447 protein-coding genes, 3 tRNA genes, 2 pseudogenes and 2 riboswitches (2 of these 454 running past the window's edge) are annotated in these 445,025 nt (G+C 69.0%); of the genes and pseudogenes, 234 read left to right on the top strand and 218 right to left on the bottom strand.

The annotated features are described in order from the left end of the window. The 4 genes from ACOCEP_RS07720 to ACOCEP_RS07705 all read right to left on the bottom strand — a co-directional run. On the bottom strand, nucleotides 1-1,265 hold the 5' portion of the coding sequence (locus ACOCEP_RS07720; RefSeq protein ID WP_482336556.1) for an L-lactate permease. 409 nt of this gene lie to the left of the window's left edge; 1,265 of the gene's 1,674 nt are visible here — the first part of the coding sequence; its start codon is at nucleotides 1,263-1,265; its stop codon lies off the left edge, out of view. Nucleotide 1,266: 1 nt separating this feature from the next. Continuing rightward, complete coding sequence (locus ACOCEP_RS07715; protein WP_482336555.1) at nucleotides 1,267-2,049, bottom strand: IclR family transcriptional regulator; 783 nt, start codon at nucleotides 2,047-2,049, stop codon at nucleotides 1,267-1,269. A gap of 281 nt (nucleotides 2,050-2,330) precedes the next feature. Further along, nucleotides 2,331-2,738, bottom strand: a complete 408-nt coding sequence (locus tag ACOCEP_RS07710; protein WP_482336554.1) for a CoA-binding protein — start codon at nucleotides 2,736-2,738, stop codon at nucleotides 2,331-2,333. 400 nt (nucleotides 2,739-3,138) lie between these two features. After that, entirely contained in the window at nucleotides 3,139-3,711 is a 573-nt protein-coding gene (locus ACOCEP_RS07705) for a hypothetical protein (protein ID WP_482336553.1), read from the bottom strand. Nucleotides 3,712-3,841: 130 nt separating this feature from the next. Between ACOCEP_RS07705 and ACOCEP_RS07700 the strand changes: the two genes are divergently transcribed. Both ACOCEP_RS07700 and ACOCEP_RS07695 read left to right on the top strand, forming a co-directional pair. After that, complete coding sequence (locus ACOCEP_RS07700; RefSeq protein ID WP_482336552.1) at nucleotides 3,842-4,639, top strand: 2-keto-4-pentenoate hydratase; 798 nt, start codon at nucleotides 3,842-3,844, stop codon at nucleotides 4,637-4,639. Next, the gene (locus ACOCEP_RS07695; RefSeq protein ID WP_482336551.1) at nucleotides 4,636-5,397 is read left to right on the top strand and encodes a 2-keto-4-pentenoate hydratase; all 762 of its coding nucleotides are present in this window, start codon (nucleotides 4,636-4,638) and stop codon (nucleotides 5,395-5,397) included. The genes ACOCEP_RS07700 and ACOCEP_RS07695 overlap by 4 nt, the downstream gene beginning before the upstream one ends. Here ACOCEP_RS07695 and ACOCEP_RS07690 read toward each other — a convergent pair. Continuing rightward, a complete protein-coding gene (locus tag ACOCEP_RS07690; RefSeq protein WP_482336549.1) occupies nucleotides 5,378-6,262 on the bottom strand; it encodes an alpha/beta fold hydrolase in 885 nt (294 codons plus the stop codon). The genes ACOCEP_RS07695 and ACOCEP_RS07690 overlap by 20 nt on opposite strands. A gap of 13 nt (nucleotides 6,263-6,275) precedes the next feature. Next, entirely contained in the window at nucleotides 6,276-8,177 is a 1,902-nt protein-coding gene (locus ACOCEP_RS07685; protein WP_482336548.1) for an ABC transporter ATP-binding protein, read from the bottom strand. Between the two features lie 331 nt (nucleotides 8,178-8,508). Here ACOCEP_RS07685 and ACOCEP_RS07680 point away from each other — a divergent pair, with 331 nt between their 5' ends. Next, nucleotides 8,509-8,940, top strand: a complete 432-nt coding sequence (locus tag ACOCEP_RS07680; protein WP_482336546.1) for a hypothetical protein — start codon at nucleotides 8,509-8,511, stop codon at nucleotides 8,938-8,940. Here the strand turns inward: ACOCEP_RS07680 and ACOCEP_RS07675 are convergent. After that, nucleotides 8,924-9,379: a cupin domain-containing protein gene (locus ACOCEP_RS07675; protein ID WP_482336545.1), complete on the bottom strand. Its 456-nt coding sequence runs from the start codon at nucleotides 9,377-9,379 to the stop codon at nucleotides 8,924-8,926. The two genes, ACOCEP_RS07680 and ACOCEP_RS07675, sit on opposite strands and share 17 nt — an antisense overlap. Nucleotides 9,380-9,439: 60 nt before the next feature. Here ACOCEP_RS07675 and ACOCEP_RS07670 point away from each other — a divergent pair, with 60 nt between their 5' ends. The 4 genes from ACOCEP_RS07670 to ACOCEP_RS07655 are packed head-to-tail and all read left to right on the top strand — an operon-like array spanning nucleotide 9,440 to nucleotide 14,658. Beyond that, nucleotides 9,440-9,982, top strand: a complete 543-nt coding sequence (locus ACOCEP_RS07670) for a TetR/AcrR family transcriptional regulator (RefSeq protein ID WP_482336543.1) — start codon at nucleotides 9,440-9,442, stop codon at nucleotides 9,980-9,982. A 38-nt stretch (nucleotides 9,983-10,020) separates the two neighbouring features. Then, nucleotides 10,021-11,613: a 2,3-epoxybenzoyl-CoA dihydrolase gene (gene boxC, locus ACOCEP_RS07665; RefSeq protein WP_482336541.1), complete on the top strand. Its 1,593-nt coding sequence runs from the start codon at nucleotides 10,021-10,023 to the stop codon at nucleotides 11,611-11,613. Nucleotides 11,614-11,620: 7 nt separating this feature from the next. Further along, nucleotides 11,621-13,042, top strand: coding sequence for a benzoyl-CoA 2,3-epoxidase subunit BoxB (gene boxB, locus ACOCEP_RS07660; RefSeq protein WP_482336540.1), 1,422 nt, complete (start codon nucleotides 11,621-11,623; stop codon nucleotides 13,040-13,042). 17 nt (nucleotides 13,043-13,059) lie between these two features. Next, nucleotides 13,060-14,658 carry a benzoate-CoA ligase family protein gene (locus tag ACOCEP_RS07655; protein WP_482336538.1) on the top strand — a complete coding sequence of 533 codons (1,599 nt, stop codon included), beginning with the start codon at nucleotides 13,060-13,062 and terminating at the stop codon, nucleotides 14,656-14,658. Nucleotides 14,659-15,037: 379 nt separating this feature from the next. Here ACOCEP_RS07655 and ACOCEP_RS07650 read toward each other — a convergent pair whose 3' ends face one another. Both ACOCEP_RS07650 and ACOCEP_RS07645 read right to left on the bottom strand, forming a co-directional pair. Beyond that, nucleotides 15,038-15,418 carry a VOC family protein gene (locus ACOCEP_RS07650; protein WP_073845414.1) on the bottom strand — a complete coding sequence of 127 codons (381 nt, stop codon included), beginning with the start codon at nucleotides 15,416-15,418 and terminating at the stop codon, nucleotides 15,038-15,040. Nucleotides 15,419-15,464: 46 nt separating this feature from the next. Beyond that, entirely contained in the window at nucleotides 15,465-15,926 is a 462-nt protein-coding gene (locus ACOCEP_RS07645; RefSeq protein ID WP_482336537.1) for a MarR family winged helix-turn-helix transcriptional regulator, read from the bottom strand. A gap of 99 nt (nucleotides 15,927-16,025) precedes the next feature. On the opposite strand from ACOCEP_RS07645, the gene ACOCEP_RS07640 reads away from it, so the two are divergent. From ACOCEP_RS07640 to ACOCEP_RS07625, 4 genes are read left to right on the top strand one after another with little or no spacing between them, the layout of a single operon-like run. Beyond that, entirely contained in the window at nucleotides 16,026-16,985 is a 960-nt protein-coding gene (locus tag ACOCEP_RS07640; RefSeq protein ID WP_482336535.1) for a ring-cleaving dioxygenase, read from the top strand. Next, nucleotides 16,982-17,587, top strand: coding sequence for an alpha/beta hydrolase (locus ACOCEP_RS07635; protein WP_482336534.1), 606 nt, complete (start codon nucleotides 16,982-16,984; stop codon nucleotides 17,585-17,587). Before ACOCEP_RS07640 ends, ACOCEP_RS07635 begins: the two co-directional genes overlap by 4 nt. A 36-nt stretch (nucleotides 17,588-17,623) precedes the next feature. Continuing rightward, nucleotides 17,624-18,772, top strand: a complete 1,149-nt coding sequence (locus tag ACOCEP_RS07630) for a dipeptidase (protein ID WP_482336533.1) — start codon at nucleotides 17,624-17,626, stop codon at nucleotides 18,770-18,772. A 38-nt stretch (nucleotides 18,773-18,810) separates the two neighbouring features. Next, entirely contained in the window at nucleotides 18,811-19,167 is a 357-nt protein-coding gene (locus ACOCEP_RS07625; protein ID WP_482336532.1) for a LapA family protein, read from the top strand. Here ACOCEP_RS07625 and ACOCEP_RS07620 read toward each other — a convergent pair. Next, on the bottom strand, nucleotides 19,155-20,084 hold the full coding sequence (locus ACOCEP_RS07620; RefSeq protein WP_482336530.1) for an AraC family transcriptional regulator: 930 nt from the start codon (nucleotides 20,082-20,084) through the stop codon (nucleotides 19,155-19,157). The genes ACOCEP_RS07625 and ACOCEP_RS07620 overlap by 13 nt on opposite strands. Before the next feature lie 400 nt (nucleotides 20,085-20,484). On the opposite strand from ACOCEP_RS07620, the gene ACOCEP_RS07615 reads away from it, so the two are divergent. After that, a complete protein-coding gene (locus ACOCEP_RS07615; protein WP_482336528.1) occupies nucleotides 20,485-20,883 on the top strand; it encodes a pyridoxamine 5'-phosphate oxidase family protein in 399 nt (132 codons plus the stop codon). On the opposite strand, the gene ACOCEP_RS07610 is transcribed toward ACOCEP_RS07615, so the two are convergent. Next, nucleotides 20,846-21,718, bottom strand: a complete 873-nt coding sequence (locus ACOCEP_RS07610) for a maleylpyruvate isomerase family mycothiol-dependent enzyme (protein WP_482336526.1) — start codon at nucleotides 21,716-21,718, stop codon at nucleotides 20,846-20,848. The genes ACOCEP_RS07615 and ACOCEP_RS07610 overlap by 38 nt on opposite strands. 96 nt (nucleotides 21,719-21,814) lie before the next feature. Between ACOCEP_RS07610 and ACOCEP_RS07605 the strand changes: the two genes are divergently transcribed. From ACOCEP_RS07605 to ACOCEP_RS07570, 8 genes are all read left to right on the top strand, one after another. Continuing rightward, nucleotides 21,815-22,597 (top strand): Abi-alpha family protein, encoded by a 783-nt coding sequence (locus ACOCEP_RS07605; RefSeq protein ID WP_482336524.1) that lies wholly within the window; start codon nucleotides 21,815-21,817, stop codon nucleotides 22,595-22,597. A 7-nt stretch (nucleotides 22,598-22,604) separates the two neighbouring features. Next, nucleotides 22,605-23,849 (top strand): DUF445 domain-containing protein, encoded by a 1,245-nt coding sequence (locus ACOCEP_RS07600; protein ID WP_482336523.1) that lies wholly within the window; start codon nucleotides 22,605-22,607, stop codon nucleotides 23,847-23,849. 155 nt (nucleotides 23,850-24,004) lie between these two features. Further along, nucleotides 24,005-26,977 carry a patatin-like protein gene (locus tag ACOCEP_RS07595; RefSeq protein ID WP_482336521.1) on the top strand — a complete coding sequence of 991 codons (2,973 nt, stop codon included), beginning with the start codon at nucleotides 24,005-24,007 and terminating at the stop codon, nucleotides 26,975-26,977. A 223-nt stretch (nucleotides 26,978-27,200) separates the two neighbouring features. After that, complete coding sequence (gene ectA, locus ACOCEP_RS07590) at nucleotides 27,201-27,692, top strand: diaminobutyrate acetyltransferase (protein ID WP_482336519.1); 492 nt, start codon at nucleotides 27,201-27,203, stop codon at nucleotides 27,690-27,692. A 38-nt stretch (nucleotides 27,693-27,730) separates the two neighbouring features. Next, a complete protein-coding gene (gene ectB, locus ACOCEP_RS07585) occupies nucleotides 27,731-28,981 on the top strand; it encodes a diaminobutyrate--2-oxoglutarate transaminase (protein ID WP_482336517.1) in 1,251 nt (416 codons plus the stop codon). Nucleotides 28,982-29,024: 43 nt separating this feature from the next. After that, the gene (locus ACOCEP_RS07580) at nucleotides 29,025-29,414 is read left to right on the top strand and encodes an ectoine synthase (RefSeq protein WP_007033454.1); all 390 of its coding nucleotides are present in this window, start codon (nucleotides 29,025-29,027) and stop codon (nucleotides 29,412-29,414) included. Between the two features lie 25 nt (nucleotides 29,415-29,439). Continuing rightward, nucleotides 29,440-30,339: an ectoine hydroxylase gene (thpD, locus tag ACOCEP_RS07575; protein WP_482336515.1), complete on the top strand. Its 900-nt coding sequence runs from the start codon at nucleotides 29,440-29,442 to the stop codon at nucleotides 30,337-30,339. 823 nt (nucleotides 30,340-31,162) lie between these two features. Beyond that, entirely contained in the window at nucleotides 31,163-33,952 is a 2,790-nt protein-coding gene (locus ACOCEP_RS07570; protein ID WP_482336513.1) for an AfsR/SARP family transcriptional regulator, read from the top strand. A gap of 289 nt (nucleotides 33,953-34,241) precedes the next feature. Here the strand turns inward: ACOCEP_RS07570 and ACOCEP_RS07565 are convergent, their stop codons facing one another. The 6 genes from ACOCEP_RS07565 to ACOCEP_RS07540 form a co-directional block, all read right to left on the bottom strand. Further along, nucleotides 34,242-34,892, bottom strand: coding sequence for a DUF4190 domain-containing protein (locus ACOCEP_RS07565; RefSeq protein WP_482336512.1), 651 nt, complete (start codon nucleotides 34,890-34,892; stop codon nucleotides 34,242-34,244). A 161-nt stretch (nucleotides 34,893-35,053) separates the two neighbouring features. Then, nucleotides 35,054-35,938 carry a hypothetical protein gene (locus ACOCEP_RS07560; RefSeq protein ID WP_482336510.1) on the bottom strand — a complete coding sequence of 295 codons (885 nt, stop codon included), beginning with the start codon at nucleotides 35,936-35,938 and terminating at the stop codon, nucleotides 35,054-35,056. Next, a complete protein-coding gene (locus tag ACOCEP_RS07555; protein ID WP_126730318.1) occupies nucleotides 35,935-36,411 on the bottom strand; it encodes a DUF6932 family protein in 477 nt (158 codons plus the stop codon). Before ACOCEP_RS07555 ends, ACOCEP_RS07560 begins: the two co-directional genes overlap by 4 nt. A gap of 91 nt (nucleotides 36,412-36,502) precedes the next feature. Beyond that, complete coding sequence (locus ACOCEP_RS07550; protein ID WP_482336509.1) at nucleotides 36,503-36,934, bottom strand: hypothetical protein; 432 nt, start codon at nucleotides 36,932-36,934, stop codon at nucleotides 36,503-36,505. Nucleotides 36,935-36,941: 7 nt separating this feature from the next. After that, nucleotides 36,942-37,658: an OmpA family protein gene (locus tag ACOCEP_RS07545; protein ID WP_482336508.1), complete on the bottom strand. Its 717-nt coding sequence runs from the start codon at nucleotides 37,656-37,658 to the stop codon at nucleotides 36,942-36,944. 244 nt (nucleotides 37,659-37,902) lie between these two features. Continuing rightward, nucleotides 37,903-38,742 (bottom strand): SGNH/GDSL hydrolase family protein, encoded by an 840-nt coding sequence (locus tag ACOCEP_RS07540; protein WP_482336507.1) that lies wholly within the window; start codon nucleotides 38,740-38,742, stop codon nucleotides 37,903-37,905. A 272-nt stretch (nucleotides 38,743-39,014) separates the two neighbouring features. Between ACOCEP_RS07540 and ACOCEP_RS07535 the strand changes: the two genes are divergently transcribed. Beyond that, the gene (locus ACOCEP_RS07535; RefSeq protein WP_482336506.1) at nucleotides 39,015-39,698 is read left to right on the top strand and encodes a DUF3159 domain-containing protein; all 684 of its coding nucleotides are present in this window, start codon (nucleotides 39,015-39,017) and stop codon (nucleotides 39,696-39,698) included. Between the two features lie 108 nt (nucleotides 39,699-39,806). Here ACOCEP_RS07535 and ACOCEP_RS07530 read toward each other — a convergent pair whose 3' ends face one another. Together ACOCEP_RS07530 and ACOCEP_RS07525 are read right to left on the bottom strand one after the other, a co-directional pair. Beyond that, nucleotides 39,807-40,757, bottom strand: a complete 951-nt coding sequence (locus ACOCEP_RS07530) for an N-acetylglucosamine kinase (protein WP_482336505.1) — start codon at nucleotides 40,755-40,757, stop codon at nucleotides 39,807-39,809. Continuing rightward, nucleotides 40,754-41,797, bottom strand: a complete 1,044-nt coding sequence (locus tag ACOCEP_RS07525; RefSeq protein ID WP_037336305.1) for an SIS domain-containing protein — start codon at nucleotides 41,795-41,797, stop codon at nucleotides 40,754-40,756. Before ACOCEP_RS07525 ends, ACOCEP_RS07530 begins: the two co-directional genes overlap by 4 nt. Before the next feature lie 140 nt (nucleotides 41,798-41,937). Between ACOCEP_RS07525 and ACOCEP_RS07520 the strand changes: the two genes are divergently transcribed. Together ACOCEP_RS07520 and ACOCEP_RS07515 are read left to right on the top strand one after the other, a co-directional pair. After that, on the top strand, nucleotides 41,938-42,693 hold the full coding sequence (locus tag ACOCEP_RS07520; protein ID WP_026467051.1) for a GntR family transcriptional regulator: 756 nt from the start codon (nucleotides 41,938-41,940) through the stop codon (nucleotides 42,691-42,693). A gap of 91 nt (nucleotides 42,694-42,784) precedes the next feature. Continuing rightward, nucleotides 42,785-44,290 (top strand): MFS transporter, encoded by a 1,506-nt coding sequence (locus ACOCEP_RS07515; RefSeq protein ID WP_482336503.1) that lies wholly within the window; start codon nucleotides 42,785-42,787, stop codon nucleotides 44,288-44,290. Nucleotides 44,291-44,369: 79 nt separating this feature from the next. Here the strand turns inward: ACOCEP_RS07515 and ACOCEP_RS07510 are convergent, their stop codons facing one another. Beyond that, complete coding sequence (locus ACOCEP_RS07510) at nucleotides 44,370-45,308, bottom strand: threonine ammonia-lyase (protein WP_482336502.1); 939 nt, start codon at nucleotides 45,306-45,308, stop codon at nucleotides 44,370-44,372. A 149-nt stretch (nucleotides 45,309-45,457) separates the two neighbouring features. Here ACOCEP_RS07510 and ACOCEP_RS07505 point away from each other — a divergent pair, with 149 nt between their 5' ends. After that, entirely contained in the window at nucleotides 45,458-46,165 is a 708-nt protein-coding gene (locus ACOCEP_RS07505) for a hypothetical protein (RefSeq protein ID WP_482336501.1), read from the top strand. Nucleotides 46,166-46,243: 78 nt separating this feature from the next. On the opposite strand, the gene thiE is transcribed toward ACOCEP_RS07505, so the two are convergent. Beyond that, nucleotides 46,244-46,909, bottom strand: a complete 666-nt coding sequence (gene thiE, locus ACOCEP_RS07500; RefSeq protein WP_482336500.1) for a thiamine phosphate synthase — start codon at nucleotides 46,907-46,909, stop codon at nucleotides 46,244-46,246. A 30-nt stretch (nucleotides 46,910-46,939) separates the two neighbouring features. Next, a riboswitch (TPP riboswitch) is annotated at nucleotides 46,940-47,047 on the top strand. On the opposite strand from thiE, the gene thiO reads away from it, so the two are divergent. From thiO to ACOCEP_RS07480, 4 genes are all read left to right on the top strand, one after another. After that, a complete protein-coding gene (gene thiO / locus ACOCEP_RS07495) occupies nucleotides 47,041-48,111 on the top strand; it encodes a glycine oxidase ThiO (RefSeq protein WP_482336498.1) in 1,071 nt (356 codons plus the stop codon). (Overlaps the previous riboswitch by 7 nt.) Continuing rightward, nucleotides 48,111-48,311: a sulfur carrier protein ThiS gene (thiS, locus tag ACOCEP_RS07490; protein ID WP_007033436.1), complete on the top strand. Its 201-nt coding sequence runs from the start codon at nucleotides 48,111-48,113 to the stop codon at nucleotides 48,309-48,311. Before thiO ends, thiS begins: the two co-directional genes overlap by 1 nt. A gap of 2 nt (nucleotides 48,312-48,313) precedes the next feature. Beyond that, a complete protein-coding gene (gene thiG / locus ACOCEP_RS07485) occupies nucleotides 48,314-49,072 on the top strand; it encodes a thiazole synthase (RefSeq protein ID WP_465410737.1) in 759 nt (252 codons plus the stop codon). 109 nt (nucleotides 49,073-49,181) lie between these two features. Further along, nucleotides 49,182-49,616 carry a MarR family winged helix-turn-helix transcriptional regulator gene (locus tag ACOCEP_RS07480; RefSeq protein WP_125683770.1) on the top strand — a complete coding sequence of 145 codons (435 nt, stop codon included), beginning with the start codon at nucleotides 49,182-49,184 and terminating at the stop codon, nucleotides 49,614-49,616. Here the strand turns inward: ACOCEP_RS07480 and ACOCEP_RS07475 are convergent. From ACOCEP_RS07475 to ACOCEP_RS07465, 3 genes are read right to left on the bottom strand one after another with little or no spacing between them, the layout of a single operon-like run. Next, nucleotides 49,594-50,391 carry an ion transporter gene (locus ACOCEP_RS07475; RefSeq protein WP_482336496.1) on the bottom strand — a complete coding sequence of 266 codons (798 nt, stop codon included), beginning with the start codon at nucleotides 50,389-50,391 and terminating at the stop codon, nucleotides 49,594-49,596. The genes ACOCEP_RS07480 and ACOCEP_RS07475 overlap by 23 nt on opposite strands. A gap of 26 nt (nucleotides 50,392-50,417) precedes the next feature. Then, nucleotides 50,418-51,248 carry a bifunctional hydroxymethylpyrimidine kinase/phosphomethylpyrimidine kinase gene (gene thiD / locus ACOCEP_RS07470; RefSeq protein WP_482336495.1) on the bottom strand — a complete coding sequence of 277 codons (831 nt, stop codon included), beginning with the start codon at nucleotides 51,246-51,248 and terminating at the stop codon, nucleotides 50,418-50,420. Between the two features lie 23 nt (nucleotides 51,249-51,271). After that, the gene (locus ACOCEP_RS07465) at nucleotides 51,272-52,195 is read right to left on the bottom strand and encodes an NADP-dependent oxidoreductase (protein ID WP_482336494.1); all 924 of its coding nucleotides are present in this window, start codon (nucleotides 52,193-52,195) and stop codon (nucleotides 51,272-51,274) included. Nucleotides 52,196-52,282: 87 nt separating this feature from the next. Here ACOCEP_RS07465 and ACOCEP_RS07460 point away from each other — a divergent pair, with 87 nt between their 5' ends. After that, the gene (locus ACOCEP_RS07460) at nucleotides 52,283-52,681 is read left to right on the top strand and encodes a winged helix-turn-helix transcriptional regulator (RefSeq protein ID WP_172843557.1); all 399 of its coding nucleotides are present in this window, start codon (nucleotides 52,283-52,285) and stop codon (nucleotides 52,679-52,681) included. A gap of 95 nt (nucleotides 52,682-52,776) precedes the next feature. Then, the gene (locus ACOCEP_RS07455) at nucleotides 52,777-54,294 is read left to right on the top strand and encodes an alkaline phosphatase family protein (protein WP_482336493.1); all 1,518 of its coding nucleotides are present in this window, start codon (nucleotides 52,777-52,779) and stop codon (nucleotides 54,292-54,294) included. 59 nt (nucleotides 54,295-54,353) lie between these two features. Here the strand turns inward: ACOCEP_RS07455 and thiD (ACOCEP_RS07450) are convergent, their stop codons facing one another. From thiD (ACOCEP_RS07450) to ACOCEP_RS07440, 3 genes are all read right to left on the bottom strand, one after another. Beyond that, a complete protein-coding gene (thiD, locus tag ACOCEP_RS07450; RefSeq protein ID WP_482336491.1) occupies nucleotides 54,354-55,169 on the bottom strand; it encodes a bifunctional hydroxymethylpyrimidine kinase/phosphomethylpyrimidine kinase in 816 nt (271 codons plus the stop codon). After that, the gene (thiC, locus tag ACOCEP_RS07445) at nucleotides 55,166-56,809 is read right to left on the bottom strand and encodes a phosphomethylpyrimidine synthase ThiC (RefSeq protein ID WP_482336490.1); all 1,644 of its coding nucleotides are present in this window, start codon (nucleotides 56,807-56,809) and stop codon (nucleotides 55,166-55,168) included. The genes thiD (ACOCEP_RS07450) and thiC overlap by 4 nt, the downstream gene beginning before the upstream one ends. Before the next feature lie 177 nt (nucleotides 56,810-56,986). Then, nucleotides 56,987-57,580 carry a LysE family translocator gene (locus ACOCEP_RS07440; RefSeq protein ID WP_482336488.1) on the bottom strand — a complete coding sequence of 198 codons (594 nt, stop codon included), beginning with the start codon at nucleotides 57,578-57,580 and terminating at the stop codon, nucleotides 56,987-56,989. Between the two features lie 157 nt (nucleotides 57,581-57,737). Here ACOCEP_RS07440 and ACOCEP_RS07435 point away from each other — a divergent pair, with 157 nt between their 5' ends. Then, nucleotides 57,738-59,906, top strand: coding sequence for a glycoside hydrolase family 15 protein (locus ACOCEP_RS07435; RefSeq protein WP_482336487.1), 2,169 nt, complete (start codon nucleotides 57,738-57,740; stop codon nucleotides 59,904-59,906). Between the two features lie 87 nt (nucleotides 59,907-59,993). On the opposite strand, the gene ACOCEP_RS07430 is transcribed toward ACOCEP_RS07435, so the two are convergent. Further along, nucleotides 59,994-60,560, bottom strand: a complete 567-nt coding sequence (locus ACOCEP_RS07430; protein WP_482336486.1) for a peptide deformylase — start codon at nucleotides 60,558-60,560, stop codon at nucleotides 59,994-59,996. A 158-nt stretch (nucleotides 60,561-60,718) separates the two neighbouring features. On the opposite strand from ACOCEP_RS07430, the gene ACOCEP_RS07425 reads away from it, so the two are divergent. Further along, on the top strand, nucleotides 60,719-61,030 hold the full coding sequence (locus ACOCEP_RS07425) for a DUF3263 domain-containing protein (RefSeq protein WP_005160574.1): 312 nt from the start codon (nucleotides 60,719-60,721) through the stop codon (nucleotides 61,028-61,030). Then, nucleotides 61,027-61,671 carry a LytR C-terminal domain-containing protein gene (locus tag ACOCEP_RS07420; protein ID WP_482336485.1) on the top strand — a complete coding sequence of 215 codons (645 nt, stop codon included), beginning with the start codon at nucleotides 61,027-61,029 and terminating at the stop codon, nucleotides 61,669-61,671. Before ACOCEP_RS07425 ends, ACOCEP_RS07420 begins: the two co-directional genes overlap by 4 nt. Before the next feature lie 56 nt (nucleotides 61,672-61,727). On the opposite strand, the gene ACOCEP_RS07415 is transcribed toward ACOCEP_RS07420, so the two are convergent. Then, nucleotides 61,728-64,007, bottom strand: coding sequence for an AAA family ATPase (locus ACOCEP_RS07415; protein ID WP_482336484.1), 2,280 nt, complete (start codon nucleotides 64,005-64,007; stop codon nucleotides 61,728-61,730). Nucleotides 64,008-64,020: 13 nt separating this feature from the next. Next, nucleotides 64,021-64,635 (bottom strand): nitroreductase family protein, encoded by a 615-nt coding sequence (locus ACOCEP_RS07410; protein WP_482336483.1) that lies wholly within the window; start codon nucleotides 64,633-64,635, stop codon nucleotides 64,021-64,023. An 81-nt stretch (nucleotides 64,636-64,716) separates the two neighbouring features. Between ACOCEP_RS07410 and ACOCEP_RS07405 the strand changes: the two genes are divergently transcribed. Beyond that, nucleotides 64,717-65,358, top strand: coding sequence for a TetR/AcrR family transcriptional regulator (locus ACOCEP_RS07405; protein ID WP_482336482.1), 642 nt, complete (start codon nucleotides 64,717-64,719; stop codon nucleotides 65,356-65,358). Between the two features lie 355 nt (nucleotides 65,359-65,713). Here ACOCEP_RS07405 and pssA read toward each other — a convergent pair whose 3' ends face one another. The 3 genes from pssA to ACOCEP_RS07390 form a co-directional block, all read right to left on the bottom strand. Beyond that, nucleotides 65,714-66,685 (bottom strand): CDP-diacylglycerol--serine O-phosphatidyltransferase, encoded by a 972-nt coding sequence (gene pssA, locus ACOCEP_RS07400; RefSeq protein WP_482336481.1) that lies wholly within the window; start codon nucleotides 66,683-66,685, stop codon nucleotides 65,714-65,716. A 3-nt stretch (nucleotides 66,686-66,688) separates the two neighbouring features. Next, nucleotides 66,689-67,417 (bottom strand): phosphatidylserine decarboxylase, encoded by a 729-nt coding sequence (locus ACOCEP_RS07395; protein ID WP_482336480.1) that lies wholly within the window; start codon nucleotides 67,415-67,417, stop codon nucleotides 66,689-66,691. Between the two features lie 477 nt (nucleotides 67,418-67,894). Then, nucleotides 67,895-68,176, bottom strand: coding sequence for a GlsB/YeaQ/YmgE family stress response membrane protein (locus tag ACOCEP_RS07390; protein ID WP_482336479.1), 282 nt, complete (start codon nucleotides 68,174-68,176; stop codon nucleotides 67,895-67,897). 271 nt (nucleotides 68,177-68,447) lie between these two features. On the opposite strand from ACOCEP_RS07390, the gene ACOCEP_RS07385 reads away from it, so the two are divergent. Continuing rightward, nucleotides 68,448-69,011: a winged helix-turn-helix domain-containing protein gene (locus ACOCEP_RS07385; protein WP_482336478.1), complete on the top strand. Its 564-nt coding sequence runs from the start codon at nucleotides 68,448-68,450 to the stop codon at nucleotides 69,009-69,011. Next, a complete protein-coding gene (locus ACOCEP_RS07380; protein WP_482336476.1) occupies nucleotides 69,008-70,252 on the top strand; it encodes an MFS transporter in 1,245 nt (414 codons plus the stop codon). The genes ACOCEP_RS07385 and ACOCEP_RS07380 overlap by 4 nt, the downstream gene beginning before the upstream one ends. A 15-nt stretch (nucleotides 70,253-70,267) precedes the next feature. On the opposite strand, the gene moeA is transcribed toward ACOCEP_RS07380, so the two are convergent. Beyond that, nucleotides 70,268-71,461 carry a molybdopterin molybdotransferase MoeA gene (gene moeA / locus ACOCEP_RS07375; RefSeq protein ID WP_482336475.1) on the bottom strand — a complete coding sequence of 398 codons (1,194 nt, stop codon included), beginning with the start codon at nucleotides 71,459-71,461 and terminating at the stop codon, nucleotides 70,268-70,270. 75 nt (nucleotides 71,462-71,536) lie between these two features. On the opposite strand from moeA, the gene ACOCEP_RS07370 reads away from it, so the two are divergent. The 5 genes from ACOCEP_RS07370 to groL all read left to right on the top strand — a co-directional run bounded on the left by ACOCEP_RS07370 (nucleotide 71,537) and on the right by groL (nucleotide 76,625). Further along, the gene (locus tag ACOCEP_RS07370; protein WP_034308282.1) at nucleotides 71,537-72,214 is read left to right on the top strand and encodes a TIGR00266 family protein; all 678 of its coding nucleotides are present in this window, start codon (nucleotides 71,537-71,539) and stop codon (nucleotides 72,212-72,214) included. Between the two features lie 4 nt (nucleotides 72,215-72,218). Continuing rightward, entirely contained in the window at nucleotides 72,219-72,842 is a 624-nt protein-coding gene (locus ACOCEP_RS07365; protein WP_482336473.1) for an AIM24 family protein, read from the top strand. A gap of 114 nt (nucleotides 72,843-72,956) precedes the next feature. Next, the gene (locus ACOCEP_RS07360; protein WP_076160121.1) at nucleotides 72,957-73,160 is read left to right on the top strand and encodes a cold-shock protein; all 204 of its coding nucleotides are present in this window, start codon (nucleotides 72,957-72,959) and stop codon (nucleotides 73,158-73,160) included. A 57-nt stretch (nucleotides 73,161-73,217) separates the two neighbouring features. Beyond that, nucleotides 73,218-74,663: a serine/threonine-protein kinase gene (locus tag ACOCEP_RS07355; RefSeq protein WP_482336472.1), complete on the top strand. Its 1,446-nt coding sequence runs from the start codon at nucleotides 73,218-73,220 to the stop codon at nucleotides 74,661-74,663. A 333-nt stretch (nucleotides 74,664-74,996) separates the two neighbouring features. Next, complete coding sequence (gene groL, locus ACOCEP_RS07350; protein WP_005164277.1) at nucleotides 74,997-76,625, top strand: chaperonin GroEL; 1,629 nt, start codon at nucleotides 74,997-74,999, stop codon at nucleotides 76,623-76,625. Nucleotides 76,626-76,912: 287 nt separating this feature from the next. Here groL and ACOCEP_RS07345 read toward each other — a convergent pair whose 3' ends face one another. Next, on the bottom strand, nucleotides 76,913-77,137 hold the full coding sequence (locus ACOCEP_RS07345; RefSeq protein ID WP_007033414.1) for a PspC domain-containing protein: 225 nt from the start codon (nucleotides 77,135-77,137) through the stop codon (nucleotides 76,913-76,915). A gap of 128 nt (nucleotides 77,138-77,265) precedes the next feature. On the opposite strand from ACOCEP_RS07345, the gene ACOCEP_RS07340 reads away from it, so the two are divergent. The 4 genes from ACOCEP_RS07340 (at nucleotide 77,266) to ACOCEP_RS07325 (ending at nucleotide 80,601) form a co-directional block, all read left to right on the top strand. Beyond that, a complete protein-coding gene (locus ACOCEP_RS07340; RefSeq protein ID WP_482336471.1) occupies nucleotides 77,266-78,036 on the top strand; it encodes a nucleotidyltransferase domain-containing protein in 771 nt (256 codons plus the stop codon). Further along, on the top strand, nucleotides 78,036-78,830 hold the full coding sequence (locus tag ACOCEP_RS07335; RefSeq protein WP_482336470.1) for a transporter substrate-binding domain-containing protein: 795 nt from the start codon (nucleotides 78,036-78,038) through the stop codon (nucleotides 78,828-78,830). Before ACOCEP_RS07340 ends, ACOCEP_RS07335 begins: the two co-directional genes overlap by 1 nt. A 78-nt stretch (nucleotides 78,831-78,908) precedes the next feature. Beyond that, nucleotides 78,909-79,535 carry a hypothetical protein gene (locus ACOCEP_RS07330; RefSeq protein ID WP_482336468.1) on the top strand — a complete coding sequence of 209 codons (627 nt, stop codon included), beginning with the start codon at nucleotides 78,909-78,911 and terminating at the stop codon, nucleotides 79,533-79,535. 157 nt (nucleotides 79,536-79,692) lie between these two features. After that, entirely contained in the window at nucleotides 79,693-80,601 is a 909-nt protein-coding gene (locus ACOCEP_RS07325) for a M23 family metallopeptidase (RefSeq protein WP_482336467.1), read from the top strand. 61 nt (nucleotides 80,602-80,662) lie between these two features. Here ACOCEP_RS07325 and ACOCEP_RS07320 read toward each other — a convergent pair whose 3' ends face one another. Continuing rightward, complete coding sequence (locus tag ACOCEP_RS07320) at nucleotides 80,663-81,607, bottom strand: o-succinylbenzoate synthase (protein WP_482336466.1); 945 nt, start codon at nucleotides 81,605-81,607, stop codon at nucleotides 80,663-80,665. A 66-nt stretch (nucleotides 81,608-81,673) separates the two neighbouring features. On the opposite strand from ACOCEP_RS07320, the gene ACOCEP_RS07315 reads away from it, so the two are divergent. Next, nucleotides 81,674-84,487, top strand: a complete 2,814-nt coding sequence (locus ACOCEP_RS07315; protein ID WP_482336464.1) for an AfsR/SARP family transcriptional regulator — start codon at nucleotides 81,674-81,676, stop codon at nucleotides 84,485-84,487. A gap of 115 nt (nucleotides 84,488-84,602) precedes the next feature. Here ACOCEP_RS07315 and ACOCEP_RS07310 read toward each other — a convergent pair whose 3' ends face one another. The 3 genes from ACOCEP_RS07310 to ACOCEP_RS07300 form a co-directional block, all read right to left on the bottom strand. After that, nucleotides 84,603-85,418: a DUF72 domain-containing protein gene (locus ACOCEP_RS07310; RefSeq protein WP_482336462.1), complete on the bottom strand. Its 816-nt coding sequence runs from the start codon at nucleotides 85,416-85,418 to the stop codon at nucleotides 84,603-84,605. Nucleotides 85,419-85,470: 52 nt separating this feature from the next. Beyond that, nucleotides 85,471-86,226 (bottom strand): DUF4253 domain-containing protein, encoded by a 756-nt coding sequence (locus ACOCEP_RS07305; RefSeq protein WP_482336461.1) that lies wholly within the window; start codon nucleotides 86,224-86,226, stop codon nucleotides 85,471-85,473. A 403-nt stretch (nucleotides 86,227-86,629) separates the two neighbouring features. Beyond that, a complete protein-coding gene (locus tag ACOCEP_RS07300) occupies nucleotides 86,630-88,276 on the bottom strand; it encodes a DNA repair helicase XPB (RefSeq protein WP_016337592.1) in 1,647 nt (548 codons plus the stop codon). A gap of 85 nt (nucleotides 88,277-88,361) precedes the next feature. Here ACOCEP_RS07300 and ACOCEP_RS07295 point away from each other — a divergent pair, with 85 nt between their 5' ends. After that, the gene (locus ACOCEP_RS07295) at nucleotides 88,362-88,994 is read left to right on the top strand and encodes an LppU/SCO3897 family protein (RefSeq protein WP_482336459.1); all 633 of its coding nucleotides are present in this window, start codon (nucleotides 88,362-88,364) and stop codon (nucleotides 88,992-88,994) included. Nucleotides 88,995-89,044: 50 nt separating this feature from the next. On the opposite strand, the gene ACOCEP_RS07290 is transcribed toward ACOCEP_RS07295, so the two are convergent. Next, a complete protein-coding gene (locus ACOCEP_RS07290) occupies nucleotides 89,045-90,004 on the bottom strand; it encodes an ABC transporter substrate-binding protein (protein ID WP_482336458.1) in 960 nt (319 codons plus the stop codon). Nucleotides 90,005-90,195: 191 nt separating this feature from the next. Here ACOCEP_RS07290 and ACOCEP_RS07285 point away from each other — a divergent pair, with 191 nt between their 5' ends. The 3 genes from ACOCEP_RS07285 (at nucleotide 90,196) to mdlC (ending at nucleotide 95,305) form a co-directional block, all read left to right on the top strand. Then, nucleotides 90,196-92,865, top strand: coding sequence for a sensor histidine kinase (locus ACOCEP_RS07285; protein ID WP_482336457.1), 2,670 nt, complete (start codon nucleotides 90,196-90,198; stop codon nucleotides 92,863-92,865). Nucleotides 92,866-92,881: 16 nt separating this feature from the next. Beyond that, entirely contained in the window at nucleotides 92,882-93,568 is a 687-nt protein-coding gene (locus ACOCEP_RS07280) for a copper homeostasis protein CutC (protein WP_482336455.1), read from the top strand. Between the two features lie 153 nt (nucleotides 93,569-93,721). Next, nucleotides 93,722-95,305 carry a benzoylformate decarboxylase gene (gene mdlC, locus ACOCEP_RS07275; RefSeq protein ID WP_482336454.1) on the top strand — a complete coding sequence of 528 codons (1,584 nt, stop codon included), beginning with the start codon at nucleotides 93,722-93,724 and terminating at the stop codon, nucleotides 95,303-95,305. Between the two features lie 244 nt (nucleotides 95,306-95,549). Here mdlC and ACOCEP_RS07270 read toward each other — a convergent pair whose 3' ends face one another. From ACOCEP_RS07270 to ACOCEP_RS07250, 5 genes are all read right to left on the bottom strand, one after another. Further along, nucleotides 95,550-96,431, bottom strand: coding sequence for an ABC transporter ATP-binding protein (locus ACOCEP_RS07270; RefSeq protein WP_482336453.1), 882 nt, complete (start codon nucleotides 96,429-96,431; stop codon nucleotides 95,550-95,552). Between the two features lie 19 nt (nucleotides 96,432-96,450). Next, entirely contained in the window at nucleotides 96,451-97,284 is an 834-nt protein-coding gene (locus tag ACOCEP_RS07265) for an ABC transporter permease (RefSeq protein WP_482336452.1), read from the bottom strand. After that, complete coding sequence (locus ACOCEP_RS07260) at nucleotides 97,281-98,051, bottom strand: ABC transporter permease (RefSeq protein ID WP_482336451.1); 771 nt, start codon at nucleotides 98,049-98,051, stop codon at nucleotides 97,281-97,283. Before ACOCEP_RS07260 ends, ACOCEP_RS07265 begins: the two co-directional genes overlap by 4 nt. 8 nt (nucleotides 98,052-98,059) lie before the next feature. Next, the gene (locus ACOCEP_RS07255; RefSeq protein WP_457959586.1) at nucleotides 98,060-99,064 is read right to left on the bottom strand and encodes an ABC transporter substrate-binding protein; all 1,005 of its coding nucleotides are present in this window, start codon (nucleotides 99,062-99,064) and stop codon (nucleotides 98,060-98,062) included. A gap of 248 nt (nucleotides 99,065-99,312) precedes the next feature. After that, the gene (locus ACOCEP_RS07250) at nucleotides 99,313-100,155 is read right to left on the bottom strand and encodes an ABC transporter substrate-binding protein (RefSeq protein WP_257484038.1); all 843 of its coding nucleotides are present in this window, start codon (nucleotides 100,153-100,155) and stop codon (nucleotides 99,313-99,315) included. On the opposite strand from ACOCEP_RS07250, the gene ACOCEP_RS07245 reads away from it, so the two are divergent. From ACOCEP_RS07245 to ACOCEP_RS07210, 8 genes are all read left to right on the top strand, one after another. Then, on the top strand, nucleotides 100,145-100,375 hold the full coding sequence (locus ACOCEP_RS07245; RefSeq protein WP_482336450.1) for a hypothetical protein: 231 nt from the start codon (nucleotides 100,145-100,147) through the stop codon (nucleotides 100,373-100,375). The two genes, ACOCEP_RS07250 and ACOCEP_RS07245, sit on opposite strands and share 11 nt — an antisense overlap. A 623-nt stretch (nucleotides 100,376-100,998) precedes the next feature. Continuing rightward, nucleotides 100,999-104,115 carry a sensor histidine kinase gene (locus ACOCEP_RS07240; RefSeq protein ID WP_482339631.1) on the top strand — a complete coding sequence of 1,039 codons (3,117 nt, stop codon included), beginning with the start codon at nucleotides 100,999-101,001 and terminating at the stop codon, nucleotides 104,113-104,115. Nucleotides 104,116-104,135: 20 nt separating this feature from the next. Further along, complete coding sequence (locus tag ACOCEP_RS07235; protein WP_085939650.1) at nucleotides 104,136-104,594, top strand: roadblock/LC7 domain-containing protein; 459 nt, start codon at nucleotides 104,136-104,138, stop codon at nucleotides 104,592-104,594. A gap of 25 nt (nucleotides 104,595-104,619) precedes the next feature. Then, entirely contained in the window at nucleotides 104,620-105,405 is a 786-nt protein-coding gene (locus ACOCEP_RS07230) for a DUF742 domain-containing protein (protein ID WP_465410778.1), read from the top strand. Then, nucleotides 105,386-105,994 (top strand): GTP-binding protein, encoded by a 609-nt coding sequence (locus tag ACOCEP_RS07225; RefSeq protein ID WP_007033392.1) that lies wholly within the window; start codon nucleotides 105,386-105,388, stop codon nucleotides 105,992-105,994. The genes ACOCEP_RS07230 and ACOCEP_RS07225 overlap by 20 nt, the downstream gene beginning before the upstream one ends. A gap of 428 nt (nucleotides 105,995-106,422) precedes the next feature. Next, complete coding sequence (locus ACOCEP_RS07220) at nucleotides 106,423-106,842, top strand: roadblock/LC7 domain-containing protein (RefSeq protein ID WP_005156190.1); 420 nt, start codon at nucleotides 106,423-106,425, stop codon at nucleotides 106,840-106,842. Between the two features lie 3 nt (nucleotides 106,843-106,845). Then, on the top strand, nucleotides 106,846-107,436 hold the full coding sequence (locus ACOCEP_RS07215; protein ID WP_482336449.1) for a DUF742 domain-containing protein: 591 nt from the start codon (nucleotides 106,846-106,848) through the stop codon (nucleotides 107,434-107,436). Between the two features lie 223 nt (nucleotides 107,437-107,659). Next, entirely contained in the window at nucleotides 107,660-108,208 is a 549-nt protein-coding gene (locus ACOCEP_RS07210) for a hypothetical protein (protein WP_482336448.1), read from the top strand. A gap of 175 nt (nucleotides 108,209-108,383) precedes the next feature. On the opposite strand, the gene ACOCEP_RS07205 is transcribed toward ACOCEP_RS07210, so the two are convergent. Next, nucleotides 108,384-110,627: a helicase-associated domain-containing protein gene (locus tag ACOCEP_RS07205; protein WP_482336447.1), complete on the bottom strand. Its 2,244-nt coding sequence runs from the start codon at nucleotides 110,625-110,627 to the stop codon at nucleotides 108,384-108,386. A 93-nt stretch (nucleotides 110,628-110,720) separates the two neighbouring features. Between ACOCEP_RS07205 and ACOCEP_RS07200 the strand changes: the two genes are divergently transcribed. From ACOCEP_RS07200 to ACOCEP_RS07180, 5 genes and pseudogenes are all read left to right on the top strand, one after another. Further along, the gene (locus ACOCEP_RS07200; protein WP_016337576.1) at nucleotides 110,721-110,903 is read left to right on the top strand and encodes a hypothetical protein; all 183 of its coding nucleotides are present in this window, start codon (nucleotides 110,721-110,723) and stop codon (nucleotides 110,901-110,903) included. A gap of 218 nt (nucleotides 110,904-111,121) precedes the next feature. Then, nucleotides 111,122-112,522, top strand: a complete 1,401-nt coding sequence (locus ACOCEP_RS07195; protein ID WP_482336446.1) for an NAD-dependent malic enzyme — start codon at nucleotides 111,122-111,124, stop codon at nucleotides 112,520-112,522. Nucleotides 112,523-112,670: 148 nt separating this feature from the next. Next, on the top strand, nucleotides 112,671-114,218 hold the full coding sequence (locus ACOCEP_RS07190; RefSeq protein ID WP_482336444.1) for an alpha/beta hydrolase: 1,548 nt from the start codon (nucleotides 112,671-112,673) through the stop codon (nucleotides 114,216-114,218). Nucleotides 114,219-114,235: 17 nt separating this feature from the next. Next, nucleotides 114,236-114,706 (top strand): cyclic pyranopterin monophosphate synthase MoaC, encoded by a 471-nt coding sequence (moaC, locus tag ACOCEP_RS07185; RefSeq protein ID WP_016337573.1) that lies wholly within the window; start codon nucleotides 114,236-114,238, stop codon nucleotides 114,704-114,706. Then, nucleotides 114,703-115,619: pseudogene (locus tag ACOCEP_RS07180) on the top strand (molybdenum cofactor biosynthesis protein MoaE). Before moaC ends, ACOCEP_RS07180 begins: the two are co-directional and overlap by 4 nt. A gap of 214 nt (nucleotides 115,620-115,833) precedes the next feature. Here the strand turns inward: ACOCEP_RS07180 and ACOCEP_RS07175 are convergent. The 4 genes from ACOCEP_RS07175 to moaA all read right to left on the bottom strand — a co-directional run bounded on the left by ACOCEP_RS07175 (nucleotide 115,834) and on the right by moaA (nucleotide 119,306). Next, entirely contained in the window at nucleotides 115,834-116,469 is a 636-nt protein-coding gene (locus ACOCEP_RS07175) for a transglycosylase family protein (RefSeq protein ID WP_482336443.1), read from the bottom strand. 456 nt (nucleotides 116,470-116,925) lie between these two features. After that, on the bottom strand, nucleotides 116,926-117,771 hold the full coding sequence (locus ACOCEP_RS07170; RefSeq protein WP_482336442.1) for a phosphatidylinositol-specific phospholipase C/glycerophosphodiester phosphodiesterase family protein: 846 nt from the start codon (nucleotides 117,769-117,771) through the stop codon (nucleotides 116,926-116,928). A gap of 214 nt (nucleotides 117,772-117,985) precedes the next feature. Beyond that, complete coding sequence (locus ACOCEP_RS07165) at nucleotides 117,986-118,240, bottom strand: MoaD/ThiS family protein (protein ID WP_482336441.1); 255 nt, start codon at nucleotides 118,238-118,240, stop codon at nucleotides 117,986-117,988. 1 nt (nucleotide 118,241) lies between these two features. Beyond that, nucleotides 118,242-119,306 (bottom strand): GTP 3',8-cyclase MoaA, encoded by a 1,065-nt coding sequence (gene moaA, locus ACOCEP_RS07160; RefSeq protein ID WP_482336440.1) that lies wholly within the window; start codon nucleotides 119,304-119,306, stop codon nucleotides 118,242-118,244. Nucleotides 119,307-119,384: 78 nt separating this feature from the next. Between moaA and ACOCEP_RS07155 the strand changes: the two genes are divergently transcribed. From ACOCEP_RS07155 to ACOCEP_RS07125, 7 genes are all read left to right on the top strand, one after another. Further along, nucleotides 119,385-119,849: a MarR family transcriptional regulator gene (locus tag ACOCEP_RS07155; protein ID WP_482336439.1), complete on the top strand. Its 465-nt coding sequence runs from the start codon at nucleotides 119,385-119,387 to the stop codon at nucleotides 119,847-119,849. 33 nt (nucleotides 119,850-119,882) lie between these two features. Then, nucleotides 119,883-120,287: a TOBE domain-containing protein gene (locus ACOCEP_RS07150; RefSeq protein WP_192743799.1), complete on the top strand. Its 405-nt coding sequence runs from the start codon at nucleotides 119,883-119,885 to the stop codon at nucleotides 120,285-120,287. Then, the gene (modA, locus tag ACOCEP_RS07145; protein ID WP_482336438.1) at nucleotides 120,284-121,036 is read left to right on the top strand and encodes a molybdate ABC transporter substrate-binding protein; all 753 of its coding nucleotides are present in this window, start codon (nucleotides 120,284-120,286) and stop codon (nucleotides 121,034-121,036) included. Before ACOCEP_RS07150 ends, modA begins: the two co-directional genes overlap by 4 nt. Before the next feature lie 115 nt (nucleotides 121,037-121,151). After that, a complete protein-coding gene (locus ACOCEP_RS07140; protein ID WP_482336437.1) occupies nucleotides 121,152-121,883 on the top strand; it encodes an ABC transporter permease in 732 nt (243 codons plus the stop codon). Continuing rightward, nucleotides 121,880-122,944 carry a sulfate/molybdate ABC transporter ATP-binding protein gene (locus tag ACOCEP_RS07135; protein WP_482336436.1) on the top strand — a complete coding sequence of 355 codons (1,065 nt, stop codon included), beginning with the start codon at nucleotides 121,880-121,882 and terminating at the stop codon, nucleotides 122,942-122,944. Before ACOCEP_RS07140 ends, ACOCEP_RS07135 begins: the two co-directional genes overlap by 4 nt. A 10-nt stretch (nucleotides 122,945-122,954) precedes the next feature. Continuing rightward, the gene (locus tag ACOCEP_RS07130) at nucleotides 122,955-123,749 is read left to right on the top strand and encodes an HAD-IIA family hydrolase (protein WP_034308369.1); all 795 of its coding nucleotides are present in this window, start codon (nucleotides 122,955-122,957) and stop codon (nucleotides 123,747-123,749) included. Between the two features lie 37 nt (nucleotides 123,750-123,786). Next, on the top strand, nucleotides 123,787-124,602 hold the full coding sequence (locus tag ACOCEP_RS07125) for a metallophosphoesterase family protein (RefSeq protein WP_482336434.1): 816 nt from the start codon (nucleotides 123,787-123,789) through the stop codon (nucleotides 124,600-124,602). A 229-nt stretch (nucleotides 124,603-124,831) separates the two neighbouring features. On the opposite strand, the gene ACOCEP_RS07120 is transcribed toward ACOCEP_RS07125, so the two are convergent. The 5 genes from ACOCEP_RS07120 to ACOCEP_RS07100 form a co-directional block, all read right to left on the bottom strand. Next, nucleotides 124,832-125,206, bottom strand: a complete 375-nt coding sequence (locus ACOCEP_RS07120; RefSeq protein ID WP_482336432.1) for a YccF domain-containing protein — start codon at nucleotides 125,204-125,206, stop codon at nucleotides 124,832-124,834. Further along, a complete protein-coding gene (locus tag ACOCEP_RS07115; protein WP_482336430.1) occupies nucleotides 125,206-125,967 on the bottom strand; it encodes a PhzF family phenazine biosynthesis protein in 762 nt (253 codons plus the stop codon). The genes ACOCEP_RS07120 and ACOCEP_RS07115 overlap by 1 nt, the downstream gene beginning before the upstream one ends. A gap of 67 nt (nucleotides 125,968-126,034) precedes the next feature. Continuing rightward, nucleotides 126,035-126,376, bottom strand: a complete 342-nt coding sequence (locus ACOCEP_RS07110) for a hypothetical protein (RefSeq protein WP_482336429.1) — start codon at nucleotides 126,374-126,376, stop codon at nucleotides 126,035-126,037. Next, nucleotides 126,373-127,713, bottom strand: a complete 1,341-nt coding sequence (locus tag ACOCEP_RS07105; protein ID WP_482336428.1) for a tetratricopeptide repeat protein — start codon at nucleotides 127,711-127,713, stop codon at nucleotides 126,373-126,375. Before ACOCEP_RS07105 ends, ACOCEP_RS07110 begins: the two co-directional genes overlap by 4 nt. 68 nt (nucleotides 127,714-127,781) lie before the next feature. Further along, a complete protein-coding gene (locus ACOCEP_RS07100) occupies nucleotides 127,782-129,245 on the bottom strand; it encodes a DUF4331 domain-containing protein (protein WP_482336427.1) in 1,464 nt (487 codons plus the stop codon). A gap of 210 nt (nucleotides 129,246-129,455) precedes the next feature. Between ACOCEP_RS07100 and ACOCEP_RS07095 the strand changes: the two genes are divergently transcribed. Further along, entirely contained in the window at nucleotides 129,456-131,114 is a 1,659-nt protein-coding gene (locus ACOCEP_RS07095; RefSeq protein WP_482336425.1) for an AMP-binding protein, read from the top strand. Nucleotides 131,115-131,175: 61 nt separating this feature from the next. Here the strand turns inward: ACOCEP_RS07095 and ACOCEP_RS07090 are convergent, their stop codons facing one another. Together ACOCEP_RS07090 and ACOCEP_RS07085 are read right to left on the bottom strand one after the other, a co-directional pair. Next, nucleotides 131,176-132,147: a R2-like ligand-binding oxidase gene (locus ACOCEP_RS07090; protein ID WP_482336424.1), complete on the bottom strand. Its 972-nt coding sequence runs from the start codon at nucleotides 132,145-132,147 to the stop codon at nucleotides 131,176-131,178. Beyond that, a complete protein-coding gene (locus ACOCEP_RS07085; protein WP_482336422.1) occupies nucleotides 132,144-132,755 on the bottom strand; it encodes a TetR/AcrR family transcriptional regulator in 612 nt (203 codons plus the stop codon). Before ACOCEP_RS07085 ends, ACOCEP_RS07090 begins: the two co-directional genes overlap by 4 nt. Nucleotides 132,756-132,849: 94 nt before the next feature. Here ACOCEP_RS07085 and ACOCEP_RS07080 point away from each other — a divergent pair, with 94 nt between their 5' ends. Beyond that, nucleotides 132,850-133,503, top strand: a complete 654-nt coding sequence (locus ACOCEP_RS07080) for an HAD family hydrolase (RefSeq protein ID WP_482336421.1) — start codon at nucleotides 132,850-132,852, stop codon at nucleotides 133,501-133,503. Here ACOCEP_RS07080 and ACOCEP_RS07075 read toward each other — a convergent pair. Further along, nucleotides 133,439-133,684 (bottom strand): hypothetical protein, encoded by a 246-nt coding sequence (locus ACOCEP_RS07075; protein ID WP_126730429.1) that lies wholly within the window; start codon nucleotides 133,682-133,684, stop codon nucleotides 133,439-133,441. The two genes, ACOCEP_RS07080 and ACOCEP_RS07075, sit on opposite strands and share 65 nt — an antisense overlap. A gap of 132 nt (nucleotides 133,685-133,816) precedes the next feature. Here ACOCEP_RS07075 and ACOCEP_RS07070 point away from each other — a divergent pair, with 132 nt between their 5' ends. Next, nucleotides 133,817-134,203: a cold-shock protein gene (locus ACOCEP_RS07070; protein WP_016337551.1), complete on the top strand. Its 387-nt coding sequence runs from the start codon at nucleotides 133,817-133,819 to the stop codon at nucleotides 134,201-134,203. Nucleotides 134,204-134,326: 123 nt separating this feature from the next. Here ACOCEP_RS07070 and ACOCEP_RS07065 read toward each other — a convergent pair whose 3' ends face one another. The 3 genes from ACOCEP_RS07065 to ACOCEP_RS07055 are packed head-to-tail and all read right to left on the bottom strand — an operon-like array spanning nucleotide 134,327 to nucleotide 137,549. Further along, the gene (locus ACOCEP_RS07065) at nucleotides 134,327-134,809 is read right to left on the bottom strand and encodes a DUF2771 family protein (protein ID WP_482336420.1); all 483 of its coding nucleotides are present in this window, start codon (nucleotides 134,807-134,809) and stop codon (nucleotides 134,327-134,329) included. Between the two features lie 10 nt (nucleotides 134,810-134,819). Then, on the bottom strand, nucleotides 134,820-136,733 hold the full coding sequence (locus tag ACOCEP_RS07060; protein WP_482336419.1) for an MFS transporter: 1,914 nt from the start codon (nucleotides 136,731-136,733) through the stop codon (nucleotides 134,820-134,822). A gap of 51 nt (nucleotides 136,734-136,784) precedes the next feature. Next, nucleotides 136,785-137,549: a glutaminyl-peptide cyclotransferase gene (locus tag ACOCEP_RS07055; protein ID WP_482336417.1), complete on the bottom strand. Its 765-nt coding sequence runs from the start codon at nucleotides 137,547-137,549 to the stop codon at nucleotides 136,785-136,787. 49 nt (nucleotides 137,550-137,598) lie between these two features. Between ACOCEP_RS07055 and ACOCEP_RS07050 the strand changes: the two genes are divergently transcribed. Next, nucleotides 137,599-138,522: a DUF3027 domain-containing protein gene (locus tag ACOCEP_RS07050; RefSeq protein WP_482336416.1), complete on the top strand. Its 924-nt coding sequence runs from the start codon at nucleotides 137,599-137,601 to the stop codon at nucleotides 138,520-138,522. Continuing rightward, nucleotides 138,512-141,319, top strand: coding sequence for a sacsin N-terminal ATP-binding-like domain-containing protein (locus ACOCEP_RS07045; RefSeq protein ID WP_482336415.1), 2,808 nt, complete (start codon nucleotides 138,512-138,514; stop codon nucleotides 141,317-141,319). Before ACOCEP_RS07050 ends, ACOCEP_RS07045 begins: the two co-directional genes overlap by 11 nt. A 56-nt stretch (nucleotides 141,320-141,375) precedes the next feature. Here the strand turns inward: ACOCEP_RS07045 and ACOCEP_RS07040 are convergent, their stop codons facing one another. Continuing rightward, nucleotides 141,376-142,260 (bottom strand): endonuclease domain-containing protein, encoded by an 885-nt coding sequence (locus ACOCEP_RS07040; protein ID WP_482336414.1) that lies wholly within the window; start codon nucleotides 142,258-142,260, stop codon nucleotides 141,376-141,378. A gap of 191 nt (nucleotides 142,261-142,451) precedes the next feature. Then, nucleotides 142,452-142,679: a DUF2530 domain-containing protein gene (locus tag ACOCEP_RS07035; protein WP_037335676.1), complete on the bottom strand. Its 228-nt coding sequence runs from the start codon at nucleotides 142,677-142,679 to the stop codon at nucleotides 142,452-142,454. Nucleotides 142,680-142,759: 80 nt separating this feature from the next. Here ACOCEP_RS07035 and ACOCEP_RS07030 point away from each other — a divergent pair, with 80 nt between their 5' ends. From ACOCEP_RS07030 to ACOCEP_RS07015, 4 genes are all read left to right on the top strand, one after another. Further along, complete coding sequence (locus ACOCEP_RS07030; protein ID WP_482336412.1) at nucleotides 142,760-144,217, top strand: NCS2 family permease; 1,458 nt, start codon at nucleotides 142,760-142,762, stop codon at nucleotides 144,215-144,217. A gap of 67 nt (nucleotides 144,218-144,284) precedes the next feature. Continuing rightward, the gene (locus ACOCEP_RS07025) at nucleotides 144,285-144,716 is read left to right on the top strand and encodes a MarR family winged helix-turn-helix transcriptional regulator (RefSeq protein ID WP_016337543.1); all 432 of its coding nucleotides are present in this window, start codon (nucleotides 144,285-144,287) and stop codon (nucleotides 144,714-144,716) included. A 107-nt stretch (nucleotides 144,717-144,823) separates the two neighbouring features. Continuing rightward, complete coding sequence (locus tag ACOCEP_RS07020; protein WP_482336411.1) at nucleotides 144,824-146,083, top strand: MFS transporter; 1,260 nt, start codon at nucleotides 144,824-144,826, stop codon at nucleotides 146,081-146,083. Beyond that, on the top strand, nucleotides 146,080-146,523 hold the full coding sequence (locus ACOCEP_RS07015; RefSeq protein WP_482336410.1) for a hypothetical protein: 444 nt from the start codon (nucleotides 146,080-146,082) through the stop codon (nucleotides 146,521-146,523). The genes ACOCEP_RS07020 and ACOCEP_RS07015 overlap by 4 nt, the downstream gene beginning before the upstream one ends. Here ACOCEP_RS07015 and ACOCEP_RS07010 read toward each other — a convergent pair. From ACOCEP_RS07010 to ACOCEP_RS06985, 6 genes are all read right to left on the bottom strand, one after another. Further along, entirely contained in the window at nucleotides 146,520-147,536 is a 1,017-nt protein-coding gene (locus ACOCEP_RS07010) for a hypothetical protein (RefSeq protein WP_482336409.1), read from the bottom strand. The genes ACOCEP_RS07015 and ACOCEP_RS07010 overlap by 4 nt on opposite strands. Before the next feature lie 183 nt (nucleotides 147,537-147,719). Beyond that, nucleotides 147,720-148,232 (bottom strand): hypothetical protein, encoded by a 513-nt coding sequence (locus tag ACOCEP_RS07005; RefSeq protein ID WP_482336408.1) that lies wholly within the window; start codon nucleotides 148,230-148,232, stop codon nucleotides 147,720-147,722. 369 nt (nucleotides 148,233-148,601) lie between these two features. Then, nucleotides 148,602-149,351 carry an arylamine N-acetyltransferase family protein gene (locus ACOCEP_RS07000; protein ID WP_482336407.1) on the bottom strand — a complete coding sequence of 250 codons (750 nt, stop codon included), beginning with the start codon at nucleotides 149,349-149,351 and terminating at the stop codon, nucleotides 148,602-148,604. An 89-nt stretch (nucleotides 149,352-149,440) separates the two neighbouring features. After that, complete coding sequence (locus tag ACOCEP_RS06995) at nucleotides 149,441-150,064, bottom strand: superoxide dismutase (RefSeq protein WP_126730446.1); 624 nt, start codon at nucleotides 150,062-150,064, stop codon at nucleotides 149,441-149,443. A gap of 198 nt (nucleotides 150,065-150,262) precedes the next feature. Then, entirely contained in the window at nucleotides 150,263-152,122 is a 1,860-nt protein-coding gene (locus tag ACOCEP_RS06990; RefSeq protein ID WP_482336406.1) for a serine hydrolase domain-containing protein, read from the bottom strand. A gap of 93 nt (nucleotides 152,123-152,215) precedes the next feature. Next, nucleotides 152,216-152,728: a hypothetical protein gene (locus ACOCEP_RS06985; protein ID WP_482336405.1), complete on the bottom strand. Its 513-nt coding sequence runs from the start codon at nucleotides 152,726-152,728 to the stop codon at nucleotides 152,216-152,218. Between the two features lie 82 nt (nucleotides 152,729-152,810). Here ACOCEP_RS06985 and ACOCEP_RS06980 point away from each other — a divergent pair, with 82 nt between their 5' ends. From ACOCEP_RS06980 to ACOCEP_RS06960, 5 genes are read left to right on the top strand one after another with little or no spacing between them, the layout of a single operon-like run. Further along, nucleotides 152,811-153,902 carry a heme/hemin ABC transporter substrate-binding protein gene (locus tag ACOCEP_RS06980; RefSeq protein ID WP_482336404.1) on the top strand — a complete coding sequence of 364 codons (1,092 nt, stop codon included), beginning with the start codon at nucleotides 152,811-152,813 and terminating at the stop codon, nucleotides 153,900-153,902. Next, nucleotides 153,899-154,933: a FecCD family ABC transporter permease gene (locus tag ACOCEP_RS06975; RefSeq protein WP_482336402.1), complete on the top strand. Its 1,035-nt coding sequence runs from the start codon at nucleotides 153,899-153,901 to the stop codon at nucleotides 154,931-154,933. Before ACOCEP_RS06980 ends, ACOCEP_RS06975 begins: the two co-directional genes overlap by 4 nt. Next, nucleotides 154,930-155,715, top strand: a complete 786-nt coding sequence (locus ACOCEP_RS06970; protein WP_482336401.1) for a heme ABC transporter ATP-binding protein — start codon at nucleotides 154,930-154,932, stop codon at nucleotides 155,713-155,715. Before ACOCEP_RS06975 ends, ACOCEP_RS06970 begins: the two co-directional genes overlap by 4 nt. Next, the gene (locus ACOCEP_RS06965; protein WP_482336400.1) at nucleotides 155,712-156,524 is read left to right on the top strand and encodes a hypothetical protein; all 813 of its coding nucleotides are present in this window, start codon (nucleotides 155,712-155,714) and stop codon (nucleotides 156,522-156,524) included. Before ACOCEP_RS06970 ends, ACOCEP_RS06965 begins: the two co-directional genes overlap by 4 nt. A gap of 1 nt (nucleotide 156,525) precedes the next feature. Then, nucleotides 156,526-158,373, top strand: a complete 1,848-nt coding sequence (locus ACOCEP_RS06960; protein ID WP_482336399.1) for an HtaA domain-containing protein — start codon at nucleotides 156,526-156,528, stop codon at nucleotides 158,371-158,373. A 71-nt stretch (nucleotides 158,374-158,444) separates the two neighbouring features. Here the strand turns inward: ACOCEP_RS06960 and ACOCEP_RS06955 are convergent, their stop codons facing one another. The 3 genes from ACOCEP_RS06955 to ACOCEP_RS06945 all read right to left on the bottom strand — a co-directional run bounded on the left by ACOCEP_RS06955 (nucleotide 158,445) and on the right by ACOCEP_RS06945 (nucleotide 161,304). Next, on the bottom strand, nucleotides 158,445-159,113 hold the full coding sequence (locus ACOCEP_RS06955; protein WP_482336398.1) for a biliverdin-producing heme oxygenase: 669 nt from the start codon (nucleotides 159,111-159,113) through the stop codon (nucleotides 158,445-158,447). Between the two features lie 73 nt (nucleotides 159,114-159,186). Further along, entirely contained in the window at nucleotides 159,187-159,780 is a 594-nt protein-coding gene (locus ACOCEP_RS06950) for a TetR/AcrR family transcriptional regulator (protein ID WP_482336397.1), read from the bottom strand. A gap of 24 nt (nucleotides 159,781-159,804) precedes the next feature. Continuing rightward, nucleotides 159,805-161,304: a glutamate-cysteine ligase family protein gene (locus tag ACOCEP_RS06945; RefSeq protein ID WP_482336396.1), complete on the bottom strand. Its 1,500-nt coding sequence runs from the start codon at nucleotides 161,302-161,304 to the stop codon at nucleotides 159,805-159,807. A gap of 216 nt (nucleotides 161,305-161,520) precedes the next feature. Here ACOCEP_RS06945 and ACOCEP_RS06940 point away from each other — a divergent pair, with 216 nt between their 5' ends. Together ACOCEP_RS06940 and ACOCEP_RS06935 are read left to right on the top strand one after the other, a co-directional pair. Continuing rightward, nucleotides 161,521-162,336 carry a TrmH family RNA methyltransferase gene (locus ACOCEP_RS06940; RefSeq protein ID WP_482336395.1) on the top strand — a complete coding sequence of 272 codons (816 nt, stop codon included), beginning with the start codon at nucleotides 161,521-161,523 and terminating at the stop codon, nucleotides 162,334-162,336. 27 nt (nucleotides 162,337-162,363) lie between these two features. Beyond that, nucleotides 162,364-162,966 (top strand): DUF2537 domain-containing protein, encoded by a 603-nt coding sequence (locus tag ACOCEP_RS06935; RefSeq protein WP_482336393.1) that lies wholly within the window; start codon nucleotides 162,364-162,366, stop codon nucleotides 162,964-162,966. Here ACOCEP_RS06935 and ACOCEP_RS06930 read toward each other — a convergent pair. The 6 genes from ACOCEP_RS06930 to ACOCEP_RS06905 are packed head-to-tail and all read right to left on the bottom strand — an operon-like array spanning nucleotide 162,963 to nucleotide 167,329. Next, nucleotides 162,963-163,298 (bottom strand): YbaB/EbfC family DNA-binding protein, encoded by a 336-nt coding sequence (locus ACOCEP_RS06930; RefSeq protein ID WP_482336392.1) that lies wholly within the window; start codon nucleotides 163,296-163,298, stop codon nucleotides 162,963-162,965. The two genes, ACOCEP_RS06935 and ACOCEP_RS06930, sit on opposite strands and share 4 nt — an antisense overlap. A 2-nt stretch (nucleotides 163,299-163,300) precedes the next feature. After that, nucleotides 163,301-163,921, bottom strand: a complete 621-nt coding sequence (locus ACOCEP_RS06925; RefSeq protein ID WP_482339628.1) for a hypothetical protein — start codon at nucleotides 163,919-163,921, stop codon at nucleotides 163,301-163,303. Beyond that, nucleotides 163,921-165,144: a putative T7SS-secreted protein gene (locus tag ACOCEP_RS06920; RefSeq protein WP_482336391.1), complete on the bottom strand. Its 1,224-nt coding sequence runs from the start codon at nucleotides 165,142-165,144 to the stop codon at nucleotides 163,921-163,923. Before ACOCEP_RS06920 ends, ACOCEP_RS06925 begins: the two co-directional genes overlap by 1 nt. Beyond that, complete coding sequence (locus ACOCEP_RS06915; protein ID WP_482336390.1) at nucleotides 165,141-165,557, bottom strand: hypothetical protein; 417 nt, start codon at nucleotides 165,555-165,557, stop codon at nucleotides 165,141-165,143. The genes ACOCEP_RS06920 and ACOCEP_RS06915 overlap by 4 nt, the downstream gene beginning before the upstream one ends. Before the next feature lie 15 nt (nucleotides 165,558-165,572). Next, entirely contained in the window at nucleotides 165,573-166,478 is a 906-nt protein-coding gene (locus ACOCEP_RS06910; protein ID WP_482336389.1) for a hypothetical protein, read from the bottom strand. Between the two features lie 32 nt (nucleotides 166,479-166,510). Further along, nucleotides 166,511-167,329, bottom strand: a complete 819-nt coding sequence (locus ACOCEP_RS06905) for a hypothetical protein (protein WP_482336388.1) — start codon at nucleotides 167,327-167,329, stop codon at nucleotides 166,511-166,513. Nucleotides 167,330-167,361: 32 nt separating this feature from the next. Between ACOCEP_RS06905 and ACOCEP_RS06900 the strand changes: the two genes are divergently transcribed. Further along, entirely contained in the window at nucleotides 167,362-167,727 is a 366-nt protein-coding gene (locus ACOCEP_RS06900; RefSeq protein WP_482336386.1) for an MmcQ/YjbR family DNA-binding protein, read from the top strand. Nucleotides 167,728-167,763: 36 nt separating this feature from the next. Here ACOCEP_RS06900 and sepH read toward each other — a convergent pair whose 3' ends face one another. From sepH to ACOCEP_RS06880, 4 genes are all read right to left on the bottom strand, one after another. Then, nucleotides 167,764-168,609 (bottom strand): septation protein SepH, encoded by an 846-nt coding sequence (gene sepH, locus ACOCEP_RS06895; protein ID WP_482336385.1) that lies wholly within the window; start codon nucleotides 168,607-168,609, stop codon nucleotides 167,764-167,766. Between the two features lie 190 nt (nucleotides 168,610-168,799). Next, entirely contained in the window at nucleotides 168,800-169,966 is a 1,167-nt protein-coding gene (locus ACOCEP_RS06890; protein ID WP_482336384.1) for an ATP-binding protein, read from the bottom strand. Next, nucleotides 169,963-170,622 (bottom strand): response regulator transcription factor, encoded by a 660-nt coding sequence (locus ACOCEP_RS06885; RefSeq protein ID WP_126730462.1) that lies wholly within the window; start codon nucleotides 170,620-170,622, stop codon nucleotides 169,963-169,965. Before ACOCEP_RS06885 ends, ACOCEP_RS06890 begins: the two co-directional genes overlap by 4 nt. Nucleotides 170,623-170,921: 299 nt before the next feature. Next, nucleotides 170,922-172,724 (bottom strand): alpha-L-fucosidase, encoded by a 1,803-nt coding sequence (locus ACOCEP_RS06880; RefSeq protein ID WP_482336382.1) that lies wholly within the window; start codon nucleotides 172,722-172,724, stop codon nucleotides 170,922-170,924. 230 nt (nucleotides 172,725-172,954) lie between these two features. Between ACOCEP_RS06880 and ACOCEP_RS06875 the strand changes: the two genes are divergently transcribed. From ACOCEP_RS06875 to ACOCEP_RS06855, 5 genes are all read left to right on the top strand, one after another. Further along, nucleotides 172,955-173,500 carry a hypothetical protein gene (locus ACOCEP_RS06875; RefSeq protein WP_482336381.1) on the top strand — a complete coding sequence of 182 codons (546 nt, stop codon included), beginning with the start codon at nucleotides 172,955-172,957 and terminating at the stop codon, nucleotides 173,498-173,500. After that, complete coding sequence (locus ACOCEP_RS06870) at nucleotides 173,497-174,597, top strand: peptidoglycan-binding protein (protein WP_482336380.1); 1,101 nt, start codon at nucleotides 173,497-173,499, stop codon at nucleotides 174,595-174,597. The genes ACOCEP_RS06875 and ACOCEP_RS06870 overlap by 4 nt, the downstream gene beginning before the upstream one ends. Then, nucleotides 174,594-175,280 (top strand): ABC transporter ATP-binding protein, encoded by a 687-nt coding sequence (locus ACOCEP_RS06865; protein ID WP_037348052.1) that lies wholly within the window; start codon nucleotides 174,594-174,596, stop codon nucleotides 175,278-175,280. Before ACOCEP_RS06870 ends, ACOCEP_RS06865 begins: the two co-directional genes overlap by 4 nt. Then, on the top strand, nucleotides 175,277-176,491 hold the full coding sequence (locus tag ACOCEP_RS06860; RefSeq protein ID WP_482336379.1) for an ABC transporter permease: 1,215 nt from the start codon (nucleotides 175,277-175,279) through the stop codon (nucleotides 176,489-176,491). Before ACOCEP_RS06865 ends, ACOCEP_RS06860 begins: the two co-directional genes overlap by 4 nt. A 92-nt stretch (nucleotides 176,492-176,583) precedes the next feature. Further along, nucleotides 176,584-177,786 (top strand): glycosyltransferase 87 family protein, encoded by a 1,203-nt coding sequence (locus tag ACOCEP_RS06855; protein ID WP_482336378.1) that lies wholly within the window; start codon nucleotides 176,584-176,586, stop codon nucleotides 177,784-177,786. Here ACOCEP_RS06855 and serC read toward each other — a convergent pair. Then, nucleotides 177,783-178,910 carry a phosphoserine transaminase gene (serC, locus tag ACOCEP_RS06850; protein ID WP_125693785.1) on the bottom strand — a complete coding sequence of 376 codons (1,128 nt, stop codon included), beginning with the start codon at nucleotides 178,908-178,910 and terminating at the stop codon, nucleotides 177,783-177,785. The two genes, ACOCEP_RS06855 and serC, sit on opposite strands and share 4 nt — an antisense overlap. A gap of 116 nt (nucleotides 178,911-179,026) precedes the next feature. Between serC and ACOCEP_RS06845 the strand changes: the two genes are divergently transcribed. Continuing rightward, nucleotides 179,027-179,344 carry a hypothetical protein gene (locus ACOCEP_RS06845; protein ID WP_482336376.1) on the top strand — a complete coding sequence of 106 codons (318 nt, stop codon included), beginning with the start codon at nucleotides 179,027-179,029 and terminating at the stop codon, nucleotides 179,342-179,344. Beyond that, entirely contained in the window at nucleotides 179,344-179,853 is a 510-nt protein-coding gene (locus tag ACOCEP_RS06840) for a hypothetical protein (protein ID WP_482336375.1), read from the top strand. The genes ACOCEP_RS06845 and ACOCEP_RS06840 overlap by 1 nt, the downstream gene beginning before the upstream one ends. On the opposite strand, the gene ACOCEP_RS06835 is transcribed toward ACOCEP_RS06840, so the two are convergent. The 6 genes from ACOCEP_RS06835 to ACOCEP_RS06810 all read right to left on the bottom strand — a co-directional run bounded on the left by ACOCEP_RS06835 (nucleotide 179,850) and on the right by ACOCEP_RS06810 (nucleotide 185,370). Further along, nucleotides 179,850-181,196, bottom strand: a complete 1,347-nt coding sequence (locus ACOCEP_RS06835) for a serine hydrolase domain-containing protein (RefSeq protein ID WP_482336374.1) — start codon at nucleotides 181,194-181,196, stop codon at nucleotides 179,850-179,852. The two genes, ACOCEP_RS06840 and ACOCEP_RS06835, sit on opposite strands and share 4 nt — an antisense overlap. Before the next feature lie 14 nt (nucleotides 181,197-181,210). After that, a complete protein-coding gene (locus ACOCEP_RS06830; RefSeq protein ID WP_482336373.1) occupies nucleotides 181,211-181,831 on the bottom strand; it encodes a response regulator in 621 nt (206 codons plus the stop codon). After that, entirely contained in the window at nucleotides 181,828-182,982 is a 1,155-nt protein-coding gene (locus tag ACOCEP_RS06825) for a sensor histidine kinase (RefSeq protein ID WP_482336371.1), read from the bottom strand. Before ACOCEP_RS06825 ends, ACOCEP_RS06830 begins: the two co-directional genes overlap by 4 nt. Then, the gene (locus ACOCEP_RS06820; RefSeq protein WP_482336370.1) at nucleotides 182,979-183,791 is read right to left on the bottom strand and encodes an ABC transporter permease; all 813 of its coding nucleotides are present in this window, start codon (nucleotides 183,789-183,791) and stop codon (nucleotides 182,979-182,981) included. The genes ACOCEP_RS06825 and ACOCEP_RS06820 overlap by 4 nt, the downstream gene beginning before the upstream one ends. Then, the gene (locus tag ACOCEP_RS06815; RefSeq protein WP_482336369.1) at nucleotides 183,788-184,627 is read right to left on the bottom strand and encodes an ABC transporter ATP-binding protein; all 840 of its coding nucleotides are present in this window, start codon (nucleotides 184,625-184,627) and stop codon (nucleotides 183,788-183,790) included. Before ACOCEP_RS06815 ends, ACOCEP_RS06820 begins: the two co-directional genes overlap by 4 nt. Nucleotides 184,628-184,779: 152 nt before the next feature. After that, the gene (locus ACOCEP_RS06810) at nucleotides 184,780-185,370 is read right to left on the bottom strand and encodes a TetR/AcrR family transcriptional regulator (RefSeq protein WP_482336368.1); all 591 of its coding nucleotides are present in this window, start codon (nucleotides 185,368-185,370) and stop codon (nucleotides 184,780-184,782) included. 346 nt (nucleotides 185,371-185,716) lie between these two features. Between ACOCEP_RS06810 and ACOCEP_RS06805 the strand changes: the two genes are divergently transcribed. Genes ACOCEP_RS06805 through ACOCEP_RS06795 form a run of 3 tightly spaced genes read left to right on the top strand, consistent with a single transcriptional unit; the run spans nucleotide 185,717 to nucleotide 189,552 of the window. Continuing rightward, nucleotides 185,717-187,216, top strand: coding sequence for an MFS transporter (locus tag ACOCEP_RS06805; RefSeq protein WP_482336366.1), 1,500 nt, complete (start codon nucleotides 185,717-185,719; stop codon nucleotides 187,214-187,216). A 36-nt stretch (nucleotides 187,217-187,252) separates the two neighbouring features. Then, nucleotides 187,253-188,944: an SDR family oxidoreductase gene (locus tag ACOCEP_RS06800; protein ID WP_482339626.1), complete on the top strand. Its 1,692-nt coding sequence runs from the start codon at nucleotides 187,253-187,255 to the stop codon at nucleotides 188,942-188,944. Nucleotides 188,945-188,961: 17 nt separating this feature from the next. Next, nucleotides 188,962-189,552 carry a TetR/AcrR family transcriptional regulator gene (locus tag ACOCEP_RS06795; protein ID WP_482339624.1) on the top strand — a complete coding sequence of 197 codons (591 nt, stop codon included), beginning with the start codon at nucleotides 188,962-188,964 and terminating at the stop codon, nucleotides 189,550-189,552. Nucleotides 189,553-189,603: 51 nt separating this feature from the next. Here ACOCEP_RS06795 and ACOCEP_RS06790 read toward each other — a convergent pair whose 3' ends face one another. Beyond that, nucleotides 189,604-190,752, bottom strand: coding sequence for a citrate synthase 2 (locus tag ACOCEP_RS06790; RefSeq protein WP_039923558.1), 1,149 nt, complete (start codon nucleotides 190,750-190,752; stop codon nucleotides 189,604-189,606). A 292-nt stretch (nucleotides 190,753-191,044) separates the two neighbouring features. Here ACOCEP_RS06790 and ACOCEP_RS06785 point away from each other — a divergent pair, with 292 nt between their 5' ends. From ACOCEP_RS06785 to ACOCEP_RS06760, 6 genes are read left to right on the top strand one after another with little or no spacing between them, the layout of a single operon-like run. Next, complete coding sequence (locus ACOCEP_RS06785; protein WP_482336365.1) at nucleotides 191,045-191,347, top strand: urease subunit gamma; 303 nt, start codon at nucleotides 191,045-191,047, stop codon at nucleotides 191,345-191,347. 12 nt (nucleotides 191,348-191,359) lie between these two features. Continuing rightward, a complete protein-coding gene (locus ACOCEP_RS06780) occupies nucleotides 191,360-191,653 on the top strand; it encodes an urease subunit beta (RefSeq protein WP_482336364.1) in 294 nt (97 codons plus the stop codon). After that, nucleotides 191,653-193,374, top strand: a complete 1,722-nt coding sequence (locus ACOCEP_RS06775) for an urease subunit alpha (protein ID WP_482336362.1) — start codon at nucleotides 191,653-191,655, stop codon at nucleotides 193,372-193,374. Before ACOCEP_RS06780 ends, ACOCEP_RS06775 begins: the two co-directional genes overlap by 1 nt. Next, complete coding sequence (locus ACOCEP_RS06770) at nucleotides 193,374-194,048, top strand: urease accessory protein UreF (RefSeq protein ID WP_482336360.1); 675 nt, start codon at nucleotides 193,374-193,376, stop codon at nucleotides 194,046-194,048. Before ACOCEP_RS06775 ends, ACOCEP_RS06770 begins: the two co-directional genes overlap by 1 nt. Beyond that, nucleotides 194,038-194,745, top strand: a complete 708-nt coding sequence (ureG, locus tag ACOCEP_RS06765; RefSeq protein WP_482336359.1) for an urease accessory protein UreG — start codon at nucleotides 194,038-194,040, stop codon at nucleotides 194,743-194,745. The genes ACOCEP_RS06770 and ureG overlap by 11 nt, the downstream gene beginning before the upstream one ends. Continuing rightward, nucleotides 194,742-195,476 (top strand): urease accessory protein UreD, encoded by a 735-nt coding sequence (locus ACOCEP_RS06760; RefSeq protein ID WP_482336358.1) that lies wholly within the window; start codon nucleotides 194,742-194,744, stop codon nucleotides 195,474-195,476. The genes ureG and ACOCEP_RS06760 overlap by 4 nt, the downstream gene beginning before the upstream one ends. A 320-nt stretch (nucleotides 195,477-195,796) precedes the next feature. Here ACOCEP_RS06760 and ACOCEP_RS06755 read toward each other — a convergent pair whose 3' ends face one another. After that, nucleotides 195,797-196,888 (bottom strand): lipase family protein, encoded by a 1,092-nt coding sequence (locus tag ACOCEP_RS06755; RefSeq protein ID WP_482336356.1) that lies wholly within the window; start codon nucleotides 196,886-196,888, stop codon nucleotides 195,797-195,799. Nucleotides 196,889-196,979: 91 nt separating this feature from the next. On the opposite strand from ACOCEP_RS06755, the gene ACOCEP_RS06750 reads away from it, so the two are divergent. Next, complete coding sequence (locus ACOCEP_RS06750; RefSeq protein ID WP_482336354.1) at nucleotides 196,980-197,600, top strand: TetR/AcrR family transcriptional regulator; 621 nt, start codon at nucleotides 196,980-196,982, stop codon at nucleotides 197,598-197,600. A gap of 3 nt (nucleotides 197,601-197,603) precedes the next feature. Here the strand turns inward: ACOCEP_RS06750 and ACOCEP_RS06745 are convergent, their stop codons facing one another. The 8 genes from ACOCEP_RS06745 to ACOCEP_RS06710 all read right to left on the bottom strand — a co-directional run bounded on the left by ACOCEP_RS06745 (nucleotide 197,604) and on the right by ACOCEP_RS06710 (nucleotide 206,011). Further along, complete coding sequence (locus ACOCEP_RS06745) at nucleotides 197,604-199,145, bottom strand: hypothetical protein (RefSeq protein ID WP_482336352.1); 1,542 nt, start codon at nucleotides 199,143-199,145, stop codon at nucleotides 197,604-197,606. Nucleotides 199,146-199,256: 111 nt separating this feature from the next. Then, nucleotides 199,257-199,850 (bottom strand): GTP-binding protein, encoded by a 594-nt coding sequence (locus ACOCEP_RS06740; protein WP_378442769.1) that lies wholly within the window; start codon nucleotides 199,848-199,850, stop codon nucleotides 199,257-199,259. Then, on the bottom strand, nucleotides 199,828-200,208 hold the full coding sequence (locus ACOCEP_RS06735; protein ID WP_034308529.1) for a DUF742 domain-containing protein: 381 nt from the start codon (nucleotides 200,206-200,208) through the stop codon (nucleotides 199,828-199,830). Before ACOCEP_RS06735 ends, ACOCEP_RS06740 begins: the two co-directional genes overlap by 23 nt. A 20-nt stretch (nucleotides 200,209-200,228) precedes the next feature. Beyond that, nucleotides 200,229-200,654 (bottom strand): roadblock/LC7 domain-containing protein, encoded by a 426-nt coding sequence (locus tag ACOCEP_RS06730; protein ID WP_005156032.1) that lies wholly within the window; start codon nucleotides 200,652-200,654, stop codon nucleotides 200,229-200,231. Then, entirely contained in the window at nucleotides 200,651-203,269 is a 2,619-nt protein-coding gene (locus ACOCEP_RS06725) for a sensor histidine kinase (RefSeq protein WP_482339622.1), read from the bottom strand. Before ACOCEP_RS06725 ends, ACOCEP_RS06730 begins: the two co-directional genes overlap by 4 nt. Before the next feature lie 2 nt (nucleotides 203,270-203,271). After that, nucleotides 203,272-204,060: an ABC transporter ATP-binding protein gene (locus ACOCEP_RS06720; RefSeq protein ID WP_482336351.1), complete on the bottom strand. Its 789-nt coding sequence runs from the start codon at nucleotides 204,058-204,060 to the stop codon at nucleotides 203,272-203,274. Further along, nucleotides 204,057-205,010, bottom strand: a complete 954-nt coding sequence (locus ACOCEP_RS06715; RefSeq protein WP_482336350.1) for an ABC transporter permease — start codon at nucleotides 205,008-205,010, stop codon at nucleotides 204,057-204,059. The genes ACOCEP_RS06720 and ACOCEP_RS06715 overlap by 4 nt, the downstream gene beginning before the upstream one ends. Further along, the gene (locus tag ACOCEP_RS06710) at nucleotides 205,007-206,011 is read right to left on the bottom strand and encodes an ABC transporter substrate-binding protein (RefSeq protein WP_482336349.1); all 1,005 of its coding nucleotides are present in this window, start codon (nucleotides 206,009-206,011) and stop codon (nucleotides 205,007-205,009) included. The genes ACOCEP_RS06715 and ACOCEP_RS06710 overlap by 4 nt, the downstream gene beginning before the upstream one ends. Nucleotides 206,012-206,388: 377 nt before the next feature. On the opposite strand from ACOCEP_RS06710, the gene ACOCEP_RS06705 reads away from it, so the two are divergent. The 5 genes from ACOCEP_RS06705 (at nucleotide 206,389) to ACOCEP_RS06685 (ending at nucleotide 211,459) form a co-directional block, all read left to right on the top strand. Then, entirely contained in the window at nucleotides 206,389-206,760 is a 372-nt protein-coding gene (locus ACOCEP_RS06705; protein ID WP_482336348.1) for a hypothetical protein, read from the top strand. Between the two features lie 517 nt (nucleotides 206,761-207,277). Further along, nucleotides 207,278-207,964 (top strand): pyridoxamine 5'-phosphate oxidase, encoded by a 687-nt coding sequence (gene pdxH, locus ACOCEP_RS06700; protein ID WP_482336347.1) that lies wholly within the window; start codon nucleotides 207,278-207,280, stop codon nucleotides 207,962-207,964. Nucleotides 207,965-208,082: 118 nt separating this feature from the next. Continuing rightward, nucleotides 208,083-209,366 carry an MFS transporter gene (locus ACOCEP_RS06695; RefSeq protein ID WP_482336346.1) on the top strand — a complete coding sequence of 428 codons (1,284 nt, stop codon included), beginning with the start codon at nucleotides 208,083-208,085 and terminating at the stop codon, nucleotides 209,364-209,366. 24 nt (nucleotides 209,367-209,390) lie between these two features. Continuing rightward, nucleotides 209,391-209,978, top strand: coding sequence for a DUF3558 domain-containing protein (locus ACOCEP_RS06690; RefSeq protein WP_482336344.1), 588 nt, complete (start codon nucleotides 209,391-209,393; stop codon nucleotides 209,976-209,978). 95 nt (nucleotides 209,979-210,073) lie between these two features. After that, nucleotides 210,074-211,459 carry an APC family permease gene (locus ACOCEP_RS06685; protein WP_482336343.1) on the top strand — a complete coding sequence of 462 codons (1,386 nt, stop codon included), beginning with the start codon at nucleotides 210,074-210,076 and terminating at the stop codon, nucleotides 211,457-211,459. A 171-nt stretch (nucleotides 211,460-211,630) separates the two neighbouring features. Here ACOCEP_RS06685 and ACOCEP_RS06680 read toward each other — a convergent pair whose 3' ends face one another. The 3 genes from ACOCEP_RS06680 to ACOCEP_RS06670 are packed head-to-tail and all read right to left on the bottom strand — an operon-like array spanning nucleotide 211,631 to nucleotide 213,848. Next, complete coding sequence (locus ACOCEP_RS06680; protein ID WP_482336342.1) at nucleotides 211,631-212,458, bottom strand: MBL fold metallo-hydrolase; 828 nt, start codon at nucleotides 212,456-212,458, stop codon at nucleotides 211,631-211,633. After that, nucleotides 212,455-213,285 carry an MBL fold metallo-hydrolase gene (locus ACOCEP_RS06675; protein ID WP_482336341.1) on the bottom strand — a complete coding sequence of 277 codons (831 nt, stop codon included), beginning with the start codon at nucleotides 213,283-213,285 and terminating at the stop codon, nucleotides 212,455-212,457. Before ACOCEP_RS06675 ends, ACOCEP_RS06680 begins: the two co-directional genes overlap by 4 nt. Next, on the bottom strand, nucleotides 213,285-213,848 hold the full coding sequence (locus ACOCEP_RS06670) for a TetR/AcrR family transcriptional regulator (RefSeq protein ID WP_482336340.1): 564 nt from the start codon (nucleotides 213,846-213,848) through the stop codon (nucleotides 213,285-213,287). Before ACOCEP_RS06670 ends, ACOCEP_RS06675 begins: the two co-directional genes overlap by 1 nt. A 117-nt stretch (nucleotides 213,849-213,965) precedes the next feature. On the opposite strand from ACOCEP_RS06670, the gene ACOCEP_RS06665 reads away from it, so the two are divergent. Beyond that, nucleotides 213,966-214,751 (top strand): aminoglycoside adenylyltransferase domain-containing protein, encoded by a 786-nt coding sequence (locus ACOCEP_RS06665; protein ID WP_482336339.1) that lies wholly within the window; start codon nucleotides 213,966-213,968, stop codon nucleotides 214,749-214,751. On the opposite strand, the gene ACOCEP_RS06660 is transcribed toward ACOCEP_RS06665, so the two are convergent. Next, nucleotides 214,728-216,236: a fatty acyl-CoA synthetase gene (locus tag ACOCEP_RS06660; protein ID WP_482336338.1), complete on the bottom strand. Its 1,509-nt coding sequence runs from the start codon at nucleotides 216,234-216,236 to the stop codon at nucleotides 214,728-214,730. The genes ACOCEP_RS06665 and ACOCEP_RS06660 overlap by 24 nt on opposite strands. 52 nt (nucleotides 216,237-216,288) lie before the next feature. Between ACOCEP_RS06660 and ACOCEP_RS06655 the strand changes: the two genes are divergently transcribed. Genes ACOCEP_RS06655 through ACOCEP_RS06645 form a run of 3 tightly spaced genes read left to right on the top strand, consistent with a single transcriptional unit; the run spans nucleotide 216,289 to nucleotide 218,919 of the window. Continuing rightward, a complete protein-coding gene (locus tag ACOCEP_RS06655; RefSeq protein WP_482336337.1) occupies nucleotides 216,289-217,194 on the top strand; it encodes an aldose 1-epimerase family protein in 906 nt (301 codons plus the stop codon). Nucleotide 217,195: 1 nt separating this feature from the next. Further along, nucleotides 217,196-217,678, top strand: coding sequence for a GNAT family N-acetyltransferase (locus tag ACOCEP_RS06650; protein WP_482336335.1), 483 nt, complete (start codon nucleotides 217,196-217,198; stop codon nucleotides 217,676-217,678). Nucleotides 217,679-217,689: 11 nt separating this feature from the next. Continuing rightward, a complete protein-coding gene (locus tag ACOCEP_RS06645; RefSeq protein ID WP_482336333.1) occupies nucleotides 217,690-218,919 on the top strand; it encodes an amidohydrolase in 1,230 nt (409 codons plus the stop codon). Between the two features lie 112 nt (nucleotides 218,920-219,031). On the opposite strand, the gene ACOCEP_RS06640 is transcribed toward ACOCEP_RS06645, so the two are convergent. Beyond that, entirely contained in the window at nucleotides 219,032-220,177 is a 1,146-nt protein-coding gene (locus tag ACOCEP_RS06640) for an acyl-CoA dehydrogenase family protein (RefSeq protein ID WP_482336332.1), read from the bottom strand. 103 nt (nucleotides 220,178-220,280) lie between these two features. On the opposite strand from ACOCEP_RS06640, the gene ACOCEP_RS06635 reads away from it, so the two are divergent. From ACOCEP_RS06635 to ACOCEP_RS06620, 4 genes are all read left to right on the top strand, one after another. Further along, nucleotides 220,281-220,865 carry a TetR/AcrR family transcriptional regulator gene (locus ACOCEP_RS06635; RefSeq protein WP_482336331.1) on the top strand — a complete coding sequence of 195 codons (585 nt, stop codon included), beginning with the start codon at nucleotides 220,281-220,283 and terminating at the stop codon, nucleotides 220,863-220,865. A gap of 48 nt (nucleotides 220,866-220,913) precedes the next feature. Continuing rightward, nucleotides 220,914-221,855 (top strand): carbohydrate kinase family protein, encoded by a 942-nt coding sequence (locus tag ACOCEP_RS06630; RefSeq protein ID WP_482336330.1) that lies wholly within the window; start codon nucleotides 220,914-220,916, stop codon nucleotides 221,853-221,855. A 192-nt stretch (nucleotides 221,856-222,047) separates the two neighbouring features. Further along, nucleotides 222,048-223,364 (top strand): citrate synthase, encoded by a 1,317-nt coding sequence (locus tag ACOCEP_RS06625; RefSeq protein WP_482336329.1) that lies wholly within the window; start codon nucleotides 222,048-222,050, stop codon nucleotides 223,362-223,364. 113 nt (nucleotides 223,365-223,477) lie between these two features. Further along, nucleotides 223,478-224,827: a cryptochrome/photolyase family protein gene (locus tag ACOCEP_RS06620; RefSeq protein ID WP_482336327.1), complete on the top strand. Its 1,350-nt coding sequence runs from the start codon at nucleotides 223,478-223,480 to the stop codon at nucleotides 224,825-224,827. A gap of 64 nt (nucleotides 224,828-224,891) precedes the next feature. Here ACOCEP_RS06620 and ACOCEP_RS06615 read toward each other — a convergent pair whose 3' ends face one another. The 8 genes from ACOCEP_RS06615 to ACOCEP_RS06580 all read right to left on the bottom strand — a co-directional run bounded on the left by ACOCEP_RS06615 (nucleotide 224,892) and on the right by ACOCEP_RS06580 (nucleotide 230,878). Next, on the bottom strand, nucleotides 224,892-226,082 hold the full coding sequence (locus tag ACOCEP_RS06615) for an ABC transporter permease (RefSeq protein WP_482336326.1): 1,191 nt from the start codon (nucleotides 226,080-226,082) through the stop codon (nucleotides 224,892-224,894). Continuing rightward, nucleotides 226,079-227,005, bottom strand: a complete 927-nt coding sequence (locus ACOCEP_RS06610) for an ABC transporter ATP-binding protein (protein WP_482336325.1) — start codon at nucleotides 227,003-227,005, stop codon at nucleotides 226,079-226,081. Before ACOCEP_RS06610 ends, ACOCEP_RS06615 begins: the two co-directional genes overlap by 4 nt. After that, on the bottom strand, nucleotides 227,002-227,232 hold the full coding sequence (locus ACOCEP_RS06605; protein WP_482336324.1) for a hypothetical protein: 231 nt from the start codon (nucleotides 227,230-227,232) through the stop codon (nucleotides 227,002-227,004). Before ACOCEP_RS06605 ends, ACOCEP_RS06610 begins: the two co-directional genes overlap by 4 nt. Beyond that, complete coding sequence (locus ACOCEP_RS06600; protein ID WP_482336323.1) at nucleotides 227,229-227,684, bottom strand: hypothetical protein; 456 nt, start codon at nucleotides 227,682-227,684, stop codon at nucleotides 227,229-227,231. The genes ACOCEP_RS06605 and ACOCEP_RS06600 overlap by 4 nt, the downstream gene beginning before the upstream one ends. Continuing rightward, the gene (locus tag ACOCEP_RS06595; protein ID WP_482336322.1) at nucleotides 227,681-228,217 is read right to left on the bottom strand and encodes a hypothetical protein; all 537 of its coding nucleotides are present in this window, start codon (nucleotides 228,215-228,217) and stop codon (nucleotides 227,681-227,683) included. Before ACOCEP_RS06595 ends, ACOCEP_RS06600 begins: the two co-directional genes overlap by 4 nt. Then, a complete protein-coding gene (locus ACOCEP_RS06590; RefSeq protein WP_034308595.1) occupies nucleotides 228,214-228,483 on the bottom strand; it encodes a helix-turn-helix transcriptional regulator in 270 nt (89 codons plus the stop codon). Before ACOCEP_RS06590 ends, ACOCEP_RS06595 begins: the two co-directional genes overlap by 4 nt. Nucleotides 228,484-228,776: 293 nt before the next feature. Then, complete coding sequence (locus tag ACOCEP_RS06585) at nucleotides 228,777-230,318, bottom strand: glycerol-3-phosphate dehydrogenase/oxidase (protein ID WP_482336320.1); 1,542 nt, start codon at nucleotides 230,316-230,318, stop codon at nucleotides 228,777-228,779. Then, complete coding sequence (locus tag ACOCEP_RS06580) at nucleotides 230,315-230,878, bottom strand: TetR/AcrR family transcriptional regulator (RefSeq protein ID WP_378410902.1); 564 nt, start codon at nucleotides 230,876-230,878, stop codon at nucleotides 230,315-230,317. Before ACOCEP_RS06580 ends, ACOCEP_RS06585 begins: the two co-directional genes overlap by 4 nt. A 97-nt stretch (nucleotides 230,879-230,975) precedes the next feature. Between ACOCEP_RS06580 and ACOCEP_RS06575 the strand changes: the two genes are divergently transcribed. After that, entirely contained in the window at nucleotides 230,976-232,595 is a 1,620-nt protein-coding gene (locus tag ACOCEP_RS06575) for an FAD-binding oxidoreductase (RefSeq protein ID WP_482336318.1), read from the top strand. Here the strand turns inward: ACOCEP_RS06575 and ACOCEP_RS06570 are convergent. The 4 genes from ACOCEP_RS06570 to ACOCEP_RS06555 form a co-directional block, all read right to left on the bottom strand. Further along, the gene (locus ACOCEP_RS06570) at nucleotides 232,573-233,220 is read right to left on the bottom strand and encodes a gamma-glutamylcyclotransferase family protein (RefSeq protein WP_482339620.1); all 648 of its coding nucleotides are present in this window, start codon (nucleotides 233,218-233,220) and stop codon (nucleotides 232,573-232,575) included. The two genes, ACOCEP_RS06575 and ACOCEP_RS06570, sit on opposite strands and share 23 nt — an antisense overlap. Further along, on the bottom strand, nucleotides 233,214-234,308 hold the full coding sequence (locus tag ACOCEP_RS06565; protein WP_482336316.1) for an S-(hydroxymethyl)mycothiol dehydrogenase: 1,095 nt from the start codon (nucleotides 234,306-234,308) through the stop codon (nucleotides 233,214-233,216). Before ACOCEP_RS06565 ends, ACOCEP_RS06570 begins: the two co-directional genes overlap by 7 nt. A gap of 80 nt (nucleotides 234,309-234,388) precedes the next feature. Beyond that, complete coding sequence (locus ACOCEP_RS06560) at nucleotides 234,389-235,654, bottom strand: C39 family peptidase (protein WP_482336315.1); 1,266 nt, start codon at nucleotides 235,652-235,654, stop codon at nucleotides 234,389-234,391. A gap of 146 nt (nucleotides 235,655-235,800) precedes the next feature. After that, on the bottom strand, nucleotides 235,801-237,522 hold the full coding sequence (locus ACOCEP_RS06555; RefSeq protein WP_482336313.1) for a TIGR03767 family metallophosphoesterase: 1,722 nt from the start codon (nucleotides 237,520-237,522) through the stop codon (nucleotides 235,801-235,803). Between the two features lie 161 nt (nucleotides 237,523-237,683). Here ACOCEP_RS06555 and ACOCEP_RS06550 point away from each other — a divergent pair, with 161 nt between their 5' ends. Next, nucleotides 237,684-238,133 (top strand): hypothetical protein, encoded by a 450-nt coding sequence (locus ACOCEP_RS06550; RefSeq protein WP_482339618.1) that lies wholly within the window; start codon nucleotides 237,684-237,686, stop codon nucleotides 238,131-238,133. Between the two features lie 586 nt (nucleotides 238,134-238,719). Here the strand turns inward: ACOCEP_RS06550 and ACOCEP_RS06545 are convergent. Continuing rightward, on the bottom strand, nucleotides 238,720-239,319 hold the full coding sequence (locus ACOCEP_RS06545) for a TetR/AcrR family transcriptional regulator C-terminal domain-containing protein (RefSeq protein ID WP_482336311.1): 600 nt from the start codon (nucleotides 239,317-239,319) through the stop codon (nucleotides 238,720-238,722). A gap of 58 nt (nucleotides 239,320-239,377) precedes the next feature. Here ACOCEP_RS06545 and ACOCEP_RS06540 point away from each other — a divergent pair, with 58 nt between their 5' ends. After that, a complete protein-coding gene (locus tag ACOCEP_RS06540; RefSeq protein WP_482336309.1) occupies nucleotides 239,378-239,827 on the top strand; it encodes a hypothetical protein in 450 nt (149 codons plus the stop codon). On the opposite strand, the gene ACOCEP_RS06535 is transcribed toward ACOCEP_RS06540, so the two are convergent. Next, nucleotides 239,796-241,058: an ABC transporter substrate-binding protein gene (locus ACOCEP_RS06535; protein ID WP_482336307.1), complete on the bottom strand. Its 1,263-nt coding sequence runs from the start codon at nucleotides 241,056-241,058 to the stop codon at nucleotides 239,796-239,798. The genes ACOCEP_RS06540 and ACOCEP_RS06535 overlap by 32 nt on opposite strands. Before the next feature lie 100 nt (nucleotides 241,059-241,158). Further along, on the bottom strand, nucleotides 241,159-242,796 hold the full coding sequence (locus ACOCEP_RS06530; protein ID WP_482336306.1) for a long-chain fatty acid--CoA ligase: 1,638 nt from the start codon (nucleotides 242,794-242,796) through the stop codon (nucleotides 241,159-241,161). A gap of 451 nt (nucleotides 242,797-243,247) precedes the next feature. Here ACOCEP_RS06530 and mihF point away from each other — a divergent pair, with 451 nt between their 5' ends. Continuing rightward, on the top strand, nucleotides 243,248-243,559 hold the full coding sequence (gene mihF / locus ACOCEP_RS06525; RefSeq protein ID WP_005155963.1) for an integration host factor, actinobacterial type: 312 nt from the start codon (nucleotides 243,248-243,250) through the stop codon (nucleotides 243,557-243,559). Nucleotides 243,560-243,659: 100 nt separating this feature from the next. Further along, nucleotides 243,660-244,808: an isochorismate synthase gene (locus ACOCEP_RS06520; protein ID WP_482336305.1), complete on the top strand. Its 1,149-nt coding sequence runs from the start codon at nucleotides 243,660-243,662 to the stop codon at nucleotides 244,806-244,808. A 70-nt stretch (nucleotides 244,809-244,878) separates the two neighbouring features. Here ACOCEP_RS06520 and ACOCEP_RS06515 read toward each other — a convergent pair whose 3' ends face one another. Further along, nucleotides 244,879-245,568: a 4'-phosphopantetheinyl transferase family protein gene (locus tag ACOCEP_RS06515; RefSeq protein WP_482336303.1), complete on the bottom strand. Its 690-nt coding sequence runs from the start codon at nucleotides 245,566-245,568 to the stop codon at nucleotides 244,879-244,881. Then, nucleotides 245,565-246,905, bottom strand: a complete 1,341-nt coding sequence (locus ACOCEP_RS06510) for a cation:dicarboxylate symporter family transporter (protein ID WP_482336301.1) — start codon at nucleotides 246,903-246,905, stop codon at nucleotides 245,565-245,567. Before ACOCEP_RS06510 ends, ACOCEP_RS06515 begins: the two co-directional genes overlap by 4 nt. Nucleotides 246,906-247,042: 137 nt before the next feature. On the opposite strand from ACOCEP_RS06510, the gene ACOCEP_RS06505 reads away from it, so the two are divergent. Further along, nucleotides 247,043-248,212: an acyl-CoA dehydrogenase family protein gene (locus ACOCEP_RS06505; RefSeq protein ID WP_482336299.1), complete on the top strand. Its 1,170-nt coding sequence runs from the start codon at nucleotides 247,043-247,045 to the stop codon at nucleotides 248,210-248,212. Nucleotides 248,213-248,407: 195 nt separating this feature from the next. On the opposite strand, the gene ACOCEP_RS06500 is transcribed toward ACOCEP_RS06505, so the two are convergent. From ACOCEP_RS06500 to ACOCEP_RS06485, 4 genes are read right to left on the bottom strand one after another with little or no spacing between them, the layout of a single operon-like run. Further along, the gene (locus ACOCEP_RS06500) at nucleotides 248,408-248,734 is read right to left on the bottom strand and encodes a hypothetical protein (protein ID WP_005155958.1); all 327 of its coding nucleotides are present in this window, start codon (nucleotides 248,732-248,734) and stop codon (nucleotides 248,408-248,410) included. A 58-nt stretch (nucleotides 248,735-248,792) separates the two neighbouring features. Then, nucleotides 248,793-249,434, bottom strand: a complete 642-nt coding sequence (locus ACOCEP_RS06495) for a TetR/AcrR family transcriptional regulator (RefSeq protein ID WP_482336297.1) — start codon at nucleotides 249,432-249,434, stop codon at nucleotides 248,793-248,795. Beyond that, nucleotides 249,425-250,975, bottom strand: a complete 1,551-nt coding sequence (locus ACOCEP_RS06490; RefSeq protein WP_482336296.1) for an AMP-binding protein — start codon at nucleotides 250,973-250,975, stop codon at nucleotides 249,425-249,427. Before ACOCEP_RS06490 ends, ACOCEP_RS06495 begins: the two co-directional genes overlap by 10 nt. Next, the gene (locus ACOCEP_RS06485) at nucleotides 250,972-251,715 is read right to left on the bottom strand and encodes an enoyl-CoA hydratase/isomerase family protein (protein WP_482336294.1); all 744 of its coding nucleotides are present in this window, start codon (nucleotides 251,713-251,715) and stop codon (nucleotides 250,972-250,974) included. Before ACOCEP_RS06485 ends, ACOCEP_RS06490 begins: the two co-directional genes overlap by 4 nt. 47 nt (nucleotides 251,716-251,762) lie before the next feature. Here ACOCEP_RS06485 and ACOCEP_RS06480 point away from each other — a divergent pair, with 47 nt between their 5' ends. The 7 genes from ACOCEP_RS06480 to ACOCEP_RS06450 all read left to right on the top strand — a co-directional run bounded on the left by ACOCEP_RS06480 (nucleotide 251,763) and on the right by ACOCEP_RS06450 (nucleotide 256,993). Beyond that, entirely contained in the window at nucleotides 251,763-253,352 is a 1,590-nt protein-coding gene (locus tag ACOCEP_RS06480; protein ID WP_482336293.1) for an amidohydrolase, read from the top strand. A 5-nt stretch (nucleotides 253,353-253,357) separates the two neighbouring features. Further along, nucleotides 253,358-253,807: a GNAT family N-acetyltransferase gene (locus ACOCEP_RS06475; RefSeq protein ID WP_482336291.1), complete on the top strand. Its 450-nt coding sequence runs from the start codon at nucleotides 253,358-253,360 to the stop codon at nucleotides 253,805-253,807. Nucleotides 253,808-253,842: 35 nt separating this feature from the next. Next, the gene (locus ACOCEP_RS06470; RefSeq protein ID WP_192743702.1) at nucleotides 253,843-254,526 is read left to right on the top strand and encodes a metal-dependent transcriptional regulator; all 684 of its coding nucleotides are present in this window, start codon (nucleotides 253,843-253,845) and stop codon (nucleotides 254,524-254,526) included. Nucleotides 254,527-254,694: 168 nt separating this feature from the next. Continuing rightward, nucleotides 254,695-255,075 carry a transcriptional regulator gene (locus tag ACOCEP_RS06465; protein ID WP_482339616.1) on the top strand — a complete coding sequence of 127 codons (381 nt, stop codon included), beginning with the start codon at nucleotides 254,695-254,697 and terminating at the stop codon, nucleotides 255,073-255,075. Between the two features lie 9 nt (nucleotides 255,076-255,084). Continuing rightward, nucleotides 255,085-256,143: an alcohol dehydrogenase catalytic domain-containing protein gene (locus ACOCEP_RS06460; RefSeq protein WP_482336290.1), complete on the top strand. Its 1,059-nt coding sequence runs from the start codon at nucleotides 255,085-255,087 to the stop codon at nucleotides 256,141-256,143. Between the two features lie 86 nt (nucleotides 256,144-256,229). After that, complete coding sequence (locus ACOCEP_RS06455) at nucleotides 256,230-256,367, top strand: hypothetical protein (protein WP_482339912.1); 138 nt, start codon at nucleotides 256,230-256,232, stop codon at nucleotides 256,365-256,367. Continuing rightward, nucleotides 256,355-256,993, top strand: a complete 639-nt coding sequence (locus ACOCEP_RS06450; RefSeq protein WP_482336289.1) for an alpha-ketoglutarate-dependent dioxygenase AlkB family protein — start codon at nucleotides 256,355-256,357, stop codon at nucleotides 256,991-256,993. Before ACOCEP_RS06455 ends, ACOCEP_RS06450 begins: the two co-directional genes overlap by 13 nt. 240 nt (nucleotides 256,994-257,233) lie before the next feature. Here the strand turns inward: ACOCEP_RS06450 and ACOCEP_RS06445 are convergent, their stop codons facing one another. The 5 genes from ACOCEP_RS06445 to ACOCEP_RS06425 are packed head-to-tail and all read right to left on the bottom strand — an operon-like array spanning nucleotide 257,234 to nucleotide 261,516. After that, the gene (locus tag ACOCEP_RS06445; protein ID WP_482336288.1) at nucleotides 257,234-258,091 is read right to left on the bottom strand and encodes a 5-oxoprolinase subunit C family protein; all 858 of its coding nucleotides are present in this window, start codon (nucleotides 258,089-258,091) and stop codon (nucleotides 257,234-257,236) included. Beyond that, nucleotides 258,088-258,693, bottom strand: coding sequence for a 5-oxoprolinase subunit PxpB (gene pxpB / locus ACOCEP_RS06440; protein WP_482336287.1), 606 nt, complete (start codon nucleotides 258,691-258,693; stop codon nucleotides 258,088-258,090). Before pxpB ends, ACOCEP_RS06445 begins: the two co-directional genes overlap by 4 nt. Continuing rightward, nucleotides 258,693-259,451 carry a LamB/YcsF family protein gene (locus tag ACOCEP_RS06435; protein ID WP_482336286.1) on the bottom strand — a complete coding sequence of 253 codons (759 nt, stop codon included), beginning with the start codon at nucleotides 259,449-259,451 and terminating at the stop codon, nucleotides 258,693-258,695. Before ACOCEP_RS06435 ends, pxpB begins: the two co-directional genes overlap by 1 nt. Then, complete coding sequence (locus ACOCEP_RS06430; protein WP_482336285.1) at nucleotides 259,451-260,245, bottom strand: putative hydro-lyase; 795 nt, start codon at nucleotides 260,243-260,245, stop codon at nucleotides 259,451-259,453. Before ACOCEP_RS06430 ends, ACOCEP_RS06435 begins: the two co-directional genes overlap by 1 nt. A gap of 26 nt (nucleotides 260,246-260,271) precedes the next feature. Next, entirely contained in the window at nucleotides 260,272-261,516 is a 1,245-nt protein-coding gene (locus ACOCEP_RS06425; RefSeq protein WP_482336284.1) for an MFS transporter, read from the bottom strand. 181 nt (nucleotides 261,517-261,697) lie between these two features. On the opposite strand from ACOCEP_RS06425, the gene ACOCEP_RS06420 reads away from it, so the two are divergent. Then, nucleotides 261,698-262,345, top strand: coding sequence for a GntR family transcriptional regulator (locus tag ACOCEP_RS06420; RefSeq protein ID WP_482339614.1), 648 nt, complete (start codon nucleotides 261,698-261,700; stop codon nucleotides 262,343-262,345). A gap of 88 nt (nucleotides 262,346-262,433) precedes the next feature. Here ACOCEP_RS06420 and ACOCEP_RS06415 read toward each other — a convergent pair whose 3' ends face one another. Both ACOCEP_RS06415 and ACOCEP_RS06410 read right to left on the bottom strand, forming a co-directional pair. Next, nucleotides 262,434-263,660, bottom strand: coding sequence for a family 16 glycosylhydrolase (locus tag ACOCEP_RS06415; RefSeq protein WP_482336283.1), 1,227 nt, complete (start codon nucleotides 263,658-263,660; stop codon nucleotides 262,434-262,436). 109 nt (nucleotides 263,661-263,769) lie between these two features. Further along, entirely contained in the window at nucleotides 263,770-265,014 is a 1,245-nt protein-coding gene (locus ACOCEP_RS06410; protein ID WP_482336282.1) for an ROK family protein, read from the bottom strand. Nucleotides 265,015-265,099: 85 nt separating this feature from the next. On the opposite strand from ACOCEP_RS06410, the gene ACOCEP_RS06405 reads away from it, so the two are divergent. Further along, a complete protein-coding gene (locus ACOCEP_RS06405; protein WP_482336281.1) occupies nucleotides 265,100-266,488 on the top strand; it encodes a GH1 family beta-glucosidase in 1,389 nt (462 codons plus the stop codon). A 190-nt stretch (nucleotides 266,489-266,678) separates the two neighbouring features. Beyond that, the gene (locus ACOCEP_RS06400) at nucleotides 266,679-267,314 is read left to right on the top strand and encodes a DUF2306 domain-containing protein (protein ID WP_482336280.1); all 636 of its coding nucleotides are present in this window, start codon (nucleotides 266,679-266,681) and stop codon (nucleotides 267,312-267,314) included. Here the strand turns inward: ACOCEP_RS06400 and ACOCEP_RS06395 are convergent. Together ACOCEP_RS06395 and ACOCEP_RS06390 are read right to left on the bottom strand one after the other, a co-directional pair. Beyond that, a complete protein-coding gene (locus ACOCEP_RS06395) occupies nucleotides 267,250-268,428 on the bottom strand; it encodes an acyl-CoA dehydrogenase family protein (RefSeq protein WP_482336279.1) in 1,179 nt (392 codons plus the stop codon). The two genes, ACOCEP_RS06400 and ACOCEP_RS06395, sit on opposite strands and share 65 nt — an antisense overlap. Beyond that, complete coding sequence (locus tag ACOCEP_RS06390) at nucleotides 268,425-270,776, bottom strand: bifunctional salicylyl-CoA 5-hydroxylase/oxidoreductase (RefSeq protein WP_482336278.1); 2,352 nt, start codon at nucleotides 270,774-270,776, stop codon at nucleotides 268,425-268,427. Before ACOCEP_RS06390 ends, ACOCEP_RS06395 begins: the two co-directional genes overlap by 4 nt. Before the next feature lie 48 nt (nucleotides 270,777-270,824). Between ACOCEP_RS06390 and ACOCEP_RS06385 the strand changes: the two genes are divergently transcribed. Next, nucleotides 270,825-271,226, top strand: coding sequence for a RidA family protein (locus ACOCEP_RS06385; protein WP_482336276.1), 402 nt, complete (start codon nucleotides 270,825-270,827; stop codon nucleotides 271,224-271,226). A gap of 58 nt (nucleotides 271,227-271,284) precedes the next feature. On the opposite strand, the gene ACOCEP_RS06380 is transcribed toward ACOCEP_RS06385, so the two are convergent. Beyond that, nucleotides 271,285-272,142, bottom strand: coding sequence for a PaaX family transcriptional regulator (locus ACOCEP_RS06380; protein WP_482336275.1), 858 nt, complete (start codon nucleotides 272,140-272,142; stop codon nucleotides 271,285-271,287). A gap of 73 nt (nucleotides 272,143-272,215) precedes the next feature. On the opposite strand from ACOCEP_RS06380, the gene ACOCEP_RS06375 reads away from it, so the two are divergent. Genes ACOCEP_RS06375 through ACOCEP_RS06365 form a run of 3 tightly spaced genes read left to right on the top strand, consistent with a single transcriptional unit; the run spans nucleotide 272,216 to nucleotide 273,712 of the window. Continuing rightward, nucleotides 272,216-272,875 carry a cytochrome P450 family protein gene (locus ACOCEP_RS06375; RefSeq protein WP_482336274.1) on the top strand — a complete coding sequence of 220 codons (660 nt, stop codon included), beginning with the start codon at nucleotides 272,216-272,218 and terminating at the stop codon, nucleotides 272,873-272,875. A 37-nt stretch (nucleotides 272,876-272,912) separates the two neighbouring features. Then, nucleotides 272,913-273,263, top strand: a complete 351-nt coding sequence (locus ACOCEP_RS06370) for a PLDc N-terminal domain-containing protein (RefSeq protein ID WP_482336273.1) — start codon at nucleotides 272,913-272,915, stop codon at nucleotides 273,261-273,263. 38 nt (nucleotides 273,264-273,301) lie between these two features. Continuing rightward, nucleotides 273,302-273,712, top strand: a complete 411-nt coding sequence (locus ACOCEP_RS06365; RefSeq protein ID WP_482336271.1) for a nitroreductase family deazaflavin-dependent oxidoreductase — start codon at nucleotides 273,302-273,304, stop codon at nucleotides 273,710-273,712. 77 nt (nucleotides 273,713-273,789) lie between these two features. Here the strand turns inward: ACOCEP_RS06365 and ACOCEP_RS06360 are convergent, their stop codons facing one another. Both ACOCEP_RS06360 and ACOCEP_RS06355 read right to left on the bottom strand, forming a co-directional pair. Next, nucleotides 273,790-274,974 carry an acyltransferase family protein gene (locus ACOCEP_RS06360; RefSeq protein WP_482336270.1) on the bottom strand — a complete coding sequence of 395 codons (1,185 nt, stop codon included), beginning with the start codon at nucleotides 274,972-274,974 and terminating at the stop codon, nucleotides 273,790-273,792. A 97-nt stretch (nucleotides 274,975-275,071) separates the two neighbouring features. Beyond that, entirely contained in the window at nucleotides 275,072-276,406 is a 1,335-nt protein-coding gene (locus ACOCEP_RS06355) for an FAD-binding oxidoreductase (RefSeq protein WP_482336269.1), read from the bottom strand. 70 nt (nucleotides 276,407-276,476) lie between these two features. Here ACOCEP_RS06355 and ACOCEP_RS06350 point away from each other — a divergent pair, with 70 nt between their 5' ends. Beyond that, a complete protein-coding gene (locus ACOCEP_RS06350) occupies nucleotides 276,477-277,361 on the top strand; it encodes a LysR family transcriptional regulator (protein WP_482336268.1) in 885 nt (294 codons plus the stop codon). Here the strand turns inward: ACOCEP_RS06350 and ACOCEP_RS06345 are convergent. The 3 genes from ACOCEP_RS06345 to ACOCEP_RS06335 all read right to left on the bottom strand — a co-directional run bounded on the left by ACOCEP_RS06345 (nucleotide 277,330) and on the right by ACOCEP_RS06335 (nucleotide 279,948). Continuing rightward, entirely contained in the window at nucleotides 277,330-278,394 is a 1,065-nt protein-coding gene (locus ACOCEP_RS06345) for a methyltransferase (RefSeq protein ID WP_482336267.1), read from the bottom strand. The genes ACOCEP_RS06350 and ACOCEP_RS06345 overlap by 32 nt on opposite strands. 124 nt (nucleotides 278,395-278,518) lie before the next feature. Next, the gene (locus tag ACOCEP_RS06340; protein WP_482336266.1) at nucleotides 278,519-279,343 is read right to left on the bottom strand and encodes an NAD(P)H-binding protein; all 825 of its coding nucleotides are present in this window, start codon (nucleotides 279,341-279,343) and stop codon (nucleotides 278,519-278,521) included. Then, nucleotides 279,340-279,948, bottom strand: coding sequence for a hypothetical protein (locus ACOCEP_RS06335; RefSeq protein WP_482336265.1), 609 nt, complete (start codon nucleotides 279,946-279,948; stop codon nucleotides 279,340-279,342). The genes ACOCEP_RS06340 and ACOCEP_RS06335 overlap by 4 nt, the downstream gene beginning before the upstream one ends. Nucleotides 279,949-280,000: 52 nt before the next feature. Between ACOCEP_RS06335 and soxR the strand changes: the two genes are divergently transcribed. Continuing rightward, a complete protein-coding gene (soxR, locus tag ACOCEP_RS06330; protein ID WP_482336264.1) occupies nucleotides 280,001-280,447 on the top strand; it encodes a redox-sensitive transcriptional activator SoxR in 447 nt (148 codons plus the stop codon). Here the strand turns inward: soxR and ACOCEP_RS06325 are convergent. The 3 genes from ACOCEP_RS06325 to ACOCEP_RS06315 all read right to left on the bottom strand — a co-directional run bounded on the left by ACOCEP_RS06325 (nucleotide 280,437) and on the right by ACOCEP_RS06315 (nucleotide 283,604). Next, on the bottom strand, nucleotides 280,437-281,654 hold the full coding sequence (locus tag ACOCEP_RS06325) for an RNA polymerase sigma factor (protein WP_482336263.1): 1,218 nt from the start codon (nucleotides 281,652-281,654) through the stop codon (nucleotides 280,437-280,439). The two genes, soxR and ACOCEP_RS06325, sit on opposite strands and share 11 nt — an antisense overlap. Then, a complete protein-coding gene (locus ACOCEP_RS06320; RefSeq protein ID WP_034305837.1) occupies nucleotides 281,645-282,010 on the bottom strand; it encodes a YciI family protein in 366 nt (121 codons plus the stop codon). The genes ACOCEP_RS06325 and ACOCEP_RS06320 overlap by 10 nt, the downstream gene beginning before the upstream one ends. Before the next feature lie 76 nt (nucleotides 282,011-282,086). Further along, entirely contained in the window at nucleotides 282,087-283,604 is a 1,518-nt protein-coding gene (locus tag ACOCEP_RS06315; protein ID WP_482336261.1) for a S1 family peptidase, read from the bottom strand. Between the two features lie 167 nt (nucleotides 283,605-283,771). Here ACOCEP_RS06315 and ACOCEP_RS06310 point away from each other — a divergent pair, with 167 nt between their 5' ends. Further along, complete coding sequence (locus ACOCEP_RS06310; protein ID WP_482336260.1) at nucleotides 283,772-284,530, top strand: SDR family oxidoreductase; 759 nt, start codon at nucleotides 283,772-283,774, stop codon at nucleotides 284,528-284,530. On the opposite strand, the gene ACOCEP_RS06305 is transcribed toward ACOCEP_RS06310, so the two are convergent. Continuing rightward, on the bottom strand, nucleotides 284,531-285,067 hold the full coding sequence (locus ACOCEP_RS06305; protein WP_482336258.1) for a TetR/AcrR family transcriptional regulator: 537 nt from the start codon (nucleotides 285,065-285,067) through the stop codon (nucleotides 284,531-284,533). Between the two features lie 84 nt (nucleotides 285,068-285,151). Between ACOCEP_RS06305 and ACOCEP_RS06300 the strand changes: the two genes are divergently transcribed. After that, complete coding sequence (locus ACOCEP_RS06300) at nucleotides 285,152-285,523, top strand: DoxX family protein (protein WP_482336256.1); 372 nt, start codon at nucleotides 285,152-285,154, stop codon at nucleotides 285,521-285,523. Nucleotides 285,524-285,574: 51 nt separating this feature from the next. Further along, nucleotides 285,575-285,736, top strand: coding sequence for a hypothetical protein (locus tag ACOCEP_RS06295; protein WP_482336255.1), 162 nt, complete (start codon nucleotides 285,575-285,577; stop codon nucleotides 285,734-285,736). Nucleotides 285,737-285,738: 2 nt separating this feature from the next. On the opposite strand, the gene ACOCEP_RS06290 is transcribed toward ACOCEP_RS06295, so the two are convergent. The 3 genes from ACOCEP_RS06290 to ACOCEP_RS06280 all read right to left on the bottom strand — a co-directional run bounded on the left by ACOCEP_RS06290 (nucleotide 285,739) and on the right by ACOCEP_RS06280 (nucleotide 289,852). Next, nucleotides 285,739-286,446, bottom strand: a complete 708-nt coding sequence (locus ACOCEP_RS06290) for a hypothetical protein (RefSeq protein ID WP_482336254.1) — start codon at nucleotides 286,444-286,446, stop codon at nucleotides 285,739-285,741. A 410-nt stretch (nucleotides 286,447-286,856) separates the two neighbouring features. Beyond that, the gene (locus tag ACOCEP_RS06285) at nucleotides 286,857-288,089 is read right to left on the bottom strand and encodes an HNH endonuclease signature motif containing protein (protein ID WP_482339612.1); all 1,233 of its coding nucleotides are present in this window, start codon (nucleotides 288,087-288,089) and stop codon (nucleotides 286,857-286,859) included. Between the two features lie 908 nt (nucleotides 288,090-288,997). After that, nucleotides 288,998-289,852: a DUF4394 domain-containing protein gene (locus tag ACOCEP_RS06280; protein WP_482336252.1), complete on the bottom strand. Its 855-nt coding sequence runs from the start codon at nucleotides 289,850-289,852 to the stop codon at nucleotides 288,998-289,000. A 128-nt stretch (nucleotides 289,853-289,980) separates the two neighbouring features. Here ACOCEP_RS06280 and ACOCEP_RS06275 point away from each other — a divergent pair, with 128 nt between their 5' ends. After that, complete coding sequence (locus ACOCEP_RS06275) at nucleotides 289,981-290,397, top strand: hypothetical protein (RefSeq protein WP_482336251.1); 417 nt, start codon at nucleotides 289,981-289,983, stop codon at nucleotides 290,395-290,397. Here the strand turns inward: ACOCEP_RS06275 and ACOCEP_RS06270 are convergent. The 5 genes from ACOCEP_RS06270 to ACOCEP_RS06250 form a co-directional block, all read right to left on the bottom strand. Further along, nucleotides 290,394-293,381, bottom strand: coding sequence for an AfsR/SARP family transcriptional regulator (locus ACOCEP_RS06270; protein WP_482336250.1), 2,988 nt, complete (start codon nucleotides 293,379-293,381; stop codon nucleotides 290,394-290,396). The two genes, ACOCEP_RS06275 and ACOCEP_RS06270, sit on opposite strands and share 4 nt — an antisense overlap. A gap of 87 nt (nucleotides 293,382-293,468) precedes the next feature. Continuing rightward, on the bottom strand, nucleotides 293,469-297,461 hold the full coding sequence (locus ACOCEP_RS06265; RefSeq protein ID WP_482336249.1) for a TIGR02680 family protein: 3,993 nt from the start codon (nucleotides 297,459-297,461) through the stop codon (nucleotides 293,469-293,471). Continuing rightward, nucleotides 297,458-298,678 (bottom strand): TIGR02678 family protein, encoded by a 1,221-nt coding sequence (locus ACOCEP_RS06260; protein WP_482336248.1) that lies wholly within the window; start codon nucleotides 298,676-298,678, stop codon nucleotides 297,458-297,460. Before ACOCEP_RS06260 ends, ACOCEP_RS06265 begins: the two co-directional genes overlap by 4 nt. Beyond that, nucleotides 298,675-300,168, bottom strand: coding sequence for a TIGR02677 family protein (locus ACOCEP_RS06255; protein ID WP_482336247.1), 1,494 nt, complete (start codon nucleotides 300,166-300,168; stop codon nucleotides 298,675-298,677). The genes ACOCEP_RS06260 and ACOCEP_RS06255 overlap by 4 nt, the downstream gene beginning before the upstream one ends. Nucleotides 300,169-300,255: 87 nt before the next feature. Then, complete coding sequence (locus tag ACOCEP_RS06250; RefSeq protein WP_482336245.1) at nucleotides 300,256-300,582, bottom strand: hypothetical protein; 327 nt, start codon at nucleotides 300,580-300,582, stop codon at nucleotides 300,256-300,258. 108 nt (nucleotides 300,583-300,690) lie between these two features. Between ACOCEP_RS06250 and msrA the strand changes: the two genes are divergently transcribed. Together msrA and ACOCEP_RS06240 are read left to right on the top strand one after the other, a co-directional pair. Continuing rightward, nucleotides 300,691-301,185 carry a peptide-methionine (S)-S-oxide reductase MsrA gene (msrA, locus tag ACOCEP_RS06245; protein ID WP_482336244.1) on the top strand — a complete coding sequence of 165 codons (495 nt, stop codon included), beginning with the start codon at nucleotides 300,691-300,693 and terminating at the stop codon, nucleotides 301,183-301,185. Then, nucleotides 301,164-301,634 carry a molybdenum cofactor biosysynthesis protein gene (locus tag ACOCEP_RS06240; RefSeq protein WP_482336242.1) on the top strand — a complete coding sequence of 157 codons (471 nt, stop codon included), beginning with the start codon at nucleotides 301,164-301,166 and terminating at the stop codon, nucleotides 301,632-301,634. The genes msrA and ACOCEP_RS06240 overlap by 22 nt, the downstream gene beginning before the upstream one ends. A 10-nt stretch (nucleotides 301,635-301,644) precedes the next feature. On the opposite strand, the gene ACOCEP_RS06235 is transcribed toward ACOCEP_RS06240, so the two are convergent. Genes ACOCEP_RS06235 through ACOCEP_RS06225 form a run of 3 tightly spaced genes read right to left on the bottom strand, consistent with a single transcriptional unit; the run spans nucleotide 301,645 to nucleotide 303,906 of the window. Beyond that, nucleotides 301,645-302,052, bottom strand: a complete 408-nt coding sequence (locus tag ACOCEP_RS06235; RefSeq protein ID WP_482336241.1) for a hypothetical protein — start codon at nucleotides 302,050-302,052, stop codon at nucleotides 301,645-301,647. Nucleotides 302,053-302,061: 9 nt separating this feature from the next. After that, a complete protein-coding gene (locus ACOCEP_RS06230; protein ID WP_482336240.1) occupies nucleotides 302,062-303,303 on the bottom strand; it encodes a plasmid pRiA4b ORF-3 family protein in 1,242 nt (413 codons plus the stop codon). 27 nt (nucleotides 303,304-303,330) lie between these two features. Beyond that, a complete protein-coding gene (locus tag ACOCEP_RS06225; RefSeq protein WP_482336239.1) occupies nucleotides 303,331-303,906 on the bottom strand; it encodes a TetR/AcrR family transcriptional regulator in 576 nt (191 codons plus the stop codon). Between the two features lie 78 nt (nucleotides 303,907-303,984). On the opposite strand from ACOCEP_RS06225, the gene ACOCEP_RS06220 reads away from it, so the two are divergent. The 5 genes from ACOCEP_RS06220 to ACOCEP_RS06200 all read left to right on the top strand — a co-directional run bounded on the left by ACOCEP_RS06220 (nucleotide 303,985) and on the right by ACOCEP_RS06200 (nucleotide 307,058). Further along, nucleotides 303,985-304,371: a cupin gene (locus ACOCEP_RS06220; RefSeq protein ID WP_482336238.1), complete on the top strand. Its 387-nt coding sequence runs from the start codon at nucleotides 303,985-303,987 to the stop codon at nucleotides 304,369-304,371. 58 nt (nucleotides 304,372-304,429) lie between these two features. Then, entirely contained in the window at nucleotides 304,430-304,726 is a 297-nt protein-coding gene (locus ACOCEP_RS06215; protein ID WP_482336237.1) for a hypothetical protein, read from the top strand. After that, entirely contained in the window at nucleotides 304,723-305,904 is a 1,182-nt protein-coding gene (locus ACOCEP_RS06210) for a DUF6973 domain-containing protein (RefSeq protein ID WP_482336236.1), read from the top strand. The genes ACOCEP_RS06215 and ACOCEP_RS06210 overlap by 4 nt, the downstream gene beginning before the upstream one ends. Before the next feature lie 2 nt (nucleotides 305,905-305,906). Further along, a complete protein-coding gene (locus tag ACOCEP_RS06205; protein ID WP_482336235.1) occupies nucleotides 305,907-306,350 on the top strand; it encodes a hypothetical protein in 444 nt (147 codons plus the stop codon). 174 nt (nucleotides 306,351-306,524) lie between these two features. Next, nucleotides 306,525-307,058: a hypothetical protein gene (locus ACOCEP_RS06200; RefSeq protein ID WP_482336234.1), complete on the top strand. Its 534-nt coding sequence runs from the start codon at nucleotides 306,525-306,527 to the stop codon at nucleotides 307,056-307,058. Nucleotides 307,059-307,103: 45 nt separating this feature from the next. On the opposite strand, the gene ACOCEP_RS06195 is transcribed toward ACOCEP_RS06200, so the two are convergent. Next, nucleotides 307,104-307,176 (bottom strand) — tRNA-Arg (locus ACOCEP_RS06195). Nucleotides 307,177-307,538: 362 nt separating this feature from the next. Between ACOCEP_RS06195 and ACOCEP_RS06190 the strand changes: the two genes are divergently transcribed. From ACOCEP_RS06190 to lspA, 5 genes are all read left to right on the top strand, one after another. Further along, nucleotides 307,539-308,192: a response regulator gene (locus ACOCEP_RS06190; protein WP_005155565.1), complete on the top strand. Its 654-nt coding sequence runs from the start codon at nucleotides 307,539-307,541 to the stop codon at nucleotides 308,190-308,192. Beyond that, the gene (locus tag ACOCEP_RS06185; protein ID WP_192743658.1) at nucleotides 308,192-308,806 is read left to right on the top strand and encodes a trimeric intracellular cation channel family protein; all 615 of its coding nucleotides are present in this window, start codon (nucleotides 308,192-308,194) and stop codon (nucleotides 308,804-308,806) included. Before ACOCEP_RS06190 ends, ACOCEP_RS06185 begins: the two co-directional genes overlap by 1 nt. Nucleotides 308,807-308,891: 85 nt before the next feature. After that, entirely contained in the window at nucleotides 308,892-309,584 is a 693-nt protein-coding gene (locus tag ACOCEP_RS06180; RefSeq protein ID WP_465410949.1) for a response regulator transcription factor, read from the top strand. Further along, nucleotides 309,581-311,005, top strand: coding sequence for a HAMP domain-containing sensor histidine kinase (locus ACOCEP_RS06175; RefSeq protein ID WP_482336232.1), 1,425 nt, complete (start codon nucleotides 309,581-309,583; stop codon nucleotides 311,003-311,005). The genes ACOCEP_RS06180 and ACOCEP_RS06175 overlap by 4 nt, the downstream gene beginning before the upstream one ends. A gap of 22 nt (nucleotides 311,006-311,027) precedes the next feature. Further along, complete coding sequence (gene lspA / locus ACOCEP_RS06170) at nucleotides 311,028-311,534, top strand: signal peptidase II (RefSeq protein ID WP_482336231.1); 507 nt, start codon at nucleotides 311,028-311,030, stop codon at nucleotides 311,532-311,534. Here lspA and ACOCEP_RS06165 read toward each other — a convergent pair. Next, nucleotides 311,524-311,895, bottom strand: coding sequence for a VOC family protein (locus ACOCEP_RS06165; RefSeq protein WP_482336229.1), 372 nt, complete (start codon nucleotides 311,893-311,895; stop codon nucleotides 311,524-311,526). The genes lspA and ACOCEP_RS06165 overlap by 11 nt on opposite strands. Nucleotides 311,896-311,977: 82 nt before the next feature. On the opposite strand from ACOCEP_RS06165, the gene ACOCEP_RS06160 reads away from it, so the two are divergent. Both ACOCEP_RS06160 and ACOCEP_RS06155 read left to right on the top strand, forming a co-directional pair. Continuing rightward, complete coding sequence (locus ACOCEP_RS06160; protein WP_482339610.1) at nucleotides 311,978-312,778, top strand: DeoR/GlpR family DNA-binding transcription regulator; 801 nt, start codon at nucleotides 311,978-311,980, stop codon at nucleotides 312,776-312,778. An 85-nt stretch (nucleotides 312,779-312,863) separates the two neighbouring features. Further along, entirely contained in the window at nucleotides 312,864-314,270 is a 1,407-nt protein-coding gene (locus ACOCEP_RS06155) for a S1C family serine protease (RefSeq protein ID WP_482336228.1), read from the top strand. Between the two features lie 230 nt (nucleotides 314,271-314,500). On the opposite strand, the gene ACOCEP_RS06150 is transcribed toward ACOCEP_RS06155, so the two are convergent. Genes ACOCEP_RS06150 through ACOCEP_RS06130 form a run of 5 tightly spaced genes read right to left on the bottom strand, consistent with a single transcriptional unit; the run spans nucleotide 314,501 to nucleotide 317,874 of the window. Next, a complete protein-coding gene (locus ACOCEP_RS06150; protein ID WP_482336227.1) occupies nucleotides 314,501-314,911 on the bottom strand; it encodes a hypothetical protein in 411 nt (136 codons plus the stop codon). Continuing rightward, nucleotides 314,908-315,975, bottom strand: coding sequence for a molybdopterin-dependent oxidoreductase (locus ACOCEP_RS06145; protein ID WP_482336226.1), 1,068 nt, complete (start codon nucleotides 315,973-315,975; stop codon nucleotides 314,908-314,910). Before ACOCEP_RS06145 ends, ACOCEP_RS06150 begins: the two co-directional genes overlap by 4 nt. Beyond that, nucleotides 315,972-316,580 (bottom strand): methyltransferase domain-containing protein, encoded by a 609-nt coding sequence (locus tag ACOCEP_RS06140; protein ID WP_482336225.1) that lies wholly within the window; start codon nucleotides 316,578-316,580, stop codon nucleotides 315,972-315,974. The genes ACOCEP_RS06145 and ACOCEP_RS06140 overlap by 4 nt, the downstream gene beginning before the upstream one ends. Next, a complete protein-coding gene (locus ACOCEP_RS06135; protein ID WP_482336224.1) occupies nucleotides 316,577-317,221 on the bottom strand; it encodes a TIGR04282 family arsenosugar biosynthesis glycosyltransferase in 645 nt (214 codons plus the stop codon). The genes ACOCEP_RS06140 and ACOCEP_RS06135 overlap by 4 nt, the downstream gene beginning before the upstream one ends. Continuing rightward, entirely contained in the window at nucleotides 317,218-317,874 is a 657-nt protein-coding gene (locus tag ACOCEP_RS06130; RefSeq protein ID WP_482336223.1) for a glycosyltransferase family 2 protein, read from the bottom strand. Before ACOCEP_RS06130 ends, ACOCEP_RS06135 begins: the two co-directional genes overlap by 4 nt. Nucleotides 317,875-318,005: 131 nt before the next feature. Here ACOCEP_RS06130 and ACOCEP_RS06125 point away from each other — a divergent pair, with 131 nt between their 5' ends. Genes ACOCEP_RS06125 through ACOCEP_RS06110 form a run of 4 tightly spaced genes read left to right on the top strand, consistent with a single transcriptional unit; the run spans nucleotide 318,006 to nucleotide 322,334 of the window. After that, nucleotides 318,006-319,358: a hypothetical protein gene (locus ACOCEP_RS06125; protein WP_482336222.1), complete on the top strand. Its 1,353-nt coding sequence runs from the start codon at nucleotides 318,006-318,008 to the stop codon at nucleotides 319,356-319,358. Nucleotides 319,359-319,368: 10 nt separating this feature from the next. Then, nucleotides 319,369-320,067 (top strand): response regulator transcription factor, encoded by a 699-nt coding sequence (locus tag ACOCEP_RS06120; protein ID WP_034305757.1) that lies wholly within the window; start codon nucleotides 319,369-319,371, stop codon nucleotides 320,065-320,067. Beyond that, nucleotides 320,064-321,113 (top strand): sensor histidine kinase, encoded by a 1,050-nt coding sequence (locus ACOCEP_RS06115; RefSeq protein WP_482336221.1) that lies wholly within the window; start codon nucleotides 320,064-320,066, stop codon nucleotides 321,111-321,113. The genes ACOCEP_RS06120 and ACOCEP_RS06115 overlap by 4 nt, the downstream gene beginning before the upstream one ends. A gap of 54 nt (nucleotides 321,114-321,167) precedes the next feature. Continuing rightward, nucleotides 321,168-322,334 carry a serine hydrolase domain-containing protein gene (locus ACOCEP_RS06110; RefSeq protein WP_482336220.1) on the top strand — a complete coding sequence of 389 codons (1,167 nt, stop codon included), beginning with the start codon at nucleotides 321,168-321,170 and terminating at the stop codon, nucleotides 322,332-322,334. 1 nt (nucleotide 322,335) lies between these two features. On the opposite strand, the gene ACOCEP_RS06105 is transcribed toward ACOCEP_RS06110, so the two are convergent. Both ACOCEP_RS06105 and ACOCEP_RS06100 read right to left on the bottom strand, forming a co-directional pair. Continuing rightward, nucleotides 322,336-323,139 (bottom strand): MBL fold metallo-hydrolase, encoded by an 804-nt coding sequence (locus ACOCEP_RS06105; protein WP_482336219.1) that lies wholly within the window; start codon nucleotides 323,137-323,139, stop codon nucleotides 322,336-322,338. A gap of 71 nt (nucleotides 323,140-323,210) precedes the next feature. After that, nucleotides 323,211-324,272, bottom strand: coding sequence for an NAD-dependent epimerase/dehydratase family protein (locus ACOCEP_RS06100; protein WP_482336217.1), 1,062 nt, complete (start codon nucleotides 324,270-324,272; stop codon nucleotides 323,211-323,213). Between the two features lie 122 nt (nucleotides 324,273-324,394). Here ACOCEP_RS06100 and ACOCEP_RS06095 point away from each other — a divergent pair, with 122 nt between their 5' ends. Then, entirely contained in the window at nucleotides 324,395-324,895 is a 501-nt protein-coding gene (locus ACOCEP_RS06095; RefSeq protein ID WP_005155592.1) for a MogA/MoaB family molybdenum cofactor biosynthesis protein, read from the top strand. On the opposite strand, the gene ACOCEP_RS06090 is transcribed toward ACOCEP_RS06095, so the two are convergent. Beyond that, nucleotides 324,892-325,170: a hypothetical protein gene (locus tag ACOCEP_RS06090; protein WP_482336216.1), complete on the bottom strand. Its 279-nt coding sequence runs from the start codon at nucleotides 325,168-325,170 to the stop codon at nucleotides 324,892-324,894. The two genes, ACOCEP_RS06095 and ACOCEP_RS06090, sit on opposite strands and share 4 nt — an antisense overlap. Nucleotides 325,171-325,225: 55 nt before the next feature. Here ACOCEP_RS06090 and ACOCEP_RS06085 point away from each other — a divergent pair, with 55 nt between their 5' ends. Then, nucleotides 325,226-325,399, top strand: coding sequence for a hypothetical protein (locus ACOCEP_RS06085; protein ID WP_482336215.1), 174 nt, complete (start codon nucleotides 325,226-325,228; stop codon nucleotides 325,397-325,399). Between the two features lie 6 nt (nucleotides 325,400-325,405). On the opposite strand, the gene mscL is transcribed toward ACOCEP_RS06085, so the two are convergent. From mscL to ACOCEP_RS06065, 4 genes are all read right to left on the bottom strand, one after another. After that, the gene (gene mscL, locus ACOCEP_RS06080; protein WP_482336214.1) at nucleotides 325,406-325,810 is read right to left on the bottom strand and encodes a large-conductance mechanosensitive channel protein MscL; all 405 of its coding nucleotides are present in this window, start codon (nucleotides 325,808-325,810) and stop codon (nucleotides 325,406-325,408) included. Between the two features lie 96 nt (nucleotides 325,811-325,906). Beyond that, nucleotides 325,907-326,548, bottom strand: a complete 642-nt coding sequence (locus tag ACOCEP_RS06075; RefSeq protein WP_482336213.1) for an SAF domain-containing protein — start codon at nucleotides 326,546-326,548, stop codon at nucleotides 325,907-325,909. Between the two features lie 116 nt (nucleotides 326,549-326,664). Then, a complete protein-coding gene (locus ACOCEP_RS06070) occupies nucleotides 326,665-326,976 on the bottom strand; it encodes an FmdB family zinc ribbon protein (protein ID WP_482336212.1) in 312 nt (103 codons plus the stop codon). 744 nt (nucleotides 326,977-327,720) lie between these two features. Continuing rightward, a complete protein-coding gene (locus ACOCEP_RS06065; RefSeq protein WP_482336211.1) occupies nucleotides 327,721-327,849 on the bottom strand; it encodes a hypothetical protein in 129 nt (42 codons plus the stop codon). Nucleotides 327,850-328,297: 448 nt separating this feature from the next. On the opposite strand from ACOCEP_RS06065, the gene ACOCEP_RS06060 reads away from it, so the two are divergent. Further along, on the top strand, nucleotides 328,298-329,566 hold the full coding sequence (locus ACOCEP_RS06060) for a P-loop NTPase family protein (RefSeq protein WP_482336210.1): 1,269 nt from the start codon (nucleotides 328,298-328,300) through the stop codon (nucleotides 329,564-329,566). A 93-nt stretch (nucleotides 329,567-329,659) separates the two neighbouring features. Then, nucleotides 329,660-330,220: an HD domain-containing protein gene (locus ACOCEP_RS06055; RefSeq protein WP_482336209.1), complete on the top strand. Its 561-nt coding sequence runs from the start codon at nucleotides 329,660-329,662 to the stop codon at nucleotides 330,218-330,220. On the opposite strand, the gene ACOCEP_RS06050 is transcribed toward ACOCEP_RS06055, so the two are convergent. Further along, on the bottom strand, nucleotides 330,211-330,681 hold the full coding sequence (locus ACOCEP_RS06050; protein WP_482336208.1) for an NUDIX hydrolase: 471 nt from the start codon (nucleotides 330,679-330,681) through the stop codon (nucleotides 330,211-330,213). The two genes, ACOCEP_RS06055 and ACOCEP_RS06050, sit on opposite strands and share 10 nt — an antisense overlap. Nucleotides 330,682-330,691: 10 nt before the next feature. After that, nucleotides 330,692-331,576, bottom strand: coding sequence for a hypothetical protein (locus ACOCEP_RS06045; RefSeq protein WP_482336207.1), 885 nt, complete (start codon nucleotides 331,574-331,576; stop codon nucleotides 330,692-330,694). A gap of 161 nt (nucleotides 331,577-331,737) precedes the next feature. Between ACOCEP_RS06045 and ACOCEP_RS06040 the strand changes: the two genes are divergently transcribed. The 12 genes from ACOCEP_RS06040 (at nucleotide 331,738) to ACOCEP_RS05985 (ending at nucleotide 343,140) form a co-directional block, all read left to right on the top strand. Continuing rightward, a complete protein-coding gene (locus ACOCEP_RS06040) occupies nucleotides 331,738-332,196 on the top strand; it encodes a hypothetical protein (RefSeq protein WP_125790294.1) in 459 nt (152 codons plus the stop codon). Between the two features lie 542 nt (nucleotides 332,197-332,738). Then, nucleotides 332,739-332,990, top strand: coding sequence for an AMED_5909 family protein (locus tag ACOCEP_RS06035; protein ID WP_465327391.1), 252 nt, complete (start codon nucleotides 332,739-332,741; stop codon nucleotides 332,988-332,990). Further along, entirely contained in the window at nucleotides 332,983-333,282 is a 300-nt protein-coding gene (locus ACOCEP_RS06030; RefSeq protein WP_482336206.1) for a helix-turn-helix domain-containing protein, read from the top strand. Before ACOCEP_RS06035 ends, ACOCEP_RS06030 begins: the two co-directional genes overlap by 8 nt. A 335-nt stretch (nucleotides 333,283-333,617) precedes the next feature. Further along, on the top strand, nucleotides 333,618-335,201 hold the full coding sequence (locus ACOCEP_RS06025) for an FtsK/SpoIIIE domain-containing protein (RefSeq protein ID WP_482336205.1): 1,584 nt from the start codon (nucleotides 333,618-333,620) through the stop codon (nucleotides 335,199-335,201). Next, nucleotides 335,198-336,847, top strand: coding sequence for a replication initiator (locus tag ACOCEP_RS06020; RefSeq protein WP_482336203.1), 1,650 nt, complete (start codon nucleotides 335,198-335,200; stop codon nucleotides 336,845-336,847). The genes ACOCEP_RS06025 and ACOCEP_RS06020 overlap by 4 nt, the downstream gene beginning before the upstream one ends. 13 nt (nucleotides 336,848-336,860) lie before the next feature. Continuing rightward, nucleotides 336,861-337,064 (top strand): helix-turn-helix transcriptional regulator, encoded by a 204-nt coding sequence (locus ACOCEP_RS06015; RefSeq protein WP_482336202.1) that lies wholly within the window; start codon nucleotides 336,861-336,863, stop codon nucleotides 337,062-337,064. After that, a complete protein-coding gene (locus ACOCEP_RS06010; RefSeq protein ID WP_482336201.1) occupies nucleotides 337,061-338,449 on the top strand; it encodes a tyrosine-type recombinase/integrase in 1,389 nt (462 codons plus the stop codon). Before ACOCEP_RS06015 ends, ACOCEP_RS06010 begins: the two co-directional genes overlap by 4 nt. A 490-nt stretch (nucleotides 338,450-338,939) precedes the next feature. After that, nucleotides 338,940-340,172: a sensor histidine kinase gene (locus tag ACOCEP_RS06005; RefSeq protein ID WP_482336200.1), complete on the top strand. Its 1,233-nt coding sequence runs from the start codon at nucleotides 338,940-338,942 to the stop codon at nucleotides 340,170-340,172. Next, nucleotides 340,169-340,813, top strand: coding sequence for a response regulator (locus tag ACOCEP_RS06000; protein WP_482336198.1), 645 nt, complete (start codon nucleotides 340,169-340,171; stop codon nucleotides 340,811-340,813). The genes ACOCEP_RS06005 and ACOCEP_RS06000 overlap by 4 nt, the downstream gene beginning before the upstream one ends. A gap of 80 nt (nucleotides 340,814-340,893) precedes the next feature. Continuing rightward, nucleotides 340,894-341,346 carry a DUF6463 family protein gene (locus ACOCEP_RS05995; protein WP_482336197.1) on the top strand — a complete coding sequence of 151 codons (453 nt, stop codon included), beginning with the start codon at nucleotides 340,894-340,896 and terminating at the stop codon, nucleotides 341,344-341,346. After that, the gene (locus tag ACOCEP_RS05990) at nucleotides 341,343-342,707 is read left to right on the top strand and encodes a pyridoxal phosphate-dependent decarboxylase family protein (RefSeq protein WP_482336196.1); all 1,365 of its coding nucleotides are present in this window, start codon (nucleotides 341,343-341,345) and stop codon (nucleotides 342,705-342,707) included. Before ACOCEP_RS05995 ends, ACOCEP_RS05990 begins: the two co-directional genes overlap by 4 nt. Before the next feature lie 25 nt (nucleotides 342,708-342,732). After that, nucleotides 342,733-343,140, top strand: coding sequence for a VOC family protein (locus ACOCEP_RS05985; RefSeq protein WP_482336195.1), 408 nt, complete (start codon nucleotides 342,733-342,735; stop codon nucleotides 343,138-343,140). Nucleotides 343,141-343,142: 2 nt separating this feature from the next. Here the strand turns inward: ACOCEP_RS05985 and ACOCEP_RS05980 are convergent, their stop codons facing one another. Beyond that, nucleotides 343,143-343,700, bottom strand: coding sequence for a helix-turn-helix domain-containing protein (locus ACOCEP_RS05980; RefSeq protein ID WP_482336194.1), 558 nt, complete (start codon nucleotides 343,698-343,700; stop codon nucleotides 343,143-343,145). Nucleotides 343,701-343,778: 78 nt separating this feature from the next. Between ACOCEP_RS05980 and ACOCEP_RS05975 the strand changes: the two genes are divergently transcribed. Genes ACOCEP_RS05975 through ACOCEP_RS05960 form a run of 4 tightly spaced genes read left to right on the top strand, consistent with a single transcriptional unit; the run spans nucleotide 343,779 to nucleotide 346,702 of the window. Beyond that, nucleotides 343,779-344,948, top strand: coding sequence for an MFS transporter (locus ACOCEP_RS05975; protein ID WP_482336193.1), 1,170 nt, complete (start codon nucleotides 343,779-343,781; stop codon nucleotides 344,946-344,948). Further along, nucleotides 344,941-345,102, top strand: coding sequence for a hypothetical protein (locus ACOCEP_RS05970; RefSeq protein ID WP_034305716.1), 162 nt, complete (start codon nucleotides 344,941-344,943; stop codon nucleotides 345,100-345,102). The genes ACOCEP_RS05975 and ACOCEP_RS05970 overlap by 8 nt, the downstream gene beginning before the upstream one ends. Continuing rightward, nucleotides 345,099-345,446, top strand: coding sequence for a VOC family protein (locus ACOCEP_RS05965; protein ID WP_482336191.1), 348 nt, complete (start codon nucleotides 345,099-345,101; stop codon nucleotides 345,444-345,446). The genes ACOCEP_RS05970 and ACOCEP_RS05965 overlap by 4 nt, the downstream gene beginning before the upstream one ends. Continuing rightward, nucleotides 345,443-346,702, top strand: coding sequence for an MFS transporter (locus tag ACOCEP_RS05960; protein ID WP_482336190.1), 1,260 nt, complete (start codon nucleotides 345,443-345,445; stop codon nucleotides 346,700-346,702). The genes ACOCEP_RS05965 and ACOCEP_RS05960 overlap by 4 nt, the downstream gene beginning before the upstream one ends. Nucleotide 346,703: 1 nt before the next feature. Here the strand turns inward: ACOCEP_RS05960 and aroF are convergent, their stop codons facing one another. After that, nucleotides 346,704-347,753: a 3-deoxy-7-phosphoheptulonate synthase gene (aroF, locus tag ACOCEP_RS05955; RefSeq protein ID WP_482339608.1), complete on the bottom strand. Its 1,050-nt coding sequence runs from the start codon at nucleotides 347,751-347,753 to the stop codon at nucleotides 346,704-346,706. A gap of 210 nt (nucleotides 347,754-347,963) precedes the next feature. On the opposite strand from aroF, the gene ACOCEP_RS05950 reads away from it, so the two are divergent. Both ACOCEP_RS05950 and ACOCEP_RS05945 read left to right on the top strand, forming a co-directional pair. Further along, nucleotides 347,964-349,145, top strand: coding sequence for an acyl-CoA dehydrogenase family protein (locus ACOCEP_RS05950; RefSeq protein WP_482339606.1), 1,182 nt, complete (start codon nucleotides 347,964-347,966; stop codon nucleotides 349,143-349,145). A 21-nt stretch (nucleotides 349,146-349,166) separates the two neighbouring features. Continuing rightward, complete coding sequence (locus tag ACOCEP_RS05945; RefSeq protein ID WP_482336189.1) at nucleotides 349,167-349,583, top strand: SgcJ/EcaC family oxidoreductase; 417 nt, start codon at nucleotides 349,167-349,169, stop codon at nucleotides 349,581-349,583. Nucleotides 349,584-349,634: 51 nt separating this feature from the next. Here the strand turns inward: ACOCEP_RS05945 and ACOCEP_RS05940 are convergent, their stop codons facing one another. The 5 genes from ACOCEP_RS05940 to glp form a co-directional block, all read right to left on the bottom strand. Then, on the bottom strand, nucleotides 349,635-350,618 hold the full coding sequence (locus ACOCEP_RS05940) for a phage baseplate protein (protein WP_482336187.1): 984 nt from the start codon (nucleotides 350,616-350,618) through the stop codon (nucleotides 349,635-349,637). A 134-nt stretch (nucleotides 350,619-350,752) separates the two neighbouring features. Continuing rightward, nucleotides 350,753-350,825, bottom strand: a tRNA-Ala gene (locus tag ACOCEP_RS05935). A gap of 71 nt (nucleotides 350,826-350,896) precedes the next feature. Next, complete coding sequence (gene sepX / locus ACOCEP_RS05930; protein ID WP_482336186.1) at nucleotides 350,897-351,709, bottom strand: divisome protein SepX/GlpR; 813 nt, start codon at nucleotides 351,707-351,709, stop codon at nucleotides 350,897-350,899. A gap of 161 nt (nucleotides 351,710-351,870) precedes the next feature. After that, on the bottom strand, nucleotides 351,871-352,542 hold the full coding sequence (locus tag ACOCEP_RS05925; RefSeq protein WP_482336184.1) for a GNAT family N-acetyltransferase: 672 nt from the start codon (nucleotides 352,540-352,542) through the stop codon (nucleotides 351,871-351,873). Next, the gene (gene glp, locus ACOCEP_RS05920; RefSeq protein WP_192743570.1) at nucleotides 352,542-353,813 is read right to left on the bottom strand and encodes a molybdotransferase-like divisome protein Glp; all 1,272 of its coding nucleotides are present in this window, start codon (nucleotides 353,811-353,813) and stop codon (nucleotides 352,542-352,544) included. Before glp ends, ACOCEP_RS05925 begins: the two co-directional genes overlap by 1 nt. A gap of 218 nt (nucleotides 353,814-354,031) precedes the next feature. Here glp and ACOCEP_RS05915 point away from each other — a divergent pair, with 218 nt between their 5' ends. Both ACOCEP_RS05915 and ACOCEP_RS05910 read left to right on the top strand, forming a co-directional pair. Beyond that, nucleotides 354,032-354,604, top strand: a complete 573-nt coding sequence (locus ACOCEP_RS05915; RefSeq protein WP_482339604.1) for a 5-formyltetrahydrofolate cyclo-ligase — start codon at nucleotides 354,032-354,034, stop codon at nucleotides 354,602-354,604. A gap of 31 nt (nucleotides 354,605-354,635) precedes the next feature. Then, nucleotides 354,636-356,009 (top strand): UTP--glucose-1-phosphate uridylyltransferase, encoded by a 1,374-nt coding sequence (locus tag ACOCEP_RS05910; protein WP_482336182.1) that lies wholly within the window; start codon nucleotides 354,636-354,638, stop codon nucleotides 356,007-356,009. Here the strand turns inward: ACOCEP_RS05910 and ACOCEP_RS05905 are convergent. From ACOCEP_RS05905 to ACOCEP_RS05895, 3 genes are all read right to left on the bottom strand, one after another. Beyond that, complete coding sequence (locus ACOCEP_RS05905) at nucleotides 356,006-356,728, bottom strand: class I SAM-dependent methyltransferase (RefSeq protein ID WP_482336180.1); 723 nt, start codon at nucleotides 356,726-356,728, stop codon at nucleotides 356,006-356,008. The genes ACOCEP_RS05910 and ACOCEP_RS05905 overlap by 4 nt on opposite strands. Beyond that, complete coding sequence (locus tag ACOCEP_RS05900) at nucleotides 356,721-357,512, bottom strand: GNAT family N-acetyltransferase (RefSeq protein ID WP_482336178.1); 792 nt, start codon at nucleotides 357,510-357,512, stop codon at nucleotides 356,721-356,723. The genes ACOCEP_RS05905 and ACOCEP_RS05900 overlap by 8 nt, the downstream gene beginning before the upstream one ends. Before the next feature lie 83 nt (nucleotides 357,513-357,595). Beyond that, complete coding sequence (locus tag ACOCEP_RS05895; protein WP_482336177.1) at nucleotides 357,596-358,330, bottom strand: DUF2786 domain-containing protein; 735 nt, start codon at nucleotides 358,328-358,330, stop codon at nucleotides 357,596-357,598. Between the two features lie 95 nt (nucleotides 358,331-358,425). On the opposite strand from ACOCEP_RS05895, the gene ACOCEP_RS05890 reads away from it, so the two are divergent. Next, a complete protein-coding gene (locus tag ACOCEP_RS05890) occupies nucleotides 358,426-359,859 on the top strand; it encodes a phytoene desaturase family protein (protein ID WP_482336176.1) in 1,434 nt (477 codons plus the stop codon). Here the strand turns inward: ACOCEP_RS05890 and ACOCEP_RS05885 are convergent. Both ACOCEP_RS05885 and ACOCEP_RS05880 read right to left on the bottom strand, forming a co-directional pair. Further along, the gene (locus ACOCEP_RS05885; protein ID WP_482336175.1) at nucleotides 359,847-360,404 is read right to left on the bottom strand and encodes a TetR/AcrR family transcriptional regulator; all 558 of its coding nucleotides are present in this window, start codon (nucleotides 360,402-360,404) and stop codon (nucleotides 359,847-359,849) included. The two genes, ACOCEP_RS05890 and ACOCEP_RS05885, sit on opposite strands and share 13 nt — an antisense overlap. Beyond that, entirely contained in the window at nucleotides 360,383-361,183 is an 801-nt protein-coding gene (locus tag ACOCEP_RS05880; RefSeq protein ID WP_482339602.1) for an SGNH/GDSL hydrolase family protein, read from the bottom strand. Before ACOCEP_RS05880 ends, ACOCEP_RS05885 begins: the two co-directional genes overlap by 22 nt. 95 nt (nucleotides 361,184-361,278) lie before the next feature. Between ACOCEP_RS05880 and ACOCEP_RS05875 the strand changes: the two genes are divergently transcribed. Then, entirely contained in the window at nucleotides 361,279-361,866 is a 588-nt protein-coding gene (locus tag ACOCEP_RS05875) for a DinB family protein (protein ID WP_482336173.1), read from the top strand. On the opposite strand, the gene ACOCEP_RS05870 is transcribed toward ACOCEP_RS05875, so the two are convergent. Beyond that, nucleotides 361,829-363,319, bottom strand: coding sequence for a GAF domain-containing protein (locus ACOCEP_RS05870; RefSeq protein ID WP_482336172.1), 1,491 nt, complete (start codon nucleotides 363,317-363,319; stop codon nucleotides 361,829-361,831). The two genes, ACOCEP_RS05875 and ACOCEP_RS05870, sit on opposite strands and share 38 nt — an antisense overlap. A gap of 105 nt (nucleotides 363,320-363,424) precedes the next feature. Between ACOCEP_RS05870 and exaC the strand changes: the two genes are divergently transcribed. Beyond that, complete coding sequence (gene exaC, locus ACOCEP_RS05865; RefSeq protein ID WP_482336170.1) at nucleotides 363,425-364,948, top strand: acetaldehyde dehydrogenase ExaC; 1,524 nt, start codon at nucleotides 363,425-363,427, stop codon at nucleotides 364,946-364,948. After that, nucleotides 364,948-365,331 (top strand): DUF779 domain-containing protein, encoded by a 384-nt coding sequence (locus ACOCEP_RS05860; RefSeq protein WP_482336169.1) that lies wholly within the window; start codon nucleotides 364,948-364,950, stop codon nucleotides 365,329-365,331. The genes exaC and ACOCEP_RS05860 overlap by 1 nt, the downstream gene beginning before the upstream one ends. Here the strand turns inward: ACOCEP_RS05860 and ACOCEP_RS05855 are convergent. Continuing rightward, on the bottom strand, nucleotides 365,285-365,857 hold the full coding sequence (locus ACOCEP_RS05855; protein WP_482336168.1) for a TIGR03086 family metal-binding protein: 573 nt from the start codon (nucleotides 365,855-365,857) through the stop codon (nucleotides 365,285-365,287). The two genes, ACOCEP_RS05860 and ACOCEP_RS05855, sit on opposite strands and share 47 nt — an antisense overlap. A gap of 40 nt (nucleotides 365,858-365,897) precedes the next feature. Between ACOCEP_RS05855 and ACOCEP_RS05850 the strand changes: the two are divergent. Continuing rightward, nucleotides 365,898-366,592, top strand: a pseudogene (locus tag ACOCEP_RS05850) (MOSC domain-containing protein). Further along, entirely contained in the window at nucleotides 366,582-367,193 is a 612-nt protein-coding gene (locus ACOCEP_RS05845; protein WP_482336167.1) for a TetR/AcrR family transcriptional regulator, read from the top strand. Before ACOCEP_RS05850 ends, ACOCEP_RS05845 begins: the two are co-directional and overlap by 11 nt. A gap of 49 nt (nucleotides 367,194-367,242) precedes the next feature. Here the strand turns inward: ACOCEP_RS05845 and ACOCEP_RS05840 are convergent, their stop codons facing one another. Continuing rightward, nucleotides 367,243-368,823, bottom strand: a complete 1,581-nt coding sequence (locus ACOCEP_RS05840) for a family 20 glycosylhydrolase (RefSeq protein ID WP_482336165.1) — start codon at nucleotides 368,821-368,823, stop codon at nucleotides 367,243-367,245. A gap of 109 nt (nucleotides 368,824-368,932) precedes the next feature. Further along, nucleotides 368,933-370,804 (bottom strand): propionyl-CoA synthetase, encoded by a 1,872-nt coding sequence (locus ACOCEP_RS05835; RefSeq protein ID WP_482336164.1) that lies wholly within the window; start codon nucleotides 370,802-370,804, stop codon nucleotides 368,933-368,935. Nucleotides 370,805-370,989: 185 nt separating this feature from the next. Here ACOCEP_RS05835 and ACOCEP_RS05830 point away from each other — a divergent pair, with 185 nt between their 5' ends. After that, nucleotides 370,990-372,756 (top strand): serine/threonine-protein kinase, encoded by a 1,767-nt coding sequence (locus tag ACOCEP_RS05830; RefSeq protein ID WP_482336162.1) that lies wholly within the window; start codon nucleotides 370,990-370,992, stop codon nucleotides 372,754-372,756. An 80-nt stretch (nucleotides 372,757-372,836) separates the two neighbouring features. On the opposite strand, the gene ACOCEP_RS05825 is transcribed toward ACOCEP_RS05830, so the two are convergent. Beyond that, a complete protein-coding gene (locus tag ACOCEP_RS05825; protein ID WP_482336160.1) occupies nucleotides 372,837-373,205 on the bottom strand; it encodes a hypothetical protein in 369 nt (122 codons plus the stop codon). On the opposite strand from ACOCEP_RS05825, the gene ACOCEP_RS05820 reads away from it, so the two are divergent. After that, entirely contained in the window at nucleotides 373,189-373,428 is a 240-nt protein-coding gene (locus ACOCEP_RS05820; RefSeq protein WP_482336158.1) for a hypothetical protein, read from the top strand. The two genes, ACOCEP_RS05825 and ACOCEP_RS05820, sit on opposite strands and share 17 nt — an antisense overlap. Before the next feature lie 36 nt (nucleotides 373,429-373,464). Here ACOCEP_RS05820 and ACOCEP_RS05815 read toward each other — a convergent pair whose 3' ends face one another. Together ACOCEP_RS05815 and ACOCEP_RS05810 are read right to left on the bottom strand one after the other, a co-directional pair. Beyond that, nucleotides 373,465-374,508, bottom strand: coding sequence for a DUF3558 domain-containing protein (locus ACOCEP_RS05815; protein ID WP_482336157.1), 1,044 nt, complete (start codon nucleotides 374,506-374,508; stop codon nucleotides 373,465-373,467). An 84-nt stretch (nucleotides 374,509-374,592) separates the two neighbouring features. Continuing rightward, complete coding sequence (locus ACOCEP_RS05810) at nucleotides 374,593-376,164, bottom strand: dolichyl-phosphate-mannose--protein mannosyltransferase (RefSeq protein WP_482336156.1); 1,572 nt, start codon at nucleotides 376,162-376,164, stop codon at nucleotides 374,593-374,595. A gap of 68 nt (nucleotides 376,165-376,232) precedes the next feature. Here ACOCEP_RS05810 and rsmI point away from each other — a divergent pair, with 68 nt between their 5' ends. Next, on the top strand, nucleotides 376,233-377,069 hold the full coding sequence (gene rsmI / locus ACOCEP_RS05805; protein WP_482336155.1) for a 16S rRNA (cytidine(1402)-2'-O)-methyltransferase: 837 nt from the start codon (nucleotides 376,233-376,235) through the stop codon (nucleotides 377,067-377,069). Here rsmI and ACOCEP_RS05800 read toward each other — a convergent pair. Continuing rightward, complete coding sequence (locus ACOCEP_RS05800) at nucleotides 377,066-377,542, bottom strand: QsdR family transcriptional regulator (protein WP_482336154.1); 477 nt, start codon at nucleotides 377,540-377,542, stop codon at nucleotides 377,066-377,068. The two genes, rsmI and ACOCEP_RS05800, sit on opposite strands and share 4 nt — an antisense overlap. A gap of 177 nt (nucleotides 377,543-377,719) precedes the next feature. On the opposite strand from ACOCEP_RS05800, the gene ACOCEP_RS05795 reads away from it, so the two are divergent. After that, on the top strand, nucleotides 377,720-378,679 hold the full coding sequence (locus tag ACOCEP_RS05795) for a quinone oxidoreductase family protein (RefSeq protein WP_482336153.1): 960 nt from the start codon (nucleotides 377,720-377,722) through the stop codon (nucleotides 378,677-378,679). Between the two features lies 1 nt (nucleotide 378,680). On the opposite strand, the gene ACOCEP_RS05790 is transcribed toward ACOCEP_RS05795, so the two are convergent. The 5 genes from ACOCEP_RS05790 to ACOCEP_RS05770 all read right to left on the bottom strand — a co-directional run bounded on the left by ACOCEP_RS05790 (nucleotide 378,681) and on the right by ACOCEP_RS05770 (nucleotide 383,223). Next, nucleotides 378,681-379,958: an aminodeoxychorismate synthase component I gene (locus ACOCEP_RS05790; RefSeq protein WP_482336152.1), complete on the bottom strand. Its 1,278-nt coding sequence runs from the start codon at nucleotides 379,956-379,958 to the stop codon at nucleotides 378,681-378,683. A 109-nt stretch (nucleotides 379,959-380,067) separates the two neighbouring features. Continuing rightward, on the bottom strand, nucleotides 380,068-380,688 hold the full coding sequence (locus ACOCEP_RS05785; protein ID WP_482336150.1) for a glycoside hydrolase family 25 protein: 621 nt from the start codon (nucleotides 380,686-380,688) through the stop codon (nucleotides 380,068-380,070). An 86-nt stretch (nucleotides 380,689-380,774) separates the two neighbouring features. Further along, a complete protein-coding gene (locus ACOCEP_RS05780) occupies nucleotides 380,775-381,539 on the bottom strand; it encodes an ABC transporter permease (protein WP_482336149.1) in 765 nt (254 codons plus the stop codon). Beyond that, complete coding sequence (locus ACOCEP_RS05775) at nucleotides 381,529-382,539, bottom strand: ATP-binding cassette domain-containing protein (protein ID WP_482336147.1); 1,011 nt, start codon at nucleotides 382,537-382,539, stop codon at nucleotides 381,529-381,531. Before ACOCEP_RS05775 ends, ACOCEP_RS05780 begins: the two co-directional genes overlap by 11 nt. 87 nt (nucleotides 382,540-382,626) lie before the next feature. Beyond that, a complete protein-coding gene (locus tag ACOCEP_RS05770; RefSeq protein WP_482336146.1) occupies nucleotides 382,627-383,223 on the bottom strand; it encodes a PadR family transcriptional regulator in 597 nt (198 codons plus the stop codon). A 62-nt stretch (nucleotides 383,224-383,285) separates the two neighbouring features. Between ACOCEP_RS05770 and metG the strand changes: the two genes are divergently transcribed. The 3 genes from metG to ACOCEP_RS05755 all read left to right on the top strand — a co-directional run bounded on the left by metG (nucleotide 383,286) and on the right by ACOCEP_RS05755 (nucleotide 387,715). Beyond that, complete coding sequence (gene metG, locus ACOCEP_RS05765) at nucleotides 383,286-385,079, top strand: methionine--tRNA ligase (RefSeq protein WP_482336145.1); 1,794 nt, start codon at nucleotides 383,286-383,288, stop codon at nucleotides 385,077-385,079. A gap of 7 nt (nucleotides 385,080-385,086) precedes the next feature. Further along, the gene (locus ACOCEP_RS05760) at nucleotides 385,087-385,923 is read left to right on the top strand and encodes a TatD family hydrolase (RefSeq protein WP_482336144.1); all 837 of its coding nucleotides are present in this window, start codon (nucleotides 385,087-385,089) and stop codon (nucleotides 385,921-385,923) included. A gap of 412 nt (nucleotides 385,924-386,335) precedes the next feature. Continuing rightward, nucleotides 386,336-387,715: a transglycosylase family protein gene (locus ACOCEP_RS05755; RefSeq protein ID WP_482339600.1), complete on the top strand. Its 1,380-nt coding sequence runs from the start codon at nucleotides 386,336-386,338 to the stop codon at nucleotides 387,713-387,715. A gap of 59 nt (nucleotides 387,716-387,774) precedes the next feature. On the opposite strand, the gene ACOCEP_RS05750 is transcribed toward ACOCEP_RS05755, so the two are convergent. Further along, the gene (locus ACOCEP_RS05750) at nucleotides 387,775-388,782 is read right to left on the bottom strand and encodes a DUF222 domain-containing protein (protein WP_482336143.1); all 1,008 of its coding nucleotides are present in this window, start codon (nucleotides 388,780-388,782) and stop codon (nucleotides 387,775-387,777) included. A 146-nt stretch (nucleotides 388,783-388,928) separates the two neighbouring features. Further along, a complete protein-coding gene (locus tag ACOCEP_RS05745) occupies nucleotides 388,929-389,513 on the bottom strand; it encodes a GNAT family N-acetyltransferase (protein ID WP_482336142.1) in 585 nt (194 codons plus the stop codon). A gap of 40 nt (nucleotides 389,514-389,553) precedes the next feature. Between ACOCEP_RS05745 and rsmA the strand changes: the two genes are divergently transcribed. The 5 genes from rsmA to ACOCEP_RS05720 all read left to right on the top strand — a co-directional run bounded on the left by rsmA (nucleotide 389,554) and on the right by ACOCEP_RS05720 (nucleotide 396,590). Beyond that, complete coding sequence (gene rsmA, locus ACOCEP_RS05740) at nucleotides 389,554-390,390, top strand: 16S rRNA (adenine(1518)-N(6)/adenine(1519)-N(6))-dimethyltransferase RsmA (RefSeq protein WP_482336141.1); 837 nt, start codon at nucleotides 389,554-389,556, stop codon at nucleotides 390,388-390,390. Between the two features lie 224 nt (nucleotides 390,391-390,614). Then, nucleotides 390,615-390,705: riboswitch (SAM riboswitch) on the top strand. Between the two features lie 213 nt (nucleotides 390,706-390,918). Next, entirely contained in the window at nucleotides 390,919-391,929 is a 1,011-nt protein-coding gene (locus ACOCEP_RS05735; RefSeq protein WP_482336140.1) for a methionine ABC transporter ATP-binding protein, read from the top strand. A gap of 119 nt (nucleotides 391,930-392,048) precedes the next feature. Beyond that, nucleotides 392,049-393,014: a 4-(cytidine 5'-diphospho)-2-C-methyl-D-erythritol kinase gene (locus ACOCEP_RS05730; protein ID WP_007028772.1), complete on the top strand. Its 966-nt coding sequence runs from the start codon at nucleotides 392,049-392,051 to the stop codon at nucleotides 393,012-393,014. 66 nt (nucleotides 393,015-393,080) lie between these two features. Further along, nucleotides 393,081-394,847, top strand: coding sequence for an ABC-F family ATP-binding cassette domain-containing protein (locus ACOCEP_RS05725; protein WP_482336139.1), 1,767 nt, complete (start codon nucleotides 393,081-393,083; stop codon nucleotides 394,845-394,847). Nucleotides 394,848-394,898: 51 nt separating this feature from the next. Further along, nucleotides 394,899-396,590 (top strand): fatty acyl-AMP ligase, encoded by a 1,692-nt coding sequence (locus tag ACOCEP_RS05720; RefSeq protein WP_482336138.1) that lies wholly within the window; start codon nucleotides 394,899-394,901, stop codon nucleotides 396,588-396,590. 62 nt (nucleotides 396,591-396,652) lie between these two features. On the opposite strand, the gene ACOCEP_RS05715 is transcribed toward ACOCEP_RS05720, so the two are convergent. From ACOCEP_RS05715 to ACOCEP_RS05700, 4 genes are all read right to left on the bottom strand, one after another. Beyond that, a complete protein-coding gene (locus tag ACOCEP_RS05715; RefSeq protein ID WP_126736475.1) occupies nucleotides 396,653-396,982 on the bottom strand; it encodes a DivIVA domain-containing protein in 330 nt (109 codons plus the stop codon). Next, nucleotides 396,982-397,341 (bottom strand): DivIVA domain-containing protein, encoded by a 360-nt coding sequence (locus ACOCEP_RS05710; protein WP_482336137.1) that lies wholly within the window; start codon nucleotides 397,339-397,341, stop codon nucleotides 396,982-396,984. Before ACOCEP_RS05710 ends, ACOCEP_RS05715 begins: the two co-directional genes overlap by 1 nt. A gap of 159 nt (nucleotides 397,342-397,500) precedes the next feature. Then, a complete protein-coding gene (pth, locus tag ACOCEP_RS05705) occupies nucleotides 397,501-398,097 on the bottom strand; it encodes an aminoacyl-tRNA hydrolase (protein ID WP_016337310.1) in 597 nt (198 codons plus the stop codon). Nucleotides 398,098-398,107: 10 nt separating this feature from the next. Next, nucleotides 398,108-398,713, bottom strand: a complete 606-nt coding sequence (locus ACOCEP_RS05700) for a 50S ribosomal protein L25/general stress protein Ctc (protein ID WP_482336136.1) — start codon at nucleotides 398,711-398,713, stop codon at nucleotides 398,108-398,110. Nucleotides 398,714-399,053: 340 nt separating this feature from the next. On the opposite strand from ACOCEP_RS05700, the gene ACOCEP_RS05695 reads away from it, so the two are divergent. Beyond that, nucleotides 399,054-400,175: a hypothetical protein gene (locus ACOCEP_RS05695; RefSeq protein ID WP_482336135.1), complete on the top strand. Its 1,122-nt coding sequence runs from the start codon at nucleotides 399,054-399,056 to the stop codon at nucleotides 400,173-400,175. A 96-nt stretch (nucleotides 400,176-400,271) separates the two neighbouring features. Further along, nucleotides 400,272-400,889 carry an NAD(P)-dependent oxidoreductase gene (locus tag ACOCEP_RS05690; protein ID WP_482336134.1) on the top strand — a complete coding sequence of 206 codons (618 nt, stop codon included), beginning with the start codon at nucleotides 400,272-400,274 and terminating at the stop codon, nucleotides 400,887-400,889. Here the strand turns inward: ACOCEP_RS05690 and ACOCEP_RS05685 are convergent. From ACOCEP_RS05685 to ACOCEP_RS05665, 5 genes are all read right to left on the bottom strand, one after another. Further along, entirely contained in the window at nucleotides 400,883-401,758 is an 876-nt protein-coding gene (locus ACOCEP_RS05685; RefSeq protein WP_482336133.1) for a TIGR03621 family F420-dependent LLM class oxidoreductase, read from the bottom strand. The two genes, ACOCEP_RS05690 and ACOCEP_RS05685, sit on opposite strands and share 7 nt — an antisense overlap. Before the next feature lie 129 nt (nucleotides 401,759-401,887). Further along, entirely contained in the window at nucleotides 401,888-402,868 is a 981-nt protein-coding gene (locus tag ACOCEP_RS05680; protein WP_007028782.1) for a ribose-phosphate diphosphokinase, read from the bottom strand. Then, nucleotides 402,865-404,352: a bifunctional UDP-N-acetylglucosamine diphosphorylase/glucosamine-1-phosphate N-acetyltransferase GlmU gene (gene glmU, locus ACOCEP_RS05675; protein WP_482336132.1), complete on the bottom strand. Its 1,488-nt coding sequence runs from the start codon at nucleotides 404,350-404,352 to the stop codon at nucleotides 402,865-402,867. Before glmU ends, ACOCEP_RS05680 begins: the two co-directional genes overlap by 4 nt. A gap of 44 nt (nucleotides 404,353-404,396) precedes the next feature. Continuing rightward, on the bottom strand, nucleotides 404,397-406,145 hold the full coding sequence (locus tag ACOCEP_RS05670) for a GGDEF domain-containing protein (RefSeq protein ID WP_126736467.1): 1,749 nt from the start codon (nucleotides 406,143-406,145) through the stop codon (nucleotides 404,397-404,399). Nucleotides 406,146-406,188: 43 nt separating this feature from the next. Beyond that, nucleotides 406,189-406,260: transfer RNA gene (locus ACOCEP_RS05665), tRNA-Gln, on the bottom strand. A 174-nt stretch (nucleotides 406,261-406,434) separates the two neighbouring features. Between ACOCEP_RS05665 and ACOCEP_RS05660 the strand changes: the two genes are divergently transcribed. After that, nucleotides 406,435-407,385, top strand: a complete 951-nt coding sequence (locus tag ACOCEP_RS05660; RefSeq protein WP_482336131.1) for an acyl-CoA desaturase — start codon at nucleotides 406,435-406,437, stop codon at nucleotides 407,383-407,385. Nucleotides 407,386-407,483: 98 nt separating this feature from the next. Next, nucleotides 407,484-408,077, top strand: coding sequence for a TetR/AcrR family transcriptional regulator (locus ACOCEP_RS05655; RefSeq protein ID WP_037342446.1), 594 nt, complete (start codon nucleotides 407,484-407,486; stop codon nucleotides 408,075-408,077). 1 nt (nucleotide 408,078) lies between these two features. On the opposite strand, the gene ACOCEP_RS05650 is transcribed toward ACOCEP_RS05655, so the two are convergent. Together ACOCEP_RS05650 and ACOCEP_RS05645 are read right to left on the bottom strand one after the other, a co-directional pair. Beyond that, on the bottom strand, nucleotides 408,079-408,471 hold the full coding sequence (locus ACOCEP_RS05650; RefSeq protein WP_482336130.1) for an NUDIX hydrolase: 393 nt from the start codon (nucleotides 408,469-408,471) through the stop codon (nucleotides 408,079-408,081). Between the two features lie 3 nt (nucleotides 408,472-408,474). After that, nucleotides 408,475-408,996 carry an isochorismatase family protein gene (locus tag ACOCEP_RS05645; RefSeq protein ID WP_482336129.1) on the bottom strand — a complete coding sequence of 174 codons (522 nt, stop codon included), beginning with the start codon at nucleotides 408,994-408,996 and terminating at the stop codon, nucleotides 408,475-408,477. A 32-nt stretch (nucleotides 408,997-409,028) separates the two neighbouring features. Here ACOCEP_RS05645 and ACOCEP_RS05640 point away from each other — a divergent pair, with 32 nt between their 5' ends. Further along, nucleotides 409,029-409,754, top strand: coding sequence for an SDR family NAD(P)-dependent oxidoreductase (locus ACOCEP_RS05640; protein ID WP_482336127.1), 726 nt, complete (start codon nucleotides 409,029-409,031; stop codon nucleotides 409,752-409,754). Here the strand turns inward: ACOCEP_RS05640 and ACOCEP_RS05635 are convergent. Genes ACOCEP_RS05635 through ACOCEP_RS05625 form a run of 3 tightly spaced genes read right to left on the bottom strand, consistent with a single transcriptional unit; the run spans nucleotide 409,751 to nucleotide 412,782 of the window. Next, complete coding sequence (locus ACOCEP_RS05635) at nucleotides 409,751-410,935, bottom strand: PQQ-dependent sugar dehydrogenase (RefSeq protein ID WP_482336126.1); 1,185 nt, start codon at nucleotides 410,933-410,935, stop codon at nucleotides 409,751-409,753. The two genes, ACOCEP_RS05640 and ACOCEP_RS05635, sit on opposite strands and share 4 nt — an antisense overlap. A gap of 21 nt (nucleotides 410,936-410,956) precedes the next feature. After that, on the bottom strand, nucleotides 410,957-411,619 hold the full coding sequence (locus ACOCEP_RS05630; RefSeq protein ID WP_482336125.1) for a response regulator: 663 nt from the start codon (nucleotides 411,617-411,619) through the stop codon (nucleotides 410,957-410,959). Continuing rightward, a complete protein-coding gene (locus ACOCEP_RS05625; protein WP_482336124.1) occupies nucleotides 411,616-412,782 on the bottom strand; it encodes a sensor histidine kinase in 1,167 nt (388 codons plus the stop codon). Before ACOCEP_RS05625 ends, ACOCEP_RS05630 begins: the two co-directional genes overlap by 4 nt. Before the next feature lie 131 nt (nucleotides 412,783-412,913). On the opposite strand from ACOCEP_RS05625, the gene ACOCEP_RS05620 reads away from it, so the two are divergent. Then, nucleotides 412,914-413,543: a class I SAM-dependent methyltransferase gene (locus tag ACOCEP_RS05620; RefSeq protein WP_482336123.1), complete on the top strand. Its 630-nt coding sequence runs from the start codon at nucleotides 412,914-412,916 to the stop codon at nucleotides 413,541-413,543. Here the strand turns inward: ACOCEP_RS05620 and ACOCEP_RS05615 are convergent. Beyond that, nucleotides 413,470-414,234 carry an MmyB family transcriptional regulator gene (locus tag ACOCEP_RS05615; protein ID WP_482336122.1) on the bottom strand — a complete coding sequence of 255 codons (765 nt, stop codon included), beginning with the start codon at nucleotides 414,232-414,234 and terminating at the stop codon, nucleotides 413,470-413,472. The two genes, ACOCEP_RS05620 and ACOCEP_RS05615, sit on opposite strands and share 74 nt — an antisense overlap. 86 nt (nucleotides 414,235-414,320) lie before the next feature. On the opposite strand from ACOCEP_RS05615, the gene ACOCEP_RS05610 reads away from it, so the two are divergent. The 9 genes from ACOCEP_RS05610 to ACOCEP_RS05570 all read left to right on the top strand — a co-directional run bounded on the left by ACOCEP_RS05610 (nucleotide 414,321) and on the right by ACOCEP_RS05570 (nucleotide 425,133). Beyond that, the gene (locus ACOCEP_RS05610) at nucleotides 414,321-415,235 is read left to right on the top strand and encodes an LLM class flavin-dependent oxidoreductase (protein WP_482336121.1); all 915 of its coding nucleotides are present in this window, start codon (nucleotides 414,321-414,323) and stop codon (nucleotides 415,233-415,235) included. Between the two features lie 56 nt (nucleotides 415,236-415,291). Beyond that, nucleotides 415,292-418,846, top strand: a complete 3,555-nt coding sequence (mfd, locus tag ACOCEP_RS05605) for a transcription-repair coupling factor (protein ID WP_482339598.1) — start codon at nucleotides 415,292-415,294, stop codon at nucleotides 418,844-418,846. A 69-nt stretch (nucleotides 418,847-418,915) separates the two neighbouring features. Further along, nucleotides 418,916-419,920 (top strand): SurA N-terminal domain-containing protein, encoded by a 1,005-nt coding sequence (locus ACOCEP_RS05600; RefSeq protein WP_482336120.1) that lies wholly within the window; start codon nucleotides 418,916-418,918, stop codon nucleotides 419,918-419,920. Next, entirely contained in the window at nucleotides 419,917-420,840 is a 924-nt protein-coding gene (locus ACOCEP_RS05595) for a nucleoside triphosphate pyrophosphohydrolase (RefSeq protein ID WP_482336119.1), read from the top strand. The genes ACOCEP_RS05600 and ACOCEP_RS05595 overlap by 4 nt, the downstream gene beginning before the upstream one ends. A gap of 178 nt (nucleotides 420,841-421,018) precedes the next feature. Then, on the top strand, nucleotides 421,019-421,561 hold the full coding sequence (locus ACOCEP_RS05590) for an RNA polymerase sigma factor (RefSeq protein WP_482339596.1): 543 nt from the start codon (nucleotides 421,019-421,021) through the stop codon (nucleotides 421,559-421,561). Beyond that, nucleotides 421,558-422,373, top strand: coding sequence for an anti-sigma factor family protein (locus tag ACOCEP_RS05585; protein WP_482336118.1), 816 nt, complete (start codon nucleotides 421,558-421,560; stop codon nucleotides 422,371-422,373). Before ACOCEP_RS05590 ends, ACOCEP_RS05585 begins: the two co-directional genes overlap by 4 nt. Nucleotides 422,374-422,390: 17 nt before the next feature. After that, nucleotides 422,391-423,194: an ABC transporter ATP-binding protein gene (locus tag ACOCEP_RS05580; RefSeq protein ID WP_482339594.1), complete on the top strand. Its 804-nt coding sequence runs from the start codon at nucleotides 422,391-422,393 to the stop codon at nucleotides 423,192-423,194. Further along, nucleotides 423,191-424,564 carry a hypothetical protein gene (locus ACOCEP_RS05575; protein ID WP_482336117.1) on the top strand — a complete coding sequence of 458 codons (1,374 nt, stop codon included), beginning with the start codon at nucleotides 423,191-423,193 and terminating at the stop codon, nucleotides 424,562-424,564. The genes ACOCEP_RS05580 and ACOCEP_RS05575 overlap by 4 nt, the downstream gene beginning before the upstream one ends. Continuing rightward, nucleotides 424,561-425,133 (top strand): hypothetical protein, encoded by a 573-nt coding sequence (locus ACOCEP_RS05570; RefSeq protein ID WP_482336116.1) that lies wholly within the window; start codon nucleotides 424,561-424,563, stop codon nucleotides 425,131-425,133. Before ACOCEP_RS05575 ends, ACOCEP_RS05570 begins: the two co-directional genes overlap by 4 nt. 65 nt (nucleotides 425,134-425,198) lie before the next feature. Here ACOCEP_RS05570 and ACOCEP_RS05565 read toward each other — a convergent pair whose 3' ends face one another. After that, nucleotides 425,199-425,609: a PPOX class F420-dependent oxidoreductase gene (locus ACOCEP_RS05565; RefSeq protein ID WP_482336115.1), complete on the bottom strand. Its 411-nt coding sequence runs from the start codon at nucleotides 425,607-425,609 to the stop codon at nucleotides 425,199-425,201. Between the two features lie 130 nt (nucleotides 425,610-425,739). Here ACOCEP_RS05565 and ACOCEP_RS05560 point away from each other — a divergent pair, with 130 nt between their 5' ends. Beyond that, nucleotides 425,740-426,444 (top strand): lysozyme family protein, encoded by a 705-nt coding sequence (locus tag ACOCEP_RS05560; RefSeq protein WP_482336114.1) that lies wholly within the window; start codon nucleotides 425,740-425,742, stop codon nucleotides 426,442-426,444. On the opposite strand, the gene ACOCEP_RS05555 is transcribed toward ACOCEP_RS05560, so the two are convergent. Next, complete coding sequence (locus ACOCEP_RS05555; RefSeq protein WP_482336113.1) at nucleotides 426,417-427,337, bottom strand: NAD(P)/FAD-dependent oxidoreductase; 921 nt, start codon at nucleotides 427,335-427,337, stop codon at nucleotides 426,417-426,419. The genes ACOCEP_RS05560 and ACOCEP_RS05555 overlap by 28 nt on opposite strands. A 54-nt stretch (nucleotides 427,338-427,391) precedes the next feature. Here ACOCEP_RS05555 and ACOCEP_RS05550 point away from each other — a divergent pair, with 54 nt between their 5' ends. After that, on the top strand, nucleotides 427,392-427,961 hold the full coding sequence (locus ACOCEP_RS05550) for a helix-turn-helix domain-containing protein (protein WP_482336112.1): 570 nt from the start codon (nucleotides 427,392-427,394) through the stop codon (nucleotides 427,959-427,961). A 33-nt stretch (nucleotides 427,962-427,994) separates the two neighbouring features. Here ACOCEP_RS05550 and ACOCEP_RS05545 read toward each other — a convergent pair whose 3' ends face one another. Continuing rightward, nucleotides 427,995-428,408, bottom strand: coding sequence for a tetratricopeptide repeat protein (locus ACOCEP_RS05545; protein ID WP_465411041.1), 414 nt, complete (start codon nucleotides 428,406-428,408; stop codon nucleotides 427,995-427,997). 72 nt (nucleotides 428,409-428,480) lie between these two features. On the opposite strand from ACOCEP_RS05545, the gene ACOCEP_RS05540 reads away from it, so the two are divergent. The 12 genes from ACOCEP_RS05540 (at nucleotide 428,481) to ACOCEP_RS05485 (ending at nucleotide 441,513) form a co-directional block, all read left to right on the top strand. Further along, complete coding sequence (locus ACOCEP_RS05540; protein WP_482336111.1) at nucleotides 428,481-428,957, top strand: VOC family protein; 477 nt, start codon at nucleotides 428,481-428,483, stop codon at nucleotides 428,955-428,957. A gap of 115 nt (nucleotides 428,958-429,072) precedes the next feature. Next, entirely contained in the window at nucleotides 429,073-430,359 is a 1,287-nt protein-coding gene (gene eno / locus ACOCEP_RS05535; RefSeq protein WP_126736446.1) for a phosphopyruvate hydratase, read from the top strand. Between the two features lie 192 nt (nucleotides 430,360-430,551). After that, complete coding sequence (locus tag ACOCEP_RS05530) at nucleotides 430,552-430,914, top strand: FtsB family cell division protein (protein ID WP_091598626.1); 363 nt, start codon at nucleotides 430,552-430,554, stop codon at nucleotides 430,912-430,914. Between the two features lie 94 nt (nucleotides 430,915-431,008). Then, on the top strand, nucleotides 431,009-431,518 hold the full coding sequence (locus ACOCEP_RS05525) for a DUF501 domain-containing protein (protein WP_037340723.1): 510 nt from the start codon (nucleotides 431,009-431,011) through the stop codon (nucleotides 431,516-431,518). A 186-nt stretch (nucleotides 431,519-431,704) separates the two neighbouring features. After that, entirely contained in the window at nucleotides 431,705-432,910 is a 1,206-nt protein-coding gene (locus ACOCEP_RS05520; RefSeq protein ID WP_482336110.1) for a lytic transglycosylase domain-containing protein, read from the top strand. Between the two features lie 22 nt (nucleotides 432,911-432,932). After that, the gene (locus tag ACOCEP_RS05515) at nucleotides 432,933-433,886 is read left to right on the top strand and encodes a Ppx/GppA phosphatase family protein (protein ID WP_482336109.1); all 954 of its coding nucleotides are present in this window, start codon (nucleotides 432,933-432,935) and stop codon (nucleotides 433,884-433,886) included. A 258-nt stretch (nucleotides 433,887-434,144) separates the two neighbouring features. Beyond that, the gene (locus tag ACOCEP_RS05510; RefSeq protein WP_482336108.1) at nucleotides 434,145-435,764 is read left to right on the top strand and encodes a peptide ABC transporter substrate-binding protein; all 1,620 of its coding nucleotides are present in this window, start codon (nucleotides 434,145-434,147) and stop codon (nucleotides 435,762-435,764) included. A gap of 87 nt (nucleotides 435,765-435,851) precedes the next feature. Beyond that, the gene (locus ACOCEP_RS05505; RefSeq protein WP_016337270.1) at nucleotides 435,852-436,778 is read left to right on the top strand and encodes an ABC transporter permease; all 927 of its coding nucleotides are present in this window, start codon (nucleotides 435,852-435,854) and stop codon (nucleotides 436,776-436,778) included. Continuing rightward, nucleotides 436,771-437,724, top strand: a complete 954-nt coding sequence (locus tag ACOCEP_RS05500) for an ABC transporter permease (RefSeq protein ID WP_482336106.1) — start codon at nucleotides 436,771-436,773, stop codon at nucleotides 437,722-437,724. The genes ACOCEP_RS05505 and ACOCEP_RS05500 overlap by 8 nt, the downstream gene beginning before the upstream one ends. Before the next feature lie 6 nt (nucleotides 437,725-437,730). After that, nucleotides 437,731-438,723 (top strand): ABC transporter ATP-binding protein, encoded by a 993-nt coding sequence (locus ACOCEP_RS05495; RefSeq protein ID WP_482336105.1) that lies wholly within the window; start codon nucleotides 437,731-437,733, stop codon nucleotides 438,721-438,723. Further along, complete coding sequence (locus tag ACOCEP_RS05490; protein WP_482336104.1) at nucleotides 438,716-439,714, top strand: ABC transporter ATP-binding protein; 999 nt, start codon at nucleotides 438,716-438,718, stop codon at nucleotides 439,712-439,714. Before ACOCEP_RS05495 ends, ACOCEP_RS05490 begins: the two co-directional genes overlap by 8 nt. Nucleotides 439,715-439,812: 98 nt before the next feature. Then, nucleotides 439,813-441,513, top strand: a complete 1,701-nt coding sequence (locus ACOCEP_RS05485; RefSeq protein ID WP_482339592.1) for a S8 family serine peptidase — start codon at nucleotides 439,813-439,815, stop codon at nucleotides 441,511-441,513. A 90-nt stretch (nucleotides 441,514-441,603) separates the two neighbouring features. On the opposite strand, the gene ACOCEP_RS05480 is transcribed toward ACOCEP_RS05485, so the two are convergent. Then, a complete protein-coding gene (locus ACOCEP_RS05480; protein WP_482336103.1) occupies nucleotides 441,604-442,356 on the bottom strand; it encodes a hypothetical protein in 753 nt (250 codons plus the stop codon). Between the two features lie 343 nt (nucleotides 442,357-442,699). Beyond that, nucleotides 442,700-444,196: a S10 family peptidase gene (locus ACOCEP_RS05475; RefSeq protein WP_482336102.1), complete on the bottom strand. Its 1,497-nt coding sequence runs from the start codon at nucleotides 444,194-444,196 to the stop codon at nucleotides 442,700-442,702. 28 nt (nucleotides 444,197-444,224) lie between these two features. Here ACOCEP_RS05475 and nfi point away from each other — a divergent pair, with 28 nt between their 5' ends. Together nfi and ACOCEP_RS05465 are read left to right on the top strand one after the other, a co-directional pair. Next, complete coding sequence (gene nfi, locus ACOCEP_RS05470; RefSeq protein ID WP_482336101.1) at nucleotides 444,225-444,905, top strand: deoxyribonuclease V; 681 nt, start codon at nucleotides 444,225-444,227, stop codon at nucleotides 444,903-444,905. After that, nucleotides 444,902-445,025, top strand: partial view of a uracil-DNA glycosylase gene (locus ACOCEP_RS05465; RefSeq protein WP_482336100.1) — the 5' end (the start) only. The gene runs 569 nt beyond the window's last position; the window shows 124 of its 693 coding nt (coding positions 1-124); the start codon lies at nucleotides 444,902-444,904; its stop codon lies off the right edge, out of view. The genes nfi and ACOCEP_RS05465 overlap by 4 nt, the downstream gene beginning before the upstream one ends.

Raw genomic sequence — 445,025 nt, 5'->3', positions numbered from 1 at the left:
GCGAGGATCATGAAGATCGTCGCCAGCGCCCAGCGCATCTGGTGCAGTGTGCGCTGGTAGGTAGCCAGCAGGAGCCGCGGTTTCGCGCCCATCAGGAATCCCGCGCCGATCGCCGCGATCAGGGCCACCGTCCCCGGTGAGTAAAGGAAATCGACGGTCAGCGTCGCCGCGTACGGGGTGTCCTTCGGCGTGATCGGCGGCTGCTGGACGACCGCCTTGTGCAGCCCCGGCCACGCGAACACCCAATCCGCCTTGTGCAGCAGCTTCGTCAGGTCCAGCCATTCGGGCAGGTTCTTGAAGATCGTGCCGATCCGGGAAAGGAGGATCGCCGCGATCAGGACGATGTACGGCGCCCACGCGTACATCGCGCCGCGTCCGGCTTTCGTCCCGAGGCGGGCCGGTTCTTCGCCGTCGAAACGCCAAACCGCCGACGGCTGCCAGAACCGCGTCAAGATCCACAGTGACGCCATCGCGGCGAGCGCGGCGACGACGTCGACGAGGCTCGCGCTGATGAAGTTCGAGGTGACGAACTGCATGACGGCGAACGACAGCCCGGCCGTCAGCACGGCGGGCCAGACCTCGATCATCCGTTTCCAGCCCGCGAGGACCACGATCAGGAAACCGGGGACGATCAGCGCCAGCAACGGGAGCTGGCGCCCGACCATGGACGAGAACAGTTCCGTCGCCTGTTCCTGGTGGATCCCGAGGATCGGCGCGGTCAGCCTTCCCAGCACGATCAGTGGATTGCCGAGGCCGCCGAACGCGACCGGCGCGGTGTTCGCCAGCAACGCGAGCACGACCGCCTTCACCGGTGGGAAACCGAGCGCCGCCATCATCGCCGCGGTGATCGCGATCGGCGAGCCGCCGCCCGCGATCCCTTCCAGCAGCGCGCCGAAGCCGAACGCGATCAGCAGGGCCTGGAGGCGGCGGTCCTCGCTGAACCCGGCGAGGACCGCCTTGATGTCGTCGAAGCGTCCCGTCGCGACGGTGACGTTGTGGAAGTACACGGCGTGGAACGCGATCCAGGCCACCGACCACACCCCGAACACGAGACCCATGGCCGCGGAATCGAAGGCGAGCCCGGCGGGCATGCGGTACACCAGGACCGCGACCAGCAGCGCGGTGATCAGCGCCAGCGCCGCCGAGAGCCGCGCCGACCGGCGCAGGACTCCCAGCGTCACCAGCAGCACGATGATCGGCAGCGCCGCCAGCGCGGCGGACGGCCAGAGCCCGCCCGCCGGCCGGTAGTCCTGGATCCAGCCCACGTCAGCCCCTTTGCGCGCGGACGTAACCCAGCCGGAGCGACAGCGCGGCCGCGGTGCCCGCCACCGTCGCGCCCAGTTCGTCGGTCCGGCGGAGCACCCGGCCGGCGGGGCCCGCGACGCTGATCGCGGCGATCGGCCGTCCGGTGTGGTCGCGGACGGCGGCGGCCACGCAGCCCACGTCCGGTTCGTTTTCGACGTCGTCCACGGCCCAGCCACGACGGCTGGTCCTGGCCAGGTCGTCGAGGAGCCGGGCCGGATCGTTGATCGTCTTGAGCGTGAGACTGTCGAGTTTCATCCGGCGGATACGTTCGACGCGGTCCTGTTCGGGCAGCGCCGCCAGCCAGGCTTTGCCCAGCGACGTCGCGTGCTGCGGCCGGCGGGTGCCGAGGCGGCAGGCCAGGGTTACGGCGTTGGCGCTGCGTTCGGTGGCGACGTAGACCATCGTGTCGTTGTCCGGGACGGCGAGATACGTCGTCTCGCCGCTGCGTTCGGCGAGCGACGCGAGATAGCGCGGCGCGCAGCGGTGGAGGTCGGTCGCCGCCATCGCGCGGGCGCCGAGTTCGACCAGCCGCGTACCGAGCCGCACCCGTCCGGTGGCGCGATCGGCTTCGAGGTATTCGAGATTCTTGAGGGTGCCGACGATGCGGTACGCGGCGCTCCGGGAGAGACCTAGTTGCCGGGCGATCGCGTTGGTGGAAATCTCCTGGTTCTGGCCGACGTGCTCGAGAACCGCGAGCCCGCGCTCGAGTGTGCCACTGGAATCCAGGCCCCGTGGTGTGCCCACTTCGCCCCTCCGTTGGACCGGGGTGCCGATGACCGGCACCGGTTTCCGCTAAGCGGATTCGGACGTTAACAGCTCGCCCGACCCTTGGGAAGGTTTCTTAACAAACTGGCGACCGGACAAGTTTTCCCAGTTCGGAGGCTTCTGGTCAAGATCACCGGTTTGGACCAATCCATTGGACGGATCCGAATCGGTGTATGACTTCAAAGGTCATTCTTTTGTTCACGGATATGAACGAACCCCCGCCGGAAAATCGTGGCGGGGGTTCGGCGTGAAGTACGTTTCTAACGCACAGACAGATTCGCGACCGCTCGGACGACGGCGGTGCAGCGGTCTTCGACGTAGGCCAGCCCGGCTTCTTCGGCGATCCGGCGGGACTCGGCGGAGACGATGCCCTGCTGCAACCAGAGTGCCTTCGCGCCGATCGCGACGGCCTGTTCGGCGATCGGCGGGGTGTCCCCGGACGGCCGGAAGACGTCGACGATGTCGACGGGCTCCGGGATGTCGGCGAGCGAGCGGTACACCTTCTCGCCGAGCAGCTCGTCGGCCGAGGGGTGCACGGGGATGATCCGGAACCCGTGCGCCTGCAGTACGGCGGCGACCCCGTGCGACGCCTTGGCCGGATCGCGGCTCAGCCCCACGACGGCGATCGTCTTCGAACCGGCGAGGATTTCGGTGGCGCGATCGGTCATACCGGGTGCAACCACGGTGGGTGCGTGGGAATTCCTGGAGGGCGATCACCGGCAGCCCCGCGCTCCACTCGCCCCACCAGTCACAACGACGGCGCGTGAAGGCCCCCTTCCCTCGGCTCAGCCGAGGAAACGCGACCTTCACACCTTCCACAGGTACAGGGGACTTTCCCCGCATGCGATGCCAGGGCCCCGGCGAAGTCGGGATTCGCTGGTCAAGCCTGGTGGTCGTGTTGCGAAAGCCACTTTCGCAACCTTGAAGGTTGTGAAAGTGGCTTTCGCAACACCCGCGATGGCGGCCGCGACCAGCGGCTCTGCGACTTCGCCGGGACCACACATCCGATGAGGGGAAAGGGCCCTTCGCCGCGGGAGATGCGGGGAAAGTCCCTTTCAGCCCCGGTCGCTAGAGCTTCCAGAGCCGCAGCCCGCGCACCCGGTACACCGGCCAGACGACGTGCCAGGCGCGGCGCCGCAGGAAGACCGCGGAACAGGTGAGGACGCTGCGCGCGGACGTCGTCGCGACGTCGTGGCGATCGGGCCAGATCTCGCCGTGCCGTCCGGCGGCGATCCGGAAGACGTTGACCAGGCCGCGGCCCTGCAGGTCGAACTTCGCGCCGGTGTCCCCGGAATCCGGCGTCAGCGACGCGATCTCCTGGCCGAACGCGGCCGCGGGCGCGGGGCCCGCGTCGGCGGGAAGGTCACCGACGGTCGCCGAGACCGCCTTGCCGTAGAGGCGGCGGGTATAGCGCTGGAGCAGCAGCCGCTCCCACAACGGAAGGACACGACGATGCTTCAGCAGCGCCGAACACTCCGCGTGCCCGATGGCGAAGACGTCGGTCAGCTCGTCGTAGGCGGTGTGCGCGGTGGGCTCGTTGAGGTGCACCCGCACCTCGTAGCGGATACGCGCGGTGAGCTCGTCGAGCTCCTCGCGGCGGTCGATCCTGGCCTTCGCCCGTGAGAGCGTCCAATCGGACATGGGAGCAGGCTAGGTGATGACCGGGGTCCCGCGAGACCCTTTCGGCCTAATCCGTGCGTACCGGCCAGTGGAACGGGCGTCTTGTGCGGGCACCGGCGGCGGGGCAGAGTTCGGCTGTCGGAAGGAGCCCATGGACGCCAGCACGCTGCAGGAGGCCGCGGCCGCGCTGCTCAGCGCGTACGAGACCGGGAAACCGATCGCGCCCCTCATCGAGTCCTATCCCGCCGCGACCCTGGAGGACGCGTACCGCATCCAGCAGCGGCTCGTCCGCCACTGGGCCGAACGCGGCGACGAGGTGCGCGGGCACAAGGTCGGTCTCGCCTCCGCCGCCATGCAGCGGCAGATGGGCGTCGACCAGCCCGACTACGGCCATCTGACCGCCTCGATGTTCCATCTCGAACACCAGCCGATCCCGATCGGCGGCTTCCTGCAGCCGAAGATCGAACCGGAGATCGCGTTCGTGCTCGGTTCGTGGCTGCGCGGCCCCGGTGTCACGGTGGCGGACGCGCTGCGGGCGGTGGACTTCGTCGTACCGGCGCTGGAGATCGTCGATTCCCGTATCCGGGACTGGAAGATCAGCATCGTCGACACGATCGCCGACAACGCGTCCTCGGGCGGGGTCGTCCTCGGCAGCAGGCCGACCGCGATCGGCGACATCGACCTGCGGCTGGTGGGTTGTGTCCTGCACCGGAACGGCGAGCTCGCGGCGACCGGGGCCGGCGGCGCGGTGCTCGGCTCACCGGTGAACGCGCTGGTGTGGCTCGCGAACACGGTCGGGCCGCTCGGTGTCGCGCTCGAACCGGGGCACGTCGTGCTGCCGGGTTCGATGACCCGCGCGATCCCGGTGAGCCCCGGCGACACCGTCGTCGCGACGATGGCGGGGCTCGGCGGTGTCACCGCGAAATTCTCCGGGGAGGAACGGCCGTGAGCCTTGACGTGCGGGAGGCGGCGGAAGCGCTGCTGTCCGGCGAAGAACGCGAACCACTGACCGACGCATGGCCGGATCTGGACGTCGATACCGCTTACGCCATCCAGGACGAGGCACTGCGGCTTCGGCGTGCGCGCGGCGAGACGGTGGTCGGCGTCAAGCTGGGCCTGACCTCGCGGGCGATGCGGCAGCGGATGGGGATCGATGTCCCGTTGCTCGCGTGGCTGACCGACGCGATGGTGTTGCCCGCCGGTGTCCCCGTGCCGTCGCTGATCCACCCGCGTGCGGAGCCAGAGCTGGTCTTCGTGCTGGGTGAACGGCTCGCCGGCCCCGGCGTGACCGCGGCGACCGCGATGGCGGCGGTGAGCCGGGTCCACGGCGGTATCGAGATCGTCGACAGCCGCTACCGCGGCTACCGGGCCAAGCTGCCGGACGTCGTGGCGGACAACGGTTTCTCCGCGTACTTCACGCTGGGGCCGGTCGGCGCCGAACCGTCCACAGTGGATCTCTCGCTGGAGGCGGCGCTGCTGGAGGTCGACGGCGCGATCGTCGACACCGCCACCGGCGCGGCCGTCCAAGGACACCCGGCGGAGGCCCTGGCGCTGGCGGCCAACACCCTCGGCGCGCGAGGGCTCGCGCTGGAGCCGGGCTGGATCGTGCTCACCGGAGGGATGACCGACGCCGTCGACGTGCGCCCGGGTTCACGCGTGGCGGCGCATTTCTCTCATCTGGGCTCGATCACGCTCGCCGGATCCTGACGTCGGCGCGGTCGGCCGTCCGGAGCAGACCGCGCGTCAGCCGGGGCCAGATCGCGCGCGGGAGGTCGTGCCCCATCCCCGGGACGATGTCCACTTCGGACTCTCGCAGCGCGCGGGCCGTCGCCCGGCCGCCGGAAACGTGCACGAGCGGATCCTTCGAGCCGTGCACGACCAGCGCGGGCACCTCGAGCTTCCGCAACGCGCGGAAGCGATCCCGGCTGGAAACGATCGCCGCCAGCTGCCGCGCGGTCCCGCCGGGATTGACGCCGCGATCGAAGGACCGCTCCGCGCGCTCACGCATCCGCGCCTCGTCGAAGGGGTAGCCGGGCGAGCCGATGACGCGGAACGTGCGCACCAGTGCGTCGACGTACTCCTCGCGACCGCGCGGGGGCGCCGTCAGCAGCGCCGCCATCGCCTTGGCGCTCGGCCGCCCGACGAACCGGTTGCCGGTGGTCGACATGATCGACGTCAGCGACCGCACCCGCGACGGGTACTCGATGGCCAGCGTCTGCGCGACCATCCCGCCCATCGACGCGCCCACGACGTGCGCGCTCCCGACGCCGAGCGCGGTCAGCAGACCGGCGGCGTCACCCGCCATGTCCGCCAGGGAGTACGGCGCCGTGCGCAGGGCGTACGCGAGCGGCAGGTTCACCCGGCCGGTCATCCGGCTGGACCGGCCTGCGTCCCGGTTGTCGTAGCGGATGACGTAGAACCCCTCGGCCGCGAGGTTCTCGCAGAGTTCGTCGTCCCACCAGATCATCTGCGACGCCAGGCCCATGATCATCAGCAACGGCCTGCCGTCCGGCGAACCGAACGTCTCGTGGCACAGCTGGACGCCGTTCACTTCGGCGATCTTCTCCGGCATCAGGACAGTGTGCCTACTCGCCGCGGTACGCGCGAGCCTGGATTTCGTAAAGCTCGTGGTAGAGGCCTCCTTCCTCGATGAGTTCGGCGTGCGTGCCCTGCTCGATCAGCCGCCCCTTCTCCAGCACCAGGATCCGGTCCGCGGAACGGATGTTGGCCAGCCGATGGGTCACCAGGATCGTCGTGCGCCTGCCCGCCCCGGAGACACTCGCGTGCCTCAGCCCCGCGAAGACCCTGGCCTCGGCCTTCGCGTCGAGGGCGGCCGTCGGCTCGTCGGCGACCAGGACGGCGGCGTCGCGGTAGATCCCGCGGGCGATGCCCATCCGCTGCCACTGCCCGCCCGAAAGGTCCTGCCCGTCGTCGAACTTCTTGGACAGCACGGTTTTCTCCTTGGCGGGCAAAGCGTCGATCACTTCGTCGGCGCCCGAAGAGGTGATCGCGTCGTGCCACGCGGCGTGCTCCGGATCCTCCCGGCCGAGCCTGCCGACGGTCACGTTGTGCTCCGCGGTCATCGGCCATTCGGCGGGATCCTGGGCGATGACGGCGATATTGGCGTGCACCGACTCGTGATCGGCGCCCGCGAGATCGACGTCGTCCCAGTACACCTTTCCCTCCGAGGGCGGATAAAGCCCGGTGAGCAGCTTGCCCAGCGTGGTCTTGCCCGAACCGTTCTCGCCGACGAGGGCGACCACCTCGCCGCGCCGGATGGTCAGCGAGATCTCGCGCAGCGCGGCGTTCTCCTGGCCGGGGTAGGTGAAACCGACGTTCTCCAGCCGGATCTCCGCCGGATCCGCCGGGGCGGCGACCCCGTCCTTCACCGGGCCGCGTTTCCCGGATTCCACCAGCAGCCGGTGGAAGAAGGCGATGTAGAACGACTCCTCGTACAGGGAGTTCACCGCGTGCATCGTGATGGACAGCGAATTCGACGCCGTCCGCATGGCGAGCGCGGCCGTCCCGGCGAGGGCGAGCTCCATCTGGCCGGTGTAGAGGAGGAAACCGAGCACCAGATACGCGATCGCGGTGCCCACTCCGGCCGCCGCGCGCCCGGTGAGGCGGACCAGGTTGCTGCGATGCGCGAGCCGGACCTCTTCGCGCATCAGGCTTTCGGTGATCCGCCGGTACTCGCCGAGCAACGGCTCCTGGAGAGTGAGGGCGTGCCGTTCGAGCGCGAACTGGCGCCACGTCGCGACCTCCTCGACGATCCCCTTCCGGATGTTGCGGGCGACGGTGTCCAGATAATGCCGGTAGTTCAGCTTCGCGACCTTCGCCGCCGCCCAGCCGTCGGCCACCGCGGCGAGCAGCAGCACCGGCGCGAGCCACGGGTTGAGCAGGCCGGCCGCCACCAGCGCGGCGACCAGCGAGATCAGCGCCGAGGTGAGATCCGCGAGCCAGCGGAGGCTCATCTCGATCGACCGGACGCCATACCGGGCGCCCTGCCTTGCCAGCTCACGGAAATCCGCGTCCTCGAAGGCCAGCAGCCGGACGCGGACCATCGCGGCGGTGACCTCGTCGCCCGCCGACGTCACCACCCGCGGCCGGAGCGCGCCCTCGACCGCCGCCACCGCCGTGTCGAGCAGCGCGCGCAAGGCGTACGTGCCGACGACGACCAGCAGCGCGGGCAGCGATTGCAGCACCTTCTCCGGCGTCGGCCCGTTCTCCAGCAGCGCGAGGAACACGTTCGCCGTGGCCAGCAGGCCGAACGCCGTGACACAGCCGGAAAGGAGATGGACGACGCCGGCCAGCAGGGTCAGGCGCGGCGACGTCCGCCAGGCCAGCCGCAGCACGATGGCCACCGCGGACGGGAGCGTGCGGATGGCCTTGACCATCCCCGCCTGGGCCACGGTCTCGTCGACCGTGGCCCACTCGGGCATCTTGAGGTTCTCGACCCCGATCAGGGGCACGGACGCTTCGGGCACTCCTCCTTCTCTACGCGCACCCACCGACAATTCCGAGAGCCGAAGAGGTGCTCGGCGTCGTACCTTGCTCGCTTGAAGTACGTGAAGGCCCCCTTCATTGCGTCTAGCGCAGTGAAGGGGGCCTTCACGTACTTGGAAAGTGCCTTGTGACTACTGGCGCATGTGGCGCGAACGTGCGGACCTGCCCGCCGACCCTCACAGTCAGTCAGCATCGCTACGCGGAGTACGGGGTGTGTGGAAATAGGGACACTCAACGTCCCTATTTCCACACACCCACGTCTTGGGCTACTCTCTCGCTAGAGCGATCTATCAAATCGCAAAGGGGGCGAACATGGAAGCTCTTCGAACCAGCGGACTCACCGCGCTACGCCTGATCCTGGCCTTCACCCTGCTGACCACCACGCTGCACTACGCGCACAACGTGATCAGGGCGGCCGACTACCCGCAGGTCGAGGGGGTCTCGGTGGGCATGGCCGCCACCTTGGTCGTCGTCGCGTACGTCCTCTTCACCGTCTTCGGCGTGCTCGGCTACCGCGACTACCTGCGCGGACGTTACTGGCGGGCGCTCGCGTTCCTGATGGTCTTCTCGCTGTCCGGCCTCGCGAGCCTCGGTCACTTCCTGGTCGCCGTGCCGCAGATCCCGGCCTTCTGGTTCGCCACGATCTACACCGACCTGGCCGCGGCGTTGCTGCTGTGGGCCTTCGTGACCTGGGCCGCGACGAAGCTCAACCGCGTCCCGGCGGCGGTCAGCTCCCATACGTGATGCGGTGGGGCCCGGCGACCCGGTTGATCTTCGCCGGGTCGATCGCGCCCTCGGTGAAGACGGCGGGCCCCGCCTCGAACAGGTCTTCCAGATAGTGCTCCCAGCCGCCGGGGGAAGAGATCTGCAGAACCCGCGGCGGTTCGGAAAGGCGGCGCAAGGCATGGGGAACTCCGCGCGGTAGCAGGACAAAAGTGCCCTTCGTGGCGATATGACTTTCGTCGTCGAAATCGATCCCGAGTTCGCCTTCCAGGACGTATATGCCTTCGTCCGCCTCGTGGTGCACGTGCCGCGGGATGTCCATGGCGAGGGTGACCTCGAGCAGCGAGAACCTCGTCTCGGTGTCTTCGGTCATCGCCTTGACGCTGAACGAGGGCGGTAGCGGGACCCGGCCAGGGCGGGCTTCGCCGGGTTCGAGCAGGAGAAAACGGTCCTTCGACATGCTATGCTGCCCTTCAATCGGAAACGGACTCCGTTTCCACTTAAACGCGAGGGAGGCGGGTTGTCAACCAAGCCGCGAGCGGACGCGGAGCGCAACCGGGCGAAGGTGGTCGACGCCGCGCGCGCGTTGTTCGCCGAACGCGGGGACGACGTGCAGATGCCGGAGATCGCCCGCGCGGCCGGCGTCGGCGTGGGCACCGTGTACCGCCATTTCCCGGATCGCCAGGCGCTGGTCGAGGCGGCGGCGGAGCACCGGTTCGCGGAGATCGAGCGGTACGCCAGGGCGCACTGTTTCGGTGAGGATTCCGGTCTGGAGCGCTATTTCCGACACGTCGGCGAGGTGCTGGCGGGCGATCGCGGCCTCACCGCCGCCATCGACTCGGCCCGAGGGCGGCCCGGGAGTGAGCCGCGCGGTTCGGCGCGCGAGCGCCTCGAAACGGTGGTCGCCGAGATCATCGCCCACGATCAGGCCGCCGGTCTCCTGCGCTCGGACTGCACGGTCGCCGACGTGTATCTCCTGGTCGGCGCGCTTTCCTCGGTCATTCGCAAGGGTGCCGACTGGGTGCGTTTCCTCGAACTGCTCCGTGACCAACTTTCTACATAACATTGACGCTGATCAGTGCTATGTAGACAATCGGAAGGGTGACGCGGACCACATCGGTGACGTTCGAACGTCATCCCAGCGGCTACCGGCACTGGAACCTGTCCACCGACGGCGCCATCGCGTGGCTCGAACTCGACGTCGACCCCGAGGGCGGCCTCGTCCCGGGTTACGAGCTCAAACTCAACTCGTACGACCTCGGTGTCGACATCGAGCTGTACGACGCCACGCAGCGGCTGCGGTTCGAACATCCTGAAGTCCGCGTGGTCATCGTGACCAGCGCGAAGGACAACGTCTTCTGCGCCGGCGCGAACATCCGCATGCTGGCGTCGTCGTCGCACGAGTGGAAGGTGAACTTCTGCAAGTTCACCAACGAGACCCGCAACGCCATGGAGGACGCCGCCGCGCACTCCGGGCAGATCTACGTCGCGGCGGTCAACGGCACCTGCGCCGGCGGCGGCTACGAGATCGCGCTCGCCTGCGAGAAGATCCTGCTGGTCGACGACAACTCCTCGACCGTCGCGCTGCCGGAGGTGCCGCTCCTCGGCGTCCTGCCCGGCACCGGCGGGCTCACCCGGGTGGTGGACAAACGCGGCGTGCGGCGGGACCTCGCCGACGTCTTCGCCACACGCCCCGACGGAGTGAAAGGGCGGACCGCCGTCGACTGGCGGCTCGTCGACGAACTCGTGCCCCGGCAAGGCTTCCGCGAAGCCGTGCTGACCAGGGCGAAGGAGTTCGCGCGGACGAGCGAGCGGCTCGACGGCGAAGGTGTCGAGCTGAAGCCGCTCAAGCATCGTCATGTCGACATCGCCCGCACCGCGACCGAAGCGACGATCACCGTCAAAGGTCCGGAGGGCGACGACGGCTGGCTGCTGGACGTCACCCGCGAGCTGGACGACGCGATCCTTCGCCTGCGCACCAACGAACCCGAACTCGGCACGTGGGTGCTCCGCACCGAAGGCGATCCGGCGAAGGTCCTCGAACACGAACGCGCCGTGTTCGACGCGAAAGACTGTCTGAGCAACGAAATCGTCCACTACTTCAAGCGCACGCTGAAACGGCTGGACGTCACCAGCCGCAGCCTGATCGCCCTCGTCGAGCCTGGAAGCTGCTACGCCGGGCTTCTGCTGGAACTCGCGCTCGCCGCCGACCGCCAGTACATCTTGGACGGTCCGCCGATCGACGACGAAGACAGTGAAGAACGAGCGGCGATCACGTTGTCCGAAGCCAACTTCGGCCGCTTCCCGATGGGCAACGGCCTGACCCGCCTCGAATCCCGCTTCCACGGGGACCCGGACCACGTCACCAGGCTCGCGGAGGTACGCGGCAAAGCGCTGAGCCCGGCGGAGGCGAACGAACTCGGCCTGGTCACCGACGCCCCGGACGACCTCGACTGGGAGGACGAGATCCGGATCGCGCTGGAAGGACGGGCTTCGCTGAGCCCGGACGCCCTGACCGGCATGGAGGCCAATCACCGGTTCGTCGGCCCCGAGACACTGGAAAGCAAGATCTTCGGCAGGCTCGCCGCCTGGCAGAACTGGATCTTCACTCGTCCGAACGCATCCGGTCCCGAGGGTGCGTTGCGTCGCTACGGTACTGGTCAGAAGGCCGTCTTCGACAGGAAGCGGGTTTGAACAGCGTATGCCCACCAAGATCGATTACGACGCCAAGATCCCCAACAACGTCGACCTCTCCGGTGATCGCCGCCTTCAGCGGGCGCTGGAAGGCTGGCAGCCGAAATTCCTGGACTGGTGGGGCGAAATGGGCCCCGCGCTGCGGACGCACGGGGTCTACCTGCGGACCGCGGTCAGCGTCGGCCGGGACGGCTGGGCGCATTTCGACCACGTCGACGTGCCCGACTACCGGTGGGGGATCTTCCTCGCGGAGCCGGACCCGGACCGGGTGATCGGCTTCGGCGAGCACAAGGGCGAGCCCGCCTGGCAGCAGGTGCCCGGCGAGTACCGCGCCGATCTGCAGCGGCTCATCGTCATCCAGGGCGACACCGAACCCGCGTCGGTCGAGCAGCAGAAGCTGCTGGGCCTCACCGCGCCGAGCCTCTACGACCTGCGGAACCTCTTCCAGGTCAACGTCGAAGAAGGCCGCCATCTGTGGGCGATGGTGTATCTGCTGCACGCCTACTTCGGCCGCGAAGGCCGGGACGAGGCGGAAGGGTTGCTGCTCCGGAACTCCGGAAGCCCGGACGCGCCCCGGATCCTCGGCGCCTTCAACGAGGAGACCGCGGATTGGCTCGCGTTCTACATGTTCACCTATTTCACCGACCGTGATGGCAAATATCAGCTCGGCACGCTCAAGGAAAGCGGCTTCGACCCGCTTTCCCGCACTTGTGAATTCATGCTCAAGGAAGAGGCGCACCACATGTTCGTCGGCACCACCGGGGTCGACAGGGTGGTCACCCGCAGTGCCGAACTGATCCGCGAGCACGACACCTTCGACATCGCCGGGCACGGCGGCATCCCGCTGGACGTGATCCAGCGTTACCTCAACTTCCACTACACCGTCTCGCTCGACCTGTTCGGCGGCGAGACGTCGACCAACGCGGCGAACTACTACACCGCGGGGCTGAAAGGCCGCTGGCAGGAGGCTCGCCGCAAGGACGATCACAAGCTCACCGACGCCGCCGGGTCGCTCTCGCGGCCGAGGGCCGACGGCACCTGGGAGACCGAGGAACTCGCGGCCATCCTGCTGCTGAACCTCGACCTGCGCGAGGAGTACCGCGCCGACTGCCAGACCGGCGTCAACCGCTGGAACAAGATCCTGGACGAGGCGGGCGTCGACTTCCGATTCGTCCTCCCGCACCCTGGATTCAATCGCGAAGTCGGCATAAACTCCGGCCACCATGTGACGCCCGACGGCACCGTTGTCGACGAGCGGACCTGGCTGGCCGGCAAACGCAAGTGGCTGCCCACTCCCGAAGACCTGACCTTCGTCCGATCGCTGATGCACCCGGTGTACGAGCGAGGAAAGATCGCGAGCTGGGTGGCGCCGCCACGCCAGGGCATCAATGGGAAACCGTTCGACTACGAATACGTTTACCTGAGCTGAGCGATTGAGGTGCGCCCGTGACCGCTGCTGCTACCGGGTTCAACGCGGCGAGCTACCTGCTCGACCGGCATCCGGCGGAAGGCCGGGGCGCGAAGGTCGCGGTCGTCTCCCCGAGGCGAAGTCTCACGTATGCGGAGCTGGCGGCCGAAAGCCGCCGGGTGGCGGCGGGGCTGAAGGCGATCGGCGTCCGCCCGGAGGAGCGGGTCCTGTTCTGCATGGCCGACGACGTCGAGCTGCTCACCGGGATCCTCGGCGCGATGCTGGCCGGCGCGGTCGCGGTGCCGGTGTCCACCATGGTCACCGGGCTGGACCTGGGCAAGCTGCTCGCCGATTCGCGGGCCAGGGTGCTGTGTGTTTCCGGGGAGTTCGCCGCGCAGGCGACGGTCGCGCTGGGGCTGGCGCCGGAGGTCACCGACGTCGTGCTGGACAGGGCCAAGGTGGCCGAACCGCCCTCCGGGGTCCGCGCGCACGAGTGGGGCGAGCTGTCCACAGTGGACGACGAAGGTTTCGAACCGGCGCCGACCTGGGAGGATTCGCCCGCGCTCTGGCTGTACACGTCGGGAACGACGGGCAAGCCGAAGGGCGCGATGCATCGGCACGCGAGCATCCGCGCGGTCTGCGAAACGTACGCGCGCGGCGTGCTGGACACCGGGCCGAACGACCGGTTCCTGTCCGTACCGAAGCTGTTCTTCGCTTACGGCTTGGGGAATTCGGCGTTCTTCCCGCTCGCGGCGGGCGGGACGACCCTGCTCGAACCGGCCCGGCCGACCCCCGGGCTGATCGCCGCCAGGGCTCGTGCGGAACGGCCGACGCTGTTCTTCGCCGTCCCGACGTTCTACGCCGCGCTGCTCGCCAGCGACATCCCCGACGACACGTTCTCTTCGGTGCGTCAGGCGGTTTCGGCAGGCGAACCGCTGCCGGCCGTGCTGTTCGAACGGTTCCGCGACCGCTTCGGCGTCGAGATCCTGGACGGGATCGGCTCGACCGAGGCGTTGCACATCTTCCTGTCCAACCGGCCGCGTCAGGTCAGGCCCGGCAGCACCGGGGTGCCGGTGCCGGGCTACGAGATCGCGCTGCGCGACGAACACGGCGAGCCGGTGCCGGACGGGCAGCCCGGTGAACTGTTCGTCGCCGGGCCGTCGATCGCGACGGGGTACTGGGCGCGGTACGAGACGACGAAACACGTCTTCCAGGGTGAGTGGCTGCGGACGGGCGACAGCTTCGTGCGCGACGCCGACGGCGGCTACACCTGCCTGGGGCGTTTCAACGACATGCTGAAACCGGGCGGGATCTGGGTTTCGCCCGCCGAGGTCGAGGACAGGCTGCTTCAACATCCGGCGGTCGCCGAGGTCGCGGTGGTGGCCGCCTTCGACGCGGACGGTATCGAGAAGCCGGTCGCGTGCGTGGTCGGCGTGCCCGGCGGCAGGCTGGACCCGGACGAGCTGATCGAGTTCTGCCGGGCCGGGCTGGCGTCGTTCAAACGGCCGCGGGGCATCGTCGAGCTGGGCGAACTGCCGAAGACGGCGACCGGGAAGATCCGCCGCAACGTCATCCGGGAACTGGTGCGGGACATGTACGAGGTCCGGGCCCCCGCCCCGCCGCATTTGGTCCTCTAAATGCGGGAAGCGGCGGTCGTCCCCACCGCCACCCTCTCGACGCGAGCGCGTTGCGAAAGCCACTTTCGCAACGCTCAAGGTTGCGAAAGTGGCTTTCGCAACCCTTCCCAGCTGACCGGGCCACAGGCGTGCGTCGGCCGGGTGGGTGGGTCGAACACCCGCCCCACGCATTTAGTCCTCTAAATGCGTGGGGCGGTGTCGCCTTCGCACGCCTGGGCACGGACGTTGGATGTCGCGAAAGCCACTTACGGGACACCAGACGTCCCGAAAGTGGCTTTCGCGACACGGCCCGCAGGTGACGTGCACCCGGCGCGTTTAGTCCTCTAAATGCGGTCCTTGCACACGCAAGTACCGCATCCAGAGGACGAAACGCGAGGCGTCAGGCGACGACCTCGTGCAGGCAGAGGACGTTCCCCTCGCTGTCGTTGAACCAGGCGGCGCGTTCCTTGCCGAGGTCGGCGATGTGGCCGACGGTCTTGATGCCGTCCGCCTCGAAGTCCTGGAACCGCACCCCGCGGTCCTCCAGTGTCCGCACCTCGGCGTCGAGGTCGCCGACCTCGAAACTCAGCGCCGTGTTCTCGCTCTGCGTTCCGTCGGGCATCGGGCGCAGGCCGATGGCGCCCGCGCCCGCCTCGAAGTAGACGGTCCCGTCCTCGCCGGTGGAAGTCCGGCGCAGGCCAAGGGAATCCGCGTAGAAGCGGCCGGCGCGTTCGGCGTCGGTCACCGGGAGCATCGTCGTGATGGTCGATTCGGTGAGCATCCCCACAGCGTGCGCCTCATCGAAGCCGCAGGCCAGAGCGGGTTTTTCAGTCGCCGTTGACGGTGCGCAGGGTGCGCATGGCCTCGGCCAGGTCGTGCGCGCCGTCACCGAGCGGAGTCAGGACGATGCGCCGCAGGATCTCCGCGCACGCCTCCCGCGCCTTCCCGGCGACGTCGAGACCGTGGTCGGTGAGGGCCGCGAACGTGACGCGACGATCGTCCGGGCTCGGCACGCGGCAGATCAGGTCCGCGGCGACCAGCCGGTCCGCGACCTTGGTGAACCCGCCGCTCGACAGGGCCGCCTCGACGGCCAGCCGCGTCATCGGCATCCGGTGCTCGGGTGAGCGCACGAGCCGCAGCAGGATGTCGAACGACGCCGGCGCCAGGCCGAACCGTTCGGCGATCTCGCCCATCAGCTTGTTCTGGGTGGCCAGGTAGCCCTCGATCACCAGGCCCCACCACGTGACCACTTCGTCGTCGTTCGGTTCCTCCGCTTTCACCACTGCCACGCGAGCGAGGGTACACCAAGAACTCTTCCTGGAATATATCTTGCGCGCGAGAGGTTATCGGGCTAGCTTGAGTTCACCGGCTCCCAGAGGAGGGGCACCATGTCGATCAAGACTTCGGGCCTGCACCACGTCACCGCCATCGGTGGCGATCCCCAGCGCAACGCGGACTTCTACACCCGGGCACTCGGCCTGCGGCTGGTGAAGACCACCGTGAACTTCGACGACCCCGGCACCTACCACCTCTATTACGGCGACGGATCCGGCAAGCCCGGCTCGCTGATGACGTTCTTCCCGTGGAAGGACGCGCCGAAGGGCCGCCACGGCACCGGCCAGGCGACCACGACGTCGTTCTCCGTGCCCGAGGCCTCGCTCGGCTGGTGGAAGCAGCACCTCGCCGCGAGCGGCGTCGAAACGAGCCGGATCCGGAACTCCGACGGCGAGGAGACGCTCACCTTCGCCGACCCGGACGGCCTGAAGCTCGCGCTCGTCGCGCATCCGCAGGGCGACCCGCGCGACCCGTGGGACACGAAGCTCGTCCCCGCCGAGCACGCGATCCGCGGCCTGCACTCCGTCACGCTGTCGGTGTCCAAAGAGGACGCGACCGCCGGGATGCTGACCGACGGCCTCGGTCTGTCCTTCGAGCACCAGGAGAGCAACCGCCTCCGGTTCTCCGCCGGTGAGGGCGGCCCCGGCGCGCTCGTCGACGTCCTCGTGACCCCCGACGCCCCGCGCGGGCTGGTCGCGGCGGGCACCGTGCACCACGTCGCCTGGCGCGCGCCGGACGAAGAGACCCAGGCCGCCTGGCGCGACGAGCTCATCGACGACGGCGTGAACGTGACGTCCATTTTGGACCGTCAGTACTTCCGCTCGATCTACTTCCGCGAGCCCGGCGGCACCCTGCTCGAGGTCGCGACCGACGAACCCGGCTTCGCGATCGACGAGCCGCTGCTCGAACTCGGCCGCGCGCTGAAGCTCCCGCCGTGGCTGGAGCCCAAGCGTGAGGACATCGAGGCCATGCTGCCGAAGCTGGACCTCCCGAGCGAGAACAACCCGCGATGAGCACCTTGGAGCACAAGTACGTCGAAGGGGCGGACGACGAGCCGGTGCTGCTGCTCCTGCACGGCACCGGCGGCGGCCCGGACGATCTCGTGCCGCTCGCCCGGCAGCTGAGCCCGGGTTCGGCGCTGCTCGCGCCGGCCGGGCCGGTCTCGGAACACGGTGCGGCGCGGTGGTTCCGCAGGCTGGCGGAAGGCGTCTTCGACCACGAGGACGTGGTCTTCCGCGCGAACCAGCTGGCCGATTTCGTGGTCGCCTCGCGCGAGGAGTACGGCCTCGGTGGCAGGCGGCTGGTCGCCATCGGGTTCTCCAACGGCGCCAACATCGCCGCCGCGGTGACCTTGCTCCGCCCGGACGCCGTCAAGGAGGCCGCGCTGTTCGCGGCGATGTCGCCGCTCCCGGAGCCGCCGCGGAACGACCTGTCCGGGAAGCGGGTCTTCCTGTCGAACGGCGGGCAAGATCCGATGGCTCCGCTGCCTTCGGCGGAGACGCTCGTCCGTGACCTGCGCGAACGCGGCGCGGACGTGGTCGCCCACCGGCATCCCGGCGGGCATCAGGTGACCGGCGACGGTTTGGTGGCGGCGGCGGGGTGGCTGAACCCGTAACCGGGAGAGCAAAGCACGCGAACGTAAAATCGTCCGATGACTAACGGGGACCTCGTCCGCGCCCAGGCCCTGCTCGACAGGGTCCTCCTCGCGGACGGGCACAACGATCTGCCATGGGAGCTGCGGGTCACGACCGGGCCGGACCCGGTCGGGGCCGTGGCCGGCACGGATCTCACGGTCCGTCAGCCGCATCTGCACACCGACTTCCCGAAGCTCGCCGAAGGCAGGCTCGGGATGCAGTTCTGGTCCGTCTACGTGCCGTGCCAGTTCGAGGGGCACAGCGCGGTGACGGCGGTGCTCGAACAGATCGAGATCGTGCACCAGATGGCCGAGCGCTACCCCGATCGCCTGGCCCTCGTGGACACCGCCGACGAGGCGGAAGCCGCTTTCCGCGACGGCAAGATCGCGTCGCTGCTGGGCGCCGAGGGCGGCCACAGCATCGCCGAATCCCTTGGCGTGCTGAGGATCCTGCGCCGCCTCGGCGTCCGCTACATGACACTGACGCACAACTACAACACCACCTGGGCCGACTCCGGGACCGACGAACCCGAGCACGGCGGGCTCACCGAGTTCGGCCGCGACGTCGTCCGCGAGATGAACAAGATCGGCATGCTGGTCGACCTCTCGCATGTCGCGCCGAGCACCATGCGCGCCGCGCTGGAGGTCAGTTCCGCGCCGGTGATCTTCAGCCACTCGTCCTGCACCGCGGTCAACGACCATCCCCGCAACATCCCCGACGACGTGCTGGAAACGCTGGCGGCCAAGGACGGCGTCGCGATGGTGACGTTCGTGCCGGGCTTCATCTCGCCGAAGGTCGCGGAGTGGGACGACCAGCTGCGCCTGGACATGGAAGCCGCGGGCAAGGATTACCGCAACATCGACCAGCGCACGAAGTTCACCGCAGAGCGAGGCGGCCCCGAGAAGCCGAAGGCGGGTATCGACGACGTCGTCGCGCACATCGAGCACGCGCGCGAAGTGGCCGGAGTCGACCACATCGGACTCGGCGGCGACTACGACGGAGTCGCGACGCTGCCCGAAGGCCTCGAAGACGTTTCGAAGTACCCGGTGCTCTTCGCGGCCCTGCTGGAGCGCGGCTGGAGCGAAGAGGACTGCGCGAAACTGGCCGGGAAGAACACCTTGCGCGTGCTCCGCGCGGCGGACGAGGTCACCCGTTCGGACGCTTGAGAGCGCGATCAAGCCCGCTTCGGCGGACACTGTCCAGCATGACGCAGCCGGAGGAGGGCGCCGCCCAGGTTCCCGTCAAGCCGTCCGACACCGCGGGCGGCGCACGCCACAGCGGTAAATTCGAAGCCGGTCCGAAGCTCAAACGCACGCGGGTGAGCGGCACCTGGATCGCCGTCATCGTGGCGTTGATCGTGCTGGTGTTCCTGCTCGTGTTCATCCTGCAGAACCAGGACCCGGCCACCGTGCACTTCCTGGGCATGTCCGGCAGCATGCCGCTGGCGGTCGCGATGCTGTTCTCCGTGATCGCCGGTGGCGCGCTGGTCGCGCTCGTCGGCGGCGCCCGGATCCTGCAGTTGCGCAAGCAGGCCAAGAAGTCGCGGCATCAGCTGCGCTGAAGCACCCCGCGCCGGAACTCGCTGGGGTTGACGCCCCGCACGCGTTTGAACGCCGCGCTGAACCCGAACGCGTCGGAGTAGCCGACGGTGCGGGCGATGTCCGAGATGGTCGCGGACTCCTCGCCGGTCAGCAGATCCGCCGCGAGCGTCATCCGCCAGCGGGTGAGGTAGGTCAGCGGCGGTTCGCCGACCAGGTCGGCGAACCGCTTGGCCAGCGTCGACCGCGAAACCCCGGCACGGGTGGCCAGCGTGCCGACGGTCCACGGTGCCGCCGGTTCCGCGTGCAGCAGGCGCAGCGCGTCCCCGACCACCGGGTCCCGCTGCGCGGCCCACCACGCCGGGGGTTCGCCGCCCGGCCGGTCGAACCACTCGCGCAGGGAACAGACCAGCATCCAGTCCAGCAGCCGGTCGAGCACCACCTGCTGCCCCGGCGCGTCGATGGCGACCTCGGCGGCGAGGTGCTCCAGCACGGGGTCACCCGCGCCGCCGGCGTCCACGCGCAGCACCACGGGCAGCGCGTCCAGCAGCGGTCGGCCGATCTCGCCGCGCACCGGATACGCGCCGACGATCAAGGTCGTCTCGCCGCCGGGGTCGTCGACCCAGCCGAGCCGGTGCCGCGTGCCGCCCTGATCAGGTGTCGCGCAGTGCTCGCCGCACGCGATCGGTTCGGCCAGGGTGCCGACCTCATCGACGAAGGTGAACGTCGCCGGGCCGCGCACGATGACCGACTCGCCCGCGCGAAGCGGCTCGGGCGGGCCGTCCTCGGGGACGATCCAGCCCGCGCCGGTGAGCACGGCGCAGAGGGTCAGCGGCGCGCCGTCCACGAAACGCAGGTTCCATGGCGCGGACAGCGTCGAACTGCCGAACAACGACCCGTGGGAGCGCACCCCGCGGATCAGGTCACTGAACACGTCCACTTCACCGAGGCTAAACGAGTCGCGGGGGACGGCGGCGCGTTGCGAGCGCCCGCGCGGTTCCGTGCCGTCGTGCGTGGGGTGAAGGCTCCCTTCGTCGCGTCTTATGCGAGGAAAGGAGCGTTCGCCACTCACGAGACCAGGCCCGCTCGGTACCGCCGGGTGCTGGGCTTGGCCGGGGGTTGCGAAAGCCACTTTCGAGACGTCTGGTGTCCCGAAAGTGGCTTTCGCGACACCGGCTCCAGCCCCTAGGACCCGCAGACCGAGCCCGAATCGCCACGCGCGACCAGCTGTACCGACGCCTCACTACAGCTGGTCCACGCGGCCGAGGTTGGACGAATGGACAGGTGATCCGGCCTTTCACCTATGGGCACGTCCGAGCCCGCCGTATTGAATCGAGCCCATGCTGACTCCCGACGACCTCGAATTCCTTCGCCGCCCCCTGCACGGATTCCTGACCGTGGCCGACGGCCCGGTCCGCCCGGTGTGGTTCGAGGCCGCCGCCGACGGCTCCATCCAGCTCTTCACGCCTCGCGAGTCGCCCAAGGTGCGACGGCTGGAGGACGATCCCCGCGCGTCGCTCATCGTGGCCGCGCCGGTGGGCGAACGAGAGCGCTGGGTCTCCGTCTCCGGCCCCGCCACGGTGGAACCCGACGGCGCGCACGAACTGGCCGCCCGGCTCGCCGAGCGCTATTGGGACCTCGAAGACCCGGCCCACGCGGGGGAGCTCGCCGGGATCCAGACCCTCGACCTCGTGCGGCTCGTCATCCGGCCGGAGAAGGTGAGCCGTTACCTGATGTGATGATCGACGTCATCCCGAGCACCGCGGCGCAAACGTTTTCGTCGCCCTCGGCGGTGACCCGGGTGCGGTCCGCCGGGTTCCGGGTGCACAGCCGCCAGAAGGTGTCCGCGTCCGTCGTCACCGAGGCCAGCGGCGCGCGTGACGTCGGCGCGGCCCGGTCGAGTTCCCAGCCGTCCGCGGCCCGCCGCGCCGTCCACTTCCCGCCACCCTGACCGGTGACGGTGTACGCGACCTGCCTGCCGGCGCGGGCGTCGATGTCACGCAGGGTGTGCGGCAACGCCCGCATGAAGGTGTCGACCACCGGCCCCCGGAAGTCCGGATCGTCCAGCGGCCGCGCGCCGACGGCCGCGCGGATCTGCTGCTGGTGCACCCAGAACTCGGTGTACTCGCGGGCGACGTCGAGCCACACCGGCGCGGGCTCGTCCCCGGCCCAGCTCACCGGATCGCCGACGGCGTCGAGGTCGGCGCGGCCGAACATCTCGGCGATCTGCGAGGTGCTGTCCACCAGCATCGCGAACAGCACTTCGGGGGACAGCCGACGGCACGCGACGACCCACTCGTCGTTGATCCGGTCGATGAAGTCCCCGAACCGCTCGCCCTCGCGGGGCGCGGTCGTCCGGTAGCCGTCACGGTCGCGGGACAGCCTGCCGAGTTTGTCGCCGAGGATGTGGGCGGCGAGATCGTGCACCGTCCAGCCCGTGCACACCGTCGGCGCGGCCCACTGGTCCGCGTCGAGTCCCGTCAGGACGTCCAGCAGGGCTTGCTCCTCCCGCGCGAACAACGGGAGGACGTCGATCGGCGGACCCCAGCGCGTGAAGAAGGTCATGGTGACCATCCAACAGTGTCGATCAAAGCGGGCCCAGGTCCATCACATTTTCGGCCATTCGGCCTACTCGCAGGTAGCATCAGCGCGAACGCGAGGGGAGTGCCCGTGAGCAACGATCGACCCGCCGGTGAAGACATGGCCGCTTTCGCCAAACGAGCGGGACAGCTCGCGGGCTGGGCCGCGCGCACGGGTTTCGAGTTCACCCGCAAACTCCCCGGCGTCGAGATCGCCGAACAGATCGTCAAACAAGGCGAGCGGCAGCTGCTTTCGGAGCTGCGCCGCCGTCTCGACGAGGTCGACGACCCGTACCACGCCGCGCTCACCGCCGCGTCCGCGATGAACCGCCCGGACACCAACGGTTCGCGGCCGGTCGAAGCGACGATCACCCTCGTGCACACCCGCGCCCAGCTCGAACCGCTCCGCGCGGCGATGGCGGAGCTGCTCAACCACTCGATCGGCTTCGGCCGTGAGCGGGCCCGGGAGTACCTCTACGCGATCATCCTGCGGCAGCTCACGCCGGACGAGGCCCGCATCCTTTCCGCGCTTTCCGACGGCTCGCCGTTCCCCGCCGTCGACGTCGCGGAGCGGACCAGTCTCGGTGCGGCCGGGCGGTTCGTGCTCCGCAACGCCTCCACCGTCGGCAAGGCCGCCGGGGTTTCGCTGCCGGACCAGGTGCCCGGCTACCTCACCAGGCTGATCGGGCTCGGCCTGGTCGAGCTGGACGAAGAGGTGCCCGCGCTGGAGACGCAGTACGAGATCCTGCTGACCGACGAGACCGTCCGCGAGGCGGAGAAGTCGGTCAAACGCGCGAAGTTCGTGAAGCGCACCGTCCATATTTCCCGCCTCGGCGCCCAGTTCTGGCAGGCCTGCGACCCGAGCGCCGGCTGACTTCGGCATGGGTGCGTACCTCGACGGGATCCTCGCCGATTTCGGCGAGCACTGGCCGCTCTACGTCTCCATCCCGATCGTCGCCGCCCTGATCGGCTACACCACCAAACTCGTCGCGATCCGGATGATGTTCCAGCCGGTCGAGTTCATCGGGATCAAACCCTTCCTCGGCTGGCAGGGCATCGTGCCCAAACGCGCCGCGCGGATGGCGAGCATCGCCTGCGACACGATGACCGAGCAGCTGATCAAACCGGCGGAGGTCGTCGCCCGGCTCGATCCGCAGAGAATCGCCAAGGAGATCGAAAAACCGCTCCAGGCCGCCGTCGAGGAGATCGTGCGCGACGTCGCCGCCCACTACCAGCCGGGGCTGTGGGAATCCCTGCCGGTGGGCATGCAGCGGCTGGTGATCCAGCGCGTCCAGGCCGAGACGCCGCGGATGGTCGCGGCCGTGCTGGAGCTGATCAAGTCCGATGTGGACAGTGTGTTCGACCTCAAGGGCATGGTGGTCACCGCACTGGTCAAGGACAAACGGCTGCTGAACCGGATCTTCCAGGAGGCAGGCGACAAGGAGTTCAAGTTCATCGCCCGCTCCGGCATCTTCTTCGGCGGGCTCATCGGGATCATCCAGATGGTCGCGTGGGTGCTGTTCAAGTTCCCGCTGATCATGCCGTTGTTCGGGCTCTTCACCGGCTGGTTCACCGACTGGCTGGCGCTGCGGATGATCTTCTACCCGATCGAGGAACGCCGGTACTTCGGCGTGCGCTGGCAGGGGCTGTTCCTGAAGCGGCGCGGCGAGGTCGCGGAGGCGTACGGCGCGCTGATCGCGAAGGAGATCATCACCCCGCACAACGTGATCGAGGCGGTGCTGCACGGCCCGCTGTCGGACCGGGTGCTCGGGCTGATCCAGCGCCAGCTCGACGAACAGCTCGGGCGCCGCGTCGGCGTCGGGAAACCGCTGGTGGTGTTCGCCGTCGGCAGCAAGCGGTATCAGGACATGAAGCTGAACATCGCCGAGAAGATCATGGACAAGCTGCCGGAGACCATGCGGTACATCGAGGACTACGCGAACGACGCGATGGACATCCGGAACGTGCTGGTGACGAAGATGAAGGAGCTGTCGCCGCGCGAGTTCGAGGGACTGCTGCGGCCGGCTTTCCAGCAGGACGAATGGATCCTGATCGCGACCGGCGCCGTCCTGGGTTTCGCCGTCGGCGAGGCCCAGGTCCTCCTGCTGGAGCACTTCGCCGCCTGACCCCTTCTCGCGTTTCGTCCTCTAGATGCGGTAGTTGCACACGCAACTACCGCATCTAGAGGACGAAACGCGCGGATGGCTGCCCCATCGGCGGTACACCGGGTCCCCCGTCCGGGCTAGAGTGCCCCTGCACCAAAGCCTTGGGGAGGGCGCAGATGGTCGACGCGGGGAGCCCGTGGCCGCAGGAGATCCGGCTGGCGATGACCATGGTGGGCGGGGCGAGCCTCGCGGTCTGGATGGGCGGGGTCGCCACCGAGACCTCGCATCTGCTGCAGGCGTCGAGAACGCCGGACTCGAAGAGCCCGTACCGGGCCCTGCTCGATCTGCTCAACGCCACCGTCTCGCTCGACGTGCTCACCGGCACGAGCGCGGGCGGTATCAACGCGGCGTGCCTCGGGCTGGCCGAGGCGTTCCGGTCGAGCCCGCAGGTGTTGCGCGACACGTGGATCAGCACGGGCTCGCTCGACAATCTGATCCGCGACCCCGGCGAGAAGGAACCGCGTTCGCTGCTCGACGGCGACAAGGTCCTGCTCGGCGATCTCAAGGACGCGTTGCACCGGATCACCGACCAGGCGACGGTGAAACCCGACTGTCCCGACATCACCGTGCTGCTCACCGGCACGATGATCGACGGCGAGACGACCCGGTTCGACGACGCGCTCGGAAACCTGGTGCGGGACACCGAACATCGCCTGCTGTTCCGCTTCGACGCTCCTTTGTGGACGGACGACGTGGTCGGCCCGCTCGCGCTCGCCGCGCGGTCCACCGCGTCGTTCCCCGGGGCGTTCGAGCTCTCCCGGATGCCGATCGGCGAGAAGACCGGCCCGCTGCATCCGGACATGACGAAGTACACCGACGTCACCCGCTCGCATTGGCTCACCGACGGCGGTGTCCTGCTCAACAAGCCGCTGCGCCCGGCGCTGCGGGAGATCTTCGAGCGGCAGTCCCATTCGGACGTCCGGCGGCTGCTGCTGTACGTGGTGCCGACGGCGGAACGCGAGGCCGAGCGGGTCGCGGTCGATCCCGAGCGCCCGCCGTTGCTGGGCAGCGCGATGAGCAAGGTCGTCGGCACCGTGCTGAGCCAGACGATCAGCGCCGAACTCGAAGACCTGACCAGGCACAACGACGCCGTCGTCCGGACCAGGGGCACCCGGGTCTCCCTGGCCGCGATGGGGGTGCGCGGCGGCCCGGACACGCTGGTCGACCAGCGGCTGATGAACGACTACCGCGACCGGCGGGTGCAGGAGGACGCCACCGCGCTGGTCCGTGAGGCGACCCGCAGGCTCTCACTGTCCGATGTGGAGGATCAAGGCCGTCAGTGGGCGTCCGGTACGGCGGCGCAGCTGCGCGCGGCCGCGGCCGCCGGATTGCGTGACGGCCTGCCCACCGAGCCGCCGAAGGACACCTGCGATCTCACGGATCTGGTCGCCTTCCGCACCACCGCGCTCGACGATTCCGTCGCGACCGGCCTCCAGCTGGTGAACGCGGGCTTCCGGCTCGATCCGTCGCCGGAGCAGGCGGTGCAGCTCAACCGTTGCCGGGTGCTGCTGCACGAGGCTCGGCACAAGGCGGCTCGGGGGAAGCGCCTCGCGGGCTGGGTGACCGAGCAGGAGCCGCCGTCGTCCGACGTCACGCTGGCGGCCTGGATCGAAGGCCTCGCCAAGGAATGGGCCGCGCTCGGCCGTTCGGACACGCTGATGCAGGCGTGGCCGCTCGTCGTCGCCGCGCTCCGGCAGGCGACACCGATCCTTTTGCCGTTGGCGCAGGCGAGACCCGACACCGAAGCCGCCGATGCGGTCAGCACGTTGCTGGCCTGGACGGGGCTCACGTCCGACGACACCAGCGCTGGAGATCCCATCGTCACCTCGCGGCTGGTGCGTCTCCACATCGCGACCAGGGGACTGCTCGCCCAGCCGCCGTCGGTCGACCAGCGGGTCGATCTCGTCCAGGTCAGCGCGGATTCGCGGACGCTGCTGGACATGAAGCGACGCCGCTCGTGGGACAAGCTCACCGGGATGCAGGCCGACTACTTCGGCGCGTTCTACAAGGCGTCCTGGCGCGCGAACGACTGGATGTGGGGCCGGGTCGACGGGGCGGGCTGGCTGGTGCAGTGCCTGCTGGACCCGAAACGGCTGCGGCTGCTGCGCGACGTCGTCGGGCGTGAGGCGTTCCGGACCCAGGTCCGGGACACCTTCAAGGCGATCGGCTGGCGCCAGCCGGGCACGGAAGACGGTCTGTCGCAAGAGGAAGCGGACGCGCTGCGCGCGCAATTGGCCGGGGAACTGGCTTTCCTCGGCCTCGACGGCGAGCTCGCCGACGTCGAAACCGAAGCCGCCCTGCCGATCAGCATGCCGGTGACGGCGATGGTGCTCGCCAGGGTGCGGCAGCTGCAGATCGCCCGCGAGGAGCTGCCGTGTGTCGGCCTCCACTGCGGACACGACGCGAAAACGGCCAGGGGGAACGGGAAACCGTCGGAACGGTTCCGCCGGATGATCGAGAACGAGCCGGAAACCGACGAGCAGACCCAGCGCGCTTTCCAGGCGTGCCAGGTCTCCGGCGAACGGTTCGAGCACGAACGCGGCACGATGCTCCTGACGAAGACGCTGGTCAAGGCCGGTGCCGCCGGGCTCAACGCGGCCGCCGGGGCGACACGGGTGCCGAAGTCGGTCCAGCCCGCCGCCACCTTCGCCAAGGCCGCCGGGCGGAGCGCGTGGTGGATCACGCGCGGTGCGGCCACCCTGCCGTCACCGTGGAACGTGCTCGCCGCGCTGATCACCGTGCTGGCCGGCTTCGTCCTCGGTGGACAGGGCGGCCCCGTCCTGCAGTGGGTCGGCGTGCCGGTCGCCGCGGGCGCCGTCGTGTTCCTGGCGGTGAGCCTGATGACCTTGCGCAAGACGTGGCGGATGGTGCTCACGGTGCTCGGCGTGCTGGCGGTGGCGGCCCTGCTGTTCGCCGCGTTCCTGCCACCGGTGCGCGACCCGCTGTTCGGCTGGCTCGGCGACGTCGTCGCGGGCTGGCGGCGCGGCGAGGCGCCGGTGTGGTGGCTGGCCGTCTGCCTGTTGCTCGTCCTGCCCGCCATCTGGACGCCGATCGGTTCGCTCACGGGTCGCAAGCGGCGTCGTGAATAGCGGAATCAGCTACCGAATCGTGCGCTGACCGTGCGACGAAGTGGTAACGGTTGGTATCGTCACGTGCAGTGAGACCGCACCGAAGCGGCCTTACCCACACGTGCTGCGCTTCAAACGTTACCGTTACCTTTGTCACGTGTGTTTCGGGGTTGTTGCAGGTAGCCGCGCTGCCGCCGCCGCGCTGATCTGACCGCGCCCGAATCCTCCGGTACGTTTCTTGGACATGTCCGGAAAGCACTTGATCGAAAATCCGACCAAGGCAGACGGTGCCGCGCTCTGGAGAATCGCCCGCGATTCGAAGAAGCTCGATCTCAACACGCCCTACGCCTATTTGCTGTGGTGCCAGGATTTCGCCGACACCTCGGTGGTCGCGAAAGTCGACGGTACGCCGGTCGGCTTCGTGATCGGGTACCGCAGGCAGGACGTCGGCTTCGTCTGGCAGGTCGCGGTCGACGCGTCCCAGCGCGGAAAAGGCCTGGCGGGAGCACTGCTCGACGAGCTGTTCGGCCAGTTGACCGCCCAGGGCGTCCGGTACCTCGAAACGACGATCACCCCGGACAACGAGGCTTCGATCCGGTTGTTCGCCTCGTTCGCCAAGCGGTGGAACGCCACCGTGGAACGCCAGGATCTGTTCTCCGCGACCGATTTCCCGGCCGAGGCAGGAACGCATGAGCAGGAGGACCTGTACCGAATCGGTCCGCTCAGCAGTCAATAGAACGTAAATCCGGGGATCTCAGGGAGAAAGAAAACGTCATGAGCATTTTCGAGGAACTCGAATCCGAGGTGCGCAGCTACAGCCGCGGCTGGCCCGTCGTGTTCGACCGGGCGCAGGGGAGCTACCTCTACGACGAGGACGGCAAGGCCTATCTCGACTTCTTCGCCGGCGCCGGCGCGCTCAACTACGGGCACAACAACCCGGCGCTGAAGCGGGCACTGATCGACTACATCGCGCGTGACGGCGTGACGCACGCGCTCGACATGTTCACCGTGGCCAAGCGGGACTTCCTCCAGACCCTGCAGGAGAAGATCCTCCAGCCGCGGGATCTCGACTACAAGGTCGTCTTCCCCGGCCCCGGTGGCGCCAACGCGGTCGAGGCGGCGCTGAAGCTCGCCCGCAAGGTGACCGGCAAGGAATCGGTCATCAACTTCACCAACGCCTTCCACGGGATGACGCTGGGCGCCCTTTCGGTGACCGGCAACTCGATGAAACGCGGCGGCGCGGGTGTCCCGCTGGTGCACGCCACCCCGATGCCGTACGACAACTACTTCGACGGCTCCATCCCGGACTTCCTCTACTTCGAGAAGCTGCTCGAAGACTCCGGCAGCGGCCTGAACGAGCCCGCCGCCGTGATCGTCGAGGGCGTGCAGGGCGAGGGCGGCATCAACGCCGCGCGCGTCGAGTGGCTCAAGGCGCTGGACGACCTGTGCAAGAAGCACGGCATCCTGCTGATCCTCGACGACGTCCAGATGGGCTGCGGCCGCACCGGCCCGTTCTTCAGCTTCGAGGACGCGGGCATCAAACCCGACATCGTCTGCCTCTCGAAGTCCATCGGCGGCTACGGCATCCCGATGGCGCTGACGCTGATCCGCCCGGACCTCGACGTCTGGGAGCCGGGTGAGCACAACGGCACGTTCCGCGGCATCAGCCCGGCGTTCGTCACCGCGACCGAGGCGCTGCGCGTCTACTGGAGCGACGACGAGCTGGAGAAGTCCACCAAGGCCAAGGGTGAGCGCATCGCCGCGGCCTTCCAGGGCATCGTCGAGGCGTACCCGGACGCGAACCTCTTCGCGAAGGGCCGCGGCCTCGCCCGGGGCATCGAGTTCGCCAACGGCGACCTCGCGGGCAAGGTCTGCGCCGCCGCGTTCGAGCGCGGGCTGCTGATGGAGACCTCCGGGCCGGACGGAGAGGTCATGAAGGTCCTCCCGCCGCTCACCCTGACGGACGACGAGCTCACGAAGGGCCTGTCGATCATCGACGAGGCCGTCGCCACTGTCCTGAACTGACCTGAACTGACCGCCCCAACCAGGAACGAGAAGGAGTTTTCCGTTGCTTGTCAGAACACTCGACGAGGTCACCGACACCGACGCCGACATCAAGACCCCGAACTGGCGCAGCAAGCGCATCGTGCTGGCCAAGGAGGGCGTCGGTTTCTCGGTGCACGAGACCACGCTGTACGCCGGGACGGTCAACGACTTCTGGTACGCGAACCACATCGAAGCGGTGTTCATCACCTCCGGTGAAGGAGAGCTCGAAAACACCGCGACCGGCGAGGTCTTCCAGCTGAAGCCGGGCACGTTGTACCTGCTCAACGACCACGACAAGCACCAGGTCCGGCCCAAGACCGAGATCAAGTGCGTCTGCGTGTTCAACCCGCCCATCACCGGCCGCGAGGTCCACGACGAAAACGGCGTGTACCCGCTCGTCACCGAACCGTAGAAAATCGCTCGAGGAGGCGACTGCATTGACGCTGACCGACACCCGAGTCGACGACAGTTACCCGACCCGCATCACGGGTAAGCCCGAACACCTGCCCAGGACGCACCCCACCGTCTGGGGCGCCGAGGCCGACGGTCCCTTGGACGCGGCCACGCTCGCCAACCACGAAACGCGTGGTTACACCGTCGTCGACCAGTTGTTGTCGCCTGGCGAAGTCCAGACGTACTGGCAGGAACTCGTCAGGATGTCGTCGGGGGACCACCGCGACGACGAGCGCGTCATCACCGAGGCCAAGACCGGTGAGGTCCGCTCCATCTTCGACGTCCACGAGACCAGCGAGCTGATCGCGGAACTCGTCCGCGACCCGCGCGTGCTCGACCGGGCCCGGCAGATCCTCGGCTCCGAGGTGTACATCCACCAGAGCCGCGTGAACTACATGCCCGGCTTCCGGGGCACCGGCTTCTACTGGCACTCGGACTTCGAGACCTGGCACGCCGAGGACGGCATGCCCGTGCCCCGCGCGGTCAGCTGCTCCATCGCGCTCACCGACAACTACCCGTTCAACGGCGGGCTGATGGTGATGCCGGGTTCACAGCGGACCTTCGTGCAGTGCGCCGGGGAAACCCCGGAAGACAACTACAAGAGTTCGCTGAAAGAGCAACGGGTCGGCGTCCCGAGCGAGGAGGACATCACCGCGCTCGCCGCCGAATACGGGATCGACCAGTTCACCGGGCAGGCCGGTTCCGCGCTCTGGTTCGACTCGAACGTGATGCACGGTTCCTCGAACAACATCACGCCGTACCCGAGGTCGAACATCTTCGTCGTGTTCAACAGCGTCGAAAACGCGTTGCGGAAGCCTTATGCCGCGATCGAACCGCGGCCGGCCTTCATCGCGGGCCGCGACTCGACCCCGCTGTCGCGCTGACCCGATTTGCGAAACCGCAGGTCGCGAAGGCCATGATGGGGCGCTTGTAGCCATCGGTGTGCGCCCTGTTACGTTGTCGCCACGTGAGCGGGCCAGTGGGCTCGCTCACGTAGGTGTTGTCGACGACCGAACCGGGTTCTTCGCTCGGGGTGAGCCCACCCGGACGGACGTGGACGCCGATGTCCGATGTGGGTCGCGCCCCCAGGCGGCCCAAGTCGGACATCTCCCGGCTCCGTGCCATCAGATCGGGACTGATGGCACGGAGCCTTTTTCGTGTCTTTCGGTTCAGGTTCACGGACTCGCGGCTCGCAAGCCCCAGTGGCCACGACGACCGCGCGTGAAGGTCCCCTTCCCTCGGCTCAGCCGAGGAAACTCGGCCTTCATGGCTTGCCGAGTGTGTGAAGGTCCCCTTCGTTGCGTGGGGTGCAGGCAGGGTCGCCTTCGCGGCCTCGGGCGAGGCGGTGCGTTGGTGACGCGTGTCGTGAAAGTCCCCTTCGTTGCGCTAGACGCAGGCAGGGTCGCCTTCACGCACCTAAGGCGAGCCGATGCGCTGGTGACGCATGTCCTGAAGGCCCCCTTCCAGACGCTCAACGTCCCAAAGGGGGCCTTCAGGACATGCCCCCCGCAGCGAAGTCCACAGTGGACGCACAATGCCCGCTTAGGCACCTTTGTCCGGATCCGTCAACGCCGTGAAGGCCTCCTTCCCTACCCTGAAAGTAGGGAAGGAGGCCTTCGCGGCCTCGATCGTCCTGGTTGGCGGGCTCTCCGCGCGGTAGGTTGGCTGTTCCGGTAAGGGGAGAGATCGGAGGGAGGGGGGCTTGTCATGGCCGAAAGCGGTTCCCCTGCCCGCTTCCAGCTCCTCGGTCCCGTGCGCCTCCTCGACGGCGACCGGCCGGTCCCCGTCGGCGGGCCCGGCGTCCGCGGCCTCCTCGCGCTGCTGGCGCTGAAGGTCAACAAGCTCGTCACGCTCGACGAGATCATCGACGCGCTCTGGGGGCACGACCCGCCGGCCACGGCCCGCACGATCGTCCACGGCAACGTCTCGCATCTGCGCCGCGTGCTCCGGGGCATCCAGGGCGATCATCCGCACGGCGCCCGCATCCTCACCGCGCCGCCCGGCTACCAGCTGACCGTCGAGCCCGAGCGGATCGACGTCCATCGCGCCCGGTCCCTGCTGGAGCGGGCTTCGGCGGAAGAGCCGGAGAAGGCGGCCGAGCTGCTCACCGAGGCCCTCGCGCTCTGGCAGGGACCCGCGCTCGCCGGCGTGCCGGGGTCGGTCCGCGCGCCCGAGCTGGAGGATCTGCGGCTCGCCGTCCACGGCGCCAGGGTCGACGCGGACCTCGAACTGGGCAGGCACGCGGAACTGATCGTCGAGCTCAGCCCGCTCGTCCGGGCGAATCCGCTCGCCGAGCGCACGGCCGGGCAGCTGATGCGCGCGCTCTACCACGCCGGCCGCCGCGGTGACGCGCTCGAGCTCTACCGCACGGTGTCCCGGGCGACGCTGCGCACCCTCGGCGTCGAACCCGGCGCGGATCTGCGCTGGCTGCACGAACGTGTCCTCAACGACGACCTGCCGGTCAAGGTCGTCGCGGAACCGAAGGCCGAGGCGGCGCCGGTCCAGCAGCTGCCACCCGCGGTACCGAACCTCGCCGGGCGCGAGGCCGACCTGGCCTGGCTCGACGAACTCGCCGAGCGGGCCGAAGCGGGCGAGACCGCGGTCGGCGTGGTCACCGGGACGGCCGGGATCGGCAAGAGCAGCCTGGTGGTGTGGTGGGCGCATCGGGCGGGCCGCCGCTTCCCCGACGGCATCCTTTTCGCCTCGCTGCGGGGTTTCGACCCACATCATCCGCCGCTGGAGCCCGCCGATCTGCTCACCCAGTTCCTGCTCGGGCTCGGCGTGCCCGCCGAGGGTGTCCCGGAGCAGATCCACGAACGCGTCGCCCTCTACCGCTCGATGATCGCCGGGCGCCGGATGCTGGTCATCCTCGACAACGCCCGGAGCGCCGAGCAGGTCCGGCCGTTGCTGCCGCCCGGTTCGCGGTCGATGACGCTGGTGACCAGCCGCTCGCGGCTCGACGGGCTCGCCGTGTCCAACGCCGCCAAGCTGCGGGTGCTGGGCACCCTCGCGCCCGGCGACGCCGTCCGGCTGATCGAGGAGCTGGCCGGACCGGCCGGGTTCGATCTCAACCACGCGCTCGCCCGGCTCTGCGGCTATCTCCCGCTGGCGCTGCGGATCGCGGGTGCCCGGCTCGCCGCCAGCGCGCAGTGGTCCGCGCAGGATCTGGTCGACGAACTCGGCAACGAACGGACGAGGCTGGCCGCGCTCGACGTCGAGGGCCCGGACGACGGTGTCCGCGCGGCGTTCGACGTGTCGTTCCGCGGGTTGCCGCCCGAGGTCGCGGACACGTTCCTGCGGCTCGGCGTGGTCCAATGCGTTTCGGCCGGTTCGCATTTGACGGCGGCGATCAGCGGAATCACCGTCGCCGAGGCTCGGCGGCATCTGCGGGTGCTCACCGCGCACAACCTGCTCGCCGAAACCGGCCGCGATTCCTTCGTCCCGCACGACCTCGTCCGCTTGTTCCTCCGCGAACTGGCGGGGAACGAACTCGACGAAACCGACCGCGAAGACGTCCTGTCGCGCTCGGTGCGGTTCTATCAGGCCGTCGCCGACCGGGCCCGGCGGAAAATGCTGCGGATCGTCGACCCGCTCGACTTCACCGGGACACTGACCGACGCGCAGACGCCCCCGATCAGTACCTTCGACGAAGCGCAGGACTGGTTCACCGCGGAATGGGAGAACCTGCTCGAGGTCCTCGAAGCCGCCCGCGCCGCCGGTCGCCACGACGACGTCTGGCGGCTGGCCAGGGTCGCGCACACCTATCGCGCGGTGTATCCGTTGCTGGACGAGTGGACGCGGCTGGTCGCGATCGGACTGGACGCGGCCGAGCGATCCGGTGACGTCCTCGGCCGGTGCTGGATGCTGATCTCCCGCTGCGCCATCGCGCTCACTTTCGAGCTGCCGCAGGGCTGCCTCGCCGACGCCGAATGCGCGCTGGAGCTCGCGACCGCGCTCGGCGACGACCGGCTGACGATCTCCGCGAACATCCACCTCGGCTCCGCGCTGACCCTGCTGGGGCGGCACGACGAGGCGATCAGGACGTTGCGGCGCGCGGTCGAGGAGACCGAACGGACCGGCGATCTCGAATTGCGCGGGCAGGCGCTCAACAACTGCGCCGAGGCCGAAAAGCGGGCGGGGCGGTTCATCGAGGCGATCGGGCATCAGGTCGCCTCGCTGGAGATCGACCGCACGCTCGGGGACGAAAGCTACGTCGTCGTCTCACTGAACAACCTGGCCGAACTGAGCATGCGGATCGGCGAGCTCGCCGCGGCCGAGCGGTACGTGTGGGAAGCCGTGGATCTGACGATCAGCCGGCGCTTCGTCCTCCAGGAGGGCGTCCTGCGGCTGACCCTGGGCAGGGTGCTGCGGGCCGGGTCGGATGTGGACGGTGCCCGCGAACAATTCGCGCTCGCGCTGAAGATCCTCGCGGACGCCAATCCCAAGCTCGCCGCGCTGGTCCGTGCGGAACTCACCGACCTCGACGAAAGTCCGTGAGTGATCCTTAGCGGATTCTTAGTGGCCTCGCCGCACACGCGCGTAGGGTCCGGTTCAGTGTCGATCGAGCCCTAGGGGAGGGGCACGCGGTAGTGATCGACGCTCGGGCGGGCCCGGTTCCGGGGCCGTCTGAAGGGCCGCCAGGAGCGGCTCGTGGCGGTCCGGCCGGTGGAGGTGGGGGCGATACCGGCCGGCCGCCAGGCGGCACTCCCGCGTTTCGTCCTCTGGTTGCGGTAGTTGCACGCGCAAGGACCGCAACCAGAGGACGAAACGCGGGCGGGGTCGGGGGTCAGCCGGTGCCCGCGGTGCACAGGGCGATGGTCTGGCCCTTGTTCTCGGCCACCTTCTTGCCGTTCACCAGGATCGTGCAGGCGATCTGGTTGCTGACCGTCGAGTTCCGGGTGTCCGCGGTGACGGTGAGCAGGTAGTCGCCCGAGTTGAAGGACGCCGTGCCGCGCCATTCGTCGGTGCTGGCCGGGGTCGTCTCGGTCCGCTGGTCGTTGAGCGAGCCGTACCGGATGGTCGCGCCGCCGGAAGCGCTGACGACGAACTCGACGGTGTTCTCGTCCCCGGCGACCGCCGGGACGTGCAGACCCGACTCGCCGGTCACGAAGAAACTGGTGTAGACCAGTAACCCGCCGGCGGCCAGCAGTCCGGTGATCGAAAGCGCGAGCCCCGCGATCCCCATTCCCTTCTTGTCCGCTTCGCCCTTCTTGATTTTGGTCAAACCGATCACGGAAAGAATCACACCGATCACGGCGAGCGGCCATGCGGCGATCCCGGCGACCGGGACGAAGGCGACCCCGAGTGCCGCCAAGCCGACCAGGAAACCCGCGATGACCACGCCGTTCTTGGGTTTGCGGTGCCGGGTTCCGTGCGCGGCGAACCCGGGGCCGTAGCGGGTGGCAGGCGGGTGCGGGAGAGGTGGATCGGTCGGCATACATGCCCTTTCGGAGGCTTCCGTCCGAAGACGTTAACCCATCGTTCGGGGCAATGGCCGAAATTGTTACCTGCCGGAAAAAGTCATCATTCCACGATGATCAAGCGGTCACCGACATTTTCTGACGAGAATTGTGGTATCGCCGAATGTCGGAAACCCGATCACTGATCGAACAGGCTGACTTCCGGGGTGATCTCCAGCAGTTCGTGCACCGGGCGGCCGCGGCGGCCGTCGATGGTCGTGGTGCGCACGACGCGCAGCCGCGCGGTCACCGGCCGGTCCAGGTTCTCCTTGATCTCGTCGAGCAGATCCGGCGCGACCGCGCCCTGGATCGTGCCGCCCGACTCGCGTTCGAGATAGAAGATCCGGCGCCGCGTGCGGACGCCGTCCAGCCTGCCGCTGACCGTCTCGTAGCCGACGGCCTCGCGTGACTCGCGCAGGCTTCCGGACAGGACCCTCGCCTGCTCCGTGGTCATGCTGCGGGTCAGCTCGTCACCCGAGGTCGGGGTCAGCGCCATCCCGATCCCGGCGTGCTTGCTGACCGCGTTGACGATGTCGCTGACCGCGTTGCGGACGGTGTCGCGCTGCAGCAGCACCGCGTCCAGCGCGCCGTCGTCGGAGCCGTTGGCGGGCAGGAAGTCGCACAGCTCCTTGACCGCTCGTTCGGACAGCGACTCGATCCCGTCGTGGATGAGCGCGTCGTCGAGCGCCGGTTCCGGGAAACCGAAGAAGATCGCGTTACCCGCCTGTCCGCGCTGGATCAGCGGGGCCTTCTCGCGGTCCGCGGGCTGGACGAAGGTCACCTCGCCCGACGGGTTCCGGATGATGTGCCCGATCTTCGCCGTCGCGTCCTGCAGCGCGCGGCTGATGTCGGAGAAGGTGTACGCGTCCAGATGCGACTCGCCGAGCACGGAAACGCGGAGCAGCGGCGAACGCGACGTCCGCTCGAACTTGGCGTACGCGGCCATCGCCGACGCGCGGGCGAGGTCGTCGAGCCAGGTGCCGCCGGGGATCTCGTCGGCGATACGCCGGAATTCGTTCCTCACCAGATCACTTCCGGAATTCCCCTGCCACCCGATGCCCACACTTCTTCCCAGATCTCCTCGTCGCCGGGGCGGCAGAGGAAACCGTCGAGCATGCCGCCGACGGGCTGGACCTGGTCCAGGTACATGGCGGGCTGGCCGACGATGACCCCGCGCAAGGTCAGCAGCCCGTACAGCGCCGAACGGCCCGCGTCGTCGAGCCGTTTGAGCGCGCCCCATTCGTCCGGGATCAGCACCACGTCGAGCCCGCGCGGCGCGTGCGGGGTCCTGGCGGTCAGATCGCCGCCGATCCACGCGCGGCCGGTCGGCATGATCCGCCGGGCGACGCCGAGGTAGCTGTTCAGCGCGCTGAACAGGATTTCACGGTCGTTCTGGTGCGGCGCGTCGAAGACCAGCCGCTCGTAGACGTCGGCCAGATCGGCGGGATGGCGGCCAGGAGGCAGCAGGTTGTGCGGCGTCCAATAGGGGAGCGCCAATCGGAGCCTCCTTCGTGTGCCGGAGCTCCCGATCGAAGAAACGTACCCGGCGTCCCGCTCACAGTGCGTAGCCGAATTTACCAGGCGAGTGTCAGCCGCCCTGCCCCGGCCGGTGCCCGGCGGGCGGCCAGTCCTCGTCGCTCGGCCAGACGGGTTCGGGTTCGTGGCCGCCCTCGCCGTTGCGGGCGGCCGCTTCCGGCGGGCCGGGGTGGTAGGCCCGCACCGCTTCCGGCGCCAGCTGGCCCTCGCGGTGGCCTTCCGCCTCCTGGTCGTACGGCTCGTCGTCGTCCTGCACCCGTGCGGGCGGCAGGAACTGCGTCCGTTCGGTGGAGAGCAGTTCGGGGACGGGTTCGGGATCCGGGTCGTGCTGGACCGGGACCGCGGCGCGCGGCGGCTCGTGAACCGCCTGTTCCGCGGCGGGACGCTCACGCCGTTCGCCGCGCGTCAGCAGCCAGGTGACACCGCAGCCGAGGGCGAACGAGATGAGCAGCCACAGCCAGATCTGCCCGAAGAGCCAGAGCATCAGGCCATCACCTCTGTTCTGCCGTGATGTCGACGCGGCGGCCCTCGCCGCTCGCGCCGTCGGAGTTCCTGCGCTGGGTGGAGTACGCCTGGTCGCGTTTGACCCCGTTGCGCTCCAGCAGCCGCTCGACCGTCAGCGCCCGGTTCAGCGCGAGCTTGCGGTCCGAACCGGTCGCGACCGATCCGGTGATCCGGAACCGCAGTTCGCGGGGCGCGTCGGTGAGCAGCTTCGCGACCTCCAGCGCGCCGCGTTCGCCGTCCGCGGTGAGGTCGGTGGTGTCCGGTTCGAACGTGATCGGCGTGGCCGCCAGCAGCCGGTCGATCTCGGCCTGGAAGCCCGCCTTGTCCGTCGGCTTGGCCGACGTCGGCGCGGGGCTGGGCGGCGGGCTCGGCGCGGGCTGGCTCGGCGGCTCGCCGCTGGTCGTCACCGGACCGGCGGGCGGGGCGGTGTCACCGGAGATCTCGACCGTCCGGACCCCGTCGATCCGCTGGATGGCGTCCATCGCCTGCGCGGCCTTGTCCGGCGGGAAGCCGGTGAGGTTCGCGTCGCGGCCGGAGAAGCTCACCTGGCCGCCGGAGACGCCTACGTCGGCGAGCGCGCTCTTCGCGCGCGCGGTCAGCTCGGCCTCGATGTCGTCCGAGGCCGACCAGACGGTGATCGCCGTCAAGGCGAGCGTGACCAGCAGCGCTGTAGGCAGCAAGCGGCTCCAGCGTGTACCGGGCATGAAGGGACTGTAAGCCGCGTACGTCCGGTTAGCGAACCGGCTTTCCGCACGTCCCGCGCGCTATGCGAGGTGCCGCGCACCCGGTCTGGCCTGCGACGTCGACCGCAGCCCGGACCTCGCCTCGGCCCGGACGGGTTCGGCACATGACCCTTCTGGGTGACATCGATCGATGGCCCGGTAGTACGTGAAGGCCCCCTTCATTGCGCTAGGCGCAATGAAGGGGGCCTTCACGTACTACCGTGGTTCAGCTCGCGTGGTGGTGGATCTCCCGCAGATCGGTGGTGGGCAGGGTGACGCCCGTCGTCTCGATCTGCTCCAGCGGGAGCAGCGGCGCGAGCTCGGGGCGCTTCGGGGACAGGCCGTCGCCCATGGACTCGCCCTTGAGCTGACGGCGGATCCACGGCAGCAGGTGCGCCTTCGTCCACTCGAGGTCCGAGCGGCGCGAAGTGATCCAGGTGTGCGGCTCCTCGGACGCCGGCCACGGCTCACGCCAGTCGTCGGCGACCGGGACGCCGAGGACCTCGGCCGCGCGCAGCGCGATCCGCCGGTGGGCCTCGGGGGTGAAGTGCAGCCGGTCGTCGCTCCAGGCACGCCGGTCGTGCAGCGGGGCCATCGCCCACATGTCGACCATCTTGGCGCCGTGCCGGTCGGCGATCGCCCACAGATGCGCGTTGTAGATGCCGACCTTCCCCCGCAGGACGTGCATCACGGACAGGTACTTGGTGTCCGGCCCGTTGAAGATGAGCACCGGGATCCCGGCCTCGCGCAGCTTGGCGACCCCCGCCTCCAGCCGCGCGGCGACGGCGTCCACGTCCGCGCCGGGCACGATGATGTCGTTGCCGCCCGCGCACAGGGTGACCAGGTCGGGCTTCACCGCGAGGGCGATCGGGAGCTGCTCCTCGAGGATCTCGTCGAGCATCTTCCCGCGAAGGGCGAGGTTCGCGTACTGGAAATCGGGCCTGCCTTCGGCGAGGATCTCCGCCAGCCTGTCCGCCCAGCCCCTGAAGGTGCCGTCGGGCAAGTCGTCGTTGAGTCCTTCGGTGAAGCTGTCACCGATCGCCACGTAGCTGTCGAATCCGTACACGTTGGGTCCCCTTCCGTCCGTGTGCCCCCGGTGGTACTTGTACACCACAACTAACAGCTGAGAGCGCCCCTGCAATCCCACCTGGCCGAAACCCGTGGTTCAGCCCGTTGACACAGTCTCTTATTTTGTCGGACGTCCATGCATCTCCATTACTGGGATGTACACTCCTGGGCTGCGTGGATTCCCCTCAAGCGGGCGTAAACCGGACACGGTATGTGGCGAACGTCTCCCCGCCCGGGTGCTCGGGCTCAGGGATCCGGCAGGCTGTAAGGGTGACCTCACGACCCTCGCGCGAGTCGCTCGCCCAGATCCTCGGCGGGCGGCGTGGCGCCATCGACGCGAGCATCCCGCCCGCGGCCTTCGTCCTCGGCTGGCTGATCGCCGGCCAGTCGATCGCCTGGGGTGCCGGGGTGGCCATCGCGGTGGCGGTGCTGCTCGGCGGATACCGGTTCGCGCGCGGCGACAAGGCCCGCGCGGTCGTGGTGAGCCTCGCCGCGGTGATCGCCGCGGCGCTGATCGCCCTGCACACCGGCCGCGCCGAAGACTTCTTCCTCATCCAGCTGCTGTCCAATGTGGCCAGCGCGCTGCTGTGGGCGGCCAGCATCGTGGTCCGGTGGCCGTTGCTCGGGGTCGTGGTGGGGCTCGTCATCGGGCAGAAGACCCGATGGCGCCGTGATCCCGCGCTGCTTCGCGCGTATTCGCGGGCGAGCTGGGTGTGGGTCTTCCTCCAGTACACGCTGCGGGTCGCCGTCTACGGCTCGCTGTGGTGGAGCGGGCAGGTGGTCGCGCTCGGCATCGCGCGGACGGTGCTCTCCTGGCCGCTGGTGGCGGTGACGGTCGCCGTGAGCGGCTGGGTGCTCTACCGCACGCTGCCGCCGGAACATCCCGGCCTGCGGGTGGTGGAGGAAAACGAAGATCCCTCGGATTCCGCGCCCGGTGGGCTGCCCAGGACATAAGGCGGCCCCCGGCGAGGGGGGAGGGTCCGGGGGCCGGGTCCTACGGTACCCGGAGTTCGGCCCCGGAGTCGATGGTTTGGTCTTTCCGGGCTTGTTCCGGGTGTTTTTTCACGGTGACGCCGGCCGCGGTGCCCCTTCACCGTAGGCGTCGACGGCGGCGAGCCACGCGGCGCCGAGTACCCCGTCGGTGCTGGTCAGAACCTCGACGCCGGCGAGTTCGGCGCGGACCTTCGCCCCCACCGGCCCCTCCGGCGACAGCACGCCGCCCACCAGGACGACCGGCGTGTCCTCGCCGGGATCCCGGGCGGCCATGACGTTCGTCACCAGCAGGGCGGCCGCGCGGGTGGTGATCTCGTCCGCCGCGGGATCGCCTTCGCGGTAGGCGTCGCTGACGAACGGGGCGAACCTGGCGAGCCGGATCGGGGCTTCGGCGTTGGCGCTCGTGACGAGCGCGCGCCAGAGCGGCGTCCGGTCGGTCGCGGGGTCCACTGCGGACGGTCCGAGCGCTTCGGCGAGCACGGCGCGCGCGAGCGGACCGGGTTCGCGGCCGCGGCCCAGAACATCCAAAGTGGAGCGAACGGCTTCCCTGCCGAGCCAGTACGCCGAACCTTCGTCGCCGAGCAGCCAGCCGTAGCCGCCGACCGTGGACACCATCCGCCTGCCGCGGATCCGGCCGGCGATCGACCCGGTGCCGGCCACGAGCACGGAGCCGTCCGGCGCGGAAGTCGCCGACGCGTAGGCGACCTCGGGGTCGGGGACCGTCCGCACCGGACCGATCCCCGCGTCCTTCCACGCGGCTTCGAAGATCTCCGCGATCGACGGATCGCTCAGCTTGCTGACGCCCGCCATACCGACGACGCACGCCGCCGTCGCCGCCGGATCCAGCTCGCCGAGCGCGCCGGTGATCGCGCTCGCGATCCGCGCCGCGGCCTCGTGCGGCGGATGGGAGTTCGGATTCGCCCCGTCCGCGCGCCCGGTGCCGAGGACGGCGCCGGAGGCGTCGACGGCGATCGCTCGTGTCGACGTGCCTCCGGCGTCCACTCCAACGACGTGACTCACCGGGTCTTGGTCACCTTGAGCAGCCCGCGCGGGCTGTCCGGGTCGCCGCCGCGCGCCAGCGAAAGGCCGAGGGCGATCCGCTGGATCGGCAGGATCTCCAGGATCGGGGCGACCTCTTCGGCGGACGGCGCGACGCCGATCCGCAACGCCGCGGGGACGTCGGCCGAAGCGGAGCCGACCGCGAGCACGTCCGCGCCGCGTTTGCCGACGGCCTCCAGGACCTCCTGCATCGCGCCCACGCCGTGGCCCTGGCTCGTCACGGCGAGCACGGCGGTCTCACCGTCGACCGCGGCGACCGGACCGTGCAACAGGTCCGCGCCGCTGTACGCGCGGGCGGCGAGGTAGCTGGTTTCGGCCAGCTTCAACGAACCTTCCAGCGCCGAGGCGTAGGAGTACCCGCGGCCCGTGGTGAGCACCCGGTCGACGAAGCGGTAGCGGTCCACCGCGCGCTGCACGCCTTCGACGGAACCGTCGAGGGTCTGCTGCGCGAGCTCGCCCAGCTTCTCCGCGTCCTCGCCCTTGCCGCCGCGGACCGCGTCGATCAGAAGGTAAAGCGAGAGCAAGGTGGCCGAGTAGGTCTTGGTGGCGGCAACGGCCTTTTCCAGACCCGCGCCTATGTCGACACCGAGTTCGGCGGCGGCGCGCAGCGGCGACTCCGGGGTGTTGGTGACCGAAACGGTCAGCGCTCCCTGGCGACGCGCGGTTTCGGTGACCTCGATGAGATCCGGGGAACCACCGCTTTGGCTTACTGTGATGAAGAGAACGTCCCGCAGATCGGGACGGGCGCCGTACAGAGTCGCGGTGGAGGGCGAGACGAGACCGCAGGGGAGACCGAGGAGTACTTCGATCAGGTACTTCGCATACAGGGCGGCGTGGTCGCTGGAGCCCCGGGCGGCGAGCAGTGCGAACCTGGGCGGGCGCTTGGAGATGGCTTCGGCCACCTCGGCGATTTCGGCCTGTCGCTCCACGATTCCTGCCAGAATGGCGGGTTGCTGGGAGATCTCCGCGGCCATGTGCTCGCCGGGGCGCTGTTCGGTCATCTCGTTCCCTTCCACCGGGACGTACTTCGTCCCCCGAGTAGGTCTAGACCAATGCTAGCCCGAATGGACGTTTGTGGTGAAGGGTACGTTTCCTAGCGGGGACGGTGCGCGTTTGAGTGGGAAGGCTTAGGGAGTCGGTCATGTTGGAGACAACCACCGCGAGTGAGGCGGGCGCTACGGCAGGGATGCGCGGACAGCGCGAACCCAAGTACTGGGCGCTGAAACAGCATCTGCTCGATCTGCTCGACGCGTTGCCGCCCGGCTCGCCGATTCCGACGGAACGGGCACTGGCGGGGGAATTCACCGTTTCGCGCACCACGGTCCGGCAGGCGCTCGCCGATCTCACCGCCGAGGGCAGGCTCCACCGCGTTCAGGGCAAGGGCACCTTCGCCGCCGAGCCGAAACTCGCGCAGCGCCTGCAGTTGTCGTCCTACACCGAGGACATGCGCAAGCAGGGGCTCAAGCCGTCGTCCAAGCTCCTGGAGATCGACGAACTGCCGGTCGAGGCCGATCTGGCGAAGCTGCTCGGAATCCGCGTCGGTGCGAAGATCCTTCGTCTTCGCCGTCTCCGGCTGGCCGATTCGCAGCCGATGGCCCTGGAGACCACGCATCTCCCGCTCGGCCGCTTCCGCGGTTTGCGCAAACACGTTTCCGCAGGTGGTTCGCTGTACGCCGTGCTGAGGGAGCACTACGGCGTCGAGCTCGAAAGGGCCGAGGAAACGATCGAGACCGCCCTCGCCGGGCCGCACGAGGCGGAGATGCTCGGCGCCGACGTCGGAATGCCGATGTTGCTCCTTTCGAGGCATTCCTACGCCACCGACGGAAAACCGGTCGAGTTCGCGCGCGCGATCTACCGGGGTGACCGTTACAAATTCGTCACCACGCTACTTCCCTGACAAGTCAGGTAATTCCGGGAAAGATCGCTTTCCCGGAATTCACGCCTGTTTCGCGGTGGCCCGGTCCCGGCCGTCGTGCTTCAGTCGTCCCATGACCGACACGGCGGGGATCAGGTGGGGGACGCCGACAGCGCGTGGCGTGCTCGCCACGACGATCGTGGGTTCGGGCATGGCGATGCTCGACGGGACGATCATCAACGTCGCGCTCCCGAGGATCGGCGACGAGCTCGACGCGTCCGTGGCGGGTCTGCAATGGATCCTCGACGGCTATCTGCTCGCGCTCGCCGCGCTGATCCTCGTCGCCGGATCGCTCGGCGATCGCTACGGCCGCCGCCGCGTGTTCCTCGTGGGCGTCGTCTGGTTCGGCGTCGCCTCCGGGCTGTGCGCCGCCGCGACCACGACCGAGGTGCTCGTCGTGACCCGGATCCTCCAGGGGATCGGGGGAGCTTTGCTCACGCCCGGCTCGCTCGCGATCCTCCAAGCGTCGTTCACCCATGAAGACCGGGCCCGCGCGATCGGCGCCTGGTCCGGGCTCGGCGGGATCGCGGCGGCGATCGGCCCGCTGCTCGGCGGCGTCCTCGTGCAGGTGTGGTCGTGGCGGCTGGCGTTCCTGATCAACCTGCCGCTCGCCGCGGTCTGCGTCCTGCTCGCCCGGCGCTACGTGCCCGAGTCCCGTGACGACGAGGCGACCGGGCATCCCGACTTCCTCGCGGCCGCCGTCGGCGCGATCGGGCTCGCCGGGCTGACCGGCGCGCTGGTCGAGGCGCCCGGACGCGGTCTCGGTGACGCCGTCGTCCTGGTCGCCATCGTGCTCGGCGTCGCGGGGCTGGGGACGTTCCTGGTGATGCAGCACCGCTCGGCCGACCCGCTGGTGCCGCCGAAACTGTTCCGCGACCGGACGTTCAGCCTCGCCAACGCGCTGACCTTCGTCGTCTACGCGGCGCTCGGCGGCGTGATGATGCTGATGGTCATGCAGCTGCAGGTGTCGCTGGGCTACTCGCCGACCGCGGCCGGGCTCGCCGGGCTGCCGATCACCGTCATCATGCTGCTGTTCTCCGGCCGGTCCGGCGCGCTCGCGCAGAAGATCGGGCCGCGGACGCAGCTGGTCGCCGGCCCGATCCTGGTCGGCGTGGGCATGCTTCTGCTGATGCGGGTCGGGCCGGGATCCTCGTACCTGGGTTCGGTGCTGCCCGCCGTCGTCGTGTTCGGCGCCGGGCTGGCGACGGTCGTCGCCCCGGTGACCGCGACGGTGCTGGCCGCCGCGCCGGACCGGTACGCCGGCGTCGCCTCCGGCGTGAACAACGCCATCGCCCGCTCAGGTGGCCTGCTCGCGATCGCCGTCCTGCCCGCCGTCGCGGGCCTGTCCGGCGCCGCCTACACCGATCCGGTGGCGCTGACCGCGGGCTGGCGGACGGCGTTGCTGGTGTGCGCGGCGCTCGCGATCGGCGGCGGGCTGATCGCGCTCGGCATCCACAACGGCGTCCTCGACACACCTTCCGCCGACACCGAGGAATCACCGCACCCCGGCGAATGTCTCCACTGCGGGGTCGACTCGCCCCCGACGCACGTCCGCCCCGGGCGCCACACGCGTGATTGAAGGCGTAACTCACGTGATTGGAGGCGTAACTCGTGAGTTACGCCTCCAATCACGCGAGTTACGCCCCTGATCACGCGAGTTACGCCAGTAGGCCGGCCAGGGTCGCCGGGTCCAGGTTGCCGCCCGAAACGACCGAGACGACCTTGCCCGGTGGCAGCGCGTCCCGGTGGGAAAGGAACGCGGCGGTCGCGGTGGCGCCGCTCGGTTCGGCGACCAGGCGGGCCCGGTGCGCCAGCGTCCGGACGGCGTTCCGGATCTCGTCCTCCGAAACGGTGACGACGTCGTCGAGCACCGCCTGGAGGTGGGCGAAGGTCAGGTCCGACGGCTGGGCGCGCAGGCCGTCGGCGCTGGTGCGCGCCCGCAGCTCCATCGGCCACTCGATCCGCCTGCCCGCACGCAGGCCCTCGGCGGTGTCGCCGGCCAGTTCCGGCTCGACGCCGATGACCTTCGCGTCCGGCAGCAGTTCCTTGATCGCCGCGCCGACGCCCGAGGCCAGCCCGCCGCCGCTGAGCGGTACGAGCACGACTCCGGCGTCCGGCAGGTCTTCGGCGATCTCCAGGCCGACGGTGCCCTGCCCGGCGATGACGTCGCGGTGGTCGAACGGCGGGATCATGGTGAGCCCGCGTTCCTCGGCGACGGCGAGCGCGGACGATTCCTGCGCGTCGATCGGGACCTCGATGACCTCGGCGCCGAGCGCCTTGGTGGCTTCGACCTTGGCGCGCGGGGCGACGTCCGGAACGAGGATCACCGCGGGAACGCCGAATCGCTTCGCCGAGTACGCGACCGCTTGCGCGTGGTTGCCACTGGAAAACGCGACGACGCCGCGGGCGCGCCGATCTTCGGTCAGCGCGGCGATCGCGTTGTAGGCGCCGCGCACCTTGAAAGCACCGATCGGCTGAAGGCTTTCCGGCTTGAGCCACAACGGCGCCCACCCTTGTTCCAGCAGCGGGGTGCGCACCGCGACGCCTTTGACACGGCTCGCCGCGTCGCGGATTTCCTCGATCGAGACCAGGTTCATACCTCCGATTATGTCAAGGAGTTGTGAGCCTTGGACAGTCCTTTTTGGACAGAGAGGGTGGCGCTCCTCACGTGCGGACAACGAAGGGAGCATCCCGTGCGCCTTATTCGTTAGGACGGGTGAGGACCGACTAGCAGCAGAACGGGATCATGACCAAGGAGACCACGGAGAAAGCCGAAAAGACGGAAAAGCAGGGCCGGATCATCCAGGTGGTCGCCGCCGCGATGGCCGCGATCACCGCGGCGCTGCTGGGTTCCACGCTCGGCGTGGCCGGAACGGTCGCGGGCGCCGGGCTGGCGAGCGTGATCACCACGCTCGGCGGCGAGCTGTATCTGCGTTCGCTGCAACGGACGAAGGACGCGGCGCTGAAGGCGCGAGTGGTGCTGACCGTCCCCGGACGCCGCAAGGTGCTCGACCCGGCGGAGCAGGAGACCGTCCGGATCACCCAGGCCGACGACGAAGAGCCGTCCGGGCGGAAGTTCAAACCGCGCTGGGCGGTGATCGCCGGAGTCAGCGTGGTGGCGTTCGCGGTGGCGCTCGTCGCGATCACCGGCTTCGAAGGGGCGACCGGGAAGACCTTCGGCGGCGGAACCGGGACCACCATAGGGAAGATCATCGGCGGCGGGCAGGCCCAGGAGCCGCAGGACAAGCACGACACCCCGCCGGCGACCCCTTCGGAGACGCGGGACAACCAGCCCGAGCGGACGCCGTCGACCACGCCGACCCCGTCGTCGACGCCCACCACCACGCAGGCACCCCCGACGACGCCGACCGCGCCGTCCACCACGCCTACGACCTCCCAGGCGCCCCCGACGACCCCCTCGGCCCCGCCTGCCTCGAACACCCCCGTGCCCTGACCCTGACACGCGTTTCGTCCTCTGGATGCGGTAGTTCGCACTACCAACGACCGCATCCAGAGGACGAAACGCAGGGGGTCAGGAGAGGGCGGAGCGAAGGGTGCGAGCGGCCGCTTCGGGGTCTTCGGCCTCGGTGATCGCCCGGACGACGACGATCCGCGACGCCCCCGCGGCCAGCACCTCGGGCAGCCTCTCGACGTCGATCCCGCCGATCGCGAACCACGGCCGCGTCGTCCCGGACGCGGCCGTCGAGCGCACCAGGCCGAGTCCCGGGGCGGACCGGCCGGGTTTGGTCGGGGTCGGCCAGCACGGGCCGGTGCAGAAGTAGTCCACGCCGGGCTCGGCGGCGGCCGCCGCGGCCTGTTCGGCCGAATGGGTGGACCGGCCGATCACCACGTCGTCCCCCAGCACGCGGCGCGCCAGCGACACCGGGATGTCGTCCTGCCCCAGGTGCAGCACGTGCGCGCCGACGCCGAGCGCGACGTCCGCGCGATCGTTCACCGCCAGCAGCTTGTCGTGCTTCTCGCACGCCTCGGCCAGCACTTCGAGGGCGGCGATCTCGTGTTTCGCCTCGATCGGCGCGCCGCCGCTCTTGTCCCGCAACTGGATGATGTCGACCCCGCCGGCCAGCGCGGCGTCGGCGAATTCGGCGAGATCGCCGCGGCCGGACCGGGCGTCGGTGCAGAGGTACAGGCGGGCGTCCGCGAGCCGGGCGCGGATCAGCGAACCAGACAGGGTGGGCATGGCGGCGACGGTACTCGCGCGCTACGGTGGGGTGGTCCGCACGGGAGCCCGAGGACGGGCTGAGAGGGAGCCGGGACCGCTCCGACCGTGGAACCTGATCCGGGTCATGCCGGCGCAGGGAGCGTGATTCCATGAGAGAACTTTCGGTTGTGGGCGGCGGGGTCATCGGCCTCTCGGTCGCTTGGCGCGCGTCCGCGCGCGGTCATCGCGTCACCGTGTACGACCCCGGTCCGGGGCGCGGCGCGTCGTGGCTCGCGGGCGGCATGCTCGCGCCGGTCACCGAGGCCTGGCCCGGCGAGGAGGACGTCCTCACCCTCGGTGAGGCGTCGCTGCGACGCTGGCCGGATTTCGCCCGTGACCTGGCCGAAGAGGGTGTCGACCCGGGCCTTTCGCCGCACGGCACGCTCGTCGTCGCGCTGGACAGCGCCGACGCGGGCAACCTCGAAATGCTCGCCGCGTATCTCACCGAGCTCGGCCGGGACGTCGAGCAGCTGACCGGCCGCGAGGCCCGCCGCACCGAGCCCGGGCTCGCCGGATCCGTCCGAAGTGGACTCCTGGTGCCCGGGGATCTGGCCGTGGACAACAGAAAGCTGCTGCACGCGCTCAGGCACGCTTGCGACGCGCACGGCGTCGGGTTTCGCCAGGAGACCATCACGGACCTCGGCGGATTGGGCGACGTCGTCCTCGCCGCGGGCGCCTGGACCGGACGCCTGCACCCCGCGCTCGACGGCGCCGTCCGCCCGCTCAAGGGCGAGATCCTCCGCCTCCGGCCGCGAAGGGGCTGCCTGCCGCCCCCGAAGCGCACCGTCCGCGCGATGGTCGAAGGCCGCCCGATCTACCTTGTCCCTCGCGACGACGGTCAGCTCGTGCTCGGCGCCACCCAGTACGAGGCCGGTTTCGACGAGACCGTCACCGTCCGAGGCGTTCGTGAGCTGCTCGAAGGCGCGGAGCGCGTCTTCCCCGGCCTCACCGAGTACGAACTCGTCGAGACCGCCGCCGGGCTTCGCGCGGCGAGTGTCGACACGATGCCCTTCATCGGTGAGCTGGGCGAAGGTGTCTTCGCCGCGACAGGTCACCATCGCAACGGCCTCCTGATGGCCCCGGTCACCGCGGACGCCGCGGTCGCCTGGCTGGATGGAGTGCCGTTGCCGGACGAGGTCGCGGCGGCAGCGCCGTCGCGGCGAAGCGAGGAGCGCGTGTGATGGAGATCCAGGTCAACGGCCAGTGGCGCGAATTCCCCGACGGCACCACCGTCGAGGGTGTGCTGGAGGCGCTGGGCACGGCGACCCAGGGGGTCGCGGTCGCGGTGGACGGCGTGGTCGTCCGGCGCGGCGAATGGCCGGAAGCGGTGGTGCGCAAGGGCGCCAGCGTCGACATCCTCACCGCTGTGCAAGGAGGCTGAAAATGGACGGCGACCACCTCGTCATCGGCGAGCACAAGCTCTCGTCGCGGTTGATCATCGGCACCGGCGGCGCGGGCAACCTCGCCGTGCTCGAACGCGCGCTGGTCGCGTCCGGGACGGAATTGACCACCGTCGCCATGCGCAAGGCCGACGCCGAAGGCGGCTCCGGCGTCCTCGAACTGCTTCGCCGCCTAGGCATCCGCCTGCTGCCCAACACCGCCGGCTGCCGGACGGCCGCCGAAGCGGTCCTCACCGCGCAGCTCGCGCGCGAAGCGCTCGAAACCGACCTCGTCAAGCTTGAGGTCCACGCCGACGACCGCACGCTGCTGCCGGACCCGTTCGAGACCCTCGAAGCGGCCGAACAGCTCGCCGCCGACGGCTTCACCGTGCTCGCGTACACCAACGACGACCCGGTGCTGGCGCTGCGGCTGGAGGAGGCGGGCTGTGCGGCGGTGATGCCGCTCGGCGCGCCCATCGGCACGGGTCTCGGCATCCGGAACCCGCACAACATCGAGCTGATCGTGTCCCGCGCGGGGGTTCCGGTGATCCTCGACGCCGGGATCGGCACGGCTTCCGACGCGACGCTGGCGATGGAGCTCGGCTGCGACGCGGTCCTGCTTTCCACCGCCGTGACCAGGGCCGCGGACCCGGAACGGATGGCGTCGGCGATGCGGGCCGCCGTCACCGCCGGGCGGCTGGCCGCCGGCGCGGGACGGATCCCGCAGCGGTTCTGGGCGCACGCGTCGAGCCCGCCCCGGTAACCCTTTCGTACGGTTCGCGGCCTTCACGGCGAGTTCGCCCCCGGAGCCCGTATGGTTGACGGCACTTTCCGGAGGCGCACTCGCCGCCGTGTACCCAGAGGAGCCAGTGGTGACCACGTCAGCGGTCCAGGACGTTTCGGGCAGGTTGTTCCTGGCGGTGGGCAGGTTGTCCCGGTCGCTGCGCCAGGCGGGCGTGCCGGGGCCCGGCCACGGCGCGATCTCGGCGCTCGCCACGCTCGTGCATTACGGCCAGCTCCGCCTGGGTGATCTCGCGGCGAAGGAAGGCGTCGCCGCGGCCACCATGTCGCGGATCGTCGCTTCGCTGGTCGAAGCGGGCTACGTCAGCCGTGAATCGGACCCGATCGACAGGCGCGCGTGGCTGGCGGAGGCCACCGAAGAGGGCGAGAGGCTGGTTTCCGGGGTTCGCTCGACGCGGGTGAACGAACTGGGCAAGCGCCTCGAACGGCTGACGCCGGAGCACCAGGCGGCCCTGGCGGCGGCTCTCCCCGCCCTCGAAGCGCTCATCGCTGACGAAGAGCGCTGACTTCGGCGCGAAGGGCGCGAAGCTCGTCGAGGATCTCTTTGTTCGCCTGAGCCTGCGTTTCGGCTTGCTTCGCCTCCTCCTCGCGGATGTCCTGGCGAAGCTCGTCCTCCATCCCGCTGACCACCACGGCGATGAAGAGGTTCAGCACCGCGAAGCTGGACACGAGGATGTAGACCACGAAGAACACCCAGGCCATGGGCGCTTCCTGCATGACCTCCTTGGCGATGTCCGGCCAAGCCTCGCCGGTCATCACCTGGAACAGGGTGAACAGCGAGGTGCCGAGGTCGCCGAAGTTCTCCGGCGAGATCGCGCCGAACAGCTTCGTGGCCATCACGCCCGCCACGAAGATGATCAGCGCGAGGAGCGCGGCGATCGACGCCATGCCGGGGATCGACGCGAGCAGGCCGGTGACGACCTTCCGCATCGACGGCACGACCGAGATCAGCCGCAGCACCCGCAGGACCCGCAACGCCCGCAGTACCGCGAACGGGCCGGTCGTCGGGATCACCGCGATCCCGACGACGACCAGGTCGAAGATGTTCCACGGGTCGCGGAAGAACTTGCCGCGATAGGCGTAGAGCTTCGCGCCGAGTTCGAGGACGAAGATCCCGAGCGCCACGTAGTCGACCGTGTGCAGCAGTGACCCGTACTCCGCGACCATTCTCGTCGAGGTCTCCAGGCCGAGGGTGACGGCGTTGAAGACGATCACCGCGATGATGAAGTTCTGGAAGCGGCGGTCTTCGACGACCCTGGCCACCGTTTCGCGTCCGGTCACGGCGCAGATGGTAACCGGGTGAGTGCTCAGTGCTCCGGCGCAAGCCGCCAAAACGCCGAAACCGGACCGACCTTCGCGCCCATCGGGTAGGCGTTTTCGACCGCGTGTGAGACGAACCACTTGCCGTAGCGGGCCGCCTCGACGACGGACATGCCCTTCGCGAGACCGGCCGTCAGCGCCGAGGCCATCGTGTCCCCGGCGCCGTGCGTGTGCTGCGTCGCGAACCGCTCGCCCGGCAGCTCGACGAACGTGGAGCCGTCGAAGAGCACGTCGACGCATTCCGGGTCGGCGACGAGGTGGCCGCTCTTCACGAGCACGTACTTCGGCCCGAGCCGGTGCAGCACGACGGCCGCCTGGTGCATCTGCTCACGGGTGGTCACGGTCATCCCGGTCAGCAGGCGGACCTCGTCGAGGTTCGGCGTGAGGACGGTCGCGCGCGGCAGCAGTTCGTCGCGCAGGGCGACCAGCCCGGCCTCGTCGAACAGCGGATGCCCGTGCATCGACGCCGCGACCGGGTCGACCACGAACGGGACCTTGGCGTCTCGGCCGATCTCGGCCTTGTCGCACGCCGCGGCGACGGCGTGGATGATCTCGGCCGAAGCGAGCATGCCGGTCTTCGCCGCGTTGACGCCCATGTCGGCCGCGACCGCCTCGATCTGCCCGGCGACGATGCTCGCCGGGATGTCGGTGCGGTCGTGCACGCCCAGGGTGTTCTGGACGGTCACGGCGGTGACCGCGACCAGGCCGTGCACGCCGCAGGTGAGGAACGTGCGCAGGTCCGCCTGAAGGCCGGCGGCGCCGCCGGAGTCGGACCCCGCGATGGTCAGCGCCGACGGCGGGCTCGGGTTCTCGCTCATGGGTTCATTTTCCACGCGCGTTCTCAGACGGTCAGGACGAGCTTCCCGGTGACCCTGCCGCCTTCGCCGACTTCATGCGCCTTCGCGACGTCTTCGAGAGGGAAGGTCTGGTCGACGTGGACGCGCAGTTCACCCTTCTCGATCAGGCCGGTCAGTGCCAGGAGACCGATCTCGTCCGGTTCGGCGAGCATCCCCGACGTCCGCACGCCGAGCTCCTCCGCCTTCGCCACGACAGCTTCGCTCGGCCCGCCGGGGACCGCGACGAGCAGGCCACCGGGTTTCACCGCGTCCAGCCAGCGCAGGTCGCTCTGCTCGCCGACCAGCCCGAACACGACGTCCACCTCGGACGCGGACGCGGTCTCGTCGCGGTAGTCGATCGGCTCGTCGACCCCGAGCTCGCGGAGGAAATCGTGCTTCCCGGCGCTCGCCGTGCCCAGGACATACGCGCCGCGCGCCTTCGCCACCTGGACGGCGAGGTGCCCGACCCCGCCCGCGGCCGCGTCGATCAGCACGCGCTGCCCGGGCTGGACGTCGGCGATGTCCACGAGACCCTGCCAGGCGGTGAGCCCGGCGAGCGGCAGCCCGGCGGCCTGTTCGTGGGTGAGGCTCGCGGGTTTGCGCACGAACTGGCGGGCGGGCGCCGTCACGTATTCGCCGTAGCCGCCGGCCTGCCGCGGGAACCACGGGAAGCCGAGGACCTCGTCGCCGACGGCGAAGCGCGTGGTGCCCACTCCGAGCTCCTCCACCACCCCGGAGACGTCCCAGCCGAGGACGAACGGCGGCTCGCCCATGAAGACGCCGTAGGCCCGGGTCTTCCAGTCGACCGGGTTGATCCCGGCGGCGCGCACCCGCACGAGCACCTCCGTCGGGGCGGGGGACGGCCGGTCGGTTTCGATCACCTCCAGCACTTCCGGGCCACCAAGCCGCTGCTGGGTCACGACGCGCATCGAAAGCTCCTTCGTTGTTGGTGCTTCCATGCTCGGGCGCTTGGTCTCTTTTCGCTAGAAGGCACTTGAAGGTAAACTAGGTACCTGATGGAAACCACCTGTGAAGTGCCGGAATCCCCGTGGGACATCTACCTGCGGAACTGCCCGTGTCGAGACGTCCTCGATCTGCTCGCCAACAAGTGGACCGCGCTCGTGCTCGGCGCGCTGTCACGGCGGCCGCACCGGTTCGGGGAGCTGCGCCGCGCCGTCGGCGGGATCAGCCAGAAGATGCTGACGCAGAACCTGCGCGCCTTCGAACGCGACGGCCTGGTCACGCGCACCGTCTTCCCGACGACGCCGCCGACCGTCGAGTACGCGCTGACCGAGCGCGGGGCGAGCGCGGGCACGCTGCTCATGGCGGTCAGCGAATGGTCGGTCGCCAACTTCGACGGCATCCTCGAATCGCGGAAGGAATACGACTCGCGGGTGATGGAGCCCGTCGGCTGAAGTCCGCCGCGGCGGCACGCGGACTTCATCGGGAAGACAGTTCGGCGCACTAACTTGACGAACAATTGGTTCGAACAAGTTACCTGGAGGCTTTCGTGCGCAGAACGCTTTCCCTCCTGTCGGTGCTGGTGGCCGCCGCCGGGCTGGCGTCCGGTGTCGCCACCGCGGCGGTCAAAACGCCGAAGGTGCTGGTCATCGGCCTGGACGGGGCCCGGTTCGACAAGCTGATGGCCGCCGACACCCCGCACGTCCACGCGCTGGTGAACCGCGGGTACGCGTCGCGCAGTTCCCTGTACGGCAGCGGGATGGCGCCGACGGTCAGCGGGCCCGGCTGGTCCACGATCCTCACCGGCGTCTGGCCGGACAAGCACAAGGTGAAGGACAATTCCTTCACCGGCAACGACCTCGCCTCGCATCCGAGCTGGCTCGCGCGCGCCGAAACCGCGAACCCCGCGCTCGACACCTACGCGGCGGTCGACTGGACGCCGATCGGCGACCGGATCCTGCGCACCGGCCAGGACCGCAAGTTCGTCCTGAACGGCGACAGCGCCGGGTACGAGAAGACCGACGAGCAGGTCGCCGTCGACGCGGAGAAGCATCTCGAGCAGGACAAGGCCGACGCGTCGTTCGTCTACTTCGGACAGACGGACATCGCGGGTCACGACCACGGCGCGGATTCTCCGGAGTACGAAGCCAGCCTGCGCACCGACGACGCGCTGATCGGCCGACTGCTCGCCGCCGTCGAGGCGCGCGCGAACCGCGCGAACGAAGACTGGCTGATCATGATCTCCTCGGACCACGGCCACACGCCGTCGGGCGGGCACGGCGGTGACACCCCCGAGGAACGGATGACGTTCGTGATCGCCGCCGGTGGCGCGGTTCCGGCCGGAACCCCCGCCGTGGCACCGAAGATCGTCGACATCGCGCCGACCGCGCTGCGCCACCTCGGCCTCGCCGCTCCGGCTGTCTACGACGGCTACGCGCTCGGCGCTGCGCCCTCGGACGTCTTCGACTCGGCCGTTTTGAAGCCCCGGCAGGACGAAACCGGTGTCCCGGCGGGAGTCCTCGGCTGGACGCACGACGCGCCGGGCGGCTGGAGCGTGCGCAACGCGTCCGGCATGCCCTCCGGTGTGACGGAGTGGCAGGGCTGGTCGTTCACCACCGACGACTTCTGGACCCGCACCGCTCCCGGCCAGCAGCGCGAGGCGAACGCGCGGGCACGGGGCGTGTTCGCGGTCGCGGATCCGGACGAGTGGGACGACAAGGGCTCGCCCTCCTCGCGTGGCACCTTCGATTCTTCCCTGGTGTCGCCTTCGCTCGACGTCACCGGTAAGTCCACTGTGGACGTCTCGTTCGTGTCGCACTACCGGCAGGACGGGACGCAGCGAGGTGCGCTGACCGCGTCGTTCGACGGTGGTCCCGAGCAGAGCGTGCTGGCATACGGGCCGGAGCCGGGTACGGCGAACAAGGGCGGTGACGTGCTTTCGGCGCCGACGTCGGCTTCGGTGAAGGTGCCCGCGGGGGCCCGTTCGGTCAAGCTGACCTGGCGGCTCTACGCGGCGGGGAACAACTGGTACTGGGCGGTGGACGCTCCCCGCTTCAGCGCCCGCTAGGGTCTCGTGAGTGGTAAGGATGGTTCTAACCGTCCTTACCACTCACGAGCCCCAACGCCTTACCGCAGCGTCCAGAACGGCGACACCGGCCCCACCCCGGCCCCCAGCGGATACGACTCCGCGACACATCGCTCGATGAACCGTTTCCCGTCGGCGACGGCGGTCGGCACGTCCGCCCCCTTCGCCAGCGAGGAAGTGATCGCCGAAGCCATCGTGTCCCCGCCGCCATGGGTGTTCCGCGTGTCGAAACGCGGTCCGCTCAGCTCGACCCAGGATTCGCCGTCGGACAACAGGTCGACACAGTCCTGAGCCGCGTCGAGATGCCCGCCCTTCACCAGCACCCACTCGGAACCGAATTCCAGCAACGCTTCCGCCGCCTCCCGCTGGGTCGCGGGCCCGGTGACGTCGACGCCGGTCAGCAGCCGCACCTCGTCCAGGTTCGGCGTGATCAGCGTGGCGCGCGGGAAGAGTTCGGTGCGGATCGCCTCCAGCGCCTCCTCGCGCAGCAACGCGTGCCCGGTCATCGAAGCGGCGACCGGGTCCACGACGAACGGCGTGCCCGTCGAGCGTCCGATGTGGACCTCGTCGAGCGTTTTCGCGACGGCGCCGATGATCTCGGCCGTCGCGAGCATGCCGGTCTTCGCCGCGTCGACGCCCATGTCCGTGGCGACGGCCTTGATCTGCCCGGTGACGACGTCGACCGGGATCTCGCTGAAACCCTGCACGCCCAGCGAATTCTGCACGGTGACCGCGGTGAGCGCGACCATCCCGTGCACCCCGTTGGCGAAGAACGTGCGCAGGTCGGCCTGGATGCCCGCACCACCACCGGAATCCGATCCGGCGATGGTGAGGGCCGTCTTGGGTGGGGCTGTCACTGATTGACCACCGGCAGGTAGACCTTGTTGCCCTGCTCGGCGAATTCGTTCGACTTCTCCTCCATGCCGGCCTCGATGGCCTCCACAGTGGACAGTCCGTGTTCCTCGGCGTACTTGCGGACGTCCTGCGTGATGCGCATCGAGCAGAACTTCGGCCCGCACATCGAGCAGAAGTGCGCCGTCTTCGCCGGTTCCGCGGGCAGCGTCTCGTCGTGGTACGAGCGCGCGGTGTCCGGGTCCAGCGACAGGTTGAACTGGTCGTTCCAGCGGAATTCGAAGCGGGCCTTGGACAGCTCGTCGTCCCACTCCTGCGCGTACTGGTGCCCCTTGGCGAGGTCGGCGGCGTGCGCGGCGATCTTGTACGTGATCACGCCGGTCTTCACGTCGTCTCGGTTCGGCAGGCCGAGGTGCTCCTTCGGCGTGACATAGCAGAGCATCGCGGTGCCGTACCAGCCGATCTGCGCCGCGCCGATGGCCGAGGTGATGTGGTCGTACGCCGGCGCGATGTCGGTCGCGAGCGGGCCGAGGGTGTAGAACGGCGCCTCGCCGGTCAGCTTCTCCTCGAGTTCGACGTTCTCCTTGATCTTGTGCATCGGCACGTGGCCGGGGCCCTCGATCATCACCTGGACGTCGTGCTCGCGGGCGATATGCGTGAGCTCGCCGAGGGTCTCCAGTTCGGCGAACTGCGCGCGGTCGTTGGCGTCGGCGATCGAGCCGGGCCGCAGGCCGTCACCGAGCGAGAACGTGACGTCGTACTCGCGCAGGATCTCGCAGAGCTCGGCGAAATTGGTGTACAGGAAGGATTCCTTGTGGTGCGCGAGGCACCACGCCGCCATGATCGAGCCGCCGCGCGAGACGATGCCGGTGACGCGGCGCGCGGTCAGCGGGATGTAGCGCAGCAGCACCCCGGCGTGCACGGTGACGTAGTCGACGCCCTGCTCGCACTGCTCGACGATCGTGTCGCGGTACACCTCCCACGACAGCTTTTCGGGCTCTCCGTTGACCTTTTCCAGCGCCTGGTAGATCGGCACGGTGCCGACGGGGACGGGCGAGTTGCGGATGATCCACTCGCGCGTCTCGTGGATCCGCTTGCCGGTGGAGAGGTCCATGATCGTGTCGGCACCCCAGCGGGTGGCCCACACCATCTTGTCGACCTCCTCCTCCACGGAGGACCAGACGGCCGAGTTGCCCATGTTGGCGTTGATCTTCACCAGGAAGTTCTTGCCGATGATCATCGGCTCGGTCTCGGGGTGCTTGCGGTTGGCGGGGATCACCGCGCGGCCGCGCGCGACCTCGTCCCGCACGAATTCCGGCGAGCAGCGCTCGCGTGCCGCGACGTACTCCATCTCGCGGGTGATGACGCCCTGTTTCGCCCAGCCGAGCTGGGTGTTGTGCTCACGACCGTCGGCCCATCCGGCACGCAGCCGGTGAAGTCCACTGTGGACATCGATCTGCGCGTCGTCGTCGGTGTACGGGCCGGAGGTGTCGTAAACGTCGAAATGCTCGCCGTTCGAAAGGTCGATCCGCCGCGCGGGGACCCGGAGGCCGGATTCCGTCTGGTGGTAGACCTTGCGGGAACCGGTGATCGGCCCGGTGGTCACGGTCGGCGTGATGCCCTGGGCATTCTCAAGCGTCGTCAACGACGTTCACTCCCTACGCCGGCATTACCCGGTCAGGTTCATGCGGTCGGCGGCGCCCAAGCCCTTCAAAGGTCTCAGCCCCTGGAAAGACTCCAGCCGCCCTCTCAGCCCGCCATGGCGCGAGCTCCCGCGGTTGTTTGGTTGTGCCCCGACCATGCCACGCCGGGGCGCGGACAATCAACCCTCCAAGGCGACGGTCACTCCGAAGCCGACCAGAACACCGCCGGACGTGCGCTCCAGCCACAGCTTCACGCGGTCGCGCCGCAACCACTCGCCCAGGCGCGTGACCAGCAAGGCGAGCGACGAGAACCAGACGATGTCGACGGCGATCCACACCGCGACGCACAGCAGCAGCGGCCACGGACCGCCGTCGGCGGGAACGAACTGGGGGAGGAACGAGATGGCGAACACGCCCGCCTTCGGGTTGCTCACGTTGATCAGGAAGCCGGAGCGGAAGCCGCGCCCGGCGGGTTCGGCAGCGTCGCCGGCGCCTTTGCGGAAGAAGAGCGCCTTGACGCCGAGGTAGATCAGGAAAGCCGCGCCCGCGACGCGCAAGACGTCGTAGGCGACCTGGGAGGCGATGAGGAGCGCGGTGAGACCGAACACCGCGGCGAGCCCCCAGAACGCGACACCCGCCTCGATGCCCGCGACGGTGGCGAACGCGTTCCGGCGTGAGCCCTTCGCCGACTGCTTGATCAGCATCACCGTCGCCGGGCCGGGGACCATCGCCATGAGGAACGCGGCGGGGATGAACGCCAGCAGGTTCGGCATCCCCCGATCGTCGGGGACGACGGCCGCCGCGAGCAACGCGATTTCCGGGACGACATGTCGACAGCGTTAGCGGTTCACCGGTTTGGAGCATGTGCTCGCGGGGGATTCACGACAGAATCCCGGAGGTTCTGCACCGTTACAGAAGTCTGGGGTGGATATGCGGAAACTCGTGCTCCCGGCACTGGCAGGCGTGGTGATCGCGGGGCTGGTCCCGGCGGTGGCAACGGCACAGGGCGGTGAGGCGCCCGGAGCGCCCGGCGCCCATCCGAGCTGGCTCCCGGCGGACAAGACCGGCTTCGGCACCGCCCGCGAGCGGGCGAGCAACGTCTGGTTCACCCTTCAAGGTGGCCGGATGTCCGAGGTCTACTACCCGGATCTGTCCACGCCGAGCGTCCGGGCGCTCGACCTCGTCGTCACCGACGGGACGAGCTTCGCCACCGTCGATTCCTCGGCGAAGGCACAGCAGGTGCGCCGCACCGGCGGCCTCACCTACGAACAGACCATCACCGACGACCAGCGCCGCTGGAAGCTCCGCAAGACCTACGTCACCGACCCGGCGCGCGCGAGTGTGCTGATCGACGTCGACTTCGTTTCGCTGACCGGCCGCCCGTACCAGGTTTACGCGGTCGCGGATCCCGATCTCACCAACGAGGGTTCCGACGACTCCGCGCGCTCACAGGGTGCGAGCGCGGTCTCGTCGGATGCGAAGACGGCGGCCGCGCTGACGGCGGAACCGGCGTTCTCACGCACTTCCGTGGGATACGCGGGCACCTCCGACGGTCTCACCCAGCTGAAGAAATCCTTCGCCCTGAAGGAATACGCGACCGCGGCCAAGGGCAACGTGCTGGTCACCGGGCAGACCTCCGCCGACGGTGTCCGCTCACGGGACTTCACGCTTTCGCTGGGCATGGGCGCGAAGGATTCCGACGCGCTCGCCAACGCGAAAGCCTCACTGCGGCGCGGATTCGCCGACGCCGCCCGCGCGTACGACCGGGGCTGGAAGCAGTACCTCCGTCAGGTGAAGGACGCGCCGTCCTCTCTGAAGACCAAGCGGGAGCGGGATCTCTACCAGGCGTCCGTGCTGATGCTCGCGGCGAGTGAGGACAAGATCCACCAGGGCGCGCTCATCGCGTCGCCGAGTATGCCGTGGCGGTTCGGGAACAACGACCCGGAATGGTCGCCGTCGGGCACCTATCACCTGGTCTGGCCGCGCGACCTCTACCAGATCGCGACCGGGCTGCTCGCCGCCGGCGACCGCGACGCCGCGAACCGGTCGATCGACTACATGTTCGGCACGCAGCAGCTGCCCGACGGGCATCTGCCGCAGAACAGCCACGTGGACGGCACGCCGTACTGGAAGTCCATCCAGCTCGACGAGACCGCGCTGCCGATCGTGCTCGCCCAGCAGCTCGGCCGCACCGACGCCAAGACCTGGACGGGGGTGCGCAAGGCGGCGGAATTCCTGTTGTCCTACAAGGCGGACAACGGGCACGCGTCGCCGTACAGCCAGCAGGAACGCTGGGAGGAACAGGACGGCTACTCGCCCTCGACGATCGCCGCGGTGATCGCCGGCCTGGTCTGCGCGGCCGACATCGCCAAGGCGAACGGCGCCACCGCCGACGCGGAGCGCTACCTCGCGACGGCCGACGCTTTCAAGGCGAAGCTCACCCAGTGGACCGTGACCACCAACGGCCCGCTGTCGAAGGACCCGTACTTCGTCCGGCTGACCAAGGACGGCAACGCGAACAACGGCACGAAATACAACCTGGGCAACTCCAGCGTGACCATGGACCAGCGTGCCGTGACCGATGCCGGGTTCCTCGAACTGGTGAGGCTGGGCATCTATCGTGCCGACGATCCGGTGATCAGGAACAGCGTCGAGGTCACCGACGCCGACATCGCCTTCACCACTCCGACGGGTCAGTTCTGGCACCGGTACACCAAGGACGGGTACGGCGAGAAGGCCGACGGCTCGCCGTGGGACTACACGTTCCCGGCCGAAAGCCGGACCACCTTCGGGCGACTGTGGCCGCTGCTGGCGGGTGAACGCGGTGAGTACGACCTCGCCAATGGTGACCGGCGTACGGCTGCGAAGCGCCTTCGCGACCTAGGGCGCGTCAGCAGCTCTGGGGACACGATGCCGGAGCAGGTCTGGGACGAGAACGCGCCTTCGGGGCAGCCGGGCTTCCCGGCGGGCACTCCGACCGCGTCCGCGACACCGCTGGCCTGGACGCACGCTCAGTACCTCCGGCTCGCGTGGTCGGTGGAGGCGGGGAAGGTGGTCGAGCAGCCTCGGGTCGTGCGGTGCCACTTCCTGGGGTGCTGACCCTCACGTGAACGCTATGAACGGGACGTTCCTTGCGAAATTTGCAAGGAACGTCCCGTTCATAGCACGCGGAGCGGCGCTGAGGGGTCAGTCGTCGGAGGGCTGAGCCTCAGGCAACCACGAATTGCCCGGAACGCCCCATTTGTTCGCCTTGAGCATCTTCTTCGCCGCGCGGGCGTGCCGCCCGACCAGCCGGTCGAGGTAGATGAAGCCGTCGAGGTGATCGGTCTCGTGCTGCAGGCAGCGCGCGAGGTAACCCGTGCCTTCGACCTCGATCGGATTGCCGTCGACGTCGAAGCCGGTCACCTTCGCCCACGAAGCGCGGCCGGTCGGGTACGACTCGCCGGGCGCCGACAGGCAGCCTTCCCAGTCGTCGTCCGGATCCGGCATCGTCTCCGGGATCTCCGACGTCTCGAGCTTCGGGTTCACCACGACGCCCTTGTGGCGCGTGCCCTCGTCGTCGGGGCAGTCGTAGACGAACACGCGCAGGTCGAGGCCGATCTGGTTGGCCGCGAGGCCCACCCCTTCGGCGGCGTACATGGTCTCGAACATGTCGTCGATGAGCGTGCGCAGCTTGTCGTCGAACTCGGTGATCTCCCGAGTCGGGTTGTGCAGCACGGGCTCGCCGGCGATCACGATGGGATGGACGGTCACGCGCGCAGTTTAGTCGGACCCTTCTGGTACACCCTTACCCATGACGCGCCGACGTCGTTACCGAGGCCGGGCGCCGCATCCGTGGTCTAATGGCGCCGCGGAATGACAAGCCTGTGGTTTCACGCCCGCCGAGCACTGACCTGATTGCGAGGAGTCGGATGGACGCCGCGGAGTCGATGGCCGAGCCCGACCAGCCGTCCCCGTCGGAGACCGTGAACGGCCTCAGCGAGCGCGAGCTCGACATGCTCGCCTTCGAACGTCAGTGGTGGAAGTACGCCGGCGCGAAGGAACAGGCCATCCGCGAACGCTTCTCTATGTCGTCGACGCGCTACTACCAGTTGCTGAACCGGCTGCTCGAGAAGACCGAAGCCATGCAGGCCGATCCGATGCTGGTGAAGCGCCTGCGAAAGACGCGAGCGGCCCGGCAGCGCAATCGCGCCGCCCGGCGACTGGGGATCGATCTCTCATGAGTCTGTTTTCGGGTCTGTCCCGGCCGATGAAGGCCGCCGGACTGGCCTTGGTCGGTGTCGCCGTGATCGCCGCCGTGATCGGCGGCATCACCCTGACGAGCGGCGGCGGTGACTCGGACACCGCGACGCCGCCTGGCACCACGCCCACGTCTTCAGACGGCGCGACGCAGCCTTCGTCACCGGCGCCGGGCTCGCCTTCGGCCAGCACGCCGCCCGCGTCGTCGGCGCCCCCGTCGAGCGCGCCCGCGAGCTCGGCTCCTCCGGCGAGCCAGCCAGGGCAGACGGGTCAGCCGGGCCAGCCTGGTCCCGGCCAGCCCGGCGGTGATCAGCAGGCGTCGCACAAGTGGGTGACGGTGCGCGTCTACAACAACAGCACGATCCAGGGCCTCGCCGAGCAGGCCGCGAAGGATTTCCGCGCCTCCGGCTGGAACGTCTCCGAGGTCAAGGGCTATCCGGGCAGGCTCCCCGAGACCGTCGCGTATTTCCGTCCCGGCACCGACGAGGAAGCGGCCGCGAAGGCGCTGGCGCTGGAGTTCGGATTCCGCGCCGAGCCCCGGTTCAAGGAGATCGAGAACATCGGTCCCGGCGTGATCGTCATCCTCACCAAGGACTACAAGACCAACGACAAGGACGGCTCCTAGCCGGATCCGTGAAAGGGGCCCTCCTTCCTCGCGAGGAAGGAGGGCCCCTTTCACGTTCAGACCTGGGTCTGCGCGTACGCCTCCAGCGCCGCGAGCTGGGCCGGGTCGAGCGACGGCCGCACGGCCTGCGCCGCCTTCGCCAGATGCTCCGCGGTGACCTCCTTGGCCTCCAGCGACTCCCGCATCGCGGTCAGCGCGGCCTCCCGGATCAGCGCCGCGCAGTCCGCCGCCGAATAACCGTCCAAAGTGGCCGCGTACGCCGCGAGGTCCACATCGGACGCCAGCGGCGTGTTCTTGGCGCTGGCGGCGAGGATCGCCTCGCGGGCGTGCGCGTCCGGCGGCGGGACGTAGACGCGGCGCTCCAGCCGTCCCGGCCGCAGCAGCGCCGGGTCGACCAGTTCCGGCCGGTTCGTCGCGCCGAGGACGACGACCTCGCGCATCGGCTCGACACCGTCCAATTCGGTCAGCAGGGCCGCGACCACGCGGTCCGACACGCCCGAGTCCGACGACTGGCCGCGGCGCGGGGCGAGCGCGTCGATCTCGTCGAGGAAGATCAGCGACGGCGCGGCCTCGGCGGCACGGCGGAACAGTTCCCGCACCGCGCGCTCGGACTCGCCGACCCATTTGTCCATCAGCTCGGCGCCCTTGACCGCGAAGACGTTCAGCGCGCCGGTGCCGGCGAGCGCGCGGACCAGGAACGTCTTGCCGCCGCCGGGCGGCCCGTACAGGAGCACGCCGCGCGGCGGGTCGACGCCGAGGCGGGCGAACGAGTCCGGATAGCGCAGCGGCCACAGCACCGCCTCGGTGAGCGACTGCTTGACGTCGGTCATGTTGCCGACGTCGTCCAGGGTCAGCCCGCCGGTGGCGAGATTGTCCGAAGTGGACATCGAAATGGGCCGGACGGTGGTCAGCGCGTCGAGCAGGTCCTGCTGGGAGATCCGGGGTTCGTCGGCTTCGCGTTGCCGCAGCGCGGCACGGAGGGCGGCGTCGCGGCGGAGCGCGATGAGATCCGCGGCCACGAAACCCGGGGTGCGCTCGGCGATCGGTCCGACGTCGACGCCGGACTCCAGCGGGGCTTCGCGCAGGAGTACGCGCAGCAGTTCCGTGCGGGTCTTCGCGTCCGGGAGCGGCAGGCCGAGTTCGCGGTCGAGCAGGTCGGCGGCGCGCAGCCGCGGATCGGTGGACTCGGCCCGTCCAGTGGTGGCGACGACAGCGAAACCCTTGTGGCGCAAGGCTTTTCGCAGGTCGTCGAGGACCACCGTCGCGAGCGGGGGCGGCTGGGACGCGGGCAGCAGCGCGTCGATGTCGGTGATCAGCAGGACCGCGGGGTCTTCGTCGCGGGTGGCCTGCTCGATCGCCTCCCGCAGGCGCGCCGCGGCGACGTTCGGTTCGAGGACGGCGATGTTCGGCGCCGCGAGCGACACCACCCGTACCTTTTCGGCCTGTGCCACGGCGCGGACCAAGGTCGCCTTCCCGACGCCTTCCGGCCCGGACAGCAGGACCCCGAGATGCGCCGACGTGCCGAGCTTCGCCAGCAGCTCCGGGCGGTGGAAGGCCAGATCGAACCATTCGGCGAGCTTGCGCGCGGCCGCTTCGGAACCGGCGAGATCCGACAACGGCGGCACGGCTTCCTCGGCCACCTCGTCGATCCGCTCGTCTTCGACGATCTCGGCGTCGATGAAGTCCTCGTGCGGAGTGGCGGGCGTGCTGCGCACCAGCGTCGTCCCGGCGCGGGCCGGAGCGGCGGCGGGCGCGGCCTCGCCGGTGCGGGCGCCGTCCCGCCAGCTGACCACAGTGGACGGTCCGACGGCGACGGGCCCCGACGGCTCGGTGGCGGTGACGGTGAGCAGCTCGTTCGTCCAGGTCATCCCGATGGCGCGGGAGAGCTGGCCGCGGACCGCCGAGACGTCCGAGCCCGGCGCGGGCGCGAGATCCTGGGGGAGCAGGGAAACGGCGTCGCCGACGGTCAGGACCTTGCCGATCAGGGCGAGCCGCAGGGTGTGCGGGGAGAGCGACACGCTCGCGATGCGCGAGCCCGCCACGGTGACCGTCTTCGCGGCCGACACCTCCGCCGGCGCGACGACGACTTCCGACCCCTCGGTCACGCCGAGGTTCGACATCGTGACGTCGTCGAGGAGGATCACCCCCGGGATCCCCTCCGCGTCCGACGGCGCGGCCAGCGCCGAGCTGACGCGCGCGCCGGTGACGCGGACGGCGTCCCAGGCCATCAGGCCGAGCGCGTCGAGGACTTCGGGGTGCAGCCGGACGACGCCGCGGCGGGAGTCCAGTGCGGACGGGGTGTGCCGGACGGTCAGCGTGATCTGGGGTGCGCTCACCCCGCCACCCTATCTACGCGGACCGTTCCCAGCGGTCAAAGGACAGGATCTCCCCGGCGGGTCGCCGGGCGGCGGGCGAGAAGTCGCGCTGGGTCGTGTAGGCGACGGCGAGCAGGCTGATCTGGGTCACGTCGGCGGGGATCCCGAGCAGTTTCGCGACCTCCGCCTCGCGTGCGGGCAGGTGGTACGCGCACATCGAGCTGCCGAGCCCCTTCGACCGCAGCGCGAGCTGGAAGCTCCAGATCGCCGGGTACACCGAGCCGTAGTACCCGTTCTGGATCACGGGATCCTCCGGCGGGCGGCCGATCATGCACGGGATCGCGAGGGCCGGGACGCGGCCCAGGTTGTCGACGAGGTGGCGGGCCGACCGCATGACGGCCTCGCTCGCCAGGTGCCCGTACTTCGCCATGGTCGGGATCGCCTCGGCGCGGACGATCTCCGCGACCTTCGCGCGCAGTTCCGGGTCGCGGACGATCACCCAGCGCTGGGCGTCGAGCAGCATTCCCGCGGCGGGCGCCTGCTGCGCGACACGCACGCAGTCTTCGAGCAGGCCTTCCTCGACCGGCCGTTCGAGGTCGAGCTTGCGGCGGACCGAGCGGGTGGTGGTGAGCAAGGTTTCGGTGTCCATGGCATCCCTCCAGGTGGCTTACGGCGTAAGCATACGGTGTAAGTACTTACGGCGTAAGGGAGTGCCGGTAAACTGGACGGCATGGCGCTGAGCAGGGAGAAGGTGCTCGACGCCGCGTTGCGGCTGGCGGGCGAGCACGGACTGGCCGGGCTTTCGATGCGGAAGCTGGCCGCCGAAGTCGGCGTGGAGGCGATGTCGCTCTACAACCACGTCGCGAACAAGGGCGATCTGCTCGACGGGCTGACCGCTCGGGTCTTCGAGAGTGTGCCGCTGCCCGAACCCGGACCGTGGGACGAGCGGCTGCGGGCGCTGACCCATGGCCTGTACACGGCCTTTTCGCGGCATCCGGTGGTGGTGCGGGCGCTGGCGACCGACGCGGCGAACCCGCGCTCGGCGGGCGCGCTGAAATTCATCGACGCGATGTTCTCGGCGTTGCTGGACGCCGGGCTCGACGAACGGGGCGCCGCTCGGGGTTATCGATCGCTGATCGGGCTGGTGTTCGGCGCCGTGCTGACCGAGACGGTGGGGCTTTCCGGCGTTCCGGACCCGTCGGATCTGGAACGGGCCGAGCCGGTGGTGGCGTGGTTCCGGCGATCGGTGACGGCGGACGGGCTGCCGTCGCTGCATCGGGCGCTGCCGTCGCTGCTGGACGGCGACTGCCTGCAGGACTTCGAATTCCAGTTGGACCTGGTGATCGGCGGGTTGCGGGCTTCGGTGGGCTGAGCTTCTCTGGGTCGCGTTCTGGGGCGCGCTGGGAGTCGCGCTCGGGTGTCGCGCTCGGGTGTCGCGCTCGGGTGTCGCGAAAGCCACTTTCGGGACTTCCAGCGTCCCGAAAGTGGCTTTCGCGACACCCGGTCCGCCCCGTTGTCCCCAAGTTGTCCACAGGGTCACCCACTTGTGGACAACTCCAGCCTCCCGCCCTCGTTTCCCCCGGTCCCGTCGGACACCCCCGGTACGCTGGGCGCGGGGCCGTCCCCCAGGGATGGGCGGGGGGCTGGGAGTGGGCCGAAGGGGTTTCGGTTGTCCATAAAGGACGGTCTGGACCCGGGGGCGCGGGCCTCGGTGCCGGGCGGGAGGGTCAGCGTTTCCGGAGGCCGATCCGGCGCCAAGAGCGGCGTCGAGGGCCGCGGCCGTTGTCCCGGTCCTTGTCGGTGCTGATGGTGCGCGGAGCCCGCGCGACGTGCTGTTCGCCCCGCTGGAGCCGGACCCGCTGAGCGGCACCGGCCACCACCCGCCGCAGCGGCGGGCGCAGGCCCAGACGGCGGCGGCTCGAAGAACGCCGGATCGCGCGCCGTTCCCGCGGCGGAGCCATCCACGCCTCCGGGTGGCTCGCCAGCCAGCGGTGCCGGTACACCGAGTACGGGATGTGCGCCAGGTACAGCACCAGCGCGATCGCCAGCGCCACCAGCGGGAACTGGATGATCGCGGCGGCCAGCAGGCCCACCCCGACCAGCAGCGGCGCGATCGCCTTGGGCGGCGCCTTCACCGTCTTCAGCGAAAGCGTCGGGATCCGGCTGATCAGCAACGCGGCCACGGCGATCGTCCACACCCAGACCACGTACTGGTGCGACCACCACCCCTGCCCGAACTGCAGCTCCAGGATCAGCGGCAGCATCGCCAGCAGACCACCGGCGGGCGCGGGCACACCGACGAAGAACTCACCCGCGTACGGCGGCTGCTCGGTGTCCTCGATCAGCGTGTTGAACCGCGCCAGCCGCAGGATCATGCAGACCGCGAAGATCAGCGACGCCACCCAGCCGATCCGTTCGCCCTCCGCGTGCCAGACGTACAGCACCAGCGCGGGCGCGACACCGAACGAGATCCCGTCGGACAGCGAGTCGAGCTCTTGGCCCATCTTCGACGTCGCGTCCAGCAGCCGCGCGATCCGGCCGTCGAGACTGTCGAGCACCGCGGCGATCCCGATCGACGCGATCGCCATCGGATAGTTGCCGATCAGCGCGAACTGCACCGACGACAGACCGGCGCACAGGGCGAGCACCGTGATGGCGTTCGGCAGCAGCCGCACGCCGGGAGTGGTCACGCGGACCATGGATCAGCCTTCCGGGTGCGGCGCCGTGGGCAGCTCGGCGATCGGCGTCTCGCCGCCGATCGTGCGCTGGCCCTTCGAGACGAGGACCTTGCTGCCCGGCGGCAGGTACAGGTCGACTCGCGAGCCGAAGCGGATGATGCCGTACGTCGCGCCGACGCCGACCTTGTCACCCTCGCGGATCTCACAGAGGATGCGCCGGGCCACCAGGCCCGCGATCTGCACCACGACGAGCTCGTGGCCGTCTTCGGTGCGCATGAGCACGGAGTTGCGCTCGTTGTCTTCGCTCGCCTTGTCCAGGTCCGCGGACAGGAACTTCCCCGGCCGGTACGCGACCCGCTCGATCACACCCGAGGCCGGGATCCGCTGGACGTGCACGTCGAACACCGACAGGAACACGCTCACCCGCATCCGCGGTTCGGCGGGCAGCCCCAGCTCGGGCGGCGGCACGGCCTCTTCGATCAACGAGACCAGACCGTCCGCCGACGCGACCGCCAGGCCGGACTGGACGGGCGGGACGCGCTTCGGCTCACGGAAGAACGCGGCCGTGGCGGCCGTCGCGAGCGCGCCGACGACGCCCAGGCGCTTGGAGAACCTCCGCAGCACCAGCGTCGCGGCGAGACCGCCGAACACGAACGGCCTGCCGGCCGGGTGCATCGGCGGAACGGTCTCGCGGGCCAGCTTCACAGCGTGCGCGAGGGGGTTGCCAGTGGCTTCCGGCCGGTTGCCGCTCATTGGTCGGGTTCACCGCAGTTCGTGTCGGGGGGTCGGGACAGGAAGAGCCACCACGCTACCGCCCTGTCCGGAGACGGGCCGTGGCCTCCCCCGGAAGGGTTTCCCCGCGCCGGGTGGGAGGGGCCACATCCCGGTAACGCAAGGTCGAAATACGCGATAACTCTAGGTAATTGACGCCGACAGCAGACCTGAAGGACTCTCGAATGCCCGCCAGCCCGGACCCCGCAGGCGAGCGACTCGCCGAGCTGTTCCGCGCCTGGAAGAGGGACATTTCGGCGGCGCCGATGCCTCCGCTCGTCGACCCCGTCCGCGCCGTCTCGGTCATCGCCGAGGCACGCGCGTCCGGGCGCATATGCCCCCCGACGGCACATGCGACCGGACGCGGCCACTGGAACTGAGCGAAAGTCCCACTTTAGTTCGCCGGACGCCCTGGATCACCGGTCGCGAGAAAACCGTTACCAACGGTCACTCCGCTGATCACCGCCGATACGAGTCATTGCGTCCGGAGCCGCGCACCAGCCGCAGCAGGGCGAGCAGCACGATCGCACCGAGAATGGCGACGCCGAAGCTGGGGAAATCGAACTCGAAGGCCCTCTCGGTGCCGGTGGCGAGCCGGTAGATGAAGCCGCCGAGCGCCGCGCCCAGCACGCCGATCAGGATGCTGAACAGGCAGCCGCCCCGCCGGTCCGGGCCGCCGACCACGACGTTGGCCAGCCAGCCGGCGATGGCGCCGAACACGATCCACGAGAAGAAACCCATGCCATCGAGGTTACGTGGGCTGCCCGGGTCTGCCCCGGTGGCGCCGACCGCTCGCCGTGACAGCTCTGCTCTGGAAGTGCGTCGCGAAAGCCACTTTCGCGACATGATCACCAGGGGTGGTCCCGAGCCCGCCGGGCCGACGTTGCGAAAGCCACTTTCGCAACCTTCAACGTTGCGAAAGTGGCGTTCCCAACCCCGGCTGAACCCTCCCTGACCGCCGCAACACAAGGAGACTTGTACAAGAGATATTGTGCAACTACTGTTGTGCGTCATGGCCGATCGCGAAGTACACGAAGTCCACGATTCGAAGGTCCTCGCCGCGATGTCGCATCCGCTGCGGCGCCGCCTGCTCGACGTCCTCCGCCTCGACGGCCCCTCCACGGCGTCGGTGCTCGCCGAGCGGACCGGGCAGGCGGTCGGGAACGTCAGCCACCACCTGAAGGTGCTGGCCGCCAGCGACCTGGTCGAGGAAGCGCCGGAACTCGCCCGCGACCGCCGTGAGCGCTGGTGGCGCCGCGTCGGCTACGCGGTTTCCTGGTCTCCGTCGGACTTCCCCGACGACCCGGTCGCGGCCGCCGCCGAATCCCTCGCCCTCGAACGCCAGGTTTCCATGGCGCGCCAATGGTTCGCCGAACGCGAGAGCTATCCGGAGGAGTGGCATCGCGCCGCCTTCGCCACCGACAGCTGGGCGAAGATGTCGGTCGCCGAACTGGCCGAGCTCGAACAGAAGGTCCACGAGCTGATCAAGTCCTACAGCGGCCGCGAGATCCCGGACGACGGCCAGGAACGCCGCCCCGTCTTCATCGCCACCCGCGCCGTCCCGGCCCGCCCGTGACCACCCGCGAACGCGGCGGATTGCTGCGCTCCAGGGACTTCCGGCTCCTGTGGACCGGCGAGACGACCAGCGTGCTCGGCAGCTCCATCGCCGTCGTCGCGCTGCCGCTCGTCGCGGTGGTCACCCTCCAGGCGAGCACGTTCGCGGTCGGGCTGCTGACCGCGGCCGCCTGGCTGCCGTGGCTGCTGATCGGCCTGCCGGCCGGAGCCTGGGTCGACAGACGGCCGAAACGCCCGATCATGCTGGTCTGCAACGGCGTTTCCATGCTGGTGTTCCTGAGCGTCCCGGTCGCGGCCTGGTTCGGCCTGCTCACGATGACCCAGCTGATCGTCGTCGCCTTGGCGGGCGGCGTCGCGAAGGTGTTCTTCAACGTCGCGTACCGCGCGTACTTGCCTTCGCTGGTCGAGAAGGATCAGCTCCAGGAAGCCAACGAAAAGCTGCAGGGCAGCGAATCCGCCGCGCAGATCGCCGGACCGGGCCTCGCCGGTCTGCTCGCGCACTGGTTCGGCGCCGTCTCCGGAGTGCTCGCCGACGCCGTCAGCTTCGGGATCTCCGTGCTGTGCCTGCGATCCATCCGCCACCGGGAACCCGAGCGCCCGGCGAAGACGCGTTCACGGCTGCGTGACGAGATCCGCGACGGGCTCCGTTTCGTCGTCCACGACCCGTATCTGCGTGTCCTGGCGGTCTTCGGTGCGATCTCGAACGTCGCGCTCATGGGCTACCAGTCGATCGAGGTCGTGTTCCTCGTCCGCGACCTCGGCGTCGGCGAGGGCACCGCCGGGCTCGTGCTCGCGCTCGTCGGCGCGGGCGGCGTGTTCGGCGCCGCGCTGTCCGGCAAACTCGCCGCCCGGATCGGCACCGCGCGGGCCTTCGTGCTCTGCGAGGCCTTCGGCGCCTTGATGATGCTGCTCGGCCCGCTCGCGCAGGGTGGCTGGGGCCTCGCGTTCTTCGTCGCCGCCGGGTTCTCGCTCAGCGCCGGCGTCGTCGGTTCGAACGTCCTCAACGCCACCTTCAAGCAGCGGTACGTCCCGGCGGCGATGTTCGGCCGGGTCACCGCGAGCACGTCCGTGCTCAGCTTCGGCGCGATCGCGCTCGGCGGCCTGCTCGGCGGGATCCTCGGCGAGACGGCCGGCATCCGGCAGACGCTGGGGCTGATGGCCGGACTCGAGGTCGTCGCCGTCTTCGCCCTGCTGTTCACGCCGATCGGCCGGTGCCGCGACTTCCCGGCAGATCGCGTTTAGCCCGCGAAACGCAGGTCAGAGCAGGAGGACGTCCACCTCGTCACCCTGCTCGACCGACTCCACGTCCTCCGGCAGCACGATCAGGCAGTTCGCCTGCGTGAACGAAGCCAGCAGATGCGAGCCCGGCCCGCCGCGCGGGCCGACGATCCCGGTGACCTCACCTTCGGAATGCGTGTAGAAGCCCCGCCGGAACTGGCGCCGCCCGGCGGGGGAGGTCATCGCCTCGGTCAGCCGGGCCCGCACCCGCTGCCGGTCGACGCCCGCGTGCCCCATCGCCGCGAGCAGCGCCGGCCGCAGGAACGCTTCGAAGGACACGAGCACGCTCACCGGATTGCCCGGCAGGGTCACCACCGGCACCCCGTTCCAGCGGCCGCAGCCCTGCGGCCCGCCCGGCTGCATCGCGACCTTCCGGAACTCCACCCCCTGCCCGGTCAGCGCGTCCTTCACCACTTCGTACGCGCCCGCGCTGACCCCGCCCGAGGTCACCAGCAGATCCGCGTCCGCCAGCCGCGGCTCGATCACCGCGCGGAACTCGTCCACGTCGTCGACCACACTGCGCACGACCTCGGCCGCGCAGCCGAGCGCACGGATCGCGGACGCCAGCATGATGCTGTTCGACTCGTAGATCTGCCCGTGCCGCAACGGTTCCGGCGCGTCGACGAGTTCGGTCCCGGTGGACACCACGAGCACCTTCAGCGGCCGGTACACGGGAACCTCGGCGAGTCCGACCGCCGCCGCGAGGCCCAGTTGCGCCGGGCCGAGCACGGTCCCGGCCGGGAGCGCCACGGTGCCCTCGACGACGTCTTCGCCCCGGCGCCGGACGTGCGCGCCCGGGACGGCTGTCCGAAGAATCCGGACGTTCGTCACGCCGCCGTCCGTGTGCTCCACCATCACCACCGCCTCGGCGCCGGGCGGCAGCGGGGCGCCGGTCATGATCCGGTGCGCGGTGCCCGGCTCCAGCTTCGTGATGTCGACCCGGCCGGCGGGGATGTCCTCGGCGACCGGCAGCGTGACCGGCACCTCGGCGACATCGTCGGCGCGGACGGCGTAACCGTCCATCGCCGAGTTGTCGAACGGCGGCAGCGAGACCCCCGCGCGCACGTCCTCGGCCAGGACGAGCCCGGCGGCGGAGGCGAGCGGAAGGCTGATGACGGGGGCGTTTCCGAGCAGGCCGGTGACGGTCTCCCGGTGGGTGTCGACGGAGATCACGCCGACCATCCTCCCGCCTCGGGGCCCTCATGCAAGACTCTGCGCGTCACAACGACCATCCGGGGAGAAGAAGACATGCAGGTTCAGATCCGTCACCAGCCTTCGTTCGCGGTGGCGAGGCTCATGCTCGCCCCGGGTGAGCCGGCGCAGGTCGAGTCGGGCGCGATGATGGCGACGAGCTACGGCGTGCAGGTCCAGTCCCAGGCGCAGGGCGGCATCATGAAGGGGCTCGGCCGCGCCTTCCTCTCCGGCGAGTCCTTCTTCATCTCCACCTACACCGCGCCGCAGAACGGCGGCTGGGTCGACGTCGCCGCGAACCTGCCGGGCGACATGCAGATCATCAACCTCGACGGCCGCACCGGCTGGTGCGTCACCCGCGGCTCGTGGCTCGCGTCGTCGCACGGCGTGCAGACCGAGACCAAATGGGGCGGGCTCAAGAACCTCGTCGGCGGCGAGGGCGGCTTCCTGACCCACGCGACGGGACAGGGCCCGCTGGTCGTGGCCTGCTACGGCGCGCTGGAGACGGTGACCCTGCAGCAGGGCGAGGTGATCACCATCGACACCGGGCACGTCGTCGCGTTCGCCGACACTCTGCAGTACCAGATCCGCAAGGTCGCCACCGGCGTCATCCAGTCGATGAAGAGCGGTGAAGGTCTCGTCTTCGACTTCGCCGGGCCCGGTCAGCTGCTCACCCAGACCCGCAACCCGTCGGCGCTGTCCGCCTGGGTGATCGCCCAGGTCCCCTCCCGCTGAGCGCATGCGGGTACAGACGAGACACACCCCGAACTTCGGGGTCGCACGAGTGCTGTTGTCGCCCGGCGAAGCCGTCCAGGCCGCCGGGGACACCATGCTGGCCAGCAGTTTCGGCATCACCGAAACCGTTCCCTCCCGCGGCGGTTCGCGGGCGGGCAAGGGCGCGCCCTCGGTGTTCACCGCGCCCGAGGGCGGCGGCTGGATCGACTTCGCGCCACTGGCGGCCGGTGACGTCTATCCGCTGGAGCTCAACGGCGGCGGTGGCTGGTGCGTGAGCCGGGAAGCGATCCTCGTCCGGCCGGCGACCGTCCGGCACGACGCCGGCTGGGCGCCGCTGCAGACGCTCTTCGGGACCGACTCCGGCTTCCTGGAGCACTACAGCGGGACCGGGCCGCTGGTACTGGCCGCGCGGGGTCCGGTCGACGCCTTCGAACTCACCGCGGGCGAACTCGTCACCATCCGGCCGGACTTCCTGCTGGCCTATCCGGACACCGTGCAGTGCCGGCTCCGGGCGGTCGACCCGTCCGGACCGCAGTCGGTCCGCACCGGCGAAGGGCTCGCGCTGGACTTCGCGGGACCAGGACGCGTCCTTGTGCAAGCGCGCAATAGGCGGCTTTCCCGCGGATGACCTTCGGACGAATTGAGCATTGCCGACGCCGGTAATTCGGGTAGCGTGAACTGCACTCGAAACCGCCGGCCGGGGCAGAGAAGGCCGACGGATCCTGTGCTGAGGGAGTGCGCCGTGGCAGTCGGCACCGTCAAGTGGTTCAACTCGGAAAAGGGCTACGGATTCATCGAATCCACCGAAGGGCCCGACGTCTTCGTCCACTACTCGGCCATTCAGGCCGACGGATTCCGGACGCTCGACGAGGGTGATCGCGTGGAATTCGAAGTCCAGTCCGGCCGTGATGGGCGGAGTCAGGCGGCGGACGTCCGCAAGGTCTAGCCCGGACTTCGGCCGACCCCCGGCGGCCTCCGGAACTGGCGCGTTAGGCTTCGCTGCGTGACAGGCGATGAGTCGGGGGACCTGACGGGTCGCCGGCTGGGCAACTACCGCATCGACGGCGTGCTCGGCAAGGGCGGCATGAGCGTGACCTACAAGGCCACGGACGTGCGGCTCGGACGCAAGGTGGCACTGAAGGTCATCGGTGACCACCTCGGGGCCGACGCCGAATTCCGCGAACGCTTCGTCGACGAGGCGCGGAACACGTCCGCGATCGACCATGCCAACGTCGTGCCCTTGTACGACTTCGGCGAGCTCGAAGGCATGCTCTACATCGCCATGCGGATGGTCGACGGCGGCGACCTCGCCGGCCTGATCTCCGGCGGCCCGATCGCGCCCGCCCGCGCGCTGAACATGCTCGACCAGGTCGCCGACGCGCTCGACACCCTGCACAACCGGGGTCTCGTGCACCTCGACGTCAAACCGGCGAACGTCCTGGTCACCAGCAAGGAGACCTCGCGCGAGCACGTCTACGTCGCCGACTTCGGCCTGACGCGCCGCGGCGCCACCGGGCACCGGACCCGCGGCGGCGACTTCCTCGGTTCGCCGACGTACGCGGCCCCCGAGCACCTGCGCGGCGAGCCGCTCGACGGCCGCACCGACCAGTACGCGCTCACCTGCGTGCTCTACGCCTGCCTGACCGGCAGCCCGCCCTTCAAGGGCGACGTGCAGACGGTCATCAAGGGGCACCTGAACGGCGAGCCCCCGGCCATCTCGCGGATCGTCGGCCTGCCGGCCGGGATCGACGAGGTCGTCCGCAAGGGAATGGCGAAGAATCCCGCCGAGCGCTACCCCAACTGTGTTGAGATGATCGCGGCCGCCAGGCGCGCGCTCGGTCCGCTCGCGACTTCGAACGAGCCTCCCGGCCCGCCCGGGGCCGCGGCGCCGGTCCAGCAGACCGCGCCCCAGCAGGCGCCAAGGCAGAACACGCCGCCACAGGGAGAGGGGGGCCCCGTGCACCCGTACGGAGGACAGCAGCCCGGCTACGGCCAGCAGGGACCGGGACCGCAGGGCCCGCCCCCGCAGGGTCCGCCGCCCGGCTACGGCCCGCCGCCGCAGCAGCAGGGCGGCTACCAGCAGGGCGGTTTCCAGCAGGGGCCGCCTCCTGGTTACGGCCCGCCGCCGCAGCAAGGCGGTTTCCAGCAGGGTGGCTTCCAGCAGGGTCCGCCGCCTGGGTACGGTCCGCCGCCGCAGCAGCAGGGCGGTTTCCAGCAGCAGCCCAAGAAGGGCGGCGGCGCCAAGTGGATCTGGATCGTCGTCGGCGCCCTCGTGGTCGCGGGCGCGATCGTCGCCGCGATCTTCGTCTTCGGCGACTCGAGCGGCGGCAACGGCCCGCAGACCACCGCGCCGAACATCCCGGTCGGCCCCGGCGGCTCCCAGTCGCAGGTGCCCGGGTCGTCGCTCAAGCCGCCGCCGTCGTCGATCCCCATCAAGCCGAGCAACTGACGGAGCCGAAGGACGCTTTCACCGCGTGAGATGTGGTGAAAGCGTCCTTCGCCGCGTCTGATGAGGGCATGGTCCCCTTCAGCCACGCCACCGCGCTGACCTGCGGTTCTTGCACTCGCCCCGGGAGAGTGCTAAACACGACATTGGCACTCGACGCCGTCGAGTGCCAGGCGGAGCGGTCACCGATCGCTCGCCTGAAGGTCGGGACGGTGAGGCCGCACCCTTGATCGGGTGGGTCGTCCGTCGCGGGCACCGAGCCTGGCCGAGGAAGAGTCCTGCCGCCGCGCTGTAGTAGGCGTGCGGCGGCGCCCAATACCGGAGGACCACACCGCAATGGCCAAACTGATCGCGTTCGACGAGGACGCCCGCCGCGGTCTTGAGCGCGGCTTGAACACCCTCGCCGAAGCCGTCAAGGTGACCCTCGGCCCGCGGGGCCGGAACGTCGTGCTCGAAAAGAAGTGGGGCGCGCCGACGATCACCAACGACGGTGTCTCCATCGCCAAGGAGATCGAGCTCGAGGACCCGTGGGAGAAGATCGGGGCCGAGCTCGTCAAGGAAGTTGCCAAGAAGACCGACGACGTCGCGGGTGACGGCACCACCACCGCCACCGTGCTCGCCCAGGCTCTCGTCCGCGAGGGTCTGCGCAACGTCGCCGCCGGGGCCGACCCCATCAGCCTGAAGCGCGGCATCGAGGCGGCCGTCGAGGCCATCACCGAGCAGCTGCACAAGGCCGCCGTCCAGATCGAGACCAAGGAGCAGATCGCCGCCACCGCGTCGATCTCCGCCGCGGACCGCACCATCGGCGAGCTCATCGCCGAGGCGCTGGACAAGGTCGGCAAGGAAGGCGTCGTCACCGTCGAGGAGAGCAACACCTTCGGGCTCGAGCTCGAGCTCACCGAGGGTATGCGCTTCGACAAGGGCTACATCTCCGGTTACTTCGTGACCGACCCGGAGCGTCAGGAAGCCGAGCTCGAGGACCCGTACGTCCTCCTCTTCGGCTCCAAGATCTCCACCGTCAAGGACGTCCTGCCGCTGCTGGAGAAGGTCATCCAGTCCGGCAAGCCGCTGCTGATCATCGCCGAGGACGTCGAGGGCGAGGCCCTGGCCACCCTCATCGTCAACAAGATGCGTGGCACCTTCAAGTCCGTCGCCGTCAAGGCCCCGGGCTTCGGTGACCGCCGCAAGGCGATCCTGCAGGACATCGCGATCCTGACCGGTGGCCAGGTCATCTCCGAGGACGTCGGCCTCAAGCTGGAGAACGCGGACCTTTCCCTGCTGGGCAAGGCGCGCAAGGCCGTCATCACCAAGGACGAGACCACCATCGTCGAGGGCGCGGGCGACGCCGACCAGATCCAGGGTCGCGTCAACCAGATCCGTGCCGAGATCGACAACTCGGACTCGGACTACGACCGCGAGAAGCTCCAGGAGCGTCTGGCGAAGCTGGCCGGCGGCGTGGCCGTCATCAAGGCCGGTGCCGCCACCGAGGTCGAGCTGAAGGAGCGCAAGCACCGCATCGAGGACGCGGTGCGCAACGCCAAGGCCGCCGTCGAAGAGGGCATCGTCGCCGGTGGTGGCGTCGCTCTCATCCAGGCCGCCGAGGCCGCCTTCGCCGGTCTGAAGCTCGAGGGCGACGAGGCCACTGGTGCCAACATCGTCAAGGTCGCCGTCGAGGCGCCGCTCAAGCAGATCGCGATCAACGCCGGCCTCGAAGGCGGCGTCGTGGCGGAGAAGGTCAAGTCCCTCCCGCAGGGTCACGGCCTCAACGCCGCCACCGGTGTCTACGAGGACCTGCTCGCCGCCGGCGTGCCGGACCCCACGAAGGTCACCCGCTCCGCGCTGCAGAACGCCGCTTCCATCGCGGCGCTGTTCCTGACCACCGAAGCCGTCGTGGCGGACAAGCCGGAGAAGGCCTCGGCCGCTCCCGCCGACCCGTCCGGTGGCATGGGCGGCATGGACTTCTGAGTTCGAGCCGGTAACACCACCGGAAAGCCCGGACGCGCCTCGCGCGTCCGGGCTTTTCTCTGCCGCGTTCCCGTAACTCGCGTGATCAGGGGCGTAACTCGCGTGATTGGAGGCGTAACTCGCGTGATACGCCTTCAATCACGCGAGTTACGGCTTCAACCACGCGAGTTACGGCTTCGATCACGCGTGATACGGCGAAAGGCCCGGGCATCCCCATACCCGGGCCTTTCGCCTTGTCCCCCTGCCCCTTTCGGACGCCGCGCCCCCTGCGCGCGGCGTCCGACCCGTCAGGATTCGCCCGGCTGTTCCGGAGTCAAGAGCCACGCGGCGGCGTAGAGCGGGATCGCGAATCCGGCGGTGAAGAAGACGCCGGCCACGAGGGCGATGCGCAGGATCGCGGCGTCGACGCCGAGGTAGGCGGCCCAGCCGCCGGCGACGCCCGCGAGCATCTTGTCGGTGCGGCTGCGGTAGAGCTTCTTGGTGGCCTGGGGGGTGTACACGCTGTTCGTCATGGCTCGATGTTCGCTCCGGAACGACCCTCGGCACATCGGGGAACGGCCCCGAGCCGACCCTGGAATCCGACCCTGAGGGGCCGGAAACCGGGTGCGCCGGGCACGCCCGCGCTGGTAGGACTTCTCCGGTGAAACACGACAGCCCCGAATTCGCCGCCATCGCCGAGCAGGGCACCATCCTGCGGTGCCAGGTCGGTTCCGGTCTGCACGGCACCGCCGTGCCCGGCCAGGACGACCGCGACGAACTCGGTATCTGCGTCGAGCCGCCGGACCACGTCATCGGCCTGAAGCGGTTCGAGCAGTACATCTTCCGCACGCAGCCCGAAGGCGTCCGGTCCGGTCCCGGCGATCTCGACCTGATCGTCTACTCGTTGCGCAAGTGGCTGCGGCTCGTGCTCAACGGGAATCCGACCGTGCTGCTGCCGCTGTTCGCGCCCGAGGCCGAGATCGTGGCGATCGACGAGCTCGGTGCCGAGCTGCGTGAGAACGCGCACCGGCTCGTCTCCCGCCGTGCGGGCCTGCGGTTCCTCGGTTACTCCCGCGCGCAGCGCGAGCGGATGCTGGGGCTGCGGGGCAAGGCCGGGCGGCCGGAGCTGATCGAGAAGTACGGCTTCGACACGAAGTTCGCCATGCACATGGTGCGCCTCGGCGTCCAGGGTGTGGAGCTGCTGGAGACCGGGCGGATCACGTTGCCGGTCCCCGAACCGTGGCTCGGCTGGCTCCGCGATCTGAGGCAGGGCAAGAAAACCCGCGAGGAAGCCTTGGAAGCGGCCGAGTCCCTCGAGAGCCGTCTCGGCGAACTCGTGCGTGGGGCCTCGCCGCTGCCGGAGGAGCCCGACACCGGCTGGGTCGACGCTTGGCTCGTGCAGGCCTACCTCAGGGCGTGGAAAATGCCTTGATGACGATCAAAGCGAAAGTGCTCACGTTCGGGGTCGCGGTGCTGACCGTGCTGGGAATCGGCACGGCCGGCGCCGCGCCCGAAGGCCATGGCGCGCAGAGCAGGCTCGACCTCGTTCAGGCTCGCGGCGAGATCCGCGTGTGTTCGACGGGCGACTATCGGCCGTTCACCTATCGCGACGCGGCGGGCGCGTGGAGCGGGATCGACATCGACCTCGCGGGCGACCTCGCGAAGCGGCTCGGCGTCCGGCTCCAGCTGGTTCAGACCACATGGAAGGCGATCGCCGACGACGTCGGGCGGAAATGCGATCTGGCGATGGGCGGGGTGTCGGTCACCTTGGACCGCGCGAAGAAGGGGTTCTACACCGTTCCCTATCTTCGCGACGGCAAGACCCCGATCACCTTGTGCGAGAACGAAAAGCGGTTCCAGACCCTGGAGCAGATCGATCAGCCGGGGGTCCGGGCGATCGTGAACCCCGGCGGTACCAACGAACAGTTCGCCGACGCCAATCTCAAGCGCGCGACCATCGTCCGTCATCCGGACAACAATACGATCTTCGCCGAGATCCTGGCCGGCCGGGCCGACCTGATGATCACCGACGCGACCGAAACCCGTTGGCAGGCAAAGCAGAACCCGCGCCTGTGCGCGGTGCATCCCGACGAGCCGTTCACCTTCTCGGAGAAGGCGTACCTGCTGCCGCGCGACGTCGTGTTCAAGGAATGGACCGACCAGTGGCTGCATCTCGCGCTGAACGACGGCACCTACGCGCGGATCGCGAAACCCTGGCTCGGCTGAAACCGGTTTGAACCACTTCCGTTACCCGGCCGTATCCCTGGATGTGGGTGAGGAGGAACCAGACCGGAGGAAGCACCGATGATGAACAGTGCCGGGAAACACCGCAAGCGCGCGACGATCGGCATCGCGTCCGTTCTCGGCGTGGCCGCCATCGCCGCGGCGATGTTCGCGATCAGCACTCCGGACGGGCAGGCCGCGGAAAGCTGTCAGGGACTGGACACCGCCCTGCGGAACAACCTGAACTTCATCGCGGGCCAGCAGGCCGATCCGGACGCGCAGTCCGGGGCGCGGATCGCGAACCGGCAGGCCGTCGTCGACCTCATCCAGCAACGCCGCGAGGCCGCGGGGTGCACCGAGGTCGTACAGGCCGACGCCGGGAAGCAGGAGCAGGCCGCCGAGCAGGACGACGCCCTGGCGGACGAGGCCGCCGATCAGGGAGCGGAGGCCGGGGGTGAAGGAGAAGTCGTCTGCCAGGGCTCCACGGTCACGCTGTCCGGCGAGGGCGGCGCGCCCGCGGCGTCCAGCGGCGAGTTCCCGGCGGGCACCAAGCTGAAGGTGACGAACCTGGACAACGACAAGTCCACGACCGTCGAGGTCACCGGCGTTTCCGGCAGCTGCGCACTGCTGAACAACGCGGCCTTCGAGCAGGTCCGCGAGCCCGGGAAGTTCCTGATCCGCCGGGCGACGATCGAGCGGGTCGGCTGAGACACCCGCACCGGGGCGGGGAAGACGCGGACGGTCCCGGTGCGGAGGCGGCACGAGTCCTCCTGGTCCCCTCGGCCAGGAGGGCTCGTGGTCGTTTGTATCTCGCTTGTACGCCCTTTCGGGACGCTTCTCGCGAAACGCCGAGAAAGGACGACCGATGAGATTCAGACGAGTGGTCACGGCGGCAGCGACCGCCTTGCTGGGCATGGCCGGGCTGGCGATCACCGCGACGTCGGCCGAGGCCGCCGTCGGGCCGCGTCCCAACTTCCAGCTCCCGTTCCCCTGCAACCAGGTGTGGAACGGCGACAACGACAACAGCAGCGCGCACCGCGCCTACGAGATCGACTTCAACCGCGGCGGCTCCGCGGGGGCGGACCTCGGCGACACCGTGGTCGCCGCCGCGGCGGGCAAGGTCGTCATCTCGGCGCACCAGGGTTCGGACAACGGGTTCGGCAACCTGGTGAAGATCGACCACGGTGGGGGGTGGTCGACCTACTACGCGCACCTGAAGGTCCGCTCGGTCGCGCTCAACGCGCAGGTCGCGCAGGGGCAGAAGATCGGCGAGGTCGGCAACACCTCCAAGCCGGGCAACAACATCAGCCCGCACCTGCACTACGAGGTCCGCACCAACGACTCGTCGTGGCCGAGCAACATCAAGCCCGCGTACTTCAACGGCGTGCGGTTCGGCTACCCCAACGCCAACGTGACCTCGAAGAACACCTGCAGCGGCAACGGGAATCCCAACCCGTACGACGCCGTCGAGGTGTGCGGCGACGGCTACAAGGTGATCGACTCGCAGGCGCTCGGCAGCGCCGCGACCGCGTACCTGCTGTACAACTCCGCGAACCAGAACAACTGCGTCACCACCATCAAGGCCACCTCGGTCGGGACGGGCAGCGCGGTTTCCGCCTTCCTCGAAGTCCAGGGTTCGGCGAGGAAGACCGACTCCGGCAGCTTCGAGTACTACGCGGGCCCGGTGAGCGCGGCCGCCGGCGCGAAGTGCGTCCGGTGGGGCGGCTCGGCGGGTTCCACCAGCTACGAATCGCCTTTCGAACACTGCAGCTGATTTCCTGACCCGAACGCCATGAACGGTCCGTTCCTTGCAAATTTCGCAAGGAACGGACCGTTCATGGCGTCGGGAGGTGGGTGCGGACGCGGGTGAGGCGGGCTTCCCAGGCCGCCCGGACCTCCGGAGTGGCGGCGTGGGCGGCGAACAGATCGGGAGCGGGAGCCCGCGGTGGCACCGGCAGGCGACCGTCCACAGGGGACAGTGAGTCGCCGCAGACGTCCCCCGTCAGCAGGGACATCGTGCCGAGCCCGCAAGCGAAGTCCAAGGTGGGCAGTGCGCCCGCGAGCGCCAATCCGGCGGCCAGGCCGACGCTCGTCTCGACGGCGGACGACACCACGCACGGCAGCCCGCACGCTTCGGCGACTTCCAGCGCGCGCCGGACCCCACCCAGCGGCGCGACCTTCAGCACGGCGACGTCGGCCGCTCCCGCCACGGCCACCTTGAGCGGGTCTTCGGCCCGGCGGATGGACTCGTCCGCGGCGATCCGCACGCCGACCCGGCGCCGGACGTCGGCCAGCTCCTCGATCGACGGGCACGGCTGTTCGACGTATTCGAGCCCGCCGGCCGCGCGGTCCAGTTCACCGATGGCCTTGACCGCGGTGTCGGAGTCCCAGGCCATGTTCGCGTCGACGCGGACCGCGCCCCGCGGGCCCAGCGCGGACCGCACCGCCTCCACCCGGGCGCAGTCCTCGGCGAGGCTCACCCGCGGGTCGGCGACCTTCACCTTCGCCGTGCGGCAGCCCGACGCGGACACGAGTTCGTACGCCTTGTCCGGGGACACCACCGGGACGGTCGCGTTCACCTCGACGCTCTCCCGCACCGGCGACGGCCAGCCGCGTTCGCTCGCCTCCAGCGCGGACGCCAGCCACGGCGCGCTCTCGGCGTCGGAATAGTCGGAGAACGGGCAGAATTCGCCCCAGCCCGCCTCACCGCGGATCAGCAGTCCTTCACGGACGGTGATGCCGCGGAACCGCGTGCGCAGGGGGATCGCGTAGACGTCCATCGGCACCGATCATGCCACCGCGGGAATCACGTGCCGTTTGTCCGGGTTCCCGACAGAATGAGCGACGTGGCACTCGACTTTCGCGTGCTGGGGCCCACAGAGGTCACGGCGGACGGGCTGCCGGTGCCCTTGGGCGGCAGCAGGCCGCTCATCGTGCTGGCCGGTCTGTTGCTGCGCGCGAACACGGTGGTGCCGGTCGAGGAACTGGGCCGCTGGCTGTGGCCGGACGATCAGCGGCGCTCGAAAGGCGCCCTGCAGACCTACGTCCTGCGGGTCCGGCGCGCGCTCGGCGACGACGTCACGATCCGCACCGAACGCGGTGGCTACCTGCTCGAACTCGACGAGAAGCTGCTCGACCTCGCCCGGTTCCGGTCGCTCGCCTCGGCCGGAACGGAGGCCGCGCGTGACGGCGACCTGCGTGGGGCCGCGGACCGGTTCGCCGCCGCGCTGGCCGAGTGGCGTGGACCGGCGTTGCAGAACGTCCACTCCGAAGCGCTGCTTCGGGACGAAGCCGACCAGTTGGGCGAAGAGCGCTTGCGCGTCCGCGAGCAGTGGGCCGACGCGCTCATCGCCCTCGGCGATCACGCCACCGTCGTCCCCGAGCTGACCAGGCTGTGCCGTGAGCACCCGCTGCGGGAACGGCTGCACGAACAGCTGATGATCGCGCTGTACCGCTCCGGCAGGCAGGCCGAGGCGCTGGAGGTCTACCGCCGGATCGGCGCGGTACTGGCCGAAGAGCTCGGCCTCGACCCCGGAGCGTCACTGCAGCGGGCGCACCAGGCCATCCTGACCGGTGAAGAGTCCGTCGAGACCACATTGGACTCCGGGCTGACGCGATACCGGCTCGGCGCCGAACCGTTGATCCCCCGCCAGCTCCCCGCCGATCTACGCGTGTTCTCCGGTCGCCAACGAGACCTCAAGGCACTGCACGGACTCGTCCCGGAGGCGCTGGACACCGAGCGCTCGACCTCCATCGCGTCGATCGAGGGGATGGGCGGCATCGGCAAGACGACACTCGCCGTCCACTTCGCGCACGAGGTCGGAGACCGGTTCCCCGGCGGGCAGGTGTACCTCAACCTGCGCGGGTACGGCCCCGGTGAGCCGGTCGAAGCCGCCGCCGCGCTCGAAACCATGCTCGTTTCCGTCGGCGTCCCCGCCGACCGGATCCCCGCCGGCGTCGACGGGCGAGCGGCCACGTGGCGTACCTACAGCGCCGGCCGCCGGATGCTGATCCTGCTCGACAACGCGGCGAGCACCGAGCAGATCAGGCCGTTGCTGCCCGGCCCCGGCTGCTTGGTGCTGGTGACCAGCCGATGGCAGTTGCAGGCGCTCGTGGCGACCCACGGCGCGCGGCGTGTCGCGCTGGAGGAATTGCCGGACGACGACGCGATCGCCCTCCTCGCGTCGACGATCGGGCTGGACCGGACCGCCGAGGATCCCGAGGCCACCGAACGATTCGTCCGGTACTGCGGCGGGCTGCCGCTGGCCATCCGGATCCTCGCGGTGCGGGCGGCGCAGTTCCCGGACCTCGGGTTGCGGGAGTTCGTCCGGCTGCTGGCGGCCGAACAGGACCGGCTGGCTTCGTTCGACCTGGCCGACGGCGACGAGACGAACATCCGGGCCGTCTTCTCGTATTCGTACCGGGCGCTCGACGAACGGGCCGCCCGGCTGCTGCGGCTGCTCGGCCTGCCCACCGGCGGCGACTTCAGCCTGCCCGCGGCCGCGGCGGTGGCCGGGGTCGACATCGCCGAAGCGCAGGAGGATCTGGCGAAACTCGTGTCCGCGCACCTGATCGCGCGGTCCAGGCCCGGCCGGTACCAGTTCCACGACCTGATCCGCGCGTACGCGGCCGAACTCTCGGCGAAGATCGACGGCCCCGAAACGCGGACGGCCGTGCTGGACAGGCTGCTCCACGCGTCGCTGGCCTCGGCGCTGAACGCGTCGAGGCTCCTGCGTCCGGAACGGCATTACCGGCTCGTCGAACCCGAGCGGTTCGAGGGCGGCGGCCTGCGGTTCGGGCACTACGAGCAGGCTCTCGACTGGTTCGACGAGGAGGCGGGGAACCTCGTCGCCGCGGTCAACGTCGCCTACCGGGAGCGGCGGTACCGGGAGTGCTGGCAGCTGGCGTGGTTGCTGCAGTCGTACTTCATCGTGCGGGCGAGGCTGGAGGACTGGCGCTCGGTGTTCGGCGTGGCGCTCCGCGCCGCCCGCGACCTGGGGGACCGCTCCGGCGAGGCCGCCATCCTCAGCGGGCTCGGGGTGGCCTGCGGGGTCGCCCGCCAGTACGACGACAGCATCGCCTACCTGAAGCAGGTCGTCGAACTGCAACGACAGGTCGGGGACCGGCAAGGCGAGGCGCGGGCGCTCTACAACCTCACGCTGGCCAGCCAAGACCCCGAAACCGGTTGGGAATACGGGACGCGGGCGTTGCGGCTCATCCGGGAGAGCAACGTCGGTGCCGGCATGGAGGCCAGCGCGCTGCAGGCCCTCGGCGACATCTGCGCCCAGGCGGGCCGTTTCCGGCAGGCACTCGACTTCGCCGATCAGGCCTTGGCGCTGGAGGCGCACGCGCTGCCCGACGAAGCCCGCTTCACCCTGCACACCAAGGGGACCGCCCTGGTCGGCCTCGGCCGCGGCGACGAGGGCATCGCCTGTATGCGTCGCGCCGTCGAGATGTTCTTCGCCCACGGCGAGCTCTACGAGGCGGCCGACGTGCTGGCCCAGCTCGGTGGAATCCATCTGCGGCTGGGCGATCCCTCGTCGGCGCGGGACTGCTGGCTACGTTCGGTCCGTGTGCTGACCGAACTCGCGCACCCCGACGCCGACGACGTCCGGACGAAGCTGGCCTCGCTCGTCGGCGAAGCGGCCAAGACGGAGTGAGGCACGGGCGCCCGGCGTGCCGACCCCCAGCCGCAGCACGCGAGTACGCCCGTGCCCGCACACGTCATCCAACAGGACGCCGCTCACTGCGCGCTGACTGTGCAGCGTGCGCGGGTCAAGCCAGCAGTTTCGCGAGGGTGATCGCGTTCTTCGGCGCTTCGACCTTGACGTCGTTGTCGAAGTAGACGTACGTGTCGCGACCCCAGCCCTCGATCTTCCGTGCCCACTGCTTCAAGGCCTTGTCGCCGTACCCGCTGACGTACAGCTCCTCGTCGCCGTGCAGGCGGACGTACGCGAACTCGTCGCTCGTCATCTCCTCGACGAACGGGAACTTGCCCGCGGTGTCGGCGACCACGAGGGCGATGCCGTGTTTCCGGAAGAGTTCGAGGCTCTCGGGCTCGGCGAAGCTCGGATGCCGTACTTCGACGGCGTGCCGGAGCTTCCGGCGAGGCTTCGGATCGGTGTGCGGCTCGGCCTTCAGCTTGTCGTCGTGCCTGTCCGCGAGCTTGGCGGCGGCCCTACTGGTACGCGGCAAGAGCTTGAAGAACGTCTCGACGCGCCCGGCGTCGAACGCCAGCCGCGGTGGGAGCTGCCAGAGGATCGGCCCCAGTTTCCGGCCGAGCGCCAGCACTCCGGACGCGAAGAAGTTCGCCAGTGGCACCTCGACGTCCCGCAGTTGCTTCATATGCGTGATGAAGCGACCGCCCTTGACGGCGAAGACGAAGTCGTCCGGTGTCTCCTCGGCCCAGGACCGGTACCGCTCGGGGCGCTGCAGTGAGTAGAACGAGCCGTTGATCTCGGCGGAGTTCATCCGGGACGACAGGTATTCCAGCTCGCGCCGCTGCACCAGGCCGCGGGGGTAGAAGTCCCCGCGCCACGGTGGGTAGCGCCAGCCCGAAGTGCCGATCCTCAGCTCCGCGACGTCGATCACCGCCTTCCCGTGTCGCCCTGATTCCCCCTCTCCGGCCGGGGCAAACGCCCGCTCACGCCCACGAGAACCGCCACCTCCTGGTCTGGACCAGGCTGGAGGCGAACTCGCGGAGATTGCCCGGCTGACCGGCGAACGAGGGCAGGCAGAACGCCCGGTGCTCGGCGGCGACGGTGAGCGCTCGGCCCTGGGTGCGCGGCGGCGCGGCCACCGAGAGCTCCATCGAGTCGAAGCCCAGCACCGTGAGCGTCGCGCCGAAACGGTCTTCCCAGCTGCGCAGGACGGCGGACAGCTCGTGGACCTGATCGGTCGCCTTGATCATGCCCGTCCAGCCGAGGATCGCCGGGATGTCGGCGGGCCGCTCCGTCTGCACCAGCGCCAGCCGATGCGGCCCGCGCGCGGCCAGGATCGACCCGGTGTTGCCGGCCTCGGCCAGCGGATCCGCCCGGCGCGACGGACGGCGGGCGAGCCCGGGGAACTTCGCGCCGAACGGGCGCAGGCAGGCGCCGTCGCAGCACGACGTGTCCCACCAGCGGGCCAGCACCTCGGCCGGATCGACCGAGGCGACGCGGTGATCGGCCGGGGCGAGCCTGCCGCGGTCGTCGATCCAGTCCTCGCCGTTGGCGGCGAAACGCTGGTCGTGCGGGATCAGCACCGGCCACAGACCGGAGCGGTCGAACTCGGCGACGCAGCCGGTGTAGCGCTCCGGCCTGGCCAGTGGCAGATCGGAAACCCAGATCCGGCCGTGCCACCGGCCGGGCGGCAGGGTCTGGACGGGCGGCGTGCCCGGACGGAACGGTGCGATCGTCATCGGCTTCCCCTCGAACTGGTGTTCGGTCAACTCTACCCGAACACTAGTTCGAAGCACCGACAGTTTTCGATACCCCGTTTGCGGGATCTCGGGGTGGCCGCCTCAGGCGTCGCTGGAGTCACACGTGCATCAGCGAGCGTCCACTGTGGACCTAACGGACTTGGGAACACAGGCGCGCGGCGTGGTCGAAGGCGTGACTCGCGTGATCAGGGACGTAACTCGCGTGATTGGAGGCCGCACTCGCGTGTTCCGCCGCTGATCACGCGAGTTCCGGCGTCGATCACGCGAGTGCGGCCGATCTTTGCCCAAGTACATGAAGGCCCCCTTCATTGCGTCTAGCGCAGTGAAGGGGGCCTTCATGTACTTCAGGCGAGCACCGGTTCCGGCGAGCCGAAGCGAACGCCTACATGGGGCGCAACAGGTCGTCCGCGTCCACGATCCGGTACGCGTACCCCTGCTCCGCCAGGAACCGCTGCCGGTGCGCCGCGTACTCCGTGTCGACGGTGTCCCGCGAGACGACCGAGTAGAAATGCGCCTGCCGCCCGTCGCCCTTGGGCCGCAGCAGCCGCCCGAGCCGCTGCGCCTCTTCCTGCCGCGAGCCGAACGTCCCGGAGATCTGGATCGCGACCGAAGCCTCCGGCAGGTCGATCGAGAAATTCGCGACCTTCGAAACGACCAGCGTCCTGATCTCGCCGCGCCGGAAAGCGTCGAAGAGCTCCTCGCGTTCCTTGTTCCGGGTCGCGCCCTGGATCACCGGCGCGTCGAGTTCGTCGCCGATCATCTCGAGCTGGTCGAGGTAGGCCCCGATGACCAGCGTCGGCTCGCCGGGATGCCGGTCGACCAGCGATTTGATCACCTTGGTCTTGGTGTCCGCGGTCGCCGCCAGCTTGTACCGCTCCTCGGCCTCGGCCGTCGCGTACGCGAGCCGCTCGGCGTCGGTCAGCGTCACCCTGACCTCGGTGCATTCCGCCGGCGCGATCCAGCCCTGCGCCTCGATGTCACGCCAGGGGACGTCGTACCGCTTCGGGCCGATCAGGGAGAACACGTCGCCCTCGCGGCCGTCCTCGCGGACCAGGGTGGCGGTCAGCCCGAGCCGCCGCCGGGACTGCAGGTCCGCGGTCATCCGGAACACCGGCGCGGGCAGCAGGTGGACCTCGTCGTAGACGACCAGGCCCCAGTCCCGCGAATCGAACAGGTCCAGATGCTTGTACTCGCCCTTGGTCTTACGCGTGACCACCTGGTACGTCGCGATGGTGACCGGCCGGATCTCCTTCTTCTCCCCGGAGTATTCGCCGATCTCCTCCTCGGTGAGCGAGGTCCGCGCGACCAGCTCCCGCTTCCACTGCCGCCCGGCCACGGTGTTCGTCACCAGGATCAGCGTGGTCGCCTTCGCGTGCGCCATGGCCGCGGCGCCGACCAGCGTCTTGCCCGCGCCGCACGGCAGCACGACGACGCCGGACCCGCCCGCCCAGAACGCCTCGGCGGCCTTGCGCTGGTAGTCGCGCAGCTCCCAGTCGTCCTCGGCCAGGTCGATCGGATGCGCTTCGCCGTCGACGTAACCGGCGAGGTCCTCCGCGGGCCAGCCGACCTTCAGCAGCGCCTGCTTGAGCCGCCCGCGTTCGGACGGGTGCACGACGACGGTGTCCTCGTCGATGCGCGCGCCCAGCATCGGGCTGATCTTCTTGTGCCGGAGGATCTCCTCCAGCACCGCGCGGTCGATGGTCGACATGACCAGGCCGTGCGCCGGGTGGTTGGCGATCTGCAGCCGCCCGAAGCGGCCCATCGTGTCCACGATGTCGATGAGCAGCGGCTGCGGCACGGGGAACCGCGAGTACGTGGTCAGCGCGTCGACGACCTGTTCGGCGTCGTGGCCGGCCGCGCGGGCGTTCCACAACGCGAGCGGCGTGATCCGGTAGGTGTGGACGTGCTCGGGCGCGCGTTCCAGTTCGGCGAACGGCGCGATGGCGATCCGCGCGTCGTCGGCCTGGCTGTTGTCGACCTCGAGGAGCACGGTCTTGTCGGATTGGACGATCAGCGGGCCATCGGTCACATCCTCCTTTATACGTTCCGGCCACACCGGCTCCCGCCGCGGCACCGCTGGTGGAAGGATGTGCGGAAGGTGACTGGAGGGGACCTTGACGACTACACCGACCGGCGGGATGCCCGAGTACGACCCGTTCAACGCGCCCGCGCCCCTGCCGTCGATGCCGGAGGCGGTGCCGCCGACACCGTTCCCCAAGCCGCCGCCGCTGAGCGTGCTGGCCAAGGCCTCGATCGTGCTGGGTGTCGTCGTCGCGCTGGGCCTGGGGAGCCTGTTCGCCTTCGCCGTCTCGCGGTCGAGCGGGTTCACCAAGGTCGAGGCGGGCAAATGCCTGTACCTGACCGACGAGGCGGGCGGCAACCAGAGCTACACGACGGCCAGTTGCACGTCGAACCGCGCGACGTTCCGGATCGACGAGGTGCGGTCGGGCTCGTCGGACTGCCGCAGCGCCGATTACGTCCAGTTCGAGCTGTACGGGGGTTCGTCGAGCAAGAGGGCGGAAAAGACGCTCTGCCTCGCGCTGAACGTCGAGAGCGGGGACTGCCTGCGGGACGTCGTGCACGAGACGCGGATCGCGAAGGTCCGCTGCAGCGACATCAGCGCGGAGGCGCGCGCGACGGTGATGCGGGGATCGGAGGCCGTCTGCATGCCGGAGGACACCGAGCTGCGTTACACCGGGCCGCCGGTGCGCACCGTGTGTCTCAGGCCGACCGGGGAAAATATCTAGCAGCCAGGCAAAGCCTGTCCGTTGAGGGTGGTGGCGGGGCGGGGTCCGGGCTAGGCGCGCGGCACCATCGACTGCACGTCGAGCCGGGCGCCGAGCATGCCCGAGTTGTGCATCAGGTCGGCCACCCGTTGCAGCCGGATGCCGTTGAGGGACACCGGGTACGTCCCGAGCGAGATCAGCGACGCCGTCGTCCGGTCGATGTCGGAGAACGACGGCAGCGCGTCGCGGACGACGGCGGGATCGGCCGCCCGCACCTGCGCTTCGCCGAGCACCTTGCGGAAGACCGCGAGGGTGCGGGCGTTGGCCTGGCCGAACGCGCCCATCGAGACGTAGGACGACATCGGGAAGTCGAGTGTCGCGCCGCGGGCGCCATCGGCGAGGATGCTCGCCCCGAGCTCCTTCTCGGCCCTGGTGATGTACGGCTCGACCATCCACGCGGCGTCGGCCTCGCCCGCCTGCAACGCCTGGGGCATCCGGTCGAACGGGTGCTGCTTGAACTGGATCCGGTTCACGTCGACGCCCGCGGTCGCCAGTACCGACCGGGCTGCCAGCACACCGACGTCGTCGAGCATGTTCACCGCGATCTTCGGTGACTTCTTCAGCGTCGGCTCGGTGTAATCGGAGCCGGGGAGTGTGACGAGCGCCATGGTCTTGCGTCCGGCGGTGTACGCCTCGCCCTGCAACTGGAGCGCGGTCCCGGCCGCGGCGGCGCGGAAGATGGACACGTCGCTGGCGAACGCCAGGTCGACCTCGCCCGCGGAAAGTTTGCCGATCGCCTGGTCGGCGGGAACTTCGACGAGGGTCACGGAAAGGCCGGCCGTGGTGAACTTCCCCTCGGCGACGGCGACCCGCAAGGGTGCCGTGTCGATGGGGCTCCCGACGCCGACGCGCAGTTCCGTCCGTTCGAGTGGCGCGTCGGTATTTGCGTCACCGCCGGAAAACACTCCGCAACCGGCGGCCGCCAGCAGTGCCGCTACCAGCGGAATCGCCAAGACGCGCATCTTCGTCACCGCTCACCTACCGAGAGAATGTGCTCCTCCTGCTGGATCGTATGGTCCCCGCCCCATACGATCGCCTGCGGGAGGCGCCCGACGGCGCGGCTTTCGATCGTTCTCGAACCTTGTTACTCTACAGTAGGTTCGGGCTCTCGTCCCCGATGTCAGCCATGGGAAAGGGTCCCGTGGTGGGAAAAGGAAACCAGGTGGCCCGTCGCGACAAGCGTCCCCGTGGGGGCGACGCGGCGGAACGGCATCCTCGTGTCGGCGGGCGCTGGCGGCTACGGAACTGGCACCTCCGTACCAAACTCTTCGTGGTACTCCTGATTCCCGCGCTCGCCGTGGTCGCCCTCGTCGGGCTCCGGGTCAACTCCGATCTGCGGGACGCGCGGCAGCTCGCCGAATTCGCCACTCGCGGCCGCGTCGACAGCACCGTCGCCGAGGCCGTGCACCAGCTCCAGCGCGAACGGGACCTCACCGTCCGGTTCGTCGCCGGCGATCGCAAGGGCGACCTTTCCGAACTGACCGAGCAGCGCAAGCGCGTCGACGAGGCCATCGGCGCCTTCGACCGCACGCTCGGCGAAAGCAAGAGCAGGCTCGGCGGCAACACCGCGACCAGCCTCCAGCAGACCAGCGACCGGCTGCGCGTACTGACCGGGCTCCGGTATTCCGCCGAACACTCGGCTTTTCCCGCCGACGCGGTGCTGCGTTCCTACAGCGACCTGATCTCCGGCCTGCTCGACATCAGCGATTCCACCGCCGCCGACGTCTCCGACCCGGATCTGGGGAAGCTCCGCCTCGCGGGCAACGCGCTCGCGCGGATCAAGGACCAGATGTCGGTCAAACGCGCGATCATGGCGGCCGCGCTCGCGGAGGGCGGTCTCAACCGGGACCGGACGCGCGCGCTGCTCGGCGCGGAGGCCGAACTCGCCGCCGCCCGCAACGACTACCGCACGTTCGCGACCCCCGAACAGCAGCGGATGTACGACGACACGGTCATCGGCCTGATCGTCGACATCGGCAACGACATGGTCGAATCGGCGCTCATCCGCGCGGAGAACGATCAGGGGCTCGGCGGGCTGGACCCGAACCAGTGGGACACCTCGGCCACGTACACGGTGAACCTGGCCCACCAGGTGCAGCAGGCACTGCTCGTCCAGCTGCAGGAACGCACCGACGCCCTCGCGGCACGGGCGAGGACGTCCGCGATCTGGGACGGCGGCATCGTGCTCGCCGTGCTGATCGTCGCCGGGGTGCTTTCGGTGATCATCGCGCGCTCCTTGCTGCGGCCGCTGCGGATCCTGCGCCGCAGCGCGCTCCACGTCGCCGAACACCAGCTGCCGGCGGCCGTCGAAGGACTGCTGAGCGACCCCGAGCCGCAGCCGGAGAACCTGCGGCGCCGTTTGGCCGTCGCCCCGGTCCCGGTGTTCAGCCGCGAGGAACTCGGCCAGGTGGCGCGCGCGTTCGACGCGGTGCACGGCGAGGCCGTCCGGCTCGCCGGGGAACAGGCGATGCTGCGGGAGAACATCAACGCGATGTTCGTGAACCTGTCGCAGCGGAGCCAGGATCTGGTCGAACGGCAGCTGTCCGTGCTGGACCGCATGGAGGCCGACGAACAGGATCCCGACACGCTCGCCGGGCTCTTCGAACTCGACCACCTCGCGACCCGGATGCGCCGCAACAGCGAGAACCTGCTGGTCCTGTCCGGAACCGACGTCGTCCGTGAGGACGGCGGCGCCGTCGTCGCCGACGAAATCGTCGGCGCCGCGCTCTCGGAGGTCGAGCACTACCAGCGCATCGAACTCGGCCCGGCGCCGCGGATCGCGGTGCGCGGCGAGGCCGTCAACGATCTCGTGCACGTGGTCTCCGAGCTGCTGGAGAACGCGACCCGCTATTCGGATCAGAGCACGATGGTGCAGGTCGAGGGGCACGAGACGAACCGCGGGGAATGGCAGATCGAGATCACCGACCACGGCGCCGGGATGCCGCAGGCCGAGATCGACCGGACCAACGCGCGGCTGGCGAACCCGCCGGACGTCGACGTCGAGGTCTCGCGGCGGATGGGTCTGTTCGTGGTCGCGACGCTGGCGATCCGGCACCACATCGACGTCCGGCTCCGCTCCGCCGACGGCGGCGGGATCACCGCGGAGGTCGTCGTGCCCGCCGAGCTCATCGTCGAAGCTCCCCGGCCCGCGCCGCTACCGGAGCCGGTGCCCGTCGCCGTCGTCGCCCCGGAGCCGGAACCCGAGCCGCCGCTGGAAGTCCCGCCGCTGCCCGCTCCGGAGGAAAACGCCGAGGAGTCGCGGTTCGCGCCGGTGCTGGACCCCGGCCCGCTGCGGCGTGCTCCCGTCGTCGAGCGCGAGACCCAGCCGGAATGGCCGTCTTCGGACGACGACGCCGTCGACCATCTGGAGCTGGACGCGCCGACCGAGCGGATGCCCAAATACCAGAGCGTGCTTTCGCAGTGGTTCGACCACGGAGGCCCGCGCGAAGGGCCTTCGCCCGCGGAGCCCGGCCCGCCTTCCTTGCCTTCGTTCGAGCCGGTCAAGAACGCCGTGCCCGAGGAACCCGCGCCGGATCCGGACGAGCCGACCGAGCCGACGCTGAAGCCGCTGGAGCCGAAGGAAAAGGAGCCGGAGCCCGCTTGGCCGACGCCCGCTGAGCTGGAACAGGAGGACGGGGCGGAGGAGACCTGGCCGGTGCTGCCCGCCGTCGTCCCCGAGGCCCGGTCCCAGGACGACAGGCCGGAGAAGCCGCGAGGGGAGAGGCCGATACTCTCACTTTCCCCCGAAGCGGTCCGCGAACGGATGACCAGCCTGCAAGGCGGATTCCGGCGCGGTCGCCACGCCAGGGGCGACGACAACCCCTCGGCATAAGCGAATTGGAAGGTCCATGAGTTCGAAAACCGGCCTGCTGGAAGTGATCGCGCTGACCGCGGTGGACGCGGAGCGCGCGCAGGAGGGCGGGGCCGATCGCCTCGAACTGGTCAGCGACATGGCCAGCGACGGTCTCACGCCGTCGGTCGAGACGCTGCGCGACGTACTCGGCGCCACCGATCTCCCGGTGCGGGTCATGCTGCGCGACAACATGTCCTTCGCCGCCGGCGACCTCGACGGGCTGCGCGCGGACGCGGTGCGCCTGATCGACGCGGGCGCGCGGGAGTTCGTCTTCGGTTTCCTGGACCTGGAAAGCGAAATCGACGTCGAAGCCTGCGAGACGCTGGTCAAGGAGCTCGACGGGCTGCCGTGGACCTTCCACCGCGCCATCGACCGCGCGCGGGACCCGTTGCGCGCCTACGACCAGCTGATCGACCTCGGCTGCGACACGGTGCTCGCGGCCGGGCATCCGCACGGCGTCGCGCACGGGCTTTCGGTGCTGCAGCGGCTCGCCCGGCGGGAGGACGGGCCGCGGCTGCTCGTCGGCGGTGGCCTTCGGGCGCAGCAGGTGCACCTGTTGCGGGCGGGCGGCGTCGACGCGTTCCACGTCGGCAGCGCGGTCCGGCCGGGCGGCTGGGAGCCCGGCATGGACACTGTGGACGTCGCCGCCGTTCGCGAATGGGCGGCGCTGGTCAAGGAGTAGGCCGCGCGCCGGGTTCCTTGCGCGTGCAACTACCGCAATTAGAGGACGAAACGCGGGGGTGGCCGGGGTGCGCACGGGGTCAGGTCCAGACCACATACGGTGATCCGAGGTTGCATCTTCAACTATCAGGTGCCGACCAGATAGCGTGTGGCCATGGCTACCCGCACCGTACGTGACGCGACCAGGGAACTGCTGCGCGATCTGGGCCTGACCACCGTTTTCGGCAATCCCGGCACGACCGAGATCGCCTTCCTCACGGACTGGCCCGACGACTTCACCTACGTGCTCGCGCTCCACGAGGCGTCCGTCGTCGCGATGGCCGACGGGTACGCCCGCGCGAGCAGGCGCGCGGCACTGGTGAACCTGCACTCCGCCGGCGGAGTCGGGCACGCGCTCGGGCACATCTTCACCGCGTACCGCAACAACGCCCCGCTGATCATCGTGGCGGGCCAGCAGACCAGGTCGCTGCTGCCGGACGACCCGTTCCTCGGCGCCGTCGAGGCGGCGAACTTCCCCAAGCCGTACGTGAAGTGGAGCTGCGAGCCCGCCAGGGCCGAGGACGTCCCGGCGGCGCTGGCCCGGGCGTACCACATCGCGACGCAGGCGCCCATGGGTCCGGTGTTCGTCTCGGTGCCCGTGGACGACTGGGACGTCGAGATCTCGAAGCCGATCGTGTCCCGGCCGCGGATCCGCGGCTTCGCGCCCGATCCGTCCGCTTTGGACGAACTGGTGTCCGCCTTGGACGCCGCCGAACGTCCGGCGATCGTGGCCGGCCCCACCATCGACGGTGAGGGCGCCGTGCCGGACGTCGTCGAGCTGGCCGAAAAGGTCGGCGCCGGGGTCTGGGCGCCGCCGATGGGGGCACGCTGCTCCTTCCCCGAGGACCACCCGCAGTTCTTCGGATTCCTTCAGCCGGAACGGAAAATGCTCGCGAGCGCCTTGGCGGACCACGATCTCGTGGTCGTCATCGGCGCCCCGGCGTTCACCTACCACGTGTACCGCGGCGAGTCGGAAACCGCGCTGCCGCCGCTGTTCCTGATCAGCGACGACGAGCAGATCCTCGCCAGGGCCGCGGAAGGCACCGGCGTCCGCGCGACACCGAAGCTCGCGATCCGCGCGCTGCTGGACCGCGCCGCGCCGCGGGAAGCGCCGAAACCCCGCACCAGGCTGGAAAAGCCCGCCGCGGTCACGCCGATCACCCCGGCCTTCGCCTACTCCGTGATCTCGGAGGTCCTGCCGGACGACGCGATCGTCGTCGAAGAGACCCCGAGTCACCGCAACGACCTGCACGACCACCTGCCGATCAAGTCCACCGACACCGGCTTCCTCACCGTCGCGAGCGGCACCCTCGGCTACGGCCTCCCGGCCGCCGTCGGTGCCGCGCTGGCCCGCCCGGACCGCAAGGTCGTCGCGATCCTCGGCGACGGGTCGAGCATGTACTGCGTCCAGGCCTTGTGGACGGCGGCGCAGCACAATCTGCCGGTGACGTTCGTGATCTTCGACAACTCGCAGTACGCCGCCGTGCGGATCCTCGGCGAGGCGGCGGGCGGCGAGAAGGTGCCGGGCGTCGACCTCGGCGGCATCGATTTCCCCGCGCTGGCGAAGAGCCTGGGCCTGCGGACGTCGGTCGTCGAGAAGGCCGAGGAGCTCAAGCCGACGCTGGAGGCCGCGCTGCCGGACGAGCGGCCGCATCTGGTGCACGTCCGCATCGACGCGAACCCGCGCACGCTGTACTGAGAGAGCCGAAGGGCGCTTTCCCCGCGTGTGATGCGGGGAAAGCGCCCTTCGTCGCGTCGCGTGGTCGTGAGTTCCCTGTGGAGCGTTGCGAAAGCCACTTTCGCAACGTTGAAGGTTGCGAAAGTGGCTTTCGCAACACCTGCTCGGCCGCGTCGCCCACCGTGGCCCGGCGCCTCGACTCCCAGAAGTACGTGAAGGCCCCCTTCACTGCGCCTAGCGCAATGAAGGGGGCCTTCACGTACTTTCAGCTCTTGGCGCGCACCTCGGCCTCGGCGGCAGCTGCGTCGTCGGATGCGGCCGCCTCCCGCTGCGCCAGCTCGTACTCGGCCGCGTCCGAAGCGGCGGTGACGGCTTCCGGGGCACCGCCGTGCAGCAGCCGCGCCACCTCACCGCGCAGCGTCACGAACTCCGCCGACTCGCGCGTGGTGATCTGGTCCCGCTCCGCGGGCAGCCCGACCGGCAGGTCCGCGACGATCTTCGCGGGCGACTTCGACAGCACCAGCACGCGGTCCGAAAGGTAGACGCTCTCGTCGATGTCGTGCGTGACGACGAGGACGGTGCTCCCGTTCTCGCGCTGCACGCGCCTCGTCAGGTCTTCGAGCTCGAACCGCGTCTGCGCGTCGACCGACGCGAACGGCTCGTCCATCAGCAGCAGGGCCGGACGGCTGGCCAGCGCCCGCGCGATCGACACCCGCTGCTGCATACCGCCCGAGAGCTGCCACGGGAACTTCGACCCGACCCCGGACAGGCCGACCGACTCCAGCGCCTCCTGCGCCCGCGTGCGGCGCTCCGTGCGGCTCAAGTTGCGCCACCGCAAGGGGAACTCGACGTTCTTCGCGACCGACAGCCACGGGAACAGCGAGCGGCTGTAGTCCTGGAACACGACGGCGAGGTCCTCCGGCACGCCGGAGACGTCGTCGCCGTGCAGGCTGACCCGGCCGGACGTCGGCTTGATCAGCCCGGCGATGCAGCGCAGGAGCGTCGACTTGCCGCAGCCCGACGGTCCGACGATGCTCGCGAGCTGGCCCGCTTCGACGGTGAACGACAGGTCGTTGACCGCGACGTGCGCCTTATCTCCCGCGCCGTACCGGTGGTTCAGCCCGGAGACTTCGAGCATGGTTGACATCTTGCTGACCCTTCGAAAACTAGAGACGGCCGTTGCGGGTGGGCTGCCAGCGGAGCACTCTCTGCTCCACCGCGAGGAAGGCCGCGTTGAACCCGAAGCCGAGCAGTCCGAGCAGGACCAGCCACGACCACATGAGCGGGAAGTCGAACGCCTGCTGGGCGTCCATCAGGGACCGGCCGATGCCGTTGTAGGAGCCGACCAGTTCCGAGATCACCATCAGCAGCAAGGAGATGGACAGGCTCAGCCGCAGGCCGGCGAAGATCTTCGGCCCGGCGGCCGGAAGCACGATCGACCGCACCCAGTACGACCGGGGCGTCCGGAACGACTTCGCGGTGTCGATCTTCACCTGGTCCACCGAGCGGACGCCGTCCACGGTGTTGAGCAGCACGGGCCAGATCGCGCCGAAGATGATCGACCCGGTCTGCATCCCCGGCCCGAGTCCGAAAAGGACGATGAACACCGGGATCAGCGCGGGCGGCGGCACCGAGCGGAAGAACGCGAACAGCGGCCCGACGTAGTCCATCCCGTGCTTGGACCGTCCCAAGAGGACACCCAGCGCGACACCGAGGGCACCGGCCAGCAGCCAGCCGCCGAGCGTCCGGCCGAGGCTCGGCAGGACGTTGTCGAACACGGTGTCGGTCAGGAACAGCTGCGAGGCCGGGCCGGTGAACCACAGCTTCACCGAGGCGGACAGGATCTCGGTCGGTGGCGGGAAGAACGGGCTTTCCGCGAGCCGGGTCGCGAGCTCCCAGAGCCCCAGCAGTGCGAAGAAGAGCAGCCAGTTGCGGACCAGGATGCCGATACCCCGGCCGACGCGCCTGCCGACGCGGCTGGTCAGCGTGAGGGTCGTCACGAGACCGCCTCCCGGTCGACCGTGCTCCAGCGGAACGCCCGCCTGCCGATCATCTCGAGCCCGCCGTTGATGAGGAAGCCGAGCGCGCCGACCACCACGGTGCCGGCGAGCACGAGGTCGAACCTGGTGGAGCCGGTGCTGGCCTGCATGATGAAGTTGCCGATGCCGAGTTTGGCGCCGGCGAGGAACTCGGTACTGACCACCGCGATCAGCGCGATGTTGGCGGACAGCCGCACCCCGGTGAACACGAACGGCGCGGTGTGCGGCAGCGCCACCGACGTCAGCGTCCGGAACTTGCTCGTACCGCAGGCTTTCGCGGTCTCCAGCAGCACGGGGTCGATCTCGCCGAGCGCGTAGATCGTGTTGAACATGATGGGCCACAACGACGCGTACACGGCCAGCGTGATCTTCGCCTCGGGCCCGCCGCCGATCAGCAGGAGCACGAGCGGGATCAGCGCGACGGCGGGGATCGGCCGCAGGAACTCGATGACCACCGCGGTCGCGGTGCGCAGGCCGGGGATGCTGCCCAGCAGCAGGCCGGCGGGCACGGCGATGGCGACCGCGATCAGCAGGGCGATCGCCCAGGCGAGGAACGTGGCGACCAGGTCCCGGACGAACTGGGTCTCGCCGAACTGTTCGAAGATCGTCACGAGGACGACGGACGGCGGGGGGAGGAACTCTTTACGGACCAGGCCGGCCTGGACGATCACTTCCCAGATGAGGAAGAAACCGGCCAGACCGGCCAGGGCACGGAGAAGTCGTGGCACCTTGACCTTTATCCAGCTTGAGGGGCGAGCATCGGAGCGGCGTCGAGCTTGGCCGTGATCACTCCGGTCTGCAGCAGCAGATCCGGCACGCGCTGCAGGCGGCGGGCGTCCAGTGTGGACCCGAACGTCGGCAGCGTGAGCAGTGAGGCGGTTTCCGCGTCGACCTTGGCGTACTTGACGATGAGGGGTTCGATCTTGGAGCGGTCGGCCGAGTCGCGCACGGCCTTGCCCAGTGCGCGCTGGAACGCGGCCAGCGTCTTGGGGTTCTTGTCCACGAAGGAGCCGAGCGCGCCGAAGCCCGCCAGCGGGAAGTCCTGCGTGGCACCGGTCGAGATGTCGACGACCGGGGTCGCGCCGACGACCTTCGAGGCCTGGGTCAGGAACGGCTCGGGCAGGTAGCCCGCGTCGACCTGGCCCGAGGAGAGCGCCGCGGCGATGTTCGGCAGCTGCATGGGCACCCACTGGACCTTGCTGGTGTCCACGCCGTGGTCCTTCATCACCGAGACGGTGAGCAGGTGGGAGGCGGTGTTCTTGTCGGTGATCGCGATCTTCTTGCCCGCGAGGTCGTTGATCGTCTTGACCGAGGAGGTCGGCACGGTGACGACCGCGTTGCTCTTGGGGCTGGCCGAAACCGAGTCGGCGACGAGCCGGATGTCGGCCGCGCCCTTGCTCTTCGCGACGAAGAACGGCATGTAGGTGGAGAAGGCGATGTCGACCTCGCCGCCGATCATCTTGGTCATCGCCTGCTGGCCGCTGGGCGCGTCGACCGCTTCGACCTCGAGCCCCTCGGCCTTGAAGTAGCCGCCTTCCTGCGCCAGCCGCAGCGGCGCGAGGTCGACGACGGGCAGCAGGGCCACCTTGATCTTCGGCTTCTCCAGCCCGCCTTCGCCACCCGACGCCTTCGACGTGTCCTCGCCGCCGAGTGCGCCACAGGCGCCCAACGTGGCCAGCATGAGCGCGCTCAGGGCGACGCCGACGGCACCCCGTCCTCTACGTGCACCGCTCCTGCTCATGGCGTTTCGAAACAAAGCCAGCTCCTCGGAAACAATGAATCACCGTTGGGGTTTTTTCATCCGTGTCGTGGCTTCATTTCGCCAGGCACGCGGTCACCTTAGAGATTTGCCCACCTGCTCACAATGGGTGTCGTGAGCGGGTGATCATTTTAGGCCATTCGCCCGATCACCTGATCACCCGCTTGGACAACATTACTTTCAGTGATCGAATTCCGCGTGGATGGGCAATTCGGGGTAACCGCGAGTCATCAACTCGTGGCCTGGGCCGCGATCATCGGGCCGACGTCGATCTTGCTCTGGATCGCGCCCATCTGCAGGAGCAGGTCCGGGACCCGCTGGATGCGGCGCGGGTCCAGGGTGGACTGGAACGTCAGCAGCGTGGTCAGCGCGGCGGTGTCCTGGTCGATCTTGGCGTACTTGACCAGCAACGGCTCGATCTTGGAGCGGTCGGCCGCGTCGCGGGTGGCCTTCTGCATGGCGCGCTGGAAGGCGGCCACGGTCTTCGGATTCTCCGAGACGAACTTGCCGAGCGAGCCGTAGCCCGCGGTGGGGAAGTCCTGAGTGGCGCCGGTGGCGGTGTCCACGACCGGGACGGTGCCCGCCTGCTTGGCGGTCTGGGTGATGAACGGCTCGGTCAGGAAGCCGGCGTCGATGTCGCCGTTCTTCAGCGCGGTCCCGACGTTCGGCAACGGGATCGGCACCCACTGGACCTTGCTGGCGTCGACGCCGTGGTCCTTCATGACCGATTTGGACAGCGTGTCCGACACGGTGTTCGGCGCGGTGATGCCGATCTTCTTGCCCGCCAGGTCGCTGACGCTCTTCACCGTGGACGTCGGCAGCGTGACCAGCATCGTGCTCTTCGGACCCGCGGAGGAGGCGTCCGCGACCAGCTTGATGTCGGCGGTGTTCTTGCTCATCGCGATGAAGAACGGGGTGTAGCTCGCGTACGCGATGTCGACCTCGCCGCCGATCAGCTTGGTCAGCGACACCTGACCGGTCGCGGCCTCGATGGCCTCGACTTCGAGGCCTTCGTTCTTGAAGTAGCCGCCGTCCTGGGCGAGGCGGAGCGGGGCAAGGTCGATGGTCGACATCACGGCGACCTTGATCTTCGACTTCTCGAGGTTCCCCGAGCCGCCGGAGGAGGACGAATCTTCGCCGCCGAGGAGGCCGCAGCCGCTGACCGATACCGAAACCGCGGCCGCCATCGCGAATGCGAGGGCTCCACGCCGGCCCAGGCTGGCGCTCAAGGCCTTCTTCGAGCTTGCAGAGCCAAGCAAAGTGGTGCTCCTGATCAAGGGGAGGGACACGTGATGACGTGGCCTGATGTGGAATTCGGAAGTGACTCTTTGTCTCAAGTCACGGCCCACTGTAGAGAACACACACTGTGCTCACAATGGGTGGTCATCCCATGATCCCAAGTGGTAACGATCACCCGAACAGGTTGTTTGTCAGAAGTGAACACAACTGGGCGTGTTCACGCCGGGGACTTGTTGACAACTGAGCGCCGACGGGTCAAGAGCCGTCCGGGGCTTACTCGCAGGTCTTGACCGAAGGGTTACATCTGGGCCGCCCGTTCGCTACCCTCATGCACCGGTAGTGAGGTGTGGACCACTGATGTAGTGAAAGAGAGTGCCTTGGATGGCCGTACGCTCTGGACCTTTCCCGAGGTGCAAGGCACTCTGTGTCGCACACGTCGAACACGTCCGTGATTCACTGGTGCGCGCCCGCGCACTGGCGGGTTAGGCCGAACAGACCAATGGTACCGAGCAGGGTTTCGGTCAAGTGCACTTGAGAGATCGCGTCGAAGAAGACTTCCTCATTCGGATGAGTGGATACTCACGCCGTGCGCATCCCGTCCGGATGACGGGAGCGTGCGGGTAGTGGTCTCCGACAACCGACCCAGACGGCAGCAGTACGGCCAGCTCGAGAACGGCATGTCCAAAATGGGCTTTCCCGGCCCGGATGAAGATGATGGTGGTGCGGCGGTGCCGAACGAAGACACCGCGGGGGTGGGAGGGGCCCCTGCGCGGGATACCGGAGACGGTCCTGGCGGGAAGGCCGGGTCGTTCCTGGGCCTGCGTAACTGGCGTCTGCGATCGAAGCTCGCGGCCGTCCTGATCATTCCGACGCTGACGGCGCTCGCGCTCGGCACGCTGCGCGTGATCGACGACAGCGGCGAGGCGGCCCGGTTCCAGGACACGGCCGATCAGGTCGCCTTCGCCGACAAGATCACCCTGGTGGTGCACGAGCTGCAGAGCGAGCGCGCGCTCGCCGTGGCCAGGCTCGCCTCCAAGGACCCCTCGCGCCAGAACGGGCTCGACGCGCAGATCGCCAAGGTAGACCGCGCCGTCGACGACCTGCGGGCTTCGGCGAACCAGATCAACCCGGACGATCAGGACACGAGGGACCGCTACTCGCGTGGTCTGCAGCGGCTGGACGCCCTGCGGCCGCTGCGCGGCGCGATGAACACCTCGCTGCTGGGCGACACCCCGGTCCTCATCGCCTACTCCGGCATCCTCGACTCGCTGGTCCAGCTCGGCCGCGAGGTGACCACCGCGGTGGCCAACCGCGACGTGCTCCGGCTCGGCGTCACCGTGCAGGCCATCAGTGAGAGCAAGGAGTTCATCGCCCGCGGTGACGCGGCGCTGCTCATCGCCTCCTTCCGCTCCGGCTTCCCCGGCGACCTGTTCGACCAGGCCCGTTCGGCGGTCGCGAGCGGTGACGCCTCCACGGCGGCCTTCATCGCCAACGCCAGCCCCGAACAGCGGCAGCTCTACTCGGACACCTTCTCCGGTCCCGAGGTCGACGACCGGCGCCGCATCACCACCATGGCGTTCTCGCTGCACCAGCAGAACGAGCCGCCGGCGATCGACAACGTCGCCCTCGGCAACGACAGCCGGGTCGCGCTGGACAAGCTGCGCGCGGTCGAGACCAACCTGCTCGGCCAGCTGCGGGCACAGGCCGACGGCCTGGCCACCGACGCGATCAACTCGGCCTGGATCGGCGGCGCGATCGTGCTGCTGGCGCTGCTCGCGGCGCTGTTCCTGATGCTCGTCATCGCCCGCCTGATGCTGCGCCCGCTGCGGGTGCTGCGGAAGACGGCGCTCGACGTGGCCTACACACGACTGCCGGAAACCGTGCAAGCGATCCTCGACGACCCGGACCCGGTCAACGCCTCGAAGCGGTCGGTCGAGCCGGTGCCCGTCACTTCGCGTGACGAGATCGGTGAAGTGGCGCGGTCGTTCGACGTCGTCCACGAACAGGCCGTCAAGATGGCCGCCGAGCAGGCCCTCCTGCGCGAGAACGTCAACGGCATCTTCGTGAACCTGTCCCGCCGGTCGCAGCGGCTGGTGGAACGCCAGCTGGGCGTGATCGACCGGCTCGAGGCCGACGAGCAGGACCCGGACCACTTGGCCAGCCTGTTCGAGCTCGACCACCTCGCCACGCGGCTGCGCCGCAACGGTGAAAGCCTCCTGGTGCTCTCGGGCGCCGGGCTCGCGAAGTCGGTGCCCAAGCCGGTGCCCGCCGCCGACGTCATCGGCGCCGCGGTCTCGGAGATCGAGCAGTACGCCCGGATCGAGATCGGGATCGTCCCCGAGGTCGCCGTCCAGGGCCTGACGATCCACGACCTCGTGCACGTGCTCGCGGAACTGCTGGACAACGCCACCTACTTCTCCGAGCCGGAGACGAAGGTGACCGTCCGCGCGGTGATCACCCGCAAGAAGGCGCTCGCCATCCAGGTCACCGACCACGGTGTCGGCATGACCGAGGAGCGGCTCGCCGAGGTCAACCAGCGGCTCGCCGACCCGCCGGACCTGGACGTCTCGGTGACCCGGCGGATGGGCCTGTACGTGGTCGCGCGCCTGGCGCGCCGCCACGGCATCGAGGTCCGGCTCCGGGAGAACGAGGACATCGAGGGCGGCGTGATCGCGCGGGTCGTGGTACCCGCCGAGCTGCTCACGCAGATGCGGCCCGGTGTGCGCAACACCCCGCCGCCGGCGAACCGCTCGGAAACGTCGATCCCCTCGATGCCGTCGGTCTCCGAGACCTCGCTGCCGAACATCCCGATGTCCGACCGCGGCCTGGAGATGACCCCGCCGCCGCCGTCGAAGCCGCCGTCCGCTCCGCAACCGGTCGCGTCGCAGGGCGGGCTCGTCCCGCTCGACCAGCCGATCAGCCTCGACGACCTGGTCGCGGGCAAGAACGCGGCCGGGCCGTTCCTCAGCCCGGCGACGCCCGCCGAGGAGGCCCCGGCGTGGCCGACGGCCGAAGACATCTCGCCCGCCAACGGTGACGGCGCCTCCAGCGGTACCGAGACGCAGTTCGCGTCGCTGGTGCTGCCGAAGCGGGAGCCGAAGTACACCCCGGTCGAGCCGCGGAACAAGCCCGAGGAGACCGCCGAGCCCTCGGACGCGGGCAAGTCGGCGCTCGACGACGACGTGCCCACCCGGCGGCTGCCGATCTACCAGTCGGTGCTCTCGCGCTGGTTCAGCGAAGGGGACGAGGCCGGGGGCGACAGCCCGACCACCTACACCGAGCCGGTCGAGTCCGAACTGCCCGTGCGGACGCCGAACGGTGGCGCCGAAGCGGCGGAACCCGCGGGCGGGGACACTGGGGACACTTCCGGAGAGGTATTGCCCACTCGGACCCCGCGCAGTGTTCCGCCGGAGACGGTGCTCCAGGACAATGGCTGGCGCAGCGCGTCGGACGACGGCTGGCAGGCGGCGCAGGTCCTGTACGAAGAGCGGAACGACGAGATCACCCCGGCGGGCCTGCCCAAACGGGTGCCGAACCAGTACCTCGTCCCCGGCTCGATCGGCGGGAACGAGCCGAAGAAGGAAGACTCGTTCGCCGACAAGACCTCCGGAATGCCGGGCACGGGTGCGATCGCCCGCTCGGCGACGGCGGCGCGGAGTCGGATGGCAAGCTTCCAGAAGGGCTACACGTCGGGACGGCACGCGTTGAAGGAACGCCCGCTCGATGCGCTGGATGACAACGGCGTTCCGGTGACCGGCAGGGATACCTCTGCCGATGACAGCAGTAAGGAGTGACAGTGACACGGGCGGGTGCGATGCAGCCGGGTGGTCCGGCGCAGCCTGGCGGCCAGGCGCAGGGTAAAGGACACACGAGCAGCTTTGCCTGGCTGATCACGGATTTCGTGCACCGGGTCCCGGGCGCGGCGCATGCCGTGGTGGTGTCGGCGGACGGTTTGCTGCTGGCCTCGTCGAAGGGGCTTCCCAAGGACAGGGCCGATCAGCTGGCCGCCGTCGCGTCGGGGCTCACGAGCCTCGCCCGCGGTGCGGCGAAGGTGTTCGAAGGCGGCACGGTCGCGCAGACGGTGGTCGAGATGGCCAACGGCTTCCTCTTCCTGATGTCGGTGTCCGACGGGTCCTGCCTGGCGGTCCTCGGCTCGCCGGAGAGCGACATCGGCCTGGTCGTCTACGAGATGACCCTGCTGGTGGAACGGGTGGGGCAACAGCTGACACCGGAGATGCGCGCGCAGCTGCAGGGCGCGTCGGTCCGCCGCTGAGCGACCGGGAACCGAGGAGAATGCCGTGGACGACGGGCGCTTGAGGGGCGATGGCCGGCTCGGTGACGACTTCTCCGGCGGGTGGTCGGAACGTGACGACGGCCGGGAGGACTGGACGTCCTTCCGGGACCGGGTCGACCGCGAATGGCGATCGCGGCGGACACAGGGGTCGGACAGCGACCCCGTGTCCCCGGACGAGGCCTCCCGCTGGCTGACCGATTCGAACGCGGGTCAGGGACCCGCCGATTTCAGCGTTTCGGACTACCGGGAACGCCTCCTCGGCGGCCCCGGGGCGGAACTGTTCGGTGGTGGCAGCGGTCCGCTCTACGACTCGGGCGAGTTCGCCAAGTTCTCCTTCGACAAGGAGGAGGAGCGCCGGGCGGCGGCGGCCGCCGCCGACCCGCTCGCCGCGGCGTTGCCGCAGCAGGCGCAGAACGAGTACGTCGACGAGCAGTACACCACCGACGTCGAATCCTCCGGCCTGGTCCGGCCGTACTTCCGCACGCGGGGACGGACCAAGCCGACGTACGACCTTGCCATCGAGGCGTTGATCTCGACCAGCGAACAGGGACGTGTGCTCGACCGGGTGCGCGTCCCCGAACACCGGTCGATCTGCGACCTTTGCCTGGACACCCGGTCCGTCGCCGAAGTCGCGGCGCTGCTGCGCCTGCCGCTCGGCGTGGTCCGGGTGCTGATCGGAGACGTGGCCGGCCTCGGTCTGGTCCTGGTGCACACCGCCAGCCAGAACGTGGGCGACCGGCCGAGTATCGAGTTCATGGAGAGGGTGCTCAGTGGGCTTCGGAGAATTTGACTCCGACGCGAATGCGCCGCAGGTGACCGGACCGACTTCGTCGGCCAAGATCGTGGTCGCTGGCGGATTCGGCTCGGGGAAGACCACGCTGGTCGGAGCGGTTTCGGAGATCGATCCGCTGACCACCGAGGCCATGATGACCGAGGCCAGTACCGGCGTCGACGACAATTCGGCCACCCCGAACAAGTCGACGACGACCGTGGCCATGGACTTCGGCCGGATCTCGCTGGACTCGGACCTGGTGCTGTACGTGTTCGGTACGCCGGGCCAGCACCGGTTCTGGTTCATGTGGGACGACCTCGCGGTCGGCGCCATCGGTGCCGTCGTGCTGGTCGACACGCGGCGGCTCGCCGACGCGTTCCCCTCGATCGACTTCTTCGAGAACCGGAAGCTGCCGTACGTCGTGGCGATCAACTGCTTCGACCGGCTGCTGCACCACCAGATCGAGGACGTCCGGCACGCGCTGACGATCTCGCCGTCCGTGCCGATCATGGCCTGTGACGCCCGGGAACGTGAGTCCGCCAAGCAGGTGTTGATCTCGGTCGTGCAGCACGCCATCGCCCACGATTCGGCGTTGCGCGCGGGGTAACGGCACGAAAGCCCGGAGCGGATGCGGCCGTTGGAGTGAACTCGGCAGGCTTCACCCGCTTCGGGGAGTGGCGTCACCGGCCGGACCGAACGCGGGGCGATCCCTTTCACGCGTTCCTGCACCGGACTCGCCCGATCGGGTGGTCAGGACGTCGGTGACCTGCGCGGACACCGGTTCACGCCAGGTCGCACCCGGCCACCACGGGGTGACCCACGAATGCGTGGTTCGCGATGGGTCGACGCGGTGAGCGGCTGGACGTTTACGTTCGGTTAACACCGTCGGCCGGGTGGCGGGCTCGACACGATCGGCGGGACGAATACGCTGGGTGGAGGCGTCTTTCGGCTCGACGGCACCGCGATCGGTGCAGGTCGGCGCGAGACGCCCGGACCACGCCGCCCAGGTGGTCTTGACGCAGCGAGGAGGGACTTGTGACGGCATCCGGGCAGCAGAGCTCGTTCGGCTGGCTCATCACGGATTTCGCGCGCCGGGTTCCCGGTGCGGCGCACGCCGTGCTGGTCTCCGCGGACGGGCTTCTCCTCGCGCCGTCGGACGGACTGCCGCAGGAACGGGCCGAACAGCTCTCCGCGGTCGCCTCCGGGCTGATCAGTCTCACCGCCGGCGCGGCGCGCTGCTTCGACGCGGGCGGGGTCAACCAGACCGTCGTCGAGATGGAACGCGGGTACCTCTTCCTCATGTCGGTCGCCGACGGCTCGTCACTCGCCGTGTTGGCCGCGCCGACCTGTGACATCGGCACCGTGGCCTACGAGATGACCCTGCTCGTCGAGCGGGTCGGCCAGCAGATCACCCCCGAGCTGCGGGCGCAGCTGCAGGGCGGCGTCCGTGGGTGACCGATGAAGATCACCGGATTCACCGAACCGGAGCCGTCCGGCTGGGACTCCCTCTACCAGGGCACCGAACGCGAGGCCTTCGACTCGCCGAGCCGCTTCGAGCTGAGCTCGATCAGCACGGTCATGCCGCGGCGCCCGGCCGCGCCGTCTCCCGAGCCGGCGCCCCCCGCTTCGGTGCCTTCGCCGATCCGGCAGTCGCCTCCGCGTTCGGCGCCCGCCGACGTCGCGCCCGCTTCGGTCTACCTGCCGCCGGCGTCGGGCTCCCGGGTGCGGCCCTACACCCGCACCGGCGGGCGCACCCGCACCGCGCACGACCTGGCGCTGGAGGCGCTGGTGTCGACCAGTGAGGACGGCCGCCGGTACCGCGGCGTGCGGACTCCCGAGCACCGCCAGATCTGCGACCTCTGCCTGGACACCCGGTCGATCGCGGAGATCGCCGCACATCTGCGGCTGCCGCTGGGCGTGGTGAAGGTGCTCGTGGGCGACATGGCCGACGCCGGCCTGGTGCTGATCCACCAGACGGAGCTGATCCTCGGCGACTCTTCCTCGCGCGCTTTCATGGAACGGGTGCTTCAGGGCCTTCGCGCTCTCTGACCCCTCCCGCATTTAGTCCTCTAAATGCGCGCTGGTGCTTCTGGGTCGGGCCACGGTGCCTTCGGCTGTCCTGAAGGCCACCTTCAGGACGTTGGATGTCTCAAAGGTGGCCTTCAGGACATCGCTTCACGGTGTGCCTGACTGACCGCATTTAGTCCTCTAAATGCGCGTGCGCAAGGCGCCACAGGAAGTATGAGTACATGGCGTGACCTAAAATCACGCTATGTCATCAGGTGGTCGGCCGCCGATCCTCGCGTTCGGTGACGAATCCTTCAAGGAATCCGACGTCGACGGGTTCTACGTACTGGCGGCCGCCGTATTCGACCCAGCGGTACACGACGAAGCCCGGATCGTCATGTCGGAGCTACGGGGTAAGCGGCGAATCCCCAAACTCCATTGGAACGAGATGGATCCCGCGGAACAAGCGGCCGCCGTCAAGACTCTCGCGGACCTCGACGGATTCCACGTCGCCGCGATCGGCTGCCCCGTGCCCCGGCGGCGGCAAGAACGGGCCAGGGCCGGTTGCCTTCGTCGTCTGACTCTCGAACTTTCCGCGTTCGACGTCGACATGCTCGTTCTCGAGTCACGGACCGCCACGTTGAACGCTCGGGATGTCGAGACGGTCAGAGGCGCCAGATTCGACTTGCCGAAGGGCACCCGGTTCCGGGTGGCCCACGAGAAAGGCAAGGACGAACCTTGCTTTGGGCCGCGGATATCGTCGCCGGCGCGATCAGGGCCACAAGGGACGGACGCTCCGGATATCGGCGGCTGATCGAGGATCTCGTGTACGAGATCGACGTGGAGACCAAGTGCTAGCCGGACATGCGTAAGGCCAGGGTCCCGGTCTGCCCCGGGTGCACCTGGCCTTGCGACTCGCGCGACGTCCGCGACGTCACGCTCCGATCACAGTGTAGGCCAGTCGCCGTCGCAAAGCACGCGCGGAACGGTCAGTCTTCGACGAGGGCGGCCGACGTGATCCGGTGCAGCGGGTAGCGCTCGTTGTCGGTCCCTTCGAGGACCCCGCCGCCGACCCGCAGCGGCCGTACCACCCGCTGGCTCGCCGTCCCGCGTGAGTCGACGAACCCGATCCACACCTCGCGGCGCTCGATGGTCGCCTGCGACAGCAGCGCCAGCGTCGCGGAAGTGTCCCCGGCGCCGCCACCCTGCGGCGCGCGTACCGTCGCACCCCGGCGTCGCGCCGAAGCGGCGTCACCGGCCCGGACGTGCGCGACGATCTTGCCGACCTGGTCGTCGGTCAGCCCGGCGGGCTCGCCGGGCGCACGACGTGCGGCACGCGCCTTCGCGGGAAGCCGGCGTCCGGACGGCCTGATGTCCATGACGCGTCCGTCGGGTCCTTCGGCGGCCGGGGCGAACCCGGCGGCGCGGAGCGCGTCGAGGACTTCGGCGAGCGGGTACGCGCTGATGAGCACCGTCGGCGCGATCATCCGCAAGCCGTATTCGGTCGCGACGGGGCTCCCCATGACCTCGGCGAGCAGCGATGCGTCGTCGCAGCGCAGGAACGACTCGGCGGCCCCGCCGCGCAGCCGCCCGTGCCGCCGGGCGACGTCGTCGATCAGGTAGCTCAGTGACTGGGGTACCGGCGTCGCCGACTTCGTCGAGAACAGCTGCTGCAGCTCGCCCGCGGTCCGCCCGGTGTCGAGCGCGCGCCGCACGGACGCCTCGGTGATCCGGTAGACGGTCGCGTGCCCGGCCGATTCGATGTCGGCGACGGCGGTCATCTCGGCCGCGAGTCCGGCTTCCAGCGGCCCTGGCGCGACCACGGTCAGGTCGGCCTGGACCAGCACGTGGTCCACCGGACGCGGCAGCGCGTCGATCATCGCCTCGACCGCGCCCGGCCGGTCTTCGGCCAGCAGGGCGCGGGCCGCCGTGGTGAGGCCGCCCAGCCCGATCAGGCCGAGCGCCGCCCCCTCGGCCATCGTCCAGCGCACGGTCTCGTCCCGCAGCCGCCCGCCCCGCCGCGGCGCGCGCCAGGCGAGCGCGGCGACCAGCTCGTCGGTGCTCTTCACGCCCGCGCCCTCGGGCAGAGCGGCCAAGGCGAGGAGGATCCGCCGCCGCGACGTGGGCGCCAGCGGACGGCGCAGGTCTTCCGAAAGCGGCGCGATCGGCTTGTCCTTCGCGTCCCGCCCGCCGGCGAGACCGGGCAACCGGGGCAGTTCGAGCCAGGCCTGGGCGATGGTCATCCAGCGCTGCGCGGTCGGCGACGCGAGCCACGAATCCGTGAGCGTCGTCGGCACCCATTCCGGCGTGGTCGCTTCGCTGTCGGCCACCAGCCCGGCGCCGACCGCGATCTCCGCGAGCAGCGTCACGCGTGCCTCGTCGACGTCGAGATCCTTGGCGAGCTTCTTGAGCTCGCGGACCCCGAGCCCGCCGGATTTCAGCACCGGCGGCGGCGTCTCCGACCATGCGCGAAGCATGCTTTCGGTCTGGCGCAAGAACTCCATCGCTTCGCCGGCCGCTGCGGTGTCCACTGTGGACATCTGATGCGGATGCGTGGGGAGCTCTGGTTCGCGCAGAGACGCCGGGTCGAACACCGACCCGCCGCGCAGCGCGATCCCGATCTCCCGCGGCAGCTCGACGGTCTGGTCGTCTCGGCGCAGCAACAGGCCACGCGCGAGCAGGCGCTGGACCGGGTTCTGTGCCCGCTCCAGCGGGACGTCGGCCGCCGCGTCCCGGGTCCGGCCGATCGGCGGCCCGGCCGCCAGCGTCGTCAGTACGGCGCGTTCCTCCTCGCCGACCTCCGCCAGCGCCGCCTCGATATCCGCTCCGGCGAGCGAGGGCGACGACGACCCGAGCCCGGCGGGGAAGGGGCCGAGCGCGTCGCGGGCCGACGGCGGGACGCGCAGCGCGGCGTCCTCTCCCCAGACCAGTGCCCGTTTGCGCAGCAGAGCCAGCGGCTCGCCTATCTTCTCGCCCACGAGCGCAGCGACCTCGGCCACGGCGACCGGCTCGGTGTCCGCCCCGGCCAGCAGCAGGGCGTCGAGGACGGCGAGGGTGAAGGTGTCGAGGTCTTCGCAGGCACGCGCGACGGAACCCGGCGTGCCCGCCCGGGTGGCGAGCACGATGGTGTCGGACGGGGGTGGCGTGGACAGGTCGCGACGCGTGCGCAGCAGTGCGGCGAGAGCGTCGTCGGACTCCTGGCGCAGCCAGTCCGCCAGGGATGGCGCGGGCATAGACGACCAGGATACCGGGCGGGTGGTGGCCCGGCAGCCGCGTTCGGGCAGACTGTCCCTCGAGAACGGCTTGACCATGCTCTGGAGGACGTTGTGGCGAAGGGCGATAACAAGAAGCGCGCGGGCATCGACCCCACGTGGCCCGGTGAAGACGGGGAGCACCCCGTCACCGAGCTCGCGTCCGACCGGCAGGGTGCGCTGTCCCCGTTCGGCGACGTGACCTTCCCGCTCGACACGGTGCCGTACGTGCACCCCGAGACCGAGATCAACCGGTAGGCGGCCCCGCCGAACTCGGCACGCGTGTCGCGAAAGCCACTTTCGCGACGCCTGATGTCCCGAAAGTGGCTTTCGCGACACGGCCGCGCGGTCCGGCGCTCCACTTTCGACGGCCCGCGAGGTTACCGGTCAGTCACCCCTGCGAGGGTTCGTGGCGGTCGTCACGGGAGTAGGTTTTCGATCGACCTATTCGAGCGTTCCTCAGCGGGGGTAGTGCCATGCCGGTTCCCGGTCCCGGATATTCGATCACCGTCCGGGTGGAGGCCCCCGCGTCGTCCACCGCGGCGGGTGACCTGACCACCGCCGTCGGCCGGGTCGGCGGCGTGCTGACCGCGTTCGACGTCGTCGAGTCGCACCCCGACTCGATCGTCGTCGACATCAGCGCCAACGCCCTGTCGGAGAACCACGCGCAGGACATCACGCAGACCCTGGACTCGCTGCCGGGCGTCCGCGTGCGCAAGATCTCCGACCGGACGTTCCTGATCCACCTCGGTGGCAAGATCGAGGTCACCCCCAAGGTCGCGCTCCGCAACCGTGACGACCTCTCCCGCGCGTACACGCCGGGTGTCGCCCGCGTCTGCCAGGCGATCGCGGCGAACCCCGAGGACGCGCGCCGCCTGACCATCAAGCGCAACACCGTCGCGGTGCTCACCGACGGCTCCGCGGTGCTGGGGCTGGGCAACATCGGCCCGGCCGCCGCGCTGCCGGTGATGGAGGGCAAGGCGGCGCTGTTCAAGAAGTTCGCCGACGTCGACGCGTGGCCGGTGTGCCTGGACACCCAGGACACCGAAGAGATCATCATGATCGCGAAGGCGCTCGCGCCGGTCTACGCGGGCATCAACCTCGAAGACATCGCCGCGCCGCGCTGCTTCGAGATCGAGAAGCGCCTGCGTGAGCAGCTCGACATCCCGGTGTTCCACGACGACCAGCACGGCACCGCGATCGTCGTGGTCGCGGCACTGCGCAACGCCCTGCGCGTGGTCGGGAAGAACATCGAAGACTGCAAGATCGTCGTCAGCGGCGTCGGCGCGGCGGGCTCGGCCATCATCCGCCTGCTGCTGCGCAAGAACCCGGGCGACATCGTGGCCGCCGACATCGACGGCATCGTGCACTCCGCGCGCGGCAACCTCGACGAGAACCTGACCTGGATCGCCGGGCACACGAACTCCGAGCAGCAGGCGGGCACGCTGCACGAGGCGCTCGTCGGCGCCGACGTGTTCATCGGGGTCTCCGCGCCGAACCTGTTCGGGGCCGAGCAGGTCGCGACCATGAAGTCCGACGCCGTCGTGTTCGCGCTGGCCAACCCGGACCCGGAGATCGACCCGCTGGAGGCGCAGAAGCACGCCGCCGTGGTCGCCACCGGCCGCAGCGACTTCCCGAACCAGATCAACAACGTGCTCGCGTTCCCCGGCGTCTTCCGCGGGCTGCTCGACGCGCAGGCGCACCAGATCGACGACTCGATGCTCCTCGCGGCGGCCGACGCCATCGCGGACGTCGTGGACAACGGCAAGCTGAACGCCTCGTTCATCGTGCCGAGCGTGTTCGACAACGCCGTCGCCCCGGCGGTCGCCGAGGCCGTCAAGAAGGCGGCAAAGGCCGCGAAGGCCGCTCAGTCGTAGGACGCGGTAGCAAAGGTCCCTTGCTCCATTCGGCGGCGTCGTCATCACTGAGGCCGATCCGGCTGCCGACTTCAGGGTGACGACTCCGCCGATGGCCCGCTCATAGGCTCGGCTCCGACCAGGAAGTCGATCATGACGGGGGTTGGGGATGAAACGCTCTGTCCTGAGCAGGATCGGGACACTCACGGCCGCGGCGGTCACCATGGCGGTACTCGTACCGGCCACGGCGTCCGCCGCGGTTTCGTCCGTGCGCTGGGGGCCGTGTCCGGAGGACGTGGCCGCGCCCGGCGTGCAGTGCGCCACCTTGAAGGTCCCGCTCGATTACCGGGATCCGGGTGGCAAGACGATCGACGTCGCCATTTCGAAGCTCGCCAGCACCAAGCCGGCGAAGCGGCGCGGGATCATGCTCACCAACCCGGGTGGCCCCGGCGGCCCCGGGCTGACCATGCCCGCGGGGTTGCGGTCGGCAGGCATGCCGTCGAGCGTGCTCGACGCGTACGACATCATCGGCTTCGATCCGCGCGGGATCGGCCGCAGCACGCCGGTCACCTGCGATCTCAAGCCCGAGCAGCAGGTCAGCAACGTCCCGCCGTACGCGCGCGACGCCGCGGCGGTGGCGGAGCGCGCGAAGTACGTCGAGGGCGTCGCGAAGCAGTGCGCCGGCTCGAAGACGGCCGCGAACCTGCCGTACATCACCACGGCCAACACCGCCCGCGACATGGACCGCGTCCGGGAGGCCTTGGGCGAGGAGAAGCTCTCGTACTACGGCGTCTCGTACGGCACGTACCTGGGCGCCGTGTATTCGACGCTGTTCCCGCGGCAGACCGATCGCATCGTGCTCGACAGCGCGACCGGCCCGGGCGGACTCGACACGACCGGGTCCCGCCGGCTGGCGGAGGGGTTCCAGGACCGCTTCCCGGACTTCGCGAAGTGGGCGGCGGCGCGGCACGCGAGCTACGGGCTCGGCCGCACTCCGCAGCAGGTGACGGCGAAGTTCTACGAACTCGTCGCCAAGCTCGACGGCGGCGCGGTGCCGGGGGTGGACGGCGCGGCCTTCCGGGCGGGCACGTTCGGTTCGCTGTATTCGACCGGCTCGTTCCCGGTGCTGGCCCAGCAGTGGCAGGCGCTCGACACCGAAGGCGTCGTGAAGCAGACCGCTCAGGCCCAGCAGCTCGACGTGGCGCAGCTGCTGTCCGCGCAGCTGCACGTGGTGTGCAACGACGTGAACTGGCCGGAGAAGGTCGCGGCCTACCAGCGCAACGTCGAGAAGGACCGGGTGCGGTATCCGATGTTCGGCGCCGCCGCGGCGAACATCTGGGCGTGCGCCTACTGGCCGTCCGAGCCGATCGAGCCGCAGGTGCGGATCGGCGACCGCGGTCCGTCGAACATCCTGGTCGTGCAGAACCTGCGTGACCCGGCGACGCCGCTGAGCGGGGCCAAGGAGATGCGCCGCGCGCTGGGCGACCGGGCGCGGATGGTGTCGGTCGACGACGGCGGGCACGGCGTCTGGCTGAGCTCGGAGAACGCGTGCGGCAACAACGCCGTCAACCGGTTCCTCGTGGACGGCAAGCGTCCCGCGCACGACACGGCCTGCGCCGCGGACCGGGGCGGGCTCTTCGCCTCGATGACGCCGGAGCAGCGGCAGGAACGGGAGAAGGCTCTCGGCGAGGTTCGCTCGAAGCAGCGGATGTTCTGAGGACTAGCCTGCTGTGCGTGAGTGAACTCAGCCACGTCGACCATACGGGCGCCGCCCGTATGGTCGACGTTTCCGGCAAGACGCCCACCGCCCGCACCGCGCTGGCGGGCGGCACCGTGCACACCACGGCCGAGGTGCTCGGCCTGCTGGCGACGGACGGGCTACCCAAGGGCGACGCCCTCGCGACCGCCCGGATCGCGGGCATCATGGGTGCGAAGAAGGTGCCGGAGCTGATCCCGCTCTGCCACCAGATCGCGTTGTCCGGGGTGAAGGTCGAGTTCGTCCTCGACGAGACCGCCGTGCACATCACCGCGACCGCGAAGACGAACGACCGGACCGGCGTCGAGATGGAGGCGCTGACCGCCGTCGCCGTCGCCGGGCTGACCCTGCACGACATGATCAAGGCCGTCGATCCCGCGGCGACCCTCGACGACGTCCGCCTGATCCGCAAGGACGGCGGCAAGACCGGGACCTGGGAGCGGCCGTGAACCGGGTCGCGAGGGTGATCGTCGCGTCGAATCGCGCCGCGAAGGGTGTCTACGAGGACACGACCGGCCCGGTCATCACGGACTGGCTGACCGCGCGGGGCTGGGAAGTGCCCGCGCCCGTGGTCGTCCAGGACGGCGAACCGGTCGGTGAAGCCCTGCGGGACGCCGTCGCGGCCGGGGTCCAGGTGATCGTGACGACCGGCGGCACCGGCATCTCGCCGACGGACCGCACCCCGGACGTCACGCGCGCCGTCCTCGACTACGAACTTCCCGGAGTCGCGGACGCGATCCGCGCCGCCGGACTGCCCAAGGTGCCCACGGCCGTGCTTTCGCGAGGGGTCGCCGGCGTCGCGGGCCGGACCCTCGTGGTGAACCTGCCCGGTTCACGCGGCGGGGTGAAGGACGGCCTCGGCGTACTGGACGGGATCCTCGACCACGCCGTCGACCAGCTGGCGGGCGGCGACCACCCACGGGAGGGACAGCAGTGAGCGTTCGGGTCGCAAGGATCGCGGTGGTCGACGAGCCGCTTTCGGTCGAAGAACACGCCCGCCTGGTGGACGACGCGGCCGCGGGCGCCGTCGTCACGTTCGGCGGGGTCGTGCGGGACCACGACGGCGGGCGGTCGGTGGACCGGCTCGCCTACGAAGGACATCCCAGCGCCGCCGACGTGCTCGCGGAGGTGGTCGCGGACCTCTCGGGGAAGTGGGAGGGCGTGCGGGCGGTCGCCGTGAGCCATCGGCTGGGCGCGCTGGCCATCGGTGACGTCGCGCTGGCGTGCGCCGTGGCGGCCGAGCACCGGGGCCAGGCCTTCGCCGCCTGCTCGGAGCTGGTCGACGAGGTCAAGGCGCGGCTGCCGGTGTGGAAGCACCAGCACTTCAGCGACGGGAGCGACGAATGGGTCAACTCGCCGTAGCGGGCTGAGCCGGCCCACCCGCCAAGTGTCATGAAAGGGTCGTTCAGGACATTTTTCGTCCTGAACGACCCTTTCATGACATCTGGAGGCGCGATCCGGCCCCGGACACGACAAAGCCCCACCGCCGGGGGAATGGCGCGGTGGGGCCTTGTCAGCCGTGACGTGGCCACGCGGGGAATCCCGCGGGCATCACGACTTACTCGTGCTCAAGAGCTCACTTGGTGGCGAGCTTCTGGCCGACGACGATGAAGTCGGCGTTCGACACGTAGTCCTTGTTCAGCTCCTGCAGCTTCTGGTAGCCGCCCTGGACGTTGAACTTGGAGGCGATCTTCGACAGCGTGTCGCCGGCCACGACGGTGTAGTCACCCGCCGGGTTCGAGTTGGCGACGTTCGCGGCGGCCGGGGCCGGGGCCTGCTGCTTCTGGACCGGCGCGGTCGACTTCTTCGGGGTCACCTTCTTGGTGGCCTTCGGGGCGCTCGACTTGGCCTTGGCGGGGCTGGCGGAGCCGCCCTTCTTGCCGCAGTTCGGCCACGCGCCGATGCCCTGGCCCTGGAGGACCCGCTCGGCGACGGCGATCTGCTGCTCACGCGACGCGTTGTGCGCGCTGCCGGTGCCACCGTAGGCGCGCCAGGTGCTCGGCGAGAACTGCAGGCCACCGTAGTAGCCGTTACCGGTGTTGGTGCTCCAGTTGCCGCTGCTCTCGCACTGCGCGATGGCGTCCCAGTTGGTCGCCGACGCGGGGGTCGCGGCGATGGCGAGGGGAGCGCCGACCGCGACACCCGCAATGGCGACGCGGGCGATGTGACGGGTGGCGGCGGACATCTTGCGGTGCTTGCCTCGGTAAGACATGTGAGTAAATCTCGCTCCCTGCGCCTACGAGCCTGTGCTGAGGGAAAGACCCGCGGGTCCTGGCCGGCCGTCTCAGGCCGGCTGACTTCGCCTGACGCACGACGCGTCGGCTCGGTCCCCTCGTCCCTGTCCGGAAATGCTTTCGCTCGGGGTTGGGTCCGGGAATCCGTTGGACAGGGCTCGGCGCTACGGGTTCCCGGTGTTGCGTGGTCGGTCGGGGCCAACCGAAAAGCGACGGTACGTAACGAACGGCCTGATCGGAAATTATTCGAGCTGTGACCTACATCACAGTAACAGCACGCAACCCATAACGATTCGGCTGTTTATGCAGGTCAGCGGGCCGTTATCTGGCCGTTTCCTGACCGAGATAATTCACAGATCGTGAGGCTTGCATCACGTGGATTAAGGGATGACTGGCCCATTCGTGCGCCTTCGCGCGCGAATGGGCCGCGCACTTTAGCGAGACCTCAAGAAGTTCGCCAGCCCTGGCAGGTCATCCGTATTCAGGTGGTCGACCCCGGCGGTGACCAGCTCTTTCCACAACGCGTCACGGCCTGGCCCGGCGACGTCCGGCGTGGCCCAGAAGCGCACGCGCTGGCCCGCCGCGTGGGCTCGCTTGACCAGGTCGTGCAGTTTCGCCCGCTCGGCGGCGGGGAAGGGGCCTTCGCCGGTCCAGGTGAACAGGCCGCTCCAGGAGTCCGAGACCAGCGGGGTGACCCGGGGGTCCGAGCCGATGCCGAGATCGTTCTGGTCCTTGATCCGGCCGTCGTAGAAGGCGAGCCGGAACTTCTGCCCGAGCATCACGTCCTTGGGGCGCCCGCCGGAGATCACCGCGGTCACGGCCCGCTTCTTGACGTGTCCGAACGCGTACAGAGAGAAAAGGAAGGAGTAGCGCGGGTCGTGGAGGCGCTTCTCGAGAGCGGCGTAGGTGCTGTTCGCGTCTCCCTTGACGTCGATCAGCAGCTGGAACTCCGCCCGCTGCCGGTAGACGCCGACGCCGTGGTTGGCCAGCACGCGCTTGCGCAGCGGCTCCAGGTAGAGCGACTCCAGGGTGCGGTCCGGGCGGGTGTCCGCGAGGTCGTGGGCGACCAGGAGCTGCCCGTCGACCAGGAAGATGTCGGCCTCGACGCTCGTGAAGCCCTGATCGAGCGCGTCGTGCAGGGGACGGGTGTGCTCGTAGTCGTTGTGGCTGTGCGCCTGCGGCCGGACGCCGCGTTCGTGGGCGGACGCCGGAGCGGTCGCGAGGCTCGTGGCGGCGACCGCGGCGAGCAGTGCGGCGAGGATACGGCGGGGAGTGATCACTGGCGCATCCTCGGCTGCTTCGGCGACCGGACGGTGAACGTGAGAGGGCGAGCAAGGGACCTTTGCTACCACTTTCGCGGTTCGCGCAGGTCAGGGGTGGTCGGCGGGCGGCCAGTGTGTCGCGAAAGTCACTTTCGGGACATCAGGCGTCGCGAAAGTGGCTTTCGCGACACACCCGGCCGGTCGGCCCGTGTGGGGCAGGGGCAGGGCCAGGTCAGCCGCCGGCGAACGGCGGCAGGACGTCCAGTTCGGCGCCCTCGGTCAGCGGCCGCGTGAGGTCCCGCACGGCGACGCCGTCCAGCAGGTACGAGACCGCGTCGAGGAGCTTCGCCAGCTTCTCCGGGTGGAGTTCGCGCAGGCGGGCGACGGCGTCGGCGACGCGGGCGCCGTCCGGCAGGGACACCTTCTCCTCGTCGAGGCCGGCGGCTGCGCGGGCCGAGGCGAAGTACCGCACCACGATGGTCACCATGTCAGCCGCCGATCGCGCTCATCGGCCGGATCGGCTGCGCGAACCCGGCCTCGTTGATCTCGTGCCCGGCGAGCTTGCCCCACATGGTCGCTCGCCAGGCGTCCGCCACCTCTTCTTCGCGCGCGCCCGCGCGCACGAGGGCGCGCAGGTCGGTCTCGTCGTTGCTGAACAGGCACGAGCGCACCGCGCCGTCCGCGGTCAGCCGGGTCCGCTCGCAGGCGCCGCAGAAGGGCCGGGTCACCGACGCGATCACGCCGACGTCGCCCGGTCCGCCGTCGACCAGCCAGCGTTCGGCGGGCGCCCCGCCCCGCGCGGCGGGGAACGGCGACAGCGCGAACTCCTCGCCGAGCATGCCGAGGATCTCCTCGGCGGTGATCATGTCGCCGCGGTTCCAGCCGTGCTGCGCGTCCAGCGGCATCTGCTCGATGAAGCGCAGGTGGTAGCCCTCGGCGAGGCAGAACTTCAGCAGCGGCACGGCCTGGTCCTCGTTCAGCCCGCGCATCAGCACCGCGTTGACCTTCACCGGATCCAGGCCGGCTTCGCGCGCGGCGGCCATGCCGGCGAGCACGTGCGATAGCCGGTCGCGGCGCGTGATCGTCTCGAACAGCGCCCGGTCGACGGTGTCCAGCGAGACGTTGATGCGGTCCAGCCCCGCGTCGGCGAGCGGCTTCGCGCGCTTCGCGAGCCCGATCCCGTTGGTGGTCATGGAAAGCCGCGGCCGCGGTTCGAGCGCCGCGACCCGCTCGACGATCTTCTCCAGGCCCTGCCGCAGCAGTGGTTCGCCGCCGGTGAGCCGGATGTCGGTGACGCCGAGCCGCTCGACGGCGATCCGCAGCAGGAGCACGAGCTCGTCGTCGGTCAGCACGTCCGCGCTCGGCATCCATTCGAGCCCTTCGGCGGGCATGCAGTAGGTGCAGCGCAGATTGCACTTGTCGGTGAGCGACACCCGCAGGTCGGTCGCCACGCGGCCGAAGGTGTCGATCAGAGCGGGATTGTCCGGCCTGGGCGCGCTGGGGCGACCGCGTGTACCGGGGACACGGGGAAACCCGAGATCGACTGCTGTCATTGACACCAGACTAACCCCGAAGCGGGCGAAAACCGACTGTCTAGAATTCCACGGGCACCGAATCGGAAGGGTTTCCGGATGGCGAAATATCCGCTCTCGGCGGACGAATTGGCCCGGTTCGCCCATCTCGGCAGGGAAACCAGCACGCTGACCGTTCTCCGGCACGCGCGTATCGCCGAGCTGATGGGCCTGTCGGCCACCGATCACAAGGTGCTCGAACTGGCGGGCCAGGCATCGGGACCGTTGACAGCGGGCAGGATCGCCGAGCTGACCGGGTTGTCGACGGGCGCTGTGACCGGCGTCATGGACAGGCTCGAGAAGGCCGGTCTCGCCCGGCGTGTCCGCGACACCGCCGACCGCCGGAAGGTGCTGATCGAGGTCGTCCCCGGCGCGATGGAGCGGCACGCGCCGCTCTTCGAATCCGCGTACACGAACATGAAGACGGTGCTCGAACAGTTCTCTTCAGCGGAACGGAAAGTGCTGGAGCGATTCCAGAACGCGGTGCTCGACGGACTCCGCGAGGAACTGTCCGGCAACGCGTAGCTTTTCCGCATCTGCGGAAGTAACCTTCCGGGCATGCCGCAATTCCGGTTGTCCGAGGCCGCTCGTCTGCTCGGCGTCAGTGACGACACCGTCCGCCGCTGGGTCCGTGCCGGCCAGCTGACCGCGTTCGACGACTCGGCGGGCCGCAAGGTCGTCGACGGCGCCGAGCTCGCCGCGTTCGCCAAGGCGCAGGCCGAACAGCCGGAGGATCCGTCGAGCGTCGGCCGCTCCGCGCGGAACCGGTTCGTCGGGCTCGTCACCGAGGTGATCACGGACAAGGTGATGGCACAGGTCGAGCTGCAGTGCGGCCCGCATCGCGTGGTCTCCCTGATGAGCGCCGAGGCCGTCCGCGAGCTCGGGCTGCGGCCGGGGGTGCTCGCGGTCGCCGTGGTCAAGGCGACCACGGTCGTGATCGAAACCCCGGAAGGAAGCCGATGAGGAGACTCGTCCCCGCCCTGCTCGCGCTGGCACTGGCCACGAGCGCCTGTGGTTCCGGGGAGCCGTCGGCCGAGGCCAAGACGCTGACCGTGTTCGCGGCGGCGTCGCTGACCGAGTCGTTCGGGACGCTGGGCAAGCGGTTCGAGGCACAGAACTCCGGGGTGACCGTGAAGTTCAGCTTCGAGGGCTCCTCGGCGCTGGTCCAGAAGCTGACCCAGGGCGCGAAAGCGGACGTCTTCGCTTCCGCCGACAAGACCACTATGGACAAGGCCGCCAAGGCGGAGCTGATCGACGGGCAGCCGTCGGTCTTCGCCACCAACCGCCTCGCCATCGCGGTCGGCAAGGGCAACCCCAAGGGCATCAAGGGCCTGGCCGACCTCGCGAAGGGCGGGCTGACCGTGGTCGTCTGCGCTCCGCAGGTGCCGTGCGGGTCGGCGGCGAAGAAGGTCCAGCAGTCGTCCGGGGTCACGCTCAAGCCGGCGAGCGAGGAGCAGGACGTCAAGTCCGTGCTCGCGAAGGTCCGGTCGGGTGACGCCGACGCGGGGCTCGTCTACGTCACCGACGCCGCGTCGGCGGCCGGCAACGTCGACAAAGTGGACTTCCCGGAGGCCGCCGGCGCGCTCAACGACTACCCGATCGCGGTGCTGAAGGACGCTCCGCAGGCCCAGCTCGCCGGGCTGTTCAGGGACTTCGTCCTCGGTGAGGAAGGCAGGAAGGAATTGGCGAAGGTCGGTTTTGGCACGCCGTGACCCCGCGTTTCGTCCTCTGGATGCGGTAGATGCACGCGCAAGTACCGCGTTCAGAGGACGAAACGCGGGGGTCCCGTGGGTTCTCTGGCCGCCGGCGATCTGCGCGCTGGCGCTGGTGGTGCTGCCGGTCGTGGGCCTGCTGGTGCGATCGGACCTGACCCGCTTCCCGGACCTCGTCACCTCGACGTCGTCGCTGAACGCGCTCAAGCTCTCGCTGCTCACGGCCGGACTGTCCACTGTGGCCTGTGTGCTGCTCGGCGTCCCGCTCGCCGTGGTGCTCGCGCGTTCGGGGGCGCGCGGTGTCCGCGTGCTGCGCGCGGTGGTGCTGCTCCCGCTCGTGCTGCCGCCCGTGGTCGGCGGCCTGGCGTTGCTGTACCTGTTGGGCCGCAAGGGTTTCCTCGGCATCCTGGTGACCACCCTGACCGGCGAGCAGGTGCCGTTCACCACGGCCGCGGTGGTCATCGCGCAGACGTTCGTCGCGATGCCGTTCCTGGTGGTCAGCCTCGAAGGAGCCCTCCGGGGCGCCGGTGACCGGTACGAAAGGGTCGCTTCGACCTTGGGCGCCAAACCGTGGACGGTGTTCCGCCGGGTCACGCTGCCGCTGCTGCTGCCCGCGCTCGGTTCGGGCATCGTGCTCAGCTTCGCTCGGGCGCTGGGCGAGTTCGGCGCGACGATCACCTTCGCGGGAAGCCTCGAAGGGGTGACCCGGACCCTGCCACTGGAGGTCTACACCCAGGCCGAGGTCGACGTCGACAGCGCGGTGGCGCTCGCGTTGCTGCTCATCCTGGTCGCCGTCGCGGTCATCGCGCTCGCCCGGCCGCGCGCGCTCGAAGGGGTCCGGTCGTGACCCTTTCGGCCGAGCTCGCGCTCCGGCGCGGCGAGTTCACCTTGGACGTCGGCTTCGAAGTCCCCGACGGCGGCGTGCTCGCGCTGCTCGGCCCGAACGGGTCGGGCAAGTCCAGTGTGCTCGGCTGTCTCGCCGGCCTGCTCCGGCCCGGCCGGGCGCGGATCACCCTCGACGGCCGCGACCTGGCGGGCCTGCCGCCGCACGCGCGTGGCATCGGCCTGCTCTCCCAGGACGCGCTGCTCTTCCCGCATCTGTCCGCTTTGGACAACGTCGCCTTCGCCCCGCGTTCGACCGGAGCCGGCCGTGCCGAGGCGAAGAAGCGCGCACGGGAGTGGCTGACCGAAGTGGACGCTCTCGAACTGGCCGGACGGCGGCCCGCGCAGCTCTCGGGCGGGCAGGCGCAGCGGGTCGCGATCGCGCGGGCGCTGGCCGCCGAGCCGGGGTTGCTGCTGCTCGACGAGCCTTTCGCCGCGCTGGACGTCGACGCGGCGCCCGCCATCCGGGGGCTGCTCCGGCGGATCCTGCGGTCCGGGCCGCCGACCGTGCTGGTCACCCATGACCCGCTCGACGCGCTGGCGCTGGCCGATCACGTCGCCGTCCTCGACGGCGGCCGGATCGTCGAACGCGGCGAGACCCGGAAGGTCCTTTCCGCCCCGCGCACGGCGTTCACCGCGCGGATCGCCGGTCTGAACCTCGTGCCCGGCACCGCTGCCGAGGGCGGTTTGCGCACGTCAGGCGGGCTGTTGGCCGGAATCGCGGCCGAAGACGTCGCCGAGGGCGAAGCGGCTGTCGCCGTCTTCGCGCCCAGCGCCGTCGCCGTCTACCTGCGCGACGGCGAGCACCGGGGCAGCCCGCGCAACACCGTCGAGGGGATCGTCGACGCGCTCGAACCACACGGTCCGGTGATCCGCGTCCGGGCCCGCGGTGACGACTGGGCCGCGGGCCTCGCCGCCGACCTCACCCCGGCCGCGGTCGCCGAACTGGCGCTCGAACCCGGCACACCGGTCGACCTTTCGGTCAAGGCGGCGTCCGTGGCTGTTCACGCCGTCTCGGATCACTAAACTCAGCGGCATGAACGAGCGCCGTTGGACATACCTCAGCGACATGGATGGCGTGCTGGTCCAGGAGGAGCACCTCGTACCCGGCGCGGACGAGTTCCTCAAGGAGCTGCGCGCCAACGACATCGGCTTCCTGGTGCTGACCAACAACTCGATCTACACCCCGCGCGACCTGCGGGCGAGGCTCGAGCGGACCGGTCTCGACATCCCCGAGGAGGCCATCTGGACCTCCGCGCTGGCGACCGCGAAGTTCCTCGCGTCGCAGCGGCCGAACGGCTCGGCGTTCGTGATCGGCGAGGCCGGGCTGACCACGGCGCTGCACGAAGTCGGTTACGTGCTGACCGAACGCGACCCCGACTACGTGGTCCTCGGCGAGACCCGGACGTACAGCTTCAGCGCGATAACCCGCGCGATCAGGCTGATCGAGGGCGGCGCCAAGTTCATCGCCACCAACCCCGACGCCACCGGCCCGAGCATGGAGGGCTCGATGCCCGCCACCGGTTCGGTCGCGGCGCTGATCGAGAAGGCGACCGGCCGCTCGCCGTACTACGTCGGCAAGCCGAACCCGCTGATGATGCGGTCCGCGCTGCGGCGGCTCGGCGCGCATTCGGAGTCGACGCTGATGATCGGCGACCGGATGGACACCGACGTCCACTCGGGAATCGAGGCCGGCTTGCAGACGATCCTGGTGCTCACCGGCATCTCCACCCGGGAGAGCGCCGAGCACTATCCGTACCGGCCGACCAAGATCATCGACTCGATCGCCGATCTGGTCGGGCGCACCGGCGACCCGTTCGGCGAAGGCTGAGCGACACGGTCGCACGCGGAGGGCTTATCGTCAGACGATGCACGACGATCAGCCCACGCCCCCGACCTATGTGGTCGGTGACGTGCACGGACACCGGGACGAGCTGGCCGAAGCGCTCCGGGAGAAGGGGCTGATCGACTCCGACGACGACTGGTCGGGCGGGGAAGCGACCCTGTGGTTCCTCGGCGACTTCGTCGATCGGGGGCCCGACGGCGTCGGCGTCATCGACCTGGTGATGCGGCTGGAACGGCAGGCCGCCACCGCGGGCGGGCGCTGCGGGACGCTGCTAGGCAACCACGAGATCCTGCTGCTCGGGATGTACCACTTCGGCGACACCGAGGTGCCGTCCGACTTCGGGCCGCGCAGCTTCGCCCGCAGCTGGGAGATCAACGGCGGGCTGCTCGAAGACCAGGACAGGCTCACCCCGCAGCACATCGAATGGCTGACGTCCCGCCCGATGCTGACGCTGGCCGCCGACCACCTGCTGATGCATTCGGACACGCTCGAGTACCTCGGCTGGGGCGAGGACATCGACGAGATCAACGCCCGTGGCCGCGAGATCCTCGAAGGCAGCGACATCCAGGCCTGGTGGGACGTGTGGCGGCGGATGACCACGCGGTACGCCTTCCGTGGCCCGGACGGCGCCGACGTCGCGCAGCAGCTCATGGACCGGCTCGGCGGCGAACGCATCGTGCACGGGCACAGCGTCATCGCCGATCAGCTCGGGATCCACCCCGCGCAGATCGAGGGGCCGTACCTCTACGCGGGCGGGAAGGCGCTGGGGATCGACGGCGGGTTGTTCGTCGGTGGCCCGTGCCTCATCGTGCCGCTGCCGTGGGAACCCGAGGACTGAGCCAGGCGGGTCCGGTTGGGCACCCTGAAGTACATGAAGGCCCCCTTCATTGCGCCAGGCGCAATGAAGGGGGCCTTCACGTACTTCAGGGACGAGCGCAGGGCGGCGGTAGCGTGGTCGGGGCACGTCTTCCGGCGGGCTGCCGGGCCCCGCCACCGCCGACGTTGCGAAAGCCACTTTCGCAACCTTCAACGTTGCGAAAGTGGCTTTCGCAACCCCCGGTCAAGCCTCACGGGAGCTCCACGATCTCCTTGCCCAGCGGCATCAGCGAGACCGGGATCATCTTGAAGTTCGCCACGCCCAGCGGGATCCCGATGATCGTGACGCACAGCGCGATCCCGGTCAGCACGTGCCCGATCGAGAGCCACAGCCCGGCGAAGAGGAACCAGATGACGTTCCCGATCGTCGACGCCGCCCCGGCGTCGCGCCGGTCCACCACCGTGCGGCCGAACGGCCAGAGCGCGTACGCCGCGATCCGGAACGACGCCAGCCCGAACGGGATGGTGACGATCAGGACGCAGCAGATGACGCCGGCGACGACGTAGCCGAGTGCCATCCACAGGCCGCACAGCACGAGCCAGATGACGTTCAGGATCAGGCGCATCAGACGTGCAACTCCCCGCTGGCCACGGTGACCGCCTGCCCCGAGAGCAGGACGCGGTCGCCTTCGAGCTTCATCCGCACGATTCCGCCGCGGGCCGAGGCCTGTTCGCCGACGAGCTCGTCCCGGCCGAGGCGAGCGGCCCAGTACGGCGCCAGGACGCAGTGCGCGGAGCCGGTGACCGGGTCTTCGTCGATGCCGACGCCCGGCGCGAAGAACCGGGTGACGAAGTCGATCCCGGCCACGTCACCCGGCGCGGTGACCATCAGCCGTCCGTTCCAGTGCGCGCGCAGCGCGGCTAGGTCCGGGGCGAGCGAGCGCACCACGGACGCGTCGTCCACCACCGCGAACAGGTTGTGCTTGCTGCGCCCGACGTACTCGAACCCCAGGCCCGGCAGGATGGACGACAGATCGTCGTCCGACTCGCGGGGCGGATCCGACGGGAAGTCCATCGACACCCAGCCGTCTTCGGCGCGGCAGCGCAGCTCGCCGCTTTTCGTGGTGAAGGTCTGTTCGCCGCCGAGGACGTGCGTGGTCGCCAACGTCGCGTGCCCGCACAGGTCGACCTCGGTCTCCGGTGTGAACCAGCGAAGCGACTTCGGCCCGTCGCCACCGACCTCGACGAAGGCCGTCTCGGCGTGCTTCAACTCGGCGGCGACGGACTGCATCCAGCCCGCGTCGCCCGGCGAGTCCAGCAGCACGACGCCGGCGGAGTTACCGGCGAAGGCCTCGGAGGTGAAGGCGTCGACGATGTAGAGGCGCATGCCTTCGACGATATCGGCCGCCGCCGGACCCGGCCTCCGGGTTTCCCCCGAGGTGACGTGGCCGCGGTCACCGGCGTCTCACGTTTCCCGGGTCCGCGCCCAGCCCGAGGTAGAGATCGATCCACTGCCGATCGATGCCGGTGAGGTCGTTGCCGTCGCAATAGGGCTTGGCGCCGTTGGCGGTGTAATAGCGGAGCAGGGCGAGAGTCTCGTCGGTGCGCTGGAGCTTCTCGTCGGTGTAGCGGGGGCCGGGCGCCCGCGGCTGGTGCTTCATGCAGGTCAGCTCGGTCACGACGCCTTCGGTGGTTTCGTCGTCGAACCGGGGGCCGGGATCGGGAGCCGTCCCGGAACACGCCGTGACGACGGCACAGAAGATCAGCGCGCCCAGGACCGATCGGCGCTCGTTCATCGGGCACCGCCCAGTTTCGCCAGCGTGTCCCTCGCCGTCCGCGCGTCGGCCACGGAGAAGTGCGGGTTGACGCGCAGGGCTTCGGCGAGTGCCTCGCGGGCCTCGGCGGTCCGGCCGAGGCCCGCGAGGATCATGCCGCGGTGATAAGCGAACGAAGCGCTGCGCCAGCCGGTGCTCGCCGCCCGGTCGGCGTAGGTCAGGGCCTCGGCGTCCCGGCCGTTGAGGTGCAGCGCCCAGGCGAGGGCGTCCGCGACGAACACGGGTTGCCGGCGTCCCCATTCCGCCTGCGCGTACTTGAGCGCTTGTCCGGCATCGCCGCGGTCCGCGGCGACCAGCGACGCTTCGAGGTCGACGTTCGAGCCGGAGGCCACTTCGAGGCGTCGCTCTTCCTCGAAGAGCCGGTAGTGGCGTTCGGCGGCGTCCGGCGCGCCCGCCGACGTCAGCAGCAGGGCGTACTCGCGCAGGTTTCCGACGTTCGGCTGACGGGTCACGAGATCCTGATAGTCCGCGATGGCCTGGCCGATCCGCCCGCGAGCCGCCGCGACCTTGGCCCTTCCTTGCCGCAGTGAGGTTTCCTCGGGCGCGGCACGCAGCCCCGTCTCGAAATGGCGCTCCGCGGTGTCGAGGTCTCCGTTGTCGAAGGCGAGTTCGCCGAGCAGGCCGCGGCAGAACGCGACGTCCCCTGGATCGATGGCGTCCGCGAGCGCGCGATCGAGCGCGCGCCGGGCGTCGTCGACCTGGCCGTGGATTTCGAACTCGTAGGCGGCGCGGGTGAACGAGGGGACCCCCGGCTTGAGGTCGAGCATCCGCTGCACCGCGGCGGTGGCCGCGGTGGTGTCCCCGAGCTGGGTGTAGGCGTCGTTGAGGACGCCGTGGACCTCGGCGTTGTCCGGAAGCGCGGCCTTGGCTTTCTCACCCCAGTCGCGAGCGGCGGCGAAGTCGTGCCGCGCGTTGGCGAGCGCTCCCATGCCCGCGAACGCGATCCCGTTGCCGTCGGGTTGCTGCGCCAGGGACTTCCGCAACGCCTCCTCGGCTTTCGGGAAGAGCGCCGGGTCCGCCTCGACCCGCGCCAGCTCGACATAGGCGGCGCCGAGTTCGGCCAGGGTCCCCGGATCCCGCGACCCCTTCGCCAGCTTGGCTTCCGCCGCCCGGATCGCGCGGTCGAGGGTGTTCACCCCGCCCCGCGCTCCTTCCGTGACGGCCGGTGGGGGATCGGCCGGGACGAGCGCGGCGATACCGACGATGAGCAGGCTCGCGCCGAAAACGACCGGGAGAGAGCGTTTCCCGAATCGGGTTTTCTTCGTACCTGTCGTGCTTTCGGAGATGTCGCGGGACATCGGGTCCGCCTTCCGGAAGTGGGGTGGTGGCCGCCGCCGTCGCCGCGGCGGCCACCGGGGGAGGGGGATCAGCCGCCGGACGACGGCGAGTTGACCGCCTTGGTGTTCGGCAGGGCGACGTAGGGGAACACCGGCTCGAAGGGGACGTCGTTCCGGTCCACCCGGTCTCCCGCGGCGAGCGCCTTGACGATGCCGCTGACCGCGGCGCCTTCCAGCGCCTGGACGCTGATGTCGAGCGCGTCGTCGGCCAGCCTCCGGCCGTTCGGGAACCCTTGGAGGTCACCGCCGAGCACGCCGAGCCGGTTGGGCCGCGCGGTGACGGGGATCGAGGTGTTCAGCCGAAGCTGCTCCGACGGCGCGAACCGGGCCGGGTCGACGTCGGCGTTGTCGAGCTGCGAGTTGAGCGTCTGATCGATCCGGTCACCGGACTTCCTGGTGATCCCGGTCAGATAGATCTCCGTCAGATCGTCGCGGGGCTTGGCGGGCGCGGGGATGCCGTAGAACCGCTGGACGAGGTCCGGTACCTCCGGGTTGCGCACCTTGTTCACCAGCGCGGGCACCGTCCGGTCCTGCTCCGGCAGGAGCGAGTTGAACCGGTCCTTCAACCCGGCGGGCACGACGACCTCGTTCACCAGCGGGTTGCCCAATCGCGAGACCTGGACGTCGGCGCCGAGCGATCGCTGCGTACCGGGGGTGCGCACCGTGATCGAACCGCGTTCGGTGTCGCTCCAGACCCCGATGACGGGGTTGCGGGCAGGGTCGCCGCGGAGCGTCAGCGTGCTCTTGGGCACCTGGAGCGCCACGGTGTTCACGTTGAAGCCCGCCACCGTGTCCTGCCCGACCTCGGACAGGTCCTTGCCGTAGAGCAGATCGAAGATCCGCAGGTCGAGGAAGAACGGGTCGTCCGCCTGCCCGGCGAACGTCTTCCCGCCCGGGACCGCGGTGATCGCCTGGTCCCGGAGGGCGCGGTAGTTCGGCATCGAGGCCGGGCCGACGTTCGACGGCGCGACCTTCCCGTTGGTGACCAGGTTCGTGACCCGTCCGGCAGCCCTGTCGATCACCGACAGGGTGTAGGTCTGCCGGAACAACAGATCCTCGTCGTCCAGCGACGTGACCGGATCGTCGTTGTAGAGGAAGGTGTCGTTCCCCCGCCGGTCGTCGGTGCGGAAGTTCCACCGGTAGGTCAGGTCCGCCTTCGCGTCACCGTTGTTGTCGATGTTGATGTCGTAGTGGGCGTCCGTGGCCCACGGGTAGAAGTTCGGTCCACCGTTCGGTTCCTCGAACGGGTACCAGTTCGCGATCAGGGTCACGGTGTCCGGTCTGTCCGGACTGACGAACGCGTACACGTCGGTGTTGTCCACCGGCGGGTCGCCCGAGATCAGCGGGGCTTCCCGGTGGCTCGACGCGAACGCCGGACCGGCCGAAAGCCCGGCGAGAGCACTCGCCAGGACCGTGGCCACGACCGTGATGGCCGAGGCGGCCGCTCTTCGCCGCGAAACGACACGACGGCGAGCAGGATGGGGTGCAGCCATTTCCATTCCCTTTCTCGAAACGCGTCGCGGGAAAGGACAGGCACGCTGCCCTCGGCCGGACGCCGGATTCCGATGGTGGGCGCCGGCGTCAGTGGGAATGTTGTGGAAGTGTTGTGGCGCGGGCGGAGCGACGTCTCCACTTGCAGGTGGCCGCGGTCACGCCACGTTCCTAGACTCGACGCGTCGCTGTCGCCGAACGCAGGAGTCTCCATGCCCGACGCCCCCGCAGTACCGAGCTACGCATCGGGAATCTCGGACACCCCGCTGCTGGGGGACACCATCGGTGACAACTTCGACCGCACCGTCGCCGCCTTCGGTGACCGGGACGCGCTCGTCGACCGCGCCGCCGGGAAACGCTGGACCTACACCGAACTCGCGGCCGAGGTGGACGCGCTCGCGCTGGGCCTGCTCGACCTCGGGATCGCCAAGGGCGACCGCGTCGGCATCTGGTCACCGAACCGCTGGGAGTGGACCTGCGTCCAGTACGCGACCGCGAAGATCGGCGCGATCCTGGTCAACATCAACCCGGCGTACCGCTCGCACGAACTCGAATACGTGCTGAACCAGGCCGGGATCAAGCTCATCGTGGCCGCGAACTCGTTCAAGACCTCCGATTACGCGGGCATGATCGCCGAAGCGGGGCCGAAATGCCCGGCGCTGGAGCACGTCGTGCTGCTCGACAGCCCGGAGTGGCCGTCGATGCTGGAGATCGGCCATCGGGCCGACCGCGCGCCGCTGGTGAAGCGGCAGGCAGAACTCTCCGCGGACGACCCGATCAACATCCAGTACACCTCAGGCACCACCGGGTTCCCCAAGGGCGCCACCCTCAGCCACCACAACATCCTCAACAACGGCTACTTCGTCGGCGAACTCTGCAACTACACCGAAGCGGACAAGATCTGCATCCCCGTGCCCTTCTACCACTGCTTCGGCATGGTGATGGGCAATCTCGCCGCGACGACCCACGGCGCGTGCATGGTCATCCCGGCGCCCGCGTTCGAGCCGAAGGCCACCCTCGAAGCCGTCGCGGCCGAGAAGTGCACGTCCCTGTACGGGGTCCCGACGATGTTCATCGCCGAACTGGCCGACCCGGATTTCGCCGCCCACGACCTGTCCTCGCTGCGCACCGGGATCATGGCGGGTTCGCCGTGCCCGGTCGAGGTGATGAAGCAGGTCATCGACCGGATGGGGATGGCGGAGGTGTCGATCTGCTACGGCATGACCGAGACGTCGCCGGTGTCCACGCAGACCCGCGCGGACGATTCGGTGGAACGGCGGGTGTCGACGGTCGGGCGGGTCGGGCCGCATCTGGAGGTCAAGGTCGTCGATCCGGAGACCGGGCTGACCGTGCCGCGCGGCGAACCGGGCGAACTCTGCACCCGGGGTTACTCGGTCATGCTCGGTTACTGGGAGCAGGCCGACAAGACGGCCGAGGCGATCGACGCGGCGCGGTGGATGCACACCGGAGACCTCGCGATCATGGACGCCGACGGCTACGTCAACATCACCGGCCGGATCAAGGACATGGTCATCCGCGGCGGCGAGAACCTGTACCCGCGCGAGATCGAGGAGTTCCTCTACACCCATCCGGACATCCTCGACGCGCAGGTCATCGGCGTCCCGGACGAGAAGTACGGCGAGGAACTGATGGCGTGGGTCCGCATGCGCGAGGGCGCGGAGCCGCTGACGGCCGAAGCCGTGCGGGAGTTCTGCGAGGGGAAGCTGGCGCGCTACAAGATCCCGCGGTACGTCCACGTCGTCGAGGAGTTCCCGATGACGGTGACCGGCAAGGTGCGCAAGGTCGAAATGCGGGCGGAGTCGATCAGCATCCTGGGGCTCGAAAAGGCCGCGGCGACCAAGCACGCCTGACACTTCCGGGGGCTGAAGGACGCTTTCACCGCATGAGATGCGGTGAAAGCGTCCTTCAGCCCTAGGCCGCGGTGTTGGCGGCGGCCGCGGCGATCGCCTTCGCGTCTTCTTCGCCGAAGGTCTCTTCGAGGTTCTCCGGCGAGTAGTCGAGGTCGATCTGCTCCACCGGCATCCCGCGCGCGGACTCGATCGCGCCGAGACGCCGCTGCGCCCGGTCGGCCGCGTACTGGATGATCTCCTCGGGATCGTTGTCGAACGGGATCTCCTCGAACTGGTCCTGCACCCACTGGATCATGCCCAGCGCGTGGGGGAGCAGTTCGCCCATCCGCTGCTGCACCGCGTCCCACAGCGAATCGTCCGCGGCGACGTGCCGGCGGCAGGTGAAGGTTCCCCAGGCCATGTGGCGGCGTTCGTCGTCGCCGATGCGGCGCACCAGTTCCTGCATTCCCGGCAGGATGTCGTGCTGCGTGCAGATCAGCTGCCAGGAGTAGTACCCGGTCAGCGCGAGGCTGCCTTCGATGACGTGGTTGTAGGTGACGCTCGCGCGGATCTGGTTGAGCGGGCTGGGATCGTCTTCCAGCGCACGCAAGGACTGCGGCAGCTCTTCGTAGAAAAGCTTGCGGTAGTGGGGATTCTCCGCGACGTACGGATGCAGGTCCCCGGTCAGCCCGACGGCGTCCATCCAGCGGCGGAACACCTCGGTGTGCTTGGCCTCCTCGAAACAGAACTGCGTCAAGTACATCTCGTCGCCGAAGCGGCCCGTCGCGGACATCGCCCGCATGAACGGCTGGATGTCTTCGGTGACCGCCTCTTCCCCCGCGATGAACTGCGCCACCAGATAGGTCGTCGACCGCTGTTGCTCCGGGTTGAGACTGTCCCAGCCCTCGCGTTCGCGGGAGAAGTCGATGTCGGCGGGGTTCCAGAACTTCTGGTTGCCCTTGACGAACAGCCGCAGCGGGAACGAGTCCCAGTTCAGCCCGCCCTTGCGCAGTGAGGAAAAACCGGTCCGCAGTTCGGAGAGCGTGTCGGTCATGGTGTCCCCTTCGAATCGGTGGTCAGCGCCCGTATCGCGGGTGCCAGCACGGCGACGACGGCCGCCGCGGCCTCGTCGGCCGGATGCGTCGGCATGACGAGATGGGACAGGGAAAGCCGCACGACGGTCTCGGCCAGCAGCGTGGCGGATTCCGGGGAGAGCGACGGCTCGAACTCGCGGTACTGCCCGGCCGCGACCTCGGTGGCCGCGGTCAGGATCGGTTCGCCCTTGGTGGTGAGCAAGGGAAGAAGGTCCTCGCCCGCTTCGGTGCCCAGCGTGGTGGCGACGAGCCGGTTCTCGCGGGCGTGCTCGATCGTGTACACGACCGCCTCGCGGATCCCGTCGCGCAGGTCGAGCGCGTCCTGGACGCGCAGGCGGATGCCTTCCAGGAACTCCGAAGTCGTCCGGAGGACCACGGCTTCGGCGAGCGTGCCCTTGTTGCCGAACTCGTTGTAGACGGTCTGCCTGCTCACCCCGGCGCGGGCGGCGACGTCCGCCATCCGCAGTGCCGTGTAGCCGTGCTCGGTGAGCAGCTCGGTGGCCGCGTCGAGCAGTGCCTCCCGCAGTGAGGCCTTGGTCCGATCGGAGAAGCTCGTGATCTCGCCCACACTTCCAGCTTGACACAGATCACGCGTATGTCAAAGAAGTTGACGAGTACCTGTCCGGTGTAAATCTGTCGGTGGTGGCGGTTACCGTGATCGTGTGGGCATCACCGTGGGGTTCGACCTCGACATGACACTGATCGATCCGCGGCCTGGCATGGTCGCGGTGATGAACGCGCTCGGCGTGGAGTCCGGCCTGCCGCTGGACGGCGAATACTTCGCGGCCAACCTCGGCCCGCCCCTCGACGCCAGCCTGCGGGGCTTCGGGGCGCCGGAGGAGCGGATCCCGGAGCTGGTGGCGCGGTTCCGCGCGATGTACCCGGACACGGTCGTGCCCGTGACGGTCGCGATGCCCGGCGCGGCCGAAGCACTGCACGCGGTCCGTGAGGCGGGCGGGCGCACCGTCGTCGTCACGGGCAAGTACGCGCCCAACGCGAAACTCCACCTGGACGCGCTCGGTATGGAGGTCGACGTCCTGGTCGGAGAGCTGTGGTCGACCGAGAAGGCCGCCGCGCTCACCGAGCACGGCGCCCGTGTCTACGTCGGGGACCACCTCGGCGACATCCGCGGCGCGCTGGCGGCGGGCGCGGTCCCCATCGGGGTCACGACCGGCCCGTGCACCAAGGAGGAACTGCTCGCGGAAGGGGCCGACGTGGTCTTCGACTCGCTGACCGAGTTCCCCGGCTGGCTCAGCTCTTTCGGCGAGCCTCGCGGATCAGGGCGATCAGACCGAGGGCCAGTCCCAGCGGAGTGATCACGCCCGCCGCGGCGGACAGCCACACCGGCAGGTTCTCCAGCCCGGCGGCGAACAGCACGAACACCGCCGTCACGGCGAGCATGCCGAGCGCGAACAGGCCGATGCCGACGCGCATGAGGATCGGCTTGCCGGGCTTTTCGGGGACGGCCACAGCGGCCTCCTTTACTGCGGTCTCCATGAAGCAGAGGGTATCCGCCGGTATCCGCTTCTCCACAGGGCGTGTGGCGAGATACGCTTATGGGACGCGCGCCCTGGGTACGCCCCCGGGCGCGTTCGTTGTGAGCAGGACAGCAAAGGACTGGTGAGGGAAGTGCCGACCGGCAAGGTCAAGTGGTACGACGCGGAGAAGGGTTTCGGTTTCGTCACCCAGGATGGGGGCGCCGACGTCTACATCCGTAAAGCCGCGCTGCCGCAGGGCGTCGAAGGGCTCAAGGCCGGCCAGCGCCTCGAGTTCGGTGTCGCCGACGGCCGCCGCGGCCCGCAAGCGCTCTCCGTCCGGCTGCTGGACCCGCCGCCGTCGGTCGCCGAGGCGCGCCGCCGTCCCGCCGAGGAGCTGCACGGGCTCATCGAGGACATGATCAAGCTGCTCGAGCTCAAGGTGCAGCCGGACCTGCGGCGCAACCGCTACCCGGACCGGAAGAATACGAAGCAGATCGCCGAGATCATGCGCGCCGTCGCCCGGGACCTCGATCCCTGATCGGCGCCCCCGCGGCCAAAGCGCGTGAAGGCCCCCTTCCCTCGGCTCAGCCGAGGGAAGGGGGCCTTCACGCGATTCAGCTCAGGGGAGATCCGCGAGTGGTAGCAAAGGTCCCTTGCTCCCTCAGGCGGCAGGCGGCTCGACCTGCAGCGACCAGATCGCCGTGGTGACCGCTTCGGCGTCCTCCGGACGCCCGGTCCGGCTCAGCACCGAAGCCTGCGCGACCTCGACGACGAGGATCTGGTCGTCGGGCCGCGGCGTCGTCACGGTGTAGGCGAACCGGTCCAGCGACGTGATGATGTCCTGCTTGAGCTCCTGCGGCTCGCCCTTGCCGTTCACGTACTGCACCGTGACCTTCCACGGCGTCTCCGCGATCGCGCCCGGCACCGAGATCTGCACCGGCTTCCCCGGCCGGACGCGGAGCTTGCCCGCGGCGTCGGGCTTGGTGGTGCACTGGGCGCTCTTGATGTCGCAGGAGGCCAGCGGGGCGACGTTCACCGTCTTTCCGTCGGCGAAGAAGGTCACCTCTTCGGGGCCGGGGGCCGCGCAACCGGCCACCACGAAACCACCCGCCGCGAGTAGGGCTGAAATACGAAGTCGCCGCATACGGTGAAGATTACGAGCCCGGCCGCCACCGGGAGTCACCGGGCTGCGAGGGGATCGGCGATTCGCTCGTCGGCTCCGGGCGCAACGGCCGGTCGCCGCCGAGCCCCGGGATCAGCGAAGTGCCGCGCCGCACCATGAACGTCTGCGTGAACCCGACGGCCAGCAGGATCGAAAGCACCAGGAAGCCGATCCAGTACGTCGGCGGCAGCAGCAGGCCGACGGCACCGCCGAAGCACCAGGACATCTGCAGCACGGTCTCCGACCGCCCGAACGCCGACGCGCGCGACTCTTCCGGCAGGTCCTCCTGGATGACGGCGTCCAGGCTGATCTTCGCCAGCGCGCTCGCGGTCGCGCCGACGAGCGCCACGATCGCCGCCGTCGCCAGCCCCGCCGCCACGGTGGCGATGATCGCGATGCCGAGACAGGCTCCGACGCAGGCCAGGATCACCTGATCCGGTTTGCCGAAGTGCAGCCGCGAGCCCAGCGCGTTGCCGAGGAAACCGCCGACGCCCGCCGCCGCGCCGATGACGCCGAGCAGCAGCAGCTGGTCGAAGGGGCTCTGCCCGCTGCCTTCGGCCTGCGCCTTCACCGCGAACGCGGAGAACATCATCAGGAACCCGGTCAGCACGCGGACGGTGCCGTTGCCCCACAGCGAGAGGACGATCTGCCGCCCCATCGGCTGCCGCTGCTTCTTGACCCGCCGTTCGGGATGCGCGGACAGCGACGCCGGCACCTCGCCTTCGGTCTTCTCGACCCAGGACGGGATGCGCATCGACTGCACCGCGGCCGCGACGCAGATCAGCATGGTGAACCACAGCGCGCCCTGCGAACCCCAGATCGCGTTGACCCCGCTCGCCAGCGCGCCGAACACACCGGCGGCGACCAGGCCGAACACGGTCAGCCGCGCGTTGGTCTTGGACAGCGTGATCTCCGGCGGCAGCACCCGTGGCGTCACGGCGGCCTTGAGCACGGTGAACGACTTCGAGAGCACCATCATGCCCAGCGCCGCCGGGTACAGCAGCCAGTCGTCGAAGTGCAGCGCCATCACGATCGCCATCAGCGCCTGCCCCGCCGAGGACACGCACATCGCGAGCCGGCGGCCACGCTGGATCTTGTCCAGCGCCGGGCCGATCACCGGCGCGACCAGCGCGAACGGGGCGATCGTGATGAGCAGGTAGAGCGCGACCTTGCCCTTGCTCTCCCCGCTGGTCGCGGCGAAGAACAAGGTGTTGGCCAGCGCGATCGCCATGGCGGCGTCGCTGGCGTAGTTCAGCATCACCGCGTACGTCAGCGACGTCAGGCCGGATTTGTCGGCGCCGTCCGCCTTCGCCGCGCGCTGGAAGGCTCCGACGGCCTGCCCGGTGAGCTGACGGCTGCGCATCGCCGCGACCCGGGTGACCGTGATCTTCTTCGGCATCTTCGGCAGTGAGCCGGCGCGTGGCGGAACCGCGGTCGTCGGGTGTTCGTGCGGCTGTTCCTGGGCGACCCGCGGCTCACCCGCGTAACCGCCGGTGTCGTAGTGCTCGTACTCGCCGCTGCCCGGCGGGTGCTCGTCGTAGAACCCGCCCGGGCGACGCCGGACGGGTTCGGTCTGCCGCTGCGAGGGATCCGGATACGGCCGCGCTCCGCGGGGCGGGGTTCGCGGCGGTGGTGGCGGCTGGTGGTGCCCCATCGGGATCGCGCCGGTGCGCGCCTCGTCGGCGGTCGGCCCGGCCGGATGCGGCTGGTACTGGGGTTGCGGACGGGCCGCGCGGGGCGGCACCGGCTGCTGGTCGACGCGGGTCGGCGGCGGCGCGGACCAGTCGCGCGCCTGGGCGGCCCCCGGCTCCGGCGTCCACTTCCGCTTGCTCTTTCGGCCACGCTCCTTGCCCGGCCTGCCGGAAGGCGTGCCGTCGCGTCCAGAGTTCGAGCCGAAGATTCCCACGCTTCAATCCTGCCTTACGCGGGTCTCGCTTCGCGCGTTCACCACTGCTTTCTAGGCGGCGGGGACGAATTTCACGCGGAACATCTTGGGCCAGAGCTTGCCGGTGAGCACGAACTCGTCGGTCCCCGGCACCGCCGCGATGCCGTTGAGGACGTCGGCGGAGCCTCGTTCCCCGGGAGCGAGCAGCCCGGACGCGTCGATCTCGCCGGTCACCCGCCCGGTCGCGGCGTCGATCCGGAGGATCCGGTCGGTCTGCCAGACGTTCGCGTACACGGAGGTCCCGACGCATTCCAGCTCGTTCAGCTGGTCACGGCCCACCTCGACGCTCCCCGTCGGGGCGAAGGTCACGGGGTCGCGGAAGGTCAGCTTCGACGAGCCGTCGCTCATCACCAGCCGCCCGTCTTGGTGGCAAAGGCCCCAGCCTTCGCCGGTGTACGTCACTCGCCTCAGCTCGGCCAGCGTCTTGGCGTCGCGTTCGATCGCGACGCCGTCCTGCCAGGTGATCTGCCAGGCCGTCTTCCCCAGCACGGTGATGCCCTCGCCGAACAGCCCGGGCAGTTCCTGCCGGACCGACGGCGCCGCGCCCGCAGGCCCGGCCCGCATCGAGGACTTCCCGACCAGGCCGGTCCCCTCGTACAGCGTCTCGCCGGAGAACTCGAGCCCTTGGGTGAAGGCGGCCGGGTCGTGGGGCAGGGTCGAGACCACCCGCACCTTCAGCTTCTCGGGCGCGGGCGGGGCGGCGTCGCTCACCGGCGCGGCGGCGCAGCCACCGAGGACGGCGGCCAGCAGGAGTGACATGGTCATCGGCGTACGCACCCGGACAGCCTGACACGGACCGCGATATCGCGTGCGGCAGAATGGGGGCATGACCCTGCTGCTGACCCTGGACGACGGCTCCATCCAGCGCAAACTCGCCGAAGCGGTCGATCTGGCCCGCGCGGCGGTGCTGGAGGACGCCGGTGCCGAACAGGTCGGCGCGCACGTCGGCGTGGACTCCGAGGACGCGGTCTCCGCGAGTCACCTGTTCGAGGCGACCGTGTCGGGTTATCGAGGCTGGCGCTGGTCGGTGACGGTCGCGCTCGCCGGTGAAGACGAGCCGATCACGGTCAGCGAGGTCGTGCTGATCCCCGGTCCGGAAGCGCGCGTCGCCCCGGCTTGGGTCCCGTGGGACCGGCGCGTCCAGGCGGGCGACCTCGGCGTCGGCGACATCTTCCCGGTGGAGAAGGACGACCCGCGGCTCGTCCCGGCGTACCTGGAGTCCGACGACCCCGCGGTCGAAGCGGTGGCCAAGGAGACCGGTCTCGGCCGGGTCCACGTGCTGTCCCGGTACGGCAGGCTCGACGCCGCCGCCCGCTGGCACGGTGGCGAGTTCGGCCCGCGGTCGGACATGGCGCGCAGCGCGCCGGACGTCTGCGGCAGCTGCGGTTTCTTCGTGCCGCTCGCCGGGTCGCTCAGCGCGGCCTTCGGCGCGTGCACCAACGACATCTCCCCGGCGGACGGTCATGTCGTCGACGTCGAGTACGGCTGCGGCGCGCATTCCGAGATCGAGGTCGAGGTGACCTCGTCGGTGCCGGTGGCGGAGCTGGTCTACGACGACTCGCTGATCGACTTCGAGCCCGCTCCGGAGACGCCCGCCGAGCCTGAGCCCGAGCCCGCCGAGGCCACCGTCGTCGACGAGTCCGAGGCCCCCGTCGCCGAGGCGCCGGAGACCGCCGAGGTCCAGCCGGAGGTCGAGCCGGAGGCCGCCGACGAAGCGCAGGTCGAAGCCGAAAGCGCCAGTGAGCACTGACCCGTTCGGCACCGAGCGGCTCCGCGCCGCCGTCCTGCGGGCGTGGGCGGATTCGCCGACGAGGTTCACCGAGGACACGAACACCGAGAACGACCTGCGGGTCGGTGGCTACCGCGATCGGCTGTTCGTCGAGCTGGCGCAGAACGCCGCCGACGCCGCCCTGGCCACCGGTGACCGCGGCACGCTCCGGGTGTCCGTTGTGGACGGTGAGCTGAGGGTCGCCAACACCGGTGCGCCGTTGGACGCTCGCGGAGTCGAATCCCTTGCCTCCCTTCGTGCTTCCGGCAAGGGCGAGGAGACCGTCGGCCGGTTCGGTGTCGGTTTCGCCGCCGTGCTCACGGTTTCCGCCGAGCCGAGGATCGTTTCGGTGACCGGTGGCGTCGCCTTCTCCGCGGAACGCACGCGTGCGGAAGCCGGGCGCACCGGCGACGTTCCCGTGCTGCGGCTGCCGTGGCCGGCCGCCGCCGACGAGCCTCCCGTGCCCGAGGGTTTCGCCACCGAGGTCCGTCTTCCGCTGCGCGAAGGCGTCGATGTCCGGGCCCTGCTGGCGGATCTGAAGAACGACATCGGTGATCTCCTGCTCACCCTGTCCTGGCTCGAAAGCATCGAGGTCGAGGGCGGTGTTTGGCGCCGGGCCGAGCTGGGCGACGGCGTCGTCGAGCTCGCGTCGCCGGACGGTTCCGAGCACTGGCAGGTGCATCGCGGTGAGGTCGTCTGGGCCGTCCCGCTCGACGGATCCGGTTCGCCCCGGCCGCTCGGCGAAGACGTCCTGCACGCGCCGACTCCGACCGACGACGAGCTTTCCCTGCCGGCCAGGCTGATCGCGACGGTGCCGATCGAGCCGTCCCGCCGCCGTGCGCTGCCGGGCCCGGAGCTCACGGCGGCGTTGAAGAACGCCGCGCGGGAGTACGTCGAACTCGTCCGTTCCTTGCCCGGCAAGGAACGGCTGGCGCTCGTGCCCGGTGCGGACTTCCCGCGTTCCACTGTGGACGGAACGCTGCGTGAGGCCATCCTCGAGAACCTTGCCGAGCTGCCCTGGCTGCCCGCGCAAGCGGGCGACGACTTGCCGGGGCGTCAGGCGCGTGTCCTTTCGGTGGACGTACCGGGATTGGCGCCGCTGCTGGCCGATCTCGTACCCGGATTGATTTCACTGTCCGGTGTGGACCTGCGCGCGGTCGGCGCACGGTCGCTTTCGCCCGCCGAGGCCATCGAGCTGCTGACCGGGGCCCAGCGCGAGCCCTCGTGGTGGCGCTCGCTCTACGACGTGTTGCTCCCGGCGCTCGAAGCGCACGATCTCACCAAGGACGACCTCGGCGCGTTGCCGGTGCCGATATCGGACGGCCGAACCTTGCCCGGCGTCCGCGACGCGTTGCTCGTCGGCGGCTCGGCGGAACTGCTCGAACTTCTGTCCGATGTGGACATCATCGGTCTGCGGCTGGTGCATCCGGGCGCCGCGCATCCGTTGCTGGAACGCTTGGGCGCCAAGCACGCCGAGGCGGGCGATCTGCTGGAAGCCGACGCGCTGAGCGCGGCCGTCGAGCGCAGCGTCGAAGACGTCCGGTCCGGTTTGGACGGTATGGCGCTCGCGGGCGCGGTGCTCCGCCTGATCGCCGAGGTCGGCGACGAGGCCCCCGAGTGGGCGGGCGCGCTGGCTCTGCCGAGCGAGGACGGCTGGCGTCGCGCGGACGAACTCGTCCTGCCGACGTCGCCGCTGGGCGACATCTTCGATCCCGAGGTGTTCGAAGAAGACGGCGCTTTGTCCGTGCTGGACGAGGAATTCGCCGAAGACTGGCCGGTGGCGACGCTCGTCGCGGTCGGCGTGCTCGATTCGTTCGCGATCGTCACCGACGACGAACCGCTGGAGCCCGAACACGGCCTGCCCGACGAGCACGACTGGTGGGATTCGCTGGAGCGCCCGCCGTCACGGGTGCTCGCCGTGCGCGATCTTGACCTCGTCGGCGACGACGCCTGGCCGGAGGCGCTGCGGTTGCTCGCGGCGCGCCCCGAAACCTGGCGTGCCCTCACCGAACCCGGCGGGCACACCGGCTGGTGGCTCGCGCGGTACGCGCTCCTGGACGGGCACGCGCCGCTCGATTGGCGGATGCCGGAAGCGTCCGCGCTGGCCGGGCTCTACGACGTCGTCCCGGATTCGGGGCTGAGCAAGGAGATCCTGCTCGCCGCCGGCGTCCGGACGGAGCTGGGTGCCGACGCCGAGGACGTCGAAGATCTCCTGGAGCGGCTCGGGGACCCCGAGCGCAAGGTGAGCCCCGGCCTCGCTTCCCGGGCGCATGCGGCCCTGGCCGAGTACACAGTGGACGTTCCCGCGCCGGATCGTGTCCGTGCCGCGGACGGCTCGGCCGTCGACGCTCGCGGCGCCGTCGTCCTCGACGTGCCGTGGTTCGCGGCCGTGCTGGCGCCGGAGCGGATGGTCGTCTCGGGGAGCGGCGCCGCCGCGCTGGCGGAACAGCTGGACCTGCCGGTGGCGAGCGGTCTCGACGCCAAGGTCACCGAAGACGGCGAGTACGTGCCGTGGACGGAGCTGTCCGCGCTCCGGCTGGCCGCCGATCAGCTCGGCGTCGAGCTGCCCGAAGGCGGCGTGCTGCTGCACGAGGCGCTGACGGTGACCTTCGAGGACGCGGAACACGAGGTCGCCTGGTGGTCCGATGGCAGGCTGCACGCCGCCGATACCCCCGAAGGCCTCGGCCGGGCCTTCGCCTGGGCCACGGACCGCTGGGGCGACCGCCACGTCCTGACGGCCCTGCTCGACGACCCCTCGCCCTCGGCCCTCCTGAACTGACCGCGTTTCGTCCTCTAGTTGCGGTACTTGCACGCGCAACTACCGCAACTAGAGGACTAAACGCGGCGGGCGAGGGCCGTCCGTACTCGGTGGACCATCGCCCGCGGGTCGCCGTAGAGCTCTTCCTTGGTGATGACGACGAACTCCCAGCCTTCCGCCTCGATGAGTGACCGCCGCCGGGCGTCCAAGCGCGGTTGCTCGCCCTCGAGGTGCCACGCGCCGTCGTACTCGATGGCGAGTTTGGCTTCGCGGATCGCGAGATCCAGGCGGCCGAGGAACCAAGTGTCTCGGTGAACCTCCACCTGTGGCTCCGCCACGATGTCATGGAGCCTCAGCCACACCCTGACCTCGGACTCCGGAATCGACTCCGCTCGCCCATCCGAGAGTGCCAGGGCCTGGCGAGCCCGGACGATGCCGTGGTCATGGCGGCCTCGCAGGTAGACCTCCAGCGCGTCGCGTTCGATGAATCCCGTGTGGAGCAGGACATCGAGGAAGCCGACCACGCGGGGCAAGGACCGATGGGGACGCGTGTCGGCCAGGATGTCCATCGTCATCCGCAAGGGTGTGGCGATCAGGCTGTCGCGCCAGGGCTCGAAATCCTCGCCGAGGAGCCTGGTGCGACGGAGTCGCGTTCCGGTCAGACCGTGAAAGCCCTTCTGCTCGGGTATGACGAATTCGACAGGATCATCCGCGAGCGCGAACGGGAACCCGCGCACCGCCGCGGCGGAGCAACCGGTCAGCACCGCGCCGCCGGGCACGACGAGTGCCGCGGCCTTGCACCGCAGCTCATGATCTCGGCGAAGACCAGCCGGGACATAGACGTCCTGGAACAGGCGGTTGTACAGACCCGAACGGAGCTGGGCGCGGGTGAGGTCCCCTTCGCTGACGGCATGGCTGCCGCGGAAGGGACCGGAGAACTCGCAGCAGGGATTTCTGGACATGACCCGACGATGACACCCGTCTCCGGCGCCACTCCCGTTTCAAGATCATCTTTGCCGCACTTGCCCACAACGCCCTTCGCCTGTGCACAACTTGCTCCCAGCCCGCGTTTCGTCCTCTAGTTGCGGTACTTGCACGCGCAAGTACCGCAACTAGAGGACTAAACGCGGGCTCCTGAAGTCGCTGAGCGTTCTTAAAGTCTTTGGGCGCTCTTCGAGCCCCGCCGGGCGGCGGCGCGCTGCCAGGCGATGATCGCGAGACCGATGAAGCCGAGCACGACGCCGGAGAACGCCGTCTGCACCCAGATGCCGTCGGTCACAAAGAACAGGACCACGGTCGCGACCGCCCAGAGCGAGGTACCTACGATCACGACCGGCGTCAGGTCGGTCAGCCGCTTCGGCAGCTCCGGCGTTGGCCGCAATGAACCGTTTACTTCCCCGGAATTGATCGATTCGCCCACGTGGGGAAGGGTACCCGGCAACGGGCGAAGGGTGGTACGCGATGGCGGAGCAGCGCACCCGGTCCACACTGGACCGGTTCTTCAAGATCAGCGAGCGCGGCTCGACACCGGGGCGGGAGATCCGCGGCGGGGTCGTCACCTTCTTCACGATGGCCTACATCGTGGTGCTGAATCCGCTGATCCTCGGCAGTTTCTCCGCCGAAGACGCGGGAGCGCACAAGGACGTCCTCGGCAACATCCTCCCCGTGCCGCAGGTCGCCGCGGTGACCGCGCTGGTCGCCGGGGTGCTGACGATCGTCATGGGCCTGGTCGCGAACTATCCGTTCGCCATCGCCACCGGTCTCGGTATCAACAGCCTGATCGCGGTCACCTTCGCCTCCCAGATGACCTGGCCCGAGGCGATGGGCCTGGTGGTGATCGAAGGTCTGGTCATCGTCCTGCTGGTGTTCGCCGGTATCCGCACGGCGGTGTTCAACGCCGTGCCGCCGCCGCTGAAATCCGCGATCGCGGTCGGCATCGGCCTGTTCATCTGCCTGATCGGCCTGGTCGACGCCGGCTTCGTCCGCCGCGTCCCGGACGACGCGAAGACGACCGTGCCGGTCGGGCTGGGCATCAACGGTTCGATCGCGTCGTGGCCGACGCTGGTGTTCGTCGTCGGCCTGCTGATCACCGGGATCCTGGTGGCGAAGCGGGTCAAGGGCGCGATCCTGATCGGTGTCCTGGCCTCGACCGTGCTGGCGATCGTCATCGAGGCGATCACCAAGGTCGGCCCCTCGAAGGGCGTCAACCCGCAGGGCTGGAACCTCGGCTACCCGGCGCTGCCGGATCAGGTCCTGGGCATACCGGACCTTTCGCTGGTCGGTGACATCTCCTTCGGCGCCTGGACGCGGCTGCCGATCATCACCGTCGTGCTGCTGGTGTTCACCCTGGTGCTGGCCGACTTCTTCGACACCATGGGCTCGATGACCGGCCTGGCGAAGGAGGGCGGGCTGCTCCCGGCGGACGGCAAGCTCCCGAACGTCGGCAAGGCGTTGTTCGTCGACGGCACCGCCGCGGTGGCGGGCGGCTTCGCGTCTTCGAGTTCGAACACCGTCTTCGTCGAGTCCGCGTCCGGTATCGCCGAGGGCGCCAGGACCGGCCTCGCGAACGTCGTCACCGGGGTGCTGTTCATCGCGGCCATGTTCCTGACCCCGCTGTATCAGGTGGTGCCGGTCGAGGCCGCCGCTCCGGCGCTGGTCGTCGTCGGCGCGCTGATGATGAGCCAGGTCAAGGAGATCGACTTCTCCGACTTCACCATCGCGCTGCCCGCGTTCCTGACGATCGTGGTCATGCCGTTCACCTACTCGATCGCCAACGGCATCGGCGCCGGCTTCGTCAGCTACGTCGTGCTCCGCGCGGTCTCCGGCCGGGCGAAGGGCATCCACCCGCTCATGTGGGCCATCGCGGCCATGTTCGTGGCCTACTTCGCGGTCGGCCCGATCCAAGCCGCGTTCAGCTGACCAGCGGTTATGTCAGCCGTGGGCGATCTCACGGGCCGATGATCCGATCGTGAGGTATGCTAACTATATGTCCGGAGACACGCACGAGCGCTCACTGGCGAGCCGCCTGCGTCTCGCGGTGGTGCGGCTGAATCGACGGCTACGGGCCCAGCGTGCCGGCGACGGTATCTCGCTGACCCAGGTGTCCGCGTTGTCGACGCTGCACAAATGCGGTGCGCTGACCCCCGGTCAGCTCGCCGCGAAGGAAGGCGTCCAGCCTCCCTCGATGACGAGGGTGATCGCCGCGCTCGAAGAGATGGGTTACGTCGAGCGCAGGCCGCATCCGACGGACGGCCGCCAGGCCATCGTCGAACTGTCCGACCGCGGCCGGGCCTACGTGATCGAGCAGATCACCGCGCGGGAGATCTGGCTGGACAAGCAATTGGCGGAGTTGAGCGCCGAAGAACGTGAAGTGCTCTCTCGCGCCTCCGAGATCATCGACAGGATGGCGGGGAACTAACAGCGGTGACGACCACGGGTAGCGAAACACAGTGTCCTTCCAAGACCACCGCTACCCGGGAACCCGCTCCACCGCCCCCTCCAGCCCGCGAGAAGCCGCGCGGGAGCATGTTCTCCTCACTGAAGGTCCGTAACTACCGGCTCTTCTTCACCGGCCAGGTCATCTCGAACATCGGCACCTGGATGCAGCGCATCGCCCAGGACTGGCTGGTGTTCACCCTCAGCGGCAACGACCCGATCGCGCTCGGCATCGCGGTCGCGCTGCAGTTCGCGCCGACGCTGTTCCTCTCGCTGTGGGCGGGCGTGCTCGCCGACCGCGTCGACAAGCGGCGGCTGCTGATCGGCATCCAGATCGCCGTGCTGGCGCAGGCGGTCGTGCTCGGCGCGCTCGATCTGAGCGGGATCGCGGCGCTCTGGCACGTCTACCTGCTCTGCTTCACCCTCGGTGTGACGGCGTCGCTGGAAGTGCCCGCGCGGCAGTCGTTCGTCGCCGAGATGGTCGGCAGGGACAAGGTCACCAACGCCGTCGCGCTCAACTCCTCGATCTTCAACATGGCCCGGATCGTCGGCCCGGCCATCGCGGGTTTCGCGATCACCTGGGTCGGCACCGGCTGGTTGTTCATGGCGAACGCGGTGAGCACGGGCGCCGTCATCGCCGCGCTGGTGATGATGAACCCGGACAAGCTCTTCCGCGGCCCGGCCATCCCGCGTGAGAAGGGGCAGCTCGTCGAGGGGCTGCGCTACGTGCGGCGGCGCAGCGACCTGATGACCGTGATGGTGCTGGTGTTCTTCGTGAGCACGTTCGGCATCACGTACTTCACGTCGCTGCCGATCGTCGCCGCGAACGTCTTCCACACCGACGCCGACGGCTACGGCCTGCTGTCGACGCTGGTCGCCGTCGGCACCTTCACCGGAGCGCTGATGTCGGCCCGCCGCAACACCCGCGGTGGTCCCCGCGTGCGGTTGCTGCTGATCTCGGCGTTCCTGCTCGGCGCGTTCGAGGTGATCACCGCGTTCATGCCGACGTACCTGAGCTTCGGCCTCGCGCTGATCCCGCTCGGCTTCGCCACGATCACCTTCCTGAACACGGCGAACGCGCTGGTGCAGACCGCGGTCAGCCCGGAGATGCGCGGCCGCGTGATGGGCCTGTACGTGCTGGTGCTGATCGGCGGCAACCCCATCGGCGGACCGATGACCGGCTGGATGGCCGACGCCTTCGGCGGCCGCTCGCCGTTCTACATCGGTGGCGCGGTCTCGGCGCTCGCCGCGATAGCCTGTGCCGTCGTGCTGATCCGGCGCGGCGGGGTGAGCCTGCCGGTGCGGCGGTTCGGCAATGGGCTGCGCGTGCTGAAGCGGGAGCGGGTGTGAACAAGCTCGGCGTCGAACCTTCGGTGACCCGGTGGACCGACGGCGAGGCCCGGTTTTTCGATTGGACGATCGACGGTGTCGCGCTGCGCTCGATGGTTTCTGAGATGCCGGAGCAGCAGACACCGCTGTTCCTGGACGACGATGTGTGGCGCGAGGCCGCTGTCGAGACACTTCGCCGCCTGCTGGGTGAACTGCCGGGCGATTTCGACGACGGCCGGGTGGCGCTGCTGGTGTGCCCGGCGTGCGGTGACCTCGGCTGTGGCGCGTACAGCGTCGAGGTCGTCTTCGGCGACGACGTGGTCGAATGGCGGCACTTCGGCTGGCAAACCGACTACGAGCCGTTCGACGACCCTGAGGAGTACCGGTTCACCGGTGCCCGTTTCGAGCGGACGGCGTACGAGACGCTGCTCGGCGACCTGCTGTCGAAATACCGGGCCTAGCGGCCGAGCAGCGGCGGCACCATCTTCTCGGCGAGGGCCACGAGATCGCCGGTGCCCTTGAACTTGAGCGTCTGCCCGGCCGGATCGTCGGTGAGCTGCACGAAGACCCCTCGTCCGTCGACTTGGGCGGGCCGCCCGGCGATCGTCGTGGTCGGGGCGACGGCGGTGGACAGCTCGCTGTAGTCCGCGGTCACGCCGTTCAGCTCGCAGGCGGCGAAGAAGTTCGGCTTCGCGTTGTCCGGCGGCACACCGAGCGCGCGGCCGAGTTCTCCGCACAGCAGCCACGAGATCACCGGGAGCGGCTTGTCCTTGATCGGGCCGGGTTCGGTCTTCTCCAGGGCGATCTCGCCGTCCTCGCCGGTTTTCGGCAACTTCGGCCCCGGCGGCATCGCACCGGCGATCAGCGCTTCGGCGAGGGCCCTTGCCTTCTTTTCGGTTTCGGGGCTCTCGACGAGCCTGCCGCGGAGCGAAATGTGCAGTACCGGCGAGGCGCCGATGTGCGGCGCGACCTCGACGAGTTCGACGCCCAGGGTGGTGCCGTCCTTGTCCGTGGCGATGACCGCGAGCTTGCCGGCGACCGTGGTCTTCGTGGGCAGACCGCGGCTCGTGTCTTCCGGCAGCGCGGGGGCCATCTGCGTGCTGACGTCGAGCTCCGCGGTGACCGCGTGACAGGACTGGCCGGCCTCACGAAGCGTGCGACCGCCGAGGATCTCCTCCCAGCGCTGCTCCGGGATCGCCTGGCACAGCACCTGCGCGGCGGTTTCGTCCGTCAGGGCGGCCACCATCTCGCCCGTCGGCATCACGACCGGACGGAGCTCCTGCCCGGGCTTGGAAGGCCAGACTTCGGGGAGCTTCGCCTCGGTACCGGTGTCGTCCCGGCTCAGCAGGGTGATCGCGACGAAGATGCCCACGCCGAACAGCAGCAGGACACTGACGAGCGCGCAGCCCGCCCAGATCCACATCGGACGGTCGGTCTTGCGCGCGATGGCTCGGTAGTCGTTCGGGGTGGCCACGGGGTGAAGCTAGCCCGTCGGGCGCCGCCTGTCCGGCGAAACGCCAACCCGATGGGCGGATCCGCGGAGGTGGGTCTTCGGGGAGGGTTGCGGTAGACTTCGAGCAGCGCTGGTTAGTAAACCGGCGAAGTGGACCCGGCAGCCTTCCGGACGGTGGGTGGGCCGGGTTTCGCGTATCCGGACTTATACGGTTCTGATCTCTTCCGCCATTTCCCTCACGCGGGTCTTCCAGTGGCCGCCACGCTGCCAGCACCAGGCGAGAGCGTCCGGTACGGCCAGCAGCGGTTCTTCGAAGGCACGTAGATGCCGGTATTCGAGAGTTTCGTGGCATCCGTGCCGTCGGACAGAGCGATACAGCGTCTTCCTGTCCAGTTCCACTATCGATTCGTCGCTTTCCAGGACCAGCATCCGTGTCCCGGCGCTCGCGAGGTCCTCGACGAGGGCGTCGAGACAGGCTTCGCGCTGACGACGTCGATGATGCGCTGAAGCGTCGTAGATCGTCACCGTCGGCCCGAGACCGGCGATGGTGTCCAGGATCCGTTTCAGGCGTCCGTCGTTCTCGTGGGTGAAATGCAGACGCCGTTGCCCGGGAAGCACCAGACCGCGTATAGCGCGCCGGGCGGACGTGAGGTCGCCTGAAAGCAGCGCGGCGGCCGTCACCAAGTAGCCGCGCTCTTTGCTTTCGTCGACGAACACGTGGCTGGTCATCCGTGCATTGTTCCGGGGAGGGCCGACAAGTCGATCATCGACCGAGAGTGACGCCCTTGCGCGCGGGCAAAGCTCCCCTCTCGCGGGGACGACGAAGCAACGCCGGAGGGAACCGATCCGGTGCCGCTCAGAAGACACATGGGGCAAGTGCGCCGTCACCCGGACGGGTGAGATCGGCATCTCTCCGCCGAACCCCTTGTCGGGGTAGATGAGGTTAGGCTAACCTCATACATGTCCGCTTCGTGGTGGGAGCGGCAGTCAGTTCGGGAACGGACGAAGCCCCGCAACCGGGTCACCCCCGGAGGCGGGGCTTCGTTCATTCCGGAAGGTTCATGGTCGATGACGGCGCCGGTCAGGTCAAGGCACCCGGTCGAGGGCGATCCCGAACTCCTTCCGATAGGCGTCCAGGATCTCCTGATCACCCGAAAGCCTGGTCTCCTCGCGGACGTCATGGGTGGTGACGATCAGCTTGTCACCCGCCAGCGTGACCCGACCGTGCTTGGCCGGCAGCGAGCAGGTCGGCCCCCGCGTGAAATGCGAGTCCGGCGACGTCGACTGCCAGAACGCCGTCGGGGTGAATTCGTCCAGAGCCCGCGGCCGCCGCTCGATCCGATACTGCGGGGCCCCGTCGAGCAGGACGTCGATGTCGCCGTAGGGCGCGTCGAGGATCAGGAACTCACCCTCCGGGTCGGCCTGCGCCTCGGTGGCGGACAGCCGCAGCGGGAACCGGCTGAACCGGCCGAAGCCGACGTCGGCCAGCCACGGTTCGTCCAGCTCGACGTGGACGACGGCGTGATCGAAGGGCGGCCCGAGGGTGCCGTCCGGCCGGAACACCTTCGCCGACCTCAGCCCGGCGTCGAACCCCAGTTCGCGCAGCAAGGCGGCGAAGAGCCCGTTCAGCTCGTAACAGAACCCACCACGGCGACGGAGCACGATCTTGCCGAACAACGCCTCGGTGTCCAGGACGACCGGTTCGCCGAGGTGGATGCTCAGGTTCTCGAACGGCACCACCGCGAGGTGGCGCTCCTGCAGCGTCCGCAGCGCGGTGACGTCCGCGGTGGCGGGGCGGTCGAGCCCGAGTCGGTCGAGGTATGCGGCGACGTCCATGCGTCCACCTTGACATCTCGACTTGGCTGGAGGTCAAGATGCGAAAACGGGGCCCTCCGTGAAGGAGAGCCCCGCTTCGTGGCGAGAAGTCAGCCGAGCAGCAGGCCGTTGCCACCGGCGACGGCGTTGTCGAACCGCTTGGAGATCTCGGCCCAGTTGAAGATGTTCCAGAGCGCCTTGACGTAGTCCGGCTTCACGTTCTTGTAGTCCAGGTAGAACGCGTGCTCCCACACGTCGACCAGCAGGATCGGCGTGGTCGGCAGGACCAGGTTGTTGTGGTGGTCACGCAGCTGCTGGGTGATCAGCGTCTTGCCGATCGGGTCCCAGGAGAGCGCGGCCCAGCCGTTGCCCTGGATGGTGGTGGCGACCGCGGTGAACTGCGCCTTGAACTTGTCGAAGGAGCCGAACGCCTCGTCGATCGCGGAGGCCAGCTCGCCGGTCGGCTTGTCGCCGCCTTCCGGGGAGAGGATCTTCCACCACACGACGTGGTTGGCGTGCCCGGCGAGGTGGAACGCCAGCGTGGTCTGCAGGCCGACGATGTCACCGAAGTTGCCGGCCTCGCGGGCCTCGGCGATCTTGTCGAGCGTGTCGTTCGCGCCCTTGACGTAGGTCGCGTGGTGCTTGCTGTGGTGCAGCTCGTTGATCTCGCCGGAGATGTGCGGCGCCAGGGCGCCGTAGTCGTAGTCGAGTTCCGGGAGCACGTAGCGGGCCATCGGCCCTCCTTCTGTCTTCGACACAAGTTTCCAAGGACGAACTTAGTCGTCTTCACCCGTTTGCGGCGACCGGGGGCGCCGCGTTTCTCCCCAGGTGGAACGACCCGTTCGTAGCGGCTGTACCCGGTGGGGCCACCGCCTGAAACCCACCCTGCTAGCTCCAGTTAGCTGGAGGTCAAGGCGATGTGACGGCGGTCATCAAGCCAGGTAGGGCAGCCCGACCAGGTGATAGGAGGCGAGCACTCCGAGGAAGGCGAGCAGGGCCACGGAAACCACCGTGTAGGTGATCCTGGCGGGGGTGTTCCACCAGCCGCGGACCCAGGCGAGCACCGTGCAGACGACGGCGGCGCCGGTCAGGAGCAGGACGACGTTCGGCAGGAGCAAGGTGACGCTCAGCAAGGGCGAGTGCCCGGACGTCAGCGCCACGGCGGCGGCGCTCAGATCGCTCATGAGCACGCCGAAGCCGGCCGTGAACAGTGCGACGGCCAGCGCCGCGGACCAGGCCGCGACCGTCGCGAACCGGGCGGCCGACGGGTTCCGCTCCCGGCCGCGCCGGACGAGCGCGCGGATCGGCCACCACACCAGCGCGCCCAGCAGGAGCACCAGCGCGACGCCGAGGGTCAGCAGGTGCGTGGACGGCGATCCGAGCCAGGACGTGCGTTCGTAGGAGGAATTCGGGTCGTCGCCCGCGAAGAGCAGCATCCGCCCGCCGGATTCGCGGAACGCGAGCCGCTCACCGGCCGCGTCGGTGAACAGCCCCGGCTCCGTCTGCGTCCATCGCCGGGTTCCCTCGCCGAGGCCGGACGTCGTCAGGACGCCGTCGCCGTCGGCGGTCACCGTGACGCCGCCCGCGAGCGCACGCACCTTCGTGAAGCTGTCGTAGTCCAGCCGGGTGTTGCCGTAGCTGCCTTCGAACCGCGAGACATCACCCGGGAGGGGCACGGGTGCGGGGACGGGAGCGGCGGGCTGGAGCCGCTCGACGAAGGCTTTGAGCACCTCGGCGGTCACCGCGGCGGCGTCGCCGGAGAAGGCGCCGCCGTTGAACGCCAGGTACACGCCGGTGTTCCTCTCGGGGATCAGTTCCAGCACGCTGAAGAATCCCGGCGAGTCACCGGTCTTCTCCACCATGCGCAGGCCGTTCAGGTATCGCTCGGAGAAGCCGAACCCCATCGCGGGCAGCCGCGGGTCGTTGCGGAACCGCGCGCCGTGCAGCTGGTCGAGCAAGGAGCGGCTGAACACGCCGGGGACGAGGTTCGCGGACAGGTAGCGGCCCATGTCGGCCGGAGTGGCGAGGTTCCCGTCACCGGCGGGCGGTTCGGGGCCGAAGTTGGCGGGCGGGACGACCTGCGCGGAGCCGTCCCAGCGGTACCCGCTCGCCAGCGGAACGTCCGGGGTGGGCTGGGCGACGCTGCTGTCCTTCATGCCCGCCGGTTCGAAGATGTGCTGCCGCACGTAGTCCGCATAGGACTGTCCGGACGCGAGTTCCACGAGATGCCCGGCCAGTGCGAAACCGTAGTTCGAGTAGATGGCGGCCTCGCCGGGCGGGCGGACGCGGGTGGGCATCTCGTTCGCGAGGTGTTCCGCGAGCGCGGGAAGTACCTCGTCCCGCGGCGTGAACATCCGGTACACACGGTCCTCGAAACCGGCGGTGTGGGTCAGCAGGGAGAACAGGGTGACCGGACGACCGGGGAAGGTTTCGGGGATCTTGAACGCTTTCAGGTACGTGTTGACGTCGGCGTCCAACGCGAGCTTGCCCTGTTCGACGAGCTGCATCGCGGCGGTCGCGGCGATCGACTTGCCGACGGAGTTGATCAGGAACCCCGTGCGCTCGGGGTCCACCTTGGCCTGAGTGTCCACTGAGGACACTCCGTAGCCCGCCGAGAACACGGTCTTCCCGCCTTCGACGACCACCACGGCGGCACCGGGAATGTGGTGCTCGGCAAGGCTTCGCGGAAGTAGCTCGTCGAAGACGCCGGCGGGTGTCGCGGCTTGGGCGGCGGGAGCGGTCAAGGCCGTCGCGACGGTCAGCAGGGCGGCGGTGGCCGCGATTCGGAACATACCCCGAAAGTTAGGGATTTCCCCGGGGAGAAGGGATCCGGCGGACCGCCGATCGCGGGGTGGGGCCTGCCCTACCCCGCGACCGGCCCGCCATCAGGAGAAGGAGACCGGGATGAAGACGTCCGAATTCCGGTCGTTCGAGGCGAAGTGATCGCGACGCGAGATGATCGCGCAGGTCACCGAGGGGTTCGAGCAGTCCAGACCGGAGCCGACCTCGGCGATCCGGATCTGCGTGGTGAAGGTGCCGTTCGAGGCGATCGGCGAGGTGCCGCCGGGGAAGTTGGTGACCCAGGCGGACGGGCCGACGCCGGTGCCGCCCTGGCCGTCGCCGCCCGCGCAGGGGCTCGGTTTGGTGCCGTAGCTGTAATCCTCGGGCACGGCGCAGAGCGCGACGTAGTAGCCCTCGGCGGAGCTGAAGCCGCTGCCCGTGACGGTGATGGTCTCGCCGGCGGCGGCGAGACCGGTGGCGTTGGAGGCGGAGAGGGTCTTGCCGTTGTGGGTCGCACTGCCCGGCGCGGCCGACGCCGGGGCCGCGAGCGCGGTGACGGCCGCGGTCGCGGCGGTCGTGACCACTGCGGCGCGGAGCAGGACCGATCTCTTCGACATGAAGGTTCCCTTCGATCACAAGGAGATTACAGCCTTAGGTGAGGCTTACCTATCCATCGGTAAATATGGTTAGCCTTGCCTAATGTTGTCAAGGGGGTTGCTGCCCACGGTCGTTGTGCTCCTCGCCATCGTTGTCACCGCGTGCTCGACACCGCCGTTGTCGACCACGAAAGCCGTCGGCACCGGCGCCGACCTTCGTCCGCTGTCGCAGGTCAAGCCCTTGGTGGACCCCAAGAATCACGCCGGGCCGACCACCGCGCGGCTCACGCGCGCGGACATCACCGGCGAGAAACCGGCTGCTCAGCGGCTCCCGGCGACCGTCACCGATCACCAAGGCACCCAGGTCACCGTGACCGACACGAGCCGGATCCTCGCCTTCGACATGTCCGGCACCCTCGCCGCGACCGTCTTCGGGCTCGGCCTCGGCGGCAATGTCGTCGGGCGCGACGTCTCGACCGGTTTCCCGTCGGCCAAGGAGCTGCCGCTGGTCACCGTGAACGGCCACCGGCTCAACGCCGAGGCGATCCTGGCGCTGCGGCCGACCGTGGTGATCACCGACACGACGCTGGGCCCTTGGGACGCCGTGCTGCAGTTGCGCGCGTCCGGGGTGCCCGTGGTCGTCGTCGACTCGAAGCGTTCGATGGAGAACGTCGGCGACATCGTCCGGCAGGTCGCCGCCGCGCTCGGCGTTCCCGAAGCGGGCGAAAGCCTCGCCGCCAGGCTCGCGGCCGACGTCGACGCGAAGAAAGCGGAGATCGCGAAGCTCGCCCCGAGCGATCCGAGCCGCAAGCTCCGCGTCGTCTTCTTGTACCTGCGCGGGCAAGCGGGCGTGTATCACCTGTTCGGCAAGGGATCCGGCGCCGACTCGCTGATCCGGGCGCTCGGCGCGGTCGACGTCGCCACCGAGGCGGGTATCGAGGGCATGCGCCCGGTCAACCCGGAGGCGCTGGCCAAGACCGCGCCCGACGTGATCCTCATGATGACCAAGGGGCTCGAATCCGTCGGCGGGGTCGACGGCGCGCTCCAAGTGCCCGGTGTGGCGCAAACGCCCGCCGGTCGGCACCGCCGCGTCGTCGACATGGCGGACTCGCAGATCCTGAGCTTCGGACCGCTCACCGCCGGCGTGCTCGACGCGCTGGCGCGGGCCCTCTACGCACCGGACGACGCCGGATGAACCGCGGATTCAAGGTGACGGCGGTCTTCGCCGTGCTCGTGGCCGGTGTCGCCGCGATCTCGCTCGTCTCCGCGGGCAGCGGGCAGTACGGCATTCCGCTGTCGCAGGTCTTCGATTCGGTGCTGCACCGGCTCGGGCTGCCGGAACCGCCGCTGGACCCGTTCGCCGAGGGCGCGCTGTGGCAGGTCCGGTTCCCGCGCGTGGTGATGACGTTGCTGGTCGGCGGGGTGCTCGGCGTCTGTGGCGCGTTGATGCAGGGGGTGTTCGGCAACCCGCTCGCCGAACCGGCCGTGGTCGGTGTCTCGTCCGGCGCGGCCGTCGGCGCGAGTCTGTCCATTGTGGCCGGTTGGACGTTCTTCGGTGCCTTCACCACGCCTGCGCTGGGGTTCGCGGGCGGGCTCGTCACCACGCTGCTCGTCTACCTGCTTTCGCGGTCGGGCGGGCGCTCCGAGGTGGTCACGCTGATCCTGACCGGGGTCGCGGTCAACGCGGTCGCGATGGCGATCATCTCGTTCCTGATGTTCTCCGCGGATCAGGCCGCCCGCGAACAGATCGTGTTCTGGCAACTGGGTTCCCTGGCGGGTGCACGCTGGCCGTACGTGGTGACGGTGCTGCCGCTGGTCGCCGCCGGCGTCGTCGTGTCGATCGCGCTGGCACGGAAACTCGATCTCCTCGCGCTCGGGGAGCGGCAGGCCAGGCATCTCGGAGTGGACGTCGAGAAGCTGCGGATCGGCGCGGTGGTGGTCGTCGCGCTGATGGCGGCCGCGGCCGTTTCCTACTCGGGGATCATCGGTTTCGTCGGCCTGATCGTGCCGCACGGGCTGCGGATGCTGCTCGGTCCGGGGCATCGAGTGCTGATCCCGGCGAGCCTCTTCGGCGGCGCGTTGCTGCTGGCCGCGGCCGATCTCGGCGCCAGAACCCTGTTCACCTACGCCGATCTGCCGATCGGCATGCTGACCGCGCTCGTCGGCGGCCCGTTCTTCTTCTGGCTGCTCCTGCGCACCCGGCGGCGTTCGGGAGGGTGGGCGTGAACGGTGCCGAACTCGACCACGTTTCCTATACGGTCGAAGGAAAGACGCTGCTTCGCGAAGTATCGCTGCAGGTGCGCTCGGGCGAGGTCCTCGTGATCGTCGGACCGAATGGCGCGGGCAAGTCGACCACACTCGGGCTGCTCGCCGGAGACCTTCGCCCGGATTCGGGGCGCGTCCTCGTCGCCGGAGCCGAACTCGGTGCCTGGAGCGGGATCGAACTCGCGCGACGGCGCGCGGTCCTGCTCCAGCAGAACACGGTGACCTTCCCGTTCACTGTCGCCGAGGTCGTGCGGATGGGCCGGACCCCTTGGCGGGGAACGGAAGCCGAGGATTTCGACGACACGGAGACCGCGGCCGCGCTGAAGGCGACCGGGATGACCGAATTCGCCGAACGCCGGTTCACCACGTTGTCCGGCGGCGAGCAGGCGCGGGCCGCGCTTTCGCGGGTGCTCGCGCAGCGGGCGGGGATCCTGCTGCTCGACGAACCCACCGCCGCGCTGGATCTCGCGCACAGCGAGGAAGTCCTCACGCTCGCGAGGGCACGGGCCGAGGCGGGGGACGCGGTGCTCGTCGTCCTGCACGACCTCGGGCTCGCCGCCGCGTACGCGGACCGGGTCGCGGTGCTGTCCGAGGGACGGCTCGCCGCCGTGGGCACGCCCGCCGAGGTGCTGACGGAGTCGTTGCTCAGCGAGGTCTACCGGCATCCCGTGGAGGTCCTGACCCATCCCCGCACGGGGAAACCGATCGTCCTTCCCCACCGAGAGGCCGAGGAGCGCCGATGAAACAGCTGATGAGAGTGGCCGTCGCAGCCGGGCTGCTCATGATCGCCGTCCCCTTGCCCGCCTCCGCCGCGGGCGCGACCGTGACGTTCTCGCCGGGCTCAGCCGATCCGGAGTACGCGACCTCGTTGCAGGTCAAGGGAACCGGATTCCAGTCCGTGCCGAAGGGACACGGCGGGATCTATCTGCTGTTCGGCTGGGTCGCCGACGGCGCCTGGCAGCCGAGCCAAGGTGGCGCTGCCGGTGAGACCTACCGGTACGTCAAGGACAGGGAGACCAAGGACAACAACGGCTTCCAGCGGTTCCTGGCCTTTCCCGGCAGTGACACCGGGTCGGCGGCCAACGGCGAGCTCGCCGCGAACGGGACGTGGTCGGCGACGCTGGTGATCCCCGGCGCGCGGTTCAAGGCCGCCGACCGCGCCGGGAAGATCGTCGACGTCGACTGTCTCAAGGTCCGATGTGGACTGATCACGGTCGGCGCGCACGGCGTGGTCAACGCGAACAACGAGACCTTCACGCCGGTGACGTTCGCGGTGCCGAAGGCGCCCACGACCCAGGCCGTCGCTCCTCCGCCTCCTTCGTCTTCGGCTCCGCCGCCAGCCTCCAGTGCGGCGCCGTCGTCCTCTTCGGCGCCGCTTGTGTCCACTGTGGAATCCACTGAACCCGTTCCGGTCGCCAAGCCCGCCGCGCAGAGCGGGGAATCCGGTTCGTGGTGGTGGATCGCCGTCGTGGCGGGTGTGGTGCTGATCGCCGCGCTCGCCGTCCCCCTGATCCGGGCCCGCGAGCGGACCCGCAACGCGGAAGGTGAATGAAGTGTCCTTGCGAAGATGGGGTGCCGTGCTGGCGGGCGCCGCGCTGGTGGCCGGAGCCGCCGTCACCCCGGCGCTCGCCGCCGATCCGTTCACACCCAAGGTGACCGTGGCACCGAGCGCGGACCTCGATCCGGCGGGTACGAAGATCGTCGTCAAGGGCACCGGTTTCGATCCGGCCGCCAACGACGGAAAGGGCTTCGGCCTGCGCGTGGGCCCGGCGAAGGCTGACGTCCGCGACCGGACGGGTAAGGACTTCCAGGTCAGCCGTCTGATCAAGAAGGGCGCCGTCGGCAGCCAGATCCCGCTGGACGACAACGGGAACTGGGAGTATTCGGTCACCGTCAAGGCCGAGTACGTCGCGGGCGGGACGACCTACAGCGCGAAGACGCAGCCGTTCAGCGTCTTCGTCTTCGGCTGGGACACGCCGGTGCTCACGTGGGACAGCACGACACCGTTGAAGTTCGCCGAAGCGGGCGACCCCGCGACCGGGCTCGCTTGGGGCCTGCGGCATTCCTGGCGGAACTACATCACCCGGGGCGGCGGCACCGTGACGCCGTCGAACGGTGCGACGCTGGACACCGCGGCGCCGAACGTCGAGCCGTACCCGTACAAGTGGAGGTACGGATCGTCCACAGGGGATTCCGGCAAGGGTTCGGTCTCGTACACCGGCCAGGTCACGTACATCTTCGAGGCGCATACGATCTGGGACTTCACCATCGCCGACCCGAGGATCACCTTCGGCGGCGACGGCACCGGGACGCTCACCGCGAAGGTCGGCTATGCCTTCTACGGGACCAAAACCGCGCCGGAGAAGGTACGGGCGCCGTCCGACGTCGTGCTGGCGGATCTCAAGCTGAAGGCTCCGGCGCAGACGGGGGACAACGTCGCCGTCGACATCGAGTCGGCGAAACTGACCGCCGCGGGCGCCGCCGCGTTCGCCGACTTCTACAAGGCGGGCGAGGCGCTCGACACCGGGCGGCTCGTCTTCCCCGGCAAGAGCGGCCCGGCTCCGACGTCGAGCACGGTGCCTTCGAGTTCGGCACCGCCCACGACGACGACCTCCTCCTCGGCGCCGTGCGTGCTCACCCCGGATTCGGTGAAACAGGGGAACCTGTTGTGGGGCTTCAAGCAGAGCTTCCGCCGCTACGTCGGGATCGGATCGGGCACGTCGATCACCGCCTCGGACGGTGTCGAGTTCACCGACGTCGACAAGATCGACGGGACGGGGCCGCCGAGCGGCGCCTATCGATGGGGCTTCGACAGCGCTCAGTACAGGTCGGCGACCGAGTTCACGACCCAGTTCCGGGGCAAGGTGACCTTCGCTTACCCGGCTCACTCCTTCGAGTTGTCGATCGGACGGCCGAAAGTGGTCGTGGCGCAGGGGAAGGGCAAGCTCTACGCCGACGTCGAACTGAAGACGACCAGTGGGGCGCCGTCGCCGCCGATCGACCAGCCGGGTGTCGAGCTCGCTTCGCTGGACCTCGCGGCGGCGAAGACGACCGAAGGGGCCGGGGCGCTGAGCGTCGCCGGGATCAAGGTCACCTTGGGTAACGCGGAGGCGTTCGCGAAGTTCTACAAGGTCGGCGAGGCGCTCGACGAGGCGACGGTGAGCCTGGGTGCCTCGTGTGCTCATCTGCCGGGGCCCGGTGCGTCCGGGCCTGGTGCCGGTGCCGGGCCGGGTGCCGCCGATGATCTGGTGCCGGACGTGAAGTACCGGCCGGATTCGGCGCTGGCGTCCACCGGTGCCGACAGCGGAGTCTGGCTGTTGTGGGGTCTGGTGCTGCTGGGCGCCGGGCTCGCTTTGGTGCTGGTGGTGCGGCGGCGGACCGCGTCGGGTCAGCGGCCCTGAATGTCATGAAAGGGCCGTTCAGGACATGTTTCGTCCTGAACGGCCCTTTCATGACATAGGGAGAGCGGAGGTCAGGCGGCCCGGTACGCGTCCAGCTCGCTCGCCAGCTCGTCGAACACCGCGATGTTGCACTCGAAGGCCACGATGGCCTCCTCGATCAGCCGCGCGCGCTCGTCCTCGGTCCACGGTGCCGCGTTCAGCTGCTCGCGGTAGTTGTCCCGGAACTTGGGCGCGCTGCCCAGCTGGTCGAAGTGGTAGAACAGCGAACCCGCTTCGGTGAGCTCGTACTTGCGCTCCAGCAGCCGCCGGATGACCTGGCCGCCGGCGATGTCGCCGAGGTAGCGCGTGTAGTGGTGGGCGACGAACCCGCCCGACCAGTCCGACGCCTCGGCCACGCGTCGCGCGTAGCGCTCCGTCGAGGGCAGCGGCCGGATGGTGTCGCGCCAGCCCGGGCCGACGAGGTGTGCGAGATCGCGTTCGAGGCTCGGCAGCCGCCGCAGCTCCTCGAAGACGAACTTGCCGGCCACCGGGTCCTTCGCCAGCTTGTCGGCGGCCTGCTCGATGGCCTGGTAGATGAAGTAGTACTGGATCGCCAGCCGGGTGTACCCGTCGCGCGTGAGCTCGCCGCCGAGCAGCGCGTTCATGTACTCGGAGTGGTTGGCCCGCTCGTGGGCGGGCAGGGTGGAGGCGCGCAGGGTCGCGGAGAACGGCCCGGATTCGACGTCGGTGGTCACCGGCATGGACAGAGCCTCCAAGCATCGATCTGACATGCTGTCAGAAAGAGCGTAAGGCACAACCTCGGGTTAGGCTACCCTAATTTTTCGATTCGCCGGTCATCCCGACCGCTCTGAGCACGAAGCGGACGGCTCCCTCGATCGCTTCGTCCAGCCGTTCGGGTGGCACGTCGACGACCTGACGGCTGCCCAGCGCGGCGGTGATCATCGGGATCACAACGTCGGGATCCTCGTCCGGCACCCCCTCGGCGAGGATCTCGCGCAGCTGGCCGGTGATGGGATCGGCGTGCGCGCTGATCCGCCGGTACGCGGCGGGTGCCAGCGCCGACGCGAGCGCCGTTCCCGGCGGCAGGTGGTACTCGGCCAGCACCCGCAGCTGGAGCCGGACGAACGTCGAAAGCTTCTCGACCGGCGTGTCCGCGGTCGCGACCGCCGCCGTCAGCCTTTCGACGTACCGCGTCGCCTCGTCCTCGACGAAGGCGACCAGCAGGCTTTCCTTGTCCGGGAAGTGGTTGTACATCGCCGTGCGGCCGAGGCCGGCTTCGGCGGCGACCCCCGCGAGCGTGATCGCGTCGAATCCGCGCTCGTACAGCTGCCCGCGCAGGACGTCGAACACCCTGCTGCGGACCTCGCGCCGGTGCTCCTCCAGCGACCGGCCGATGATCTTGGGCACGAGCCACCTCCCTGGAGGAAGACTCTAAGCCTCCAGCGACCAGGTGTGCACCGGCGTCTCGGTGGCGGACAGCTCCAGGTACCGGCCCAGCATCCGATGCAGCGCGGTCTCCCGTTCGGCGCCGCGCTCCTCCGCGCGCAGGACGTACTCCCGCTGCCACGCCGCGCCGGTCCGCCGGGTGAGGCACCGTTGCTCGATGATGCCCAGGTAGCGCTCTCTCGCTTCGTCCGAAACGTCCGATCGGCGTAGTCCCTCGTGCGCCAGCGGCAGCAGGACCCGCAGCACCAGCTCGTCCGGCGGGATCCAGCCGATCCCCGGCCAGTACAGCTGCGCGTCGAAACCCCGGCGCGCCCCCGCGTACATGTTCTCTTCGGCCGCCTGGAACGACATCTGTGTCCACACTGGACGGTCGGCTTCGGCGAGCGCCCGTTGCGCGCCGTAGAAGAACGCGGCGTTCGCGACCATGTCGACGACGGTCGGGCCCGCGGGCAGCACCCGGTTCTCCACCCGCAGATGCGGCAGGCCGTCGACGACGTCGTAGACCGGCCGGTTCCAGCGCCAGACGGTGCCGTTGTGCATCCGCAGTTCGGTGAGCTTCGGGGCCTGCCCGGAGTCGAGCGCCTCGATCGGGTCTTCGCGGTCGGTCTCGGGAAGCAGGCCGGGGAAGTAGCGGACGTTCTCCTCGAACAGGTCGAAGATCGACGTGATCCACCGCTCGCCGAACCACACCCTCGGCCGCACGCCCTGGTTCTTCAGCTCTTCGGGCCGGGTGTCCGTGGCCTGCAGGAACAGCGGGATCCGCGTCTCGTGCCAGAGAGCCTTGCCGAGCAGGAAAGGCGAGTTCGCGCCGACCGCGATCTGGACCCCGGCCAGCGCCTGCGCCGCGTTCCAGTGCGCCGCGAACTCCTCCGGCGCGACCTGCAGATGCAGCTGGACCGACGTGCAGGCGGCCTCGGGCAGGATGGATTCGGAGTAGCTGCGCAGCCGCTCGGGCTGGCGTCCGGGGAGCGGCGCGCCCTCCATCGAGAGCACGGTGCGCTCGCCGCGCGCGGCGAAGATCCGGTCGTTGAGCAGTGAATACCGGGCGTTGTTGGTCAGCCACTTCTGGTCGAAGTGCTCGTGCCGCAACGTCGGGAGGATGCCGATCATCGCCAGCGAGGCGCCGGATTCCTCGGCCTTGCGCGAAGCGGCGCCCAGATACGCGTGGAGGTCGTCCTCCAGTTGCAGCGCGGACTCGCCGGCCAGCGGCCGCGGCGGCACGTTGAGCTCCAGGTTGTGCTGGCCGAGTTCGGTGGTGAACGACGGATCGTTCAGCGCTTCGAGCACCGTCGTGTTCGTCATCGACGGGCGCAGCTGGCCGTCGACGAGGTTGAGTTCGACTTCGAGGCCGATGTTCTTGCGCGGGAAGGAAAAACTTCCGTCGGTGAGCATCCGGGCCAGGGTGTCGAGGCAGCGCTGTACCTTCCGGCGATAGCGGCCGCGATCCTGCGGCTCGGAGGGGTCCGCCGAAAGATTCTTACCCATGTTCGTCGAGCTCCTCATTGGCCACGCTCCGCGGGATCCAGGCGGGACTGCCAGGCGGCCCAACGGTTTCACGCCTCGCAGCCGCCCGGCTAGCGGCCAAACTGGTGCTCTCTGTCACGAGGGGTTAACTGACAGCAAAATACGTCCATTCGTACCATTTACCCGTCGACGATCGGACGCAAACGGCGCGCAGCGGGCGGATGACACACTCTCCGGGTGGCAGAACTGATCACCATCGACGATCGCGACGACCCGCGGCTCGACGATTTCCGCGACTTGTCCACAGCCGATCGGCGTCCCGACAGACCGGGTGGGCGGGGCTTCGTGATCGCCGAGGGCACCGTCGTGGTCGAGCGGCTGCTCAAGTCCCGCTATCCGGTCCGCTCGCTGCTCGGGGTGGAACGGCGATTCCATGAACTGGGCGCTGACCTGGACGGCGTCGACGTCCCGGGTTACGTGACTTCGGCCGAAACGATGGCCGAGGTGGTCGGCTTCCACCTGAATCGCGGCATCCTGGCCGTCGCGGACCGGCCGTCTCCGCCGCCGGCGGTGGAGGAGGTCATCGACGGCGCGCGGGTGCTCGCGGTGCTCGAAGGCGTCGGCGACCACGAGAATCTCGGTTCGCTGTTCCGCAACGCGGCCGCGCTGGGCGTCGACGGCGTCCTGCTCGGTGCCGGCTGCTCGGATCCGCTGTACCGGCGCAGTGTCCGGGTCTCGATGGGGCACGTCCTGCGCGTGCCGTTCGCGACCTTCGGAACCTGGCCCGCCGACCTCGAACTGCTGCGGCAACGCGGTTTCCGTATCGCGGCCCTCACCCCGCGTGCGGATTCCGTCTCGCTGCGCCAGTTACGCGACCAGACACCGGAGAAGGTCGCGCTGATGCTCGGCGCGGAAGGCCCGGGCCTGACCGAGGAGGCCATCGCCGCCGCCGACGTCGCGGTGCGGATCCCGATGCCGGAAGGCGTCGATTCGCTGAATGTCGCCACGGCGGGCGCGATCGCGTTCTACGAGACGCGTCCACCGCTATCGTGAGCACCCGGGCGAGCACGAGGAGAAGCCATGGAATTGCGGATCCGTGAGGGACGCGCGGTGCTGGCCGGTCCGGGCGGCGAAAGCGCGCGCGAGGTGGACCCGCATTCGCTCGCGATCGGTTCGGATCTCGCTCAGGCGTTGCACGAATGGGCCAGGGTCGCCTCCGCCGTCGGCGGCTCCGGCACCGAGGCGGCGTCCGTGGTCTCGCAGCGAGGCCGGCAGCTCGCCCAGCGGGTCGCCGCCACGATGGGCACGTCGGTGCGGTTCGTCGATCCCGTCTCCGGCGCCCGGGTCATGATCGACCCGCCCGCCCCCACGCCCCGCAACGAACTCGCGCGGCGGCTCTTCGGCACGCCGGACCCCGCCGGGGAACCGACGCCGTGGCTCACCGGGCTGACCGTCTCCGCGTTCGCCGCGGCGTTGGTCGTCGTGGCGATGCTGGCGCTGGCGAACACCCTCGCGCGCGAGACCAACGGCTGGCTCGCGCTGCTCGCGTCCGCCGTCGTGACCGCCGGGATCGCGCCGTCGCTGTGGCTCGCGCGACGGGTGCCGATCGTGCGGTGGGCGTCGTTCGGCGCGGCCGCGGGGATCGTGATCGCGTGGATCGGCGTGCTGGTCGTCGTCTTCTAGAGATCGAAGACGGTGTCGGCCGGCTCGTCGTGGTCGTCCTCGACGGGTTCCGGCCGCGGCGTTGTCTCTCCGGTCAGCGCCCGCCGGATGGTCGCCGTGATGACCTCGCCGAGCGCGCTCGCGCTCGACGCCATCGCCTTGTCGGTGAGCCGGACTTCGCTGATCACCCCACCGGGGCCGACGGCCACCGTCACCGTCTCGTCGGGTGAGGTCACCTCGGTCACGCCACCCGACGCGGCGAGCGCCTTGGCGTTCTCGGCCTTGCGCGCCTCGATCTCGCGCAGCTGCCAGCGCATTTCCTCGATCAGCTGGGGATTGCTGAGTTCCGCCATGGTCATTCCTCCGTGGTGCCAGGGCGAAGGCTGTGCGCCACGCGGGACGCGGCCTCGGCGATCGCGGGCCACCCCGCCTCGGATTCGGCGGCGACCACCAGGACGGCCAGGAACTCGCTGCCGGGCAGCGGGATCTGGTACTCCACCTTGGCTTGAGCGCGCACGATCTCCGTGGGGCGGCCGGTGAACTCGGGCGGCAGCCGGTACTCGCCCGCCACGACGGCGGCCATCGCCGGACCGATCGGCAGCCGGATCACCCGGGCGTCGGCACGCGGGTGCTTCCTCCGGTAGACGTCCAGCAAGGCGCCGGCGACCGCGTTGCGCCGCAGGGTCAGCATCTCCGGATCCGCGTCCGGCCAGCGCAGCACGGCCAGCGACAACGTGGCGAGGTACTCGGGGCCGTCGCCCGCGGCGAACTTGCCGAACACGCGGACTCCGTTCGCCTTCAGCTCGGGAGTCAGCGCCATCAACGCGGCGGCGAAGTCCTCGGTGGACCGCCCTGCGTGGGCGGCGGCCTTCTCCCCGACGGCCAGTGCGGCTCGCGCGTTCATCGTGTCGTCGCCGGTCACCGGCATCCCGGTGAAGCCGGGCGGCAGGTCGATCCGGAGCCCGGTCGCGTCCATCAGCTCCACGCCTTGTCTTCCGCACGCTCTCGGGCGTTCTTGCGATCCTCGTCCGCGCCCTGCTCGATGGCGTTGCCCATGGCCATCGCGGCCAGCGGCGCGCCGCCGAAGATGATCGACGAACCGGCGACGGCCCACTGGGCGCCGTCCTTCGGGACCCAGTAGTTCTTGAAGTCGTCGATCGGGCCCTCGAACTTGCGTCCTTGGATCTCACCCGCGGTGTCCATGCCGGTCTGGACGCCGAGAGCGCCGTAACCGGCGAGCCCGGCGGCGGTGGCTATCTTGGTCGCCGCGGCGGAATTGCCGGGGATGAGCCCTGCCAACGAGGTCGCCGCACCTATCGCGTCGAAGGTCAGGGTCTCGGGCGCGACGTCCGCGCCCGCCTTCTTCGCCACGAAATGCCCGCCCAAGGCCGTCAGTCCGAAACCCGCGGCGACGATGCTGGTGATCTCCCCGACGGGAGGCGGGATGACATCGCTGGCGATGCCGAGCAGATTGCCGATGTCGCCCATGACGTCGGACACCTTGGACAGCGTCTCGGCGTTGTCCTGCACGACGTCCCACGCCGCGTCCACGAGGTCGGCGGTCGTGTTCACGAGGTCCGTGACGACCCCGGTGACCGCGTCGACGACGTCGTCCAGCAGATCGGGCTCGTCGGGAGCGAGCTCTTTCGCCTTCCGGAGCAGGTCCGCGACCCGGGCGGCGGCCGAAGTGTGCTGTTCGAGCAGCCTCTTCGCGGCTTCCTGGATTTCCGTGCAGCCGTCGATGGCCGCTTGGAGCTGCCGTCCGGCGTTGTCGAGAAGCGCCTGCGCGATCTGCAAGGACTCCTGGTCGGTGAACGTCCGGTTGGCCAGCGCGAAGTCGGGATTGGTCCGTGCCTGTTCGGCCGCTCGGGCGGCGGCCTTGGCCTGCCGCTCGAGGTCGGCGGCTTGGCGCTGCATCTCACCGAGGTCGTGTGTCCAGCCTTCGAGGGCGTACGCGGCTTGCGCCATCGACCGCGCCGCGCCGTCGAGGTACTCGGGCAGCGGCCCCAGGCGCCGGGCGAAGGCCTCACTGGCCTCGCCGGTCCAGATTCCCTGCTTCGTGACGATCTGGCGCAGCATGGTGTCGGCCTCCGCGAGGTCCCGGCTGACCGCGCGGTACTTCCCGGCCAGGTCGCCGACGCCGCCGACATCGCCGGGAGCGGGGTCGAAGCCGAGCGCGGGGTACTGGTCGCCGGTCACCGGCCACCTCCGAGGATGTCGGTGATCCCTCCGGTGTAGCCGCCACCGACCGGGCCGCCGTCGTCGCCCAGCGGAAACCGTGGTGACGGGCCGGGGCCACCGGAGCCGCCGGGGATCAGCTCCGCGAACTTGTCCAGGTCGCCGCCGAACTCTTCTTCCATCTTCTGGTACTTCTGCTGGGCCTTCTTCAGCCTTTCGGTGACGCCTTCCGCGGCCTCGCCCAGCCTGCCGATACCGAATTCCCAGGCTTCCTCGAAGTCCATTCCGGTTTTCGCGAGATCCTCGTTGCCCAGCGCGCCCCAGGCGCCGCCACCGGCGAGTTTCTTGTTCGCGTCCGCCATCCGGCCGGCGCCGGTTTCCAGATCACCGATGAGCTTTCCCAGCTCGGCGATCTTCACCGTGTACCCGCTCATGTTCCCCCCTTTTTTTCACGTCATGTCGTCCGACGTGCGAGCATTCGTGCCCGTTCCCCCGGATGGTCCGGCGTCCGCCCGGACGAACACCATTTCCGTCGGCTGACCGTTCGGCTTTCTGTCCCACGCGGTGTAGTAGTAGCCGCGGGAAGCGGCGACCTGTGCGATGAGTTCGGAGGTGAAACCGAACACGTCCGGGTGAACGCGCACTGACCGTGATCCAGTGAACCGGGCGGCCAGCCAGCCCGCCCGGACGCTCCTCGGCACGACGCTCATCCAGCGGACACTGAACACCATCAACGGCAGCCCGACGACCAGGACGACGAAGATCAGCCAAGTGTGGTCGGTGTAGGCCCCGACGGTGGCCGCGGCGATCATCAGTGCCATCGTCGTCACGGCGATCGTGGTGGAGAAACCCGATGAGAACGGCCGGAAAACCGCTTGTTTCCGAGGTCGCGGATTCGGTGTGCGGCCCAGCCACATGAGCCGGTCACTGCTGTCGGTGAACTCCGCGAGCACGCCCATTCGTCCCTGCTCGGCGAATTCGGCGACTTGCCGACGGCTGAGCTTCGCGTCCCGCAGGCTGATCCACACCTGGTCGGCACCTTTGATCTTCTTCATCAACCGCTGAGCGCGTGAAGGATCCGGGGACGACGACGGGTAGTCGTAGAACGGTGTGCCGGGGAAGGCCTGCGGGGCGAACTGAAAGCTGAGGACATCGGGGTCAGGAGGCGGGATCTCGACGTAGAAGCGGTCGTATGCGGCTTGCCGGATGATCCGCGGATCCAGATTCCATTCGACGGGGGAGACGTGGACGACGGGTCGGCCGTCGAACCGCTGGTACCGCAAGGTGCCGAGTCGGAAAGCCCAGTCGAGACCGAATTCGACGGGCTGGATCCCGTCCGCCGACAAGTAGTGCATCGATCACCCTCCCGGCGCCGAGGGTAACCGAGTCACCCGCGTTTGTAGAACTTGAGACTCGGCCCGCCCGCCTGCGTCGCGGACTGCCCGTAAAGCTCATAACCGTGGTACGCGGCGATCTGCACGACCAGATCGGCGGGGATCTGATAGGCGCGCATGGCGAATTCCACGTGGGGGCTGCCGTCGAATTCACGGGCCAGCCAGCCGGCTCGGGTGGTGCGCGGGAACAGGCTGGTGGTGAACGCGGCCGGGACCATGCCGGCGAAGGCCGCCATGAACAGGAGGCTGACGATCGGGGCTTCGTGATCCGACGGTATTCCGGCGATCGCCGCCGCCGCACCGAGGAGGACGAGGACGGAGACCGGGGCGATGTAGTTCAGCCAGGCGTAGCGGAACCGGCGGCCCGTGGGGGCGGGCAGCGGAAGCCTCGGCGGTGACGGATCCCGGCTGAGCAAGAGGAGCCGGTCGCTCGGATCCGCGAAATCGGCCGCGACACGCAGGCCTTCCACCTCGGCGACCTCCGCGACCCGCCGGGCGGAGAGGTTCGCGTGCTTGAGGCTGATCCAAACCCGGTCGGAGCCGCTGAGGTGGTTCAGCAGCCACCGTTCGCGGTTCTTGTCCGGTCTGTCCGGCCCATCGAAAACGGGGACCGGCGGGACGTGCCGCGGCGCGAATCGGAAGCTCAGGCAGCCCTGGAACATCGGCGCGATCTCCAGGTAGCCGCGGCTACGGGCGATGCCGCGCAGCGAGTCCGGGTCGATCCGCCATTCCATCGGTGAAACATGCGCGTACGGCGTTCCGGTGAAGACCTGGAAACGCAATCTGACCGCGCGCGCGTACCAATCCTGCATGAATCCCCCTTGGCGCGAGGATACTGAGACCCATGACCGATGACCCGCTCGATTCACTCAGACGGCTGTGTCTCGCGCTGCCGGAAGCCTCCGAGCGGCTCAGTCACGGCGAACCGACGTGGTTCGTGCGCGGGAAGAAGACGTTCGTCATGTACGCCGACCGTCATCACGACGACAAGGTCGCCTTCTGGTGCCCGGCACCGCCGGGGGCTCAGGAGGAACTCGTGGGCGCCGAGCCGGGGCGGTTCTTCCGGCCGCCGTACGTCGGGCATCGGGGGTGGCTCGGGGTGCGGCTGGACACCGACGTCGACTGGGCCGAGATCGAACAGATCGTCACCGACGCGTATTGCCTCGTGGCGCCGAAATCCCTGATCGCGCAGGTCCCCGGACGCACGTGATGGCCCCTCCACCGGAAGGGGCCATCACGTGCGGATTCAACCTCGTTGTGAGCGGACGCCCAGAAGGACGTCTTCCCAGGATGGAACGATGGGGTGGTTCTTCTTCCCCTTCGCCCGTGGAGCGGGTTCGGCCACTTCCTCCGGCTCGTCAGCCGGGAGTGGTGGCTCGGCATCTTCCTCGGGCTCGGCGATCGGCGCGTCGATCACCTTCGCGACCGGCTCGTCGGGGACCGAATCCAACGTCGGCTGGATGACCGCGTCCCTGCCGGGCTCGAGTGCCCGTACCGTGCGCGGGGCGCGGTAGGCGTTGGGGTTGAGCAGGACTTCGGCGTTCTCGTCGAGGGCCTGCACGGTGCCGCCGTGCGCGCCGGGCGCGAACGCCCAGTGCGCGCGGTTGTCCGAGCGGCCGACCTTCCAGCTCAGCACGACGACCCATTTGCCGTCGTCACCTCGCCAGGAGTCCCAGGTCGCCTGGCTGTAGTCGTGACCGCGCTGCCCGAAGGAATGCGCCACGACCTCGCCGAGTGTCTGGACGTCGGGGCCGTCTTCGCGGACCGGATGCGCCCGCTGGGCCAGCTCGGCGGTGCGGGATCGTTCGAGCAGGACGGGGTACGCGAACCGCTCGACGCGCTGCACGGTGACGCCGGCGCTGCTCGCGACCTGCTCCACGGACTCACCGGCCCGGATTCGTGCCTGGATCTCGCGTGGCCGCATTTGGCTCTCCAACTCGATTTCGATCTGGCCGAGGCGGGTGATGTCACCCCTCGCCGCCGCTCGCAGCCTCTCATCCGCGGGGAGCAGGAAGCGCGTGCGGCTCGCCGGGTCTTCGCACACGATGGACTTACCGTCCTCGTGCAGCCCGACCACCCGTAGCGCTCGCATTCTCGCCTCCCCGATTCTTCACCTTTGTGGGTGTCCATGTTAAAACGGCGCGTCGCCTTGACGTGTGAGGCGCGCCGATGTCATGTGTCCTGCTCACTATTTTGTTCATGACGGCAAGGGGAATTCTGCGGGAGCGGAGCGCCGCTCGCCGCGTGACGCGCCGGACACGCACAGTCACGATCGGGGGAATCTACGGCAGCCGCACCCGGACGACCAGTCCGCCGCCGCGGCCACCCGGTTCCGCGCCCGCCGTCCCGCCGTGCGCCTTCGCGATGGACCGGACGATCGACAGGCCGAGCCCGGCGTTGCGCGAGTCGCCGGTGCGGTCGCCCGAGAGCCGCCGGAACGGCTCGAACAGCGCCGGTACGGCGTCCAGCGGTACCTGCGGGCCGGTGTTGCGCACCACCAGAGCCGGATCGACGCCGATGTCGACGTGGACCCAGCCGCCCTTGTGGTTGTAGGTGATGGCGTTGTGCACCAGGTTCGTGACCAGCCGTTCCAGCAGCACGGGATCGCCGGACACCGTCCGCGGCCGCAGCCGCGACTCCACCGTGACGCCGGCTTCCTCGGCCATGGCCGACGCCGACCGGATCACCGTCGCCGCGACCTCGTCCAGCCGGACGGGGCCGCGCGCGGCCAGGCCGCGGTCGCTGCGGGCGAGGACGAGCAGGCCCTCGATCATCCGTTCGCTGCGTTCGTTGGTGTAGATCAGGTGCTCGCCGAGTTTCCGGACCTCCGGGCTCGCGGCGGGATCGGCCATCGCCACCTCGACCAGCGTCCGCTGCACCGCGAGCGGGGTCCGCAATTCGTGGGAGGCGTTGGCGACGAAGCGTTTCTGGCTGTCGAACGACACGGCGAGCCGGTCGAGCATGCCGTCGAAGGTGTCGGCGAGTTCCTTGAGTTCGTCGTCGGGACCGTCGAGGTCGATGCGCCGGTCGAGGTTTTCGACCTCGAGTTTCCGTGCCGTCGAGGTGATCGCGTGCAGCGGCCGCAACACGCGGCTCGCCATCAGCCAGCCGAGCAGTACCGCGAGCCCGCCGGCGATCGCCAGCGCCACCAGCGATTGCCACAGCAGGGTGGAAAGGACGTCCGAGCGGTATTCGGTGATCGAGGTCGCGACCAGCTGCGTGGCCTGGGCGCGCTCGGCCGGGAGAATGGTCGTCGTGTCCATCGGATACGCCCTGGCGACCTCGAACTGGGTCCCCGCGGTCGCCCCGTTCGCGAACGCGGCCGAGTCCGGCAGGGTCGAGCTCACCAGCAGGTAGTTGACGATGAGCAACGCGAGCCCGACGAGCAGGAAGGCGCCGCCGTAGAGCGCCGTCAGCTTGGTGCGCACGGAGAGCCGGAGCGGTTTCACGACCCGAACCGGTAACCCGCGCCGGGCACGGTCTCGATCAGCGGCGGCTCACCGAGTTTGCGCCGCAACGTCATCATCGCCACGCGGACGGCGTTCGTGAACGGGTCGGCGTGTTCGTCCCATGCCTTCTCCAGCAGGTCTTCCGCGCTGACGACGGTCCCTTCGGCGCGCATGAGCACCTCCAGTACCGCGAACTCCTTGGGGGACAAGGGAAGGAACCGGCCGTCGCGGGACGCCTGGTGCCGGGGCAGGTCGAGGACCACGCCGCCGCGTTCCAGCACCGGCGGCAGCGCCGGCCGCGCGCGCCGTGAGAGCGCTTGCACCCGCGCGACGAGTTCGGCGAACGCGAACGGTTTCGTCAGGTAGTCGTCGGCGCCGAGGCCCAGCCCGGCGACCCGGTCGTTGACGTCGGCCGCGGCCGTCAACATGAGGACCCGCGCCTCGCCCCCGGTCCCGATCACCGCTGCGCAGACCTCGTCGCCGTGCACGACGGGGAGGTCCCTGTCGAGCACGACGACGTCGTAGCCGTGCACCCCCACCCGGTCCAGGGCCTGCGCGCCGTCGTAGCAGACGTCGACGGCCATGGAGAACCGTCGCAGGCCCTCGGCGATCGTGTCCGCCAGGAGCCGCTCGTCTTCCACCACCAGCACTCTCACCAGGCCAGTCTGCCCCGGGAGGGGGTAAGCGGGGGATAAGCGTGTGCCGCTTTCGCAACGTCACTTCGCGCCCCGGAGTGCGGGTGAAGGGGACTTTCCCCGCATTGGACGAGGGGAAAGTCCCCTTCGCGACGTCTGGCCTTTCGATCTTGCGGGGATCAGCCGACCGGGTGGCGGGTAAGGCCGAACTCGCGTGATCGAAGACGTAACTCGCGTGATCGAAGACGTAACTCGCGTGATTGGAGCCGTAACTCGCGTGATCCGGCTGGAAACACGCGAGTTCCGGCTTCAAGCACGCGTCATCCGGCTGGGTGCAACTGACGCGCCGGGATCACCTGCTGCGGTGTGTTCGGGCTCGACCACAGCAGCTTCATCGACGCCTCCCCGCCGCGTTCGGTGTGGTCGAGCCGGATCGCGTACGACCGCCCGGCGACCAGGTCGAGAGTCGCTTTGTCGACACTGGGCCCGTGGGGTGTGGTGTTGTCGATCAGGAGTTTCCCGTCGACCCACAGCCGCACGGTGTCGTCCGAGACCGTGGTGAACGTGTACTTCCCGGTGTCGCGCGCGGTGACCTGCCCGGTCCAGCGCGACGAGAAGGTCTCCGCCGGGATCTTCGCGTCCGGTGAGCCGGTGAACTTCCAGTTGTGGTTCACGCCCGGCTCGACCCGGCGCACCGTCGGCGTCCCGGTGAAGTCCGCGTTCGGCCAGTATTCGGCGGTCAACCCGGTCCCGCGTCCGACAGGCGCCTGCGGCAGCGGGTCGACGCTCAGCTCGATGACGGTCGCGATGTCGTTCGTCCGGCTGCCCGACGGCGTGAGTTTCACGCTTGCGGGCGACTGCTCGACCCGCACGCGCTGACGGCTGCCGAGCACCCGCGCGTCGCGGACGCGGAAGGGTGCCAACGCGTCGAGCGTCAGCGAACCGCCCGAAGCGGGCCAATCGAACACCGACGCGTACAGCTTGTCACCGCGACGGCTGACGACACCCCAGCCCGGTTCCGCGACCAGACCTGGCGCGCCCGCCCCGTAGACGGCGGCGGACTGGCCGTTCGTCCGCAGCCACTGGCCCATCTGCTTCAGCCTGTCGATGGATTCCCGCGGTACCCGGCCGTTGCGATCCGGGCCGACGTTGAGCAGGAAGTTCCCGCTACGGCCGGCGATCGAGAGCAGTTTCCTGGTCAGATCCGCCGAGGACTTCCAGTTGTGGTCCCAATCGGTGTAGCCCCAGCTGCCGTTGAGGGTCATGCACGATTCCCACAGCTGCCCGTCGACCGGCTTGTCCGGGATCTCCTGTTCGGGCGTCCCCGTGTCGCCGTCGACAACCCGGCGTTTGCCGACGCGGTTGTTGACCACAATGGACGGATCGAGGCCGCGGACGTAGGCCTCCAGTTCCTCGCCGTCCCTTTCCGTCCACGGGTTGTTGGGCCGGTCGGTGCTCCACTCGCCGTCGAACCACAGCACCGCCGGGCGGTAGTTGTCGACGAGTTCCTTGAGCTGGGCGTACATCCGCTCTTTGTACTTCGGGAAGGTCGCGGGGTCCGGGAAGTCCGGGTCGTGCCAATCCCAGATCGAGTAGTAGAAGCCGAGCTTGACGTCGCGCGCGGCCGTCGCACGCTTCAGCTCGGCGAGGATGTCGCGCTTCTTGTCGAACGACGAGTGGTCGCGGAGGTTGAACTTGTTGACCTTCGTCGGCCACATCGCGTAGCCCTCGTGATGCTTCGACGTGATCACCACGTACTTCTGTCCCGCGTCTTTCGCCGACTGCGCGATCGCGTTCGCGTCGAAACCGGCGGGGTCGAACTTCGCGGCGATCTGCTCGTATTCGGCGCGCGGGATCCGGCAGTTCCGCTGGATCCATTCGGCGTCCTGGCAAACGCTTCCATCAGGGCGGGTGTACTTCCCCTGCAGCTGGGAGTACGCGCCGAAGTGGATGAACTGGCCGAAGCGGTCGTCGCGCCACCAGCGCGTCCGGTCGGCGGTGAACGGGTCGTCGTAGGCGTGGTCGGACGGGAGCGGCGCGGCTTCCGCGGCGGGCGCGACGCCCAGTGCGGTGGTCGCGATGACGAGGGCCGCCAGGGCCCGGAGTGGCTTGCGGCGATTCATGCACTCCTCCTCGCTGAGGTGTGGACGTCGGCGACTCTAAGAGGTCAAAGGTCGGATGTGAACCTCCGAAAGGCTGCCTAGATGCTGGGTTCACTCGGAAAGACGGCGGATAGATCAGATCTCTGTTCCGCTGATCGGGACGGTAAGCGCGACATAAGCAACATCGCTTACCGCGCCGGAATCGCCCGCTCCGTAGAAATCGGTGCGCCAAGACGACCGAAGGAGCAGCGATGCGGAAACGACCGATGGCGGCACTGATCGCCGGAGCGGTCCTCGCGCTGGTGGCCGGCTGTGGCGGTGGCGGGGACGGCGGCGACAAGGTCGCCTCGATCTCGTCTCCGCCCGCCGCCGGCGCGGGCGACGGGAAGCAGGCCGACAACGTGTCCGATGAGGACAAGATGCGCAACTTCGCGAAGTGCATGCGGGAGCACGGCGTCGACATGCCGGATCCCCAGACCAACGGTGAGGGGCAGGGCTCGATCTCCATCGAGGCGGGCGAGGTCGGGCGCGACGAGAACAAGATGAAGGCCGCGAGCGACGCGTGCCGGAAGCTGCTGCCCAACGGTGGCGAGATCAAGCCGCCCACGCCGGAAGAACTCGACAAGATGCGCAAGGAAGCCAAGTGCATGCGCGAGCACGGAATCGACATGCCGGATCCCGATCCCAGCGGCAAGGGCGCCGCCATGACGATGGACATGAGCGATCCCAAGAAGTTCGAAGAAGCGGCGAAGGCCTGCGGTCTCGGCATGACCATGAGGGCGGCTCCGGCGAAATGAGCGAACACGAAGGCCCCGGCGGCGCACGGCGGTCGCGCCGGGCGCGCTGGTTCATCATCGCGGCGGTCCTCGTCGTCGTGGTCGGGACGGTGTCGGTGGTCGTGCTGACCAGGGTCACCTCCGAAGCCCAGCAGGTCGGGCAGGCACCCCCGCCGGTGGAGACCGCGCAGGTCGAGAAGACCAACCTGCAAGAGGAGGAAGAGGCGAACGGGACTCTGGGCTACGGTGAGGAAAGCTCCCTCGCCGGCCGGAAACAGGGCACGATCACCGCCCTGCCGGACGCGGGCGCGGTGCTCACTCGCGGCAAGACCGTGTACGGCGTCGACGCCAAACCCGTCCCGCTGTTCTACGGCACGCTGCCGTTCTTCCGCGACCTCGCCGACGGGGCCGCGGACGGCCCGGACGTCAAGCAGCTGGAGGAGAACCTGAAGGCGCTCGGTTTCGGCGGTTTCGGCACGCCCGACACCAAGTTCACCTCCGCCACCGCCGCCGCGCTCAAGAAATGGCAGAAGGCGCTGGGCCTGGAGCAGACCGGCGCTTTCGGCCAGGGGGACGTCGTCCTCGCACCGGGTGAGATCCGGGTTTCGCAGGTCGCCGCGCAACTCGGCGGCCCCGGCGGCGGCGAACTGCTGAAGTACACCGGCACCGAGCGTCTCGTCGAGGTCAAACTCGACGCCGCCAAGCAGGCCATCGCCAAGGCGGGGGACAAGGTCGGCGTCGACATCACCGGCGGCAAGACCACGACCGGCGTGCTCACCGACGTCGGCAAGGTCGCGGAGAACGGCAAGGACGGCGCCGGGCAGGACGACGGCAAGCCGAAGATCAAGGTGAAGATCAAACTGGACGATCCGGCCGCGGCGGGATCGCTCGATTCGACACCGGTGTCCGTGCGGTTCACCAAGGAAGTCCACAGTGGAGTACTGGCGGTCCCGGTCGGGGCGCTGCTCGCGCTCGCCGAGGGCGGGTACGCCGTCGAGGTCGACGAAGGCGGCAAGCGGCGTCTCATCGCGGTGAAGACCGGCTTGTTCTCCGGCGGACGCGTCGAAGTCACCGGCACCGGCCTCGCCGCCGGGATGCGGGTGGTGACGACGTCATGACCCCGGTGCTGGCCGTGCGCAACGCCTCGCGCACCTACCCCGGCGGCGTGCGCGCCCTGCACGAGGTGACACTGTCCATTGAGGACAGGGAGATGGTCGCCATCCTCGGCCCGTCGGGGTCCGGCAAGTCGACGCTGCTGCAGCTGATGGGCACACTCGACCGGCCGACCGGCGGCGTCATCGAACTGCGCGGGCACGACGTGGCGAAACTGCCCGACCGCAAGCTTTCGGCGTTGCGGTCGCGCTGGATCGGGTTCGTGTTCCAGCAGTTCTTCCTCAGCGAGGGGGTGAGCGCGGTCGACAACGTCGCGACGGGCCTGCTGTACGCGGGGGTGCCGCGGCGGAAACGGCGCGAGCGGGCCCTGGCGGCGCTCGACCGCGTCGGGCTCGCGCACCGGGCGGGGCATTTCCCGAACGAGCTCTCCGGCGGGGAACGGCAGCGGGTGGCGATCGCGCGGGCGGTCGTCAACTCGCCGTCGATCCTGCTGGCCGACGAGCCGACCGGGAACCTCGACACGGGCAACGGCGCGGCGATCCTCAACCTGCTGGCCACGCTGAGCTCGCAGGGGACGACGGTCGTGATCATCACGCACGACCGGGAGATCGCGGCGGGCATCCCGCGACGGATCGAACTGCGGGACGGGCGGATCCGGCTCGACACCGGGACGGGGGTGCTGGTGTGAGCGCGCCCGTCCTCGACAAGACGCCGGATCCGGCCCGGCTCGGCCCGCGTGACGTGCTGAACCTCGGCGCGCACGGGATGCGGACGCGGCCGATGCGGGCGGTGCTGTCCGCGCTCGGCATCGGGATCGGGATCGCCGCGATGGTGGCGGTGCTCGCGATCCCGGCTTCGGGCGCGAAGGCGTTGCACGACCAGCTGGCCGCGCTGGGCACCAACCTGCTCACGGCGGGCCCGGGCAAGACGATGTTCGGCGGCGACGCGACCCTGCCGGACAGCGCGGTGCCGATGGCGAAGCGGATCGCGCCGGTGACGGCGGCGTCCGCGACCGGCACCACCGGCGCGAGCGTGCGGCGCACGGACAAGATCGACAAGGACGAGACGTCCGGCCTCGGCGTCTACGCGGCGACGCCGGACCTTCTCGACGTCATCGGCGGCGCCGTCCGCGATGGGCGGTTCCTCCGGGACGCCACTCGCGACTATCCGGTCGTCGTGCTCGGTTCGGTCGCGGCGGCGCGGCTCGGGATCGACCACATCGACCCGGCGAAACCGCCGCAGGTGTACGTCGACGGGAAGTGGTTCACCGTGGGCGGGATCCTCGGGCCGACGCCGCTGGCGCCCGAGATCGAGCGTTCGGTGCTGGTCGGCTGGGACGCCGCCGAACGGCTCCTCGACTTCAAGGGCCACCCGACGACGGTGTACGTGCGGGCGAAGGATTCGCAGGTCGAGAACGTGCGGTCGGTGCTCGCGCAGACGATGAACCCGGAGGCGCCGAACGAGGTCGAGGTCCGTCGTCCGTCGGAAGCGCTGGAGGCGCAGAAGCTGACGGAGAACACCTACAGCGCGCTGTTCCTCGGGCTCGGCGGGGTGGCGTTGCTGGTCGGCGGCGTCGGGGTGGCCAACACGATGGTGATCTCGGTGCTGGAGCGGCGCCGGGAGATCGGCCTCCGCCGCGCGCTCGGCGCGACGAAACGGCAGGTGAGAGGCCAGTTCCTGGCCGAGTCGGTGTTGTTGTCCGGGCTCGGCGGGATCGCCGGGGTCCTGGTCGGGGTACTGGTGACGTCGGGGTACGCGCTGAGCCAGGGCTGGCCGGCGGTGCTGCCCGTCGGCGCCCTGCTCGGCGGGGTCGGGATCTCGGCGCTGGTCGGTGCCGTCGCCGGTGCCTATCCGGCGATGCGCGCGGCGCGTCTGCCTCCGACCCAGGCCCTCGCCTAGCTCGCGTTTCGTCCTCTGGATGCGGTGGTTCGTGGTGCTAACTACCGCATCCAGAGGACTGGATGCGGAGTAGCGGTGGGTAATCTCGCCGGGTGCTGGTGGGATTGTCGGGGCGGAAACTCGCGGGGGCGTTGCTCGCGCTCGAAGCCGTCGTGGTCGGCGTGCTGTTCACGCTCAAGGTGTTCGACGGCCAGGACCTCGAGGTCTACATCGGCGGCGCGCGGCTGCTTCTCGACTCGGGCGACCCGTACGGCGCGTGGGTGCAGACGCACGGCGGCTGGCTGCCCTTCACCTACACGCCGTTCGCGGCCGCGGTGTTCCTGCCCGGCACGCTGCTGTCCGCCGCGCTGGCCACGCGACTGGTCGGGCTCGCGTCGATCATTGCGGGCGGGATCGTCGTCTACGTCTTCGTGGCGACGCTCAACGGCTCGCTCACCGACCGCGCGAACGTCCGTGGCCGAGCCATCGCCGTCCTGGCGGCGATCGGGGCACAGGCCGTCGGCGGGATCATGGAACCGGTCCGCTCGACGCTCGGCTTCGGCCAGGTGAACACGCTGCTGATGCTGCTGGTCGTCCTCGACGCGCTGCTGCCGGGCCGCGCCCGCACGAAGGGCCTGCTGATCGGCATTGCCGCGGCGATCAAGCTGACGCCGGCCTTCTTCATCCTGTTCTTCTTGTTCCGCAAGGATTTCCGCTCCGCGGCCAGGGTCGTGGCCGGATTCCTCGGCGCGGGCGCGCTGATGTTCCTGGCCGCGCCGGACGCGTCGGCGAAGTTCTGGACGAACATCCTGTTCGACACCGGCCGCATCGGCGATCGCGGTTACGTCGGGAACCAATCGCTGCGCGGGATGCTCGCGCGGTTCGGTTTCGGCTCGGCCGAAGACGTCGTCTGGGTGCTGGCGTCGATCGCCGTGGTCGCGCTGACCGCGTACGTGATCGTGCGTGTCGCGGAGCCGGTGTTCGCGCTGACCGCCTGCGCCGTCGGCGGGCTGCTGGTGTCGCCGGTGTCCTGGACGCACCACTGGATCTGGTGCGTGCCGATCCTCGCGCTGCTGATCCGGGCGCGCTCGGTCGTTTCGTACGCGCTCGCGGCCGTGACGGTGGCGCTGTTCGTCGTCGCGCCGATGTGGCTCGCGCCGCGGCCCGCCGGGAGCTTCGGCTGGTGGCTGGCGACGGAGTCCTACGTCCTGTACGGCCTGGTCCTGCTGCTCTATTTCGCCCTGATAGCGCGTGAAGGCCCCCTTCCCTCGGCTCAGCCGAGGGAAGGGGGCCTTCACGCGCGAAGAGAGTCCTAGCCCAGGCGCTCGACGACGTACTCGATGCTCTGGGTCAGCTTCGTGATGTCGTCCGGGTCGATGGCCGGGAACAGGCCGACGCGCAGCTGGTTGCGGCCCAGCTTCCGGTACGGCTCGGTGTCGACGATCCCGTTGGCGCGCAGCACCTTCGCCACCGCGGCGGCGTCCACCTCGTCGGCGAAGTCGATGGTGCCGACGACCTGCGAGCGCAGCGACGGGTCGCTGACGAACGGCGTCGTGTAGCTGGTCTTCTCGGCCCATTCGTACAGCCGGGTCGACGAGTCGCGGGTGCGCGAGGTCGTCCACTCCAGGCCGCCGTTCGAGTTCATCCACTCGATCTGGTCGGCCAGCAGGAACAGCGTCGACACCGCCGGGGTGTTGTACGTCTGGTCCTTGCGCGAGTTGTCGAGCGCGGTGGTCAGCGACAGGAACTCGGGGATCCAGCGGTCGCTCGCGCCGATCTCGCCGATGCGCTCGACGGCCGCGGGCGAAGCCAGCGCGATCCAGAGGCCACCGTCGGAGGCGAAGGACTTCTGGGGCGCGAAGTAGTAGACGTCGAAGTCCTCGGCCTTGACCGGCAGGCCGCCCGCGCCGGAGGTGGCGTCGATGGCGACGAGGGCGCCTTCACTGCCTTCAGGGCGGCGCACCGGCACCGCGACACCGGTCGAGGTCTCGTTGTGCGCCCAGCCGACCAGGTCGGCGCCGGCCTCGTAGGCGATCTCGGGCGCGCTGCCCGGGTCGGCCTTCACGACGATCGGGTCGGCGAGGAACGGGGCGCCCTTGGTCACCGTGGCGAACTTCGAGGAGAACTCGCCGTAGGTGAAGTGCTGCGCACGTTCCCGCACGAGCCCGAACGCGGCGGCGTCCCAGAATGCGGTCGTCCCGCCGTTGCCGAGGACCACTTCGTAGCCTTCGGGCAGGGAGAACAATTCGGACAGACCCGCACGCACGCGGCCGACGAGGGACTTCACCGGCTTCTGACGGTGCGACGTGCCGAGGTAGGTGGCACCGGATTTCGCCAGGTTGGCGAGCTGCTCGTCACGGACCTTGGACGGTCCGCAGCCGAAGCGGCCATCGGCAGGCTTCAGGTCCGCGGGGAGGGTCAACTCAGGTGCGTCGGTCATGTGCCCAGTCTCTCAGGTCGGGATGACCCTGCTGATAGTCGGTGTCGCGTGTCCGGTATGTGGGATCGAACGACTCGCTCCCGCCGGTGCCCGGCGCACGGGTAGCTTCTCGCCTCATGGCGACAGTGCACGAGCGATTCCCGGTTCCCCCTGAGGTGTTGTGGCAGGCCCTCCCGAACGGGGTCGACGCGGTGAAGGGCCAGGTCCCCTATTACGACGCCGCGGCCGGGTATGTCACCTTCTCGACGAAGCTCGGCTTCTTCAGCTACGGGCAGACGGTCACCGTGAAGGTGGAGCGGACGACGGAGGGCTCCGGGCTGGCGATCCAGACGAGCTTGAAGTTCGGCTTCGTCGACTGGGGCGAGGGCAAGCGCATCGCCCGCAAGTTCATCGCGGCCGTCGGCTCGGCGGTCGGGCACACCCCGGCTGCCTGATGCCCGAACCCTGGAGACCCAGATGGGGTTTCCTGCTCCTGTACTTCCTCGGGCTCGGCGGGCACTGGATCTTCCGCGACTGGGACGACACCGCCACCATCGGCGCGATCGTCGGTTTCGTGGGCGCGCTCGTGCTCGTGTTCGTTCCCGGCTTGCCGTCCTGGATGCACGGAGATCTCCCGGGGGAGAGGTCGTCGCCGAGGATCCGCCAGTGGTGGGCGGCGCTGCGGTTCACCATCCAGCGCCGTGAAGGTGCCCTCGACGTCGTGTTGGGCCCTTGGACGCTGGCCACCGCCGCGCTGGATCCGGACGCCGGGACCACGCGCGGGTGGGTGGTGCTCGAGGGCGCCCCGGCGAAGTTCGTCATCGAGGACTGCCCTGACGAACTCGCCGAGTCCTTGCGCGGTCCGCGCCGGATGTGGGTCGTCGGCGACGCCCGTTACGGCGACGTCCCGGTGTGCGCCGACGGCGGCCGTGTGTTCACGACCGCCGCCGTCCGCTTCCGTTAGCGCCAGCCCCCGGGGTCGACGCCGCCCGGGATGGGCGCGGCCGGGTCGAACGGGGTCCGAGAGAAGATGAACGTCGCGAGGTCGAGGTGGTTCGGCTTGCCCGCCGAATCCCGTCCGACCCGCAGCATTTCGCCCGCGTAGTAGGCGTCGAGCCCGACCCAGGTGTCCTCACCCACCGGCGCGAAGCGCGACGCGCGGCCTGGGCCGTCGGTCGGCGCGAGGGAGAACAAGCCACCAGGAAGCAGCCGCAGGTGGTACGGCGTCGGCCCCCAGTGCCACAGCCCGGTCAGCTCCAGCAGCTTCGGATCCACTGTGGACGGTTGCCATTCCGCGGGCATGGCGGGCTCGTGCTGTTCGGTCAGCTTCATCAGGTCGAGGCAGAGCTGCGTGATGCCGACACCCGCCGTCGAGTTCGTCAGCACCAGCGCGCCGATACCGGCGTTCGCGTCGACCAGCGAGCAGGCGAGGAACCCCGGCATCGATCCGGTGTGCCCGGCCAGCCGCCTGCCTTCGGTGCGGACCAGCATGACACCGAGGCCGAACCCGGTGGTCCAGGCGTCGCCGTCGTCCACGGTGACCATTTCGCGCATCTCCGCGACGGTCTGCTCGCTCAGCACGCCGCCGGTGTGGCCGCCGAGGAACGACGTCCAGCGGGCGAGGTCGGTGATCGTCGACCACAGCTGCCCGGCCGGCGCCATCGCGCCCGCGTCCGGCGACGGCTCCGGCATGAGGAGATCGGCGAAGGGGTGCACCGCGAACCCGTTCGCGTGCGCGCCTTCGGGATGCGGCGAGGTGCGGGTCATCCCGAGCGGGCCGAGGATTTCGGCGCGGACGACGTCGAGCCAAGACTGCCCGCGGTGCCGGGCGACCAGCTCGCCGAGCACGCCGTAACCGACGTTGCTGTAGTGGAACCGGCTGCCCGGCCGCAGCCGCGTCGCGCCGTCCTTGAGGCTCTCTACCAGCGCGTCCCAGTCGACGCCCACGGTGCGCTCCCACCAGGAACCGGGCGATTCCGCCGTCAGGCCCGAGGTGTGCGACAGCAGCTGCGCGATGGTGGCCGAGCCGAACGCGGTGCCCGGCAGGTGCTGCTCCAGCGGGTCGTTGAGGTCGAGCTTGCCCTCGTCGCGCAACCGCATGACGGCCGTCGCGACGAGTGTCTTGGTGATCGAGCCGAGCCGGTACTGCGTGTCGGCGCCGGGTGTCTCGCCGTTGACCCGCCCGCGCCCTCCTGACCAGGCGAGTTCCCCGTCGCGGACGACGGCGGCGACGATGGACGGGGCGCGGCACGAGGATTGCTCGTGCGCGAGGCGGCGAAGCAGCGCCAATTCGGTCGAGGCAAGCATGGGTCGCATTCTGCCTACCCGAGCAGGCCCAGTCGCATAGCGGTGGTCACAGCGGCCGTACGGTCCGAAACGTCCAGTTTGCCGAACACGCGCAGCAGATGGGTCTTGACCGTCGCCTCGCTGATGTGGAGTGTCCGGCCGATCTCGGCGTTGGTGCTTCCCCTCGCCACCAGCCGGAGCACTTCGATCTCGCGCGCCGACAACGGTGACGTCGTCGGGTTGCGCACGCGGTTCACCAGCTTCCCGGCCACCGAAGGCGCCAAGACCGTCTCGCCGCGCGACGCGGCACGGATCGCACCGGCCAGCTCCGCGCGCGAAGCGTCCTTCAGCAGGTACCCGGAGGCGCCGGCTTCGACCGCGCGCAGGATGTCCGCGTCCGTCTCGTAGGTGGTGAGCACGACGACCCGCTGTTCCGGCCGGTCGGCGAGGATCTTCCGCGTCGCGCCGACGCCGTCGAGACCGGGCATCCGCAGATCCATCAGGATCACGTCCGGCTGCTTGACCCGGCTCAGCGCGACCGCCTCGTCGCCGGAACCCGCTTCCCCGACGACGCTCAGGTCCGGCTCGGCCTCCAGCATGCCGCGCAGGCCTTCCCGCACCACGGGGTGATCGTCGACCAGCATGATCGTGATCACGCGGGTACCTCCAGTTCCAGCCTCGTCCCCGCACCGGGTTCGCTCTTCAGTGTCACGATGCCACCGACCTGATCGGTGCGCGCCCGCATCCCCGCCAGGCCGAAGCCCTCGGTGGGCGCCCCGGGGTCGAATCCGGCGCCGTCGTCGGTCACGGCGAGCCGGACCCGTCCATCCATAGTGGACAGCCGGAGCGCGGCCGAGGTGGCGCGGGAATGCTTGCGGATGTTGCTCAAGGCCTCCTGCGCTCCTCGCAACAGGACGACCTCGGTGGCCATCGGTAGCGCGGGCAGCGGGCCGTCGACGTCGATCGACGCCTCGATCCCGGTCTCCTCGGCCAGCCGTTCCACCTGACGGCGCAAGGCTTCCTCCAGTGAAGTGGCGGCGAGCGCCGACGGCCCCTGAGCCGCGACCATCGCCCGCGCCTCCGCCAGGTTCTCCCGCGCCGTCCGGGCCGCGAGCTCCAGATGACGGCGGGCCGCCTTCGGATCGGTGTCCATTTCGGACTCGATAGCCTGGGTGAGCGTGACGATGCTGGTGAAACCCTGCGCCAGCGTGTCGTGGATCTCGCGGGCCATGCGTTCGCGTTCGGCGGCCGTCCCCGCCTCCCGCGAAAGCCGGGAAACCTCGGCCTGGCTGGCTTTCAGCTGGTCGATCAGCGCCGCCCTGCTCTTGCTCTGCTCGATGATCTGGGTGGTGTAGCGGCCGGCGAGGAGGCTGAAGATGATCAGGATCGCCGTCATCGGCAGCAGGACCGGCTGCTCGTCGAGCCCGCCCCGGACGAGCAGCGACGCCGGGCTCGACAGCACCGCCGCCGTGGTGAGGATCGACGCCGCCTTCGTCGGCATCGTCATGTACAGCACAGGGCAGACCAGGAAGAGGATGAAGCTGGAGTTGCCCGAGGCGAAGACGGCGCCCAGCGTGAAGAGCATCAGCGTCCCGGCGAACAGCCACGGCGTGTGCTCGTACTCGGGGCCCTTGACGAGGCGGCGTCCTTGGACCAGGTAGGTCGCGCCGAGTCCGGCCAGGCACAGGAGCGCGACCGCTTTGGCGGTCGTCGTCCCGTCATCGAGAACCACCAAGGCCGTCGTCGCGACGAAGGTGACTCCGAACAGGACCTCCCAGAGCCAGTAGAACCGCTCCCAGGCGTTCACCTGCCTTCGTTCGACCAGCGGAACGTCAGCTTCGCCAGCAGCAGCCCCGCGGCGCACCACGCCGTCAGCACCAGCGCCACCATCGGAAGTTCCCATGTCCCCGCCATCTCCTGACTCGCGGCCTCGGCCGGCAGGAACACCGAGCGGAAGCCCTGGCAGATCCACTTCACCGGGAAGAACGAAGCGATGTCGACCATAACCTTCGGCAGCGTGGTGATCGGCGTGACGAACACCCCGGAGATGAACTGCAGCGCGATGTAGATCAGGTTCGTCACCGCGACCGCGCCGCTGACCGTCTTGGTGACCGAGCCGAGCGCGATGCCCAGCAGCGTGCAACCGGTGATGCCGAGGAGGAAGACCCACAGCGCGGTCAGCAGTTTCGCCGGGTCGGTCGGCAGTTCCAGGTCGAACAGCAGGCTGCCCACGATCGACATCAGCGCCACCTGCGCGACGCTGGTGAAGCCCACCAGGATGATCTTGCCGGCGAAGTAGGCCGCCGCGGGCATCGGTGTGCCACGCAGCCGTTTCAGCGCGCCGAGCTCGCGGTCGGACGCGAGGTTGATCCCGATGCTGGTGAAGGACGTCGAGACGATGCCGGAGCCGATCATGCCCGCGGCCAGCACCTGGCCGGTGGTGATCGCCATCCCGGGCATCGAGGAGTTCAGCATCGAGCCGAGCAGGATCATCAGCAGCGAGGGGAAGGCGAAGGTGAAGATCACCTGCTCGCGGATGCGGAAGAACTGTTTGATCTCCGCGGCGCCGCGGACGAGACCGAGCGAGAGGGTGCCCGGGAGGGCCGGCGCGCTCATCGGGCTTCTCCGATCAGGTCGAGGTAGGTGTCTTCGAGGGTGGGGCGGTGGACGGTCAGCTCGATGGGCTCGTGACCGTCGGCGGAGAGTTCGCGGATCAGCTTGGCCGGGAAATGGGTGCGCTCCTGGTGGCCACCGCGCGCGTCGGTCCAGCGGACGGTGGCCTCCGCGGTCGCCCGGCCGCCGAGCGTCTGCGGCGTCCCTTCGGCGACGATCGCGCCGCGGGTGATGACCGCGACCCGGTCGGCCAGCGCCTCGGCCTCGTCCAGATAGTGCGTGGTGAGCAGGATCGTGGTGCCTTCGCGGGCGAGACTCCTGATCAGCTCCCAGAACCGGCGCCGGGCCGCCGGATCGAATCCGGTCGTGGGCTCGTCGAGGAACACCAGCTCGGGCCGTCCGATGATCCCGAGCGCGACGTCCACACGACGTCGTTGGCCTCCGGACAGGCTTTTGACGCGGGCACCCGCCTTATCGGTCAGGCCCACCTTCTCGATCACTTCTCCGACGTCGCGGGGGTCTGGGTAGTAGCGGGCGAAGTGCCGGACGGTTTCGGCGACGGTGAGCTCGGCCGCGTCGTTGGCCGTCTGCAACACGATCCCGAGCCGCGCCCGCCAAGCCCGGTCCGCGGTGCCGGGATCCTCGCCGAGGACGTCGACCTCGCCTTGGGTTCTCTCGCGATGGCCCTCCAGGATCTCGACCGTGGTCGTCTTGCCCGCCCCGTTGGGGCCGAGCAGCGCGAACACCTCGCCCGGCTCGATGTCGAGGTCGATCCCCCCGACGGCCGTGTGGCCCGGGTACTCCTTACGCAGGCCACGCACTCTCACCGCTGTCTTCATACCTCGATCGTGCTTCAGCGGGCCGCTGTCCCGGGACGACCGCTGGACTGAACCCGGCTGTCAACCGATCGATGGACACCGGTGGCACCGCCCTCGCCGCGTTTAGTCCTCTAGATGCGGTAGTTGCGTGTGCAAGGACCGCATCTAGAGGACTAAACGCGTGGAGTCAGGAGCGTCCGAACCGAGGTTTCGAGGGAGGGAAGGAGCGCGGCCGGATCGGCGGCGGTGAGCATTCGGTTCGCGAAGCCGTCCGACAGGGCGAGGACGGCATCGGCCAGGTCGCTCGCCGCGAGGTCGTTCCGGACGTGGCCCTCCGACTGCGCTTTCGAGAGGTACTGCGTCGTGATCTCCGCGAGCTCGTCGTAACCGGTGCGGATGAACTCGGCCCAGGACGGCCGGACGGCGGCGCGGGCGGTGAAGGCGTTGATGACGATCACCTCCGCGCGGCGTTGCTCGTCGAGCGGCATCGCCTCGAAAAGCAGGCGCAGCAGCAGGTCCAGCAGGTCGCCGGACTGGTCGAGGGTGTTCCAGCGCTGCTCCAGGAACTCGCTGGTCATGTCGAGGGCGAACCGGAACAGGTCTTCCTTGGTGGAGAAGTACTTCTGCACCGCGCCTGCGGACACCCCGGCTTCGACGGCGACCGAGCGCACGCTGACGGCCTCGACGCCTTCGCGCGCGACGATGCGCAGGAGGGCGCCGGCGATCTCCCTGCGGCGTTCGGCGTGGTCCACGATCTTCGGCACGGATGCATCCTCCTCTCTGTGCACCGGATGGGCCGGGCGGGTCGTGAGTGGCGTTTCGGGTTCGTGGGCGGGCTCGTGGTGGGGTGAAGGCTCCCTTCGCCGCGTCCGATGCGACGAAGGGCCCCTTCGCCCCTGGGCTCACGTGACAGAGCCCGTTCGTCACCGTGGCGGGTGGCGCGAAGACGTGATTCGTGTGATCAGAACCGTGACTCGCGTGCTTGGGTGCCGCACTCGGGTGTTCGGCTCCAAGCACGCGAGACCCTCCTGGACCGACTCCGTCTCGGCGCCCGCCTTGCAGGGCCACCCTCTTTTAGAATACAGTCGTATCCGAAAAGGGGGTACTGGGGTGGACGAAGTAGCGCAGAAACGAAGGGCGGAGGAGAACCAGCTCGCCGCCGCGCTGACCAAGGGGCCGGCGGAGGTACTCGATTTCCTCCTGCCGTTGTGGGTGGGGAGCCAGCTCGGCGCGTCGGCCGCCGAGGTCGGGGCGCTGACCGCGCTGGAGACGCTGGTGTCATTCGTGGTCCGGCCGATCGCGGGTTCCCTCGCGGACCGGTTCGACCGTGGCCGGATCGCGGCCATCGGCGCGGTCCTCTATGGACTGTCCTTTGTGGTCTACGCGGTGGCTCCGGGGATCGGGGTCGCCTATCTGGCCGCGGTTCTCGGCGGCGCCGGCGGTGCGCTGTTCTGGGTCGCGTTGCGAGCCCGCGTGGGGGAGGGGCTCGCCGGGGACGACGGAGCGTTCAGCAAGTTGTTCGCGGCCGAGGGTGGCGGGACGTGGATCGCGTTCGTGGTCGCGCTGACCGCCATCGCCTGGATCGACTACCGGGGCGTGTTCTGGCTCGGCGCGGCGGCCTGCGCGGTGGCCGCGGTCGTCCTGCTGAACGCGAAATCCACGCCCGTGCGCGAAGAAGGCGCGCCACGGCTGCTGCAACTGGGCAAGAGGATGCGCCCGATGCTCGCGCTCGTCGCGCTGACCGCGATGGCCGAGGCCGGCGTCGCCCTGTTGCTCCTGATGCACCTGCAACGCGGGCATCAGCTTCAGCTCGGCGAGATCGCCGCCGTCTTCATTCCCGGCTTCATCGTGTACAGCCTGCTGCCGGACTACCTGCACGGCTTCGTCCGCAAAGTCGGCCGGACGCGGGTGCTCGCACTGGCGATGGTGGCGAGCGCGATCTTCGCGGCCGGGTTGTCCTTCGCGCCGAGTCCGCCGGTGCTCGCGGTGATGTGGGTGCTGTCCGCGGCGGCGTTCGCGGCCGCCATCCCGGTGGAGCAGGCGGTGGTCGCCGAGGCGGCCGGGCTCAGTCTCGGCCGCGCGATGGGGATCTACGAGAGCGCGACGCTACTCGGAGCGACGATCGGGACCTTCGTGGCGGGTCAGCTCTACGGTTCGGACGCCGGTTGGCGTGTCGCGTGCTTCGGCGCGGCGGCGCTCCTGCTCTTCGGATCCTTTGTGGTTCGTGGCGCCGTACGGCGTGTCGGGGTTGCGGAGTTTCCCGTGGAACCACGAAAAACGGTGTCACAAAAGGAAAGGCCGGTACCCCGCACGATCGAGGACGGTCCACAAGCGGCCGAATCGGTGACGGAGGAACCGAACAAGCGCGCGAACCCGCTCCGGAACTGGATCGTCCATGTCGCGGTCTACGTCGTCGCGCAGGCGGCGCTGGCGTTCGCCGGTCACAGCTGGCCCGCCGAAGCGTTGTTCGGGGGCCCGCACCCTGGCGACTGGTACTGGAACTCCAGTGGTCACTGGCTGTTGAACATCGGCCGAATCTGGACCTTCGTCCTCGTGATCGACACCGTATGGAGCCTCGGCCGCGCGCTCTTCACCAAGCGCCGTTATTGACAAGTTGTCTAACATGACACTATGTCTCACAAGTGGGTGACGGCCAGCGACGGTGTCCGCCTTTCGGTCCGGGTGACCGGCGTCGACGACGCGCCCACGGTGGTGCTCGTCCACGGTTACCCGGACAACGGCTCGATGTGGGACGGCATCGCCGCTCTGCTGGAACGCCGCTACCGGGTCGTCGTCTACGACGTCCGTGGCGCGGGCCGCTCGGACAAGCCATCGGGACGCGCGTCCTACAAATTGGACCAGCTGTCCGATGACCTGGCCGCCGTCGTCGACGAGGTCCAGCCCGAGGGCAAGGTCCACCTGCTCGCGCACGATTGGGGCTCCATCCAGACCTGGCATTCGGTCACCGGGGACAGGCTGCGCGGTCGGCTCGCGTCGTTCACGTCGATCTCCGGGCCGAGTCTCGACCACGCTGGCGCGTGGTTCCGCGCGCAGGTGCGTCCGAGCCCGAAAAGGCTCAAGAACGCGCTCGTCCAGTGGGCGCATTCGACCTACATCCTCGGCTTCCAGATCCCCCTGATCCCGCAGGTGCTCTGGCGCACCGGCGCGATGGGCGCGCTGATCGGCCGGATGGACCCGGCGGCCGGAGCGCCGTCCACTTCGGACGGCCTGTACGGCCTCAACCTGTATCGCGCCAACATGTTCACGCGCCTCTCCCGGCCGAGGCCGCGGCCCGCCGAGATCCCGGTGCAGGTGCTCGCGCCCACCGGCGACAAGTTCGTCACCACGCCGTTGCAGACCGAGATCGAGCGCTGGGCGCCGGACCTCCGGATCCGCCGGATCGTCGGCACGCACTGGGTGGTCCGCGAGAAACCGCGGGTGATCGCCGACGCGACCGCCGAGCTGATCGATCACGTCGAAGGCGGCGAGGAGAGTCGCGCGCTCAAACAGGCCAGGACGAAAGGCTTCGCGCACAAGCTCGTCGTGATCACCGGCGCCGGCAGCGGGATCGGCCGCGCGACGGCGCTCGCGTTCGCGGACAAGGGTGCGGACGTCGTCATCACCGACATCAACGGCTCCGCCGCCGCCGACACCGCGAAACTGCTGCGGGACAAGGGCGCGACCGTCGGCGAGTACACAGTGGACTCTGCCGACGCCGAGGCGGTCGAGAAGTTCGCCCAGCAGGTCAAGGAGGAGTTCGGCGTCCCGGACATCGTCGTCAACAACGCCGGGATCGGCCTGTCCGGTCCGTTCCTCGACACGACGGTCAAGGATTGGGAACGCCTCATCGACGTGAACCTGTGGGGTGTCATCCATGGTTGCCGCGTCTTCGCCGAGCAGATGCGCGAGCGAGCGGAAGGCGGCCAGATCGTCAACGTCGCTTCGGCCGCCGCTTATCTGCCGTCGAAGATCCTTTCCGCCTACGCCACCACGAAATCCGCCGTGCTGACGTTGAGCGTCTGCCTGCGGGCCGAGCTCGCCGCCGAGAACATCGGCGTGACCGCGATCTGCCCCGGCATCGTGAACACGAACATCACCAGCACCACCCGTTTCGTCGGCGTCGACGAGATCGAGCAGAAACGGCGCCAGAAGTCGAGCAGCAAGCTGTACGCGAAACGCGGTTTCGGCCCGGAAAAGGTCGCGCGCGACATCCTTCGCGCGGTCGAGAAGGACAAGGCGATCCAGCCGTCGACACCGGAGGCCAAGGCCGCGCTGGTCCTCTCCCGGCTCACCCCGGGACTGCTGCGGGCCGCGGCGAAACTGGACGTCACCCCGTGACCGGACGTCCACGCCGGATGTCGCCGGAGGCGCGCCGCGAGGACCTGATCCGCGCCGCGCTGGACCTGTTCGGCTCGCGCGCGCCCGAACTCGTCACGGTCGACGACATCATCGCCCGCGCCGAGGTTTCGCGGCCGCTGTTCTACCGGTACTTCAAGAGCCTGCGGGAACTGCAGGTCGAGGCGCTGAAAACGGTCACCGAAGGCCTGATCGACGGCCTGGCCGGCCTGGAGGAAGGCCCGCCCGAAACCAGGCTGAGGGCCGCCGTCCGCGGGCTGATCGACGTCGCCGATCACTACCGGGCGGGTTATGTCGCGCTGTTGCGCAGCGGCTCGGTGATCGCGACGTCGGAAACGGACGCGGCGATCGACGAGGTCCGCAACCGCGCCGTCGAGCTCATCCTCGGCGCGCTGGGAGTGTCGCAGCCCTCGCCTATGCTCCTGCTGACGTTGCGGTGCTGGACCGCGGTGGTCGAGGGCTCGCTGCTGAGCTGGCTGCAGGAGCGTGCCGTGCCGCGCGAGGTGCTCGACGGGTGGCTGGTCGATCAGCTCACGGCCATGCTTTCGGCGACCGCGGCGCATGATTCTTCGGTCCCGCAGATGCTATGAACGGTCCGTTCCTTGCAAATTTCGCAAGGAACGGACCGTTCATAGCGCGCGTCAGGACTGCTTCGCGACCAGGTCCCAGCCTTCGACGTCCTCCGGCTTGCGCGGCTCCGGCCCGACGTACTTGGCCGACGGCCGCACGAGGCGCCCGGTCTTCTTCTGCTCCAGGATGTGCGCGGCCCAGCCGGCGGTGCGCGCCGAGCTGAACATCGCGGGCATCATGTGCGGCGGCACCTGGGCGAAGTCCAGGATCACGGCCGCCCAGAACTCGACGTTGGTCTCGATCGGGTGGTCCGGACGCCGCTCGCGCAGCTCCTTCAGCGCCACCTGCTCCAGCTCCGCGGCAGCCTCGTAGCGCGACGCGCCGAGCTCCTGGCAGGTGCGGCGCAGCACGCGCGCCCGCGGGTCCTCCGCGCGGTACACGCGGTGCCCGAAGCCCATCATCCGTTCCTTGCGGTCCAGGATGCCCTTGACCAGGCCGACGGCGTCACCGGTCTTCTCGACCTCTTCGATCATCGGCAGCACCCGCGCCGGCGCGCCGCCGTGCAGCGGGCCGGACATGGCGCCGATCGCGCCGGAGAGCGCCGCGGCGACGTCGGCGCCGGTCGAGGCGATCACCCGGGCGGTGAAGGTCGAGGCGTTGAGGCCGTGTTCGGCGGCCGAGACCCAGTAGGCGTCGATGGCCTTGACGTGGGCCGGGTCCGGCTCGCCGCGCCAGCGGACCATGAACCGTTCGGTGATCGACTTCGCCTCGTCGACCCTGGTCTGCGGGACGGCGGGCTGCCCGATGCCGCGCGCCGACTGGGCGACGTACGAAAGCGCCATCACCGAGGCGCGGGCCAGCTGGTCACGCGCTTCGTCGTCGGTGATGTCCAGCAGCGGCCGGTAGCCCCAGATGGGGGCGAGCATGGCCAGCGCGGCCTGGACGTCGACCCGGACGTCACCGGTGTGCACCGGCAGCGGGAACGGCTCGGCGGGCGGTAGCCCGTGGCCGAAGCGGCTGTCGACGAGAAGACCCCAGACGTCACCGAAGGTCACCTTGCCGGCGAGATCCTCGATGTCGACACCCCGATAGCGCAGCGCGCCACCGTCACGGTCGGGCTCGGCGATTTCGGTCTTGAAGGCGACCACACCTTCGAGACCCGGTCGGAAACCGTCGTCGACCTGGTCGGACGGCTTGGTGCTGATCGTGGAGGTACTCACTGTGGTGAAACCTTTCGATGCGCATTCCCCGGCTTTGTGTTTCATGCGTGGACGGGATGCACGCAGCGAAGGCGCGCCTCATCGCACGGATGGACAAACTTTGCTCCACGTCGCCGCCTGGGGCAATCGAAAGATGTGGTGCTTTCGGTCACGATTACGAGAACGATTCAGTGGAATCGGCCTTCGTACGCGAAGAGTTACGGTGACGTTCACTTTGCGTGTACCGGACGCCGAGGTAAATCCTGTGTTTCGAGATCGGGCGGCCGGCGGTTTCCGGTGATAGACCTTTCCCATGCACCTGAGCCCCCAGGAGCGGGACAAACTGCTCATCCACGTCGCGGCGGATGTGGCTCGCAAACGCCTGGAACGCGGGGTCGCGCTGAACTACCCAGAGGCGGTCGCGCTGATCACCGACCACGTCCTCGAAGGTGCCCGTGACGGCCGGACGGTGAGCGAACTCGTGGCGAGCGGCCGCGCGGTGCTCTCCCGGGCGCAAGTGCTGGACGGAGTACCGGAAATGGTCGATTCCGTGCAGGTCGAGGCCACTTTCCCGGACGGCACGAAGCTCGTCACCGTGCACGACCCGATCGTCTAGGGAGGGCCGCGAGTGCGACCAGGGGAGATCATCACCGGCGACACGCCGGTCGAGCTGAACCCGGGCAGGCCGCGGGTCCGGCTGCTCGTGCGCAACCTCGGCGACCGGCCCGTCCAGGTCGGGTCGCACTACCATTTCGCGGCGGTGAATCCGGGGCTCGAATTCGATCGCGAAGCCGCGCGGGGACATCGTCTCGACGTGCCCGCGGGGACTTCGGTGCGGTTCGAGCCGGGCGTCGAACGCGAAGTCGATCTCGTCCCGCTGGCCGGGAACCGTGTGGTGCCCGGATTGCGGACGGAGTCCTGATGCCGTCGATCGATCGCGAGCGGTACGCCGAACTGTTCGGCCCGACGACCGGCGACCGGATCCGCCTCGCGGACACCGATCTGACGATCGAGGTCACCGAAGACCGCAGTATGGGTCCGTCCGGCAGCGGCGACGAAGTGTTGTTCGGCGGCGGCAAGGTCATCCGCGAATCCATGGGTCAGGGAATGGCGACCAGGGCCGAAGGCGCGCCGGATCTGATCATCACCGGCGTCGTGATCCTGGACCACTGGGGGATCGTCAAGGCCGACGTCGGCGTCCGCGACGGCCGGATCGTCGGCATCGGCAAGGCGGGCAACCCGGACACGATGGACGGGGTGGACCCGGCGCTGGTCGTCGGCCCGTCCACGGAGGTGCTGGCCGGCAACGGGAAGATCCTCACCGCGGGCGGGATCGACTGCCACGTCCACTTCATCTGCCCGCAGCTGACCGAGACCGCGCTGGCGTCCGGGCTCACCACCCTCGTCGGCGGCGGGACCGGCCCGGCCGAAGGCAGCAAGGCCACCACGGTCACCCCCGGCGCGTGGAACCTCGGCCGGATGCTGCAGGCGATGGACGGCCAGCCGGTCAACGTCCTGTTGCTCGGCAAGGGGAACACCGTCCGGCACGAGGCGCTGCGCGAACAGCTCGCCGCCGGCGCAGGTGGGTTCAAACTCCACGAAGACTGGGGCAGCACGCCCGCCGCGATCGACGCCTGCCTGACCGTGGCCGGCGAATCCGGTGTCCAGGTGGCGATCCACACCGACACGCTGAACGAAGCCGGGTTCCTGGAGTCCACTGTGGACGCCATCCGGGGCCGCTCGATCAACGCGTACCACACCGAAGGCGCGGGCGGCGGGCACGCGCCGGACATCATCCAGGTCGCCGGGCTGCCCAACATTCTGCCGTCGTCGACGAATCCGACCCGCCCGCACACCGCGAACACCCTCGACGAGCACCTCGACATGCTCGTCGTCTGCCATCACCTGAACCCGTCGGTGCCCGAGGATCTGGCGTTCGCCGAAAGCCGGATCCGGCCGACGACCATCGCGGCCGAGGACGTCCTGCACGATCTCGGCGCGATCTCCATGATGAGCTCCGATTCGCAGGCGATGGGCCGCATCGGCGAGGTGATCATCAGGACCTGGCAGACCGCGCACGTCATGAAACGACGGCGCGGCGCCCTGCCCGGCGACGGCGCCGCCGACAACCTGCGGGCTCGTCGCTATGTCGCCAAATACACGATCAACCCCGCGATCGCGCACGGAATGGAGCGCGAGATCGGCTCGGTGGAGGTCGGGAAACTCGCCGATCTCGTGCTGTGGGAGCCGAAGTTCTTCGGCGTGCGGCCGCATGTGGTGCTCAAGGGCGGATTCCCGGCGTGGGCGGCGATGGGCGACGCGAACGCGTCCATCCCGACGCCGCAACCCGTGCTCGCCCGGCCGATGTTCGGCGCCGCGCCGGTGGTCGCCGCCGCGAGCGGCTTCCATTTCGTGGCACCGGAAGCGCTGGAGAACGGGGTGGCGGAGCGGTTCGGCATCGCGCGGAAGCTCGTGCCGATCTCGAACACGCGCTCACGGGGCAAGGCCGACATGGTGCTCAACGACGCGTTGCCGGAGATCCGGGTCGATCCGGACAGCTTCGCGGTACACGTCGACGGTGAGCTGATCGAGCCGCGGCCAGTGACCGAACTGCCCATGGCGCAACGGTATTTCCTCTTCTGATGGATCTCTCCGCGCTCATCCTCGCCGACTCCCGGTTTCCCGGGGGCGGGCACGTCCATTCCGGCGGTCTCGAAGAGGCCGTCACCCGGAAGCTGATCACGCACGAGCGCGATCTGCCCGGATTCCTCTCCGGGCGGTTGCGGACGGCCGGTGCACTGGCCGCGGTGTTCGCCGCCGCCGCGGCCCATGCCGCCGCGCGGAACGTCCGAAGTGGACACTGGCGACGGCTCGACCTCGAACTCGACGCCAGGACGCCGTCGCTCGCCCAGCGGGAGGCGTCTCGCGCACAGGGCCGTGGAACCGCCCGGGCTGGGAAGGCGGCCTGGCCCTCGCCGGTGCTTTCGCGGCTACTGAAGGAAACGCCGCGTCCGCATCACCCGGTGGTGGCCGGCGCGCTGATCGGGGTGCCCTTCGACGCGGCGATGGCGGTGGCGTACCTCGCGATCAGTGGCCCGGCGAGCGCGGCCGTGCGGCTGCTCGGTCTCGATCCGTTCGCGGTGAACGCCGTCGTGGCCCGTCTCGCGAAAGAAGTCAGGGATGTTTCGCTGCGCGCGGCCGAGGTCGCGGGCGACGATCCGGCCGATCTCCCGGCGCCGGGTTCTCCGGCGCTCGATCTGTTCGCCGAGGCACACGCCCGGCATCACCAGGAAGAGGTGCGTCTCTTTGCCAGCTGAGCATGGTCACGGTCATGGGCACGTCCACCCGGTCAACTTCGACCCGACCGCCGCGGAACCCGACCACTACGAGCAGGCGCCGACCGCCGGGCGCGCGTACCGGATCGGGATCGGCGGGCCGGTGGGGAGCGGGAAGACCGCGCTCACCGCGGCGCTGTGCCGGGCGCTCGGCGACGAGGTGGACCTCGCCGTCGTCACGAACGACATCTACACCACCGAAGACGCCGACTTCCTGCGTAAGGCAGGGGTGCTCGACCCGGAGCGGATCGAGGCCGTGCAGACCGGCGCGTGCCCGCATACGGCGATCCGCGACGACATCACCGCGAACCTCGACGCCGTCGAACGGCTGGAGGAGCGCTTTCCGGGGCTGGACCTGGTGATCATCGAAAGCGGCGGGGACAACCTCACCGCGGTGTTCAGCCGGGGGCTCGCCGACAGCCAGGTGTTCGTGGTCGACGTCGCCGGTGGCGACAAGGTGCCGCGCAAGGGCGGCCCGGGCGTCACGACGGCGGATCTGCTGGTGATCAACAAGATCGACATAGCGCATCTGGTCGGCGCGGACATGGACGTGATGACGTCCGACGCGCACCGGATGCGGGGTGAGCTGCCGGTGATCACGCAGTCTCTTGTGGACACTCCGAATGCGCCGGCGGTCGCGGACTGGGTCCGCTCGCTGCTCCCGGTCCGCGCGGGGTGAAGGCGCACGCGCGGTTGACCGCCTGTTTCGCGGGCGGCCGGACCGTACTGCGTGAGCTGCGTTCGATGGCGCCGCTCACGCTGCTGCCCAAACGGGGCGCCGGTGTGACGGCGGTGGTGCATCTGGTCAATTCGGCGACGTCACCCCTGGGCGGTGACGAGCTGAAGCTGACCATCCGCGTCGGCGCCGGGGCTTCGGTTCGGCTTTCCGGGGTCGCGGCGACGATCGCGCTCCCGGGGCCGCACGGTGAGGGCAGTTCGTCCCTTGTGGACGTCGTCGTGGAGGACGGCGGGTCGCTGGAGTATCTGCCGGAGCCGACGGTGGTGACCGCTCGAGCTCGGCACGCCGCGGAATTCCGGGCCTCGCTGGCTCCGGACGCGTTCCTGCATACGCGCGAGGTGCTGGTGCTCGGGCGGGCCGGTGAGCGGCCGGGGTCTTTGGAGACCACGCAGCAGGTGACGCGAGGTGACGTTCCGGTGCTGCGGCAGACGCTGGCGATCGGGGACTCCACTTTGGACTCCAGCCTCGCGCACCTCGCCGGACGGCGGGTGCTGGCGACCGATCTCGTCGTCGGTGGTCCTTCGGTCCCCGCGGCTTCCGGTGAGTGGTGGTCGCGTACGCCCTTGGCCGCCGGTGGGACGCTCACGACTTCGCTGGCTCCGGACGCCGTGACCGCCCTGCGGGTGTTCGAGGCGGTCCAGCCCTGGGGTGCGACCGGACGACACGCGTGATCGGACGGACGACACGGGACAGAAATCCGGCCTCGGTCGTGTCGTCCCTTCAATCACACGTGTCGTCCGCCTGAGCACGCGTGTCGTCCGTTCAATCACAGGTGACGTCCATTCAGTCACGCGTGCCGGCCCGGGCGCTAGCGTCGCTAGAAAACCTAGCGGTACTAAAGGTCCCTTGCTCCCCTCTGGAAGTGACTGGTGGGGCTCGTGTGGCGGCGAAGAGTGTCGCGAAAGCCACTTTCAGGACGTCAGACGTCCTGAAAGTGGCTTTCGCGACATGTCCGGTGCCGGCGGCGTGGCCACCAGCCTCCGACTCCCCGTCAGAACTTGGTGCCCAGCCAGGTCATCGCGACCGGACCGCCCGCCGCGACGCCGCCGATGTGTTCCAGCAGCGGGAATTCCTGCCAGGTGACGTCGGCGCCGAGGGCGCGGTAACGGTCGAGCAGGCCTTTGCCGACCGAAAGCGGGATCAGTTCGTCCAGCGACGCGTGGTACAGGAAGACCGGCGCGCCGGGTTTGGTCTTGCCTGCCAGGTTCTCGCCGAGCCGGGCCTGCCAGCGCGGGTCCGACGAAACGTTCGGCACGGTCGTGAAGTCGTTGAGCCGCGCGAAAGGCGCCGCCGCGCCGAGTTCGACGGTGCACGCTTCCTTGACCTTCGCGACGGCCCTCTCGCCCTTCGCGTTGAGCACCTCGGTGAACGGCAGTTCCGGATACGCGGTCGCGTAGCCGACGGCGGCGCCGAGCACCAGGCCGAACGCCGGACCGCCGTCGTTGAACTTCAGGACCGCGTTCAGATCCGCCGGGACCCCGCCTTCCGCGACGCCGACCAGGTTGACGTCCGGCGCGTAGGACGGCTGCAGTTCACCGGCGAAGGCCGCGGCCTGACCTCCTTGCGAGTAACCGAAAACACCGACCGGCCCGGTCTTGGACAGGCCCGCTTCGGGGACACGGGAGGCGGCACGGGCGGCATCGAGGACCGCCCGGCCTTCGGACTGGCCGACGGCGTAGGTGTGCGTGCCCGGGGTGCCGAGGCCCTCGTAGTCGGTCACGACGACCGCCCAGCCGCGCGAAAGCGCTTGGCTCATCAGGAGGACTTCGTTCTCGGACCCGTTCGTCAGCCGGGTCGACGGCGCGCAGCGGTCGCCGAGGCCGTGGGTGCCGACGGCGTAGCTGACCAGCGGGCGGGCGCCCTTCGTCCACGGTGTGTGCGGGACCAGCAGGATGCCCGACACCGTGTTCGGCTGCCCTGTCGCCGACGTGGAGCGGTAGTGGAGTTTCCAGGCCTTCGCCGGGGCGGTGGCGACGACCGGTTTGTAGTCGACCAGGTCCCCGGGCGCGCTCGGCGCGGCTTGCGCGGCCGGCGCGCCGATCAGGGTGGCTGCCAGAGCTGAGACCAGAACTGTCCGAAGCACCGTTGCCTCCAGTTTGGTAATCGAGATTTTCGCAATGTAGGCGCTGTTGCTAGCATCTGGCAATCCCTGTTACCGAATCGGGGGAGGACGAGTGGCCCGCACCTACGGCGGGGTCGCGCCCGAGCGACGACGCGCCGAGCGGCGTGAACGGCTGCTCATGGCGGCCCTGGACCTGTTCACCTCGACGGGCTACCGGCAGGCGAAGATCACCGAGTTGTGCACCCGCGCGGGCGTCTCGACGCGGAATTTCTACGAGGAGTTCGAGAGCAAGGAGAAGGTGCTGCTCACCCTGCACGAGCGCATCAACGCGCTCGCGCTGGAGCACGTCACCGGCACCCTGGAAGGGCTGGAGGACGCCGACGCGGTCACGCGGATAGGGACGCTGCTGGACGTCTTCGTCGGCACGGTGACTTCGGATCCCCGGATGCCGCGGCTGAACTACGTCGAGGCCGTCGGCGTCAGCGCCGCTTTGGAGGCGCAGCACCAGGAATGGGTCGACCGGTGGGCCGCGTTCATCGAAACCGAGGCCCGGCACGCCGCCGCGCACGGGGTCGCGCCGGATCGCGACTACCGCCTGACGGCGATCGCGCTCGTCGGCGCGGCGACCGGGCTGCTGCGCGAGTGGCAGGCGCACACCCCGCCGCTGCCGGTCGCCGGCGTCGCCGCCGAACTCCGTGCCCTGATGCTGGCCGCGATCACCCGGCCCGCCTGAACGTCAGTTCTGGGCGCCTTCCTTGTCCGGGTCGAGGTCGATCCGGTCCCGCCGTTCGCCCTCGGGCTGGCCCGGCTTTTCCTTGGCCCAATCGCCGAGCGTGCCGATCGCCGTCTGGAGCCGTTCGTTCTGCTCGGCGTCGGTCTGCGCGTACTTCTGGGCGGCTTCCTTGATGCGGTCGCCCGCCGCCAGGTAGCGCGCGGTCGTCTTCTGGAAGAAGGACTCGACGTCGTTCCGTAGCTGCTTCAGGGCGGTGTCGGCTTCGGTGGGGACGACCCCGCGACCGACGAGCTGGCCGTCGGCGTACGAGGTTTTCGCGAGTTCCCCGAGCAGGCCCGAGTAGATCTCGGCCGCTCCGTAGCAGGCCTCGGCGAGCTGCAGCACGACCGTGACGTCCACGGCGTAGCGCTGGGTTCCGTCCGAGCCTTGGCTTGCTCCGCCTTTCGCCGGGGGTTGCGTCATGTCGTAGAGCTCGAGATCGATGCGGTCGACCCCGGCGATCTCGGTCTCGATGGCCTTGATGGCGTCGTGGTAGTCCTTCTCGGCCTTGTCCAGATCGCTGTGGAGTTCGCGGACGCCGGTGTCCACATGGGTGAAGAACGCGTCCAGCCGCGGGAACCGCAGGTCCGAGTTGAACGGCCGCGCGGTGATGTTCATCGCGAACTCGAGCAGGATCAGCGCGTTGCCGACGCCGGCCGGAGCCGTTTGGCCCAAGGCGCCGATGACGGTTTTGGCGTACTCCCACTTGTCGCTGAGGGCGCTCAGTACCAGCTTCTCCTTGGGGGGTTCCGTCGGAGCGGGGGCGGCTTCGTTGAGCGCGGTGGTGGCCTCCGCGATGAGGTTCAGGATGTTGTTCCTGGCGGCGTGGATGATCGTGGCCCGGCACGAGTAGCTGTTGCCGAGCCACTTCACGAGGATGTCCTGATGGGTGAGGGTGGGCAGCACCGTCGCGAGGAAACCGTCCTGGAGGCTGTTCGCCGCGAGCCCCATCCAGCCGGTCATCCAAGCCCGGGTGCCCGCCTGGCCGTTGGTGCCCGCGAGCAGCGCGACCAGGTCGTCCAAGTCGTGGTCGCCCACCGCGTCGCCGACCCGCATCTTCTTCTCGACGGACGAGAAGGCGCGGTAGGCCTCTTCGAGTGACGACAGTTCCGGCCCGCCCGCGAAATCCGGGATGCCGGCCGCCAGCTGTTCCCGTTTCCGCCACGCCCAATCCGCGACCTGGGTGAACACGTCGAGCGCCCGGCACTCGACGTACTTCACGTCTCGCTGGTTCCAGCCGTCGCAGGCCTCCGCCTGCGGCCGGTTCGCCGCGGTGCCGTCATTGACCGCCCACTCGACGATCGGGCAGACCGTCAGATGGCCCCACGATTCGGTCGGGGGCTGCCATCGAGCGGGCTCCGGCGCTCCGGGGAACTGGCTCGAACCACCCCGCAGCAGCTGGCCGGCGTCGTGCAGCCAGCGCTTCTCCAGCGTCTGCCAATAGCCGTTCAACGCAGCCGTGAGCGTCGCCGAATACTCGCTTCCGCTCATGTACTCGCCGGTCATCGCACCCACCCCGTTTCGCATTCCCGCGGCCGGACGGGCGGGAATGCGATCGAGGATAACAGGATGGTGTGACGTTCAGGGATGAATTGTCACTTCTTGTCCGCGATCGGGTTACGACGCGGCCGACGCCCGCCGGAAGGTGTTGTGCAGCACCGCCAGCAGTGCGTCTCGCACCGAGAGGCGCTGCCGCGCGTCGAAGGTGATCAGCGGAACGTCCTCGCCGACGGCGAGGGCCCAGCGCACGTCTTCGAGGTCGTGCTTGAGCGAGCCGTCGAAGACGTTCACCCCGACCACGAACGGCAACCCGGCCTTCTCGAAGTAGTCGACGGCCGGATAGCAGTCGTCGAGCCGCCGGGTGTCGACGATGACGAGCGCGCCCAGCGCGCCCAGCACCAGGTCGTGCCACATGAACCCGAACCGGTCCTGTCCCGGTGTGCCGAAGAGGTACAGCTTCACCTCTTCGTCGATGGTGATGCAGCCGAAGTCCAGCGCCACCGTGGTGGTGGTCTTCGACGGCACCTCCCCGCCGGAGCCGTCGACGGCCGCGCCCGCCGAGGTCATGGCGGCCTCGGTGGTCAGCGGTTTGATCTCGGAGATCGCGCCGACGGTGGTCGTCTTGCCGACCCCGAACCCGCCGGCGATGACGATCTTGACCGGGGTCGGCGGTTTGGCCGGCACCGGTTCAGCGAATTGCTTCGAGTCCACGAATGACCCTTTCGATCATGCCGAGGTCCTGGGTGAAGGCGCCGGCCGGGCGACGGAGCACGACGTAGCCGAGCGCGGCGAGATCCGCCACGAGCACTCTGGCCACGCCGATGTGCAGGCCGAGCATCGCCGCCACTTCGGCGACGGATTTCGTTTCCCGGCAAAGGGAAACGATCTCCCGGCGTTCGAACGTCAGCCGCGCGTGCGACGCCGCGCCGAGCCTGCTCGTGAGCACTTGAGCCTCGATTTCGAGCGTGCCGTCCACCGGCTGCGCGCGGCCGGCGGTGAGCAGATACGGGCGTAGCGGCGAGATGCCCTGTTCGGCGCCCCGCGGCTGAGGTACCTGGTCGTCGCTCATTCCCTCGTCCCCTCGTCAGTTCAGCTGCCGACGCTCTTCTTGAGTTCCTCGATCAGCGCGGGGGTGAGCACCTCGGTCGCGCGGTTGGCGAACATCGCCATCTCGTAGGCGATGGTGCCGAGGCTGGCCTGCTTGGTGGCGAGCACGCCGAGCGAACAGCCGATGCTGATCGTGCAGACCAGCAGGTAACCCTGCTCCAGCTCGATGATGATCTTGTCGGGCGAACCGAGCGGGTGGCTCTCGGAGACGCCGTGCGCGAGGCCGAGCATCGCCGAGCAGATCGCGGCCAGCCGGTCGGCGTTGGCCCGCTCCAGCTCGGACGACATCGCGATCAGCAGGCCGTCGGCCGAGACGGCGATCGCCCCCATCGCGCTCGCCGTGTTCTGTGCGAAGCGCGTCACCAACCAGTTGAAGTTCCGGGCTTCGACGCTGACTCCGGTCGTCATCTCTTGCTCTTCTCTCTCTGTTTCATCTCCGGGTTGACGGCTTTCTCCAACCCGTCACTGAAGGCGTCGAACGCGGCACGCTCGGCCTCGGGGTCACGCATGCCCTTGGGCTTGGTGGTGTTCAGCGCCGCCCGCGCGGTCTGGTGCCGCGCGGCCGGACCTTTCGCGAGCCCCGGCGCCAGCTGCGCGCCGGGAACCCTTCTCGTCAGACCGCCTCGGGAGGCGGCGGGCACCGGTGTCGGGGTCGGCATCGGCGCCGGGGCGGCGGCCGGTGGCGGTGCTGGTGGTGCCGGTGGTGCGGTGGCCTTCGCCAGTCCGGCTTCGAAGCCGTCGAAGGCCGCCTTGGCCGCTTCTGGATCATGCCTGGACTTCTGCCGCGAAGGCGCTTCGGGGGCGCCGGGAAGCTGCGCACCCTTGACCCGGCGCCGCAGCCCGCCGCGGGTCTCGCCGGGATCGGCGGCGGTGAGCGTCGGCGCGGGCGCCTGGTACACGGGCTCGGGAACCGGTACCGGAGCCGGTTCCGCGATCTCCCCGTCGGTCTTGCGGAACCACCGGAAGTCCCCGGTCCGCTGACCGCCGCGCGGGATCATCCCGGCGATCGCCAGCGTCGGCGGCTCGTGCGCGGCAGGCTCCGGCCGCGACGGCGATTCGGGTTCGTCGCTCGGTTCCGCCGTCGGCCACACCGGCGGCGCCGGGACGGATTTCGGCGTGGGCGGCCGGTACGTCAGCAGGTTCGGTGGGACGGTGAGCCGCGCGGTGATCCCCGCTCCCGGCTCGGTCTCGGTCAGCTCGACCTTGAGCCCGTGCCGCCGCGCGAGCCGCCCGACCACGAACAGCCCGAGCACACTGGTCGGCGCCAGTTCGAGCCGCTCGCGTTCGACCAGCCGCCGGTTCTCCTCGGCGAGCCGTTCGGCGGTCATGCCGATGCCCTGGTCCACGATGACGATCAGGCAGGAGCCGTCGGGCAGGATCTTCGTGCCGACGTCCACAAAGGACTCCGGCGGGGAGAACGACGTCGCGTTCTCCAGCAGCTCCGCGAAGATCAGCACCAGATCGGAGCCGAACGGGGACGACAGCAGGACGTCGCCCATCGAACCGAGCCGCACTCGCTGGTAGTCCTCGATCTCCGCGAGCGCCGAACGCAGCGCGGTCGACAGCTCGATCGGACCGGAAATCCTTGCCTCGTCCCGGTTTCCCGATACGACGAGGAGATTGTCCGCGTTCCGGCGCAGCCGGGTGGAGAGATGGTCGAGCCGGTAGAGGCTGGCCAGCAGGGCGACGTCCTGCTCGTTGCGCTCCAGCTCGTCGACCAGCGCCAGCTGCCTGCCCACCAGGTTCTGCGTGCGCTTCGCGACGTTGGCGAACATGAGGCCGACGTTGCGCCGCGTGACGGCCTGCCGTTCCACCAGTTCGGCCGCGGTGGCCTGCACCCGGTTGAACGCCTCGGCCAGCTTGCCGAGTTCGTCCTGCGAGGACACGTCGATGGTGGCCAGCCGCGGCGCGAGCTCTTCGGCCTGCTCGGTGTCGGTGACGCGGACCAGTTCGGTGCTCGCGAGGTCCGCGACCGAGGTCGCCGCCGTGGTCAGCTTCCGCAGCGGATCCGCGATCGACCGGCTGACCGCCATCGCGAGACCACCGACCAGCAGGAACAGCACACCGGCGCCGACACCGATCGTCCACGCCAGGTTCTGCGCGGCGTCGGCTCGCGCGGTCGCGGCGTCGGTGATGCCGGTGGTGACCGCGTCCTGGGCGAGACGCCGCTGGTTCGACTGGGCGTCGACGGCGCCGAGGATGTCCGGCAGCAGGCTCTGCACGGCCTGCGGGCCCCGGGTCTGGTCGAGCCTGGCTTCCAGCGCGTCGACCCGGCGGCCCGTTTCGCCCTGCTCGACCGCGACGACCTGCGTGGCCTGGGTGACGTCGGCCTGCTGCACGAACCGTTCGAGGAACAGCGACGACTGCTGTTTCGCGTCGGCCAGCACCGGAGCGCCCGAGGCGGGGGTGACCAGCACGATGATCAACGCCATCCCGCGCAACGAGTTCTCCTCGTTCGCGCGCAGCAGCGCGTCGAGCGCGGTCAGCTGCTGGGTGCCCGCCGCGTCACTGGTCTGCTGCGGGACCAGGCGGAGCGAGTTGATGACCGCGTCGATCACCGCGTGATAGGTCCGCGCCACGCTGTCGAGCGAGGCGCCGCGCCGGAGCGCGTTCTCCCGGATCTCGTTCAGCGATCCGATGCGCACCAGCGCCGCCGCGAGTTCTTCCGGCGCGTCGGCGCTCAGCCCCGATCGCACCTGGTTCACCGTTTCCGCGACCACGCCCTGTTGTTTCAGCATCGCCGAACTGCTCGCCGACGAAGACGCGATGTAGTGCGCCGTCAGCAGCCGTTCCCGCTGCAGTTCCCAGGCCAGCGTGCCGAGCGCGCGGGCCTGCGACGCGACGTCGGCGGTGGTGCGCGCGGACCGGGCGTCGTCGATCTCCCCGGCGACGTAAGGCACCGACACCAGGACCACGGCGGTCAGCGGCAGCATCAGGAGCAGGTTGAGCTTGCCCCGGATGCCGAGCCTGCCCAGCAATCCGGACCGCGACCCGCGTTCCGGCCGGGTCTTCCCGTGCCTCATGGTCACCTTTCTCCCCGGCTCCGCCCGAGATGTCCGCGGTGCTGCTCCCGGACGAGGTCTTCGATGGACGCGCGCAGCGCGACGAACTCCGGCGCGCGTTTGACATCCAGGCCGCGTTCCGCCGGAAGGCCGACCTCGATGTCGGCGGCCACCCGGCCCGGATCCGAGGCCAGCACCACGACGCGGCCGCCGAGGAACACGGCCTCTTCGACGTCGTGGGTCACCATCAGCACGGTGGTGTGAGTGTCGGTCCAGATCCGGCGGAGCAGCACCTGCATGTCCTCTTTGGTCTGGACGTCCAGCGCGCCGAAAGGCTCGTCCAGCAGCAGCACGTCGGGCTCGCACACCAGCGCCCGCGCGATCGCGACCCGCTGCTTCTGCCCGCCGGAAAGCTGTTTGGGCAACGACTTCCGCAGCTGATCGAGCCCGGTCTCTTCGAGATACCAGTCGATCCGGCGCGCCCGCTCGGCCTTGTCGAGGCTCAGCAGTTCGAGGCCGAACGCGACATTGCCCTCCACCGTGCGCCACGGGTACAGCGCGCCGTGCTGGAACACCAGCCCGCGCTCCGGGCCGGGCCCGGTCACGGCGTCGCCGTCGAGGGTGATCAGGCCTTCGGTCGGCTCGGTCAGCCCGGCGATCAGCGACAGCAGGGTCGACTTGCCGGATCCGCTCGCGCCGACCACGCAGACGAAGTCGCCGCGCGTGATGTCGAGATCGATCCCGTCGAGCGCCCGGGTGGTCTTGCCCCGGACCGTGTAGTCCTTGGCGACCGCCTTCAGCTGGAGTGTCATGCCGCCCACTTCCCGACCCGGGCCCGCAGCAGCCGCAAGGCGATGTCGATGACCAGCCCGAGCAGGCCGATCACGATCAGCAGCGCGAAGATCCGGTCGGTCTGGGTGAACCGCTGGGCCCGCATGATCCGCAGGCCGAGCCCGGCGGTGGCGTTGATCAGTTCGGCGACCACCACGAAGTTCCACGCGGCCGCGGCGTTGACGCGGGTCGCGTCGATCATGCCGGGCAGCGCGTGCGGGACGATCACCTTGCGCAGGACTTCACCGCGCCGCGCGCCGAGCGTGTACGACACATCGAGCAGCGAACGCGGCACCCCGCGGACGGCGTCGGCGATCATCAGCGTGTTGAAGAAGACCGTGCCGAGGAACAGGACCGCGACCTTCGACGGTTCGCCGAGGCCGAGCCAGATCATCAGCAGCGGGATGAACGCGCTCGCCGGCAGATAGCGCAGCATCGCGATGACCGGCTCGAACAGCGCCAGCCCCGCGTCGAACGTCCCCATCACGATGCCGAGCGGCACCGAGACGAGGATCGCGAGCCCGAAGCCGAGCAGCACACGCTGCGTGGTGGCCCAGAGGTCGCTGAACAGCTCGCCCGACTCGATCATCTTCAGCAGCGCGTCGAACACCGCGACCGGCGTCGGGAGGAACAACGGCTTGATCGTGCCCAGCGCGTTCAGGGTCACCCAGATCAGCAGCGGGATGACGAACGAGGCCACCGCCAGCGTCCACCGCCAGCGCGCGGGGATCGGCGTCCGCAGCGAGAACAGTGGCGAGGCGTTCGGCTTGAGGCCGGCCCGGCGCGGCAGCGGCGACCAGTCCGGTCGCGTGCCGCGCCGTTCCTCCTGCGCTTCGGCGAGCCGCTGCTCGTCTTCGAGGCGGCGCGCTTCGGCCTCGTCGGCGGCGTCCGTCCGCTGAGCGGCCCGCCCCGACGCGTCGGTGGCGCTCACTTCACCGCCTTGACGTACTGGTCGTCGAACAGCCCGTCGAACTTCGGCGGGGCCTGGGCGAGCCCGTTGGCGACGATGAAGTCGGCGATCTTGCCCGCCTGGAAGTTGAGGTGGGCGGGGGTGACGCCGGGGGTGAACGCGTCGAGGTTCTGCTGCTTGGTGAAGATCGTGGTGCCCGCGTCGTAGGTCTGGTACTCCTCGACCGTCACCGCGCCGCGTTTGGCCATGATCTTCACGGCCTCGTCCCGGTTCTGCTTGATCCACTCGATGGTCTCGAACCAGGTGTTCACCAGCGCCTGGACCTCCTTCTTGCGCTCCTTCGACATCTGCTCGGAGACGACGAGGTGGTCGGGGATGGCGCCGGGGAACTCGGCGGACGTCGCGATCGCGCGGCTGCCCGGGCGCTCGAGCGCCTTCGTGGTGAAGGGCGCGAAGGCGGCGACGGCGTCGACCTGCTCGCCGACGAACGCGGCCGCGGCGGCGTCGGTCAGCAGCGGGACCAGTTCGATGTCCTTCTCGGTCAGCTTCGCCTCCTGCAGCGCGAGCAGCAGGAGGTAGTGGTCGACGGTGCCCTGCTCGACGGCGACCTTCTTGCCCTTGAGGTCGGCGACGCTGGTGATCCCCTGGCGGGCGATGACCTTGTCGTTGCCCGTCGAGTTGTCGTTGACCAGCACGACCGACAGCTTCGCGCCACCGCTGACCGACGCGAGCGTGTCGTTCAGGGTCTGGCTGTTCGCGTCGATCGCGCCGGAGGACAGCGCGTTGATGCTCTCGGTGTAGCTGTCGAACCACTTCAGGTCGACGTTCACACCGTTCTTCTCGAAGAGGCCCTTCTCCTGGGCCACCGCCCACGGGAACCAGCCCGGCCAGGCGCTGTAACCGATCGTGACCTTGGTGCCGGAGGCGGCAGTGCTGTCGGAACAAGCCGAAAGGGCGGTCACGCCCGCCAGCGAAAGAACACACAACAACGCCGTCATCAGACGGCGGGAACGGGAAATCACAACGCACTCCTGGGGAAGGGGAGTAACTCGGGCGTGGAAAGTTCCGGCTGTTCGAGCGCAGGACTGATCGACCGGTGTCGAACTCCCTCCCGGAAGCCCGGCCGGTAATGGCGATGGCGCGGCCGCACACCCGGCCGTCCCATCAAAACCTCTGAACACTCTGGATAGAGGTGATCACCCCGTTGCTCTCGGCGGCGATCCTATCGAGTGGCGCAAGGTCTACCTAGTGTGATCGTCGGCTCTTGCACGATTCGCTGTCACATTCTGCTGAATCCGGCCGTTCGCCCCAAAGGGCGGACTCTCACCTGGTGGGCAACCCGGTGCCGGGCACCGTCCGTCCATCGGGTGTCGGGGGAAAATCCCGGAGGGAGAAAAGGATGAAATTTCGTGCGGCCGCGGCCTGCGTCGCGGGGGCGGCGATCTTGTCCACCTTGGCCGGTGCGGGGCAGGCGAACGCGACCAGACCGTCGAGCCTCGTCCTGAGCCCGAACGTCGTCGTCGCAGGTGGGACGGTCGTCGCGGATATCTATTGCCTGCGCCCGTCCGGGGCGGGCGAGCTCGCGACGACGCTCGTCGCGGACGGTCTCGCCGCGCCGATTCCCCTGCGGGTGGTGGGAGACGGCGGCACCGGCGGCATCGGTGTCGCGTTGCGCGGCGGCGGTCCGGTGGGGACGGTGCCGGGGCGGTACACGGCGTCCTACGACTGCTGGGGCTGGATCGTCCGGGCCGAGTTCACTGTCACGAACTGACAGCAGGACAGAAGACACGAAGGCCGGTTTCGAGGCGTGAATTGCCGTCCCGGAGCCGGCCTTCGCTGGAACATCTCGCGGAGATGTTCCGGGCGCCAATTTCTGTCAATCGACAGAATTGGCTCGCGCGAGGCGGGCGCCGGCGTGAAATCCGGAAGAATTGTTCGCGAGGTGTCGAAATCCGGGCGAAACAAAAGCGGTGAAGAACGGGCGGTGATTCCCGGCGGACCCGGCCTGTCCAGGCAGTTTCCCTTATTTGTGCGGCCGGGCGCGATTTCGCGGACCGGCGGAAAGATGCCGGCAGAGGCATCAGGTGGGGCGACGTTCGGCCTTGATCGATCAGGTCCCGCCAGGTAACGGGCAGGTGACGGCTTGCGGTCCAGTGGCTACACACAGATGATCGGGCAGGGGTGGCGGGTGTCACCGTTCAGTGGGTTTCGCTGCCGCCGTCCAGGCAATACCGTCGGCGGCAAAGCCGAAGTCACAGATGCCCCGATCGGGTACGGAGGTTTGGCGGATGATGCCGGAGATCAAAGAGGGCGCTGCCGAGAACGGCGACGCCGTCGTTCGCCTGCCCGGGATGAGGGTGGCCTACGAAGGGGCCGCCTTCGACGAGTCCGCGCTGGCGGAGACATGGACCGCCCAGCTGCAGGACTGGCTGAACCAGGCCGTCTCCGCCGGGATCGCCGAACCGAACGCGATGGTGCTCGCCACCGCCGACCCGGAGGGCAGGCCGTCCTCCCGGACCGTGCTGTGCAAGGGCCTCGACGAGCGCGGTGTCGTCTTCTACACGAACTACACCTCGACCAAGAGCCACGACCTCACCGCGACGCGCTACGCGTCGATCACCTTCCCGTGGTACGCCCTGCAGCGCCAGGTCCACGTGCGCGGCGAGGTCGAGAAGGTCAACGTCGCCGAGACCGCCGAGTACTGGGCGTCCCGCCCGCGGGGTTCGCAGCTCGGCGCCTGGGCGTCACCGCAGTCCCGCGTCGTCGACGGCCGCCGTGCCCTCGAGAACGCGCTCCACGGCATCGAGCGCCGGTTCGCCGACGTCGAGAACATCCCGTTCCCGCCGCACTGGGGCGGGTGGCGCATCCGGCCCGACGTCGTCGAGTTCTGGCAGGGCCGCGAGGACCGCATGCACGACCGGCTCCGCTACGTCCGCACCGACGACGGCTGGCAGATCGAGCGCGTCGCGCCGTAGTTCGAAGCGCGTGAAGGCCCCCTTCCCTCGGCTCAGCCGAGGGAAGGGGGCCTTCACGCGCGGCCGGTGACATAAATCGCGCGCGGATGGTTAGTTAGCGCGGCTAAGCTGTCTGGTTGTGAGTGACGACGTGGGGGTTGACCAGCGCAAAGGTGTCCGCAAGCTGTTCGGCTCGATCGTCGTCGACACCCGGCCGCTCAAGATCCCCGCGTTCCGCCGCCTCTGGCTTTCCACCGCGGTCACCGCCGTCGGCAGCCAGCTCACCGCCGTCGCGGTCCCCAAACAGGTCTTCGACCTCACCGGCTCGTCGGCGTACGTCGGCCTGACCGGCCTGGTCGCGCTGGTCCCGCTGCTCGTCTTCGGTCTCTGGGGCGGCGCCATCGCGGACGCCGTCGACCGCCGCAAACTCCTGCTCGTCACCAACGTCGGGGTCACGCTCACCTCGGCCGTCCTGTGGCTCCAGGCGTTCCTGAACATCGGCTCGGTCTGGCTCGTCCTGGGCCTGCTCGCGGTCAACCAGGCGTTCTTCGCGATCAACATGCCGACCCGGGGCGCCGTCGTCGCCCGGCTGGTCCCGGACAACCTGATCGCGCCCGCGACCGCGCTGAGCAGCACGATGGCCACCTTCGGCGCGGTCTTCGGCCCGCTGCTCGCCGGTTCGCTGATCCCGATCCTCGGCCTCTCGACGCTCTATCTGATCGACGTCATCGCGCTGAGCCTCACCCTCGTCGCCGTCTACAAGCTTCCCCCGATCCCGCCGCTCGGCGAGATCGCGCGCCGCGCCGGCCTCCGCGACATCATCGACGGCTTCAAATACCTGGCGACACAGAAGATCCTGCTGGCGTCGTTCCTCGTCGACATCATCGCGATGGTCGCGGGCATGCCACGCGCGCTGATCCCGGAGATGGCCGAGCGCACCTTCGGCGACCCGCCCGGCGGCGGCCCGGCGCTGGGCTGGCTGTACGCCGCGCTCCCCGCGGGCGCCATGCTGATCGGCCTCTTCTCCGGCTGGCTGACCAGGATCCGCAAACAGGGTGTCGGCGTGATCGTCTCGATCTGTGTCTGGGGCGCCGCCGTCGCCGGGTTCGGGCTCGCGAACTCGCTGTGGCTCGCGGTGTTCTTCATGGCGCTCGCCGGGGCCGCCGACATGGTCAGCGCGATCTACCGCATGTCGATCCTGCAGCTCGCCACCACCGACGAGATGCGCGGACGGCTGCAGGGCGTGTTCACCGTCGTCGTCGCGGGCGGCCCGCGGATCGCCGACCTCACCCACGGCTGGGCCGCCGCCGGCGTCGGCACGGCCGCCGCGGCCTCCGGCGGTGGAGTGCTGGTCATCGTGCTGGTCATCGGCGCGGCGCTGCTCATCCCGTCCTTCTGGCGGTACCGGGCCCCGGCCGGTTGAGCCATTCGGACTATCGTCGGGCCCATGCGTATTTCACGGGCGATCATCCTGTTCGCCGCTGTCATCGCGACCCTCACCGCCTGTTCGTCCGGTGACGAGAAGACGGACAACGCGGCCAAGCCGTCGAGCCAGGCTCCCGCTCCTTCCGCCGCGCCGAGTCCCTCCGCCGCTCCCACCGGCGGCACCGGTTCGAAGGAGCCGTGCGCGCTGCTGTCCGCCGAGGCGGTGGGCAAGGCGGTCTCGATCCAGGGCGTGACGTCGGCCCCGGGCCCGGTCCAGGACAACGCCGCCAACGGCGGCAAAGCCAAGAGCTGTGTCTACTCGGCCGCCGGCAAGCAGATCGGCGCGCTCGCGGTGACCCGCTTCGACGGCAAGAAGCTCAAGCCCGCCGAGATGGTCGCCGCGCTGAAGAACGCCAAGGCGAACGCGAAGGACGTCACCGGTGTCGGCGAAGGCGCCGTCTACTACGTCACCGACGAGAACAAGACCGCGACGCTGGCGGCCGCCGAACTGGCGGGCGGCGTGCCGGTACTGGTCAACTACACCGGTCCGGTCAAGATGACGCAGGAGATGATGCTCCCGTTGGTGAAGACCGCGGTCGACGCCAACTGAGCGAGTTACCCAGAGCCGTGCTTCGTCAACCCGTGACGAAGAACTGACCAAACCGGACTGTCGGCCCCAGACGTGATACGGCACACTCTTGCCGCATGGCGGACACGACGACAACAGAACAGACCGGTCCGGCCGGTCAACCGAGCCTCAAGCGGGTGATGGGTTCCAAACTCCTGCTGTTCTTCGTGGTGGGGGACATCATCGGGACGGGCGTGTACGCGCTCACCGGACAGGTGGCGGGCCGGGTGGGCGGCGCGCTGTGGCTTCCGTTCCTGATCGCGTTCGTGGTCGCGTTCATGACCGCGTTCAGCTACCTGGAACTGGTCGGGAAGTACCCGCAGGCGGCGGGGGCCGCGCTCTACACGCACAAGGCGTTCAAGATCCGCTTCCTCACCTTCATGGTGGCGTTCGCGGTGATGTGCTCGGGGATCACGTCGGCCTCGTCGGCGGCGAAGGCCTTCGGTGAGACCTACCTCAAGGAGTTCATCACCGCGCCGATGCCGCTGGTGGCGATCCTGTTCGTGATCGGTCTCGCGCTGATCAACTTCCGCGGGGTCTCCGAATCGGTGAAGACCAACGTGGTGCTGACCTGTATCGAGATCGGTGGTCTGCTGATCATCATCGGGGTCGGCGTATGGGCGGTGCTCAACGGCAACGGGGACGCCTCGCGGCTGGTCGAGTTCGACACCGAGAACCAGACGATGCTGGTGGCGATCACGTCGGCGACTTCGCTGGCGTTCTTCGCGATGGTCGGTTTCGAGGACTCGGTGAACATGGCCGAGGAGTGCAAGGATCCGATCCGGATCTTCCCGAAGGCGATGCTGTGGGGCATGGTCATCGCCGCGACCATCTACATCCTGGTCTCCGTGACCTCCTCGCTGCTGGTGCCCGCGGACGAGCTGGAGGCGGCCAAGAGCAGCGCGCTGCTGAAGGTGCTCGACGTCGGGGCGCCCGGCTTCCCGCGTGAGGTCTTCTCCGCGATCGGTCTCTTCGCGGTCATCAACTCGGCCCTGATCAACATGCTGATGGCCAGCCGCCTGCTCTACGGCATGGCGAACCAGCGGATCATCCCGAAGCAGCTGGGCACCGTGCACCCGTTCCGCCGCAGCCCGTGGGTGGCGATCGTGTTCACCAGCCTGATCGCGATCGGCCTCGTGTCCTTTGTGGACATCGGCGTGCTCGGCGGTACGACGGCCTTGCTGCTGCTGGCGGTGTTCGCCATCGTCAACGTCGCGGTCCTGGTACTGCGCAAGGAGAAGGCGGCGCACAAGCATTTCCGGGCACCGACGATCATCCCGGTGCTGGCCGCGATCTTCTGTGTGTACCTGGTGACGCCGCTGTCCGGGCGGCCCGCGCGCGACTACAAGGTCGCCGCGATCCTGCTCGGCGTCGGCATCGTGCTGTGGGGGATCAACTGGCTCATCATGCGGGCCACGCACAAGGAAGAGGACCGGCAGCCCATCGAGCCGCCGGTCGGCTGACGGCTGGTTTCGACTGTCGTGAAGGGGACTTTCGTCGCATCGGATGCGGGGAAAGTCCCCTTCACGCTTGGCGCCGCCGCCTCACCGGGCTAGAGCGCCGGTGTCGCGAAAGCCACTTTCGGGACGTCAGGCGTCGCGAAAGTGGCTTTCGCGACACGTCACCGAGCTCGATCAACCGCGGCTGAGCGCCTGGTACTCCACCGGGCTGTGGGCCGAGAACACGGTGACCTCGTCGGCGTGATCCCGGCTCAGCTCCCGCAGCCGCTCGACGTTCTCCAGCCGCGGTTTGCGCAGCGTCTGCACCATGTTCTGGAACGCCGTCATCCCCGGCGGGCAATGCGGCTTCACGGGATCCATCTGGCCGTGGAAGAAGTACGCGTCGCCCGCGTGCAGCAGCCAGCCGTCGCCGGTGTCGACCGCGACGCCGGTGTGCCCCTTGGTGTGCCCCGCGAGCGGTACCAGCAGGATCTCCGGCGGCAGGCCCTTCAGTTCGCGGACGGCCTGGAAACCGAACCAGTCGTCCCCGGCCTCGTCGTACATGCTCCACAGTGGACGGTGGGCGAACTGGTTGGCGCGGAACCGCAGCTTTTCGCTCTGGTTGGCCGGTGACGTGGCCGCGTCGTGCTCCGCGGTGCGGACGTGGACGACGGCGTTCGGGAAGTCGGCGAGCCCGCCCGCGTGGTCGACGTCGAGGTGGGTGCAGATGATGTGCCGGACGTCTTCGAGCTGGTGGCCGAGCGCCTCGACGTGGTGCGCCGCGGTCTCCGTCTCGACCGGCTTGGCACCGACCATCATCGTGAACGGCCCGCCGAGCCACGCGCCGGGATTCTCGACGCCCTTGCGACCGAAACCGGTGTCCACCAGCACGAGCCCGTCGCCGGTCTCGATGAGCAGGCAGTGCGCCACCAGCTCCGAGCGGCGCAGCAGGCCGGGCTGGCCGTCGAGCAGCTTCCCGCCCGGTGCGCGCATCGTGCCGCAGTTCAGGTGGTGCACCTTCATAGCCTGCTCCTCTGGCTGAGCCGTTCGAACGCGGTGGCGTCGTGCGCGGCGAAGACCGTCACCTCGTCGCCGTTGTTACTGACAAGTTCGCGCAGCCGGCGCTGGTTGTCCAGTCGTGCGGTCTTCTCCGTCTGCATGTACGACTCGAAGAAGCCCAAGGCCAGAGGGATATGCGGCTTTCGCTCCAGCTCGCCGCCGTGGAAGACGGCGTCGCCGGCGTTGAGGAGCCAGCCGTCACCGGTGTCGATCGCGACGCCGGCATGCCCGCGGGTGTGCCCGGCGAGCGGGATGAGCAGGACGTCCGGGACCCCTTCGAGCTCGCGGACGGAGTCGAAACCGAACCACGGCTCGCCGTCGGCGCGGTACGACCTCCACAGCGGACCATGGCTGAACTGGACCTTCCGGTAGCGGCTCGCCTCCTTGCGGTCGATCGGCTTTTCCAGCGCCTGGAGCTCGCGATCGTGGACGTGGACCCGCGCCTGGGGGAAGTCGACGAGCCCGCCCGCGTGGTCGAGATCGAGATGGGTGAGCACGATGTCGCGCACGTCGGCCGGGTCGAAGCCGAGCTTGCGGATCTGCGTGGTGGCGCTGAGGTCGTCGTCGCTGTCGGGGTGCACCAGCCGGACGAACCCGGCGCCGAGCCATTCGACCGGCCGGGTGACGGTCGGTGTTCCGACGCCGGTTTCGATGAGCACGAGCCCGGTGTCGGTCTCCAGGAGAAGGCAGTGGCAGATCAGCTCGGCGCGGCGGAAGAGGCCGGGCTTGCCGTCGATGAGGCTGCCGCCGATCGGCCGCATGGTTCCGCAGTTCAGGTGATGGACGCGCATCAGGACAGCTCCCGTTCGAGTGTGGTGGCCAGGTGAGGGGCGATCGCGCGCAGCGGCGCGGTGTCGTGCAACGTCTTGGCCAGCAGCAAACCGCCTTCGATGGCGGCGAGGACGACCGTCGCCAGGTGGTCTGCCTTGTCGGTGTCCAGCGCCTCGGCGATGACGGTGTGCCAGGAGGTGTAGCCGTCGGCGCAGGCCTGGCGGATCACCTCGCTGTCCCCCGAAGCGTCGAGCGCGACCGTCGCGAGCGGGCAGCCGCGCTGGAAATCCGACTCCTCCAACGAGGTCGCCAGCGCGTCGACCACGTTCTCGATGCCGGTGACGATGTCGGGCGCGTTCGCGGCGATCGTGCGCAGCTGGTCGCAGAGCCGTTCGGCGGATTGGCGGATGGCCTCGGCGGCCAGCTGCTCCTTGCCGCCGGGGAAATGGAAGTAGAGCGAGCCCTTGGGCGCGCCCACGGCGGTGACGAGCTGGTTGAGCCCGGTGGCGTGGTAACCCTGCTGGTGGAAGAGCTCGGCGGCGGAATCGAGCATGCGCTGCCGGGTGTCGGTGCGGCGGACCATGCGGCCGACTGTAGCTCAAACTATGACGACCGGTCTAGTAAGCTGCCCGGGTCTCGTGAGTGGTAAGGACGGTTCTAACCGTCCTTACCACTCACGAGGCCAGGTAACGTCCGGCCCGTGTACACGCCCTACGCCGAACTCGACCAGGTCCTCATCGATCTGGTCGCCTCAGCCCGCGAGATCCTCGGCGACACCTACGTCGGCGCGTACGTCCAAGGTTCCTTCGCGCTCGGCGCCGGCGACCTCCACAGTGACTGCGACTTCATCATCGCGACGACCGAACCGCCGAGCGGCCGGATCGAAGCCGATCTTCGCGTGCTCCACGACGAGCTCCCCACCCGAGAAGGCTTCTGGTGCAAGGAAATCGAGGGCTCCTACGCGGACGTCGCGTCCCTCAAAACCAGTCAGGGGCTCGGCACCCCGTGGCTGTACTGCGACCATGGCCATCGCGTCCTGATCTGGGACACCCACTGCAACAGCCTGCACACGCGCTGGATCCTGCGCCACAAGGGCATCGTGCTCGACGGCCCGCCGATCGCGAGCCTGGTCGACGAGCCGCCGCCGGACGCGATGCGCGCGGCGATGCGCGGAGAACTGCACGGCTTGGTCGACGGCGTCCGGACGTGGGCGCCCTTCGACATCGCCTGGACGCAGCGCTACATCGTGTCGACTTGTTGCCGCGTGCTCTACACGTTGCGCACGGCCGAGGTCGAGTCGAAACGGGGTGCGCTCGAATGGGCGCGCGAGAACCTCGATCCGCGCTGGCGCCCCTTGCTCACGCAGGTGCTTCAGGACCGCGAACTCGGCTGGGATCCGGAGGATCCACCGCGTCCGGGCAGCCTCGAAGCGGCCTGCGAATTCGCCGCCTACGCCGAGTCGCTAGACGCCGATCGCGGACGCTGACCCGCCGAACTGTTGCCGCAGCTCGCGTTTGAGCAGTTTCCCGGACGCGTTCTTCGGCAGTTCGCCGACGAAATGCACCGACTTCGGCACCTTGTGCGCCGCCAGGGACTTCTTGGCGAACTCGATCAGATCCGCTTCGCCGACGGGTTCCTTCACCACGACCACCGCGGCGATCGCCTCGATCCACCGTTCGTGCGGCAGGCCGACGACGGCGACTTCGGCGACGGCGGGATGCGCGTACAGCGCGTCCTCCACCTCGCGCGACGCGACGAGCACGCCGCCGGTGTTGACGACGTCCTTGATCCGGTCGACGACGAACAGATAGCCCTCTTCGTCCTGCCGCACCAGATCACCGGAATGGAACCAGCCGCCCGCGAAGGCCTCCACCGATTCCTCGGGTTTGCCCCAGTACCCGGTGCACAGCTGGGGAGAGCGGTAGACGACTTCGCCGAGTTCGCCCGGCGGGAGGTCGTTCATCTCGGCGTCCACCACGCGCGTCTCGACGAAAAGGATCGGGCGGCCGACGGAATCCGGGCGTGCGTCGTGCTCTTCGGGGCGCAGGACCGTCGCGAGTGGACCGATCTCCGATTGCCCGAAGCAGTTGTAGAACCCGACTTCCGGCAGCCGGGCGCGGAGCGCGTTCAGCACCGGGACGGGCATGATCGAAGCGCCGTAGTACGCCTTGGTGAGGCAGCTCAGATCCGCGTCCGCGAGGCCGGGGTGGTTCGCGAGTCCCACCCAGACGGTCGGCGGGAAGAACAGCGAAGTGATGCCCTGACGGGGAATCCGCGTCAGGATGTCGCCGAGGTCGGGCGCTTCGACGAGGTGGTTCGTCGCGCCGACGGCCAGCCCGGGCATGAGGAAGACGTGCATCTGCGCCGAGTGGTACAGCGGCAGCGCGTGCAGCGGCACGTCACGATCGCTCAGGTCGAGCGCCGCGATGCAGGACGAATACTCGTGCACCAGCGCGCGGTGGGTGAGCATCGCGCCCTTCGGCCGCGAGGTCGTCCCGGACGTGTAGAGCAGCTGGACGAGGTCGTCGTCGGCGACTCCGGACTCCTCGTGCGGGGCGACGGTCTCGTCCAGTGCCCACTCCAGAATGTCCACTGTGGACACGTGATCGACGCCGACGTGCTCGGCCAGCGCGGGGTCGACGAAGGCGACGGCGGGCTCGGACTGCGTGAGCAGGTACTCGAGTTCTTCGCCTCGCGCGTTGAAGTTCACCGGCACGTGCACCAGCCCGGCCCGCGCGCAACCCAGGTACAGCAACAGGTACGCGTCGGAGTTCTTGCCGAAGGCCGCGACGCGGTCACCGTGGACGAGCCCGCGGCCGAGCAGCTTGGCCGCGACCCGGCCCGCCGCGCGGTCGAGCTCCGCGTACGTCCACACGCGATCGGCGAACGTGAGGGCGACCCGGCTCGGGACGCGGCGCGCGCTCCGTTCCAGGACGCGGCCGACGGTGCTGGGGTAGCCGGGAACGGTCATCGCGGCGGTCTCCTTCGTCCGGGCGTGGCGTTCTCACAGTAACCTCGTCGGCATGGCCAATCCCACCGGAGAGCAGTTCGAGATCACCCGCGGCAACGCGCGAGCCGTCATCACCGAGATCGGTGCCGGGTTGCGCGCGTTCGAGGTCGGCGGGGTGCCCTACGTCGAGGCGTTCGCCGAGGACGAGAAGCCGCCGAAGGGCGCCGGGCAGGTCCTGCTGCCTTGGCCGAACCGCACCAAGGGCGGCCAGTGGTTGTACCAGGGCGAGAAGCAGCAGCTCCCGATCACCGAGGAGGCGCGCGGCAACGCGATCCACGGCCTGACCCGGCACGAGGAGTGGGAGCTCCTCGAACACGCGGAGTCGTCGATCACCCTGGCCATCGACGTCCCGGCGCAGGAGGGCTGGCCGGTACCGCTGCGCGCGACGATCACCTACGAGATCTCGCCGCGCGAACTGGTCGTCACGCACGAGATCCGCAACGAGGGCGAGAGCCCGATCGGCGTCGGGCTCGGCACGCACCCGTATTTCCGCATCGGCGACGCGCCCACCGACGAGCTGACCCTGACGCTGCCCGCGAGCCGGGTCCGCCCGTATCTCGGCGAGGAGCAGATGCCGTACGCCGACGAGCAGGACGTCGAGGGGACCGAGTACGACTTCCGGTCCGGCAAGGTGCTCGAAGGCGTCGACCTCGACACGGCGTTCGGCGGGCTGAGCGTGGCCGAGGACGGGAACCACCACCACGTCCTCTCGCACGGGGAGCGAGAGCTGCTGGTCTGGGCCGGGCCGGACTTCCACTGGGTGCAGGTCTTCACCCCGGAAGACCTGGTCGGCCGCGGCCGCGCGGTGGCGATCGAGCCGATGACCTGCCCCGCCGACGCGCTCAACACCGGAACCGACCTGATCGACCTGGAGCCCGCGTCGTCGTGGACCGGGAGCTGGGGAATCCGGGTGCGCTGAGATGTCGCTACTCCGCCTGGGGCCCGCCGACGCCGGCGAGGTGCTCACGCTGCAGCGCGCGGCGTACGTCCCGGAGGCCAGGGCGCACGAGACCCTCGACCTCCCGCCGCTGATGGAGACCTTCGAGCAGGCCGGGGAGGCGCTGGGCGACCCCGCGTGTTTCGCCTGGGGCATCAGGGAATCCGGGCGGCTGGTGGCGAGCGTCCGGGTCGTCGTGGACGGATCGGCCGGTCTCGTCGGCAGGCTGGTCGTGGCCCCGGACAGGCAGGGACACGGCCTCGGCAGCTCCCTGCTGCTCGCCGCCGAGGCGGCCGCGCCACCCTCGGTGACCGTGTTCCGGCTGTTCACCGGGGAGCGGAGCGCGGGCCCGCTGCGGATGTACCGGAAGCTCGGTTACGCCGAGACGCATCGCACGCCCGAGCTCCACTACGAACTGGTCCATTTCGAAAAGCCCCGCGTGCGAACCGGCGGCCCAGTTCGTTAGCGTGTCAAAGTATGTCTGACAAAGCACAGGTCAAGGCCATCGTCGGTGGTTACGTCGTCCCGGTCGACGGTGATCCCCTCGACGGCGGCACGGTCCTCATCGAGAACGGGAAGATCGCCGCGGTCGGCACGGCCGCCGACGTCGACATCCCCGACGACGCCGAACTGATCGACGCCGCGGGCAGCTGGGTGCTGCCCGGGTTCATCGACGCGCACGCCCACCTCGGCGTGCACGAAGACGGCGAAGGCTGGTCCGGGAACGACACCAACGAGATGACCGACCCCAACGGCGCGCGGTTCCGCGCGATCGACGGGATCGACCCGTACGAACCCGGCTTCGACGACGCGCTCGCGGGCGGCGTCACCAGCGTCGTCATCAAGCCCGGCTCGGGGAACCCCATCGGCGGGCAGACGATCGGCGTCAAGACCTGGGGCCGGACCGTGCTCGACATGATCTTCGCCGAGGGCGTCAGCGTGAAGAGCGCGCTCGGCGAGAACCCGAAGCGCGTGTACGGCGAGAAGAAGCAGACGCCGTCGACCAGGCTCGGTGTCGCGTCGACCATCCGCGACGCGTTCACCGCCGCGCGCAACTACGCCGCCCAGCGTGACCACGCCGCCGGTGAGGGCAAGCCGTTCGACGTCGACCTGACCAAGGAGACGCTGGCCAAGGTCCTCGACGGCGAGCTGTACTGGGACCAGCACGTCCACCGCGCCGACGACATGGTGACCGCCATCCGGCTGGCCGACGAGTTCGGCTACAAACTGGTGATCAACCACGGCACCGAAGGGCACCTGATCGCGGACCTGCTCGCCGAACGGGACGTGCCGGTGATCCTCGGCCCGCTGTTCACCACCAAGTCCAAAGTGGAGCTGCGCAACCGCACCCTGCGCGCGCCCGGCATCCTCGCCAGGGCGGGCGTGAAGATCGCGATCACCACGGACCACCCCGTCGTGCCGATCAACTTCCTCGTGTACCAGGCCGCGCTGTCGGTGAAGGACGGGCTCGACCCGGAGACCGCGCTGAAGGCGCTGACCGTCAACCCCGCCGCGATGCTGGACCTCGACGACCAGGTCGGCTCGCTGAAGCCGGGTCTCGACGCCGACGTGGTCATCTGGTCGGGTGACCCGCTGGACGTGATGAACCGGGCGATGCGGGTGTTCGTGCGCGGGCGCGAGGTCTACCATTTCGACGAGGAGACCGGGGTCGGCGTCACCGAGGAGCGGCGCTACCGCGAGGCCTGACCGGTCGGCTCGTGCTTGGCGCGTGATGTGAAAGCCACTTTCGCAACCTTCAACGTTGCGAAAGTGGCTTTCACATCATGGAGCAGGGGTGTTGTGCGAGTTGCGAGAGCGGTCAGCCTTTCCGCAGTTCCCGCGCGATCACCATGCGCTGGATCTGGTTCGTGCCCTCGAAGATCTGCGGCACCTTCGCCTCCCGCATGTACCGCTCCGCCGGGAAGTCCTTCGTGTACCCGGCGCCGCCGAGCACCTGCACGGCGTCGGTGGTCACCTTCATCGCTCCGTCGGTCGCGACGAGCTTCGCGATCGACGCCTGCCGCTGGAACGGCAGCCCGCGGTCCCGGCGGCGGGCCGCGTCCAGGTACATCGCGCGCGAGGTCTCGACGGTCGCGGCCATGTCGGCCAGCAGGAACTCCAGCCCCTGGAACTCGATGATCGGCCGCCCGAACTGCGTGCGGCCCTTCGCGTATTCGAGCGCCTCGTCCAGCGCGGCCTGCGCGAGCCCGACGGCGCAAGCGGCGATGCCCAGCCGTCCGGAGCTGAGCGACGACAGCGCGATCTTCAGCCCCTGGCCCTCTTCGCCGATCCGCCGGTCGGCGTCGACGGCGGCGTCCTCGAACATCAGCTGCGCCGTGGTCGACCCGGTGAGGCCCATCTTCCGCTCGGGCGGCGCGGCGGACAGGCCGGGCGTCGCCGCGTCGACGAGCAGGCAGGAGATGCCCTGGCCGCCGTCGTCACTGGTGCGCACCATGGTCGTGTAGAAGTCGGCCTCACCCGCGTGGGTGATCCACGCCTTCGTGCCGTTCACGACGTACCGGTCGCCGTCGAGCCGCGCGCGTGTGGACAGCGCGGCCGCGTCGGAGCCGGCGTGGGTCTCCGAGAGCGCGTACGCGCCAAGCAGGCCGCCCTCCAGCATGGCGGGCAGCCAGCGGTCACGCTGCTCGTCGGTGCCGTGGTGCGCCAGCGCGAAACAGGACATCGTGTGCACGGAGAGCCCGACGCCGACCGACATCCACGCGGTCGCGATCTCCTCCAGGACCTGCAGGTAGACCTCGTACGGCAGCTCGCCGCCGCCCCAGCGTTCCGCGTACGGCAGGCCGAGGAGCCCGGCCTGCCCGAGCAGCCGGAACTGCTCGCGCGGGAAGTGCGCGGTCTCCTCGTACTTGCTCGCGATCGGGGCGAGTTCCTCGCGCGCGATCTCCTTGGCCAGGTCGATCAGGTCCTGGGCCTCGGTGCTGGGCAGCAGACGGTCCGCCGGCATGGCTCCTCCGAGCTGAGCTGTACCAAAAACAGTACTGTGGGCTGATTCAGCGTACAGTAGACGGCGCTGGGGGGACACCGTTCGCGTAGGGGATAGTGATCCGATGACCTCGCGCCGCCAGCCCACCGCGCGTCAGAGAGCGCTGCTCTCGGAACTTGAAGCGCTCTTCCTCGCCGAAGGGTTCTCCCAGTTCACGCTGGACGATCTGGCCGCCAGGCTCCACTGCTCGAAGTCGACCCTCTACGCGCTCGCGCCCAGCAAGGAGCAGCTCGCGGTCAAGGTCGTCACCCACTTTTTCAAGGGTGCCGCCGAGCTGCTGGAGGAGCGGATCGCCGGGATCGACGACGCCCGCAAGATCCTCGGGGAGTACCTGGCCGGGATCTCCGAGTACCTGAATCGCGCTTCGGCCGCTTTCATGACCGATATCGCCGAATTCGCGCCGGCGCGGGACGCTTATCAGCTCAACAGCCGCGCCGCGGCCCGCCGGATCCGGTCGTTCATCGATCGCGGCGTCACCGACGGTGTTTTCCGCGAGGTGCACGCGCGGCTCATCGCGGAAATGGCCGGACTGATCATCGAGGGAATCCAGACCGGCGTGATCGGTCAGCGCACCGGGGTGACCGACGCCGAAGCGTTCACCGCGCTTTCGGAAGTCCTTCTCGGCGGCCTCGAACCCAAAATGTCCTGAAATGACAATTCTGGTGATCCGGCCATCCCCTCGGCTAGCATCGCGCCCGTGATCGTCGTAGGTGGAGAGGCGCTGGTCGACCTCGTTCCCGGTGCACCATTGGATTCCACTGTGGACGGTGGGTTGCGCGCGCTGCTGCCCCGGATGGGTGGTGGTCCCTACAACGTCGCGCTCGCCGCCGGCCGGCTCGGCGTCCCGACGGGCTTCCTCTCTCGTGTCTCCGAAGACCGCTTCGGTGTCGCGCTGGTGGACCGGCTGCACGCCTCCGGCGTCGACACGGCCTTGCTGCAGCGGGGAAACGAGCCGACGACGCTCGCCGTGGTCGCGCTCGACGAGAAGGGTTCCGCCCGGTACACCTTCTACACCGAGGGCACCGCGGACCGGCTCGTCGCCGACCCCGGCCCGCTGCCGGAGGGTGTGACGGCGCTCTCGCTCGGCACCCTCGGCATGGTCCTGGAGCCGGGTGCGAGCACGTACGAAACCGTGTTGCGCCGCGAATCCGCCCGTGGCGTCCTGACCGTGCTCGATCCGAACATCCGTGCGGCGCTGATCACCGATCCGGCGGCGTACCGGGCGCGGTTCGAGTCCTGGCTGCCCCATGTCCGCCTGCTCAAGATCTCCGACGACGACACGGAATGGCTCGCCGAAGGCGCCGACCCGGTCGACGCGGCAAAGGTCTGGACCTCTTGCGGAGTCGATGCCGTCGTGCTCACCCGGGGCTCGCGCGGGTTGTCCGTCATCACACGAGCGGGCGAAATCGCGCAGGTCCCGTCACGCCGGGTCGACGTCGTCGACACCATCGGCGCCGGTGACACCGTGCAGGGTGCCCTGCTGGCGTGGCTGTACTCGAACGGCGTGCGCGACTTGTCCACTCTCGACGCCGGCGGCTGGCGGACGGCACTCGAATTCGCGGCGAAAGCGGCGTCGATCACCGTCTCGCGGAGCGGGGCGGAACCGCCGACGGCGGACGATATGGCATCCGCCGTGTGAACCTGGTCCCAAAGGGGCTGTTGTGAGCAACTCACCCGCTGCGCGTTGACCCCATTCTCGACTAGCGTAGAGGGGAATTCATACCCCAGCGGGGCGGTGTGCAGCGAGGCCGTGGGTCACGCGCGTGAAAGAGGGCGTACCTGTGGAACCTACAGGCGCCGCCGGCCCGTGCTGAACGTGAGAGGGACTTACATGTCCGACGCGACGACGGCTGCGGGGCAGTCCGGCGAGACCGCGACGCTGCGCCTGCCCAACGGCGAGCACGAGTTCAAGGTGATCCACCCGGTCGAGGGCGCGCCTGGGATCGAGCTGGGGAAGCTGCTGGCGACGACCGGGTACATCACCCACGACCCGGGGTTCGTGAACACCGGTGCCGCGTCGTCGGCCATCACCTACATCGACGGTGACGCCGGCATCCTGCGCTACCGCGGGTACCCGATCGAGCAGCTGGCCGAGAAGTCGACCTTCATCGAGGTCTCGTACCTGCTCATCTACGGCGAGCTGCCCACGCAGACGCAGCTGGCCGAGTTCACCGAGAAGATCCAGCGGCACACCCTGCTGCACGAGGACCTGAAGGCCTTCTTCAGCGGCTTCCCGCGCGACGCGCACCCGATGCCGGTGCTCTCCAGCGCCGTATCCGCGCTGTCGACCTTCTACCAGGACTCGCTCAACCCGTTCGACGAACCGAACGTCGAGCTGTCCACCATCCGCCTGCTGGCCAAGGTCCCGACCCTGGCCGCGTACGCGTACAAGAAGTCCGTCGGCCAGCCGCTGCTGTACCCGGACAACTCGCTCGGCCTGGTCGAGAACTTCCTGCGGATGACCTTCGGCTTCCCGGCCGAGCCCTACGAGGTCGACCCGGACGTCGCCAAGGCGCTCGACCTGCTGTTCATCCTGCACGCCGACCACGAGCAGAACTGCTCGACCTCGACCGTGCGGCTCGTCGGCTCCTCCGAGGCGAACCTGTTCGCCTCGATCTCGGCCGGTATCAACGCGCTCTTCGGCCCGCTGCACGGTGGCGCCAACAGCGCGGTCCTGGACATGCTCGAGGGCATCCAGGCCGAGGGCGGCGACGTCGCGAACTTCGTCCAGCGCGTGAAGAACAAGGAAAAGGGTGTCCGCCTGATGGGCTTCGGGCACCGGGTCTACAAGAACTACGACCCGCGCGCCAAGATCATCAAGAACACCGCGGACGAGATCCTCTCCAAGCTCAAGGGTGGCGACCAGCTGCTCGACATCGCGAAGAAGCTGGAAGAGACCGCGCTCTCGGACGACTACTTCATCGAGCGGAAGCTGTACCCGAACGTCGACTTCTACACCGGTCTGATCTACCGGGCGCTCGGCTTCCCGACGAAGTACTTCACCGTGCTGTTCGCGCTCGGCCGCCTGCCGGGCTGGATCGCGCATTGGCGCGAGATGATCCAGGACCCGGCCACCAAGATCGGCCGCCCGCGGCAGATCTACACCGGCTACGCGTCGCGGGACTACGCGCCCATCTCGGAGCGCTGATCCCCCTCCCGCAAGCGCTATGAACGGGCCGTTCCTTGCAAATTTCGCAAGGAACGGCCCGTTCATGGCATCCGGGACTGCGCTCACCGGCGGTACCGCTTAGGGTTTCCGGAGTGACCAGAGAAGCCCCCGTAGTGCTGTGGTTCCGCCGCGACCTCCGCCTCGGCGACCACGCCGCCCTGCTGGAAGCCTCGAAGCACAGCAAGCACGTCCTCGCGCTGTACGTCCTCGACGACGCGCTCCTCAAGCCCTCCGGCGCTCCGCGCGTCGCGTTCCTGCACGGCTGTCTGAAGGCGCTCGACGATCAGCTCGGCGGACGGCTGATGCTCGTCAAGGGCGACCCCGTCAAGGAGGTCGTCAAGGCCGCGCGCGAGATCGGCGCCGCGGCCGTGCACGTCAGCAGTGACACCGGCCCGTACGGCCGCCGCCGCGACGACGAGGTCAAGAAAGCCTTGGCGGAGCACGACATCGCCTGGGCCGAGACGGGTTCGTCGTACGCGATCACCCCCGGCCGCATCACCAAAACCGACGGCGACCCGTACCGCGTCTTCACCCCGTTCTACCGGGCATGGGTGCGCCACGGCTGGCCGCGGCCCGCCGACACTGGGAAGTCCATTGTGGACTGGGTGGAGCCGCCGCGTTCGGTCAAGCTTCCGAATTCCCCGTCGCTCAAGGGAATGGAGTTGCCGGATCCCGGCGAGAAGGCGGCGCTGGAGCGCTGGCACGAGTTCCTGGACGACGGCGTCGAGACCTACGACGAAGATCGTGACCGTCCCGATCGTCCCGGTACGACAAGGCTTTCGCCGTATCTGCGCTGGGGTTGCGTCCACCCGCGCACCCTGCTGGCCGACCTCGCCGGGAACGAGGGAGCCGGCGCCAAGGCACTGCGCGGTGAGTTCGCCTGGCGCGAGTTCCACGCCGACGTCCTGTGGCACCGTCCCGAAACCGCGCGGAAGAACTACGATTCCCGGTTCGACGCCATGGAATACGAGAGCGACGACGAGGCTTTCCGGCGGTGGTGCGAAGGGCGCACCGGATTCCCGATCGTCGACGCCGGGATGCGGCAGTTGCTCGCCGAGGGCTGGATGCACAACCGCGTCCGCATGATCGTGGCGAGCTTCCTGGTCAAGGACCTGCATCTGCCGTGGTGGCTCGGCGCGCGGCATTTCATGAAGCATCTGGTCGACGGCGATCTCGCGTCGAACCAGCTGAACTGGCAGTGGGTCGCGGGCAGCGGCACCGACGCCGCGCCGTACTTCCGGGTCTTCAATCCGACCACGCAGGGGGAGAAGTTCGATCCCGCCGGCGAGTACGTCCGCCGCTATGTCCCCGAACTCCGGCCTGTGCAAGGCAAAGCCGCGCACAAACCGGAGAACGTCAAGGACTACCCGGCACCGATGGTCGACCACGCGCACGAACGTCAGGTCGCGTTGGAGCGCTACGGCGCCATCAAAGGTTCCTGAACGCGCGTGAAGGCCCCCTTCCCTCGGCTCAGCCGAGGGAAGGGGGCCTTCACGCGCGAAGCGGTCAGCCGCGCAAGGCTTCCGAAAGCTTGATCCGGCTGCCGACCCGCAGGACGCTGTTCTGGTAGATCCGCGCGCCCAGCCAGGTGAACAACGCGATGGCGCCCACGGTCAGGCCCAGCGACAGCGCGATCTCCCACGTCTCGACGGTCCCGGCGGCGATCCGCGCGGGCATCAGCACCGGGGAGAGCAGCGGCACCAGGGAGAGCACCTTCGTGCCCGTGCCCTCCGGCGCCTGGGTCAGCAGGTTGAACCCGACGATGAAGCCGAGGATCAGCACGATGTTGACCGGGCCGATCACCGACTGGGTGTCCTCCTGCCGGGAGACCAGCGAACCCATCGCGCCGTAGACGGTGGCGTACAGCAGGAACCCGAGCAGGTACCACACGACACCCCACAGCAGCGCGCCCGTCGCGACGCCGGACAGCGTCAGCACGTTGGTCGCCGAAGCGACGACGAAACCGGCACCGCCGATGATCACCAGCTGCGTCAGCCCGACCAGGCCGAGCCCGATCACCTTGCCCAGCAACAGATGCCACGGCCGCACCGTGGACAGCAGGATCTCCACCACCCGGCTGGACTTCTCTTCGACCACACCCTGCGCGACCAGCGTCCCGTAGGTCACGATGCTCATGTACAGCAGCACCGCCACGATCAGCCCGATCACCATCCGCTGCGCCTTTTCGGGGTCCGGCGGTTTGACCGACTCGACCTCGACCTGGGTCTGGTGGACCGTGCGCATCACCTCGTCCGGTGACTTCTGGGCCTCGGACAGGATGCCGTTCAGCACTTCCTGCTGGGACACGCCGTTCAGCAGAGACCGCAGCTTCGTGTCCAATTCGGACTTGACGAGCACCTTCAGCTCGGTGGCGTTGCCGGACAGCAGCGCGTCCAGGTCGCCGTTCTCGATCTGCGCCCGGCCCTGCGCCGGATCGGCGACGGTGACGGTCTCGATCTTTTCGCCGATGGCTTCGCCCGCGGTCTTGAGCTGCTGCGCGATCCCGGCGGTCTGGCCGGTGAGCCCGACCTTGCTCTTGTCCTCGTTGCCGATCAGCGTCGACTGCAGCAGGACGTATCCCATCAGCATGACCAGCAGCACGGCGGTGCCGATCACGAAGGACCTGGTGCGCAGCCGGGTGTTCAGCTCGCGTTTGGCGATCAGCCAGACCGCGCGCCACGAAGATACGGTGTTCATGCGGAAACTCCCTGTGCCGCCGGCTTCTCGGCGACCGCGTCGCGGAAGAGCTCGGTCAGCGAACGCCTGCGTTTGGTGAACTCGGTGACCGGGCCGGTGGCCAGCGCCGCGGCGAGCACGGCCTGGTCGTCGGCTCCCGCTTCGAGTTCGAGGATCGTCGTCGGCCCGTTCTGCTCGACCGCCCGGACACCGGGAACGGACGAAGCCCAGCCGGGCGCGGCGGCGGGCGCGGTGACGACGAGACCGTTGCCCGCTCCGGCGGTCAGCTCCGCGACGGCGCCGGAGGCGACCATCCGTCCGCTTCGGATGATGCCGACCCGGTCGCACAGCCGCTCGACCAGATCCAGCTGGTGGCTGGAGAACACCACCGGCACGCCGGTCGCGGCCTTCTCACGCAGCACACCGCTCATCACGTCCACGGCCAGCGGGTCGAGGCCGGAGAACGGCTCGTCCAGCACGAGCACCTTCGGGTCGTGCACCAGCGCGGCGGCGAGCTGCACGCGCTGCTGGTTGCCGAGGCTCAGCTTCTGGACCTCGTCCTTGCGTCGTTCGGTCAGCCCGAGCCTGGCGATCCAGTTCTCGGCGCTGCGGTGGGCGTCGTTGGCCGACATCCCGTGCAGCTCGGCGAGATAGACCAGCTGCTCCAGCACCTTCATCTTCGGGTACAGCCCGCGTTCCTCCGGCATGTACCCGATATGCGTGCGGGTCTCGTGGGTGATCGGGGCGCCGCCGAACCGCACCTGGCCGGAGTCGGCCGCGAGCACCCCGAGCACGATCCGCATCGTGGTGGTCTTGCCCGCGCCGTTGCTGCCGACGAAGCCGAACAGCTCACCGGGCTGGACCTCGAAGCTCACCTCGTCCAGCGCGACCTTCGCGCCGTAACGCTTGGAGACCTTGTCGATCTCCAGCTTCCCCTCGCTCATTTCCACTTCCCCTCTTCGAGATACCGCACCAGCGCCGCGAATCCCCGATGGACGCCGGAAATCGTGCGATTCCGTTCGATCAGCCCGTCCAGCTTGACGTTGCTCACCACCGAGCCGGCCCGGTAGACCAGGACCGCCCTCCCCGCGCCGGCGAGGACTCCACCCGCCACCAGCACGACGGCGACCACGCCGATGGACATCTTGTGCCGCTTCTTGTCCCCGGTCATGCCGGAGCCACCCCCTCGAAGTCTTCGGGATCGTCGTCCGGCAGCCGCCACGCGAGCCACAGCGCCGGTAGCGACGTCCCGAAGACGAACAACGCCGCTGTCATCGCGGACAGCAGCGAACCGGAATCCGGTTGCCCCGCCGCGTAAAGCCCGTACCCGAGATCCACCAGCATCAGCACGCAGATCCCCTGGAACGCAGCGTAGTGCGCGCGGTCTCGCAGCAGCAGCTCGCGCTCGTCGAGGTCCTTCGCCGCGGAGCCCGGCCTGCCGACGGCCTTGCGCAACACCGCCGCGGCGCCGACGCAGAGACAAAGCCCCGGCCCCATCATGCCGACCGCGAACCACAGCGTGGGCTCGCGGAGCAGTGCGGCCCCGGCGATCACGACCAGGTGGCCGATCACGGCCGCGACGGCGAGGCGACGGCGGTCCGATCGCGTCCGGGTGGTGGTCATGCGGGGTTCACCTCGTCGAAGTCTTCCGGATCGTCGTCGGGCAGCGACCAGCCCAGGATGACCGCGGCCACCGTGGTGCCGGTGACCAGCAGCGCGCAGGCCATCATCGCCGCGCCGGCCTTGGGGCCCGGGACCAGGAGGCCGTAGATCACCGCGAACAGCATCAGTGCCACCAGGATCTGGTAGCTGACGTAGGTGACGCGGTGGCGCATCTCCCGCTCGCGCTCGTCGAGCCGCATCGAGAACCCGCCGCTCATCTTGCCGGTGAGGATCCGCAGCAGGTACTGGGCACCGCCCGCCACGACACCCCCGCCGAGCCAGCACACGAGGAAGGCTCCTGTCTGCCCTGTCTGGTAGAAGACCGCGCCGGCGATCACGACCAGGTCGCCGAGGACCACCAGCACGCTCAACGTCCGCCGTCGCTTCCTCGTGCGCCAGGTCGGCAGCCTCAGCGCCCGCTTGCGTTCCAGTTCGTCCAGCCGCTCCTGCTGGCGCTCCCAATACGCCGCGAGACGGCCTCGCCCTTCGCTCATGTTCCCCCCTCCCGGTAGACCTGAGTGGACAGTGGCGTGAACGGTTCGCGGCTGAACACGGCCTCGACCGGGAGGTCGAACACCGCGCAGATGCGGAACGCCAGGTCCAGGCTCGGGTAGTGGTCCCCCCGTTCGAGCGCGCCGATGGTCTGCGGGTTGACCTCGACGGCCGCCGCGAGGGCGGCCCTGCTCAGCCCGCGCTCCGCCCGGAGCACGGGAAGCCGGTTGTAGATCGGCAGCTCTTTGCCGCGTCTGACCGGGCTCATGGAACATACTGTTGCAAAAACCCAACGACTCGTCAAGTCGAAGGCATGACTCACCGCATTTAGAGGACTAAACGCGGAAGGGCGACACGGCGGCCGAGGGGGGCTCACCGCATTTAGAGGACTACTTGCGGGAGGAGCGGCACGGCGGCCGGGTGGCTCACCGCATTTAGAGGACTACTTGCGGGAGGGGCGACGCGGCGGCCGGGTGGCTCACGCATTTAGAGGACTACTTGCGGGAGGAGCGGCACGGTGGCCGGGTGGCTCACCGCATTTAGAGGACTAAACGCGGGAGGTCAGGCGAGCCCGGCGAGCGATTTGTCGACAAGCTCCTGGACGCGGGAGCGGGCGGCAGCGGCGTCGGGGGCGACCAGGCTGAGCCGGGTGCGGCGGTCCAGGACGTCCTCGACGTCGAGAGCGCCCTCGTGCCGTACGGCCCAGACGACTTCCGCCGCGCTGATCTCGGTGCCGTCGAACAGGGGCAGGCCCAGCTCCGGGTCGACCTCGCCGAGCGCCGCGACTCGCGGCGCCTCGGTGCCGTACTTCGCGACCAGCCGCGGCGACGCGTCCACAGTGGACAGAAGGTGTCGTGGTGTCGCGCCGAGCAGCGGGAGCCGGGAGGTGGTCGACGGCCCGGCGAGCAGCCCGGACCGTTTCACCGCCGCGTCGACGGCGTCCTCGGCCATCTTCCGGTACGTCGTCAGCTTGCCGCCCACGACGGTGAGCACGCCGTCGGCGCCGGTCACCACCGCGTGCTTGCGCGAGAGGTCCGCGCTGCGCCCGCCGTCGCCCTCGACCAGCGGCCGCAGCCCGGCGAACGAACCCGCGACGTCGGCCCGCGTCAGCGGGCGGGTGAACGCCGTCGAAGCCACTTCCAGCAGGAAGTCCACATCGGACTCCGGCACGGTCGGCACCCGCGGCACCGGACCGTCGGTCGGCTCGTCGGTGACGCCGACGAACACCCGGCCGTCCGGTTGCGGCAGCAGGAAGACGAAGCGGTTGTTCTCGCCGGGCACGGGCACGTTGACCGACGTCGCCCCGATCCGCGCCGCCTCCGAAGCCAGGATGAGATGCGAGCCGCGGGACGGCCGCAGCCGCACCGACTCCGCCAGTTCGCCCGCCCAGACGCCCGTCGCGTTGATCACCTGCCGGGTGTGGATCTCGATCTCCTGCCCGGTGAGCCTGTCCCTGGCCAGCACCGATTCCGCGTCGAGCCGCAGCGCCTCGACCTTCGTCAGGATCCTCGCGCCGCGTGACGCCGCCGTGCGTGCCAGATTCACGACCAGGCGCGCGTCGTCGGTCAGCGCGCCGTCGTAGGCCAGCAGTGCCCCGCGCAGGCCTTGCGGGGAAAGGCCGGGTGCGAGCGCCAGCGCCTCCGCGGCCGGGATCGACCTCGGCCGCGGCAACACCGACGCCGGGGTGCCGGCGGCGCGGCGGAGGCCGTCACCGGCGAGGAGGCCGGTCATGATGAACGCTTGCTGACCACGAGAAGTCTTGCGGTACATGGGGAACAGCTGCGGGATCGCCCTGGTGAGATGCGGGGCGGTGCGGGTCATGAGTATCCCGCGTTCGACGGCGCTTTCGTGCGCCAGCGCCAGATCGCCCTTGGCCAGGTACCGGAGGCCGCCGTGGACGAGCTTGCTGGACCAGCGCGACGTCCCATACGCCAGGTCGTACGCCTCGATCAGGGCGACCGAGAGCCCGCGCGCGGCCGCGTCCAGCGCGATCCCCGCGCCGGTGACGCCGCCGCCGACCACCACCAGATCGACCCGCTCGCCGCCGGCCAGCGCCGTGAGTTCCCGGTCGCGCCGCAGAGCGTTGAGCGAGCCCGGCGTCACGGGCGCAGCGCCGCGTCGAGCACGTTGGCGAACTCCGCCATCAGCTTCTTCTCGTCCACGTCCGCGATGGCGGGACGGTACGAGAAGGCGAAGGACTGGATGAGCAGCAGCAAGGTACGAGCCTGCGCGGCCAGGTCACCCTTGCGGATCGACCCGTCCTCGTGGCCCGACTTCAGCAGGTGCAGGATCACGCCCTCGGCGAAACGCTGGGTCTTCCCGAACCGCTCGACGATGTAGGGCAGGACAAGTTCGGAATCGAGGTCCAGCAGGGTGCGGAACAGCGGGTCGCCCGACAGCGCGGCAACGGCCGCCGAAGAACTCTGGACGAGCTTCTCTCGGAAGTGGGCGGGCTCGGCCTCGGGTTCCGCGGCGCCCTGCAGCAGGCCGCCGAACTCGCGGGTCATCAGGGTCGCGAGCACGCTGCGCACGTCCGGGAACCGGCGGTAGACGGTCATCCTGCTGACCTTCGCGGTCCGGGCGATTTCGGCGAGGGTGGTCCGCCTCACGCCGACGGCGAGCACGCACTTCTTCGCGGCGTCGAGCAGAACGTCGTCGGACACACGCGTCGAGGCCTGGCGGGATCGGGTGTCCGCCAGTGCCGAAACGCCTGTTTCCGCAGGTGAGTGACGTTTTACGTCCATGTGTAACACTGTAGTCGTGACGGAGCTTATTGACCACCGGTTAAGACGATCCTGGACGCCCGAAGGCGGTGACGCGGCCCACCTTCCGGCGAAGGCCTTGAGGTGGCTCGCCCAGCGTATCGGTCCGCTGGGCTCCGCGGCGCCCCTCGCGCCCGATTCGGCGCTGTCCGTTCCCGATTCGGCGCTGGGCGAACAGCCGAAACGAGACCTCGAAGAGCTCGTCGGCGCGGAGAACGTCCTGGTGACGCCGGGAGAACGGCTCGCCAGGGCGGGCGGTCTGTCCTATCTGGACCTGGTGCGGCGCCGCGGCTTCGGTGATTTTCCGGTGCCGGACGCCGTCGTCCTGCCGGAGAATCCCGCCGAAGTGCAGTCGCTGGTGGAAATCTGTGCCCGGCACGACGTCGGCGTCGTCCCGTTCGGCGGCGGGACGTCGGTGGTCGGCGGGGTCGCGGCCCTGCGCGGGGACAAGAGCGCGGTGATCGCGCTCGACCTCACCAGGCTCGGCGAACTGGTCTCCGTCGACCCGGTGTCCCGGATCGCGATCCTGCAAGCGGGCGTCACCGGCCCGGAGGCGGATCGGCTGCTCGCCGCGCACGGCTTCACCCTCGGACACGTGCCCCAGTCCTACGAACGCGCCACCATCGGCGGTTACGCCGCGACGCGGTCCGCTGGGCAGGCGTCGTCGGGTTACGGCCGCTTCGAGGACATGGTCAAGGGTGTCCGGCTCGCGACGCCGCGCGGGGAATGGAAACTCGGCGTCGCGCCGGCGTCCGCCGCGGGACCCGACCTGCGGCAGCTGGCCGTCGGCAGCGAAGGCACGCTCGGGGTGATCACGGAGGTCGCCCTCCGCGTCCGCCCGGTGCCGGAAGTACGCCGCTACGAGGGCTATGTCCTGGATGGCTGGGAGAAGGGCGCCGACGCGGTACGAGCACTCGCCCAGCGGCACGTGCTCGCGGACGTCACCCGGCTGTCCGATGTGGACGAAAGCGAGGTTTCGCTCGCTCTCAACGACGGCTTGAAGACGAAGGCGTTGCGCCGGTATCTCAAGGCGCGCGGCGTCCATGCGCCTTGCCTGCTGATCGTCGGCTGGGAAGGCGCGTCGAAACGAGAGGTCGCCAGGCGCCGCCGGGAGACCACCGGCGTACTGCAGGAGTTCGGCGCCGTCCGGATCGGTGCCGCGCTCGGCGAATCCTGGCGGCGTGGCCGGTTTTCCGGTCCGAGGCAACGGGATGCCCTGATGGACAACGGTGTCTGCGTCGAGACCCTCGAAACCGCCACGTACTGGAACGAAGTGAGCGACCTGCGCGACGCCGTTCGTGCGGCGCTCACCGCGACGCTCGGCAACGCCATCATCATGTGCCACATTTCGCACGCCTACGAAACGGGCGCGTCGCTGTACTTCACCGTGCTCACCGCGCGCGACGAAGCCGACCCGGTCGGCCAGTGGCAACGGGCGAAGGCGGCGGCGTCGGAGGCGATCACCGGGATCGGCACGATCTCGCATCACCACGCCGTCGGCGTCGACCACGCGCGCTATCTGGCGGCGGAGATCGGTCCGCTCGGGGTCGACGTGTTGCGAGCGGCGAAGAAGGCCGTCGACCCGGCCGGGATCCTCAATCCCGGGAAGCTTCTCTGACCAGCGTCCCGGCCTCGACCAGCGTGCAGTCCAGACCGTGCGTTTCGGCGGGGATGCCTTCCAGTGCCGCGGCCCGGCGCTGTTCGAGGTCGGCGACGCGGATATGCCTGCCGTCCACCAGGATCGGCAGGCGGATGTCCGCGGCGCCGACGTACGCCACGACGTCGTCGAGCACGGTGCCGTCGTCGAGGGTGATGGCCGGGGCGGTCAGGCGTACCAGGTTGTACCGGTGTCCTTTGCCCTCGCAGCGATCGAGGACGGCGAGCTGCTCCGGCGTCGCGAACCAGACGGAGTGCTCCTCGACGACGCCGGGGGCGGCGGCGAGCGTGGCCGGCCGTTGCCCGTCCCGGAACCGCAGGCCGGACGCCCAGACCGCGGCGAGGTCGGCGCAGCGCGCGTGACAGACGACGACCGGACCGGTCAGGCCCATGTGCTCCCGCAGCCAGGTGATCTTGGACGGGCACGCGTTCGAGCCGTAGGCGAGCACGGCCTGACGTTCGCGCCAGCCTTCCGGCGCGGTGTCGAGGCTGTGCCCGGCGCCGTCGAAGTGGACGAACGAATGCCCTGGCCGCGCTCCCGGATACGGATCGGCCGGGAAATCGGCGTCGGTGAAGAGTTTCACCAGGTCACCACGCTGCGGAGCACGTCGCCGTGGTGCATGCGCTCGAAGGCCCGCTCGACGTCGTCGAGGGCGATCCGCTCGGTGACGAACTTGTCGAGCGGGAGCCTGCCCTGGAGATAGAGGTCGATCAGCATCGGGAAATCACGTGAGGGCAGGCAATCGCCGTACCACGACGACTTGAGCGAACCGCCGCGCGAGAAGAAGTCGATCAGCGGCATGTCCAGCCGCATGTCGGGGGTCGGGACGCCGACGAGCACGACCGTGCCCGCCAGATCCCGGCCGTAGAACGCCTGCCGCCACGTCTCGGGCCTGCCGACCGCGTCGATCACGACGTCCGCGCCGAAGGAATCGGTGAACTCCTGGATCGCCTCGACGACCTGGTCTTCGCTCAAACCCTTGCTGTTCAGCGTGTGGGTGGCGCCGAAATCCTTGGCCCAGGCCAGTTTCCGGTCGTCGGTGTCGACGGCGACGATGGTCTTCGCGCCGGCCAGGTTCGCCCCGGCGATCGCGGCGTCACCGACTCCGCCGCAGCCGATGACCGCCACGGAATCGCCGCGGCTCACCGCGCCGGTGTTCAGCGCCGCGCCGAGACCGGCCATCACCCCGCAGCCGAGCAGCCCGGCGATGGCCGGTTCGGCGGCGGGGTCGACCTTCGTGCATTGTCCACTGTGGACCAGTGTCTTCTCGAGGAACGCCCCGACGCCGAGCGCGGGAGACAGGGCGGTGCCGTCGGCCAGCGTCATCGGCCGCGCGGCGTTGAACGTCGAGAAGCAGTACCAAGGCTTTCCTCGGCGGCAGGCCCGGCAGGTGCCGCAGACCGCGCGCCAGTTCAGGATCACGTAGTCGCCCGGTTCGAGGTCGGTCACGCCGTCGCCGACGGCCTCCACGAACCCCGCGGCCTCGTGGCCGAGCAGGAACGGGAATTCGTCGTTGATCCCGCCCTCGCGGTAGTGCAGGTCGGTGTGGCAGACGCCGCACGCCTTGACCGAGACGACGGCCTCGCCGGGCCCGGGATCGGGCACCGTCACGGGCTCCAGCGAGACCGGTTCACCCTTGGCGCGGGAAACGACGCCTTGGACCTCGTACGGCATGCCCACCTCCGAGTCGTTGACTTCGCAGCTTGCCACGAAGACGACCGGGATCGCGACATCCGCTCGGGTGCGGTATCGGTTCAGCGCCCAGGTGTGATGATGTACGCGACTCCACCGGGACCGCTCGAAACTCCGCCATTCGTGTTGTACCGCTTGGTGCGCTGCCAGATCGTTTCGAACTGGTGTCGTTTGTAGACATTTCGGACCCGGTCGTTGCTGTTGGCGGCCGGGTCGTTCGCGATCACGTCGCCGTCCTTCGTGAAGCCGACGACGACCATGATGTGCCCGGCGGTGCCGTAGCCCGCGCCGTCGAGTTCCTCGGCCTTGAACGACTGCGACGTGATCACCGGGATCCCGCGCGCGATGTAGTTCTCGAGTTCGTTCAAGGAGTGCAAACGGGTGATGTGCCCACGCAGTCCGAGTGAAGCGGCGTACGCGGTGTTGAACGGCCAGTTGCCGGTGCCGTCGTAGGCGTAGTCGAACGTGTAGCGAGCGGCGTACGCGACTGTCGGGTCGACGTAACCTTCCGGGATCCACTTCATGTCCTCGGGCTTGGGCCGTTTGCCCCAGTACTCGGCGACCATCTCGGTGGACGTGGGACTGCACCAGTTCTCCCCGCCCCCGCCGTACTCCGGGAACTGTCCTTTGTGGAGGTTCTGGGCGTAGGCGGGCACCTTGAGCTCGATGCCGGTGGCGCGGCCCGGTTCGGTCGCCTTGACCTCGAAGCGGTCCGGGACCAGCGACGTCATGGCGCCGACCGACGTCACCGACGGCGTGGCGCGGGAGCCTGCCTCGCGGTACAGGCTGACCCGCAGCTGGTACGAGCGGAGCGCGACACCGGCCTTCATGACCAGCGTGTCGACGTCGACCGCCGCGTTGGCGTCGCTCTGGCCGTCGACGCTGGTGCGCTTGATGTCGGCGTCCCCGCTCGCCCACCGGCCCATGACGTACCAGGACGTCTCGGCGCCCGTGGAAGTGCGGCCCTTCGCTTCGACCTTGATCCACGTCTTGGCCGGAGTCTTCGCGTTCCACGAGGCGACCAGCTGGGAGGCGTCGAAACCCTGCGTGTGCCTGCTCGACGTCCACTGGCCGTATTCGTAGGTCTTCGTGGTGCCGAGCGTGGGTTCGGTGTGCTCGATCGTGCCGATCGGGCGGTCGATGCGCAGCGCGCCGTGGTCGAGGCCGAGCCCTTCGAGCCTGCCGTCACGGAAGCCGTGGTGACCGGACCATTCGTGGTAGTCGATCGACTCGTCGTCCGGGCGGCCGGGACCGGCCTCCGCCGTCTGTGCCGTCACCGCGGTCATCGTCGCGATCGTCAGCAGCGTGACCAGTCCTCGTATCCGCATCCGGCGCTCCATCCCTCGTGTCCACCCAGTAGGGAAGGGATTTTCGCCGGTCGCGCGAGGTATGTAAACAGTTGCCGCGTTTCGTCCTCTGAATGCGGTACTTGCGTGTGCAACTACCGCATCCAGAGGACGAAACGCGGCGGGGCTCAGGCGAGCGGGTTCGGCAGCAGCAGTTCCGTGTTCTGGTCCTGAGCGGTACCGACGGCGGAAAGCGAGGCGTGGATGTCGTTGTACGAGAACTCCCGGTACAGCGACGCAAGCGCTTGCGTCGACGTGTCCGTGTACGAGGCCTCGTACGGTGCTTCAGCCTCGATCAGGGTGGTGAACAGGGACAACGTGCCGTCGGCGTTGTCGGCGACCTCGATGATCCGCGCGTGCTGCGGGAAATCGATGTGCGAAGCGGTGTTGATCTCCCAGAAGCCCTGCTTCGCGGTCTTGCCGGCGTGCGGGGTGATCTTGTTGTGGTGCGTGTGCCCGTTGACCCAGGCCAGCACGTTCGGGAACCGGTGCAGCAGCGAGACGAACGTGTCGCCGTTGAGCCGGATCTCCAGCGGATGCCGCGCGTCCGGCAGCACGTTGCCCATGGTGTCGCTGGTGTGGTGGCTGAACAGGATGAACAGCTCGTCGGTCACGTTCTGCGTGACCTTGCGCCCGAAGAAGTCGTAGTACGTCGAGCTGTTGCGCTTGAGCGTGTTCTCCACCCAGGTGAACTGCCCGAGCCCGATCGATCCGTCGGCCAGCCCGGCCATCGTGGTGGTGTCGAGGCTGATGCCGGTGATCCCCGGCGCGATGCGGAAGGTGTAGTAGACGTTCCGGCCGTCGGCGTTGTTCTCGCTGAACCCGTGGCCGACCGGGCCGGGCCCGGTGTTGGCGGAGTCGAGGTGGTGCCGCACGAACTCGGCGGTGCTGAACGGGCGTCGTCGCTCGTCCGGGGTGACCTCGCGGATCGTGCCCGAGCCGCCGAACAGCTCCGTGACCGGGACGCCGGAGCCGGACCCGATCGCCTTGGCGAGCTTCCGCGAAGTCGTCTCGTCCTTGCCGATCACCTTGAAGCGGCCGGTGTACCAGCCGTCCATCCCCGGAAAGTCCGGCACCGTACCGACGATGCTGTCGTCGTGGTTGCCGAAGGTGCAGAACCACGGGACGTCGAGACCGGGCGAGGTGAAGGTGTTCGACGCCGCGCCGAGGAGGCCGGGCAGCTGCGGGAAGCCCTTCTTCGTGTACGCGTCGTCCAGGGCCTTGCCGGGGTTCCAGTAGTGCGAGGACCCGGACGTCTGGACGCCTTCGTGGACGTTCGGGTCGCCCGAGGTCGGGTTCACCGTGCCGCCGTTGAGCACCTTGAGGAACCATTCGAGCTCGATCAGCTCGTGGTTGTCGGTGTTGTCGCCGGTGGTGACCATGAAGTCGATCGGCCGCCCGGTGAACGGGCCCGCCTTCAGGCTGTTCACCCGCTCGACCAGTGCCGTCGTCGCGACGGGGCCGAGGGTTTCCTGCGGCCGGTGCGCCGAGCCGACGAACGGGTGCAGGTACTCGAACCGCGCCGGGCTTTCGGCGTCGGTGAAGTGCAGGTCGGTGAACTGGGCGAACGAGGCCATCGCGCGGCGCCGGTCGTCGCGGCCGGGCTTCGGCGCGGCCAGATCGCCGCGGACCACGAGCGGCCAGCCGGGTCCCGCGGTCAGCCGCGTGTAGCCGGGGCCGCTGGTCCGCGGGGCCGCCGCGGCTTCGAGGGTGGTCCCCGCGGTGCGCACCGCCCGGGTCGTGGTGCGCGCCAGGGCCCGGTCGAGCGCGTTGGCGGTCGGCGTGCACAGCAGCAGGCCGACGCCGGCGGCGCCGGCCGCGGTGAAGGTGCGCCTCGAGATGACGGACATGGCGGTGCCCCCAGTCGTCGCGGATGGATGTCGCGGAAGGACGATGCCGGAAGACGTTAGCCGTGAGGTGAACGTCAGAAAAGGGTAATGCGAAAATTTGTCACGTTTGGCGGAATACCAAAGAAGCCAAGCGGGCTGGTTACGCTGGCCGCTTGGCGAGCGTGGGAGGTGGCCAGGTGGGCGCTTCGGCTTGGTCGGTCCGCGGCCGGTTCGACGGCGATCCGGAAGCGGCGCTGGACGCGATGAAGGCGCGGGTCTTCGAGGAGGGCGACTACCTCTGGGAGGAGGACGAACTCGGCCGCCCGGACTCGATCGACGAGCTGTACGAGGTGGAGAGCGTCCAGGAGTCCGGGACGCATTCCGTGCTCGACGTCCACGAGTTCATCAGCGCCACGGGCGAGGACGACTTCGGCACGATCCGGCCCTTGACCGACGCCGAACTCGTGGCCGCCTTCGGTACCGAGGAGCCGTCCGTCGCCGACTTCGACGAACTCGACAAGGCGGGGCGGCTGCCGTACGAGCGCCGGCCGCGCTGGAGCGCGAACTGCGCGCTGCTGTACGAGGACGACGTCGCCGTCGAGCTGGCGATCTGGGGTGTGTCGGGGGACTAGAACCGGGCGGAAGCCGTCTGGAGCGTTAGCGAGAGTAAGGCGCGTTTGTCGTGACCGGACCGGTCGCACGCGACTGTGTGGATTTCGGGTCATCCAACGCCCCAAAATCCACACAGTCGCCGTCCTGGGGGAGGAGTCGAACACCGCCCTCTTGCGTCGCGAGAAAAGTCCCTTCGCCTGTCGCTGGCGACTGGAGCCGGGTTTCCTGAGGCGTCGGTCCACCGGGTTGGGCCTTCGCGCGCCGTCGTGGTGACTGCTGTGGTTGCTGGTGCAGGTGAGCTGCTGGTGGCGATCTCTGAAGGTAGTGAAGGCCCTCTTCACTACCTTCAGGGTAGGCAAGGAGGCCTTTATGGACCGGCCACAGCCAAATCCAGTAGGTACTTGACCCTTCGACCTAGCCTGAAACGCCACTCACGAGATTTGTGGGCCGAGTTCGACGCTGGTGCTTCGGGCGCGTTGGTGACGTGGCACCGCACTCGCGTGATCGAAGCCGCAACTCGCGTGATCAAGGACGGAACTCGCGTGATCAGAGGCGGAACATCAAGTGCGGCATCCAATCATGCGAGTCGACCCGGATCACGACCCACTACAGCCGGGCCGCGAGCCCGTCGAGGATCACCTCGACCCCCAGCTCGAACAGTTCCTCGCCGCTCTGCGCCGCGAACGCCGGGCCCAGCCTGCCGACATGCGGATAGGCCTCAAGCCGTGCGAGGAACCCTTCATCCGGCTTCCGCGCGGGGAGTGTTTCGACCGACGCCAGGACATGCGCCGTGAGCAGTCGCGAAATCCCCGCGGTGTCCTCTTCGGAGAAGCCCGCCTCCAGCAGGATCCGCGCGGTCGTCTCGATATGGCCCAGCCGGTGCGGCCCGGTCGGCGGCCGCTCGCGCAGCAGTGCGGCCGCGTCCCGGTGCCGCAAGAGCAGTGCGCGGAACTGACGCAGCCCGCTTGCGAGCTGCGCTCGCCACGGTGAGCCCCGGTCGATCTCGAAGGCGTCGGCGCAGATCGCTTCGGCGACGAGGTCCAGCAACTCCGCCTTGTCCTTCACGTGCCAGTAGAGCGTCGGCGAGCTGACGCCGAGCTTCGCCGCCAGCCGCCGGGTCGTCAGCTCCGCGAGACCGGCCTCGTCGAGCAGTTCGACGGCGGCCTCGGTGATCTTGGCGAGGTCGAGCGAGCCTTTGCGTGCCACCCGTGGACTCTATCAGTGATAGATTTGTCTCTATCACTGATAGAGAACGGGGGAAGTGATGCGCTGGACACCGAAGCTCGGCCTGGTCACGGTGCTGTGCTCGATCGTCTTCGTGCTCGGGACGACGCTGCAGAACTACGTGATCGTCGATCTCGAGCTGATCGAGGCGAGTATGCGGCTCAAGGGCGCGGGCACCGCCGACGCGCCCGCGTACCTGAGCGCGCTGCGGCTGGTGGGGAACGTTTTCATCGTCGGCAACGCGCTGGGCCTGCTGGTGTGGTTCGGGTGGCGTTGGCTGTTCTGGCCGGTGCTCGCGGTCAACGTCACCCAAGCCTTCGGCGTGTTCGTCGTGCCGTTCGAAGTGCACCGGGCGGCGATCACCGAACACGGGTGGCCGGGCGTGCTGCCTTCGCTGGTCACCGATGGTGGTGCGGTGGTCCTGTCGATCGTGCTGATCACCGCTTATGTCCGGTCGTTCAGGCGGAAAGGCGACCCAGTTCGGCCTTGACGGCTTCGACGGCGGCCTTGATCTCGGTGGCCGGGTCGGCCCCGTCGCGGGCGATCCGGCCCAGCGCGCCGACGAGCGCCTCGTTGGCCGTCGGTGTCCACAGTGGACTGGCCGCGCGACCGTTCTCCTTCACCAGCTTCGCGGCGTCGGCCGCCGCGGCGACCTTGTCGAGAACGCTCAGCCGCGCGGGCAGATGGAACCCGAATTTCGTGGCGAACTCCTGCTGGAAATCGATGCGCTCCAGCCACAGCCATTTGACGAAATCCTTGGCGGCGTTGGGGTTCAGGCTCTTGGAGTGCACCATCGCACTCAGCCCGCTGACCGGGACGGACGGCGTGCCCGCCGCGTCGAGCCGGGGGAAGGGCAGGACGCCGAAGTCGTCCTTCACCGTGTCCTGGATCTTCGGCAGGTTCCCCAGCCAGGTCCACTGCATGGCGGCGAGCCCGTCGATGAACGGGAGCGGATCCGCCCAGTCCATCGAAGCGCCGAGCAGCAGCGAACCGTTGAGCTCGTGGAGTTTCGCGGACACCGTGGCGGCACGCGGATCGTCGAAGCCGACGGATTTCCCGTCCTTGACGTAGTCGAGCCCGGCCGACCACAGCAGCGGCCCGGCGAGCGCCGCCGCGCCCGCGTCGTCGCCGGCGAACAGCCCCTTGACCCCGTCCTTGGACAGTTTCCGCGCCGCGTCGACGAGTTCGTCCAGCGTCTGCGGCGGCTGGATCCCGGCCTCTTGCAGGAAACTCTTGCGGTAGAAGAGGACCTGGGTGTCGAGGGCCTGCGGAATCCCGTAAAGCTTGCCGTCGACGGTCCGCGCCGCGAGCACCGAGGGGTGGAAATCCCCGCGCACGGGTCCGACGACGTCGTCCAGTGGGGCCAGGAGGCCCTGCCGGACGCGCTCGACGGTGACCTGGCCTTCGAAGACGTCCGGGACCGGGCCCGCCTGCAGCGCGGCGTTCAGTTTCGTCTCGTAGTCGTCGGGATTCCACTGCACCGTGACCTTGGACTTCTGGTACGCGGCCGCGTAGCGCGTGACGGCTTCCTGAACACCCGCCTCGGGATAGGGGTGGTACCACTGCGCGAGGTCCACCGGTTTGGGTTTCGGCCTGGTCACCCCGGCGGAGTAGGCGGTCGAGGGCGGCGGGTTTCCTCTTTGGACGGTGTTGGACCCGCAGGCGGAGAGCAACGTCGTCCCCGCCAGTGCCAGGAACGTCCGCCTGCTTGTCTTACCCACCAACAAAACCCTTCGCCGAACGCAGTGAAGGCCACCTTCTGGGACCAGAGTCCCTCAAGATGGCCTTCACTGAAGCGCAGGCGCGCGGGAGATTAACCCGTTAGAGCTGGCTGATGTCGAGTTTGCCTTCGGAGTGGAACGCCCGCAGCCGCTTCTTGTCGAACTTGCCGACACTGGTCTTCGGGACTTCGTCCACAAAGGTCCAGTTCTCCGGGAGCTGCCACTTCGCGACCTTGTCGGACAGGAACTCGCGCAGGTCCTCGGCCGTGGCGCTCTGGCCCTCCTTGAGCACGACGGCGACCAGCGGGCGCTCGTCCCACTTCTCGTCGGGGATGCCGACCACGGCCGCCTCGGCCACCGCGGGATGCGCCATCACCTGGTTCTCCAGGTCCACCGACGAGATCCACTCGCCGCCGGACTTGATGACGTCCTTCGCGCGGTCGGTCAGGGTGAGATAGCCGTCCGGGCTGATCTTGCCGACGTCACCGGTGCGCAGCCAGCCGTCGTGGAACTTCTCCGGGTCGGGCTCGTCACCGGTCGTGCCGCCGTAGTACGACGCCGCGATCCACGGGCCCTGCACCTCCAGTTCGCCGACGCTTTCGTTGTCCCACGGCAGTTCCTCGCCGTTGTCGCCGATCAGCCTGGCGCTGACCGACGCCGGGAACCGGCCCTGGGTGTAGCGGTAGTCCCACGCCTTCTCACCGGTCGCGGCCGCGGGCGGACGCGCGACGCTTCCCAACGGCGAGGTCTCGGTCATGCCCCAGGCGTGCAGGATCGGCACGTCGTAGCGGTCCTCGAAGGCGTGCATCAGCGACGGCGGCGCCGCCGATCCGCCGACGACGACCTCGCGCAGATGCGAGATGTCCTGCGGGTTCGCGTCGAGGTGGGAGAGCAGGCCCTGCCAGATCGTCGGGACGGCGCCGGCGAAGGTCGGCTTCTCGGCGGCGAGCATCTGGGCGATCGGCGCGGGCTGGAGGAAGCGGTCCGGCATGAGCAGCGAGGCGCCGACCATCATCGCCGCGTACGGCATGCCCCACGCCATCGCGTGGAACATCGGGACGATCGCGAGGGCCTTGTCGTGCTGGGCCAGCCGCATGCTGTCGGACATCGTGACCTGCATGGAGTGCAGCCAGATCGACCGGTGGGAGTACGCGACGCCCTTCGGGTCACCCGTGGTGCCCGAGGTGTAACACATCGCGGCCGCGGAACGCTCGTCCACGTCCGGCCAGTCGAAGGTGTCCGGCTGGCCGGACAGCAGCTCGGCGTAGGAGTGGACCTGGACGCCGTCGGGCGCCGGGAGGGTGGAGGCGTCGCCGTTGGCCACGATGACGTGACGCACGGTCTTCAGCTCGGGCAGCTGCTTGGCCAGCAGCGGGACGAGCGTGCCGTCGACGATGACGACCTGGTCCTCGGCGTGGTTGGCGACGAAGACGAGCTGCTCGGGGAACAGCCGGATGTTCAGCGTGTGCAGCACCGCGCCCATGGCCGGGATGGCCAGGTACGCGGCCATGTGCTCGGCGTTGTTCCACATGAAGGTGCCGACGCGCTGGTCGCCGGTGACGCCGAGGCTCCGGAGGGCGTTGGCCAGGCGAGCGGCGTGCTTGCCGAGCTCGCCGAAGGTCTCCCGGCGGGCTTCTGAACCGGTCCAGGTGATGACTTCGCTCTCGGAGTGCACCTTGGTGCCGTGGCGGAGGAGCCTGCCCAGTGACAGCTGCCCGTCCTGCATCGTGCTCAACATCGCGTACTCCCGTGGTGCTCGTTCTCCGGTGAACTGGGGTTGCGCCGACTCTAATCCGGGAGGGGTGAACCGGTCAGTAACATCGCACGCAACCGTTCGGTCACAGTGTCGCGCTAACGGGTGTTCGCCGGTTCGGGCCAAGATCATCAATAATTCGTATTTTTCCTGCCATGAAACGAAAAATGGCTGACTGTACGAAGTGATGGCATCGCTCATAAGGGTGATGAGTGCGGGCAAATCGCGTCCCGGACGGGGTGTTTCCGCAGGCTGGGGCGGGTTGCCCGTGGCGTGGCCGAGGGGTAATAAGTGCGTGTCGGTTTCACGGCCGAGGAACGGGTGGCGTTTACTGGAGCCGTGGTACAGAGACGGCTGGCCAGCGCTTGCTCTTGCAAGCATGGTTTAAAGGCCGTCGGCCGCGAAAGCGGAGACCTGAGATGAAAGGACTACTACGTTGGCTCTGCCCACGTTGACTCCGGAGCAGCGCGCCGATGCCCTCGCCAAGGCGGCTGAGGCTCGCAAAGCGCGCTCCGAGCTGCTTGCGTCGATCAAGTCCGGCAAGGAGAGCATCGACAAGGTGCTCAAGCAGGCCAAGGAGAACAAGACCATCGGCAAGACGAAGGTCACGCAGCTGCTGAAGGCCGTGCCCGGCCTGGGCGCGGTCAAGGTCGCCGCCCTGCTGGAGCAGGCCGGGATCGACCCGGACCGGCGTGCCGCCGGCCTGGGCGAGCGGCAGCGCGAGGCCCTTCTCGAGGCGCTGAAGTAACGCTTCCGCCCAGGCTGTCCGGGGGAAGGTGTTGCCTGAGAGGCTGTTGCCCGGGCAACACTTTCCCCTGGTCTCAGCCGGAGCCTGGGACGCTGGTGGGGTGACGACCAGTACCGCACCGGCGACCCCGGCAGACCTGGCCGCCCGCTACGAGCGGGGCGACTTCCTCCTGGCCACGGCACGGCACGCGCTCCTCGCGAGCGGGGCCCTGGCCACCGCGACCGACACCGAGCCGTCGCGGCTGTCCCGGGCGCTCCCCGGGCTGTTCACCGACTCGGGTGCTTCGATCGCGGTCGGTGTGCTGCCGTTCGACACCAGTGACACCACGTCGGCACCCGGGCATCTGGTGCTGCCGCGCGCGGTCCACCGCGCGTCGTCCGACCATGCGGCCGTCCCGCCGCGGACCGCGCTTCCGCAGCCGGTCAAGGTCACTCCCGTGCCCGAACCGGAGGCCCATCTGGCCGCCGTCCGCGCGGCCGTAGCCGCACTGAGCGACCGTGACCTGCGCAAAGTGGTCCTGGCCCGGGCCCTCGATCTCGACTTCGCCGAGGCCGTCCCGGCCGCCGCGGTGGTCCGGAACCTGGCGAACGGCAATCCCCGGCACACCACCTACGCCGCGCAGCTGCCCGGTGGGCGCACGCTCGTCGGAGCCACTCCCGAACTCCTGCTTTCCCGCACCGGCGGTGCGGTCGTGTCCCGGCCGCATGCCGGGTCGATGCCCCGGTCGGCGGACCCGGCGATCGACAAGGCGAATGGTGAGGCGCTGCTGGCGTCCGAAAAGGACCACGTCGAACACGCCGTGGTGGTCGAGTCCGTCGTCGAGATCCTGCGGCCGTTCTGCCGGGCTCTCGATGTCCGCGGTCCTGAGCTCGTCTCGACACCGGCGATCTGGCACCTCTCGACCACCGTCACGGGGGAGCTGATCGACGAGGACGTCACCGCGCTGGACCTCGCCGCCGCCCTGCATCCCACGCCCGCGATCTGCGGCACGCCGACCGGCGACGCGCGGTCGCTGGTCCAGGAGCTGGAGCCGTTCGACCGCGAGTACTACGCGGGTGCCGTCGGCTGGGTCGACGCGGCGGGCGACGGCGAATGGGCCGTCGGGATCCGGTGCGCGGAGATCGCCGACACCTCCATGCGGCTGTACGCCGGCGGCGGCATCGTGCCCGCCTCCGACCCGCGAACCGAACTCGAGGAGACCTCGGCGAAGTTCCGCACCCTGCTCGCCGCCATGGGCCTGGAGATCTGACGCGTTTCGTCCTCTTGTTGCGGTACTTGCATGCGCAACTACCGCAACAAGAGGACGAAACGCGGGTGGGTCAGAGGGTCGCGAAGGCTTCGGTGACCGAGATGTCGTCCGAGGTCAGCAGCGCGACGGCCGCCCGGTAGCCCTCGGCCGCCTTCAGGTCCGCGAGCCGGGTCCGGTCCGGGTCGAGGGCCTCGTGGGCCGACCGGACCAGCCGGGCCTGCTCGTCGTAACCGGAGAACGTGATGCTCTGCAGCGGGATCTTGAGGCCCTTCCCGGTGGCCTTCATGACCGCTTCCTTGCGCGTCCAGTAGGTGAAGAACGCCGTCGCGCGCTCGTCGTCGGACAGCCCGGCGATCGCGGCCAGCTCGGCGGACGTCAGCGCGTACTCCATCAGCGAGTCCTCGGCGCGCCTGGTGGCCGTCTCGACGTCGAGGCCGACCGGTGTCCCCGCGGTGGCCGCGACGCCGATGAGTTCGCCGGAATGCGAGATCGACAGCATCAGCGGCGCGCCGGGGACCCTCGGCCGTCCGTGCGGTTTGCCGCAGTCGTCACAGGTCGCGTCGAAGCTCACGTCTTCGACGGCCAGGCCGAGCCGCTCGGCGGCGACCGTCTTGGCCAGGACCCGGCCGGTCAGGAACCGGCGTTTGTCGATGTCCTGGCGGTAGTTCCCGTAGCGGCCCTGCTCCAGCTCATCGAGCAGGGCCAGGAACCGGGGTTCGGCGGGCAGGGGCTCCGACCAGCGGACCGCGCATTCGATCACGTCTCCTTTTTACCCGATCCCGCACTGGCATCATTCGCGTTTTCGTCGAGCAACGTCGCCTCGTCGAACGGCGATCGGCCGTTCAGGGTCCGGTCCAGCTGCTCGCGGTCGATCTCGTTGGTCCAGGTGCCGACCAGCACGGTCGCGACGGCGTTGCCCGCGAAGTTCGTCAGCGCGCGGGCCTCGGACATGAACCGGTCGATGCCGACGATGAACCCGACGCCGTCCACCAGCTCCGGCCGGTGCGAGGACAGCCCGCCCGCCAGCGTCGCGAGCCCCGCGCCGGTGACCCCGGCCGCGCCCTTCGACGCGATGATCATGAACACCAGCAACGAGATCTGCTCACCGATGGACAGCGGTTTGTCGAGCGCGTCCGCGATGAAGATGGACGCCATCGTCAGGTAGATCGCGGTGCCGTCGAGGTTGAACGAATACCCGGTCGGCACGGTGATGCCGACGACCGGTTTGGAGACGCCGGCGTGCTCCATCTTCGCGATCAGCCGCGGCAGCGCCGACTCCGACGACGACGTCGACAGGATCAGCAGGAACTCGCGGCCGAGGTAGCGCAGCAGTTTCAGGATGTTGACCCTGGCGAACAGGCCGAGGATCAGCCCGAGCACCACGAACACGAACAACGCGCAGGTGATGTAGAAGCCGAGCATGATCACCGCGAGACTCTGCAGCGCCTTCCAGCCGGTCTCGCCCACGACGGCGGCGATCGCGCCGAACGCGCCGACCGGGGCCGCCCACATGATCATCGCCAGGATCCGGAACACGAGCCGCTGGATGTGCTCGATACCGCGGCGGATCGGCTCGCCCTTCGTGCCCAGTTTCTGCAGCGCGAACCCGGCGAGCAGCGCGACCAGCAGCGTCTGCAGCACCTCGCCTTCGGTGAACGCCGAGACCAGCGTCTCCGGGATGATCCCGAGGAGGAAGTCGACGGTGCCCTCGCTCTTGGCGATCTGGTCCTGCCCCTTTTCGGCGATCTCGGGGGTCAGGTGCAGCCCGGTACCCGGCTGGAGGATGTTGCCGACGACCAGGCCGATGACCAGCGCGACCGTCGACATGATCAGGAAGTAGCCGAGCGCGAGCCCGCCGACACGGCCGACCTTCGCCGCCTTCGCCACCGAGCCGACGCCGAGCGCGATCGTGCAGAAGATGATCGGCGAGATCATCATCTTGATCAGGTTCACGAACCCGGTCCCGAGCGGTTTCAGCTCCTTGCCGAGGGCGGGGAACAGGATGCCGACCGCGATGCCGAGCGCCACCGCCACGATGACGGCGATGTAGAGGTAATGGGTGCGATCCCGCTTCGCCGCGGGTGCTGCCGTGCTCATGGGTGCCCTTCGACGAGGTGGGAACAGGTTGCGAAAACTTATGACAACTCCTCGGCTAACGACAACCGAAGCGGTACCCTGAACTAAGCGAGCGCTTAGTCAGCGCTAGGTCACTGTCGAACAGGAGCGGGCTGACCATGGATTTCTCTCTGAGCGTCGAGGAACGCGAGGTGCGCGACTGGGTCCGCACGTTCGTCCAGCGCGACCTCATGCCGCGTGAGCAGGAGGTGCTGCGCCGCGAACGCGCCGGTCAGCCCGGCCTGACCACCGACGAGCTGCGCGAACTCCAGCTGAAGGCCAAGGAATCCGGTTTCTGGGGTGTGCAGACGCCGGAGGAATACGGCGGCATGGGCCTGTCCGCGGTGATGACCGCGCTGCTGGAGGCCGAACTCGGCCGCACGTTCGTGCCGTTCCGCTTCGGCGGCGCCGCGGACAACATCCTGTACTACGCCAACGACGAGCAGAAGGAGCGCTACCTGCTCCCGACGATCTCCGGCGAACGCAAGTCGTGCTTCGCGATCACCGAACCCGGCGCGGGGTCGGACGCCAAGGCCATCCGGACCTCCGCCCGCAAGGACGGCACCGACTGGATCATCAACGGCGAGAAGACCTTCATCACCGGCGGTAACGAGGCCGACTTCGTGATGGTCTTCGCGATCACCGATCCGGAGAAGGGCGCGAACGGCGGCGTCACCTGTTTCCTCGTCGACCGCGACGCCGGCTGGAAGTCCGAATACATCGACACCATGGGCGAATGGGGCCCGGCCGCGCTCGTCTTCGAGGACGTCCGCGTGCCGGAGACGCAGATCCTCGGCGAACTCGGCCACGGTTTCGACCTGGCCATGCAGTGGATCGGCGCCGGCCGGTACCTGCTGCCCGCCCGCGCGATCGGCTCCTGTGAACGGCTGATCTCCATGGCCATCGAGCACGCGAACACGCGGGAGACGTTCGGGCAGAAGATCGCCGAGCGCCAGGCCATCCAGTGGATGATCGCGGATTCCGGCACCGAGCTGGAGGCGCTGCGCTGGCTGGTGCTGCACGCCGCCTGGCAGGTCGACCAGAAGCTGGACTCGCGGCACGCGCAGTCGATGGCGAAGCTCTATGGCGGGGTGAAGGCGAACGAGATCGTGGACCGGGTCCTGCAGATCCACGGCGGGATGGGCTACACGCGGGAACTGCCGGTCGAGCGGTGGTACCGCGAACTGCGGCTGCTGCGGATCTACGAGGGCACCGACGAGATCCAGCGCCGGACCATCGCGCGCAACCTGCTCAAGGGGCACGTCAAGGTCGGCGGCACGCTGGGCTGACGGGTACCCCAGGGTCGCCGCTCCCGGCCGAGTGAACTCGACCCTCACGCTTGCCCAAGTACGTGAAGGCCCCCTTCATTGCGCCTAGGTACATGAAGGGGGCCTTCACGTACTTCAGGCGAGCGCGGGCCCCGTGACGCGATGAAGGGGTCTTTCATCGCGAAATTCGCGATGAAAGACCCCTTCATGTCGGCTCTAGTCTTCCTTCTGGTTCCGCATCGCGATCGGGACCCCGGCCAGGTCCTCCTCGTTGCAGAGAAGTTTCACGTCGTAGTAGGGCGAACCCTTGCGGTCGTCGTAGTCCAGATGGACGGCCAGCACATCGACCGGTTCCCCGAGCCACTCCTGAGCCTGGCGTAGCCATGTCGCGCACCGTTCGAGCGCCGTGGGCAGGTCGTCGTCCCGGAATCCCACCGGGCGGTAGGGGACGTCCTGCACCTGATCACGGGGGTTCGAAGGCACCGGCAACGCCGGCGAGAGACCCGAGTCGTCCAGTTCGAGTTGGATCGTTTGCTCAGTCACCCTTCGAGCGTCCCCCAGAGAAGCCGTCTGAGCAAGGCGTACCGGCCTAAAGGCGCCGCTAAACGGGCACTCGCCACACTCCTGAGACCACTTCACGGCAGTTTTGCAACGCGGCGACGTCCAGCCTGCCTTCACAGGCGAGCGCCCGCAGCGCCAGTTCCGCGTAGTGCGCGGCCAGCTGGTCCAGGGTGAGCGGCCCCGTCGGCGAATACCAGCGCGCGACGCCGCTGCACATCTCCACCAGTGCGAGCCGGGTGACCGAAGGCTGGTCGGTGTGGAAGACGCCCGCCGCGACACCGTCCTCGATGGCGTCCGCCCACAGCCTTTCGTAGGCGTCGCGCAGCCCCACCACCTCGGCCCTGGCGCCGGGGGTGAGCGCGTGGACCTCGTTGTCCACCACGCGGGTGTCATCCGGTTGGATGGCGTGCGCGAGCACGTGCAGCGCGACCAGGGAGCCGAGCCGCGAAACGGGATCGGCGAGCCCGGCGGTCGCCCGCTCGGCCGCGTCGAGCAGGCGCCGCAGCGACTCGTTCATGATGGCGACCAGCAGATCCTCTTTGGTGCCCATGTAGTGGTACAGGCTGGCGGACGACAGTTCCGCCTCCTGCGCCAGATCCCGGATTCCGGTGCCGTGGAACCCCTTGGCGGCGAACAGTTTCACCGCCGCCTGCCGGACCCTTTCCCGGGTGCTCACAACCATGACTCGGTGGTCCTGTCCCAAGAACCGGCGCGAAGGTCGCCCGCCTTCTTGAGCTCACCCTTCGCGACCCGTTCCGACGGTGTCATCGGCAGTTCCGGCACGACGACCCAGAATCGGGGAACCTTGAAGTAGGCCAGTTTCGCCGAGCAGAACTCCGCCAGTTCGGCCGGTTCGCACCGGTGTCCCTCGTTCTCGTCGAGGACGATGTACGCCTTGACCTCTTCGCCGCGGATGTCGTCCGGCACCGCGACGACGGCGGCGAGCTTGACCGCCGGATGCAATTGCAGCGCCCGTTCGACCTCGTCTGCGGAGATGTTCTCGCCGCTGCGGCGGATCATGTCCTTCGTGCGGCCCACGTAGTACACGCGGCCTTCGCCGTCCATTGTGGCCAGGTCGCCGGTGTGGAACCAGCCGCCGTCGAACGCGCGCCTGGTCGCTTCGGGATCGTCGTGGTAGCCGTGCATCAGGCCGATCCCGCGGATCAGCAGCTCGCCGGTTTCCCCGCGCGGCAGGGGTTTCCCGTCGTCGCCGGCGATCATCACCTCGCGGGCGGCCGTCGGCCTGCCCAGGCAGCCGGTGCCGACGGTCTCCTCGTGATCCGCCGGGTACATCCGGATGTCGCCGCCGGTCTCGGTCATGCCGAAGGCCTCGTACCAGGGCGTGCCCCAGCGTGCTTCGAGTGCGGCGTGCAGGTCGCGCGGGATGGCCGAAGCGCAGATCGCGCGGACCTGGTGCGCCTTGTCCAGCTCGCTTTCCGGCTGGCGCAGCAGGAGGGTGGGCATCAGGCCGAGGCAGTAGAACCAGGTGACGCCGTGTTCCCGGATCTTGTCCCAGAACGTCGACGGGTGGAAGCGGTCGAGCACCACCAGGGTCGCGCCGCCGGCGAGCCCCAGCGCGACGTTCCACTGTGGATCGATGTAGTGGAACGGTTGCGCGGTCAGGATGACGTCGTCCGCGCCGACGGACGGATAGTCCGTGGCCAGGCCGATCGCGAGGGTCGTCCAATACCGGTTCGGCAGGACGCAACCCTTGGGCGCGCCCGTCGTTCCCGAGGTGTACTGGATGTTGACCGGACGTTCGGCTTCGGACCAGAAGGTCATCCAGGCGCCATCCTGGGGCGCCACGAGTTCGCCGGGCGTGACGACGTGTTCCAGCGAGGTCTCCGGAGCGATCTTGTTCAGCAGCTCCAGGAATTCCTCGGCGGCCACGGCGAACCTGGCGCCGGAGTGCCGGAGCACGTGGGCGCCGTCGAACTCGCGGTACCCGGTGTTGACCGGCACGAGCACGGCGCCGATCTTGGCCAAGGCCAGCCACAGCAACGGGAACTCGGGCTGGTTGCGCAGCATCACCGCGACCCGGTCGCCCGGTTCCACGCCGAGTTCCAGCAGCGCCCGGGCGAATTCGGTGCTGCGCGCGTCGACGTCGGCGAACGTGAAGCGCTCCCCGGTGGAGTCGAAGATCCACGCCGTCCTGTCCGGCCAGAGCGCGGCGGCCCTGGTGGTCAGGCCGAGGAGGGTGTCGATCCCGGCGAGCGAGGTCATGCCCGGCTCCGGAACGCCTCGGCCGAGGCGGCGACCTCGGCGGAGTGCTCGGTGATCAGCGCGTGGCTGACTTCGAGTTCGAGCGCGGCGTCGAGGGAGCTGTCGATACCGGAATCGAGGGCACGTTTGGCCATCGTGGCCGCGGCCGCCGGATGCGCGGCGATCTTGGCCGCCCACGCCAGCGCGGTGTCCATCAGGTCGTCGACGGGCAGGGCGGCGTTGACCAGGCCGAGCTTGGCCGCCTCGGCGCCGCTCACGCGTTCGCCCAGCAGCAGGAGCTCCTTGGCCTTCAGCGGGCCGACCAGCAGCGGCAGCAACCGCGACGCCGCGCCCGTGACGCTCAGGCCCAAGGAGACCTCGGGGAAGGCGAACACCGCGTCGTCGGCGGCGAGGATCAGGTCGCAGCCCATCGCGAACTCGGCGCCCGCGCCGATCGCGTAGCCGTGGACCGCCGCGATGACGGGCTGGCGGAGCCCGCGAAGGCGACGTGTCACGTCCTGTAGCCGGTCGAGCCGCGGGCGTGAATCCCCCGGCGGGGTGGGCTCCTTCAGGTCGTGACCGGCGCAGAACGCGCGTCCCCGGCCGGCCAGCACGACGGCGCGCGCGTCCGACTTGGCGGCCGCGTCGAGCGCCTCCAGCAGGTCGTCGACCAGTTCGGCGACCACCGCGTTCAGCCGTTCGGGGCGGTTCAGCCAGATGACCGCGATTCCGTCGTCGAGTGCGTAGTCCACGGTGCTCATGTCGCCGAGCCTAGACGACCGATCGATCGATCGATAGGGTCGGATCCATGCGGGTCGACACGGTCTACGAGAACGCCCGATTCCTCACCGGGACGGAGGAATCCGTAGCACTTGCGGTGCTGAACGGGCGAATTGTCGCATTGGATGACGATGCCACCGCGCTTTCCGCGAAGCGCCGGGTGGATCTCGGCGGTTCGGTGGTGGTGCCCGGATTCCATGACGCGCACAACCACATGGCGTGGTTCGGCATGGCGCTCGACGACGTCGCGCTCTCGGATTGCCGCAGCGTCGACGAGGTGTACGACGCCGTCGCACGGCGCGCGGCCGAAACCCCGCCGGGTGGCTGGATCATCGGCAGCGGCTACGACCAGAACAAGCTCGCCGGCGGCCACCCGACGAGGCAGGGGCTCGATCGCGCCGCTCCTGGCCACCTCGTGCGGCTCAAGCACACGTCCGGGCATATGACCGTGGTCAACTCCGCGGTGCTGGAGCGACTGGATCTGGGCAACGTGCCCGTCGGTGGCGACGTCGTCCGCGACGAGGACGGTTCGCCGACCGGGCTGCTGCGGGAGCAGGCCCAGCTCCTGCTGCGGCCGCTGACCTACCCGACGCCGGTGGAGCGGGTCGTCCGCGGCCTGGACAGGGCGAGCGAGCGGTACCTGGCCGAGGGCATCACGAGTGTCCAGGAGGCCGGGATCGGCGGGGGCCTCGTGGGGGAGACCCCCGCCGAACTCGCCGCGTACCAGATCGCGCGCGAACGCGGGGTGCTGCGCGTGCGGAGCACGGTGATGGTCGCGGCGAGCGTGCTCCACGACCTCGATGCGGGCGCCGGCTTCGGCTTGGACCTGGGGATGCGCACCGGGTTCGGCGACGAATGGCTGCGGATCGGCGCGATGAAGCTGTTCGCCGACGGCTCGTTGATCGGCCGGACCTGCGCGATGCACGAGCCGTTCGCGGGCGAGCCGGACAACGTCGGCTACTTCCAGGTGCCCGAGGACGAGATCGCGCGGACGATCGCCGCCGCGCACAGGGCGGGCTGGCAGATCGCGACGCACGCCATCGGCGACCGCGCGATCACCGTCGTCCTCGACGCCTACGAGGCCGCGCTGAAGGCCGACCCGCGGCCCGGCCACCGGCACCGCATCGAGCACTGCGCGGTGCTGCGGCCCGAGGAGCTGAAGCGGCTGGCGTCGCTGGGGCTCATCGCCTCGCCGCAGGGCCGGTTCGTCAACGAGATCGGTGACGGTATGCGGGCCGCGCTGGGGCCGGAGCGCGAGCCGTGGTGCTATCGGCTCAAGAGCCTGCTCGACGCGGGATGCGTGCTCCCGGCCAGCTCGGACCGTCCGGTCGTCGAGGGCGCGCCGCTGCTCGCGCTGGCCGACATGGTGCGGCGGAAGACCGCGTCCGGGGTCGTGCTGGGGCCCGACGAGCGGCTCACTCCCGCCGAAGCGCTGCGCGCGTACACGTACGGGTCCGCGTACGCCGCTTTCGCCGAGAAGGACCTGGGCACGCTGGAGATCGGCAAGCTCGCCGACTTCGCCGTCCTCTCGGCCGACCCGACCGACGAGTCCACTTTGGATTCGATCACCGTCGTCGCCACCGCCGTCGGCGGCGACATCGTCTACGAACGGAGCTGAGACCCATGCCGGTACGGGACGCGGTCGCGGACGACATCGAGGAGATCTGCGCGCTCATCGAGGAGCACGCGGTCTACGAGGACAAACACGATCTGAAGCTCGACCGCCAGGAGATGGCCGGGTTCCTCTTCGGGCCCGATCCGAAGGCCTGGGTACTGCTGGCCACCCCTCCGGGTGAACCGGGCAAGATCGCGGGGTTTGCCTTCTGCAGCTGGAACTTCTCCACCTGGGAGGCCCGGCCGGGGATCTGGCTCGACGATCTCTTCGTGCGCCCGGACCACCGCCGCTTCGGCCTCGGGCGGGAGCTGCTCGACGAACTGGCCGCGCGGTCACCCGGCCGGGTCGAATGGGACATGCAGGAGGGCAACGAGAAGGGTGAGGCGTTCTACGCCCAGCTCGGCGCCGACCCCGTCCCCGGCTGGATCCGGTACCGCTGGCGACCGCACGCTGGGTGAGTCGCGGATGAGCGGCAAGCCGTAAACTCGCACGCATGGGTGAAGGGGCAAGCCGCAGGTCGTCGTCCGTGGAGGACTACGTCCGGGTGATCTACGGGCTGGTGGAACGCGGTGAGGCCGTCACCAACACGTCGCTGGCCGGACGGCTGGAGGTCAGCCCGTCCTCGGCGTCCGGAATGGTCACCAAGCTGTCCCAGCTCGGGCTGGTCGCGCACGTCCCGTACCGGGGGATCGAGCTGACCACCGACGGCAGGCTCCTCGCCCGCTCCGTGCTCCGCCGCCATCGGCTGATCGAGACCTACCTGGTGTCCGAACTCGGCTACACCTGGGACGAGGTGCACGCCGAGGCCGACGCGCTCGAACACGCGGTGTCCGACAGGCTCGTCGAACGGATCGCCGCGAAGCTCGGCAACCCGGTCCGTGACCCGCACGGTGACCCCATCCCCGCGCCCGACGGCAGCGTCGAGGAGATGCCGATGCGTATCCTCGACGACCTCCCGCCCGGCGCGGTCGGCGAGATCGTCCGCGTCTGGGACACCGATCCGGAGCTCCTGCGCTACCTCACCGAGCACTCCATCGGCCTCGGTGAGCGGATCGAGGTCGTCGAGCGCCAGCCGTTCGGCGGCCCGATGGTGGTCAAGGTCGGCTCGCCGCCGGACGCGGCGACCCACGCGATCGGCAAGGAGATCGCGCAGGCGCTGTCGGTCGCGCTGCGCTGAGCCGTGTCCACTGTGGACGTGGAACGGCCGGGGTGGGAATTTTCCCTACGTCTCTGCATTATTACGTCACCCGCCTGCCGCGCCGATAGGTGATCGAAGACCCTTCCGATCATGTGGTCCCGCGCCTAGGCTGCGCTATTCCGGGTGGCTAGCGAGCGTACGAAGGCGATGAAGATGACCGGTCAGCGGACACACACCATCGACCGGGGGGTGGCGGAAGGACGTGAACTCAGGCGGCTGCTGGAGACGGGGCCGTTCGCGGACGCCCTCAGGGCGGCGATCAGGGCGAGGGGCCTCGGGCTCGATCGGATCCGGTACCGGCTCAGGGGGCGGGGGTGCTCGGTCAGCCTCGCGACGCTGAGCCACTGGCAGTCCGGCCGGTGCCGTCCGGAACGGCCGGAATCCCTGCTGGTGCTGAAGAATCTCGAGGAGGTGCTCGGGGTTCCGCCGGAGTCCCTGTCCCGGCTGCTGGGGCCGCCGCGAGGGCGGACTGCCCGGTGTACGGTGCCCGGCGAGGGCATCGTGATGCCGAGAGGCCGGGACACGTAAGGAGCGCGAGTGCGGGCGGTCGTCTTCGAGGAGTTCGGCGTGCTGCCCGAGGTACGCGAGGTGCCGGATCCGGTCGCGCCGCCGGGCGGGGTGGTGATCGCCGTCGACGCGACCGGGGTATGCCGCAGCGACTGGCACTCCTGGCAGGGGCACGACACGTCGGTGAAACTGCCGCACGTCGCCGGGCACGAACTCGCCGGCCGGATCGCGTCGCTCGGCGAGGGCGTGCGCGGCTGGTCGGCAGGCGACCGGGTGACGGTGCCGTTCGTCTGCGCCTGCGGCACCTGCGCCCAGTGCGCCGCCGGTGACCAGCAGATCTGCGACCGCGAGTTCCAGCCTGGCGCGACCCACTGGGGCTCGTTCGCCGAGTACGTCGCCATCGAAAACGCCGAGGTCAACCTCGTGGCGCTGCCCGATGCGCTGTCGGCGGCCGAGGCGGCGGCGCTGGGCTGCCGGTTCGGGACGGCGTTCCGGGCCGTGCTGCGCCAGGGCGGGGTCCGGCCGGGGCAGCAGGTCGCGGTGTACGGCTGCGGTGGTGTCGGTGTCTCGGCGATCCTGCTGGCCGTCGCGGCCGGTGCGTCGGTCGTCGCCGTCGACCCGTCCCCGCCGGCCAGGGCGCTGGCCGTGCGGATGGGGGCCTGGTCGGCCGTCGATCCGTCCGCGTTCGACGGGCACGAAGCCGTGGCGGCGCACGTCCGCGAGCTGACCGGCGGCGGCGCGCACGTCTCCCTCGACTGCCTCGGTTCGCCGACCACCTGCGCCGCCTCGATCGGCAGCCTCCGGAAGCGGGGACGGCACGTGCAAGCCGGGCTGATGCCGCCCGCGCAGGGGATCGCGCCGATCCCGATGCACCGGGTGATCGGCGGGGAGCTGGAGATCGTCGGCATCCACGGGCTGCAAGCGCACGAGTACCCCGAGATGCTCCGGATGGTGGAGACGGCCGGGATCGACCTCGAAGGCATGATCGGCGACCGGGTCGGCCTCGACGACGTCCCCGCCGTCCTCACGGCGATGAACGACCCGGTCCCCGCGCGGGCCGGGGTGACGGTGGTCGAATTCGCACGGTGACCGGGTGAACGCACTGCGGTCAACTGGCCGATCGGAGTAGTCCGAAAGGTGGCTTCTCCTGGCTTTTTGTGGCAGCTTGCTTGCCCGTGACAGTCATGGATGCTCCGTCCCGGCCCGGGTTCGGCCGGTCCGTGCTGCGCTGGTTCGCCGCGGCGGGTGTCCTGGTGCGGGGCCACCGGATCATCGGCGCGCGCCCTGGCAGACTCGACGCGTGGACGCGCTGATCCCTCGCCCGCGGACCGAAGTCGCGCCCAGTGCGGTGCATGTCCCCGGCTGGCTCGACCTCGACGGACAACGCCGTCTGGTCGAAGCGTGCCGAGGCTGGCGTGGCTACCGGCGGACGCGGTTGCCCAACGGCGGTGTCATGTCGGTGCGGACGGTCTGCCTCGGCTGGCACTGGCATCCGTACCGGTACTCGAAGGTGACCGCGGACGGCTCCCCGGTGCTGCCGTTCCCTTCGTGGCTGGGCGATCTGGGGCGACGGGCCGTCGCCGACGCCTACGGGGTTTCGTCGTACGAGCCGGACATCGCGCTGGTGAACTTCTACGACTCCGCCGCCAAGATGGGGCTGCACCAGGACAAGGACGAGGCCTCGCTGGAGCCCGTCGTGTCGCTGAGCCTGGGGGACGCTTGCGTCTTCCGGTTCGGGAACACGGTCGATCGCGGGCGGCCGTACACGGATGTGGATCTGCGGTCGGGGGACCTGTTCGTGTTCGGCGGGGAGTCGCGGCTGGCCTTCCACGGGGTGCCCCGGATCCTGCCGGGGACCGCGGATCCGGCGCTGGGGCTGGTGGGGCGGCTGAACATCACTTTGCGGGTCTCGGGCCTCGTGAGTGGTAAGGACGGTTAGGGCCTTGGGGTGCTGGGCTTCGCAGGAGGTTGCGAAAGCCACTTTCGCAACCTTCAACGTTGCGAAAGTGGCTTTCGCAACGTCGGCCGTGGCCGGGCACGACACACCGCCCCAGCGAGCAAGTCGCGAAAGCCACTTTCGCGACGTCTGATGTCCCGAAAGTGGCTTTCGCGTCACCCCCCCCGAGGTCTTCAACCGACCGGACTTGGGATCAACAGCGGCCTGGAGCCAGCAGAACCGTCACGAGAGCCGGAACCGCACGCGCTGCCCCGGCCGCACCTGCGCGGCCAGATCCAGATCCGCCTCCTCCACCACCGCGATCACCGGATAGCCCCCGGTCACCGGGTGGTCGGCCAGGAACAGGATCGGCTGCCCCGAAGGCGGGACCTGCACCGCGCCCGGCACGGCGGCCTCGGGCGGCAGCTCGCCATCACGGGCCCGCGACAACACCGGGCCGTCGAGCCGTACACCCACCCGATCGACGTCGGCCGTGGCGACATAACCGGAAGAGACCAAAGTGGACAGTGCGTCGGGCGCGAACCACGAAACCCGCGGCCCCGGAGTGACGCGCAGAACCGGTACGTCCGGCAAGGGCGCACGAGGAGCGAGATCCACTCCGGGATGAGCCAGTACCTCCTGTCCCATCGGCAAGGTCATCCCCGCCGAAAGCACGGGCGGGCCGAGCTTGCCGAGGGTGTCGGTCGCCCGCGCGCCCAGCACCGGTGGGACGTCGACCCCGCCGCGCACCGCGACATAGCACCGTAAACCGTGAGAAGCCATCCCGAGAGCGAGTTCTTCGCCCGCTCGCAGGGAAATCGGCGAGCCCGGGCCGACAGCCCGCCCGCCGGCGGTGATCGAGCAGGGCGCGCCGGTGACGGCCACGGTCGCCGGAGCGGAGAACCGGACGACCAGGCCGCCCAGCACGCATTCCAGCGCGGCGTGGGTCTCGGGGTTGCCGACCAGCCGGTTCGCCAGCCGCAGCGAACCGCGGTCGGCGGCGCCGGACCGGCCGACGCCGATCGCGGCCAGCCCCGGCCGTCCCAGATCCTGCACGGTGGCGAAGACCCCGGGCCGGACCACTTCGATCTTCGCGGTCATGAAGTGAACCGGATCCGGGTGCCGGGCGCCAGCAGGTTCGGCGGCTCCCGCTCGACGTCCCACACCGGCAGCGAGGTCCGCCCGATCAGCTGCCAGCCGCCGGGGGAGGCGTTCGGATACACCGCCGTGTACTCGCCCGCGATCGCGACCGAACCGGCGGGCACCCGGGTGCGCGGGCTCGTCCGGCGTGGCAGGTGCAGCGCCGGATCGAGCCCGGTCAGGTAGGCGAACCCGGGAGCGAAACCGCAGAACGCCGAGACGTAGGTCCCGTCTTCGTGCCGCCGGACGACCGCTTCGGCCGACATGCCGGAGGCGGCCGCGACGTCGGCCAGGTCCGGGCCGTCGTAGTGCACCGGCACCACGATCTCGGCGGCGTCGCGCGGCTCGATGTCCACTGTGGATCGATGGAGCACGTCTTCGGCGAGCCGGTCGTGGTGGGTGCGGCCGGGGTCGAACCGGACGAGCAGGGTCCGCGCGGCGGGAACCAGCTCGACGACGCCGTCCGGCGGGTCCTGCTCCAGTGACGCGTGCAGCCCGAGCACCTCCGACGGATCGTCGAAGTCGACCATGGCCGCACGCGCCCCATAGGGCAGCACTCGCATCACGCGGCCTCGATGAAGGGTCCGATGTGGACACCGGAGGCGCCGAGGCCCGCGCGGATCCGGCGCGCCAGTTCGACGGCGCCGGGGGTGTCGCCGTGCACGCACAGCGAATGCGGCTGAAGCGCCAGTTCGGTCCCGTCGGCGGCGACGACCTTGCCGGTGGTCGCCATCGCGACCGCCCGCTCGGCCACCTCGCCGGCGTCGTGGAGCACGGCGCCGGGCAGTTTCCGGGAGACCAGAAGGCCTTCGGAGGTGTACGCGCGGTCCGCGAAGGCCTCGGCGTACGCGGGGAGCCCGGCCTTTTCCGCCTGCTTCGCCATTTCCGATCCGGGCGGGCACAGCAGCGCGAGCCCGGGATGGAACCGCCGGATCCCTTCGACCACCGCGGTCGCCTGCTCAGGATCGACCGCCGCCGTGTTGTACAACGCCCCGTGCGGTTTGACGTACCGCACCCGCGAGCCCGCCGCGCGGGCGAACGCCTCCAGCGCGCCGATCTGGTAGAGCACGTCGTCGGCCAGATCGGCGGGGGCGACGTCCATCGCCCGCCGCCCGAAGCCCGCCAGGTCGCGATAGGCGACGTGGGCGCCGATGACGACACCTCGCTCCGCCGCGCGCTCGCAGACACGCCGCATCACCGACGGGTCGCCGGCGTGGAAGCCGCAGGCGACGTTCGCGCTGGTGACGATGTCGAGCATGGCGTCGTCGTCGCCCATCTTCCAGGCGCCGAAACCTTCGCCGAGGTCACTGTTGAGATCCATCAGGCCACCCTGAACTCACTGTCGAGCTTGTCGGTCACGAACATGTAGCCCGGCGCGTGCGTGATCGCGAACGGCGGCCGCGAGGCCATCAATGCCGCCTGCGGGGTCACGCCGCACGCCCAGAACACCGGCACGTCACCGGGTTCCGCGTCGACCGGGTCGCCGAAATCGGGGTGGGCGAGATCGGTGATGCCGAGCGCGGCCGGGTCGCCGATGTGCACTGGCGCACCGTGCACGGCGGGCATCCCGCGGGTGACGCGCACGGCGTCGTCCACGCGATCTTCGGGGATCTGCCGCATCGAGACCACCATCGGCCCGTGCAGCCGCCCGGCCGGGACGCATTCGCGGTTCGTCACGTACATCGCCACGTTGCGGCCCTGATCGACGTGCCGCAGCGGGATACCCTCGGCGGCCAGCGCCGATTCGAAGGTGAAACTGCAGCCGATCGAGAACGCGACCATGTCGCTGCGCCACAGCCCGCTCGCGTCCGCGAGCTCGCCGGACAGCGCGCCGTTCTGCCATACGCGGTACCGCGGCAGGTCGGTGCGCAGATCCGCGCCGGGCGCCAGCCTGGTCGACGGGTCGCCGGGGTCGCTGACGTCGAGCACCGGACAGGGCTGCGGGTTCCGCTGGCAGAACAGCAGGACGTCGTAGGCCCAGTCCTCGGGGACGGCGATCAGGTTGGTCTGGGTGAATCCGTTCGCCCAGCCGGTGGTCGGGCGGGCGGTGCCCGCGCGGAACAGTGCGCGGGCCTCGCCGGGGGACAACGTCGCCGGGTCGTCGAAGGTGGTCATCGCGGTGCCTCCTCTTCCGATTGTGGTCACAGCAGTTCGCGGCCGCGAGTCTCGGGCAGGCCGAGGAGCGCCAGCACGGCGATGCCGTAGCCGACCGCGCCGAACACCATCGCGCCGCCCGCGCCGAGGAATCCGACCACGGCGGGGAACGTGGCACCGATGGCGCGGCCGAGGTTGTAGGTGAAACCCTGCCCGGTCCCGCGCAGCGCCGACGGGTACAGCTCGGCGAGGAAGGCGCCGAACCCGCTGAAGATCGCGGACATCGAGAACCCGAGCGGGAACCCGAGGAACAGCACGAGCGTGTTCGCGCCCGCCGGGATCTGCGTGTAGGCGACGATGAGCCCCGCCGACAGCACCGAGAACAGCAGGAACGTCTTCTTGCGCCCCAGGATGTCCGTCAGGTATCCGCCGGTGACGTAGCCGATGAAGGCACCGGAGATCAGGAACGCGAGATAGCCGCCGGTCCCGATGACGGTGAGGCCGCGGGTGGTCTTCAGGTAGCTGGGCAGCCAGGTCGCGAGGGTGTAGTAACCGCCCTGGACACCGGTGGCCAGCAGCGCGGCGAAGAACGTCGTGCGCAGCAGGTCCGGCTTGAAGATGCCGGCCAGCGAACCGCGTTCCTTCTTCGTGGCGCGGGCCGCTTCGGCGACCGGCGCGTCCTGGACGTTGCGGCGGACCCACAGCACCAGCAGCGCAGGGATGACGCCGGTCCAGAACATGACCCGCCACGCGACGTCCGGGCTCCAGATGCTGAAGACGACGGTGTAGACGACCACGGAGAGCGCCCAGCCGACGGCCCATGCGCTCTGGACGAAGGCGACCGTGCGGCCGCGGTACTTCGCCTGCGAATACTCGGCGACCAGCGCGGCGCCGGCGGCCCATTCGCCGCCGAAGCCCAGGCCCTGCAGGGCGCGGAAGACCAGAAGCGTCTCGAAGTTCGGCGCGAACCCGCAGAGCACGGTGAAGATCGTGTACATCGCGATGGTGAGCTGGAGGGTGCGGACCCGGCCGATGCGGTCGGCCAGGATGCCCGCGCCGATCCCGCCGATCGCCGAGACCACCAGCGTGGTGGTGCCGAGCAGGCCCGCCTCGCCGCCGGAAAGGCCGTAGTAGGCGGTGATCGCGGCCAGGCCCAGCGGCAGGGTCTGGTAGTCGAACGAATCGAGCCCGTATCCGCCGAACGCGCCGACGAAGGCCCGGCGGCCTCGCGAACCGAGCGTGCGGAACCAGGCGAAGGGGCGTGTGTCTTCGGTAGTGGCTGTCGCGTTCATCGGCACCTCCAGAGGTGACTCTCAGGGTGGCACGGGTCACATGGATAGCCACTGTAGGTATTGTTCAACAATTCCACAAGAGGATCCTTGGCTGAGCCTCTTGTGCCTAGGTAGGATCGGTCACGTGACGATCGCGGAGGGTGGTCCTGCCTCGGTAGAAGGACTCGAGGCGGATCGCGGCATGATCAGCCGGACCAGCACGGCCGAAAGGGTCGCGGGCGTACTCCGCACGCGTATCGCGGAAGGCTTCTTCCTGCCCGGCGTCCGGCTGTCGGAGCAGGACATCGGCTCGGCGCTCGGGGTCTCCCGCAACACCCTGCGCGAGGCGTTCCGCCTGCTCACACACGAACGCCTGCTGGCCCACGAGCTCAACCGCGGTGTCTTCGTGCGGGTGCTGCCGGTCGAGGACGTCGTCGACCTCTACAAGGTGCGCAAGGTCGTCGAGTGTTCGGCGGTGCGGGCGGTGACGGAGAAGCCGCCGACGTTCGGGAAGCTCGCGCGCCTGGTCGAGGACGGCAGGATCGCCGAGCGGAGTGAGCGCTGGCAGGATCTCGGCACCGCGAACATCCGGTTCCATTCGGCGATCGCCGAACTGAGCGGCAGCGAACGGATCGACGAGCTGATGCGCGGCATCCTCGCCGAGCTGCGGCTGGTGTTCCACATGATGGCCGACCCGCGGCGCTTCCACGAGCCGTACCTCAAGCGCAACGCGGAGATCCTCGAACGAATCGAGGCCGGCGACGGCCTTGGCGCCGAGAAGCTGCTCGCGCAGTACCTCACCGACGCCGAAAACCAGCTCGTCGAGGCCTACGCCGAGCGCTCCCCCTGACGCGTTTCGTCCTCTAGTTGCGGTAGTTCGCATCCCGAACTACCGCAACTAGAGGACGAAACGCGTCAGAGGGCTGGGGGCTGGGGGGCTAGGGGGTGGTCCACTTCTGGTTCGCGCCGCCGCCGCAGGTCCAGATCTGGAGTCTGGTCCCGTTCGCGGAGCTGTTCCCGGTGGCGTCCAGGCATTTGTCCGCCTGCGGGTTCACGATGTCGCGCGCGCCGCTGATCCCCCATTTCTGCGCGCCGGATCCGTTGCAGTCCCACAGTTGCACGGCCGTGCCGTCCGCGGTCCCGCCGCCGGAGACGTCCAGGCACTTACCGAGCGCGCGGATCGTCCCGTCGCCACCGACGGTCCAGTTCTGCGCGGCGTTGCCGTTGCAGTCGGTGATCTGGACCGGGGTGCCGTTGGCGGTGTTCGCCCCGGCGACGTCGACGCATTTCCCGCCGATACCGGTGATCCGCCCGGTGCGCCCGGCGGTGTCGCTGGAATTGACGCGCACGTAGTCGACGACGAGACGCTGCGGGAAGATCGTGCTGGAGTTCGGGTCGCCAGGCCAGTAGCCGCCGACGGCGAGGTTCAGGATCAGGTAGAAGGGATGGTCGAAGACCCAGCGGTTGCCGTTGAGGTCGGCGGGGGTGCGGGTCTGGTAGAGGTTCCCGTCCACGTACCACTTGATCTGGTTCGGCGCCCAATCGACGGCGTAGGTGTGGAAGTCGTCGGAGAAGTTCGGGCCGTTGTAGGCCGCGCCGATGCCCCCGGCACCCGAGTAGCCGGGGCCATGGAGGGTGCCGTGCACCGTGTTCGGCTCGAAGCCGACGTTCTCCATGATGTCGATCTCGCCGCTGTTGGGCCAGCCGACGTTGCCGATGTCGGCGCCGAGCATCCAGAACGCGGGCCACATCCCCTGTCCGCGCGGTAGTTTCATCCGCGCTTCGAACCGGCCGTAGGTCTGGGTGAACTGGCCCTGGGTGGACAGCCGCGCCGAGGTGTACTCGCAGCGGCCGTACCAGCAGTTGTAGTTGCCCGGGTTCTCCTTCTTCGCGGTGATGACGAGGTTGCCCTGGCCGTCGAGCGCCGCGTTGTTCGTCCCGGACGTGTACCACTGCCGTTCGTGATTGTTCACGTTGTCACCGGTCTCGAAATGCCACTTCGAGGTGTCGATACCCGCGCCGGCGGGGCCGTTGAAGTCGTCGGTGAAGGTCGCGGCCGTGACCGCGGCCTCGGAGGCGGGGGCCTGTGCGGTGGCGGGGAGGGAACCGAGGAGGACGCCGGCGGCGAGGAGCGCCGTCCAGCGGAAGCGGGAGGAGATGGACATCGTTGTCGCCTCTCTTCGCAGGCAGAAAACCACTTTGTTGTGCCTGGCAACAAAGTATGCATGGTCTCTACCACTGCGACAAGATGTATTTTTCGACCTCGAATTAAGGTCAGGCGGCCGTGCCCCGTTTCGACCCGGCCGTGCGCGGGTCCGCGCCTTGCTCCAGAAGGGCGGCGACCGGAAGGGTGGCGGCTCCTATGGCGACGGCGTCCGGACCTAGCCTGCCGAGCTCGATCTCGGTCTGGTCGAACACGTGCGCCAGCGCGTGCTCGCCCGCCACACGCCGGATCTCGGGCAGGTACCGCTCGCCGAGCGCCAGCCCGGCCCAGCCGCCGAGCACGATCCGCTCCGGGTCGAACAGGTTGATCAGATTGCCGATCCCGGCGCCGAGATAACCCGCGGTCTCTTCCAGCACCTTGGCCGCGGTCTTGGACTTGCCCGCGGATTCCAGCAGGGCGGCGAACTGGGTCTGCTCGTCCTCGTCCGAAGTCCTTCCGCCGCGTGCCTTGCGGTAGCGGGCGAGGACGCCTTCCGCGCCGACGTAGGACTCCAGGCAGCCGCGCGCTCCGCAGCGGCATTCCTGCCCGCCGTAGACGATCGTCGTGTGGCCCCATTCGCCCGCGCTGCTGCTGGAGCCCCGGTAGGTGGTGCCGTCGGCGACCACGGCCGCGCCGACACCGGATCCGATCAGGGCGATCACCACGTGCCGCGCGCCGCGCCCGGCGCCGAACCACATTTCGCCCTGGCCCTGGGTTTTCGCGCCGTTGTCCACGAACAGCGGCAGCTCGACACCTTCCGCGCGCAGGAGATCGGTGAGCGGGACCTCCTTCCAGCCGATGGTGGGCGCGTGCACGCGCAGCGCTTCGCCCTGCTGGACGGTGCCGGGGACGCCGACGCCGACACCGAGCACGGTCGCTTCGTCGATACCCGATTCCGCGATCACCTCCCGGAGCCCGGACGCCACCTGGGTGACCGCCGCGGCGGCGTCCGGCCTGGGCGAGGCGAGGGGATGCTCGACGGTGGCGAGCCGGTTCATGGTGAGGTCGAACAGTTCGACCTTCACCCCGGTCTCGCCGATGTCGACACCCGCGACATGCCCGTACGCCGGGTCGACGCGGAGCAGGACGCGCGGCCTGCCGCCGTCGGACTCGACCAGCCCCGCCTCGGTGATGAGGCGTTCTTCGCCGAGCTCGGCGGTCACGTTGCTGACGGTCGCGGCGCTCAACCCGGTCAGACCGCTCAATTCGTGGCGGCTGAGCGGGCCGTCGAAGTAGAGTTTCGACAGCAGGAGGGAACGGTTGTGCCGCCGCAGGTCACGGACGGTGGTGCGCTTGGCAGGCATGCGGATACCCATCTTATGGCGGCGGACCTTTCCAGGATGCCCCACGACCTTATCCTCCGCCATGTATCAACTGGTGAAATAAGGGGAAGAGGGGGTCATGACGGGGGACGACGAGCTCATCGGCACCTTGCCGCCGGACTTCCGGTGGGGTGTCGGCAGCTCGGCGTACCAGGTCGAGGGCGCGGTCGCCGAAGACGGACGGACACCGTCCATTTGGGACACCTGGGCGCGGTCGCCGTGGTCGGTCGACAACGGGGACACCGGCGAGGTCGCCTGCGATCACTACCACCGGATGCCCGCGGACGTCGCGCTGCTGAAGGAACTCGGCGTCGACACCTACCGCTTCTCCGTCTCCTGGCCCCGCGTGCAGCCGCGCGGCCGCGGCGGCGTCAACCCGGCCGGCCTCGCCTTCTACGACCGGCTGGTCGACGAACTGCTCAACAACGGCATCGATCCCTGGCTGACGCTGTACCACTGGGATCTGCCGCAGCATCTCGAAGACGCCGGGGGCTGGCCCGCGCGTGACACCGCCGTCCGGTTCGCCGACTACGCGATGCTCGTGTTCGAGCGGCTGAGCGACCGGGTCCGCCACTGGACCACGCTGAGCGAACCGTGGTGCACGGCCATGCACGGTTACGTCCACGGGGTGATGGCGCCCGGCCGCCGGGACGCGAAGGCGGGGATGGCCGCGGCGCACCATCTCCTGCTCGGCCACGGCCTCGCCGTGCGGCGGATGCGGGAACTCGCGCGGCCCGGGACCGAGTTCGGCATCACGCTCAACCTGAGCACCGCCGACCCGGCCACCCCGAGCGAGGCCGATCGCGAGGCAGCCCGCTTCGAGGACGGGCTCGGGACGAGGTTCTACCTCGACGCGCTGGTGCACGGCCGGTACCCGGAAGACGTGCTGGAGACCCTCGCGCGGCAGGGCATCCGCCTGCCGTCGGAGCCGTGGGATCCGTCGATCATCGCGGCTCCGCTCGATTTCCTCGGCGTCGACTACTACTTCGGGACGCGGTACTCCGGGGTGGAGGAGAACGGGGACGCCGTCGAGCACTTCGGGCTGCCCGCGTTCCGCAAGGTCCCGTTCGGGGCGCCGTCGACGGTGCTGGGCTGGGAGATCCTGCCGCACAAGCTCACCGAGCTGCTCGTCCGGATCGGCCGCGACTATCCGGGCCTGCCGCTCTACGTCACCGAGAACGGCGCGGCGTTCGCCGACGTCCCCGACGAGACCGGCTTCGTCCGCGACGACGACCGCGCCGCGTACCTGTCCGCGCACATCGCCGCCACGGCCGCCGCGCGCCGGGCTGGCGCGGACGTGCGCGGTTATTTCGCCTGGTCCTTTTTGGACAGTTTCGAATGGGCCTACGGCTACGCGAAACGGCTCGGGCTGGTGCGGGTCGATCGGGAGACGCAGGCGCGGACGATCAAGCAGAGCGGGCTGGCGTACCGCGACATCGTCGGGCGGGTGCGCGGCGGACGGCGGTAGGGCCTGCTCCACCATCGAACCGGCGGTCCGCTCCATTCTTACCGGTGGCCCCGCGTCCTAGGTTCGGCAGCGGAAAGTTGTTTGCCGCTACCGGAAAACGTGGGGGACAGTGATGACCGTCAGGCTCGAACAACGCGACCAGCGGGAGGCGCCACGAAAAGCGTGGTGGCGAAGGCCTTGGGTTGCGCCGATGGCCGTCATCGTCGTGGTGTTCCTGGCCTTTTCGATGCCGCCGTATCTGTCGTTGGACCCGTCTCAGTCGCGGGTGCCGCAGCCACCGGGGTTCACCTCGCACTACTGGTTCCTCTCGGCGCACGTGCTTTTCGGCTCGATCGCGATGGTCGGCGCGCTGCTGCAGATCTGGCCGTGGTTCCGGGCGAAGTATCCGGCGGTGCACCGGAAGCTCGGCCGGGTGTACGTCTTCGCCGGGGTGCTCCCGGCCGGATTGATGGCGCTGACCGTCGGCGCGATGAGCCCGTTCGGCCCGACGACGCGGGTGGCCAACGTCGTGGCCGGGGTGCTGTGGCTGGCGTGCACGTTCGCCGGCTGGCGCGCGGCGAGGCAACGCCGGTTCGCCGACCACCGCCGCTGGATGATCCGCAGTTTCGCGCTGACCATGTCGATCATCGTGAGCCGGCTGGTCGGGCCGATCGCGCTTATCACGTTGCAGCCGCAGCTGGAGACCACGTTCGGCGGCAGCGAACTCGCCTTGACCCAGTCGGTCGCCGCGATCACGGCCTGGCTGAGCCCGACGCTGGTCGTCATCGCGACGCAGTGGTACCTGGATCGCCGTCCGGCTGGGAAGAAGTCAGCGATCGCGCGATGATCGTCCGCTGGACTTCGGAGGCGCCTTCGTAGATCCGCGGCGCGCGGACCTCGCGGTAGAGGTGTTCGAGCAGATGCCCTCGCCGCAGCGCCCGCGCGCCGTGGATCTGCACGGCCGAGTCGACGACGTACTGCGCGGTCTCGGTGGCGAACAGTTTCGCCATCGCGGCGCGGCCCGCGAGGTTCCGCTCGCCCGCGTCATAGGCGGCGGCCGCGGCGTAGACGAGCAGGCGCGACGCTTCGGTGCGGGTCGCCATTTCGGCGAGGGTGTGCGCCACGGTCTGCTGCTTCAGCAACGGGCCGCCGAAAGCGACACGGCTCTGGGCGTGGGCGACGGCGGCGTCGAGCGCGGCCTGCGCCATCCCGACGGCGAACGCGCCGACACTCGGCCGGAACAGGTCCAGCGTCCGCATCGCCACGCCGAAACCGCGGTCCTGTTCGCCCAGCAGTTCGTCCCGTTCCACGCGGACGCCGTCGAAGACCAGGGTGCCGATGGGATGCGGGCTGACGAGGTCGAGGTGCTCACCCGTCAGCCCGGCGCGGTCGGCGGGGACGACGAACGCGGAGACCCCGCGCGATCCCGCTTCCGGAGTGGTGCGGGCGAAAACGCTGTAGAAATCGGCTTCGGGGGCGTTGGAGATCCACATCTTCTCGCCGGTGAGCCGCCAGCCGTCGCCGTCGGGCTCGGCGGCGAGCTCCAGCGCGGCCGCGTCCGAGCCCGCGTTCGGTTCGGTGAGCGCGAAAGCGGCGACGGCGTCGCCCGCGGCCACGGCGGGAACCCACTTCGCGACCTGCGAGTCCTGCCCGGATTGCAGCACTGGGTACGTGCCCAAACCCTGGAGCGCCAACGCCGTCTCGGCTTCGGTGCTCTGGCTGGCCAGGGATTCCCGCAGGATGCAGAGGTCCGTCGCGGCGGCCTCGCGGCTCGGGCTGCCGCCGTCGACGCCGGGGAACAGCCGGGAGAGCAGGCCGAGCGCGCCCATTTCCTTCAGCAGGGGGCGGTTGACCGCGCCTTCGGCGCCGGATTCGGCCAGCGGGCGGAGTTTCCCGGCGCCCAGCCGCCGGACTTCGTCGGCGAAGGCCTGCTGTTCGGGGTTCAGTGCGAAGGCGGTCATCGGTCGCTCCCGGGTCGCCAGCGGGCGTGCGCGGTGCCGGTTTCGCCGGAACGAAGGAGTTCCAGCCGTGGTTTCGGGCCGTCGGTACGGCCGCCCTGCGGTTTCCGGCTGCCCGCCGCGAACTGCTTCGGCCACGGCATCGGGTAGCCCTGTTCGGCGGCGGCGTGCAATGTCCACTGTGGATCGTAAAGGTGGGTCCTGCCGAGCGCGCACAGATCCGCGCGGCCCGCGAGGATGAGCGAGTTGACGTCGTCGTAGGAGGAGATCGCGCCGACGGCGATCACCGCGATGCCGTACTCGCGCCCGATCTCGTTGCGGATCCGGTCCGCGTACGGTGTCTGATAGCTGCGGCCGTACGCGGGTTTCTCCTCGCTGACGACCTGGCCGGTCGACACGTCGATGCCGTCCGCGCCGTGCTCCGCGAACGCGCGGGCGATCTCGGCGGCGTCGTCGACGTCGATCCCGCCGTCGTACCAGTCGGTCGCGGAGATGCGGACCGTCATCGGCCGCTCGGCGGGCCATGCCGCGCGGACGGCGTCGAAGACTTCGAGCGGGAAACGCAGCCTGTTCTCCAGCGAGCCGCCGTACTCGTCGGTGCGCCGGTTGGTCAGCGGGGACAGGAACGACGACAGGAGGTAGCCGTGCGCGCAGTGGAGTTCGAGAAGGTCGAACCCGGCACGAGCGGCGGATCGGGCGGACTTCGCGAACTGGTCTCGGATCTCTTGTAGTTCAGCGACCGTGAGCTCGCGCGGAGTCTGGTTCGCTTCGCTGTACGGGATCGCCGACGGCGCGCAGATCTCCCAGTTGCCTTCGGGGAGCGGTTGGTCGATGCCGTCCCACATCAGTTTCGTGGAGCCCTTGCGCCCGGAATGGCCCAGCTGGACACCGATGCGCGCGGGGGTGTGGCCGTGGACGAAGTCGGTGACCCGCCTCCACGCTCGCTCTTGTTCCTCGGTGTACAGGCCGCCGCAGCCCGGGGTGATCCGGCCGGTTTCGGAGACGCAGACCATCTCCGTCATCACCAGCCCGGCGCCGCCGAGTGCCTTGCTTCCCAGGTGTACCAAGTGGAAATCGGTTGGGACGCCGTCCTCGGCGGAGTACATGTCCATCGGCGAGACGACGACGCGGTTCGGCAGGTCCAGGTTCCCGACGCGGAACGGCTGGAACATCGGCGGCCGAACCTCGGAGTCCAAAGTAGACGCGAACCAGGTGTCCAGCTCCGCGGCGAACTCGGGATCGCGCAGCCGGAGGTTGTCGTAGGTGACGCGGCGGCTGCGGGTGAGGATGTTGAACGCGAACTGCGCCGGATCCTGGTGGGTGTACTGGCCCAGGTTCTCGAACCATTCCAGGCTCGCCTGCGCGGCGCGCTGGGTGGAGTCGACGACGGGTCGGCGCTCGGCCTCGTAGGCTGCCAAGGCACTGTCCATATCGGACTGTTCGTGCAGGCAGGCGGCGAGCGCGAGCGCGTCCTCCATGGCGAGCTTCGTGCCGGAGCCGATGGAGAAATGCGCCGTGTGCGCGGCGTCGCCGAGGAGGACGACGTTCTCGTGCCGCCAGCTCGCGCAGCGCACGGTGCCGAACGCCGTCCACTTCGAGTTGTTGGCGAAGACCTGATGATCGCCGAGGACGTCCGCGCACAGCTCTCGGATGACCTCGATCGACTTCTCGTCGCTCTCGCCCGGCGCCAGTGACGTCGCGGCGATCTCGCCGAACGCGCGCTGCCAGACGTCCTCGTGCAGTTCGAGGATGAACGTGCTCGCGGTGTCTCCGTACGGATAGCCGTGGATCTGCATGATCCCGTGCGGGGTTTCCAGGACGTAGAACTTGAAGGCGTCGAAGACGAGGTCCGTGCCGAGCCAGATGTACTTGCAGCGCCTGGTCTGGAGGCTCGGCCGGAAGCTCTCGGCGAAGGCGTCACGGGTCGGGGAGTTGACGCCGTCCGCCGCGACGACGAGGTCGTACCCGGTACTCGCTTCGGCCGCGCTCGGCGCCTGGGTGCGGAAACGCACGTCGACACCGAGCTCCGCGCAGCGTTCCTGAAGGATGCCGAGCAGCCGCTTGCGGCTCATCGCGGCGAACCCGTTCCCGCCGGCGGTGTGCACCGTGCCGCGGAAGTGGACGTCGATGTCGTCCCAGCGCGCGAACTCGCGGCGCATCGCGGCGTGGATCACCGGATCGGCGTGTTCGATACCGCCGAGTGTCTCGTCGGAGAACACCACCCCGAACCCGAAGGTGTCGTCGGGCGCGTTGCGCTCCCAGACGGTGATCTCGTGCTCGGGATGGAGCTGTTTCGCCAGCGTGGCGAAGTAGAGCCCCGCCGGGCCGCCGCCTAACACCGCGATACGCACGTCGCTCAGGGTATGTCGCGGTATGTACGACCGTCAACGATACGGGATATGGTGACCCGTATGGAGCGCATCAACCCGCCCGGGCTCGGCCGCCCCTCCGGCTTCTCGCACGCGGTCGCCGCGACCGGCAGATTCGTCTTCCTCGCCGGTCAGACGGCGTTGGACGAGGAGAACCGCATCGTCGGCGATGGTGTGGTCGAGCAGTTCGAACGCGCGCTGTCCAACCTGCTCACCGCGTTGCGCGCGGCGGGCGGGGAGCCGTCGGACCTGTGCAGCGTGACCATCTACATCGTCGACATGGACGACTACCGCGCCCACGCGCGCGAGATCGGTGCGGTGTGGAAGCGGCTGGCCGGGAGCGAGTACCCCGCGATGGCGGGGATCGGCGTCAGCCGGCTTTGGGACGTGGAGGCGCTCGTGGAGGTGCAGGGCTTCGCGGTCGTCGCGTGACCTTCCCCCAGTGTCATGAAAGGGTCGTTCAGGACATTTCGCGTCCTGAACGACCCTTTCATGACACTTCGGCGATGGTGCGCGAGACGTGCGCGGCCGCGGCCTCGCCCAGCCGCGCGTGCAGCGTGAAGAACAGATCCGCCGCCCGGATGCCCGCCCAGCCCGGCGGCAGCAGTTCGGCGGGCAGGCCAGGATCGAGGTAGGGCAGCCGCCGCCAGTCGGTCAGCACCCGGACGTAGTCGGCGAACGCTTCGGCCTCGTCCGTGGTCTTGCGCCGCTGCCACCGCCGGAGCGCGGCCGCGTGCTCGTCGACGAAAGCGGTGTACAGCGCTTCGAGCTGGTCGAGATCCCACCACTCGCGGATCTTCTCCCGCACGTCGCCGAACGCGAGGTGTTCGGCGTGGAAGAGATCGGCGTACCCCTCGAGGTCGAGCCGCCGCAGCATGTCGGAGGTCGCGTCTCGCAGGTGCGCGGGCGCGATCCAGACCCCGGACGACGCCGTCCCGAAGCCGAGCCGGGCGAGCTGGGTGCGAAGAACGTGCCTTTTGTGCCGTTCGGCTTCCGGGACGGAGAACACCGCGAGCAGCCAGCCGTCGCCGGGGGTGGCGCGTTCGCGGCGGAAGATCCGCTCGTCGCCCTCGCGCAGGATCGCCAGCGCGGTTTCGGAAAGTTCGTAACCCGCCGCCCCGTTCCGGCGTACCGCGGAAAGGATCCCGCGTCGTTTCAGCCGGGAGATCGACGACCGGACGGCCGGTTCCTCGACGTCCACGCCGGCCAGCAGGTCGATCAGGGAACGGACGGAGAGCCAGCCGCCTTCGCCTCGCGAGTAGAGGCCGTACACGGTCACGATCAGTTGGCGCGGTTGCGCCGTCCGGCCCGCGCCGTCGACTTCGGTTGCCTCCGACACGGCCGTCACCCGGTCACCATAACAACGCCGATGTGCTCATGTTTCGGCCGTGACCGAAGCGTTCCGCACTTAGCGTCACCGTATGGAGGATCCACTGATCGAAGCCCCTGTCCCGCCGGTGCCCCAGGACGTCGAACCGGGCGGCGTCCGGTGGCTGCGGGCGAACGTCGCCCGGTTCAGCAGCCCGGAAGACCACACGCGACGGCGGGCGCTGGTGCTCGCCGAGCTCGCGCCGATGGGATCCCTGCGGGACAAGGCTTTCGCGCTCGCCATGGCGATGCGGGACGAGGTGGATCGGGTTCCGGTCGCCGTCCTCGCCGCGGAACTCGGCCTGCCCGACGTTTCCCGCGACATCGCGACGGTTTCCGCCGCCTATCACCCGCATACGGGAATCGGGGACGACGCCGAAGAAGCCATGCGGCGGCTGGTCGAGGTCTGCGGCGGGGCCGCCGACGAACGGACGGCCGCGCGGATCGGGCTCCTGGTGCAAGCCTGTGACGCGACGGCCAAGCTGCTCGGCAAGGCGCTGGCCGCCCACCGGCCCGGTGAGGACGTCGAAGAGTTGCTCGACCGGGTCCTCCGTGAGGATCCGCCGGTCCGGGTCACCCGGCGGTGGGCCGGCGGCGAAGTGGTCGAGGTGGACCTGACGGAACGTCCATTCGGCGCAGGGGCCAAACGATGCCCAGGAGAAACGCAGGCGCGGCAAGTGGCCGCGGGAATTCTCGACGCCCTGCTGTGCTAAGACTTACCCCGGTCATCTGGAACTGGGGAGTCTTTCGATGCTGTATTTCAATGGTTTCTTCGGCGTTCTCACGCTCGGCCTGTGGATCTTCTGCATCGTCGACGTGATCACCACCGACGAGGGCTCGTGCCGCAACATGCCCAAGGGGATGTGGCTGCTGCTGGTGCTGCTCGTCCCGCTGATCGGCTCGATCGTCTGGCTGGTCGCCGGTCGCCCGCAGCAGGCCGCCCGCGCCCCGCGTGGACGGTACGAAAGGGAGACGCCGGCGTTCCCGGAGTACGACCGGCCGGGCCGCTTCGCCGCGACGAGCGCCGCGGACGACGAAGAATTCCTGCGCAAATGCCGGGAGCGTGCCGAAGAACAGCGCCGCAAGGCGCGTGAAGGCTGAGTAGCCTCGGGATCGAGAAGATCGACACTGGAGGAACGTTGTCCGACACGCTCGACTGGAACAAGAACATCATCAAGGAGTTCCGCGAGAACGAGGGGAAGGTGGGCGGCCCGTTCGAGGGCGGCTCGCTGCTGCTCCTCACCACCACCGGGGCGAAGAGCGGCGAGCCTCGCACGTCGCCGCTCGCGTACGCCGAGGAGGACGGCAAGTACGTCGTCGCCGCGTCGTACGCCGGGGCGGACAAGAACCCGGCCTGGTACCACAACATCCTGGCGAACCCGAAGGTCACCATCGAGGTCGGCACGGAGAAGTTCGAGGCGACCGCGACCGTCGTGGACCGCGCCGAACGAGACCGGCTCTACGCGAAGATGATCAGCCTGATGCCGGGCTTCGCCGACTACGAGAAGAAGACCGATCGGGTGATCCCGATCGTCACCATCGCGCGCTGACCCCGCCGCAAGTAGTCCTCTGGTTGCGGTACTTGCACGCGCAACTACCGCAACCAGAGGACGAAACGCGGGAGGGGTCAGCGCGCGCCGGTGGTGGCTTCGACGGCTTCCGGGCGCTTCAGTTCGGCCTCGGCCGCCCGCAGTGCCTTGCGCTCCTGACGGCGCGCGATCAGCTTCTTGCCGACGAGGATCATCGGCTGCTCGACCCAGCGATGGATCAGATCCGCGATCGCGAGCCCGACCGCGAACACGGCCAGCGCGCTGATCATCCGGTGCTGACCCAGCGACGGCACCGCCTCGACCACCACGAAGTGCACCGGGCCCTGCAGCAGATAGAGCGAATATGACCGCTCACCGACGAACCGCATCACCTTCGTGGCCAGCAGCCAGCGCAGCGGCCCCGGAGATACGAGCACGACCAGCAACAGCGCGGAAAGAAGGCCGTAAGCGATCAGGAGCCCGAGGTTGCTGCCGGACTGCCGCCAGAGGCTCTCCATGTTGACGTGCAGGACGGCGAAAGCGCCGAACACCGGGATCGCCGCGAGCGGATGGGTCAGCGGTTTGAGCACCGCGTAGGACCGGCGGTAGTGCATCGCGATCGCCAGTACGCAGCCGATCAGCAGGATCGCGTAGTGCACGGTCGACTCGTAGATCTGCGCGTTCGGCCCGGGGACCCAGCCGCCGGTGACCCCCACCAGGCCGGCCATCAGGGCGAACGCGGCGACGGCCAGCGCGAGCTTGCGCCAGGCCGCGGCCAGCCCGACCGCCCCGGCGACCACCAGCAGGAACGGCCAGACGAGGTAGAACTTCTCCTCGATGCCCAGCGTCCACGAACCGCTGAAGAAGTTGTCCTGGCCGCCTGTGGGGGAATCGCTGCCGGGCAGGAATTCGTTGAAGAAGGTCAGGTAGTACTTCAGCGCGTGCGGGAAGTCGCGGGCGAAGAACTCCCCGCGTAGCCACACGAACACGACGATCCCGCCGAGGATCACCAGGTACGGGGGCAGGATCCGGAAGACGCGCCGCAGGTAGAAGGCCGAAAGCGAGATCCGGCCGGTGCGGTCCTGTTCACGCAGCAGCAGCGTCGTGATCAGGAAACCGGACAGGACGAAGAAGATGTAGACACCGACCCAGCCGGACAGCCAGCTCCACTTCGGACCGGCGAAGTGGAAGAGGATCACGATGGTGGCCGCGATCGCGCGCAGTCCGTCGAGCGCGGGGAAACGACGCATGGCGAGGAACTCGTCATGGTCCACAGTGCGCACAGTGCCCCCTAATCGCGGTATCGGCCCGGAAGTATACGGGGGTCACCCGGTGTGCCTTCGCCCCGTGTCGAGGCCTCCTACCTGCGATTTTCGGAGATCACCCAGCGTCACGCGCCGGTTCGACGTTATGCGTCAGCCGGAACCGGTTGGCCGGGTCGACGGCGGCCTTGATCTCGGCGAGCCGCCGCAGATCGGCCGGGGAGTACACCTTGGCCGCCTCCTCGCCTGGGTCGCTCTCGCCGTAGACGAAGGTCAGCAGTTTGCCGGTCGACCAGGGCTTCAGCGCGTCGAACAGCTTCCCGTGCGCGCTCCGGATCTCCGCGATCGAAGTGTCGTCCACCACGGACAGCGCCCGGACGGTGAAGCGCGCTTCGCGGTCCCAGCCGACGCCTGGGTGCTCAGGTACGTCAGACAGCGCGCCGCCGAGCAGGTCCAGCAGGACGACGGTCGGCACCGGGGCGTCCGGACCGGCGTGTTCGAGGATCGCGTCGAGCATCGCGTCGCCGAGTTCGGACACGGTGGCGTTGTCGGCGCGGTAGCCGTGCGGGAAGGGCGGCTCGTTCGCGATCTTGCCCGATTCGGTGAACGGGATCTCGGCGAGCGTGTCACCCAATACGGGCGCGGCGGCGCGCAGCGGGGCGACCAGGCGTTCGCCCTCGGCCGCGTCGCCGAGGTAGGCGATCCGGATCTGCGCGACGTGCTGCCCGCGCAACGGCTCGGGCACCATCGGCAGATCCGGCATCGGGACCATGCCCAGCGACGACGCCATCTCGCGCGGCATGTCCGCCGTCCAGTCGCGCCAGGCGCGGAGCACCGCGGACAGCGATTCGGTGCCGAACTGCAGGCTCCCGCCGTACAACCGGGTGACCGGGACGAGCCGGAACTCCAGCGCGGTGACGATCCCGAAGTTGTCGCGGCCGCCGCGCAGCGCCCAGAACAGGTCGCTTTCGGTGTCCGGGGTGGCGCGGCGGAGCTCGCCGTCGGCGGTGACGACCTCGATCGCGGTCACCTGGTCGGCGGCCAGACCGTACTTGCGGCCGAGCAGGCTGAACCCGCCGCCGAGGGTGTAGCCGACGACGCCGACGCCGGGGAAGGAACCGCTCAGCGGTGCGAGCCCGTGCTTCGCGGCCGCCTCGACGACCGCACCCCAGCGCACGCCCGCGTCGACCCGTGCGACGCCCTCGTCGATCCGGATCCCGGTCATCCGGTGGGTGGTGACGAGGACGCCGCCCTCGAAGGGGACACCCACGCCGTGCCCGGTCGAATGGACGGCGATCGGGAGATCGTGCTCGGCGGCGTGGCGGACCGCCTCGACGACGTCGGCGGCCGAAGCGGCGGGCACGATGACGTCGGGACGGCGGGGCACCGCGGTCTGGAAGCCGGCGAGTTCGTTGTCGTAGTCCGGGTCACCGGAGCGGAGCATCGTGGTCATAGGGCCAGCGTGAGCCCGATTCGGCCAGAAGTCCAAGATCTGGTTCGTCTGGCAACTAGAATCATCGGTTATGGAACTCCGCCAGCTCGAATACTTCGTCGCGGTGGCCGAGGAAGCGAACTTCACCCGCGCCGCCGAGCGGCTGCACGTCGCGCAGCCCGGCGTCAGCGCCCAGATCCGCCGGCTCGAACGCGAACTCGGGCAGCCGTTGCTCGACCGGTCGGCCAGGGCGGTCCGGCTGACCGAGGTCGGCGCCGCCGCGCTCCCGCACGTGCGGGCCGCGCTCGCCGCCGTCGCCGGGGTCCGGCAGGCGGTCGACGATCTCACCGGGCTGGTCCGCGGCCAGGTCGCGATGGGCATGGTGTCCTCGCGCGGCCCGGTCAACCTGCCGGATCTGCTCGCGCGTTTCCACGAGCGGCATCCGGCGGTCGACATCACGCTCGCCGAGGCGACCTCCGACGTCCTGCTCGCGGGGGTCGCCGACGGCCGGTTCGACGTCGCGCTGATCGGCGTCTCCGGCGAACCGCCGCCGGGGATCGGCCTGGAGGTCGTCCTCGACGAGCCGCTCGTCGCCGTCTCCGGGCCGGAGGACCCGCTCGCCGGGCAGGCCACGATCACCCTGTCGGAGCTGGAAAGCCGGTCTCTGGTGAGCCTGCCGAAGGGCACCGGCATGCGCGCGATCGTCGACGCGGCGTTCCTCGCCGACAGTGCCCAGCCGAGGGTGACCCTGGAGGCGGGCGACCCGAACGTCGTCGCCGAACTGGTCGGCCGCGGGCTCGGTGTCGCCGTGGTGCCGATGTCGCTGGCGACGCACTACACGGAACTGCACGCCATGGAGATCACGCGGCCGGCCGGGCTGCGGGCGAAACTGGCCCTGGCCTGGCGGACGGAGGGGCCGGTCAGCCCCGCCGCCCGCGTGTTCATCAGTCAGGCGCGGGTGTTGCTCGGGTTGTGAGCCGCCACAGCGTGGTCACCTCCCTCGCGTCGGCCCGCGGATGCCTCGGCCGGATGTCCTCCCTGCCGAGGACTTCGAGGCCGGACCGGGCGAACGTGGCGAGAAGTTCCCGGCGTGTGCGCAGGCCCAGCAGTTCGGCGAGGTCGGACAGGATCAGCCACGCCTCCCCGCCGGGTTCGAGGTGCCGGGGCAGCCGGTCGAGGAACGCCTTGAGCATCCGGCCGCCCGGGTCGTAGACGGCGCGTTCGAGCGGGGTCCGCGCGCGGGACGGCAGCCAAGGCGGGTTGCAGACGACCAGCGGCGCGCGGCCGGGCGGGAAGATATCCGTTTCGAGGGTTTCGATCGCGCCGTGACCGAGACGTGCGAAGTTCTCCCGCGCGCAGGCGAGCGCGCGCGGCTCGTTGTCCGTCGCCACCACGCGCTCGACTCCTCGGTGCGCGAGGACCGCGGCGAGCACACCGGTGCCGGTGCCGACGTCGAACGCCAGTTCCTTGGTGGGTAAGGGAGTTCTCGCCACCAGGTCGACGTACTCGCCGCGGACGGGGGAGAAGACCCCGTGGTGCGGGTGGATTTTCGCGCCCAAGGCGGGGATTTCGACGCCCTTCACCCGCCATTCGTGCGCGCTGACGATGCCCAGCAGCTCGCGCAAGGACACCAGCGAAGCGGCGTCGGAGGGGCCGAAGACCTCGGTGCAGGCTTCGCGCACGTCCGGCCCGCGGCGCACCGGCAGGACGTGGCCTGGGTCCAGCGGGACCAGCAGCCCGCCGAGGATCCGCGCCCGGCGCGCCCGATGGTTCCGCTGATCCTGAAAGGACTTCCCGGCCGCGGTACCGCAGCGGCGGGACATCGCGGCGAGAAGGTTCCGCGCGCCGGGGAAGTCGCCGTGCCAGACGAGGCCGGTACCCGCCGCGGCGAGCCGGAACGCCTCGTCGGCGGTGATCCGGTCGTCGATCGCGACGACGGTCCGGGGCAGGTTCGTGCCGACGGTGGTCAGCCAGCGCCGACCACCGTCCTTTGTGGACTGGGGGTTCATGTTTCCGTTCCTGGATCCGCCCGCGGCGAAGAGACCCCGCGGGCGTGGCTCGTCGGGGGACAAGGTCAGGAACGGCGGCTAGCGGACCACCGCGGCATGAACCGGTGTCGACACGAACCCGAGCCTACCGGAAGGCGGCGGCGTGTTCGGCCGCCCAGACCTCGAAATCCAGCCCCGGCCTGCCGGTGACTTCCTGGACGGTGGAGGTGACCTCGCCCGGTTTCGTCACCAGGCCGCGGAAGCCGCCCAGCATCGTGTCGACGATGAAGTCCGGCATCTTCGTGAGCATGGCGGCGCGGGCTTCGTCGAGCGGGATCTCCTCCCAGCGCGCCGGGCGGCCCGCGGCCTCGCCGAGGATCCGGACCTGCTCGGCCTGCGTCATCGGCCGCGTACCGGTGAGCACGTACTTCGCGCCGGCGTGCCCGTCCCCGGTCAGCGCTTCGACGGCCACCGCGGCGATGTCCTTCTCGTGGATCAGCGGCATCGACGCCTCGCCGTACGCGCCGCGGACGACGCCGTCCGCGCGGATCGACGGCGCCCAGCCCAGGGTGTTGGTCGCGAATCCGTGCGGGCGCAGGAAAGTCCAGTCCAGACCGGCGGCTTCGATCGCCTCCTCGACGGTGCGATGCCAGGCGCCGATGGCGTTGTCCTGCTCCGCCAGGGAATCGTCGACGGCACCCGAGGAAAGGAACACCACGCGCTTCACCCGTTCCCCGAGCAGTGAAACCGTGGGCACCAGCGCCTCGGCGGGGCCCGCGAGCATCAGGAACACGGTGTCGACGCCGTCGAGCGCCGGCGCGACGGTTTCCGGTTTCGCCAGATCGCCGCGGACGCCGTCCGGCGGCGGATTACGGCTCAGCGGCCGGACCGGGACGTCTCGCTCCCGCAACCGGGCGACCACCTGCGAGCCGACGTTGCCCGTCGCACCGGCGACCAGGATCGGCTTCATGCCGCCACCGCCGAGAAGATCGGGCGGTACCGCTTGACCGACCCGCCCGACATCCCCGGGTAGGTCTGCACCTTCTTCCACACGGCGGTGGTCCCGATGCCATCGGCGCCGGGAGCCGCGAGCGCGGCGATGTGGGCTTCGGCGCTGGCCCATTCGGCGTAGTTCAGCACGCGGGTCCCGTCGGTGCTCACGTGGAAGAACCCCGAGAACCCGCCTTCGGGACGCACGGGTTCCGACGCGAGTGCTTCGAAGGCGAGGTCGATCCAGTCGCGCTGTCGTCGCTCGTCGGGGCCCTCGAACTCGACCGAGACGATCACGAGGCAGCCGGGCGTCCCCTCGCCGCGCTGCCCGCGGTAGAGGCGGAACACGGGCGCGCCGTCCAGGTCCTTGATGGCGTCTTCGCTGGTCCACTGCTCGTAGGTGAAGGCGCCGTCATGATCGATGCCCTCGTACGCGGTGAAGGAAACAAGTCCTTCGTGGCTCTTGAACGCCGCCCGCGCCGCGTCGGCGTCCGGCCATTCGCGCGCCACCACGACCGTCGCCCCGTCCGGTGTCGGCCAATGTCCCTTGTGGATGGTCATTTCGGAGGTCCCCTGTGCTGTCATGACTCCAGCATGAAACTTAAACAAGGGTTGAAGTCAAGCTAGGATCGTGACCATGGCCGAACTGCCGTCCGAACTCACCATCGGGGAGCTGTCCCGGCGCAGCGGTGTCGCCACCTCCGCCCTGCGCTTCTACGAACGCCAAGGTCTCATCAGCAGCAGGCGGACCAGCGGAAACCAGCGCCGCTATCCCCGCAGCTCGCTTCGCCTGGTCGCGTTCATCCGCGCGTCGCACCACCTCGGCATCCCGCTGGAGGTGATCGGCGGCGTGCTCGACTTCCTGCCGGAGGGCGCCGCGCCGGACCAGGCGTTCTGGCAGCGGGCTTCCCAATGCTGGAGCGCCGAGCTGAACAAGCGCATCGAGCAGCTGGAATGCATGCGGGACCGGTTCACCGAATGCATCGGCTGCGGTTGTCTGTCCTTCGAGCAGTGCGTGCTGGTGAACCCCGGGGACGTCCTCGCCGCCAAGGGACCCGGCCCGGCACGGCTGATCACGGACTGACCGCGGCCAGTTTCCGTTCCAGCAGCCGCCGTTCGGCGCTGTTCTCCGCCCGGTGGATCGCCGCTTCGTAGGATCGCGCCGACTCCGCGGTCCGGCCGAGGCGGTGCAGCAGATCCGCGCGGATGGCGTGGTACAGGTGGTATTCCTCCAGGTCGAGGCCGTCGATCACGGTGAGGGCCGCTTCGGGGCCGTCCACTTCGGCGACCGCGACGGCCCGGTTGAGCGCGACGATCGGCGTCGGATTCGCCGCCAGCAGAAGGTCGTACAGCTGGACGATCTGCGACCAGTCCGTGCTCGCCGCGTCGGCGGCGTCGCTGTGGACGGCGTTGATCGCCGCCTGGATCTGGTACGGCCCCGGCTGGTTCCGCCGCAGGCAGGCGCGGACCAGCGCCTGTCCCTCGGCGATCAGCTCTCGGTCCCACCGCGAGCGATCCTGCTCCGCGAGCAGCACGACGTCACCGCCCGTGCCGGTGCGGGCCGCGCGCCGCGATTCGGTGAGCAGCATCAGCGCCAGCAGCCCGGTGGCCTCCGGTTCGTCGGGCATGAGAGCGGTCAGTAGCCTGCCGAGCCGGATCGCTTCCGCGCACAGGTCTTCCCGGACCAGCCGGTCGCCCGAGGTGGCCGTGTAGCCCTCGTTGAACACGAGGTAGATCACGGCGAGCACCGACCGCAGCCGATCCGGCAGATCGGCGTCGTCCGGGACGCGGTACGGGATCTTCGCGGCGCGGATCTTGCCCTTCGCCCGGACCAGCCGTTGCGCCATCGTCGTTTCGGGGACGAAGAACGCGTGCGCGATCTCGCCGGTGGTCAGCCCGCCCAGGAGTTTCAGCGTCAGCGCGACCTGCGCGGTGATGGCCAGCGCGGGGTGGCAGCAGGTGAAGATCAGCCGCAAGCGGTCGTCACGCACGGGACCCTCCTCCACCGGTTCGTCGCTCGCGCTGATCAACGCGGCCTGGGCGTGCTTGTCGTCGCGCGCGGCTTCCCGGCGCAACCGGTCGATGGCCTTGTTGCGGGCGGTCGTGATGATCCAGCCCGCGGGGCTCGGCGGTGGACCGCTGGACGGCCAGCGGTCCACCGCCTCGGCGAAGGCGTCCTGGACGGCTTCCTCGGCGATGTCGATGCTGCCGAAGACCCGGACCAGCACGGCCACCGCGCGGCCGTACTCCTCGGTGAAGACGCGTCCGATTTCCTCGGTGGTCACACGCACGAAGGACCTTCGTCGCCCTGGAACGGCCGGACCTCGACCGGGAGGTAGGTGATCTCGGTGACCCGGCGGCCCCATTCGAGCGCGGCGTCCAGATCCGGCGCCTCGATGATGGTGAAGCCACCGAGGTGTTCCTTGCCCTCGACGTACGGGCCGTCGGTCATCGCGATCTCGCCGTTCTCCTTGGCCCGCAGCACGGTCGCCGTGGTCGGCGGGTGGAGACCGCCGGCGAAGACCCAGACACCCGCGGCCTTCATCTCGTCGTCGAGCGCCTGGATCTTGCGCGCGATCGGCTCCAGGAACTCCGGCGGCGGAACGGGACCGTCGGGCTGGTACAGGCTGATCAGGTACTGGGTCATGGCGTCCTCCTGAGGTCGGAGCGGCTTGTCATCACCTACACGAAGAGCGTCCCGCCGATTCGACAGCCGGTGGGATTTATTTTTCCAGGGCGCATCGTCGCAGGTCGAACCGTGATCCCTGGGTCAGGCAGGCCGCGATCCGATGGACCTGCTGACCGTAACCGCGGCCCTTCAGCACCTTCACGGTCCCGTCCCGGCCGACCTCGCACGGGTTTCCTTCGGTGCAGCGCTCGCCGTCACGGTTGTGGGTGTTGTTGATGCCCATGACCGTGTTCCCGTCGCGGGACAGCAGCACGGAGCCGGAGTGGCCGGGCCTGCTCACGCAGGTGTCGCTCGGCGCGTAGCGGACCGCGGCGTCCTGCTGGTACCCGGCTTCGCGCAGGTGCGGCACGACGGCCTCCACCGTGCAGTTCGGACGGCTGCTGGAGTAGGCCATGAGGAGCCGGTCACCGGCGCGCATCGGCTTGGTGGTGAGCCGGAAGACCTTCGCGCCTTCCCTTGCTAGTTGCGCGTAGGTCTTGTCCAGCCGGTAGAGCGCGATGTCGGTGCCGGTCATCGTCGCGTAGACCAGCCGGGTGGCGCGGGCGCTGGTCTTCGGATAGCCCTCCCGGTCGGCGATGGTGACCGGACGAGGCAGGTCGGCGGGCCGGTCGACCAGGGCCTTCCCCGGTGCGGGCCGCCCGCTCGGCACACAGTGGCCGTTGGTCAGCGCCAGCGCCGGGTCTTCCGGACGCGAGTGGGCGGCGCGCACCACCGCGCCCTTGCAGTCGCCCACCTCGGCCGTGCCCTCCACGTTCGGGACCGGGGTGTCCGGGGGCACGTCGGTGCCGGTCACGATGCCGTTGATCCACGCGGCGTTCTTCGAGGCATCGGTGTACATGTCGGGGAAGTCCGCGCCCCTGACGCCGGGACCGACGACCGTTCCGGCCAGCGCCCAGCCGTCGCCCGAACGGATCAACGCGGGGCCGCCGGAGTCCGTCGTGCCCGGACCGACGGGCGGCTCGGCGCGGCCGACGCACAACGGCAGGGTGCGCCCGTCGTCGTCCCAGCACCGGTCGAGCGGCACGACCTCGGTGTCCGCCTCGCGGAGCTTGCTCGGGAAGCACTTCGGGTCGTTGAAGTCGGCGCAACCGGTCGAGGCCGCGCCCCAGCCGAGGATGCGGACCGGGGTGCCGACGGCCGGCGTGGCCGCGGCGAGCCGGACGGGCTTGGCACGGACCGGGTTTCGCAGCCGCAGGACCGCGATGTCCTCGCCGGGCGGGTTGTACGTGACGATGCGCCGGTAGAACTTGTCGACCTCGGTGACCTCGCCGCCGGTGGTGGTGTCCAGCGAGCCGACGCGGACCTTCCAGCCGCGGGGGACCCCGACGGCCGAGCCGGTCGGGGTGTTTGCGCAGTGGGCCGCGGTGACCGCCCACTGGGGCGCGATGAGCACCGCGCCACATCGGTGTCCGTCCGGGCGGGGTGCGTCGTACTGCAGGGAGACCATGAAGTCGTAGGGCGTGGTGGACTCGGTGCCGCCGACGACGGCCGCCGCGGGGGCCGCGGTCGCCGTCATCATGGCCAGCGCGAGCGCGAGGGATCGGATTCGCATACGGATCACCGTGGCCGGTCGGTGTCCGCGGAACTCGATGAGCGCGTAACAGTTCCGTGCGCGGCCTGACTGGTACTGCCGGACCCAGGTCGAACAGACCGTGCCACCTTCTGGGAGAGGCCGGTTTCCTGGACTTGTCACCACGAGTCCACTGAGGAGAAACAGAAATGACGAACTCGCACTCGAACAGGGTCGCCGTCGTCACCGGCGCGTCCAGCGGGATCGGCGAGGCGGCCGCTCGGCGGCTCGCCGCTTCCGGCGCCGCGGTCGCGCTGATCGCCCGCCGGACGGACCGGTTGGAAACGCTGGCCAAGGAGATCGAGGCCGACGGCGGTACCGCGCTCGTGCTCGCCGTCGACGTCGCCGACGCCGCGGCGATGCGGGCCGCCGCCGCCGAGGTCGAGGCGAAACTGGGCCGCGCGGACCTCCTGTTCAACAACGCCGGCGTGATGCTGGCCGCGCCGATCGACGAACTCGCCACCGAGGACTGGCAGCGCATGATCGACGTCAACATGACGGGCCTGATGAACGCGATCGGCGCGTTCGTCCCGCATCTGGTGGCTTCGGCGGCCGAGAAGGGCGTCGCGGACCTGGTGAACACGTCGTCCATCGGCGCGCAGGCAGTCTTCCCGTCCTTCGCCGTGTATGTCGCCTCGAAGGCCTACGTGACGCACCTGTCGAAGAACCTTCGTGCCGACCTCGGGCCGAAGGGTGTGCGGGTCGCGGCGATCGAGCCGGGCCTGGTCGAAACCGAACTGCAGGGCCACGTCACCGACGCCGGTGCGCTGCGGTGGCTGGACGGCGTGCGCGAGTCGCTGACCTGGCTGAAGCCCGGGGACATCGCCGAGACCGTGGCGTTCCTGACGTCGCTCCCGGCTCGGGTGAACCTGCAGCAGGTCACCGTGATGCCCACGGCGCAGGTCTGATCACGGGAACAGGATCCTGGCGATCGCGCGGGCGGCGGTGTCCGGATCCTCCTGGAGCTCGGCGCGCAGCGCGCCGGTGAGCCAGAGATTCGCGAAACCGTGCATCAGCGACCAGGCGGCGACCCCGGCCATCGCGTCGTCGCTGACCGACGACGCGCCGCTGGTCAGCAAAGCTCCCGCGCGGTCGCGGGCGGCGGTCAGCGCCGGGTCGTCCTCGCGGTGGAGTTCGGGGCGGAACATCACCTCGAAATGCGCGCGATGCTCGATCGCGAAGCGGACGTAAGCCACCCCGACTTCGACGAAATCCCGGTCGCTCTCGGCCGCGAGGGCGTCGGCGAGCAGGTCGAACCCCTCGGCCGCCAGCGCGGTCAGCACCCCGGCCTTGTCGCCGAAATGGTGGACCGGCCCGGCGTGCGAGACGCCCGCGCGCCGGGCGAGGTCGCGGAGGCTGATCCCCGCCGGGCCGTGTTCGGTGATGGCCGCGACGGCGGCGTCGAGCACGGCCCGACGGAGGTCGCCGTGGTGGTACGGACTCATGCCGACGAATCTAGTCATTGACAAGATGGGCTGCAACAGCGCATCTTGTCAGTGGAAAGATTCGCTGCTCCGGAAGGCATGGTCATGGATCCCGGTCTCGTCCCCGTTCTGATGCTGATCGCCGTCACGGCGACGTTGTTCCTGCTGGGCGTCTTCGGCGTCCGACGGTTCAAGCCCTGGCCCGTCGCGGTGCGTGGCGGCGTCGCGGCGCTGTTCGTCACCACCGGTCTCGCGCACTTCATCGGCATGCGGGAGGAACTCGTCGCGATGGTTCCGCCCGCGCTGCCCGCGCCGGGACTGCTGGTGACCGTCACCGGCGTCCTCGAACTCGCGGGCGCCGCCGGGGTGCTGTGGCCGCGCACGGCGCCGTGGGCGTCCGCCGGGCTGACGCTGTTGTCACTGGTGGTGTATTACGCGCGTACTCCGGACAGACCCTTTGCCCAAAGGAGACCTTAAGTCTTTCCCAAGTCCGGGCCCCGTTTCCGGGAACGGCACTACCCTCTGAGAATGAAGATCTCATTGTGGATCGGATTCTGTGGGCTGTGCATCCTCGCCGGGCACATGCTTCTCGGTGCGGTCGGTCTCGTACTGCTGATGAGCTGTCTCCCGGCGGGGCGCGAACACGAATCCGGTGGCGGAAAAGGGAAAACGTCCGCGCGGCTGGCCTGATCTCAGCCCAGCGCGCTCACGACGGCGAGCGCGCCGAGAACCGGAACGGCGATCGCCGTGAACAGCATCGTCCGGCGGCCGGGTTTGGGACTTTCCAGTAATGCCCGGATACCGGCCGGAACCAACGCGACACAAAGCCCGGCGGTGCCGATGATCGACAGGAATTCGGTGCCTTTCAGCACGCCGAGCGGCAGAAGTCCCATCGCCGCCAGCCCGATCGACCCGGCGACGCCCAGCACTTTCGCCCGATAGGCGGCGAAGGCGAGGACGTACCAGCCGAACATGATCGTGAACGACAGAAAACTGAACAGATGCAGGTCCCGATACGACTCGCTGACCACGCTCTCGGCGAACCCGGCCCCGCGGCGTTCGACGAGCCCGCGCGCCGCCTGGTCGATCCCCGCGTGGAAGGTCCGCTCGAAGAGTCCAAAGAGGACGAACAATCCGCCCCACGCGGCCAGCGCGGGTTTCGTACGGCCGATCTTCGTGGCGAGCGCGACGATCGCGGGCCACAGCAGGACATTGCCCGCCAGGAAACACGTGTACGCGGCTGTCATCAGCGCGGGATGCTCGCTCATCGCTTTGAGCTGGCTCGGGAAGAAGAAGTCGAAGGGCGCCCGCAGCAGTGTCCCGGCGAGCAGCAGGACCGGGCCGAGGACCATCGAGACCGCGGCGACGCGGCGGCCGGGGAAGACGTAGTCGGTTTCCATACCTCGTGAGCCTGCCGATCGTGGTGGTGGTGCGGATCGGCTCACGGTCCGGTCTTCGGGCTCAGACCGTGGGTGGATTCTCAGATCTGGTGTGCGTCGTCTTTGGGCTGTGGGTCGGTTGGGGAGGCGTGGTTGCTGATGGGTTTGCCGTTTTTCGGCGACTGGCGGGGAGCGCCGGGACGGCTGCGGCGGGTTTGCGATCGCGCAGGGCGTTGTAGTCGTTTTTCGGCGGCTGACGGTGTGTTGCGGCTGCTGTGATGTCTGGAGGGCTTGCGGTCGTTGCCGTTTTCCGGCGACCGTGCCGGGGTCTCATCGCGGGTACCGGAAGAAAGACCAGAGCGTGAACAGCCCACACCGCTTTCGGCCAGGCGACTCCGCAGCTGCCTCCTTCAGAGGCCCGGCAACGAGAATCAGAACGGTGGTGGTTCGTCGGGGAGGGGTGCCGGAGGCCTGGGTGGGTGGAGTGGGGGTGGGGTGCTGGTGTGGGTTTGCCCGGTGGGGGTGGTGATGGTGAGGGTGCCGTCGGTGGCGAGGTGGTAGGTCCAGCCGGGTTCGTCTTTGAGACGGTGGTCTCGCCGGCAGAGGTCGATCAGTTCGTCGGCGTTGGTGTGGCCGCCGTGTTGCCAAGGCAGGGAGTGGTCGATGTCGCATGCTTGGGCGGGTCGGTGGCAGCCGGGTCTTCGGCATTCGCGGTCCCGGACCCGGACGAACTCGCCGAGCCCGGCGGTGGGTCGGTAGCGGTCGCGGCCGAGGTCGAGGAGTTGTCCGGAGAGAGGGTCGGTGATGATGCGGCGCAGCACGGTGTCGGGGCCGGTGGCGATATGGCGGGCCAGACCCGCGGGGACGGTGCCGTGCCCGGCCAGTTCGGCGGGATCGTCGTTGAGACCCAGGTAGGTGAACAGATCCATGTAGAGGAACACCTCGCTGCGTTCACTCTTGCCGCCTTGGCCGCCGAGCAGGAGGTCGAGGGCGACGTCGGCGCGGAGCTGGTCGAGGGTGCGGGGCTCGTCACCGGTTTTGAGGGCTCGCGCGGCGCGGTCGATGCGCTGGTAGGCGGCGGCCGCTTTCTCGACGGGGGCGTCTTCGACTTCGAGGGACGCGACCCCGGTCTCGCCGTGGCGGAGGGTGAGGCGGCGGCCTTCGCGATGGTGTCGGGCGCGTGTGTCGGCGCCGTCGGGGTCGATGGTGTTGGCCGCGTGGTTGGCGGCTTTCCGGATCTGCTCGGGGTTCTTGTCCACGATCCGGTCTTCCAGCAGCGCGTCGACGGCACGGGCGTTGCCGTCCGACAGCCAGGCGGTGGCGGTGGCGACCTTCATCGCACCGAACCCGGAGAGCTCCCCCTGGTCCATCAGGGACAGAGTGCGGGGCAGGCGGGTGGTCACCGCGTCGGCCGTGGCCACCAGGGATCCGGCGTGATTGTCCACAAGAGACAGAGCCAACGCGACTTCTTGTGTGACGCTGCGGGCGCCGTCGCGATGCCGGTTCAGCTGGGCCAGTGCCCGGAACCGGACCGCCTCCAAGCGCGCGATCCCGGCCGACGCCGCTTGCGCGAGCTCGACGGAATCCTTGTCGTCCAACAACTCTACAGCGGCGTTCACCGCTGCCAGCAGTTCGGGGCCGGTGAGTTTCTCCAGTAGCGCCACGGGCGCGGAATGTGTGTCCACCCCACGACCATACGACCGGCCACCGACAATTCCCGCCGCCTCGGGCCGGCGGAGCATCGCCGATTTTCGGCAACTAGGAATCGGCGGAGAACAGCCGATTCTGGCTGCCGGGATCGTTGCCGATTTTCGGCGATGGAGGGGGAGGTCGCGTCTGTGGTGGCGCCGGTCTCGGGCAGTGACCGTTCGCTGAAGGTCGGGCCGATAGGGTTCGTCGCCGATTTTCGGTAACGAGTAGTCGGCGGGCAGCCGCCGTTTTGGTCGTCGTAGGCGTCGCTGTTTTCCGGCGACGAAGGGGCCGTGTCTGTAGTGGCGCCGGATCCGGAAGTAACCGTTCGCCGAGGCTCAATCGGCAGGATCGCGTCGCCGCTCCTAGCAGCGAGGGGGGCTTCGACCGCGAGCGTCGCCGACTTCCGGCGATGGAGGGATCGTACCTATGGCAACGCCGGATCCCGGAAGCAACCATTCGCCGAGGCTCAATCGGCAAGTTCACGTCCCCGGTCCCAGGCAACGAAAGGGGCTTCGATCACGAGCGTCGCCGTTTTTCGGCGGTGAAGGGATCGCACCTGTAGCAACGCCGGACTCCGGAAGCAACTATTCGCCGAAGTCCAGTCGACAAGCTCGCGTCCTCGATCCCGGGCAACGAACGGGCTTCGATCACGTGCGTCGCCGTTTTTTGGCGATGAAGTGACCGCACCTATAACAACGCCGGACTCCGGAAGCAACCTTTCGTCGAAGCCCGACCGGCAGGTTCGCGTCCCTGATCCCAGGCAACGAAAGGGCTTCGACCACGAGACGGTCCCCAAGGCGTCGCCGCTTTCCGGCGACGAAAGCACACCGCTGCCCGGCGCCCGGCAGACGACCGGACACCGGACAACGGCGTTCCCCGTTCAGTTCGTGTCGAGTGCGACAGCGACATCCCCGATCGGCAACGGGAAGTCACCGACCTTCTTGGCCGCGCCGGTCAGCAGATCGACCGAATAGAACGTCGACGGCCCGGCGGCCGGGTTGAGCACGGCGAACGCGCTCACCGAGGTCGTCTTGCCGTTGGTCAGGTCGCTGAAAATGTCGAAACCGGCGATCGGGCCGGTGTCCACGCCGAGCGCGCCGGTCGGGCTGAGGAGGCCGGCGTTGGCGGGCGCCTGGATGAGCACCTGGTCGGTCACCGTGCCGATGTCGAACAGTGTGGTCGCGGTGTCGGGGTTGAGGTCGTTGTTCGTGTAGGCGGCGGCCGTGACGCCTCTGGTCGGCCCGCCCGCCGGTGGGGTGGTGAGGACGGTGTCTTCGATCGTGACGTGGTCGGCGAGGTTGTGCCGCAGGTTCTGGCCGTAGTCGCTGATCACCCGCAGCCGGTCGGCGGCCGGGTTGAAGTCGACGCCGAAGTTCGTGCCGTACAACGGAACGCTCAGTTGCGAGACCTTCGTGACGACGACGTCGGGCGCCGCGGGCGGGAATTTGATCGTGTAGATGCAGCCTTTGTCACCCACGCCGTACAACAAACCGTTCTGTACCCGGAAATCGATCCCGATCAGGCGGGTCTCGCCGCAGGTGAGCCCTTGTACGAGCCGCACCCAGTCGAGGACCTGGGGCTGGTTGGTCCAGTAGGTGGCCATCAGCTTGCCGTCCGACGAGATCGCGAACGCCCGCAGCCCGGCGGGCTGCGCCGAGACGGCGGTCGCGGTCCCGACGACCAGCGTCGCGGTGACGGCCACCGTGGTCATGGCCTTCTTGAGTCGTGCCCTCATCCGTACTCCCCTCAGCGGAAACTGTGCGAGCACAAGCTATTCGGCGGCACTGGACGGGCATTGGACGTCGGTTGGATCCGGCGTCCGGCGGCTTGCGGGCGCGAAGGGCCGGCGGAACAGTGTGAACGATGAGAGTCAAGAACGTCCTTGCCTGCTCGGTGATCCTTTGCGCCGGCTTCACGATCACCGCGCCCGCTGAAGCGACTCCGGAATGCGCTTCCGGTGTCAAGGTCATCAAGCCGGTGGTGCTCGAAGATCCGGGCCGGTGGACCTACACGTTCGGCCTTTCGTGGTGCGCGGACGGCGGGACGATCGGCTGGGCGGAGCCGTCGGTGACGGCGCGGGTGCACAGTCCGGCCTGTCGCTGGGGCGGCCGGATCGAGGAGTCGATCAAAGTGCTGCCGGACAAGGGATGGAGCGCGTTCGACATGAGCGAGTTCTCCTGCCGGGACAGTGCGGGCAAGGAACACGGCGTCAACCCGTGGGTCGTCGTCAACTTCCACCCGACGGGCGCCTATGACGTCAGCAGCGACATCGCGGCCTAGGCCCGGAGAATCGCTTCGATGGTGGCCGCCGCCCGTTCCCGTAAGGCGTGGTAGCCCGCCCGTTCGGCGAGGGCGAGCGCCCGGCGGGCCTGCCCGAGGTCGCCGGTCGCGGTGGCGAGCCCGATGAGCGCGTCGATCTCGGGGTACCGGTCGCCGCTCTCCCGCAGCAGGTCCAGCGCCTGCCGGTACCGGCGGACGGCGTCCTGCCGGTGCCCCACCCGTCGATGCACGCTCGCGAGCGCGACGAGCGCCTCGCCCTCACCGCGAGGTTCACCGGTCTCCCGTGCGAGCCGGAGCCCTTCGCGCGCGTGGTCGAGCGCGTCGGTGAGACGGCCGAGATCGCAGTACACCGAGGCGAGTCTCCCGAGGGTTTCCGCCTCCCCGGCACGGTTCCCGGCCTCTCGATGCAGCGCGAGCGCTTTGGCGAGCAGACCCGCGGCCTCGGCGGCCCGGCCGCGAGCGTGTTGCGCCTGCCCGAGGTTGGACAGGTTGATCGCCTCCCCGTAGCGCGAGCCGATCCCGCGATACCGGCGCAGCGCCCGGACGTAGTGCCCGGCAGCCCCGGCAAGATCGCCCATCTCCCAGTGGACGAGCCCCAGATTGCCCAGCGCGACGGCCTCCCCGGCGGGACTTCCGGCGCGTCTGCTCAGCTCCAGGCCCCGGGAGAACCGCACCGCGGCGGCCGGGAGCCGTCCCGACTGCCAGTACACGCAACCGAGGTTGCCCAGCACCGCGGCCTGCGCCTCCACCCACCCCGCCCGCCGGGCGAGCAAAAGCGCGCCGGTGTACCCCCGGACGGCCTCCCGGTACCGCCCTTCGCGGAAACCCAGGTCCGCCAGGCTGAACCGGGCGGACACGCGCGCACGGAGATCGCCGTCCTCCTCGGCGGCCGACAGCGCGGCCGCGGCGGCCGCTCGCCACTCCACCCGGCGCGACGACATCCAGAAGTAGCCGCGTAAAGCGTCGGCCAGCAGCCAGGCCACCGGACCCGGCGCGTCCTCGACGACGGCGACGAGGTTGCCCAGTTCGGTCTCCAGCCAGTCCGCCGCGTTCTCCTTGACCGCCGCGGGAACCGGGCCGTCCGGCACGGACAGCGGGACACGGAACATGTGCGGGTAAACGATTTTCGCCGCTTGATCCGCGCCACGCAGATACCACTCGTGCAGGCGGCGCCGGGCGGATCCGGTCCCCGCCGGGGATTCACGCAGGCGATCGGCGGCGTACCGGCGCAGCAGATCGTGGAAGTGGTAGCGGCCGGGCGCGTGCTGTTCGACGAGATGCGCGCCCGCGAGCGTGTCCAGCATCGGGCCCGCCCGTTCCGCGCCGGTCAGGATCTCGACCGCTTCGACACCGATGTCGCTGCCCGGCACCAGGCTCAGCAGCCGGAACAACCGGCGCGTTTCGGCGGGAAGGGCCGCGTAGGACAGGTCGAAGGCGGTCCGGACGGCGATCTGCTCGTCGCCCGGCACGGCCAGCGCGGCGAGCAGATTGCCCTTGCGCAGCTCGATGACGTAGTCCCCGATGCCCTTCCCCGGATCTTCGGCGAGGTTGGCCGCGGCGATCCTCAGCGCCAGCGGCAGGTGCGCGCACAGCTCGGCCACTTCGGCGGCCGCTTCGTGCTCGGCCCGGACCTCATCGGCGCCGAGCACCCGCGCGAGCAAGGCCAGCGCTTCACCGGGTTCGAGCATGCCCAGTGTGAGCCGCCGGGCGCCGTGAAGGGCGACCAGCCCGGCCATCCGGTCCCTCGCGGTGACCAGCACCAGGCAACCGGGCCCGGCGGGCAGCAGCGGCCGGACCTGCTCGACGTCCACGGCGTTGTCCAGCACCACCAGCGCCTTCCGGTCGGTCATCAGCGTCCGGTACAACGCGGACGCGGTCTCCGTGTCCGCGGGCAGGCGTTCGGCGGGAACGTCCAGCGCGGCCAGGAACCGGGTGAGCGCTTCGAGCGCCGTCGCGGGCGTGCCGGCGGAATGGCCGCGCAGGTTCGCGTAGAACTGCCCGTCCGGGAACCGGTCCTTCACCCGATGCCCCCAGTGCACGGCCAACGCGGTCTTCCCGGCTCCCGCCGGACCGGTGACGGCCGCCAGCGCCACCGCGCCGCCGGTGCTCCCGGGGCGTGGCACCAGATGGTCCAAAATGGACAGTTCGGCCGCCCGGCCGGTGAATCCGGCCGGTTCGGCGGGCAGCTGCCGGGGAACGCGCGCGGCGGGACGCGGAGCCGGCAGCGGTTCTCCGTCTTCGAGCAGCGCGACGTGCGCCGCGGCGAGTTCCGGCCCGGGTTCGACGCCCAGCTCCTCGACGAGCCGCTCGCGAACCTCCTGGTAGAGCCGGAAAGCCGTCGCCCGCTGGCCCGCGCCGTGGTACGCGCGGATCAACCGGGCTTGCGCGGGCTCGTCGAGCGGCTGGTCCGCGGCGGCTTCGGCCAATTCGGCGAGCACCTCGCCGGCGGCGCCGATCGCGAGCATCGCGTCGCCGTAGCGGGCGAGCAGCGCACGGCGTTCCGCCAGCAACGCCAAGACCTTCGGATGCGTTGAGAGTAAAGGAATATCAGCCAGCGGCCGGCCACGCCACCAGCGCAGGGCCTCGCCGAACAGCGCCGCGGCACGGCCGGTCTCGCCGTCACGCAGGGCGTCGTTCGCCTCGGCGATCAGCCCGCGCACGTGCGGAAGATCGATCTCGACGGCGTCCCAGCGCACCGCGTAACCGCCACCGACATGGGGCAGGAGTTCGCTCCCGGACCGCGCCGGACGGCCGGGTTCCAGCAGCCGCCGCAGATGTTTGACGTGCGTCTGGAGGACGTTCACCGCGCTGCGCGGCGGCCGCCCGCCCCACAGCGCGTCGACCAGTTCCTGCTTGGACATCGCCTCGCCGCCGGCGAGCACCAGCAACCCCAGGACGGCACGGCGACCCGGTGGGCCCAGATCGATTTCCGTCCCGGCCAGCCAGACGCGCAGCGAGCCCAGCACCTGGATCCGCACAGCCACCGGCAGGAACGTAGCGAGCGGCCCCGCCCCGCACAAGGACGAACGGCGGAAAGAGCCCCGCTGCGCCCGGCTTTGGGGCCGCTCAGGCTAATGCCCGGCCGGCAGGAGGTCGTGACCGTTCCAGGTGAACCGGGCCGTGGTGACCGCGTCGTCACCGTCGCCGCCGGTGATGAGCTGGTGGATCCCGACGCCGCCGAGTTCGGCGTAGGTGCACCATTCGTGGTCCGAGGTCAGCATCAGGTCGAGGTCGAGTTCGGACAGCAGGCCGAACACCTGCCCCCGGTTGGTCGTGTCGACGCCGACGAACACCTCGTCGAGCAGGATCACCCTCGGCGCCTCGGGCGCGGCCTGATAGTGCGCGGCGACGGCGGCGAACAGCGGCAGGTGCAGCGCGATCGCCTTCTCCCCACCGGAAAGCGCGCCGTGCAGCTTCTTGGTCAGCAGCTGCCAGCCCGCCCCGTTCGCGCGGTCCACCTTGACCACGAACCGGTGCCAGGACGTGTAGTCGAAGACCTGCGCGAGCTGCTGTTCCCAGCTGGTCGCCGTGTCGTCCGCCTTCGCCTGCTCGACGCGCTCGCGGAAGAACTTGTGCAGCGACACGCGATCTTCGGCGGTCAGCTGATCCGGATCCTTCAGCAGCAGATCCCGCGCGGTCTTGGTGCCCGGCGGCAGATCCGGGGAGACCTGCCAGACCAGCCGGACGGCGACCCGCGACGCGGTCCGCACGCGTTCCAGCCGCGCGTTCATGCCGTCGACGAGGTCGTTGGCCTGCCGGATGCGGGCCGCGAGATGGCGACGGGTGTCGCCGGTCAGCGTCTTGTCGAACAGGTCGCTTTCCCGGTCGGTGATCTCGTGCCTGCTCTGTTCCGCTTCCGCGTAAAGGATCTTGAGCAGTTCGGCCGCGCCGACCCGCAGCCCGTCGACGACGGCGGTGAAGATCTGGACGTCCTCGTCGGTCTCCAGATCGAGTTCCGCGCGCGAGCTGAGCGTGTTCCGGCAGGTGTGCACGGCTTCCGACAGCCGGTGCAGTGCCTCGCCCAGGTTGCTCGGCGCGTGCGGCACGGACGGCCACGCCGCGGCCACCAGCCGGGCCGTTTCGAGCGCCGACCGGACACTTTCGGAGGCGGACAGGGTGGCCTGGAACTTCGGCAGGTCCTCGATCCCGCCGTCGGCGGGGAAGACGCCGGTCGCGAGCTTCCGGAACCGGAGCGCGGCCGCGTCCTGCTTCTTGGCCGCGTCCTCGCGGGCCCGCGCGTCGGTCGTGCGGCGGACGCCGAGCGCGCCCAGCGACACCGCGAGCTCCTTGGCGTCGGCGTTCGCGGCGCGGAGTTCGGCCGAGAGTTCCCGCAGCTTCGTGCGCAGCGCGTCGATTTCCGCGAGTACCTCGCGCTGGCCGCTGCCCGCGGTCCCTTCGATCGCTTCGAGCATCGCCGTGAGCTTGACGCGTTCGGCCTCCGCTTCGGCGGCCTCGTCCTCACGCCGGGCCGCGTTCGCCTCCGACCGGTCCGCCTGTTCGGCGCACAGCTCGGCCCGCTGGTTCGCGGTGAGCAGGTTTCCGTGCTCGTACAACCAGTTCTCGCCCTGGTCGGAGTACGTACGCAGAGCCGTGGCGAGCGCGGCCAGAGGCGCGCGTTCGGTCGGCAACCCGGATTCCGAAGCCTGCGCGGTCAGCTCGTGCAGCGCGGTCTTGGCCTCGATCTCCAGCGCGGAGACGGCGCTCTCCAGATGCCGGACGGCGGCGTCGGCGGCGGTCAGCTCGGCCTCGGCCGTGGTCAGTTCCCCGGTCGCGGCAAGGAGATCGTCGTGACCGGGGCGGGCGGCGCGTTCGATCTTGATCAGCTCGCGCCTGCCGCGCAGCGCGGCCAGCTCGCCTTCCAGCTCGGCGATGGTCTTCTCGCGCAGGGAGATCTTGTCCCGCAGTCCGGCGATCCGGCGCTCTCGCGCGCGAAGGCGGGCGGACGCGCCGATGTACGCCGGAGCGTCCTTCGCCCAGCTGCCCGACAGGCCGCCCATCCGCCAGCCGCCGTCCGCGCCGATCGCGGCGGGCCCGGCGGGCCCGGCGGGAAGCTTGTCGTCGAACGCGATCACTTCCAGGACCCGGCGGATCTTCGTCGGGGAAACCTCCGCGTCGGGTTCCGGCACGAGGACGTCGGCGAGCGAACGACCGGTGGCCACCGGCAGCGTCCCGGACTCGGCGAGCACGTCGTGTCCGTCGACGACGCCGTGGGAGTTCACCCAGGCGTCGAGCAGACCGGCGCCTTCGAGCGCGGCCTCGATCCCCGCCTGGGCGCTTTCCGGGACCGAGCCGGCGAAATCGACCAGCCGCCACAACGGCGCGCCGCTCATCTCGGCCCGGTCCGCCGTGCGGGTGCGGGGCGGCTCGGGCGCGAGGACGTCCTCGGTTTCGAGCACGCCAGCCTCGACGAGGAGTTCGTCGTGTTCGGCGCGTGCGGTGGCCAGCGTGGCACCGGTCGCCGCCTCCCGGCGGATGATGTCTTCGAGCACGGTCTCGGCGACGGCGCCGAGCCTGCCCAGCAGCGAGACCTCGGCCTCGGCGTCCCGGACGACCGCTTCCACGTCGGGGAACCGCAGCTCGCGGCAGCCGATCGCCCATTCGGCGAGCCGGGTGCGCAGATCGCTCAGCGCGAGTTCCCGCGTCGCCGTCGTGAGGTCCACCCGCTCCTGCGCGGCCGAGAAATCCGACCGCGCGCGGTCGAGATCCGCCTCGGCCTGGTGACGCCGTCCGACGGCGCGTTCGTGCTTGTCCAACGCCCGGCCGAGCGTCTCGACCTGGTCGCGTTTGCCGCGCACGGCGGCCTGCAGCAACGGACGGAGCCTCGCCGGTTCACTCAGCCCGGCGACGAGTTCGTCGTGCACTCCGGCCAGATTCGCGCGGGTCGCGGCGGCACGGACCTCGGTCTCCAGAGAACGCACGAGATCGGCCTGCCGTTTCGCGACCTGCTTCGCCGCCCGCGAGCGCTCCTCGTCGGCGTCCGCCTCGGCACGGAGCCGGTCCGCGTCCGCGCGCAGTGCCTCCGCTTTCTCACTCGTGGACAAGGTGCGTTGCCGCAGCTTGTCGAGTTCCTGGCCCTTGCGGTACGACTCGGATTCGGTCAGCCCGGACAGCCGGGCTTCGGTCTCTTCGACGTCCTTTTCGAGCTTCTCCGCCCGTTCCTCGGCGGCCTCCTTCTTGGCGGCGACCTCGTCGTGCTCCTCGGCCGAACGGCGGGCGGCCGCGGCGAGTTCGTCGAGTTCCGTGGTGGCGTTGATGAGGTTCGCGGCGCCCGCGCGCAGCACACGCTGGGCGTAGGTCTTCTGCCGCGCGGCGAGCGCGCGGGTCGCGTCGACCTCGGTCTCCAGCGAGCCCAGCCGTTCGCGTTGCGCGTCGAGCCGCTCGAATCCCTCGGCGAGATCCGCGATCTCCTGCTGTCCCAACGGCGGAAGCGCGCGGGAGAGCAGGTTGGACAGCAGGCTCGGGTCGAGCCGCTGCGAGAGTTTGGGCATCCGCAGCTGGAGCAGCGCGGTGATCAGCGCGTCGTACCGCTGTTCGCTCAAGGTGGGGAACAGTTTCGCCCTGAGCGCCGCGCGGTACTCGGCCGCGCCTTCGTGCACGGTCCCGTGCTCGCCGAGGGCCTCCTCCAGCGCGTTCTTGGTCAGCGGCTGACCGGCCTCGTTGACCAGCGGCAAACCGTCGCCCACCCGCAGGTCGGTGGTGAAGAAGTCGGCGTGCACCGTGCTGGTGTGCGTGCTGGCCTGAAGCCGCGCGCCGCACGTGAACCACTTCTCGCCCGCCATGCCGAATTCGAGCCAGACGTAGCCGACGCGCGTGGCACCGGAAGCGCCTTCGCCCATCAGGTTCCAGTGCATGCTGCGTTCGCTGGTGCCGAAGGTCGACAGCCGGTTGGCGCGCAGGCTCGCGTCGAACAGGAACGGCAGCAGCAGCTCCAGCGCCTTCGACTTCCCGCTCCCGTTGGGGCCGCGCAGCAACAGGCGCCCGTCGTGGAACTCGAAGATCTCGTCGTAGTAGCGCCAGATGTTGAGAATGCCCGCACGGGAGGGGATCCACCTCGTCACGGTCACGGCGCCTCCTCGGTGCGGTCGGTGTACCTCGCGGCGGCCGGGAGCGGCCGGACGAGTTCGGCTTCGGTGCGTACCAGGCCGAAGCCGGTCAGCACGGCGAGCGCGTCGACGGTCAGCCGTCGCACGCCGTCCTTGCCCCGGTAGGTCTTGGCCCAGCGCGGGAACCGTTTCAGCAGTTTGGCGGTCGCCTTCTGCAGGTAATCGATGGTCCGCGGCTCGTCGAGCGCGTCTAGCAGCAGGAGCGCGGCGACCTTGGCGTTGCTGCCGTCGTCCGGGAACCGCTCGTCGGTGGCCAGCCCGTCGACGTCGACGAGCAGCACGCCCTCCGCGCGTTCTTCGAGAACGAAACCGCCCTGCTCGGCGGCACGCCGCAGCAACTGACGCCCGGTCGGCGTGCCGAGGTACGCGCGTTCCTCCGCGGTCAGCTCGGCGAAGTACAGCACCGGATCGTCGACGAGACGGCGGAACACCGTGTGCCGCAGCCACAGGTTCCGCTGGACGTCCGACGCGCTCGGGGTGTCCTCGTGGCGGCCGGAGGAAAGGCCGTAGCGCTGCTCGTGCGACACCGCCTCCAGCAGTTCCTCGAACCGCAGCGCGACGTCGTCGGCGGGCACCGCCAGCTGCGACGGCCCGACCGGCGCGGCGAGCAGCCGCAGCAACAGCGTCGCGTCGACCCGGAACAGCACCTTCGCCGCCGGATCGTCCACAAAGGACTCCGGGTCGCCGTCCGCGGCTTCGAGCACGCCGTAGGACTCCAGCAGTTCGAGGACGTCCACGAACGCCAGCCGCTCCGCCCTGGTGGCGACGTCGAACGTGGTGACGAGATCGTCGGCGGCGCTCGCCTGCGCGACACGGCCGGCGAGCAGGCCGACGGTGGTCACCGGCACGGTCAGCAGTTCGGCGGCCACCACGCACAGCAGGACGTAGCGGCGCCGGTCGAACGCCGCGCGCCCGGAGCGCAGCCGCCGCGCCGGGCGGGTGGGGTCGGCGGCCGCGCGGACCTTGACCAGCCGGGCGTAACCGAGCCGCGGTTCGACCGTGAGCGTCCAGCCGCAGTAGTAGTCGAACCACTGCCGGATGGGCTCGCGGCGGCGGCGGATGAGGTCGAAGGTCTCGGGGGAGCCGCGTTCGCCGATCAGCGGGGTGGCCAGCAGGGCCCGGATCCCGCGTGCGACCTCTTCGCGTTCCGCGATGACCAGTTGGTTGGTGAGGCTCACGCGCCGCCTCCGGCCGTACTGATCTCGATCTCGTAGTCGGGGCCCCGGAAGACGCCGCTCGTGGTGGTCAGGCGCGCGACCGCGCCGTTCCGCGGCGACCGCAGGACGATCTCGATCTGGCCGTCCGATGTCGTGCTCCGGCGGGTGCCGTCCGCGCCGGCGGCACTGCCCAGTGCCTGCCCCATGAGGTCGAGAAGCCGCTCGAAAACGGTGTGGTCCAGCTTCTCGAACGCCGAGAGCCGCACGACGCCGCCGGTGTCGAGCATGTTCCAGGCCGCCTCGAGCTCGGCGCGTTCCTGCAGGGCTTTTTCGGCTCTCGCGGCTCTGATCGCGCTGACGTCGCGGATCCGGCCGGTCCTGGTGAAGCGCTCGGTACGGCCTGCAGAGCGGAGCAGCTCCGACACCTCGACCGGCGGCGCGTCGAGCCACGACGCCGTCGTGCTGACCACCTCGGGGTCGGCGTGGGCGAGGTGCGCGTGCCGCGCGGAGCTCAGCCCGAACATCGTGGACCACAGGCGATGCAGATCCTCCTGCGCCGGGACGACGGTGAACCACCGCGCCAGCTCGCGGAAATCCGCGACCGCGCTGCTCGCGCGCCGCCGCGACTCGGTGATCCGGTCCAGCACCTGGAGGAGCGTGATGATCGCCCGCCGCGCGAGCCGATGCAGGTCCTCGACCCTCGGCGTCACCCCGTCCTCAGGCAGGAACCACGCGCGAAGGCCGTCCCAGCGCGCCTTGCGGACGTCGAGCCAGCGCGGGTCGGGGTTCGGCAGCGACGCACCGTTGAGCGCCCGCCGGTGCACCCGCTCGACGCCGTGGTCGTCGATCTCCTTGATCCGGGTGGCGATCGTGTGCGTGTGATGTTCCAGGTCGTTGAGGAACTCCTGCAGATACGTGACCGTGGCCGCCTTGACCTCGTGGAACGTCGCGAGGTCGGCTTCGGCGCGCAGGAGGCGCTGGAGGTCGCCGTTGAAGCGCTTCGTGGTGTCGCGGAACGCTTCGAGGTGGCTCTCGACTTCGGCGAGCGTGCTGAACACGTGCCGGTCCGTGCCGTCTTCGAGCTGCTTGACGAGCTCACCGAGCCGCTCACCCAGCGCTTCGAGCGTCGCCGTCTGGAGCGCCCCGGACGCGTTGAGCACTTCGTTCGCGCGGACAACCCCCGCGTACGCCGCTTCGCCCTGCCGGCTCAGCGAGTACTGGAGATTGCGGCGTTCGTACTCGGACGCCGTCCGGTAGTCGCCCGCGTGGCTCTGGACGACGTCGAGGTGGCCCTGGTCGCGTAGCTGGTCCAGCGCCTTGACGAGGTCTTCGTCGGCCAGCGTCTCCAGCCAGCCGACACCGCGCAGCCTCGTGCGGACGTCGTCGATCCCGAGCGCCGTCTCCAGCCGCTCGTTCGCCTCGCCGAAGGCGTGCAGGATCGCCAGGGGGAGCCCGGATCTGCTGCCGTCGGTGAAACGGAACATCTCGGGCGGAACACGGATCGGATCCATGCGTCCTCCGGCGGCTGGTGCGTGGAGCTACACGTTAGGGGGTCACCCAGACGAGTCCGAACGGCCCATCTTTTTCACGCAGAGTGCTCACGTCGTGAACATCTCGAGCCGCACCGTGGTCCCCTCGACGGTGACCTTGCGGTAGACGTGGCGACCTTCGACGACCTGGTCGTCGTTCATCGCCCCGGGAGCGAAGTTCGACGCTTCGAGCAGCTTGGGCACGTCCTCCGCCGGCAGGGTGAGGACGACGACGTAGCGCGAGTCGATGCCCCGGTCGTACCGCGTCTCCAGCACCTTGCCGCTGGCCGGCATCGAGATCCCGCCGAACCGGAAGGCGTCTTCCGGTGTCGGGCTCGGCGAGGGCGTCGCGCAGCCGGCCAGGAGGAGGGCGAGGACGGCGAGCAGGGTTTTCACCTAGCGTGAGACGCACGGTGGACGTAAGCGTTCCGTCACACTTGGACGGGGATGACAGGGGCTGTTCGACACGTTGTACTGGGTGTCAACGACCGAAGGAGATCTACAGTGACGGAAAAGGCTGTTCTCGCGGGCGGCTGCTTCTGGGGCATGCAGGACCTGTTCCGCCGGCACCCCGGGGTCGTCTCCACCAGGGTCGGCTACACCGGCGGCGACGTGCCGAACGCGACCTACCGCAACCACGGCTCCCACGCCGAAGGCATCGAGATCGTCTTCGACCCGGCGCAGCTGACGTATCGGCAGATCCTGGAGTTCTTCTTCCAGATCCACGACCCGACGACCCGCGACCGCCAGGGCAACGACATCGGCACCAGCTACCGATCGGCGATCTTCTACACCGACGACAAGCAGAAGCAGGTCGCCGAGCAGACGATCGCGGACGTCGACGCCTCCGGCAAGTGGCCGGGCAAGGTGGTCACCGAGGTGACCCAGGCCGGTGACTTCTGGGAGGCCGAACCGGAGCACCAGGACTACCTGGAGCGCATCCCGAACGGCTACACCTGCCACTACGTGCGGCCGGAATGGCAGCTCGGCGAGCGCTGATCGTCGCGCTGCACGTCTCTTCGGTGCATGCGTACGAGGGCCGTCCCTCAGACGGCCCTCGCCCCGATCCCGCTCCGGTCTCGCGCGACCACGTCGAGGTGCGCGCGGGACTGGGGCTGGTCGGGGACCGGTACTTCAACCATCCCGCGCATCGCTCGGCCGCGGTGACGCTCTTCTCTGCGTCCGTGCCTGGTGATCCGCTGCTGGCTCGGCGGAACATCGTGCTTTCGGGCTTCGATGTGGACGCTCTGGCGCGGGATTCGGTGGTGACTCTGGACTCGGGCGATGGTCCTGTGCGCTTCGAGGTGCACCGGCCAGCGAATCCGTGCGCTTGGATGGACGTCGTCTACCCTCGCGGGACTTTCGCTGCTTTGCGGGGCCGTGGCGGGAAGCGCTGCGTGCCGCTGGACGACGGCGTCTTACGCGTCGGGCCGGTAGAGATCTACTAGGCCTGCTCCATCAGGGCAGGCCGAGGTCCGCATGCTCCGCGGCGAACGGCGCGAAGCTTCGCCCGGTTGTCGCTGAAGGCGTTCCAAACAGGAACAAGGTGCGGATACCGGTCGTGCAACTCGTTCTTGAAACGGCGAAAAGCGCCCTTGCCGCTGAGGCCCGCGATAGCCGTTCGTCGCTGAGATCCGCCGCGAAGTCCGCCATGGCCTGGTACCAGACGGACGACGGCAAAGGTTCGATGACGGTCAGGTCCACGTCGTCGAGGTCGATGGGATTCCGGCCGTCGATCCCGCCGTCCTGTGTCCACAAGCCCATCTCGCCGGTCCGTGGGTCGACCAGGTGAAAGTACTCGTAGTCGGTCTGGTCCTGCAGCGCCATCGCGATGCCGCCGAGGTCGAACTTCTCCCAGCCGAGCATGCGTCCGTCCTATCGACGTGCGGCGAGGCGCTGATTCGCCTCTTCGAGGCTGAAGTGCGCGGGGTCGAATCGGCCAGGGTCGTCGAGACCAAGCCAGCCGACGACGTCCTGGTGTTCCGGGTGCCCGGGCTCGCCGAGGATCTGGATCAGCCGGGCATACCCTCCGGTTCCGCCGACGTCCTCCGGCGGGCACGCCGCTTGGCCCGCGACGCACCGGGGATAGCGCCCATCGGACTTGGCGACCGTGGCCTCCTCGATGAGGATCTCGTGGTCCCAACTGTCGCCGAAGTCGTAGTTGTACTCCAGGCGGTCACCGGGCTTCACCAGGTCGTCCAGCCGCACTTTCCGTTCGTCGCGGTATTGCAGCTCAGGCTCGGCCTCGCCGTAATAGGTCTTCCCATCGAGGAAGTAGTGCAGGTGGTAGTTCTCCCAGCCCATCGCGGCCTGGATGACGACATGCAGCCGGTCGAGCGGGATGGCCGCCGGAACCAGTACCCGTCGCCACACCGGGAGACCCTCGATTTCCAGCAGCGTGATCTTCACCTGGTAGATCGGATCGCCGGCTTCCGGCTCACCCAAGAGCCGTCGCATACCGGACCGGCCGAGTTCGGTCAGCTCAGCCGCGTTGTCTTCAAGAGTCACCACTCCCAAGCGCCGCAGCACATCGAGCGTCTCCTCGGTGTCACGGTCGTTCGTGCGCCGCGCCATCTCAAGCTGGAATTCGGTGAGATCTTCCAGCACGTAAGGTGCGCTCACGACATCCCAGACCGTCGAACCCAAACTCGCGAAGGTGACAGCGCCGTCCGCGCTGTACAACGACGCCAACATGGCGCGGCTGCCGTGCTCGAACTCGGGGCGCAGCAGCGACTCGCTGAATCCCGAGTGCAGGAACGCCTCGCCCAGCTTGTCGAACCCGGTGAACAACGCGAGCCACAGTTTTTGCGGGTCATCGAGAAGCGCCCGATTCTTCTTCACCGGAACCAGCCGTTGCCCGGTCTTCCGGACCAGCCGCGCCACCTTGGCGCACTCCACGACGAGCATCAGGTCGAGCAGATGCTCGCTCGACCTGGTCCGGTACACGTGGTCGCCGATGGTCTTTTCGAGCACGTCACCGGTGCCTAACAAAGGCACCAGCGTTTTGGCGTCGGCCAAGGTGATACGCCCGGTCTGGGTGAGTTTCCGCCCCGCGCCGACCCATTCGGTGAACGCGCGCACCTGCTCGACCAGTTCGGACTTCACCGCGAGAACCATGCCACCCCTTCCAGGTTTTTCAGGAGTCTAGGTGCGCTGGTACAGGTCACGCAGTCCCGCTTTGATCTGCTCCGGCGTCATGCTTTGCCGCTGGTAGACGTACTGCGCCGCGGCCAAGGGAGCGAGCAAGGCGTCGGCCCGGAAATGCGCGTCGGTATCAGGGGCGACCTCGGTCAGCAGCGCGACCAGATGACTGTGGTGCAACCGGTACGCGCCGGTCACGAACCGGGCCATCGGCGTCTCCGTCTCGGCGACCATGAGCAACTCGCCATGCGTCTCGAGCCTGTCGACGTACGCTTCCAGGAACGCGCTGAGCCTTTGGCCTGCCGGCGCTCCGGGACCCAACGGCGGCGGCCCGCTGATGAACGCCTCCTGGAACTCGCGCTCGTTCTCGTCGAGCAACGCCTGCGCCAACGCGCCCTTGTCCGGGAACCGGCGATACACGGTCCCGATCCCGACGCCTGCCTCCGCCGCGACCTCGTCCAACGCGAGCCCGTCGATCCCTTTGGCCGCAACGAGCTTGGCGGCCGCTTGGACGATCTTCCGCCGGTTACGAGCCGCGTCCGCCCGCTCTGTTGGCCCGGAGCCTGCGATGGGAAGCACCCGGTCAGCCTAACCGGTGGACAAGTGGAACTTTCTCCGGTTAACTAAGTGGAGAAACTTCCACTTAAGGAGACTTGGATGTCCGTCGAACACTTCACGAGCGACGACGCCTCGACCTGGTTCCAGCGGCTAGACCAGCGGATCTTCCTGGCCGACGTCCTCGCGCAGGACAGCGGCGCGGCGATGTCCGTCGGCTTCGCCCGCTACGGAAAAGGGGAGCGGAACCCGTGGAAGATGACCTACGACGAGGCTCTCGTCATCACTTCCGGGGCCTTCACTGTCGAGGGGCCTTCGGGATCGGTGACGGCTCGGGCAGGTGAGGTGATCTATCTGCGTTCCGGCGCCGAAGTCGTCTATGCGGCCGATGAGGACACCGAACTGGTCTATGTCACCTATCCGCATTGGCTGGCGGCTACGGAATCTTCGGTCGAAGCCCATCGTCTCGACGATTTCCACGAGGCCTGACAGTGGCTTGAACCTCCCAAATAGGACAAGTAACCTCAGTCTGAGGGGGAGGGGTTTCATGACGGGGTTCGAAGCTGATCCGAAAGCCCTGCGCGACGCGGCCGAACAGGCCAAACGAGCCGCGGGAATCGTTCGAGAGCTGGATCTGGAGCGGGTGGCGGCGCTTTCCGGCGCGTTGACCGGAACAGAGTCGGCGAAGACCGCCGCACAGCTCGGTCCACATTGGGAGAACTCGATCGGTGTCTGGGCGAAGGGAGTGGATTCCTACGCGGCATCGCTGACCACCGCCGCGAGCGCGTACCGGATTCGGGACGACGCCGGTGAACAGGAATTCGACGGGGCAGGTGGTCGATGATGGTCACCTGGGCCGAGGTCAGCCAGTGGAAGGCTGATGGGATAGGGCAGATCGGTGACCACTTGGCCGCGCAGAATCGCCAGGTGCTCGGCTTGCAGGACGAGATCGACGGCGCCAAACCCGCCGGGTGGGCCGGTGAAGCGGCGGACGCGGCGGCCGGAAATCTGCGCGCCCGCTGTCAGGAACTCGAGGATCTCGCGGCGCGCCTGTCCGCGGCCGTGAAGATCATCGACGACACCGAACAGGCGGTGCGCGATTTGGTACGCAGTGTCGAGACGACCGAGGATTTCGCCGCCAAGAACGGTTTCCGGATCGACAACGGCAAGGTCGTCGAGACCGAGAACGCCGGCGGGTTTCTCTCCACCATGCTTCTGCAGGTCGAGGTGGAGGCCATCCTCGCCCGCGCCGGCCAGATCGACACCGAACTGAATTCGGTGCTCAAGCGCATCATGGCAGGCGAAATCGGTGACGCCGGCGCGACGACGCTGGCGGCCGCCGCCGCGGCAGGCGAAGACCGCATCGCCGACGAACAGCGGCACCGCGATCTCCTGGCGAAATACCAAGTCAAAACAGAGGGCACGACGGTGTGGCCGAGCGGCTTGACCGGCTGGCTCGCGGAACGAGCGGGTTTCTCGAAGGAGAAGATCACCCAGTCCGAAGCCAAGCTGCTCGACGATCTGCAGATGCGCAAAGGCTTGCTCGGACTCAAGGAGTTCGCCGACATCCGGCAGGACGCCTTGCATGTCGCCGAAGGCAAATTCGAGGGCAAAGGCTTGACCGACGGCCACGCCGACGCGTTCCGTCACGCCTATTGGAACGCGATGATGACGCAGCGGTACGGAGAGGAATGGGCCCGCGACTTCGCCACTGCGCACGAGCGGAACCCGAGCAGTCATCACGTCCCAGTGGCCATGGACCTGCACAACAACGAAGTCGGCCGCGCGATCGCCCGGGCCAACCCGGACGCCAGCCCCGAGCAGATGGCGAACCTGATCGAACAAGCCGTCAAGGACGGCAAAATGGTGGTCATCGACAAGAACGACACACTGGTATCGTCCAGCGAATCGCCTCCAGGCGAGACCCGCGAAACCAAGAACAAGCCTTGGCCCACGGACAATCCGGGGCGCAACGACGACCACGACCCCGGCGATCCGTCGGCGTATCCGGACCAATACTGACCATGCGCTTGATAGTGACTCTGCTCGCCCTGCTCGCCCTCGTGGCGGCCTGCGGCACGAGCACCCCAGGAGTGACAGTGGAATTCGACGAAGGTCTCGAAAAAACGATCGGTGATCTCGCCAGGACAGGCGGGTCACGCCCGCTCAAGGAGTTGGCGCCCGGCGATTGGACGTCTGTGCAGGTCATCATCGGCCCCGCTTCCGGCGCGCGAATCGAACGCGAACTCGGCCGTCCGGTAACGGTCGAGGGCGATGGCACGCACAGCGGCGACTACGTCCAGGACGGCAATCTGCTGGTGTTCGACCGGGACGGCGCCACCACGCGGATGGTCAGCCTGGGTACTCTTGCCGCCCTTGGTGAGGGGAAGTACCGGGCCGATGTGGTGCTGCGGGCGCAGGGTGGCGCCATCACGATGACGGACCCGGACGGCCGTCCCGCGGGCTGATCATCAGCCGATGCGGCCTTCGGTGCTGAGCGCAGCGGAGTCGAGAGCCGCTCCGCGGAGGCTGTACTGGCTAGGCGTTGGAAAAAGTCGAAGAAGCTGTTGTGCGCTAGCGAATTCCAGCTACAGCGCCTGATGCGTCTGCAGTCGGCCGTGGTGCGTGGCAAGCTAATTGCCATGACCATCGAGCCAGAATTACTCGACGTTGTCACCGTGTCGGGGTGGACGCTGACTGTCGCGTCTGACGGCCGGCAGGCACAACTCCGCGCGCCAGGGGGAGTCGTGGTCACTGAGTTGTCCGGAAGCTGGATAACTTTGGCTCTTTCGGAATCGAACTTGCAGTCTCGGGCGCTCGACGCCGGGCAGCCGCCGCGTTGGGATGTCGGCCTCGCCGAGCGGATCCTCCGGCGTGCTCGACCGGATGGATCGCTGTTCCTTCGAGCGTTGGTCGATCAGGGCGGAATCGCCACAGCCGAAAAGTTGCGGCAGGTCACCGGGTTGGAGTTTCTCAATCATGCCACTCGAACCTTGACAGAAAGTGCCGCCGTGGTGTTGTCCGATGGTGACCCGGAACATCGAGGTCGGTACTGGAGGCATTTTTTCGCTGCGCGCAAGCACCCGGACCAACCTCGCGGCCGTGTTCATGACTATTGCCTGCCGGATGAGCTCGTACCGATATTCGCCGAGGCACTTACTCGGCTCGACCGTTGATGCATCACCGGTCCCGGCAGGAGCTTCGAGGAGGAATCTGACTTGTGCCCCCGGCAGGATTCGAACCTGCGACACCCGCTTTAGGAGAGCGGTGCTCTATCCCCTGAGCTACGAGGGCATGTACTGCCAGGCGCAGCCTACCGGGTGACGCGAGCCGCCCGAGCGCGAGGTCGCAAGTCGCACCCGGGCGGACCAAGCGGCCGGCCCCCCCGAATGCCCCGAACGGCGGTTGCCCGCGAACCCCGGACAGGGAGCGGCCGAACCGCGACACTGGCCGTCCAGTGACACCCGACCTGCGGATCCGTCCAGGAGCAGCGACACTCTCCAGTAGGAGAACAGGGTCTGAATCGACGCCTAGATCGACACAGATGACCCGCGCGGGTCACTCGTACGTGTCTGGTTTCGAAACCCTGAACAACAGTAGGTAATCTTCGTTAACGGGACGCGAGACGCCGCTCCCCCGGCTGCCGGAGGGCTTCGTTGATCAAGCTCATGTTCGCCGACGACGAGGAACTGGTCCGTTCGGGCCTGCGTGCCATGATGTCGGGCGCTGCCGATATCGAGATCGTGGGCGAGGCGAGCGACGGGAGATCAGCGGTCGAGGTCGCCCGGAGGTACCACCCCGACGTCGCGCTGCTCGACATCAAGATGCGGGCCCCGGACGACGGCATCCGCGCGCTCAGGGCGATTTTGGCCCTGCCGGATCCGCCGACCGTGGCCATGTTGACCACGTTCGACATCGACGACTACGTCAGTCTCGCGCTCAGGCTCGGCGCCAACGGCTTCCTCCTCAAGGACATCGACCCGGCGGCGCTGCTCAGGGCGGTGCGCGACCTCGCGCGCGGTGGCGCGGTGCTCGACCCGGGGGTCGCGGCGCGGATGGTTCAGTCGCATCGGGACGAGCAGCGGGCCGCGCAGCCGGCGCGCAAGCTGCTCGCGTCGCTGTCCGAGCGGGAGCGTGAGGTCGTCGGGCTGATCGGCCAGGGGCTGTCCAACGCGGAGATCGGCGGGCGGCTTCACCTGTCCGAGGCCACGGTCAAGGGGTATGTCTCGGCCGTCCTGTCCAAGATCGGCGCGGCGAACCGGGTGCAGGCCGCGCTGCTGGCCTACCGCGGCGGCCTGCTCGACCAGTAATGATCCTCACCGCGCTCGAGTTCCTCGGCTTGATCGCGTTCGCCGCTTCGGGGGCTCTCGCGGCGGTGCGGGCCAGGTTGGACGTCTTCGGGGTGGTCGTCGTCGGGTTGACGACCGCGCTCGGCGGCGGGGTCATCCGTGACGTCCTGCTCGGGATCACGCCGCCCACGACCCTGCGGACCTGGCCTTATCTCGCTGTCTGCGGCGGGACGGCGCTGGTCGTGTTCGTCTTCCATCCGCAAATCGCGAAGCTGCGCCGCGCCGTGCTGCTCGCCGACGCGCTCGGGCTCGGGGTGTTCGCGACGGCGGGGACCACCATCGCGTTGAACGCGGGCGCCACCCCCTACGCGGCGTGCTTGATCGGCATGACGACGGGTATCGGCGGCGGCGCTGTGCGTGATCTCCTGCTGCGGGAAATCCCGCTCGTGCTGCGGAAGGAGATCTACGCGGTCGCGGCGCTCGCGGGGGCCGTGCTCGTCGTGATCGGTCACGCTCTGCGACTGCCACCGGGTCCGGTGACGGTGGTAGCAGCAGCCGCCGTGGTGGGGGTCCGGATGCTCGCTTTGTGGCGGAGATGGAACGCACCCGTTGCGAAAGGGCCCGAGACCGGCTGAAACGTCTTCCGGATCGCCGGATTTCCTTTGTTTGTTCTGTGTGTGTTCTTAGGCGAGTCTCAGCACTCTGCGTAAGACTGTCGCCATGCGCATCCTCGTAGTGGACGACGACAGGGCCGTCCGTGAATCACTCAGGCGATCCCTTGAGTTCAACGGCTACCAGGTGGAGCTGGCCGGGGACGGCGCGCAGGCCCTGGAAGCGATCATCGCCAACAGACCCGACGCGATGGTCCTCGACGTGATGATGCCTCGGCTCGACGGCCTGGAGGTCGCCCGGCGGCTGCGCAGCACCGGTGACGACCTGCCCATTCTCGTCCTCACGGCGCGGGACACGGTTTCGGACCGGGTGTCCGGCCTCGACGCGGGCGCCGACGACTACCTGCCGAAGCCCTTCGCGCTCGAAGAGCTGCTCGCGCGCCTTCGCGCGCTTCTGCGCCGGGCGATCCCGGATCCGCAGGCCGGACAGAACGCCGAGGTCCTCGCGTTCGCGGACCTCACGTTGGACCCGGGGACGCGCGAGGTGCGCCGGGCCGGGCGGGAGATCAGTCTCACCAGGACCGAATTCGCCCTGCTGGAGCTGTTCCTCTCCTACCCGAAGCACGTTCTGACCCGCAGCCGGATCCTGGAGGAAGTATGGGGATACGACTTCCCGACGTCGGGCAACGCGCTGGAGGTCTACGTCGGCTATTTGCGCCGAAAGACCGAGGCTGGGAACGAACCGAGGCTGATCCACACGGTGCGGGGAGTGGGCTACGTCCTGAGGGAAACCCCGCCGTGACCGAACCGGTCCCGGTCGTCGACGTGTCCGAAAAGGATCCGCGCGGCGACCGCTGGGGCACTCGGCGGTTCTCGCTCCGCGGCCGGGTGACGCTGCTCGCGGCCGCTTCGGTGGCCGGCGCGGTGGCGCTGGTGTCGCTCGGCGCGTACCTCGTCGTGCGTGACAACCTCTACCAGCAGGTGGACGACAACCTGCTCGCCCGCGCGCAGGCCGCGGTCGAGTCGCCCCAGGTGCAGACCGAGCTGCAGCAGGTGCCCGGCGCCTTCCTCGCCAGCGCGGACCTGCAGATCGGGCAGCTGACGGTCGGGGAGAAGGTCCGGCTGACCTATCCGCAGTCCGGCAGCCGCCCGCCGTACGGCGAGGACGAGATCGCGGTCGCGTCCGGCGACAAGGCGTTCTCCCTGCGCACCGACCCGAGGACCGACAGCCGCGTCGTCGCCCTCCCGCAGGGCGACGGTCAGGCGATGGTGCTCGCGCAGTCGCTCGGGCCGACGAAGCGCACCCTGAACGAGCTTTCGGTGGTCCTGTTCCTGATCGGCGGCGCCGGGATCCTGGTCGCCGCGGCCGCGGGAACGGCCGTCGCGAGAGCGGGCCTGCGGCCGGTCGACCGGCTGACCTCGGCGGCCGAACGCGTCGCCACCACAGGCGACCTGCGGCCGATCCCGGTGAGCGGCGACGACGAACTCGCCCGCCTGACCCAGAGTTTCAACACGATGCTGGGCACGGTCGCCGAATCGCAGGAGCGGCAACGGCAACTCGTCGCCGACGCCGGCCACGAGCTCCGCACTCCGCTGACGTCGCTCCGCACCAACCTGGAGCTGCTCCTTTCCGCGAGCAGGCCGGGCGCGCGGACCCTGTCCGACAAGGACCGCAGCGACATCGAGGCCGACATCCGCGGCCAGCTCGACGAGCTGACCCAGCTGATCGGCGACCTCGTCGAGCTGGCGCGCCAGGACGAGCCGCGGATCGAGCACGAGCGGGTCGAGATGGTCGACGTCGTCGAGCGCGCGCTGGACAGGGCCCGCCGCCGCGCGGGCGAGATCGAGTTCGACGTCTCGCTCCAGCCGTGGGTGCTCACCGGCGACACCAGCGCGCTGGAACGCGCGGTGCTGAACCTGCTGGACAACGCGGTGAAGTTCTCGCCGGAAGGGTCGACGGTCGGGGTCCGGTTGTACCCGGTCGGCGACGGCACCGCGGTGCTCGAAGTCGAGGACTCCGGGCCGGGCATCGCCGACGAGGACCTGCCGAAGGTGTTCGACCGCTTCTACCGTTCGTCGGAGGCGCGGACGCTGCCCGGTTCCGGGCTGGGCCTCGCCATCGTCCAGCACGCGGCGCAGCGGCACGGCGGAGACGTCTACGCGGGCCGCGCGTCCACTGGCGGCGCGTTGATGACGCTGCGGCTCCCGGGAGCCCCGGCCTGATGGGTGATTACTCTGACGGGTGATGAGCACCGAGAACGCGCCTGAGCTGCCGCCCCGCCGTCTGCTGTGGACACTGCTGGTGGCCGCGGTGCTGCTGGCCGCCGACCAGCTGACCAAATGGTGGGCCGTCGACGCCCTCACCGACCGGGCGCCGATCCCGGTGATCGGCGACTTCATCCGGTTCCGGCTGCTCTACAACCCGGGCGCGGCGTTCTCCCTGGGGGCGAACTCCACCTGGATCTTCGCGATCCTGGCCGCGGCCGCGGTGGTCGCGCTGCTGTGGATCTCCCGCAAGGTCCGTTCGGCGGGCTGGGCGATCTCGCTCGGGTTGCTGCTCGGCGGCGCGACGACGCATCTGGGCGACCGGCTGTTCCGCGAACCCGGCTTCGCGCGCGGCCACGTCGTCGACTTCATCGACTACAACGGCTGGTTCGTCGGGAACGTCGCCGACATCGCGTTGTTCTTCGGCGCCGTCACGCTTTTCGTGCTGAGTTTCCGTGGCGTCCCGATCGAGGGCGTCAAGGAGTAACGAGACAGAACTCGTTCCCTTCCGGATCCGCGAGTACGACCAAGCCCTCTTCGGGACGAGCGAGTACGCGCGCGCCCAAGGAAACGAGCCGCTCGACGCTGTCGCCCGTCAGGTCCAGATGCACGCGGTTCTTGACGACCTTCGATTCCGGCACCAGAGTGAAAAAGAGCCGCGGTCCCGACGGCGCTTCGACCAGGACCGAAGGATCGTCTTCAGGACCGGAAAAACCCAGCGAACGAAGGCGATCAAGCTCTTCTTCGTCATAGGGCGCGATTTCGTAGCCGTCGAGCGCGGCCGCCCAGAAACGGGCGAGCGAAGCCGGATGCCGGCAGTCGAAGACGACGTCGCGAAGCCTGGCCATGGCCTCATGATGGCAGCCCGATCGGGTCGTCGCGGCATGTTCGATCGCGTAGGATTTTGTGTAGTTGGCCCAGGGAGGGTTCGTGCTCGCGCGGCAACGACAGGCGGTGATCCTCGAGGAGGCGCGCCGGACCGGGGCGGTCCGGGTCAGCGAACTCGTCGTGCGGCTCGGCGTGTCCGATATGACGGTGCGCCGCGACCTCGACGTGCTCGCCGGTCGTGGCCTGGTCGAGAAGGTCTACGGCGGCGCCACCTCCGTCGTCGGCAAGAGCACCGACGAGCCCGGCTTCGAGGCGAAGTCCGTGCGTCAGCGCGCGCAGAAGGAGGCCATCGCCGCGCTCGCCGCCCGGTTGGTCCGGCCGGGCACCGCGATCGGCGTCTCCGCGGGCACCACCACGTGGACCCTGGCCAGGGCGCTCGACGGGATCCCCGGCCTGACGATCGTCACGAACTCCATCCAGGTAGCCGACGTGCTGCGCGGCGTGAACGAGCCGGATCGCACGGTCGTGCTCACCGGGGGCGTCCGCACCCCGTCGGACGCGCTGGTCGGGCCGGTCGCCGTGCAGAGCCTCCGGTCGCTGCACCTGGACGTCGTCTTCCTCGGCGTGCACGGGATGGCCGACGGGCCCGGGTTCACCACGCCGAACCTCACCGAATCCGAGACCGACCGCGCGCTGGTCGAGGCGGGCCGCAGGCTGGTCGTGCTGGCCGATCACACCAAATGGGGCGTCGTCGGCATCTCCACGATCGCCGGGCTCGATGAAGCCGACGTCGTGGTCTCGGACGACGGTTTGTCCGACGGGGCAAGGGAAACGCTCGCCGAGCAGGCCGGTGAGCTGATGATCGCCGAATCGGTGGAGGCGGCGGAAGCCGAAGAAGCGTGAAGTCGGCGGCCAGTGGCGCCATACTCATGTGCGATGCACAGCATCGGCTCAGGAACTTCTCAGGACCATCCCGCAAGGTGAAGACATGACCGAGAACGACCCCAGCGGCCAGGACGCCGAGAAGGCGCGGCCCGCCGGCGCTCAGCCGGACGCGGAGCAGAGCGCGAACTGGGCTCAGCCCGCGCCGCAGCAGCCTGACGCGACCGGCCTCGGCGGCCATGCCACTCCGCACTCGGGAGCGCAGCAGGCCTACCCCCAGGAACAGCAGCAGTACAACCCGTGGTCCCCGCAGGCGCAGACGCAGACTCAGCACGCGCCCACCCAGGGACACCCGATCCCGGGCCAGCAGACGCCGTTCACCCAGCCGGGTCCGTCGGTGTACGCGGTCCCGCAGCAGCGGCAGGCGCAGAAGTCCACGTCGGGCAAGCTGCTCGCCGGTGTCGCGGCGATCGCGCTGGTCGTCGGCGGTGTTGCGGGCGGCACGGTCGGGTACCTGACCGGTGACGCCTCCGGCGGCTCGGCGGTGAACGCGCTCGACGCGCCGAAGCCCGCCCAGCAGACGGGCAACCTGCCCGCCGGTTCGGTCGAATCCGTGGCGCAGAAGCTCTCGCCGAGCGTGGTCGAGCTGCAGGTGTCCGGCCGGTCGGGTGCGGGCGAGGGTTCCGGCTTCGTGCTCAGCACCGACGGCTACGTGCTGACCAACAACCACGTCGTCGAGGTCGCCGCCGGTGGCGGGCAGATCCAGGCGGTGTTCCAGGACGGCAAGAAGGGCTCGGCGACCGTCGTCGGCCGCGACCCCACGACGGATATCGCCGTGGTGAAGGTCAGCGGCGTCAGCGGCCTGACCCCGGTGGAGCTCGGCCGCTCCGACGACCTGCGGGTCGGGCAGCCGGTGGTCGCCATCGGTTCGCCGTTCGAGCTGACGGGCACGGTCACGTCGGGCATCGTCAGCGCGCTGAACCGGCCGGTCAGCGCCGGCGGCAACGGCGACCAGACCACGGTGATGTCGGCGGTGCAGACCGACGCGGCGATCAACCCCGGCAACTCCGGCGGCCCGCTCGCGAACATGGCCGGCCAGGTCATCGGCATCAACTCGGCGATCTACAGCCCGAAGTCCGCGCAGGGCCAGGGCGGTGAGACCGGCGGCAACGTCGGCATCGGCTTCGCGATCCCGATCGACCAGGCGCGCCGCACGGCCGACGACATCATCAACACCGGCCAGGCGACGCAGACCTTCATCGGCGCGCGAGTGCAGACGGCGGCGACCGGTGGGGCGCAGCTCGGTGAGATCTCGCCGGGCAGCCCCGCGGAGAAGGCCGGCCTCAAATCCGGTGACGTCGTGACGAAGCTGGACGACCGGTCGATCCCCAACGCGGACGCGCTCGTCGCCGAGATCCGCACCAGGGCGCCGAACGACAAGGTGAAGTTCACCCTCAGCGGGGACAAGGTCATCGAGGTGACCCTCGGCGGCCAGCCCGTCACGCCGAACTAGAGACGCTCGGCCGCGGTGCGCGGCCGAGACCAGCTCCGGCTCGAACCCCCAGCGGGCCGGACCCAAGAAGCCACGCGCGACCGGCTGCCAATCCCGGTCGCGCGTGGCTCTTTTTACTGAGGGGTAAGGCAATTGCGCGCCGCCCAGGTCAGGGGGGTTGCGAAAGCCACTTTCGCAACGTTGAAGGTTGCGAAAGTGGCTTTCGCAACACCGCCGCGGCGCTTGATCGGCTAACGCACCTTCCGCCGGACCAGCGCGGCCACGAGCACACCGAGCCAGACGACCGCCAGGCTGACGAGCAGGCCGGTGACGGTGTCGGCGTCGTGCAGCCCCGGGTTCCGAGCGCCACCGAAAGGCCGCCACAGCAACGGGATCGCGAGCAGCGTCAACACCCCGCTGAGCACCGCTCCCGTCTTGACCGGCGTCTTCCAGCGTTCCGGAAGGAGCCTGCTCAGCGCGAATCCCACGGCGCCGACCAGTGGCGCGATCAGCAGATCGTGCGCCAGCGGGCCTCCGGCGAGCCAGCCGAGCGTCCCGAAGACGTCCGGCCGCAGCGGGAACGCGTACTCGGAGAACAACACCGCGCCCCACGCGAGCGCGGCGAGGCCGGGCAGGAACAGCAGCAGCCGCAACGTCTTCACAGCGTCTCCAAGCGGGTGACCCATTTCGTCTGCAGGACACCGGGCCGGTTCGGGGCGATGATCCGGCACGGGAAGCCGTGGTCGGCGTCGAGCACCTCACCGTTGAGTTCCAGTGCCAGCAGGGTGAGTTCGTCCGCGGTGTGCTCGCCGGGGAGGTCACTGATCCCATAGGGCCCTGCCTTCTCCAGCGAGAACACGCGGACCGGCGTGCCCGGCTCGCTTCCGGCGTGCCGCAACAACTCCGGCAGGGAGACGCCGCTCCAGCGCGCGGACTCGCTCCACCCTTCGACGCACGCGATCGGCAGTTCGGCCGACGTTCTCGGGAGGGCGCGTAGTTCTTCCAGTGAGTAGCTCTTCGTAGCGCTCGGCGTCACCACCGAAAGCCGCCAGTTCGGGTCTTTCGCCGCGGGCAGGACGCCGGCCGCTTCGGCGGTCCGGTTCACCGGCAGGCCTTGCGGGCCCTTGTCGCTGCGCCACGACAGGCCGGAAACACCACGCAGCAAAGGAACCGTGGCGCCGGCCGTCGCGACGACGCCGACTCCCGCGGCCAGCCAGGTCGTGCGGAGGAAGGCGCGCCGGGAGGGTTCTGGCTTGGTCGAGAGCGAGCGGCGGACGATGGGGAGTTTCACCGCGACGTGCACCAGGATCGAGCCGATCGCCACCCACGCGACCGCGTAGTGCAGCTGCGGGAAGTAGAACGGCCACGGATAGTTCTGCGCGACGTTGAACAGTCCGGTGGCCAGCTCGAAGAAGGCGGCCGCGGAAAGCACGAGGATCGACAGGCGTTCCAGCGCGTGCGGCAGCGAGCGGATCACCGGGCGCTCGAACAGTTTCGGGTAGACGCTCCAGAGTTTGGCCAGCAGCAAGGGAATCGACGCGATACCGGAGATCACGTGCGTGCCCTGCGTGACCCGGTACAGCCAGACCGGGCGGCTCGGCCAGCCGAACCACGACGGCGGATGCTGGATGAGATGGCTGATCAGGCCGGTGACGAAGCACAGCGTGAACGTGACGGCGAGCGCGAGCCCGATCCGGGACGTCACCCGTTCCGACGGTGTGTTCATGTTTTCTCCAGGCAGGCGAACCAGCGATGGCCGTGGCTGGTGGACCACGCGACACGGAACGCGGTGCGGGCGGCGAGGTCCGCGATCGCCTCGACGCCGACCCACGCCCAGGTGAACCAGGCGCCGTTGTCAGGCCGGAGACGGACTCGGTCCTGCCGGAGGCCTCGGCCGGGTGGGTCGAGCTCGACGAGCACCGTCCCGCCGTCGGTGATCAGTTCCGCCATCCGGGTGAGAAGGCGGTGCGGGTCGCCGCCGATGCCGATGTTCCCGTCGGCGAGCAGGACATGCCGCCAGCGCCCCTCGCCAGGGAGCCGGTCGAACACGTCCCGGTGCAGCGCGGCGGCGCCACGGGCGTGGGTGAGCCGCACGGCGGTGGCCGAGATGTCGACGCCGAGCGAGGCGACGCCGCGTTCGGTCAGCGCGGCGGTGAGCCTGCCGGGTCCGCAGCCGACGTCGATGGTCGGGCCGTCGCAGGCGTCGAGAAGGACGTCGTCGCCTTCGCAGGGAATGGCCGTCCAGCGGTCGACCGGGAGGTCGACGCGTTCGCCGGTCGCCAGTTCCAGCCAGCAGCGGTGGCCGAGCAGGCCGCGGTCGAAGGCGGTCACCGGACTTCGGCCACCGCTCGGGCGAACCGGCCGTGCGGAGCCATCGCGGCGACCCGGCACGCGTCCGCGATGGTGTCCACATCGGACAGTGTGGGCAGTATGCCGGGCCGTACCCCGATCGCGGCCAACGCGCGCAAGGTCCGACGCCCGGTGTCGCCACGCGACATCGGCACCCCGGCGAGTGCTTTGGCGTGCAGCGGATCCTTGAGGCCCAGTGCCCACCAGCCGCCGTCCTCCGCGAGCCCGAGGACCGAATCCTCCGGCCGGTTCGCGGCTTCGGCCAGGAGCGCCGGAGTGATCTGCGGGGTGTCCATCCCGATCTGCAGCACCGGTTCCCCGGGGCGGGGCGCGTCGGCGTGGGCGTTGACCAGCCGCAGGTCGAAACCTTCCCCGCGTTGGGGGATCACCTCCGTTTTTCGGAGCACCGCGGCGATTTCGGGGCCGTGGACGGCTTCGCCGAGTTCGCCGGTCATGGCGACGACCACGCGAGCCTCCGGGGTCAAGAGGCCGGCTTCGAGTGTGTCGAGCAGCGAGGCGGCCGCGATCCCGGCGGCCTGCTCAGGCGTCGCGGGCGGGCACAGCCGCGTCTTCGCGAAACCGGGAACGGGCGCTTTGGCGACGATCAGCAGGCAGAAGGTCATCGGCTCAGCACCCGCCCGAAATCCCGGGCGGCCCGCAGGGTTCCCCGCAGTGAGCCGGAGACCTTCGACTTCGTGCCCTTGGCGCGTTCGCCGTAGGACACGTCGAACTCGGTGACCCGCCAGCCCGCGCGATTCGCCTTGATCAGCAGTTCGAGCGGGTACCCGAAGGCGCGATCGGTGACGTCGAGATCGAGCAGCGCTCGTCGCCGGACGGCTCGCAGCGGCGCGATGTCGCGCACCGGCAATCCCTTGTACCGCAGGAGAGACGAGATCAGCGCGTTGCCAGCTCTCGCGTGCCACGGCCAGACGCCGGGGCCGGTGGGCACCCGCCGCCCGACCGTCAGCTGGGCATCGGCGAGGCCGCCTACCAGCGTCGGCAGCTCGGCGAGGTCGAGGGAGCCGTCGGCGTCGGCGAAGCAGACGACGTCCGCCGTGGCCACCTCCAGCCCCGTGTGCACCGCGGCGCCGTAGCCGCGCCGTGGTTCGTGGACGACCTTCGCCCCGAGCTCGGCCGCGATCTCGGCGGAACCGTCCGTGGAGCCGTTGTCGACCACGATCGCCCGGTAACGTCCGGGCAGGGCCGCCAGCACCCCGGGGAGGGCGCCGGCCTCGTCGAGACAGGGGAGCACGACGTCAACCTGGTCATCGTTCACGCAACGCACGTTAAGTCCGGGGTGGACGGACGAAAACCCTTGCGCTGCTTACCGAATTCTGACGTCGATGAAGTTCTTACCGAGTTCTGACGGACCGCGCCGCCAGGCCGCCGGGCAGCGGGAACGCGGTTATGGTGCCGGTGATGTCCACTGTCACCGCCCCTTCCCGCACCGGCCGCCGGGCCGATCTGATCGCCGTGGGGCTGGCGATGCTCGTGGTCGCCGCCGCGATCGCGGTCGGCCTCCACCACAACCGTCCCGGTTCCGGCGTGGTGATCTACGCTTTCGCGCCGCCGCTGTTCGGGTTGTGGCTGCCGCACGTGGGGCCGGGTTCGGTGGCCGCGGTCGTGCTCGCGCTCGTGGTCGTCACCAAAGGTCCCTTGCTCGCCGCCCGGCTGCGGTGGCGCCCGCTGCTCGCGCTCGGCTACGTGACCGCGCTGGCGTGGACGTTCTCGCTGGCGATGATCGACGGCTGGACGCGGGGCTTCACCGGCAGGCTCACCACGGAACACGAATACCTGCACGAGGTCCCGGGGATCACCGACATCCCGAAGATGCTGAACGAGTTTTCCTCGCGCATCCTCGATTTCCAGCCGGATTCGTGGACGACGCACGTCTCCGGGCATCCGCCGGGCGCGACGCTGGTCTTCGTCTGGCTCGACCGGCTCGGTCTGCAGGGCGGCGCTTGGGCTTCGACGGCCGTCGTGCTGGTCGGCTGCCTCGCGGTGGTCGCGGTGCCGGTGACGCTCTCCGCGCTGGGCAGGCAGGACGCGGCGAGGACGGTCCTGCCCTTCGCCGTCCTCACTCCGGGCGCGATCTGGATCGGCGTGTCCGCCGACGGTCTCTTCGCGGGCGTCACGGCGACCGGGATCGCGCTGCTGGCACTCGCCACGCGGCGGCGGATCCTCGCTCTCCCGGGCGGTCTGCTGCTCGGATTCGGGCTCTTCCTCTCCTACGGTCTCGTGCTGCTCGGCGTGATCGTGCTCGCCGTCGTCGTGCTGACCCGCGAGTGGCGGATCCTGCTCCTCGCCACGGCGGGCGTCGCCGTGGTCGTGGTGGCGTTCGCGCTGGCCGGATTCTGGTGGCTCGACGGCTATCACCTGGTGGTCGAGCGCTACTACCAGGGGATCGCGACGCTGCGCCCGTACTCCTACTGGGTGTGGGCGGATATCGCCGCGGTGCTGATCGCGCTCGGCCCGGCCGTGATCGCCGGGACGCGGCGGGCGGGCGCGGAGTTCCTCGCCGAGCCGAAACGCGCGTTCCGCGAGCCGGTCACGCTGATCGTGGCCGCCGCGGTTCTGGCGATCGCTTTCGCCGACCTGTCCGGCCTGTCGAAGGCCGAGGTCGAACGCATCTGGCTACCGTTCGAGGTGTGGCTGCTGCCCGCGGTGGCGCTGCTGCCGTCGAAGGGACGGCGGTGGTGGCTCGCCGCGTCGGCGGCGACGGCACTGGTGGTGAACCATCTGGTGCTGACGAGCTGGTGAGGTGGAGGGCATGACAGAACAGGGCAGGGTGCTCGTCGTCGACGACGACGAGACCGTGCGGGACGTCGTCCGGCGGTACCTGGAGGTCGCGGGTTTCGAAGTCGACGTCGCCGGGGACGGCACCGAAGGACTGCGGCTGTTTTCCGCGACCGGGCCGGACCTCGTGGTCCTCGACGTCATGATGCCCGGCCTCAACGGGCTCGAGGTGTGCCGCCGCCTGCGGCAGGTGAGCCAGGTGCCGGTCGTGATGCTGACCGCGCTCGGCGAGGAGGAGAACCGCATCGCCGGGCTCCAGCTCGGCGCCGACGACTACGTCACGAAACCGTTCAGCCCCAAGGAACTCGCGTTGCGCGTGGCCTCGGTGCTGCGGCGGGCGCGGATGCCCCGGCCCGAACCGGCGGCGCGCGTGATCACCGACGGCGACCTCGCGCTGCAGATGTCGGCGCGGCAGGCGGCCCTCGGCGGGGTGGAACTTCCCCTGACCAGCCGGGAATTCGATCTGCTCGCCTTCTTCCTCACCCATCCCGGCGTGGCGTTCTCCCGCGCCGATCTGCTGGAGAAGGTCTGGGGCTGGGACTTCGGCGACCAATCCACGGTGACCGTCCACGTCAGACGGTTACGGGAGAAGATCGAGAAGAACCCCGCGAAACCCGTCCGCGTCGCCACCGTGTGGGGCGTCGGCTACCGGTACGACCCGGTGCGGCGATGATCGGCTCCGGTGAGTCGTTCGGCGAGATGCTGGCGCACGCCTGGCACATCCTGCCGTTCGCGCTGATGTTCGCGTTGCCGGTGGTCCTGCTCGGCGGGCTGGCCCTGTACCTGCTCCGGCACGGTTCGCTGGCCAGCACGATGACGATCCTCGTGCTGATCCCGGTGCTCGCGACGCTGATCGCGGTCCTCGGGATCAGCGGGTTCATGTTCACCCCCGCGCTGACCACGATGACCCTGGTCTGTGTGCTGGTCGCGCTGGTGACCGTCCCGGCGGCGCTCGTGCTCGGCCGCGCGATCGCGCGCCGCAGCGTGTGGGAACGGGAGGCGCGGGAACGGGAGCGCGCGGCCGAGGCGTCGCGGCGCGAACTGGTCGCGTGGATCAGCCACGACCTGCGGAGCCCGCTGGCGGGGATCCAGGCGATGGCCGAGGCCGTCGCGGACGGCGTCGTCGCCGACCCGGTCGAGGTCACCGGCTACGCGCGCCGCATCAGCGGCGAGACCACGCGGCTGTCCGGCATGGTCGGCGACCTGTTCGAATTGTCGCGGATCACCGCGGGCGCGCTCCAGCTGACGATGGCCGCCGTGCCGCTGCGCGACGTCGTGAGCGACGCCGTCGCCGCGCAGGCGCCGCTCGCAGAGCAGAAACGCGTGCGGATGATCGAGTACGCGAACGTGTGGCCGGTCGTCTCCGGCAGCGACCCGGAACTGGCGCGGATCGTGCGGAACCTGGTGTCCAACGCCGTGCGGCACACGCCACCGGACGGGACGGTCGCGGTGCAGATCGGCATCGACGGCGGCGAGGCGCTGCTCGCGGTTTCCGACGGCTGCGGCGGGATCCCTGACGACGAGATCGGGCGGGTCTTCGACGTCGCGTTCCGCGGGACGACGGCGCGCACCCCCGAGCGCGGTGGGCTGGCGAGTGGCGGCGGGCTCGGCCTCGCGATCGCGAAAGGCCTCGTCGAAGCCCATCGAGGCCGCATCGGCGTCCGGAACGACGGCCCCGGCTGCCGGTTCGAGGTCCGGCTTCCGCTCGCCCTGCCCTGACCGTGTCAGCGGTGTGTCACCGTGGTGTCAGCGCGGGCCGCGATCGTTGCCGCCATGACGACTTCAGCGAAGCGCTTCTTCCGACGGACGGCGATCACCGCGGTGGCGGCCGCCCTGCTGGCCGGGATCACGCCCGGCGTGGCCGCCGCGGACAAGGGACGGGACCGGCCCGACCTGCAGGCGATGGCCGAGCAGATCGCCGCTTCCGGTTTCGCCGGGACACAGCTGCGGGTGCACGACGCGCGGGGTGACTGGACCGGCAGCGCCGGGGTGCGCGAGCTGGGCTCGGCCGCCAAGCCGCCGACGAACGGGCGGTTCCGGATCGGTAGCAACACCAAGACCTTCGTGTCCACCGTCGTCCTGCAGCTGGTGGGGGAGGGCAAGGTGGGCCTGGACGCGCCGGTGGCGGGCTACCTGCCCGAGTTCGGCCTCGACCGGCGGATCACGGTGCGGATGCTGTTGCAGCACACCAGCGGCCTGTTCGACTACACCGGCGCGATGCTGCCCGATGGCACGATCGTCCCGGGAATCCCCTTGACGGGTAAGGAGTTCCTGGACAACCGGTTCCACACCTACCGGCCGGAGGAGCTGGTGCGCTTCGGCCTGTCCAAGCCGCCGCTGTTCGCGCCGGGCACGGACTGGACGTACACGAACATCAACTACGTCCTCGCCGGGCTGGTGATCGAGAAGGTCGCCGGCCGTCCCTACGGCGACGAACTCCAGCGCCGGATCCTGCGGCCGCTCGGGCTGCGCGACACCGTGGTGCCCGGCACCTGGCCGGGTATCCCCGGACCGCACGCCCACGGCTACTACCGCTACGAGGAGAAGCCCGGGCAGTGGAAGACGGTCGACATCACGAACCAGAACCCGTCGTGGGCGACCAGCGCCGGTGAGCTGATCTCGACCACGAAGGACCTCCACACGTTCTTCTCCGCGCTGCTGGGCGGAAAGCTCCTGCCGGCCCCGCTGCTCGCCGAGATGCGCAAGCCGCACCCGAAGGGCGGCTACGGCCTGGGCATCTACGTTCAGGAGGCGAGCTGCGGCACCGTCCTCAAGGGCATGGGCGGCTTCCACGGCTACGGGACGGTCATGGCCGCCACGCCCGACGGCAGCCGGACGTTCGAGCTGTCCATGACCTACGGCGACTCGGACGCCGATCTGGGGCAGGCCTACACCAAGGCCGACCAGCTGCTCACCGACAAGGTGCTCTGCGGCAAGTAGGTCAGAGCCGCAGGAACCCCATGTCCGGGAAGTGGGCCGGCGCGATGATCGCGCCGGTCTCTTCCGCTTCCGCGAGGAAGCGTTGCCGGGTGCGGAGAGCGAGATCCGGGTCGACGTCGCCGAGGAAGCCCACTCGCGTGTCCGTCAGCTGCGCGGGCGTGTGCAGGACGTCGCCGAGCAGCAGCAGGCGCTCGTCGTCCGCGGTGATGTCGAGGACGTAGTGGCCGGGTGTGTGCCCGGGAGCGTGCCGCGCCACGATCCCGGGCGCGATCTCGACCCGGTCGCCGCTGATCGCCTCGGTCAGCCCCGCGCCGCGGGCGGTCTCCATGCCGACGCGGCTCCATTCACCCGTCCCGGCCGGCGCGATCAAGGCGTCCCAGTCGAGCTGGCCGAAGACGACCTGAGCACCGGGGAAGGTCAGTTCGCCTTCGGGCGCGATCCAGCCGATGTGGTCGTTGTGCAGGTGGGTGAGGAAGACGGTGTCGATCTCGTCGACCGGGCAGCCCGCCTTGTCCAGCGCGGCCGCGAGATCGCCGCCGGTGCCCATCGGCGGCGTGGGGTCGCCCTTGGCAGGTGTCATCCCCGGCGGGAAGGCGAATTCGCGCGGGCCGAGGCCGGTGTCGACGAGGATGGTGCGGCCGCCGCCGCGGATCAGGTACGCGCCGGTCGGGACGTGCACGGTGCCGTCCTCGTCGAAGATCTCCGGGTGGGCCTCGGGGTCGAGACCCGGGAAGAACGCGAGCGGCAGCCTGATCAGACCGTCCCCGAGCGCTTCGATCTCGATGTCTCCGACGGTGATGCCCACCAAAACCCCCAAAAAAGCCGATTCCGTTGCCGGGAACGACAACCGGCGGAGGGCCGGGTCTGTTCCCGGTTTCAGAGTCCGGCCGGTTCCCGCAGCTCAGCGGTGGCGAACCCGGCGATGCCTTCGGCGAAACCGGTTCGCGCGGTGAAGCCGAGCAGCCGCCGGGCGCGGGCGGGGTCCGCGACGACGTGGCGGACGTCGGCGGGCCGGGCGCCCCCGGCGATCTTCGGAGACGGCCCGCCACAGGCCTTCGCGAGTTCCTCGGCGAGTTCGCCGACCGAGTGGGGCTGCCCGGAGCAGATGTTCAACGGTGTCAGGTCACCTTCGGGCCCGTCGGCGCGCAGCGCCAGGACGTTCGCCCTCGCCACGTCGTGGACGTGCACGAAGTCGCGCTGCTGCTTCCCGTCCTCCAGCACGATCGGCGCCTCGCCGCGCAGGAGCGAGGAACGGAACAGCGACGCGACGCCCGCGTACGGGGTGTTCTGCGGCATCCGCGGGCCGTAGACGTTGTGGTAGCGCAGGGCCCAGACCGTTCCGCCGGTTTGCCGCGCCCACGCCGCCGCCAGATGTTCCTGCGCGAGCTTGGTGGCCGCGTAGGTGCTTCGCGGCCGCAGCGGCGCGTCTTCGGGAACCAGCCGCCAGTCGAGTTCGGCGCCGCAAGTGGCGCACGAAGGCTCGAAGCAGCCGGCGTCCACATCGGACTGCTTCCGCGTCGACGGGGGCACGATCCCGTGGATGGGACATTCGTAGCGACCTTCGCCGTAGACGACCATCGACGACGCGAGCGCCAGCTTCCGGACCCCGGCCCGGTGCATCGCGGCGAGCAGGACGGCGGTCCCGTAGTCGTTGTTCAGCGCGTACGACGGCGCGTCGGACGGATCGACACCGTGCCCGACGACGGCCGCCTGATGGCAGACCGCGTCGACCCCGTCCAGCAGCTCGGCGACCAGCTCAGTGTCGGTGACGTCGCCACGCAGGAACCGGTGGCGGCCGGTGTATCCGGGCGGGCGCGACGAACCGTGCGCGGTGCTCAGGAGGTTGTCGAGGACGACGACCTCGTCACCTTGATCGGACAGCAGATCGGCGACGTGGGAGCCGACGAACCCGGCCCCGCCGGTTATCAGTGTTCGCACCGTTCCGACGCTAGGGGCGATCCCGGGAGCCGGCGCCGGATCGTGGGCTCATGTCAGGGAATCGTCACAACTACGCGGCACCGCCGAAGCGAAGATCGGCCGAAACCGGATACGGTGTGACCATGGAACGGAGCGCACAACGGCTGGGCCGCGCACTGGTGGTCATCGTGGACGATCGGGTCGCCCACGGCGAACACGAGGACAACACGGGACCGCTGGTCACGGAGCTGCTCGAAGAGGCCGGGTTCATCGTCGACGGCGTCGTCGTGGTCGAGGCCGAGACGGCCGCGATCCGCAACGCGCTCAACACCGCCGTGATCGGCGGTGCCGACCTGGTGATCACCGTCGGCGGCACCGGCGTCTCGCCGCGCGACCGCACGCCCGACGCGACGGCCGGGGTCCTCGACCGCCCGATCCCGGGTATCGGCGAAGCCCTGCGCGCGTCCGGCCTCGCCGCCGGCGCGGTGGACGCGGGTATCTCCCGCGGGCTCGTCGGTGTCTCCGGCAGCACGCTGGTGGTCAACCTTGCGGGTTCGCGCGCGGCCGTCCGCGACGGCATGGCGACGCTCTCGTCGCTGGTGCCGTACGTGATCGACGAGCTGTCCGGGCTCGAAGAGGCCTAATTCTTGGGCGCGGGTCCGGGCTCTGTCCCGGGCTCGCCCTTCTTGTCCTGGTGCAACACTCCTTCCACCTTCTCGGTGACCTGGCCGATCTTGTCTTCGAACCGGCCGCCGGTGACCTTGTTCGCCCCGGCCGACGCCGCCGAGACACCCTTGGCCGCCACGCCGCCCGCCTTCTCGGCCAGCGGCCCGGCCTTCTCACGGACTTCGCCCGCGACCTCTTCCGCTTTGTGGATGGCCTGCGCGGCCAGCCCCTTCGCTTTGTCGACGATGCTCATGCGCTGATGGTCCCACCGGCGCGCGGCCCTCGCGACCGGTGCGAAAATGGGTGTCATGCCAGGTGACGACGAGGACAAGCGCCGCCGGGCGGCCGAGAAACGGCGGGCCGACGAGATCTTCGGCGACGTCCTGCCGGACACGACCTCCGACGAGCGAGAGCCGGGGCAGCGCACCCCGGACTCCGACTCGTGGTTCCTGGAGAACCGGCCGCCTCATCACGACCGGTGATCCGGGTCAGCTCGCGCGGTTCTGCTGCGCGCGCAGCAGGTCGCGGATCTCGGTGAGCAGCTCGACGTCGGTCGGCTCCGCGGGGCCCGCCTCTTCACCGCGCTTGCGTCGTTCCTGAACGTGCTTGACCGGCAGCACGATCACGAAGTAGACGACGGCGGCCACGATCACGAAGTTGATCGCCGCGTTGATCACGCCGCCGAAGTCCATGAACGTCGCGTCGTTCGCGCTGAGGATGTTGAACCCCAGGCCCTTGGCGGCGTCCGAACCGCCGATGGCGTTGATCAGCGGTTTGATCAGGCCGTTCGTGAAGGCCGTGACGATCGCTGTGAACGCGGCGCCGATGACCACCGCGACCGCGAGGTCGACGACGTTCCCGCGCATCAGGAAGTCCTTGAAGCCCTTGATCAAGACGCTCTCCTCTTCACCTGGGACGGTTCGCCGACCGTCCCTTTCTTCTCCATACCGGGGGGACGCAGGCGCCCGCCGCCACAGGGCAGGCGCGAGCTAGCGGAGGGTAACCGTTATGGACCGTTCCAGCGAAGTGGCCGCGACCCGTGTCGCGATCGCGGAAGGCAGGGAAAGCAGCACCAAAGGTCCCTTGCTCCCGGCGCCGGGGGACTTCGGATCGCGGGTGCCCTGCTCGCCCACCGCGGCCACGACGGCCGCGCTGGCCAGCACGGACGCCTCGCGCCCGGCGTCGGCGGCCGCGACGACGTCGACTCGCCGGCCGGGCCTGAGCAACTCCGCGACACCGGCGTCGGCGAGCCTCACCGGGACGGTCGAGCTCTCGGGATCACCCGATCCGGGGATGCCCGCGTCCAGCAGGCGGACGTCCGTCAGCGGTTCGCCCGCGCGCGCCGCGCCGACGAGCATCCGTCCTTCCACCGACGACGGCAGGCCGGTGGCGCCCTGTGGACGGACGTCGTCCGGGAGATCGACGAGCTTGACGTCCCGGGCGCGCAGCAGTGAGCCTGCCGGGAGGTCGCGGGCGGAGACCACGGTCGCGGTGCCGGGTGTGCCGCGTGCGGACGCGGGGAGGAACAGCGCGACTAGACCGCTGAGCAGCAGGGACAGAGCGAGCCAGCGGCGGAGCAGCCGGGCCGGCCTGCCGTGGAGTCTTCGCAGGACGGGCAGGTGGTAGAGCACGGGATTCCCCCTCGTCGATCGGTGATGATCTCGACGTTAGGGGCGGGTGCGCGGCCCTGGAAAGAACGAAAACCCCCGGCTGTGGATAACCGGGGGCTTGTGGACAACTCGGGACGTCAGGAAGCGGCGGCGGCCGTTTTCGTCGTACCCGTGGAGGAGGATGCCGCGCTCTTGGACTCCGGCTTGGACTCGGTCTTCGACTCCGATTTGGTCTCGGACTTGGCCGGGGCCGAGGTGGTGCTGGCCTTCGAGTCACGCGAGTCGGTGCGGTAGAAACCGCTGCCCTTGAAGACCACGCCGACCGAGCTGAAGACCTTGCGAAGCGGGCCCGAGCACTGCGGGCACACGGTCAAGCTCGCGTCGGAGAACGACTGCACGGCCTCGAAAGCGTGGTCGCATTCCTTGCAGGCGTACTGGTAGGTGGGCACTGCTGCTCCTTCGTGCATTGGCACTCAGCCGACAAGAGTGCTAACGCCTAACGGTACCGGGGCATTCCGACGCAGGTCAAACAAGGTTTCCCAAGGTCACATGAGGACCTGGTCACGCCCTCTGTTCCGTACCTGTTCCGTGCCGGACCGAGATCGGCTCCGGTCCAGGGTACGAGCCGTCATGAGCTGGGCGGTCTCCGAGTGTGCGCCCTTGCCGGGCTGATTCGTCGTACAAGCCGGATCGAATCTCGCGCAGATCAGACGCCGTAGATCTGCCCCCGCCCGGCGCTCGGTAGAGGCCGATCGTCGACCCTCCTGGCCAGCTGGCTGTCGGTCGACGGTGATGGTTCTTGGTCAGCTCCGGGAGACCTGGCATCACGTGGTGGCAGTCTGCCCCTGTTTTCCTCGCCCCCGCCGCTGTTAGCACCGGGCTGCCAGAGTCAAGGGGGAGCGCAGCTCATCGCGCAGCGACGCCGCAGGCGCCCTTGATGCTGGCGGGCTGGTGTTAAACGATCGCGCAGCGAGGAACTGGTCACTCGGCGGCACTCGGCTCTGTGCCGCGAGGGCCTGGCTTGCATCGCAGATTTCAGCAGATTTCAGCAGATTTGTGCAGAACATGCCGAGCAGCATCCCCGGTGTGGGTACACCCCGGCATTACATTGGCACGGCCGGGTCTGTATACAGACCCGGAAGCTCATCGCCGGAGCTGCCGAAAGAGCAGCCCCGGCGACGAAATACCGCAGGTCAGCGCTGGTACCAGGTTGCGACGCCTAGCAGGACCAGCACGACCACGGTTACTGCCTGGTTCACCGTCAGTGTCACCTTGCCGGTGATGCTGACGGTGAACCGGTTCTTCCGGCCCCGTCGAGACATGGGCCTTCACCTACCTCATCCCCTGAGGCACCGCACGGGCGCTGTACCCGGCAGCGTCGAGAGCCAGGGCGCTTCCTCGACGGCCGTCCGAGGAAGCGACTGGAGCAGGCTTCGGAGCCAGAGTAGAAGCTCGACGGTGCGGCAACCGGGAAGACACGCGGGGGATTGGTATGCGCATGACGTGCGCATCAACGTTGTAGCGGCGGCGCGCTGCGGGTGCTGCCCTTCGGCGGGCTCGCCCGGCGGCGCCTGCCGGAGCGGAGCGGGAGGCCGGCGTCGCCTCTTGGGCGTAGCCCGCCGGACGGGTGGTGACCCGCGCGCCGCCAAGGGCGGCGCCTTGATCCCATAGAGCCAAGTTCGGCAAACGATGTCCCCGAAGCATGGCTTATGGCACCGCGTCGTATGATAAGCGGCCGAGCTGTCGGCGAAGATCGAAACGGGTGACCGTATGAAGAAGACGTTTCTGGCGAAAGACGTGTTCGTTCCTGGCGGGCGCCCGACTGTCACGTATCAGTCTCGCAGTGAGCTGGAAGGTCGGCTGTCAGACCATCTTGATTTTGGAGGCAACGAGATACTTTCCATCTCTGGCCCCACTAAGACTGGTAAAACCGTTCTAGTGCGACATGTTGTAAGTGATGCCCTCGTCATTGAGGGAGGGCAACTAGGTTCTTTCGATGACTTTTGTTCCGCGATTCTCGATCACTTCGATGTCCCGACCGAAGTTCAGCGTTCGGCGAACGAGGAAATCCTCGATGGCATGGATCGGACTGGGCGCGTTAATGTGGGGGTAGCGTCGGTTGACCAAAAGAACGCATCCTCTACCAAGACTGCTAGTGGGGTTAATACGAAGGCGGTTAGGTCGCCAAGTGTGGCGACAAAGGAGGCGCTTTCGAGTGGGGGAGTCCCACTGGTTATCGATGACTTTCACTATATCAAGAAAGAAACCCAGCTCCGGATTGTCCGATTTCTAAAGTCTCTCGTTTTTGAAGGCCTTCCGGTGATCCTCGTCTCGGTTCCGCATCGCGCTTATGATGCGGTTAAGATCGAAACTGAGATGACTGGCCGCGTGAAGGTTCTTGAGGTTGGATTCTGGGATAGAGAAGATCTCCTAAAGATTGCACGGGAAGGCTTTGCGGCGCTAAACGTTGCTGACAAAAATGAAGAAATCGCTAAGGAATTAGCGTTGGAGACCTTCTCAAGTCCTCATCTCATGCAGCAATTTTGCTTGGGTATCTGCCAGGAGAACCGTATCCCGAAGACTGTGAAACGAAAGTTTACCCTGAAGCCTCCCGAGTCGGGTTGGGAAGCTTTTTTCGAGGAGCGTGCTTCCGGTTCTTCGAAAGCTGCCTTTGATCGTCTTGCTAGAGGTCGACGCCAACGGCAGGACCGCATTCGGCGACGCTTGGTCGATGGCAGGATTGTGGATATTTACGGGGTTGTTCTGGAAGCTATCGCAACTACGGGGCCTACGGTCAGTATTCGCTACGAGGACTTGCGTGCTGCTATCAGGAAGGTCTTGGCGACCGATCAGCCTCAGCGTAACGAGGTGACTCAAGTCCTCGAAAAGATGTCTCTCATTGCAAAAGAGGATCTTGAGGGTGAGCCGGTTGTTGACTGGGATCCGGAGGAAGATGTCCTTCACATCTCGGATCCCTATTTTGCCTACTACCTTCGATGGGGTGGGCGAGAAACCGTTGAGCTTACCAATCAAGTTTGAGTGAATTTAATTCCGAGGCCGAACTCGGAGTCTTGGTGGCCTTATCGAGCTCACGTGCTAATACTAGCGATCTGTGGTAGGTATCGTGGGTAAATGGAGCTGACGACGTGGGCTGGGAGCGTGGCGGCCCGGGAACTTAGGAAGCCGCTGCCGCGTCGGTGGAATCACGTCCGAGGGGTTCGTGAGCGGGTCCGTCAGGTCATGAAGCTGCTATCTGCTGATGATGCGGACCTGCTAGCAGCGGCAGCCTTCCTTCATGACATTGGGTATGCGTCCGAACTTGCGCTAACGGGGCTGCATGCGCTGGATGGCGCGCGGTACCTCCGGGAGATTGAGGCTCCGGAGCGCCTGTGTGCGTTGGTGGCGCATCATTCGGCGGCGTACCAAGAGGCTGAATTGCGGGGTCTGACCGAAGAGCTTGCTGATTGGATCGACGAGCGAACGCCGCTGAGGGACGCGCTGTGGTGGGCTGACATGACGACCTCGCCATCTGGAGAGATCGTCACCTTCGAAGAGCGCGCGGCAGAGATTCAGCAGCGGTACGGGCCGGATGATGTCGTGTCTACCTTCATCCGGATGGCGCAGCCGGAACTGGCGGGTGCTGTCGAGCGGACGGAAGCTCGGTTGCGGGCTGCGCGCATCGATTATGTATAGAACGGCTGGTCGGAACTCTCGAAGCCGCGGGCGATCCTGAGCCGGATGGCGGGGTGGATGTTGAGGCCGTCCAGCTTGGCTGGCTCGACCCACAGAACCTCTTTGCTCTCGCTGCTCGTGCGCAGGTCGCCGGACAGGGGGCGGGCGCGGAAGCAGAGCGAGAACTCCTGGCGGACCTCGCCGTCGTCGTACTCGATGACGTAGTGGGGGTCGGAGAAGATCCCGATGAACCCGGTGACGTCGACGGTCAGGCCAGTCTCTTCCTCGGCCTCGCGGATTACGGCCTGGGTCACCGTTTCGCCGAACTCCTGACCGCCGCCGGGGATGGCGTATCGGTCGTTGTCGGTGCGCCGGATCATCAGCAGCCGGCCAGCCTCGTCCAGGATGAACGCGCTGACGGCGACCCGCAGTGAGTTCGCCTCCGGCGCGTTCGGTTCGTGGTAGTGGTCTCGACGTGCCATAGCTCCTTGCCTACCAGGTCAGCGGCTTGGCGGCAGTCCAGACGGTCTCGAAGCTCTCCATGTACGTCTCGAACATGTCGCCCTTCGGTGCCTGCCGGAGGTGCAGAGCGGGGGCATGTGCTCCCGGAAGGCCGTACACATGGGTGTTGATGACCATCTCGTCGTCGAACCGGAACACCGAGTTGTACAGCGTGGTCGTGTGCAGCCGCGCCTCTACGCCGGGTACGCCATCGAGCGGGCGCAGGAACGCTAGTGCGTTGCGGATGCGAGCGGAAACGGTGCGTGCGTCGAGCTGTTCCTCTTCGCTGCGCTTGGTGGCCTCGTCCGCGTCGGGATCGCCGAACAGAAGTCGAATTTTGGCCCCATCACTGGCTTTCTGCTTGATCTGCTTCGCAAACGTCGGTCGTTCAACGAGGAACAGGGCGGCCAGGCAAAGAATGTCGATGCGTTCCCCGCTGTCGTCCAGCAGTCGAGTCCACAGGTCGGCAGGGATCGCGTTCCGGTGCGAGAAGACTTCGACGACTTCCGGGTTGCCGCGCGGTTCCATCGCGGAGCTTGGCGGATTAATGGCCTGGCTCGTCGGCGACGCAGTCGGTTCGGGGACGAACTCGATTCCACCGTCGTGAAACTCGAAGAGTTGTTCGGCTTGCCAGCCGGGAAGCATTGCTTCAAGGATTCGGCAGTGGTCGGCGTAGGGCAGGCCGACGAGTTCGCCGGATAGCCATCGGTAGAACTGCGCTTTGCTGGGAAAGCTGCCCCGCAGGCTCTTGTCGACCTTCTCGGCCACTTTGTCGTACTCGCGGCAGAACGCGCGGTAGCTCTGCAAGTGTCGTCCTCTGAGCAGGACTTTGAGGACGATCGGCCGGGCATCCTGAGCTGCGGTGTCGGGGCTCATGAGACCAACGTAGCACGGGAGACGAGACAAGACGAGACAAGGTGAGTGCGAGACGCTGTGAGGTGAGACCGAGACGGTGTCGTGACGGGACACTCATTTGGCCGATTGTTGTAGGTACGCCGGTAAAGGCGTATCCGACAAGCGGGAAGGTTCACTACGACATGGCGATCGAAAAGGGTATCCGATTCAGCGTTGACCACGATGACGCGTTTCCGCAGGGTCTTGTGATGGTGGGCGAGGTTTCGCCGGACAACGAATATCAGTCGCGTGAGGAGAGGGCGCAGGGGCGGCCGACGAGGCAGCGGGTGGACGAGGTGACGGGGAAGCGGCAGTGGAAGTTCATGGCGACCGACCCCGGTGAGACGAAGGCGAAGCGGGCTTCGTTCGAGATCACGTTGCTGGCCGATGTGCAGCCGGTGCCGACGACGGCTGAGGTGATGCCGGGGATGCGGCCGGTGGAGCTGGACGGGTTGACCGCTGAGCCGAAGGTGGCCGGGCAGGGTGAGTACAAGTACCTGTCCTACGTGTTCCGCGCTACCGGATTCAAGGCGGCGGGAAGTGGTGCGGGCGGGAAGGCTTCCCGGTCGACGGCGGGTGAGTCCTCGGCCAAGGCCGCGTGACGGCACTGACTTCTAGAGGGAAGTGGTGTCGTGACGTCGAAAAAGCAGGTGTCTGCGTGGGAGTCGGCGTATCGCGTTTATCGGGACGCGGCGGACGTGGATGCACGGTCGCGGGGCGCGAATCCGGATGTTGCGCGAGAGATGGCGGCGGCGTCGCGGTTGGTCGCTCAGGCATGGCGAGCGCTGGGCAGTGATCCCGACCTGCCGTGGTGGGTGGTCGCCGCCGTGGGGTCCGCCGCGCAAGCCTTCGAGGACCAGGCACGGCAGTGGGAACGCAAGGCGGGAGGTGACGAGTATGCGGGAGGGGTTCGGCCCAACGTGGGTGATCAGCCCGTGGGACGAGGTGACGGTGGAGGAGACTGGTTCGGGTCCGGGGTCGCCCCCGGTGCTGGTGCTGTCGGGCACAGCGGGATCGCTGACGATCCGTCCTCCCGAACATCGGGGCGACTGGCTGAGCCGGGCCGTCTTCCTTCGCCGACTCCGCGATTGCGCGGACGAACTGGCGGCACTGCTCGAAAGCCGCGCACGGACCGGGGCCTGTGATGACGACTCCGGGCAGGAATGAGCCGCAAACACTCAAGGATGCGCACGACGTTGCGGCAGCGACTCGTCCGCTGCCAGGGGCGAGCCTGTCGACGTGGCTGAAATGGCGGCAGGCCAACGCCAAAATGTATCGCGCGGTGTCCGATGTGGACCGCTTTCATCACCACGAGATTCGGTACTGGGTCGCGCACGAGGACGGCAAGGCGGAAGAACTGGCCGCGAGGATTCAGGCGGAGAAATCGGATGCCTAGCAGCGTGCAGGAATGGGGAGGCAACGGCGACGGCTCGATGTTGGACGGCAAGACGGCGGCGCAATGGTTGCGGCGGGCACGTCGATTTCGGCGGCTGACCCAAGCTCAACTGGCCGCGCGATCCGGCATCAGCCCTCGGCACCTCGGCCAACTGGAGCGGGGCGAACGGTCGTTGACCACGGTGACTACAGCGGTCCGCCTGGCGGATGGCCTAGACCTCGCACGGGAGCACGTGTGGTTGGTCGCGCTTCGGGAGTTCGAACGTAAGGAGCGTGCACGGTCGCAGGACTGACCAGATAGGTAAGAACTGAATATCGAAATTTTCGCACGTGGGGACGTGTGGCGAATAAACGCGTCCTCACGTGGCTAAAAAGTGTCCCTTAAAACGCAGAACCGGCCCTTGGCTACCAACCTGTTCCGGTTCTGCGCCTGTCCACTGGAGCAGTGAACAATGACGAAGATAAATGACGGCACACAGTGCGAGTCAACGGGGGTCACCCGAACGCGCTGTACGGAATGCAAACGGTTCGCTCGGCTGCTGCCGGGTGAGGAGAAGTGCTCCCCGTGCCTGGGGATGCTGCCGCTGCCGATCGTGGTTCCCGCTGCTGGTCTGCGGGGTGGTCGGTGATGAACACGCAGGAGATCATGACCACCCTTGCGGTCGGCGGGGGCCTGGCGGTGGTGTTGTGGGTGCTGGCCAAGGTCGGCCGTGTGCTGGCGAGTGTGTTCGAGGCGCTGGCCGCGTTGGCGGTGCTCGGTGTGGCGCTGTGGGGCCTGCTGCGGGCGGTCGGCTGGATTGTTCGGCAACTCGTCGGGCACTGGCGCACCTGCCTGGCGCTGCTGGCGTTGTGGGCCTGGTGCACGGTGCTGGGCTGGGTGTCCCTCGTCGTCACGGTCGGCGTGCTGGCGGCTGTGCTGCTCGTCTGGTGGCGGCTCGATGAGGTCGGGTACGACCAGTGGTGTGGGCGGTGGCTGCGGGCGTGGTGGCTGCGCTGGGCGCTCTACGGGCGGAAACTCGCCGGTTGGCTGCACGCCTGCGGGCTGACTGTCCGGGATGACGCGATCCCGGTCGACGTGACGGTGAACCTGGTATCTCGTCGGCGCAAGCGTGAGGCGGTCGCGAAGGCTCGTCAAGCGTCCGGGGTGGCAGTGCCAAAACTGCTGTCGGTCCGCTCCGGCCCGTCGTGGGATGAGGTCCGGGTCCGGCTGGTTCCTGGGCAGAAGCCGGAAGACTTCGACGAGGTCGCGCGGGAGCTGGCGGTGGCGTGCAAGGTGTCCCGCTGTCAGGTGCGGGAGCTTGAGCCGGATGTGGTGTCCATCGACTTCATGCGCCGTGATCTGCTCGACGAAGCGGTGACGTGCTTGCCGGTCCCGGAGATGGTGTCCGTGGATGGCTCGGGAGTGGATCTGAGGGCGGTGTACGCGGGTTCGACGGAGTACGGGACGCCGTGGACGCTGCCGCTGGTCGGTGGTGGCGCGCACACGCTCGTGGCTGGTGCGTCGGGGTCGGGGAAGGGCTCGGTCCTGTGGGCTCCGCTGGTGTCGGCTGCGGCACCGATCCGCGCCGGTCTCGTCCGGGTGTCCGGGATCGACCCGAAGGCGGTCGAACTTGCTTACGGTCGCGGGATCTTCGCCCGCTACGGGGTGTCCGGCAAGGAAGCCCTGGACGTCCTCGACGCGCTAATGGAGGAGCTGGAGAACCGGAAGCGCGTCTTCGCCGGGAACACTCGTCAGGTCCCGGTCTCGACGGAGTATCCGGTGGAGCTGCTGGAGTTCGACGAGATCGGCGCTCTGACTCGCTACACCGACCGTAAGACCCGTGACGCGATCGTGGAACGGGTCGCGATCCTGACCACGCAGGGGCGGGCGCTCGGGTTCGCGGTCCGGGGCTATGTCCAGGAGCCGACCAAGGAAACGGTTCCGGTGCGGGAGCTGTTCACCCGCCGTATCTGCCTGCGGGTGACCGCGAAGAGTCAGGTCCCGATGGTCCTCGGGGACGGTGCCTATGAGCGTGGGGCGTGGGCGAACCGGATTCCGGAGTCGGCGGCCGGTGTCGGCTACGTATGGGGCGAGGGCATCCGCGAACCCCTGCGCGTGCGGGCCGGGTGGGTTCCGGACCAGACCATCAAGCATCTGGAGCACTACGTCACCAACGGCGGTGCCTCGGTCATCCACCTGTCAGACCGGCGCGGCGAGAGGGGGACGGCATGACCACGACAAATCACCAGGTCGGCACAGGTCCGGCCTCCCCGCCGGCCACGAATGGACGAATCCGCGGTGCGCTCTCGGCGGAGGTCGTGAAGGCCACCGCGGAAAAGCACGGCGTGTGTGTCCGGCCCTTCACGATGGAGGTCGGGGACACCGAAACCGGCGAGATCCGCTACGTGCCCGTGCCGTGCGGGTCGACGGTGGAATCGGTGTGCCTTCCTTGTGCGCGCAAGGCAAAAGCGCTCCGTCAGGCACAGTGCCGTGAGGGCTGGCACATGACCGAGGAACCCGTCATCGAACGGGAAGTGCCGTCGACGACGCAAACGGAGCTGGTGGCGTTCCGGGCTGATCTGGCGGCGGCCTACCGGGAGGCGCTGGCGGTGGGTGACGAGGTCGAGATGGAGGAGCTGCGGGCAGAGGTCGCCTCGGTGGACGAGGAGCTGCGGGCGTCGGGGATGACGGGTCGCCTGCCTGCCCTTGACGTCCCGGAGAAGCGTCCGGTGAAGCGGTCGACCAAGCGGCGGCAGGACGCGCCGAACTTGCCACGCCGCAAGGTCGCCAAGACCACCGTGGGCCGTGAGTTCGCGGGGCGGTTCCGGCCGTCGATGTTCGTCACGCTCACCTGCGACACCTACGGCCCGGTGCGGTCCGATGGCTCGCCGGTGAACCCCTCGACGTATGACTACCGGCGGGCTGCTCGGGACGCGGTGCACTTCTCGGCGCTGGTGGACAGGTGGTGGCAGAACCTGCGGCGGGTGGTCGGCTGGGACGTGCAGTACTTCGCCACCGTGGAACCCCAACGGCGGGCGGCTCCGCACCTGCACACCGCCCTACGGGGCTCCATCTCGCACGAGGTCATCCGGATGGTCACGGAGGCCACCTATCACCAGGTGTGGTGGCCCAACCATGACGAGATCGTCTACACCGATCGGGAACCTTTGTGGGACATGCGTTTCCGGACGTTTGTGGACCCGGACACTCGGGAAGCGCTGCCGTCGTGGGATGAGGCCGTGGAGGCGGTGGAGGAACCGGCGCATGTGGTCACGTTCGGCCGTCAGGTGCACTCCAAGGGGATCTTGGGCGGCACGGAGGAATCGGGGCGTCACATCGGCTACCTCACCAAGTACCTGACCAAGTCCACAGGTGAGGTGGTTGACGCGGACACTGCCGCGCAGCGGGATCACCACGACCGGCTTCACGCGGAACTGTCGGTGACCCCGTGTTCGCCTCGGTGCGCGGTGTGGCTGCTGTACGGCATCAATCCCAAGGGAGCCAGCGGAAAGACCGTTCCCGGTCACTGCAAGGGACGCGCTCACCGTCGAACGACGCTCGGGCTGCCGGGGCGGCGGGTGCTGGTGTCCCGGAAATGGTCCGGCAAGACCGTGGCCGATCACAAGGCAGACCGGAAGGGCTTCGTCCTGGACGCGCTGGCTGCTGTCGGCATCACCAAGGATCAACCCGAACCGGACCGGTTCGTCTGGCGCAAGGTCGAGCCCGGAGACACCCACTGTCCACCACGGGACCACCTGGTGATGCGCGCCATCTCCGAACGGATCACCTGGAAGGCCGAGTACGACCGGGCGCTACTCGCGGCGCAGGGGCCACCCGGCGAAGGTCCGGAAACTTCGGCAACTTCGCTGGCAGCCTGACTTGGGGGAAACGATGAACGACAACGCAATTGAGCTGGACACCCTTCTTAGCACTCCTGAGCTGTGCGGATTCTTGGGTATAAGCCGAGACACGCTCTACGAGTGGCGGGAGATCAACACGGCTCCTCCCGCTATCAAGCTGCCCAACGGCCACTTGCGGTTCGCGCTGACGGCGGTTCGTGAATGGCTGGACGGTAGGCAGGAGCGCGCGGCATGAAACCTACGCATCAGGTCCGGCTGTGGGAGATCAAGACCATGCCGCCGGACAAGAAGACCGGAAAGAAACGACGGCGGCCCTACGGCGTCCGCTGGATCACAGCTGGCGTGGAGCATTCGGAATGGTTCGCTACCAAGGCATTGGCCAAGGCTGAGCTGTCCAAGCTTCAGCAGGCCATGAACCGTGGCGAGGCCTTTGATATCGAGACCGGGCTACCCGAATCGATCTACCGGGAGGAGCGATCGCCGACGTTGCTGCGGGTGGCGCGGGAGTACCTTGTGCAGGTCTGGCCGGATATGTCGCCTCGGTCGCGTGATCGGCTCGTGGATGGCCTTGCTGTTGCTGTGCAAGGGTTTCTGGTCAGTGAGTCGAGCGTTGAACCGGCCTTGGTGCGGCGTGCGCTGACGACGTTTGTGTTGCCGCCTGAGGAGTCCAGAGTTGAGCCGTCGGACGAGATTCAGGACGTGGCGGCCTGGCTTGAGGGCCACTCGCGGAAGGTGGGTGACCTTGCGAGCGAAGACGGGATCTTGGAGCTTGGGCGTGCGCTTCGACGGAAGCTCGATGGTCGGCAGGCGGCTACCCGGACAGTCGACACCCGTAAGAGCGCAGTGCTTCCGGCCCTCGACTTCGCCGAACGGCGCGGCTACCTCGGAGGCAACCCGTTGGCTGGGGTGAAGCTGGTCCACTTCGGCAGTGAGCGTGAGGTTGATCCTGGAGTCGTCGTGAACCCGGTTCAGGCCCGTGAATTGCTGGCTGCGGTCACCTACGTTCGTCCGCGCGGCGGGAACCGGTCATGGCCGCCCTTCTTCGCCACGCTCTACTACGCCGCGCTTCGGCCTGGTGAGGCCCGCTTCCTTGCTGACGTGCATTGCAAGCTGCCTGACTCTGGGTGGGGTGAGCTGGTCCTGCCGAGTTCCCTCGGGAGTTCCGCCGCGCGGTACAGCGACGACGGACAGACGTACCAGGTTCGATCGCTGAAGCATCGTCCGGAAGAGCATCGGCGAACCGTCCCGATCCCTCCGGTGCTCGTTCGGATCTTGGCCGAGCACATCGACAGGGAGGGCCTGGCGGCGGATGGTCGGCTGTTCCGAACCAGTGAAGGTGGTCCGATCAGTCAGTCGTCTTACAGCGACATTTGGAGGTTGGCCCGGCCGCTCGCGTTGCTGCCGGGGGAGGTCGCCTCGCCGCTGGCCGCTCGGCCGTACGACCTTCGCCATGCGGCGGTCTCGTCGTGGATCGCTGCGGGCGTCGCGCTGCCTGACGTCGCGGCGAGGGCTGGGCACACGGTCGACATGCTGACGAAGATCTACGCCAAGTTCGTCCACGGGACGCGAGACGCTGCCAACCGTCGGATCGAAGGCTTCCTTGGCGATGGCTGCGACTAGGCGCGCTACAGTGGATATGCCCCCGGAAAACACCAGGTCCGGGGGCATATCTGCGCTCCAGGCCTGTTCCGTACCTGTTCCGTGGACCCCACCAAGTCGCCGGAGATGGTCACAGACGGTGCCAGACGCTGGTACTTCGGCAACGGGAAGTTTCTTTTGCGAGACAAGGGAATGAGCCCCAGGCCTGCCAGGAAGGTAGTCGCAGAGGGTAACCGGATTTTCGCCGGGACTCAGCCGACAAGAGTGCTAACGCCTAACGGTACCGGGGCATTCCGGCGCAGGTCAAACAAGGTTTCCCAAGGTCACATGAGGACCTGGTCACGCCCTCTGTTCCGTACCTGGTCCGTGCCGGACCGAGATCGGCTCCGGTCCAGGGTACGAGCCGTCGTGAGCGGGACGATCTCCGAGCGTGCCGCCTGACGGTCTCGCCTTCCTGATCCGTGCTCGTTCTGGCAGGCCACCGGGGCCGGGAACGGTCTACGATCCGGCCGTGACGTGGACCGACCGCGTGGACCGGTGGACGCGGGCACACCCGGCCGGTTCGGACCTCCTGCTCGCCCTGGCTGTCGCCGTGCTGCTGGGGCCGGCCTCGCTCGACATCCTCCTGGTCGCCGACTCGGCGGCCTGGGCGCTGTGGGTGGCGGGTGTCTGCGGGATCGTGGTGCACTCCAGCGTCGCGTTGCGTCGGATCGCCACCGAAGCCGCGTTCATCTCCGCCGCTCTCGCGATGGCGGTGCTCGTCGTGCTGCCGAACGCGGTGGTCCGGTCCGAGCCACTGGGGCTGGTGAGCGTGAGCGACAGCATGGAGATCCCGCTGTTCTTCCTGCCGACGTCGGCGGCCTACCTGGTGCTCCTGTACGCCGTCGCCGCGCATCGGCCGCTGCGCGAGAGCCTGCTCGCCCTCGGCGTCAGCGTGCTCGGAGCGGTGCTGTGCACGGCACGGACGGCGACGGCCTACGGCGCGCTGCCCACGGGGTGGCTCACGCTGCTGCTGGCCGTGCTCGCCCTGGTCGCGGCGGTGGCGGGCACCTGGACCGTCGGCCGCTTCCGGTTCGACCGGCGGCGGCGCCTCGCCGACGAGGCCGCGGAAGCCGCCGAGCGTGCCGCGGCCGATGAACGCCGGCGCATCGCCCGCGACATGCACGACATCGTCGCCCATTCGCTGGCGGTCATCGTGCGGCAGGCCGAAGGCGGTTCCGCGATCGCTGCCAAGGCGCCGGACCGCGCCGCACAGGCGCTTTCCGTCATCGCCGGGACCGCTCGCGAGGCACTGGCCGACATGCGGGGCACGCTGCGGGTGTTGCGCGACAGCGAGCCGCGGCCCTCGCTCGCCGGGATACCGGAGCTGGTGGAGCGGGTCCGCGCGACGGGCGTCGACGTCCGGCTGTCCGAGCAGGGGCGGCCCGACGCGCTGACGGCGAACGCGGCCATGGCGGCGTACCGGCTCGTCCAGGAGGGCTTGACCAACAGTGTCAAACACGCGGGTCCACGCACGGCTGTCACCGTCACGATCACGCACACCCCGCGGGTGTCGGTGTTCGTCGTCGAGGACGACGGTGCCGGGGCCGGCGAGCGGCCTTCGCTGCCCGGCACGGGCGCCGGCCTGAGTGGCGTCCGGGACCGCGTACGCGCCGCGGGCGGTACGTTCGAGGCCGGTCCGGTCGACGGCGGTTTCAGGGTGCGCGCGGAGTTCCGCGTCGGCGAACAGGGAGCTTCGGGATGACGATCGACGTCGCGCTGGTCGACGACCAGGAACTCGTCCGGACCGGGCTGGCCATGGTCGTCGACGCGACCGACGACATCCGGATCGTCCTCCAGGCCGCCGACGGCGTGGAGGCGGTCGCGAAGCTCGCCGAGACACGGGTCGACGTCGTGCTGATGGACGTCCAGATGCCGCGGATGGACGGCGTCGAGGCCACCGGGCTGGTCGCCGCCCGCGAGAACGCGCCCAAGGTCATCCTGCTGACGACGTTCGATCTCGACGAGTACGCCATCGCCGGCCTGCGCGCCGGTGCGAGCGGGTTCCTGCTCAAGGACGCGTCGGCCGACGAGGTGCTGCACGCCATCCGCGCCGTCCACGCCGGCGATGCCGTGATCGCGCGCTCCACGACCCACCGCATGCTGGACCAGCTTGCTGTCGCACGCGAACCATCTCCGCTGCTGAAGCGGCTCACCGCGCGGGAACGCGACGTATTGCTGGAAATCGCGCGGGGATACTCCAACGCCGAGACCGCCGAGCGGCTCTTCCTCTCCGAAACCACGGTGAAAACGCACGTCGGTCATCTCCTCGCCAAACTCGAGGTCCGTGACCGGGTGCGGGCGGTGATCTTCGCGTACGAGAACGGGCTCGTACGGCCGAGCTGAGCCGATCTCATCATTTCGGAGGAGGAGCCGAGCACCTCAGGCCGAGGATTCCCACCGCGACGGCGAGCAGCCTGATGCGCATGCGGACAATCGATGGCACTGCCGAAGCGACCACCACCCGCGTCCGGTGGCGCGACCCGGCCACCTGGGGCGGAATTCTCGCGCTGGGCGGCGGCCTCTTCCACACCGTCGTCGCCGGCTTCATGCGCCAGGAAGTCTGGGCGCGGATCTTCGACGAAGGATTCTTCAACACGGTCACGCTGGACCCCACGCCCGACCGGCTCCCCATGGCCGAGGCGTTCTGGCTCAGCCCCGGCAGTTTCGGGGTGCCGCTGGTTCTGCTCGGCGGGCTGGTGCTCCGTCATACCCGGCGCGGCGAACGCGTGCCCGCCTGGCTGGGGTCGGGCGTTCTCGCGTGGGCGGTCCTGCTCGGACTGCTGGGCGGTTTCGACGCCGGAACGATCGCCCTGCTGCTCGTAGGTGCGCTTTTCCTGGCCGGAGCCCGGCGCCGTCGTGGAATCATGAACGCATGACCGAGTTGCGGGATCTGCTGGCCGACGTCGCCGCCCGGGTGACCCGCTACCGCGAAAACGTCGCCGATGTCCCGGTCTTCCCCGAGGACACGACGGGCGTCCGGGAGAAGCTCGGTGACCTGCCGGAGAAACCCGCCTCGCCCGCCGACGTGATCCGGCGGCTGGCGGACGCCGTCGAGCCGGCGCTGGTGGCGAACACCGGCCCGAGGTACTTCGGGTTCGTCACCGGTGGGGCGCTGGACGCCGCGACCGCGGCGGACATGCTCGCGACCGGCTGGGATCAGCCCGCGTTCAACAAGATCACCTCGCCCGCCGCCGCGATCGTCGAGGAGGTGGCGGGCGAATGGCTCAAGGACGTCCTCGGCCTGCCGTCCGGCGCCTCCTTCGGTTTCGTGACCGGCGGGCAGGGTGCGAACACGGTCGGCCTCGCCGCCGCCCGGCACCACGTCCTCGCGCGGGCCGGGTGGGACGTCGAGCGCCGCGGGTTGTCCGGGGCGCCGCCGCTGCCGGTCGTCGCCAGTGAAGAGCGGCACGCGACGATCGACCGGTCTCTCCGCCTGCTCGGCCTGGGCACCGACGCCGTCCGGCCGGTCCGCGCCGACGGCCAAGGCGCCCTCGACATCGCCGATCTCGAACGGACGCTCGACGGACCCGCAATCGTTTGCCTCCAGGCCGGGAACGTGAACACCGGCGCGTTCGACGATTTCGCCGCCGCGACGGAGATCGCCCACCGCCATGGAGCGTGGGTGCACGTCGACGGCGCGTTCGGGCTCTGGGCGGCCGCCGCACCCTCGCTCAAACGGCTGACCGCGGGGCTGGAGAAGGCCGACTCCTGGGCGGTCGACGGGCACAAGTGGCTCAACGTCCCGTACGACTGCGGTTACGCCTTCTGCGCTCATCCCGGGTCGCACCGGGCCGCGATGGCGCTCACCGCCGCGTACCTGACCGGCCAGGGGGAGGGCGGGGTGCGGGCGCCGAGCGACTTCGTGCCGGAATCCTCCCGCCGGGCGCGAGGGTTCGCGACGTGGGCGGCGCTCGGTGAACTCGGTCGTGCGGGGATCGCCGAGATGATCGAGCGATGCTGCGCGCTGGCCAGGAGGTTCGCCGAGAAACTCGACGCGTGCGAAGGCGTCACGGTCGTGAACGACGTGGTGCTGAACCAGGTGCTCGTCAGCTTCGGCGAAGATACGGATCGGGTCGTCGAGGCCCTTCAACGCTCCGGCGAGTGCTGGATGGGTGCGACCACGTGGCACGGCATGCGCCTGATGCGTGTCTCCGTGTCCAACTGGAGCACCACCGAGGCGGACGTCGACCGCAGTGTCGCCGCGATCGAGGCGATCAGGAATCGAGAAGCGTCGTGAACCGGTCTCACCTAGCGTGACCGTCATGGACATCGCCATTCACGGGAGCTTCCTCCCGCAGACCGACCCCGAAGCCGCTCTGGCCTTCTACCGCGACCTGCTCGGGTTCGAGGTGCGCAACGACGTCGGCTACGACGGGATGCGCTGGATCACCGTCGGCCCGCCGGGACAGCCGGTGTCGATCGTGCTGCACCCGCCCGCCGTCGATCCGGGCATCACCGAAGACGAACGCCGCGTCATCGGCGAGATGATGGCCAAGGGCACCTACGCGGGCATCCTGTTCTCCTCCGACGACCTCGACGGTCTCTTCAAGCACCTGCAGGAGTCGGGCGCCGAGGTCATCCAGGAGCCCACCGACCAGCCGTACGGCCTGCGTGACGGCGCCGTCCGCGACCCGTCGGGGAACCTGATCCGTATCCAGCAGCGCGTCTGAGTTCACCGGGTGCGGGCACGGACGTGGACCCGTTCGCCCTGTTCGCCGAACAGGCTGAGCATTTCGACCCGCCCGCGGCCGGTGGCGCCGAACCAGTGCGGCGTCCGGCAGTCGAACTCGGCGGCCTCGCCCGCGCCGAGCACGACGTCCTGGTCGCCGAGCACGAGCCGGAGCCTGCCCCGCAGCACGTAAAGCCACTCGCGGCCGCCGTGCGTTCGCGGGCGGGGTTCGTCGTCGCCCGCCGGGATCGTCATCTTGTAGGCACGGGGCCCGTCTTCGTGCCGGGTGAGCGGGATGAGGGTGCGGCCGTCCGCGGGCGGTTCGAGCACTCTCGGTGACGAGACGATCTCGTCGACGCGCAGGCCCAGTGCGGCGATGACCGGCAGCAGCAGTTCGAGGCTCGGTTTGCGCTGCCCGGATTCGAGCCGGGACAGGGTGCTCGTGGAGATGCCGGTGGCGCGGCCGAGTTCCACCAGCGTGGTGCCCTTCTTCTCCCGGGCGCGGCGCAGCCGGGGCGCGATCTGTTCGATCGCCGCGGTGACGGTGGGTTGGCTCTCCATGCCGCCAGCACAGCAGGGTCGTCCCGGTTCCGGCAAAGTTCTTTGCCGAAACAGCCAGAAGCTTCCGATGCTGGCGGCATGATCGAGACGAAACGCCTTCCCACCGGGGTCTACCTCCTGGCCTTCAGCCTGTTCGCCATGGGGAGCGCCGAGTTCCTGATGGCCGGGGTGCTGCCCGCGGCCGCCGCCGATCTCGGCGTCTCCCTGTCGTCCGCGGGCGCGCTCATCACCGCGTTCGCCCTCGGTGTCGTCCTCGGCGGCCCGCCGTTCGCCGTGCTGAGCCTGAAGTGGCCCCGGCGGACGGCCTTGATGACGACACAGTCCGTCTTCGCCGCCGCCATCGCGTTCGGCCTGCTCTCCGGCGACTACTGGATCCTCCTGATCACCAGGTTCTTCGCCGGCCTCGCCTACGCCGGTTTCTTCGCCGTCGCCGCCGTGACCGCGATCAGCCTGGTGACGCCGGACCGCAACGCTCGCGCTTCGGGTGTCGTCGTCGCCGGGCTCAGCGTCGCCATGGTGGCCGGGGGACCGGCGGGCACCCTGCTGAGCAACCTCACCGACTGGACCGGCGGCTTTTGGGGCGTCGTCGCGCTCACCGTCCTGGGTGTGGCCGCCTGTGCCGTCGGCCTGCCTGCCACGACGTCCACCGCGCCGAGCCTTTCGGGTGAGCTGCGCGCCATGCGGGCGCCGCGCCTCTGGGGCGTCTACGCGGTCACCATCCTGAGCACGGCCGCGTACATGGTGACCTTCAACTACCTGGCGGCGATGCTCGCGGACGTCCTGCCCGCGATCTGGATCCCCGCGGTCCTCGCGCTGTTCGGGATCGGTGCCTTCGCGGGCCTGTCGCTCGGCGGCCGGATCTCGGACCGCCTGCCGCATCACGCGCTGCTGGGCGGCGGCGCCGGCATCGCGTTCTTTTCGGCGCTGCTCGCGCTTTTCGCCAGTTCGGCCTGGGTGGTCGTGCCGACGGTGTTCCTCCTGGGTGTCGCGGCCTTCGTGCTCAATCCGGCGCTCTACGGGCGGGTTTTCACGATCGCCGCCGCCGCTCCGACCCTCGCCGGCGCGACCACGGTTTCGGCCTTCCAGCTGGGGATCAGCCTCACCCCGGCCTTCGCCGCCGGAGCGCTGAACCTCGGGGCTTCGCTGACCGCCATCCCGTGGATCGGCGCGGCACTGGCGCTGGCCACGATCCCGCTGGTCCTCCTCGACCGCTCGCATGATCGCTTGCTAGCATGCGAGCATGGCTGAGGTCACCAAGCGGCAATTCAACGTCTACCTGCCGAACGACCTCATCAAGCGGGTGAAGCACGCGTCCGTCGACGCCGACGAGTCGCTCTCGTCGTTCGTCGAACGGGTGCTGGAGGAGTACCTGCTGCGGACCAGTGAGGAACGTGAGCGATGAAGGTCATGCCGATCCGCTACAGCGCGGACGTCGAGGCGATGACGCGGTTCTACGAGGCGCTCGGCCTCGGCACCGGGCCGGTGTCGCGGCCAGGCGGCTGGGTCGAGATGCCCGCCGCCGGCGGGATGCTGGCCGTACACCGGTCCTCCGGCGACGACGTTGGCCGTTGTGAGCTGGCGTTCGAAGCCGAGGAACCGTTGGAGGACGTCGCGGAACGCCTGCGAGCGGCCGGGTTCGAGCCGGGGCCGCCGATGGACGAAGGCTTCGGTCACTCGATGCGCGTCCAGGACCCGGACGGGGTGTGGGTGCAGCTCAACCTGTACGACCGCGACCTCTACACGTGACCGAGACCCGGCGCGCGGGCCCGCTGTTCCTCGCGGTCGGCATCGTCGCGCTGGAGTTCGCGGCGGCCGTCACCGGTTTCGTCGCTTCCAGCCTGCTGCCGATCGTCGCCGCCGACCTGGACGCGAGGAACGACCTCGGGCTCCTGATCGCCGGCTCGACGCTGGGGCTGTTCGTCGCGCTTCCCCTGGCGAGCCGGGTTCTCGGCGGGCTGGGCCCGCGCGGCACGCTGGCCGTCGGCATGGCCGCCTATCTCGGCGGTCTGCTTCTCGCCGCGACGGCGCGGACGGCGTGGATGTTCGCCCTCGGCCAGTTCTCCGCCGGTCTCGCCAGTGGCCTGCTGGCGATTTTCGGGATCAGCTCGGCGATCAGGCATCTCGACGACCGCCTGCGGATCCGGGTGGTCGCGGCGTCCTCGGCGATGTGGATCGTGCCCGCGCTGGTCGGCCCGGCCGCGACGCTCGGCCTGGAACATCTCGTCGGCTGGCGGTGGACCCTCCTGCTCCCGGTACCGTTCGTCCTTTTCGGACGGTTGCTGGTCGTGCGCGCCGCCCGTGGCGAACCGTCCACAGAGGACGAACAGCGGCCGCTCGCGAAGACACTGACGGTACCGCTGGGGGCGGCGCTCGTCGTGTTCAGCGCGGGTTACTGGCCGCTCGCGCTCGCCGGCGCGGCGATCACCGTCGCCGGGACGATCGCGATCCTCCCGCCGGGCACCGCGCGGCTCCGGCCGGGCACCCCCGCCGCGCTCGGGGCGATGGTGCTGTTCGCCATCGGCTATTTCGGCGCGGACAGTCTCATCACCGTCCTCCTGACGAGCGGGTTCGGGGTGAGTCTCGGGCAGGCGGCGATCGTGTTGAGCGCCGCCCCGCTCGGCTGGGCGGTGACCAGCCTGGTGGCCGCCAAATTCGCCTCGGCGCGCTTTCCCGTCGTCGGCCTGGGCATGACCGCGCTCGGCACCGCCGTCCTCGCCTTCGGAGGTTCGTTCGCCACCGCCCTCGCCGCCTGGGCGGTCGCCGGGATCGGCGTCGGACTCGCTTATCCCGGCCTGTACATCAGAGCCACGACCGCAGGTTCGAGCGGTTTCACCGCCGCGGATCTGGCGACCGCCGTCATCACCGCGGAATGCGTCGGGCAGCTGCTGGGCCGGGCCGTGGGTGGCGCCTTGAGCTCCTCCGGTACCGGTTTGTTCGCCTCGTACGCGCTTTTCGCGGTCGCTCTCGCGGCCGCCGCCTACGCGGCGTCACGCCGGGAATGAATCAGCTGGCCCGAAGATGGCGCCACGGCTCGATCATCGGTCGTCTGCCCATCAGCGTGCCCAGCGCGTCCAGCGCCTGCGACAGCTCCTGAAGATCCTCGGTCACCAGCGCCTGCGGCCCGTCGCAGAGCGCCTCTTCCGGATGTGGGTGCACGTCCACGAGCACGCCGTCGGCGCCCACCGCGATCGCGGCCCGGCTCAGCGGCAGCACGAGATCGCGGCGGCCGCCGGAATGCGACGGGTCGATCATCACCGGCAGATGCGAGAGATGCTGGACCACCGGCACCGCGGAGACGTCGAGCGTGTTGCGGGTCGAGGTTTCGAAGGTGCGGATCCCGCGTTCGCACAACACGATGTCGAGACAGCCGCGCTGCGCGATGTACTCGGCCGCCATCAGCCATTCCTCGATGGTGGAGTTCATCCCGCGCTTGAGCAGCACCGGCTTCCCGGCCCGGCCCGCCGCCTGCAGCAGCCCGAAGTTCTGCATGTTGCGGGTGCCGATCTGCAGCATGTCGGCGTACTCGGCGACCATGTCGACGTCGTGCGGCGCCACCACTTCGGTGACCACCGGGAGCCCGGTCTCGGCCCGGACGTCGGCCAGGATCCGGAGCCCGAGCTCACCGAGCCCCTGGAAGGCGTACGGCGAAGTCCTGGGTTTGAAGGCGCCGCCGCGAAGCAGGGTGGCACCCGCTCGCTTGGCCATCAGCGCGGCTTCGAGGGTCTGTTCCGGCGTCTCCACCGCGCACGGCCCGGCGACCAGGGTCGTGGTGTCCGGTCCGATCGACACCCCGCCGACCACGACCGTCGACCGGCCCTCCGGCCGGTGCTCGCGGCTGACGAGCTTGTACTTCGCGGAAATCCGGGTCACCCGTGCGACGCCGGGGCGCCCGCTGAGATTCAGGGTTTCGAACAGGTCGACATCACCGATCAGCCCGATGATCGTCCTGCTCACCCCACGGCTGACGAAGGCGCTTCCACCGACGGATTCCACCTGGTCGACGATCGCCCACACCTCTTCGTCGGTGGCGTCCGGCGACATCACGATGACCATATCCACGATCTCCTCTTCGTCGGCGGGCGAGCCTGAAGTCCTCCCGGCCGACTCATGGTCTCCGCGCCGCCCGGAACCCCACGTCCTCAAATCTGCCGCAATCGGAGAGACGTCACGGCAGGCGTCCGGCTGGGACCGTCGAACAGGTTCACGCGAGGACCGGTGTCCTCCCGCTACCAGCTCACCCGGTTCCACGGCTAGGAGGAAATGGTGTCGAACACCGAGAACCCGACTCGCGAACAGCTCGTCCAGCGGGCCACCGATCTGGTTCCGACGCTGCGGAAGCACGCGGCCTGGACGGAGGAGAACCGGCGCCTGCACGACGAGTCGATCGAGGCGATCACCGAGGCCGGTCTCTTCCGGCTGCGGGTCCCCAAGCGGTACGGCGGTTACGAAGCGGACACCCGCACCCTCGTCGAGGTCGCCGCGGAACTGGGCCGCGCCGACGCGTCCCCGGCCTGGACGACCGCGGTCAGCTGGATCACCAGCTGGATGACCGGCCTGTTCCCGGACGCGGTCCAGGACGAGGTCTTCTCCCGCCCCGACATCCGGGTGTGCGGGACGCTCAGCCCGACGGCGATCGCCGGGCCCGCCGAGGGCGGCATCGTCGTCAACGGCAAGTGGGGCTTCATCAGCGGCGCGCGGCACGCCCACTGGCAGGTCGTCATCGCGGTGCTCGTCGAGGAAGGCGCGGAGCCGTATCCGGTCATGGGTGTCGTCCCCATCTCGGATCTGCTGATCGTCGACGACTGGACGACCAGCGGCCTGCGCGGCACCGGCAGCGTCAGCACGGTCGCCAAGGACCTGTTCATCCCGAGCGAGCGGATCATCAGCCTGCCGGCGGTCCTGCAGGGCCAGTACTCCTCGACGGCCAACGCGGGGCTCGAGATCTTCCGCGCGCCGCTGCTCCCGGTCGCCGCGGCGTCGTCGGTCGGCAGCGTCGTCGGGCTCGGCCGGGCCGCGAAGGAGCAGTTCCTCAAGCGCCTGCCGAACCGCAAGATCACCTACACCGCCTACGAAAGCCAGCGCGAAGCGCCGCTGACGCACCACCAGGTCGCCGACGCGGTGCTGAAGGTGGACCAGGCCGAGTTCCACGCCACCCGGCTGACCTCGCTCGTCGACGGGAAGGCGGCCGACGGCACGCCGTGGAAGCTCGAAGAGCGCGTCCAGGCGCGCGCCGACATGGGCGCGACGGTGAAGCTGAGCAAGGAAGCCATCGACATCTTCGCCAACGCCAGCGGCGGATCGTCGATCTTCTCCGACGTCCCGATCCAGCGGATCGTCCGCGACATCCAGGCGGTCAACCTGCACGCGCTCATGCACCCCGACACCAACAACGAGCTGTACGGGCGCGTGCTGTGCGGGCTCGAGCCGAACACCCTCTACATCTGACGACCTCCAGGAAGGAAAGTCATGACGACCACCGAAACCGCCAAGGTCACCGACGCGGACAAGGCGGCCATCGCGGCCCTCACCCAGAAGGTCATCGCCGCCTGGGCCTACCACGACGCGGACGCGTTCGCCGACGTCTTCACCGAGGATGGCACGATGATCCTCGCCGGCAGCTTCGCCAACGGTCGCGAAGAGATCCGGACGTTCCTCAAGGACGCCTACGCCACCAACTACAAGGGCACGCAGGTGACCGGGAAGCCCGTCAGCCTCCGGTTCCTCTCCGCGGACTCCGCCGTGCTGCTGACTCAGGGCGGCGTGCTGTACAAGGGCGAGTCCGAGGTCGCCGACCACAACGCGATCCGCGCCTCGTGGACCGTCGCCCGCCAGGACGGCGAGTGGCGGCTCGCCGCGTACCAGAACACCCCGCGCGACAAGTGACGTCCGTCCGGAGAGGCCTGTCCTTCCCCGGGGACAGGCCTCTTCGGCGGCTCAGTCGATGAGGACGTTCTTGTAGAACAGGTTCGCGTAGCGGTTGATGTTCTCCATGCTGCTGCGCGACCCGAAACCCATGTACAAACGGGTTTCCCCAGCCAGGCTCCGGTAGATCCCGAGCCCCTCCGGCTCGCGGAACACCAGCGACTTCCCCGCCCTGGTCAGCGCGCGGCTCTTCACCGTGCCGGTGTTCATGTCGATGCACGTGACGTAGGAATTGATGTCGGCGGGATCGGCGTGTCCTTCACCGTCCAATGTGTACAGATACTGGCCGTAGATGGTGTAGCCCTGGAAGGTCACCGGCACGGTGGACAGCGCGGGCTGCGCGAAATGCGCCAGCGGTGAGCTGAAGTTGCCAGCGGCGGCGGACGCGAGCGGGTAGACGCTGTAGAACATCTTCCCGCCTTCGTTGCGGCGCACCGCGATCCGCTTGTTGATCGGATCGGTGGCGCAGGTGATCGTTTTGCTGCCGGTGAGGAACTTCTTCACCGACGGCGTGCCACCGTTGACGAACTTGAACCTGGCCAGCGCCGTGCCACGACCGCTGCCCGTCGGCCCGTCCGAATCGCATTCCATCCAGATATAGGAATCGGTGCCCACCGGTTCGACACCGATCGACACCCCGTGCCCGGCGTTGTTGAGATGCATCGAGCCCTGGATCTCACCCGAGAAGTTGACCTGGGTGACACACAAGTCGTCGCCGGTCCCGCCGTTACGGGCGTTCACGATGAAGATGCGCACGTTCTGGTTGTCGAAGGCGAAGCCCTGCATCACGTGATGCGACTCGTGCAGGATCTTGCTGCGAAACTCGTCGTACGACGGCTTGGTGAGGTCGAATCGCTTGGACGCCGGCATCGCGGCCGAAGCCGGCGCGGCGAACACCGCGCCGGTGCCGAGCAGCGCCGTCGTCGCGGCGAGACCCCCGCCGGCGCGCAGCAGCGAACGTCGGGAGAACGGGGATCGGGGCACCTGCTCGGACATGAGCGCTCGCCTTCGTCGGGTTTCGCGGTTCGAGCGAAGGTCGTTCACGCGCGTACAAGATTCGTACAACCCGGCTGCGCGAATAGCGAAAAGGCCCTTCCCGACTTCTCTGGGAAGAGCCTTTCGACTTACTGTGGAGCTGAGGGGAATCGAACCCCTGACCTTCTCGATGCGAACGAGACGCGCTACCAACTGCGCTACAGCCCCTGGTGAAGCTTGCCCCTTGTTCAAGGCTCCATGAGCTTAGCAGCGGCTCATGAAGCCTTGAACGAGGGGGGTCACTCTCCGGAGGCTCGCCGGAAAGGCCTGGTCCCGGGCTCGTCGAGCTCGTGGAAGGCCGGATCTTCGTCGTCGAGGTCGACGACGACGGCCTGGCGCCGGAGGCGGGACATCGGGGACGGCTTGCGTTCCACGACGGCCGGGCGTTCGGTGGCGACGACCTCGATGTCCTCACGGGACTCGTGGGTTTTTTCGTCGTCATCGACCGCCGGGCGGCGCGGGGCTCGGGTGTTGTTGAAGCGCGCGAGACGACGCTGCCGGATCTCGTTCTCGATGCGGACCTGGCGGCGCAGGTACACGAGGTAGCCGATGAGGGCGGCGTCGACGACACCGTGGGCCCACCAGACCGTCGGGGTCAGGAAGCCGGCGACGGCCGCGGTGGTGACCACCAGCACCAGCAGCGCGATGACGATCCGCTGCCGGAACGCGTACTTGGCGCGCGCGGCGATATCCGCCGCTTCGGGGTCGAATCCGCCCCGGCCGGGCCGGTAGCCGCTGCCCTGGCGTTCTCTTTCGGGCCGGGCCGCGCGCGAGGGCTGGGGAAGCGGCTCGGCTTCCGGTGCCTCGTCTTCGAGGTCGGCGTCGAGCTCCGCCTCGAGTTCGGCCAGGTCGTCTTCTACCGATGGTTCCGTGTTCTCCGCCATCGCGAACTCCTCCGGTCCCTCGTGGCGTGTGCTCCCGCTCCGCACGACCCGCGCCGCCAAGGCCGAGTCCGTCGTCCGCGCGACCTGCTGGCGCTTGCGGGCGACCATGGGCACGAGAACGACGAGCCATGCCGCTGCGAGCGCGACGATGATCACCGAACTGGGCATCTCCCGTCACCTCCCCCGATCCACTGCTGTAGTCACGCTAGCCACAACAGTCACACACGCCGCGCAGACTCGCCGGTTTCGATCACGGAAAATGCATCACCAAATTAGGTGAATCTCACAGCTTGTGGTAACGCGGTCACCGGAACGACGCGGTGACGGGGTCAAACGCGCTCCGCGAGGCCCTTCGCGACGAGCCGCGAGACCAGTCCGTCACCGGTCTCCTCCTTGGTGACGGCGTAGCAGAAATGGTCCCGCCAGCCGCCCGCGACGTCGAGATAGCGCTCGAAAAGACCCTCTTGGCGATAGCCCGCCTTGGCGAGAACCCGCAGGCTGGGGGTGTTTTCGGGGCGGACGGTCGCCTCTAGCCGGTGCAGTCCGCCGAAATCGAAGACATGGTCGGTGACGAGGGCGACGGCGCCGGTCGCGACGCCACCGCGGACGATGTCCGACGACACCCAGTAGCCGATCCAGGCCGACCGGAGCGACGCCCGGATGACGTTACCCACAGTGATCTGCCCGGCGAAGTGTCCATCCACCGTGATGGTGAACGGGAGACATTGCCCGCGCCTGGCGAGGCCGCGCAGCGCCAGCCATTGGGACGGCCACGACCAATACGCGTTGCGCTCCGGCCACGGTCCGATGCCGGTCGGTTCCCACATTTCGAGGTGTTCGCGGTCCCGCAGCCGGACGCGGCTCCAGTCGCCGGCGTCCCGCAGCCGGACCGGCCGGACGGCGAGGATCCCGGCGGGCACCCGGATCGGGCCCAGCTTCGTGGGCCAGCCCGGATGCCTGCTCTCGATCGGATACGCGACGCCGGAAATCGGTGCGCCCATTACGCCCGCTGGGCCAGGAAGGTCACCTTGACCTGCTCGCCCGCGGCGACCTCGGTGAGGTCTTCGTCGATGTTGATCAGGCAGTTCGCCTCGGCCAGTGACGCGAGCAGATGCGCGCCGGAGGTGCCGAGCGGCTGCACCAGGTACTCTCCGTTGCCCTCGTCGCGCAGCAGCTGCCCGCGCAGGAAACCCTTGCGGCCCTTGGTCGAGGTGATCGGCGAGAGCAGCCGCGCGCCGACGATGCGGCGGTGCGGGTTGCGGGTGCCGCGCGCGGCGCGGATCAGCGGGCGGACCAGGACCTCGAACACGACCAGCGCGCTCATCGGGTTGCCGGGGATGAGGAACGTCGGCACCGAATCGGGGCCGAGCCGGCCGAAGCCCTGCACGGAGCCGGGGTGCATGGCGACGCGCGTCATGTCGATGTGGCCGAGGTCCGACAGCGCCGCGTGCACCTCGTCGCCCGCGCTTCCGCCGGCGCCGCCCGCGACGACGACGATCTCCGACATCAGCAGGCGGCCTTCGACGACCTCCCGCAGCCGTTTCGGGTCGCCGGGGACGATGCCGACGCGGCTCACCTCGGCGCCCGCGTCCCGCGCGGCCGCGGACAGCGCGTAGGAGTTGACGTCGTAGACCTGTCCGACCGACGGGGTGCGGTCGATGTCGACCAGCTCGTCGCCGACGGAAACGATCGAAACCCGGGGCCGCGGGTAGACCAGGACCTTCGCCCTGCCGACCGCCGCGAGCAGGCCGACCTGGGCCGAGCCGATGGTGTCGCCCTTGCGCACGGCGACGTCACCGATCTGCACGTCCTCGCCGGTCCGGCGTACGTAGGCCGCCGACGGCACGGACTTGTGCACGGTGACCTTGGCCTGGTGGCCGTCGGTGTAGGCGGTCGGGACGACGGCGTCGGCGAGCGTGGGCAGCGGCGCGCCGGTGTCGACCCGCACGGCCTGGCCGGGCTGCAACCGCCGCGGCTGGCGGGAGCCGGCGGCGATCTCGCCGACCACCGGCAGCTGCACGGGCTCCTGGCCCGCGGCGCGGACGTCGACGCTGCGGACCGCGTAGCCGTCGACGGCGGCCTGGTCGAAACCGGGCAGCGCGTGTTCGGCGACGACCTCTTCGGCGCACAGGAGGCCCTGGGCCTCGGAGATGGCGACCCGGACCGGGCGCGGGCGTACCGCGGCGTCCAGGGTCAGCGCGATCTGATCCTCGACGGAACGGAACTGTCCCGCGTCTTCGGTCTCGGCCGCTTCGGCGATGGGCTCCGTCATGACTGGGAGATCTCGATCCGTTCGTTCGACCAGGCACGCGATGAAGGCCCGTCGGTGAACTGAAGTTCACCACCGTTACCAGGAGTGATGCGGTCCGAAGCCGCGGAAATCGCCCGATCGGGCAAGCTCCTCGTGGTCCGTGCCGCCGGGGTGGTCGCTGCGCCTGTCATAGGCGTGAAGCCTAACCTGACCGCGTGGTCGAGCCTGGCAATGAACACCTGAGCAAAGCGGAGTGGCGTACCCGGATAACTGCCGAACGACGTTCGCAGGTGTCGGAAGTCCGCACCCGGGAGGCGGTGGCGCTCGCCGCCGCGGCCGCCCGCCTGCCGGGCGAGGTCGTGTGCGCCTATGTCCCCTTCGGCACCGAACCGGGGTCGACGGCCCTGCTTGATCAACTTCTCGACCAGGGGAAACGTGTGCTGCTGCCGATCGTCCCCGACACACCGGGGCCGCTGGAGTGGGCCGCGTTCGAGGGGCCGTCCAGCCTCGCGCCCGGCAGGCTGCGGGGGCTGCTCGAACCGACCGGGCGCCGCCTCGGTCCCGACACGCTGGGGACGGCCGAGCTGGTGCTGATCCCCGCGCTCGCCGTCGACGACGAAGGGGTCCGGCTCGGCAGAGGCGCCGGGTACTACGACCGGTCGCTCTCCTTCGCCGCGCCCGACGCGGCGCTGATCGCCGTCGTCCGGGACGCCGAACTCGTGCGTGAATTGCCCGCGGAACCGCATGACGTCCGCATGACCGGGGTACTGACCCCGGAACGCGGCCTGGCTCCGCGTCCGGTAATAGACTGACGCCCCGACGCAGTGGTTCAGAAAGGGCACAATGAGCTCTGACGCGCACCTGTCCGATCAGTTCGCCGAAACGCTGTCGAAGATGCGTTCCGCGGGGGCTCACGCCATGGAGCTGGCCGCCCTGCGGCGTCGCCTCGAGCAGCTGTCCGAACCCGGCGCCGGCCAATTGCCGGGAAACGAACTCGAACCGCTCGAAGACATCAGCAGGCTCGTCGACCTGCCCGAGCCGGACGCCGGAGAAGCGCGCCGGGTGCTGGATCGCACCGCCGTGCTGAAGCTCAACGGCGGGCTGGGCACGAGCATGGGGCTCACCGGGCCGAAGTCGCTGCTGGAGATCAAACCGGGCAAGACGTTCCTCGACGTCATCGCCATGCAGGTGCTTTCGACCCGCGAAAAGTACAACGCGCGGCTCCCGCTGATCCTGATGAATTCGGCGGGTACCCGCGAACCTTCGCTGGAGTTGCTGAAGAAGTATCCCGATCTCGCCGACGACGTCATCCCGGCCGACTTCCTGCAGGGCCGCGAGCCGAAGATCACCGCCGACGGCAGGCCCGCCGAATGGCCGGCGAACCCGGAACTCGAATGGTGCCCGCCGGGGCACGGCGACATCTACATCGCCCTCGCGGTGAGCGGGATGCTCGAAACGCTGCTGGCGGAGGGCGTTCGCTGGTGTTTCGTCTCCAACGCCGACAACCTCGGCGCGCTGCCGGACGCGCGGATCGCCGCGTGGCTGGCCGAGGAGAACGTCCCCTTCGCGATGGAGACCGTGCTCGGCACTGCGGCCGACCGCAAGGGAGGGCACCTCGCGCGGCGCGCGGGCCGGATCGTCCTGCGTGAATCCGCGCAGGTCCCCGACGGCGACGACTCGTTCGGTGACGTCGGCAAATGGCGTTTCTACAACACCAACAACATCTGGATCGACCTCGAACGGCTGAAGGCCCTGCAGGAGGCCGACCCGGCCGCGCCGCAGCTGCCGCTGATCGTGAACCGGAAGACCGTCGATCCGGCTGATTCGGCCAGTACGCCGGTCATCCAGCTCGAGACGGCGATGGGCGCGGCGATCGGCTCCGTCGAGGGCGCGCGGGCCATCGAAATCCCGCGGACCCGGTTCGCGCCGGTCAAGACCACCGACGACCTGCTCGTCGTCCGGTCCGACGCGTACGTGCTCGACGAGAGCGGGGAGATGATCCCGGAGTTCACCACCACCCCGCCGGTCGTTTCGCTGAGCAAGGAGTTCTACAAGCTCTTGCCGGACTTCGACGCACGGATCCCTTCCGCCCCTTCGCTCAAGGAGTGCACGAGCCTCGCCGTGGACGGTGACGTCACCTTCGGGAAGAACGTCGTCGTCCGCGGGGACGTGAAGATCACCGGACCGAAAACCGTTCCGGACGGCGAAATTCTCTAGGTCCGCTGGGTGATGAACACGTACTCGCGTCCTGGACGGTCGGGGGCGTCCCGGACGTCCAGGACGCGGAAGCCGTGTTCGGCCAGCAAGGATTCGAGGTCTTCGCGTTCGCGGAACCACAGCGTCGAGTCCGAGGTGACGACTTCGCCATCGGAGAACCGGTAGCTGTACCGGAACGAAACGAAAGGGAGGTTCACCTCGGTGACCTCACGCCACTGCTCGACCTCGCCGACGCCGGGTACGTCGATGACGTCGTGCGCGGTGTCCGCCGCCCAGTCCTCCCACGCGCGGCGACCGGGACGGCGGATCTCGAAGACCAGGTGACCGCCTGGCACCAGCGCGGTGCGAATGCCTTCGAGCGTCCGGCGCCATTCGTCGTCGGTCAGGAAGACCTGGGCCACGTTCCCGGTCATGATGGCGAGATCGGCTTTCACGTCACCCACCGCTTTCGCGTCGCCGTGGATCCAGGTGATCTTCCCTTCCGGGTCCTTGGCCTTCGCGACCTCCAGCGACGCCTCCGCGGGATCGACCCCCACGACCTCGATCCCGCGCGCGACGAGGAGAACGGCCAGGCAGCCGGTGCCGCAGCCGACGTCGAGGACTCTCTTCGCCCCGAGTTCGCCGATGATGCCGAGGTAGTGCTCCAGGTCGTCGCGGGCGCCGTCGAAGGCGTCGTAGATCGGTGCGAGCCGGGCGTGGGCGAAGAGCGCGTCAGGCATTGGGCGACGATAGTTCCGGGAAGCGTTCACGGGCCATGCATTTATGGCTGGAGGGATGCTCCAGCCAGACGTTCGGTTCGGTGTAGACGCCGACGTCCAGCGCCGAGGAGGCGAGCACCGGCGCGATCCCGCCCGGCACGGCCGTGAGGCCGTCCCGGAGTTCGACGCCGGTCCACGCCTTCCACTGGGCGAAGGTGCCGGTGACCGTCATCGCGAACGGCGCCACCTTCACGAACCGGGCGCCGAGCCGTTCATGCGTGCGTAGCCACGGATCCTCCGGCAGGCCGTCCGCGCGACGACGGGCCACATAGTCCTCAAAGGACAGTCCTGGTTCGTTCTCCTTCCCGGCCGGGCGGACCGGCACGACGAGCTTGCGCATCCCCGTATCCGAGGCGCGCGTTTTCAACGCTTCCAATGCTTTTGTGGCCAGGCCACCGCCACGGCGGCCTGGCGCGACCATCACTTCGAGTGCGATCAGGGTGTTCGTCTCACGGGCGCTCATCAGGTCTTCCGCGGCCCAGATCAGGGCGGCGTCCCAGCCGTGGTCCGGCAGTTCCGGGCGTTCGGCCGTCGGGAAGCCGACCGGGACGGCGGCCGCTCTCGCCACCGGGGCCCCGTCTTCCAGCAGCACGAGGAAGTACTCCGGCCAGCGTGCCGCGAGGTGGGACGACTTCGCCAGCAGACCGGCCAGGCCGTGCTGGAGGAATTCGCCGCCGACACCGCCGAGGGCGAGGGCGGGCTCGCGCAGGTCGGGCCGGGTGGCCAGGTCTTCGATCACGATCATGTCCTCAGTAGACCCGAGGGCAGGCGATTCTCACGAGGTGGTTTTCGGGCACGGACTCCGCCGTGCGAGGGAATGCGGCCGGGCTAGTGCGCGGGCAGCGCGCGGCGTCGCCCGGTGATGCCGGTGGTGTTGAGGTTGGCGCGCTCGCCGGCGGAGTGCCCGTCGAGGTAGCCGCTGCCGGACAACCGCCTCGGCGGCGCCGAGCGCAGATCTCCGTACTGCTCGTCGTACGCCTGCTTGACCATCGCCGTCCGGTCCTGGATCACCAGCTCGGCCGAGCGGTGCCCGGCCGCGGCCGCATGGGTCCGGGCGGCGGTGTCCTCACTGTTGCGGAGCCGCTCGTAGACCGCGCCGGAGAACCCGTGCAGCCAGGTTCGCCGGTAGGCCGCCAGCGACTCGCCCGCGAACACCCGGTTCTCCGGGCGGACCCGGGTGAGCTGGGTGGTCGCCTGCAGCAGCAGGCTCGTGTACAGCAGCTCCGTGCGCTCCAGATCGGAGCGGAAACCGAACACCGTCACCGCGGTGACCGACTGGCCGAGCCGGTGCAGCAGGGCCCGGCAGCGCAGCGGATACGCGATGTTCGTGAGCAGCCCCGCCTTGTCCCGGCTGTACGGGTTGTCGAGCGGGACCATGATCTGGGTGATCTCGTCCGCGGTCGCCCCGGAGGCGGCCAGCAACGCCTGATCGATGCCGTACCGGGCGATCAGTTCGGCGGCCTTGGTGTTGTACGACTCGGCTTCGGCCTCGGTGACCGCCGGGTCCTCCGCCTTCGCGAGGAGTTTCCGGACGCGCGCGAGCAGCGTGTCATGGTCGGGCATGGCCCTCCTTCCTGATTGGGTTGGAGCGGATCAATCTAGGAGAGAGGTCCGACAATATTCGGGCGAGCTGTCGCCGATCCCGGCAAGGGGGCACCATGGCGGTCGACGTGTCGGTGGTCGGTTCCGGTCCGAACGGGCTCGCGGCGGCGGTCCTGCTGGTCAGGGCGGGCCTCACGGTCGAAGTGCACGAGGCGGCGGACGAGATCGGCGGCGGGACGCGCACGGCTTCGCTGTTCGAAAAGGAAGTTCGCCACGACATCTGCGCCACCGGGCATCCGCTGGCCGCGGCTTCCCCGTTCTTCCGCTGGTTCGATCTCGCCGCGCACGGTGTCGATCTCCTGCGGCCGGAGATCGCGTACGCGCACCCTTTGGACGGTGGCCGGGCCGGTCTCGCTTACGAAGATCTCGATCGGACCTGTGACGCACTCGGCGCGGACGGAGCCCGCTGGCGCCGTCTGCTGGGCCCGCTGGTCGACCACAGCCGCGAACTGGCCGGATTGCTGCTCGGAGACCTTCGTCATCCTCCCCGGGATCCTCGGGTCGCCGCCCTGCTCCCGGCCAGGATCGCGACACTCGCCGCCGGTCTGGAGCGCCGCCTGTTCACCGGCCCGGAGGCGCCCGCGCTCCTCTCCGGGGTCTCCGCGCACGTGATGGGCCGTCAGCCTTCGCTCGCCGCGGCGGGCGCGACACTCCTGCTCGGCCACCTGGCGCACTCGACCGGCTGGCCGATCGCCCGCGGCGGCAGCCAGACGATCACCGAGGCGCTCGCGGCCGACGTCCGGGCGCAGGGCGGGCGGATCCACCTCGGCAGCCGGATCACCGATCTGCGGCAACTCGCGACGTCGCGCACGGTGATCCTCGACGTCGCCCCGCGCGGTTTCCTCGAGATCGCCCGCGATCTGCTGCCGCCGCGATACCGGAGGGCGTTGGAGTCCTACCGCTACGGGCCCGGTGTGGCGAAGGTCGATTTCCTGGTTTCCGAACCTGTTCCGTGGGCGGTGCCGGAGGTCGCCAAGGCGGGCACCGTCCATCTCGGGGGCACGCGGGACGAGGTGTACGCCGCCGAAAACGCCGTCGCGCGCGGGGAGGATCCGGACGACCGGTTCGTGCTCGTTTCGGATCCGATGGCGCTCGACCCGTCCCGCGGGCTGCCGGGTAAACGGCCGGTGTGGGCGTACTGCCATGTACCGCAAGGGGATCCGCGTGACGTCACGGAGCTGGTCCGGCGGCGGATCGAACGCTTCGCGCCCGGATTCTCCGACACGGTGCTGGCGAGCCGCTGTCTCACCGCTCCGGAACTCGAGGCCTACAACGCGAACTATCCCGGCGGTGACGTCGCCGCCGGAGCGGTGGACCTGCGTCAGGTGCTCGGGCGGCCGGTCGCCCGGTGGAACACGCATCGGACCCCGCTCGGTGGGGTCTTCCTGTGTTCGGCGGCGACGGCGCCGGGGCCGGGCGTGCACGGGATGGGCGGTTGGCACGCGGCGAAAGCCGTACTGGGCAGAGACTTCCCGGTTCAGCCGAGGTAGGCGTCGAGGGTGACGGCCAACGCTCTTTCCGGTGACGGCGCGAAGCTCGCACCGGCCAGTCCGCCCCAGAGCCACAGCTGGGCGAGACCGTGCAGTGACGCCCACAGCGAGGACGCGAGCAGCCGTGGATCGGTCGCGGGATGCCAGCCGCCTTCCTGCAGTTCCGCGACCATCGCGGCGAAGAAGTCGAACACCGCGCTGCTCACTCGCGTGAGTTCGGCGTCGTCGGCGTCGATGAGGTCGCGGCGGAACATCAGCTCGAACATCGCCGGATTGGCCAGGGCGAAATCGAGGTAGCCGTGGCAGGCCGCGATGAGCCGTTCGCGTGGTGTCCCGTCCGGAAGGCCCGCGCCGCGATCGAGCAGTTCGGTGTAGCCGCGAGTGGCGACCGCCGAAAGCAGGGCCGCGCGGCCGGGGAAATGCCGCAGCGGCGCACCGTGCGAAACACCGGCGGCCTTGGCGATCCCGCGCAGTGTCACCGCGCCGACGCCCTCTTCGGCGAGCAGCCGCGCGGCGGTGTCGATCAGGCGGGTTCGGGCGCCCACGACCGGGTCTCCTCGTGGACGGGAAGGAGCTCGGGACGCTTCGGCAGGAAACCGTCGCCCGGCTGGCGCCCGATGAGCCGGTTGCGGAAGCGGGTGCCCGCGACCGGAAGGACCTCCCGCGTCAGCCAGCGCAGATCCGCGCGCAGGCCGGGGCGTCCCGCCGAGCCGGGCAGCGGGGCGAGCCAGGACGGGTCGTGGGAGACGCCGAGCTTGCCGAGGACGTGCCCGGCCAGGCGTCGATGGCCCTGCTCCGACAGGTGCAGCCGATCCGGGCCGAAGTAGCGGGAATCGTGCGCGGCGTCGTCCGGCCAGAGGTCGACGAGGGTCGCCCCGTAGCTGACGGACGCTTCGCGGACGGCGTCGTTCAGCGCGGTGAGGCGCGGGAGCATCCGGCGGCCCATCGGCATGCGGTGGGAGATGTCGCTGAGGGTGAAGGTGACGACCCGCGGCGCGATGCCGGTGCAGGCGCGAACGGCCGTGTCGACGCGGCGGGCGACCGTGCGCGCGTCCCAGCCGCGGCTCATCACGTCGTTGCCGCCGCCGAACAGGGCGATCAGATCCGGCTGGAGCCTGCTCGCGGCCGGGGTCTGCTCGGCGTGGATCTGGTCGAGCCTGCGGCCGCGAACCGCGAGATTGGCGTAACGGAAACCGGGCTCGTCCTCGGCGAGACGTGCCGCGACGAAGTCGGCCCAGCCCCGGTAGAAGCCGCCGGATGGATGCGGATCGGCCAGCCCTTCGGCGCAGCTGTCGCCGAGCGCGACGAAACGTTGGTAGCCCATCCAGATCTCCGTAACCACGAGTTCACCTTGTAGACACTGTCTATCAAACTGATGTAGACGCTGTCTACTCGGTGTGGACCTGGCAGGCTCGGGTCATGGTCGACGACGTCGCGAAAGCGTGCTTGCACGGCGAACTGCGAGAGGTCCGCGAGGTGCTGGTCCGGAAACTCGAAGGGCTGGGTGAGTACGACATCCGCCGTCCCCTGACCGTGACCGGAACCAACCTGCTCGGTTTGGTCAAGCATGCGGCGCTCTGGGAATCCCGGTACTTCGGCGAGGTCTTCGACCGGCCGTTCCCCGAGCCCTTACCTCGCTGGGACGACCTCGGGCAGCGCGGCGCCGACCTGTGGGCAACCGAGCACGAGACCCGCGAGGAGATCGTCGGCCGCTATCGGCGCGCTCGGGCGCACGCCGACGCGACGATCGCGGCGCTCACCCTCGATTCGCCCGGTCACGTGCCCTGGTGGCCGCGTCCGCGCGTGACGCTGCTCGACGTCCTGGTCCACATGCTCACCGAGACCAGCCGCCACGCCGGGCACGCCGACATCCTGCGCGAACAACTGGACGGCTCGACCGACGCGGCCGGCGGGCAGCGCGACGAGGCCTTCTGGAACGCCCGCCGCGACAGGATCGAACAAGCGGCCGTCAAGTACGACCGGACAGGACGCGGGCTCGATGGGTGAAGGCGACGGCGCGTCGCGGATCGCCCTCCGGGAGCACCCGGCACAGCGCGTCGACGATCTCCAGGTCGTCGGCTCCGCTCGGGGTCTCCCAGTACGACCACAGCGCCGCGGCGTCCCCGCTGCCGAGGACGACCCGCCGGACCGACGCGGTGACCGATTCGCGCTCCTCGCGAACGGCGGGCGACTCCGATTCGGGCAGTAGCGGACCGCGGAACGCGTTCGCGGCCCCGGCGACGTCACCCCGTTTGAGCGCCGCCCGGACGCGCAGGAAGTCGGCGTCGACCTCGGCGGAAAGCCGGTACGGCCGCGTCTGCACGATGTCCGATCCGAGCTGCGTCCGCAGCCGGTGGATCTCCGCGCGGACGGTCACCGGGTTGCCGCTCTCGCCGTAGAGCAACAGGGCCAGCCGCTCCGCCGAGAGGCCGCCCGGATGCAGCGCGAGCAGCGTGAGGATCTCCGCGTGCCGCAAGGTGAACGGCACGTCGCGACCGTCCACTGTGGTCGATGGTGGCCCGTCGGTGAGGAATTCCAGCGCGAGCCGCGGCCGCCTCGACGGGACCCGGTTCCGCAGGCGCAGCAGGTAACCCTCGCTCAGCGGCTCCACGGTGCCGAGCCGTCCGTCCGGCAGGGTGACCGCGCCCCCGCCGGGCCGGATGTCCACCGTGGCGGGAAGATCGCCGCAGGCTTCGGCCGCCAGCACGCGTCCTTTCGCGGAAAGCAGGGCGCCCGGCGCGCCGCGCAACGCCTCCAGATGGGTCATGTTCGCGGCCCGCAGCAGCTCGTCGCGCATCGCGAGCCGGGCCCGCAACTGGCCTTCGGCGAGCTGCGCGGCCGCCGTCACCAGCGCGAGCATCGCGGGGTGGACCGTGCGCAACGGGCCGCTGACGTCGATCGATCCGAGCAACGCGCCGGACTCCGGGTCGCGTACGGGCGCGGCCGCGCAGGTCCAGCCGTGATAGGTGCGCACCAGGTGCTCGGCCGAGTAGATCTGTACCGGTTCCCCGGTGGCGAGCGTGGTGCCCATCGCGTTCGTCCCGATGACGTCTTCACTCCACCGGGTGCCTTCGGCGAGCATCACGCCGTCCGCGCGCCGCAGCACGCCCGCCGCGCCCTCGCGCCACAGGATGTGCCCGGCCGCGTCGGTCACGATCATCATGTGCTCTGCGTCGTCGGCGATGCTCACCAGCGTTTGCCGCAGGATCGGCAGCACCGGTGCCAGCGGATGCTCCTCCCGCAGACCGCTGACCTCGCCGGAGTCGTAGACCAGCGGCGCGACGCCCTTGTCCGGGTCGACGCGGGCGGCGAGCGAGCGATTCCACGAAGCCGACACGATCGACCTGGGGGAACGCGGCGCGGGAACACCGGAGAGGACGGCGTCGTGGACGTCCTTCAGCAGCCGCGCGTACGCCTGAGGGTCACGCGGCGACGCTTCACCTCCGGGCAGCTCCGCCACGTTTCCGAGGATAGGTGACCGCGCTCACTTCGTTGCAACGTGCGTGCAACCTCACCCGCCCTAGCTTCGCCGTCATCCGTCACCCCTAGCGATGAGGCAGGAAAGATGGCCAAGTACGCGGCACCGAACACCGAAGGCAGCGTCGTCAGCTACGAAGCACGCTACGACCACTACATCGGAGGCGAGTACGTCCCGCCCGCGAGCGGCCAGTACTTCGAGAATCCCACCCCGGTGACCGGACAGGTGTTCACCGAGGTCGCCCGCGGCACCGCCGCCGACATCGACCGCGCGCTCGACGCGGCCGAAGGCGCGGCCGCGGCCTGGGGCCGGACGTCGGTGGACGAACGCGCGAACGTGCTGCTCCGGATCGCCGACCGGATGGAACAGAACCTCGAAGCGATCGCCGTCGCCGAATCGTGGGAGAACGGCAAACCGGTCCGTGAGACCCTCGCCGCCGACATCCCCCTCGCGATCGACCATTTCCGCTACTTCGCCGGCGCCCTGCGCGCTCAGGAGGGCGGTATCTCGCAGATCGACGACAACACCGTCGGCTACCACTTCCACGAGCCGCTCGGCGTCGTCGGCCAGATCATCCCGTGGAACTTCCCGCTGCTGATGGCGGTCTGGAAGCTCGCGCCCGCGCTCGCCGCGGGCAACGCGATCGTGCTCAAACCCGCCGAGCAGACCCCGGCGTCGATCCACTTGCTGATGTCGCTCATCGGCGATCTGATCCCGCCGGGCGTGCTGAACATCGTCAACGGTTTCGGCGTCGAGGCGGGCAAGCCGCTCGCGTCGAGCAACCGCGTGCGGAAGGTCGCCTTCACCGGCGAGACCACCACCGGACGGCTGATCCTGCAGTACGCCAGCGAGAACATCATCCCGGTCACGGTCGAACTCGGCGGCAAGAGCCCGAACATCTTCTTCGACGACGTCGCCGCGGCCAACGACGCGTTCTACGACAAGGCCCAGGAAGGGTTCGCGCTTTTCGCACTGAACCAGGGCGAGGTCTGCACCTGCCCGTCGCGGGCGCTGATCCAGTCCGGTATCTACGACCGGTTCCTCGGCGACGCCGTCGAGCGGGTCAAGAAGATCAAGCAGGGACACCCGCTCGACACCGAGACGCAGATCGGCGCGCAGGCCTCCAACGACCAGCTGGAGAAGATCCTTTCCTACATCGACATCGGGCAGAAGGAAGGCGCGAAGATCCTCACCGGCGGCGAGCGCAGTGACCTCGGCGGCGAACTGTCCGGCGGCTACTACGTGCAGCCGACGGTCTTCGAGGGCGACAACAAGATGCGGATCTTCCAGGAGGAGATCTTCGGGCCGGTCGTCTCGGTGGCGAGGTTCGACGACTACGCCGACGCGCTGAAGATCGCCAACGACACGCTGTACGGCCTCGGCGCCGGTGTCTGGTCGCGTGACGGCAACACCGCCTACCGCGCCGGCCGCGACATCCAGGCGGGCCGGGTGTGGGTCAACAACTACCACGCGTACCCGGCGCACGCGGCCTTCGGCGGCTACAAGGCGTCCGGGATCGGGCGCGAAAACCACAAGATGATGCTGGACCACTACCAGCAGACCAAGAACATGCTCGTGTCCTATTCGGACAGTGCGCTCGGGTTCTTCTGATGGCCGAGCGGGTCGGCTTGACACCGGCCGCCGCGGAACTGCTGCGGCGGCTGGTGTCACTCCACGGGCCGGTGATGTTCCACCAGTCCGGCGGATGCTGCGACGGGAGCGCCCCGATGTGCTACCCGGCCGGCGAATTCCGCACCGGGGCGTCCGACGTCCACCTTGGTGACCTGGGCGTCGAGGGCATCGACGACGTTCCGGTGTGGATGTCGGGCCCCCAGTTCGAGTACTGGAAGCACACGCATCTGACCATCGACGTCGTTCCGGGGCGGGGGAGCGGTTTCTCCTTGGAGGCGCCCGAAGGAGTCCGTTTCCTGGTCCGGTCCCGGTTGTTCAGCGACGAGGAGTCGGCTGAGCTGAACGGCCCAGCAACGCGATGAGCCGTGCGCCCGGTCCGGCGTCCGGCGGTGCCTCGACAGCGTGGTCGAAGGCGCCGCCGGGCCCGCGTACCGGCGTGACGTCGGGATAGCGGCTCGCCACCTTCAACGCGGCCTCGGCGAGCTCGTCGTCCCAGTGGTGCTCGCGGCCCAGGGCGGTGTTGAGGTCCCAGTCGTGGGTGAGCGTGTCGACGAACAGCACGGCCAGCGCGTTCTTCCCGGGGAGCGGGCCGAAGTTCCCGAAATCGAAGGTCTTCTCCAGCGCTTCGCCGTCGAAGGCCGCGAGGAACTCGGCGGAACTCTCTTCGTAGGACTTGGCGAGATCGTCGTCGGCCGACGGCCGGGTCTTCGTCGGATGGCCGGTCGCCTCCGCGGTGCGGGAATCGTGCCCCTCGATCAGGTGTTTCACGATGTCGCGGACGGTCCACTCGGCGCAGGGGGTCGAGCGGCCCCAGTCGTCCGCGCCGATTCCGGCGATGGTGTCCCTGGTGGCGCGATGGGCTCTTGTCGTGAGCGAGAGGAGATCCATGACGGCAATGTATACGAACGGTCGTGCTATCTTCTAGGGTGTGAGCACTCTCGAAGTGAACGAGGTCTTCGTCGGGCGGCCGTCGGTGCTGGGGACGAAACGCGACATCCCGGTGTACAGCGCCATCGCGAAGTCGCGGGTGGAGGTGCCGTCCCTGGAGCTCGGCGAGATCAACCTGGCCGGCGACGACCAAGCGGACCGGAGCGTCCACGGCGGTGTCGACAAAGCGGTATACGTCTACCCGGCGACGCACTACGCGGCCTGGGCCGAGCAGGGTTTCCCGGTGGTCCCGGGCGATTTCGGGGAGAACGCGTCGGTGACGGGCGCCGACGAATACGACGTGCGGGTCGGCGACGTCTGGCTTGGGGGGACGCGCTGGTCCAGGTCTCGCAGCCGCGCACGCCGTGCTTCAAGCTCGCGATGAAGACCGGGCGCAAGGACGTCATCCCGGCGATGATCGATTCCGGCCGCAGCGGCTGGTACCTGCGGGTGCTCCGGACGGGCGAGGTTCCCACGTCGGGGCGGATGACGCTCGAAGAACGCGATCCGGTGAGCCCGACGATCGCCGAGGTCTACGTCGCGTCGTTCACCAACGTCGCCCAGCTCGACGACGCCCGCCGCGACGCGTACTGGGCGCTGCTGGACCGGGTGCTCGCGGCGCCTGCGCTTTCCCGGCAGTACCGTGACGGCCTGGCATCGGGGAAGAGGCGGCGAGAGGAACGGAATGCCGGTTGACGGCCGGGTGGCCCGAGGTGACGCGACGAGGCGGATCGTGCTTCGGCGCGCCGTCGACATCGCGTCGGTCGAAGGGCTCGACGGGTTGTCCCTCGGCAGGCTCGCCACCGAATTGGAACTGAGCAAATCCGGAGTGTTCGCCCTGTTCGGTTCCAAGGAGGAACTGCAGCTCGCGGCGGTCGAGACGGCGAGCGCGATCTTCGCGGAGAACGTCGTCGAGCCGACGCTGGAGGTCGAGCAGGGGATCGAGCGGTTGCGCGCGCTGTGCGCGAACTGGCTCGACTACTCGGAACGCCGGGTGTTCCCGGGCGGCTGTTTCTTCTTCAACACCGGCGCCGAATTCGACGCGAGGACCGGCCGGGTCCACGACGCGGTCGCCACCGCGAGCCGCGCCTTCGTCCAGTTCATCCGGTCCACCGCGGTCGAAGCGCGGAAGGCCGGGCACCTGCGGGAGTCCGTCGACGTGAACCTGCTGGCCTTCGAACTGAACGCGCTCGGGCGGGCCGCGAACGCCGATTCGGTGATGTTCGGCGGGACCGAGCCTTACGCGCTGGCCCAGGCCGCCATCACCGCCCGCCTCGACGCCGCGGCCGTGCCATGAACGGGACGTTCCTTGCGAAATTCGCAAGGAACGTCCCGTTCATGGCACGCTACTTCCAGTCGACCTGCGTGGATCGGTAGAAGTCGATGCCCTGCTGAACCCACCGCGGACTCTGCTTCGCCAGCCGGAGCCGGTAGGCGTCCCAGGTGCGGGAGTCCTTCGGCGACCAGCCGATCTCGGCGTACCCCGGAAGCCTCGGGAACGCCATGAACTCGATGTGGTCACTCGTGATCAGCGTTTCCGACCACAGCGGCGCCTCGACGCCGATCACGTTCTTCTCCGTCACACCCTGCAGGTAAGTGGCCGGATCCCAGTCGTAACCGGTCTTGACCTCGATCAGCCCGGCCCAGCTCAGCCCGAGCGGCGTCTGCGGGTGGTACTTCATGTCCAGGTACGCCTTGTTCGCGGGCGACATCAGGATCTTGTTGCCGCGCGCCGCCGCCTCGGCCACGTGGGCGTCCGTCCCGGTCGTGCCCCAGAACTGCGGGACGGCCGAAACCGGCGGTTTCGTCTTGGCGATGTCGTGCCAGCCGGTGATCGTCTTGCCGTACTTCGCGACGATCGGGTGCACCTTCGTGGCGAAGGTCTGGTAGTCCTCCGGCGTGGTCGAGTGGGCCTCGTCGCCACCGATGTTGATGTACTTCCCGGGGGTGATCGCCGACAGTTCGCGGATGACGTCGTCCACGAACTTGTAGGTGATGTCCTTGCCGATGCACAGCGAGCTGTAGCCGACCTCGATGTCCGTGCGCGGCGGTATCGGCTTGCCGTCGCAGTTCAGCTCGGCGTAGGAGTGCTGCGCCGCATTGGTGTGTCCGGGCATGTCGATCTCGGGAACGATCGTGATGTGCCGTGAAGCCGCGTAGCGCACCAGGTCCTTGTACTGCTCCTGCGTGTAGTAGCCGCCGGGAGCGCCGCCGACGGCCGTCTGGCCGCCCACGGTCGCCAACTTCGGCCAGCTCTTGATCTCGATCCGCCAGCCCTGGTCGTCGCTCAGGTGCAGGTGGAGGTTGTTGATCTTGTATTGCGCGATCTGGTCGATGTAGAGCTTGACCTGGTCCGGCGTGAAGAAGTGCCGGGCGACGTCGAGCATCGCGCTGCGGTACCCGAAGCGCGGGTAGTCGAGCACCGTGCCGCCCGAAACCACCCACGAACGCTTCTGGACGGTCTTCGCCTCGATCGCCGACGGGAGCAGCTGGCGCAGTGTCTGCACGCCGAGGAACAGGCCGTCGTCGGTGTTCGCCTTCAAGGACACGCCGGATCGCGACACCTTGAGCTGGTAGCCCTCGGTGCCCACGCGGCCGCTCGCGTGACCGGTTTCGAGCGAGATGGCGGGGCCGCCGCCGCGGTGACCGCTGACGACGGGCAGCCGGTAGCCGGTGGCGGGCCGGAGCAGGCCTGCCAGATATTCGGCGACCTGTCTGCCTTCGCGGTCGGTGCGGATCACGGTCGCGGGACCGAGCCGGAAGTCGGAGCGGGGATCGGGTTTCGCGTCGACCGGCGCCGGGACGACGTCGGCGACGGTCCGCTCGGCCTTCGCGTGCTGCCCGGCGCTCGCCGTCGCGGGCAGGCCGAACGTCACGAGGCTCAGGACCGCCACACCGAGCACGGTTCTGGACAGGCGTTTACTCATGGAGCACCTCCGGTCGGATACCTGGAGACTCTCTTCCCTGAGAAGGTATAGACCAATAGGGCAAACCCGACAACACCCGATCGGACCATTGGGCCGTACCGATCACCGGTCACTCGCCGCGCAGAACCGCTTTCAGGGCATCGAGAACGCTCGCGTCCTCGATCGTCGAAGGCACCTGTTCGTCGCGGCCGTCGGCGATCCCGCGCATGGTCTTGCGCAGGATCTTCCCGGACCGTGTCTTCGGCAGCGCGTCCACAATGGACACGTCACGGAACGCGGCGACCGGGCCGATGTCTCGCCGCACCAGCGCGACCAGTTCGGCCTTGAGCGTTTCCGCGTCGACGTCGGTGCCGGACTTCAGCACCACGAAGCCACGCGGAAGCTGCCCCTTCAGCTGGTCGCGGACGCCGATCACCGCGCATTCGGCGACGGCGGGGTGCGAGGCCAGCACCGCCTCCATCGAACCGGTCGAAAGCCGGTGGCCCGCGACGTTGATGACGTCGTCGGTGCGGCCCATGACGAACAGGTAGCCGTCTTCGTCGACGTATCCGGAGTCACCCGTCAGGTAGTGGCCTTCGTACCGCGAAAGGTACGCCTCGCGGTACCGCTCGTCGTCCTGCCACAAGGTCGGCAGCGAACCCGGCGGAAGCGGCAGCCTGATGGCGATCGCGCCCTCCCGCCCGGCGGGAAGCGGTTCGCCCGCCTGATCGAGGATCCGCACGTCCCAGCCGGGAACCGGTTTCGTCGCCGAACCGGGTTTGACCGGCATCGGTTCCAGTCCGCGCGGATTTGCCGCGATCGGCCAGCCGGTCTCGGTCTGCCACCAGTGGTCGATCACCGGTACGCCGAGTTTCGCGTGCGCCCAGTGATAGGTCTCAGGATCGAGCCGTTCACCGGCCATGAACAGGGTCTTGAATCCGCTGAGCTGGTATTTCCCGATTTCGGCCGCGTCCGGATCGACCTTCTTGATCGCTCGCAACGCCGTCGGCGCCGTGAACAACGCCTTCACCCCGTGATCGGAAATGACGCGCCAGAACGCGCCCGCGTCCGGGGTCCCGACCGGTTTGCCCTCGTACATGACCGTCGTCGCTCCGATCAGGAGCGGCGCGTAGACGATGTAGGAATGGCCGACGACCCAGCCGACGTCGGACGCCGTCCACCAGACGTCACCGGGCTGGATGTCGTAGATGGCGCCCATCGACCAGGCCAGGGCGACCGCGTGCCCGCCCGTGTCGCGCACGACGCCCTTCGGCTTCCCCGTGGTGCCGGAGGTGTACAGGATGTACAGCGGGTCGGTGGCCGCGACCGGCACCGGATCGGCGGGGGAGGCCTTCGCGACGAGTTCGGTCCAGTCGGCGTCGCGCTCGCTCAGATCGGCGCGAGCCCGCTCCCGCTGCAGCACCACGACCTTGTCCGGTTGATGGACGGTGCCCGCGAGCGCCTCGTCGATGATCGGTTTGTACTCGACGACCCGCGTCGGCTCGATCCCGCACGAAGCGGCGACGATGACCTTGGGTTTCGCGTCTTCGATCCGTGCCGCGAGCTCCTTGGGCGCGAAGCCGCCGAAAACGACCGAATGCACCGCGCCGAGCCGGGCACAAGCGAGCATCGCGACCGCGGCCTCGGGGACCATCGGCATATACACGATGACGCGGTCGCCCTTCCCGACGCCGAGGGAGGCGAGCGCGCCGGCGAAGCGCGCGACTTCGTCCAGCAGTTCGGCGTAGGTGAACCGGCGAACCGAATCGGTGACGGGGGAATCCCAGATCAGCGCTGTCTGGTCACCGCGGCCGTCCCGCACGTGCCGGTCGAGCGCGTTGAACGCCGTGTTCAGCTCCCCGTCCGGGAACCAGCGGTAAAAGGGCGCTTTCGCCGCGTCGAGCGCCCGCGTCGGCTGACGGGTCCAGTCGATCGCCTGCGCGGCTTCGAGCCAGAAACCCTCCGGGTCTTCGAGGCTCCGCTGGTACGACTCGGCGTGCATCGAATGCTCCTTCGCGTTCGGGTACCGGACCCCATCATGGACTTCCGGCCGGGCCGATGCCCGGTGGTAACGGCGGAGAGACGCCGGCGACAACCCGGCAACCCCGTGCGGGCATGGAGCGTCCTAAGCTGGACTAGGGGAAAAACCGCCGGAAACGGCCTCGACGAGCGAGGGGAGCAGGGTCCATGGGACTAGCGAGCGCGCTGCTTTCGTTCGCGCACAGCCTGTTCGGACCAGGGATCTGGCCTGGGGACTGGGTGTGGGCGACGAGCACCGCGGGAGCGCTGGTCGCGCTGCTGCCCGCACTGGGAGCGATGGTCGTCGCGATCATCCGCAAAGGCACCGGCAACCGCTACGACGTGGTGACCCTGTCCATCTTCGGCGGGATCGGCGTCGTCGCCGTCTTCCTGGTGCCGTGGCTGCTGGCCACCGGGGTTTCGCAGACGTACCAGGAGGCCGCGTCCAAATCCGGCGGTCAGTCCGGCTTCTCCAGCAGTGATCTGGCGACTTTCAACGCCGACTACAGCCCGCTGATCGGGAAGCAGAGCGAGTACCTCGGCCGCGGCCAGAACGTGTACGAGGTGCTGTTCTACCCGAACGGGATGCAGCTCAGTTACATCTTCTACCTGATCCTGCTGGTCGGGCTGCCGGCGCTGTCGCTGCTGTTCGTGATGCTGCAGGCGCGCACCGCGTTCCGTCGCGGTCCGAAGTGGCCTTCGCGGTTCTTCTGGATCCCGTTCGTGCTGATGGTGCTGGCGAGCGTCGGCATGGGCGCGAACACGGCCGTGCACTTCTGGCTCGGGTTCCTGCCGTTCAGCGTGCTGGGCCTCATCCCGGTCGCGCTCGTCGGCCCGCCGCCGTGGTCGGTGATCAACCGGCCCGACCCGCAGCCCCGGCAGAAGATCGAGCCGTACCGTCCGGAGCCGCCCGCCCCGAAGCCGCAGCCGCAACTGCCGCCCCCGCCCGCCAAGCAGTACCCGGCGACCGCGCTGGCGCAGGCACCCGAACCTCCCGCCCTGGCCGCCGTCCCGGGCCCGATCCCGGCGCCTCCTGGTTCCCGCAACTCCGGCGGCAGCCGCTACAAGCGTGTCCGGCGGCTCGGCCACGGTGGCTTCGGCACCGTGTGGGAAGCGGTCGACACCCAGCTCAACCGCACCGTCGCGTTGAAGATCGCGCACGCGCCGGACCGGGACACCGAAGAACGCATGCAGCGTGAGGCCAGGGCGCTGGCCGTGGTGAACCACCCCAACTGCGTGAAGGTGTACGACCTCGTCGAGGAACCCGACGGGCTCGCCCTGGTCATGGAGTACCTCGAAGGGCGCTCGCTGGCCGAGATCGTCGACTCGCAGGGCCCGCTCGACGACATCGCCGCCGGACGGCTCTGGTCGACCATGGCCGGCGCGCTCGCCGCGGCGCACGAGAAGGGTGTGCTGCACCGGGACCTCAAGCCGTCGAACATCATCCTCGACCGCAACGGGCTCGCCCACCTGATCGACTTCGGCATCGCCCGCAGCCAGGGCGACTCGAAGATGACCGCGACCGGGATGATGATCGGCACGCCGGACTTCGTCGCGCCCGAGCAGGCGATGGGCTCACCGGCCAGCCCGGCGTCGGATGCCTGGCAGCTCGCCGCGACGGTCAGCTACGCGCTCTCGGGCCAGCCTCCGCGTGGCACCCGGGAGACGCCGATGGCCGCGCTGATGGCGGCCGCCCGCGCCGAACCGGTGTCGAAGCTGCCGAACCGCAGCGCGCACGCGCGGATCCTCATCGCGTCGCTCGACCAGGAGCCTCGCCGTCGTCCGACGCTCACCGCCGTGCGGCGCGACGTCGAAGGCTGGCTCGCTCGCGCGGGCAAGTCGCCGGACGGTCCGGTGACGCAGATCGTGCCGCGCCGCCCTCCGCAGCAGCCGCAGCCCCACCAGCAGCCGCAGCCGCAGCGCCACCCCCGCTGACCTGCGAAAAGAGAGCAAGGGACCTTTGCTACCGTTAGTTAGTGCGCTAACGAACGCTAGCAAAGGTCCCTTGCTCTCCCTCAGTCGACGACGACCCAGGTCCCGCCGCGCCAGGCCATGGTGAACGTCTTGGGCTGGGCGGCCATCATGGCGATCTGCGGGCTGATTGCGCCCGGCGGCACGAGGACCTTGTCCGGCCCCTTGCTCTGCAGTTTCGCCCGATCGACGCGGGTGGCCTTCAGCTTCTTGACGTCGTCGGCCGAGAGCATCCCGAACTGCACCGGCGTGAGGCTGCGGCATTCCGCCATGCCGCCGTCGAACGCCGGCCCGGTGATCCGGCAAACGGTGTCGAGGTCCTTGTCGCCCAGAGCGTGGTGATACTCCTCCATCACGCTCGCGGCCCCGTCCGGGGTGTGCGCCACCGCGCCGCCGGTGGCGGGTTTGGTCACCTCGGAAGCGATCGCCGAAGGCTTCGAAGCACTGGGCGGCGCGCTGCTGCTGATCGGCACTTCCGAACTGCCCGGAACAGCCGAGGTTTGCGGCGACGCGGTGCCTGGCGTCTGCTCTTCACACCCCGCGATCAAGAACAACGCGGCGGCCGCGCAGGCCGCTCCGAGCGGTCGGATCGTCATGATGCCCCCTGTCGAGCTGCTGTTGACCAGCGAAGAGTAACAACTCGGGGGCAAGTGTCACACTTGAATCGGGAAATCAGGAATCGCCGGTGATCAGGGCCAGCATCGACACCGACAAGATGAGCTGTGCGGAGACGCAAGTCCGCGGCATCGCTTCCTTCTTCTTGCCGACGAAGTCGACCTGCACGACTTGTCCGTTGCTCAGCTGGACGCTCAAGGCGCAGGCCTCCGCGGTCTGCTCGAACCTGGCCTTCAGGGTGCCGAACTGCCCGTTCCGGACTTCGGCGCCCGCTTTCGGCGGCACGGCTTCGAGGCCGCCCGTGCCGTTCGTGTACATCCCGACGGCTTTCGCGTAGGCGACTTCGTGAGTGCAGGTCGGCCCAAGCGGCCCTTCGCCCTTCTGGGCGCCTTCGCGGCCGGCGTTGACTCCGGCGTAATTCGCGTGAGTGAACTTGACGACTTCGCAGATGTCCGCGTTCTTCAGCGCTTCGGCCGGAGGCTCCTGAACGGTGCTCGGCGCCGGTTTACCACCGGCGAGCGGGACGAACTTCTTCAGCACCACTTCGGCGACCTTCTTCGCCAGTTCGCAGTGCTCCGCGCGAGCGCCCCCTTCGTCGCTGTCGACGTCGTAGGCGTCGACAGCGATCGAGGCGTAGGCGCGGACGTCCATGTTGACCGAACAGAACGTCGCCGGCTCCGGGTCGAAGGCGTAGGTCCGGCCCTTGATCCCGGCGATCTCCACCGGCTCCATCACCGGCGAGTCCTGCGTGATCCAGCTGTACGGGCTGTAGGCGTGCACCTGCGCGCCCTTGTTGTTCGGGAACACGAACTGGCAGCCGCTGAGCACGCCCTTCGTGCTCACGAGACCGAGCGGCTGGAGATCCGGTTTGATCGACTCCAGCCAGTCGCAGCCTTCCTCGCCCTGTTTCACCGGCAGGGCCAGCGGCTGGTCGAGCGCCTGATCGCTGAACCCCGACCCGTCGGCGGGCGGTGTGTAGCGCGGAAACTTCGTATCGCTCGCGCCCGGTGCCGAGCCCTCGCGGAAAGCCTTTCCGTCGATGGCGCCGGAACACCCGGTGAGCAGCAGGGCAACGGCCACGAGAACCGGCCAACGAGACATGACGACCCCCAGAAATCCTCAATTCGGACGGGAGTCTAAGTCGGTTCGGGGCGCCTCGCTGGGCCTTCGCTCAACCGGTCGTGATCACTTCCAGGACGGCAGCCACAGTTCGGCGTTCCAGTGGTCGTTGGTGATCGCGTTGCCATTGAGAATCGGCCACAACCAGGCGAAATTGGCCACGACGAGACCCACGTAGAGGGCGACGACGAGCATGCCGGTGCCCCGGCGTTCGAAACCGCGTTTCGCGCCGCCGAGGATCTGCCCGAGAACCAGCGTCAACCCGAGTACCAGGAACGGCGCCAGCGGTGTCGCGTAGAAGTAGTACATCTGGCGGTCGAGGTTGGTGAACCACGGCAGGAACCCGGCCAGGTAACCGACGAGCACGGCGGCGTAGCGCCAGTCCGCGCGGAAGATCGACCGCCACACGCTCCAGCCGAGCATCGGCAGGGCCAGCCACCACAAGGCGGGCGTGCCGATCAGCATCGTCGCCCGCACACAGGTCGACTCGCCGCAGCCGGTCGCGTCGGTGCCACCCGCGTACGCGTAGAGCATCGGCCGCAGGCCCATCGGCCAGGTCCACGGCTTCGACTCCCAGGGATGCGGTTTGTCCTTGGGCGTCACCAGGTTCGCGTGGAAATCGAGGACGTTCATCGTGTAGTCGCCGAGCGACCGCAACGCGGGCGGCATCCAGGCCCAGAAGCCGGGATCGATGTCCTTGATCGCCACGTAGTTCCGGTCGGTCGCGGTCTCGCTCGCGAACCAGGCCCAGTAACAGGCGAGGTACACCAGGATCGGGATGACGACGATCGCCCACAGCGCGGGCAGCACGTCGCGGCGCAGCGTGCCGACCCAAGGCCGCTGAACCCCGGCGGCCCGGCGCGCGGCGACGTCGAAGAAAACGGTGAGCAGGCCGAACGCGGCGATGTAGTACAGCGCCGACCACTTGACGCCGAAGGTCAGCCCGATCATCAGGCCGCCGGCGAACCGCCACCACCGGAAGCCCAGCTTCGGGCCGAACCGGGACTCGTCGATCCAGCCTTCTCGGACGGCCACGGCGAGCCGCTGCCGTACCTGATCCCGGTCGCACAGCACGCAGGCGAACGCGGCGAGGACGAACAACGCGATGAAGATGTCGAGCATCCCCATGCGGGACTGCAGGTGCAGGACGCCGTCGCTGATCACCAGGATCCCCGCGACCGCGCCGAGCAGGGTCGAGCGGGTGAGGCGCCGGGCGATCCGGATGATGAGGAAGACGATCAGCGTGCCCGCCAGCGCGGGCATGATCCGCCAGCCCCAGGCGTTGTAGCCGAACAGCCATTCGCCGATCGCGATGAGATGCTTCGCCAGCGGCGGGTGGACGATCAGTTCGTAGCCGTAGTTGTCTTCGTAACCGCCGTTGCGCAGCATCTGCCACGCCTGCGGGACGTAGTGCTTCTCGTCGAAGACGGGCGTGCCCTTGTCCGTGGGCGTTCCCAGGTTCTGGATCCGGACGATGCCGCCGATGAGCGTCAGCACGAGCGTGACGATCCAGCCGCGCAGGCGATCGGTCGGCATACCGCGGCCGAGGAGGGTGGCCTCCCGGTCACTCGGTGGCCTGAGCGCGTCGACCGGATCCGGCCGCACGCTCTCGTTGTCCCGGGTCAGCAGTGCGGTCACGGGGCATGATCCTACGGGCGGAAGAGTGAACTCGGTGTCCGGATCTGCGAACCGGTTAACCTTCGGGAATGACCGAAGGACGCCTCGTGCTGGCAGCCACCCCGCTCGGAGACGTCCGTGACGCTTCGCCGCGCCTGTCCGAAGCCCTCGCGACGGCCGACGTGATCGCCGCCGAAGACACCCGCCGCCTGCGCTCCCTCACCGCGGCCCTCGACGTCTCGCCGGTCGGGCGTGTCGTCAGCTTCTACGAGGACGTCGAGACGGCTCGCCTGCCGAAACTGCTCGAATCGCTCCAGGCGGGCGAGACGGTGGTCTTGGTGACCGACGCCGGGATGCCGAGTGTTTCGGATCCCGGATTCCGCCTGGTGGCGGCCTGTGTCGAGGCGGACGTGCCGGTGACCTGCCTGCCCGGCCCATCTGCGGTGACCACGGCACTGGCGCTTTCCGGCCTGCCTTGCGACCGTTTCTGTTTCGAAGGTTTCGCCCCGCGCAAGCCCGGCGAACGCGCGAAATGGCTCGGTTTGCTGAAGGACGAGCCCCGCACGGTCGTCTTCTTCGAATCTCCGCATCGGCTCGCCGGCACGCTCGCGGACGCCGCGGACGTCCTGGGCCCCGACCGGCGCGCCGCGGTCTGCCGCGAATTGACCAAAACCTACGAAGAGGTCAAACGCGGCAATCTGCCCGATTTGGCCGCGTGGGCCGCAGACGGGGTCAGGGGTGAGATCACTGTCGTCCTCGCGGGCGCTCCGCCGCGTTCGGTGAGTGTCGGAGACCTGGTCGACGAGGTCACGTCGCGGGTCTCGGCAGGTGAACGCCTGAAGTCCGCCGCCGCCGAAGTCGCCGAGGCCGCGGGAGTGTCGAAGAAGGAGCTCTACGATGCTGTTCTCGCGTCCAGGAAGAGTTAGGACAGCAGGGCCGTCACGGCCGCGTGCGCCTTCGCGGCATCGGGTTCCGCGCCGGTGATGACGTCCGTGTAGATGAAGGACTCTCCGATCCGGACCAACAGGTAGGCCAGGTCCTCGACCGGCAGCGGCGGGCTGAGCCGCCCGGCCGTGACCTCTTCGTCGAGGAATTCGCGCATTTTGGCGATCGCGCGGCTCTGCACCACGCTGGCCTTCGTCGTCAGGATGCGCAGCGCCCGCTCGGGCTCGTTGCGCAGGAACTCCCGAAACGGTTTCGAGCCGTTCACGGTCCGGACGAAGGTGCCTACGAGTTCCGCGATCCCTTCCGCGCCGCGGCCGAGCTTGCCGGAGGCGCGCGCTTCGAAGACCTCGACGGTCATCGACCACAGGATCTCGCCGAGCAGCTGATCCCGGCCGCCGACCCACCGGTGCAGGGTGGCCCGGCTGATCCCCAGTTCACCGGCGAGTTCGCCCATGTCCACCCGGCGTCCGTCCAGGAACCGGGCGCGCGCGATCGTGAACGCGCGCAGGGCGTCCGGGCGCGGTGAAGTCAGCTGACGTTCGAGTGCGGTTTCGATGAGTGAAACATATCACGGCATGTCTCACACCTGAGACATATGCAAGAATGTCTCATCTCGACGAGGAGGATGCGGATGCGCGCAGTACAGGTGACCGAGTTCGGCGGACCCGAGGTGCTCAACCTCGTCGACCTCCCCGATCCCGTCGCGGGCCCAGGTCAGCAGCTGGTCCAGGTCGACCGGATCGGCGTCAACTACGCCGACACCCACCAGGCCGAGAACTCGTACCTCGCCCCGAGCAAGCTCCCGCTCGTCCCCGGCGGCGAGATCGTCGGCCGCACCGCGGACGGCAAGCGGGTCGTCGCGCTTCTCAACGGTGGCGGCGGCTATGCCGAGCGAGCGGTCGCCGACGACGTCACCAGCTTCGGCGTGCCGGACGGCGTCGACGACCTGACCGCGCTCTCCTTCATCGTCCAAGGCACCACCGCGTCGCTCCTGCTGCGCAAGAGCGCCCACCTCGAACCCGGCGAATCCGTCGTCGTGCACGCGGCCGCCGGCGGGGTCGGCTCCATCGCCGTGCAGCTGGCGAAAGCCTGGGGAGCGGGCCGGGTCATCGCGACCGCCAGCAGCGACGAGAAACGTGCCCTCGCCCTCGAACTCGGTGCCGACGTCGCCATCGATTCGCGCGCCGGGAACATGACGGACGCGCTTCGTGAGGCGAACGGCGGCAAGCGTGTCGACATCGTGCTCGACATGACCGGCGGCACGGTCACCGACCAGAGCATCGCGGCCCTCGCTCCGTTCGGCCGCCTCGCGTTCTACGGGATGGCCAGCCGCGAAAACCCGAAACCGATCGAAGCCCGCAATCTGCTCGGGCACAGCACGACCGTCGCCGGGATGTGGCTTCCGCACGCCTTCAAACTCCCCGGGAACGTCTTCGGGCGCGCGCTCGACGAGCTTTTCGAGCTGGCGCTCGCCGGCCGGGTCCGGGCCATCGCCGGCGGTGAGTACGCGCTGTCCGACGCGCGCGCCGCCCACGAGGCACTGCGTTCGCGCGGCACGATGGGCAAGCTCCTGCTGGACCCCACCAAGTAGTTCAGGCGAGCAGACGCTCCAGCGGAGCGGACTTGTGCAGGCATTCCTGCCATTCCGCTTCGCTGTCGGAGTCGGCGGTGATCCCGCCGCCGACTCCCAGCGCGATCGTGCCTTCGTGGATTTCGAAGGTTCTGATCGCGACGTTGAGTTCCAGTCCGGCGACCGGCGAAGCGAGCCCGATCGCCCCGGTGTAGACGCCACGCGCGGCCGGCTCCAGTTCGGCGATCAGATCCAGCGCGCGGATCTTCGGCGCGCCGGTCACCGAGCCCGGCGGGAAGGTGGCCGCCAGCAGTGCCGCGTCGCCGACGTCGTCGGCGAGCGATCCCTCCACAGTCGACTCCAGATGCCACACTCCCGGCGCGGGCCGGACCGCGAGCAGCTCGGGGACCCGTACGGTGCCGGTGGCGCACACCCGGCCGAGATCGTTGCGGACGAGATCGGTGATCATCACGTTCTCGGCGACGTCCTTGGTGGATTCCCGCAACCGCTGCGCGAGATGCGCGTCGGCGGCGTTCCGCCGCGGCAGCGTGCCCTTGATCGGCGTCGACCGGACGTGCCGCCCATGCCTGGCAAGGAAAAGCTCGGGGGAGAACGACACGACCGAGCCCCAGCCGCCGCTGAGGAACGCCGCCCGCCGTGCTCCCAGGCGGCGCGCGCCCTCGGCGAACAACGCGATCGGGTCGCCGGTGAACCGTCCGCTGAAGCGAGCGCAGATGTTCGCCTGGAACAGCTCTCCGGCCTCGATCGCGTGGACACACGCTTTGACCGCGTCGTAGTGCTCCGACGGAAGCGGCCGCGACAACGGGCCGGAACTCCAAGCCGTCGGTTCGGGAACCTCGGCGAGCGCGGATTCCATCGCGGCCACTTCGCCGACCGGATCCGGGGCGCCGTCGGGAAGCAGGGCTTCGAACCACCACGACCCGCCGGCGTCCAGCCGGAGAACCCGATCGACCCAGCCCCACGTGGCCGGAGGAAGGGACCCGGACCGGCCCGAGGGATCGGTCAGGTCGTAACCGAGATAACCGAACCAGCCGCCCCCGACCGCGCCGGGGACCGCGTCGCGGACTTCGGGCAACCGAGCGGGAATCGCGAACGCTTCCGCGACGTCCGGGACAGGTTTCAGGGAGGCGTCGAGCGCGATGACCGCGCGCGAGGAGAACCACTCTCCGCACAGAGCGGCGGGCGGTGCGAGCCCGAGCTTCTCAGCGCGTGCGCCGAGGACCGCCAGTGCCCGTTCGGGCCCGACGTCCGTCCGCAGCCTCCGGCACATCAACCGCACGCGACATTGTCACCGTTCGGACGGCCGGAAACGCAACCCACACCGGTCGGAAAGTGAGATCCGCGACCACGCGGTGACGTCGTGCACACTCGTCGTCACGCGATGGGCACTACAAAAGCACATCCGTGAGCTTGAAGGGGTAGACCACGGCGTCCTGCGCGATCGGTCCGTCCACACCGGGCAGCCCGGTGCCGAAACCGTGCTGATGCAGGCCCAGCCGCGAGTGGAACCACCCCGGCCGTCCGGGGATCTCGTTGTGCCTGACCAGCCACAACACCACTTCGCTGTCCGCCCACTTGTCCGGGTGCAAGCGATTCGTCCAGCAGTCGAGCCCCGCGTACACCAGCACGCGTTCGACCCGCGCCGCGTTCCTGACGTGCTTGATCCACGCCTTGATGAACCGGTCGTCGACGCTGGGCGCCTCGACCTCGAGCGCGGGCGCGAGCGACCCGGGAGCGAAGGCGCCGAGCACGCTCGCCGTCCGGACGAAATGGTCGGCCTGGTCGTGGACGGCGCCGGGACGGGCGTAATGCCGGGCGCCGGTGTGGATACCTGCGTGTTGCGCGCCCGCCAGATTGCGTTCCGCGGCGGCATCCCGCCAGTTGGTGTTCTCGGTGACGGTGACCGACGCGAACCGGATGTCGGCGCCACGCACCGCCGCCCAGTCCGTCACCGTCTCGCGGTGGGACAGGGTGACGCCGTGCTCACCTTCCGGGTCGATCGAACTCACCTGCCTCGAATTTCGCCCCAGTACGACCGAAAGGTCACCCTACGTCCGCGGAGCGGCCGCAAGGTGACCTTTCGGTACAGCGTGTCTCAGGCGTTTTCGCGTTGGAACGTCCGCGAGCCCCACCAGATGGCCAGAACGGCCATGACCAGCACCACGACGCTCCCGGTGAACAGCGCGTCCATCGAGAAGTCGCCGCGGAAACTGTTCCGTTCGACGTCCACCACGTGCCGGAACGGATTGATACGGGAAATCGTGTACAGCCACTCCGGCGCCGAGCCCGCGGTGATCGGGATCAGAATTCCGGAAAGCAGCAGCAGCGGCATGAGAACCGCGTTGAGCAGAGCCGGGAAGGAGTCTTCGCTCTTGAGCGTCAACGCCAGCGCGTACGAACACGATGCCAGTGTGATCGCCAGGAGAAAGACGATCGCCAGGCAGAGCACGACGCCACCGAACGGCGCGTTCAGGTCGAAGACCAGATACGCCAACGCGATGATGAGCAAAGCCTGGACGATGGTCTGCAGTGCGTTGGCGAGCACCTTGCCCAGCAACAGCGCCACCCGGCTCACCGGCGTGACACGCATCCGCTCGACCACGCCCATGCGGTACTCCGCGAGCAGCCCGAACCCGACGAAAGAGCTGCCGAACAGTGCGAGCTGCGCGATGATCGCCGGAGTGAAGATCATCCAGCCGTCCACATCGGACAAGCCTTGCAGGTTGAGCGACTTCACCAGGAGCGGCCCGAAGAAGAACAAATAGAGCAGTGGCTGCATGACGCCGATGGCGAGCCACGTCGGGTTGCGCAGCGCCGCGAGCATGTCGCGGCGGAAGATCAACCAGGTGTCATGCAACATGCGTGGCCTCCTTCTCCACGGCGGCGTCGACCGGCGCGCCTTCTTCGGCGTCGCGCAGGCTCCTGCCCGTCAAGGTCAGGAAGACGTCGTCGAGCGTCGGCCGGTGCACCTGCATGGACGTCATCGCGATGCCACGCGCGTCCAGCGCTCGGAGCAGTTCGGGCATCGCGGTGTCGCCGCGTGGGACGCGGAACCGCACGGTGCCGTCGGAGACGGTCAGCTCGTGTGCCCCTTCGAGACGGCCCGCGACCTCCGCGGTCTCGGCAGCCGAATCCGGTGAGACCCCGATGACGACGCTGTCGCCGGACACCCTCGCCTTCAACGAGTCCGGCGTGCCCTCGGCGACGATCTTCCCGTCGTCGATGACGATCAGCCGGTCCGAGAGCGCGTCGGCCTCGTCGAGGTAGTGCGTGGTCAGGAAGACCGTGACGCCCTGCTCGTCGCGCAGCCGCCGGATGTGGTCCCAGAGGTTCGCCCGGCTCTGCGGGTCGAGCCCCGTCGACGGCTCGTCGAGGAAGACGAGACCGGGTGAGTGGATGAGCCCGAGCGCGATGTCGAGCCTGCGGCGCTGCCCGCCCGATAGGGTCGCGGTCGTCCGCTGGTCGAGCCCGGCGAGGTCCAGCTGCTCGGCGAGGACGGCTCCGCGCGCGAGCGCGTCCGCCTTGCTCATCCGGTACAGCCTGCCTTGGAACTCGATCTCCTCGACGACCTTGCTCGCCGGCGCGGTTCCACCGCCCTGGGCGACGTAGCCGATCCGCCGACGCACCCCCAGCGGGTCGGCGAGCAGGTCGCAGCCGCCGACCGTCGCCTCGCCGGCGGTGGGCTTGAGCAGCGTCGTCAGCATGCGCAGGGTCGTGGTCTTGCCCGCGCCGTTCGGTCCGAGGAAGCCGACCAGCTCCCCGGCCGACACGTCGAGATCGACGCCTTTGACGGCGTGGACCTCGCCCCCATTGCGGCCCTTGCGGCGGAACCGCCGCTCAAGGCCGCGTGCCTTGATCATGTCTTCTCCTCTCGATGCCCATCTAGTCAAGTTTGACTAGTGGCAGGACGCACTGTGCCCTAAGAGTCGTTCCATAGTCAAATTTGATTACTTGGGTGGCGTGCCGAAGACGTCTTCGTCGTCGGCGCCTTCGCCCGCCATCACGTATTCGCCGGCTTCGAGACGGCCGATCAAATCCCGCATCCAGGTCACGTTCGCTTCCGCGTGCGCGCTCCACAGGCGGTACAGCTCGCTCACGTGCGGCGGTTTCCCCAGGTCCACGGCATGTTCGCGGGCGTAGTGAGTCGATTGGGCGTGCGCTTCCATGTTCGCCAGCTGCTGTTTCAGCAAGGCCAGCACCTGCGCGCGGGGAAGGGCCGGCATGAACGTCACCGCCGCCGACAGGGAGTACCCGGTCGCGTCGTCGCTCGACAGCGCCCTGCCGAGTTGGACGAGGAACTCGGTCTCGCCGTCTTCGGTCAACCGGTAGGCGACGCGATCGGGCCCGCCACCCGTCTCGACGTCCTCGACCTGTTCCAGAAGGCCTTCGGTGGTCATCTTCTTCAGCGCGTGATAGATCGAGCCCGGCTGGACGTTGCCCCACTTGTCGGCCGCCCACGACAGAAGCTCGCGCCGGACCTGGTAGCCGTGTGCCTTCCCGTACATGCGCACGACACCCAGCACCAGCAGACGCGTGGCGGACACCGAGGCCTCCGATCCTCTCCCGGACAACAATGCCTTGGACGACGTCCGTAGGCTAAACAAGCATGAGCACCCCAGTGTTGACTGCGGTGGCCTGGCCCTACGCCAACGGCCCCCGCCACATCGGCCACGTGTCCGGATTCGGCGTCCCGTCCGACGTCTTCTCCCGCTACCAGCGAATGGCCGGCAACCGGGTGCTCATGGTGTCCGGTACCGACGAACACGGCACCCCGATCACCGTCCAGGCCGACAAAGAAGGTATGACCTCCCAGCAGACGGCCGACAAGTACACCCGTCAGATCGGGCAGGACCTGCAAGGGCTCGGCCTCACCTACGACCTGTTCACCCGCACCACCACGGGCAACCACGCCGAGGTCACGCAGCAGATCTTCCTCGCGCTGCACCGCAACGGCTACGTCGTCCCCAAGACGACCCGGGGCGCGATCAGCCCATCGACCGGCCGCACCCTGCCCGACCGGTACATCGAGGGCACGTGCCCGATCTGTGGTTACGACGGCGCCCGCGGCGACCAGTGCGACAACTGCGGCAACCAGCTCGACGCCGCCGAACTGATCAACCCGAAGTCCCGGATCAACGGTGAAACGCCGAAATTCGTCGAGACCGAGCACTACTTCCTCGACCTGACCGCGTTCGTCGACACCTTGGGCAAGTGGCTGTCCAGCAAGACCGACTGGCGCCCGAACGTCCTCAACTTCACGAAGAACCTGATCGACGACATGCGGCCGCGGCCGATCACCCGCGATCTCGACTGGGGCGTGAAGATCCCGCTGGACGGCTGGCGCGACCAGCCGCTCAAGCGCTTCTACGTCTGGTTCGACGCGGTCATCGGTTATTTCTCGGCGAGCGTCGAGTGGGCTCGCCGTACCGGTAACCCGGACGCCTGGCAGGAGTGGTGGAACAACCCGGACGCCCGGTCCTACTACTTCATGGGCAAAGACAACATCACCTTCCACGCCCAGATCTGGCCCGCTCTGCTCTTCGGCCACAACGGCGAAGGCGATCGAGGCGGCGTCGCGGGCAAGTACGGCAAGCTGCACCTGCCCGACGAGATCGTTTCCAGCGAGTTCCTCACCATGAGCGGCTCGAAGTTCTCGACCTCGCGCGGCACGGTCATCTACGTCCACGACTTCCTGCGCGACTTCGGCCCGGACACGCTGCGGTACTTCATCTCCGTCGCGGGCCCCGAGACCCAGGACACCGACTTCACCTGGGACGAATTCGTCCGCCGGACCAACTTCGAGCTGGCCAACGAGTGGGGCAACCTCGTCAACCGGTCCATCTCGATGGCCCACAAGAACGTCGGAGCCATTCCTCGTCCCGACGCCCCCACGGCCGCCGACGAGGAGCTCAAGGAGCTTTCCCGTAAGGCGTTCGACACCGCCGGCGCCCACTTGCAGCGGTCCCGGTTCAAGGCCGCCGCGAGCGAGGCCATGCGTGTCGTCACCGCCGCGAACCGGTACCTGTCGGATCAGGAGCCCTGGAAGCTCAAGGACGACCCCGCCCGGCGCGACAGCGTTCTCCACACCGCTCTGCAGGTCGTGTCGGACGCCAACACGCTGCTGACTCCCTTCCTGCCCCACTCGGCGCAGAAGGTGCACGAGGCCCTCGGCGGCTCGGGTGTCTGGGCGGCTCAGCCCGAGCTTCAGGAAGTCGAGGACCTCGACATCCCCGGCCGGATCAACCCCATCCTCACCGGGGACTACAAGGCCGAGCAGGCGCGCTGGAAGTCCGTGCCGATCGAGGTCGGCAAGCCGCTGAAGAAGCCGACCCCGCTGTTCGCCAAGCTGGACCCGGAACTCGGCGAGACCGGTCCCGAATGGGCCCCGATCTCGAAATGACCGACTGATGGGTGCGGAGAAGAAGGAGCCGCCGCCGATCCCGGACAGGTTGCCGGTGTCGGTGGTGGACGCGCATACCCACCTCGACGCGTGCGGCGCGGTCACCGCGGCTGATGTGACGGCCATGGTCGACCGCGCCGAACGCGCCGGTGTCTCCCGGGTCGTCACCGTCGCGGACGATCTCACGGCCGCCCGCTGGGCGGCGCAAGCGTCCACTTGGGACCCACGGGTCTGGGCCGCTGTCGCGATCCATCCCACGCGTACCAAGGATTTCGGCGAGCCCGAGAAATCCGAAGTGGAGCGTCTCGCCAAAGAGTCCAGAGTGGTCGCGGTCGGCGAGACCGGCCTCGACTACTACTGGGACTACTCGCCCCACGACGCCCAGCAGGACGCCTTCCGGTGGCATATCGATCTCGCCAAGCGGATCGGCAAGCCGCTGATGATCCATGATCGAGACGCCCACGACGACGTCCTCCGGATCCTCGAGGAAGAGGGAGCGCCCGACCAGGTCGTTTTCCACTGTTTCTCCGGAGACGAGCACATCGCGCGCCGGTGCGTCGACGCGGGATACGTGCTTTCGTTCGCCGGCACGGTCAGCTTCCGTAACGCCCGCGGTCTCCACGAGGCGGCACGGATCGTTCCGGCGGACCAGTACCTCGTCGAAACGGACGCCCCGTTCCTGACGCCGCATCCGTTCCGTGGGCGGCCGAACGAGCCGTACTGCGCCGCCTACACGGTCCGGCACCTCGCCTCGCTCAGGGGCGAGGCGGTACACGAGGTGGCCGAATCGGTACGGGCGACAGCTGAGCGCGTCTTCGGATTGCCGACAGTCACCGCCGGTTGAACGGATTGCGACATTAGTGATCAGCAATGGTCCACTCTGATGAGTGACCAACGTCACGACACTCCGGGCGGTGTTTGCGCAACCCGGCGAGGTTCGTTACTGTCCCGTGATCGTGCCGGTCGGGACCCGCTCAAGCGGTTTCCGGCTGTTACGCCCACAGTCACGTCAGTGCACGTCGGGGAAGCGGAACCAGGAGAGGTACGGCCTGGAACCGTGACGATGGCGCTGGCTGCGGGTGTCGGACTTCTAGAGGTGTGCGAAGCGCGCATCGAGACGAAGGACGTAGCGGAGTGGTTGTCGAGCTCCTCGACGTCTTGGGAAAGGGAACGACCCAGTGACTGGTAGCAGTAGGCAGGATGGCTCGCGCCTCGGCGCAGAGACGAACACCTTCGCTTCCGCCGGTTCGGTTGCCGTGCTCGACCGCGACACTCAGTACGGCGAGCTCGACTACTCCGACGATCCGCGCATCACGCACCAGGACGTGCTGGCCGCGCTCGGCCCCGACGCCGACACCCTGATGGCCGAGATCGACGTCGATGTCGACGAGCTGATCCGGCTCATCAGCGCCGAAACCACCATGCTTCCGCCGATCATCATCCCGGACGAGCTGGCCGAGGACCGCACCGCGGGCGCGCCGATGAAGGCCGCGACCAAGGACGAGGTCATCGCGAACTCGACCCGCGTCTGGAAGAAGCGTTTCCTCAAGGGAACCGTCATGGCGGTGCTGCTCACCCTCGGTGGTGGCGGCGCGGCCGCGATGGCGATGAACAAGAGCGTCACCCTCGACGTCGACGGCAAGCAGCAGACCGTCCACAGCTTCGGCGACACCGTCGGTGAGGTCCTTGAAGACGCCGGCCTCTCCGTCGGCGCGCACGACTCGCTCTCGCCCTCGCCTCAGGCCGAGGTGGGCGACGGCGGCGTCATCAAGCTGGAGCGCGGCCGCAAGCTGAACCTGGTCGTCGACGGCGCACCGCAGCAGGAGTCCTGGGTCCGTGCGACCAACCTCGGCGAAGCGCTGAACCAGCTCGGTCGTGCCGACCTCGCCAAGGCCGGCACCTGGACCTCGCTTCCGCAGAACGGCGAGCTGCCGCTCGAAGGCGCCACCGTCGAGGTCAAGACCCTCAAGAACGTCACGGTCTACGACGGCGCGAACGATCCGCGCAAGGTGCAGACCAACTCCGTCACCACCAAGGAATTCCTCGGTGAGCTCCGGATGACCCTCGGCCCGGACGACGAGGCCGTCGGCGGTCTCGACGTCAAGCTGGTCGACGGCGCCGAGGTCCACATCAGCCGGACCGGCGTCACCATGGTCAAGCAGGACGAGGAAATCGCGCCGCCCGAGCAGAAGGTCGACGACCCGAACCTCGAAAAGGGCAAGACCAAGGTCGAGGACCCGGGCACCCCGGGGCAGAAGACCGTGACCTACAAGGTCACCAAGCGCAATGGCAAAGAGGTCGGCCGCGAGAAGGTCTCGGAAGAGGTCATCACCGAGGCGAAGCCCAAGATCGTCAAGGTCGGTACCAAGAAGCCCGCAGACCCGGTCATCGGAGACGCCGGCGCCTGGGACCGCATCGCGCAGTGCGAGTCGACCGGGAACTGGTCCGCCAACACCGGCAACGGCTACTACGGTGGCCTGCAGTTCAACAAGAGCACCTGGGACGCCTACGGTGGCGACCAGTACGCCGCGTACCCGCACCAGGCCAGCAAGGCCCAGCAGATCGCCGTCGCCGAGAAGGTCCGCGAGGACCGCGGTGGTTACGGCGCTTGGCCGCACTGTGGCAAGAAGGCCTGACGCCAGTCCATCCTCCTTTCCTGAAGGTCACCGTGTGGGTTTCGCCCGCAAGGTGGCCTTCAGGCCGTTAGTGGCTTCGGGGGCTGAGCCGGATCCCCGGCTCTCGGTCTCGAGAGTCTCGCCCACCAGCGCGTAGGCCGGATGTGGGCTACGTCCCTGGACGATTGCCGGACACCTCCACCGCCGCGGGGCGGGCTTTGGCGACCCTGAGACGGCGCCTGAGCGGGTTTGGGGCGGTTTGTGGGCTCCGCCGCTGGCTCGGCAGTCCGAGGCTGCTCGGAGACGTGTTCCGAGCTCTGCCGGGGCCCAGGGATTTCCGGGTCGCTCTCCGCGAGATCGACGATCTCCGCGAAGGCGTCACCGCGTCGCTCAGCCGGCGAACGGTCGTCGGCTTCCCCATCGGGGGCGGGATAGGCCCGCGGCACCAGGAGCGCGTTCAGGCGGGCGCCGGTCTCGGCATCGAGGTCGCCGCGCATGTCCCAACGACCGGTTCGTTTCTGGCGCAACCAGAACTCGCTCCGCTGCCGATGAGGGCCGGGGTCGTCTTTGGGTTTCCCGTCCGGGTCGTGTCGTGCGAGCAGCTCTGTACCCGCGATCGTGACGTCGCGCGGTCTCGCGACGCCGGCTAGCTCGACCAAGCCCTTCTCGGCATCGAGCCGTGCGGTCGCGGTGATGTGCTCGGGCAGCCTCTTCATGACGGTGACGATCCGGTCGATGCTGGCCTCGGCCAATGCTCCGGTGGTGGCCGCTGTGCCGGTCAGGGGCGCGACGGGGTCGATCGACGTGCCGTCGCGCGCCCGTCTCGAATTGAGCGCCAGCGCTCTGCCGGCCACTCTTTGGGCCTCCGCGCGGGGCACCCGGGCCACATGCTCGTAGAAGACGGCGATCGAGTTGTATCCGAAGAGCTCCCGGACACCTCGTGACTCGATCTCGGCCAGGATCTGGCCGACTTCGGCGACAAGACGTCGCCCTTCGCGTAGCCGAGCCTGCAACTCGTCGAGAAGCAGTTCGGCGTCACCTTCCGGCAGGTTGAGCGGGAAGGCCTTGGGGATGTTTGCGCTGGTCATCCCTCGATTGTCGAGGCAGATTCGAACGAATGCACGGTATCGATCGGGTGGATGATCATTACGCTCCGACTGCGCCGACCTGCGCCGATCACCCTTGAGTGGGATCCGTGCGGCTTCGGAAAAGCCATCCGGATGGTGGGGCCGGATCAGGCCCGGCCCACGCCTGGATGCTGCACCCGGTCCCACTCCTCGCGGAGCACCCCGTAGACGACGGCGTCATGGACGCCGCCGGACCAGCGTCGGGCGCGCCGGAACCGGCCTTCTTCGACGAACCCGAGCCGCCGCCCGACGGCGACCATCCCCGGATTCCCCGAGAACGTGGCGAAGTCCAGGCGGAGCGCGTCGGTGCGAGAGAACAAATAGGTCGTCCACATGCGCAACGCCTCAGTGCCGAACCCGCCGCCCCAATACCGCTCGTCGTAGATGACCAGTCCCATTCGCCGCCAGTCGGTCTCCCTGCTTTCCCAATACCAGCTGACCCGGCCGATCAACTTTCCGTCGCGCAGATCGCATACGGCCAGGCTGGAGCGGGGATCTGGCGGTTCGGTCTTGATCGTGGTGAGCTCGCGCGCCGTGGATTCGGCGGCGGCAGTGGTGGGAGTGCCGAAATAGGGCCCGTTCGTTTCGTGCCAGGGGCGGGCGGGATCGAGCAGGCCGCGGAGTGGCCCGAGATCGGACGGGCGCCAGTCGCGCAACCGGACTTTTTCCCCTTCGAGTACGACGTCGTCCACCGGCCAATCGTGGCTTACCCGACCTGGTTACGATCGTCGGGTGACTGAACTGCTCGGTCCTGCCGAAATCAGGGCGCTGGCGGCCGAGCTGGACGTGCGTCCGACCAAGAAGCTCGGCCAGAACTTCGTGCACGATCCCAACACGGTGCGCCGCATCGTCGACCTCTCGGGGATCGGCGAGGGCGACGTCGTCCTGGAGGTCGGGCCGGGCCTCGGCTCGCTGACACTCGGACTGCTCGCGACCGGCGCCGAGGTCGTCGCGGTCGAGATCGACCCTGTGTTGGCGGGGCGGCTGCCGAGCACCGTGGCCGAGCGAGGTGGAGCCGAACGGCTGACGGTCGTCGGCGCGGACGCGTTGCGGATCACCGCGGAAGATCTGCCCGCACGGCCGACGGCGCTCGTCGCGAACCTGCCGTACAACGTCGCCGTTCCCGTCGTGCTCCACCTGCTCGCCGAACTGCCGTCGCTGACCAGCGGTCTCGTAATGGTCCAGACCGAGGTCGCGGACAGAATGGCGGCCGGGCCGGGCAGCCGGACTTACGGCGTACCCAGTGTCAAGCTCGCCTGGTACGGGAAGGCGCGCAAGGTCGCCGCGGTGCCGCGAGCGGTTTTCTGGCCGGTTCCGAACGTCGACTCGGCCTTGGTCGCGTTCGAACGGGGCGACGTGGTGTCGTCCGTGGAGCGGGAACGGCTGTTCGCGGTCGTCGACGCCGCATTCTCGCAACGACGGAAGACCCTCCGCGCCGCGTTGGCGTCTTGGGCCGGTTCCGCCGAACGCGCCGGGGAGCTGCTCGACAAGGCGGGAATCGACCCCAAGACCCGAGGGGAACAGCTGGACGTCCATCAGTTCGCCCGGATCGCCGCGGCTGCCGGCTGACCACCCTGTCGTAGGTGTGACCGGCGCCGCGCAGTAGCGTGGCCCCCTCCCTCGATTCAGCGCTGCTGAACCGTGTCTCAGCAGGCAGTACGCCTGAACAGGCCTAGGCATACTCGCCGACTTTCTCAGAATATGGACCGTCCATCCTGTATGATGGACGCGACCAGACGTGTGATCTGCGCCTACGCGCTTGCTTTCATCCAGTGGGATCGGTTTTACTCAGTGAGCCATCCCGAGCGACTGAGAGACCTGGCTCGCCGAAGTCGCAGCAACCACCCTCCACAGGGCAGGTGCTACAGCCAGGACCGATGGAGGCTGTGCCTAATGAACAGGGTCACCCACCCGCTCCTGCTGACCAGGCGACGTGTCGTCGATGAAGGTCGCCGCACGGTAAGTGCGTGTCGACGCTCCACCGTTACTGCCTGAGTTCTTTTCCCTTACCTCTGAATCCGTCCGATTCCCGGACGGTCACTCGGTGACGGTTGGCGCGCTCGAAAGAAGCAGCGCCCCATTTGCATGGAGCCCTTCGTGATCACTGTCGAAAACCTGTCCAAGTCCTTTCCCCTCAACGGAAATCCCGTCGTCGCCCTGCGCGATGTGAGCGTGGACATCCAAGCTGGCTCGCTGTTCGGAGTCGTCGGTCCGGCGGGCTCCGGTAAATCGACCCTCGCTCGTTGCATCGGTCTTCAGGAGCGTCCCGACCGCGGTGTCGTCCGTCTCGACGGTCTCAACACCGGGACCCTCGACGGGCGCCGTCTCCGTGAGATCCGGCGCCAGGTCGGCGTCGTGAGCACCAAGCCGGAGTTGCTCGCCGAGCGCACCATCGCCGGCAACATCGCTTCGCCGCTCGAACAGCTCGGCCTCGACGGTCCGCAGCGCCGCAACCGGGTCGGCAACCTGCTCGACCTGGTCGGGCTCACCCCTCGTGCCGGCCAGCGACCGGGCGACCTGTCCGAGGGCCAGCTGCGCCGAGTGGCGATCGCCAAGGCGCTGGCCGCCGGACCGTCGGTGCTCCTGGCCGACGACCCGACGGCGGGGGTGCAGCCCGAGGAGTCCGGTGCGGTCTTGACCGTGCTCGACCGTGCACGCGCCGAGCTCGGCGTCACCGTGCTGCTCACCACGCCCGACGCCGGGGTGGTCCGCCGGGTCTGCGACGACGTCGCGGTTCTCGAGGCCGGCGCGGTCATCGAACGCGGAACCGTGCTCGACCTGGTCTCCGATCCGAACAGCCGGACCGCGCAGGCGCTGCTTCCCGCGATCGAAACCGGGCGGGCACAGGCCTCGAAGTACGACCGGGCAGTCGACGTCGTACTCGTCGGTTTCGCCTCAGTGGGTGCGCTGCTGCCGGAGGCCGCCGGTCGCTTCGACGTCGAGCTCGCCACCATCGGAGGCGGCCTGACCCGGATCGGAGACACCCCGGTCGGCCGGTTCCGCCTCGGGGTGCGCGGTGAGCGCGCGGACGCCGCGCTCGCCTGGATCGCCGAACGCGGCGGCCACGTGACCCACCCGGTTCGCGGACCGCAGGGTGTCGCCGCCTGATTTCTCGCCGAACGGGCCGCTCCGGACGCACCGCGTCCGGAGCGGCCCGTTTCCTTTGACCCATCCGTTCTCTTTCTCCTGGTGACAGTGCAAGTGGAGCGGCCACGTAGGCTTGAGGCGTGCTCGCCGTCGTACCGCCCCCAGTAACCGTCAGGGTTCCCGCCAAGGTCAACCTGCACCTGTCGGTCGGTGACGTACGCCCGGACGGTTACCACGAGCTGGTGACCGTGTTCCAGGCGCTTTCCCTGACCGACGAGGTGACCGTCGCGGTCACCGAAGACCCCGGCGTCGAGGTCTACGGTGAAGGGGAGGGCTCCGTGCCGACAGGAGCCAACAACCTCGCGTGGAAGGCGGCGCAGGCGCTGGCGGCCCATGTCGGCAAGGCGGACGGCGAGTCCAAGGTCAGAGTGGTGCTGCGCAAAGGCATCCCGGTCGCGGGCGGGATGGCCGGTGGGAGTGCCGACGCGGCCGCGACCCTGGTGGGGCTCGCGTCGCTTTGGAAGCTCGACATTTCCCGGGACGAACTGGCCGGTATCGCCGCGAAGCTCGGTAGTGATGTTCCCTTCGCGCTTTACGGCGGGACAGCGCTGGGCACCGGCCGAGGCGAGCAGCTGGTGCCTGTCTTGTCGAGGCACACCTTCCACTGGGTGTTGGCCTTCGACCAGCGTGGTCTCTCGACTCCGAGAGTGTTCGGCGAGCTGGACAAGTTGCGTGAAGAGGGCAGCCCGCCCCGGATCGGTTCGCACACTCCTGTGGTGGAGGCGCTGGCATCCGGCGACCCGCGGCAACTGGCGCTGCTTCTCGGTAATGACCTCCAGGCGGCCGCTGTTTCGTTGCGTCCAGGGCTGCGCCGCACGTTGCGGGCGGGAGTCAACGCGGGTGCGCTCGCCGGCACCGTGTCCGGATCCGGACCGACCTGCGCGTTCCTGTGCGCGGACGCCCAATCGGCCGTCGAGGTCGCCGCGGAACTGTCCGGCGCGGGTGTCTGCCGTACGGTGCGCGTCGCGCACGGGCCGGTCCCCGGAGCCCGGCTCGTCGGTGGGGACGACGCGCCGCGGCCGTCGCCGCCTCGGGTGCACGCGTGAGGATGTCCGAAATGGACATCGACTAATTCGTTGTGGTGCGAGCTTTTGGAAAGGATCGGCTGAGGCATGGCCAACTTGGTCAACCTGGAGTCGGTGAGCAAGTCCTTCGGGGTGCGCCCGCTGCTCGATGGTGTTTCGCTCGGTGTGGCGGAGGGGCAGCGTATCGGTGTCGTCGGTCTCAACGGGGGCGGGAAGACGACGTTGCTGGAGGTTCTCGCGGGGATCAGCGAGCCGGACACGGGACGTGTCAGTCAGGTCCGGGGTTTGCGGATGGCCGTGGTCACCCAGCGGACCGAACTTCCCGAAGGTAGCACGGTGGGGGATGTCGTGCTGGAGCGCTACGGTGCGGAGCACGAGTGGGCCGCTGACGCGCGTGTCCGGTCCATTATGGATGGTCTGGGCGTCACCGCTCTCGGCCTCGACAAGAAGACGGCGAACCTGTCGGGTGGTGAACGCCGCCGGGTGGCGCTGGCGGCCGCCCTCACCGGTGAACTGGACCTAGTGGTCCTCGACGAGCCGACCAACCATCTCGACGTCGAAGGTGTGCGCTGGCTCGCTGATCACCTGCTCAACCGCAAGATCGCCGTCGTGGTCGTCACGCACGACCGGTGGTTCCTCGACACGGTCGCGAGTTTGACCTGGGAGGTCACGAACGGTCGCGTCGAGCAGTACGAAGGCGGTTACGCGGACTGGATCTTCGCGCGCGCCGAGCGGGCGAGGCTGGCGGCGACGGCGGAGGAGAAGCGGCAAAACCTCGCTCGTAAAGAGCTCGCGTGGCTGCGCCGCGGTCCGCAGGCCAGGACCTCGAAGCCGCGCTACCGCGTCGAGGCGGCGGAGGCACTGATCTCCGACGTGCCGGAGCCGCGTGATTCGGTCGAGTTGCAGGCGTTCGCCCGCCGCCGGCTGGGGAAGACGGTGCTGGAGATCGAGGACGCCACGTTGACCGTCGGCGACCGGACTCTGCTCGATCACGTCACCTGGCGGATCGGGCCCGGTGATCGGATCGGCCTGGTCGGCGTGAACGGGTCGGGCAAGACGACCCTCCTCAAGCTGCTCGGGGGCGATACGGAGCCCGAGACGGGACGCCGTATCCAGGGCAAGACGGTCAGCCTCGCGCATCTGCGGCAGGAGCTCGACGACCTGCCCGGCGATCTGCGCGTGCTGCAGGCGATCGAAGAGGTCTCCGGACGGGTCGTGTTCGGCAAGCAGGAGCTCACCGCCTCGCAGCTGGCGGAAAAGCTGGGGTTTCCCGCCGCGAGGCAGTGGACGCCGGTCGAGGACCTTTCCGGTGGTGAACGCCGCCGCCTGCAGCTGTGCCGGCTCCTGATGGCCGAGCCCAACGTGCTGCTCCTCGACGAACCGACGAACGATCTCGACATCGACACCCTGCAGCAGCTCGAAGATCTGCTGGATTCCTGGCCGGGCAGCCTCGTCGTCGTTTCGCACGACCGATACCTGGTCGAACGCGTCTGCGACACGATCGTGGCCCTGTTCGGGGACGGGCAAGTGACCCACCTGCCGGGCGGGATCGAGGAGTACCTGGACAGGCGCGCCAAGAGCCTCGACAAGGCCAGCGACCGGAAGACGGGCAACGCGCAGGCCGCGCCCAAGAAGAGCGCCGCGGAACAGCGTGCCGCTCAGAAGGAGCTGTCCCGTCTCGAGCGCAAGCTCGACCAGCTGCACACGAAGGAAGAGAAGCTGCACGCGGCACTGCTCGCGGCGGCGACCGATCCGACGAAGCTCATCGAGCTGAACACCGAATTGAAAGCCGTCGAAACGGAGAAGGAGGAGGTCGAGGCCCAGTGGCTTGAGACCTCTGAAGCGATCGAATGAGTTCACTCGACGGCGAGCGGGCATTTCAGCGCGGACAGTAGTGTGACGCGCATGAGTCGGTTCGTGGACACGCTCGTCGCCACCGCGGCGGGGCGAGGTCAGCAGCGGGGAATGGTCACCGGGGAGCCCAAGGAGCCGGTTCGGCGTACGTGGGCCGAGATTCACGAGCAGGCCAAGCGGGTCGCCGGGGGTCTGGTGGCGGCTGGGCTGGAGCCCGGTAAAGCGGTCGCGGTACTGGCGGCGGCGCCGTCGCTGATCGCGCCGACGGTTCAGGCGGTTTGGCTCGCCGGCGGCAGCGTGACGATGCTGCACCAGCCGACACAGCGCACCGACCTCGCCGAATGGGCCGAGGACACCGTTCGCGTGCTGCGGATGATCGGGTCCGGCCTGGTTCTGCTCGGAGAGCCATTCGACCAGCTGGCGCCGGTGCTCACGGAGCACGGCATCGCCTTCCAGGTCATCACCGAGCTGCTCGAGGCCGAACCGCTGGCGGAGCCGGTGCCGACAGCCGAGTCGGATACGGCGCTCCTCCAGCTGACCAGCGGATCGACGGCCGACCCGAAGGCCGTGCAGATCACCTACGGGAATCTGTATTCGAACGTCAAGGCGATGGTCGACCGGGCCGAGTTCGATTTCGACGTCGACGTGATGGTCTCGTGGCTGCCGACCTTCCACGACATGGGGATGGTCGGTTTCCTGACGGTGCCGATGACGTTCGGCGTCGAGCTCGTCAAGATCACGCCGCTCGAGTTCCTGTCGGGACCGTTGATCTGGCCGCAGCTGATCAGCAAGTACAACGGCACGACCACGGCCGCGCCGAACTTCGCGTACGCGATCGTGGGCAGGCGGATGGCTCGTGTCGAGGACGACGAGGCGTACGACCTCTCGAAGCTCCGGATCGCGCTCAACGGCGCCGAGCCGATCGACGAAACGGCCGTGCGGACCTTCGTCGAGGCTGGAGCGCGCTTCAAGATGCCCGCCGAATGCGTTTTCCCGGCGTACGGCATGGCGGAGGCGACTCTCGCGGTCTCGTTCGCGCCGTTGTTCACCGGCTTGACGCTGGACGTGGTCGAGGCCGACGCGCTCGAGGCGGACAACCGCGCGGTGCCGGTCCCCGAGGACGACCCGCGGCGCGGGACCGACGAGGTTCGTTCCTTCGCGGTGCTCGGGCCGCCGCTCGACGGGCTCGAAGCCGAGATCGTCGACGACAAGGGAACCGTGCTCGGAGAACGCGAGGTCGGGGAGATCCGCCTGCGCGGCGAGGCCGTGACACCGGGGTACCTGACCATGGAAGGGCCGCTCGCGACTCAGGACGAGGACGGCTGGCTGCTCACCGGCGACCTCGGCTACCTGGTCGACGGCATGATCGTGATCTGCGGCCGTCGCAAGGACGTCATCATCATGGGCGGCAGGAACCTGTACCCGACCGACATCGAGCGTGCGGCTACCTCGGTCGAGGGCGTCCGGGCCGGGAACGCCGTCGCCGTGCGGATCGACGCCGGCAGCCGCCGGGAACGGTTCGCCGTCGTGGTCGAATCCAAACTCGCCGGGGACCCGGAAACGGAGAAGGCACTGGCGAAGGAGGTCGCGGCCAAGGTGCGCGGCGCCGTCGACATGCGGCCCTTCGCGGTCGTGGTGCTCCCGGCGGGGAGCCTTCCCAAGACGCCCTCGGGCAAGGTGAAGCGGGCCGCGACCGCAGTCCAGTTCGCGGACAAGATCGCCAAGAACGCGACGTCCGGCTGACACGAAAGGGCCGGGTCCGCGAGTATCGCGGACCCGGCCCTTTCGCTGCACCTCCCCGGTGGTCAGCGGCGTCGCCAGGGTGGCTTGCGGGTATGGGTGTGCTCCAAGGCGGGCGCTATGTAGTAGCCGGCGGATTGGGACAACCCGGCCAGCGTTCCCTCGACGTCTCGCAGGAACGCATCGACCGCTGCCTGGTCGTAGCCTCGTTTCGACAGCGGCGCCTTGGCGAACGCGACGTTGTGAACGTCCGAAACCGTCAGGTCGTCATCGCCGTCGAGGGTCGCCGCCACCCGCTCCAGGAAGGCGTCGACCGCGGGTTCGTGATAGCCGCGGGCGCCGATCGGCGCCCGGTCGAACTGCCGGGTTCTGGCCTCGAAGGCCGTGACGGGCACTAGCGTTCCCGCAGGAACTCGACGGGACCGCGGTCCGGGACAGCGCGTTCGGCGGTCGCTTCATCCTCGTCGCGGGCGCCGGGCACGCCGAGCACGTGCTGGCCGGTCCGGTGGGCGAGCTGTACTTCGACCTTGTCCAGGAAATCGTCGACTTCGCGTTCGTCGTAGCCGCGCTTGCCGATCAACGGACGCGAGAACATGACGTGGTGGACCTCGGCAGCGGTCAGGTCGTCCCGGTCCGAGATCGTGTCGGCGATCCGTTCCAGGAACGCGTCGACCTCGTGTTTGGCGTATCCGCGCCGCCCGATCGGGGCGTTCGGGAAAGTGGCGCCGGTGATGTCTTCGGCCGTAAACGACATGAAACTCTCTCCGGTTTCGGTGGGGAATGCGATCTCCGCATTCCGTCCTAACGGGTTTGAGAGTTCCCCGGAAGAGCTCGCGCTATTCCACGACTCGATCAGGGGCGTGGTGAAACGCCTTCGAGTGACGAGCTGTAACACACCGCCATGTGAGCGGCTTCACCCAGCGTGGAAGGTGTTCTGGGCCGCGGCGAGCCCGGTGCTGATAAGCGCTTCAACGGCGTCGGCGCAACGATCGATCTCGAAAGCGAGTTCTTTGCGTTCGACCGTCGAGAAGTCCTTCAGCACGAAATCCGCCGGATCCTGCCGTCCGGGAGGGCGGCCGACACCGAAGCGGACACGGTAGTAGTCCTTCGTGCCCAGCGATTTGGTGATCGAGCGGAGACCGTTGTGGCCGTTGTCGCCGCCGCCCAGTTTCATCTTGAGCGCGCCGAAGTCGACGTCCAGCTCGTCGTGGACGACCACGACACCGGCCGGGGGGATCTTGTAGAACCGGGCCGCGCCGACCACGGGGCCGCCCGAGAGGTTCATGTACGAACGCGGCTTCACCAGGACCACGCGCTGCCCGGCGAGCCTGCCTTCGAGGACCTCGGCACCGCTCTTGTGGGCCTTGAACTTGCCACCGACGCGGCCGGCGAGTTCGTCGAGCACCATGAAGCCGACGTTGTGCCTGTTGCCCGCGTATTGGGGTCCGGGATTGCCGAGGCCGGCGAGCAGGATCTGCTCGCCGGCCCCGGGAAGTACTGCTTCGGTCACATCGGTGACTTTATTCGGCGTCCTCGGCGGGGGCCTCCGCCGCCTCGGCCTCGTCGCCCTCGAGCGCGGACTCGGACGGCGCCTCGTTGACGGCGACGACCAGCGCCTCGGCGTCGGTGACCAGGGTGGCGCCCTTCGGCAGGGTCACCTGCGAGGCGAGGATCTGGGTGCCGGCTTCGACGCCCTCGACCGAGAGCTCGACCTGCTCGGGGATGTGCAGCGCCTCGACCTCGATCTGGAGGGTGTCGAGGTCGGTGGTGACCAGGGTGCCCGGGCCCGCGGTGCCGGTGACGACGACCGGGACGTCGACGGTGACCTTCTCGCCGCGGCGGACGACCAGCAGGTCGACGTGCTCGATGTAGTTCTTCAGCGGGTGGACGACGATGGTCTTCGTCAGCGCCAGCTCGCTCTTGCCTTCGAGTTCGAGGGTGATGACGGCGTTGCTGCCGTTCTCACGCACGACGCGGGCGAACTCGAGGGCGGGGAGGGCGTAGTGGCGCGGGTCCGAGCCGTGCCCGTACAGCACCGCGGGGATCTTGCCGGCACGACGCGTGCGACGCGCGGCACCCTTGCCGAATTCGGTGCGGGGCTCGACGGACAGGGTTACCTCGGACACGGTGTAGCACTCCTTCAATTCACCAACATGTTCAGCGAAAGCATGCTGAGGTGGGGATGGTTCGGGGCTGTTCTGGTGTTCGGCGGCGAATTCCACAGGCGTGCTCGATCGCGTGTGGCCACTCAAGCCGCCGCGTCGATCACGTCGGGCACCAGGTGCTCACGGAACCCGCCTCGCCGAGACCGGGAAAGTGTAGACCAAGCGGCCGCGCGGTGGTCCCGCCGGGTGGCTCGTATAGGTGACAAGTCGATGACAGCTGCCTCGCGAAGACGCGGATGCGGTGGTGCGCGACCCCTTTTCTAAGGTGTGATCTGCTCGCACGCGAGACAAAGGGGACAGGATGCCGGCACGACGGTCGAAGATCGGCGCGATCGCCGCCCTGTGCTGTCTCGTGGCCGGATGTGACGTCGCGATCGACGGGGCGGCCGGGATCCCGGCCGCCGAGCAGCAACGGGTGGATAGGCGCGCGGAACAACGGGGTGCCGTCGAGAGCGCGCTGAAGGCGCTGGAGCAGGCCCCGGCCGTCGTCTACAAGACTACGGTCAAGGACGCGTCCGGTCAGGCCGTGGAACTGCAGTTCCGGATCACCCGGAACGGGAGCGCGCACGGCGCGCTGCCGGTCGACGGCCAGACCATCCAGGTCGTCTCCGCGGACAAGCAGCTGTACCTCTCGGCGACGCCGGAGTACTGGAAGGCGCACGGGCTCGGCGACAGCGCCCAGTACGGCACCAGCTGGGTCCGTACGGACAGCTCGGATCTGCCGGTGAACGTGGTCGAGGTGCTCAGCCCGCGCAAGGCCGCGTCGACGCTGAGGACCGCGGTGTCCAGGATGGACCCGTTGACCGATCCGGTCCGTTCGAAGTTGCCCGACGGGACCGAGGTCTACGACGTCGGGAGCGGGCTCGGAGCACTGCGGGTGACCACCGCGGCGCCGCACCGTGTCGTCAGTTTCGCGCCCTCCCTCGTCGCCGCGGCGGGCGGCAAGACGCTCGGGGCGGAGATGCGGGTCGAGCCGCTCGCCGGCGAAGCGCTCAAGAAGCTCCAGACCGACCTGGACGGCGCGATCGGCGGGCTCGGGCAGCCGTTCGACGCGCTCACCCAGGTCAGGGTCAGTGTCGTCAACGACAAGCTGGACTGCACGGATTTCGTCGGGACCTGCCGGGCGACCATCGACGTCGCCAACTCGGTCATCGGCGGCGTGAGCGGGACGCCCGTGCGCCTGACGCTCACCGTCGACTTCACCGCGCAGTCACTCGGCGCGCAGAGTTGCACGGCCAACGCCGACGCGGCCCCGGACACCACGACGAGCATGACCTGCGAGGTCAAGTTCAAACTGCCGAATCGGAACGCCAGCTATCAGGTGCAGGCGAAGCCGTCGGCCAAGGGCGAGGTCCGGGCTCCGGTCGACGTCGCCGGAGTTCGCGAAAAGCTCAAGTCCGAGTTCGCCACTCTGGGCGGCTGACCTGCACGCTCACCTCGGGGTGCGTTGCATACGTTGAAGTAGCCGATCTCGCGTTCTTAGCATCGGCGTGGTCGCCGATGAAAAGGGAGAAACGCGATGGCGAAATTGGTTGTGTTCGGAGGAACCGGGTACGCGGGCGGGAAGATCGCCGCGGAGGCGCGCGGCCGCGGCCACGACGTCTTGGCGGTGTCCAGGAACGCCGAAGGCGAGGGCACCAGGGCGGGCTCGCTCTACGACGAGGCCTTCCTGGCCGAGGTCGCCAAGGGCGCCGACGTCCTGGTCATCGCGGTCCACGGGCAGAGTGGCCTGCTCGACGCGGTGCCCTCGATCGCTCAGATCGCGAAGGACAACGGCGCCCGGATCGGCGTAGTCGGCGGGGCGGGCAGCCTGAACGTGGCCGAGGGCGGGCCGCGCCTGATCGACACCCCCGAATTCCCGGACGAGTACAAGGGTGAAGCGGGTGCGCACGCCGAGGTGCTCGAAGCGTTCCGGAAGCTTCCCGAGGACGTCGACTGGTTCTACCTCAGCCCGGCCGCGGAATTCGGCGCGTGGGCCGAGGGGGAGCGGACCGGCGAGTTCCGGCTCGGCGGCGACGTGCTCCTGACCGATGAGAACGGCGGCTCGAAGATCAGCGGCGCCGACTACGCGATCGCGTTCGTCGACGAGATCGACAAGCCGGAACGCCGCCGTCAGCGTTTCTGCGTCGCTTACTGACCGGACAGCTCCCTCACGACCGGCGCGAACGTTTCCAGCATCGGTTCGAACACCGTGATGTAGGAAAAGCCGTACCGTTCGCGACGCTCCTGGAGCTGCCGGACCATCTCGCCGGTGGTCCCGAACAGCAATTGGGGCGTTTCGAGCAGGGTGTCGACGTCGAGGCCGTCCTGGTCTTTGACTTCTTCACGCCAGGACGCGGCGGCCGCGCGCCGGTCGCCCGTGACGACGACCCGCTGGACGAGCATGTTCAGTTCGGGATCGCGGCCGTTCACGTGTGAACGGAAGAAGGCGACGCGCTCGTCCATGCGTTCGGCGTCGTCGAGCCGGAAGGTGCCCGGTGGTTTCCCGGGGGCTTGACGAAGACCCGCGAAGCCGGCGATGTCGGCTTCGCGCGCGGCGAGGGAGAGCACGCCATCGCTGTTGCCCGCGAGGAGCAACGGCGGAGGCGTGATTCCTTCGGCGGTGAAATGTTCGCGCAGGTGGTCAAGGCTCTTGGCGAGATACTCGATGCGTTCCTTGGCCGGGGTCCAGGGCAGGCCGGCCTCGTCGAATTCCGATTTCATGTGGCCGGAACCGAGCCCGAGGTCCAGCCGATCGCCCGTCATCTTCACCGTCGTGACGACTTCGCGGGCGAAGAGTGCGGCGTTGTAGAAGGCCATATTGGAAACGAGAGTGCCGACGCGGGGCCGCTGGGTGACCGCGGCGGCCATGGTCAGTGCCGGGAAAGGTGCGTTCCGACCCGGGCCGAGATGATCGGGCACGGAGATGACGTCGTATCCGAGGGCCTCGACCCGGCGGCACTTCGCGACCCAGTCTTCACGGTTCTCGGCGCCCCACAGGTTCACGCCGAATTTGAATTTCCCCATGACGGAAACCTAGCCACGCGGGGAGGCCGGGCGCGCGCCGTTTCGCGAGGAGCCGAAAACGGAGCAGGGGACCTTTGCTTTCACTCTCCAGAAGAGAGTGAAAGCAAAGGTCCCCTGCTCCGCTGAGGGTCAGGCGTTGCCGTCGAAGAGGGACGTGACCGACCCGTCCTCGAAGACCTGCTGGATCGCCTGCGCCAGCAGCGGCGCGATGGACAGCACGGTCAGCCCGGGGAACCGCTTCTCCTCCGGGATCGGCAGCGTGTTGGTGACGATGACCTCGCGCGCCTTGCAGTTCGACAGCCGCTCGGTGGCGGGGTCGGACAGGATGCCGTGGGTCGAGGCGATGACGACGTCGGACGCGCCTTCGTCGAGCAGGGCCTCGGTGGCCTTCACGATCGTGCCACCGGTGTCGATCATGTCGTCGATCAGCACGCACAGCTGACCGCGGACCTTGCCGACGACGCGGTTGGCGACGGCCTGGTTCGGCTTGTCGGGGTCGCGGGTCTTGTGGATGAAGGCGATCGGCCGGTCACCCAGCTGCGCCGCCCACTTCTCGGCGAGCCGCACGCGGCCCGAGTCCGGCGAGACGACGGTGATGTTCTCGTCCCGATACGTCTTGTTGATGTGCGCGGCCAGCACGTTCTGCGCGAGCAGGTGGTCGACCGGGCCGTCGAAGAAACCCTGGATCTGCGCGGTGTGCAGGTCGACCGTCATGATCCGGTCGGCGCCCGCGGTCTTGAACAGGTCCGCGATCAGGCGCGCGGAGATCGGCTCGCGACCCTTGTGCTTCTTGTCCTGCCGCGCGTACGGGTAGAACGGCATGATCACGGTGATCCGCTTGGCGCTGGCGCGCTTGAGGGCGTCCACCATGATCAGCTGCTCCATCACCCACTCGTTGATGGGAGCGGGGTGACTCTGGATCACGAACGCGTCGGTCCCGCGCACCGATTCGTTGAACCGGACGAAGATCTCCCCGTTGGCGAAATTGTGCGCGGTCTGCGGAACGACCGACACGTTGAGGTGCTTGGCGACCTCTTCGGCGAGTTCCGGGTGGGCGCGCCCCGAGAAGAGCATCAGGTTCTTCTTCGGTGTTCCGGACTTCGAGCTCATGCTGGCGACTCCCCGTCGTTTCCCTTGTTCGAATCGGACACGGCGGTGGTGTCCTGCTTCGCGGCGGAAGCTGCTTCCGCCGCGGGTGTGCCCGGCCTGCGCCGGGACACCCAGTCTTCGATGTTGCGCTGCGGCCCGGTGGACACGGCGAGCGCGCCCGGGGGCACGTCTTGCCTGATCACGGTGCCTGCCCCACTGTAGGCGCCGTCGCCGATGGTCACCGGGGCGACGAACGTGTTGTCCGCGCCGAGCCGCACATGGGAGCCGATCGTGGTGTGGTGCTTGTTCACGCCGTCGTAGTTGACGAAGACGCTGGAGCAGCCGATGTTGCTGTTCTCGCCGATGGTCGCGTCGCCGACGTAGGTCAGGTGCGGGACCTTCGTGCCGGCGCCGATGTCGGCGTTCTTCGTCTCGACGAAAGCGCCGAGTTTGCCCTTGGTCCCCAGTTTGGAACCGGGACGCAGGTAGGTGAACGGGCCGACCTTCACGCCGTCGCCCAGTTCCGAATCGGAACCATGGGTGCGCACCACCGACGCGCCGGCGCCGACGGTGACGTTCTCCAGCGTGCTGTCCGGGCCGATCCGCGAACCCTCGCCGACCGACGTCGAGCCCTTCAGCTGGACGCCGGGCTCGATGACGACGTCGCGCGAAAGGGTCACGCCCGCGTCGATCCAGGTGCTCGCGGGGTCGACGACGGTGACGCCGGCCCGCTGCCAGCCGCGGACGATCCGGCGGTTCAGCTCGGCGCCCAGGACGGACAGCTGGACGCGGTCGTTGACGCCTTCGGTCACCCACGGATCGTCGATGACCAGCGCGCCGACACCCTTGCCGTCGCCGCGGGCGATGCCGAGGACATCGGTGAGGTAGAGCTCGCCCTGGGCGTTGTCCGTCGAAAGCCGCGAGAGCCCGTCGACGAGGACCGAAGCGTCGAAGGCGTAGACGCCGGAGTTGATTTCGGCGATTTCGTGCTGTTCGGGGGTGGCGTCCTTCTGCTCGACGATCGAGGTGACGACACCGTTCTCGTCGCGGATGATCCGGCCGTATCCGGTCGGGTTCTCGACGACGGCGGTTAGCACGGTGACCGCGTTACCGGTGGAGGTGTGCTCGGCGACCAGGGAAGCGAGCGTTTCGGTGTCGAGCAGCGGGACGTCGCCGTAGCTGACGACGACGGTGCCGGTCAGTCCGCCGGGCAGCGCGGAGAGCGCGCACGAGACGGCGTGCCCGGTGCCCTTCTGCTCTTCCTGGACGGCCGTGACGACCTGGCGGCCGAGTGCCTCGCCGACCTTTTCCAGCCGGGCGCCGACCGAGTCGCGACCGTGGCCGACGACCACTACCAGGTGCTCGGGGTTCAGCCCCGCGGCGGCCCGCACCGCGTGCTCGACCAACGGGCGGCCGGCGATCGGGTGCAGCACCTTCGGGGTGGACGAACGCATGCGGGTGCCCTCACCCGCGGCGAGGATCAACGTGCTCAGCGGGCCGGTCACGGCTCTCCCAACATTTCACCAACGGTGGTTGTCGGGCATTGATCCTACGTGGGCTGCTCGGCGTCCCACGCGGGGTCGGTCGGAGCATCCTCACCGGGCCATCCGGTCGCCGGATCGATGGCCATCGAGTTCACCGACGAAACCTGGTTCCCGCCGCCGCGTTTCGCCTGGTACATGGCCGCGTCGGCGCGGGCGAGGACCTGCTCGGCCCGCTCCTGCGGGCGGAGCGAGACGAGGCCGACGGAGAGGGTGACGCCGTGCGAAAGATGGTGCGGCAGAGATGCGACGGCATTCACAGAACGACCCAGCGCCTGCTTCGCCGCCGAGGCCGGAGCCCCAGGTAGAAGCACGATGAACTCGTCTCCGCCGTATCGGGCGACCACGTCGTCGCCGCGCAGGGCGTCGCGCAGCGTGCTCGCGATGACACGGAGCACGTTGTCGCCCTCGGCGTGCGACTGCTTGTCGTTGACGTCCTTGAAACCGTCGAGGTCGACCAGCGCCACGGCGAGCGGCTGGGCGTCGGCGGACGACGCCAGCGAACGCAGCTTTTCGTCGAGCGCGCGCCGGTTCGGCAGGCCGGTGAGCGGGTCCTGGAGGGCCTGCTGGGTGATCGCGCCGTGCTCAGCGGACAGGCGTTCGTGCTCCCGGCGCGCGTTGAGCGTGGCGATCTGCGATTCCCTCAGCGACCACATCTCCGTTTCCAGGATGGTCGCGTAGTCGATCAGCGACTGGCTCGCCCCGGACGCGTAGTCCGGGGTGGTGTCGAGCCTGGCGAGTTCGCGGGCGAGGTTCAGCCGCATCGACGGCAGTGAGCCGTCCTCGTTGTCCTCGCGGACCTCTTTGAGCACCTGCAGGGCGTCTTCGCGGCGGCCGTCGTTGTCCAGGCAGCGGGCCAGCGCGATGGCGATGATCTCGCGTTCGTGCGGGAACACCAGTTCCGGATGGAGCAGCGAGTTCAGCCGCTCGATATGCGACGAATCGGGCGACGCCAGCGCGGCGGCCGCGGCGAGCACGCCGACCTGGTCGATGGCGGGAACCCCGGCCTTGCGCGGGAAGAGCGACTCGGTGAACGGGCCTTCGGCGGCCTGGGCCATCGACGCCGCGGTGCGGAACTTGTCCGCGCCCTCGTCGTAGCGCTCGATGCGTTCGAGGCGCAGGCCCCAGCCCAGCAGCATCTTGACGCGGTTGATCAGCTGGAGCGCGATCTCGTGCGGGCTCGCGCTGTCACGGATCGCCTGCGCGGCGCGGGCGATGGCCTCCTCGGCCGCCTCGTAGACACCGAGCTGGTTCAGCACCAGCCAGCAGTCGACCAGGGTCGTGGACAGCATCCGGTCCCAGTTGCGTCTGCCGACCTGGCGGTCCGGGACCGCGGAATCGTCGAGGATGGCCAGCGCCCTGGCGATCTCGGTGAGGGCGGCGTCCTCCTGTTTGGCGATCACCAGCCGCCGGCCGCGCATGGCGTGCGCGTCGGCCCGCATCAGCGCGAGACCGTGCCGCCTGGTGTGCGCGAGCATCTCGTCGAGCCGGGGCTCGGCTTCGGCGGCGAGGCCGCGGGTGACCAGCCTGGCCATCGCCGAGTAGCGCAGCAACTGGGCGACCAGCAACGGTTCGCCGCGGCGCTGCGTCTCGTCGAGGAGTTCGTCGAGACTGGTGACGATGTCCAGCTGCTCGGCGAAGCTGACACGCTGTATGGCCGCCCCGAGTTCGCGCGCGCGACCGTAAAGCCAGGCGTCGGACATCTCCGCAAGCGCCGGCCGCCTGCCACTGGTCGTCGCGTCCTCGGTCAGCCGCACACACCCCCACCGTTGAAAACGCCGCTGGTCATCTGTTCGTCTGCTCCGCCGCCAGGATTCGAACCTGAACTGTCAGAACCAAAATCTGAAGTGCTGCCGATTACACTACGGCGGATCGATCCTGGTCAGGATAGCCATGCCGGGGACCTCCGCGTGCGCCCGGGGGTTGCCTCACCTTCGCGGGCACTCCACAGGGGACGAAACCTCCTGTACCGTAACTTACGGCATCGTAGGTAAGGTCACCCTTAGGGAAACCCTCAAGGGCTGCTCGTAGAAAAGAAGTGACTGCATGACGGCTACCCTGGACCAGTCCCAGAAGCCCGCGAAGGGCCCCAAACCGGTCACCGAAGGACAGCGATCGAGCGCTGTGCAGCTTTCGGTCTACCTGGGGGTCATCTTTCCGCTCGCCGCGTTGCTCGCGGCCGTCCCGTTCGCCTGGGGCTGGGGACTGACCTGGGTCGACGTCGGCCTGTTCGTCTTCTTCTACGCGATCAGCGGGCTGGGTATCACCGTTTCGTATCACCGCTACTTCACGCACGGCTCGTTCAAGGCCAAGCCGTGGCTGCGCGTCGCCATGGCGATCGCCGGCAGCATGGCCGTCCAGGGCCCCGTGATCACCTGGGTCGCCGACCACCGGCGCCACCACGCCTTCTCCGACCGCGACGGCGACCCGCATTCGCCGTGGCTGTTCGGCACCTCGCCGCTCGCCATCGCGAAGGGGTTCTGGCACGCGCACATGGGCTGGCTGTTCGACCGCGACCAGACCAACGCGGAGCGGTTCGCGCCGGACCTGGTCAAGGACCCGGCCATCAAGAAGGTCGACGACCTGTTCTGGCTGTGGAGCCTGCTCACCCTGGTGCTGCCCGCGATCCTCGGTGGACTGATCACCTGGTCGTTCTGGGGCGCGGTGACCGCTTTCTTCTGGGCCGGGCTGGTGCGCGTCTGCGTGCTGCACCACGTGACCTGGTCGGTCAACTCGGTCTGCCACATGATCGGCGAGCGCCCGTTCGCGGCCCGCGACAAATCGGCCAACTTCTGGCCGCTGGCGATCTTCTCCTTCGGCGAGTCGTGGCACAACCTGCACCACGCGGACCCGACTTCGGCGCGGCACGGTGTGCAGCGCGGCCAGATCGACATTTCCGCGCGGCTGATCTGGATCTTCGAGAAGTGCGGCTGGGCCTACGACGTGCGCTGGCCGACTCCGCAGCGCCTCGCGCGCATCGCCACTGAAAGCAAATAGCGAGGTCGCGTTAGTCTTCTGCGATGGCGGGGAGAAGGCGGACCAAACGTGAAGCGGTCACCGGGGCGCGTCCTGTGGCCCCGGTGGCCCGAGTGCGGATGACGGGTACCGAGCGCAGGCAGCAACTGCTCAACGTCGCCAGGGCCCTTTTCGCGGAGAAGGGTTTCGAAGGCACGTCCATCGAGGAGATCGCGCACCGCGCGAACGTCTCCAAACCGGTGGTCTACGAGCATTTCGGCGGTAAGGAAGGCATTTACGCGGTCGTCGTCGACCGCGAGACGCAGCTGCTGCTCGACCGGATGGTGTCCACCCTCCACGGTGGACATCCGAGGGTGATGCTGGAGCAGGCGGCGATCGCGTTGCTGTCCTACGTCGAGGATTCCCACGACGGCTTCCGCATCCTGGTGCGGGATTCGCCGGTCGCGAGTTCGACGGGCACGTTCTCGACGGTGCTGAACGACATCGCCAGCCAGGTCGAGCACATTCTCGCGCAGCAGTTCGCCGCGCGGGGCTACGACGAGAAGCTGGCCGCGCTGTACGCGCAGGCGCTCGTCGGGATGGTCGCGCTCACCGGGCAGTGGTGGCTCGACGCCCGGAAACCGAAGCGCGACGAGGTCGCCGCGCATCTGGTCAACCTCGCCTGGAACGGGCTGTCCAATTTGGAGCACAAGCCCAAGTTGCGGCTGCACTGAGTCAGTGCAGGAGGCCGGTCTCCCGCAGGTGATCGAAGATGATCTTGTCCACCGCCGAGACCTGCTCCCTGTCCGCGTGGCCGAGCCACGCGATTTCGTCGATTTCGCTGCTGGCCGTGAGTGTTCCGCTGAATCCGGCCGCGTAGCAGGTCATCCTGACCAGGAGCCCCGTCGCGTGGCCATCGGCCTGCGCTTCGAAGACACCGGCGGGCTCGATACTCGCCGGATCGATCTCGACCGTCAGCTCCTCACGGATCTCCCGGATCAGGGTCTCCGCGTCGGTTTCGCCGGATTCGCGTTTGCCGCCGGGCAGGTAGAACACGGATTTGCCGCGTGACCGGGTGCTCAGGATCCGGCCGTCGCGCAGGTGCAGCCAAGCGATTTTGTCGATCATGGTTCAGCCCAGCGCCGCGGCGGTCTCGGCGGTCGTGAGCACTTCGCCCAGCCGCGGGAACACCTTCGTGATCGCCGATTCGTGAGAGATCGCGGCGATACCCGCCATCGCGTCCGAAACGGCGATCGTCTCGTAGGCGTGATCGACCGCGGCCCGCAGCGTCGATTCGACACCGTATTCCGTGGCGATCCCGGCGAGCACCAGCGTCTCCACGCCGAGTCCTCGGAGGAGTTCGTCGAGCCCGGTGCGATAGAACGCGCCGATCGTGTTCTTGGTGATCAGGTGCTCACCGTCGCGCGGGGTCAGTTCGGCGACCAGTTCGCTGCCGGGCGGCTGCTCGTCGACGTTCGGCCGGTGCGCGCGCACGTGGACGATCGGCGAGCCGGCCGCGCTGAAGGCCTCTCGCAGCAGGACAGCGTTCGACACGACCTCGGTGCCTTCGATCGGGACGGTCTCCAGCGCGACGATCCGGGTCTGGAGGTCGATCAGGACGAGCGCCGTCGTCGCCGGGTCGATCTTCGTCATGCGGGGAAGCCTAGTGTCCCTATCCTCGAGACATGGGGAAGAACAGGGAAGTAGTGGTCACCGGCGGCGGAACGGGAATCGGCTACGCGGTCGCGGCGGCGTTCGCCGCGCGCGGTGACCGGGTGACGATCACCGGTCGCCGCGAACAGGTCCTCACCGAAGCCGCCACTTTGCTCGGCGCGAACCCGGTCCCGTTCGACGCGGCCGATCCGGACGCGGTGGAACGGGCGCTGGCCGCGTTGCCGGAGCGCGTCGACGTCCTGGTCAACAACGCGGGCGGGAACACCGACTTCAGCAACGGGCAGGCCGAAGACCTGAAGTCGTTCGCCGCGAACTGGCAGGCGAACCTGGACGCGAACGTGTTCAGCGCCGTGCTCGTCACCCGGGCCTTGCGGGAAAGGTTCGCCGACGGCGCGCGGATCGTCACCATCGGCTCCATCGCCGCGCGGACGGGAGCGGGTTCCTACGGTGCCGCCAAGGCCGCTCTGGAGGCATGGAACGTCGACGTGGCAAGGGAATTCGGGCCGCGCGGGATCACCGCGAACGTCGTCGCGCCCGGGCTGGTCGGGGACACCGAGTTCTTCCAGGGCAAGCTCTCCGACGAACGCCGGACGTGGCTGATCGGCAACACGCTGACCAAACGCGCCGGCGAGCCCGCGGACGTCGCCGAAGTGGTGGCCTTCCTGGCGAGCCCGGAGGCGCGGCACGTCACCGGTCAGATCGTCCACGTCAACGGAGGCGCGCACCTCGGCCATTAGGCGCCGGGGGTGACCTTCAGCAGCTTGTCGTCCTGGCCTTCCGAAGTCGTGATGTAGAGCGAACCGTCGGGCGCGCTCCGGACGGCGCGAAGCCTGCCGAACTTGTCGTCGAACTCGGGCGGCAGTGTCACTTCGGTGACCTTGCCCGCGTCGTCGAGGCGGAACAGCAGGAGTTTCTGGCCCTTCAGCGCGGTCACGGCAAGAGAGCCTTCGAGCGCCCCCCACCGCGATCCGGTGAGGAACTCCGCGCCGCAGATCGCCTCGGTGATCTCACCGGTCGTCCACAAAGGACTGACGGCGTCCGGGAAGCGCTGCTTGTCGGTCATCGGGACGCTTTCGTCGTAGCTGGTCTCGGTGCCGCCCTTGGACGGGTCCCAGCCGTAGTTCGCGCCCGCGGTCTCCAGGTTGACCTCGTCGTCGATCGTCGGCCCGTGCTCGGCGGTGAACACCTGCCCGGTGCCCGGGCGGACCGTGACGCCCTGGACGTTGCGGTGCCCGTAGGTGAACACGCGCTGTTCGTTCGGGTTCGCCGACGAGATGAACGGGTTGTCCGGCAACGCGTTCCCGGTCTTCGCGTCGATGCGCAGCACCTTGCCGCCGAGACTCGTCCGGTCCTGCGGATGCTGCGGACGGGCGGTGTCGCCGGTGCCGACGAGCAGCGCGCCGTCCGCCCCGAACGCGGGACGGCAGCCGGAGTGCCTGCCGCTGGGGTTCACCGGCAGCCCGGTCAGCAGGTCTTTGACCTTCGTGGCGCTCGCGCCGTCCTCCGCCAGCCGCCAGGTGACCAGCCGGATGTCGGCGGCGGTGTCGCCCTCCTTGTGGGTCTGGCAGGTGATGAATTCGCGAGAAGTGGCGAAGTCCTTGCTGATCACCATCCCCATCAGGCCGCCTTCGCCGCGGACGTGGACGTCGGAGAAGTCGGCGGAGACGTCGCGCTTCGTGCCGCCTTCGATCAGGGCCAGCTTCCCCGGACGCTGGGTGACGAGGATCTTGCCGTCCGGGAGGAAACCGACGTCCCAGCCGTGTTCGAGCCCGGCCGTCACCTGCTCGACCTTCAGCGCCGACACGGCGGGCTTCGAAGTGACCGGTGGTGCGCTCTGCACCGTCTCGCTCGAAGCCCCGGAACAGCCCGTGACCAGCAAGGACAGGGAAGCGAACGCGACGGCGGCGGAAGTGCGCATATCTTCAGCATGCCACCGTGTTCAACCACCCGCGCGAACCAAACCGCTTTCGTAGGCGAACACGACCGCGTGCACCCGGTCGCGCAGTGAGAGCTTCGCGAGGATCCGGCCGACGTGGGTTTTCACCGTCGTTTCGCCGATGTAGAGCTTCGCGGCGATCTCGCTGTTCGCGAGCCCGCGCGCGATGAGCGCGAGGACGTCCTTCTCGCGTTCGGTCAGCTTCTCCAGCCGCTTGCTTTCGCCGCCGTCACGGGCATCGTCCAGATAGCGGTCCAGCAGGCGTTTCGTGACCGAAGGCGAAACCATCGAATCCCCGCGAAGCACGCCTCGGATCGCGACGAGGATTTCTTCGGCCGGAGCGTCTTTGACCAGGAATCCGCTGGCGCCGGCGCGTAACGCCGCGTACGCGTATTCGTCGAGATCGAAGGTGGTGATCATCAGGACACGTGTCCCGGGCAGTGCCGCGCAGATCCGCTCCGTGGCCGCGACGCCGTCGAGCACCGGCATCCGGACGTCCATCAGGACCAGGTCCGGCCGCAGCCGCAGCGCGGTTTCGACCGCTTCGGCCCCGTTGGCGGCTTCACCGGCGACGGTCAGGTCCTCCTGGCTCGTGACGATCATGGCCATCCCGACGCGGACCAGCTCCTGGTCGTCGCAGATCAGCACCTTCACCGGGGACGTCATCCGGCCTCCACCACCAGGCTCGCGGCCACCCGGTAACCGCCGTCGCGGGTCGGCCCGGTGTCGAGTGTCCCGTGGAACATCTCCACCCGCTGTGCCATCCCCGCCAGACCGCGGCCCGACGACGGCAGCCTTGGCGCGGGCGGGCCGGAACCACCGGTGTTCGTCACTTCGATCCGGACGTCGCGGCGTGGGCCGTCCTCGCTGAAATCGATTTCGACGGTTCCGCTCGCGTCGCCGGGCGCGTGTTTGATCATGTTCGTGAGCGCCTCCTGGACGATCCAGTAGGCCTGGAGCGTGGCGCTGGGTGGCAGCCCGTCGGCGTCACCGGTGACCCGGAGGCCGACGTCGCGGCCCGTCGCGCTCACTTGCTCGACCAAATCGCGAAGTTCCGCGACGGCGGGCTGCGGGCTTCGAGCGGTTTCGCCCGCGTGGAGGACCTCCAGGAGACGCCGTAATTCGGCCAGCGCGTCGCGCCCGGCCTTGCCGATCGTGTCGAGTGTGCGGTCGACGGCTTCGGGGTCCTTGTGGCGCATGAGCTTCGCGCCCTCGGCGTTGATCACGATGACACTCACGCTGTGGGCGAGGACGTCGTGCAGTTCGCGGGCGATCCGGGTGCGTTCCTCGGCGACCGCCGCCCGCGCGCGGGCGTCCTGTTCGGAGGCGGCCAGCGCCGCCTTCACCGCTTCCTCGTCCGAGAGGCGTTGGCGGGCGCGGAAGAATTCGCCGAGTGCCCAGGCCGCGACGTGCAGCGGGATCGTCGCGACGATCGTGATCTCCGGCCCCTGCTCGATGGTGGCTCCCCAGGTGAGGCCCCAGGTGACGTCGAGGGAGACGATGACGACGGCGATCAGCGCGGCGAACCGGCGATTCCCCGCGCGGACCAGCGTGTAGAGCGCGACGGCCATCGCCAGTTCGCCGCGGCCGCGGTCGTAGGCCCAGAACTCCACGAGGTACTGCGCGGTCACGCCCGCGACGACCAGCGCCGCGACGATTTCGGGATGACGCCGCCGCCAGAGCAGCGGCACGACGAAGAGGTACGGCACGAGCAGGATCGCCTTGGGGACCGGCGACGACCCCGTCGGCGCGAGGAAGACGAACCACGCGAACAGCGGCAGGTCGGTCACCCACGGGTGGGCGCGGATCCGTTCGGACAACCTGAGCACGTCCCGAACGTAACCGCGGCGGGCACGGACGCGCGTCGTTCTGGGGTACCCCTGCTGTCCTCCCGGGGGAGGACGGGGCCGGACGTCGCGGCCGACGCGGGGCCACGGAATCCGTTCCTAGCGTCGGGATCATGTCGATCACCAGGGAATTCCTCCGCCATCCGATGCTCACCGGGGCCGTCGCGGCCAGCTCTTCGAAACTCGCCGAAGCCATGACCGCGGGCCTGGGGCTGGAGAACGCCAGGCTCGTCGTCGAACTGGGGCCCGGTACGGGTGTGTTCACCGGCGCCGTCCTCCGGCGGCTGCCGCCCGGCGCCCGCCTGGTCGCCGTCGAGATCAATCCCCGGCTCGCCGGCGACCTGCGCGAGCGATATCCGGAGGTCGAGATCGTCCAGGGATCCGCCGAGAACCTGGACGACCACGTGCGCGAATCCGCCGACGTCGTGGTCTCCGGTCTGCCGTGGACGGTGATGACGGAGGACCGCCAGGAACGGATTCACGACCAGGTGACCGGGATCCTGGTCCCGAACGGGCGGTTCACGACCTTCGCCTACGCGCACGCGGCCTGGACCCCGCCGGGCAGGCGGTTCGCCGCCGGACTGCGTGACCGGTTCGCGGTGACCGGGCGGACCCCGATCGTCTGGCCGAATCTGCCGCCCGCGTTCGTGCACCGCGCGGCGCTGCCGGTCAGCGCGTCAGGATCGCGGCCGTCTCGGCGTCGGCGGGCAGGAAAGTCTCCAGTTTCAATTCCGACACCGTGACGTCGGCCGCGGTCGCGAACGTCGTGATGGCCGTGATCAGCCGCAGCTCACCCGCCGAGGTCGACAGGCGCATCGGCACGGCGAACCCGAGATGGTCCGGGCCGGGCGGACCCGGCTCCGGAACGTAACCTTCGAGTTCGGCCAGCAACGCGGTGAGCTGCTCGTCGGGCGCGTGCGCGATCTCCTGCGTCAGCCGCTCCAGGATGTGCCGCGCCCAATCCGCGAGGTTCCGCACCCGAGGCGCCATCCCCTTCGGATGCAGCGCGAGCCGCAGGGTGTTGACCGGTTCTTGCAGCAGTTCGGGCGCCACGTCCTCGAAGAGCAGGTCGAGCGCGTCGTTGCGGGCGACGAGCACGCCGTGGCGGTCGACCACGATGGCCGGGTACGGCCGGTGCCCGTCGAGCAGCCGCCGCATGCCGTCCAGGACCGGCTTCAACCCGGGATCGTCGAGTTTCGTTTCGGGGAAACCGGGGGCGTATCCGGCGGCGAGCAGCAGGCCGTTGCGCTCCCGGAGCGGGAGTTCGAGGGATTCGGCGACGCGCAGCACCAGCCCGCGGCCGGGGATCGACCGGCCGCCTTCCAGGAAACTCACATGCCGTTGGGTGGTCCCGGCCCGGAGCGCCAGTTCCAGCTGGGACAGCCGCCGCCGCTCGCGCCAGCCCTTCAGCGCGGGGCCGAATCCGGAAACCATGGCCGTCATCTTGGCCGAGCCGTCGCGGGCGCCGCCATTCCCTCGAAGGAATTGAGACGATTCCCCGCCGCGGTGATGCTCCCGGCATGAAATTCGGTCTGGTCGTCCCCACTTATCGGCCCATCCTCGACGCCGGGCGCACCGCGCCGGAAATGGTCGCGATCGCGGTCGAAGCCGAACGTCTCGGCTTCGATTCGGTCTGGGCCGGCGACACGCTCGCGAAGGCGCCCATCGATTCGTTGACGTTGCTCGGCGCGTTCGCCGCCAGAACCGAGCGGGTCACCCTGGGCACCGCCGCACTGCTTCCGGCGTTGCGGGATCCGCTGCTTTCCGCGAACGCGATCCTCTCGCTCGACCTGCTCAGCCAGGGCCGGATCACGCTCGGCGTCGGCGCGGGGTTCGCCGGCCGCAGCGAACCCGAGTTCGCCTTCGCCCGCGTTCCCTGGGAACGCCGCCGTGCCCGGCTCGACGACATCGTCGCGCTGTGGCGGCACGTCTGGAGCGGGAAGGGTGGTCCGTTCCACGGCGAGGTGCTGCACTACGACACGCTTCCGGAGTACGCGGAACCGCACCGCCCGGGTGGTCCGCCGGTGTGGCTGGCCGCGTTCACCCCGGGCGCGCTCGAGCGGGCCGGGCGGCTTTACGACGGCTGGCTGCCGTATCCGCCCGACGTCGCGGACTACGCCGCCGGGCTCGCGAAAATCCGCGAATCGGCCGTCCGCCCCGTGACGCCCGCGTTGTTCGCGACGGTGCTCATCGAGGAGGACCCGGGGCGGACCCGCGAGCGGCTGGAGGACTACGCACAGCGGAATTACGGCGTTCCGCTGGACTTCGTCGAGAAGATCCAAATGCAGATCGCGGGCAGCCCGGCGCAGGTCGCCGACCGGTTGCGCGAATACCAGGACGCGGGCGCCGAACACGTGCTGATCCGGATCGCGACGCAGGAACCGGCCGAGTTCGACGAACAGCTCCCGAAGGTCGCCCTCGCCCTGCCCAGGTGATCGCGCGGCGGACTGTCGGTGCTCCCACGTAGGCTGTGACGGTGACAAACGCTCCATTGTCCGGACTCCTTCATTCCATCCTTCCCGATCCGGCCCTGCGCGGGGTCGTCGAGCGGGCCGGTGCCCCGGTGCTCGAACTCCAGGGCGCCATCGCCACCCGCCAACTGGTCGTCGGCGCCCTCGCCGCGGACGAGGGCGCCGGCCGCCCCGTGCTCGCGGTGACCGCGACCGGCCGCGAGGCCGACGAATTGACCGCTTCGCTGAAGTCCTTCCTCGGCGAAGGCGCCGTCGCCGACTTCCCGTCCTGGGAGACGCTGCCGCACGAGCGGCTGTCGCCGAGGGCGGACACCGTCGGGCGGCGGCTGGAGGTGCTCCACCGGCTCGAGACGGGCGCCGACGGCCTGCGCGTCGTCGTCGCGACCGTCCGCAGCCTCATCCAGCCGATGGCGCCCGGGCTCGGTTCGCTCGCGCCGATCGATCTGGTGGTCGGCGAGGAGCAGAGTTTCGAAGGTCTGCTGGAGCGGCTGGTCGAGCTCGCGTACACGCGGGTGGACATGGTCGAGAAACGCGGCGAGTTCGCCGTGCGCGGCGGCATCCTCGACCTGTTCGGGCCGACGGCGCAGCATCCGGTGCGGGTCGAGTTCTGGGGCGACGAGGTCAGTGAGATCCGCGCGTTCGCGGTGTCCGATCAGCGGTCGCTGCCGGGGGAGATCCAGCGCGTCAGCGCGCCGCCGTGCCGTGAGCTGCTGCTCACCGAGCCGGTCCGCGCGAAGGCGGCCGAGCTCGCGACGACGTACGAGGCCGACGCGCAGCTCACCGAGATGCTCACCAAACTCTCCGGCGGCGTGCCCGTCGAGGGGATGGAGGCGCTCATCCCGGTGCTGTGCGAGGGCGAGCTGGAGCTGCTGACCGACGCGATGCCCCAGGGCACGCACGTGCTGCTCGCGGATCCGGAGAAGATCCGCGCCCGCGCCGCCGACCTGGTCCGCACCGGGCAGGAGTTCCTCGAAGCGTCCTGGACCACGGCCGCCGCGGGCGGTCAGGCGCCGATCGACCTCGGCGCGTCCGCGTACCGGGACCTGGCGGGCATCGCGAAGCACGCTCAGGAGACGAAGCGCCCTTGGTGGACGCTGACGCAGCTGGCCAGCGACGATCCCGACGTCTACCGCGTCTCGATCGAGGCCGCCCCGAACTACCGCGGCGAGGTCGAGCGCGCGACGACGGACCTGCGCGCGCATACGGCCGCGGGCGGGACGGCGGTGCTCGTCGTCGCCGGGCACGGTACGGCGGCCCGCGCCGTCGAGCAGCTGTCGGCGGGCGACGTGCCCGCGTCCCTCGCGGAAGGCATCACCGGTCCGCTCACACCGGGCGTCGTGACCGTGACGTGCGGCGGTCTTTCGGACGGTTTCGTCTCGCCGGAACGCGCGCTCGTGGTGCTGTCCGAATCGGATCTCACCGGTCGCGGCTCGGGTGCCGGGACGTCCACAAAGGACTTCAGTACGAAGATGCCGTCGCGGCGCCGCAACGCCGTCGATCCGCTCGCCCTCAAGGCCGGTGACTACGTCGTGCACGACCAGCACGGCATCGGCCGGTTCGTGGAGATGGTGCAGCGCACCGTCGCCGGCGCGACCCGCGAGTACCTGCTGCTGGAGTACGCCTCCTCCAAACGCGGCCACCCGGGGGACCGGTTGTTCGTCCCGACGGATCAGCTCGACGAGGTCTCGCGCTACGTCGGTGGCGAGCTGCCGACGCTGAACAAGCTCGGTGGGTCGGACTGGAAGAACACGAAGGCCAAGGCGAAGAAGGCCGTCAAGGAGATCGCCGCCGAGCTCGTGCAGCTCTACGCGGCGCGGCAGGCCGCTCCTGGGCACGCGTTCGGGCAGGACACCCCGTGGCAGGGCGAACTCGAAGACGCCTTCCCGTTCACCGAGACCAACGATCAGCTCGCCGCGATCGACGAGGTCAAGGCGGATATGGAACGCGGCGTCCCGATGGACCGCGTCATCTGCGGCGACGTCGGCTACGGCAAGACCGAGATCGCGGTGCGCGCGGCGTTCAAGGCGGTGCAGGACGGCAAGCAGGTCGCGGTGCTGGTGCCCACCACGCTGCTCGCGCAACAGCACCTCAACACCTTCACCGAACGGATGAGTTCGTTCCCGGTGAAGATCAAGGGACTTTCGCGGTTCACCTCGAAACCCGAATCGGACGCGATCCTCGAACAGCTCGCTTCGGGCGACGTCGACATCGTGATCGGCACGCATCGCCTGCTGCAGACCGGGATCCGGTACAAGGACCTCGGCCTGGTGATCGTCGACGAGGAGCAGCGGTTCGGCGTCGAGCACAAGGAACACATCAAGGCGCTGCGGACGCACGTCGACGTGCTGACCATGTCGGCGACGCCCATCCCGCGGACACTGGAGATGTCGCTCGCCGGCATCCGTGAGATGTCCACGATCCTGACCCCGCCCGAGGACAGGCACCCGATCCTGACCTACGTCGGCGCGTACGACGACAAACAGGTCGGCGCCGCGATCAGGCGCGAGCTGCTGCGCGACGGCCAGGTTTTCTACGTGCACAACAGGGTTTCCTCGATCGAGAAGGCCGCGAAGCGGATTCGCGAGCTGGTGCCGGAGGCGCGCGTCGTCACCGCGCACGGGCAGATGAACGAGGAGAAACTCGAGAAGATCATCCAGGGTTTCTGGGAGAACGAGTACGACGTGCTCGTCTGCACCACGATCGTCGAGACCGGGCTGGACATCTCGAACGCCAACACCCTGCTCGTGGAACGAGGTGACCTGCTGGGTCTCGCGCAGCTGCACCAGCTGCGCGGCCGGGTCGGGCGCGGGCGTGAGCGCGGGTACGCGTACTTCCTGTACCCGCCCGAGGCCCCGCTCACCGAGACGGCGCACGACCGGCTGGCGACCATCGCGCAGAACACCGAATTGGGCGCCGGTATGGCCGTCGCGATGAAGGACCTGGAGATCCGCGGCGCGGGCAACATCCTCGGCGCGGAGCAGTCCGGGCATATCGCGGGCGTCGGTTTCGATCTGTACGTGCGGCTCGTCGGCGAAGCGGTCGACGCGTTCCGCCGGCACGCGGGGGCGGAGACCTCCGACGAGGAGGAGCTCGCCGAGGTCCGCGTGGATCTTCCGGTGGACGCGCATATCCCGCACGACTACGTGCCGGGCGAACGGCTGCGGCTGGAGGCGTACCGCAAGATCGCGGCCGCGCCCGACCAGGCCGGGCTCGACGCCGTCCGCGAGGAACTGGTCGACCGCTACGGCCAGCCTCCCGCCCCGGTACGGCGCCTGCTCGCGGTCGCCGCGTTCCGGCACACCTGCCGCGCGGCCGGGGTCACCGAGGTCTCCGCCCAGGGCACGTCGATCCGGTTCGCGCCGCTGCCGCTGGCGGATTCGCAGATGGTGCGGCTGAAGCGCTTGTACCCCAAGGCTCTCTACAAGGCGGTGACGAACACGGTCTCCGTGCCCAAGCCGACGGAAGGCCCGGCGGGCGGGCGGATGGGCGCCCCCGCGTTGCGAGACGAGGAACTGCTGGACTGGTGCGCGAAGCTGCTGACGAATCTGATGAAGTCACCGGCGCCCGTCGCGTGATCCGAGCCCGAATCGCGACTTACGACCTGGTTCTCTCGCCGGGGCCGGTATGAGAGGGTAGGCCCTGTGATGCGGATCATGGGGCGCCGTCGTGCGCTGCTCGGGGTTGTTGCCGGTTCTCTCCTTCTCGCCGGATGCAACGCCGGACCCGGGCAGGTCGGAGCGGCGGTGATCGTCGACGGCAGGACGGTCTCGGTGGATCGCGTGCAGCAGCTGATCGACAAGGCCGTTCGTGAGCACCCGTACGGGCAGCAGCTCGCCAAGGAGCACAAGCTCGACCTCGTCGGCCGCGAGATCGTCCGCCAGGAGATCCTGCACGACCTCACCGAACGCGCCGCTCAGCGGGAAGGCATCGGGGTCGACGAATCCCTCGTGGCGAACGCGTTGCAGAACGATCCGCTGGCGAAGCCGATGGCGGCCAACCCGCAGGACGATCCCGAGCTCAGTGTCGAGCAGCTGGTGGCGCGGGTGCGGGACCACCGCGAGGCACTGGTCGACGCGGCGCTGCAGACGCAGCTCGCGATGAAGTACCTGGACAAGCTCACCGTCACGTTCGACTTCAGCTCGGTCTCCTCGACCGACGCCACCGGTGCCGACGCGGACCAGCTGCGCGAGCAGGCGATCGAGAAGGCCCGTCGCTTCGCCGCTTCGCCGAACGCGGCCGCCGAGCTGATCGCGCAGGACCAGCAGACCTCCGACACGCAGGCGGGCACCGGCCAGAAGCTCCCTGCGATGCAGTCGCCCGCGACCGCGGCCACCGTCCTGTTCGGTCTCGAACCCAACACCGTCGCCGCCTTCCAGCCGACACCGCAGCAGCCGCTTTGGGTCGTCGTCGTGATGCGTGAGCGGACCGCGGACAAGCCCGTCGCGTCGGATCAGGCCGCGCGGCCCACCGCTCAGCAGCTGGCCAAGGTCGGTGTCCGGCTCCTCCAGTCGTACCTCGGCCAGGTCGACCTCAAGGTGAACCCGCGCTACGGCGTGTGGGATGTTGTCGAGATGGACCTCGCGCCCAACGAAGCTTCGAAGAAGGGCATCGTGCTGCCTGTGCACGGTGCCGCCCCGCAAAACCCGTGACCGCTGCCGTCGTCGTGATCGCCCGTGGTGCGACACTGCCCGCCGCGGCACTCACGATCCTGCGGAGCAGCGGTGCCGTGTACGCGGCTTCCGATGTCGATCCCGAGGTGTTCGGGGTGCCCGCCCTCGGTGAGGCGCAGATGCGCGACCTCGTGCTCATCGCCGGTTCTCGCCGGGAGCCGAAGGCCGCGGCGCTGATCAGGGCCGGAGCGCGGGTGATCGAAGCGCCCGTCCCGCCGCTGGTCGAGGCCGCCGAGGTGATGGACCGGCTGCGCTCGCCGGGCGGATGCCCGTGGGACGCCGTGCAGACACACGAGTCGCTGCGTCAATACCTGGTCGAGGAGACCTACGAGCTGCTCGACGCGATCGAAGAGGGCGACCGGGTCGCCCTGCGAGAGGAACTCGGCGACGTCCTGCTCCAGGTGCTGTTCCACGCGCGCGTCGCGGCCGAGGACGCCGGCGATCCGTTCGGGATCGACGAGGTCGCTTCCGAGCTGGTCACGAAACTCGTCGGACGTCATCCGCATGTCTTCGCCGACGCTCCCCGGGTCGAGACCGTCAGCGACCAGAACCTCAAGTGGGAAGAACTGAAGCAGGCCGAGAAGAGCCGCCAGTCCATTGTGGACGGGGTCGCGCTCGGCCAGCCCGCCGTGGCGCTGGCCGGGAAGCTCGGCCAGCGCAGCGGCCGGGCGGGGATCCCGCTCGACCTGTTCCCCGACGGATCCGAAGCGGCCGCCCAGCTGTTCCGGGTGGCCGCGACCGCGCGCCGCGCGGGGATCGATCCGGAAGGCGAGCTCCGTGCCGTCGCGAAGCGGTTCGCCCGCGACATCCGGGACGCCGAACAGGCCGCGCGCGACGCCGGTCTGGAGCCGACGACGCTCGAGGCCGACGGCTGGCGCAAGTTCTGGCCGGGTTCCTGAGGGCTGCGGACCGGCGCTCACGTGCGTCCGCGGGTGTCGCGAAAGCCACTTCCGCGACGTCTGATGTCCCGAAAGTGGCTTTCGCGACGCAGTCGTCCCGCGGCCTCAAGCGCCGCATCTGTGACACAGGACACAATCGGGTGAGAACCGTTTCGGTGATCTCGGCGTCTTGCCGGATGTGAAGGGAACGGAACCGGACGAAGAGCAGCTCGTCCGCCGCACGGCCAAAGGTGACCGGGCGGCGTTCGAGGAGCTCTACCGCCGCACGTCGCCGTGGCTGGCCGTGCGCCTGCGCCGTCGCTGCGCCGACGAACAGATCGTCGCCGAGGTGATGCAGGAGACCTACCTCGCGGTCTGGCGCGCGGCCGGCGCGTTCGCCGGTTCGGCCGTCGGCGGGAGCGCCGTGGGCTGGCTGTGGACGATCGCCGCGCGCCGGCTGGTCGACGCCTTCCGCCGCCGGGCGAAGTTCGCACAGCCGCTGCCGGTCGCGGAAACGGCCGTTTCACCCGCGGCCGAGGACGAGGCGCTGGCCGGCGCGGTCGGCGACCACGTCGGCGACGCGCTGCGACGGCTCGCTCCCGAACTCCGTCAGGTCCTGCAGGCCATGGTGCTCGACGGGCTGACCGTCCGGGAGACCGCGGTCCTGCTCGGCCTGCCGGAAGGAACCGTCAAAACCCGCGCCAGGCGGGCTCGGATCGCGATGCGGGAGGCGCTGTCGTGAACAAGGAACACGTGTCCGATCAGCTCCTCGCCGGGTACGTCCGCGGGGACGACGGCTTGGCGGGCGACGAGATCTGGGCGGTCGAAGCCCATCTCGAATCGTGCGCGGAATGCCGGGGGAGACTGTCCGCGCTCAGCCTTCCGACGGTGTCCGCGCTGGTGGACGACGTCTGGGCCGGGCTGCGGCCGAAGCTCGCCGAAGCGGGCCCGAGCCCGATGCGAAGCCGGTGGGCCGGACGGCTGCACAGCTGGGTGACACCGGTGATGCTGCCGTGGCTGGTGATGATCCTGGTGATCCCGGCGATCGGCTTCCTGCTGGACGCGGCCGGGTTCACCGGCAGCGGGGACTACTCGTTCGTCCAGCTGTTCTCGCCGGTGCTGCCGGTGCTCGGGGTCGCGGTGTCGTGGGCCAAAGGGCTCGATCCCGCGTACGAACTCGTCACTTCGACGCCGAGGGCCGGGCTCTACCTGCTGCTGCGCCGGACGACGGCGGTCCTCGTGGTCGTCCTGCCGATCCAGGGTCTTTCGAGCTGGCTCGCCGACGGCGGATTCGGGCTCGGTCTCCTGCCGAGCCTGGCCTTCACCACCGGGACGCTCGCGCTCGGCGGTGTGATCGGGGTGACGCGGGCGGCCTATGTCCTCACCGGGGTCTGGATGGCGGTGATCTTGGCGCCCGCGGTGGCTTCGCAAGGTCGCGCCACCGCGCTCGAACCCCGGTTGCTCCCGGTGTGGGGCGCGCTCTTCGCGCTGACCGCGGTCGTGGTGGTGCTCCGGCGGAGCGTCTTCGGCCTGCTCACCGGATCCGAACGATGAACGAAGGGGAGAACATGATGCGTGCTGTCGGGGCCGCGGAGGTCGCACCGACGACCTACGCGTGGCAGATCAAGGCGGAGGGGCTGAAGGTCCGGGTCGGCAAACGCAAGTTCGCCGTGAACGGGCTCGACCTGGAACTGGGCACGGGGGTGCATGGTCTGCTCGGCCCGAACGGGGCCGGGAAGACCACGCTGATCCGGGCACTGGCGACGGTGCTCCGGCCGGCGGAGGGAGGGCTGACGCTGCTCGGTGAATCCGTCGGGGGGTTCACCGATCAGCGCCGCCTGCGCCGTCGTATCGGCTATCTGCCGCAGAACTTCGGTTACTACAAGCGGTTCACCGTCCGCGAGTTCGTCGAGTACATCGCGTGGCTGAAGGAAATGTCCAAAGAGGACATCCCGGCCGCGGTGCAGAGGTCCATCGAACGGGTCGGCCTCGCCGACCGGGCCGACGACCGGATGAAGACGCTGTCCGGCGGCATGGTCCGGCGGGTCGGGATCGCGCAGGCGATCGTGAACGATCCGGACGTCCTCCTGCTGGACGAGCCGACCGCCGGGCTCGACCCGGCGCAGCGCGTGCGGTTCCGGGACCTCCTGCAGGAAATCGGCCGTGACGCCTGCGTCGTCGTCTCGACGCATCTCGTCGAGGACGTCGCGACGGCCTGCACCGACGTCGTCCTGTTCGAAAACGGGAAGCTCGTTTTCCAGGGCACGCCGGACGAGCTGGCCGCGGCCGGGACCGAGAAACACGTCGGCGACAGCCCGATCGAGCGTGGCTACTCGGCGCTGCTGGGGCACGAGCAGGGAAGGGGGAACTGGTGAACAAGCGTGTCCTGCGGACCGAACTCCGCCGTTCCGTCGCCCCCTGGGCCACGCTCGCGATCCTCGTCGTCGCGTTCGGCTTCCTGTATTCGTTCAGCGGTCCGTGGACGAAGGCGCCACTCGCCTGGGACGAGCACTGGACGCACGCCGCGGAATGGAGCCGGTTCCTGCTGGTGTTCCTGTGGCCGATCGCGATCGGTGCAGGTGTCATCCAGGGCATGCGCGACAAGCGGTCCGGCGCGGTCGAACTCATGGCCACCATGCCGCGCCCCGGCTGGCAGCGGGCCGCGAAACTCGCCGGTGCGCTGGGCGGCCTGCTGGTGCTGGGCTATCTGCTGATCTTCGCCGTCGGTGCCGTCCAGGCCGCCTTCAACGGCGGGTTCTTCACCTTCGGCTGGCTGCCGATCGTCGTGGTCGGTGTGCTCGCGATGCTCGCGGGCGCCTGGATCGGGCTCGGGATCGGCCGGTTGCTGCCGCATCCGCTGACCGCGCCCGCGGTGGCCGTCACCGCGTTCGTAGCCGTTCTCCTGTTCCAGTTCGCCGGGGCGGAGGGCAGCGCGCTGGCCGGGTTCGTGCCGTTCCGGGTCTCCCTGCTCTCACCCGCGATGGACGTCGTCCGGGATCCGTTCAGCACCACCGCGGACCGGGTGGATCTCGGGCAGGTGGTCTGGCTCGCCGGACTGGCCGTGACCGGATTCCTCCTGCTGGCTGCCCGCTCCAAGCGGGCGAAGGGGCTCGCCGTCGTCCCCGCGCTGGCGGCGGTCGTGATCGCTTTGCCCGTTCTTCCCGGCAGCACGGCCGAAGCCGAGGTCGCCGACCCGGACGCGACGGAGATGGTCTGCGACGGCCCGGTCTGCGTCCCGCGCATGTTCGAGGCCGAACTGCCCCGCCTCGCCGAGCCGGGCAAGAAAGCGTTGAGGCTGTTGGGCACTTTGCCGGACCCGCCGGTCAAGGTCACGGCATTGGACCGGCGGCTGGGTTACGAGGAGGTGCCGCCGCGTGCCGCCGACACCGTCTACGTGGACCTGGTGGATTGGTCCATCCGTTCGATCGTGAATCCGGATGAGATGACGCGGACACTGGTCGCCGGCGCGGGGACGCCGACCTGTTACGCCGTGAGAGGTGGTGACCGGTCCTTCTCCGACGAACTCACCGCGCGGGCGATCTCGTCGAGCTGGTTCCTCGGTGAGTGGGAGATGGACAGGGGTTCGCGGCTGGGCGACAGGATATGGAGCGAGGTCCTCAGGAGCTGGCAGACCTTCCGTGCCCTGCCGCCTGACGTGCAGCGGGAGCGGATCATCGCGCAGCGCCAGGCGGGCCTGACCTGTCGAGGCAACCAGCTCGACATCCTCCTCGGGGGTGCCCGATGAGATGGGCGGCGCTGTACGCGCGGTCACGCGCCATGCCCGCGTCGTTCGCGGGGCTGGCGGTGAGCATGGCGGCGATCTGGTTCCTGGCGCGGGACCGCTGGTCGGAGATCCCGGTTTCCCTGGCGCTTCTGGTGGCGATCGCGGTGACCGCCGTCGGGCTCAGCGGGCAGGACACCGATCTCGACCGGACCGCCGCGATCCGCTGGGCGCCGCGCCGTGTCCTCCATCTCCTGCTGATCGGCGGACTCGGCCTCGGTGCGGCGCTGCTGCCGCGGCTGTGGGAGGTGGAGCGGGCCCCGGTGGAGTTCATCGTGCGGAACGCGGGTGGGCTGCTCGGTCTCGCCGGGATCGCCGCGGTGGTGTTCGGCGGAGCCTTCGGGTGGACGTTGCCGCTGCTCGGGTTCGCGGTCTCGTTCGTGGTCTGGGCCACCACGTCGAGTACGGAGAGCGCGCATCTGGTGATCACCTGGCTCTTCCAGCCGGCCGGTGTCGCGGAAGCCACGTGGACGGCCGCGGTGCTGGCCGTGGCGGGCCTCGGGCTTTACGCGGTCTTCGGCAACCGTCGCTGATATGTCATGAAAGGGTCGTTCCTGACGAAAAACGTCAGGAACGACCCTTTCATGACATCCGGGACTCAGACGTTCCGGTTGTGCGGAACGAGATCGAGCGGGTCGTGGTCCGGGTCGTCGACACCGAGGCTGATGATCCGCGACGGGTGGATCCGGATCACCGCGCCGTCGAGATGGCCGTCGGGGGTGCGGGCGCCGGTCAGCGCCTCGGCCCGGCCGCGGATCTCGAGGCAGCGGATCCTCGGCGGGTCCTGCGAGGGCATGTCGTCCACCACGAACGCGGCCTGCCCGTTCGCGGCCACGTTCCGGAACTTCTTGCTCCTCGCCAGTTCGTAGCCGGTGATGTCGATCGTCTTGGTCTCGGTGTTGTAGGCGTAGCCGACGGGGCTGACCTGCAGCGTGCCGTCCGGCTGCGCCGTGGCGAGCCGCCCGAGACCTTGGGTGGCGAGGTAGTCGAGTTCCGCTTCACTGAACATGGAAAGCAGTGTGATACCTCCATATAACTGGAGGTCAAGGGGCTCTTGGTCGCCGATCGGTTCTACCGTCGGTCGGGTTCGTAAGCCGAATGGGTCATCGCCCGGAAGTGTGGCGAAGTAACCTGACCGGGTGGCCGAAACCGCCCAGAGCACCGAAGCCCCGGAGCATGCTGCCCGACCTCTGCCGCCGTACGTGCCCAGGCTCGCTTTCGCGGGCGGGCTCGTGCTCACGGGCGTGGTGCTGATCATGACCGTCGGGGTGAACCGGCCGGGAGGCGAGGAGCCGCCACCGCCGGCTCAGCCCCAGCCCGCGCTCGCGGTTCCCGACCAGAAGCCCCAGCCGGGGGCGGCGACGCCGCGCGCGGGGCTCGCCGCGCCGCCCGACCGGCCCACCGTTTCCGACGCGGCCGAATTGGAGACCTGGGCGAACCGGGTGGCGGCGAAGACGCGGCTTCCCGTCGCCGACCTTTCCGCCTACGGCCGGGCCGAGATGTGGCTCCGGCGGCAGAAGCCGGGCTGCCACCTCTCGTGGGCGACGCTCGCCGGGATCTCCCACGTCGAGACGGCGCAGGGCAGGCCCGGCCCGATCACGCTCCCGGCCGACGTCTGGGCCAAGCATTCCGCCCGGGCCAGGAGCGACGGCAAACAGCCGGATCCGAAGGACGTCGACGACGCCGCCTTCGCCACCGCCCGTTACCTGTGCGCCGCCGGCGACGACGTCGCCACCCCGGACGGCTGGTGGAAGGCGATGCGGATGTTCGACCCGGCGGTGCCCTACGCCCAGGAGGTCTTCAGCGCGGCCGACACCTACGCGGACGCCAGCGTCGCTCCCTGATCTTCGAGCACCAGGTCGAAGTTGAGCGCCGACGCCATCCGGTAGGCGTCGCCCGCGGCGACGACCAGCTGTGCCATCGGATCGACGACGTTCCCCGCCGCCCAGACACCGTCGACGTTCGTGCGGCCCTGAGCGTCCACCGCGATCGAACCCGTTTCGGTACGGGCGCAGCCGATCTGAGCGAGAAGCCGGTCGTGCGGGACGAACCTCGGGCCGACGAACACGACGTCGCGTTCGACGAATCCGCCGTCGACGAGCCGGACGCCGGTCAGCCGGTCGTTCTCGACGGCGAGCTCGGCCACCTTCCCGTCGACGATCCGGATGCCCAGCCCGGTCAGCTTCGCCCGGTCTTCGGCCGAGAGCTGCTGTGTATGCGTGAAGAAGGTCAGATCCTTGCTCCACTGCCAGACGATCAGCGCCTGGTGGACCGACTTGTCGGACGTGGCGAGCACGCCGAAACGCTGATCGCGCACCTCCCAGCCGTGGCAATACGGGCAATGCAGGACGTCGGCGCCGAAACGCTCCGCGACGCCGGGGACGTCCGGCAGTTCGTCGGCCAGCCCGGTGGTCACGACGATCCGGCGACCGCGGACGACCCGGCCGCTCGCCAGTTCCACCGCCTTGTCGTGCCGCAGCCGGTGGACGACGTCCTCGACGATCTCGACGCCGTACGCGCGGACCTCGTCACGGCCTATCTCCAGTAGTTCTTTGGGCGGGATGCCGTCCCTGGTCAGGAAACCGTGGGCATGGGCGGCGGGCGCGTTGCGCGGGGTGCCGCCGTCGATCACGACGACCCGGCGCCGCGCCCTGCCCAGGACCAACGCCGCGCTGAGGCCCGCGACGCCACCACCGATGATCACCACGTCGTATTCGCTGTTCATGGTGCCGAGCATCCGGACTTCTCGCCGAGTTGGCAAAGTTCATTGCCGATTTGGCAAACTGGGGGCATGGAGGACATCGAACGGCGGCTCGCCGAGGTCGGCCCGAAGCTCAAGCAGCTCCGCAAGGAACGCGGCACCACCCTCTCCGCGCTCTCGGCGGCGACGGGGATCTCCGCCAGTACGCTCTCGCGGCTCGAATCGGGCGCCAGGAAGGCCACGCTGGAACTGTTGCTCACGTTGTCGGCGGCCCATCAGGTGCCGCTCGACGAACTGGTCGGCGAACCCGAACCCGCCGACCCGCGGGTCCGGATGAAGGCGCAGAAGTTCGGCCGGTTCACCGCGTGGGCGCTGACCGCGCAGCCAGGCCAGCCACAGGCGTTCAAACTGCTGATCCCGGTCGAAGACATCGAGCCGGTGCAGCGCACCCACGAGGGCTACGAATGGATGTACGTCCTCAGCGGACGGTTGCGGGCGTTGCTCGGCGACCGCGACTTCACGATGGGGCCGGGCGAGGCCGCGGAGTTCGACACGCGGGTGCCGCATTGGTTCGGCAGCGCGGGGCCGGGACCGGTGGAGCTGCTGGTGCTGTTCGGCAAGCAGGGCGAGCGGGCCCACCTGCGGGCCCGCTCGAAGTGAGAGCAAAGGTCCCTCGCTCCCGCGGCGAGCGGGTCAGTCGCGCAACGCGATCCGCGCGTTGACCTCGCTGATCGCTTCCAGATACTCCGGGATCGGGTGCATCGCCGACGCTATCCGCATCTGCGCGAGCGCCTCGGTCAGCCTGCCGAGGCGCTGGAGGGTCCGCCCGAGCACGAACCGGGCGTAATGGTCGGTGGGATCCAGCTCCAGCACCCGGGTGAAGGCGCGTTCGGCCCGCCGCAACTGTGCGGAGTGGAAGTACGCGCGGCCTGCCAGCAATTGGACGCTCGGTTTGTCGGTTTCGTCCTCCAGCAAGGGCTCCAGGGCCTTGAGGGCGTCGAGCGGCCTGCGGCTTTCGACCAGCGCCTCCGCCCGTCGGAAGGCGCGGAACCGGGACTCGCCGGACGAGTCCTCACCGGGTTCTGGGGCGGGTTCGGCATCCATCATGGTCCGCTCCACGATACGCCTGGGCAGGGCCGTTCACGAGGAGCTGAAACGGTCATGGTGGACTGTCCTGCCATGAGCAGTGCCGAAGAATGCGAGCCCGGCTACCTCGGCCTGGCGCCGTACCTCTACTACGCCGATGCCACCGAGGCGGTCGCGTGGCTGGTCAGAGTGTTCGGGTTCACCGAGGAAGTGCGCTTCGCCGACGCCTCCGGCGAGGTGTTCCAGGCCACTCTGTGCGCCGGTCCGGCCAAGATCCAGCTGGCCGGGGTCGGCCCCGAGTACTGGCAGGCGAAGGGCGTCGACGGTCCCGTCGGGCAGCTGAACATCGTGTACGTCCCCGACGCCGACGCGCAGTACGAGCGCGTCCGCGCCGCGCTCGGCGACGACGCCGACATCGACGCGCCGCAGGATCAGCCTTACGGCGCCCGTGTGTTCACCGTCTCCGACATCGGCGGCAACAGCTGGACCTTCTGGCAGCAGTTCTCCGACACCGTCGAGCTTCCGTCGGGCTGGAAGGAAGTCCGGGCGGACGAACCAGCAACCGAATAGGTAGGTCGGAAGGTCTGGTCGGGCGCGATGTGGCGCGTGCCTCCAACGGGTGAACTGCGGTGACGGCTAGGCTGGGCCCGGTCACCGCAGGCACAACCCACATGAGGAGCATGGCGTGGCGCTCATCGAGCAGGTAGGCGCTCGCGAGATTCTGGACTCGCGAGGCAACCCGACGGTCGAAGTGGAGGTGGCTCTCGACGACGGCACGCTGGCGCGGGCCGCGGTCCCCTCGGGTGCGTCCACCGGCGAACACGAAGCCGTCGAGCTGCGTGACGGCGACACCGGCCGGTACAACGGCAAGGGTGTCGAGCGCGCGGTCGCGGCCGTCCTGGACGAGATCGGCCCCGACCTGGTCGGCACCGACGCCGTCGACCAGCGCATCGTCGACCAGAAGCTGGTCGACCTCGACGGCACGCCGGCGAAGTCCCGCCTCGGCGCGAACGCCATCCTCGGTGTTTCGCTCGCCGTCGCGAAGGCCGCCGCGGAGTCGGCCGAGCTGGAGCTGTTCCGCTACCTCGGCGGGCCGAACGCGCACGTGCTGCCGGTGCCGATGCTGAACATCCTCAACGGTGGCGCGCACGCCGACACCGATGTCGACATCCAGGAATTCATGATCGCGCCGATCGGCGCCGAGTCGTTCCGCGAGGCCCTGCGCTGGGGCACCGAGGTCTACCACTCGCTGAAGTCGGTCCTGAAGGGCCGCGGCCTGGCCACCGGTCTCGGTGACGAAGGCGGCTTCGCGCCCAGCCTGAAGAACAACCGCGAGGCGCTCGACCTGATCCTTCAGGCGATCGAGAAGGCCGGGTACGCCCCGGGCCGCGACGTCGCGCTCGCGCTCGACGTCGCCGCGACGGAGTTCTTCTCCGACGGCGCGTACACCTTCGAAGGCGCGAAGAAGAGCGCCGAGCAGATGTCGGCTTACTACGGTGAGCTCGTCCGCGACTACCCGCTCGTGTCCATCGAGGACCCGCTGAGCGAGGACGACTGGGACGGCTGGGTCCAGCTGACCACCGAGCTCGGCGAGAAGGTCCAGCTGGTCGGCGACGACCTGTTCGTCACCAACCCGGACCGGCTCGAAGAGGGCATCACCCGCCGCGCCGCCAACGCGCTGCTGGTGAAGGTCAACCAGATCGGCACCCTGTCGGAGACCCTCGACGCGATCTCGCTGGCCACCTCGTACGGCTACAAGTCGATGATGAGCCACCGGTCCGGCGAGACCGAGGACACCTTCATCGCCGACCTCGCGGTCGCGACCGGTGTCGGCCAGATCAAGACCGGCGCCCCGGCGCGCGGCGAGCGGATCGCCAAGTACAACCAGCTGCTCCGCATCGAGGAGACCCTCGCCGACGCGGCGCGCTACGCCGGCGACCTCGCGTTCCCGCGGTTCAGCACCGAGGGATAACGAACGATGGCGGACCGGGGGAGGGCGCGGACGACCCGTCGTGGCGGCGGGCGCGCGGGCGGCGGTGGCTCCAGCAGGGGCCGCCGTCCGGAGCGTGCCCGTCGCACGACGACGACGGAGGTCCGCGCCCGAACCCGGTTGCGGCGCAGCCTGGCGGCGAAACGGGCATCGGGTGCCGCGAAGGTGCTCGGCATGTCCACCACCCGCCGGGCCGCGGTGGTGGCGATCGTGGTGTGCGCGCTCGCGTTCACCATCGCCGTCCCGCTGCGCACGTACCTCAGCCAGAAATCCGAGGTGACCGAGCAGCAGCAGTTGCAGTCCGAACTGCAGCGCAGCGTCACCCAGCTGGAAGGCCGCAAGGCCGAGCTGAGCGACCCGGCGCAGATCGAGGCGGAAGCGCGCAAGCGGTTCGGTTTCGTGAAGCCCGGCGAGACGCCGTACATCGTGCAGCTCCCCGAGGACAAGGCGCCCGAGCAGGGGCAGCCGCAGGGTCAGCAGCCGGTGCCCGCGGGCTCTTGGTACGAGAAGCTGTGGGATCAGGTCGCGGGCGGCTGAAGGGGACCTTTACCGCGTGAGACGCGGTGAAGGGAGCTTTCAGCACGTCCTATGCGGGGAAAGCGTCCTTCGGCCGCGCGTTAGCCTTACGGGTGTGAACAGCACGGAAAAGTCTTCCTTCGAGCCTGTGACCGACGCCGACCGCGAGATCATCGCGGAACAGCTCGGCCGGGCCCCCCGTGCGCTGCGCGCCGTCGCCGCGCGCTGCCCGAGCGGTCACCCGTCGGTCGTGCAGACGAGCCCCCGCCTGGACGACGGCACGCCGTTCCCGACGCTCTACTACTTGACCTGCCCGAAGCTGACGTCGATGGTCGGCACGCTCGAAGCGTCCGGGCTGATGAAGGAGATGACCGACCGGCTCGCGGAGGACCCCGAGCTGGCGGCCGCCTACCAGCGGACCCACGAGAGCTACCTGGCCGAACGCGACGCCATCGACTCGCTCGGCCACGAGGTCAGCGCGGGCGGGATGCCCGGGCGCGTCAAATGCCTGCACGTCCACCTGGCACACACGCTGGCCGTCGGCCCCGGCGTGAACCCGTTCGGCGACGAAACCCTCGCGTTGCTCAAGGCGAACGGCTGGCCGTCCGGCGACTGCCAGGGGTAACACCCGTCGCTGATGAACAGATAGTTCCTCCAGGTGGGTTAATTCACCCGATGTCGACCAACTGGTCTTCCCCTATGGGGTGAAACCGGTCACCGCATGCGGCAGGCTGGGCACCAGGTGTGGGGTTCGTCGGGGTGAGTGAGTACCGGATCGCCGGATCGCGATCCGCCGGGAGGGTTCTGAGGTATGCGCGTGAGGCACGTGCCAGGCGCGGTGACGGGTGCTGTATCCCTGGGCTCTCGGCTGAGACACGTACCTCGAGCCGCCCGGAGACTCTGTCTCCGGCACCGCACGATCGCCGCGGTGGCCGGAGGTGTCCTCGCCATCGTCCCGGCCTGTGCCGCGGTCGTCGGTGCCGGCAGCTGGGCCGCGACGGCGAGCACGGTCCATTCCGACGATGTCGCCCTCGTCGGCGGCTACGACCCGAAGAACCCGCTCGTCCATCAGATCGGCGTGGACGGCAGCCTGCCGAACGCGCCGACCCCGCTCCCGCTCCCCGCGGACGAACTCCCCGAGGGACCGCTCGGCATCCCGGTCACCGCGCTCGCCGCGTACCGCAACGCCGCCGACATCCTCATCGCCGAACAGCCCGGCTGCCACATCGACTGGGCTCTGATCGCGAGTATCGGCCGGATCGAGTCCAATCACGCGCGCGGCGGTTACGTCGACGCGAAGGGCAACACCCTCGAACCGATCCTCGGCCCGCAGCTCAACGGCGCCGGGCCGTTCGCGGCCATCCCGGACACCGACGGCGGCAAGTACGACGGAGACACGGTGTGGGACCGAGCCGTCGGCCCGACGCAGTTCATCCCGTCGACGTGGAAGGGCTACGCCTCCGACGGCAACGGCGACGGCGAGTCGAACCCGAACAACATCTTCGACGCCGCGCTGGGCACGGGCCGGTACCTGTGCTCCGGTGGGCTCGATCTGTCCAAACCGGACCAGCTGCGCGCGGCCGTGTTCCGCTACAACAACTCGGACACCTATGTGAACACCGTGCTGATCTGGGCCGAGGCGTACCGCACGGGTGTGCTGCCGACGCCGGACAGCAAGGTGCCCATCGGCGCCCCGAACGCCGGCGCCGCCCCGCCGCCCGCGTCGGTGCCGCCGCCTCCGGTGCCGTCGACACCGCCCGGTTCGGTGACGCCGCCGCCGTCGAACACCTTGCCGGGAACGAACTCGAGTTCCAGTTCGTCGCCTTCGAAATCGTCTTCAAGCTCGAAGCCGCCGCAGTGCCCGACGGTCACCGAGACGGAGACGGTGCCGAACACGAACACCAGCACCAGCCCGACGACCACGACTTCGACTCCGCCGCCGACGACCTGCAGCTCGCCGACGACGACGACCACGACCACGACGGTGACGGACGGCGGCGGGACCAAGACGCCCTGATCGCATTGTCTAAGCTCGGGGCATGCCTCGTGTTGCCGCGATCGACTGTGGGACCAACTCCATCCGCCTGCTCGTCGCCGAGCTGACGCCCCGCCACGACGGGACGGTCGACCTGCGCGACCTGCACCGCGAGATGCGGATCGTCCGCCTCGGCCAGGGCGTGGACGCCACCGGCAGGCTGGCCCCCGAAGCGCTCGAACGCACCCGTAAGGCGCTGGCCGACTACACGATCGCCGCGCGCCGCAAGGGCGTCGAAAAGGTCCGCATGGTCGCGACCTCCGCGACCCGTGACGCGAGCAACCGCGACGAGTTCTTCGCGATGACGCGTGAGGTGCTCGGCACCGAGGCCGAGATCATCAGCGGTGACGAAGAGGCCCGCCTGTCCTTCACTGGCGCGGTCGGCGAGCAGGACCCCGACGACGGCCCCTTCGTGGTGGTCGACGTCGGCGGCGGCTCGACCGAGCTCGTGGTCGGCACCTGGGACGGCCGCCAGGCCGAGGTCATCGCGGCCAAGTCGGTCGACATCGGCTGCGTGCGGATCACCGAGCGCGCGCTGAAGTCGGACCCGCCGACCGCGGCCGAGATCGCCGAAGCCCGCGAGCTGGCCGCCAAGGTCCTCACCGAGGCCTTCGACGTGGTGGACGTGTCCACCGCCAAGACGTGGATCGGCGTCGCCGGGACGGTCACGACCCTGACCGCCGTGGCGCAGGGCCTGTCGGAGTACGACTCCGAGCGCACCCACCTCTCGAAGCTCTCCCACGCCGACATCGACCGCGTCGCGCGGTCGCTCCTCACGGCCGACCACGCCACCCGTGCCGCGAACCCGGTGATCCACCCCGGCCGGGTCGACGTGATCGGTGGCGGTTCGGTGATCGTGCAGGTGCTGGCCGAGCAGTTCGCCACGCGCGGTGGTCCCGACGAGCTGGTGATCTCCGAGCACGACATCCTCGACGGGATCGCCCTGTCCTTGGCCTGACGGGTCGGGTTTTCTCTTACAGGAAGCCATTTCTTTAGGTGATCAAGCGGTGACCTCCAGTCCGGATTGGGCCGTTCGGCGCAGCGTCGTTCCTACCAACGTTGTGCTCTAACCGGGTGGTCCGGGAGACCGTCACACATTTGCAACACCAACGCACTGTGATCGCCTTCACCTGTCCCATAGCGTCGTCTCACCTTCTGGACGGTGGGGCGCGACCAGCGCTCGCCGGACGATCCGACGACGAGAGTTGGAGTGGACATGCGGGCTTCACGCGGGTTCTGGGGAGCGACGGCGGTGGTGGCCACGGCGGCCCTGCTGCTGACGGCCTGTGGAGGTGGTGGCTCCAGCGAGAACAAGGGGTCCGGCGCCGTCGACGCCAACGCGTCGGTTTCGGTCTACGGCACCGAGCCGGAGAACTCGCTGATTCCCGCCAACACCAACGAGCTCGGTGGGTCCAAGGCGCTCAAGCCGGTCTTCTCGGCGCTCGTCGGCTACAAGTCCGACACCGCCGAGCCGTACAACCTGATGGCCGAATCGATCACCACGACCGATTCCAAGGTCTTCGACATCAAGATCAAGAAGGGCTGGAAGTTCCACGACGGGACCGAGGTCAAGGCCAAGAACTTCGTCGACGCCTGGAACTACAGCGCGAACGGCAAGAACGGCATGCAGAACGCGTCGTTCTTCGAGCAGATCCAGGGCTACGACGAGATCAGCGCCAAGGAACCGGCCGTCCAGACGATGTCCGGGCTCAAGATCGTGAACGACTACGAGTTCCAGGCCACCCTCAAGGGCCCGTTCTCCGTATTCGCGACCAAGATCGGCTACCTCGCCTTCGCGCCGCTGCCGGACAAGTTCTTCGCCGACCCGGAGGCGTTCGCCAAGGCCCCGATCGGGAACGGGCCGCTGAAGTTCGTTTCGCGCACGCCCAACCAGAACATGAAGCTCACGCGGTTCGACGAGTACCAGGGCGAGGACAAGGTCAAGTTCAAGGACCTGGAAGTCCGCATCTACACCAGCCAGGAGACCGCGTACCAGGATCTGCTGAGCAACCGCCTCGACTTCATGGAGGCGCTCCCGCCCGCGGCGAAGGCAGGCGGCAAGTACAAGACCGACCTCGGTGAACGTCTGGTCGAAGGGAAGCTGCTCGGCATCAGCGCGCTCGCCCTTCCGTACTACGTCCCGGGTTACGACAACCTCGATCTGCGCAAGGCGATCTCGCTGGCCATCGACCGCGAGCAGATCGTCAAGACCGTCATGAACGACACCTACGCGCCCGCCGACGGCTACGTGTCGCGCGGTATCGAGGGCTACCGGCCCGGTGTCTGCGGCGAGTTCTGCAAGTTCGATCCGGTGAAGGCCAAGGAGTTCTTCGCGAAGTCCGGTTTCACCGGCAAGCTGACCATCGCGTCGAACGCCGACGGTGGCCGCAAGGAGCCGCTGGTCGCGGCGTGCAACAGCATCAAGAACGCGCTCGGCGTCGAATGCGACTTCGTGCCGGCGACCGACTTCGGGCAGTGGCGCAGCATCGTGAACAACCGCCAGCTGACCGGCATGGGCCGCTCCGACTGGTCCGCCGACTACCCGTCGATCGAGAACTACCTGAACCCGCGCTACAAGAGCACCGGTTCGTCGAACGACTCCACGTACAACAACCCGGCCGTCGACGCGCTGCTGACCCAGGCGGACCAGACCGCCGACAAGGCGGCCGCGATCAAGCTGTACCAGCAGGCCGAGGACCTCATCGCGAAGGACCTGCCGCAGATCCCCGTGTGGGAGGAGAAGGGTGTCGGCGGCAAGTCGAACCGGCTCAAGGTCGCGAAGCTCGACTTCGGCCGTCTCGCGGACTACTCGTCCATCGAGGTCGCGGCGAAGTAATCGCGTGGTCGTGCCGGCCGGGAGCGCACCGCTCCCGGCCGGCCGGACCCACGGCTCCCACCACGCGATCCCCAGGACGGCACGCCCATGCCCCAGTACATCCTTCGACGCCTACTTCAACTCATCCCGGTCTTCTTCGGCACGACGTTCCTCATCTACGCCCTCGTCTGGGCGGTGCCCGGTGACCCGTTCGCCGGCAAATGCGGCCAGGTCGCCTGCCCGCCCGCCTACATCGAGATGATGACGGCGAAGTTCAACCTCGACGATTCGATCTTCGTCCAGTACTTCAAATACCTCGGCAACCTGTTCACCGGCGACTGGGGCGAGACCTTCAACGGTGTCTCGGTCGGCGAGCTGATCGGCAACGCCTATCCGGTGACCGTCCGGCTCGCCCTCATCGCGGTGGCCATCGAAGCGATCATCGGCCTGTCCGCCGGCATCCTGACCGGCCTGCGCGGCAAGGGTTTCCTCGACAACCTCGTGCTGATGTCCACCACGTTCCTGATCTCGATCCCGGTGTTCGTCACCGCGATCGTGCTCCAGATCGTGCTCGGTTCGGAACTGGGCATCATCGACGCGAGCGTGTCCGAGGACGCCACGATCGGCGAACTGATCGTGCCAGGAATCGCGCTCGGCAGCCTTTCCATGGCCTACATAGCCCGGCTGACCAGGACGAGCATCGCGGAGAACCGGCACGCCGACTACGTCCGCACGGCCGTCGCGAAAGGGCAGCCGCGCAGCCGGGTCGTCGGCGTGCACCTGCTCCGGAACTCGGTGATCCCGGTGCTGACCTTCATCGGCACCGACATCGGCGCGCTCATGGGCGGGGCCATCGTCACCGAAGGCGTGTTCAACATCAACGGCATCGGCGGGCTCATCTTCCGCGGTATCCAGAACCGGGAGGGCGCCACCGTCACCGGCGTCGTCGTCCTGCTGGTGATGGTCTACCTGCTGGTGAGTCTCATCGTCGATCTGCTCTACGCCGTTCTCGACCCGAGGATCCGTTATGACTGACCCCAATGTGGCCGGCGGGGTGTCCTCTGTGGACGTCGCCGGCGCCGGTGTCGCCGACGATTCCGCGGAGGCGCACAAGCCGCGCAGCCTCGGCGGCGACGCCTGGCGGATGTTGCGCAAGCGGCCGTCGTTCATCATCTCCGCCGTCATCATCGCGCTCGTCGTGCTCATCGCGATCGCGCCCGACCTGTTCAGCTCCCGGCCCGCCGGGTTCAGCGATCTGCTCCACGCCAACGAAGGACCGTCCGCGGACGCCTGGTTCGGTTACGACAACCAGGGATACGACGTCTACGCGCGGACCATCCACGGCGCGCGGGCGTCGCTGCTGGTCGGTGTCTTCGCGACGATCCTGACGATCCTGATCGGTTCGGTGGTCGGGATCGTCGCCGGGTACTACGGCCGTCTCGTCGACAGCCTGTTCTCGCGAGTGGGCGACATCTTCGCGGCGCTGCCGTTCGTGCTCGGCGCGATCGTCATCCTGACCACGTTCAACGCGCCCGGCTCGAATCCCGGCGTGGTGACCATCATCGTGCAGGTGGTGGTCTCGATCGCCGCGCTGAGCTGGCCGGTGGCGATGCGCATCATGCGGTCGGCGACGCTGGTGGCCAAACAGCTCGACTACGTCAAAGCCGCGCGCGGGCTCGGCGCGAGCACACCGCGCATCGTGTTCCGGCATCTGCTGCCCAACACGGTCGCGCCGGTGCTGGTCTACGGGACCATCGCGCTCGGCGCGTTCATCGGCGCGGAAGCCACACTGGCGTATCTCGGTGTCGGCGTGCGTCCGCCGGTCGTCTCCTGGGGTGTGATGATCAGCGACGCGCGGGACTACTTCCGGGTGAACCCGCACATGCTGTTGTTCCCCGCGGGGTTCGTGACCATCACCGTGCTCGCGTTCGTCATGCTCGGTGACGGTATCCGCGACGCGCTCGACCCGAAGGCCCGGTGATCGTCCGTGTCCGACGAACTGCTGCTGGAGGTGGAAGACCTCCATGTCGAATTCCGCACGTCCGATGGCGTCGCGACCGTGCTCAACGGCGTCGACTACTCCGTGCACGCCGGGGAAACCCTTGCCGTGCTGGGAGAATCGGGCTCCGGCAAGAGCGTCACGGCGCAGACCGTGATGGGCATCCTCGACAGCCCGCCCGCCGTCGTCACCGGCGGCGCGATCCGGTACCGCGGTGAGGATCTGCTCACCGCCACCGAAGAGCGGCGGCGTGAAGTGCGGGGCGGGGAGATCGCGATGATCTTCCAGGACGCGCTCTCGGCGCTGAATCCTGTGTTCACCGTGGGCTTCCAGATCGAGGAACAGCTGCGGGTCCGGCTCGGCATGTCCAAAAAGGACGCTCGGAAGCGGGCGATCGAACTGCTCGACATCGTGCGCATCCCCGCCGCCGCCCGCCGGGTCCGCGAGTACCCGCACCAGTTCTCGGGCGGGATGCGGCAGCGCGCGATGATCGCCATGTCGCTCGCGCTCGACCCGGATCTGCTGATCGCGGACGAGCCGACGACCGCGCTCGACGTCACCGTGCAGGCCCAGATCATGGACCTGCTGGCGGAGATCCAGGCCGAACGGCGGATGGGGCTGATCCTGATCACCCACGACCTGGCGGTGGTCGCCGAGGTCGCCGACCGGATCGCGGTGATGTACGCGGGCCGGATCGTCGAACAGGCCGACGTCGCCGAGCTCTTCCGTTCGCCGGGGCATCCCTACACCGAGGCGCTGATGGCCTCGCTGCCGCGGCTCGACCTCAAAGGACAGACGCTGGAGACCATCAAGGGCCTGCCGCCGAGCCTGCTGAACATCCCGTCCGGCTGCCCGTTCCATCCGCGCTGCCCGCGGGCGGAAGGCCGGTGCGAGACCGAACGGCCCGCCCTGCACAACCTCGGTTTCGGCCGGGTCAGCGCCTGCCACTTCGCCGACGAGGTGGTGAGCGATCGTGTCTGAGCCCATTCTGCGCGTCGAAAACCTGGTGAAGTACTTCCCGGTGCGGGCCGGGATCCTCTTCAAACGCACCATCGGGCACGTGAAGGCCGTCGACGGCGTCTCCTTCGATCTGATGCCGGGCGAAACGCTGGGTGTGGTGGGGGAATCCGGCTGCGGCAAGTCCACTTTGGCCCAGGTGCTGATGCGGCTGGAGGAACCCACGGGCGGGCTCGCGACCTTCGAAGGCCGCGACATCTTCGCGTTGCGGGGAGCGGAACTTCGCAGGCTGCGGCGCGAGATCCAGATCGTGTTGCAGGATCCGTACACCTCGCTGAACCCGAGGATGACGGTCGGCGACATCATCGGCGAACCCTTCGAAATCCACACCGAGGTGGCGCCGAAGGGATCGCGGGCGGCCAAGGTGCGGGAGCTGCTCGACGTCGTCGGCTTGAACCCGGAGCACATCAACCGCTACCCGCACCAGTTCTCCGGCGGGCAGCGCCAGCGCATCGGGATCGCGCGGGCGCTGGCGTTGCGGCCGAAGGTGATCATCTGCGACGAGCCGGTTTCCGCGCTGGACGTTTCGATCCAGGCACAGGTGATGAACCTGCTCGGTGATCTGCAGAAGGAATTCGGCCTTTCCTATGTGTTCATCGCACACGATCTGTCGGTTGTCCGTCACCTTTCCACGCGGGTGGCGGTGATGTACCTCGGCAAGATCGTGGAAATGGGGACGGAAGAGGAGATCTACGAACATCCGTCGCATCCCTACACGCAGGCGCTGCTGTCCGCGGTTCCGGTCGCGGATCCGGCGCTGCGCGGGCAGCGGCAGGTGATCCGCCTGGAAGGCGACGTGCCGAGCCCGCTGGATCCGCCGTCCGGCTGCCGGTTCCGCACGCGGTGCTGGAAGGCGCAGGACATTTGCGCGGACCAGGAACCCGAATTGATCACCCGGTCCGGCGGGCATTTGTCCGCCTGTCATTTCGCGGATGAGAAAACCGTCGTCCCCTGACTTTCGTAGGGACTTCGTTGATACGCAGGGATCGCTGACGTAGTTTGCCCGAATAGTTTTCCTTCAGGAGGCAGGAAGTGAAAAAGTCCAGATCTCTCGTGGTCGCGCTGGCGGTACCGCTGTTCGGCGCGATCGTGGCCGCGCCGACGGCTTCGGCGCAGCCGCAGCTCTCCGGGGCGGCGACCGAGTTCTCGGTACTGGCCCGGGACGGCCAGAGCGTCGCTTCGGTGGAAAGGGCGGTCCGCGCCGCCGGGGGCACCGTCGTGACGAGCAACGCCGCGGTCGGCCTCGTCACCGCGACCGCGCCGGCCAACGGTTTCACCGAGCGCGTCTCCGCGGACCGGTCGGTCTTCGGTGCCGCCAAAGCGAAGGCGATCGGCACCGCGCCGAAGCAGGGCAAGGCGAAGGTCAAGCCGGGCGTCGTCGAGAAGGAGGGCCGCGGCGCCGCCTCGGCCAAGAAGCCGGTGCAGGCGAACGCCGTCGGCATGGATCCGCTCGACGACCAGCTGTGGGGCCTCAAGTCGGTCCGGTCGGACCTTTCGCGCACCAAGCAGCCGGGTGACAAGCGGGTGAAGGTCGGCGTCATCGACACCGGCGTCGACGGGAGCCACCCGGACATCGCGCCGAACTTCGACCGCGCGGCGTCGCGGAACTTCACGAAGGACATCGTCTCCGACGTCAACGGTGCCGTCGTCGACGGACCTTGTGAATTCCGCAGCTGCGTCGACCCGGCGGACCACGACGACAACGGGCACGGCACGCACGTCGCCGGCACCATCGGCGCCGCCGCGAACGGTTTCGGTGTCTCGGGTGTCGCGCCGAACGTGACGCTGGTGAACCTCCGCGCCGGGCAGGACTCGGGCTTCTTCTTCCTGCAGCCGACCGTGGACGCGATCACCTACGCCGGCGACGCCGGTGTGGACGTCGTGAACATGAGCTTCTTCACCGACCCCTGGCTGTACAACTGCACCGCGAACCCCGCGGACACCCCCGCGCAGCAGGCCGAGCAGCGCACCATCATCGAGGCGACGACCCGCGCGCTGAACTACGCGCACCGCAAGGGCGTCACCCAGGTCGTCTCGCTGGGCAACCAGCACAGCGACCTCGCCGCGCCGCAGCCGGACGCGTCGAGCCCCGGCTACCCGTCGAACAGCACGCACCCGCGGCAGATCGACAACGCGAGCTGCCTCTCGCTGCCCATCGAAGGCCCGCACACGATCGGCGTCTCGTCCTTCGGCCCGTCGCAGGCGAAGGCGGACTACTCGAACTACGGGACCGAGCAGATCTCGGTGTCCGCGCCCGGCGGATACTTCCGTGACTACTTCGGCACCCCGTGGTTCCGCACGATCGAGAACCAGATCCTCTCGACCTACCCGCGCAACGTCGGTGTCGCCGAAGGCATGATCGACGCGGACGGGAACGTCACGCCCGACGGCGTCACCGCCGGCATCAAGAAGGCGACCGCCGCCGACGGCCGTGTCGGCTACTACCAGTGGCTGCAGGGGACGTCGATGGCGTCGCCGCACGCGACCGGTGTCGCCGCGCTGATCGTTTCGCAGTACGGCAAGGGGTCGCGCGACTTCGGGATGAACCCGGACGCCGTGCAGCGGGTGCTCGAAGGCACGGCTTCGGACATCGCCTGCCCGGTGCCGCGGACCGTCGACTACCTGGACGAAGGCCGGGACGCGTCGTTCACCGCGACCTGCACCGGTGACGCTTCGTTCAACGGCTTCTACGGCCATGGTGCCGTCGACGCCTGGTCGGCTGTGACGCGGGGTGCTCAATACCTGCGAGGCTGATCTCTTCGGTTCCTTAGAGTGCTATGAACGGTCCGTTCCTTGCAAAATTTGCAAGGAACGGACCGTTCATAGCGTATGCGAGCCGGACCGTCAGGCGGCTCGATCGGTACGGACCACAGTGACATCAGGTCTCGGACGTCGCGCCGCTGCCGCGGCCGCGGCACGGAGTTCGGCGATGACCTTCTCCGGTTCGTCGCGAATCCGAGACGGCAAGGTCTGGACGACGATGATTCCCGCAGCCGCGTAGCGATTGTTGCGGTGGAGGGTCTTCCGATAGACGTCCCTGCCGAAGTGGAAGGCATACGAATCGACTTCCCATGCCATGCCGAGCTCGTCGCACCATGAATCCGGCTTGCCGATGTAGTTGCCGAAGGCATCGTAGATCTTGACGTTCCGCTCGGCAGGTGGCAGTCCCGCTTTCGTCCAGATCGCGAGCGATGCCGCTTCAGGGACAGACTTGACATCGGCGGCGAGCTCTCGGAGCACGGCGCGAGGGAGAGCTGTTCCTCGCCTGCTGCCGGATTCGAGCTCGGCGCTCAACTCGTCCACTGTGCAAAGGCCCGTCTCGATGGCTTCGATGAGCAGAGCGCGAACCGGGTCGAGATCTCGGATGCGCCTTACGCCATCCAAGACGGCTCGAGCCGGTGCCGCCAGCGGTACCCCTTCGAGCACGCGGCGTTCCGGCATCGCAATCGTTCGTTCGATGATCGCGAACTTGACGCTTCGCACCTGGTGCTGTTCGGGGATGAGCACGTGGACTGTCCCGTGAGGGCCGGATTGTCGTAGCCCGTAACGCCGCGCGGCCTCGAAGCCGGTGACGATTCCCAGAGCATGGGTGAGCATTAGGGCGGCTTCCACTCGCTGCCGTGCGCTTGGCCGCTCCTTCGAGAGAAGGACGATGCCCGGCAGGAGGTGAGTCCACCTTCCACCAGGCTGGCATCTTCGATACGACGTGCTTTGCGTAACCCCGAGTCTCTCCAAGGTGGCCACACGGATGACGCCGTGCCGACTGTGTTGACGTAGGTATGAGTCCGTTAGTGGAGCTCGTGATAGGTACATGCCGACATGGTGGACCGGGACACCGACAGTGCGCGGGGCCGGAATGCTATGAACGGTCCGTTCCTTGCGAAATTTGCAAGGAACGGACCGTTCATAGCGCCTGAGGGTGCCGCTCGCGAGTAGGCGGCTACTTCCCGGAAGCGGCCTTGATGAACTTCGCCAGGTCCTTCGCCTGCCGCACCCGCGACTCCTCGTGCACGTACATCATGTGCCCGGCCGGGTAGTACGCCGTGTCGATGTTCTCCCGCAGCTCCTCGGGAATCTGCAAGCGCGCCAGTACGTGCTCCGAAGCGAAGTACGGCGTCGCGCCATCGTAGTGACCGAAGGCGACGTGCACCTGAAGATGCGGGTTCGCCCGCATGGCCGACGCCAGTGAGTCCACGGACGACACCGAGCGGCCTTCGAAGTCGGAATACGACCAGGCCTTGAACACGTCGGTCGACAGGATCTCGTACGGCAGGTCGTTCTCGTAGCCGAGTTCGGCCCGCACGTAGTGGTTGAGCCCGCCCGTGTACGCGCCGATGATCCGCGAGATCGACGGGTCGTCGCTCATGTGCTCCCGGCCGCCGTCGGGCTCCCAGGTGGTGAACCGGCCGTCCATCCGGCCGACGACGAGACCCTTGTCCCGCAACAGCTCGGTGAAGTACCGCACGTGCTCGATCCGCAGGTTGACGCGGTCCACATAGGACTCGCTCAACCCGGTCAGCGAAGCGAGCGTCGCCACGACCTCCGCCCGGTCCTGTGTGGACAGACGGGCGCCGCGCGCGAGGGCCCAGGGGAGTTCCTTGGCCGCGAAGTCCTCGGCGTCGGCCAGGACGTCGTCGAGCGGCCGGTCGCCGTGGAGGCCGTGGTAATGCGCGATCGCCGCGTACGTCGGCACGTAGAGCGAGTACGGCAGGTCGTTGCCTTCGGTGAACCGCAGCGTGCCCAGGTCCAGCACGGACGAGATCAACAGCAACCCGTTCAGGTACATGCCGTGGCGTTCCTGGAGATGCGACGCCAGCCCGGCCGCGCGGAGCGTGCCGTACGACTCGCCCGCGAGGAACTTCGGCGAGAGCCAGCGCTGTTTGCGCGAGACCCACAGCCGGATGACCTCGCCGATCGACTCGATGTCGGCGGTGTACCCGTGGTACTCCTTGGCCGCCTCGCCGTCCACGGCGCGCGAATAGCCGGTCGACACCGGGTCGATGAACACCAGGTCGCTGTGCGCCAGCAGGGTTTCCTGGTTGTCGGTCAGCCCGTAGGGCGGCGCGACCGGGTCGTCGACGTCGCCCGAAAGCACGCGACGCGGGCCGAGCAGGCCCAGGTGCAGCCAGACGCTCGCCGATCCGGGCCCGCCGTTGAACGCGAACGTGACCGGGCGCGAGCCGGGCTCCGCGTCGTCGAGCGTGTACGAGGTCAGGAACACCTCGGCCTTGGCCTTGTAGCCCTCGGACTTGCCGTCGGTGACGACCTCCTTCCGCAGCACGATCCGCCCGGTCTGGGCGGTGTAGGCGAGCTTCTTGCGCTTGAGGGTCAGCGTGTGCTTCGTGGTGACCAGGTCGTCGGTCGGCTCGACCTTGGTTTCCACCGACGGGGTGTCCTTCTCGTCGGTGGCCTTCGAATCGGGATTGGTGTCCGGCATGCCTCCAACTTACTGGCAGTCTGTAGGAGTGGACATCGTCACGGCGCATGATCGCCCGAGCACTCCCCAGGAGGCGATCGGGATCCAGGAAACCCTGCGTGGCCTGGTCGAACTCGAAGATCGCTGTCCACAAGAGATCGTCACGGTCACTGGGCTGGACGTCGCCTACGACGAGGCCAGCGGCCTCATCGCGGCCGCCGCGGTCACCCTCGAAACCGATGAGTTCCGCGTCGTGGAAAAGCGATCCGTCGTTTCCCGGGTCGCGTTCCCGTACGAACCGGGCCTTTTCGCGTTTCGCGAGCTTCCTCCGCTGCTCGACGCCCTCCGCGCGCTCGATCACGTCCCGGATCTGCTGGTCTGCGACGGCCACGGCCTGGCGCATCCACGCCGGTTCGGGCTCGCTTGCCACGTCGGCGTCGTGACCGGCTTGCCGTCCATCGGGGTCGGCAAGACCCGCTTCATCGGTGAACACGACGAGCCCGGCGATGCCCGTGGCTCGCGGGCACCCCTGCTGGACGAGGGCGAGGTCGTCGGCGCGGTCCTGCGCACCCAGGACGACGTGAAGCCCGTTTACGTCTCCGTCGGCCACAAGATCTCGCTGGACAACGCGTGCCGCCAGGTGCTGCGGCTGTGCCCGTCCTTCCGTCAGCCGGAGACCACCCGGCAAGCCGATCGGCTCGCCCGGGACGCGCTGAAAGAGGCGTTATGAGGTTCCGTTCGCTCGCCGAACTCGACGCCGAGGTCGTCGGCTGCCGGGCCTGCCCTCGGCTGGTCGCGTGGCGCGAGGAGATCGCCGTGGTCAAACGCGCGGCCTTCGCCGGCGAGACCT

Source organism: Amycolatopsis sp. CA-211722 (assembly GCF_056828465.1).
The sequence above is the reverse complement of the archived record's forward strand: the minus strand, read 5'-3'. Positions and strand labels throughout refer to the sequence as shown.

Coding starts and splice junctions, on each gene's coding strand:
- ACOCEP_RS07710 (WP_482336554.1), bottom strand. CDS start 2,738: ATGACCGATCGCGCCACCGAAATCCTCGCCGGTTCGAAGACGATCGCC.
- ACOCEP_RS07705 (WP_482336553.1), bottom strand. CDS start 3,711: ATGTCCGATTGGACGCTCTCACGGGCGAAGGCCAGGATCGACCGCCGC.
- ACOCEP_RS07700 (WP_482336552.1), top strand. CDS start 3,842: ATGGACGCCAGCACGCTGCAGGAGGCCGCGGCCGCGCTGCTCAGCGCG.
- ACOCEP_RS07690 (WP_482336549.1), bottom strand. CDS start 6,262: ATGCCGGAGAAGATCGCCGAAGTGAACGGCGTCCAGCTGTGCCACGAG.
- ACOCEP_RS07680 (WP_482336546.1), top strand. CDS start 8,509: ATGGAAGCTCTTCGAACCAGCGGACTCACCGCGCTACGCCTGATCCTG.
- ACOCEP_RS07675 (WP_482336545.1), bottom strand. CDS start 9,379: ATGTCGAAGGACCGTTTTCTCCTGCTCGAACCCGGCGAAGCCCGCCCT.
- boxB (WP_482336540.1), top strand. CDS start 11,621: ATGCCCACCAAGATCGATTACGACGCCAAGATCCCCAACAACGTCGAC.
- ACOCEP_RS07650 (WP_073845414.1), bottom strand. CDS start 15,418: ATGCTCACCGAATCGACCATCACGACGATGCTCCCGGTGACCGACGCC.
- ACOCEP_RS07640 (WP_482336535.1), top strand. CDS start 16,026: ATGTCGATCAAGACTTCGGGCCTGCACCACGTCACCGCCATCGGTGGC.
- ACOCEP_RS07635 (WP_482336534.1), top strand. CDS start 16,982: ATGAGCACCTTGGAGCACAAGTACGTCGAAGGGGCGGACGACGAGCCG.
- ACOCEP_RS07630 (WP_482336533.1), top strand. CDS start 17,624: ATGACTAACGGGGACCTCGTCCGCGCCCAGGCCCTGCTCGACAGGGTC.
- ACOCEP_RS07625 (WP_482336532.1), top strand. CDS start 18,811: ATGACGCAGCCGGAGGAGGGCGCCGCCCAGGTTCCCGTCAAGCCGTCC.
- ACOCEP_RS07615 (WP_482336528.1), top strand. CDS start 20,485: ATGCTGACTCCCGACGACCTCGAATTCCTTCGCCGCCCCCTGCACGGA.
- ACOCEP_RS07610 (WP_482336526.1), bottom strand. CDS start 21,718: ATGGTCACCATGACCTTCTTCACGCGCTGGGGTCCGCCGATCGACGTC.
- ACOCEP_RS07600 (WP_482336523.1), top strand. CDS start 22,605: ATGGGTGCGTACCTCGACGGGATCCTCGCCGATTTCGGCGAGCACTGG.
- ACOCEP_RS07595 (WP_482336521.1), top strand. CDS start 24,005: ATGGTCGACGCGGGGAGCCCGTGGCCGCAGGAGATCCGGCTGGCGATG.
- ectA (WP_482336519.1), top strand. CDS start 27,201: ATGTCCGGAAAGCACTTGATCGAAAATCCGACCAAGGCAGACGGTGCC.
- ectB (WP_482336517.1), top strand. CDS start 27,731: ATGAGCATTTTCGAGGAACTCGAATCCGAGGTGCGCAGCTACAGCCGC.
- ACOCEP_RS07570 (WP_482336513.1), top strand. CDS start 31,163: ATGGCCGAAAGCGGTTCCCCTGCCCGCTTCCAGCTCCTCGGTCCCGTG.
- ACOCEP_RS07565 (WP_482336512.1), bottom strand. CDS start 34,892: ATGCCGACCGATCCACCTCTCCCGCACCCGCCTGCCACCCGCTACGGC.
- ACOCEP_RS07550 (WP_482336509.1), bottom strand. CDS start 36,934: ATGCTCTGGCTCTTCGGGCAGATCTGGCTGTGGCTGCTCATCTCGTTC.
- ACOCEP_RS07545 (WP_482336508.1), bottom strand. CDS start 37,658: ATGCCCGGTACACGCTGGAGCCGCTTGCTGCCTACAGCGCTGCTGGTC.
- ACOCEP_RS07525 (WP_037336305.1), bottom strand. CDS start 41,797: ATGACCGAACAGCGCCCCGGCGAGCACATGGCCGCGGAGATCTCCCAG.
- ACOCEP_RS07520 (WP_026467051.1), top strand. CDS start 41,938: ATGTTGGAGACAACCACCGCGAGTGAGGCGGGCGCTACGGCAGGGATG.
- ACOCEP_RS07515 (WP_482336503.1), top strand. CDS start 42,785: ATGACCGACACGGCGGGGATCAGGTGGGGGACGCCGACAGCGCGTGGC.
- ACOCEP_RS07510 (WP_482336502.1), bottom strand. CDS start 45,308: ATGAACCTGGTCTCGATCGAGGAAATCCGCGACGCGGCGAGCCGTGTC.
- ACOCEP_RS07505 (WP_482336501.1), top strand. CDS start 45,458: ATGACCAAGGAGACCACGGAGAAAGCCGAAAAGACGGAAAAGCAGGGC.
- thiE (WP_482336500.1), bottom strand. CDS start 46,909: ATGCCCACCCTGTCTGGTTCGCTGATCCGCGCCCGGCTCGCGGACGCC.
- thiO (WP_482336498.1), top strand. CDS start 47,041: ATGAGAGAACTTTCGGTTGTGGGCGGCGGGGTCATCGGCCTCTCGGTC.
- thiS (WP_007033436.1), top strand. CDS start 48,111: ATGGAGATCCAGGTCAACGGCCAGTGGCGCGAATTCCCCGACGGCACC.
- thiG (WP_465410737.1), top strand. CDS start 48,314: ATGGACGGCGACCACCTCGTCATCGGCGAGCACAAGCTCTCGTCGCGG.
- thiD (WP_482336495.1), bottom strand. CDS start 51,248: ATGAGCGAGAACCCGAGCCCGCCGTCGGCGCTGACCATCGCGGGGTCC.
- ACOCEP_RS07465 (WP_482336494.1), bottom strand. CDS start 52,195: ATGCGCGTCGTGACCCAGCAGCGGCTTGGTGGCCCGGAAGTGCTGGAG.
- ACOCEP_RS07460 (WP_172843557.1), top strand. CDS start 52,283: ATGGAAACCACCTGTGAAGTGCCGGAATCCCCGTGGGACATCTACCTG.
- ACOCEP_RS07440 (WP_482336488.1), bottom strand. CDS start 57,580: ATGCCGAACCTGCTGGCGTTCATCCCCGCCGCGTTCCTCATGGCGATG.
- ACOCEP_RS07435 (WP_482336487.1), top strand. CDS start 57,738: ATGCGGAAACTCGTGCTCCCGGCACTGGCAGGCGTGGTGATCGCGGGG.
- ACOCEP_RS07425 (WP_005160574.1), top strand. CDS start 60,719: ATGGACGCCGCGGAGTCGATGGCCGAGCCCGACCAGCCGTCCCCGTCG.
- ACOCEP_RS07420 (WP_482336485.1), top strand. CDS start 61,027: ATGAGTCTGTTTTCGGGTCTGTCCCGGCCGATGAAGGCCGCCGGACTG.
- ACOCEP_RS07410 (WP_482336483.1), bottom strand. CDS start 64,635: ATGGACACCGAAACCTTGCTCACCACCACCCGCTCGGTCCGCCGCAAG.
- ACOCEP_RS07405 (WP_482336482.1), top strand. CDS start 64,717: ATGGCGCTGAGCAGGGAGAAGGTGCTCGACGCCGCGTTGCGGCTGGCG.
- pssA (WP_482336481.1), bottom strand. CDS start 66,685: ATGGTCCGCGTGACCACTCCCGGCGTGCGGCTGCTGCCGAACGCCATC.
- ACOCEP_RS07395 (WP_482336480.1), bottom strand. CDS start 67,417: ATGAGCGGCAACCGGCCGGAAGCCACTGGCAACCCCCTCGCGCACGCT.
- ACOCEP_RS07390 (WP_482336479.1), bottom strand. CDS start 68,176: ATGGGTTTCTTCTCGTGGATCGTGTTCGGCGCCATCGCCGGCTGGCTG.
- ACOCEP_RS07385 (WP_482336478.1), top strand. CDS start 68,448: ATGGCCGATCGCGAAGTACACGAAGTCCACGATTCGAAGGTCCTCGCC.
- ACOCEP_RS07370 (WP_034308282.1), top strand. CDS start 71,537: ATGCAGGTTCAGATCCGTCACCAGCCTTCGTTCGCGGTGGCGAGGCTC.
- ACOCEP_RS07365 (WP_482336473.1), top strand. CDS start 72,219: ATGCGGGTACAGACGAGACACACCCCGAACTTCGGGGTCGCACGAGTG.
- groL (WP_005164277.1), top strand. CDS start 74,997: ATGGCCAAACTGATCGCGTTCGACGAGGACGCCCGCCGCGGTCTTGAG.
- ACOCEP_RS07345 (WP_007033414.1), bottom strand. CDS start 77,137: ATGACGAACAGCGTGTACACCCCCCAGGCCACCAAGAAGCTCTACCGC.
- ACOCEP_RS07335 (WP_482336470.1), top strand. CDS start 78,036: ATGACGATCAAAGCGAAAGTGCTCACGTTCGGGGTCGCGGTGCTGACC.
- ACOCEP_RS07330 (WP_482336468.1), top strand. CDS start 78,909: ATGATGAACAGTGCCGGGAAACACCGCAAGCGCGCGACGATCGGCATC.
- ACOCEP_RS07325 (WP_482336467.1), top strand. CDS start 79,693: ATGAGATTCAGACGAGTGGTCACGGCGGCAGCGACCGCCTTGCTGGGC.
- ACOCEP_RS07320 (WP_482336466.1), bottom strand. CDS start 81,607: ATGGACGTCTACGCGATCCCCCTGCGCACGCGGTTCCGCGGCATCACC.
- ACOCEP_RS07305 (WP_482336461.1), bottom strand. CDS start 86,226: ATGACGATCGCACCGTTCCGTCCGGGCACGCCGCCCGTCCAGACCCTG.
- ACOCEP_RS07280 (WP_482336455.1), top strand. CDS start 92,882: ATGAGTTCGAAAACCGGCCTGCTGGAAGTGATCGCGCTGACCGCGGTG.
- mdlC (WP_482336454.1), top strand. CDS start 93,722: ATGGCTACCCGCACCGTACGTGACGCGACCAGGGAACTGCTGCGCGAT.
- ACOCEP_RS07270 (WP_482336453.1), bottom strand. CDS start 96,431: ATGTCAACCATGCTCGAAGTCTCCGGGCTGAACCACCGGTACGGCGCG.
- ACOCEP_RS07255 (WP_457959586.1), bottom strand. CDS start 99,064: ATGAGCAGGAGCGGTGCACGTAGAGGACGGGGTGCCGTCGGCGTCGCC.
- ACOCEP_RS07245 (WP_482336450.1), top strand. CDS start 100,145: ATGGTCGACATCACGGCGACCTTGATCTTCGACTTCTCGAGGTTCCCC.
- ACOCEP_RS07250 (WP_257484038.1), bottom strand. CDS start 100,155: ATGTCGACCATCGACCTTGCCCCGCTCCGCCTCGCCCAGGACGGCGGC.
- ACOCEP_RS07240 (WP_482339631.1), top strand. CDS start 100,999: ATGTCCAAAATGGGCTTTCCCGGCCCGGATGAAGATGATGGTGGTGCG.
- ACOCEP_RS07235 (WP_085939650.1), top strand. CDS start 104,136: ATGCAGCCGGGTGGTCCGGCGCAGCCTGGCGGCCAGGCGCAGGGTAAA.
- ACOCEP_RS07215 (WP_482336449.1), top strand. CDS start 106,846: ATGAAGATCACCGGATTCACCGAACCGGAGCCGTCCGGCTGGGACTCC.
- ACOCEP_RS07210 (WP_482336448.1), top strand. CDS start 107,660: ATGTCATCAGGTGGTCGGCCGCCGATCCTCGCGTTCGGTGACGAATCC.
- ACOCEP_RS07205 (WP_482336447.1), bottom strand. CDS start 110,627: ATGCCCGCGCCATCCCTGGCGGACTGGCTGCGCCAGGAGTCCGACGAC.
- ACOCEP_RS07195 (WP_482336446.1), top strand. CDS start 111,122: ATGCCGGTTCCCGGTCCCGGATATTCGATCACCGTCCGGGTGGAGGCC.
- ACOCEP_RS07190 (WP_482336444.1), top strand. CDS start 112,671: ATGAAACGCTCTGTCCTGAGCAGGATCGGGACACTCACGGCCGCGGCG.
- ACOCEP_RS07175 (WP_482336443.1), bottom strand. CDS start 116,469: ATGTCTTACCGAGGCAAGCACCGCAAGATGTCCGCCGCCACCCGTCAC.
- ACOCEP_RS07165 (WP_482336441.1), bottom strand. CDS start 118,240: ATGGTGACCATCGTGGTGCGGTACTTCGCCTCGGCCCGCGCAGCCGCC.
- moaA (WP_482336440.1), bottom strand. CDS start 119,306: ATGACAGCAGTCGATCTCGGGTTTCCCCGTGTCCCCGGTACACGCGGT.
- ACOCEP_RS07155 (WP_482336439.1), top strand. CDS start 119,385: ATGGCGAAATATCCGCTCTCGGCGGACGAATTGGCCCGGTTCGCCCAT.
- ACOCEP_RS07150 (WP_192743799.1), top strand. CDS start 119,883: ATGCCGCAATTCCGGTTGTCCGAGGCCGCTCGTCTGCTCGGCGTCAGT.
- modA (WP_482336438.1), top strand. CDS start 120,284: ATGAGGAGACTCGTCCCCGCCCTGCTCGCGCTGGCACTGGCCACGAGC.
- ACOCEP_RS07130 (WP_034308369.1), top strand. CDS start 122,955: ATGAACGAGCGCCGTTGGACATACCTCAGCGACATGGATGGCGTGCTG.
- ACOCEP_RS07125 (WP_482336434.1), top strand. CDS start 123,787: ATGCACGACGATCAGCCCACGCCCCCGACCTATGTGGTCGGTGACGTG.
- ACOCEP_RS07120 (WP_482336432.1), bottom strand. CDS start 125,206: ATGCGCCTGATCCTGAACGTCATCTGGCTCGTGCTGTGCGGCCTGTGG.
- ACOCEP_RS07115 (WP_482336430.1), bottom strand. CDS start 125,967: ATGCGCCTCTACATCGTCGACGCCTTCACCTCCGAGGCCTTCGCCGGT.
- ACOCEP_RS07110 (WP_482336429.1), bottom strand. CDS start 126,376: ATGAACGAGCGCCGATCGGTCCTGGGCGCGCTGATCTTCTGTGCCGTC.
- ACOCEP_RS07105 (WP_482336428.1), bottom strand. CDS start 127,713: ATGTCCCGCGACATCTCCGAAAGCACGACAGGTACGAAGAAAACCCGA.
- ACOCEP_RS07100 (WP_482336427.1), bottom strand. CDS start 129,245: ATGGCTGCACCCCATCCTGCTCGCCGTCGTGTCGTTTCGCGGCGAAGA.
- ACOCEP_RS07095 (WP_482336425.1), top strand. CDS start 129,456: ATGCCCGACGCCCCCGCAGTACCGAGCTACGCATCGGGAATCTCGGAC.
- ACOCEP_RS07090 (WP_482336424.1), bottom strand. CDS start 132,147: ATGACCGACACGCTCTCCGAACTGCGGACCGGTTTTTCCTCACTGCGC.
- ACOCEP_RS07075 (WP_126730429.1), bottom strand. CDS start 133,684: ATGGAGACCGCAGTAAAGGAGGCCGCTGTGGCCGTCCCCGAAAAGCCC.
- ACOCEP_RS07065 (WP_482336420.1), bottom strand. CDS start 134,809: ATGCGGCGACTTCGTATTTCAGCCCTACTCGCGGCGGGTGGTTTCGTG.
- ACOCEP_RS07050 (WP_482336416.1), top strand. CDS start 137,599: ATGACCCTGCTGCTGACCCTGGACGACGGCTCCATCCAGCGCAAACTC.
- ACOCEP_RS07040 (WP_482336414.1), bottom strand. CDS start 142,260: ATGTCCAGAAATCCCTGCTGCGAGTTCTCCGGTCCCTTCCGCGGCAGC.
- ACOCEP_RS07030 (WP_482336412.1), top strand. CDS start 142,760: ATGGCGGAGCAGCGCACCCGGTCCACACTGGACCGGTTCTTCAAGATC.
- ACOCEP_RS07025 (WP_016337543.1), top strand. CDS start 144,285: ATGTCCGGAGACACGCACGAGCGCTCACTGGCGAGCCGCCTGCGTCTC.
- ACOCEP_RS07020 (WP_482336411.1), top strand. CDS start 144,824: ATGTTCTCCTCACTGAAGGTCCGTAACTACCGGCTCTTCTTCACCGGC.
- ACOCEP_RS07000 (WP_482336407.1), bottom strand. CDS start 149,351: ATGGACGTCGCCGCATACCTCGACCGACTCGGGCTCGACCGCCCCGCC.
- ACOCEP_RS06995 (WP_126730446.1), bottom strand. CDS start 150,064: ATGGCCCGCTACGTGCTCCCGGAACTCGACTACGACTACGGCGCCCTG.
- ACOCEP_RS06990 (WP_482336406.1), bottom strand. CDS start 152,122: ATGTTCCGAATCGCGGCCACCGCCGCCCTGCTGACCGTCGCGACGGCC.
- ACOCEP_RS06985 (WP_482336405.1), bottom strand. CDS start 152,728: ATGTCGAAGAGATCGGTCCTGCTCCGCGCCGCAGTGGTCACGACCGCC.
- ACOCEP_RS06980 (WP_482336404.1), top strand. CDS start 152,811: ATGTTGTCAAGGGGGTTGCTGCCCACGGTCGTTGTGCTCCTCGCCATC.
- ACOCEP_RS06975 (WP_482336402.1), top strand. CDS start 153,899: ATGAACCGCGGATTCAAGGTGACGGCGGTCTTCGCCGTGCTCGTGGCC.
- ACOCEP_RS06965 (WP_482336400.1), top strand. CDS start 155,712: ATGAAACAGCTGATGAGAGTGGCCGTCGCAGCCGGGCTGCTCATGATC.
- ACOCEP_RS06955 (WP_482336398.1), bottom strand. CDS start 159,113: ATGCCGGTGACCACCGACGTCGAATCCGGGCCGTTCTCCGCGACCCTG.
- ACOCEP_RS06945 (WP_482336396.1), bottom strand. CDS start 161,304: ATGGGTAAGAATCTTTCGGCGGACCCCTCCGAGCCGCAGGATCGCGGC.
- ACOCEP_RS06935 (WP_482336393.1), top strand. CDS start 162,364: ATGGAATTGCGGATCCGTGAGGGACGCGCGGTGCTGGCCGGTCCGGGC.
- ACOCEP_RS06930 (WP_482336392.1), bottom strand. CDS start 163,298: ATGGCGGAACTCAGCAATCCCCAGCTGATCGAGGAAATGCGCTGGCAG.
- ACOCEP_RS06925 (WP_482339628.1), bottom strand. CDS start 163,921: ATGGACGCGACCGGGCTCCGGATCGACCTGCCGCCCGGCTTCACCGGG.
- ACOCEP_RS06915 (WP_482336390.1), bottom strand. CDS start 165,557: ATGAGCGGGTACACGGTGAAGATCGCCGAGCTGGGAAAGCTCATCGGT.
- ACOCEP_RS06910 (WP_482336389.1), bottom strand. CDS start 166,478: ATGCACTACTTGTCGGCGGACGGGATCCAGCCCGTCGAATTCGGTCTC.
- ACOCEP_RS06905 (WP_482336388.1), bottom strand. CDS start 167,329: ATGCAGGATTGGTACGCGCGCGCGGTCAGATTGCGTTTCCAGGTCTTC.
- ACOCEP_RS06900 (WP_482336386.1), top strand. CDS start 167,362: ATGACCGATGACCCGCTCGATTCACTCAGACGGCTGTGTCTCGCGCTG.
- sepH (WP_482336385.1), bottom strand. CDS start 168,609: ATGCGAGCGCTACGGGTGGTCGGGCTGCACGAGGACGGTAAGTCCATC.
- ACOCEP_RS06880 (WP_482336382.1), bottom strand. CDS start 172,724: ATGAATCGCCGCAAGCCACTCCGGGCCCTGGCGGCCCTCGTCATCGCG.
- ACOCEP_RS06875 (WP_482336381.1), top strand. CDS start 172,955: ATGCGGAAACGACCGATGGCGGCACTGATCGCCGGAGCGGTCCTCGCG.
- ACOCEP_RS06870 (WP_482336380.1), top strand. CDS start 173,497: ATGAGCGAACACGAAGGCCCCGGCGGCGCACGGCGGTCGCGCCGGGCG.
- ACOCEP_RS06865 (WP_037348052.1), top strand. CDS start 174,594: ATGACCCCGGTGCTGGCCGTGCGCAACGCCTCGCGCACCTACCCCGGC.
- serC (WP_125693785.1), bottom strand. CDS start 178,910: ATGACCGACGCACCTGAGTTGACCCTCCCCGCGGACCTGAAGCCTGCC.
- ACOCEP_RS06845 (WP_482336376.1), top strand. CDS start 179,027: ATGGCGACAGTGCACGAGCGATTCCCGGTTCCCCCTGAGGTGTTGTGG.
- ACOCEP_RS06840 (WP_482336375.1), top strand. CDS start 179,344: ATGCCCGAACCCTGGAGACCCAGATGGGGTTTCCTGCTCCTGTACTTC.
- ACOCEP_RS06835 (WP_482336374.1), bottom strand. CDS start 181,196: ATGCTTGCCTCGACCGAATTGGCGCTGCTTCGCCGCCTCGCGCACGAG.
- ACOCEP_RS06820 (WP_482336370.1), bottom strand. CDS start 183,791: ATGAGCGCGCCGGCCCTCCCGGGCACCCTCTCGCTCGGTCTCGTCCGC.
- ACOCEP_RS06815 (WP_482336369.1), bottom strand. CDS start 184,627: ATGAAGACAGCGGTGAGAGTGCGTGGCCTGCGTAAGGAGTACCCGGGC.
- ACOCEP_RS06795 (WP_482339624.1), top strand. CDS start 188,962: ATGTCGCCGGAGGCGCGCCGCGAGGACCTGATCCGCGCCGCGCTGGAC.
- ACOCEP_RS06785 (WP_482336365.1), top strand. CDS start 191,045: ATGCACCTGAGCCCCCAGGAGCGGGACAAACTGCTCATCCACGTCGCG.
- ACOCEP_RS06775 (WP_482336362.1), top strand. CDS start 191,653: ATGCCGTCGATCGATCGCGAGCGGTACGCCGAACTGTTCGGCCCGACG.
- ACOCEP_RS06770 (WP_482336360.1), top strand. CDS start 193,374: ATGGATCTCTCCGCGCTCATCCTCGCCGACTCCCGGTTTCCCGGGGGC.
- ACOCEP_RS06745 (WP_482336352.1), bottom strand. CDS start 199,145: ATGACCGGCGAGTACATGAGCGGAAGCGAGTATTCGGCGACGCTCACG.
- ACOCEP_RS06735 (WP_034308529.1), bottom strand. CDS start 200,208: ATGAGCGACGACCAGGTACCTCAGCCGCGGGGCGCCGAACAGGGCATC.
- ACOCEP_RS06730 (WP_005156032.1), bottom strand. CDS start 200,654: ATGACGACCGGAGTCAGCGTCGAAGCCCGGAACTTCAACTGGTTGGTG.
- ACOCEP_RS06725 (WP_482339622.1), bottom strand. CDS start 203,269: ATGAGGCACGGGAAGACCCGGCCGGAACGCGGGTCGCGGTCCGGATTG.
- ACOCEP_RS06720 (WP_482336351.1), bottom strand. CDS start 204,060: ATGACACTCCAGCTGAAGGCGGTCGCCAAGGACTACACGGTCCGGGGC.
- ACOCEP_RS06705 (WP_482336348.1), top strand. CDS start 206,389: ATGAAATTTCGTGCGGCCGCGGCCTGCGTCGCGGGGGCGGCGATCTTG.
- pdxH (WP_482336347.1), top strand. CDS start 207,278: ATGATGCCGGAGATCAAAGAGGGCGCTGCCGAGAACGGCGACGCCGTC.
- ACOCEP_RS06690 (WP_482336344.1), top strand. CDS start 209,391: ATGCGTATTTCACGGGCGATCATCCTGTTCGCCGCTGTCATCGCGACC.
- ACOCEP_RS06685 (WP_482336343.1), top strand. CDS start 210,074: ATGGCGGACACGACGACAACAGAACAGACCGGTCCGGCCGGTCAACCG.
- ACOCEP_RS06680 (WP_482336342.1), bottom strand. CDS start 212,458: ATGAAGGTGCACCACCTGAACTGCGGCACGATGCGCGCACCGGGCGGG.
- ACOCEP_RS06675 (WP_482336341.1), bottom strand. CDS start 213,285: ATGCGCGTCCATCACCTGAACTGCGGAACCATGCGGCCGATCGGCGGC.
- ACOCEP_RS06670 (WP_482336340.1), bottom strand. CDS start 213,848: ATGGTCCGCCGCACCGACACCCGGCAGCGCATGCTCGATTCCGCCGCC.
- ACOCEP_RS06660 (WP_482336338.1), bottom strand. CDS start 216,236: ATGACCGTTCCCGGCTACCCCAGCACCGTCGGCCGCGTCCTGGAACGG.
- ACOCEP_RS06655 (WP_482336337.1), top strand. CDS start 216,289: ATGGCCAATCCCACCGGAGAGCAGTTCGAGATCACCCGCGGCAACGCG.
- ACOCEP_RS06650 (WP_482336335.1), top strand. CDS start 217,196: ATGTCGCTACTCCGCCTGGGGCCCGCCGACGCCGGCGAGGTGCTCACG.
- ACOCEP_RS06645 (WP_482336333.1), top strand. CDS start 217,690: ATGTCTGACAAAGCACAGGTCAAGGCCATCGTCGGTGGTTACGTCGTC.
- ACOCEP_RS06640 (WP_482336332.1), bottom strand. CDS start 220,177: ATGCCGGCGGACCGTCTGCTGCCCAGCACCGAGGCCCAGGACCTGATC.
- ACOCEP_RS06635 (WP_482336331.1), top strand. CDS start 220,281: ATGACCTCGCGCCGCCAGCCCACCGCGCGTCAGAGAGCGCTGCTCTCG.
- ACOCEP_RS06625 (WP_482336329.1), top strand. CDS start 222,048: ATGTCCGACGCGACGACGGCTGCGGGGCAGTCCGGCGAGACCGCGACG.
- ACOCEP_RS06615 (WP_482336326.1), bottom strand. CDS start 226,082: ATGAACACCGTATCTTCGTGGCGCGCGGTCTGGCTGATCGCCAAACGC.
- ACOCEP_RS06610 (WP_482336325.1), bottom strand. CDS start 227,005: ATGAGCGAGGGGAAGCTGGAGATCGACAAGGTCTCCAAGCGTTACGGC.
- ACOCEP_RS06605 (WP_482336324.1), bottom strand. CDS start 227,232: ATGACCGGGGACAAGAAGCGGCACAAGATGTCCATCGGCGTGGTCGCC.
- ACOCEP_RS06600 (WP_482336323.1), bottom strand. CDS start 227,684: ATGACCACCACCCGGACGCGATCGGACCGCCGTCGCCTCGCCGTCGCG.
- ACOCEP_RS06595 (WP_482336322.1), bottom strand. CDS start 228,217: ATGAGCGAAGGGCGAGGCCGTCTCGCGGCGTATTGGGAGCGCCAGCAG.
- ACOCEP_RS06590 (WP_034308595.1), bottom strand. CDS start 228,483: ATGAGCCCGGTCAGACGCGGCAAAGAGCTGCCGATCTACAACCGGCTT.
- ACOCEP_RS06565 (WP_482336316.1), bottom strand. CDS start 234,308: ATGCCGTACGAGGTCCAAGGCGTCGTTTCCCGCGCCAAGGGTGAACCG.
- ACOCEP_RS06560 (WP_482336315.1), bottom strand. CDS start 235,654: ATGCGGATACGAGGACTGGTCACGCTGCTGACGATCGCGACGATGACC.
- ACOCEP_RS06555 (WP_482336313.1), bottom strand. CDS start 237,522: ATGTCCGTCATCTCGAGGCGCACCTTCACCGCGGCCGGCGCCGCCGGC.
- ACOCEP_RS06540 (WP_482336309.1), top strand. CDS start 239,378: ATGCGCTGGACACCGAAGCTCGGCCTGGTCACGGTGCTGTGCTCGATC.
- ACOCEP_RS06530 (WP_482336306.1), bottom strand. CDS start 242,796: ATGTTGAGCACGATGCAGGACGGGCAGCTGTCACTGGGCAGGCTCCTC.
- ACOCEP_RS06510 (WP_482336301.1), bottom strand. CDS start 246,905: ATGAGCACGGCAGCACCCGCGGCGAAGCGGGATCGCACCCATTACCTC.
- ACOCEP_RS06505 (WP_482336299.1), top strand. CDS start 247,043: ATGGATTTCTCTCTGAGCGTCGAGGAACGCGAGGTGCGCGACTGGGTC.
- ACOCEP_RS06495 (WP_482336297.1), bottom strand. CDS start 249,434: ATGGTTGTGAGCACCCGGGAAAGGGTCCGGCAGGCGGCGGTGAAACTG.
- ACOCEP_RS06490 (WP_482336296.1), bottom strand. CDS start 250,975: ATGACCTCGCTCGCCGGGATCGACACCCTCCTCGGCCTGACCACCAGG.
- ACOCEP_RS06485 (WP_482336294.1), bottom strand. CDS start 251,715: ATGAGCACCGTGGACTACGCACTCGACGACGGAATCGCGGTCATCTGG.
- ACOCEP_RS06480 (WP_482336293.1), top strand. CDS start 251,763: ATGCGGGTCGACACGGTCTACGAGAACGCCCGATTCCTCACCGGGACG.
- ACOCEP_RS06475 (WP_482336291.1), top strand. CDS start 253,358: ATGCCGGTACGGGACGCGGTCGCGGACGACATCGAGGAGATCTGCGCG.
- ACOCEP_RS06470 (WP_192743702.1), top strand. CDS start 253,843: ATGGGTGAAGGGGCAAGCCGCAGGTCGTCGTCCGTGGAGGACTACGTC.
- ACOCEP_RS06465 (WP_482339616.1), top strand. CDS start 254,695: ATGAAGATGACCGGTCAGCGGACACACACCATCGACCGGGGGGTGGCG.
- ACOCEP_RS06445 (WP_482336288.1), bottom strand. CDS start 258,091: ATGACCGCGAAGATCGAAGTGGTCCGGCCCGGGGTCTTCGCCACCGTG.
- pxpB (WP_482336287.1), bottom strand. CDS start 258,693: ATGCGAGTGCTGCCCTATGGGGCGCGTGCGGCCATGGTCGACTTCGAC.
- ACOCEP_RS06435 (WP_482336286.1), bottom strand. CDS start 259,451: ATGGATCTCAACAGTGACCTCGGCGAAGGTTTCGGCGCCTGGAAGATG.
- ACOCEP_RS06430 (WP_482336285.1), bottom strand. CDS start 260,245: ATGACCACCTTCGACGACCCGGCGACGTTGTCCCCCGGCGAGGCCCGC.
- ACOCEP_RS06425 (WP_482336284.1), bottom strand. CDS start 261,516: ATGAACGCGACAGCCACTACCGAAGACACACGCCCCTTCGCCTGGTTC.
- ACOCEP_RS06420 (WP_482339614.1), top strand. CDS start 261,698: ATGATCAGCCGGACCAGCACGGCCGAAAGGGTCGCGGGCGTACTCCGC.
- ACOCEP_RS06415 (WP_482336283.1), bottom strand. CDS start 263,660: ATGTCCATCTCCTCCCGCTTCCGCTGGACGGCGCTCCTCGCCGCCGGC.
- ACOCEP_RS06410 (WP_482336282.1), bottom strand. CDS start 265,014: ATGGGTATCCGCATGCCTGCCAAGCGCACCACCGTCCGTGACCTGCGG.
- ACOCEP_RS06405 (WP_482336281.1), top strand. CDS start 265,100: ATGACGGGGGACGACGAGCTCATCGGCACCTTGCCGCCGGACTTCCGG.
- ACOCEP_RS06400 (WP_482336280.1), top strand. CDS start 266,679: ATGGCCGTCATCGTCGTGGTGTTCCTGGCCTTTTCGATGCCGCCGTAT.
- ACOCEP_RS06395 (WP_482336279.1), bottom strand. CDS start 268,428: ATGACCGCCTTCGCACTGAACCCCGAACAGCAGGCCTTCGCCGACGAA.
- ACOCEP_RS06385 (WP_482336276.1), top strand. CDS start 270,825: ATGGTGACCCGTATGGAGCGCATCAACCCGCCCGGGCTCGGCCGCCCC.
- ACOCEP_RS06375 (WP_482336274.1), top strand. CDS start 272,216: ATGGAGGATCCACTGATCGAAGCCCCTGTCCCGCCGGTGCCCCAGGAC.
- ACOCEP_RS06370 (WP_482336273.1), top strand. CDS start 272,913: ATGCTGTATTTCAATGGTTTCTTCGGCGTTCTCACGCTCGGCCTGTGG.
- ACOCEP_RS06355 (WP_482336269.1), bottom strand. CDS start 276,406: ATGACCACGATGCTCCGCTCCGGTGACCCGGACTACGACAACGAACTC.
- ACOCEP_RS06350 (WP_482336268.1), top strand. CDS start 276,477: ATGGAACTCCGCCAGCTCGAATACTTCGTCGCGGTGGCCGAGGAAGCG.
- ACOCEP_RS06345 (WP_482336267.1), bottom strand. CDS start 278,394: ATGAACCCCCAGTCCACAAAGGACGGTGGTCGGCGCTGGCTGACCACC.
- ACOCEP_RS06340 (WP_482336266.1), bottom strand. CDS start 279,343: ATGAAGCCGATCCTGGTCGCCGGTGCGACGGGCAACGTCGGCTCGCAG.
- ACOCEP_RS06335 (WP_482336265.1), bottom strand. CDS start 279,948: ATGACAGCACAGGGGACCTCCGAAATGACCATCCACAAGGGACATTGG.
- soxR (WP_482336264.1), top strand. CDS start 280,001: ATGGCCGAACTGCCGTCCGAACTCACCATCGGGGAGCTGTCCCGGCGC.
- ACOCEP_RS06320 (WP_034305837.1), bottom strand. CDS start 282,010: ATGACCCAGTACCTGATCAGCCTGTACCAGCCCGACGGTCCCGTTCCG.
- ACOCEP_RS06315 (WP_482336261.1), bottom strand. CDS start 283,604: ATGCGAATCCGATCCCTCGCGCTCGCGCTGGCCATGATGACGGCGACC.
- ACOCEP_RS06310 (WP_482336260.1), top strand. CDS start 283,772: ATGACGAACTCGCACTCGAACAGGGTCGCCGTCGTCACCGGCGCGTCC.
- ACOCEP_RS06305 (WP_482336258.1), bottom strand. CDS start 285,067: ATGAGTCCGTACCACCACGGCGACCTCCGTCGGGCCGTGCTCGACGCC.
- ACOCEP_RS06300 (WP_482336256.1), top strand. CDS start 285,152: ATGGATCCCGGTCTCGTCCCCGTTCTGATGCTGATCGCCGTCACGGCG.
- ACOCEP_RS06295 (WP_482336255.1), top strand. CDS start 285,575: ATGAAGATCTCATTGTGGATCGGATTCTGTGGGCTGTGCATCCTCGCC.
- ACOCEP_RS06290 (WP_482336254.1), bottom strand. CDS start 286,446: ATGGAAACCGACTACGTCTTCCCCGGCCGCCGCGTCGCCGCGGTCTCG.
- ACOCEP_RS06280 (WP_482336252.1), bottom strand. CDS start 289,852: ATGAGGGCACGACTCAAGAAGGCCATGACCACGGTGGCCGTCACCGCG.
- ACOCEP_RS06275 (WP_482336251.1), top strand. CDS start 289,981: ATGAGAGTCAAGAACGTCCTTGCCTGCTCGGTGATCCTTTGCGCCGGC.
- ACOCEP_RS06255 (WP_482336247.1), bottom strand. CDS start 300,168: ATGGATCCGATCCGTGTTCCGCCCGAGATGTTCCGTTTCACCGACGGC.
- ACOCEP_RS06240 (WP_482336242.1), top strand. CDS start 301,164: ATGGCAGCTCGGCGAGCGCTGATCGTCGCGCTGCACGTCTCTTCGGTG.
- ACOCEP_RS06235 (WP_482336241.1), bottom strand. CDS start 302,052: ATGCTCGGCTGGGAGAAGTTCGACCTCGGCGGCATCGCGATGGCGCTG.
- ACOCEP_RS06230 (WP_482336240.1), bottom strand. CDS start 303,303: ATGGTTCTCGCGGTGAAGTCCGAACTGGTCGAGCAGGTGCGCGCGTTC.
- ACOCEP_RS06220 (WP_482336238.1), top strand. CDS start 303,985: ATGTCCGTCGAACACTTCACGAGCGACGACGCCTCGACCTGGTTCCAG.
- ACOCEP_RS06215 (WP_482336237.1), top strand. CDS start 304,430: ATGACGGGGTTCGAAGCTGATCCGAAAGCCCTGCGCGACGCGGCCGAA.
- ACOCEP_RS06210 (WP_482336236.1), top strand. CDS start 304,723: ATGATGGTCACCTGGGCCGAGGTCAGCCAGTGGAAGGCTGATGGGATA.
- ACOCEP_RS06205 (WP_482336235.1), top strand. CDS start 305,907: ATGCGCTTGATAGTGACTCTGCTCGCCCTGCTCGCCCTCGTGGCGGCC.
- ACOCEP_RS06200 (WP_482336234.1), top strand. CDS start 306,525: ATGACCATCGAGCCAGAATTACTCGACGTTGTCACCGTGTCGGGGTGG.
- ACOCEP_RS06185 (WP_192743658.1), top strand. CDS start 308,192: ATGATCCTCACCGCGCTCGAGTTCCTCGGCTTGATCGCGTTCGCCGCT.
- ACOCEP_RS06180 (WP_465410949.1), top strand. CDS start 308,892: ATGCGCATCCTCGTAGTGGACGACGACAGGGCCGTCCGTGAATCACTC.
- lspA (WP_482336231.1), top strand. CDS start 311,028: ATGAGCACCGAGAACGCGCCTGAGCTGCCGCCCCGCCGTCTGCTGTGG.
- ACOCEP_RS06165 (WP_482336229.1), bottom strand. CDS start 311,895: ATGGCCAGGCTTCGCGACGTCGTCTTCGACTGCCGGCATCCGGCTTCG.
- ACOCEP_RS06155 (WP_482336228.1), top strand. CDS start 312,864: ATGACCGAGAACGACCCCAGCGGCCAGGACGCCGAGAAGGCGCGGCCC.
- ACOCEP_RS06145 (WP_482336226.1), bottom strand. CDS start 315,975: ATGAACACACCGTCGGAACGGGTGACGTCCCGGATCGGGCTCGCGCTC.
- ACOCEP_RS06135 (WP_482336224.1), bottom strand. CDS start 317,221: ATGACCTTCTGCCTGCTGATCGTCGCCAAAGCGCCCGTTCCCGGTTTC.
- ACOCEP_RS06125 (WP_482336222.1), top strand. CDS start 318,006: ATGGTGCCGGTGATGTCCACTGTCACCGCCCCTTCCCGCACCGGCCGC.
- ACOCEP_RS06120 (WP_034305757.1), top strand. CDS start 319,369: ATGACAGAACAGGGCAGGGTGCTCGTCGTCGACGACGACGAGACCGTG.
- ACOCEP_RS06115 (WP_482336221.1), top strand. CDS start 320,064: ATGATCGGCTCCGGTGAGTCGTTCGGCGAGATGCTGGCGCACGCCTGG.
- ACOCEP_RS06110 (WP_482336220.1), top strand. CDS start 321,168: ATGACGACTTCAGCGAAGCGCTTCTTCCGACGGACGGCGATCACCGCG.
- ACOCEP_RS06095 (WP_005155592.1), top strand. CDS start 324,395: ATGGAACGGAGCGCACAACGGCTGGGCCGCGCACTGGTGGTCATCGTG.
- ACOCEP_RS06090 (WP_482336216.1), bottom strand. CDS start 325,170: ATGAGCATCGTCGACAAAGCGAAGGGGCTGGCCGCGCAGGCCATCCAC.
- ACOCEP_RS06085 (WP_482336215.1), top strand. CDS start 325,226: ATGCCAGGTGACGACGAGGACAAGCGCCGCCGGGCGGCCGAGAAACGG.
- ACOCEP_RS06065 (WP_482336211.1), bottom strand. CDS start 327,849: ATGTCTCGACGGGGCCGGAAGAACCGGTTCACCGTCAGCATCACCGGC.
- ACOCEP_RS06060 (WP_482336210.1), top strand. CDS start 328,298: ATGAAGAAGACGTTTCTGGCGAAAGACGTGTTCGTTCCTGGCGGGCGC.
- ACOCEP_RS06055 (WP_482336209.1), top strand. CDS start 329,660: ATGGAGCTGACGACGTGGGCTGGGAGCGTGGCGGCCCGGGAACTTAGG.
- ACOCEP_RS06050 (WP_482336208.1), bottom strand. CDS start 330,681: ATGGCACGTCGAGACCACTACCACGAACCGAACGCGCCGGAGGCGAAC.
- ACOCEP_RS06045 (WP_482336207.1), bottom strand. CDS start 331,576: ATGAGCCCCGACACCGCAGCTCAGGATGCCCGGCCGATCGTCCTCAAA.
- ACOCEP_RS06040 (WP_125790294.1), top strand. CDS start 331,738: ATGGCGATCGAAAAGGGTATCCGATTCAGCGTTGACCACGATGACGCG.
- ACOCEP_RS06035 (WP_465327391.1), top strand. CDS start 332,739: ATGACGACTCCGGGCAGGAATGAGCCGCAAACACTCAAGGATGCGCAC.
- ACOCEP_RS06030 (WP_482336206.1), top strand. CDS start 332,983: ATGCCTAGCAGCGTGCAGGAATGGGGAGGCAACGGCGACGGCTCGATG.
- ACOCEP_RS06025 (WP_482336205.1), top strand. CDS start 333,618: ATGAACACGCAGGAGATCATGACCACCCTTGCGGTCGGCGGGGGCCTG.
- ACOCEP_RS06020 (WP_482336203.1), top strand. CDS start 335,198: ATGACCACGACAAATCACCAGGTCGGCACAGGTCCGGCCTCCCCGCCG.
- ACOCEP_RS06015 (WP_482336202.1), top strand. CDS start 336,861: ATGAACGACAACGCAATTGAGCTGGACACCCTTCTTAGCACTCCTGAG.
- ACOCEP_RS06010 (WP_482336201.1), top strand. CDS start 337,061: ATGAAACCTACGCATCAGGTCCGGCTGTGGGAGATCAAGACCATGCCG.
- ACOCEP_RS06000 (WP_482336198.1), top strand. CDS start 340,169: ATGACGATCGACGTCGCGCTGGTCGACGACCAGGAACTCGTCCGGACC.
- ACOCEP_RS05995 (WP_482336197.1), top strand. CDS start 340,894: ATGCGGACAATCGATGGCACTGCCGAAGCGACCACCACCCGCGTCCGG.
- ACOCEP_RS05990 (WP_482336196.1), top strand. CDS start 341,343: ATGACCGAGTTGCGGGATCTGCTGGCCGACGTCGCCGCCCGGGTGACC.
- ACOCEP_RS05985 (WP_482336195.1), top strand. CDS start 342,733: ATGGACATCGCCATTCACGGGAGCTTCCTCCCGCAGACCGACCCCGAA.
- ACOCEP_RS05980 (WP_482336194.1), bottom strand. CDS start 343,700: ATGGAGAGCCAACCCACCGTCACCGCGGCGATCGAACAGATCGCGCCC.
- ACOCEP_RS05975 (WP_482336193.1), top strand. CDS start 343,779: ATGATCGAGACGAAACGCCTTCCCACCGGGGTCTACCTCCTGGCCTTC.
- ACOCEP_RS05970 (WP_034305716.1), top strand. CDS start 344,941: ATGGCTGAGGTCACCAAGCGGCAATTCAACGTCTACCTGCCGAACGAC.
- ACOCEP_RS05965 (WP_482336191.1), top strand. CDS start 345,099: ATGAAGGTCATGCCGATCCGCTACAGCGCGGACGTCGAGGCGATGACG.
- aroF (WP_482339608.1), bottom strand. CDS start 347,753: ATGGTCATCGTGATGTCGCCGGACGCCACCGACGAAGAGGTGTGGGCG.
- ACOCEP_RS05945 (WP_482336189.1), top strand. CDS start 349,167: ATGACGACCACCGAAACCGCCAAGGTCACCGACGCGGACAAGGCGGCC.
- ACOCEP_RS05940 (WP_482336187.1), bottom strand. CDS start 350,618: ATGTCCGAGCAGGTGCCCCGATCCCCGTTCTCCCGACGTTCGCTGCTG.
- sepX (WP_482336186.1), bottom strand. CDS start 351,709: ATGCCCAGTTCGGTGATCATCGTCGCGCTCGCAGCGGCATGGCTCGTC.
- ACOCEP_RS05925 (WP_482336184.1), bottom strand. CDS start 352,542: ATGGGCGCACCGATTTCCGGCGTCGCGTATCCGATCGAGAGCAGGCAT.
- glp (WP_192743570.1), bottom strand. CDS start 353,813: ATGACGGAGCCCATCGCCGAAGCGGCCGAGACCGAAGACGCGGGACAG.
- ACOCEP_RS05910 (WP_482336182.1), top strand. CDS start 354,636: ATGAGCTCTGACGCGCACCTGTCCGATCAGTTCGCCGAAACGCTGTCG.
- ACOCEP_RS05905 (WP_482336180.1), bottom strand. CDS start 356,728: ATGCCTGACGCGCTCTTCGCCCACGCCCGGCTCGCACCGATCTACGAC.
- ACOCEP_RS05900 (WP_482336178.1), bottom strand. CDS start 357,512: ATGATCGTGATCGAAGACCTGGCCACCCGGCCCGACCTGCGCGAGCCC.
- ACOCEP_RS05895 (WP_482336177.1), bottom strand. CDS start 358,330: ATGCCCGACCATGACACGCTGCTCGCGCGCGTCCGGAAACTCCTCGCG.
- ACOCEP_RS05890 (WP_482336176.1), top strand. CDS start 358,426: ATGGCGGTCGACGTGTCGGTGGTCGGTTCCGGTCCGAACGGGCTCGCG.
- ACOCEP_RS05880 (WP_482339602.1), bottom strand. CDS start 361,183: ATGGGCTACCAACGTTTCGTCGCGCTCGGCGACAGCTGCGCCGAAGGG.
- ACOCEP_RS05875 (WP_482336173.1), top strand. CDS start 361,279: ATGGTCGACGACGTCGCGAAAGCGTGCTTGCACGGCGAACTGCGAGAG.
- exaC (WP_482336170.1), top strand. CDS start 363,425: ATGGCCAAGTACGCGGCACCGAACACCGAAGGCAGCGTCGTCAGCTAC.
- ACOCEP_RS05860 (WP_482336169.1), top strand. CDS start 364,948: ATGGCCGAGCGGGTCGGCTTGACACCGGCCGCCGCGGAACTGCTGCGG.
- ACOCEP_RS05855 (WP_482336168.1), bottom strand. CDS start 365,857: ATGGATCTCCTCTCGCTCACGACAAGAGCCCATCGCGCCACCAGGGAC.
- ACOCEP_RS05845 (WP_482336167.1), top strand. CDS start 366,582: ATGCCGGTTGACGGCCGGGTGGCCCGAGGTGACGCGACGAGGCGGATC.
- ACOCEP_RS05840 (WP_482336165.1), bottom strand. CDS start 368,823: ATGAGTAAACGCCTGTCCAGAACCGTGCTCGGTGTGGCGGTCCTGAGC.
- ACOCEP_RS05835 (WP_482336164.1), bottom strand. CDS start 370,804: ATGCACGCCGAGTCGTACCAGCGGAGCCTCGAAGACCCGGAGGGTTTC.
- ACOCEP_RS05830 (WP_482336162.1), top strand. CDS start 370,990: ATGGGACTAGCGAGCGCGCTGCTTTCGTTCGCGCACAGCCTGTTCGGA.
- ACOCEP_RS05815 (WP_482336157.1), bottom strand. CDS start 374,508: ATGTCTCGTTGGCCGGTTCTCGTGGCCGTTGCCCTGCTGCTCACCGGG.
- rsmI (WP_482336155.1), top strand. CDS start 376,233: ATGACCGAAGGACGCCTCGTGCTGGCAGCCACCCCGCTCGGAGACGTC.
- ACOCEP_RS05800 (WP_482336154.1), bottom strand. CDS start 377,542: ATGGGCGAACTCGCCGGTGAACTGGGGATCAGCCGGGCCACCCTGCAC.
- ACOCEP_RS05795 (WP_482336153.1), top strand. CDS start 377,720: ATGCGCGCAGTACAGGTGACCGAGTTCGGCGGACCCGAGGTGCTCAAC.
- ACOCEP_RS05780 (WP_482336149.1), bottom strand. CDS start 381,539: ATGTTGCATGACACCTGGTTGATCTTCCGCCGCGACATGCTCGCGGCG.
- ACOCEP_RS05775 (WP_482336147.1), bottom strand. CDS start 382,539: ATGATCAAGGCACGCGGCCTTGAGCGGCGGTTCCGCCGCAAGGGCCGC.
- metG (WP_482336145.1), top strand. CDS start 383,286: ATGAGCACCCCAGTGTTGACTGCGGTGGCCTGGCCCTACGCCAACGGC.
- ACOCEP_RS05760 (WP_482336144.1), top strand. CDS start 385,087: ATGGGTGCGGAGAAGAAGGAGCCGCCGCCGATCCCGGACAGGTTGCCG.
- ACOCEP_RS05750 (WP_482336143.1), bottom strand. CDS start 388,782: ATGACCAGCGCAAACATCCCCAAGGCCTTCCCGCTCAACCTGCCGGAA.
- ACOCEP_RS05725 (WP_482336139.1), top strand. CDS start 393,081: ATGGCCAACTTGGTCAACCTGGAGTCGGTGAGCAAGTCCTTCGGGGTG.
- ACOCEP_RS05720 (WP_482336138.1), top strand. CDS start 394,899: ATGAGTCGGTTCGTGGACACGCTCGTCGCCACCGCGGCGGGGCGAGGT.
- ACOCEP_RS05710 (WP_482336137.1), bottom strand. CDS start 397,341: ATGTCGTTTACGGCCGAAGACATCACCGGCGCCACTTTCCCGAACGCC.
- ACOCEP_RS05695 (WP_482336135.1), top strand. CDS start 399,054: ATGCCGGCACGACGGTCGAAGATCGGCGCGATCGCCGCCCTGTGCTGT.
- ACOCEP_RS05690 (WP_482336134.1), top strand. CDS start 400,272: ATGGCGAAATTGGTTGTGTTCGGAGGAACCGGGTACGCGGGCGGGAAG.
- ACOCEP_RS05685 (WP_482336133.1), bottom strand. CDS start 401,758: ATGGGGAAATTCAAATTCGGCGTGAACCTGTGGGGCGCCGAGAACCGT.
- ACOCEP_RS05680 (WP_007028782.1), bottom strand. CDS start 402,868: ATGAGCTCGAAGTCCGGAACACCGAAGAAGAACCTGATGCTCTTCTCG.
- ACOCEP_RS05660 (WP_482336131.1), top strand. CDS start 406,435: ATGACGGCTACCCTGGACCAGTCCCAGAAGCCCGCGAAGGGCCCCAAA.
- ACOCEP_RS05655 (WP_037342446.1), top strand. CDS start 407,484: ATGACGGGTACCGAGCGCAGGCAGCAACTGCTCAACGTCGCCAGGGCC.
- ACOCEP_RS05650 (WP_482336130.1), bottom strand. CDS start 408,471: ATGATCGACAAAATCGCTTGGCTGCACCTGCGCGACGGCCGGATCCTG.
- ACOCEP_RS05645 (WP_482336129.1), bottom strand. CDS start 408,996: ATGACGAAGATCGACCCGGCGACGACGGCGCTCGTCCTGATCGACCTC.
- ACOCEP_RS05640 (WP_482336127.1), top strand. CDS start 409,029: ATGGGGAAGAACAGGGAAGTAGTGGTCACCGGCGGCGGAACGGGAATC.
- ACOCEP_RS05635 (WP_482336126.1), bottom strand. CDS start 410,935: ATGCGCACTTCCGCCGCCGTCGCGTTCGCTTCCCTGTCCTTGCTGGTC.
- ACOCEP_RS05630 (WP_482336125.1), bottom strand. CDS start 411,619: ATGACGTCCCCGGTGAAGGTGCTGATCTGCGACGACCAGGAGCTGGTC.
- ACOCEP_RS05620 (WP_482336123.1), top strand. CDS start 412,914: ATGTCGATCACCAGGGAATTCCTCCGCCATCCGATGCTCACCGGGGCC.
- ACOCEP_RS05615 (WP_482336122.1), bottom strand. CDS start 414,234: ATGGTTTCCGGATTCGGCCCCGCGCTGAAGGGCTGGCGCGAGCGGCGG.
- ACOCEP_RS05610 (WP_482336121.1), top strand. CDS start 414,321: ATGAAATTCGGTCTGGTCGTCCCCACTTATCGGCCCATCCTCGACGCC.
- ACOCEP_RS05600 (WP_482336120.1), top strand. CDS start 418,916: ATGCGGATCATGGGGCGCCGTCGTGCGCTGCTCGGGGTTGTTGCCGGT.
- ACOCEP_RS05580 (WP_482339594.1), top strand. CDS start 422,391: ATGCGTGCTGTCGGGGCCGCGGAGGTCGCACCGACGACCTACGCGTGG.
- ACOCEP_RS05570 (WP_482336116.1), top strand. CDS start 424,561: ATGAGATGGGCGGCGCTGTACGCGCGGTCACGCGCCATGCCCGCGTCG.
- ACOCEP_RS05565 (WP_482336115.1), bottom strand. CDS start 425,609: ATGTTCAGTGAAGCGGAACTCGACTACCTCGCCACCCAAGGTCTCGGG.
- ACOCEP_RS05555 (WP_482336113.1), bottom strand. CDS start 427,337: ATGCTCGGCACCATGAACAGCGAATACGACGTGGTGATCATCGGTGGT.
- ACOCEP_RS05550 (WP_482336112.1), top strand. CDS start 427,392: ATGGAGGACATCGAACGGCGGCTCGCCGAGGTCGGCCCGAAGCTCAAG.
- ACOCEP_RS05545 (WP_465411041.1), bottom strand. CDS start 428,408: ATGATGGATGCCGAACCCGCCCCAGAACCCGGTGAGGACTCGTCCGGC.
- ACOCEP_RS05540 (WP_482336111.1), top strand. CDS start 428,481: ATGAGCAGTGCCGAAGAATGCGAGCCCGGCTACCTCGGCCTGGCGCCG.
- ACOCEP_RS05530 (WP_091598626.1), top strand. CDS start 430,552: ATGTCCACCACCCGCCGGGCCGCGGTGGTGGCGATCGTGGTGTGCGCG.
- ACOCEP_RS05520 (WP_482336110.1), top strand. CDS start 431,705: ATGCGCGTGAGGCACGTGCCAGGCGCGGTGACGGGTGCTGTATCCCTG.
- ACOCEP_RS05515 (WP_482336109.1), top strand. CDS start 432,933: ATGCCTCGTGTTGCCGCGATCGACTGTGGGACCAACTCCATCCGCCTG.
- ACOCEP_RS05510 (WP_482336108.1), top strand. CDS start 434,145: ATGCGGGCTTCACGCGGGTTCTGGGGAGCGACGGCGGTGGTGGCCACG.
- ACOCEP_RS05505 (WP_016337270.1), top strand. CDS start 435,852: ATGCCCCAGTACATCCTTCGACGCCTACTTCAACTCATCCCGGTCTTC.
- ACOCEP_RS05500 (WP_482336106.1), top strand. CDS start 436,771: ATGACTGACCCCAATGTGGCCGGCGGGGTGTCCTCTGTGGACGTCGCC.
- ACOCEP_RS05480 (WP_482336103.1), bottom strand. CDS start 442,356: ATGCTCACCCATGCTCTGGGAATCGTCACCGGCTTCGAGGCCGCGCGG.
- ACOCEP_RS05475 (WP_482336102.1), bottom strand. CDS start 444,196: ATGCCGGACACCAATCCCGATTCGAAGGCCACCGACGAGAAGGACACC.